The sequence below is a fragment of the Variovorax sp. YR634 genome (genome assembly GCF_900106655.1).
Taxonomy (GTDB): domain Bacteria; phylum Pseudomonadota; class Gammaproteobacteria; order Burkholderiales; family Burkholderiaceae_C; genus Variovorax.
The window spans coordinates 1-446,267 of the sequence record NZ_FNOL01000003.1; the positions used below are offsets into that span (position 1 = coordinate 1).

458 protein-coding genes, 3 tRNA genes, 1 pseudogene and 1 riboswitch (1 of these 463 running past the window's edge) are annotated in these 446,267 nt (G+C 65.9%); of the genes and pseudogenes, 196 read left to right on the forward strand and 266 right to left on the reverse strand.

All coding sequences use genetic code 11. The annotated features are described in order from the left end of the window. Positions 1-392 precede the first annotated feature (392 nt). The 3 genes from BLV60_RS06680 to BLV60_RS06690 all read right to left on the reverse strand — a co-directional run bounded on the left by BLV60_RS06680 (position 393) and on the right by BLV60_RS06690 (position 4,370). A complete protein-coding gene (locus BLV60_RS06680) occupies positions 393-806 on the reverse strand; it encodes a nuclear transport factor 2 family protein (protein ID WP_093051910.1) in 414 nt (137 codons plus the stop codon). Between the two features lie 85 nt (positions 807-891). After that, positions 892-2,868 carry a hybrid sensor histidine kinase/response regulator gene (locus BLV60_RS06685; RefSeq protein ID WP_093051913.1) on the reverse strand — a complete coding sequence of 659 codons (1,977 nt, stop codon included), beginning with the start codon at positions 2,866-2,868 and terminating at the stop codon, positions 892-894. Between the two features lie 257 nt (positions 2,869-3,125). Then, on the reverse strand, positions 3,126-4,370 hold the full coding sequence (locus tag BLV60_RS06690; RefSeq protein WP_176928728.1) for a S41 family peptidase: 1,245 nt from the start codon (positions 4,368-4,370) through the stop codon (positions 3,126-3,128). Positions 4,371-4,766: 396 nt separating this feature from the next. On the opposite strand from BLV60_RS06690, the gene BLV60_RS06695 reads away from it, so the two are divergent. Beyond that, a complete protein-coding gene (locus BLV60_RS06695; protein WP_256328883.1) occupies positions 4,767-5,978 on the forward strand; it encodes an L-dopachrome tautomerase-related protein in 1,212 nt (403 codons plus the stop codon). A 1-nt stretch (position 5,979) separates the two neighbouring features. Beyond that, on the forward strand, positions 5,980-6,840 hold the full coding sequence (locus tag BLV60_RS06700) for a 2-keto-4-pentenoate hydratase (RefSeq protein ID WP_093051919.1): 861 nt from the start codon (positions 5,980-5,982) through the stop codon (positions 6,838-6,840). 9 nt (positions 6,841-6,849) lie between these two features. Here BLV60_RS06700 and BLV60_RS06705 read toward each other — a convergent pair whose 3' ends face one another. Further along, the gene (locus tag BLV60_RS06705) at positions 6,850-7,767 is read right to left on the reverse strand and encodes a LysR family transcriptional regulator (RefSeq protein ID WP_093051922.1); all 918 of its coding nucleotides are present in this window, start codon (positions 7,765-7,767) and stop codon (positions 6,850-6,852) included. Between the two features lie 203 nt (positions 7,768-7,970). Here BLV60_RS06705 and BLV60_RS06710 point away from each other — a divergent pair, with 203 nt between their 5' ends. Next, positions 7,971-8,759 (forward strand): GntR family transcriptional regulator, encoded by a 789-nt coding sequence (locus tag BLV60_RS06710; protein WP_256328884.1) that lies wholly within the window; start codon positions 7,971-7,973, stop codon positions 8,757-8,759. A gap of 28 nt (positions 8,760-8,787) precedes the next feature. On the opposite strand, the gene BLV60_RS06715 is transcribed toward BLV60_RS06710, so the two are convergent. Genes BLV60_RS06715 through BLV60_RS06730 form a run of 4 tightly spaced genes read right to left on the reverse strand, consistent with a single transcriptional unit; the run spans position 8,788 to position 11,711 of the window. Then, positions 8,788-9,525 carry an amino acid ABC transporter ATP-binding protein gene (locus BLV60_RS06715; RefSeq protein ID WP_093051925.1) on the reverse strand — a complete coding sequence of 246 codons (738 nt, stop codon included), beginning with the start codon at positions 9,523-9,525 and terminating at the stop codon, positions 8,788-8,790. After that, on the reverse strand, positions 9,503-10,192 hold the full coding sequence (locus BLV60_RS06720; protein ID WP_093051929.1) for an amino acid ABC transporter permease: 690 nt from the start codon (positions 10,190-10,192) through the stop codon (positions 9,503-9,505). Before BLV60_RS06720 ends, BLV60_RS06715 begins: the two co-directional genes overlap by 23 nt. After that, positions 10,192-10,860, reverse strand: coding sequence for an amino acid ABC transporter permease (locus BLV60_RS06725; RefSeq protein WP_093051931.1), 669 nt, complete (start codon positions 10,858-10,860; stop codon positions 10,192-10,194). The genes BLV60_RS06720 and BLV60_RS06725 overlap by 1 nt, the downstream gene beginning before the upstream one ends. A gap of 17 nt (positions 10,861-10,877) precedes the next feature. Next, positions 10,878-11,711, reverse strand: a complete 834-nt coding sequence (locus tag BLV60_RS06730; protein ID WP_093051933.1) for a transporter substrate-binding domain-containing protein — start codon at positions 11,709-11,711, stop codon at positions 10,878-10,880. Positions 11,712-11,915: 204 nt separating this feature from the next. On the opposite strand from BLV60_RS06730, the gene BLV60_RS06735 reads away from it, so the two are divergent. From BLV60_RS06735 to BLV60_RS06760, 6 genes are read left to right on the forward strand one after another with little or no spacing between them, the layout of a single operon-like run. Further along, positions 11,916-12,242, forward strand: a complete 327-nt coding sequence (locus BLV60_RS06735) for a (2Fe-2S)-binding protein (RefSeq protein WP_093051936.1) — start codon at positions 11,916-11,918, stop codon at positions 12,240-12,242. Then, positions 12,235-13,683: an FAD/NAD(P)-dependent oxidoreductase gene (locus tag BLV60_RS06740; protein ID WP_093051939.1), complete on the forward strand. Its 1,449-nt coding sequence runs from the start codon at positions 12,235-12,237 to the stop codon at positions 13,681-13,683. Before BLV60_RS06735 ends, BLV60_RS06740 begins: the two co-directional genes overlap by 8 nt. Further along, positions 13,680-14,828 (forward strand): NAD(P)/FAD-dependent oxidoreductase, encoded by a 1,149-nt coding sequence (locus tag BLV60_RS06745; RefSeq protein ID WP_093051942.1) that lies wholly within the window; start codon positions 13,680-13,682, stop codon positions 14,826-14,828. Before BLV60_RS06740 ends, BLV60_RS06745 begins: the two co-directional genes overlap by 4 nt. A gap of 12 nt (positions 14,829-14,840) precedes the next feature. Next, positions 14,841-15,776, forward strand: coding sequence for a dihydrodipicolinate synthase family protein (locus BLV60_RS06750; protein ID WP_093051945.1), 936 nt, complete (start codon positions 14,841-14,843; stop codon positions 15,774-15,776). Between the two features lie 28 nt (positions 15,777-15,804). Further along, the gene (gene hydA, locus BLV60_RS06755; protein WP_093051948.1) at positions 15,805-17,217 is read left to right on the forward strand and encodes a dihydropyrimidinase; all 1,413 of its coding nucleotides are present in this window, start codon (positions 15,805-15,807) and stop codon (positions 17,215-17,217) included. Beyond that, on the forward strand, positions 17,186-17,476 hold the full coding sequence (locus BLV60_RS06760; protein WP_256216838.1) for an FmdB family zinc ribbon protein: 291 nt from the start codon (positions 17,186-17,188) through the stop codon (positions 17,474-17,476). The genes hydA and BLV60_RS06760 overlap by 32 nt, the downstream gene beginning before the upstream one ends. Positions 17,477-17,537: 61 nt before the next feature. Here the strand turns inward: BLV60_RS06760 and BLV60_RS06765 are convergent, their stop codons facing one another. From BLV60_RS06765 to BLV60_RS06780, 4 genes are read right to left on the reverse strand one after another with little or no spacing between them, the layout of a single operon-like run. Further along, a complete protein-coding gene (locus tag BLV60_RS06765; RefSeq protein WP_093051954.1) occupies positions 17,538-18,290 on the reverse strand; it encodes a LamB/YcsF family protein in 753 nt (250 codons plus the stop codon). Between the two features lie 51 nt (positions 18,291-18,341). Further along, on the reverse strand, positions 18,342-19,355 hold the full coding sequence (locus tag BLV60_RS06770) for a 5-oxoprolinase subunit C family protein (RefSeq protein WP_256328885.1): 1,014 nt from the start codon (positions 19,353-19,355) through the stop codon (positions 18,342-18,344). Further along, the gene (gene pxpB, locus BLV60_RS06775) at positions 19,352-20,116 is read right to left on the reverse strand and encodes a 5-oxoprolinase subunit PxpB (protein WP_256328886.1); all 765 of its coding nucleotides are present in this window, start codon (positions 20,114-20,116) and stop codon (positions 19,352-19,354) included. Before pxpB ends, BLV60_RS06770 begins: the two co-directional genes overlap by 4 nt. Before the next feature lie 35 nt (positions 20,117-20,151). Then, positions 20,152-21,081: a LysR family transcriptional regulator gene (locus BLV60_RS06780; RefSeq protein WP_093051958.1), complete on the reverse strand. Its 930-nt coding sequence runs from the start codon at positions 21,079-21,081 to the stop codon at positions 20,152-20,154. Between the two features lie 169 nt (positions 21,082-21,250). Here BLV60_RS06780 and BLV60_RS06785 point away from each other — a divergent pair, with 169 nt between their 5' ends. The 7 genes from BLV60_RS06785 to BLV60_RS06815 are packed head-to-tail and all read left to right on the forward strand — an operon-like array spanning position 21,251 to position 27,707. Then, positions 21,251-22,039 (forward strand): putative hydro-lyase, encoded by a 789-nt coding sequence (locus BLV60_RS06785; RefSeq protein WP_093051961.1) that lies wholly within the window; start codon positions 21,251-21,253, stop codon positions 22,037-22,039. Between the two features lie 59 nt (positions 22,040-22,098). Further along, on the forward strand, positions 22,099-23,346 hold the full coding sequence (locus tag BLV60_RS06790; protein WP_093051963.1) for an ABC transporter substrate-binding protein: 1,248 nt from the start codon (positions 22,099-22,101) through the stop codon (positions 23,344-23,346). Beyond that, positions 23,343-24,221, forward strand: a complete 879-nt coding sequence (locus BLV60_RS06795) for a branched-chain amino acid ABC transporter permease (RefSeq protein WP_093051966.1) — start codon at positions 23,343-23,345, stop codon at positions 24,219-24,221. The genes BLV60_RS06790 and BLV60_RS06795 overlap by 4 nt, the downstream gene beginning before the upstream one ends. Beyond that, positions 24,221-25,264 carry a branched-chain amino acid ABC transporter permease gene (locus tag BLV60_RS06800; RefSeq protein ID WP_093051969.1) on the forward strand — a complete coding sequence of 348 codons (1,044 nt, stop codon included), beginning with the start codon at positions 24,221-24,223 and terminating at the stop codon, positions 25,262-25,264. Before BLV60_RS06795 ends, BLV60_RS06800 begins: the two co-directional genes overlap by 1 nt. Then, complete coding sequence (locus BLV60_RS06805) at positions 25,261-25,992, forward strand: ABC transporter ATP-binding protein (protein WP_093051971.1); 732 nt, start codon at positions 25,261-25,263, stop codon at positions 25,990-25,992. Before BLV60_RS06800 ends, BLV60_RS06805 begins: the two co-directional genes overlap by 4 nt. Beyond that, a complete protein-coding gene (locus BLV60_RS06810) occupies positions 25,985-26,689 on the forward strand; it encodes an ABC transporter ATP-binding protein (RefSeq protein WP_176928755.1) in 705 nt (234 codons plus the stop codon). The genes BLV60_RS06805 and BLV60_RS06810 overlap by 8 nt, the downstream gene beginning before the upstream one ends. 31 nt (positions 26,690-26,720) lie before the next feature. Then, positions 26,721-27,707 carry a TRAP transporter substrate-binding protein gene (locus BLV60_RS06815; protein ID WP_093051977.1) on the forward strand — a complete coding sequence of 329 codons (987 nt, stop codon included), beginning with the start codon at positions 26,721-26,723 and terminating at the stop codon, positions 27,705-27,707. Here the strand turns inward: BLV60_RS06815 and BLV60_RS06820 are convergent. Further along, entirely contained in the window at positions 27,689-28,609 is a 921-nt protein-coding gene (locus BLV60_RS06820) for a LysR substrate-binding domain-containing protein (protein ID WP_093051980.1), read from the reverse strand. The genes BLV60_RS06815 and BLV60_RS06820 overlap by 19 nt on opposite strands. A 70-nt stretch (positions 28,610-28,679) precedes the next feature. Here BLV60_RS06820 and BLV60_RS06825 point away from each other — a divergent pair, with 70 nt between their 5' ends. Genes BLV60_RS06825 through BLV60_RS06845 form a run of 5 tightly spaced genes read left to right on the forward strand, consistent with a single transcriptional unit; the run spans position 28,680 to position 32,388 of the window. After that, the gene (locus tag BLV60_RS06825; protein WP_093051983.1) at positions 28,680-29,519 is read left to right on the forward strand and encodes an amidohydrolase family protein; all 840 of its coding nucleotides are present in this window, start codon (positions 28,680-28,682) and stop codon (positions 29,517-29,519) included. Next, a complete protein-coding gene (locus BLV60_RS06830) occupies positions 29,516-30,316 on the forward strand; it encodes an SDR family NAD(P)-dependent oxidoreductase (RefSeq protein ID WP_093051986.1) in 801 nt (266 codons plus the stop codon). Before BLV60_RS06825 ends, BLV60_RS06830 begins: the two co-directional genes overlap by 4 nt. Positions 30,317-30,353: 37 nt before the next feature. Further along, positions 30,354-31,313: a Bug family tripartite tricarboxylate transporter substrate binding protein gene (locus BLV60_RS06835; RefSeq protein ID WP_093051989.1), complete on the forward strand. Its 960-nt coding sequence runs from the start codon at positions 30,354-30,356 to the stop codon at positions 31,311-31,313. Then, positions 31,313-31,840 carry a carboxymuconolactone decarboxylase family protein gene (locus BLV60_RS06840; RefSeq protein ID WP_093051992.1) on the forward strand — a complete coding sequence of 176 codons (528 nt, stop codon included), beginning with the start codon at positions 31,313-31,315 and terminating at the stop codon, positions 31,838-31,840. Before BLV60_RS06835 ends, BLV60_RS06840 begins: the two co-directional genes overlap by 1 nt. Positions 31,841-31,854: 14 nt before the next feature. After that, positions 31,855-32,388 carry a DUF4286 family protein gene (locus tag BLV60_RS06845; RefSeq protein WP_093051995.1) on the forward strand — a complete coding sequence of 178 codons (534 nt, stop codon included), beginning with the start codon at positions 31,855-31,857 and terminating at the stop codon, positions 32,386-32,388. Positions 32,389-32,410: 22 nt separating this feature from the next. Here the strand turns inward: BLV60_RS06845 and BLV60_RS06850 are convergent, their stop codons facing one another. Then, on the reverse strand, positions 32,411-33,064 hold the full coding sequence (locus BLV60_RS06850) for a hypothetical protein (protein WP_093051997.1): 654 nt from the start codon (positions 33,062-33,064) through the stop codon (positions 32,411-32,413). A gap of 510 nt (positions 33,065-33,574) precedes the next feature. Between BLV60_RS06850 and BLV60_RS06855 the strand changes: the two genes are divergently transcribed. After that, positions 33,575-34,147: a tetratricopeptide repeat protein gene (locus tag BLV60_RS06855; protein WP_176928729.1), complete on the forward strand. Its 573-nt coding sequence runs from the start codon at positions 33,575-33,577 to the stop codon at positions 34,145-34,147. Between the two features lie 534 nt (positions 34,148-34,681). Continuing rightward, the gene (locus tag BLV60_RS06860) at positions 34,682-35,023 is read left to right on the forward strand and encodes an RcnB family protein (protein ID WP_093052003.1); all 342 of its coding nucleotides are present in this window, start codon (positions 34,682-34,684) and stop codon (positions 35,021-35,023) included. 119 nt (positions 35,024-35,142) lie between these two features. Here BLV60_RS06860 and BLV60_RS06865 read toward each other — a convergent pair whose 3' ends face one another. The 20 genes from BLV60_RS06865 to BLV60_RS06960 form a co-directional block, all read right to left on the reverse strand. Continuing rightward, the gene (locus BLV60_RS06865; RefSeq protein ID WP_093052006.1) at positions 35,143-35,754 is read right to left on the reverse strand and encodes an alkylhydroperoxidase domain protein; all 612 of its coding nucleotides are present in this window, start codon (positions 35,752-35,754) and stop codon (positions 35,143-35,145) included. A gap of 13 nt (positions 35,755-35,767) precedes the next feature. After that, complete coding sequence (locus BLV60_RS06870) at positions 35,768-36,412, reverse strand: CMD domain protein (protein ID WP_093052010.1); 645 nt, start codon at positions 36,410-36,412, stop codon at positions 35,768-35,770. Between the two features lie 10 nt (positions 36,413-36,422). Next, the gene (locus tag BLV60_RS06875) at positions 36,423-37,496 is read right to left on the reverse strand and encodes a putative FMN-dependent luciferase-like monooxygenase (protein WP_093052013.1); all 1,074 of its coding nucleotides are present in this window, start codon (positions 37,494-37,496) and stop codon (positions 36,423-36,425) included. A gap of 141 nt (positions 37,497-37,637) precedes the next feature. Then, the gene (locus tag BLV60_RS06880) at positions 37,638-39,173 is read right to left on the reverse strand and encodes a GGDEF domain-containing protein (protein ID WP_093052016.1); all 1,536 of its coding nucleotides are present in this window, start codon (positions 39,171-39,173) and stop codon (positions 37,638-37,640) included. A gap of 106 nt (positions 39,174-39,279) precedes the next feature. Next, positions 39,280-39,708: a hypothetical protein gene (locus BLV60_RS06885; RefSeq protein WP_093052019.1), complete on the reverse strand. Its 429-nt coding sequence runs from the start codon at positions 39,706-39,708 to the stop codon at positions 39,280-39,282. Between the two features lie 168 nt (positions 39,709-39,876). After that, positions 39,877-40,158: a hypothetical protein gene (locus tag BLV60_RS06890; protein ID WP_093176717.1), complete on the reverse strand. Its 282-nt coding sequence runs from the start codon at positions 40,156-40,158 to the stop codon at positions 39,877-39,879. 44 nt (positions 40,159-40,202) lie between these two features. Beyond that, positions 40,203-40,472, reverse strand: a complete 270-nt coding sequence (locus tag BLV60_RS06895) for a hypothetical protein (protein ID WP_093052025.1) — start codon at positions 40,470-40,472, stop codon at positions 40,203-40,205. 284 nt (positions 40,473-40,756) lie between these two features. Further along, a complete protein-coding gene (locus BLV60_RS06900) occupies positions 40,757-41,026 on the reverse strand; it encodes a hypothetical protein (protein WP_093052028.1) in 270 nt (89 codons plus the stop codon). Positions 41,027-41,120: 94 nt separating this feature from the next. Then, complete coding sequence (locus tag BLV60_RS06905) at positions 41,121-42,068, reverse strand: cupin domain-containing protein (RefSeq protein ID WP_093052031.1); 948 nt, start codon at positions 42,066-42,068, stop codon at positions 41,121-41,123. After that, positions 42,065-43,345 carry a Zn-dependent hydrolase gene (locus BLV60_RS06910; RefSeq protein ID WP_093052033.1) on the reverse strand — a complete coding sequence of 427 codons (1,281 nt, stop codon included), beginning with the start codon at positions 43,343-43,345 and terminating at the stop codon, positions 42,065-42,067. Before BLV60_RS06910 ends, BLV60_RS06905 begins: the two co-directional genes overlap by 4 nt. Further along, a complete protein-coding gene (locus BLV60_RS06915; protein ID WP_093052036.1) occupies positions 43,345-44,226 on the reverse strand; it encodes an alpha/beta fold hydrolase in 882 nt (293 codons plus the stop codon). The genes BLV60_RS06910 and BLV60_RS06915 overlap by 1 nt, the downstream gene beginning before the upstream one ends. 25 nt (positions 44,227-44,251) lie before the next feature. Then, a complete protein-coding gene (locus BLV60_RS06920; RefSeq protein WP_093052039.1) occupies positions 44,252-45,427 on the reverse strand; it encodes a pyridoxal phosphate-dependent aminotransferase in 1,176 nt (391 codons plus the stop codon). Further along, positions 45,424-46,257 (reverse strand): SDR family oxidoreductase, encoded by an 834-nt coding sequence (locus tag BLV60_RS06925; RefSeq protein WP_093052042.1) that lies wholly within the window; start codon positions 46,255-46,257, stop codon positions 45,424-45,426. The genes BLV60_RS06920 and BLV60_RS06925 overlap by 4 nt, the downstream gene beginning before the upstream one ends. 61 nt (positions 46,258-46,318) lie before the next feature. Next, positions 46,319-47,056, reverse strand: a complete 738-nt coding sequence (locus tag BLV60_RS06930) for a GntR family transcriptional regulator (RefSeq protein WP_093053149.1) — start codon at positions 47,054-47,056, stop codon at positions 46,319-46,321. Positions 47,057-47,127: 71 nt separating this feature from the next. Then, positions 47,128-47,967, reverse strand: coding sequence for a TauD/TfdA dioxygenase family protein (locus BLV60_RS06935; protein WP_093052044.1), 840 nt, complete (start codon positions 47,965-47,967; stop codon positions 47,128-47,130). A gap of 43 nt (positions 47,968-48,010) precedes the next feature. Continuing rightward, positions 48,011-48,781 carry a class II aldolase/adducin family protein gene (locus tag BLV60_RS06940; RefSeq protein WP_093053152.1) on the reverse strand — a complete coding sequence of 257 codons (771 nt, stop codon included), beginning with the start codon at positions 48,779-48,781 and terminating at the stop codon, positions 48,011-48,013. Next, the gene (locus BLV60_RS06945; RefSeq protein WP_093052047.1) at positions 48,781-49,539 is read right to left on the reverse strand and encodes an ABC transporter permease; all 759 of its coding nucleotides are present in this window, start codon (positions 49,537-49,539) and stop codon (positions 48,781-48,783) included. Before BLV60_RS06945 ends, BLV60_RS06940 begins: the two co-directional genes overlap by 1 nt. Beyond that, positions 49,518-50,276 (reverse strand): ABC transporter permease, encoded by a 759-nt coding sequence (locus BLV60_RS06950; protein WP_093052050.1) that lies wholly within the window; start codon positions 50,274-50,276, stop codon positions 49,518-49,520. Before BLV60_RS06950 ends, BLV60_RS06945 begins: the two co-directional genes overlap by 22 nt. Beyond that, complete coding sequence (locus tag BLV60_RS06955; protein ID WP_093052053.1) at positions 50,273-51,124, reverse strand: ABC transporter ATP-binding protein; 852 nt, start codon at positions 51,122-51,124, stop codon at positions 50,273-50,275. Before BLV60_RS06955 ends, BLV60_RS06950 begins: the two co-directional genes overlap by 4 nt. A 17-nt stretch (positions 51,125-51,141) precedes the next feature. Next, complete coding sequence (locus BLV60_RS06960; protein WP_093052056.1) at positions 51,142-52,149, reverse strand: ABC transporter substrate-binding protein; 1,008 nt, start codon at positions 52,147-52,149, stop codon at positions 51,142-51,144. A gap of 137 nt (positions 52,150-52,286) precedes the next feature. Between BLV60_RS06960 and BLV60_RS06965 the strand changes: the two genes are divergently transcribed. Together BLV60_RS06965 and BLV60_RS06970 are read left to right on the forward strand one after the other, a co-directional pair. Continuing rightward, a complete protein-coding gene (locus tag BLV60_RS06965) occupies positions 52,287-53,729 on the forward strand; it encodes an amidase family protein (protein WP_176928730.1) in 1,443 nt (480 codons plus the stop codon). A 79-nt stretch (positions 53,730-53,808) separates the two neighbouring features. Beyond that, a complete protein-coding gene (locus BLV60_RS06970; RefSeq protein ID WP_093052060.1) occupies positions 53,809-54,111 on the forward strand; it encodes a hypothetical protein in 303 nt (100 codons plus the stop codon). Here the strand turns inward: BLV60_RS06970 and BLV60_RS06975 are convergent. From BLV60_RS06975 to BLV60_RS07000, 6 genes are read right to left on the reverse strand one after another with little or no spacing between them, the layout of a single operon-like run. Then, on the reverse strand, positions 54,041-54,838 hold the full coding sequence (locus BLV60_RS06975) for an ABC transporter ATP-binding protein (protein ID WP_093052063.1): 798 nt from the start codon (positions 54,836-54,838) through the stop codon (positions 54,041-54,043). The two genes, BLV60_RS06970 and BLV60_RS06975, sit on opposite strands and share 71 nt — an antisense overlap. Then, a complete protein-coding gene (locus tag BLV60_RS06980; RefSeq protein WP_093052066.1) occupies positions 54,831-56,642 on the reverse strand; it encodes a branched-chain amino acid ABC transporter ATP-binding protein/permease in 1,812 nt (603 codons plus the stop codon). Before BLV60_RS06980 ends, BLV60_RS06975 begins: the two co-directional genes overlap by 8 nt. After that, complete coding sequence (locus BLV60_RS06985) at positions 56,639-57,499, reverse strand: branched-chain amino acid ABC transporter permease (RefSeq protein WP_176928731.1); 861 nt, start codon at positions 57,497-57,499, stop codon at positions 56,639-56,641. The genes BLV60_RS06980 and BLV60_RS06985 overlap by 4 nt, the downstream gene beginning before the upstream one ends. Continuing rightward, positions 57,499-58,731: an amino acid ABC transporter substrate-binding protein gene (locus BLV60_RS06990; RefSeq protein ID WP_093052069.1), complete on the reverse strand. Its 1,233-nt coding sequence runs from the start codon at positions 58,729-58,731 to the stop codon at positions 57,499-57,501. The genes BLV60_RS06985 and BLV60_RS06990 overlap by 1 nt, the downstream gene beginning before the upstream one ends. 54 nt (positions 58,732-58,785) lie before the next feature. Next, entirely contained in the window at positions 58,786-59,640 is an 855-nt protein-coding gene (locus tag BLV60_RS06995) for a fumarylacetoacetate hydrolase family protein (RefSeq protein WP_093052072.1), read from the reverse strand. A 39-nt stretch (positions 59,641-59,679) separates the two neighbouring features. Beyond that, a complete protein-coding gene (locus tag BLV60_RS07000; RefSeq protein ID WP_093053158.1) occupies positions 59,680-60,657 on the reverse strand; it encodes a VOC family protein in 978 nt (325 codons plus the stop codon). A 157-nt stretch (positions 60,658-60,814) separates the two neighbouring features. Between BLV60_RS07000 and BLV60_RS07005 the strand changes: the two genes are divergently transcribed. From BLV60_RS07005 to BLV60_RS07020, 4 genes are all read left to right on the forward strand, one after another. Beyond that, positions 60,815-61,483: a GntR family transcriptional regulator gene (locus BLV60_RS07005; protein WP_176928732.1), complete on the forward strand. Its 669-nt coding sequence runs from the start codon at positions 60,815-60,817 to the stop codon at positions 61,481-61,483. 73 nt (positions 61,484-61,556) lie between these two features. Further along, positions 61,557-62,714 (forward strand): DSD1 family PLP-dependent enzyme, encoded by a 1,158-nt coding sequence (locus BLV60_RS07010; RefSeq protein ID WP_093052077.1) that lies wholly within the window; start codon positions 61,557-61,559, stop codon positions 62,712-62,714. Between the two features lie 122 nt (positions 62,715-62,836). Continuing rightward, positions 62,837-64,096 carry an acyl-CoA dehydrogenase family protein gene (locus BLV60_RS07015; RefSeq protein ID WP_093052080.1) on the forward strand — a complete coding sequence of 420 codons (1,260 nt, stop codon included), beginning with the start codon at positions 62,837-62,839 and terminating at the stop codon, positions 64,094-64,096. Between the two features lie 34 nt (positions 64,097-64,130). Next, positions 64,131-64,352: a hypothetical protein gene (locus BLV60_RS07020; RefSeq protein ID WP_093052083.1), complete on the forward strand. Its 222-nt coding sequence runs from the start codon at positions 64,131-64,133 to the stop codon at positions 64,350-64,352. Positions 64,353-64,362: 10 nt separating this feature from the next. Here the strand turns inward: BLV60_RS07020 and BLV60_RS07025 are convergent, their stop codons facing one another. Continuing rightward, positions 64,363-64,677: a hypothetical protein gene (locus tag BLV60_RS07025; RefSeq protein WP_093052086.1), complete on the reverse strand. Its 315-nt coding sequence runs from the start codon at positions 64,675-64,677 to the stop codon at positions 64,363-64,365. 365 nt (positions 64,678-65,042) lie between these two features. Continuing rightward, positions 65,043-65,873 carry a crotonase/enoyl-CoA hydratase family protein gene (locus tag BLV60_RS07030; protein ID WP_093052089.1) on the reverse strand — a complete coding sequence of 277 codons (831 nt, stop codon included), beginning with the start codon at positions 65,871-65,873 and terminating at the stop codon, positions 65,043-65,045. A gap of 93 nt (positions 65,874-65,966) precedes the next feature. Between BLV60_RS07030 and BLV60_RS07035 the strand changes: the two genes are divergently transcribed. The 3 genes from BLV60_RS07035 to BLV60_RS07045 are packed head-to-tail and all read left to right on the forward strand — an operon-like array spanning position 65,967 to position 68,752. Further along, positions 65,967-67,835, forward strand: coding sequence for a PhoX family protein (locus tag BLV60_RS07035; RefSeq protein WP_093053161.1), 1,869 nt, complete (start codon positions 65,967-65,969; stop codon positions 67,833-67,835). Between the two features lie 38 nt (positions 67,836-67,873). Next, positions 67,874-68,272 (forward strand): DUF488 domain-containing protein, encoded by a 399-nt coding sequence (locus BLV60_RS07040; RefSeq protein WP_093052092.1) that lies wholly within the window; start codon positions 67,874-67,876, stop codon positions 68,270-68,272. Between the two features lie 21 nt (positions 68,273-68,293). Further along, positions 68,294-68,752, forward strand: a complete 459-nt coding sequence (locus BLV60_RS07045) for an Lrp/AsnC family transcriptional regulator (RefSeq protein WP_093052095.1) — start codon at positions 68,294-68,296, stop codon at positions 68,750-68,752. Here BLV60_RS07045 and BLV60_RS07050 read toward each other — a convergent pair whose 3' ends face one another. After that, positions 68,753-69,655 (reverse strand): SDR family oxidoreductase, encoded by a 903-nt coding sequence (locus BLV60_RS07050; RefSeq protein WP_093052098.1) that lies wholly within the window; start codon positions 69,653-69,655, stop codon positions 68,753-68,755. It lies immediately after the preceding gene. A gap of 152 nt (positions 69,656-69,807) precedes the next feature. Between BLV60_RS07050 and BLV60_RS07055 the strand changes: the two genes are divergently transcribed. Further along, a complete protein-coding gene (locus BLV60_RS07055; protein ID WP_093052101.1) occupies positions 69,808-70,680 on the forward strand; it encodes a CoA transferase in 873 nt (290 codons plus the stop codon). A 4-nt stretch (positions 70,681-70,684) separates the two neighbouring features. On the opposite strand, the gene BLV60_RS07060 is transcribed toward BLV60_RS07055, so the two are convergent. Further along, positions 70,685-71,599, reverse strand: coding sequence for a hypothetical protein (locus BLV60_RS07060; RefSeq protein WP_093052104.1), 915 nt, complete (start codon positions 71,597-71,599; stop codon positions 70,685-70,687). Positions 71,600-71,748: 149 nt separating this feature from the next. Here BLV60_RS07060 and BLV60_RS07065 point away from each other — a divergent pair, with 149 nt between their 5' ends. Together BLV60_RS07065 and BLV60_RS07070 are read left to right on the forward strand one after the other, a co-directional pair. Continuing rightward, the gene (locus tag BLV60_RS07065; RefSeq protein WP_093052106.1) at positions 71,749-72,129 is read left to right on the forward strand and encodes a tautomerase family protein; all 381 of its coding nucleotides are present in this window, start codon (positions 71,749-71,751) and stop codon (positions 72,127-72,129) included. Between the two features lie 17 nt (positions 72,130-72,146). Next, positions 72,147-72,812: a DUF1294 domain-containing protein gene (locus BLV60_RS07070; RefSeq protein WP_093052109.1), complete on the forward strand. Its 666-nt coding sequence runs from the start codon at positions 72,147-72,149 to the stop codon at positions 72,810-72,812. A gap of 3 nt (positions 72,813-72,815) precedes the next feature. Here BLV60_RS07070 and BLV60_RS07075 read toward each other — a convergent pair whose 3' ends face one another. Then, complete coding sequence (locus BLV60_RS07075) at positions 72,816-75,218, reverse strand: YgiQ family radical SAM protein (protein WP_093052111.1); 2,403 nt, start codon at positions 75,216-75,218, stop codon at positions 72,816-72,818. A gap of 146 nt (positions 75,219-75,364) precedes the next feature. Between BLV60_RS07075 and BLV60_RS07080 the strand changes: the two genes are divergently transcribed. Next, on the forward strand, positions 75,365-76,315 hold the full coding sequence (locus BLV60_RS07080; RefSeq protein ID WP_256328887.1) for a bifunctional helix-turn-helix transcriptional regulator/GNAT family N-acetyltransferase: 951 nt from the start codon (positions 75,365-75,367) through the stop codon (positions 76,313-76,315). Between the two features lie 7 nt (positions 76,316-76,322). On the opposite strand, the gene BLV60_RS07085 is transcribed toward BLV60_RS07080, so the two are convergent. From BLV60_RS07085 to BLV60_RS07100, 4 genes are all read right to left on the reverse strand, one after another. Continuing rightward, the gene (locus BLV60_RS07085; protein WP_093052117.1) at positions 76,323-77,105 is read right to left on the reverse strand and encodes a 3-hydroxybutyrate dehydrogenase; all 783 of its coding nucleotides are present in this window, start codon (positions 77,103-77,105) and stop codon (positions 76,323-76,325) included. A gap of 46 nt (positions 77,106-77,151) precedes the next feature. Continuing rightward, positions 77,152-77,901, reverse strand: a complete 750-nt coding sequence (locus BLV60_RS07090) for an acetoacetate decarboxylase (RefSeq protein WP_093052120.1) — start codon at positions 77,899-77,901, stop codon at positions 77,152-77,154. Positions 77,902-77,974: 73 nt separating this feature from the next. Next, a complete protein-coding gene (locus BLV60_RS07095) occupies positions 77,975-79,186 on the reverse strand; it encodes a patatin-like phospholipase family protein (protein WP_093052123.1) in 1,212 nt (403 codons plus the stop codon). A gap of 64 nt (positions 79,187-79,250) precedes the next feature. Next, on the reverse strand, positions 79,251-79,700 hold the full coding sequence (locus BLV60_RS07100) for a CHRD domain-containing protein (protein ID WP_093052127.1): 450 nt from the start codon (positions 79,698-79,700) through the stop codon (positions 79,251-79,253). A 135-nt stretch (positions 79,701-79,835) separates the two neighbouring features. Here BLV60_RS07100 and BLV60_RS07105 point away from each other — a divergent pair, with 135 nt between their 5' ends. Then, entirely contained in the window at positions 79,836-80,387 is a 552-nt protein-coding gene (locus tag BLV60_RS07105; protein ID WP_093052130.1) for a DUF924 family protein, read from the forward strand. 8 nt (positions 80,388-80,395) lie between these two features. On the opposite strand, the gene BLV60_RS07110 is transcribed toward BLV60_RS07105, so the two are convergent. Then, positions 80,396-81,319 (reverse strand): YihY/virulence factor BrkB family protein, encoded by a 924-nt coding sequence (locus tag BLV60_RS07110; protein WP_093052133.1) that lies wholly within the window; start codon positions 81,317-81,319, stop codon positions 80,396-80,398. A gap of 85 nt (positions 81,320-81,404) precedes the next feature. Between BLV60_RS07110 and BLV60_RS07115 the strand changes: the two genes are divergently transcribed. From BLV60_RS07115 to BLV60_RS07130, 4 genes are read left to right on the forward strand one after another with little or no spacing between them, the layout of a single operon-like run. Then, positions 81,405-81,974, forward strand: coding sequence for a chromate transporter (locus BLV60_RS07115; protein WP_093052136.1), 570 nt, complete (start codon positions 81,405-81,407; stop codon positions 81,972-81,974). After that, positions 81,971-82,570 (forward strand): chromate transporter, encoded by a 600-nt coding sequence (locus tag BLV60_RS07120; RefSeq protein WP_093053164.1) that lies wholly within the window; start codon positions 81,971-81,973, stop codon positions 82,568-82,570. The genes BLV60_RS07115 and BLV60_RS07120 overlap by 4 nt, the downstream gene beginning before the upstream one ends. A 39-nt stretch (positions 82,571-82,609) precedes the next feature. Beyond that, positions 82,610-83,581 (forward strand): aldo/keto reductase, encoded by a 972-nt coding sequence (locus BLV60_RS07125; protein WP_093052139.1) that lies wholly within the window; start codon positions 82,610-82,612, stop codon positions 83,579-83,581. A gap of 13 nt (positions 83,582-83,594) precedes the next feature. Beyond that, entirely contained in the window at positions 83,595-84,071 is a 477-nt protein-coding gene (locus BLV60_RS07130; RefSeq protein ID WP_093052142.1) for a DUF3237 domain-containing protein, read from the forward strand. A gap of 3 nt (positions 84,072-84,074) precedes the next feature. Here the strand turns inward: BLV60_RS07130 and BLV60_RS07135 are convergent, their stop codons facing one another. Then, positions 84,075-84,596 carry a GNAT family N-acetyltransferase gene (locus BLV60_RS07135; protein WP_093052145.1) on the reverse strand — a complete coding sequence of 174 codons (522 nt, stop codon included), beginning with the start codon at positions 84,594-84,596 and terminating at the stop codon, positions 84,075-84,077. Positions 84,597-84,644: 48 nt separating this feature from the next. On the opposite strand from BLV60_RS07135, the gene BLV60_RS07140 reads away from it, so the two are divergent. The 3 genes from BLV60_RS07140 to BLV60_RS07145 all read left to right on the forward strand — a co-directional run bounded on the left by BLV60_RS07140 (position 84,645) and on the right by BLV60_RS07145 (position 86,828). Next, on the forward strand, positions 84,645-85,235 hold the full coding sequence (locus BLV60_RS07140) for a helix-turn-helix domain-containing protein (RefSeq protein ID WP_093052148.1): 591 nt from the start codon (positions 84,645-84,647) through the stop codon (positions 85,233-85,235). Between the two features lie 110 nt (positions 85,236-85,345). Further along, positions 85,346-85,516: a hypothetical protein gene (locus BLV60_RS34310; protein WP_176928733.1), complete on the forward strand. Its 171-nt coding sequence runs from the start codon at positions 85,346-85,348 to the stop codon at positions 85,514-85,516. A 115-nt stretch (positions 85,517-85,631) separates the two neighbouring features. Further along, positions 85,632-86,828, forward strand: coding sequence for an NAD(P)/FAD-dependent oxidoreductase (locus tag BLV60_RS07145; protein WP_093052151.1), 1,197 nt, complete (start codon positions 85,632-85,634; stop codon positions 86,826-86,828). Positions 86,829-86,840: 12 nt separating this feature from the next. On the opposite strand, the gene rlmB is transcribed toward BLV60_RS07145, so the two are convergent. The 4 genes from rlmB to BLV60_RS07165 are packed head-to-tail and all read right to left on the reverse strand — an operon-like array spanning position 86,841 to position 89,876. Next, positions 86,841-87,587, reverse strand: a complete 747-nt coding sequence (gene rlmB, locus BLV60_RS07150; protein WP_093052154.1) for a 23S rRNA (guanosine(2251)-2'-O)-methyltransferase RlmB — start codon at positions 87,585-87,587, stop codon at positions 86,841-86,843. A gap of 43 nt (positions 87,588-87,630) precedes the next feature. After that, on the reverse strand, positions 87,631-88,614 hold the full coding sequence (locus tag BLV60_RS07155) for an inorganic phosphate transporter (protein ID WP_093052157.1): 984 nt from the start codon (positions 88,612-88,614) through the stop codon (positions 87,631-87,633). A gap of 4 nt (positions 88,615-88,618) precedes the next feature. Then, positions 88,619-89,110, reverse strand: coding sequence for a hypothetical protein (locus BLV60_RS07160; protein ID WP_093052158.1), 492 nt, complete (start codon positions 89,108-89,110; stop codon positions 88,619-88,621). A 55-nt stretch (positions 89,111-89,165) separates the two neighbouring features. Next, positions 89,166-89,876 carry an ABC transporter ATP-binding protein gene (locus tag BLV60_RS07165; protein ID WP_093052161.1) on the reverse strand — a complete coding sequence of 237 codons (711 nt, stop codon included), beginning with the start codon at positions 89,874-89,876 and terminating at the stop codon, positions 89,166-89,168. A gap of 36 nt (positions 89,877-89,912) precedes the next feature. Here BLV60_RS07165 and BLV60_RS07170 point away from each other — a divergent pair, with 36 nt between their 5' ends. Beyond that, positions 89,913-90,557 (forward strand): arylesterase, encoded by a 645-nt coding sequence (locus BLV60_RS07170; RefSeq protein WP_176928734.1) that lies wholly within the window; start codon positions 89,913-89,915, stop codon positions 90,555-90,557. Positions 90,558-90,622: 65 nt separating this feature from the next. Here BLV60_RS07170 and BLV60_RS07175 read toward each other — a convergent pair whose 3' ends face one another. Next, the gene (locus BLV60_RS07175; RefSeq protein WP_093052173.1) at positions 90,623-90,826 is read right to left on the reverse strand and encodes a hypothetical protein; all 204 of its coding nucleotides are present in this window, start codon (positions 90,824-90,826) and stop codon (positions 90,623-90,625) included. A gap of 114 nt (positions 90,827-90,940) precedes the next feature. Next, positions 90,941-92,134 carry a PLP-dependent transferase gene (locus BLV60_RS07180; RefSeq protein WP_093052176.1) on the reverse strand — a complete coding sequence of 398 codons (1,194 nt, stop codon included), beginning with the start codon at positions 92,132-92,134 and terminating at the stop codon, positions 90,941-90,943. A gap of 88 nt (positions 92,135-92,222) precedes the next feature. Between BLV60_RS07180 and BLV60_RS07185 the strand changes: the two genes are divergently transcribed. Together BLV60_RS07185 and BLV60_RS07190 are read left to right on the forward strand one after the other, a co-directional pair. Beyond that, positions 92,223-93,071: an AraC family transcriptional regulator gene (locus tag BLV60_RS07185; protein ID WP_093052179.1), complete on the forward strand. Its 849-nt coding sequence runs from the start codon at positions 92,223-92,225 to the stop codon at positions 93,069-93,071. A 90-nt stretch (positions 93,072-93,161) separates the two neighbouring features. Beyond that, positions 93,162-93,611, forward strand: a complete 450-nt coding sequence (locus BLV60_RS07190) for a VOC family protein (protein ID WP_093052182.1) — start codon at positions 93,162-93,164, stop codon at positions 93,609-93,611. A gap of 40 nt (positions 93,612-93,651) precedes the next feature. On the opposite strand, the gene BLV60_RS07195 is transcribed toward BLV60_RS07190, so the two are convergent. From BLV60_RS07195 to BLV60_RS07290, 20 genes are all read right to left on the reverse strand, one after another. Further along, positions 93,652-94,176, reverse strand: coding sequence for a phosphoribosyltransferase (locus BLV60_RS07195; protein WP_081269111.1), 525 nt, complete (start codon positions 94,174-94,176; stop codon positions 93,652-93,654). Between the two features lie 17 nt (positions 94,177-94,193). Further along, on the reverse strand, positions 94,194-95,525 hold the full coding sequence (locus BLV60_RS07200) for an adenylosuccinate synthase (protein WP_093052185.1): 1,332 nt from the start codon (positions 95,523-95,525) through the stop codon (positions 94,194-94,196). Positions 95,526-95,548: 23 nt separating this feature from the next. After that, positions 95,549-96,709, reverse strand: coding sequence for an ATP phosphoribosyltransferase regulatory subunit (locus BLV60_RS07205; RefSeq protein ID WP_093052188.1), 1,161 nt, complete (start codon positions 96,707-96,709; stop codon positions 95,549-95,551). A gap of 56 nt (positions 96,710-96,765) precedes the next feature. Beyond that, positions 96,766-96,954, reverse strand: coding sequence for a DUF2065 domain-containing protein (locus BLV60_RS07210; RefSeq protein WP_081269108.1), 189 nt, complete (start codon positions 96,952-96,954; stop codon positions 96,766-96,768). A gap of 16 nt (positions 96,955-96,970) precedes the next feature. Further along, a complete protein-coding gene (gene hflC / locus BLV60_RS07215; RefSeq protein WP_093052191.1) occupies positions 96,971-97,870 on the reverse strand; it encodes a protease modulator HflC in 900 nt (299 codons plus the stop codon). A 17-nt stretch (positions 97,871-97,887) separates the two neighbouring features. Beyond that, positions 97,888-99,267 carry an FtsH protease activity modulator HflK gene (hflK, locus tag BLV60_RS07220; protein WP_093052194.1) on the reverse strand — a complete coding sequence of 460 codons (1,380 nt, stop codon included), beginning with the start codon at positions 99,265-99,267 and terminating at the stop codon, positions 97,888-97,890. 74 nt (positions 99,268-99,341) lie between these two features. Further along, complete coding sequence (gene hflX, locus BLV60_RS07225) at positions 99,342-100,523, reverse strand: GTPase HflX (RefSeq protein WP_093052197.1); 1,182 nt, start codon at positions 100,521-100,523, stop codon at positions 99,342-99,344. Between the two features lie 55 nt (positions 100,524-100,578). After that, positions 100,579-100,842, reverse strand: a complete 264-nt coding sequence (hfq, locus tag BLV60_RS07230; protein ID WP_018902784.1) for an RNA chaperone Hfq — start codon at positions 100,840-100,842, stop codon at positions 100,579-100,581. 146 nt (positions 100,843-100,988) lie between these two features. Beyond that, positions 100,989-102,332, reverse strand: coding sequence for a ribosome biogenesis GTPase Der (gene der, locus BLV60_RS07235; protein WP_056598124.1), 1,344 nt, complete (start codon positions 102,330-102,332; stop codon positions 100,989-100,991). 57 nt (positions 102,333-102,389) lie between these two features. After that, positions 102,390-103,532, reverse strand: a complete 1,143-nt coding sequence (bamB, locus tag BLV60_RS07240) for an outer membrane protein assembly factor BamB (protein WP_093052200.1) — start codon at positions 103,530-103,532, stop codon at positions 102,390-102,392. 7 nt (positions 103,533-103,539) lie between these two features. Then, positions 103,540-104,232 (reverse strand): YfgM family protein, encoded by a 693-nt coding sequence (locus tag BLV60_RS07245; protein WP_093052203.1) that lies wholly within the window; start codon positions 104,230-104,232, stop codon positions 103,540-103,542. Positions 104,233-104,238: 6 nt separating this feature from the next. Further along, complete coding sequence (gene hisS, locus BLV60_RS07250) at positions 104,239-105,549, reverse strand: histidine--tRNA ligase (protein WP_093052206.1); 1,311 nt, start codon at positions 105,547-105,549, stop codon at positions 104,239-104,241. Between the two features lie 15 nt (positions 105,550-105,564). After that, complete coding sequence (gene ispG, locus BLV60_RS07255; RefSeq protein WP_093052209.1) at positions 105,565-106,842, reverse strand: flavodoxin-dependent (E)-4-hydroxy-3-methylbut-2-enyl-diphosphate synthase; 1,278 nt, start codon at positions 106,840-106,842, stop codon at positions 105,565-105,567. After that, on the reverse strand, positions 106,839-107,798 hold the full coding sequence (locus BLV60_RS07260; protein WP_093052212.1) for a helix-turn-helix domain-containing protein: 960 nt from the start codon (positions 107,796-107,798) through the stop codon (positions 106,839-106,841). The genes ispG and BLV60_RS07260 overlap by 4 nt, the downstream gene beginning before the upstream one ends. Beyond that, positions 107,791-108,645, reverse strand: coding sequence for a type IV pilus biogenesis/stability protein PilW (gene pilW, locus BLV60_RS07265; RefSeq protein WP_093052215.1), 855 nt, complete (start codon positions 108,643-108,645; stop codon positions 107,791-107,793). Before pilW ends, BLV60_RS07260 begins: the two co-directional genes overlap by 8 nt. A 4-nt stretch (positions 108,646-108,649) precedes the next feature. Continuing rightward, complete coding sequence (rlmN, locus tag BLV60_RS07270) at positions 108,650-109,798, reverse strand: dual-specificity RNA methyltransferase RlmN (RefSeq protein ID WP_093052217.1); 1,149 nt, start codon at positions 109,796-109,798, stop codon at positions 108,650-108,652. A gap of 21 nt (positions 109,799-109,819) precedes the next feature. Further along, a complete protein-coding gene (gene ndk, locus BLV60_RS07275; RefSeq protein WP_093052220.1) occupies positions 109,820-110,245 on the reverse strand; it encodes a nucleoside-diphosphate kinase in 426 nt (141 codons plus the stop codon). A 153-nt stretch (positions 110,246-110,398) separates the two neighbouring features. After that, positions 110,399-112,255, reverse strand: a complete 1,857-nt coding sequence (locus BLV60_RS07280) for a pseudouridine synthase (protein ID WP_093052224.1) — start codon at positions 112,253-112,255, stop codon at positions 110,399-110,401. Then, positions 112,252-113,175: an SMC-Scp complex subunit ScpB gene (gene scpB / locus BLV60_RS07285; protein ID WP_093052227.1), complete on the reverse strand. Its 924-nt coding sequence runs from the start codon at positions 113,173-113,175 to the stop codon at positions 112,252-112,254. Before scpB ends, BLV60_RS07280 begins: the two co-directional genes overlap by 4 nt. 129 nt (positions 113,176-113,304) lie before the next feature. Continuing rightward, positions 113,305-114,330, reverse strand: a complete 1,026-nt coding sequence (locus BLV60_RS07290; RefSeq protein WP_371127358.1) for an RluA family pseudouridine synthase — start codon at positions 114,328-114,330, stop codon at positions 113,305-113,307. Between the two features lie 23 nt (positions 114,331-114,353). On the opposite strand from BLV60_RS07290, the gene BLV60_RS07295 reads away from it, so the two are divergent. Next, complete coding sequence (locus BLV60_RS07295; RefSeq protein WP_093052233.1) at positions 114,354-115,160, forward strand: outer membrane protein assembly factor BamD; 807 nt, start codon at positions 114,354-114,356, stop codon at positions 115,158-115,160. 33 nt (positions 115,161-115,193) lie between these two features. On the opposite strand, the gene BLV60_RS07300 is transcribed toward BLV60_RS07295, so the two are convergent. Then, positions 115,194-117,278 carry an ATP-dependent DNA helicase gene (locus BLV60_RS07300; RefSeq protein WP_093052236.1) on the reverse strand — a complete coding sequence of 695 codons (2,085 nt, stop codon included), beginning with the start codon at positions 117,276-117,278 and terminating at the stop codon, positions 115,194-115,196. Next, positions 117,275-117,478, reverse strand: a complete 204-nt coding sequence (locus BLV60_RS07305) for a YdcH family protein (RefSeq protein WP_093052238.1) — start codon at positions 117,476-117,478, stop codon at positions 117,275-117,277. The genes BLV60_RS07300 and BLV60_RS07305 overlap by 4 nt, the downstream gene beginning before the upstream one ends. A 107-nt stretch (positions 117,479-117,585) precedes the next feature. Between BLV60_RS07305 and BLV60_RS07310 the strand changes: the two genes are divergently transcribed. Next, positions 117,586-118,356, forward strand: a complete 771-nt coding sequence (locus BLV60_RS07310; protein WP_093052241.1) for a PP2C family protein-serine/threonine phosphatase — start codon at positions 117,586-117,588, stop codon at positions 118,354-118,356. A gap of 17 nt (positions 118,357-118,373) precedes the next feature. Here BLV60_RS07310 and BLV60_RS07315 read toward each other — a convergent pair whose 3' ends face one another. The 8 genes from BLV60_RS07315 to BLV60_RS07350 form a co-directional block, all read right to left on the reverse strand. After that, positions 118,374-119,036, reverse strand: coding sequence for a hypothetical protein (locus BLV60_RS07315; protein ID WP_093052244.1), 663 nt, complete (start codon positions 119,034-119,036; stop codon positions 118,374-118,376). Further along, positions 119,033-120,133, reverse strand: coding sequence for a cell division protein ZapE (zapE, locus tag BLV60_RS07320; protein WP_093052246.1), 1,101 nt, complete (start codon positions 120,131-120,133; stop codon positions 119,033-119,035). Before zapE ends, BLV60_RS07315 begins: the two co-directional genes overlap by 4 nt. Positions 120,134-120,149: 16 nt before the next feature. Next, the gene (gene lpdA, locus BLV60_RS07325; RefSeq protein WP_093052249.1) at positions 120,150-121,580 is read right to left on the reverse strand and encodes a dihydrolipoyl dehydrogenase; all 1,431 of its coding nucleotides are present in this window, start codon (positions 121,578-121,580) and stop codon (positions 120,150-120,152) included. 14 nt (positions 121,581-121,594) lie between these two features. Beyond that, positions 121,595-122,866 (reverse strand): 2-oxoglutarate dehydrogenase complex dihydrolipoyllysine-residue succinyltransferase, encoded by a 1,272-nt coding sequence (gene odhB / locus BLV60_RS07330; RefSeq protein ID WP_093052252.1) that lies wholly within the window; start codon positions 122,864-122,866, stop codon positions 121,595-121,597. Positions 122,867-122,920: 54 nt separating this feature from the next. Then, complete coding sequence (locus BLV60_RS07335; RefSeq protein ID WP_093052255.1) at positions 122,921-125,797, reverse strand: 2-oxoglutarate dehydrogenase E1 component; 2,877 nt, start codon at positions 125,795-125,797, stop codon at positions 122,921-122,923. Positions 125,798-125,976: 179 nt separating this feature from the next. Further along, positions 125,977-127,944: a propionate--CoA ligase gene (locus BLV60_RS07340; RefSeq protein ID WP_256328907.1), complete on the reverse strand. Its 1,968-nt coding sequence runs from the start codon at positions 127,942-127,944 to the stop codon at positions 125,977-125,979. A 91-nt stretch (positions 127,945-128,035) separates the two neighbouring features. Beyond that, on the reverse strand, positions 128,036-128,638 hold the full coding sequence (locus BLV60_RS07345; RefSeq protein WP_093052261.1) for an isochorismatase family protein: 603 nt from the start codon (positions 128,636-128,638) through the stop codon (positions 128,036-128,038). Positions 128,639-128,650: 12 nt separating this feature from the next. Continuing rightward, the gene (locus BLV60_RS07350) at positions 128,651-129,322 is read right to left on the reverse strand and encodes a TetR/AcrR family transcriptional regulator (protein WP_093052264.1); all 672 of its coding nucleotides are present in this window, start codon (positions 129,320-129,322) and stop codon (positions 128,651-128,653) included. A 105-nt stretch (positions 129,323-129,427) separates the two neighbouring features. Between BLV60_RS07350 and BLV60_RS07355 the strand changes: the two genes are divergently transcribed. Further along, positions 129,428-131,050: a 4-hydroxyphenylacetate 3-hydroxylase family protein gene (locus tag BLV60_RS07355; protein ID WP_093052267.1), complete on the forward strand. Its 1,623-nt coding sequence runs from the start codon at positions 129,428-129,430 to the stop codon at positions 131,048-131,050. Between the two features lie 10 nt (positions 131,051-131,060). Continuing rightward, complete coding sequence (locus BLV60_RS07360; RefSeq protein WP_093052270.1) at positions 131,061-131,858, forward strand: alpha/beta fold hydrolase; 798 nt, start codon at positions 131,061-131,063, stop codon at positions 131,856-131,858. A gap of 12 nt (positions 131,859-131,870) precedes the next feature. On the opposite strand, the gene BLV60_RS07365 is transcribed toward BLV60_RS07360, so the two are convergent. Beyond that, positions 131,871-133,001, reverse strand: coding sequence for a PQQ-dependent sugar dehydrogenase (locus BLV60_RS07365; protein WP_093052273.1), 1,131 nt, complete (start codon positions 132,999-133,001; stop codon positions 131,871-131,873). Positions 133,002-133,242: 241 nt separating this feature from the next. Here BLV60_RS07365 and BLV60_RS07370 point away from each other — a divergent pair, with 241 nt between their 5' ends. After that, positions 133,243-133,818, forward strand: a complete 576-nt coding sequence (locus BLV60_RS07370) for a C40 family peptidase (RefSeq protein WP_093052277.1) — start codon at positions 133,243-133,245, stop codon at positions 133,816-133,818. Positions 133,819-133,903: 85 nt separating this feature from the next. Here the strand turns inward: BLV60_RS07370 and lpdA (BLV60_RS07375) are convergent, their stop codons facing one another. From lpdA (BLV60_RS07375) to aceE, 4 genes are read right to left on the reverse strand one after another with little or no spacing between them, the layout of a single operon-like run. Then, positions 133,904-135,721 carry a dihydrolipoyl dehydrogenase gene (gene lpdA / locus BLV60_RS07375; RefSeq protein ID WP_093052280.1) on the reverse strand — a complete coding sequence of 606 codons (1,818 nt, stop codon included), beginning with the start codon at positions 135,719-135,721 and terminating at the stop codon, positions 133,904-133,906. Next, positions 135,718-136,311 (reverse strand): Ntn hydrolase family protein, encoded by a 594-nt coding sequence (locus tag BLV60_RS07380; protein WP_093052283.1) that lies wholly within the window; start codon positions 136,309-136,311, stop codon positions 135,718-135,720. The genes lpdA (BLV60_RS07375) and BLV60_RS07380 overlap by 4 nt, the downstream gene beginning before the upstream one ends. Beyond that, positions 136,308-137,957 (reverse strand): dihydrolipoyllysine-residue acetyltransferase, encoded by a 1,650-nt coding sequence (gene aceF / locus BLV60_RS07385; protein WP_093052286.1) that lies wholly within the window; start codon positions 137,955-137,957, stop codon positions 136,308-136,310. The genes BLV60_RS07380 and aceF overlap by 4 nt, the downstream gene beginning before the upstream one ends. A 49-nt stretch (positions 137,958-138,006) precedes the next feature. Continuing rightward, entirely contained in the window at positions 138,007-140,721 is a 2,715-nt protein-coding gene (gene aceE, locus BLV60_RS07390; RefSeq protein WP_093052289.1) for a pyruvate dehydrogenase (acetyl-transferring), homodimeric type, read from the reverse strand. Positions 140,722-140,948: 227 nt separating this feature from the next. Here aceE and BLV60_RS07395 point away from each other — a divergent pair, with 227 nt between their 5' ends. The 5 genes from BLV60_RS07395 (at position 140,949) to BLV60_RS07415 (ending at position 147,772) form a co-directional block, all read left to right on the forward strand. Further along, entirely contained in the window at positions 140,949-143,480 is a 2,532-nt protein-coding gene (locus BLV60_RS07395) for a PAS domain-containing sensor histidine kinase (protein ID WP_093052292.1), read from the forward strand. After that, positions 143,477-144,109, forward strand: coding sequence for a response regulator transcription factor (locus tag BLV60_RS07400; RefSeq protein WP_012747279.1), 633 nt, complete (start codon positions 143,477-143,479; stop codon positions 144,107-144,109). Before BLV60_RS07395 ends, BLV60_RS07400 begins: the two co-directional genes overlap by 4 nt. A 76-nt stretch (positions 144,110-144,185) precedes the next feature. Next, positions 144,186-145,037 carry a bifunctional methylenetetrahydrofolate dehydrogenase/methenyltetrahydrofolate cyclohydrolase FolD gene (gene folD, locus BLV60_RS07405; protein WP_093052295.1) on the forward strand — a complete coding sequence of 284 codons (852 nt, stop codon included), beginning with the start codon at positions 144,186-144,188 and terminating at the stop codon, positions 145,035-145,037. Positions 145,038-145,042: 5 nt separating this feature from the next. Beyond that, positions 145,043-147,100, forward strand: coding sequence for a M3 family metallopeptidase (locus BLV60_RS07410; protein ID WP_093052298.1), 2,058 nt, complete (start codon positions 145,043-145,045; stop codon positions 147,098-147,100). Positions 147,101-147,130: 30 nt separating this feature from the next. Beyond that, a complete protein-coding gene (locus BLV60_RS07415; protein ID WP_093052301.1) occupies positions 147,131-147,772 on the forward strand; it encodes a glutaredoxin family protein in 642 nt (213 codons plus the stop codon). A 28-nt stretch (positions 147,773-147,800) separates the two neighbouring features. On the opposite strand, the gene rpiA is transcribed toward BLV60_RS07415, so the two are convergent. Continuing rightward, on the reverse strand, positions 147,801-148,505 hold the full coding sequence (gene rpiA / locus BLV60_RS07420) for a ribose-5-phosphate isomerase RpiA (protein ID WP_093052304.1): 705 nt from the start codon (positions 148,503-148,505) through the stop codon (positions 147,801-147,803). Between the two features lie 40 nt (positions 148,506-148,545). Between rpiA and BLV60_RS07425 the strand changes: the two genes are divergently transcribed. Beyond that, complete coding sequence (locus BLV60_RS07425; RefSeq protein ID WP_093052307.1) at positions 148,546-149,625, forward strand: quinone-dependent dihydroorotate dehydrogenase; 1,080 nt, start codon at positions 148,546-148,548, stop codon at positions 149,623-149,625. An 18-nt stretch (positions 149,626-149,643) separates the two neighbouring features. On the opposite strand, the gene BLV60_RS07430 is transcribed toward BLV60_RS07425, so the two are convergent. The 14 genes from BLV60_RS07430 to uvrB form a co-directional block, all read right to left on the reverse strand. Continuing rightward, positions 149,644-150,363 carry a phage holin family protein gene (locus BLV60_RS07430; protein ID WP_093052310.1) on the reverse strand — a complete coding sequence of 240 codons (720 nt, stop codon included), beginning with the start codon at positions 150,361-150,363 and terminating at the stop codon, positions 149,644-149,646. Between the two features lie 54 nt (positions 150,364-150,417). Beyond that, entirely contained in the window at positions 150,418-150,714 is a 297-nt protein-coding gene (locus BLV60_RS07435) for a glycine zipper domain-containing protein (protein ID WP_093052316.1), read from the reverse strand. 154 nt (positions 150,715-150,868) lie between these two features. Then, positions 150,869-151,972 (reverse strand): NAD(P)/FAD-dependent oxidoreductase, encoded by a 1,104-nt coding sequence (locus BLV60_RS07440; RefSeq protein ID WP_093052320.1) that lies wholly within the window; start codon positions 151,970-151,972, stop codon positions 150,869-150,871. Between the two features lie 35 nt (positions 151,973-152,007). Continuing rightward, positions 152,008-152,130, reverse strand: a complete 123-nt coding sequence (locus tag BLV60_RS07445) for a stereocilin (protein ID WP_093052323.1) — start codon at positions 152,128-152,130, stop codon at positions 152,008-152,010. A 161-nt stretch (positions 152,131-152,291) separates the two neighbouring features. Continuing rightward, a tRNA-Val gene (locus BLV60_RS07450) sits at positions 152,292-152,366 on the reverse strand. Positions 152,367-152,441: 75 nt separating this feature from the next. Next, on the reverse strand, positions 152,442-153,149 hold the full coding sequence (dnaQ, locus tag BLV60_RS07455; protein WP_093052326.1) for a DNA polymerase III subunit epsilon: 708 nt from the start codon (positions 153,147-153,149) through the stop codon (positions 152,442-152,444). Then, positions 153,149-153,487: an ISC system 2Fe-2S type ferredoxin gene (gene fdx, locus BLV60_RS07460; RefSeq protein WP_007828193.1), complete on the reverse strand. Its 339-nt coding sequence runs from the start codon at positions 153,485-153,487 to the stop codon at positions 153,149-153,151. The genes dnaQ and fdx overlap by 1 nt, the downstream gene beginning before the upstream one ends. Positions 153,488-153,496: 9 nt before the next feature. Then, on the reverse strand, positions 153,497-155,359 hold the full coding sequence (gene hscA / locus BLV60_RS07465) for a Fe-S protein assembly chaperone HscA (protein ID WP_093052329.1): 1,863 nt from the start codon (positions 155,357-155,359) through the stop codon (positions 153,497-153,499). Positions 155,360-155,363: 4 nt separating this feature from the next. Beyond that, positions 155,364-155,882 (reverse strand): Fe-S protein assembly co-chaperone HscB, encoded by a 519-nt coding sequence (gene hscB, locus BLV60_RS07470; protein ID WP_093052332.1) that lies wholly within the window; start codon positions 155,880-155,882, stop codon positions 155,364-155,366. A 63-nt stretch (positions 155,883-155,945) separates the two neighbouring features. Further along, the gene (gene iscA, locus BLV60_RS07475) at positions 155,946-156,269 is read right to left on the reverse strand and encodes an iron-sulfur cluster assembly protein IscA (protein WP_007828190.1); all 324 of its coding nucleotides are present in this window, start codon (positions 156,267-156,269) and stop codon (positions 155,946-155,948) included. Position 156,270: 1 nt separating this feature from the next. Next, entirely contained in the window at positions 156,271-156,690 is a 420-nt protein-coding gene (iscU, locus tag BLV60_RS07480; protein WP_093052335.1) for a Fe-S cluster assembly scaffold IscU, read from the reverse strand. A gap of 50 nt (positions 156,691-156,740) precedes the next feature. Beyond that, positions 156,741-157,961, reverse strand: a complete 1,221-nt coding sequence (locus BLV60_RS07485) for an IscS subfamily cysteine desulfurase (protein WP_093052338.1) — start codon at positions 157,959-157,961, stop codon at positions 156,741-156,743. 84 nt (positions 157,962-158,045) lie between these two features. Next, positions 158,046-158,582, reverse strand: coding sequence for a Fe-S cluster assembly transcriptional regulator IscR (gene iscR, locus BLV60_RS07490; RefSeq protein ID WP_007828186.1), 537 nt, complete (start codon positions 158,580-158,582; stop codon positions 158,046-158,048). 233 nt (positions 158,583-158,815) lie between these two features. Continuing rightward, on the reverse strand, positions 158,816-160,933 hold the full coding sequence (gene uvrB / locus BLV60_RS07495; protein ID WP_093052341.1) for an excinuclease ABC subunit UvrB: 2,118 nt from the start codon (positions 160,931-160,933) through the stop codon (positions 158,816-158,818). Positions 160,934-161,038: 105 nt separating this feature from the next. Here uvrB and BLV60_RS07500 point away from each other — a divergent pair, with 105 nt between their 5' ends. From BLV60_RS07500 to BLV60_RS07515, 4 genes are all read left to right on the forward strand, one after another. Beyond that, positions 161,039-162,235, forward strand: a complete 1,197-nt coding sequence (locus BLV60_RS07500; RefSeq protein ID WP_093052344.1) for an amino acid aminotransferase — start codon at positions 161,039-161,041, stop codon at positions 162,233-162,235. A 157-nt stretch (positions 162,236-162,392) separates the two neighbouring features. Further along, positions 162,393-163,823 carry a polyhydroxyalkanoate depolymerase gene (locus BLV60_RS07505; protein WP_093052347.1) on the forward strand — a complete coding sequence of 477 codons (1,431 nt, stop codon included), beginning with the start codon at positions 162,393-162,395 and terminating at the stop codon, positions 163,821-163,823. A 28-nt stretch (positions 163,824-163,851) separates the two neighbouring features. Next, positions 163,852-164,484 carry an RnfABCDGE type electron transport complex subunit B gene (locus BLV60_RS07510; protein WP_371127355.1) on the forward strand — a complete coding sequence of 211 codons (633 nt, stop codon included), beginning with the start codon at positions 163,852-163,854 and terminating at the stop codon, positions 164,482-164,484. Then, positions 164,481-165,119, forward strand: coding sequence for a LysE family translocator (locus BLV60_RS07515; RefSeq protein ID WP_093052353.1), 639 nt, complete (start codon positions 164,481-164,483; stop codon positions 165,117-165,119). Before BLV60_RS07510 ends, BLV60_RS07515 begins: the two co-directional genes overlap by 4 nt. Here the strand turns inward: BLV60_RS07515 and yedA are convergent. Next, entirely contained in the window at positions 165,085-166,014 is a 930-nt protein-coding gene (gene yedA, locus BLV60_RS07520) for a drug/metabolite exporter YedA (protein WP_093052356.1), read from the reverse strand. The genes BLV60_RS07515 and yedA overlap by 35 nt on opposite strands. 122 nt (positions 166,015-166,136) lie before the next feature. Here yedA and BLV60_RS07525 point away from each other — a divergent pair, with 122 nt between their 5' ends. Next, positions 166,137-166,634 carry an Lrp/AsnC family transcriptional regulator gene (locus BLV60_RS07525; protein ID WP_093052359.1) on the forward strand — a complete coding sequence of 166 codons (498 nt, stop codon included), beginning with the start codon at positions 166,137-166,139 and terminating at the stop codon, positions 166,632-166,634. On the opposite strand, the gene BLV60_RS07530 is transcribed toward BLV60_RS07525, so the two are convergent. Genes BLV60_RS07530 through scpA form a run of 7 tightly spaced genes read right to left on the reverse strand, consistent with a single transcriptional unit; the run spans position 166,624 to position 175,481 of the window. Continuing rightward, positions 166,624-167,112, reverse strand: coding sequence for a VOC family protein (locus tag BLV60_RS07530; protein WP_093052362.1), 489 nt, complete (start codon positions 167,110-167,112; stop codon positions 166,624-166,626). The two genes, BLV60_RS07525 and BLV60_RS07530, sit on opposite strands and share 11 nt — an antisense overlap. Continuing rightward, on the reverse strand, positions 167,109-168,143 hold the full coding sequence (gene bioB / locus BLV60_RS07535) for a biotin synthase BioB (protein WP_093052365.1): 1,035 nt from the start codon (positions 168,141-168,143) through the stop codon (positions 167,109-167,111). Before bioB ends, BLV60_RS07530 begins: the two co-directional genes overlap by 4 nt. Then, complete coding sequence (gene accC, locus BLV60_RS07540) at positions 168,143-170,191, reverse strand: acetyl-CoA carboxylase biotin carboxylase subunit (RefSeq protein WP_093053170.1); 2,049 nt, start codon at positions 170,189-170,191, stop codon at positions 168,143-168,145. Before accC ends, bioB begins: the two co-directional genes overlap by 1 nt. Positions 170,192-170,211: 20 nt before the next feature. Beyond that, positions 170,212-171,756, reverse strand: coding sequence for an acyl-CoA carboxylase subunit beta (locus tag BLV60_RS07545; protein WP_093052368.1), 1,545 nt, complete (start codon positions 171,754-171,756; stop codon positions 170,212-170,214). Between the two features lie 37 nt (positions 171,757-171,793). Further along, positions 171,794-172,843: a methylmalonyl Co-A mutase-associated GTPase MeaB gene (gene meaB / locus BLV60_RS07550; RefSeq protein ID WP_093052370.1), complete on the reverse strand. Its 1,050-nt coding sequence runs from the start codon at positions 172,841-172,843 to the stop codon at positions 171,794-171,796. Next, positions 172,837-173,310 (reverse strand): GNAT family N-acetyltransferase, encoded by a 474-nt coding sequence (locus tag BLV60_RS07555; RefSeq protein WP_093052372.1) that lies wholly within the window; start codon positions 173,308-173,310, stop codon positions 172,837-172,839. Before BLV60_RS07555 ends, meaB begins: the two co-directional genes overlap by 7 nt. A gap of 8 nt (positions 173,311-173,318) precedes the next feature. Beyond that, positions 173,319-175,481, reverse strand: a complete 2,163-nt coding sequence (gene scpA, locus BLV60_RS07560) for a methylmalonyl-CoA mutase (protein ID WP_093052376.1) — start codon at positions 175,479-175,481, stop codon at positions 173,319-173,321. A 128-nt stretch (positions 175,482-175,609) separates the two neighbouring features. On the opposite strand from scpA, the gene BLV60_RS07565 reads away from it, so the two are divergent. Beyond that, complete coding sequence (locus BLV60_RS07565; protein ID WP_093052379.1) at positions 175,610-176,251, forward strand: GntR family transcriptional regulator; 642 nt, start codon at positions 175,610-175,612, stop codon at positions 176,249-176,251. 6 nt (positions 176,252-176,257) lie between these two features. Here the strand turns inward: BLV60_RS07565 and BLV60_RS07570 are convergent, their stop codons facing one another. Continuing rightward, positions 176,258-176,872 carry a TetR/AcrR family transcriptional regulator gene (locus tag BLV60_RS07570; RefSeq protein ID WP_093052382.1) on the reverse strand — a complete coding sequence of 205 codons (615 nt, stop codon included), beginning with the start codon at positions 176,870-176,872 and terminating at the stop codon, positions 176,258-176,260. A gap of 157 nt (positions 176,873-177,029) precedes the next feature. Between BLV60_RS07570 and BLV60_RS07575 the strand changes: the two genes are divergently transcribed. From BLV60_RS07575 to BLV60_RS07590, 5 genes are all read left to right on the forward strand, one after another. Further along, entirely contained in the window at positions 177,030-177,692 is a 663-nt protein-coding gene (locus BLV60_RS07575; RefSeq protein ID WP_093052385.1) for a DUF3313 domain-containing protein, read from the forward strand. A gap of 132 nt (positions 177,693-177,824) precedes the next feature. Next, complete coding sequence (locus BLV60_RS07580) at positions 177,825-178,286, forward strand: hypothetical protein (RefSeq protein ID WP_093052388.1); 462 nt, start codon at positions 177,825-177,827, stop codon at positions 178,284-178,286. Beyond that, complete coding sequence (locus tag BLV60_RS07585) at positions 178,286-179,191, forward strand: DUF2145 domain-containing protein (protein ID WP_371127359.1); 906 nt, start codon at positions 178,286-178,288, stop codon at positions 179,189-179,191. Before BLV60_RS07580 ends, BLV60_RS07585 begins: the two co-directional genes overlap by 1 nt. A 25-nt stretch (positions 179,192-179,216) precedes the next feature. Continuing rightward, positions 179,217-179,375, forward strand: coding sequence for a hypothetical protein (locus BLV60_RS34315; RefSeq protein ID WP_176928735.1), 159 nt, complete (start codon positions 179,217-179,219; stop codon positions 179,373-179,375). Further along, on the forward strand, positions 179,372-180,046 hold the full coding sequence (locus BLV60_RS07590) for a response regulator transcription factor (RefSeq protein ID WP_093052394.1): 675 nt from the start codon (positions 179,372-179,374) through the stop codon (positions 180,044-180,046). Before BLV60_RS34315 ends, BLV60_RS07590 begins: the two co-directional genes overlap by 4 nt. 19 nt (positions 180,047-180,065) lie before the next feature. Here the strand turns inward: BLV60_RS07590 and BLV60_RS07595 are convergent, their stop codons facing one another. The 3 genes from BLV60_RS07595 to BLV60_RS07605 form a co-directional block, all read right to left on the reverse strand. Continuing rightward, a complete protein-coding gene (locus BLV60_RS07595) occupies positions 180,066-180,845 on the reverse strand; it encodes an IclR family transcriptional regulator (protein WP_093052397.1) in 780 nt (259 codons plus the stop codon). 166 nt (positions 180,846-181,011) lie between these two features. Further along, entirely contained in the window at positions 181,012-182,013 is a 1,002-nt protein-coding gene (gene dusA, locus BLV60_RS07600; protein ID WP_093052401.1) for a tRNA dihydrouridine(20/20a) synthase DusA, read from the reverse strand. A 194-nt stretch (positions 182,014-182,207) separates the two neighbouring features. Beyond that, on the reverse strand, positions 182,208-183,560 hold the full coding sequence (locus tag BLV60_RS07605; protein ID WP_176928736.1) for a hypothetical protein: 1,353 nt from the start codon (positions 183,558-183,560) through the stop codon (positions 182,208-182,210). A 507-nt stretch (positions 183,561-184,067) separates the two neighbouring features. Between BLV60_RS07605 and BLV60_RS34630 the strand changes: the two genes are divergently transcribed. Next, positions 184,068-184,214, forward strand: coding sequence for a hypothetical protein (locus BLV60_RS34630; RefSeq protein WP_256328889.1), 147 nt, complete (start codon positions 184,068-184,070; stop codon positions 184,212-184,214). Here the strand turns inward: BLV60_RS34630 and BLV60_RS07610 are convergent. The 7 genes from BLV60_RS07610 to glgB form a co-directional block, all read right to left on the reverse strand. Continuing rightward, positions 184,180-189,345 carry a malto-oligosyltrehalose synthase gene (locus BLV60_RS07610; protein ID WP_093052406.1) on the reverse strand — a complete coding sequence of 1,722 codons (5,166 nt, stop codon included), beginning with the start codon at positions 189,343-189,345 and terminating at the stop codon, positions 184,180-184,182. The two genes, BLV60_RS34630 and BLV60_RS07610, sit on opposite strands and share 35 nt — an antisense overlap. Further along, positions 189,335-191,173, reverse strand: a complete 1,839-nt coding sequence (gene treZ / locus BLV60_RS07615) for a malto-oligosyltrehalose trehalohydrolase (RefSeq protein ID WP_093052409.1) — start codon at positions 191,171-191,173, stop codon at positions 189,335-189,337. Before treZ ends, BLV60_RS07610 begins: the two co-directional genes overlap by 11 nt. 61 nt (positions 191,174-191,234) lie before the next feature. Further along, entirely contained in the window at positions 191,235-193,397 is a 2,163-nt protein-coding gene (gene glgX / locus BLV60_RS07620; protein ID WP_093052412.1) for a glycogen debranching protein GlgX, read from the reverse strand. 10 nt (positions 193,398-193,407) lie between these two features. Beyond that, positions 193,408-194,157, reverse strand: coding sequence for a mechanosensitive ion channel family protein (locus tag BLV60_RS07625; protein ID WP_093052415.1), 750 nt, complete (start codon positions 194,155-194,157; stop codon positions 193,408-193,410). 36 nt (positions 194,158-194,193) lie between these two features. Then, positions 194,194-197,526 (reverse strand): maltose alpha-D-glucosyltransferase, encoded by a 3,333-nt coding sequence (gene treS / locus BLV60_RS07630; protein WP_093052418.1) that lies wholly within the window; start codon positions 197,524-197,526, stop codon positions 194,194-194,196. Between the two features lie 12 nt (positions 197,527-197,538). Beyond that, positions 197,539-199,605, reverse strand: a complete 2,067-nt coding sequence (locus BLV60_RS07635; protein ID WP_093052421.1) for an alpha-1,4-glucan--maltose-1-phosphate maltosyltransferase — start codon at positions 199,603-199,605, stop codon at positions 197,539-197,541. Then, positions 199,605-201,494 carry a 1,4-alpha-glucan branching protein GlgB gene (gene glgB, locus BLV60_RS07640; RefSeq protein WP_093052424.1) on the reverse strand — a complete coding sequence of 630 codons (1,890 nt, stop codon included), beginning with the start codon at positions 201,492-201,494 and terminating at the stop codon, positions 199,605-199,607. Before glgB ends, BLV60_RS07635 begins: the two co-directional genes overlap by 1 nt. 202 nt (positions 201,495-201,696) lie before the next feature. Between glgB and BLV60_RS07645 the strand changes: the two genes are divergently transcribed. After that, entirely contained in the window at positions 201,697-202,881 is a 1,185-nt protein-coding gene (locus BLV60_RS07645; protein ID WP_093052427.1) for an amylo-alpha-1,6-glucosidase, read from the forward strand. A gap of 21 nt (positions 202,882-202,902) precedes the next feature. On the opposite strand, the gene BLV60_RS07650 is transcribed toward BLV60_RS07645, so the two are convergent. From BLV60_RS07650 to BLV60_RS07665, 4 genes are all read right to left on the reverse strand, one after another. Beyond that, positions 202,903-206,307: an efflux transporter outer membrane subunit gene (locus BLV60_RS07650; RefSeq protein WP_093052430.1), complete on the reverse strand. Its 3,405-nt coding sequence runs from the start codon at positions 206,305-206,307 to the stop codon at positions 202,903-202,905. Further along, positions 206,295-207,626: a hypothetical protein gene (locus BLV60_RS07655; protein WP_093052433.1), complete on the reverse strand. Its 1,332-nt coding sequence runs from the start codon at positions 207,624-207,626 to the stop codon at positions 206,295-206,297. Before BLV60_RS07655 ends, BLV60_RS07650 begins: the two co-directional genes overlap by 13 nt. Positions 207,627-207,663: 37 nt before the next feature. Further along, positions 207,664-208,962, reverse strand: a complete 1,299-nt coding sequence (locus BLV60_RS07660) for an HlyD family secretion protein (protein WP_093052436.1) — start codon at positions 208,960-208,962, stop codon at positions 207,664-207,666. A 540-nt stretch (positions 208,963-209,502) separates the two neighbouring features. Then, positions 209,503-210,252: an SDR family oxidoreductase gene (locus BLV60_RS07665; protein ID WP_093052439.1), complete on the reverse strand. Its 750-nt coding sequence runs from the start codon at positions 210,250-210,252 to the stop codon at positions 209,503-209,505. 98 nt (positions 210,253-210,350) lie between these two features. Between BLV60_RS07665 and BLV60_RS07670 the strand changes: the two genes are divergently transcribed. Next, positions 210,351-211,250 carry an AraC family transcriptional regulator gene (locus BLV60_RS07670; RefSeq protein WP_093052442.1) on the forward strand — a complete coding sequence of 300 codons (900 nt, stop codon included), beginning with the start codon at positions 210,351-210,353 and terminating at the stop codon, positions 211,248-211,250. On the opposite strand, the gene BLV60_RS07675 is transcribed toward BLV60_RS07670, so the two are convergent. Together BLV60_RS07675 and BLV60_RS07680 are read right to left on the reverse strand one after the other, a co-directional pair. Then, a complete protein-coding gene (locus tag BLV60_RS07675; protein WP_093052445.1) occupies positions 211,232-212,032 on the reverse strand; it encodes a helix-turn-helix transcriptional regulator in 801 nt (266 codons plus the stop codon). The two genes, BLV60_RS07670 and BLV60_RS07675, sit on opposite strands and share 19 nt — an antisense overlap. Beyond that, positions 212,029-212,823: an acetoacetate decarboxylase family protein gene (locus BLV60_RS07680; RefSeq protein ID WP_093052448.1), complete on the reverse strand. Its 795-nt coding sequence runs from the start codon at positions 212,821-212,823 to the stop codon at positions 212,029-212,031. Before BLV60_RS07680 ends, BLV60_RS07675 begins: the two co-directional genes overlap by 4 nt. Before the next feature lie 196 nt (positions 212,824-213,019). Here BLV60_RS07680 and BLV60_RS07685 point away from each other — a divergent pair, with 196 nt between their 5' ends. Further along, positions 213,020-213,403 carry a response regulator gene (locus tag BLV60_RS07685; RefSeq protein ID WP_093052451.1) on the forward strand — a complete coding sequence of 128 codons (384 nt, stop codon included), beginning with the start codon at positions 213,020-213,022 and terminating at the stop codon, positions 213,401-213,403. Positions 213,404-213,449: 46 nt separating this feature from the next. Continuing rightward, positions 213,450-215,162 carry a hypothetical protein gene (locus BLV60_RS07690; protein ID WP_256328891.1) on the forward strand — a complete coding sequence of 571 codons (1,713 nt, stop codon included), beginning with the start codon at positions 213,450-213,452 and terminating at the stop codon, positions 215,160-215,162. A 15-nt stretch (positions 215,163-215,177) separates the two neighbouring features. Here the strand turns inward: BLV60_RS07690 and BLV60_RS07695 are convergent, their stop codons facing one another. Continuing rightward, positions 215,178-216,491: an MFS transporter gene (locus tag BLV60_RS07695; protein ID WP_256328892.1), complete on the reverse strand. Its 1,314-nt coding sequence runs from the start codon at positions 216,489-216,491 to the stop codon at positions 215,178-215,180. Further along, complete coding sequence (locus tag BLV60_RS07700) at positions 216,488-217,243, reverse strand: aldolase (RefSeq protein WP_256328893.1); 756 nt, start codon at positions 217,241-217,243, stop codon at positions 216,488-216,490. The genes BLV60_RS07695 and BLV60_RS07700 overlap by 4 nt, the downstream gene beginning before the upstream one ends. 203 nt (positions 217,244-217,446) lie before the next feature. Here BLV60_RS07700 and BLV60_RS07705 point away from each other — a divergent pair, with 203 nt between their 5' ends. The 4 genes from BLV60_RS07705 (at position 217,447) to BLV60_RS07725 (ending at position 221,778) form a co-directional block, all read left to right on the forward strand. Then, positions 217,447-218,445, forward strand: coding sequence for an AraC family transcriptional regulator (locus tag BLV60_RS07705; RefSeq protein ID WP_093052457.1), 999 nt, complete (start codon positions 217,447-217,449; stop codon positions 218,443-218,445). A gap of 63 nt (positions 218,446-218,508) precedes the next feature. Beyond that, a complete protein-coding gene (locus BLV60_RS07710; protein ID WP_093052460.1) occupies positions 218,509-218,985 on the forward strand; it encodes a MarR family winged helix-turn-helix transcriptional regulator in 477 nt (158 codons plus the stop codon). Between the two features lie 288 nt (positions 218,986-219,273). Then, positions 219,274-220,101 (forward strand): alpha/beta fold hydrolase, encoded by an 828-nt coding sequence (locus BLV60_RS07720; protein WP_093052466.1) that lies wholly within the window; start codon positions 219,274-219,276, stop codon positions 220,099-220,101. Between the two features lie 117 nt (positions 220,102-220,218). Further along, complete coding sequence (locus BLV60_RS07725) at positions 220,219-221,778, forward strand: cation:proton antiporter (RefSeq protein ID WP_093052469.1); 1,560 nt, start codon at positions 220,219-220,221, stop codon at positions 221,776-221,778. Between the two features lie 10 nt (positions 221,779-221,788). On the opposite strand, the gene ilvB is transcribed toward BLV60_RS07725, so the two are convergent. Further along, the gene (ilvB, locus tag BLV60_RS07730; protein WP_093052472.1) at positions 221,789-223,570 is read right to left on the reverse strand and encodes a biosynthetic-type acetolactate synthase large subunit; all 1,782 of its coding nucleotides are present in this window, start codon (positions 223,568-223,570) and stop codon (positions 221,789-221,791) included. Positions 223,571-223,635: 65 nt separating this feature from the next. Between ilvB and BLV60_RS07735 the strand changes: the two genes are divergently transcribed. Then, a complete protein-coding gene (locus BLV60_RS07735; protein ID WP_176928738.1) occupies positions 223,636-224,130 on the forward strand; it encodes an Lrp/AsnC family transcriptional regulator in 495 nt (164 codons plus the stop codon). Between the two features lie 21 nt (positions 224,131-224,151). Here BLV60_RS07735 and BLV60_RS07740 read toward each other — a convergent pair whose 3' ends face one another. Then, complete coding sequence (locus BLV60_RS07740) at positions 224,152-225,150, reverse strand: OmpA family protein (RefSeq protein ID WP_093052475.1); 999 nt, start codon at positions 225,148-225,150, stop codon at positions 224,152-224,154. Positions 225,151-225,419: 269 nt separating this feature from the next. On the opposite strand from BLV60_RS07740, the gene BLV60_RS07745 reads away from it, so the two are divergent. Beyond that, entirely contained in the window at positions 225,420-227,399 is a 1,980-nt protein-coding gene (locus BLV60_RS07745; RefSeq protein WP_093052478.1) for a sensor histidine kinase, read from the forward strand. 20 nt (positions 227,400-227,419) lie between these two features. Here BLV60_RS07745 and BLV60_RS07750 read toward each other — a convergent pair whose 3' ends face one another. After that, a complete protein-coding gene (locus BLV60_RS07750) occupies positions 227,420-228,313 on the reverse strand; it encodes a LysR family transcriptional regulator (protein WP_093052481.1) in 894 nt (297 codons plus the stop codon). An 89-nt stretch (positions 228,314-228,402) separates the two neighbouring features. On the opposite strand from BLV60_RS07750, the gene BLV60_RS07755 reads away from it, so the two are divergent. Further along, the gene (locus BLV60_RS07755; protein WP_093052484.1) at positions 228,403-229,179 is read left to right on the forward strand and encodes an NAD(P)H-dependent oxidoreductase; all 777 of its coding nucleotides are present in this window, start codon (positions 228,403-228,405) and stop codon (positions 229,177-229,179) included. Here the strand turns inward: BLV60_RS07755 and BLV60_RS07760 are convergent. The 4 genes from BLV60_RS07760 to BLV60_RS07775 form a co-directional block, all read right to left on the reverse strand. After that, entirely contained in the window at positions 229,176-231,260 is a 2,085-nt protein-coding gene (locus BLV60_RS07760; RefSeq protein ID WP_093052487.1) for an alpha/beta hydrolase domain-containing protein, read from the reverse strand. The genes BLV60_RS07755 and BLV60_RS07760 overlap by 4 nt on opposite strands. A gap of 64 nt (positions 231,261-231,324) precedes the next feature. Continuing rightward, entirely contained in the window at positions 231,325-232,290 is a 966-nt protein-coding gene (locus BLV60_RS07765; protein WP_093052490.1) for a Bug family tripartite tricarboxylate transporter substrate binding protein, read from the reverse strand. A 48-nt stretch (positions 232,291-232,338) separates the two neighbouring features. Further along, positions 232,339-232,704, reverse strand: a complete 366-nt coding sequence (locus BLV60_RS07770) for an AtuA-related protein (RefSeq protein WP_093052493.1) — start codon at positions 232,702-232,704, stop codon at positions 232,339-232,341. Continuing rightward, positions 232,701-234,092 carry an acyclic terpene utilization AtuA family protein gene (locus BLV60_RS07775; RefSeq protein ID WP_093052496.1) on the reverse strand — a complete coding sequence of 464 codons (1,392 nt, stop codon included), beginning with the start codon at positions 234,090-234,092 and terminating at the stop codon, positions 232,701-232,703. Before BLV60_RS07775 ends, BLV60_RS07770 begins: the two co-directional genes overlap by 4 nt. 88 nt (positions 234,093-234,180) lie before the next feature. Between BLV60_RS07775 and BLV60_RS07780 the strand changes: the two genes are divergently transcribed. From BLV60_RS07780 to BLV60_RS07795, 4 genes are all read left to right on the forward strand, one after another. Beyond that, positions 234,181-235,098, forward strand: a complete 918-nt coding sequence (locus BLV60_RS07780; protein WP_093053182.1) for a LysR family transcriptional regulator — start codon at positions 234,181-234,183, stop codon at positions 235,096-235,098. A gap of 141 nt (positions 235,099-235,239) precedes the next feature. Beyond that, positions 235,240-236,217 (forward strand): Bug family tripartite tricarboxylate transporter substrate binding protein, encoded by a 978-nt coding sequence (locus BLV60_RS07785; RefSeq protein WP_093052499.1) that lies wholly within the window; start codon positions 235,240-235,242, stop codon positions 236,215-236,217. Between the two features lie 17 nt (positions 236,218-236,234). Continuing rightward, positions 236,235-237,110, forward strand: a complete 876-nt coding sequence (locus BLV60_RS07790; RefSeq protein ID WP_093052502.1) for an amidohydrolase family protein — start codon at positions 236,235-236,237, stop codon at positions 237,108-237,110. A 123-nt stretch (positions 237,111-237,233) separates the two neighbouring features. Beyond that, a complete protein-coding gene (locus BLV60_RS07795) occupies positions 237,234-238,289 on the forward strand; it encodes a porin (protein ID WP_176928739.1) in 1,056 nt (351 codons plus the stop codon). Here the strand turns inward: BLV60_RS07795 and BLV60_RS07800 are convergent. Next, positions 238,277-239,212 carry a LysR substrate-binding domain-containing protein gene (locus tag BLV60_RS07800; protein WP_093052508.1) on the reverse strand — a complete coding sequence of 312 codons (936 nt, stop codon included), beginning with the start codon at positions 239,210-239,212 and terminating at the stop codon, positions 238,277-238,279. The two genes, BLV60_RS07795 and BLV60_RS07800, sit on opposite strands and share 13 nt — an antisense overlap. Positions 239,213-239,328: 116 nt before the next feature. On the opposite strand from BLV60_RS07800, the gene BLV60_RS07805 reads away from it, so the two are divergent. Next, positions 239,329-240,477, forward strand: a complete 1,149-nt coding sequence (locus BLV60_RS07805) for an aromatic ring-hydroxylating oxygenase subunit alpha (protein WP_093052511.1) — start codon at positions 239,329-239,331, stop codon at positions 240,475-240,477. 4 nt (positions 240,478-240,481) lie between these two features. Here the strand turns inward: BLV60_RS07805 and BLV60_RS07810 are convergent, their stop codons facing one another. The 3 genes from BLV60_RS07810 to BLV60_RS07820 are packed head-to-tail and all read right to left on the reverse strand — an operon-like array spanning position 240,482 to position 242,594. Next, entirely contained in the window at positions 240,482-241,138 is a 657-nt protein-coding gene (locus BLV60_RS07810; protein WP_093052514.1) for an FABP family protein, read from the reverse strand. Between the two features lie 45 nt (positions 241,139-241,183). Then, positions 241,184-242,152 (reverse strand): Bug family tripartite tricarboxylate transporter substrate binding protein, encoded by a 969-nt coding sequence (locus BLV60_RS07815; protein ID WP_093052516.1) that lies wholly within the window; start codon positions 242,150-242,152, stop codon positions 241,184-241,186. Positions 242,153-242,192: 40 nt separating this feature from the next. Continuing rightward, the gene (locus tag BLV60_RS07820) at positions 242,193-242,594 is read right to left on the reverse strand and encodes a winged helix-turn-helix transcriptional regulator (protein ID WP_256328894.1); all 402 of its coding nucleotides are present in this window, start codon (positions 242,592-242,594) and stop codon (positions 242,193-242,195) included. Between the two features lie 91 nt (positions 242,595-242,685). Here BLV60_RS07820 and BLV60_RS07825 point away from each other — a divergent pair, with 91 nt between their 5' ends. Both BLV60_RS07825 and BLV60_RS07830 read left to right on the forward strand, forming a co-directional pair. Continuing rightward, on the forward strand, positions 242,686-243,003 hold the full coding sequence (locus tag BLV60_RS07825; protein ID WP_093052522.1) for a DMT family transporter: 318 nt from the start codon (positions 242,686-242,688) through the stop codon (positions 243,001-243,003). Positions 243,004-243,245: 242 nt separating this feature from the next. Continuing rightward, the gene (locus BLV60_RS07830) at positions 243,246-243,635 is read left to right on the forward strand and encodes a DUF427 domain-containing protein (protein ID WP_093052527.1); all 390 of its coding nucleotides are present in this window, start codon (positions 243,246-243,248) and stop codon (positions 243,633-243,635) included. Between the two features lie 83 nt (positions 243,636-243,718). On the opposite strand, the gene BLV60_RS07835 is transcribed toward BLV60_RS07830, so the two are convergent. Both BLV60_RS07835 and BLV60_RS07840 read right to left on the reverse strand, forming a co-directional pair. Then, positions 243,719-244,099, reverse strand: a complete 381-nt coding sequence (locus tag BLV60_RS07835; protein WP_093052530.1) for a helicase SNF2 — start codon at positions 244,097-244,099, stop codon at positions 243,719-243,721. Positions 244,100-244,324: 225 nt separating this feature from the next. Then, a complete protein-coding gene (locus BLV60_RS07840) occupies positions 244,325-244,798 on the reverse strand; it encodes a cupredoxin domain-containing protein (RefSeq protein ID WP_093052532.1) in 474 nt (157 codons plus the stop codon). 158 nt (positions 244,799-244,956) lie between these two features. On the opposite strand from BLV60_RS07840, the gene BLV60_RS07845 reads away from it, so the two are divergent. Further along, the gene (locus BLV60_RS07845) at positions 244,957-245,835 is read left to right on the forward strand and encodes a hypothetical protein (RefSeq protein ID WP_143042551.1); all 879 of its coding nucleotides are present in this window, start codon (positions 244,957-244,959) and stop codon (positions 245,833-245,835) included. Between the two features lie 65 nt (positions 245,836-245,900). Beyond that, positions 245,901-246,260 (forward strand): DUF2845 domain-containing protein, encoded by a 360-nt coding sequence (locus tag BLV60_RS07850; protein ID WP_093053185.1) that lies wholly within the window; start codon positions 245,901-245,903, stop codon positions 246,258-246,260. Position 246,261: 1 nt separating this feature from the next. Here the strand turns inward: BLV60_RS07850 and BLV60_RS07855 are convergent, their stop codons facing one another. Both BLV60_RS07855 and BLV60_RS07860 read right to left on the reverse strand, forming a co-directional pair. Then, entirely contained in the window at positions 246,262-246,792 is a 531-nt protein-coding gene (locus BLV60_RS07855; protein ID WP_371127356.1) for a cupin domain-containing protein, read from the reverse strand. Continuing rightward, a complete protein-coding gene (locus BLV60_RS07860; protein ID WP_093052538.1) occupies positions 246,789-247,532 on the reverse strand; it encodes an NAD-dependent epimerase/dehydratase family protein in 744 nt (247 codons plus the stop codon). Before BLV60_RS07860 ends, BLV60_RS07855 begins: the two co-directional genes overlap by 4 nt. 92 nt (positions 247,533-247,624) lie before the next feature. Here BLV60_RS07860 and BLV60_RS07865 point away from each other — a divergent pair, with 92 nt between their 5' ends. After that, positions 247,625-249,043: a MocR-like pyridoxine biosynthesis transcription factor PdxR gene (locus BLV60_RS07865; protein ID WP_093052541.1), complete on the forward strand. Its 1,419-nt coding sequence runs from the start codon at positions 247,625-247,627 to the stop codon at positions 249,041-249,043. Between the two features lie 7 nt (positions 249,044-249,050). On the opposite strand, the gene BLV60_RS07870 is transcribed toward BLV60_RS07865, so the two are convergent. Beyond that, positions 249,051-250,142 (reverse strand): hypothetical protein, encoded by a 1,092-nt coding sequence (locus BLV60_RS07870; RefSeq protein ID WP_093052544.1) that lies wholly within the window; start codon positions 250,140-250,142, stop codon positions 249,051-249,053. 128 nt (positions 250,143-250,270) lie between these two features. Here BLV60_RS07870 and BLV60_RS07875 point away from each other — a divergent pair, with 128 nt between their 5' ends. The 8 genes from BLV60_RS07875 to BLV60_RS07910 all read left to right on the forward strand — a co-directional run bounded on the left by BLV60_RS07875 (position 250,271) and on the right by BLV60_RS07910 (position 262,318). Beyond that, positions 250,271-253,453, forward strand: coding sequence for a hypothetical protein (locus BLV60_RS07875; protein WP_143042552.1), 3,183 nt, complete (start codon positions 250,271-250,273; stop codon positions 253,451-253,453). Continuing rightward, positions 253,450-255,135, forward strand: a complete 1,686-nt coding sequence (locus tag BLV60_RS07880; protein WP_093052550.1) for a hypothetical protein — start codon at positions 253,450-253,452, stop codon at positions 255,133-255,135. Before BLV60_RS07875 ends, BLV60_RS07880 begins: the two co-directional genes overlap by 4 nt. 285 nt (positions 255,136-255,420) lie before the next feature. Then, a complete protein-coding gene (locus BLV60_RS07885) occupies positions 255,421-257,358 on the forward strand; it encodes a reverse transcriptase family protein (protein WP_093052553.1) in 1,938 nt (645 codons plus the stop codon). 309 nt (positions 257,359-257,667) lie between these two features. Beyond that, positions 257,668-258,744, forward strand: a complete 1,077-nt coding sequence (locus BLV60_RS07890) for a GNAT family N-acetyltransferase (protein WP_093052556.1) — start codon at positions 257,668-257,670, stop codon at positions 258,742-258,744. Continuing rightward, a complete protein-coding gene (locus tag BLV60_RS07895; RefSeq protein WP_093052559.1) occupies positions 258,741-259,592 on the forward strand; it encodes a PA4780 family RIO1-like protein kinase in 852 nt (283 codons plus the stop codon). The genes BLV60_RS07890 and BLV60_RS07895 overlap by 4 nt, the downstream gene beginning before the upstream one ends. Positions 259,593-259,613: 21 nt before the next feature. Next, positions 259,614-260,546, forward strand: a complete 933-nt coding sequence (locus BLV60_RS07900) for an ABC transporter substrate-binding protein (protein WP_093052562.1) — start codon at positions 259,614-259,616, stop codon at positions 260,544-260,546. A gap of 32 nt (positions 260,547-260,578) precedes the next feature. Continuing rightward, entirely contained in the window at positions 260,579-261,802 is a 1,224-nt protein-coding gene (locus BLV60_RS07905) for a GAF domain-containing sensor histidine kinase (RefSeq protein ID WP_093052565.1), read from the forward strand. 33 nt (positions 261,803-261,835) lie between these two features. Then, positions 261,836-262,318: an SET domain-containing protein gene (locus tag BLV60_RS07910; protein WP_093052567.1), complete on the forward strand. Its 483-nt coding sequence runs from the start codon at positions 261,836-261,838 to the stop codon at positions 262,316-262,318. A 17-nt stretch (positions 262,319-262,335) separates the two neighbouring features. Here the strand turns inward: BLV60_RS07910 and BLV60_RS07915 are convergent, their stop codons facing one another. The 9 genes from BLV60_RS07915 to BLV60_RS07955 all read right to left on the reverse strand — a co-directional run bounded on the left by BLV60_RS07915 (position 262,336) and on the right by BLV60_RS07955 (position 274,578). After that, positions 262,336-262,743, reverse strand: a complete 408-nt coding sequence (locus BLV60_RS07915; protein ID WP_256328895.1) for a DUF1090 family protein — start codon at positions 262,741-262,743, stop codon at positions 262,336-262,338. Further along, positions 262,716-263,234: a vWA domain-containing protein gene (locus BLV60_RS07920; RefSeq protein WP_256328896.1), complete on the reverse strand. Its 519-nt coding sequence runs from the start codon at positions 263,232-263,234 to the stop codon at positions 262,716-262,718. The genes BLV60_RS07915 and BLV60_RS07920 overlap by 28 nt, the downstream gene beginning before the upstream one ends. A gap of 119 nt (positions 263,235-263,353) precedes the next feature. Next, the gene (locus tag BLV60_RS07925) at positions 263,354-264,418 is read right to left on the reverse strand and encodes a magnesium chelatase ATPase subunit I (protein WP_093052575.1); all 1,065 of its coding nucleotides are present in this window, start codon (positions 264,416-264,418) and stop codon (positions 263,354-263,356) included. Then, on the reverse strand, positions 264,415-268,233 hold the full coding sequence (gene cobN, locus BLV60_RS07930; protein ID WP_093052578.1) for a cobaltochelatase subunit CobN: 3,819 nt from the start codon (positions 268,231-268,233) through the stop codon (positions 264,415-264,417). Before cobN ends, BLV60_RS07925 begins: the two co-directional genes overlap by 4 nt. Positions 268,234-268,245: 12 nt before the next feature. Beyond that, complete coding sequence (gene cobW / locus BLV60_RS07935; protein ID WP_093052582.1) at positions 268,246-269,313, reverse strand: cobalamin biosynthesis protein CobW; 1,068 nt, start codon at positions 269,311-269,313, stop codon at positions 268,246-268,248. A gap of 82 nt (positions 269,314-269,395) precedes the next feature. Continuing rightward, entirely contained in the window at positions 269,396-270,073 is a 678-nt protein-coding gene (locus tag BLV60_RS07940; protein WP_093052585.1) for an energy-coupling factor ABC transporter permease, read from the reverse strand. 46 nt (positions 270,074-270,119) lie between these two features. Further along, positions 270,120-271,649, reverse strand: a complete 1,530-nt coding sequence (locus BLV60_RS07945; RefSeq protein WP_093052588.1) for a PepSY domain-containing protein — start codon at positions 271,647-271,649, stop codon at positions 270,120-270,122. A gap of 11 nt (positions 271,650-271,660) precedes the next feature. Further along, positions 271,661-273,847, reverse strand: coding sequence for a TonB-dependent receptor (locus BLV60_RS07950; protein WP_093052591.1), 2,187 nt, complete (start codon positions 273,845-273,847; stop codon positions 271,661-271,663). Between the two features lie 131 nt (positions 273,848-273,978). Then, positions 273,979-274,278, reverse strand: a riboswitch (cobalamin riboswitch). Between the two features lie 78 nt (positions 274,279-274,356). Next, the gene (locus tag BLV60_RS07955) at positions 274,357-274,578 is read right to left on the reverse strand and encodes a hypothetical protein (RefSeq protein ID WP_093052594.1); all 222 of its coding nucleotides are present in this window, start codon (positions 274,576-274,578) and stop codon (positions 274,357-274,359) included. A gap of 163 nt (positions 274,579-274,741) precedes the next feature. Here BLV60_RS07955 and BLV60_RS07960 point away from each other — a divergent pair, with 163 nt between their 5' ends. Further along, positions 274,742-275,146, forward strand: a complete 405-nt coding sequence (locus BLV60_RS07960; protein WP_093052597.1) for a hypothetical protein — start codon at positions 274,742-274,744, stop codon at positions 275,144-275,146. A 23-nt stretch (positions 275,147-275,169) separates the two neighbouring features. Here BLV60_RS07960 and ybaL read toward each other — a convergent pair whose 3' ends face one another. The 3 genes from ybaL to phbB all read right to left on the reverse strand — a co-directional run bounded on the left by ybaL (position 275,170) and on the right by phbB (position 279,168). Further along, positions 275,170-276,879 (reverse strand): cation:proton antiporter domain-containing protein, encoded by a 1,710-nt coding sequence (gene ybaL / locus BLV60_RS07965; RefSeq protein WP_093052600.1) that lies wholly within the window; start codon positions 276,877-276,879, stop codon positions 275,170-275,172. Positions 276,880-276,960: 81 nt separating this feature from the next. Next, positions 276,961-278,304, reverse strand: coding sequence for a dicarboxylate/amino acid:cation symporter (locus BLV60_RS07970; RefSeq protein ID WP_093052603.1), 1,344 nt, complete (start codon positions 278,302-278,304; stop codon positions 276,961-276,963). A 126-nt stretch (positions 278,305-278,430) separates the two neighbouring features. After that, positions 278,431-279,168 (reverse strand): acetoacetyl-CoA reductase, encoded by a 738-nt coding sequence (gene phbB / locus BLV60_RS07975; protein ID WP_093052606.1) that lies wholly within the window; start codon positions 279,166-279,168, stop codon positions 278,431-278,433. A 204-nt stretch (positions 279,169-279,372) separates the two neighbouring features. Between phbB and BLV60_RS07980 the strand changes: the two genes are divergently transcribed. Together BLV60_RS07980 and BLV60_RS07985 are read left to right on the forward strand one after the other, a co-directional pair. Beyond that, positions 279,373-280,020: a DJ-1/PfpI family protein gene (locus tag BLV60_RS07980; protein ID WP_093053191.1), complete on the forward strand. Its 648-nt coding sequence runs from the start codon at positions 279,373-279,375 to the stop codon at positions 280,018-280,020. Next, on the forward strand, positions 280,017-280,538 hold the full coding sequence (locus BLV60_RS07985) for a CinA family protein (protein WP_093052609.1): 522 nt from the start codon (positions 280,017-280,019) through the stop codon (positions 280,536-280,538). The genes BLV60_RS07980 and BLV60_RS07985 overlap by 4 nt, the downstream gene beginning before the upstream one ends. A 4-nt stretch (positions 280,539-280,542) precedes the next feature. On the opposite strand, the gene BLV60_RS07990 is transcribed toward BLV60_RS07985, so the two are convergent. The 5 genes from BLV60_RS07990 to BLV60_RS08010 are packed head-to-tail and all read right to left on the reverse strand — an operon-like array spanning position 280,543 to position 285,522. After that, the gene (locus BLV60_RS07990) at positions 280,543-281,550 is read right to left on the reverse strand and encodes a tripartite tricarboxylate transporter substrate-binding protein (protein ID WP_093052612.1); all 1,008 of its coding nucleotides are present in this window, start codon (positions 281,548-281,550) and stop codon (positions 280,543-280,545) included. Positions 281,551-281,581: 31 nt separating this feature from the next. Beyond that, positions 281,582-282,436: an HpcH/HpaI aldolase/citrate lyase family protein gene (locus BLV60_RS07995; protein ID WP_093052615.1), complete on the reverse strand. Its 855-nt coding sequence runs from the start codon at positions 282,434-282,436 to the stop codon at positions 281,582-281,584. Further along, entirely contained in the window at positions 282,433-283,614 is a 1,182-nt protein-coding gene (locus tag BLV60_RS08000) for a CaiB/BaiF CoA transferase family protein (RefSeq protein ID WP_093052618.1), read from the reverse strand. Before BLV60_RS08000 ends, BLV60_RS07995 begins: the two co-directional genes overlap by 4 nt. A 15-nt stretch (positions 283,615-283,629) precedes the next feature. After that, positions 283,630-284,526 (reverse strand): HTD2 family dehydratase, encoded by an 897-nt coding sequence (locus BLV60_RS08005; protein WP_093053194.1) that lies wholly within the window; start codon positions 284,524-284,526, stop codon positions 283,630-283,632. A gap of 12 nt (positions 284,527-284,538) precedes the next feature. Then, positions 284,539-285,522 carry a tripartite tricarboxylate transporter substrate binding protein gene (locus BLV60_RS08010; protein ID WP_093052621.1) on the reverse strand — a complete coding sequence of 328 codons (984 nt, stop codon included), beginning with the start codon at positions 285,520-285,522 and terminating at the stop codon, positions 284,539-284,541. Between the two features lie 113 nt (positions 285,523-285,635). On the opposite strand from BLV60_RS08010, the gene BLV60_RS08015 reads away from it, so the two are divergent. Continuing rightward, positions 285,636-286,547 (forward strand): LysR family transcriptional regulator, encoded by a 912-nt coding sequence (locus BLV60_RS08015; RefSeq protein WP_093052624.1) that lies wholly within the window; start codon positions 285,636-285,638, stop codon positions 286,545-286,547. Between the two features lie 449 nt (positions 286,548-286,996). On the opposite strand, the gene BLV60_RS08020 is transcribed toward BLV60_RS08015, so the two are convergent. Beyond that, a complete protein-coding gene (locus BLV60_RS08020) occupies positions 286,997-287,587 on the reverse strand; it encodes an NADPH-dependent FMN reductase (protein WP_093052627.1) in 591 nt (196 codons plus the stop codon). A 17-nt stretch (positions 287,588-287,604) separates the two neighbouring features. Further along, the gene (yghU, locus tag BLV60_RS08025) at positions 287,605-288,483 is read right to left on the reverse strand and encodes a glutathione-dependent disulfide-bond oxidoreductase (protein ID WP_093052630.1); all 879 of its coding nucleotides are present in this window, start codon (positions 288,481-288,483) and stop codon (positions 287,605-287,607) included. Between the two features lie 28 nt (positions 288,484-288,511). Between yghU and BLV60_RS08030 the strand changes: the two genes are divergently transcribed. Beyond that, positions 288,512-289,150: a glutathione S-transferase family protein gene (locus tag BLV60_RS08030; protein ID WP_093052633.1), complete on the forward strand. Its 639-nt coding sequence runs from the start codon at positions 288,512-288,514 to the stop codon at positions 289,148-289,150. 148 nt (positions 289,151-289,298) lie between these two features. Here BLV60_RS08030 and BLV60_RS08035 read toward each other — a convergent pair whose 3' ends face one another. After that, the gene (locus BLV60_RS08035) at positions 289,299-290,477 is read right to left on the reverse strand and encodes an acetyl-CoA C-acetyltransferase (RefSeq protein WP_093052636.1); all 1,179 of its coding nucleotides are present in this window, start codon (positions 290,475-290,477) and stop codon (positions 289,299-289,301) included. A gap of 49 nt (positions 290,478-290,526) precedes the next feature. Continuing rightward, positions 290,527-292,290, reverse strand: a complete 1,764-nt coding sequence (phaC, locus tag BLV60_RS08040; protein WP_093053196.1) for a class I poly(R)-hydroxyalkanoic acid synthase — start codon at positions 292,288-292,290, stop codon at positions 290,527-290,529. Positions 292,291-292,403: 113 nt separating this feature from the next. Here phaC and BLV60_RS08045 point away from each other — a divergent pair, with 113 nt between their 5' ends. Beyond that, positions 292,404-292,727 carry a hypothetical protein gene (locus BLV60_RS08045; protein WP_093052639.1) on the forward strand — a complete coding sequence of 108 codons (324 nt, stop codon included), beginning with the start codon at positions 292,404-292,406 and terminating at the stop codon, positions 292,725-292,727. On the opposite strand, the gene pgeF is transcribed toward BLV60_RS08045, so the two are convergent. Genes pgeF through BLV60_RS08060 form a run of 3 tightly spaced genes read right to left on the reverse strand, consistent with a single transcriptional unit; the run spans position 292,659 to position 295,011 of the window. After that, on the reverse strand, positions 292,659-293,417 hold the full coding sequence (pgeF, locus tag BLV60_RS08050) for a peptidoglycan editing factor PgeF (RefSeq protein WP_093052642.1): 759 nt from the start codon (positions 293,415-293,417) through the stop codon (positions 292,659-292,661). The two genes, BLV60_RS08045 and pgeF, sit on opposite strands and share 69 nt — an antisense overlap. Before the next feature lie 5 nt (positions 293,418-293,422). Further along, positions 293,423-294,061: a maleylacetoacetate isomerase gene (gene maiA / locus BLV60_RS08055; protein ID WP_093052646.1), complete on the reverse strand. Its 639-nt coding sequence runs from the start codon at positions 294,059-294,061 to the stop codon at positions 293,423-293,425. A gap of 23 nt (positions 294,062-294,084) precedes the next feature. Next, positions 294,085-295,011 carry a tetratricopeptide repeat protein gene (locus BLV60_RS08060; protein ID WP_093052649.1) on the reverse strand — a complete coding sequence of 309 codons (927 nt, stop codon included), beginning with the start codon at positions 295,009-295,011 and terminating at the stop codon, positions 294,085-294,087. 122 nt (positions 295,012-295,133) lie between these two features. Here BLV60_RS08060 and BLV60_RS08065 point away from each other — a divergent pair, with 122 nt between their 5' ends. From BLV60_RS08065 to BLV60_RS08080, 4 genes are all read left to right on the forward strand, one after another. After that, entirely contained in the window at positions 295,134-295,835 is a 702-nt protein-coding gene (locus tag BLV60_RS08065) for a fumarylacetoacetate hydrolase family protein (RefSeq protein ID WP_093052652.1), read from the forward strand. 17 nt (positions 295,836-295,852) lie between these two features. After that, positions 295,853-296,404 carry an NUDIX hydrolase gene (locus tag BLV60_RS08070; protein WP_093052657.1) on the forward strand — a complete coding sequence of 184 codons (552 nt, stop codon included), beginning with the start codon at positions 295,853-295,855 and terminating at the stop codon, positions 296,402-296,404. A gap of 17 nt (positions 296,405-296,421) precedes the next feature. Then, the gene (locus BLV60_RS08075; RefSeq protein ID WP_093052660.1) at positions 296,422-296,904 is read left to right on the forward strand and encodes a CreA family protein; all 483 of its coding nucleotides are present in this window, start codon (positions 296,422-296,424) and stop codon (positions 296,902-296,904) included. Positions 296,905-297,047: 143 nt separating this feature from the next. After that, entirely contained in the window at positions 297,048-297,560 is a 513-nt protein-coding gene (locus BLV60_RS08080; RefSeq protein WP_093052663.1) for a murein hydrolase activator EnvC family protein, read from the forward strand. 89 nt (positions 297,561-297,649) lie between these two features. On the opposite strand, the gene BLV60_RS08085 is transcribed toward BLV60_RS08080, so the two are convergent. The 3 genes from BLV60_RS08085 to BLV60_RS08095 all read right to left on the reverse strand — a co-directional run bounded on the left by BLV60_RS08085 (position 297,650) and on the right by BLV60_RS08095 (position 301,632). Continuing rightward, positions 297,650-299,557 carry a hypothetical protein gene (locus tag BLV60_RS08085; RefSeq protein ID WP_093052666.1) on the reverse strand — a complete coding sequence of 636 codons (1,908 nt, stop codon included), beginning with the start codon at positions 299,555-299,557 and terminating at the stop codon, positions 297,650-297,652. Between the two features lie 120 nt (positions 299,558-299,677). Next, entirely contained in the window at positions 299,678-301,306 is a 1,629-nt protein-coding gene (locus BLV60_RS08090; protein WP_093052668.1) for a phospholipase D family protein, read from the reverse strand. 95 nt (positions 301,307-301,401) lie between these two features. Beyond that, positions 301,402-301,632, reverse strand: coding sequence for a hypothetical protein (locus tag BLV60_RS08095; RefSeq protein WP_093053199.1), 231 nt, complete (start codon positions 301,630-301,632; stop codon positions 301,402-301,404). Positions 301,633-301,802: 170 nt separating this feature from the next. Here BLV60_RS08095 and alkB point away from each other — a divergent pair, with 170 nt between their 5' ends. Together alkB and BLV60_RS08105 are read left to right on the forward strand one after the other, a co-directional pair. Beyond that, on the forward strand, positions 301,803-302,495 hold the full coding sequence (gene alkB, locus BLV60_RS08100; RefSeq protein ID WP_093052671.1) for a DNA oxidative demethylase AlkB: 693 nt from the start codon (positions 301,803-301,805) through the stop codon (positions 302,493-302,495). 5 nt (positions 302,496-302,500) lie between these two features. Then, on the forward strand, positions 302,501-304,333 hold the full coding sequence (locus BLV60_RS08105; protein WP_093052674.1) for an ABC transporter ATP-binding protein: 1,833 nt from the start codon (positions 302,501-302,503) through the stop codon (positions 304,331-304,333). Between the two features lie 45 nt (positions 304,334-304,378). Here BLV60_RS08105 and BLV60_RS08110 read toward each other — a convergent pair whose 3' ends face one another. The 5 genes from BLV60_RS08110 to BLV60_RS08125 all read right to left on the reverse strand — a co-directional run bounded on the left by BLV60_RS08110 (position 304,379) and on the right by BLV60_RS08125 (position 317,262). Further along, positions 304,379-305,218 carry a hypothetical protein gene (locus tag BLV60_RS08110; protein ID WP_093052677.1) on the reverse strand — a complete coding sequence of 280 codons (840 nt, stop codon included), beginning with the start codon at positions 305,216-305,218 and terminating at the stop codon, positions 304,379-304,381. Positions 305,219-305,232: 14 nt separating this feature from the next. Beyond that, positions 305,233-306,948 (reverse strand): ShlB/FhaC/HecB family hemolysin secretion/activation protein, encoded by a 1,716-nt coding sequence (locus BLV60_RS08115; RefSeq protein WP_093052680.1) that lies wholly within the window; start codon positions 306,946-306,948, stop codon positions 305,233-305,235. Between the two features lie 111 nt (positions 306,949-307,059). Next, positions 307,060-307,491 (reverse strand): hypothetical protein, encoded by a 432-nt coding sequence (locus BLV60_RS08120; protein ID WP_093052683.1) that lies wholly within the window; start codon positions 307,489-307,491, stop codon positions 307,060-307,062. A 76-nt stretch (positions 307,492-307,567) separates the two neighbouring features. Beyond that, positions 307,568-307,957 (reverse strand): hypothetical protein, encoded by a 390-nt coding sequence (locus BLV60_RS33985; protein ID WP_176928740.1) that lies wholly within the window; start codon positions 307,955-307,957, stop codon positions 307,568-307,570. Further along, entirely contained in the window at positions 307,927-317,262 is a 9,336-nt protein-coding gene (locus tag BLV60_RS08125; RefSeq protein WP_093052686.1) for a hemagglutinin repeat-containing protein, read from the reverse strand. The genes BLV60_RS33985 and BLV60_RS08125 overlap by 31 nt, the downstream gene beginning before the upstream one ends. A 291-nt stretch (positions 317,263-317,553) precedes the next feature. Between BLV60_RS08125 and BLV60_RS08130 the strand changes: the two genes are divergently transcribed. Next, entirely contained in the window at positions 317,554-317,760 is a 207-nt protein-coding gene (locus BLV60_RS08130) for a hypothetical protein (protein WP_093052689.1), read from the forward strand. Between the two features lie 35 nt (positions 317,761-317,795). Here the strand turns inward: BLV60_RS08130 and BLV60_RS08135 are convergent, their stop codons facing one another. After that, the gene (locus BLV60_RS08135) at positions 317,796-318,062 is read right to left on the reverse strand and encodes a hypothetical protein (protein WP_093052692.1); all 267 of its coding nucleotides are present in this window, start codon (positions 318,060-318,062) and stop codon (positions 317,796-317,798) included. 219 nt (positions 318,063-318,281) lie between these two features. Here BLV60_RS08135 and BLV60_RS08140 point away from each other — a divergent pair, with 219 nt between their 5' ends. Continuing rightward, positions 318,282-319,961 (forward strand): alpha/beta fold hydrolase, encoded by a 1,680-nt coding sequence (locus BLV60_RS08140; protein WP_093052695.1) that lies wholly within the window; start codon positions 318,282-318,284, stop codon positions 319,959-319,961. Positions 319,962-319,973: 12 nt separating this feature from the next. Here BLV60_RS08140 and BLV60_RS08145 read toward each other — a convergent pair whose 3' ends face one another. Continuing rightward, the gene (locus tag BLV60_RS08145) at positions 319,974-320,162 is read right to left on the reverse strand and encodes a hypothetical protein (protein ID WP_093052698.1); all 189 of its coding nucleotides are present in this window, start codon (positions 320,160-320,162) and stop codon (positions 319,974-319,976) included. Between the two features lie 201 nt (positions 320,163-320,363). Between BLV60_RS08145 and BLV60_RS08150 the strand changes: the two genes are divergently transcribed. The 13 genes from BLV60_RS08150 (at position 320,364) to BLV60_RS08210 (ending at position 335,001) form a co-directional block, all read left to right on the forward strand. Then, positions 320,364-321,320: a S1C family serine protease gene (locus BLV60_RS08150; protein ID WP_093052701.1), complete on the forward strand. Its 957-nt coding sequence runs from the start codon at positions 320,364-320,366 to the stop codon at positions 321,318-321,320. 63 nt (positions 321,321-321,383) lie between these two features. After that, complete coding sequence (kdsA, locus tag BLV60_RS08155; RefSeq protein ID WP_093052704.1) at positions 321,384-322,229, forward strand: 3-deoxy-8-phosphooctulonate synthase; 846 nt, start codon at positions 321,384-321,386, stop codon at positions 322,227-322,229. A 105-nt stretch (positions 322,230-322,334) separates the two neighbouring features. Next, positions 322,335-323,975: a methyl-accepting chemotaxis protein gene (locus tag BLV60_RS08160; RefSeq protein WP_093052707.1), complete on the forward strand. Its 1,641-nt coding sequence runs from the start codon at positions 322,335-322,337 to the stop codon at positions 323,973-323,975. An 83-nt stretch (positions 323,976-324,058) separates the two neighbouring features. Beyond that, positions 324,059-324,892, forward strand: coding sequence for an alpha/beta hydrolase (locus BLV60_RS08165; protein WP_093052709.1), 834 nt, complete (start codon positions 324,059-324,061; stop codon positions 324,890-324,892). 57 nt (positions 324,893-324,949) lie between these two features. Continuing rightward, entirely contained in the window at positions 324,950-325,336 is a 387-nt protein-coding gene (locus BLV60_RS08170) for a hypothetical protein (protein WP_093052712.1), read from the forward strand. A 76-nt stretch (positions 325,337-325,412) separates the two neighbouring features. Then, positions 325,413-326,645 carry a TolC family protein gene (locus BLV60_RS08175; RefSeq protein ID WP_093052714.1) on the forward strand — a complete coding sequence of 411 codons (1,233 nt, stop codon included), beginning with the start codon at positions 325,413-325,415 and terminating at the stop codon, positions 326,643-326,645. Beyond that, positions 326,642-328,141 (forward strand): efflux RND transporter periplasmic adaptor subunit, encoded by a 1,500-nt coding sequence (locus BLV60_RS08180; RefSeq protein ID WP_093052717.1) that lies wholly within the window; start codon positions 326,642-326,644, stop codon positions 328,139-328,141. The genes BLV60_RS08175 and BLV60_RS08180 overlap by 4 nt, the downstream gene beginning before the upstream one ends. Further along, positions 328,138-331,314, forward strand: a complete 3,177-nt coding sequence (locus BLV60_RS08185) for an efflux RND transporter permease subunit (RefSeq protein WP_256328897.1) — start codon at positions 328,138-328,140, stop codon at positions 331,312-331,314. The genes BLV60_RS08180 and BLV60_RS08185 overlap by 4 nt, the downstream gene beginning before the upstream one ends. Continuing rightward, positions 331,311-331,655, forward strand: a complete 345-nt coding sequence (locus tag BLV60_RS08190) for a copper-binding protein (protein WP_176928741.1) — start codon at positions 331,311-331,313, stop codon at positions 331,653-331,655. The genes BLV60_RS08185 and BLV60_RS08190 overlap by 4 nt, the downstream gene beginning before the upstream one ends. 52 nt (positions 331,656-331,707) lie before the next feature. Next, positions 331,708-332,928, forward strand: a complete 1,221-nt coding sequence (locus BLV60_RS08195) for a helix-turn-helix domain-containing protein (protein WP_093052720.1) — start codon at positions 331,708-331,710, stop codon at positions 332,926-332,928. A gap of 46 nt (positions 332,929-332,974) precedes the next feature. Then, entirely contained in the window at positions 332,975-333,661 is a 687-nt protein-coding gene (locus BLV60_RS08200) for a Vgb family protein (RefSeq protein WP_093052723.1), read from the forward strand. 1 nt (position 333,662) lies between these two features. Beyond that, positions 333,663-334,430 carry a DUF899 domain-containing protein gene (locus BLV60_RS08205; protein WP_093052726.1) on the forward strand — a complete coding sequence of 256 codons (768 nt, stop codon included), beginning with the start codon at positions 333,663-333,665 and terminating at the stop codon, positions 334,428-334,430. A 13-nt stretch (positions 334,431-334,443) separates the two neighbouring features. Beyond that, on the forward strand, positions 334,444-335,001 hold the full coding sequence (locus tag BLV60_RS08210; RefSeq protein ID WP_093052729.1) for a hypothetical protein: 558 nt from the start codon (positions 334,444-334,446) through the stop codon (positions 334,999-335,001). 18 nt (positions 335,002-335,019) lie between these two features. Here BLV60_RS08210 and BLV60_RS08215 read toward each other — a convergent pair whose 3' ends face one another. Continuing rightward, a complete protein-coding gene (locus BLV60_RS08215; RefSeq protein WP_093052732.1) occupies positions 335,020-336,312 on the reverse strand; it encodes a LysR family transcriptional regulator in 1,293 nt (430 codons plus the stop codon). A gap of 170 nt (positions 336,313-336,482) precedes the next feature. On the opposite strand from BLV60_RS08215, the gene BLV60_RS08220 reads away from it, so the two are divergent. Genes BLV60_RS08220 through BLV60_RS08255 form a run of 8 tightly spaced genes read left to right on the forward strand, consistent with a single transcriptional unit; the run spans position 336,483 to position 344,004 of the window. After that, positions 336,483-337,511, forward strand: a complete 1,029-nt coding sequence (locus tag BLV60_RS08220; RefSeq protein WP_093052735.1) for an amidohydrolase family protein — start codon at positions 336,483-336,485, stop codon at positions 337,509-337,511. Between the two features lie 2 nt (positions 337,512-337,513). Then, positions 337,514-338,215, forward strand: coding sequence for a 4-carboxy-4-hydroxy-2-oxoadipate aldolase/oxaloacetate decarboxylase (ligK, locus tag BLV60_RS08225; RefSeq protein ID WP_176928742.1), 702 nt, complete (start codon positions 337,514-337,516; stop codon positions 338,213-338,215). 15 nt (positions 338,216-338,230) lie between these two features. After that, on the forward strand, positions 338,231-339,517 hold the full coding sequence (locus BLV60_RS08230) for a gallate dioxygenase (RefSeq protein WP_093052740.1): 1,287 nt from the start codon (positions 338,231-338,233) through the stop codon (positions 339,515-339,517). Positions 339,518-339,553: 36 nt separating this feature from the next. After that, the gene (locus BLV60_RS08235; protein WP_256328898.1) at positions 339,554-340,534 is read left to right on the forward strand and encodes a Bug family tripartite tricarboxylate transporter substrate binding protein; all 981 of its coding nucleotides are present in this window, start codon (positions 339,554-339,556) and stop codon (positions 340,532-340,534) included. 5 nt (positions 340,535-340,539) lie between these two features. Further along, a complete protein-coding gene (locus tag BLV60_RS08240) occupies positions 340,540-341,541 on the forward strand; it encodes a Bug family tripartite tricarboxylate transporter substrate binding protein (protein ID WP_093053207.1) in 1,002 nt (333 codons plus the stop codon). 23 nt (positions 341,542-341,564) lie between these two features. After that, the gene (locus BLV60_RS08245; protein WP_093053210.1) at positions 341,565-342,404 is read left to right on the forward strand and encodes a metal-dependent hydrolase; all 840 of its coding nucleotides are present in this window, start codon (positions 341,565-341,567) and stop codon (positions 342,402-342,404) included. Between the two features lie 17 nt (positions 342,405-342,421). Continuing rightward, complete coding sequence (locus tag BLV60_RS08250; protein ID WP_093052743.1) at positions 342,422-343,312, forward strand: DUF1932 domain-containing protein; 891 nt, start codon at positions 342,422-342,424, stop codon at positions 343,310-343,312. Between the two features lie 2 nt (positions 343,313-343,314). Next, a complete protein-coding gene (locus BLV60_RS08255) occupies positions 343,315-344,004 on the forward strand; it encodes a substrate-binding domain-containing protein (RefSeq protein ID WP_176928758.1) in 690 nt (229 codons plus the stop codon). On the opposite strand, the gene BLV60_RS08260 is transcribed toward BLV60_RS08255, so the two are convergent. Further along, entirely contained in the window at positions 344,001-344,906 is a 906-nt protein-coding gene (locus BLV60_RS08260; RefSeq protein WP_093052749.1) for a LysR family transcriptional regulator, read from the reverse strand. The two genes, BLV60_RS08255 and BLV60_RS08260, sit on opposite strands and share 4 nt — an antisense overlap. Positions 344,907-344,981: 75 nt before the next feature. Between BLV60_RS08260 and BLV60_RS08265 the strand changes: the two genes are divergently transcribed. From BLV60_RS08265 to BLV60_RS08290, 6 genes are all read left to right on the forward strand, one after another. Next, the gene (locus BLV60_RS08265) at positions 344,982-345,854 is read left to right on the forward strand and encodes an HpcH/HpaI aldolase/citrate lyase family protein (RefSeq protein WP_093052752.1); all 873 of its coding nucleotides are present in this window, start codon (positions 344,982-344,984) and stop codon (positions 345,852-345,854) included. Positions 345,855-345,914: 60 nt separating this feature from the next. Beyond that, the gene (locus BLV60_RS08270; RefSeq protein ID WP_093052754.1) at positions 345,915-346,895 is read left to right on the forward strand and encodes a tripartite tricarboxylate transporter substrate binding protein; all 981 of its coding nucleotides are present in this window, start codon (positions 345,915-345,917) and stop codon (positions 346,893-346,895) included. 14 nt (positions 346,896-346,909) lie between these two features. Beyond that, the gene (locus tag BLV60_RS08275) at positions 346,910-348,103 is read left to right on the forward strand and encodes a CoA transferase (RefSeq protein ID WP_093052757.1); all 1,194 of its coding nucleotides are present in this window, start codon (positions 346,910-346,912) and stop codon (positions 348,101-348,103) included. Positions 348,104-348,106: 3 nt separating this feature from the next. Then, entirely contained in the window at positions 348,107-348,982 is an 876-nt protein-coding gene (locus tag BLV60_RS08280) for an amidohydrolase family protein (RefSeq protein ID WP_093052760.1), read from the forward strand. Between the two features lie 27 nt (positions 348,983-349,009). Then, complete coding sequence (locus BLV60_RS08285) at positions 349,010-349,981, forward strand: tripartite tricarboxylate transporter substrate binding protein (protein WP_093052763.1); 972 nt, start codon at positions 349,010-349,012, stop codon at positions 349,979-349,981. Between the two features lie 153 nt (positions 349,982-350,134). Next, positions 350,135-350,704 carry a thioredoxin family protein gene (locus tag BLV60_RS08290; RefSeq protein ID WP_093052766.1) on the forward strand — a complete coding sequence of 190 codons (570 nt, stop codon included), beginning with the start codon at positions 350,135-350,137 and terminating at the stop codon, positions 350,702-350,704. 97 nt (positions 350,705-350,801) lie between these two features. Here the strand turns inward: BLV60_RS08290 and BLV60_RS08295 are convergent, their stop codons facing one another. Both BLV60_RS08295 and BLV60_RS08300 read right to left on the reverse strand, forming a co-directional pair. Next, positions 350,802-351,545, reverse strand: coding sequence for a response regulator (locus tag BLV60_RS08295; protein ID WP_093052769.1), 744 nt, complete (start codon positions 351,543-351,545; stop codon positions 350,802-350,804). 98 nt (positions 351,546-351,643) lie between these two features. Continuing rightward, positions 351,644-352,675, reverse strand: a complete 1,032-nt coding sequence (locus BLV60_RS08300) for an alpha/beta fold hydrolase (RefSeq protein WP_093052772.1) — start codon at positions 352,673-352,675, stop codon at positions 351,644-351,646. Between the two features lie 248 nt (positions 352,676-352,923). Here BLV60_RS08300 and BLV60_RS08305 point away from each other — a divergent pair, with 248 nt between their 5' ends. Continuing rightward, complete coding sequence (locus BLV60_RS08305) at positions 352,924-354,291, forward strand: ATP-binding protein (RefSeq protein ID WP_093052775.1); 1,368 nt, start codon at positions 352,924-352,926, stop codon at positions 354,289-354,291. 37 nt (positions 354,292-354,328) lie between these two features. Further along, positions 354,329-356,104 carry a cytochrome c biogenesis protein DipZ gene (locus tag BLV60_RS08310; protein WP_093052778.1) on the forward strand — a complete coding sequence of 592 codons (1,776 nt, stop codon included), beginning with the start codon at positions 354,329-354,331 and terminating at the stop codon, positions 356,102-356,104. 201 nt (positions 356,105-356,305) lie between these two features. Here BLV60_RS08310 and BLV60_RS08315 read toward each other — a convergent pair whose 3' ends face one another. From BLV60_RS08315 to BLV60_RS08325, 3 genes are all read right to left on the reverse strand, one after another. Then, entirely contained in the window at positions 356,306-356,554 is a 249-nt protein-coding gene (locus tag BLV60_RS08315; protein WP_093052781.1) for a hypothetical protein, read from the reverse strand. A gap of 490 nt (positions 356,555-357,044) precedes the next feature. Next, positions 357,045-357,740, reverse strand: a complete 696-nt coding sequence (locus BLV60_RS08320; RefSeq protein WP_093052784.1) for an SOS response-associated peptidase — start codon at positions 357,738-357,740, stop codon at positions 357,045-357,047. 4 nt (positions 357,741-357,744) lie between these two features. Next, on the reverse strand, positions 357,745-357,954 hold the full coding sequence (locus BLV60_RS08325; RefSeq protein ID WP_093052787.1) for a hypothetical protein: 210 nt from the start codon (positions 357,952-357,954) through the stop codon (positions 357,745-357,747). A gap of 196 nt (positions 357,955-358,150) precedes the next feature. Between BLV60_RS08325 and BLV60_RS08330 the strand changes: the two genes are divergently transcribed. From BLV60_RS08330 to BLV60_RS08340, 3 genes are all read left to right on the forward strand, one after another. Beyond that, the gene (locus tag BLV60_RS08330) at positions 358,151-358,447 is read left to right on the forward strand and encodes a hypothetical protein (RefSeq protein WP_143042554.1); all 297 of its coding nucleotides are present in this window, start codon (positions 358,151-358,153) and stop codon (positions 358,445-358,447) included. Beyond that, positions 358,447-358,737, forward strand: coding sequence for a hypothetical protein (locus BLV60_RS08335; RefSeq protein WP_093052793.1), 291 nt, complete (start codon positions 358,447-358,449; stop codon positions 358,735-358,737). Before BLV60_RS08330 ends, BLV60_RS08335 begins: the two co-directional genes overlap by 1 nt. A gap of 80 nt (positions 358,738-358,817) precedes the next feature. Beyond that, positions 358,818-360,827: a hypothetical protein gene (locus BLV60_RS08340; protein ID WP_093052796.1), complete on the forward strand. Its 2,010-nt coding sequence runs from the start codon at positions 358,818-358,820 to the stop codon at positions 360,825-360,827. A gap of 53 nt (positions 360,828-360,880) precedes the next feature. Here BLV60_RS08340 and BLV60_RS08345 read toward each other — a convergent pair whose 3' ends face one another. From BLV60_RS08345 to BLV60_RS08405, 15 genes are all read right to left on the reverse strand, one after another. After that, positions 360,881-361,417, reverse strand: coding sequence for a DUF2514 family protein (locus tag BLV60_RS08345; protein ID WP_176928743.1), 537 nt, complete (start codon positions 361,415-361,417; stop codon positions 360,881-360,883). Beyond that, positions 361,414-361,587, reverse strand: coding sequence for a hypothetical protein (locus tag BLV60_RS34320; protein WP_176928744.1), 174 nt, complete (start codon positions 361,585-361,587; stop codon positions 361,414-361,416). The genes BLV60_RS08345 and BLV60_RS34320 overlap by 4 nt, the downstream gene beginning before the upstream one ends. Then, on the reverse strand, positions 361,584-362,225 hold the full coding sequence (locus BLV60_RS08350; RefSeq protein WP_093052801.1) for a hypothetical protein: 642 nt from the start codon (positions 362,223-362,225) through the stop codon (positions 361,584-361,586). Before BLV60_RS08350 ends, BLV60_RS34320 begins: the two co-directional genes overlap by 4 nt. Continuing rightward, positions 362,222-362,584 (reverse strand): hypothetical protein, encoded by a 363-nt coding sequence (locus BLV60_RS08355; protein WP_093052804.1) that lies wholly within the window; start codon positions 362,582-362,584, stop codon positions 362,222-362,224. Before BLV60_RS08355 ends, BLV60_RS08350 begins: the two co-directional genes overlap by 4 nt. 184 nt (positions 362,585-362,768) lie before the next feature. Further along, positions 362,769-363,230 carry a hypothetical protein gene (locus BLV60_RS08360; RefSeq protein WP_093052807.1) on the reverse strand — a complete coding sequence of 154 codons (462 nt, stop codon included), beginning with the start codon at positions 363,228-363,230 and terminating at the stop codon, positions 362,769-362,771. Continuing rightward, on the reverse strand, positions 363,223-363,570 hold the full coding sequence (locus tag BLV60_RS08365) for a hypothetical protein (protein WP_093052810.1): 348 nt from the start codon (positions 363,568-363,570) through the stop codon (positions 363,223-363,225). The genes BLV60_RS08360 and BLV60_RS08365 overlap by 8 nt, the downstream gene beginning before the upstream one ends. Positions 363,571-363,668: 98 nt before the next feature. Beyond that, positions 363,669-364,115: a hypothetical protein gene (locus BLV60_RS33990; RefSeq protein WP_143042555.1), complete on the reverse strand. Its 447-nt coding sequence runs from the start codon at positions 364,113-364,115 to the stop codon at positions 363,669-363,671. A gap of 3 nt (positions 364,116-364,118) precedes the next feature. Next, positions 364,119-365,429, reverse strand: a complete 1,311-nt coding sequence (locus BLV60_RS33995) for a glycine-rich domain-containing protein (RefSeq protein WP_143042556.1) — start codon at positions 365,427-365,429, stop codon at positions 364,119-364,121. Between the two features lie 67 nt (positions 365,430-365,496). Continuing rightward, the gene (locus tag BLV60_RS08375; RefSeq protein WP_176928745.1) at positions 365,497-366,159 is read right to left on the reverse strand and encodes a hypothetical protein; all 663 of its coding nucleotides are present in this window, start codon (positions 366,157-366,159) and stop codon (positions 365,497-365,499) included. Then, positions 366,159-367,277, reverse strand: coding sequence for a baseplate J/gp47 family protein (locus tag BLV60_RS08380; RefSeq protein WP_093052815.1), 1,119 nt, complete (start codon positions 367,275-367,277; stop codon positions 366,159-366,161). The genes BLV60_RS08375 and BLV60_RS08380 overlap by 1 nt, the downstream gene beginning before the upstream one ends. 10 nt (positions 367,278-367,287) lie before the next feature. Continuing rightward, positions 367,288-367,653: a phage tail protein gene (locus BLV60_RS08385; RefSeq protein ID WP_093052818.1), complete on the reverse strand. Its 366-nt coding sequence runs from the start codon at positions 367,651-367,653 to the stop codon at positions 367,288-367,290. Beyond that, the gene (locus tag BLV60_RS08390; protein WP_143042557.1) at positions 367,650-368,423 is read right to left on the reverse strand and encodes a phage baseplate assembly protein V; all 774 of its coding nucleotides are present in this window, start codon (positions 368,421-368,423) and stop codon (positions 367,650-367,652) included. Before BLV60_RS08390 ends, BLV60_RS08385 begins: the two co-directional genes overlap by 4 nt. Beyond that, positions 368,420-369,547, reverse strand: coding sequence for a phage late control D family protein (locus BLV60_RS08395; protein ID WP_093052824.1), 1,128 nt, complete (start codon positions 369,545-369,547; stop codon positions 368,420-368,422). Before BLV60_RS08395 ends, BLV60_RS08390 begins: the two co-directional genes overlap by 4 nt. Then, a complete protein-coding gene (locus BLV60_RS08400; RefSeq protein ID WP_093052827.1) occupies positions 369,544-370,503 on the reverse strand; it encodes a hypothetical protein in 960 nt (319 codons plus the stop codon). The genes BLV60_RS08395 and BLV60_RS08400 overlap by 4 nt, the downstream gene beginning before the upstream one ends. A gap of 2 nt (positions 370,504-370,505) precedes the next feature. Beyond that, positions 370,506-372,473 (reverse strand): phage tail tape measure protein, encoded by a 1,968-nt coding sequence (locus BLV60_RS08405; RefSeq protein ID WP_176928746.1) that lies wholly within the window; start codon positions 372,471-372,473, stop codon positions 370,506-370,508. 39 nt (positions 372,474-372,512) lie between these two features. On the opposite strand from BLV60_RS08405, the gene BLV60_RS08420 reads away from it, so the two are divergent. Beyond that, positions 372,513-372,734, forward strand: a complete 222-nt coding sequence (locus BLV60_RS08420) for a hypothetical protein (protein ID WP_143042558.1) — start codon at positions 372,513-372,515, stop codon at positions 372,732-372,734. Here BLV60_RS08420 and BLV60_RS08425 read toward each other — a convergent pair. From BLV60_RS08425 to BLV60_RS08625, 43 genes are all read right to left on the reverse strand, one after another. Continuing rightward, a complete protein-coding gene (locus BLV60_RS08425) occupies positions 372,703-373,185 on the reverse strand; it encodes a hypothetical protein (protein ID WP_093052842.1) in 483 nt (160 codons plus the stop codon). The two genes, BLV60_RS08420 and BLV60_RS08425, sit on opposite strands and share 32 nt — an antisense overlap. Before the next feature lies 1 nt (position 373,186). Next, positions 373,187-373,327: a hypothetical protein gene (locus BLV60_RS34325; RefSeq protein ID WP_176928727.1), complete on the reverse strand. Its 141-nt coding sequence runs from the start codon at positions 373,325-373,327 to the stop codon at positions 373,187-373,189. A 32-nt stretch (positions 373,328-373,359) separates the two neighbouring features. Beyond that, positions 373,360-373,752: a hypothetical protein gene (locus BLV60_RS08430; protein WP_093052845.1), complete on the reverse strand. Its 393-nt coding sequence runs from the start codon at positions 373,750-373,752 to the stop codon at positions 373,360-373,362. Beyond that, positions 373,752-374,183 carry a hypothetical protein gene (locus tag BLV60_RS08435; RefSeq protein ID WP_256328899.1) on the reverse strand — a complete coding sequence of 144 codons (432 nt, stop codon included), beginning with the start codon at positions 374,181-374,183 and terminating at the stop codon, positions 373,752-373,754. The genes BLV60_RS08430 and BLV60_RS08435 overlap by 1 nt, the downstream gene beginning before the upstream one ends. Before the next feature lie 18 nt (positions 374,184-374,201). Further along, complete coding sequence (locus tag BLV60_RS08440) at positions 374,202-375,725, reverse strand: phage tail protein (protein ID WP_093052850.1); 1,524 nt, start codon at positions 375,723-375,725, stop codon at positions 374,202-374,204. Positions 375,726-375,786: 61 nt separating this feature from the next. Continuing rightward, positions 375,787-376,014, reverse strand: a complete 228-nt coding sequence (locus tag BLV60_RS08445; protein ID WP_093052853.1) for a hypothetical protein — start codon at positions 376,012-376,014, stop codon at positions 375,787-375,789. A 9-nt stretch (positions 376,015-376,023) separates the two neighbouring features. Continuing rightward, on the reverse strand, positions 376,024-376,860 hold the full coding sequence (locus tag BLV60_RS08450) for a hypothetical protein (RefSeq protein WP_143042559.1): 837 nt from the start codon (positions 376,858-376,860) through the stop codon (positions 376,024-376,026). Next, entirely contained in the window at positions 376,853-377,056 is a 204-nt protein-coding gene (locus BLV60_RS08455; RefSeq protein WP_093052859.1) for a hypothetical protein, read from the reverse strand. The genes BLV60_RS08450 and BLV60_RS08455 overlap by 8 nt, the downstream gene beginning before the upstream one ends. Continuing rightward, entirely contained in the window at positions 377,053-377,721 is a 669-nt protein-coding gene (locus BLV60_RS08460) for a hypothetical protein (protein ID WP_093052862.1), read from the reverse strand. Before BLV60_RS08460 ends, BLV60_RS08455 begins: the two co-directional genes overlap by 4 nt. After that, positions 377,722-378,156, reverse strand: coding sequence for an Ntn hydrolase family protein (locus BLV60_RS08465; RefSeq protein WP_093052865.1), 435 nt, complete (start codon positions 378,154-378,156; stop codon positions 377,722-377,724). A gap of 1 nt (position 378,157) precedes the next feature. Beyond that, positions 378,158-378,562, reverse strand: a complete 405-nt coding sequence (locus tag BLV60_RS08470) for a hypothetical protein (protein WP_093052868.1) — start codon at positions 378,560-378,562, stop codon at positions 378,158-378,160. 24 nt (positions 378,563-378,586) lie between these two features. Then, positions 378,587-378,850 carry a HeH/LEM domain-containing protein gene (locus BLV60_RS08475; RefSeq protein WP_093052871.1) on the reverse strand — a complete coding sequence of 88 codons (264 nt, stop codon included), beginning with the start codon at positions 378,848-378,850 and terminating at the stop codon, positions 378,587-378,589. A 55-nt stretch (positions 378,851-378,905) separates the two neighbouring features. Further along, positions 378,906-380,228 carry a major capsid protein gene (locus tag BLV60_RS08480; RefSeq protein WP_093052874.1) on the reverse strand — a complete coding sequence of 441 codons (1,323 nt, stop codon included), beginning with the start codon at positions 380,226-380,228 and terminating at the stop codon, positions 378,906-378,908. A gap of 67 nt (positions 380,229-380,295) precedes the next feature. Continuing rightward, the gene (locus BLV60_RS08485) at positions 380,296-381,105 is read right to left on the reverse strand and encodes a DUF6651 domain-containing protein (RefSeq protein ID WP_093053215.1); all 810 of its coding nucleotides are present in this window, start codon (positions 381,103-381,105) and stop codon (positions 380,296-380,298) included. Positions 381,106-381,324: 219 nt separating this feature from the next. Then, complete coding sequence (locus BLV60_RS08490; protein ID WP_256328900.1) at positions 381,325-382,740, reverse strand: DUF4055 domain-containing protein; 1,416 nt, start codon at positions 382,738-382,740, stop codon at positions 381,325-381,327. A gap of 10 nt (positions 382,741-382,750) precedes the next feature. Then, entirely contained in the window at positions 382,751-384,034 is a 1,284-nt protein-coding gene (locus BLV60_RS08495; protein ID WP_093052877.1) for a terminase large subunit domain-containing protein, read from the reverse strand. Further along, on the reverse strand, positions 384,009-384,554 hold the full coding sequence (locus tag BLV60_RS08500; protein WP_143042560.1) for a helix-turn-helix domain-containing protein: 546 nt from the start codon (positions 384,552-384,554) through the stop codon (positions 384,009-384,011). Before BLV60_RS08500 ends, BLV60_RS08495 begins: the two co-directional genes overlap by 26 nt. Positions 384,555-384,826: 272 nt before the next feature. Then, positions 384,827-385,015 (reverse strand): hypothetical protein, encoded by a 189-nt coding sequence (locus tag BLV60_RS08505; protein ID WP_143042561.1) that lies wholly within the window; start codon positions 385,013-385,015, stop codon positions 384,827-384,829. Between the two features lie 55 nt (positions 385,016-385,070). Next, on the reverse strand, positions 385,071-385,313 hold the full coding sequence (locus BLV60_RS08510) for a hypothetical protein (RefSeq protein ID WP_256328901.1): 243 nt from the start codon (positions 385,311-385,313) through the stop codon (positions 385,071-385,073). 31 nt (positions 385,314-385,344) lie between these two features. Beyond that, positions 385,345-385,530: a hypothetical protein gene (locus BLV60_RS08515; protein ID WP_093052886.1), complete on the reverse strand. Its 186-nt coding sequence runs from the start codon at positions 385,528-385,530 to the stop codon at positions 385,345-385,347. Positions 385,531-385,755: 225 nt separating this feature from the next. Continuing rightward, positions 385,756-385,832: transfer RNA gene (locus BLV60_RS08520), tRNA-Thr, on the reverse strand. Positions 385,833-386,060: 228 nt separating this feature from the next. Then, complete coding sequence (locus BLV60_RS08525; protein ID WP_093052889.1) at positions 386,061-386,444, reverse strand: phage protein NinX family protein; 384 nt, start codon at positions 386,442-386,444, stop codon at positions 386,061-386,063. Between the two features lie 2 nt (positions 386,445-386,446). Further along, positions 386,447-386,641 carry a hypothetical protein gene (locus BLV60_RS08530; RefSeq protein ID WP_093052892.1) on the reverse strand — a complete coding sequence of 65 codons (195 nt, stop codon included), beginning with the start codon at positions 386,639-386,641 and terminating at the stop codon, positions 386,447-386,449. Positions 386,642-386,701: 60 nt separating this feature from the next. After that, positions 386,702-387,658, reverse strand: a complete 957-nt coding sequence (locus tag BLV60_RS08535) for a hypothetical protein (RefSeq protein WP_143042562.1) — start codon at positions 387,656-387,658, stop codon at positions 386,702-386,704. A gap of 84 nt (positions 387,659-387,742) precedes the next feature. Further along, a complete protein-coding gene (locus BLV60_RS08540) occupies positions 387,743-388,285 on the reverse strand; it encodes a hypothetical protein (protein ID WP_143042563.1) in 543 nt (180 codons plus the stop codon). Beyond that, positions 388,272-388,466, reverse strand: a complete 195-nt coding sequence (locus BLV60_RS08545; protein WP_093052901.1) for a hypothetical protein — start codon at positions 388,464-388,466, stop codon at positions 388,272-388,274. Before BLV60_RS08545 ends, BLV60_RS08540 begins: the two co-directional genes overlap by 14 nt. Beyond that, complete coding sequence (locus BLV60_RS08550) at positions 388,463-388,738, reverse strand: hypothetical protein (RefSeq protein WP_093052904.1); 276 nt, start codon at positions 388,736-388,738, stop codon at positions 388,463-388,465. Before BLV60_RS08550 ends, BLV60_RS08545 begins: the two co-directional genes overlap by 4 nt. Next, positions 388,735-389,274 carry a nuclease domain-containing protein gene (locus tag BLV60_RS08555; RefSeq protein WP_093052907.1) on the reverse strand — a complete coding sequence of 180 codons (540 nt, stop codon included), beginning with the start codon at positions 389,272-389,274 and terminating at the stop codon, positions 388,735-388,737. The genes BLV60_RS08550 and BLV60_RS08555 overlap by 4 nt, the downstream gene beginning before the upstream one ends. Beyond that, on the reverse strand, positions 389,271-389,855 hold the full coding sequence (locus BLV60_RS08560; RefSeq protein ID WP_143042564.1) for a hypothetical protein: 585 nt from the start codon (positions 389,853-389,855) through the stop codon (positions 389,271-389,273). Before BLV60_RS08560 ends, BLV60_RS08555 begins: the two co-directional genes overlap by 4 nt. Continuing rightward, the gene (locus tag BLV60_RS08565) at positions 389,852-390,343 is read right to left on the reverse strand and encodes a recombination protein NinB (protein WP_176928747.1); all 492 of its coding nucleotides are present in this window, start codon (positions 390,341-390,343) and stop codon (positions 389,852-389,854) included. Before BLV60_RS08565 ends, BLV60_RS08560 begins: the two co-directional genes overlap by 4 nt. Next, positions 390,340-390,525 (reverse strand): hypothetical protein, encoded by a 186-nt coding sequence (locus BLV60_RS34330; RefSeq protein WP_176928748.1) that lies wholly within the window; start codon positions 390,523-390,525, stop codon positions 390,340-390,342. Before BLV60_RS34330 ends, BLV60_RS08565 begins: the two co-directional genes overlap by 4 nt. Continuing rightward, on the reverse strand, positions 390,522-391,370 hold the full coding sequence (locus BLV60_RS08570) for an MmcB family DNA repair protein (protein WP_176928749.1): 849 nt from the start codon (positions 391,368-391,370) through the stop codon (positions 390,522-390,524). Before BLV60_RS08570 ends, BLV60_RS34330 begins: the two co-directional genes overlap by 4 nt. Beyond that, complete coding sequence (locus tag BLV60_RS08575) at positions 391,367-391,672, reverse strand: DUF4406 domain-containing protein (protein ID WP_176928750.1); 306 nt, start codon at positions 391,670-391,672, stop codon at positions 391,367-391,369. Before BLV60_RS08575 ends, BLV60_RS08570 begins: the two co-directional genes overlap by 4 nt. Next, positions 391,669-392,190 (reverse strand): RusA family crossover junction endodeoxyribonuclease, encoded by a 522-nt coding sequence (locus BLV60_RS08580; protein ID WP_093052919.1) that lies wholly within the window; start codon positions 392,188-392,190, stop codon positions 391,669-391,671. The genes BLV60_RS08575 and BLV60_RS08580 overlap by 4 nt, the downstream gene beginning before the upstream one ends. Beyond that, the gene (dnaB, locus tag BLV60_RS08585) at positions 392,187-393,572 is read right to left on the reverse strand and encodes a replicative DNA helicase (RefSeq protein WP_093052923.1); all 1,386 of its coding nucleotides are present in this window, start codon (positions 393,570-393,572) and stop codon (positions 392,187-392,189) included. The genes BLV60_RS08580 and dnaB overlap by 4 nt, the downstream gene beginning before the upstream one ends. Beyond that, the gene (locus BLV60_RS08590; protein ID WP_093052926.1) at positions 393,569-394,453 is read right to left on the reverse strand and encodes a hypothetical protein; all 885 of its coding nucleotides are present in this window, start codon (positions 394,451-394,453) and stop codon (positions 393,569-393,571) included. Before BLV60_RS08590 ends, dnaB begins: the two co-directional genes overlap by 4 nt. Further along, positions 394,450-394,701, reverse strand: coding sequence for a hypothetical protein (locus BLV60_RS08595; protein ID WP_093052929.1), 252 nt, complete (start codon positions 394,699-394,701; stop codon positions 394,450-394,452). The genes BLV60_RS08590 and BLV60_RS08595 overlap by 4 nt, the downstream gene beginning before the upstream one ends. Further along, a complete protein-coding gene (locus BLV60_RS08600) occupies positions 394,698-397,271 on the reverse strand; it encodes a DNA methyltransferase (protein ID WP_256328902.1) in 2,574 nt (857 codons plus the stop codon). The genes BLV60_RS08595 and BLV60_RS08600 overlap by 4 nt, the downstream gene beginning before the upstream one ends. Continuing rightward, positions 397,268-397,582, reverse strand: a complete 315-nt coding sequence (locus BLV60_RS08605) for a hypothetical protein (protein WP_143042565.1) — start codon at positions 397,580-397,582, stop codon at positions 397,268-397,270. The genes BLV60_RS08600 and BLV60_RS08605 overlap by 4 nt, the downstream gene beginning before the upstream one ends. A 14-nt stretch (positions 397,583-397,596) precedes the next feature. Further along, entirely contained in the window at positions 397,597-398,025 is a 429-nt protein-coding gene (locus BLV60_RS08610; protein ID WP_143042566.1) for a hypothetical protein, read from the reverse strand. A 136-nt stretch (positions 398,026-398,161) separates the two neighbouring features. Next, the gene (locus BLV60_RS08615; RefSeq protein WP_093052942.1) at positions 398,162-398,374 is read right to left on the reverse strand and encodes a hypothetical protein; all 213 of its coding nucleotides are present in this window, start codon (positions 398,372-398,374) and stop codon (positions 398,162-398,164) included. Between the two features lie 3 nt (positions 398,375-398,377). Further along, entirely contained in the window at positions 398,378-398,608 is a 231-nt protein-coding gene (locus tag BLV60_RS08620; protein ID WP_093052945.1) for a hypothetical protein, read from the reverse strand. A gap of 3 nt (positions 398,609-398,611) precedes the next feature. Then, positions 398,612-398,818, reverse strand: coding sequence for a Cro/CI family transcriptional regulator (locus BLV60_RS08625; RefSeq protein ID WP_176928751.1), 207 nt, complete (start codon positions 398,816-398,818; stop codon positions 398,612-398,614). 28 nt (positions 398,819-398,846) lie between these two features. Here BLV60_RS08625 and BLV60_RS08630 point away from each other — a divergent pair, with 28 nt between their 5' ends. The 23 genes and pseudogenes from BLV60_RS08630 to BLV60_RS08735 all read left to right on the forward strand — a co-directional run bounded on the left by BLV60_RS08630 (position 398,847) and on the right by BLV60_RS08735 (position 414,705). Further along, positions 398,847-399,536, forward strand: a complete 690-nt coding sequence (locus tag BLV60_RS08630; protein WP_256328903.1) for a LexA family protein — start codon at positions 398,847-398,849, stop codon at positions 399,534-399,536. Then, entirely contained in the window at positions 399,536-399,898 is a 363-nt protein-coding gene (locus tag BLV60_RS08635; protein WP_093052954.1) for a hypothetical protein, read from the forward strand. The genes BLV60_RS08630 and BLV60_RS08635 overlap by 1 nt, the downstream gene beginning before the upstream one ends. A gap of 164 nt (positions 399,899-400,062) precedes the next feature. Beyond that, positions 400,063-400,380: a hypothetical protein gene (locus BLV60_RS08640; RefSeq protein WP_093052957.1), complete on the forward strand. Its 318-nt coding sequence runs from the start codon at positions 400,063-400,065 to the stop codon at positions 400,378-400,380. After that, complete coding sequence (locus BLV60_RS08645; protein WP_093052960.1) at positions 400,380-400,592, forward strand: hypothetical protein; 213 nt, start codon at positions 400,380-400,382, stop codon at positions 400,590-400,592. The genes BLV60_RS08640 and BLV60_RS08645 overlap by 1 nt, the downstream gene beginning before the upstream one ends. After that, complete coding sequence (locus BLV60_RS08650) at positions 400,589-400,855, forward strand: hypothetical protein (RefSeq protein ID WP_093052963.1); 267 nt, start codon at positions 400,589-400,591, stop codon at positions 400,853-400,855. The genes BLV60_RS08645 and BLV60_RS08650 overlap by 4 nt, the downstream gene beginning before the upstream one ends. Before the next feature lie 446 nt (positions 400,856-401,301). Further along, the gene (locus BLV60_RS08655; RefSeq protein WP_093052965.1) at positions 401,302-401,739 is read left to right on the forward strand and encodes a hypothetical protein; all 438 of its coding nucleotides are present in this window, start codon (positions 401,302-401,304) and stop codon (positions 401,737-401,739) included. Further along, positions 401,736-401,981, forward strand: coding sequence for a hypothetical protein (locus BLV60_RS08660; protein ID WP_093052967.1), 246 nt, complete (start codon positions 401,736-401,738; stop codon positions 401,979-401,981). The genes BLV60_RS08655 and BLV60_RS08660 overlap by 4 nt, the downstream gene beginning before the upstream one ends. Positions 401,982-401,983: 2 nt before the next feature. Beyond that, on the forward strand, positions 401,984-402,169 hold the full coding sequence (locus BLV60_RS08665; RefSeq protein ID WP_093052970.1) for a hypothetical protein: 186 nt from the start codon (positions 401,984-401,986) through the stop codon (positions 402,167-402,169). After that, a complete protein-coding gene (locus tag BLV60_RS08670) occupies positions 402,166-402,348 on the forward strand; it encodes a hypothetical protein (RefSeq protein ID WP_093052973.1) in 183 nt (60 codons plus the stop codon). Before BLV60_RS08665 ends, BLV60_RS08670 begins: the two co-directional genes overlap by 4 nt. 10 nt (positions 402,349-402,358) lie before the next feature. Continuing rightward, complete coding sequence (gene bet / locus BLV60_RS08675) at positions 402,359-403,381, forward strand: phage recombination protein Bet (protein ID WP_218132214.1); 1,023 nt, start codon at positions 402,359-402,361, stop codon at positions 403,379-403,381. A gap of 11 nt (positions 403,382-403,392) precedes the next feature. Then, on the forward strand, positions 403,393-405,129 hold the full coding sequence (locus BLV60_RS08680; protein ID WP_093052976.1) for a YqaJ viral recombinase family protein: 1,737 nt from the start codon (positions 403,393-403,395) through the stop codon (positions 405,127-405,129). Between the two features lie 12 nt (positions 405,130-405,141). Then, complete coding sequence (locus tag BLV60_RS08685; protein WP_143042567.1) at positions 405,142-406,020, forward strand: hypothetical protein; 879 nt, start codon at positions 405,142-405,144, stop codon at positions 406,018-406,020. 30 nt (positions 406,021-406,050) lie between these two features. Then, positions 406,051-406,335, forward strand: a complete 285-nt coding sequence (locus BLV60_RS08690; RefSeq protein ID WP_093052982.1) for a KTSC domain-containing protein — start codon at positions 406,051-406,053, stop codon at positions 406,333-406,335. Positions 406,336-406,448: 113 nt separating this feature from the next. Then, the gene (locus tag BLV60_RS08695; protein WP_093052985.1) at positions 406,449-407,060 is read left to right on the forward strand and encodes an Lcl C-terminal domain-containing protein; all 612 of its coding nucleotides are present in this window, start codon (positions 406,449-406,451) and stop codon (positions 407,058-407,060) included. 26 nt (positions 407,061-407,086) lie between these two features. After that, positions 407,087-407,596: a DUF1566 domain-containing protein gene (locus tag BLV60_RS08700; RefSeq protein ID WP_256328904.1), complete on the forward strand. Its 510-nt coding sequence runs from the start codon at positions 407,087-407,089 to the stop codon at positions 407,594-407,596. 19 nt (positions 407,597-407,615) lie between these two features. After that, positions 407,616-407,981, forward strand: coding sequence for a four helix bundle protein (locus tag BLV60_RS08705; protein ID WP_093052988.1), 366 nt, complete (start codon positions 407,616-407,618; stop codon positions 407,979-407,981). Beyond that, the gene (locus tag BLV60_RS08710; RefSeq protein ID WP_371127357.1) at positions 407,978-409,369 is read left to right on the forward strand and encodes an RNA-directed DNA polymerase; all 1,392 of its coding nucleotides are present in this window, start codon (positions 407,978-407,980) and stop codon (positions 409,367-409,369) included. The genes BLV60_RS08705 and BLV60_RS08710 overlap by 4 nt, the downstream gene beginning before the upstream one ends. Positions 409,370-409,378: 9 nt before the next feature. Then, a complete protein-coding gene (locus BLV60_RS08715) occupies positions 409,379-410,026 on the forward strand; it encodes a hypothetical protein (RefSeq protein ID WP_093052994.1) in 648 nt (215 codons plus the stop codon). Positions 410,027-410,029: 3 nt separating this feature from the next. Then, positions 410,030-410,197 (forward strand): hypothetical protein, encoded by a 168-nt coding sequence (locus tag BLV60_RS34335; protein WP_176928752.1) that lies wholly within the window; start codon positions 410,030-410,032, stop codon positions 410,195-410,197. Beyond that, a pseudogene (locus BLV60_RS08720) lies at positions 410,194-412,196 on the forward strand (DNA cytosine methyltransferase). Before BLV60_RS34335 ends, BLV60_RS08720 begins: the two are co-directional and overlap by 4 nt. A 288-nt stretch (positions 412,197-412,484) precedes the next feature. Further along, the gene (locus BLV60_RS08730) at positions 412,485-413,330 is read left to right on the forward strand and encodes a hypothetical protein (RefSeq protein WP_143042568.1); all 846 of its coding nucleotides are present in this window, start codon (positions 412,485-412,487) and stop codon (positions 413,328-413,330) included. Further along, positions 413,330-413,473 (forward strand): hypothetical protein, encoded by a 144-nt coding sequence (locus BLV60_RS34340; RefSeq protein ID WP_176928753.1) that lies wholly within the window; start codon positions 413,330-413,332, stop codon positions 413,471-413,473. Before BLV60_RS08730 ends, BLV60_RS34340 begins: the two co-directional genes overlap by 1 nt. Further along, positions 413,473-414,705, forward strand: coding sequence for a phosphoadenosine phosphosulfate reductase domain-containing protein (locus BLV60_RS08735; RefSeq protein WP_093053003.1), 1,233 nt, complete (start codon positions 413,473-413,475; stop codon positions 414,703-414,705). Before BLV60_RS34340 ends, BLV60_RS08735 begins: the two co-directional genes overlap by 1 nt. A gap of 2 nt (positions 414,706-414,707) precedes the next feature. On the opposite strand, the gene BLV60_RS08740 is transcribed toward BLV60_RS08735, so the two are convergent. The 3 genes from BLV60_RS08740 to BLV60_RS08750 are packed head-to-tail and all read right to left on the reverse strand — an operon-like array spanning position 414,708 to position 415,547. Then, on the reverse strand, positions 414,708-414,962 hold the full coding sequence (locus tag BLV60_RS08740; RefSeq protein WP_093053006.1) for a hypothetical protein: 255 nt from the start codon (positions 414,960-414,962) through the stop codon (positions 414,708-414,710). Positions 414,963-415,001: 39 nt separating this feature from the next. After that, positions 415,002-415,244, reverse strand: coding sequence for a hypothetical protein (locus tag BLV60_RS08745; RefSeq protein ID WP_093053009.1), 243 nt, complete (start codon positions 415,242-415,244; stop codon positions 415,002-415,004). 9 nt (positions 415,245-415,253) lie between these two features. Continuing rightward, positions 415,254-415,547 carry a hypothetical protein gene (locus tag BLV60_RS08750; protein ID WP_093053013.1) on the reverse strand — a complete coding sequence of 98 codons (294 nt, stop codon included), beginning with the start codon at positions 415,545-415,547 and terminating at the stop codon, positions 415,254-415,256. 29 nt (positions 415,548-415,576) lie between these two features. Here BLV60_RS08750 and BLV60_RS08755 point away from each other — a divergent pair, with 29 nt between their 5' ends. The 16 genes from BLV60_RS08755 to xerC all read left to right on the forward strand — a co-directional run bounded on the left by BLV60_RS08755 (position 415,577) and on the right by xerC (position 423,248). Then, positions 415,577-415,777: a hypothetical protein gene (locus tag BLV60_RS08755; RefSeq protein ID WP_093053016.1), complete on the forward strand. Its 201-nt coding sequence runs from the start codon at positions 415,577-415,579 to the stop codon at positions 415,775-415,777. 115 nt (positions 415,778-415,892) lie between these two features. Then, positions 415,893-416,585, forward strand: coding sequence for a hypothetical protein (locus BLV60_RS08760; protein ID WP_093053230.1), 693 nt, complete (start codon positions 415,893-415,895; stop codon positions 416,583-416,585). Then, positions 416,582-416,800, forward strand: coding sequence for a PDDEXK family nuclease (locus BLV60_RS08765; protein ID WP_093053019.1), 219 nt, complete (start codon positions 416,582-416,584; stop codon positions 416,798-416,800). The genes BLV60_RS08760 and BLV60_RS08765 overlap by 4 nt, the downstream gene beginning before the upstream one ends. A gap of 11 nt (positions 416,801-416,811) precedes the next feature. Continuing rightward, positions 416,812-417,042: a hypothetical protein gene (locus tag BLV60_RS34345; protein ID WP_093053022.1), complete on the forward strand. Its 231-nt coding sequence runs from the start codon at positions 416,812-416,814 to the stop codon at positions 417,040-417,042. After that, positions 417,039-417,317 carry a DUF551 domain-containing protein gene (locus BLV60_RS34840; protein WP_176928754.1) on the forward strand — a complete coding sequence of 93 codons (279 nt, stop codon included), beginning with the start codon at positions 417,039-417,041 and terminating at the stop codon, positions 417,315-417,317. The genes BLV60_RS34345 and BLV60_RS34840 overlap by 4 nt, the downstream gene beginning before the upstream one ends. Next, a complete protein-coding gene (locus tag BLV60_RS08775) occupies positions 417,314-417,529 on the forward strand; it encodes a hypothetical protein (RefSeq protein ID WP_093053025.1) in 216 nt (71 codons plus the stop codon). The genes BLV60_RS34840 and BLV60_RS08775 overlap by 4 nt, the downstream gene beginning before the upstream one ends. Positions 417,530-417,565: 36 nt before the next feature. Next, positions 417,566-418,318, forward strand: a complete 753-nt coding sequence (locus tag BLV60_RS08780) for a DNA methyltransferase family protein (protein ID WP_093053028.1) — start codon at positions 417,566-417,568, stop codon at positions 418,316-418,318. Next, positions 418,315-419,496 (forward strand): hypothetical protein, encoded by a 1,182-nt coding sequence (locus BLV60_RS08785; protein WP_093053031.1) that lies wholly within the window; start codon positions 418,315-418,317, stop codon positions 419,494-419,496. Before BLV60_RS08780 ends, BLV60_RS08785 begins: the two co-directional genes overlap by 4 nt. Then, complete coding sequence (locus tag BLV60_RS08790) at positions 419,493-419,933, forward strand: HNH endonuclease signature motif containing protein (RefSeq protein ID WP_093053034.1); 441 nt, start codon at positions 419,493-419,495, stop codon at positions 419,931-419,933. The genes BLV60_RS08785 and BLV60_RS08790 overlap by 4 nt, the downstream gene beginning before the upstream one ends. Further along, positions 419,926-420,378 (forward strand): hypothetical protein, encoded by a 453-nt coding sequence (locus tag BLV60_RS08795; RefSeq protein ID WP_143042570.1) that lies wholly within the window; start codon positions 419,926-419,928, stop codon positions 420,376-420,378. Before BLV60_RS08790 ends, BLV60_RS08795 begins: the two co-directional genes overlap by 8 nt. Next, on the forward strand, positions 420,371-420,628 hold the full coding sequence (locus tag BLV60_RS08800; protein WP_093053040.1) for a hypothetical protein: 258 nt from the start codon (positions 420,371-420,373) through the stop codon (positions 420,626-420,628). Before BLV60_RS08795 ends, BLV60_RS08800 begins: the two co-directional genes overlap by 8 nt. Then, the gene (locus tag BLV60_RS08805) at positions 420,625-420,849 is read left to right on the forward strand and encodes a hypothetical protein (protein ID WP_093053043.1); all 225 of its coding nucleotides are present in this window, start codon (positions 420,625-420,627) and stop codon (positions 420,847-420,849) included. Before BLV60_RS08800 ends, BLV60_RS08805 begins: the two co-directional genes overlap by 4 nt. Continuing rightward, the gene (locus BLV60_RS08810; RefSeq protein WP_093053046.1) at positions 420,842-421,198 is read left to right on the forward strand and encodes a hypothetical protein; all 357 of its coding nucleotides are present in this window, start codon (positions 420,842-420,844) and stop codon (positions 421,196-421,198) included. Before BLV60_RS08805 ends, BLV60_RS08810 begins: the two co-directional genes overlap by 8 nt. A 61-nt stretch (positions 421,199-421,259) precedes the next feature. Beyond that, entirely contained in the window at positions 421,260-421,913 is a 654-nt protein-coding gene (locus tag BLV60_RS08815) for a J domain-containing protein (protein WP_093053051.1), read from the forward strand. Continuing rightward, complete coding sequence (locus tag BLV60_RS08820) at positions 421,910-422,134, forward strand: NrdR family transcriptional regulator (protein WP_093053054.1); 225 nt, start codon at positions 421,910-421,912, stop codon at positions 422,132-422,134. The genes BLV60_RS08815 and BLV60_RS08820 overlap by 4 nt, the downstream gene beginning before the upstream one ends. Further along, complete coding sequence (xerC, locus tag BLV60_RS08825) at positions 422,112-423,248, forward strand: site-specific integrase (protein ID WP_093053057.1); 1,137 nt, start codon at positions 422,112-422,114, stop codon at positions 423,246-423,248. Before BLV60_RS08820 ends, xerC begins: the two co-directional genes overlap by 23 nt. A 98-nt stretch (positions 423,249-423,346) precedes the next feature. Here xerC and BLV60_RS08830 read toward each other — a convergent pair. The 10 genes from BLV60_RS08830 to BLV60_RS08875 all read right to left on the reverse strand — a co-directional run bounded on the left by BLV60_RS08830 (position 423,347) and on the right by BLV60_RS08875 (position 431,936). Continuing rightward, positions 423,347-423,423, reverse strand: a tRNA-Pro gene (locus BLV60_RS08830). A 26-nt stretch (positions 423,424-423,449) separates the two neighbouring features. Continuing rightward, complete coding sequence (locus BLV60_RS08835; protein WP_093053060.1) at positions 423,450-423,908, reverse strand: MerR family transcriptional regulator; 459 nt, start codon at positions 423,906-423,908, stop codon at positions 423,450-423,452. 64 nt (positions 423,909-423,972) lie between these two features. Further along, positions 423,973-424,344 (reverse strand): integration host factor subunit alpha, encoded by a 372-nt coding sequence (locus BLV60_RS08840; protein WP_093053063.1) that lies wholly within the window; start codon positions 424,342-424,344, stop codon positions 423,973-423,975. 5 nt (positions 424,345-424,349) lie between these two features. Continuing rightward, positions 424,350-426,791 carry a phenylalanine--tRNA ligase subunit beta gene (pheT, locus tag BLV60_RS08845; RefSeq protein WP_093053066.1) on the reverse strand — a complete coding sequence of 814 codons (2,442 nt, stop codon included), beginning with the start codon at positions 426,789-426,791 and terminating at the stop codon, positions 424,350-424,352. A gap of 38 nt (positions 426,792-426,829) precedes the next feature. Then, positions 426,830-427,906 (reverse strand): phenylalanine--tRNA ligase subunit alpha, encoded by a 1,077-nt coding sequence (gene pheS, locus BLV60_RS08850; protein ID WP_093053069.1) that lies wholly within the window; start codon positions 427,904-427,906, stop codon positions 426,830-426,832. Between the two features lie 113 nt (positions 427,907-428,019). Next, positions 428,020-428,379 (reverse strand): 50S ribosomal protein L20, encoded by a 360-nt coding sequence (rplT, locus tag BLV60_RS08855; RefSeq protein WP_007832499.1) that lies wholly within the window; start codon positions 428,377-428,379, stop codon positions 428,020-428,022. A 24-nt stretch (positions 428,380-428,403) separates the two neighbouring features. Further along, the gene (gene rpmI, locus BLV60_RS08860) at positions 428,404-428,607 is read right to left on the reverse strand and encodes a 50S ribosomal protein L35 (protein ID WP_007832497.1); all 204 of its coding nucleotides are present in this window, start codon (positions 428,605-428,607) and stop codon (positions 428,404-428,406) included. 162 nt (positions 428,608-428,769) lie between these two features. After that, positions 428,770-429,396 carry a translation initiation factor IF-3 gene (infC, locus tag BLV60_RS08865; protein ID WP_093053072.1) on the reverse strand — a complete coding sequence of 209 codons (627 nt, stop codon included), beginning with the start codon at positions 429,394-429,396 and terminating at the stop codon, positions 428,770-428,772. A 101-nt stretch (positions 429,397-429,497) separates the two neighbouring features. Beyond that, positions 429,498-431,405 (reverse strand): threonine--tRNA ligase, encoded by a 1,908-nt coding sequence (gene thrS / locus BLV60_RS08870; protein WP_093053074.1) that lies wholly within the window; start codon positions 431,403-431,405, stop codon positions 429,498-429,500. Positions 431,406-431,624: 219 nt separating this feature from the next. Beyond that, complete coding sequence (locus BLV60_RS08875) at positions 431,625-431,936, reverse strand: putative quinol monooxygenase (RefSeq protein WP_093053077.1); 312 nt, start codon at positions 431,934-431,936, stop codon at positions 431,625-431,627. 115 nt (positions 431,937-432,051) lie between these two features. Between BLV60_RS08875 and BLV60_RS08880 the strand changes: the two genes are divergently transcribed. Next, the gene (locus tag BLV60_RS08880) at positions 432,052-433,014 is read left to right on the forward strand and encodes a GlxA family transcriptional regulator (protein WP_093053234.1); all 963 of its coding nucleotides are present in this window, start codon (positions 432,052-432,054) and stop codon (positions 433,012-433,014) included. A gap of 102 nt (positions 433,015-433,116) precedes the next feature. On the opposite strand, the gene aceA is transcribed toward BLV60_RS08880, so the two are convergent. After that, complete coding sequence (gene aceA, locus BLV60_RS08885) at positions 433,117-434,448, reverse strand: isocitrate lyase (RefSeq protein WP_093053080.1); 1,332 nt, start codon at positions 434,446-434,448, stop codon at positions 433,117-433,119. A gap of 206 nt (positions 434,449-434,654) precedes the next feature. Next, positions 434,655-435,068 carry a gamma-glutamylcyclotransferase family protein gene (locus BLV60_RS08890; RefSeq protein WP_093053083.1) on the reverse strand — a complete coding sequence of 138 codons (414 nt, stop codon included), beginning with the start codon at positions 435,066-435,068 and terminating at the stop codon, positions 434,655-434,657. A 38-nt stretch (positions 435,069-435,106) separates the two neighbouring features. Here BLV60_RS08890 and BLV60_RS08895 point away from each other — a divergent pair, with 38 nt between their 5' ends. Both BLV60_RS08895 and BLV60_RS08900 read left to right on the forward strand, forming a co-directional pair. Then, a complete protein-coding gene (locus BLV60_RS08895) occupies positions 435,107-436,030 on the forward strand; it encodes a DMT family transporter (protein WP_093053086.1) in 924 nt (307 codons plus the stop codon). A 155-nt stretch (positions 436,031-436,185) separates the two neighbouring features. Then, positions 436,186-436,629 (forward strand): SWIB/MDM2 domain-containing protein, encoded by a 444-nt coding sequence (locus BLV60_RS08900; RefSeq protein ID WP_093053088.1) that lies wholly within the window; start codon positions 436,186-436,188, stop codon positions 436,627-436,629. 40 nt (positions 436,630-436,669) lie between these two features. Here the strand turns inward: BLV60_RS08900 and BLV60_RS08905 are convergent, their stop codons facing one another. Further along, on the reverse strand, positions 436,670-437,449 hold the full coding sequence (locus BLV60_RS08905) for a helix-turn-helix transcriptional regulator (protein ID WP_093053091.1): 780 nt from the start codon (positions 437,447-437,449) through the stop codon (positions 436,670-436,672). Positions 437,450-437,552: 103 nt separating this feature from the next. Here BLV60_RS08905 and BLV60_RS08910 point away from each other — a divergent pair, with 103 nt between their 5' ends. Beyond that, on the forward strand, positions 437,553-437,849 hold the full coding sequence (locus BLV60_RS08910; RefSeq protein WP_093053094.1) for a hypothetical protein: 297 nt from the start codon (positions 437,553-437,555) through the stop codon (positions 437,847-437,849). Here BLV60_RS08910 and BLV60_RS08915 read toward each other — a convergent pair. After that, positions 437,812-439,539, reverse strand: coding sequence for a thiamine pyrophosphate-binding protein (locus tag BLV60_RS08915; protein ID WP_093053097.1), 1,728 nt, complete (start codon positions 439,537-439,539; stop codon positions 437,812-437,814). The two genes, BLV60_RS08910 and BLV60_RS08915, sit on opposite strands and share 38 nt — an antisense overlap. A gap of 94 nt (positions 439,540-439,633) precedes the next feature. On the opposite strand from BLV60_RS08915, the gene BLV60_RS08920 reads away from it, so the two are divergent. From BLV60_RS08920 to BLV60_RS08950, 7 genes are all read left to right on the forward strand, one after another. Beyond that, a complete protein-coding gene (locus BLV60_RS08920) occupies positions 439,634-440,299 on the forward strand; it encodes a TetR/AcrR family transcriptional regulator (protein WP_093053100.1) in 666 nt (221 codons plus the stop codon). Positions 440,300-440,444: 145 nt separating this feature from the next. Further along, positions 440,445-441,437 (forward strand): tripartite tricarboxylate transporter substrate binding protein, encoded by a 993-nt coding sequence (locus BLV60_RS08925; protein WP_093053103.1) that lies wholly within the window; start codon positions 440,445-440,447, stop codon positions 441,435-441,437. Positions 441,438-441,467: 30 nt separating this feature from the next. Next, positions 441,468-442,241, forward strand: coding sequence for an ABC transporter permease (locus BLV60_RS08930; RefSeq protein ID WP_093053105.1), 774 nt, complete (start codon positions 441,468-441,470; stop codon positions 442,239-442,241). Between the two features lie 52 nt (positions 442,242-442,293). Next, complete coding sequence (locus BLV60_RS08935; RefSeq protein WP_093053108.1) at positions 442,294-443,295, forward strand: ABC transporter substrate-binding protein; 1,002 nt, start codon at positions 442,294-442,296, stop codon at positions 443,293-443,295. Positions 443,296-443,451: 156 nt separating this feature from the next. Continuing rightward, a complete protein-coding gene (locus BLV60_RS08940) occupies positions 443,452-444,231 on the forward strand; it encodes an ABC transporter ATP-binding protein (RefSeq protein ID WP_093053111.1) in 780 nt (259 codons plus the stop codon). An 11-nt stretch (positions 444,232-444,242) separates the two neighbouring features. Then, positions 444,243-445,673: an enolase C-terminal domain-like protein gene (locus tag BLV60_RS08945; protein WP_093053114.1), complete on the forward strand. Its 1,431-nt coding sequence runs from the start codon at positions 444,243-444,245 to the stop codon at positions 445,671-445,673. A 49-nt stretch (positions 445,674-445,722) separates the two neighbouring features. Beyond that, positions 445,723-446,267, forward strand: partial view of a Gfo/Idh/MocA family protein gene (locus BLV60_RS08950; protein ID WP_093053117.1) — the start only. The gene runs 619 nt beyond the window's last position; only the first 545 of its 1,164 coding nucleotides appear in the window; it begins with the start codon at positions 445,723-445,725; the stop codon falls past the right edge of the window.

The following is a 446,267-nucleotide window of genomic DNA, read 5'->3' on the forward strand; positions in this document are numbered from 1 at the left end:
GCTCGATGAATCGCTTCATGTGGCAACCCAGTTCGTGGCGTTGTCTCAATCTAGGCGACGGTATTCACGGATTCAATGCGTTTTCACACAGCCTCGGTTGCTTCCGGGCCTTTGGTGACAGACGACCTTTGCGCAATCGCTCGCTTGCGCGAAATGTCACGGCGTCACAAGCCAGCAGCAATTGCCGGTTGCATCGCGGCGCCTGCGGATTCGGCCGGGCGTTGCGCCACGGCATTCAGCAGCGCGCCCGCAGAACCGCCACGCGCCCGTGCATCGGTGCGGGCGCTGGTCACGACCCGTGGCATTCCATGAGGAAGACGACTTCGTGCTCCAGGTCTGGACACGCGATGGCCGCTCGATGGCTGAGCGTGAGGGGCATCCGGTAATCGGCATCATCGTTGCCCGGTATCGCCGCCCTTTGCCGTTGACGCGGGCGCTTCGGTGTGCATCACACATCGCCAGGCATCACCGTCACGGATCCACGTCGACGTGTCCGTCATGTGCTGCTCCACCTTTTCGGACTTTCCTCTCGGAGACAGAATCTGATGGACTTTGTAGCTCAGGACAGCGGCTCCATCGCTGGGGAAGGTGGCCTCCATCTCGCTCAGCTTGAACGATTTGACGACCATGGTTCCCTGCTCTGCCATCTTTCGGTAGCCAGCATGGTCAAACTTCATCGAGCCGTGAGAGCTCACCATGAAGGCTGGCTCATGCAACAACTCGATGGCCGTGTCCGTGTCGATGTCCACCATCGACTGCCAGAATTTCTTTTCAAGGGCGAAGAGCTCGTGGCTGTTGTCTTGCATGGGCGTCTCCTGATGCTTTTGGGAAGGCAACGATCGAGTCACCATGGACTCTGCGATGCAGGGTCATCTGCAGAGTTGCGGTCAGCTACTTCCTACGAAATCGCGGTGGTGTTTTCGCCGCCCGATCGAACAGCGCCTGGAGTTCCCGAACCGAATAGGGCTTGTGCAGGAGTTCGAACTCCCGGCCAACGTCATCCGCGACGGCGTGGCTATAGCCGCTGGTCAGGACGACCGGCAGGTCCGGCCATCTCCTGCGAATCTCCTTTGCCAGCTCCAGACCGTTGATTCCCGGCATCACGACATCCGAAAAGACCAGATCGAAGTTGGCGTGCTGCTGCTCCAGAATCTTCAGCGCCTCGGCTGCGCTTGCTGCACGCGTGCCTGGATGACCCATCTCGTGCAGAAGGCCCAGCCCGAACTCTCCCACCTCATCGTTGTCCTCGACCAGCAGGATAGAGAGGTCCCGCCTCGCAGGAAGAACGTCCCTTGAGTCGTCCGGTACGGCCACAGCAGGCGGCTTCGAAGTACGCGGGAGATACAGGGTGAAGCAGGTTCCTTCCCCCACACGACTGACGACCGCGATCTCGCCTCCCGATTGCTTCACAAAGCCGTAGACCTGGCTCAACCCCAGACCGGTGCCCTTTGTCACCGGCTTGGTGGTGAAAAAGGGATCGAAGATCCGGGAAAGCGTGCTTGGTTCGATGCCCGTGCCGGTGTCTTCGATCGAGACAGCCAGGAAGTCGCCGTGAGCGGCGGCTTGTCGGAGAGCTGGAGGGATTTCCTCGACGTCGCGAGCGGAGATTTTCAGTTGGCCGCCGTTCGGCATCGCGTCTTTCGCGTTGATGGCCATGTTGAAGATGGCCGTGTCGAACTGGCCCGCATCGGCTTCGATCATCCCCTGGCAGGCTGCGAATTCGAACTCGAGGCGGACCTGAGCTCCGACGAGTGTTTCGATCATCTGCTTCATTGCAGCGACGCGCGTGCCGACATGGAATACCTCCGGTCGCAACGGCTGCTGCCTTGCAAAGGCAAGGAGCTGTCTTGTCAAAAGTGCCGCGCGGTCGGCAGCATCGGCGATAGCCTCGACGTAGCGCGTGCGACGCGCCTCATCTCCACCAGTTCTTCGAAGCAACTCCACGGACGAGCGGATGACGGTCAGGAGATTGTTGAAATCGTGGGCCACACCGCCCGTGAGCCGCCCGATGGCTTCGAGCTTCTGGGCCTGGGCGAGCGCTTCACGTGCGCGATCCATCTCGTCCTGGGAGCGCTTGCGCTCCGTGATGTCCCGTGTGATCTTGGCGAACCCGATATGCGTGCCCGCCTCGTCGTACAGAGGATCAATGACGACACTGGCCCAGAAGCGCGAGCCATCCTTCCTCACCCGCCAGGCCTCGCTCTCGTACTTTTTCTCGCTCAGCGCGACCTGAAGAGCGCGGGCAGGCTCCCCGCGTGCGCGATCCTCCGCCGTGTAGAAGCGGGAAAAATGCTGGCCCAGGATTTCACGTGCCGTGTAACCCTTGATCAACTGCGCCCCGGCGTTCCAGTTGTTCACGCGCCCGAACGGATCGAGCATGTAGATCGCATAGTCGCGCACGCCCTGAACGAGAAGACGGAAGCGCTCCTCACTCGCCAGGAGGGCTTGCTCGGAATGCAGGAGCTGCGACAGGTCGCGCGTAACCTTGGCGTAGCCAATCAACGCACCGCCGGAGCCGAGCACAGGCTCGATGTGCACGCTCGTCCAGAAACAGGTGCCATCCTTTCTGACCCTCCAACCCTGCGCCTCGAACCTTCCGGTTGTCCTGGCGGCAAGCAACGCCCGCTCCGGAAGTCCGGTGGCGATGTCCTCGGGCGTGTAGAACCGACTGAAGTGCTGCCCGATGATTTCGTCGGCCGAATAGCCTTTGAGCCGCTGTGCGCCCGTATTCCAACTACTGACGCGGCCTTGAGCATCCAGGAGGTAGATCGCGTGGTCCTTGATGGCATCGACCAATAGCTGAAACCGATGATCTCCCGACAAGGGGTCGGGCGCTTCGTCGGCGAGATCTGCAGGCGGTGCCGTCATGGATGCTTTCAAAGCGATCAGCGGGCCTTCGGCAGCCTACAGCCCACAGTCTCAGGTTTGCCTCAAGCGGCGAGTCGCACCTCAAGAAGTCTTGGTGCCTCGTATAGGCAGCACGACCAGCCGGCCGAACAAGACCATATGTACCTTCCTCGGGCCGGTCGCGTAAGAAAGCAGCGACAGTTGGCGTCAGCTACAGGAACTCGTCCTTCGCTCATATCACTCGAATAGACGGCAAAGTTCTCTGCCATTCGCTGCCGTCACTTCGCGACCAGGAACGCGACAGCTCTGGCGAGCCCCGCATCGGTACCAGGATCGCCGAGCTCGAACTTGAGGTTGTCGGGTGCCGGCATCTGGATATCCGGCTGGATGCCGCTGCGGTCCCACGAGAGCCCGGCTGGCGAGTACATCATCGCCGTGGAAAGTCGTACCGCTGCGCCTTCTTCAAGGGGAAGGATGGTTTCGATAGTGCCCGCCCCGAACGTCGCCTGGCCGATCACCACGGCCTTGCGTTGCTCCCTGAGGGTTTGAACAACTGCCTCGGCGCCGGCGGCCGTGTGGTCATCTACCAGGATGACCAGACGCGCCGACCTGAGTGCGCTGACCACCGGTTCATCGACCGGATCCCACGGCTTGCCCGCATAGTCTTGCGGTACCGCTCGAAAATCCCTGTTCGCGTCTTGTCTCCGACCTTTGCTGCTCAGAACCTTCGTCTCTGACGGCACGAAGAGCGCGGCGACGCCGACGACGGAATTCAGCAGACCACCGTAGCAGCTGCGGAAGTCGAGGACCAGATTGTTCAATGCAATGCGGTCGGCTGGCCGAAGTTTCGAAATCGCGGCAATCACCTCGTTGGGTGTTGTGTCCCTGAACCGGCCGACTCGCAGATAGGCCGTCCCGGGCGATACCGGCCGGGCCCGGACAGAAGCGAGGGGAGCGATCGGCTCTCGCGTCATGACGAATCCGAGGGGCGCCTTGGAGCCATGGCGGACCACCAGCAAGGTCAAGCTCGTGCCCGCTTCTCCGCGCAGAGCTGCGACGGCCTGCGCAAGCGTCAAGGATCTGGTGAGCACACCGTCGATCGAGTAGACCAGATCACCTGGTTTCAAACCGGCGCGGTGAGCCGGGGATCCGGCGATCGGTGAAACGATTTCGACGTAGCCCTCGCCGCCTTCGTGGGCCTTCATTTCCAGGCCGACGCCGGCCATTCTGCTGACGTTCTCTGGACTCTTCTGCGCCATCTCCTTCGACGAGATGTACGCCGAACTTCCACCGAAACTCTCGATGGCCGCCCGGATGCAGTTCTCGATCGGACGCTCCTTGACTGACGTGTCGACAGACTGGAGCCTGTTCTTGCAGCTTGCTTCGAGAGCGTGGACGTCGAACGGGCTCACATAGTTGTCTTGAGCCAGCTTCACGAAAGTTTTCCACGCGGAAGAAGCAATGACCTCCTCATAGCGCGGATCCGCGCGTGCCTGGGAGACGAATAGCAAGCCAACGACCATGAGCGTGGCTCGAACCTGTCGCAGAGTCCGGCAGTCGTGCGTTGTATTTTTCATAGGTCGGAACAGGGCTGGAGCGAGATGAGCGCTCAGGCCAGAGCCTCTGGTGGTAGCCGAATTTTGCCGCAGCGCGAGGGCCGCTCCTGGACGCTGTCTGTCGTTACGCGTACTTCGGCGATCGCTTTGAGCTTTCAATGCCTCTTCTGCCCGACGAGCCGTCCTTGTTCCATGGCGGGCGCCGTGTTGAGATAGCCAGCCTTCGCCGGATTTCCGGGAATTCGTTGAAAGTGTTTCGCCGTTTCGCTGCTTTTCATGCGCCTGCTCAACCATGACACTGACTCGCAGAGAGTCCGCGACACGACGGACTCTGGTAGTTCAAAAACGACTGGAGACAAAAAAATGAGCACGATTTCCCGCAGCCGCATGCGCGCGGTCCTGGTTGGCTGCGCCTGTATCTTTGCTATCGCCATTGCGCCGTCTTCGACATTCGCTGAAGCCAATGCGAGCGATGCCCCAGTGGCGAAGCCAGAGCTCTATGCAGAACTGGATGCCGCTGGCGTCGGCGGCATTACCCAGTTGGGCAACGGCCAGATTGTGATCGGCTACCACCCCTTCTACTCACCGACGGTGCAGGTCGCGTTACTGAACAGGGACCGCAAGTCCACAACACCCTATCCAAGTGCCGAATGGCAGAGTTGCAAGAACCCCGACGGCAGTTGGAAAAAGGAGTTCGACCACTGCCTCGACTGGGTGCTTGGCCTGCACACAGACAGCAAGGGAATCCTCTGGATGCTGGATTCGGTCAAATCGGTCGACAAGGCATCAGGGCGTCCCGCTGGCCTGGTTCCCAAGTTGGTGGGGTGGAACACCCGGCGCAACAAATTGGAGCGCGTCATACGAATCACCGATGAGGCGACGGTGACCGAGTCACAGCACAACGACTTCGTAGTGGACGCAAAGCACAACGTGATTGTTGTGGCAGACGAGGCGATCGGCGAAGATTCCAAAGGTACGGGCGACAAGGCGGCGCTGGTGATCGTCGATCTTGCGACCGGCAAGAGTCGACGCCTCTTGCAAGGACATCCGAGCGTCCAGCCCGTCAAGGACCCCATCCGGTGGGACCAAGGCACGTCGACCGCCGGGACCTTCGCGCTTCATGTCGGCGTGGACGGCATCGCACTGGATCACCGCAGCGAATGGCTCTATTTCGCACCGCTTTCAAGCTACAAGATGTACCGCATTCGCATGAGCGATTTGCTCGATCGCAAGCTCGATGCAACGCAGCTGGGCGCCAAGGTCCAGACCTATGCCGACAAGCCCTTCAACGGCGGCCTGTCGATCGACCAAGACAACAACCTTTACCTCACCGAAGTCGGCGAACGCGCCATTGGCATCATCCCGCCGGACACCCGAAAGTACCGTCGCCTTGTCGCTGATCCTGACATGGTGTGGCCCGATGGCGTGACCTACAACAGCGATGGCCATATGTACACCGGCGCCGCGCAGCTGACATTGACGAGCGCCTTGCAAGCCGACGGCATTGCGAAGAACAAGGCGCCTTATCGGGTCTACCGCTTCAAGCCACTCGCCGCCGGCCAGCCGGGTTTCTGAGATGGTGCGATACCTTCTCGCCTGCCTGGCTGTCTGTGGGGGCGTCGGAGCCCACGCGGCTTGCCTTGACGATGCGGCCTTGGCTGACTTCGTCGAAAAGTACGTCGCCCGAACCCCCGTTGCCGCGCCCGAGGGTCTCAGCGATGCCGACGCCGCGTGCACCCGCGCGAAGCTCCATGCGCTTTTCGTTCTGAGGCTTGGCCCGGTGATCGGCTACAAGGCCGGCTTGACCAACGCGGCAGTGCAAAAGCGCTTCAACACCGACAAGCCGGTATGGGGCCGACTCTACGAAGGCATGGTGCTGGCCAATGGGGCGGTCGTGGATGCCACGTTCGGTGCGCGGCCGCTGTTCGAAGCCGACATGCTGGTGCGCGTACGCAGCGATGCCATCAACGTCGCACAGACTCCGCAGGAAGTTCTCGATGCGATCGATCAAGTGATCCCATTCATCGAATTGCCCGATCTCATGGTGCAGGCACCGCAACGGCTGGATGGCCCGGGACTCGCCGCAATCAACGTCGCCGCCCGACTCGGCGTGGCGGGTCAGCCGATCGGGATACCGGCCATGCGCGCCGATCGCCATGCGATGCTGGACGCGCTGCGCGACATGAAGATCCGGGTGACCGATGACAAAGGCTCGGCACTCGCGGAGGGCCGCGGCAGCGATCTGCTCGGCCATCCGCTCCAGGCGGTCGTCTGGCTTGCAGGAGCGCTCGCAACCGAGGGATTGAAACTGAAGCCGGGCGATCTCATCAGTCTCGGTTCTTTTTCACCTCTGCTGCCGCCCCGATCGAAATCCGGCATTACCGTGACCTATGAAGGATTGCCAGGCAAGGTCTCTGTCAACGTGAACTTCAAATAGCACGCCCATTCAACCAGACGACTGCAGTATCGGCACCTGCGCCAGACGAGCGGCAATGAAATCGACAAAGCTCCTCACCCGCTGGGGAATGAAGCGGTTACTGGGAAACACTGCGTTCAACGGATAGCGTTCACCACGCCACTGCGGCAGCAGGCGCACCAGTTGCCCCGATGCCAAAGCGTGCAACAGATCCAACTCCGACTTGTAGAGGATGCCCTCGCCCGCCAGCGCCCACTGGTGGGCAATGGATGCGTCATCGACCTCGCGATCGCCTGCCACCTGCACGCCAACCCATTCGCCATCTCGCTCGAAACGCCAGTCGACATACCGCGCGCTGCGCAGTTCAAAGATCAAGCAGTTGTGGCGATGCAAATCTTCGGGAGTTTGAGGCGTGCCGAAACGTTCGAGATAACGTGGGGACGCGCACAACACGCGGCGCGTCATGGCAAGGCCTCGCACGACGGCGTTGGGGTCGGTAGTCGTGCCATAGCGCAGGGCGACATCGACAGGGTCGCGCAGCACATCGTGCACCCTGTCACTGACCGACAACCCCAGACGCAAAGCTGGATTGGCAGCAAGAAACTCGTCGAACCAAGGCAGCAACACGCTGCGAGCCAGATCCGACGGCGCCGCGACGCGCACCATCCCCGACAACGTGGAGCCTTCCGCCAGTACCTGCGCCTCACCTTCGTCGATCAGCGCTAGCGCGCGACTGGCATAGCCCAACAGGTTCTGGCCTTGGCTCGTCAGCCGAATGGAGCGCGTGGATCGCTCGAAGAGCCGTGCCCCCAACTGGCCTTCGAGTCGCTTGAGCATGCTGCTGGCAGTTGCGGGTGTCACTTTCAGCACCTGGGCGGCAGCGGTGAGAGAGCCGGTGCGCGCGGTCTCGACCAGGAGACGCAGATCTTCGATGTTCTGAATTTTCATCGATCCATTCAACTTGGCGAGACTACGAACTGCTCTACAACAACGCCGAATGGTATTCGTCCCAAGGGGGAAAGCAATCGCGTAACCGTCACGCCCGGGCTCTTCCAGCGCGCGATCGTCGCCATGCGACATTGCCGGACGGGCCAACGGGACATCGTATGCTGTGGCATCCTTCGATTGCACACAGTTTGTAGACAAATCATATGAAACCCAAAGCCGCGATCAAGCCAACGCCGCATGCGAAGCCCGGAAAGACGGCTTCGCCCGGCAAGGTCTCGCGCGCTCGCAAGCCCGCACAGGCGCCCGTGAAGCGCGCGAAGACCGCTCCGGACGCTTCAGGCGAAGCGTCGACGAACCTGACCGACCGGGCCTACGCGGTCGTGCGGCGGCTCATTCTGCAGCGCGAGTTGACCGGCGGCGAGGTGCTGGTGGAGGGGCGCCTGGCCGAACGGCTCCAGATGTCGCGCACGCCCCTGCGCGAAGCCTTGCTTCGACTCGAGGGCGAAGGCTTGCTGGTGCGGGCCAACGCGCGCTCCTATGCGGTTCGACGCATCACGGCGTCGCACTACTTCCAGTGCCTGCAGGTGCGCGAACGGCTCGAGTCGCAGGCCGTATCGCTCTCCATAGGGCATGTGCCCGCAGACCTGGTGCAGCGCCTGCGCGACGACATCCTGTCCCTGGATTCGAGCCAGCAGGGCTCGAGCCACTGGCACGCCGATGACGAGATCCATGGCATGTTCGCGCGCGCCTCCGGTAACGCGATGCTGGCCGAGACCATCGCTCATCTGCGCGTGCTGTGCCGCCTCTTCGAGGTGGTCGACCCTTTCAATCGCATCGAGGACGACAGGGCCGAGCACCTGGCGATTCTGGACGCCTACATCGCAGGCAACGAGAAGGCAGCCGAACAGGCGGTCGTCACCCATCTGCGCAACCTCGCGCGCTATACGCTCTCAAGGCTCAGCAACGGGCTGGTGACCGAGCTCCCGCAGTAGGCCGGGCTGGCAACGGCGCACGGGCCGATCAGTGCCGCAGTATCTTGCCGACGAACTCGCGGGTGCGTGCCTCGCGGGGTTCGTCGAAGATCTGCCGCGGCGCGCCGATCTCGACCACGTGCCCGTCGGCCATGAAAACGACCTTGCTCGATACCTCGCGCACGAAGCCCATCTCGTGCGAGACGATGAACATCGTCATGCCCTCGGCCGCCAGGAGCCGCACCGTGTCCAGCACTTCGTTGACGAGTTCGGGGTCGAGGGCGGCCGTGACTTCGTCGAGCAGCAGGATGCCCGGCTGCAGCGCCAGTGCGCGCGCGATTGCAACGCGCTGCTGCTGGCCGCCCGACAGCTGGTCGGGGTACGCCTTCAGCTTGGAGCCCATGCCCACCTTCTCGAGCAGCTGGATCGCATAGTCCTCGACCTGCTTGCGCGGGCGTCCCTTGACCTTGATCGGTGCGACGGTCACGTTGTCGAGCACCGTCATGTTCTGGAACAGGTTGTACTGCTGGAACACGATGGCCATCTGCGAACGCAGGCGGCGCAGCTGCTCGCGGTCGTTGTAGTCGAGCGCCTGGCCGTCGATGCGCACCTGGCCCTCGATCGGCGGCAGCAGGCCCATCAGCACGCGCAGCAAGGTGCTCTTGCCCGAGCCCGACGGGCCGATGAGACTGACGATCTCGCCCTTGTCGACCGACAGGTTGATGCGCTCGAGTACGGTGTGTGAGCCGTAGTTGGCCTTCAGGTCAACGATTTCGAGTTGGGGCAAGCTTTTTCTCCAGGTGTTTTCCGAACCGGGCCAGCGGATAGGAAAGCATGAAATAAAGGGCCAGCACGGTGCCGTAGACAAGCGTGGCCGAGAAGCCCTTGTTGTTCATCGTCTTGCCGGCAAAGGCCAGTTCGACGACGCCGATCTGCGAGGCCAGCGCGGTGTCCTTGATGAACAGGACGAAGAAGCCGAAGACCGGCGGAAGAATGATCTTCCAGGCCTGCGGGACGATCACGAGGCGCAGCGTCTGCAGGTAGCTGAAGTTCATCGCCGCCGCAGCGTCCCACTGGTTGCGGTGCACCGATTCGAGCCCGCTTCGCACGATCTCGGCGATGAATGCGGTGGCGATCAGGCAGACGCTGATCAACGCCACGGTGAACATGGCGAGGTCGGCGTTGAGCCCCTGGAAGATGAAGAACACCAGCATCAGGGTAACGAGGAAGGGGATGCGCCTGAACAGCTCGATGAAGACCGTCGAAGCAACGCGCAGGGGCCGGCCTGCCGGCCGGGTGTCCAGCCTCACGGCCGCGAGCAGGAAGCCCAGCGAGAAACCGACGACGCAGCCGATGGCCGACAAGGCAAAGGTCACGCCCAGCGCCTTCGCGAAGAAGAGCAGGTTGTAGTAGCTGAAGAAACGAGGCAGCTCCTGGAGGATCTGGTCGAGCATCAGAACCACCTCATCTTGGCGCGGAAGAATCGCTTTCCGACGAAGGCCAGCGACAGCGTGGCGATCAGCGTGATCACGATGTAGAGCACCGCGGCAACCGAGAACACCTCGATAGAGCGGAAGGTCTCGGAGTTGATGTTGTAGGCCCGTCCGGTGAGTTCCTCGACACCGAATACGGCCGCCATCGACGTGCCGAGGGTCATCAGGATGTACTGGTTGGACAGCGGCGGAAACAGCACGCGCACGATGTGCGGCAGGATCACGTAGCGGATGGTCTGGATGCGCGAGAAGCCCAGCGTCTCGGCGGCCTCCAGCTCAGGCAGGCGCACCGATTCGAAGCCCGCGCGCTGGATCTCTGTGAGGTAGGCACCGGCATTGAGCGTCATGCCGATCAGCACGGCCTGGTACGGCGACAGCAGGATGCCGGCATCGGGCAGCGCGAAGAAGATGAAGAAGATCTGAACCAGCTGCGGCGTATTGGTGAAGAACACCACGTAGGCGCCGACGATGCGTCGCGCCCAGCGCGGGCCGTAGGCGCGCACCGAGGCACCGCCAAGGCCGAGCAGCATTCCGAAGGCAAACGCGAGGAACGCGATCTGCAGGCTCAGCCAGGCGCCGCCGATCAGATAGGGCAGGCGCTCCAGCACCGGTGTGTAGTCGAATTGCATGCCCTCCCCTCGAGGCCTTATTTATAGGTCGGTGCGGTGCGCGGATCGTGCAGCATCGGGCCACCGAACCACTTCTTCCAGCGTTCGTCCACGTAGCCGCTCTTGTGCATTTCCTTGACGGCCGCGCTGAGTTTCTCGCGCAAGGCGTCATTGCCCTTCTGCACGCCGATGCCGCAGAAGTAGACCTCGATCGGTGCGTCCACGATGCGCCAGTCGACCTTGTGCTTGGCCGTGTGCTCGGTCATGAAGTCCATCACGTCGATCATTGCATCGGCCCGGCCCTGGGCAATGGCACGCACCGCATCGGGGTAGTTGTCGAGCAGCAGCAGTTGCGCCTTGGGCAGCTTTTCCTGCACCAGCTTCACGGGCGTGGCGCCGCGCACCTCGACCAGTCTCACTGTCGGGTCGTTGAGCTCCATCCAGTCCTTGTAGGGCTTGGCCTTGGTGGTCAGCACGCCCAGCACCTCGGTGTGCAGCGGCACGGTGAAGTCGATCACCTTCTGGCGCTCGGCCGTGATCGTCATGGCGCCGAGCACCGCATCGATCTTGCCGCTGCTCACGAAGGGAATGCGGTCGGGCGAGCCGACCTGCACGATCTCGGTCTTCACGCCCAGCAGTTCGCCGAGCTTGCGCGCGATGTCCACATCGAAGCCGTCGATTTCATTCTTGTCATTGAAGATGCCCAGCGGAGGCAAGGTCGGATTGACACCGATCACGAGCTTCTTGCTGGCCACGATTTCATCGAGCGTGCGTGCCGAGCCCGTGGCCGGCAGGCCCATCAGCGCCGAACCCAGCGCGAGCGATCCGGCAACCAGGAGGGTGCGACGGATGGTGTTCCTTATCTGCTTCATCGAGAAAAACTCCTAGAGGGTGAAGGTTGAACCAGTCGCCGAAGCGGCCCGGATGTCGGGAAAAACGGATGCAAGACGAATGCCAGATCGCATTTTGTCTTCAAAAAATATAAGATATATATATTGAATGTATACAATAAACTTCGAGCGGTCCAGTCCAGGCTTCCAGTTCGCGTTTACCCGTTCATTCCGTCACTTCCTCTCATGACGAAAAGCTCAACTTCTGCGATGCCATCGCTGCGCGCCGACCAGGCGGTGCAGCGCGGACCTGCGGTGCGTTTCATGGCCGACGGCTGTACGGTCGACGCGTTCGAGGGCGAGAGCGTCGCGGCGGCGCTGTTTGCCGCAGGGCAGCGCGAACTCCGGCGCAGTCCGCGCGACAACGCACCGCGCGGAATGTTCTGCCTCATGGGCTCCTGCCAGGAATGCCTCGTATGGGTGGGCGGGCACAAGCTGCCGGCCTGCCAGGTGCCGGCGGCGGCGGGCCTGGAGATCGAGTCCCTCGACTATCGGGAGCAGCGTCTTGGCTGAAGCGCCCCCTTCCCCCATCGATCTGTTGGTGATCGGCGCCGGACCAGCCGGCGCACGCGCCGCGCTGTGCGCGCAGGCCTGCGGCCTCGACGTCCTGCTGGTCGATGAGAACTCCGACGCGGGAGGACAGGTGTGGCGTCCCCTGCCTCCGGGCTTCACGCGGGCCGCGGGCATTCGGCCCTCGGACGAAGCCGTACAGGGCGACGCCCTGCGCGACGAGTTGAGCCGTTCCGGCATCCGATGCCTGTTCGGTCGCAAGGTGTGGAACGTGGGCAGCAGCCTTCGCACCGACCTTATCGGCCCCCAGGGCGTGACGAGCTGGCAGCCGCGTGCATTGCTCGTGGCAACGGGCACGACCGAGCGGGTCGTTCCCTTCGCCGGCTGGACCCTGCCCGGCGTCATCGGCCTGGCCGCCGCCACGATCCTCCTCAAGTCCCAGAACATGCTGCCCGGGCGCCGCACGGTGGTGGCAGGCAGCGGCCCCCTGCTGCTGGCTGTGGCGAGCGGCATCCTCAAGGCCGGCGGCGAGGTCGCTGCCGTGCTGGACCTGGCCAGCCGGGCCGATTGGCTGCAGACCCTGCCTTCGCTGACCGGCCGGCCCGATCTGCTGTGGCAGGGCGTGCAATGGAAGGCGCTCCTGCGCAAGGCGCGTGTGCCACTGCTCTATCGCCACGGCATCGCGTCGGTCGAAGCGCTCGGCGACGGATTCCTCGTTCACGCGCGGCAGGTCGACATGACCGGTGCGCCCGTTGCGCATGCCGCGCCTGTGGCTTTCGAGGCGGACGCTGTTGCGGTAGGGCACGGCCTTGTGCCGGGTACCGACGTCACCAGGCTGCTGCGCGCGCGCCACCGCTACGAAGCGGCGCGTGGCGGGTGGATTGCCGAGACCGATGCGCAGGGCCGCACCTCCGTCGCCGGTCTGTACGTCGCGGGCGACGGGGCTGGCATTGCAGGTGCCGCCGCAGCCGGCGCCCACGGCGAGCTTGCTGCCGTGGCCTGCGCCCACGATCTGGGCCGATTGACGGCCGAGGCCCACTCGCGCGAACGCGATCGACTGCTCGCGCAATGGCAAAAGCCCGCCCGCTTCGGGCGTGCGATGGCGGGTCTGATGGCATTGCGCGAAGGCGCCGTCGCGAGCATTGCGCCCGACACGGTGGTTTGCCGCTGCGAAGACGTGACCCGAGCCGAGATCGATGCCGCCGCGCGCGATGGCGCCCGCGACATGAACCAGCTCAAGGCCTGGACACGCTGCGGCATGGGCCCCTGCCAGGGCCGCACCTGCGGGGACATCGCGGGCGCCCTGCTCGCTGCTCACGCAGGCAGCCGCGAAGCCGTGGGCTGCTTCACGGGCCGGGCCCCGCTGCGTCCGGTCTCGCTCGCCGAGGTGGCCGGCAACTACACCTATGCCGACATCCCGATCCCGAAGGCGGCGCCGCTGTGAGCGGCAACGTGCGCTCCTCGGCCGCGTACGACGCGGTCGTGATCGGTGGCGGCGTCATGGGCTGCTCAACCGCGCTGCATCTCGCGCAAGGCGGCATGCGGGTCGCACTGGTCGATCGCGGGCCCCTGTGCCGCGAGGCATCCGGCGTCAACGCCGGCACGCTGACGCTGCACATGACACGCGCCGCGCTGGTGCCCTATGCAATGCGCGCCTGGCAAATGTGGATGGACGCCGAGAAATGGCTGGGCATGAGCGTGCTCGCGACCCATGTGCCGGGCCTCACGCTGGCCTTTACCGAGGCCGAGTGCGAACTGGTCGAACTGCGCGCCAAGGCGCGCCGCGAATACGGTGCGCCGATCGAAGTCATTTCGCCGGCGCGCGCGAGAGAGATCGAGCCCGGCGTGCACCCCGGCCTGCTGAAGGCGGGCTACTGCGACATCGATGGCTTCGCGAGCGCCTATCTCACGGGCCGCGCCTTCCGCCATGCGCTCACGGCCGCCGGCGTCGACGTGCTCGAGAACGCGCCCGTCGAGGGCATCGACTCCGGGGACGCGGGCCACGTGATCCGCTTTGGCGGCGCGGCGAGCCGGCCGCCCTTGCAGGCGACGCGCGTGGTCCTCGCAGGCGGGGTGTGGATCGAGAACATGCTCGCCTGGCTCGGCGTGCAGATCCCGATCAAGGTGCTGATCAACCAGCTCATCATCACCGAGCGCGTGCGACCGGTGATGCGCACAGTGCTCAGCGTCGCCAACGGGTTGTTGTCTCTCAAGCAGTTCGCCAACGGCACCGTGCTGATCGGCGGCGGCTGGCAGGGCGAAGGCGACCGCGAGCGCGGTGGCGTCGAAGCCCGTCCGCAGAATCTCGTGGGCAACATGCGCCTGGCGGCCTATGCCCTCCCCGCTTTGGCCGAGGCCCGCATCGCGCGCATCTGGCTTGGCCTTGAGGCCGAGACGGCCGACGCCATGCCGATCATCGGCGACGTGCCCGGCGTGCCGCGGGCCTACGTGGTCGGCAGCGCCCACTCGGGCTACACCAGCGGTCCGTTCATGGGCCGGATCATGGCCCAGCACATCCTCGGGCAGCAACCCGAACTGCCTCTTTTCGATCCCGCCCGCCTGTTGGGCATGCCGATGCCCGGCACTTGATAACCCGTTCTCATGATTCCCCAACAACCCGACGCTTTCCACGGCATCTATGCTGCCACCCTGTGCCCGCTGCTCGACGACGGCCGCATCGACGAAGCGACGCTGGCGCGCCATCTCGAGGCCAACGCCTTTGTGCCGGGCATGAAGGGCCTGCTGATCAACGGCCATGCCGGCGAGAACTTCTCGCTCTCGCGCGAGGAAAAGCGCCGGGTGACCGAGATCGCATTCGAGGTTTGCGGCGAACGATCGCTGCTGGTGTGCGGCATCAATGCCGAAGACAGCTTCGAGGCCCAGCGCCATGTCGACGACGCCAAGGCGGCCCGGGCCGATGCCGCGCTGGTCTTCCCGCCGTTCTCGTGGGCGCTCTCGCAGGACTCGCGCATGGCGGTAACGCACCATCGGATTGCCAATGCCAACGCGCAGATGCCCCTGATGCTCTACCAGGCCGGCGTCAACGCAGGCACCCTCGCCTATCGTCCCGAGGTGCTGGCAGAGCTCGCCCAGATGCCGCATGTGGTCGGCATCAAGGAAGGAAGCTGGGAGGCGGCGGCCTACGAGGCCAACCGCCGCCTGGTGAAGCGGGTTGCGCCGCACGTCGCGATGATGGCCTCGGGTGACGAGCATCTGCTGACCTGCTTCGCGATCGGCAGCGAAGGCAGCCTGGTGAGCCTGGCCGCGGTCGTTCCCGAACTGGTGATCGACCTCGACCTTGCGATCAAGCGTGGCGACCTCGCGCAGGCCCGCAATCTCAACGACCGCATCTACCCGCTCGCCAAGGCAATCTACGGCACCGCGCCCGGCGGATATGCCACGGCGCGCCTGAAGACCTGCCTCAAGCTGCTGGGCCGCTTTCCGAGCGACGCCATGCGCCCCCCGATAGGACCGCTGCCGCGCGATGAAGTCGCGGCACTGGAACGTGCGCTGGCCGAGGCCGGCGTGCACGCCTGAACCGAGCCGACCAAGGAGAGCCCCGCCCATGACCCGCAAGATCATCCGCAACGGCCGCATCGTCACGGCCGTGGACGACTACACCGCCGACCTGCTGATCGACGATGGCTGCATCGTCGCCATTGGCCGCGCACTCGATGTCGGAGCCGACGTCGAGGTCATCGACGCCGCCGGCATGCTGGTGCTGCCCGGCGGGGTGGATTGCCACACCCACATGGACAACACTTTCGGCGACTCGACCACCTGCGACAGCTTCGAGTCGGGCACGCGTTCGGCCGCTTTCGGGGGCACCACGACGATCGTGGACTTCGCCTTCCAGCGCAAGGGCGTGAGCGTGCTCGAGGCCATCGAGCGGGCCCGCGCGAAGGGCGCCGACGGGGCCTGCATCGACTACGGCTTCCATGTCATCGTGACCGGCGTGGACGACCAGGTGCTGGCCGACATGCAGCACGCAATCAGGCATGAAGGAGTTTCGAGCTTCAAGATGTTCATGGCCTACCCGGGTTCGGTGATGGTCGACGACGCTGCCATCTTCCAGGCCATGCGCATGGTCGGGCAGCACGGCGGCATGATCGCCCTGCACGCCGAGAACGGGACCATCATCGAACTCCTCATCAAGGAGGCGCTCGCGCAGGGGCACACCGCACCCAAGTACCACGCGCTCACACGGCCGGCGATCATGGAGGGCGAAGCCACGCATCGCGGCATCAAGCTCGCCGAGCTCGCCGACGCACCCGTGTACTTCGTCCATCTCTCGGCCAGGGAGGCGCTCAAGCATGTGGTCGAGGCCCGGGACATGGGGGTGCCGGTGTTTGCCGAAACCTGTCCGCACTACCTGTTCTTCGACGACAGCGCCTACGACAGCGAAGACTTCGATCTGGCGCGCTACGTGATGAGTCCGCCGCTTCGCTCCAAGGAGTCGCAGCAGGCCTTGTGGACCGCATTGCGCACCGACGACCTGCAGCTGGTTTCGACCGACCATTGCCCCTTCTGCATGAAGGAAGGGCACCTGGGGCGCGTGAACCAGAAGCCGTACGGCCGCAATGATTTCTCGAAGATCCCCAACGGCGTACCCGGCGTGGAAACACGCATGGCGACGCTCTACGACGGCGGCGTGCGCGCCGGCCGCATCTCGCTCAACCGCTTCGTCGAGCTGGTGTCCACGGCGCCCTCGAAGCTGTTCGGACTGTTTCCGCAAAAGGGCACGATCGCCGTCGGCAGCGATGCCGACCTGGTGATCTTCGACCCCGATGCGCCGCACGTCATCTCGGCGAAGACGCAGCACGGCAACTGCGATTTCACGCTGTTCGAAGGCCGGGGCGTAACGGGACAGGTTAAGAAGGTGCTGTTGCGCGGCGAACTCATCGTCGACGGCGACCGATGGCTCGGCAAGACCGGCAGCGGCCGCTATGTGGCGCGTGGTGAATCGGGCGGCTGGTAGCTCCGTGCCCACCTACGACTACGCCTGCCCGCGCTGCGGACCATTCGTCGAACGGCGGCCGATGGCCCTGTTCGATCGGCCAGCGCCCTGCCCTGCATGCGGGTCGGAGTCCGGCCGCGTGCTGAGCGTGCCCGCTTCACTGGGTGGGCAGCGAAGCGGCGAAAAGTTGAGGCATGCTGCGGCGCAGAGCGACGGTTCGAGCTATCGGCGACTCCGGCAGAGTGGCGTTTGCGCCTGCTGTCCGCGAGCCGGTGCCTGAACCTCTAGGCGGGACCAGGCAGGCCGCGCCGATCGCAGCAAGGGCGTGCAGTGGAAAACGCTCAGGTCCGCGCGATGGCAATGCCGTCGGCCAGCAACGCCTCGCGGATTCGCCGGGCAAACACGACGGCGCCGGGCTGGTCGCCGTGAAGGCAAAGGGTGTCGGCGGTCACCGGCACGTCCACGCCGTTCACGGAGCGAACGACACCCTCGAGCACCATGCGCCGCACCTGTGCGATGGCCTGCTCGACGTCCTCGATCATGGCGCCCGGCTGCGAGCGCGGCGTCAACGTGCCGTCGTCCTGGTAGCTGCGGTCTGCGAAGACCTCGGAGCACACCGCCAGGCCCTTGTCGCACGCGGCCTGGGCCATGTTCCTGTTCGCCACGAAGAGCTGCAGCGTCGGATCGAAATCGAACACCGCCTGCGCCACCGCTTCGGCGAGCGCCGGCTGCCGCACGGTCATGTTGTAGAGGGCGCCATGGGTCTTGACGTGATGCAGCGATGCGCCCTGGGACCGCGCAAAGCCCTGCAGCGCGCCGACCTGGTAGATCACCAGCGCGTAGACCTCGGCCGGCGACATGTCCATCGCGCGTCGTCCGAAGCCCTGGCGGTCCGGCAGGCCGGGATGGGCGCCCAGCGCCACGCCGTTGGCAATGGCCGCACGCACGGTCTTCAGCATGGTGTCGGGGTCGCTCGCATGAAAGCCGCAGGCGATGTTCGCGGAGGTCACGTGCGGGAGGATCTCGAGGTCCTGCCCCATGACCCAGGGGCCGAAGCTCTCGCCCATGTCGCAGTTGATGTCGATCGATGGCATGGCTGTGTTTCCTTGTTCCTTGTAAGTGGGCGCGTGCGGCTCGATGCGGGCTCAGGCGAGCGCGTGCGCGGCCATCTCCCGCACCAGCGCCAGCCGGTCTTCGAGATCGAGCCATGCCTGCTCGGCCGCATGCTGGGCCACCGGAGTGAAGCGGATGGACGCGCCCGGAAGCGCCTGGGCCAGGCGCGGGAGGTCGGCGCTCGCGACATAGGCGATCTTGGGATAGCCGCCCGCGCTTTGGCGGTCGGCCATCAGCACGATCGGCTGGCCGTCGGGCGGCACTTGCACCGTGCCGAAACTCGTGGCCTCCGAAATCATCTCCAGCGGCTGCGTGAGCTGCAGGCCGGGGCCTTCGAGTCGGTAGCCCATGCGGTTGGAGCGCGACGAGATCGCGAAGGGCTGGCTGACAAAGCGCTCCCTGGCCTCGGCAGAGAAGGCGTTCCACTGCGGCCCCGGTATGAAGCGAACGCCTTCGGGCGACCCGTCCGGCAGTTCGGTGTCGATGCGCGCTGCCGCCACGAACGGCAGGCCGCTCTGCACCAGGATGCGCTCGAGCGCCAGCGTGGGCGCATCCGGGTCCGACGCAGCGAGCGGCACCCGGTCGTTCTTGCGCAACGCCCGCCCCTCGTGACCGCCGAAGTTTCCGGGCAGATACGTGCTGCGACTGCCGAGCACGGGCGTCGTCGCGAAGCCGCCGCGCACCGCCAGGTACATCCGGGCGCCGCTGCTGCGCTCGCCGAAAGCCAGCGTCACGCCGCGGCGCAACAGCACGGCACAACCCATGGGAACGGGCCGGTCCCCTGCGGTGATGCGGACCTGCGCGCCGCAGACGGCCAGCAGCGTGTCCCGGGTGAATTGAACGGCGGGGCCGGTCAGCGTGCATTCGAGCACGGCCGCATCGTCGGCATTGCCGACCAGCATGTTGGCAGTCCGGTGCGACCACTCGTCCATGGCACCGGTCACCGGAACGCCATGATGCTGATGGCCCAGGCGCCCCAGGTCCTGCACCACCGAGAACATGCCCGGTTGCAGAACCTGCATGTGCGCGAACAAGCCCCGGGTCATGACCTGGGCTCCTGCATCTGCGCGAATTGCGAAGGCGAGATCGGATGGAAGCGCACCCGGGCGCCGGGCTGCATCCGCGTTGGCGGGGTCTTCGTCACATCGAACATGCTCCATGGGGTACGGGCGATCACGTTCCAGCCGCCGGGCAGCGCCGTCTGGTAGATGGACGTGATGCCGTTGGCGATGGCGACCGACCCTGCCTCCACGAGCAGGCGCGGCGTCGCGCGGCGCGGAACCTTCAGCCGGGGATCGACCGGACCGAAGAACGGGTTGCCCGGAGAGAAGAAATAGACGTAGAGCGACATCGGTGCCGCGGAATGCAGACTGACGACTTCGTCGGCCGTCAGGCCGCAGCGCCGGGCCACGTCCTCCAGGTCGGGACCGTATTCGCCGCCATAGCAGGCGGGGATGTCGATCACCTGGTCGTTCACTGGCAGCGTGGGAATGTCACGGCCCAGCAGCCGCTCGATGCGCCGTGCCAACTGAAGGGACGCCGCCCCCTGGCGTCGCGCGAATGCGAGCGGCTGATAGTGCAAGGCCACGGTCGTGAATGCGGGCACCACATCGAACACGCCGGGCAGGTTTGCCGATGACAGGTATGCAGCGACGTTCTGCACGGTGCGACTGGTCTCTGCACCGACCTGATCGCCCAGGCGCACCAGGAGGCATCGATCGCCCACCGGTTCGATTTGCCAGCCCGTGAGACGGTGCGCAGAGCCGCTGGCCCGACCGGGAGGAATCGCCGGCATTGCATCTTGCATGTTGGTTGAAGGTATTTTCAAGTTTGGTATGCCAGTCAGCCGAGGTGCTGCACCCACTGGGTGCCGCAACGCCTGCAATACGCCTTGCACGCCTGTCGCGCGATGTCGGCGGTGCGCAGCACGATGGGCGTCGCATTGGACTGGTGCGAGAGCGCCACGCCGAGTGAGGGTGGCGCGGGCAACGGCAGCACCACGAGTTCGCCGCGTTCGATGTGTTCCCTGACCAGCAAGCCGGGGATGATGCCGACACCGACGCCTTCCCGCACCAGCGACACCAATGCCGCCAGCGACGGTGAACCGGAGATGCGCAGATCGCCCTGCGCCATGCCCTGGCGCGCCGCGAGCTGCTGCGCGAGATTGACCGCGGCGATGTGCGGTGTCGTACCGCGCACCTGCGTCAGCAACTGGTGCGAGAGTGTCTTGCGCAGTGCGTCGCGCTTGGGGATGAGCCCGCGCCTGGCGACCCAGTGGATCGGCAACGACATCAGGTCTTCCATGACCGAATAACTGCTGCCGACCTCGTTGCTCACCCGCAGGATGAAGTCCAGGGTGCCCCGCATCAACTGGTCGGCCAGATCCACGGTGAGGTCGACCGTGAGATCGACTTCGACCTGCGGCAGTTGGGTCCGCATCGCTTTCATGAAGTCGGGCAACCAGGTATGCACGGCCGTCTCCAGCACGCCGACGCGGATGCGGCCGCCGATCGCGCTGCCGCTTGCCGCAGCAGCCTGGATGGCGCGCGTTGCCTCCAGCACACCTTCGGCATGGCGCAGCAGGCGCGCGCCATCCGGCGTGATGCGCATGGTCTTGTGGTCGTAGTCGAACAGCGTGACGCCCAGTTCCTCCTCGAGACTGCGCACACGCATCGAGATGGTCCCGGGCGTGGCATTGAGGTGCTCCGCCACGCGGCGCACGCTGCAGATGCGGGCCAGCATCACGAAGGTCTCGATGAATTTGGTGTTCACTTGCTCCTGATCCAGTGCGCGAGCGCACTACGTTGCAGCCTCATTCCCCGGTGTGGGGCGTGCGCTGTTCAATTTCTCTGAACAGTGCCCGCGCAAATTCCTCGATGGACGCGGTGCACTGCGATTTCTACAGTAAGCAAATTCCTTGCTCACTTCCCCCGAGAACCCGATGAACTCCACGATCTGGATGAATCCTGACGATCTGCGCCGCGAGATTCGGGAAGGCCGCTTCAGGGGCCCGACCGCAGGCCACAGCCCCGGCTATACACAGGGCAACCTGGCGATCCTGCCGCGCGAATTCTCCGAAGAGTTCCTGCGCTTTTGCCGCCTCAATCCGAAGGCCTGCCCGGTGATCGGCGTCAGCGAGCCCGGCGACTGGCGCGTGCCGGAACTCGGCGAGGTAGACCTGCGCACCGATGCGCCGGCCTACTGCGTCTTCCGCGACGGCGAGCCGGCCGGCGAAGTGCTCGACCTGCGCGAACTGTGGACCGACGACATGGTCGGCTTCGTCATCGGATGCTCGATGTCCTTCGAAGAAGCCTTGCTGGAGGCCGGACTGCCGATACGCCACATCGAGCAGGCCACCACGGTGCCGATGTACGACACCAGCATCGCCAACGTCCCGAGCGGCCGCTTCGGCGGCACGATGGTCGTGAGCATGCGGCCGATGACGCCGCAGCAGGCCATCCGGGCGATCCAGATCACATCGCGTTTTCCTGGCGTGCACGGCGCGCCGGTGCATTTCGGCGACCCGGCGGCCATCGGCATCCGGAACATCGAGCAGCCCGACTACGGCGAGCGCTCCGAGATCCGGCCCGGCGAAGTGCCGGTGTTCTGGGCCTGCGGCGTGACACCGCAACGCGCAATTCGCACAGCGCGCCCGAAACTTGCAATCACCCACAAGCCTGGGCAGATGCTGGTCTCGGACGTCCGCAACAGCCACCTCGCGGTGTTCTGACTTTTCATCGCCTTCACGCTTCCTCCCCGATTCACCCCTGCAGTACCGGAGATTCATTCATGAAACGCAGACAAGCCCTCATTGGCATTGCCGGCACCGTGGCATTGAACGGCGCCTTCACCCAGGCCCTGGCCCAGAAAGGCGAGGTCGTCATCGGTGTGATCTACCCGTTGACGGGGTCCAGCGCGCAGGTCGGCGTGGACAGCAAGCACGCGATCGACACCGCACTGGAAATCATCAACACCGCCAGCACGCTCGACCTGCCGGGTGCCCGGAATGCCGGCCTTGCAGGCCTGGGGAACGCAAAGGTGCGGGTGGTCTACGCCGACCACCAGGGCGACCCGCAAAAAGGCCGCTCCGAGGCTGAACGCCTGATCACGCAGGAAAACGTCTGCACCATCGTGGGTGCATTCCACTCGGCCGTCTCCGCCACGGTGAGCGCCACCTGCGAGCGCTACGAGGTGCCCTATCTCTGCGCCGACTCGTCTTCCCCGAGCCTGAGCCGGCGCGGCCTGAAGTACTTCTTTCGCACCTCCGCGCATGACGAGATGTTCAGCGAGGCCATGTTCGACTTCATGGATGCGATGAAGGGCAAGGGCAAGCCGATCGGCAGCGTCGGCATCTTCTACGAAGACACCATCTTCGGCACGGACTCGTCCGCCGTGCAGCGCAAGCTGGCCAACGAGCGGGGCTACAAGATCGCCTGCGACATCAAGTACCGCGCCAACTCGCCCTCGCTGAGCGCCGAGGCACAGCAGATCAAGACGGCCAACCCCGACGTCCTGCTGCCCTCCAGCTACACCAGCGACGCAATCCTGCTGACCAATGCGATGGCGTCGATCGGCTACAAGCCAAAGAACCTCGTGACGCAAGCGGCCGGCTATATCGAGAAGCCCACGCTCGAATCGGTGGGCGACAAGCTCCAGGGCATGATCTCGCGCGCCAGCTTCTCCGCCGACATGGGCGACAAGCGGCCGTCGGCCAAGGCCGTGAACGACATGTTCAAGGCGCGCGCCGGACGCGACCTCAACGACCAGACCTCGCGGGTGTTCACCGCGATGATGGTGCTGGCGGAGGCCATAGACCGCGCCAGATCGGTCGAGCCGAAGAAGATCCGCGAAGCGCTGGTCGCCACCGACATTCCCGGCGAGAAAACCATCATGCCGTGGAAGCGCGTGAAGTTCGACGCCACGGGCCAGAACACATTTGCCAGCCCCGTGCTGATCCAGTTCAAGGCAGGCAAGTTCTCGACGGTGTTTCCGTTCGAAGTCGCAACCGCGACGCCGGTCTGGCCGATGAACCCATGACCGCCTCCGCCCTGCCGCAGATCCTGGCCACCGGCTTGCTGATGGGGCTGATCTATGCCCTCATCGCCGCCGGCCTCTCGCTCATCTTCGGGCTGATGGACGTGGTGAACTTCGCCCACGGCGAGTTCCTCATGCTCGCCATGTACGCAACCTTCGGCTTCGCGGTGTTCGCGCATCTCGATCCGGTGCTCTCGCTGCCGCTGGTGGCGGCCGTCATGTTCATCGTCGGCGCGAGCGTCTATGCAGGCGTGGTGCGGCATGCGATGCGCTCCAAGGTCAACACGGGCATGGTCCAGATCTTCTCCACCTTCGGCCTGGCGACGCTGATCCAGGGCGGTGCGCAGTTCTTCTTCACGCCGGACTTCCGCAATGTCGACCACACCTGGCTCAGCGCGAAGACGCTCGACCTCGGCGGCATCTTCCTGCCCTGGTCGCAGATCTTCGGTGGCCTCATCTCGCTGGTCGCCTTCGGCGGCCTGTACCTGATGATGACGCGCACCGACTTCGGCCGGGCGCTGGAGGCCACGCGCGAGGACAAGGGCGCGGTCGCGCTGGTCGGCATCGACAGCAACCGCGTGTTCGCGCTCGGCTGGGGCCTGGGTGCGGCGCTGGTCGGCGTGGCAGGCGCGGTGCTCGCGACCTCTTATGCCATTCATCCCCAGGTGGGAGCCGGCTTTGCGACCATCGCCTACATCACCGTCGCGCTCGGCGGCTTCGGCAGCGTGTTCGGCGCGCTCGTCGCGGGCATCGTCGTCGGGCTGGTCGAAGCCCTCACTGCCAACATCCTGCCGCCGGCCATGAAATCGATGGGCATCTACGCGCTCTACCTGGTCGTCATCTTTCTTCGCCCGCAGGGGCTGTTCGGGAAGCTTTGATGTCCATCCCATCTTCCCCTGCGGCCGTGCCGTCTTCTTCGTCTTCGTCGTCTTCTTTGCTGGGCGGCGTCACCCGGCATCGGCGCCGCCAGCTCATCGAGGCGGTGGTGGTGTTCGCACTCATCGCCCTGCTGCCCCTGCTGGTGAAGAACGCCTACCTGCGCAATGTGATCGTGCTGACGCTGATGTACGCCGCCCTCGCCCAGAGCTGGAACATCCTCGGTGGCTACTGCGGCCAGATCTCGCTCGGGCACGCGCTGTACTTCGGCGTTGGTGCGTATGCGGTCAGCAAGCTCTATGTGAGCTACGGCGTGCTGCCCTGGTTCGGCATGCTCGCCGGTGGCGGGCTGGCGGTGTTGCTGGCCCTGGCGCTCGGCTACGGCACCTTCCGGCTGAAGGGCCACTACTTCTCGATCGCGACCCTGGTGATCGCCGAGATGGGGCTGCTGATCGTCCACAACTGGGACTGGCTCGGCGGTGCAACAGGCATCCAATGGCCCTTCGGCCCTGACAGCTGGGCCACGCTGCAGTTTGCGCGCGACAAGACGCCCTACATCTTCTTCGCGCTCGGGCTGCTCGTCGTGACCTGGCTGCTGACCTTCTTCATCGAAGGCTCGAAATGGGGCTACTGGTGGCGCGCCGTGAAGGACCACCCCGAAGCTGCCGAAAGCCTCGGCGTGACCGTGTTCCGGTCCAAGATGGCGGCCGCCGCGCTGTCGGCCTTCTTCACCGCGATTGGCGGCGGCTTCTATGCGGCCTTCGTGTCCTACGTCGATCCCGACAGCGTGATGCACTTCCGGTTCTCGCTGCTGATGGTGTTGCCCGTGGTGCTCGGCGGCATCGGCACGCTGTGGGGGCCGATCCTCGGCGCTGCGATTCTCGTGCCGCTCTCGGAGTTCACGCGCAGCTACGTCGGCGGCTCCGGCGGCGGCCTCGACCTGATGCTGTACGGCGGCCTCGTCATGGCTGTGGCGCTGCTCAAGCCCGAAGGGCTGATCAAGCTGTTCGCCAGGAAGACCCGGATCCGGGAGGCTGCACGATGAGCATCGACATTCTTCTGGAGACTATCGACGTCACGCGCCGCTTCGGCGGCCTCGTCGCGAACCGTGACGTGAGCATCCGCGTGCACCGGGGCGAGATCCTCGGGCTGATCGGGCCCAACGGCGCGGGCAAGTCGACCCTGTTCAACCTGATCGCCGGCGCCTATCTGCCGACCTCGGGCAGCATCCGCTTCGACGGCCGCGACATCACCGAACTGCCGGCCACGCGCCGCTGCGCGCTCGGCATTGCGCGCACCTACCAGGTCCCGCGCTCCTTCGATTCCATGACGGTGCTGGAGAACGTGATGGTCGGCGGCTTCGTGCGCCACGCCTCGTCGAAGGCGGCTCGCCTGGCCGCACTGCAGGTGCTCGACTTCACCGGCCTCTCGCGCACGGCCGGCACCCTCACCGGCGAACTCACGCCACCCGAGAAGCGCCGCCTGGAGGTTGCACGGGCGCTGGCCACCGAACCCAAGCTGCTGCTGCTCGACGAAGTGCTCACGGGCCTCACGCCGAGCGAAGCGCAAATGGGCGTCGAGCTGATCCGGCGCGTGTGCGACGCGGGCATCACCGTGGTCATGGTCGAGCACGTGATGCAGATCGTGATGCCGCTGGTCGACCGCGCCATCGTCCTCAACCTGGGCACCGTCCTTGCCAGCGGCAGCCCCGCCGACGTCGTGCGCGACCCGGCGGTGATCTCCGCCTACCTTGGAACACGCCATGCTGCTTGAAGTCAATGGCCTGACCACGGCTTATGCCGGCATGGTCGCCATCGCCGATATTTCGGTGTCCGTGAACGAGGGCGAAATCGTCGTCGTGGCCGGTGCCAACGGCGCCGGCAAGTCGACACTGCTCCAGTCGATTGCCGGGCTGGTCAAGACGCAGTCAGGCCAGGTTCGTTTTGCCGGCGAGGCCATCGATGCCCTGCCCGGCCACCAGATCGCCGCACGCGGGCTGGCGTTCGTTCCCGAAAGCCGGCGGCTGTTTCCGCGCCTGTCGGTGGAAGACAACCTGCGCCTGGGCAGCTACCTGCACCGCAAGAAGGCAGACCGCGACGCACCGCTGGCCCAGGTGTTCACGCTGTTTCCGCGCTTGAAGGAGCGCCTGAAGCAACGGGCGGAGACGCTGTCGGGTGGCGAGCAGCAGATGCTGGCCATCGGCCGCGCCTTGATGACGCGGCCGCGTCTTCTGATGCTGGATGAACCCTCGCAAGGAATCATGCCCAAGCTGGTCGACGAAATCTTCGAGGCCGTCCTGACGATTCGCAAGGCGGGCGTGACCGTGCTTCTGGTCGAGCAGCGCCTGGCTGAAAGCCTGGAGATCGCGGAGCGTGCCTACGTGCTGCAGACAGGCCGACTGATGCTGTCAGGCAAGGCAGCCGAGGTGCGCGACAACCCCGAAGTACGTCGCGTGTATCTGGGCATGTGACCCCCCTTCGCAGCATCAACCGAGGCCATTCATGAACCATCGAGTCACTCGTCGTACCTTTACCCTGCTGGCGTGCGGCGCGGGGGCTCTTTCCACTGCACGCGGTGCAACCGTTTGGCGGATCGCAACGGGATACCCGCTGGAGAACTTTCACACGGCCAATCTCATTGCGATGGCCAAGGATGTTGAGCTCGCGACGCAGGGGCAGCTTCATATCGACGTCTATCCCAAGAACTCCCTGTATGCGCTGAACGCCATCCAATCCGCCGTGCAGGACGGAAAAGTCGAAGCTGGCGAAGTCATCATGAGCAGTCTTGTCGCCGACCTTCCGATCGCGGGCGCAGATTCGGTTCCATTCATCACCGACAGCTATGCCGATGCACTTCGGCTCTGGCGAATTCAGCGTCCCCTGATCGAGAAAGCCTTCGCAAGTCGGGGACTGGAGGTTCTGTATGCCGTGCCGTGGCCACCGCAAGGCTTGTACTCGACCCGACCGCTTGGCGGATTGGGGGACATGCGTGGCATGCGAATGCGCACGTTCAACGCAAACACTGCAAAGATCGCAACGCTCATGGGCACCGAAGCCGTCGATGTTCCAGCTACCGAACTCAACAAGGCACTCGCTGATGGACGCATCGACTGCATGATGACGTCCGCCGTGACTGGAGTGGAAAGCCGTGCATGGCAGTCCATGCACTACTTCTACGAAATCAATGCGTTCTTTCCCAAGAACATTGTGTTTGCCAACAAGAAGGCATGGGACGCCATTGGCGCCCCATTGCGCGAGGCATTGAAGAACGCGAGCGCAGCGGCAGAACTTCGCGGATGGTCCAACAGCGCATCGGTTGCCGCTCAGTCCCTGGAAGAGTTGAAGCGAAGCGGCATGAAGATCGAATCACCTTCCTATTTTTTCGGTCGAGACGTCAAGCGTCTCGGGGAACGTTTTTCGCTGGATTGGGTGAAGCAAGTAGGCGTATCCGCCAACGATGTCTTCATTCCCTATTTCGACAAGCGATAGATATCTCCCAGATCCGTCTCGCAACGCCGGAAATCCAGCTCCTGAAGAACTTCTGCCGTGCCGCGGACAAGACGGGTGGCCGGACGCGCGGTCGGTGTCGCAAGCACCAATGCATTCCAGATGCTGGGCGGCCCGATCGGCGCCCGCGGCAATGCCTCGCCGCCGGGTGCGCCAAGGGCGCTCTCCGGAAGAATCGTGCACCCGACCCCGGTTGCAACGAGCGCAAGCACGGTGTGGACAGCTCCCACCTCCGCAAGCACCTGGAGCTCGATGCGACGCGGGCCAAGGACGGAGTCGAGCAGGTGCCGGATTGCGTTTGGCGCGCTGGGCAACACCATCGGGTAGTTCGCGAGTGCCGCCAGTCCGACGCGAGCCGGCAGCTTGCTCTTGGGCGGCGCGACCAGCAATAGCTTTTCGCGCATCAAGGGCTGAAAGCTCAGCTGGGGCGAAGCGGCGGGATCGAACAGCAGCGCCAGATCCAGCCGCCCCGCGATCAGGGATTCGCGCAGTGAGACGCTCAGGCCTTCGAGGATGGTGATGACGGCGCGCGGAAACCTCTCCCGAAACTGCTGGATCAGGGGCGTGCTCAAGCCCAGGGCCACCCGCGGCGGCATGCCGACCACGATACGGCCGCCGGGACTCTCGTCCAGTTCCTGCAATTCGTCGCGGGCACGGCGGGAGATGTCCAGCATCGCGCGTGCGTGAACGAGCAGCGCAGCGCCTGCATCCGTCGTGGTCACGCCGCGTCCGGTTCTCACCAGCAAGCGTTGCCCGAGATCTGCCTCCAGCAAGGCGATCTGCCTGCTCAAGCTGGGCTGCGCCAGGTTGAGCGCCACCGCGCCGCGGCTGAAGCTCCCGGCATCGACCACGGTGACGAAATACAGAAGCTGGCGCAACTCCATAGAAATTCAGCATAGCTGATATAGGCATGTTGTCCTTACGCCGGTGACTATCGGTGGGGAAACTGCCTGCATGACCTTCCCCCTTCCCCCAGGCGCCTGCAACGCCCACTGTCATGTGCTCGGGCCCGGCGCGCGCTTTCCTTACGCCCCGGACGCCGCCTTCATTCCCGAAACAGATGCGCCCAAGGAAGCCCTGTATGAGCTGAACGACCGCCTCGGCCTGCGACGCTGCGTGGTCGTGCAGTCGACCTGCCACGGCTTCGACAACCGCGCCGCCGAGGACGCCGTTGCGTCGCGGCCCTCGAGCTACCGCGCGATCGCCCTGCTGCCGACCGACGTCGACGACGCAGAACTCGAGCGACTCCACGCCGCGGGCTTTCGTGGCGTCCGCTTCAACTTCATGGGCCACCTCGGCCGGCACGCGGATATGGAGGAAGTGCTGTCGTTGGCGGGCCGCTTCGCGCCGCTTGGCTGGCATCTGCAGATTCACGGCGATCCCGCGCTGCTCACGAACCTGGCGCCCGCACTGCGTCGCTCGCCCACGCCGGTGGTCATCGACCACATCGGGCGCATCGATGCGGCGCTGGGTCTTGACCAGCCGGACTTCCAGGCGCTGCTGCGCCTGATGGCGGATGAGCGCTTCTGGGCCAAGGTGAGCGGCATGGACCGCATCACGCGGCTGGGCCCGCCCTACGCCGACGCCCAGCCCTTTGCCCGAACGCTGGTCGCCGAGTTCGGCGACCGGGTCGTATGGGGCAACGATTGGCCGCACCCGAACCACGCCGGCCCCATTCCCGACGAGCAGCAACTTGTCGACCTCATTGCCGAGATCGCCCCCACGGAATCTGCGCGCCATGCGCTGCTGGTCGGCAATCCGGAACGCCTCTATCAGTTTGGAGACAAGCCATGAGCCTCCGATTCGAGAACAAGATCGCCATCGTGACCGGTGCCGGTTGCGTCGGCGCCGGCTGGGGCAATGGCCGCGCCATCGCCGTGCGCCTCGCCCAGGAGGGCGCCAGGGTCCTGGCGGTCGATCGCGATCGCGCCCGGCTCGACGAGACGCTCGAGCTGGCCGGTGACGTCCGCGCGTCGATCACGCCATGGGTCTGCGACGTCACGAACAGCGAGAGCGTGGCGGCCATGGCGGCCGCGTGCCTGGACGCATACGGGACCATCGACGTCCTCGTCAACAACGTGGGAGGGTCCGCAGCGGGCGGGCCGGTGGAACTGCCCGAAGAGACATGGGATCTGCAGGTCGACACCAACCTCAAGAGCGTGTTCCTGACCTGCAAGCATGTGCTTCCCACGATGCTGGCGAAAGGCGCGGGCTCGATCGTCAACATCTCTTCGACTTCCGGCCTGCGCTGGACCGGCAGCGCGCAGGTGGCGTACGCCGCGACCAAGGCCGGCGTCATCCAGATGTCGCGCGTGATCGCGGTCCAGCACGCGGCCAAGGGTGTCCGGGTCAACAGCGTCGTGCCGGGGCAGCTGCACACGCCGATGGTCGAAACACGCCTGGCGAAGCAGCGCGCGGGCGGCGACGTCGACGCACTGCTGGCCCAGCGCCAGAAACGCATTCCACTCGGCTTCATGGGCGATGGCCGGGACACGGCGAGCGCGGTACTGTTCCTGGCCAGCGACGAGGCACGATTCATCACCGGCACAGAACTGATCGTCGACGGCGGCATGACCGCGCGCTGCGACTGAGATTCGAGTTGCCCCCAAAAAAAAGACGGAGACATTCATGACCATCCAACGCATCCTGCTCGCGGCAGCATTTGCCATGGCGCTGGCGCCCGCTGTCCATGCACAGCCGAAGACGACGCGGATCGTCGTTTCCTTCACCTCCGGGGGACCTGTCGACTCGGTCGCCCGCATCCTCTCCGAACAGCTCGGCAAGGAGCTGGGCCGCACGGTCATCGTCGACAACAAGCCCGGCGCCAACGGCGCGATCGGCGCCGTCGACGTCATGAAGTCGGCCCCGGATGGCGGCACGCTGTGGTTCACCAGCGTCGGCGCGGCTGCGATCAATTCTTCGCTGTACGAGAAGCTCCCCTACGACATGCAGCGCGACTTCGCGCCGGTCTCGCTGGTCGTCAACAACGTCGAACTGCTGGTGACCCAGCAGAGCAACCCGGCCAAGGACGCGGCCGACTTCGTGGCAGCAACGAAGAAGCGCGCCGAAGCAACGCCGATGGGCTCCTCCGGCACGGGCAGCATTCCGCATCTGGCAATCGAGCAGTTGGCTGATTCGAGCGGCGCCAGGCTGCTTCATGTCCCCTACAAGGGTGCGGCACCGGCCATCACGGACCTGATGGGAGGCCAGATCGGCGGATTCTTCGGCGACGTGCCCGGGCTGCTTGGACACCTGCAGGGTGGACGGCTCAAGGCGCTGGGTGTGGCTTCGAACAAGCGGCACCCTTCTTTGCCGGACGTGAAGACACTGGAGGAGCAAGGCATCCGGGGCGTCGACACCAACAACTGGTATGCGCTGTTTGCGCCTGCGAAGACGCCGCCCGAAATCGTCGAGGCACTCAGCAAGGCGGTGCGCAACACACTGGCCAACCCGGGCGTGCGCGAGAAGTTGCTGAAGACGGGCACGGAGCCTGCCGGGTCCACGCCCCAGGAACTGGCGACCATCCAGAAGCGGGACACCGAGAAGTGGGCGAAGCTGATCCACACCAAGAACATCAAGGCCGAGTGATGACGACCACCCCTGTCCGCGTACCCCTCGTACAGCCCGGCACACGCCCCGAGCTGGCCGAGATCGAGTCCCGCATCATGGCGCAGCGCGGTCGCGTGTCGCTGCTCTATCAGGTGCTCCTCAACAGCGAACCGATCGCCTCGGGCTGGGAGCGCATGCTCACGGCGGTTCGCAACCAGACTGGCGTACCCGCCGATCTTCGCGAGCTGATGATCCTTCGGGTCGCCGTTCTCAACGCCGCCAGCTTCGAGTACGACGCGCACGTGCCGCATGCACAGAAGGCAGGCGTCAGCGCGGAGAAGATCGACGCCGTCCGGCAGGAGGTGCTGCCCGGCGTGTTCGCACCGCTGGAGCGCCTGGTGCTCGAACTCACGGATGCCATGACCCGCGAGATCGTGGTTCCGGAAGAGCTCATGAGCCGGATCCAGCAGCACTTCGACCCCAAGGGCGTGGTGGAAATCGTGGCGACAGTGGCGGCCTACAACATGGTGTCGCGCCTGCTGGTTGCCCTGAACGTCGCGCATTGAACGAGGAGCCCGGAATGCAGGATCTATGGCTTCTCAAGTCCGACACATCCATGGCCGAACAGCCGCTCGCGCCGGTCCGAACGCTGCTGCCTGGAGTTCAGCCATGGCAGGCAATGAATGGCGCTTTGGTCTATTTCTACGCGGCAGGGAACACGCCGCCGGTGCTCACGCCCCAGGGTGTTGCCGGCGAGTGGAAACGGCTCGCCTGCTTGCAGGAGGTACAGGGCGCGTCGGCCGGCCAGGTTGCTTCGCACCACTATGTTGTGGAAACGGACGTGCTTCCCGAGTTCGAGGACGACCTCAACGCCTGGTACGCGCAGGAACACCTGCCCGGACTGGCCGCCGTGCCGGGGACCATCCGAGCGGCCCGGTACATCGACACCGCAGGCTCGCCGCGCTACTACGCCTGCTACGACCTCGCGGGCGCCGAGACCCTGGGCAGCCCCGAGTGGCTGGCCGTGCGTGCAACGCCCTGGAGCTCGCGGGTTCGCCCCGCTTTCCGGAACACGGGGCGAACCATGTTTCGTCGGCTGTCGGCCACACGCTGAGCACGGCTCGCATCGCCGAAGCCTATCGCGCGGATGGTCTGGCCAGCGTAGCGAGCTTCTTCCTGGCCGCCTGCAAAAGACTGCTCCGTTCGACAGGCAGTGCCGCCTTGGTATCTCCGAGCGCGACGACCTCATGCACGGTGGTCGCGGAGAGCTTCGAAGACAACGGGTCGCGCGGCGACATGCCGTTGAGCCTGGTGATCGGGATGACATGCACCTTGAGGTGGCGGCCCATGGTCTTCGACAACTTCTGACAAGCTGTCGTCATGGTGGCTTCGTCAGGGACCAGCCGGCCATGCACGACCAGCAGTTCCACAGTGCCTTGCACGTCCTCTCCCAGCACGAACGCGCGCACGACCGAGTCCTTGAACTTGGAACGCAGCATGGCGCGGATCGGTTCTGCCGCAGCGAACGATTTCAGCGCGATGTTCCGCAGCTCGTTGTGGAAGACGAACGAGCGATTGACCTGAACGGTATCGCCCTGGTCTGCCTTCGCCGCCTGTCGCTTCACGATGCCGCTGCGGACGAGATGCTCCACGGTGAGGGCGGTCTCGGCCTCCTCCAGCTTCGCCCGCCGTGCAAGCTCACTCGTCGAGAACTGTTGATCGGGCGCCGCGTACAGGACCATGAGGAGCTTCTGTACTTCGGGAGAGAAAAGGAAATCCGCGGCACTCATTCTTGCTTTGCTGCTGACACAAAGACCGCATTATCCAAGCGGCATGGAAGAGGTCGGCATCGGCGCTTCATCTATCGCTGGGGCAGCGCCTGAGTATGAGAAGAAAAGTGACAGCGGTCGGCATCGAGGCGGTTTCCCTGAGCGGCTTTTTTCTCCCTGGCCTCTACCAGCGCCGAACCACTGTCGAGAGGCAGTGTGCGCGCCCCCATCGAAACCAACGTGGAGTCTGTGCGGGAGTTCTGTAAAACGATACCTGCCGTCCTGTGAGGTGCGACCTCGAGGCCTTCGACAAGGTCTCAAGGAGGTCAAAGTAATCCTTTCGAGGAGCAATCACAGAAACCAGAAAAGGACTTTTGATTGCCTCATTGAGCATGTCGTTACGCTTGTTCCGGTCATTGCGGCACGATCTGTGTGCCCGACAAAGTCGGCCAATGCATCTGCAGATGCCGGCCGTAGAACTGTTTGCGGACCGGTTGCCGAAGCGACTCGATGAGACAAGGCCCTGAACGCATGCATGCAGACCGCGAAGAAAAACTGGTCGCCGCCCGCAAGGCATACGCGGACGGCCTGCTTTATCTGGCCTTTGATCTCTATCAAGTGCAGGCAGACGAAGGGCATGTCGAAAGCCAGGTTTTTGTAGCCTGGATGTTGTCTCAAGGGGTTGGCTGCGAGAAAGACGAGAGCCAAGCTGCTGCCTACTACGAGCGAGCAGCAGTTCACGGGCATCCGCTGGGCTGCTTCTACTTCGCCCGTTGGTTGACGCGAGCTGGCGAACATGCGAAGGCCCATCGCTTCTATGCGATGGGCGCAGAAAAGCGACATCTGCCCTCGATGTTTCGTGTCGGCTATTCGTTGGCTCATGGCAAAGGCGTTTCACGCGATCTTCAGCGGTCCTATGAAGTCCTGAAAGAAGCTGCGATGCATGGTCATGCCTTCGCGCTGCGAGAACTGGGTCTTCAAGATCTGCGCGGCAGACGAGGTATTGTTTGGCAGCCTATCGGGCTCGTGGAGATTCTTGCCGCAGTGTGCTGGGGCTTCATGGTCTCCATGGTCAATGACGATTCGGATCTTTTGATCTCCTAGACCTTGCTCTGCCGCACAACAATGCTCACGCGGCCGTGATTCGCGTCGAAGAAGTAGATTAAGGCCCTCTTCCTCCAACCTCGTCGTGAGTCCCGTCGCTACAGTCCTAGCAAGTCATCCATGAGAGATTTTTTTGTGAAGTGGCGAAGGCTCGTTGTGTTCAGCAGCGTGGCGGTAGTTTGGGTCGGAGTTCTTCTCTATTTCGGAGTCTCCCCGGATCGAGCTGGTGAAAAGCGCCGCAACGCTTGCACTGCTCAGTGCAAGCCACTTGTCGGAGTTCTGGAGGGAGAGAAGTACGTCGGACCGAGCTGGAAAACCAACGAAATCAATTCAACGTGCGTTTGTAGATAGTGACTGTGAGGTTCGCCGCGTTGGGGCTGGGAACAGACACCGGGGCTTTGTCGCGGCCTTCAGATCGACCTTGAATCCCCTCTCCGGGAGACCGGTCAAGCAGCACCTCTCATCCCATCTCCAAATTTCGGCCCAAGTGGTGGCATAGGCTGAGCCTCCGTTGTTCAAAGGAGCTCAACCAACATGCGATACATCACCCAGAAACTCACTACGGTCTCCATGGCCGCCGTCGTTGCCGCATCCACTCTCGGTGGCTGCGTGGTCGCACCAACGCCCGTTGCCACCAATGTGGTCCTGGCACCTGGCTCGCCCCTGCCGCCCGGGTATCAAGGCGAGGTGTATGTCGTGAGCGACTGGCAGTCCAGAGGTCTCTACGCGCCTCCACAGGGCTATGCCTGGCGCTATGTCGACGGGCAATATGTTCTCGTGGCCGTAGCCACCGGAATCATCGCTGCGACCTTCCTGGCTGCATTTTTTGGACATGGCGGCCATGGCGGGCCGGGGCCAGGTTTTGGTCCTCGCTGAAACAACGCATCTGTTGCATTGCAGGGCGGTGAACTTGCTGGACGCACTCCGGGCTTTATGGGCGGCAATGGTCGCCATCGGTCAACTCTTCAACTGGCTCCTGAGTCTTTTGGCGTGACTCAATCTCCTCCGCGCTCCTGCGGCTCGCCCAGCGACAGCATCAGCCGGTTGGCCCAGTTGAAGAACGCCGCGCCGTGGATGACGTCGGCAATCGCGAGGTCGTCCAGGCCTTGCGCACGCAGTTGCTCGATGTGCTCCGCGCCAAACGCAGATGGCGTAGCCGACAACGCAACCGAGGCCGCCACGATCGCATTCCAGCGCTCGCCCAGGTCGGCCTTCACGCCTTCGTCCAGCAGGCGCTGCACATCGTCCGTGCGCTGCGAGAAATGCGAGGCGAAGCGCGCGTGCACCGAGGCGCAGTAGATGCAGCCGTTGTAGCGCGAGGCCGCGGCGGCTGAGAGTTCACGTTCGGCGCGCGGCAGGCCGGCTTCGGGGTTGTAGAAGATGTCCTTGTCGGTGCGCGTGCGCGCGCCCAATATGTCCGGGTCGCGCGCCAGCAGGCGGAAGTACGGCGACTTGGCGCGCGATGCGTCCACCAGCCCGGCGAAATGCCGCTCGGTCAGCTCGGCCTCGGGCAGCGGTTCGAGCCAGGGCAGCCATTCGAGCTGCGCCTGCGTGAAGGCATTCGGGTGCGTGTTGTGGGGATGGCTCAGGGCCGATTCGGCAGTCATGGTGTTCCTCGGGTCAATCGACAAGGGTGACGGGGCGTTGCGCCAGCGCCCTGAGGCCGGTGACGACACGGATCTGGAATGCAAGGAAGGCGACGAGCTGCGACAGGGTCACGATCTCGGTGCTCGACCACCCTGCATCGAGCAGAGACTGCAACGCAACCGGGCTTGCATCGCGTGGGTGAAAGACCAACAGGTGCGCATGCACGAGGCCGGCCGAAAGCCGCTCGCCAAGCACCGGACGCTGCGCGGCGCCCACCGCATACGAAGGGCCAGGGGCATCTTCGGCGCTGAGCGGGCCTGCGGGATAGCGCCCGTACGGCCCTTGCGTGGAACCCCGCTTCGTTTCGATGGCGATGGCCTCCGCCACCCCGGCACGAGCGCCCTGCCCCGCCAGCGCATCGGCATAGAAGCGCGCCACGTCGGCCTGCCCATGCAGTCCGGCGACGAAGGCCGCAACGGCGAACCGGTCTGCGATTTCGAAATGCCCGAACACGGGCGGCGTCGGCGCGAACAGCGAGAGATAACTCTGCTGCGCATGGGTACGCGCCTGCTCGCGCTGCACGCGGATCTGGTCGAGGTGGCTGCCCGGCTCGATGCCGACGAGCCGGTCGATGACATCAGGCACAGCAGACGCAGAAGAAGAAACGGTGGCGTTCATGAAATCCAGCCTAGAGAAGTGCAAGGGATTGAAGGTCCGACACGCTCGCATCGCGCGCCCAGCCGAGGGCCGGCGCGACCACGGTGGCGGTCAGTTCGATGGAGCGCAGGATCGCCTCGTGCGGAGGATCGACGGAGTGCACCTGGCAGACCAGATCGGTCACGCGTGCGAGCGTTCTGTCGGCGCGCAGCGAGGCGATCACGTCGTCGGGCGATCCAACGTGCACGTCGTACGCGGCAATCAGCTGTTCGAGCGGTGCATCAGGGCCAGCGCGGTCTGCGAGGCCGAGCTGTCCCGAAGCGGCAAAGCGGGCCGCCGAGCGGCGCAGACCGATGTCGGCCAGACGCAGCGCCTCCTTGCGGGTCTCCGCGACGAAGACACTGCGCGAACCCACGATGCGCGGCGTGCTGCCGGGCGGCAATGCAGCCAGGTAGGCATCGACGATCGGGTTCTGGATGTCGGCAAGCGACGCGCCGGGCGCGTGCTCGGGGCGCGGCTGCGTGCGCGAGAGCATCAGGCCGTCGCCGGCCTCCCCCGCCCGCGTGCCGCCGCTCACCGAGAACGTGGCCTGCCAGATGCGGTCCAGCAGCGGCGAGCCCGCGGGGTACAGCATGTCGCCGCCCTGCAGCGGCTTGCCGGCCCACGCTGCGCGCACCGCGGCAAGCTGTCTCGCGAAGATGGCCGAACGGTCGTTGCCATCCAGCCCGAAGGCCGCGAAAGATTCGGGCGTGCCGCCGGTTCCCACGCCCACCTCGAGCCGGCCTTGCGAGAGCAGATCCAGCACGACCGCATCCTCCGCCACGCGCACGGCGTTTTCCAGCGGCAGCGTGACGATGCCCGTGCCCAGGCGAATGCGCTTCGTGCGCGAGGCCACATAGGCCAGGAAGACGAACGGCGACGGCAGCCCTCCCTCGTGTTCGTGAAAGTGATGCTGCGCCACCCAGGCCGAATCGAAGCCGAAGGCCTCGGCGTGGGCGATCTGCGCGGCGGCGAGACGGTAGCGCTCGGCAGCTGTCGCGTCGTCGAGCAGGCGGCTGAAGAAGCCGAGGCGAAGCTGGCGCGGGGAGTGAGAAGTGCCGGGCATCCGAAGAGAAGAAGGCTGGGTTGTCGAAAGCCTTTGAGTCTTGCCCGTGATGCGGTCCGCAGGGAAATCCGGATTTCGCGCTTGTTTATGCGGTTTGCGTGTATCGCCGCCTGTCCTCGCAGCGGGAGCGCGGAAAGCCGTTCACGCCGTCGTCGGACGTATCTCCGCCGTGCAAACGCGATTCCGGCCTCCCATCTTGGCCGCGTACAGGGCCTTGTCGGCCGACTGAATCAACTCCTTCGGCGGTCCGTGGGTGACCGAGGGGCTGAGCGCATCCACTCCGGCGCTCAGCGTCACGAAGCCGTCGGGAGCACCGGCGTGCACGATTGCCAGGTCGCGCACCGCGCTGCGGATTCTTTCCGCCAGCACGGCCGCGCCAGCCACATCGGTGTTCGGCAACAGCACGGCCAGTTCTTCCCCGCCGTAGCGGGCCGCGAGGTCTCCCGGGCGGCGGGACGCGAGGCCCGAGATAGTGCGGCCGATCGTCTGCAGGCACTCGTCCCCGGCCGTATGGCCGTAGATGTCGTTGAACTGCTTGAAGCAATCGACGTCGATCAGGATGAGCGCCAGGGTGCTCGCGTCTCGCATGGCCCGGCTGAACTCGTTGTCGAGCGTCACATCGAACTGCCGGCGATTTGCCAAACCCGTAAGGCCGTCCTCCATCGCGAGGGTGTTCAGGGTCTTGTTGAGCGTCTCCAGCGCGTCGCGTGCGCGCCGCAGCTCGGCCTCGGTCTTGCTGCGCAGCTCCATCTGCTTCACCAGCCGCCATCCCACGAAACCGACGATCAATGCCAGGAGAATGACGCCTCCTGTATGCCAAAGCGTTTCCCGCCACCAGGCGGCCAGGATCTCGTCCTTGGAGAGGGCCGCCGCAACGAACAGCGGGTAGTTGGTGAGGCGCCGGAAGCTGTTCAGCCGCGTGATGCCGTCCTGAGCCGACAGGATTTCGGCCGTCCCCACCGGGCCCTGGGTCACGTACGAACGGTAGAGGCCGGTGTCCAGCATGTTTCTTCCGACCATGTCGGTGCTGTACGGCCGGCGAGTCATCATCGTCCCGCTCTCGAGAACCAGCGCGACTGCGCCAGCCTGGCCTATGTCGAGGCTGTCATAGAACTTCGTGAAGAAGCTGATGTCGATCGTCGCGAGCGCCACCCCGCCGAAGCTGCCGTCCGCGCGATTGATGCGCCGTGACACGGGAATGAGCAGTTTGCCGTTGACGCGGCTCTTCACCGGCACACCGATGTGCGGTCCGCGCTCCTCGTGTTCGCGGTGATAAAGAAAGTACTCCCGGTTCGCGTTGTTCAGGTTTTGCGGCGGTGTCTGCCGGGAGTTTGCGACCCAGTTTCCATCCTTGTCGTAGATGTGAAGCCCGTCGAGCTGCGGGAGCTCGGCCACCCGCATCGCGAGCACCTTGCGAAGCCGTTCGATGGCGGCCGGCCCCATGCCGTCGTATTCCATGCGTTCGACCATGCCGACCAACGCGGTGTCGGCCTGCTTGATCGTGTCGTCTGCCTGCTGTGCCATTGCACGCGCGAGATTCGACGTCGCAACGCTCATCTGCTGAAGCTGGACCCTTCGCGAGTGCCAGCTGTTCAAGCCGTCGAGCGCCACGAGGGCGAGGCAAACCACGGCCACGAAGGCCGTCGTCCGGAAGGTGATGGATGGTCGACGAAACACGATGCGCTTTCGAAGCAGTGATGTCTGAAGCCTTGCCCGACTTTGACACAGCTGCGACCGAATCGTCACCCTCCGCGCAATCTGCAGGCGCGGTCGTCAGCGCGGCTCAGATCGGCCGCACGTCGAAAAACGCCTCGTCGGTGTCTCCCAGGTCGCGAAAGCCCGCGGTGCGCGCCGCGTCGTAGGCCTTGGCCCAGCGCTTGGCCATCGCGATCTCCGCCTTCGACAGATCGCTTTCGCTCGATTCGCTCGCGTTCTGGAATGCGCGCAGCGCCTCGACCACATCGGCGCCCAGTTGCCGGTCGATCTCGCGCCGGAAGCGCTGCTCGGCGACCTTCACGGCATCGGCTGCCGGGTGCGGATAGTCGGCTAGCCGCACGGCGTACGTGACACGCGCCTCGACCTCGACGTCTTCGAACTGGAACGGCTCCTCGCGATCTTCTTGCGGCAATGGCGGCGGCGGCGCTTGTTGCGACAGTGCGATGGGCAATGCCTTTGCTGCGACCCGCGGGAAGAAAAGCTCAAACTGGTTCATGGTTCATCGCCCCCAAGCGCGTACCGCGCTGAACAAGGCTTGCGGCCAAAATACTGTACGAATATACAGTTCTTTGCCATTGTTAACCAGTCTGCGGCTGCTTGGGCAGTCGATTCAGCGACTGCCGTGTGTTCGGTTGCACCGCCGCGGCGACCAAATTAGGGGCGATCAGTCGGGCTTCGCAGGCAGATCGCCCTCACGCAGCTTGCGGCCCACCCACATCATTCCCGTCGCGTAGTCGGCAGCCCCGACCTGGATGCCGCCCACAGTTCGCAGCGCACCCGTGCCGTCGTCGGTGGCCGGCCCTTCGCCGGTGTATTCGCCCGGCACCAGAACCCGCCCGTCTTTCAGGAAATCGGCGATGCGCAGTTCGCGCATGGCGCGGCCCCAGTGCCATTGCTTCTTGATGTCGTAGCTGCTGGTTTTCTTCGGTGGGTTGGTTTTCTTCATTTCATTCGGCTGCATCAAACACTGCCGCCGAGCATAGCCGCGCCCTACTCGGCGCAAGGCCTGGCCGCGCCCCCCGGCACCGACGGCTGAAGCTTCACCGGCTCTGTTGCCTCCCCTGCCTCCACATAGTTGAGGTCAACAGGGTGAACAATTGCCGCGGCGAACTCGCCGTCGAACTTGACCAGGACGTGTTCCCCGCTGGCACCGGTGATGACACCGAATCTGCCGTTGAGCTCGACACGGCTTCCGCGTCGCGCGGGCACTTTGAAACGCACACGGATGTAGGGCAGTCCTACCCGGAAATACTCGACCATTTGATTCCCCGACTTTCTTGTGGCTCGCATCGGCGGCTGTCTTGACAGGACACGCCCACCGGCCGCGACACCTGCGACATGCAGTGATGCACTGTCTCCGCATGGCCACGGGGATACGTGTCGGTCAGAGCCTACGCTTGCTGACAGCCATTGGACATCCGCCAATTGGCTAACACCACCCATGTTTGTGGGTTCCGTCAATCGGTATAGGCGCGCAGGCGGGCGCAAATTTCGGCGCGACCAACTTCTGCGCGCCGACAGCGAAAGATTGGGGGGATGCGCCGCTAGTCGAGCTCGCCGACAGCGTCGTCTTCTTCAGCGAACACCGATTCGTCGACCTCTTCGCGCGGGCCGACGTTCAGGTCTTCCGACAGGCCGCGCAGCACGGTGTAGCCCGCCTGCAACGCCTCGGCGTAGGTATGAAAGCCCTTGGCCGCCTCCATCAGCGGTTCGAACTCCATCGAGTTGTCGAAGGATTCCAGCAGCACCCAGAAATAGTCGCCCTCGTCGTGTTGATCCACTGTCAGGGCGATGGAGATAAGTTGACCAGCCATCCGCGCATGGTGGCGCGCCCAAATGACAATCCGAAGAAGCGGGTGTGAACGTTCGGCTTCTACGTTGCCTTCTCCGCCGGCCACCGCTCACCGGTCAGCCGGCGGCCTCCAGAAACTCGAAGCCCATCGTCCGCGCGTGGTAGTGCAGCCCGCCGTCCTGCACGATGAGGAAGAGCGCGCCGCGCGGGCCTGCGTTGTGGTGCGAATGCGGCGCACCGGGTGGCGTGACCAGCGTGGACCACGGCGCCCACGGGCACACCGCACCACCCACCACCGAATGGCAGCCCTCGCCCTGCACCACCAGCGTGATGGCGGCGGAGTTGTGGCGGTGCGTGCGCTGGTGCGTGTTCGGCTCGAGCGTGTTGAAGCTCAATGTCAGCGTGGGCGTAAGGTTGCGTGCGGCGGCCTGCCGGTCGGACGAGAAGATCAGCGCGCGGCCCGAGGTCTCCTCGCTCGTGCCGCTCGAAAAAATCAGCGCGAACTGGCGCTCGATCTCCGCGGCCGAATAGTGCACGGCGTCGATGGTTGCCTTGGCCACGGGCGCCGGCTGCGCGCGTTCAAAAGCCAGCTGCGGCTCGTTGCCGACAGTCCACAGCAGCACGTCCTCGGCGCCCGCTTCGAGCCGGTAGCCCGGCGCGCCAGGCAGCAGGAACACGTCGCCCTTGCCAAAGGTCAACCTGTCGACCGCGCCCGTCAGGCTGCCGCTGCCGGAAATCACGTACCAGACCGACCCGGTGGCGCACACGTCCAGCGGCAACAGCGCATCACGGGCGGCAATGCGCACGTAGCGCGCGAGCATCAGCGGCGTGGTGGCCGGGAAGCCACAGCCCAGGGCCCGCGACTGGTCGCAATCGAACATGCCATAGCGTCCTTCCGGCGGCGGCGAGAAGAGCCGCGCGGGCACCTCTGGCAGCTTCACGTTGAAGGCATTGCCGGAATTGAAGAAGCGCGCCCTGGCCTGCGCGACGCTGGCCGGCGCGCGCGGATGCTGCATCGGCAGATCGGCCATGTCGACGACGGTGGCGATGTCTGCGGCAGTCATGCTCCGGCCCCCACATAGGGCATCAGCACACGCAGCAGCACGTTTGCGCCGGCCGCCACGTGCGCCGGCTCCGCCCACTCGTGTTCCGCATGGCTTACGCCGTCGCGGCAGGGAATGAAGATCATCGCGCTCGGGCACAGCGGCGCCATGTGGCGCGCGTCGTGGCCGGCAGCCGAAAGAATCGGCATGTGCGGCTGTCCGATGCGCTCGGCGGCTTGCGCAATCGCCTGCTGCAAGGCGGGATCGAAGCCGTTGGACGGCGCATCGACCAAGGGGGTCACGCTCGCCTGGCACGGCGCGGCAAGCGAGTCGCACAGCGCGGCCAATCGCTGACCCAGATGTTCGAGCACCGCGTTGTCGGGATGCCGCAGGTCGATGCGCAGCGTCACCCGCTCGGGCACCACCGAGGGCGCGTTCGGCTCGACCTGCAGCCGGCCGATGGTGAATTTCACCGCGTCGTCGTGGCCGCCGATCTCGGCATAGAGCGCCGTCGCGATGCGCGTGAAGGCTGCGAGCGCATCGCGCCGCTCGACCATCGCGAGCGTGCCGGCGTGACCACGCTCGCCCTCGATCACGACGTCGAAGGTCTTCTTGCCCTGGATGCCGGTGACGACGCCGATCACGCGCTCCTGCGCTTCCAGTATCGGCCCCTGCTCGATGTGCGCCTCTACATACGCCGCCACCGGAAAGCCCAGCGGCCGCCGCCGCAGCGCCGGGAACGCAGCGTGCAACGCATCGAGAGCATCGGCGACCGAGATGCCGGCGGCATCGCGCACCGCGCGCACGGCCTCGAGGCTGCGCACGCCGGCAAAGGCCTCCGAGCCCATCATGCCGGGCGCGAAGCGCGAGCCCTCCTCGTTCATCCACGCCACGCAGACGATGTCCACCGGCGGACGCACGCCACGCCCGGCCAGCGTGGTCAGCACCTCCAGCGCAGCCACCACGCCGTACACGCCGTCGAAGCGGCCGCCGCCGGGCTGGCTGTCGAGATGGCTGCCCGCAAGCACGGGCGGTGCATCACGGTCGGCGCCCGGCAGCGCGATGAAGAGATTGCCGGCCGCATCGGTCGAAGGCTCCAGCCCTGCCGACAGGGCCCAGTCGATCATCGTGCGCCACGACGCGATCTCTTCCGCGCTCAGCGCCTGCCGGTCTACGCCGCCGCCCGGCGTGGCGCCGATGCAGGCGAGCGTCATGAGCCGGTCCCACAGGCGATCGGCATCGATGCGCCAGATACCTTGCTCTCCGGCGACTTCTTCGGTGGCGGTTTCGGCGGTCATCAGTCGGTCTTCATGATCTGGCTGGGCAGCGCACGCGGATCGCGCGGCTTCCACTGGCCGGCCTCGACCTGCGCGAAGAACTCGGCCAGCAAGGCGTTGAACGCGGCTGGCTCTTCCAGGTTGAGCGTGTGGCCGGTCTTGGGCATCACGGCCAAACCGCAGGCCGGCACGGTCTTCTTGAGGAAGATGCCGGGCTGCAGGCAGTGGTCGTCCTCGTCGCCGACCACCACGAGCGAGGGCACGTTCATCACGCGCAGATCGCTCTCCAGGTCGTAGATCGACGGGCGCCGCGCCTGCACGCCGCGCATGGTGTTGGCCGCGCCGACGGCATCGTGCTCGCCGAGCCAGGTCGCGAATTCCTGCCAGCCGCGCGGGTCCTTGTTCTGGAATTGCACGCGGCTCGCGCCCAGCGAATAGGTGCGGGCGAATTTCTCCGAGCCCTGCGCTTCGAACTGCTTGGCCACTTCGAGCGAGACGCCGCGGAAGTACTCCTCGTGCTCTTTCTCCGCGCCGTAGCCCGCGCCGGCAATCACCAGCGACGAGGCCCGCTTCGCATGGCGAAGGCCAAAGTGCAGCGTAGCGAAGCCCCCCATCGACAGGCCCACGATGTGCGCGCGCTCCAGTTCCAGCGCGTCCATCACGGCGGCGATGTCGTCGGCCGCGGTGGCTTGCGAATAGCGCTCCATGTCGGCCGGCACGTCCGACGGCGGATAGCCGCGCGCACCGAAAGTCACGCACTGGTGGCGCCGCCCGAAGTAGCGCATCTGCGGCTCCCAGCTGCGGTGGTCGCCGCCGAACTCGTGCACGAACACTATCGGCGTGCCGCTGCCGACGGTCTCGTAGTAGAGGCGAACGCCGTCGGGGGTGGTGGCAAAACTCATCGTCGGCCTTTCTTCTTCAGGACGCTTAGAACAGCGCTGCCGTGGCCGGCAGGCTGCGCGCACGCTCGACCGCCTGCGGCAGCACGTCGCACAGCGCCTGCGCCCAGGCCTTCGGTACGGTGGTGGAGATCTTCACGAAGCGATGTCCGAAGCGCGGCGTGTGATACGTGCCCTGCCGCACCATGATGTCGTGCTCGCCCAGCGCGCTGACCAGCGCCTCGGGCGTCACGCCAGCCTTGCTGCACTCGACCACGATGAAGTTGGCCTGCGACGGGAACACCGGCACCTCGAAGCCCGGCTGCTTGGCGAAGGCGTCGACGATCATTTGCTGGTTCTCGCGCTGCTGCGCGATCACTTCGGCCATCCATTCTTCCTTCACGCCCAGGCCCGCGATGGCCGCGCGCTGCGCCAGCACGCTCGCGCCCAGCGGCGCCTGCGAATGCGGCAGGATGCGCGCGAGCAGCTCGGGCGAAGCCACCAGTGCTCCGAGGCGCAGGCCCGCGAGGCCGAGCCATTTGGAGAAGCTCACGATGGTCACCGTGCCTTCCGGGTAGAAGCGCGAAGCCAGCGTGTGGCTGTCGGCAAAGTCGCGGTAGGTGCAGTCGTGAATGAGGATGGCGCCGATCTCGCGCGCGCGGTCTGCAAAGGCACGGATCTCATCTTCGGTGTAGGTGGTGCCCAGCGGGTTGTTCGGGTCCACGAGGTAGATGACGGCTGTGTTCCCGTCGGTTGAAGCGGCCAGCGCCTCGGCCGACAACTTGAAGCCGTACTCCGGCCCGTAGATCGGAATCTCGGTGATCGCCGAGCCGGCCTTGGCTGCGAACTGCAGCGGCCATTTCCAGCCGGGGTCGGTGGTCACGAAGCCCTTGCCCGCCACGCAGAACGCACGGCAGGCCAGCGCCAGCGCCGACACCGCGCCGTCGGTCACCACGGCCGACTGGTCCGGCACGCCCAGGTCTTCCACGATGGCCGAGCGCAGCGCTTCCATGCCCAGCGGCGGCGCATAGGCGTGAAAGCTCTCGTCGTCGATGGCGTCGTGCAGCGCCTTTCGCACGGCGGGGTGCAGCGGAAAGTGGTTGGTGTTCTGGCCCAGCCACATCAGGTCTGGGTTGGTGAACAGCCGGTCGAAATACTGGTTGCGGGTTTCGGCGTCGCTCGTCACGGCCGGCACTGCAGCGGCGGGGTTCAGCGCTGCATTCATGCCGCGAGCCTCCGGGCCTGTTCGGCCTCGACCACCTTCTTGCTGGTCTTGATGATCGAGCCACGCGCCGCGATGCCGCCGTCGATGGTCACCACCGTGCCGGTGATGTAGCCCGCACGCGGCGAAGCCAGGAACACCATCAGCTCGGCCACCTCTTCAGGCGTGGCCGGGCGGCCGCCGGGGTAGTTGTCGAACAGCTCTTCCCAGCGGCCTTCGTCGCCATGGGTGTCGAAGGCGCGGCGCTTCATGAGCTTGACCATGCGGTCGGTCGCCACGGGGCCGGGGTTCACGCCCACCACGCGGATGCCGTCGTCCAGGCTCACGCCGCCCAGGGCACGCGTGAAGGCCATCACTGCGGCGTTGCCGGTGGAGCCGGCGATGTAGTTGGCGTCCCAGTTCTCGCCGGAGTTGCCGATGTCGTTCACGATCACGCCGCCGCCCGCGGCCTTCATGCGCGCGTAGTAGATCTGGCTGAGCTCCATGTAGCCCAGCACCTTGAGCTGGAAGCCCCGGCGCACCACGGCGAAGTCGAGCGATTCGATGGGGCCGGCCGGAATGTCGCCCGCGTTGTTCACGAGGATGTCGACGTGCCCGGCCGCTTCGGCCAGCTGCGCCATCGCGCCGGGCGCGGCCAGGTCCATCGGGTGGACGCGCACGTTGATCGGGTAGATCTTCTCGATCTCTTCCTTGGCGGCCGCCAGGGCGGCGCCGTCGCGTGCGGCCAGTTGCAGGTGGCAGCCTTCGGCCGCGAACGAATGGGCGGCCGCAAGGCCGATGCCCTTGGAGGCGCCGGTGATGAGTACGGTCTTGCCTTCGAGTTCGAGTTTCATGGAGTGATGTCCTGGGATGCGATCGAAAAAGGGTGGCGTTGAGTGCGTTGAAAGAAGAGGCTCAGGCAGCCCCGTTGTCCTGCTCGGACAGCGCGGCGATCAGGTCGACGATGTCGTCCTCGAGCAGGCTCACGTGGTCGATGGCGGCGTTGAACGCTGCCCCCGGGTCGTTGCGCCGGATGGCGTCGAGGATGGCGCCGTGCTCGCCGATGGTGGCGGTCATGCGGCCGGGCTGGAAGGTCACGTAGCGGCGGTACACGCGCACGCGCTTGCGCAGCGCGCGCGTCTGCTCGGCGAGGTAATGCGTGTTGGAGGCTTCGTAGAGCGCGTCGTGGAAGTCCTGGTTCACGTCGTAGAAGCGCGAGTGGTCGCCCGAGGCGAGGATGCTCGTCAGCTCGTCGTGCAGCTGGCTCATGCGCTGCTTCTGCGCCTCGGTGGCACGGCGCGCGGCGAACTTGGCGCACAGGCCTTCCATCACCGCCATCATCTGGAACATCTCGATGAGCATGGGCAGCGAGATGCGCGCCACGCACACGCCCCCCTGGCGGCTGCGCAGGTCGACGAGGCCGGTGGCGGCCAGCGCCTTGAGCGCCTCGCGCACCGGCGTGCGCGACACCTTGAAGCGTTCGGCCAGCTCGGCTTCGTCGAGCCGCGCGCCGGGCTTCATGACGCCGCTGACGATCAGGTCTTCGAGCGTGTCCTTCAGTTCGTCGGACAGCGTGGCACCCTTGCCGCGCTGGCGCTCGCGTCCGCGCAGCGCCGGAGGTTCTGCTGCCATCTCGGGTTCGTTCGGTTCCATGTTCTTGCCTTCCTTGTTGTGCTTGTCTTTGTCGGTTTTCAAACGCGGGGCCTGCTCGGCGGATCGGAATGTCAGAAGGGACGATCACCGGCAACGGTGGTGCGATGCATCACGCGGCGGTACACGTTGTCGTCGTACGGCGTGGCACGGTGCATGGTGCAGCGGTTGTCCCAAACCAGCAGGTCGCCCGCGAGCCACTTGTGGCGGTAGCTGAACTCCGGCGAGATGGCGTGCGCGTTCAGCTCGGCCAGCAGCGCGGTGCTCTCCTCCGCCGGCAGGCCGTCGATGTGCTTGACCACGTCTTCGCCCACGTAGAGCGAGAGGCGACCGGTTTCAGGATGCGTGCGCACCAGCGGATGCACCACGTCGGGCGTGGCCGCCAGTTGCTCGGGCGTGAGCGGGTTGCGGTCGGCAAAAGCCTTGCCGTAGTAGTTGGCGTAGCTGTGCGTGGCCGTCATGTGGCGGATGCGCGCCTTCATGTCGTCGTCAAGCGCTTCGTAGGCGGCGTGCATCGAGGCGAAGAAGGTGTCGCCTTCCACCGGCGGCACTTCGAGCGCGTAGAGCAGCGCGCCCATCGAGGGCTCTGCCTTGTACGAGAGGTCGGAGTGCCAGTTCCAGCCCTCCTTGTGGTTGCCGATCGGCTTGCCGTTCTCCGACACGTTCGACAGCACGTAGACCTCGGGGTGCTCCTTCTTCAGGAACTGCGTGAGCACGTGGCCCAGCAACGTACCGAAACGGCGCGAGAAGGCCACGTGCTGCGATTCGTTGATGCTCTGGCCGCGAAACAGCAGCACCGAGCGCTGGTTGAGCGTGTCGCGCAGCACCGCGAAGTCGGCGTCGCTCACGGGCTCGCGCAGGTCGATGCCTTTGACTTCGGTGCCGATGAAAGAGGTGAGGTTCTCGAGTTGCATGGTCGAAATGTGTCTCTGGGAATGAAGAGGAAAGTGCCGGCACTCAAAGCCGGTAGTCGGGTTGGGTGCGCTCCAGCATGCGCAGGAACGCAGGCCATTCGCGCGTGCCGGGCGGCCGGATGTCGCCGGCGAATTCGGTGAACTGGCGCGCGGCCAGATCGCTCACTTCGGGCTGCGGGTACACCAGCGATTCGCCGGGGGCCACACCGCCCTGTGCGAGCAGCTGCACCTTGGCCGCCTTCTCGAAGTAGTACATGAGGATGAAGGCCTCGGGAATCGTGCGGCCCACCGTCAGGATGCCGTGATTGCGCAGCACCAGCGTGTGGTGCGGGCCCAGGTCGCGCACCAGCCGCTCGCGCTCGCCGGTTTCCAGCGCCACGCCTTCGTAGTCGTGGAAGGCGGTATGGCCCTGGTAGCGCATCGCGAACTGGCTCAGCGGAGCCAGGCCGTTGGGCATGGCCGCGATTGCGGTGCCGGCCTCGGAGTGGGTGTGCAGCACGCACAGTGCGTCGGGGCGCCCTGCATGGATCGCGCTGTGGATCACGAAGCCGGCCTGGTTGACTTCGGCCTCCGTGTCGTCCACCTTGTTGCCGTCGAGGTCGATCTTCACCAGCGACGAAGCCGTCACCTCGGAGAACAGCAGCCCGTACGGGTTGATGAGAAAGTGATGTTCCGGCCCCGGCACGCGTGCCGAGATGTGGTTGTAGATCAGGTCGTCCATGCCGAAGTGCGCCACCAGCCGGTAGCAGGCGGCGAGCTGCACGCGCAGCCCGGCTTCGGTGTCGGGGTATGCCGCGGGATTCGTCTTTGCCATCAGCGCCACCACACCAGTTTCTGGTCGATCCACACCAGCAGGCCGTAGAAGACCATGCTCGCGATCGATGCAACGAGCACCGCCGACCACACGCTCAGCAGGTCGACCTGCTGCGTCGATTCATAGATCATTCGCCCGAGCCCTGCATAAGCGCCCAGCATCTCGCCGACGATCGCGACGATCATGCTGCGCGGCACGCCGATGCGCAGCGCGGTGACCACCGAGGGCATTGCCACCGGCAGGCGCAGGCGCCACACGATCTTCAACTGCCCTGCCCCGAAGCTGCGCATCAGGTTCACGGCCGCGACGTCGGCCTGCTTCAGGCCGTGCAGCGCGTTCACCAGCATGGTGAAGCCGACAGCCAGCGCCACCAGCGCGATCTTCGAAGCGGCACCGAGGCCGAACCAGATCAGGAACAGCGGCGCATAGGCCACGGTCGGCACGGCGTTCACCGCCACCGCCAGCGGCATCACGATGCGCTCCAGCGGCGGAGCCAGCAGCAACACAACTGCCAGCAACAGCCCGAGCACGCTGCCCAATGCATAGCCGCCGAGCGCCTCGCCCAGCGTGGCCAGCAATGCGCTCATCAAGCGCCCCGTGTCGGTGAACGCATGCTGCACGATCGTGCCCAGGCTCGGCAGCACGAACGGCGGAATATTGAAGAGCAGAATCGCGCCCTCCCACACCGCAAGCAGCACGACGATGCCCAGCACCACCGGCACGACGGGCGATTCCATCAGCTTTCGCTGCGCCACCATACGAGCCTCCTTTCCACGAAGGTGAGCAGCCCGTAGAGCAGCGCACCCATCAGCCCGCAGGCAAACATCACCACCCACAGGCGCACCACGAGGTCGGCGTTCATCGCCTCCATGAGCATCACGCCCAGGCCCACGGTTTCGCCGAACCATTCGCCCACGACCGAGCCGATCAGGCTCAGGCCGATGGCCACGCGCAGCCCGACCATGATTTGCGGCAGCGCCGAAGGCACGGCCAGCTTGAAGAACATCACCAGGCGGTTGGCGCCGAAGCTCTTCATCAGCGCGATGCGCTGCGGGTCGCACGACTTCAGGCCGCGCAGCGTGTTCACCGTGACGGGGAAGAAGGTCAGGAAGAACGCCGTCATCACCTTGGCCAGCAGCGAGTTGCCGAACCAGATGACGATGAGCGCGCCGAAGGCCACCACCGGCACCGTCTGCGACACCACGAACAGCGGGAACACCGAGCGCTCCATCCAGCGCGAATAGGTGAACACCGTGCCGCAGGCGCAGCCGAACACCGCGCCCATCGCGAAGCCGAGCACGGTTTCGAGCAGCGTGCGGCCGAAGCCACGCATGAGCTGCGGCCACACCGACCACGCGTCCTGCGCGATGGCGCTCAGCGCCGGCAGGTAGCGCGGCGACGGCGCGAAGGCGTGTACGCAGATCTCCCACACCAGCGCCAGGCCCACGAAGGCCAGCGCGGGCGAGCGCACTGCGCGCTGCAAGAGGGCGTTCACGAAGCGGTGCCCTCCTGTGCGAAGGTCTTCTGACTTTCCTCTTCGATCTCGGCCAGCAGGCGCTGCTTGATGCGGATGAACTCCGGCGACAGCACCACCGACGGGTCGCGCGGGCGCGGCAGGTCGATCACGGTCTCGCTCTTCACCGTGCCGGGGCGCGCCGTCATCACCAGCACCTTGTCGCCGAGCAGGATCGCTTCGTCGATGTCGTGCGTGATGAACAGCACCGTGCGACGGTGCCTGGCCCAGAGCTCCAGCAGCCAGTGCTGCATGCGGGTGCGCGTGAGCGCGTCGAGTGCGCCGAAGGGTTCGTCGAGCAGCATCAGGTCGCGCGCGAACAGGAAGGTGCGCATCAGCGCGACACGCTGGCGCATGCCGCCCGAGAGCTGGTGCGGATAGTGGTTGGCGAAACCCGCCAGGCCGAACTCAGGCAGCATGGCGCGGGCCCGTTCGCGCGCTTCCTTACGTGGCACGCCTTCCACCTCGAGCGCGAGGATGGCGTTGTCGAGCACGGTGCGCCATGGAAACAGCAAGTCGCGCTGCGGCATGAACGACACCTTGCCGAGCAGCTGGCCGTCGCGCTGCGGTGCGCCGCCGAACAGCAGCGAGCCGTCGTCGTCAGGCGGCAGCAGGCCCGCGATCATGTTGAAGAGGGTCGACTTGCCGCAACCCGAGGGGCCCACGAGCGTGACGAACTCGCTCTTCGCGATCCGCAGGTTGACGCCCGACACCGCGACGGTCCTGGCCTGCGCTTCGCCGAAGCGCTTCCATACGTTGACCAGCTCGAGCATGGGCGGCGCCGTGTCGCTCACGGCGGGCGGCATCACTTCGTGAGGCATGAATTTCATGGCTGCGGCGATGCGGCTCAGAACTTCTTGTCGGCCGCGGGCACCTGCGTCCAGAAGCTGGCGTCGTAGGCCTTCGACAGATCGGCCGGCGCCTTCAGCGCCTTGTAGCCGACGAGCTGCGCCTGCATCTTCTCCACCGTGGGCAGGTCGATGGCGAGGATGCCGTCGGTGGTGCCCTTGCCGGCCTTCACGAGCTTCTCGAATTCATCGAGCATGGCTTCCTGGTGCGCGCGGTTCAGGCTGGGGGCGGCGGCCATGACGATGTCGATGGCTTCCTTCTTGTTCTGCAGCGCGTACTTCCAGCCCTTGATGGTGGCGGTCAGGAAGGCCTGCACCTGCTGCGGCTTCTCGTTGCGGTACTTCTCCGACACGAGCACGGTGTCCTGCTGCACGACCACGCCGTAGTCGTCGGGCTTGATGAGCGTGAGCTTGTCGCCCAGGCCCTGCTCCTTCAGCGTGTTGAGCTCGTTGTAGTAGGTGGCCGCGGCCACGTCGAACTGCTTCTCGACGAAGGGCGCCATGGAGCCCGACTGGGGAACGATGGTGAGGTCGCTCTGCTTCACGCCGGCCGAGGCGAGCATCGAGTACAGCGTGTACTGCGTGCCGGTGAACCAGGTCGCGACCTTCTTGCCTGCGAAGTCCTTCACCTTGGTGATGCCGGAGTCCTTGTAGGTCACGTATGTGAAGGGCGTGTTCTGCACGGTCACGCCGATGCAGACCAGCGGCAGGCCTTTTTCGCGGGCGAGCAGCACGGTCTCGGTGCCGCCGGCGAGGCCGAAGGTGTCGTTGCCCGAGGCGACCAGCGTCTCGACGTTGAGGTTGGGGCCGCCCGGGTTGATCGTCAGGTCGAGGCCGCCCTGGTCATAGAAGCCCTTGGCCTTGGCTACGTAGAAGCCGGCGAACTGCGCCTGCGCCAGCCACTTGAGGCGCAGCGAGACCTTCTCGGCGGCAGACGCGGGCATGCCCGCCAGAAGAGCCATCGACGTTGCGACGGCGGCCAGAATACGCAAGGACTTGAAAGACATTGGATGGCCTCATGGATACAAAAAACTCTTTAAGCAGTATCCATGCCATGCAATTTCAGCCTGTTTTCTGGCGTCAGAAGCGCGAATTGGCCCGAAACATGCACCGGAGTGCAGCTTCCGCCCCACTTCGAGCCTTCATGAACCGAATCCATGCGCTGACCGATCTTTCCGCCCGCGAGGCCGCCGGGCAGATGGCGCGCGGCGAACTGCGCGCCACCGACTACGCGCAGGCGCTGCTGGAACGCGCCGGCGCAATCGCACCCTTCGGCGCCCTGCTCCACCTGGACCCCGCGGCGCTTCGCGCAGCCGCCGCCGCGCTCGATGCAGCGCCGCGCCCCGCGCCGGGAACGCTGCCTCTACATGGCGTGCCGCTCGCCTTCAAGGACAACATCGACGTCGCCGGCATGCCGACCACGGCGGGCAGCCCGTGGATGGCGGACCACCGGCCGCGCATGCACGCCGGCGTGACGCAACGGTTGATCGACGCAGGCGCGCTGGTGCTCGGCAAGACGAATCTGCACGAGTGGTCGCAGGGCGTTACCGGCAACAACCACGGCCTCGGGCCGTCGCGCAATCCGTTCGACGCCACACGCGTGACGGGCGGCTCCAGCGGCGGTAACGCTGCGCTGCTGGGTATGCGCGCCGCGCCGGTGGCCATCGGCACCGACACGGGCGGCTCGGTGCGCGTGCCGGCCGCGCTGTGCGGGCTGGTGGGCTTCAGGCCGACGGTGCACCGCTGGCCGGACGAAGGGCTGGTGCCGATATCGCCAACCTTCGACACCGCCGGCGTCATGGCGCGCTGCGTGGGCGACTGCGTGCTGGTCGACCACGCGGTGGCCGGCGGGCCGCTGCAGATTGCCCCGACACCGCTCACAGGTGTGCGCCTTGGCGTGCCCGAGGCCTACTTCTGGGAAGAGGTCGATCCGCCCGTGGCCGAGCTGGCCCGCGAGCGCCTCGAGCTGCTGCGCACAGCCGGCGCCGCGCTGGTGCCTTGCGACCTGGCCGAAGCCGGCGCACTGTTCCAGGAAGGATCGATGACGATCTCGCTGCACGAGATCCTGCCCGCGCTGGCCGCCTACTTTGCGCGGCACGACCGCCCCTTCGACGCGCGTGCGCTCACCGACGCGGTGGTCAGCCCCGACGTGCGCCCGCTGTTCGAACGCCTCTTCGGCGCGACGGCCATCACGCCCGAGGCCTACGCCCACGCGCTGCACACCCTGCGCCCGCGCATGCAGGCGGCGTACCGCGATTGCTTCGCGCGGCACGACCTGGCCGCCCTCGTCTTCCCGACCAGCCCGCTGACCGCCGCGCGCATCGGAGAAGACGTGGAAGTAACGCTGTGCGGCCGCCCCACCTCGGCTTTTTCGGCCTACATCCGCAACACCGGCCCGGCCGGCATGGCGGGCTTGCCGGCGGTGAGCCTGCCGATGGGCCTCGCCTCCAACGGCCTGCCTGCCGGGCTGGAATTGACAGGCGCGCAAGGCACCGACACGGCGCTGCTGGCACTGGCGCTCGGCATCGAAGCCGCGCTGCCTGAAGCACCAATCGCCCCAAGCGTGCAGAAGTTGGCAAGCAACTGAACGCGGCGTCGCCAAAACACTACGCCCCTTCGCGTAACAGGCCTTCACGGCTTGATGCGGGATCGGCGATGCTCAAGGCATGCCCGCAAATTCACGACCGCCCCAACGCCCCGGATGGCGCGCCGCCGCACTGATCTACACGATCACCGGCGCCGTCTGCATCCTGGCCTGCGCCGTCGTGCCCGACAGCGAGGCCGGCATGCTGGTCGCCATCGCGGGCGGGTTGCCGTGGTCGCTGAGCCTGCTGACGCTCGACCTCTCGCCCGGCGTCGCAAACACGGCGCTGATGATGCTGGCCGGCAGCTGGGCGATCAATGCCGCGCTGCTGTGGTGGCTGGCGCTGCGGCGGCCCGGGCACCATGGGCCGTCGCACCCGGCATAGCGCCACCCTCTGCGGCATCGGCATCCAGTCCCAGGTAGGCGCGCCGCAACTCCGGCCGCGCCATCAGTTCTTCCGGCCGGCCCAGCGCGACGATGCGCCCTTCTTCCAGCACCGCGGCGCGCTCGGCCACATCGAGCGCCATGCCCACGTTCTGCTCCACCAGCAGCACCGCGATGCCGTCGGCATGGATGTGCCGGATGGCGGTGAACATGTCGAGCACGATGCTCGGCGCCAGCCCCAGCGAGGGCTCGTCGAGCAGCAGCAGCTTGGGGCGCGCCATGAGCGCGCGGCCGATGGCCACCATCTGCTGCTGGCCGCCCGATAGCGAACCGGCCGGCTGCTCCAGCTTCTCCGTCAGCGCCGGGAACAGCGTGCAGACGTGCTCCATCGAGCGAGCACGCTCCAGCCGCGCCGCGCGCAGGTAGCTGCCGAGCTCCAGGTTCTCGCGCACCGTCATCTCGGTGAAGAGGCGCCGCCCCTCCGGCACCAGCGCGATGCCCTGGGCGCAGAAGCGATGCGGCGCCAGGCGCGAGATGTCCTGCCCCTCGAAACGCATGCGCCCGGCGCTGATGCGGTGCAGCCCCGCCACCGCATTGATGAGCGTGCTCTTGCCCGCGCTGTTCGGCCCGACGATGCACAGCAGCTCGCCCTTGCCGATGGACAGCGACACATCCCACAGCGCGGTGGCCTGCCCGTAGGCGACGCGGATGGATTCGAGTTCAAGCATGGGCCAGCTCCCTTTCGACACCCACCGCGGACGACGCGGCAGCTGGCGCGGCAGGCGCCTCCGGCTCCATGGCCTGGCCCAGGTAGGCCGACACCACTTCGGGCCGCTGCATCACGTCATGCGGCGCGCCTTCGGCCAGCACCTCGCCGCGATTGAAGACCACGATGCGGTCGCACAGCGCCATCACCGCGCGCATCACGTGCTCGACGAAGACGATGGTCGCGCCCTGGTCGCGGATGCGGCGGATGAGCGCCACGGCCTCGTCGATTTCTGACGGTGTGAGGCCCGACAGCACCTCGTCGAGCATCAGCACCTGCGGCCGCGAGGCCAGTGCGCGCGCGAACTCCAGGAACTTGCGCTGGTGCAGGTTCAGCTCCGCCGGCAAGGCGTGCGCGCGCTCGGTCAGGCCAGTGAAGGCCAGCCATTGCCAGGCTTCGGCCTCGGCCGTCCTGCGGTCGAGCGCGGCGGCGCCGAACATCGCAGGCAGCGCCACGTTCTCCAGCACCGTCAGGTGCGCGAAGGGACGCGGGATCTGGTACGTGCGCGCAATGCCGCCCTGCGCGATGCGGTGCGCCGGCACGCCCGAGATGCGTCGCCCCTCGAACTCGATGACCCCGGCAGTCACCGCATAGTGCCCACTCGCGACATTGATGAAAGTCGACTTGCCAGATCCGTTGGGCCCGAGCAGGCCGAGGATCTCGCCGCGCCGCACTTCGAGGCTCACGCCGCGCAGCGCATGCACGCCCTTGAAGGACTTGCGCACGCCCTCGGCACGCAGCAGCACTTCGCCGGTGATGCCCACGGGTTTCTGCGCTTCATCAGCCACGGCCACATGCACCGGCGCGGACGAGGCGGCGGGCGCACCGCGCCGAACGTTCCACCACTTCAGCGCCTGCCCCAGCAGGCCTTCGGGCATGAAGAGGATCACCACGATCAGCACCAGCCCCGTCATGCCCTTGCCGATGATCGCGCTGTCGCCGCCCGTGAAGGCATACAGCAGCAGCGTGATCGCCGTCGCGCCGACGATCGGCCCGGCCCAGTGGCGCGTGCCGCCGAGCACCGACATCAGCACCACCGTGAGCGGCATCGCGATGGTGAAGGTATCGCCCGTGGTCACGTACGACACGAAGAGCGCATGCACGCCGCCCACCACGCCCGCCAGCCCGCACGAGAGCGCGAAGGCGCCGAGCTTGAAGCGGTACGTCGGCACGCCCATCACCTCGGCCACGTCTTCGTCGTCATGAATGGCGAACAGCCCGGTGCCGAAGCGCGAGTGGTACACGGCCAGCGACGCCAGCACCGTCAGCACCGCCACGCCCAAGGCCAGCAGGTAGAAGGTGCCGGAAGCTGTCGGTCCGATCTGCGGCACCGCCACCGCGCTCATGTACACGCCGGGTCCGCCGTCGATGGGCGTGTTGAGGATGATGGTCGCCACCACGAAGGTGGCGGCCAGCGTGAGCAACGAGAACAGCTCGGCGCGCACCGCCTGCACGCGGAACGCCACGGCGCCCAGCAGCGTGCCGAACAGCGCGGCCACCGCGGCGGCGGCCGGCAGCGTCCAGAGAAACGGAATGTCGAAGCGCGTTGCCAGCGTGGCCGTCGTGTACATGCCGATGCCGAAGAACGCACCGTGCCCGAACGAGAAATACCCCGAGTAGCCCGACAGCAGGTTCCACGAGGTGGCCAGCGCGACCCAGTGCAGCACCAGGTACAGGATCGACTCGTAGAACGCCGGCAGCCCGAGCCACGGCACCACGGCAAGCCCCGCGCCGGCCGCAAGAATCAGCAGGAACGAGCGCTTCATGCCACCCTCCCCGGCCGCACCAGCAGCACGAACATCAGCAGCGAGAACGACACCAGCGGCGCCCACGATGGCGCGGTGACGGTCATGGTGACGGCCTCGGTCACGCCGATGATGCAACCCGCGATCAGCGGCCCGAGCGGGCGGCCGAGCCCGCCCAGCATCACGGCCGCGAACACCACGCCGATCCACGCATAGATCTGCGAGGGCGACAGCGTGTACGCCAGCGCAATGCACACGCCCGCCACGCCGGCCAGCGCCGCGTTGAGGCCCGAGAGCATCAGCGCCAGCGCGTTCTGGTTCACACCGAAGGCGGCGGCGATGGGTGCGTCTTCAGCGGCGGCGCGCATCGCCTTGCCCAGGTCGGTGCGGCGCAGTGCGAACCACACCGCAAGCGAGATGCCCACGCCCAGCGCCAGCGTGATGAGCTCGGGCACCGGCAGGTAGAGCGGGCCGATCTGCAGCTTGTGCTCCGCGTAGCTCGATTCGAGCTTGCGGTAGTCGGCCGTCCAGGTCCACTGCAAGAGCGCCTCGATGATCACTGTGATGCCGAAGGTCACAAGCAGCGAGTTGAAGGGACTCACGCGAAAGCGCGTCAGCACCCAGTGCAATGCCACGCCCAGCACGAAGAACAGCGGCACGATCACCACCAGCGTGAGCAGCGGATCGACGCCATGGTGGCTCGACAGTTCGTACGTGAGATAGGCGCCGAGAAAGGCGAGCGCGAAGTGCGCGAGGTTGATCTGCCGCAGCATCCCCCACGACAGGCTGAGGCCGAGCCCCAGCAGGCCGTAGAGCGCCCCGGTGAACAGGCCCGCCAGGATCGACTGGGCCAGCAGCGTGGCACTGGGGAAGCTCATCAGCTGGTCACCCCGCGCGTCTGCAGCTTCGCGCCGGGGGCGGCCCACTCCTTCGGCCACACCACCACCCACTTGCCGTTCTGCACCTGCTTCACCTTGCCCAGGTCGTCGCCGAAGTTGCCGCGCTCGTTGAAGCGCAGCTTGCCCTGGATGGTGTCGACCTTGTTGGCGCGCAGCCAGGTGGCCATGGCCTTGTCGTCGATGCCCTTGGTGGCGACCACGGCGGCCTCGATGATCTGCCAGGCCGAGAACGACGCGGCGGCCTGCGTCTCCACCGCCGTGTCGGGCATGCCGGCCTTGGCCGCGCGTTCGCGGTAGACCTTCACGAACTCGGCGGCCGTCGGGTTGTCGGTAAACGGCGGATGGTCTTCGAAGATGGTGGTGGCCAATGCGCCGTTGGCCTCGGGCGCCTTGAGCATCGGCGCGGGCGCAGGCACGTGATAGAAGTGATGCAGCGGCGCGTAGTCGATCTTCTTCATCGCATCGAGCAGCTGATTGCCCTCGAGGCCGATGGCGCCGTTCCAGATGAAGTCGGGGTTGGCCTCCTTCAGCCGGCCTGCGATGGGGCCGAAGTCGCGGTTGCCGAAGTCCCATTCGAGGAACAACACCTCCTTCAGGCCGCGCTGCTTCGCCACCTCGCGCGCGCCCAGCGCCACGAAGTGCACCGAGGGGAACTTGCTTGTGACGATGGCGATGGTCTTCGGCGGCTTGGGCGAGGTGGCCAGCGCGTCCATGACCATGGCGGGCATCGTCTTCTCGGGGTCGGGGCCGAGCGACCACGCCGGAAACTGCTGGTCGTACTTGGCCAGGCTCGGAATGCCGAAGGTGTGGTGCACCAGCGTCTTGTTGTAGCGCTGGGCCACGCCCATGGCCGAAAGAATCGCGCCCGTGGCATACGGGCCGATGAGCAGGTCGACCTTGTCGGCCGTCACGAGCTGCTCGTACAGCGTGCGCGCGAGGTCGGGCTTGGACTGGTCGTCCTTCAGCACCCACTCCACCGGCCGGCCCAGCAGGCCGCCGCGCTGGTTGAGCGACTCCACGTAGATCTCGCCCGTGAGCTTGTGCACGAGCCCCGTGGCCGAGAGCGGCCCGGTGAGCGCCAGCGTGCCGCCCACGCGGATGGGCTTGCCCGAAGGCTGCTGTGCGGCGGCGGTGCCGCTGAACAGCGCGCCAGTGCCGAGGGCACCGAAAGCGCTGGCGGCCGCGACGAAGGAACGACGATCGATGCTCATTTTTTGTCTCCGTAATTGTTTTGGTCAGCGCGGCCTTGGTGCTGCTGCCGCCGCTCAGTCGCCGTCGACGACGGGGTTCGAAAGAAGGCCCACGCCTTCGATCTCCACTTCGCACACGTCGCCGGCCTTCATGAAAATCTGCGGCTTGCGCGCCAGGCCCACGCCCGAGGGCGTGCCGGCGATGATGATGTCGCCCGGCTGCAGCGCGAAGGGCTCGGAGCACACCGACACCAGCGTGGCAACGTCGAAGATCATGTCGCGCGTGTCCGCGTCCTGCAGCACGGTGCCGTTCAGGCGCGTCTGCAGCTTCAGGCCGGTGGCGCCCGCGGGCAGTTCGTCGGCGGTGACGAACTCGGGGCCGAAGGAGCCCGAGCAGTCGAAGTTCTTGCCCATCATCCATTGCGCCGACTTGAACTGGTAGTCGCGGATGGAGCCGTCGTTGAACACCGAGTAGCCCGCCACGTGGTTCAGCGCATCGCCCTTCTTGATGTAGCGCCCGGCCTTGCCGATCACCACCAGCAGCTCGCCTTCGTAGTCGAACTGCGTCGACACGTGCGGACGCACGATCGGCTGGTTGTGGCCGACCCAAGACGACGGAAAGCGATGGAACAGCACCGGGTAGGTCGGCGGGTCGAATTTGCTTTCGGCCGCGTGGTCGATGTAGTTGAGGCCCACGGCAATGGCCTTGGAGGGCGATTGCACCGGCGGCAGCCAGTCGATGCCTGCGAGCGGCAGGCGCGTGCGGGCCGCGTCGCCGGCCTTCTTCGCGGCGGCCATGGCTTCGGGGCCGGCGCGCAGCAGTTCATCGAGCGTGGCGGGCAGGCCTTCGGCGGTGAGGTCGACGACCTCCTGGCCGAGGCGCAGGCCGAGGGCCGGCTTGCCGTTGTGGTTGAAGGCGAGGAGACGCATGGGATTCCTTTGTGATTCGGATGCAGAGAAGAAACGGTCTCAGGCCTTGGCGGCCTCGACCTCGAAATTGGTGACGAAGTCCTCGGGCACCTTCGGGCCCCAGGCGTAGAAAGAGTCTTCGGGCGGGTGGTCGGCGGCGCGCCAGTCGTAGTCGCCGGGCACGAAGTCCATGTCGCAGGAGTACTCCGAGTAGCTGCCCCACGGGTCGCGCACGTAGTGGAAGTAGTTCGAGCCCAGCACATGGCGCCCCACGCCCCAGCCGCGCACGTGGCCCGCTGCATACATCTGCTCCATGCCCCGGCCGACTTCGTCGATGTTCGCGACGTCCCAGCTCAGGTGGTGCAGCCCCGGGCCGTTCGAATGCGCCATCGCAATCAGGTGGTGGTCGCTGCCGTGCACGCCGTGCATGAACACGATGAGATCGCCCGAGCGGTCGGTAACGCGCAAGCCCAGCGCGTCTTCGTAAAAGCGCAAAGCCTCTGGCACCTTGGCGCAGAACATCAGGATGTGCGAGAGCCGGCGCGGATGCACCTTCGGAATGCGCGCGCGGTTCGGCGAGGCGCCAGTGCCCACGGGCGGGCGCGGCGCGACGACGGGCTCGCTGCCCGCGTCCGGCGCGCTCTTCGCGGCCACGACGACCTGCACCGGAAAACCCTCCGGGTGCAGCACCCACAGGCCGCGGTCGTCGCCCAGCGGATGCGGCGAGCAGCGCGGCACGCCCAGGCGCTCGATGCGCGCGGCGATGGCGTCGAAGTCTTCCGCGAAGCAGGCGAAACGCAGGTACTGCAGCTTCTTCACCCCGGGCGCCTGGTACAGCGAACCCCAGGCGTGCGGGTGGCCTGCGGTGTACAGGTCGAGCCGGTCGCCCTCGCGTTTCGGCTCCAGCCCGAAGGCGTCGTAGAAGCGCGCGGCCTCGTCGAGGTCGGGCACGGTGAAGACGAAGGCATCGAGCGAATGAACGCTGTGCAACGCCGCGCGCTCGGGGCTTTTGTGGGTGCGAAGCTGGATATCGGCCATGTCGTATGTCTCCAATCGGCTATCCATGTCGGAACAAATAATATATTCTTTCAACGTTAGTCTATTGTTTAGCCATCCATGGATCATTAGGGTTAACAAGTAACATCAGGCCGTTTTTCGCGGTGACGGGAGTGCAATGAACGAAAAAACGAAAGGCATGAGCCAGACACGACAGGTGTTCACCGAGCTGCGCACGGCCATCGTGGGCGGGCGGCTGCTGCCGGGCTCGAAGCTCAACATCGCCGCGCTGGCCGAAGAGCTGGACGTGAGCGCAGGCGCGGTGCGCGAAGGCCTCGCCATGCTGGAAGCCGAGGCGCTGGTGGTGTCGGAGCCGGCGCGCGGCTACCGCGTGAGCCCCATTTCGGCGACCGACCTCGAAGAGCTGGTGAAGGCACGCATCGAGATCGAAAAGCTGTGCCTCGCTGAAGCCATCCGCCACGGCGACCTCGCCTGGGAAGGCAGCGTGGTCTCGGCGCACCACCGCCTCTCGCGGCTGGCCGAGCGCGACGCGGCCATGCCCACGATGCTGAGCGCCGAATGGACGGCGAGCCACGCGGAGTTCCACAACGCGCTGGTGGCGGGCTGCCCGAACGGTTGGCTGCTGCGCATGCACCAGATGCTCTACCAGCAGAGCGAACGCTACCGGCAGCTGTCGGCGCCGCTGTCGAAGCAGGCGCGTGACGTGGGGGCCGAACACCAGGCGCTGCTCGATGCGGTGCTCAACCGCGACATCCAGGCCGCGCAGACGCTGATTGCCGAGCACCTGCAGACCACCGGCCGCCTGCTGATGACGGCGCTGAAGGCGAACCCGCCGGCCGACAGATAGGAGGCAGGCATTTCGGTGCGATCATCTCGCCCCGATCTCCTCCACAAAGCGCCTCCACGAAGGCTTTTCCCCGATGCCCCAAGACCTGCTGCAAGTCAACGCGCCGCTGATCGGCGTTCCCGGCGGACGCCATCTTCTCGACACCCCCGCCCTGCTGATCGAGCTGCCCGCGATGACGCGCAACATCGAACGAATGGCCGCCTTTGCCAAGGCCCGCGGCGTCAACCTGCGCCCGCACGTGAAGACGCACAAGTCGGTCGAGATCGCACGGCGCCAGGTGGCGGCCGGCGCCGTCGGCGTGAGCTGCGTCACACTGGGCGAGGCAGAGGTGATGGTCCAGGGCGGCATTCCGGGCGTGCTCATCACCTCGCCCGCCGTCACGCCGAGCAAGATCGCGCGACTCATCAAGCTGGCGCAGCGCGCGCGCCCAGGCGACGTGATGGTGGTGGTCGACAACCCGCAGAACCTGGCCGACCTGGCGCGCGCCGCGAGCGAACTCACGCACCCGCTCGACGTGCTGGTGGACTACGGCGCAGGCTACAACCGCACCGGCGCCGCCACGCAGGCGAAGGTGCTCGAGCTGGCGGCGCTGGCAGCTGCCGAGCCACGCCTGCGACTGCGCGGACTGCAGTCGTATGCGGGCAACCTGCAGCACATCGTGTCGCGCGACGAGCGCAGCGCGGCGGCGGCCGGCCTGCGCGAAACCGTGGCGGGCATCGTCGCGGCGGCAAAGCGGCAGGGCCTGAACTTCGACATCGTGACGGGCGCGGGCACCGGCACGCACGACCTCGATTCGCAGGAAAACGCGTTCACCGAACTGCAGGCGGGCTCGTATGTGTTCATGGACGCCGAATACACGAGCGTGCTGGCCAGCGGCGAACAGCCCTCGCCCTTCGACGTCTCGCTGTTCGTGCAGACGGCGGTGGTCAGCACGAATGCGCCCGACTGGGTGACGGTGGACGGCGGCACCAAGTGCTTCTCGACCGACAGCGGCGTGCCGCTGGTGGCGAAAGGCGCCGACGCGTCGAGCCGCTACGCCTTCTTCGGCGACGAGCACGGCAAGCTGATGCTGCCCCCGGGCTCGCAGGCGCAGCGGCCGGCGCTGGGCGCTCGCGTGGAGTTCGTGACGCCGCACTGCGACCCGACGGTCAATCTGCATGACGTATACCACGTGGTCGAAGGCGGCACGCTGGTCGCCATCTGGCCGGTGGACGCGCGCGGCCGGCGGTAAGGGATAGGAACGGGCGGCATAAGAAAACTCGAAAAGCGTATTTCACAAGGGCCCCGCCGCGGGGGACAGTCGGGCGCCTGTCTCTCTCCTTCCGGGCGCCCTTCCGGGGCCGCCCAGCCTCCATGGAATCCATCCAAGCAACGACGCGGCCCGCAACGCACGTCCCAGGCGTGCAAGCGCCTTCCTCGCAGCAGCTCGCAGCCCGCTTCCGCCCCATCTTCCAGCGCATCGCCGAGCATGCGGCGCAGCGCGAGAACGAACGCGAGCTCGCCTACGAGCCCGTGGCCTGGCTCAACGCAGAGCGCTTCGGCGCGCTACGCGTGCCGCTCGAACATGGCGGCCTGGGCGGCTCGGTCGAACAGCTCTACGACCTGCTCATCGAACTCGGCGAAGCCGACTCCAACCTGCCGCAGATCCTGCGCGCGCACTTCGGCTTCATCGAGCGGCTTTTCGCGGAGATCGACCCCGCCCTGCACGGCCCATGGATGCGCCTCGCGGCCGAGGGTGTGATCTTCGGCAACGCCACCACCGAGCTTGGCGAAGGCCCGCTCGGGGCACTGCAGACCACGCTGAAGCGCGACGGCGACGCGTGGCGGCTCGATGGCGACAAGTACTACAGCACCGGCACGCTGTACGCCGACTGGATCTCGGTTTCGGCCCAGCGCCTGAACGACGACGGCAGCAGCGATCGCGTGATTGCGCTCGTGCCGGCCGAAGCACAGGGCGTGGAGCGCGTGGACGACTGGCGCGGTTTCGGCCAGCGGCTGAGCGCATCGGGCACCACGCGCTTTCGCAACGTGCGGGTGAAAGCCGAGAACGTGCTGCTGTACGTGCGCGACCAGCCCACGCCGCTGACCGCGCATTTCCAGCTCACGCACCTCGCCACGCTGGCCGGCATTGCCCGCGCCATCGTGCGCGACGCCGTGGCCTTCGTGCAGCCACGCAAGCGCGTCTACAGCCACGGCAGCGGCGACACGCCGCGCGAAGATCCGCTGGTGCAGCAGGTCATCGGCCAACTCGCGAGCTCGGCGTTCATCGCGACCTCGACCGTGCAGGCCGTGGCGCGCGGGCTGGGCGAAGTCGACCGCTTCCGCCAACGCGGCGAGGCCGTGCCCGAAAGCCTGCTGTTCGAGGTGGAGCTGAACACCGCCAAGGCACAGGCCGGCATCGTTGATGCGGTGCTGCAGGCGGGCACGCGGCTGTTCGACATCGGCGGCGCCTCGGCGCTGCAGGAAGACCGACGGCTAGACCGGCACTGGCGCAATGCGCGCACGCTGGCGTCGCACAACCCGACCATCTACAAGGGGCGCGTGGTGGGCGACCATCTGCTCAACGGGGCAAGGCCGACTTTCTATTGGGCGGTGGGAAGCAGCAGCGCTTAAAGTCGCGGGTCTTTCACCGGACCCATCTTCTTTCATGCGCCGATTGCTGCTCGCCCTTCTTCCCCTCGCCACCGTCATTGCCGGCTGTGCCACTCCCGTGACTGGCGTGGTGCGTCTCTACGACGGGATCCTTCGGGCGGCGAGTCCGCAGGAAGCGGAGGCCTACTGCCGCAAGGACGGAAACCCGATCCGCTTCCTGGAGCAGGCCGATGCGCCGAACACACCCGGCAACGGCGTGCTCTTCAGGTGCGACTGAAGGGAGTGCGTCAGACGCGCGGAAGCGCCGCCAGGAAGGTGGACACGACAATCGCGGCGGCGCGGTCGAGCTGCAGGATGTCTCCCACTTCGAAAGCGTGCGGCGCTGTGCGTCCACTCGAACCGAGTGGTTTGCGGATCTCGACAAGAACTTCGGCCGCCAGCTCGCGGTCACTGCGCGGCTGGCCGTCGGGGTGCATCACCCATTCATCGACTTGATCGAATGGAATGCTGCGAAAGACCCCCACGATGGGGATGTACTTGTAGCGATCCTCGCCCACCAGAATGGGCACGCTGAGGTTACAAAAAAACGTGGTCGTCGACATGCAGGATCGCCGTCGCTAAGCAAAGCTTTCAATTGTTAATGAGTGCGCTGTCAGGAGCCATCCTCCGCGGAAGCCATCAGAGAGGAAGACGTGACCTTCTGCACACAAATTGCCTCCATTCCCGTTCATTCTCCCTTTAAAACAACTACTTAATTCTTACACAAAGACACCTAAAAAGCACTTTGCATTCTTTTCGGCTGTTTGGGCGCGAGATTGAAGGGCCCGCCCACAGGCAAACGCGGGCTCGACTGCACCCGTAGAAGATGGGGTGCGAGGGTGCGCGAAGTTCGGCCCCGGCGGGCTGGGGGATTACCCGGCTGCCCGGGCACAAATGATGAGTCGCACGGGCCCGGGAGCCCGGCGGATCAGGCCGGAGCGCTGAAAAGCGGCGCGCGCCGCTCGATGTTGGCCTTCACGGCTTCGACCTGGTTCGGGCTGCCGATCAGGGCCTTCTGCTCTACCGACTCGGCCAGCAGCATCTCGGCCGCGCTGTGCGATGCCGACGCGTTGAGCAGCCGCTTGCCGGCGCGGATCGCGTCGGGGCTCTTGCCGGCGATCTCGTGTGCCATCTGCAGCGCCTCGGCCAGCGGATCGGCTGCGACGCGGGTGGCGAAGCCGATGCGCAAGGCTTCCTCGCCCGAGAAGATGCGGCCCGTGAAGGTGAGTTCGCGCACCACGTCGCTGCGGGCGAGTTCGCGCATCAGCACCATGCCGGCCATGTCGGGCACCAGGCCCCACTTGATTTCCATCACCGAAAGCTTGGTGTCGGGCGCGACGATGCGGATGTCCGCACCCAGCGCTACCTGCAAGCCGCCGCCGAAGGCCACGCCATGCACGGCGGCAATGACCGGCACCGGCACCTCGCGCCAGACCATCGCCACCTGCTGCGCGGCGTTCGAGATACCGTGCGTGCGCACCAGCAGGTCGGCGCCGGCCGCGCCCTCGCCCAGCACTCCAGAGCCCGCGCCTTGCTGCTGCATGCGCTCGAAAGACGCCATGTCGAGCCCCGCGCAGAAAGCCTTGCCGCGGCCCGAGATCACCACGGCCCGCACCGCCTTGTCGTCGCGCAGCGCCTCGCCGGCTTCGATCAGCGCGTCGAACATCGCGGGGTCGAGCGCGTTCATCTTGTCGGCGCGTGCGAGCTGCAGTTCCACCACGCCGTCGGCGTGGCGGGTCCATTCGATGCGGTCGGTCATTCGATGTCTCCTGGGCGGTTGCCGCGCCAGTATCGCCGGGTGCGGCGCCCGGCGATGATCGTGGCTGTCGCCTACACAACAACACCCACTGCCATGCCCCTGGATCGTCGTCACTTTCTTCTGCAATCGGGCTCCGCCGCTGCCGTGGTGGCGCTCTTCGGCCAGGGTTGCGCCGTGCCTTCCTCGCCCACGGGCCGCGGCAACGTGCTGGGTTTCACGGGCGTGCCGGCCTCGTTGCGCGACGGCATCGTCGTGCCGCCCGAATACGAGTGGCAATTGCTCTATCCCTGGGGCACGCCCACCGGCGTCGCGGGCAGCATGCCGGCCTTCGCGCCCGATGCCGGCAACAGCGCCGACGACCAGGCCGTGCAGGCCGGCATGCATCACGACGGCATGCACTTCTTCGCGCTCGACGCAAGCGGCGACCGCGGCCTGCTCGTGATGAACCACGAATACACCGACGAGCAACTGCTGCACACCGACGGCGTCAAGGCGTGGACCGCCGAGAAGGTGCGCAAGTCGCTGCACGCCATGGGTGTCTCGGTGATCGAGATCCGGTGCACCGGCCAGGGGTGGCAGCAGGTGCGGCCCTCGCCCTTTGCGCGTCGCGTGCACGGCAACACGCCGATGCGCATCACCGGCCCCGCCGCGGGCACGCCGCTGATGCGCACTGCCGCCAACCCGGCGGGCGACGCGGTGTTCGGCACCTTCGCCAACTGCGCAATGGGCGTCACGCCCTGGGGCACCTACCTCACCTGCGAGGAAAACTTCCATGGCTATTTCGGCGGCCCGAAGGAAGCGGCTCAGGGCGCAACGGCGGCGCAGCGCCGCTACGGCACGGTGGCCGGCTCGCAGTGGGTCGAGTACTGGCGCTTCGACGAGCGCTTCGACCTGAGCCGGCATCCGAACGAGCCGCACCGCTTCGGCTGGGTGGTCGAAATCGACCCCTTCGATCCGACCGCCGCGCCCATCAAGCGCACCGCACTCGGCCGCAAGCGGCAAGAGAGCGCCACCTGCACCGTCGCCAGGGACGGCCGGCTGGTGGTCTACATGGGCGACGACTCGCGCTTCGAATACATCTACAAGTTCATCAGCCGCGAGAAGGTGCGTCCCGGCACCGATGCCGCCGCTCGTGCCGCCAACCGCCACCTGCTGGACGACGGCACCCTCCACGTGGCGCGCTACGACGCCGGCGGCCGCGGCCGATGGCTCGAGCTCGTGCACGGCCGCGACGGCCTCGACGCGGCGCACGGCTTCGCCGACCAGGCCGAGGTGCTGATCCATGCGCGGCTGGCGGGCGACGTCGTAGGCGGCACGAAGATGGACCGCCCCGAGTGGATTGCCATCCACCCGCAAAGCGGCGAGGTCTACGTCACCCTCACCAACAACAGCCAGCGCGGCGACGCCGGCAAGCCCGCCCCCGACGCGGCCAACCCGCGTGCCAACAACCTCTTCGGCGGCATCCTGCGCTGGCGCGAGGACGGCGGCGACGCCGCCAGCACCGGCTTCGCCTGGGACCACTTCGCGCTCGCTGGCGATCCGGCACAGCCCGGCAGCGGCGCACGCTATCCGTCGGGCGATGCCGACATGTTCGGTGCTCCCGACGGCCTGCACTTCGACCGGGGTGGCCTGCTCTGGATCCAGACCGACCTGAGCGGCCAGGTGCTCGGCAAGCCGCCCTACACCTCGCTGGGCAACAACCAGATGCTGTGCGCCGACCCGGCTTCGGGCCGCATCAAGCGCTTTCTTACCGGGCCCAACGGCTGCGAGATCACGGGCTGCGTGGTCACGCCCGACCGGCACACGCTGTTCGTCAACATCCAGCATCCGGGCGAGGCGCGCGACGACGGCGACACCAGGCACAACAGCGCCTGGCCCGATGGCACCGAGCCGGGCAGCGCGCGGCCGCGCTCGGCAACGCTGGCAATACGCCGGCGCGACGGCGGTATCGTCGGCACCTGAGACATCGGCTCAAAGCCCAAGGGAAAAGGAAGAACACCATGAGCATCCGCATCGTCCGCCTGGGCACCCCGCGTGCGCCCGGCGAAGGCCTGCGCGTCGGCACCGTGCGCCGCCCGCCGCGCGGCGTTCCGAAGACCGAGTTCGCCTCGCAGGACTGGTACGACGTGTGGTACCCGAACCTCGCGCCCTCCATCGAGACGATGAAGCAGGCGCAGGAGGCCCAGAAAGCCGACTCGCCCGCGCAATGGAACGCCTTCGTGCGCAAGTTCAGGGCCGAGATGGCCGAGTCCGACGCGAGCCGCAGCCTCGACCTGCTGGCCGCGCTGTCGCACGGCACGGCCCTGTCGGTAGGCTGCTACTGCGAGGACGAAGCGCACTGCCACCGCTCCGTGCTGCGCAGCCTGCTGGCCGAGCGCGGCGCGGACATTGCAGACTGAGCGGGGCAAGGCGAACCTCGCATGAACATCGACAGGAAAGACCGGCAGATCCTCGAAGCGCTGCAGGCCGACGCGCGCCAGAGCCTGGCCGCGCTGGGCAAGCGCATCGGCCTCTCGCAGCCGGCCATGAGCGAGCGTGTGCGCAAGCTCGAAGAGGCCGGCGTGATCGAGGGCTACGGCGCGCGCGTCAACCTGCGCGCGCTGGGCGTGGGCCTGCAGGCCATCATCCGCATCGACACCACGCACGCGGGCATCGCCAAGTACCTGAAGCTGTTCGACGCCATGCCCGAGGTGCTGAGCGCCGACCGCGTGACCGGCGAAAGCTGCTTCATCGTGCGCTGCGCGATCGCCGAGCCGGCCGACCTGGAGCGCGTGGTGGACGCGCTGGCGGTCGACGGCTCGGTGACAACGTCGCTGGTGCTGTCGAGCCCGGTGAACAAGCACATCACCGTGCAGGCGGCCAGGACGCCAAAGAAGTAGTCAGCGCTGCGCCTTGTCCTTCTGGTTCTGCGCCTCGATGCGTTCGCGCGCGGCCAGCCAGTCGGCATCGCTCCACTGGCGCAGTTCGTAGAAGTTGCCGCCGGTGGCCAGCGCATTGCCGCCGTCCATCATGATGCTCTGGCCCGTGAGCCAGTCGCACTGCCCCGGCGCCATCAGGAAGGAAGCGAGGTTCTGCAGCTCGCTCATGCGGCCGGTGCGCGCCATCGGGTTGCTCTGCTTGCTGCGCGCGCCGGGTTCCTCGCCAGGGTTCAGGCGCTTGCTCATGCCCTCGGTCGGAATCTCGCCGGGGCCGACGGCATTCAGGCGGATGCCGTGGCGCGCCCACTCCACCGCGAGCGACTTGGTCATCACCTCGATGCCGGCCTTGCTCATGGCCGAGGGCACGACGTAGGGGCTGCCGTTGTCGACCCAGGTGACGATGATGCTCATCACGCTGCGGAAGGCATCGCCCTGCTTCCACTGGCCCGACTTGGCCTGCGCCACCCAGCGCTTGCCCACGGCCTGCGTCACGTAGAAGCTGCCGTGGAACACGATGTTGGCGATGGCGTCGAAGGCGCGCGGCGAGAGGTTTTCGGTCGGAGAGACGAAGTTGCCCGCCGCGTTGTTGACGAGCCCCGTGAGGCCGCCGCTCTGGAACAGGCTCTCGACCATCTCGTCGACCTGCTGCGCGATGCGGATGTCCACGCCGAAGGTGTCGATGCGCCGGCCCGGGAACTGCTGCCGCCATTCGGCCGCGGTTTCTTCGCAGACCGACTGGCGCCGGCCGCAGATGGCCACGTCGGCGCCAAGGCTCAGGAAGCGCTCGGCCATTGCGCGGCCGAGGCCCGTGCCGCCTCCGGTCACGAGGATGCGCTGGCCGTTCATCAGGGAAGCTTCGAACATGCTTTGTCTCCTTGGTCGTTGCGGCAGCGGCAAGGACGAGCGCTGCCATGGCGCATGCTACGCGCGCCGCCTCGATGGCGGCTTGCGGAATCTGGCTTCCCACTCCGCACGGGTGAGAATGGCTGCTGGCCTGTTTTCCGGATCGACGCCCCATGTCCAGCCCCACCCAAGACTCCTTCCAGCCGCTCGAAGGCGTGCGCGTGCTGAGCCTTGCGCTCAACCTGCCCGGGCCGGCCGCGCTGCTGCGCTGCCGCGGAATGGGCGCCACCTGCCTGAAGCTCGAGCCGCCGGGCGGCGACCCGATGGCGCTCTACAACAAGCCCGCGTATGCCGCACTGCACGCAGGCATCGCCATCGAAACGGCCGACCTGAAGACGGACGCGGGCCAGCAGCAACTGCACGCCGAACTCGCGAAGACGGACGTGCTGCTCACCTCGTTCCGCCCTTCCGCGCTGCGCAAGCTCGGCCTCGATTGGCCTGCGCTGCAGGCGCGCCATCCGTCGCTGTCGCAAGTGGCCATCGTCGGCGCGCCGGGCGAACGTGCCGAGGAGCCGGGCCATGACCTGACCTATCTCGCCGAAAGCGGACTGGTCACCGGCACCGAACTGCCGCCAACGCTCTACGCCGACATGGGCGGCGCACTGCTCGCAAGCGAAGCGGTGCTGAAGGCCATGCTGCTGCAGTCGCGCAAGCCGGGCGGCGTGTACCTCGAAGTGGCGCTGAACGCCTCGGCCGACTGGCTCGCCCTGCCCCGCACCTGGGGGCTGACGCAACCCTCGGGCACGGTCGGCGGCGCGCATGCCGGCTACCGCGTCTACCCCTGCGCCGATGGCCGCGTGGCCGTGGCAGCGCTTGAACCGCATTTCGCCAGCCGGCTCTGCGAGGCGGCGCAGATCGACTCGCGCGACATGCTGGCACCGGCCACGCACGAAGCGCTGGCCGCATGGCTGGCGACGCGCACGCGCGCCGAACTCGAAGCCATGAGTCGCGAGCGCGACGTGCCGCTGCTCACGCTGGCCAGTTGATTCATCAGCGACTGGCGCCGTCGCGCTGCCGGTCTTCGCGCTTGAGCGCGAGGTAAGTGTCGAGATCGACTTCGTGCAGCTGGCGCGGGTACTGCTCGGCCGCCGCGAACCAGCGACGCTGACGACGGTCGGCCTGCTCCGGCCCCGGCGCCGAGAGGTAGGCATCCAGCGTCAGGAAGTAGCGCATCGCATTGCGCTCCACCAGCCCGCGCAGGCCGCGGATGTAGTCGGGCTGGCCTTCCGGCGTCTTGCCCAGCACGGTAAAGCCCACCTTGTCGCTGCCGAAGGTCGCCAGGTAGGCCATGGTGCCCAGCCGCACCATGGTGTTGTGGTCATAGCTGTAGCTGAAGTGCAGGAAGCTCTTGCGCTCGTCGAGCGCCACGGCCTCCAGCGTGACGCGATAGTTGCTGGTGCCCAGCGGCCCGCTCTCGGCCGACAACTCGACCATCAGGTGCTCTGGCGTGGCACTGGCGACCCGGTAGACGAACGGCAGCTCGAAGGCCTGGTCGATGGGCTTGTCATAGCGCCGCACCACGTAGAGCGTCAGCATCTCGCGCCCCTGCGGGCCGCTGGCCGTGCTGCAGCGCCGGTTGTTGATGTGCAGGGTCAGCACCTCGCACCAGTGGGCCGACCCCTTCAGCGCGGTGCTGATTTCCGCGAGCGGATGCTCGACCACGGCGTAGACGTCGCCCTGCAGGCCATCGGCCGTCTCCATGGAATCGAGCTGCACGGGCCGCCCGAAACTGCTCTTGTCGAGCTTGTCGCTCAAGCGCTGGTGGGTGGCGCGCAGCGCCTGGGCGGAAGAGTTCTCCGGCGCGGCGGCAAGCGCCTGTTGCGCCAAGGCTGCGAGCAGTAGCAGCAGCGCTCCCGCCAGGGTGCGCATCGTCCATGAAGCCGACGGGTAGTACGAACTGCTCATGGACCACACCATACAGCGGACCGCCCCACCCTCGCCTTCAGTCGGACTGCGTGGGCTTGCTGCGCCGCACCAACAGCGGCATTGCGCCCGCCATGGCCGATCGATACGGGATGTACCTTAGGCTTCCACTTTTTTTCGAGGAACCACAGATGCCACTCGTCCGGATCGATCTTTCCAATGACAGCCCCGAGACCCTGGGTCCGGCCATCGGGGATCTCATTTATCAGGCCATGCGGGACACCATCAACGTGCCGGAAGACGACAAGTTCCAGGTCATCACGCGGCACGAGGCACGCGAGCTGGTCCATCCGGCAAGCTACCTCGGTGTTGTCTACTCGCCGGGCTTCGTGCTGATCCAGATCACGCTGAATCACGGAAGAACGACGGAGATGAAGAAAGCCTTCTACAAGCGCGTCGCCGACGACCTGCACGCCCGGCTGGGCATCCGGCGCGAGGATGTCTTCATCAACCTCGTCGAGGTGGCGAAGGAGAACTGGTCGTTCGGAAATGGCGAGATGCAGTACGCATAGCGGCGAGAATCCCGCCGATGAAACGCCAGGGCACGCTAGTTCGATGGGAGAAAGATCGGGGCTTCGGCTTCATCCGCTGCCCCGAAATCTCCGCCGATGTGTTCGTGCACCTGCGCGACTTCACCGACCGGGGCACCGCGCCGCAAGTCGGCATGAGGGTGAACTTCGAGGAGATCCATGTGGGCGGCAAGGGGCCGCGTGCGATGTCGGTACAGGCAGCCGGTGCAGCACGGCAGCCGCAATCACAACCGCAGCGGAGGTCCGCGCCGCCTCGCCGGCAACCTGATCGCTCGGTGCGTTCCTCGGCCTCTTCTTCGTCCCCTTTGCCGATGGTTCTTCTGCTCGTGGCATATGGCGCGCTGCTCGGCTATGGCGTTTGGACCACACGCCTTCCGCCGATCGCGCTCGGCGTATTGGCGCTGCTCAGCCTGCTGACTTTCTTCATCTACGGCTTCGACAAGAACGCAGCCGAAACAGGCCGCTGGCGCACCGCGGAGAAAACGCTGCACCTGCTCTCGCTGATCGGGGGTTGGCCGGGCGCCTGGGTCGCGCAGCGGTTGTTCCGCCACAAGGTGCGCAAGGCGAGCTTCATGGCGGGCTACTGGGCCACGGTGCTGGCACACATGGCGGCCGTGGGCGCCTGGGTCGGCAAGCTGCTGCCAGCGGGACTGCTGGCGTTCTGAAACTCAGCGCGGCTTGCGGATGCTGCCGCGCACCGGGCCGGCAGCCTTGCGCGGCGCCGCGGCCGAACCGTTGTCGCGTGGCGGCAGGCCGGTGTGCTGCGTGAGGATGCGGCCCTTCGAGGGCTTCACCGGCGTCAGCTTGACCGGCGCGGACTTGTTGACCGCCGGTGCGACGGTCGAATTCTTGCGACGCGCGCTCGTGTAGCCGCCGTCGGTCAGCGGCTGCCACGTCGGGATGAGGTGGTGCTTGCCGTTGCCGATCAGGTCGGCGCGGCCCATGCTCTTGAGCGCCTCGCGCAGCAGCGGCCAGTTGTTGGCGTCGTGGTAGCGCAGGAAGGCCTTGTGCAGGCGGCGGCGCTTGTCGCCGCGCACGATGTCCACCGTTTCGCTCTCGCGCGTGATCTTGCGCAGCGGGTTCTTGTTGGTGTGGTACATCGTCGTGGCCGTGGCCATCGGGCTCGGGTAGAACGTTTGCACTTGGTCGGCGCGAAAGCCGTTCTTCTTGAGCCAGATCGCGAGGTTCATCATGTCCTCGTCGCTGGTGCCCGGATGCGCGGCAATGAAGTACGGAATCAGGTACTGCTTCTTGCCCGCCTCGGCCGAGTACTTCTCGAACATCTGCTTGAACTTGTCATAGCTGCCGATGCCGGGCTTCATCATCTTCGTGAGCGGACCCTGCTCGGTGTGCTCGGGCGCGATCTTCAGGTAGCCGCCAACGTGGTGCTGCACCAGCTCCTTCACGTACTCCGGCGACTGCACGGCCAGGTCGTAACGCAGGCCCGAGCCGATGAGAATTTTCTTGATGCCCTTCAATGCACGCGCCCGACGGTAGATCTTGATCAGCGGGTCGTGATTGGTGTTGAGGTTCGGGCAGATGCCCGGGTACACGCAGCTGGGCTTGCGGCAGGCCGATTCGATCTCGGGCGACTTGCAGCCGATGCGGTACATGTTGGCCGTGGGGCCGCCGAGGTCGGAGATGGTGCCGGTGAAGCCCTTCACCGAATCGCGGATGGCCTCGACCTCCTTGATGATCGAATCTTCCGAACGACTCTGGATGATGCGGCCTTCATGCTCGGTGATCGAGCAGAAGGTGCAGCCGCCGAAGCAGCCGCGCATGATGTTCACGCTGAAGCGGATCATTTCCCACGCGGGGATCTTGGTCGCGCCGTCGTGGCTGCCGTTCTCGTCGGCGTAGCGCGGATGCGGGCTGCGTGCGTACGGCAGGTCGAACACGTGGTCCATCTCGGCCGTGGTGAGCGGAATGGGCGGCGGGTTGATCCACACGTCGCGCGCCGTGGCGCCCTCGCCGTGCGCCTGCACCAGCGCGCGGGCGTTGCCCGGGTTGGTTTCGAGATGCAGCACGCGGTTGGCGTGCGCGTAGAGCACCGGGTCGCTGCGCACCTGCTCGTAGGCCGGCAGGCGGATCACCGAACGGTCGCGCGGCGGAACGGCGATCTTGCCGCGGGGCTGCAGCGCCGGGTTGGGCACGAAGTTCAGCGGCTTGATGGCCGGGTTGACCACCGAGCCGGCGGCCGACCCAGCGGCTTCGGCCGCCTTGGCAACGGCGTCAGCCTCGTCTTCCTTCACGCAGGTGGCGCCGTTGGCCTTGGCCTGGTCGGACACCATCAGGTAGGGGTTGACGTGCGCCTCGACGCGGCCGGGTTCGTCCACGCTGGTGGAGTTGATCTCGAACCAGCCCTCGGGCGTTTCGCGCCGCACATAGGCGGTGCCGCGCACGTCGGTGATCTGCTGCACCGGCTCCTTGGCGGCCAGGCGGTGCGCGATCTCGACGATGGCGCGCTCGGCGTTGCCGTACAGCAGCAGGTCGCACTTCGAGTCGACGACGATGGAGCGGCGCACCTTGTCCGACCAGTAGTCGTAGTGGGCGATGCGGCGCAGGCTGCCTTCGATGCCGCCGAGGATGATCGGCACGTCGTTCCAGGCTTCCTTGCAGCGCTGCGAATACACGATGGCCGCGCGGTCGGGGCGCGAGCCGCCGACGTCGCCGGGGGTGTAGGCGTCGTCGCTGCGGATCTTCCGGTCGGCCGTGTAGCGGTTGATCATCGAATCCATGTTGCCGGCGGTCACGCCGAAGAACAGGTTCGGTTTGCCCAGCGCCTTGAAGGGTTCGGCGCTCTGCCAGTCGGGCTGGGCGATGATGCCGACGCGGAAACCTTGCGCCTCCAGCATGCGGCCGATGACCGACATGCCGAAGCTGGGGTGGTCGACGTAGGCGTCGCCCGTGACCACGATGATGTCGCAGCTGTCCCAGCCGAGCGCTTCCATTTCCTTGCGCGAAGTCGGCAGGAACTTGGCCGTGCCGAAACGGGCCGCCCAGTACTTGCGGTAGCTGGTCAGCGGCTTGGCGGCGCGCGCGAAAAAGGAGACGTCGACGGGGGCGTTCATCGGAGGGAGTAGACAGCGCCGTGGGAGCGCCGTTGTGGGCAACCCTCGATTTTAGGGTTTTCCATCATGTCTGTCGCGGCAAACATCCTGTGACCGGGCCTCTTCGAAGCCTCAATTGATTGCCAAAGTCAACCTTCTGAATGACAATGGCAACCATGTCAGCCACTTTACCCTCCATCGACCCCGCCGCCGTCAAGGCGATCCGTCAATTCAACCGCTTCTACACCCGCCGCATCGGTGCCCTCGACCCCTACCTCGGCAGCGCCATGTCGTTGACCGACGTGCGCGTGCTGTACGAGCTGGCGCACCGCGAGGTGGCGGTCGCGAGCGAAATCGGGCGCGACCTCGGGCTCGACGCGGGCTACATGAGCCGCATCCTGCGCCGCTTCGAAAACGAAGGCTGGCTCACGCGCGAGCCGCATCCGCGCGATGCGCGCCAGAGCGTCCTGCGCCTGACCGAGGCCGGCCACGCCGCATTCGCGCCGCTGCAACAGAAATCGCGTGAAGAAGCCACCGCCCTGCTCGCCTCGCTCGCGCCGCCGCAGCGCCAGCAGCTGGTGCAGGCCATGGGCACGGTGCAGTCGCTGCTCGACCCCGAAGCCGCCCCGGCCAAGACCCAGGCCGCCATACTGCGCGACCCGGCACCCGGCGACATCGGCTGGGTGGTGCAGCAGCATGGCGAGATCTATGCGCGCGAGTACGGCTGGAACAGCACCTTCGAAGCGCTGGTGGCCGGCATCGCGGGTGAATTCCTGCTCAAGTTCCAGCCCGAGTGGGAGCGCTGCTGGATTGCCGAGCTCAACGGCGAGCGGGTGGGCGCGATCTTCGTGGTGCGCAAGTCGGCCGCGGTGGCGCAGCTGCGCCTGCTGATCCTCGCGCCCGCCGCGCGCGGGCTCGGCCTGGGCGGCAAGCTGGTGGACGAATGCATCGCCTTCGCGCGCCTCAAGGGCTACAAGAAGATGGTGCTGTGGACCAACAGCTGCCTGGTGGCCGCGCGCGGCATTTACGCCAAGCGCGGCTTCCAGCTCACCAAGTCGGAGCCGCACGAAGGCTACGGCTCGCCACAGGTCGGTGAGACCTGGGAGCTGAAGCTGTAGCGTCTGCTTATTGCATGAACCAGCCGTGGCTCACCACCAGCGACTGGCCGGTGAGTGCATTGGTCGGGAAGCCCGCGAACAGCAGCGCGACGCGCGCCACGTCTTCCGTGGTCGTGAATTCGCCGTCGACCGTTTCCTTCAGCATCACGTTCTTGATGACTTCCTGCTCGCTGATGCCCAGGGTCTTGGCCTGCTCGGGAATCTGCTTTTCAACGAGCGGCGTGCGCACGAAGCCCGGGCAGATCACGTTGGCGCGCACGCCGTGCTTGGCGCCTTCCTTCGCAACCGTCTTGGCCAGGCCGATGAGGCCGTGCTTGGCGGTGACGTAAGGAGCCTTCAGCAGCGAGGCTTCCTTCGAGTGCACCGAGCCCATGTAGATCACGCTGCCGCCGCGGCCTTGTGCATACATGTGCTTCAGGCAAGCTTTCGTGGTGAGGAAGGCGCCGTCGAGGTGAATGGCGAGCATCTTCTTCCAGTCGGCGAAGCTGAACTCTTCCACCGGGTGAACGATCTGGATGCCGGCGTTGCTGATGAGGATGTCGATGCCGCCGAAGGCCGCAGCGCCCTCTTCGACCGAGGCGTTGACCTGGTCTTCGTTCGTCACGTCGACACCCACGCCGATGGCCTGTGCGCCGGTGGCCTTGAGCTCGGCCGCGGTGGCGTCGGCCGCTTCCTTGTTGAGGTCGGCAATGATGATCTTGGCGCCCTCCTGCGCGAACAGGATGGCGATTTCCTTGCCGATGCCGCTGGCCGAGCCAGTGATGTAGGCGACCTTGTCCTTGAGTTGCATGGTGATGTTCCTTGGTAAGAGTCGGGTTTGAAAAGGGCAGCAAGAATCAGGCGAGATAGTCGTGCTCGACCGTGCCGAGTGCGAGCGTCATGTCCGCGATGTAGTGCACGGCCGATTCGACCTTGAGCACCGGCAGGTCGGCCACTGGCGCCAGCGCATGCGGGTGCAGTTCGAGCGAGCCGGGCCCGCCCCATGCGCCGTGCAGCGTGACGTCGACCATGTGATAGCGCACCAGTTCGCAGATGCGCGCCGTGCCGTCGACGTGCGGAATGATCTTGAGCAGAAAGTTCGGCTGCGCGATGCCCGCGAGGATGGGCTCGGGGTCGAGAGCGCGATGCTTGAAGCCCATCGTGGCCTTGGCGACGCGCACCTTGCCGTAGTCGAGCGTGCCGACCACCACGTCGGTCTCGTAGTCGAGCACCGGCGAGGCGAGCTTCTTCGGAAAGCCCCAGAGCTCGCGCCCGCCGGCAATGGGCGGATGGTCGTTGAGGTACATCGCGTGCACGTACGCGCCCTTCTCCACGCCCCTGGCGGTGCGCAGCTGCACCGGAATGACCTGGCCCGACTCGGTGTAGTCGCCGAAGCCGGTGGAGTCGGGCATGCGGATGAATTCGTACTTGACCAGCGGCTCGACCACTTCGAGCGGCTCGGGCACCACGGCGCGCAGGGCGTCCATGTCGGTGCGGTACGTGAGGATGAGAAATTCGCGCCGCACAAAGCGGTACGGACCGGGCGGAAAGGCGGGATTGGTCAGCGGCATCGCGAATGCCGTTCGTCGCACATCTTCAATGTTCATGAAAACATTTCCTCCTGTTGAAGTGACGGCCCAGTCTCGCGCTGGTTTCTTAGTTGAGGCTGAATCGTCCGTGTCAGCGCGACAGGCCCGGCCGCTTGACGCGCCCCGAGCCGTGCTCGCCAAGGTCGAAAGTGGTCACACCGTTGACGGTTGCATCGGCGCGCAGCGTCTCGGGGTGGGCCAGCGTGTTGCGCATGTCGCGCGCGCCCGAATCCCAGTGCTCTTCAACGGCGGCGCGCGAGAACTCGTAGTCCTTGGACTCCAACTCGTAGGGCTTGTCGCGGTAGATCAGGTGGAAGATGTCTATGGGCTCGTGCGTGAGCTGCGACTGCACCGCGAGCACGCTCGGGTCGTTGCGCAGGCCTGCCGGCAGCTTGGAGATCAGGTCGGCAATCGCCTGCTGCAGGTTCATGTTGGCGGCCAGCGCATCGGTGTTCATGCGGGTGCGGCTCGAGTAGGTGATGTCCTTCTGCCGCTCCATCACGCCCGCCATGGTGCGCGGCATCTCGCCGCGCGCATTGAACAGGTCGACCTGCAGCACCACCAGCGGCTCGCTGCGCGGATGCGTGTCGAGCACGTACTGCAGCGGCGTGTTCGACACGATGCCGCCGTCCCAGTAGTCGTCGCCATCGATGCTGATTGGCGCGAAGCCCGGCGGCAGCGCGCCGCTGGCCATGATGTGCTCGGGCCCGATGAGCTGGCGTGTGTTGTCGAAGTACACCGAATTGCCGGTGCGCACATTGACCGCACCCACGCTGAAGCGCGCCTCGCAGGCATTGATGCGGTCGAAGTCGACGAGGCGCTCCAGAGTGGACTTGAGCGCGGAGGTGTCGTAATAGCTCAGCAGCGGCGCCGCCCCGCCCATCAGGAAGGCCGGCGAGTACCGCGGCTCGAAGAAGCCCGGAATGCCCACCAGCGAGGCCATGGTGGCGCTGTACTGGTTCTGCAGGGCCCGGTCGCCCAGCCAAGAAGGCAGGCGCTGCGAGGGGCCCGAAGACACAAGGTGCCAGAACTCGCGCAGCCGGTCGACGCGCGTTTCCGGTGCATTGCCCGCAATCAGTGCCGCGTTGATGGCGCCGATGGAGACGCCGGCAATCCAGTGCGGCTGCAGCTCGGTTTCGCTGAGCGCCGCATACACGCCGGCCTGGTAGGCGCCGAGCGCGCCCCCACCCTGCAGCACCAGCGCCTTGCGGGCGGTGCGCATGTCTTCGCGGCGCGAAGCAAAAGGGTTGAGGGGCTTGGAGGAGGCGGCACGGGGTTTCTTCTTCGGTGGTGTCGTCGTCATGCGTTCATTTGACACCAGCCCCGCGACACCAACCTGACCAGGGGTTGTTGCCCCCGGGACGATGTCACATCTTCGGCAGCATCTGTCCGCGGATCTCGCCGCCCGGGTTGGCGGCGGTGTGCACATTGGCGTACCACTTGCCCGCGGACAAGTCGGCGGCCTGTGCCGGCGTGAGCGTGGCCTGGCCTTCGATCGGGCTCGCCGGGTTGGCAAAGGGCAGCACCACGCCCGCATTGGCGCCCGCGGCGGCCGGGCCGTGGAAGTGCGCCATGGTGGCCGGGCCGCTCAGGCCGGTGTAGGTGATCTTGTACTTGAGCACGTTGGTGTCGCGGTCGAGCCAGGCCTCGGCCATGCCGCTGCCGCGCGTCATGTTGGGCGGGACTTCGCTGGCTGCGTTCATCGCGCCGCTGAAGCTCGCGACGTTCGACTTCGACATCATTCCGCAGCCGACCAGCGCGGCACTGGCCACCCCGGTGATGAGGGCTGCGCGCAAAAGGGTGCCATATTTGGTCATGAGCTTGATCTCCTGAGTTATGAAAGCCTCCACAGCATAGGCAGCACGGCGGGCTTGGCTTGTCGGCCACCACCCCGACTTTGACGGCCGCCTAACGGCTGATAAAGGGCTGAAAGGCTGAAAGAAAATGCAACGATGACTTTCAACGCCCTCCCCACCGCCCGCGACGTGGTCGATTTCTGGCGCGAAGCCGGCCCGGACCGCTGGTTTGCCAAGAACGACGCCTTCGACGCCGAATTCGCCGCCCGCTTCTCGCACGCTCATCAGGCCGCAGCCCGTGGCGAACTCGACCACTGGACATCCGACGCCGAAGGCGCCCTGGCCTTGCTGGTGCTGTTCGACCAGTTTCCCCGCAACACCTGGCGCGGCAGCCCGCACATGCTGGCCACCGACGGCAAGGCGCTGGCCGTGGCGAAGCAGGCAGTCGAATCAGGCTTCGACCTGCAGTGCGAGCCGGTGCTGCGACGTTTCTTCTACCTGCCCTTCATGCATTCCGAAGTGCTGGCCGAGCAGGAGCGCTCGGTCGAGCTCAACGCCGCGCTCGACGCCAACACGCAGCGCTACGCGGTGCTGCACCGGGACATCATTGCGCGCTTCGGCCGCTTTCCGCACCGCAACAGGATGATGGGGCGCAGCACCACGGCGGAAGAGCAGAAGTATCTCGACGAAGGCGGCTTCGCCGGCTGAAGCGAGGCTCAGGTGTCGTTGTGCGGCAGCGGCACGTTGCGCGTCGGCGACGGGTTCAGGTCGGCAATGCCCTTCGTGTCCTTCATCGAGCCGTAGGTACGCGCATAGACCCAGGTGAACTCGGCCCCCAGCAGGAAGATCTGCGCCGAGTAGTAGACCCACACCAGCACCACCACCAGCGAGCCCGCCGCCCCGTAGCCCGAGGCCACGCTGCTCTTGCCGATGTACAGCCCGATCAGGTGCTTGCCCACGGTGAAGAGCAGCGCCGTGACTGCCGCCCCCACCCACACGTCGCGCCACTGCACCTTGGCGCGCGGCATGATCTTGTAGATCATCGCGAAGATCGCCGTCACCATCGCGAAGCTGAAGACGAAGTTGACGGCCTGCGCCGTTGTCTCCCAAGCGCCGAACACCGGCGACCACCACTTGCCCAGGGCCGCGAGCGCGGCGCTCGCCACCAGCGACACCATGAGCAGGAAGCCGATGCCCATGATCATGCTGAACGACAGCATCCGCACGCGCAGCATGTTGAACAGCCCCTTGTTCTTGGCGCGGGCCGGCGCGCGCCAGATGCGGTCGAGCGCGTCCTGCAGTTCGCCGAAGACGGTGGTGGCGCCCAGCACCAGCAGCCCGATGCCGATCACCGTGGCGACGATGCCTTCGGCCGGCTTGTTGACGGCCTTCAGCATGCCCTGCACCGCCGCCGCCCCCTGCTCGCCCATCAGGCCCGAGAGCTGCGCGAAGATCTCGCCGCGCGCGGCCTCCTGCCCGAAGACCAGGCCGGCCACCGCAATCACGATCAGCAGCAGCGGTGCAATGGAGAACACTGTGTAGTAGGCCAGCGCGGCGCCCATGCTCGGGGCGTAATCGTTCGACCAGGAGTTGAAGGCCCGCTGGCAGAGATCGAAGAGTGCGCGCAGTTGCTTGACCATGCTGAAGTGTCCCTGTGGAATCGCCCGGCGCCATGTCGATCCGGCGCCCGGCATGTTGAAAGCGTGCCTACGATAATCGCTCCACATGCACCCGTCTCCCCCCGCTGCCCAGCCCCAGTCGTCACGCGACCTTTTTGTTTCATTCACCTGGCTCGCGTTGCAGGGCTTCGGCGGTGTGCTCGCCATCGTCCAGCGCGAGATGGTCGAGAAGAAGAAATGGCTCACGCCCGAGCAGTTCCTCGAAGACTGGGCGGTGGCGCAGGTGATGCCGGGGCCCAACGTGATCAACCTCGCGCTGATGATCGGCGACCGCTACTTCGGATTGCGCGGCGCGCTCGCCGCCCTGGCGGGCATGTTGACCATTCCTCTGGTCGTCATTCTTGCGCTGGCCGTGCTGTATGCGCACTTCGCCGGCAACCCGCAGGTGGCGGCCGCGCTGCGCGGCATGGGCGCGGTGTCGGGCGGACTGATTGCCGCGACCGGCATCAAGCTGGTGCCGCAGCTGCGCAAGCATCCGCTGGGCTTTGCAACCTGCCTCTCCTTCATGGCGCTGGTGTTCGTGGCCATTGCGGTGTTCAAGATCCCGCTCGGATGGGTGCTGCTGGCGGTCGGCGGCGTCGCCTGCGTGTGGACCTGGAAGAAGATCGCGCCATGACCATCACGATGCAATGGCACGACTGGCTGGCCCTGTTCGGTCAATACGCGCTACTGTCGCTGCTGTCGATCAGCGGCGCCATCACCACGGTGCCCGACATGCACCGCTACCTCGTGGTCCAGCACAGCTGGCTCACCGACGCGCAGTTCAGCTCCTCGATTGCCATCGCGCAGGCCGCGCCCGGCCCCAACGTGCTGTTCGTGGCGCTGATGGGCTGGAACGTCGGGCTCAACGCGGGCGGCGGCATCGGCGCCGGGCCCTCGGCCTGGCTGCTCGGCTTCTTCGGGCTGATGCTCACCATGGTCGGCATCATGCTGCCGAGCACCACCCTCACCTACTTCGCCACGCGCTGGGGCCACCGCAACCGCACGCGCCGCGAGGTGCGCGCCTTCAAGCAGGGCATGGCGCCCGTGGTGGTGGGCCTGCTGATTGCCACCGGCTGGGTGCTGGCTGCGGGAAACCATGCCGGCAATGCGCCTGCCTGGCACCTGTGGCTGCTGACCGGCGTTTCCGCCCTTATCGTCTGGCGCACGCGCATTCACCTGCTCTGGCTGCTCGGCGCCGGAGCGGCGCTGGGCGCCGTGGGCTTCGTCTGATCCTTCGTCTCATCTATTTCTTCTTCAGGAACACTCGACATGTCGCAACTCCGCCCGCTCGGCCGCTCCGGCCTCCTGGTTTCCCCGCTCGCCTTCGGCGGCAACGTGTTCGGCTGGACCGTCGACGAAGCGGCGTCGTTCAAGCTGCTCGATGCCTGGCTAGATGCGGGCTTCAACTTCGTGGACACCGCGGACGTGTATTCGGCATGGGTGCCGGGCCACACCGGCGGCGAGTCGGAGACGATCATCGGCAAGTGGCTCAAGCACAGCGGCAAGCGCAACCGCGTGGTGCTGGCCACCAAGGTCGGCAAGCCGATGGGCGAAGGCAAGGTGGGCCTGGCACCAAAGTACATCCGCGAAGCCGTCGAGGCCTCGCTCAAGCGCCTGCAGACGGACTACATCGACCTCTACCAGTCGCACGACGACGATGCCGGCACGCCTCTCGAAGAATCGCTCGGCGCCTTCGACGACCTGATCAAGGAAGGCAAGGTGCGCGCCATCGGTGCCTCGAACTACAGCGCGCCGCGGCTGGCCGAAGCGCTCGACGTGTCGGAACGCCTGGGCATCGCCCGCTATGAAAGCCTGCAGCCGCTGTACAACCTGTACGACCGCGCCGTGTTCGAAGATGCGCTGGAGCCGCTGTGCATCAAGCGCGAAGTGGGCGTGATCAACTTCTACGCTCTGGCCGCCGGCTTCCTCACGGGCAAGTACCGCACCGAGGCCGATGCCGCCAAGAGCGCGCGCGGCGCCAACACCACGAAGAAGTACCTCAACGAGCGCGGCCTGCGCATCCTCGACGCACTCGACAAGGTGGCCCAGCAGTACAACGCCAAGCCGGGCCAGGTCGCCATCGCCTGGCAGATCGCGCGGCCGGGCGTGACGGCGCCCATTGCCAGCGCCACCTCCATCGCGCAGCTCGAAGAGCTCGTGGTCGCGACGCAGCTGAAGCTCGACGCGGGCACCATCGAGATGCTCGATCGCGCCAGCGCTGAAGCAGAACCCGCTGCCTGAGCGGCTCCCGGCGATGAGCGTGTTCGACACCATCGCAGCGCCCGCGCTCGAGCACTTCGTCGACCTGCGCGTCGAGGTGGGCCTGCCGCAGGTGCTGGGCAACAGCCCGCGCGGACTGCGCCGCGTGGTGCCGATCACGGGCGGCGAAGCCATCGGCCACGGCTGGCGGGCGCGCGTGCTGCCGGGCGGCAGCGACTTTCAGTTGATCGTGAGCGACACGCTTTCCGAGCTCGATGCGCGCTATGGACTGGAGACCGATGCCGGCGATATGGTCTACGTGCAGAACCATGCAGTGCGTTCGGCCTCGCCCGAGGTGATGGGCAAGCTGCTGCGCGGCGAGCCGGTCGATCCGTCGCAGGTGTACTTCCGCTGCAGCCCGCGCTTCGAGACCGCCTCGCCTTCGCTGAAATGGATCAACGAGCGCATGTTCGTCGGCGCCGGTGTGCGCCACCCGGCCGAGGTGGTGATGCGCTTCTTCGCGCTGATCTAGCTGCTAGCCGTCGACCGGATTCATCGGCGTCGCAAGAATGCGCTGGTAGAAGGCCACGTCGAGCCAGCGGCCGAACTTGAAACCGGCCTGCCGCACCGTGCCCGAATGCTCGAAGCCCAGGCGCTCGTGCAGCGCGATGCTGCCGGCGTTGGCTGCATCGATGGCACCGACCATCACGTGCACGTCGCGCGCGATGGCCTCGGCAATGATCGCTTCCATCAGCGTGCGGCCCAGGCCCTCGCCGCGGTGCGCGCTGTCGACATAGACCGAGTGTTCCACCGTGTACTTGTAGGCGGGAAAGGCACGGAACGTGCCGTAGCTGGCGAAACCCAGCAGGTTGCCGGCATCGTCCACGGCACCTATCACGGGAAAGCCGTTGGCACGCTTGGTGGCGAACCACGCGACCATGTTCTCTGGCGTGCGCGGCTTGTAGTCGTACAGAGCGGTAGAAGTGACGATGGCCTCGTTGAGGATGGCCAGGATCGCGGCGGAATGCGCTTCTTCTGTGCAGGGGATGAGACGCATGGTGTCCTCGTTGAAATTTCGTTCAATATAGGAGAATAATAATCTCATATGAGAAACGATTCATCTCCTGCCGACGCGCCCGGCCAGAACATCGACATGCTCATCGCCACCCGGCTGCTGGCGCTGAGGCAGGCGCAAGCACTGAGCCTCGCGGAGCTGGCTGAGCGTTCGGGCGTGAGCAAGGCCATGATTTCCAAGGTGGAGCGTGCGCAGAGCAGCCCCACGGCCGTGCTGCTGGGCCGGCTGGCCGCCGGGCTCGGGGTGCCGCTGGCGCAGCTCCTGACGGAAGAGAAAGAGCAGCCACAGCGCCTGCGCACGCGCGCCGAGCAGGAGGTCTGGCGCGACCCGAAAGCCGGCTACCTGCGGCGCCAGGTCGCCGAGCGTCATGCGGGCAGCGGCGTCGAGTTGGTCGAGGTCGAGCTGCCGCGCTCGGCGCAGGTCGACTACCCGCGCTGGAGCGGCAAGCCCTACCGGCAATGCCTCTGGATGCTCGAAGGCGCGCTGCGGGTGGACTACGGCGACGAGCGCTTCGAACTCGCACCGGGCGACTGCCTCGACTTCGGCGTGGACCGGCCGCTGGTCTTCAAGGCGCTGGGGCGCACCGCCTGCCGCTATCTGCTGGCGGCAAGCCCGGAGTAGCCGCACGCGCAGGGTAGGCAAGCTCCGACACGCACTGGCGGTCGACGCCTGTGTGGCACCTGCCACCCCTCGGGATACTGCAAGGCATCTCAGCTTCCAGAGGAACGACGATGTCATTCGCGCTCTACATGATCGGTTTCGTGATCTTCCTGGGCGGCCTCATCTGGGGCGCCTCCGTCGCCGGCGTGCCGACGCTCTACATCGGCATCGGGGCAGTGATCCTGCTGGGGATCGGCATCTTCAGCGCGGTGAGCCGCACGCGTGGCAAGGATCCGTCCTGACCGGCCGGGTGCATCCATCAGGTTCACACAGGCTTCACGCCGCACGCACATGGCGTAGCTAACTTCGCATGCGCACCGCAGACCGCGGTGCGCATCGAATCCAGTTGGCTGCCCCATGCACACTTCTTCCAGCTTCTTTTCTCCCCTCGCCTCCTCATCCTGCACAGCGCCCCAGCCGGCCCCGGCTCCGGCAGCAAGCCCCGGCAACATCAAGGTCGACCTTCTCGTCGTGGGCGCGAGCTTTGCGGGCCTGGCCTGTGCCCGGGCCGCGGCCCTTGCAGGCCTCAGCGTGATGGTGCTGGAGAAGAAGAGCAGTGCTGGCGCCAAGCTGCACACCACCGGCATCATCGTCAAGGACGCGGTCGACAGCGTGCCGTGGCTGGCCGAAGTGCCGCCCGCGCTAGTGCGCCGCATCGAAGGCGTGCGGCTCTATGCGCCCAACATGCGCCATGTCGACCTGCACGCGCCGGGCTACTGGTTCTGGGCCACCGACGCGCCCGCCCTGCTCGACTGGATGGTCGGCTCGGCCCGCGCCAGCGGCGTCGACGTGCGGCTGGACACGCTGTTCGAGCAGGCGCTGTGGCTCAACGGCCGGTGGGAAGTGCCGGTGACGCAAGGGCCCTGCATCACGGCCACCTACCTCGTGGGCGCTGACGGCCCCCACTCGCGCGTTGCCAAGGCCCTGGGCCTGTCGCGCAACACGCGCTTCCTCTACGGCATCGAGCACGAGTACCAGGGCGCGCGTATGGCGCCCGGCCTGCTGCATTGCTTCATCGACCGCAAGCTCGCGCCCGGCTATATCGGCTGGGCGCTCGACGGGGTCGGCGTGAGCCAGATCGGGCTGGCGCGCCGCACGGTGCACAACAGCGCGGGCGCGCTGAAGCTCGATCCGCTGCTGCGCAAGATTGCCTCGGTGGTCACGCCCGGCGACGCCCCGCCGGTCGCGGTGCGTGCGGGAATGATCCCGTGCGGCGGCGTGCTGCCGGTGGTGGCGCGCGAGCGGGCCCTGCTGGTGGGCGATGCGGCGGGCATGGTGTCGCCGGTGACTGCCGGCGGTATCCACACAGCGCTGCTGCACGGGGAGCGCGCGGGCGAGGCCGTAGCGCGCTTCGTGCGCGGCGAGGCCGGCGACCCGGCCACGTGGTTCGTTCGTGGCTACCCGGGCTTCCGGCTCAAGCGCGCGCTGCGCTGGGCCTTCGACCATTTCCAGAGCGACTGGATGTTCGACCACCTGCTGGGCACGCCGCAGATGCGGCGGGTGGCGGAGCTCATCTACTTCCACCGCAAGGGTGGATCGCTGCCCAAAAGCTAAAAGAGACGGCGCTCAGGCGCCGCGCTGGCGCATCGCCTCGTAGAGGCACACGCCACTGGCCACCGAGACATTCAGACTCTCGACCGCGCCGGCCATCGGAATGCTCACCAGCTCGTCGCAGGTCTTGCGCGTGAGCTGCCGCATGCCTTCGCCTTCGGCGCCCAGCACCAGCGCCAGGGGGCGCTTGAAGTCGCTCTGGTAGATGGTGCCCGGGGCATCGTCGCTGGTGCCCACGCACCAGATGTTGCGTTCCTTGAGTTCGTTCAGGGTACGCGCGAGGTTGGTGACCATGAAGTACGGCACCGTCTCGGCCGCGCCGCTCGCCACCTTGGCCACGGTGGCGTTGATGCCGGCCGCGTGGTCCTTGGGGGCGATGACCGCATGCGCGCCGGCGCCGTCGGCCACGCGCAGGCAGGCGCCGAGGTTGTGCGGGTCGGTCACGCCGTCGAGCACCAGCAACAGGGGCACGGTGCCGGCCTCTTCGAGGCCTTCGAGCAGTTCGTCGAGCGAGCGGACCTGAACCACGGGTTCGACCCGTGCCACCACGCCCTGGTGGCCGTGGCTGCCGCTGAGCTTGGACAGCCGCAGGCCGTCGGCCTCGACCAGCCGCACACCGGCCTCCTGCGCACGCGCGATGAACTGTTTCATGCGCGCATCGCGCCGGCTGGCGTCGAACATCACTTCGAGCACCGATTTAGGCGCGGTCTTGATGCGCACGCCTACGGCATGGAAGCCGAAGATCACTTTGGGGGAAGACATCCCTGGATTATCCCTACCCCCGGGACCTGGCCATTTCGCGTGGTCAGGCGATCGGCAAACCACTGAGCGCGCGAGTGCGCTCGTCGTGCAGTTCCTGCACCGCCAGCGCGCTCGGATGCACCTTCGCACCGTTGCCCACGCTCTCCAGGTACTGACAGGCCGCGTGACCCTCAGCTGCCTTTTCGTAGCGCGCGATCCAGGCGTCGCGCGCAGGCAGCTTCTCGGGCGACACCGGCCATATGCCCGGCTGGGGCCGCATGTGTTCGCCGATGCCGATGCGCCAGGGCTTGGCACTCACCCGGGCACGAAAGCATTTCTGGTTGCGGCACATGCGTGCGTAGACCTTGTCGACACCCATTGCATGAAAGCAGTCGGCCACCGCGGTGTCGGTCGGATCGAAGACATCGTGCATCGCCAGCACCCGGAAGCCTGCGGGCGTGCGGTAGATGCGCAGGTGCCAGTCGGGGTGCTGCTGCATGAAGCGCCCGATGCGCTCGGCCGCCCGCTTCTCAGGCGCGGGGTTGCCGCTGTGCTCGCCGCGCTTCTTGCGCTGGCCGATGACCCATGCCACGACGAAGACCACGATGCCCGCGATCAGCCCGCCCAGCCAGGTCTTGGCGGCCCAGCCACCGACCACCCCGGCGATCAGCGCCGGCACCAGCGCAAAGCCGAACACGCTGCCGCGCAAGGGCTCCTCGAAGTCGATGTCGACGAACAGCACGTCGGGCGTGTTGAGGCAGCGCGCGCCGTAGGTGTTGCGCGTGATGACGGTGTCGCCCTGGCGCTCGACGATTTCCTCGCGGATCGGCATGCCGTCGGCGCCGTTGTAGGGCATCTTGCGTTCGCGGCGCTCGAGCTTCTCGCCCTTGTGGACGATGCGATCGAAGGCATCGCGCGTGCGCTGGTCGGCGTGCGCCTGCGCGGCCAGCGGGCTCTCGTCGGACCAGCCGAAGCGGCGCACGGTGAACTGCTTGCCGGCCACGCTCTCCTGGATACGGCCTTCGGCCCAGAACTGGGGAACGATCATCGACTCAAGCCTTTCCGGCAATCAACAACCAGGCCATGACCGCCGCCAGCACGATGATCAACGCCGGCAGCCATTTGTAGCCGTCGCCATGCACGCGGCCCGGTTCGTCCATCTGGCGGCGGGGCATGTGCTGGGTCAGGGGGCTGAAACTTCCGAGCGCCGGATCGTCATGGTTGTCGACCAGCCGCTTGGCCGCGGACAGGCTCAGGCCCGTGGCTTCGCGCGTGAGGCGGATGGCCTCGATCTTGTTGCCCTGCGCCAGGGCTGCGAGTGCGATGGAGGGCATGGAGGCGAAGCCGCGGTCCTGCATGGCGGCGGCAGGCGCACCGCGTCCGCTGGCTTCGCCTTCTCCCCGCTCCAGCCTGTCGGCGTAGCGATCGACAGCGTCCTTGGCCGACTTGAGGTCCACGCCCGTGCGGGCGCGCACGATCTTGATGGCCTCGATCATCCTGCCGCGCTGCAGCGCCAGGACGGCGTCGGTCGGAAGCTCCTCCATGAATATCTCCTGTGTGGCTGGCTATTTACTTATGTTTAATAGCTTATTGCGCTTGTCAGGCGGGCGCCAGAGCCACTTTTTCATTAAGTGCGACACGACCGGCCTCGATGGTGATGCGTCGCTCGCATCGGGCCGCGATGCCCCGGTCGTGGGTGACGAGCACGAGCGTGGTGCCGAGTTCGCGATTGAGGTCGAACATCAGCCGCATCACCTGCTCGCCGGTGGCGAAGTCGAGGCTGCCGGTGGGTTCGTCGGCCAGCAGCAGCGCCGGCTGCACCACGAAGGCGCGGGCCAGCGCCACGCGCTGCTGCTCGCCGCCCGAGAGCACCTTGGGGTAGTGCCCGAGCCGCTGGCCGAGGCCGACGCGGCCGAGCATTTCGGTGGCAGCCTTGCGCGCGTCCTTGCGGTTGGCCAGCTCCAGCGGCAGCATCACGTTTTCGAGCGCGCTCAGGTTGCCGAGCAGTTGAAAGCTCTGGAACACGAAGCCCACGCGCTGCGCGCGCACGGCGGCGCGCTCGTCCTCGTCGATGGCGAAGATGTCTTCGCCGGCGATGCGCACCGTGCCGCGCGTGGGCGTGTCCAGCCCCGCGATGATCGACAGCAGCGTGCTCTTGCCGGAGCCCGAGGCGCCGACGATGGCCGCGGTTTCCCGCGCGCCGAGGGTGAAATCGATGTCCTGCAGAATGTCCAGCGTGCCGGCCGAATCGGTGACGGACTTGAAGACATGCTCGACGGCGACAATTGCATCAGACGGGGGTTGGGACATGGAAAGGCTTTGGTTTTGAATCGACGTGACTTTATCTTGACCACCGCCGCGCTCGGCAGCGCGGGGCTATGGACGACCGCGGCGCAGGCCCAGGCTCAGGCCCAGGTACCGATGGCTGGCAAGCCGGTGATCCTGGTGCTCGGCGATTCGCTGAGCGCAGAGTACGGCCTCAAGCGCGGCGAAGGCTGGGTACCCTTGCTGGAAAAAAGGCTTGCGCAGCAGAAGATCGCGGCCACCGTGGTCAACGCCAGCATCAGCGGCGACACCAGCTCCGGCGGGCGCTCGCGCCTTGCTTCGCTGCTGGCGCAGCACAAGCCCAGCCACGTGGTGCTGGAGCTCGGCGCCAACGACGCGCTGCGCGGCCTGCCGCTCTCCGACACCGAAAGCAACCTGATGCAGATCACCAAGGCCGCGCAGGCCGCGGGCGCGAAGGTGCTGATCGTCGGCATCCAGGTGCCGCCGAACTACGGCGGCGACTACACGCGGCGCTTCGAAGCGGTGTTCTCCAAGGTGGCGGGCGCGACCAAGTCCGCGCTCGTGCCCTTCCTGCTCAAGGGCGTGGCCGATGCGCCCGATGCGCTCTCGCTGTTCCAGGCCGACCGCATCCACCCGACGGCCGCGGCGCAGCCGCAACTGCTGGACAACGTCTGGCCCGAGCTGCGCAAGCTGCTGCCGAAATAATCAAGAAAAAAGCCGCCGCAGGCGCAGGCCTGCGGCGGCTTCTTGATGGGTACGCCAGGAGCGGATCAACCGTTCTTGGTGGGCAACTCGGGCACCGTGGGTGGATCGCGTTCGAGCGAGGCCACGTCGGTTTCCGGATCTCCGGGGGCCAAGCCGTCGCTGCTCGGATTGAGTTTGCGGTTCGCCTTTTCCCGGAGCTTTTCTTCCTTCTTCTTCTTCTTGGCCAGCTCTTTCTGGCGCTTCTCGTAGCCGTAATTGGGTGTTGCCACTGCTTCTCCTTGGGCGAGGCAGTCAGGGTGACTGCGCGTGGCCTACTGTAAGCGATAACGGTGCAGTCCCAAGACGGTACCCACTGACGCTCCCAGAGAGCGAGAAGCGATTTTTTACATCCGCGCCAGCGCCTGCTGCAAGTCGGCGCGCAGGTCCTCCACATCTTCGAGGCCGATCGAAAAACGAACGAGCGTGCCCTTGTAAGGCCAGCGTGCCACGGAGGCATCGCGCATCAGGCCGATGTCGTACGGCACCACCAGGCTGATGGGACCGCCCCACGAATAGCCGAGGCGGAACAGCTGCAGGCTGTCGCAGAAACGGTCGACCTGCTCGGTGCTGTAGCGCTCGTCGAACACCACCGAGAACAGGCCTGCGGCCAGGTCGGTCGCGCCGCACAGCGCGCGCCAGTGCACGTGCCCGGGCGAGTCTTCGAGCGCGGGGTGCAGCACCTGCGCGATCTCGTCGCAGCCGTTGAGCCAGCCGGCCAACTCGCGCGCCGCGCGGTCGTGGGCGGCATAGCGCAACGCGATGCTGGGCAGCGAGCGCAGCAGCGTCTCTACGTCGCCCACGCCGATGCCGAAGCCCATGCGCATGTGCGTGAGCTTGAGCGCGCGGTGCAGCCGCTCGTCGCGCGTGATCACGCTGCCCATGAGCACGTCGCCGCCGCCGCTCGGGTACTTGGTGAGCGCGTGCACCGAGATGTCAACGCCCTGCCCGCTGTCGTTGAAATCGAAAGGCGCAAAGGCCAGGCCCGCGCCCCAGGTGTTGTCGAGCGCGGTCATCACGCCGCGCGCGCGGCAAACGTTCACGAGCGCAGGCAGGTCGGGAAACTCCATCGTCACCGAGCCCGCCGCCTCGACCCAGACCAGCCGCGTGCGGTCCGACAGCTTGGCCGCGAGGTCGGCCGGATTCATCGCGTCGTACATGCGATGGGTAATACCGAAATTCGCCAGTTCGCCGGTGGCCAGCGCCTTGTTGGGGCCGTAGGCGTTGTCGGGGATCAGCACCTCGTCGCCGGTCTTGAGGAAGGCGAACGACACCAGCGAGATGGCCGCCAGCCCGCTGGGCACGAGCAGGCATTCGGTGCCGCCTTCGAGCGTGGCCAGGCGCTCTTCGAGCGTGAAGGTGGTGGGCGTGCCGTGCAGGCCGTAGGTGTAGCCGGCCTTGGTGCGCCAGTCGCGCGCGCGCATGGCGGCCACGTCGGCGAAGAACACGGTCGATGCCTTGAACACGCCGGGCTGCGGCGCGGCGAAGGTGGCTGGCGGAACGTAGGGGTGGTGGATCAGGGTCGTGGAAGGCTTGCTCATGGAGCGATGCTAGCGCGAGCGCCGCATCCGGGGATTTCGCGGGCGGGGTGATTGCGCCGCGTGGCGGCTCGGCAGACACTTCCCGCGCATGCAGCTGACCCGACCACCCTCCCCTCATCTGCGGCCCTTTGTGCGGCTCCTGTGGGCCTGCGCGCCCGATGGGCCGCACGAGGGACGGCCGGGCGCGCGCGAACACGTGCTGCCCACGGGTGGCATGCACCTCGTGTTCCGGCTTTCGGGGCCGCCCTTGCGCCTGTTCCAGGACGATGCCGATGCGCGGGGCTTCACGGTGGGCCATGCCATGGTGGGCGGAGCCCGCTCGGCGTTTTTCGTGCGCGACGTGTCGGTGCAAACGCGCTCGGTGGGCGCCATGCTGCAGCCGGGCGCGGCCAAGGCGCTGCTCGGTGTACCCGAGGACGCGCTGGCCGACCGGCACACATCGCTGGACGCGCTCTGGGGCGCGGACGCTGACTTCGCGCTAGAGCAGTTCCACGGCACCGACTCGCTGGCGCGGCAACTCGCGATCGCCGATGCCCTGCTGGGCGCGCGCCTCGCCGCCTCCGCCATGCACGGACTGCATCCTGCGGTGGCGCAGGCACTGGCCAGCATGGCAAGGGCGCGCGCCCGTGACGACGATGCGCAGGCCGGCGCCATCCGCGAACTGGTGAAGCAAAGCGGCTACAGCCACCGGCGCTTCATCGCTCTGTTCCGCGGCATGACCGGCCTGGCGCCCAAGCAGTACGCGCGCATGCTGCGCTTCGACCGCGTGATCGGGCAGTTCGCCATGGACCCCACCCAGCCCTGGGTCGATCTGGCGCTGCAGGCCGGCTACAGCGACCAGGCGCACTTCAACCGCGATTTCCTGGCCATCGCCGGCATGTCGCCGCAGGCGTACCGGCGAGCAGCGCCAGCATCGTCCCGGCATGTGCGAATCTGACTACTCACCCGCAGGTCAAATTTGTTCAAGACCTGAAAAGCAACGGTCGCCAGAATCGCAGCCGTCTCATCAACCCGACTGGACAAGAGCATGGCCATCCACGAACTGTTTCCGTACCTCTGCGTCCACGATGCCGGCGCAGCCATCGAGTTCTATTGCAAGGTCTTCGAGGTGAAGGAAATCTTTCGCCTGACCGAGCCGAGCGGCCGCATCGGCCATGCGGAGCTGGACTTCAACAATGGCGCGATCCTGATGATCTCGGACGAATTTGCCGAATTCAACATCCACAGCGCAAAGACGCTGGGCGGCACGGCCGTCACGTTGCACCTGCACGTGGACGATGCCGACGCGGTGGTGGCGCGCGCGGTCGCCGCAGGCGCCACGCTGAACATGGCGCCGCAGGATCAGTTTTATGGGGAACGTTCCGGCGTCTTTCATGACCCCTTCGGCCATCGCTGGAACGTGGGGCACAGCATCGAGAAGCTGACGCCGGAAGAAATGCAGCGGCGCTACACCGCGATGCTCAGCGACGCCGGGTGAGCCGGCGGCGCTGCTTATTGCCGAAGGGTCGGCCGATGGATCAGACCGACCACTTCTCGATCAGCTTCTCGGCGCCCATGGAGTCGTAGCCTTCGAAGGGCTGGTGGATCCACGGGTTGGTGGCAAGGAATTCCACCTGGTAGTCGGGCGTGAAGGTCGACAGCGCCTTGGTCCAGATCACCGCGCTGCGCAGCTCGGTGATGGGCGGGTAGTTGTTGCGCAGCATGTCCATCACGGCATGCAGCGTGTGCCCCGAGTCGGCCAGGTCGTCCACCAGCAGCACGCGGCCGGCGATCTCGCCCTTGGGCGTGGTGATGAAGCGGGCGATGTCGAGGTGACCCTGCACCGTGCCGGCGTCGGCGCGGTACGAGCTGGTCGACATGATCGCCAGCGGCTTGTCGAAGATGCGCGAGAGCACGTCGCCAGGGCGCATGCCGCCGCGCGCCAGGCACAGGATGGTGTCGAACTGCCAGCCCGACTGATGCACCTTGATCGCGAGCTTTTCGATCAGGTTGTGGTACTCGTCGTAGCTGACATAGAGATGCTTGCCGTCTTCGGTCAACATGGTTCTTCTTTTCCTCTTCAGTCGGCCAGGTAGGGGTGGCGCATCATGATCGTGTGGTCACGGTCGGGGCTGGTCGACACCATGTGGATCGGCACGCCAGTGACCTGCTCGATGCGCTGCAGGTACAGGCGCGCATTGATCGGCAGCTTGTCGTACTGCGTGACGCCAACGGTGCTTTCACTCCAGCCTTCGAGGGTCTCGTAGATTGGCGTGCAGCGCTCGATCTCGTCAGCGCCCATCGGCAGGATGTCGGTGATTTCGCCGTCGAGTTCGTAGCCGGTGCACAGCTCGAGCTTTTCGAGGCCGTCCAGCACGTCGAGCTTGGTGATGCACAGGCCCGACAGGCCGTTGACCTGCGCCGAGCGCTTGAGCAGCGCGGCGTCGAACCAGCCGCAACGTCGGCTGCGACCGGTGGTCACGCCCTTTTCGGCGCCCACGGTACTCATGTGGTAGCCCGGGGTGCCGGGCGTGGCCCAGTCGAGTTCGGTGGGGAACGGACCGCCGCCCACGCGCGTGCAATAGGCCTTGGTGATGCCGAGGATGTAGTGCAGCATGCCCGGGCCCACGCCCGAACCGGCAGCGGCATTGCCGGCCACGCAGTTGCTGGAAGTGACGTACGGGTAGGTGCCGTGGTCGACGTCGAGCAGCGTGCCCTGTGCGCCTTCGAACAGCAGGTTGGCGCCGTTCCTGTGCGCGTCGTTCAGCTCGCGTGAAACGTCAGCCATCATGGGCTTGAGCAGCTCGGCGTGCTTCATCGCTTCGTTGAAGACTTCGTCGAAGTCGATGGCCGGGGCGCTCAGCACCTGCGTCAGCACGTGGTTGTGCAGGTCGAGCAACACGCGCAGCTTGGCCGCGAAACGCTCAGGGTGCTTCAGGTCCTGCACGCGCAGTGCGCGGCGGGCGATCTTGTCTTCGTAGGCCGGGCCGATGCCGCGGCCGGTGGTGCCGATTTTCTCGATGCCGCCCTTTTCGCGGTAGGCCTCGCGCGCGATGTCCAGCGCGGCGTGGAACGGCAGGATCAGCGGGCAGGCCTCGCTGATGCGCAGGCGCGAACGCACCTCGACGCCAGCCTTCTCCAGCCCTTCGATTTCCTCGAACAGCTTGGCGGCCGACAGCACCACGCCGTTGCCGATGTAGCACTTGACGCCGGGCCGCATGATGCCGCTCGGGATCAGGTGCAACGCGGTTTTCACACCGTTGATGACCAGCGTGTGGCCCGCGTTGTGGCCGCCCTGGAAGCGGACCACGCCCTGGGCGCTTTCCGTCAGCCAGTCGACCAGCTTGCCTTTGCCCTCGTCGCCCCATTGGGTGCCGACGACGACCACGTTTCTTCCGGTGGTTACGCTCATGCTCGTTCCATTACTTCAAAAATTCAGATCGCTCGGACAGTCCACTGGCCAGCTTGCTCGACGAGCTCGCGGTCGCAGTGGAATTCATCGATTTCGCTGCCATGGCCCGGCAGCACGCAGACTACCGTTTCGCCGGCCTTGCGCAATTGGGCAATTGCCTGACGCAGCCCGGCCGCGTCGCTCCAGGGTGCACGGATGGCGGCGCGCAGCGGGCGGGCCGGCAGCACGCCGACCAGTTCGCGCACGTCGAGGCTGAAGCCGACCGCCGGACGGTTGCGGCCGAACACGGCCCCCACTTCGTCATAGCGGCCGCCGCGCACCAGCGAATCGGCCGCGCCGGGCACGTAGATGCCGAAGCGCATACCGCTGTAATACGCATAGCCGCGCAGGTCGGCCAGGTCGAAGCTGATCTGGCGACCGGCCACGCCCTGCAGACCGGCGGCGAGCTGCTTCAGGTCGGCCAGAGCAGCGCCCACGGCGGGCGTGCCTTTCAGGGCCTTGGCGGCCTCGTCGAGCACCGACGCGTCGCCGTACAGCTGGATGAGGGCACGCAGCCCCTCGCGCGAGGCGGCGGGGAAATCCTTGGTGAGCGATTCGAGTTCGCTCGCGTCCTTGGCGGCCAGCGCTGCATGCACCCGGGCCAGCGCGGCCGCATCGACCGGCACGCCAGCGAACAAGGCGCGCACGATGCGAGCATCGGCCAGGTCGACGATCACGCCGTCGCGCAGGCCGGCGGCATCGAGGCAGTCGAGCGCCAGCAGCAAGGTTTCGATGTCCGCTTCGAGACCGGCATGGCCGTAGATCTCGGCGCCGAACTGCAGGGGCTCACGGGTGGCGTGCGGGCGATCTGGCCGGGTGTGAAGCACCGGACCGCAATAGCACAGGCGGGCAACACCGTCACGGTTCAGCAGGTGGGCATCGATGCGCGCCACCTGGGGGGTGGTGTCGGCACGCAGGCCCATGCTGCGGCCGGAAAGCTGGTCGACAAGCTTGAAGGTTTGGAGATCGAGTGCCTCGCCGGTGCCCGAGAGCAGCGATTCGAGATGCTCGAGCAGCGGCGGCATCACCAGCTCGTAGCCATAGCCACGGGCGGTATCGAGCAGCTGGCGTCGAAGTTCTTCGATGTGGCGCGCCTCGGAGGGCAGCACATCGGCAATGTGATCCGGGAGGACCCAGGCGGACATGGGGATCGGGGGCGTGGTTAAACCGGGATTCTACCGGGACCGCGACCAGCCCAAGACTAGGCCAGGATCCAGAGCAGTATCAAACCCAGCAGGATGCTGCAAAGTCCGAAGAAACGAAGCTGGCCGTCGCGCAGCTGCATGAGCTGCCCGAAGCCGCGCCGCCACCCTCCCGGCGAGACGAAAGGCAGGATGCCTTCGATCACCAGGACGAGCGCCAATGCGCTCCAGAAAGTGTCGGCGCTCACGGCTCCTGGCGAAGAATCAACGACGAGATGCGTTGGTGGTGGAGCCCGAGCCTTGCATGGCGCGGAAGAAGTCCGACGATGGGTCGAGCACCATCACGTCGCTCTTCTTGTTAAAGCTCTGCTTGTAGGCATCGAGGCTTCGGTAGAACTGCGCAAACTGCGGATCGCGGCCGAAGGCCTCGCTGTAAGCGGAAGCGGCCTGGGCATCGCCCTCACCCTTGATCTTCTGGGCGTCGCGGTAGGCGTTCGCCACGATCACCTCGCGTTGGCGATCGGCATCGGCGCGAATCTTTTCGCCTTCAGCCGTACCGGTCGAACGCAGCTCGTTGGCCACGCGCTTGCGTTCGGCTTCCATGCGGCGATAGACCGATTCAGTGATGGCTTCCACGTAGTCGACACGCGTGATGCGCACGTCGACCACGTCCACGCCCCAGGGCTTGGCACCCTTCACCACCGACAGCACTTCGCGCTGCACGTCGGCCATGAGGGCTTCGCGGCGCACCGAGATCAGGTCACGCACGGTGCGCTTGTTGATATTTTCCTGGAACGCATTGCGCACCACGCGGTTGAGCTGCATCGCACCGGCGTTCTCGTCGAGGCCGACGTTACGGATGTAGGCCTGCGGGTCGGAGATGCGCCAGCGCACGTACCAGTCGATCACCACGCGCTGCTTCTCGGCGGTGAGCATGGGCTCGGTGTCCACGCTCGACAGCGTCAGCAGGCGCTTGTCGATGTACGACACGTTCTGGAACGGCGGCGGCAGCTTGAAGTTCAGGCCGGGCTCGGTAATGACCTGCTTGATCTGGCCGAGGGCATAGACCACGCCGAACTGGCGCTGGTCGACCACGAAGAGCGTCGAGCTTGCCAGCACGAGCAGCACGAGGATCGACGTGGCGATGAATCCGATTCTGTTCATATTCTTTCGGGCCTTTCTCAACGCACGTCGCGGTCACGCGAGCGGCCATCGCGGCCACGCACATCGGTCGTCGCGGGGGCCACCGGGATCACCGAGGACTGGGCCGGCGCGGTGCCGGCAACGTTGGGACTGGCCGCATCGACCGGGGTGGCCGCGGCGGCGCCGCTGTTGCCGCTCATCTGCATGAGCTTGTCGAGTGGCAGGTACAGCAGGTTCGAGCCCTGCTTGCTGTCGACCAGCACCTTGGTCGTGCTGGCGTAGATCTGCTGCATGGCGTCGGTGTACATGCGATCGCGCGTCACCTGCGGGGCTTTCTGGTACTCGGCCAGCACCGCGCTGAAGCGGCCTGCATCACCCTGGGCCTGCGCCACGATCCGCGCCTTGTAGGCCTCGGACTCTTCCTTCAGGCGCGAAGCCGTACCAGTGGCGAGCGGCACCACGTTGTTGGCATAAGCCTGCGCGTCGTTCTTGGTGCGCTCGCGCTCCTGGCCAGCCTTGAGCACGTCGTCGAACGCGGCCTGCACCTGCTCGGGCGGACGCACGCCGCCCTGCTGCAGGTTGATGCCGACGACTTCGACGCCGATCTTGTAGCGGTCGAGGATGGTCTGCATCAGCGCACGCACGCGCGGTGCGATCTGGTCGCGCTCTTCGGCCAGCGCGGCGTCCATCTTCATCTTGCCCACCACCTCGCGCACGGAGGTTTCGGCCACCTGCACGACGGTGTCGGCGGGCGACTTGCTCTCGTAGAGCCATGCGCGCGGGTCGCTCAGGCGGTACTGCACGGCGAACTTGATCTCGACGATGTTCTCGTCTTCGGTCAGCATCGCCGATTCGCGCAGGCCGGTGGAGCGCACGATGGCATCGCGGCCCACGTCGGCGGAGCGGATCTGCGTGGTCACCACCACTTCGTGGCGCTGAATGGGATACGGCAGGCGCCAGTTGAAGCCTGCACCCACGGTGCTCTTGTAGCTGCCGAACTGCGTGACGACGGCCTGCTGGCCTTCGTTCACGATGAAGAAGCCGGTGCCGAGCCAGATCAGGACGGCCACTGCGGCCACGAGGCCGAGGCCGAATCCTGCGTTTTTCATGTCGGGCCTGTAGCCGTTGCCACCACCGCCGCTGCTGCCGCCGTTGGGACGGTTGCCGCCACCCTTGCCGCCGAAGAAGCCGCCGAGCTTGCGATTGAGGTCGCGCCAGAGTTCGTCGAGGTCAGGCGGGCCCTGGTTGGGGCCTTGTCCACGGGGACGGTTGTCGTTGCTGTTGTTGTTGCCCGGAGGCGGGGGCGTCGGTGCGCCGGGGGGATTGGCATCGGGGGGGCGGTTGCCGGCCGGGCGGTCGCCGTTGGAGGACGACGGCTCGTCGCCGCGCCCCCATCGGCCATCGTTCAGGTTGAACATGCCCAGAAACCCTCTCCGCGCTGGCTTTGAATTCATTCGCTTCGTTCTCTTGTCAGTGGCGGGATTGTGCCCAATCAATCGGCTGCATCGTGCAATTCAGCGTTTGCCCCAGGGGTCATCGTATCGGCTACGGAACCCGACTGCCGGGCGAGCTCGGCGCGCAACAGCGGCACGCCCTCACCGCTCTTGGCGCTGAGGAAGATGCGGGGGATCTGCACGCCGTCGATTTCCATCTCGTCCTGCAGATGCAGCGGATGTTGCGCGCTTTCAAGGGCGTCGAGCTTGTTGAATACCAAAAGCTGCGGAACGGTGTCGGCACCGATCTCGCGCAGCACCGCCTGCACCTCGGCCATCTGCTCGGGGTAATGCGGGTTGGAGGCGTCGATCACGTGCAGCAGCAGGTCGGCGTCGACCGCCTCCTGCAGCGTGGCCTTGAAGGCATCGACCAGGCCGTGCGGCAGGTCGCGGATGAAACCCACGGTGTCGGAGATCGATACCTGCCGCCTCCGTCCATCTTCGGTACTGCCCAGGTAGAGGTTGCGCGTAGTGGTATCGAGCGTGGCGAACAGCTGGTCGGCCGCATAGGCGCGGGCCTTGACCAGCGCATTGAACAGCGACGACTTGCCCGCGTTGGTGTAGCCCACCAGGGAGATGTTGAAGGTCTCGCGGCGCTCGCGCTGGCGGCGCTGCGTGCCGCGCTGCTTCTGCACCTTGGCAAGACGCTCGCGTGTGCGCTTGATCGACTCGCTGATCATCCGGCGGTCGAGCTCGATCTGCTTTTCACCCGGGCCGCCGCGCACACCGGCACCGCCGGTCTGGCGCTCCAGGTGGGACCAGCGACGGACCAGCCGCGTGCTGAGGTACTGCAGGCGAGCCAGCTCGACCTGCAGCTTGCCTTCGTGCGAACGCGCGCGCTGGGCGAAGATCTCGAGGATGAGGAAGGTCCGGTCGTAGACGGCAACGTCGAGCTGGCGCTCGAGGTTGCGCTGCTGCGCGGGGCTCAGGGCCTGGTCGAAGATGACCTCGCTCGCCCTGTACAGGGCAGCCAGCTCCTTGATTTCTTCGGCCTTGCCGCTGCCAACGAACAATGCCGCATCGGGCGCCTTGCGCTTGCACGCAAGACGGGCGACGGGCGTCAGGCCCGCGGTCTGCGCAAGCAGGCCGAGTTCCTCGAGTTCGCTGTCGAAATGGGGCAGCCCGAAATCGACGCCGACGAGAACGGCGGCGCCTTCCTGGCGGGGGATCAGTTCAGACAAGCGGGATCAGAAATTGGGAAAAAGCGCGGCAGCAGAGCCGCCGCGCTCCGCGCGATCAGGCTGCGGCGTCGTCGTTCTCGGCAGCCGAGAAGTTGACGGCACGACCCGGCACGATGGTGGAAATGGCGTGCTTGTAGACCATTTGCGTCACCGTATTGCGAAGCAACACGACGTACTGGTCAAAAGACTCGATCTGGCCCTGCAGCTTGATACCGTTCACCAAATAAATGGAAACCGGCACGTGCTCACGACGCAGGGTGTTCAGAAACGGGTCTTGCAGGAGTTGCCCTTTATTGCTCACGATATTCTCCGTGTTCAAGAGTAGTTGTTGGAGAGATGACCTTAACACAGGGTTTCTGCGCTGCAGCAATCGGGGTCAAAAGCCTTGAGAAAATAACGGTTCTCAAAAGGCGGAACTTCCACTCCTGCTGCAACTCATTGGCCGCCATCGGCCGCCAAGCCCCCTCAATCGTCCTTGTCGGCAAATGGATTGTGCGAGCTCTTGAACTCGATGCGCAAGGGGGTACCCACAAGGTCGAATTCCTTGCGGAAGCGCCCCTCGAGGAAGCGCTTGTAAGCGTCGGTGACATGCTCCAGCGAATTCCCGTGGATCACGATCACCGGCGGGTTCATACCCCCCTGATGCGCATAGCGCAGCTTGGGGCGGTACATGCCGCCGCGCTTGGGCGCCTGGAACTGCACCGCCTCCAGCAGCAGGCGTGTCAGCACAGGGGTCGACATCTTGCGCGTGGCCGACTTGTGGGCCTGCGCAATCGCCTGCCACACCGGGCCCAGGCCCTGGCGCTTGATGGCCGAGATGAAATGCAGCGCCGCGAACTTCAGGAACGGCAGCCGGGTCTCGATCTGCCGCTGGATCTGCTCGCGCTGGTAGCTGTCGACCGCGTCCCACTTGTTGATGGCGATCACCACCGCGCGGCCACTCTCGAGGATGTAGCCGGCAATGTGCGCATCCTGGTCGGTCACGCCCTGCGTGGCGTCGAGCAGCAGCAGCACGACATTGGCCGACTCGATGGCCTGCAGCGTCTTGACCACCGAGAACTTCTCGATCGCCTCGAACACCCTGCCCTTGCGGCGCAGGCCGGCCGTGTCGATCAGCTCGAAGCGCTGGCCGTTTCGCTCGAAAGGCACGGAGATGGCGTCGCGCGTGGTGCCCGGCATGTCGAAGGCCACCAGGCGCTCTTCACCCAGCCAGGTGTTGATCAACGTGGACTTGCCCACATTGGGCCGGCCGGCCACGGCCAGCTTGATCGGCTTGTTGACCTCGTCCTCGTCCGTCTCGTCGTCGGGATCAGGCAGGTTCAGCGGCTCCAGCGCAAGCTCGACAAGGTCGCGCATGCCCTGCCCGTGCGCAGCCGACACGCCATGCACGTCGCCGAAGCCGAGTTCGTAGAAGTCGACCAGCTTGGTGCCGTCGTGCATGCCCTCGGCCTTGTTGGCCGCCAGCACACAGGGCTTGCCAAGGCGGCGCAGTTCGTTGGCAATGTCGTGGTCTTGAGCCGAGAGGCCCTCACGGGCGTCGACCACGAAGATCACCACGTCGGCCTCGGCCACGGCCTGCCGAGTCTGCTTGGCCATTTCCTTGTAGATACCGCTGCCCGCGTCAGGCTCGAAGCCGCCGGTGTCAATCACGATGAACTCGTGCTTGCCCAGGCGGCCGTTGCCGTAGTGACGGTCGCGCGTGAGTCCGGCGAAGTCGGCGACGATGGCGTCGCGCGTCTGGGTCAGGCGGTTGAAGAGGGTCGACTTGCCAACGTTGGGCCGCCCGACCAGGGCCACGACCGGCTTCATGGCCGGCCTTTCGATGGCTCGGTATTCATGGTCGGGCCTTGGAAAAAGAAAGAAAAGTTATTCAGGGCGATAGCCAAAAACGCCACCCTTGGCAGTCACCACCACGACCGTGTTGCCGGCCAGTACCGGCGTGACGGTGATGGCCGAGCCATCCGGCGTGATGCGATTGAGCAGCGCACCGTCTTCGCGCGAGACGAAATGCAGCGTGCCGGTGTCTTCGCCGACGATCAGTGAACGGCCCACGGCCAGCGGTGCGGTGAGGTTGCGACTCTTGAAACGGCTCATCTGCCAGGCGCGTTCACCATCGGCACGGCGCCAGGCCACGACGCTGCCGTCGGACTCGGTGCCGTAGACAAAACCGCTGTCGCCGCTGACGCCGTCCGCGCCCGAAGCCGGCTTGCTCCAGACCAGCGAACCTCGCACGGTCTCGACGCAGCCGACGCTGGCGTAGTAAGCGCGGGCGCAAACCGTGTCTCCAAAGCGGCTCACGCTACCGGTCAGGTCGACCAGGCGCTCCACGTCGTTGGTGCCGCGCGGAGCCGCAATGGGCGACTCCCAGCGCGAAGTGCCGTTGGCGGGGTTGATGCCAACCAACCGGCCGCCGATGCCGGCCACCAGCGTGTCGCCCACGGCGATGAGTACGCCCGACTTGCGCAGCACCAGGTTTTCTCCGGCGCGCTGCTGAATCCAGAGGCGACGGCCGCTCTGGCCGTCCCAGGCGCTGATGCTGCGGTCGGCGGTCTGCACGAACACGCGGCGGCCTGCCACCAGCGGTGCGGTGAAAGCCTGGGCCGAGAGCTTCTGCTTCCACAGGACCTTGCCGTTCTCGATGGCGACCAGCTCGTTGCTGGTGGTGACGACCGCAGCCATCGACCCGTCGCTGCCGACACCTGCAGCCAGTGGGGCACCGGCACTGACGCGCCAGGTTTCGCGGCCGGCGCGGGCGTCGATGGCGACCACCGTGCCGTCACTGCCAGCCACGGTAACCGTGTCGCCGCTGACGTCGGTGCTGAGCGGGAACTGGACATCGGGGATGCGCACAGTCCAGGCCTGGCGCACGCCCATCAGGGCCGGGTTGGCAGGCAGCTCGGCCGGCTTCGGCTTGCTGGTGCCAGAACAGGCGGCGAGAAACGCTACCAAAACAAGAGCTGATCCCGCACGCAGGGCGGTCGATTCAGGCATGAAACGCTTGAAATTCATGATGCGGTCAGGGAGTTTTGGGGGCTGCGGGTGTGACGGTGACGACGGGTGCCAGGCTCTTCGGATCGACACCGACCGCGTTGAGCTTGATTTCAACCAGACGGCGATAGTCCGAGGTGGCGCCAAGGCCGGTCCACGCCTTGCGGTATTCGGTCTGCGCTTCGGCGCGCTTGCCTTGAGCCAGGTAGATGTCGCCCTTGCGGTCGGCCACCAACGGTTCGAATTCCTTGGGCACGCTGCCGTCGAGCTGCTTGAGGGCATCGTCGTAAGACTTGCTGTCGAGCAGTTCGGCCGCCAGCCGCAGCCGGGCGATGGCCTTGTAGCCAGGGTCGATGGCGTTCTGCGCGACCCATTCGAGCTCGGCGCGCGAGCCTGCGGCATTGCCCTTCTCGTACAGCGTCTTGGCGACCAGCAGGCCGGCCTGCTGCGCATAGGCAGTGCCGGCGAAGCGCTTCTTCATGTCGTCGAGCACGAGAGCGATGCGTGCCGGGTCGCCCGCCTGCGCGGTCTTCTCGACCTCGTCGTAGAGCGACGAGGCCTGCGCCGCCTTGTTGCGGCCATACCATTGCCAGCCGTTCCAGGCCACGAAGGCGCCAGCGACGAGCAGCACGACCGAAGTGATCAGGGTGCCGTAGGTATTCCAGAAATGCTTGAGCTGGTCGAGCTGTTCCTGTTCTTCGAGGTCGAGATGGGTTGCCATGCGCTGTCAGTTGTTGGGAGCCGGCGATTGTAGGGTGGCGGCCCAGGCGGCCACTTCAGCAAGTGGCCGGGAGGTTTGCGCGCCGCTTCCGTCGCGCAGCGCCTTGAGAGTCACTTCGCCGCGTGCAAGTTCATCGGCGCCGAAGATCAGGGCGTAGGTGGCGCCGCTGTTGTCGGCCCGCTTGAACTGCGACTTGAAGCTGCCGAGGCCATCCGCCGTGGCGGCGTGCATCTGCACACGCACGCCGGCGTCACGCAACTGCTGCAGCGTGCGCAGCGCCACCGGCATGGCGGAAGCATCGGGCACGACGGCATAGACATCGGGGGCCCGTACCGGGATCTGGGTGCCCTGCTCCTTCATGAGGTCGAGCACGCGCTCCACGCCGATCGCCCATCCCACTGCAGGCGCAGGCTTGCCGCCGAGTTGCTCGAACAGGCCGTCATAGCGGCCGCCGGCGCACACCGTGCCCTGCGAGCCGAGCCGGTCGGTCACGAACTCGAACACGCTGAGGTTGTAGTAGTCGAGGCCGCGCACGAGGCGCGGGTTGATGGTGTAGGCAACGCCGTTGGCATCGAGGATGGCCTTCAACCCCTCGAAGTGCGCCAGCGATTCGGCACCGAGGAAATCCATCAGTCTCGGCGCCGACTCGACCACGTCCTTCATCGCCGGATTCTTGGTGTCGAGGATGCGCAGCGGGTTGCTGTGCAGGCGGCGCTTGCCGTCCTCGTCGAGCTTGTCGGCATGTGCCTCGAAGTGCGCGATGAGCTGGGCACGGTGCTGCGCCCGCTCTGCCGGTTGGCCAAGGCTGTTGAGTTCCAGCCGCACGTCGGTCAGGCCGATCGCCTTCCAGAGCGCGCTCGCGAGCAGGATCAATTCAGCGTCGACGTCGGGACCGGCAAAGCCCAGCGCCTCGACGTCGATCTGGTGGAACTGCCGGAAACGCCCGCGCTGCGGCTTTTCGCGCCGGAACATCGGCCCGATGGCCCACAGGCGCTTGCCGCCGTCGTAGAGCATGTTGTGCTCGATCGCGGCCCGCACGATGCCGGCGGTGTTCTCGGGGCGCAGCGTCAGGTGGTCGTTGTCGCCGTACTTGTCCGAACGGTCGTGGAAGGAGTACATCTCCTTCTCGACGATGTCCGTCACTTCGCCGATGCCGCGCACGAACAGCGCCGTGTGCTCGAGGATCGGCGTGCGGACGTTACGGTACGCATAGCGCCCCATCAGGTCGCGCACGGTGGCCTCGAGCCATTCCCAGCGCGCCGATTCGGGCGGCAATATGTCGTTCATGCCTTTGACGGCATTCAATTTTTCAGCCATGAGTCTGCGGAGGTGTCAGGCCGCGACAGCGTGTTCGCCGCCGAAGCGCTTTTCGATGTAGGTTTCGACGAGCTGGTGAAACTCGTTGGCGATATTGTCGCCGCGCAGCGTGAGTGCCTTTTCGCCGTCGATGAAGACCGGCGCGGCGGGCGCCTCGCCGGTGCCGGGCAGGCTGATGCCGATGTCGGCATGCTTGCTTTCGCCAGGGCCGTTGACGATGCAGCCCATGACGGCCACCTTCATCGTCTCGACGCCCGGATATTTCTTGCGCCAGACCGGCATCTGCATGCGCAGATAGTCGTCGATCTGCTTGGCCAGTTCCTGGAAGGTTGTGCTGGTGGTGCGGCCGCAGCCCGGGCAGGCCGTAACGCTGGGCACGAACACGCGCAGCCCCAGCGCCTGGAGGATTTCGGAGGCGATCACCACCTCCTGCGTACGCGACTCGCCCGGCTGCGGCGTGAGCGACACTCGAATGGTGTCGCCGATGCCCTCCTGCAGCAGGATCGACAGCGCCGTGGCCGATGCCACCGTGCCCTTGGTGCCCATGCCGGCCTCGGTGAGGCCCAGGTGCAGCGCATAGTCGCAGCGGCGGGCCAGCTCGCGGTAAACCGAGATCAGATCCTGCACACCGCTCACCTTGCACGACAGGATGACCTGGTTGCCAGCCATGCCCATCGATTCGGCGAGCTTCGCGGACTCGATGGCCGAGGTGATCAGCGCCTCGTACATCACCTGCTTGGCGTCCCACGGCTCGGCGCGCTGGCTGTTGGTGTCCATCAGGCTGGCGAGCAGTTCCTGGTCGAGGCTGCCCCAGTTGACACCGATGCGCACGGGCTTGTTCCAGCGCATGGCCGCGTCGATCATCTGGCCGAACTGGCGGTCGCGCTTGTCGCCCTTGCCCACGTTGCCGGGGTTGATGCGGTACTTGCTCAGCGCTTCGGCGCAGGCCGGATAGTCGGTGAGCAGACGGTGGCCGTTGTAGTGGAAGTCGCCGATCAGCGGCACGTCGATGCCCATGCGATCGAGCTGCTCGCGGATGTAGGGCACCTGCGCCGCGGCTTCGGGCGTGTTGACTGTGATACGGACCATTTCCGAGCCGGCGATGGCCAGCTCCTTCACCTGGATCGCGGTGCCGATGGCATCCACGGTGTCGGTGTTGGTCATGGACTGCACGCGCACGGGGGCGTCGCCACCCACCGTAACCACACGCGAGCCCCAGGTCACGCTGGACTGGCGCGAGCGGCGCGCCTTGGGCGCCGCCGATGGAATGGGATCGGGATAGCAGTCGGTCACGATTTCACCTCGAAACGCGCCACGCCACCGCCGCGCGTGACAGGCGTCAGATCGTAAGGCTTGCCGCTTACCTGCACATCGACCGCCGACGCACGGCCCACCACCACCGACAGTGGCAGCGCGCCCGACAGGCCGACCGTTTCGCCGGCCTGCAGGCTGCGACGCAGCAACTGCTTGCCGCCGGCTTCGGTTACGGTGATCCAGCACTCTTCACGTGCCACGAAAACGAGTTGCTGACTACTTGCGCTTGCGGCAGTCGCCACGGGAGCGGCGGGGGCAACCGCAACCGCCGCGGGGGCAGATGGCGCATTGGCAGCGACTGCGGCGGGCGCCTGGCCCACCGGAGCGCTCGGTGCCACAGCCTGCGAGGGCACCGTTTCGGCCACGGCGCCAGTTGCGCTGGCCGAAGCCGGTCCGTTCGCTGGCGCCGATTCGGTATCAGTCTCGCTGCGCGCCGTCAGGCGCGACACGGAAGCACTGATCTGGTCGAACACCGATTGCGGCAACCAGAACAACGCAGCCGCGCCAACCAGCAGCACCAGCACCACGATCAGCAATCCGCGCGAAGGCAGCCCGCTGGAGCGTCCGCTGCTGTTCCAGCGCGGCGTGCCCGAAGTGATGTTCGTTCGAAGGGTTCGGTCGGCCTCGGCCAGCGACACCCTTTGCGTGCTGGGCAGCTTCGCAAGCACGGGCGCCGGGTCGATGCGCAAAGCACGGCAGACACTGCTCGCCAGGGCGCGAGCGAAGACCGGGTCCGGCAGCGAGGCAATGTCGTCCGCTTCAAGCGCCATGAGCTTCTGCGGCGGCACCTTGAGGGCGGCCGCCACCATCTCGACGTGCAGGCCATGCGCTTCGCGCGCCTCGCGCAGCAGGTCGCCGGCCGTCTTGTGCGTGATGTCGCCTTCTTCCAGCGGCAGTGCTGCGGAAGTGCCGAACTCCGAAACCCGATCAGTCATTGAAATTCCCGCGCTCGTACGCTGTTGCCTCCCGCGACTGGGGGAAGCGTCGTTGCAGTTGGCCTCCCAACTGCGCGACTGCCTCGCGGTTGTTCAGCTTTCGTTCGATCTTGATGCCGAGCCAGAGCGTCTCGGCGCTGGCCGAGGCACTGTTGTTGACGCGGCGAATATAGAACTGCGCGCGCGACCATTCTTCGCGCTGCGCCAACACCGAAGCAAGGTTGAAGCCAACAACCGGATTGCCGGCGTCGATCTCGTAGGCCTGCATGAGGCTGCGCTCGGCCTGCACGCGCTGCCCGGCCTTGAGCTCGCACACGCCCTGCGTCATGAGCGTCTTGGCGCGGTCGGCATAGCTCGGCACTGCCAATGCCTCGGTGAACTGCGCAGCCGCATCGCCATAGCGGTTCTGCTGGCACAGCAGCCAGCCGTAGTTGTGGCGCGCGTTGGGGTCGCGCGGATTGATGGCGATGGCGCGGCGGAAGCTGTCTTCGGCCATGCCGGCGTCGTCGAGCCGCATGTAGACCAGGCCGCGCAGGTTGTAGGCGTCGGCGTTGTTGGGGTCGGCGACCAGCGCCTGCTTGATCTCGTCGAGCGCGACGGTGGTCTGGCCATGCTCGAAATAGCCGGCGGCCAGTTCCATGCGCAGGCGCGCGCGGCGCTGCCGGCTGGACTCGTCGGATTCGGTGACCACCTCGGTCCCCTTGCCCGAGCTGGTGTCGGCCAGGCTGGTGGTGGTGGTGCGCGTGTTCACGCAGCCCGCAAGCAGCAACGCCACGGCGACACCCGCGAAACCTGTAGTCAGCATCCGCTGCACATTCGCGGTCGTCGTCGGAATGACCATGCTCATCAGTTCAATGCTCCTGGGGGGCGGCCTTGCGGACCGGATGCAAAACAACGGGGCGCTCAGTTGCACGGCGCTGGGCCATGCGCTCGGCCGCGCGGGTGCGGTCCTTGACGTCGCCGGCGAGCTGGCCGCAGGCGGCATCGATGTCGTCGCCGCGCGTCTTGCGCACCGTAGTCACGAGACCAGCTTCGCTCAGCGTCCTGGCGAATGCCAGCACGCGCGGCTGCGGCGAGCGCAACAGACCCGAGGCCGGAAACGGGTTGAAAGGAATCAGGTTGAACTTGCACGAGATGCCGTGCGTGCGCACCAGTTCGACGAGCTGCCGCGCATGCTCGGGCTGATCGTTCACGCCATCCAGCATGCAGTATTCGAAGGTGATGAAGTCGCGCGGCGCATGCGCCAGATAGCGCTTGCAGGCCTCGATCAGTTCGGCGATCGGGTATTTGCGATTGAGCGGCACGAGGTCGTCGCGCAGCGCGTCGTTCGGCGCATGCAGCGAAACGGCCATGGCCACCGGGCAATCGGCGCCCAGGCGGTCGATCATCGGCACCACGCCGGAGGTCGACACCGTCACGCGGCGGCGCGACAGCCCGTAGGCGTTGTCGTCGAGCATGGTGCGCAGCGCGGGCACCAGCGCCGAGTAGTTCTGCAGCGGCTCGCCCATGCCCATCATCACCACGTTGGAGATGACGCGCTCGTCGCGCTTCAGGTGCTTGCGCAGGAAGTGTTCGGCAAACCAGAGCTGGGCGACGATTTCGCCCGTGCTCAGGTTGCGGCTGAAGCCCTGATGCCCAGTCGAGCAAAAGCGGCAACCGACCGCACAGCCGGCCTGGGACGACACGCACAAGGTGCCGCGGTCATCCTCGGGAATGAATACGGCTTCGACGGCATTGCCGTCACCGACGTCGAACAGCCACTTGATCGTGCCGTCCTTGGATTCGTGCTGCGTGATGACCGGCAGGGCCTCCACGCGCGCAGTGGTCGCGAGTTTCTCGCGCAGCGACTTCGCCAGATCGGTCATCTGGGTGAAGTCGCTGGCGCCACGCTGGTGAATCCAGCGGAACAGCTGCGTGGCGCGGAATTTTTTCTCGCCGAGTTTTTCGCAGAACGCAGCCAACCCCTCGAGATCGAAGTCGAGCAGATTGGCCGTGGTCATGGAATCGGTCGAGATGCGGCTTCAGCGTGCGTAGACGTTGAGGCCGGCGAAGAAGAAAGCGACTTCGTTCGCTGCGGTTTCGGCAGCGTCCGAACCGTGCACTGCGTTGGCGTCGATGCTGTCGGCGAAGTCGGCGCGGATGGTGCCGGCGGCTGCCTTCTTGGGGTCGGTGGCGCCCATCAGATCGCGGTTCTTGGCGATGGCGTTTTCGCCTTCGAGCACTTGCACGAACACGGGGCCCGAGATCATGAACTCGACCAGGTCCTTGAAGAAGGGACGCTCCTTGTGCACGGCGTAGAACTGTTCGGCTTCGTTGCGCGACAGGTGCACCAGCTTGGCGGCGACGATCTTGAGGCCAGCAGCTTCAAAACGGGAAACGATCTTGCCGATGACGTTCTTGGCAACTGCGTCGGGCTTGATGATGGAGAGGGTACGTTCGATAGCCATTGAAATGCTTCCTGGAGCTTTGATTTTGAAGTGTTTTGTCACAACTGCAACGAATTTGTTGCGTCACATGTCGACAAAGCCTCTGATTTTAACCGGCGCAGCCTTGCGGATTGGTGAAAACCCCGCGAAAGGCCGCGCTCCGACGGCTGGCTTTCAGCGCCCGCGACGGCGTCCGCCGCCTTGGCCGCCCTGACCGCCGAAGCCGCCACCACCGCCCCCGCCTCCACCACGACGCGGGCCTCCGCGCTGCTCCTTGCGCTGGCGCGAGAAGCTGTCGGCACCGATGTACCCCAACGAGGTCTTCATCGGATCGGGCTGATTGGCGCCGCTCGGTTGACGGTCGTCGCCCTGCTGGCGATTGCCGCCGCCCTGGCGGTTGCCGCTGTTGCCACGGCGTCCCTGCCCCTGGGGCGGGCCGCCATTGCCACCGCCACGATTGGGGCGGGCACCCCGGTCGCCGCGCGGCGGACGGCCATCGCCAAGCGGATTCGGAATCGGCGCTTCGCGTCCGCCATCTTCGCGTGCATCGCGCATGTCGCGCGGCGGCTGTCCACCACCGCCACCATTGCGGTTGCCCCGGCGCTTCTTGTTGCGCCCGTTGCGGCCATTGCCGCCACCGCCCTCTTGCCCGGGGCCGCGCTGCTGCTGCGGACCGGGCCGGGCAGCCGCGCCACCGGAGGCCTGGAACAGCGCTCGGATGTCGCGCTCGTCGAGCTCCATCCAGGCACCGCGCTTCAGGCCGCGCGGCAGCACCATGGCACCGTAGCGGATGCGGATCAGCCGGCTGACCGCATGGCCCACCGACTCGAACAGGCGGCGCACTTCGCGGTTGCGCCCTTCGGAAATGGTCACGCGATACCAGCAATTCGAGCCCTCGCCACCACCGTCTTCGATGGTGCCGAACTGCGCCATACCGTCGTCGAGGCGCACGCCGTCGAGCAGCTTCTGCTTTTCTTCGCTGGTGAGCGCACCCAGCACGCGCACCGCGTACTCGCGCTCCAGGCCGAAGCGCGGGTGCATGAGCTGATTGGCCAGGTCGCCGGAGCTGCTGAACAGCAGCAGGCCTTCGGTGTTCAGGTCGAGACGGCCGACCGACTGCCACTTGCCCTGCTGCAGGCGCGGCAGCTTGCGGAACACGGTCGGGCGGTTCTGCGGATCGTCATGCGTAACCACCTCGCCCACGGGCTTGTGATACGCGATCACGCGGGGCGGCGGAGGCGCGATGCGGTAGCGGATCGGCTTGCCGTTGATCTTGACCTGGTCGCCGAACTGGATGCGCTGGCCGATGTGGGCCGGCTCGTTGTTGACGGAAATGCGGCCCTGGAGAATCAGCTGCTCCATTTCGAGCCGCGAGCCGAGGCCGGCTTGCGCCAGCACCTTGTGCAGTTTGGGCGAATCGGCCTCGGGCAGCAGCACGCGCTTGAGCGGCGGGACTTCGGGGCTTTCTTCGTCGGCATCGAACTGGCCGGAGATGACGTCCGCGAAGCGGATCGGCTCGGGCGGCAACGCATTGCGCTGCTCGCGCTCGGCGGCGCGACGGGCACGGTCGAGGTCGTCTTCTTCCTCGTCGGGCTCTTCTTCGTCTTCGTCCTCGTCCCGTTCTTCGTCGTCCTGGTCGTGGATGCGATCGGCTTGTTCGGGCCGTGGCGCCTGGCGGGCGGCCTCGACCGGCGCCGGATCTCGAGCTTCTTCTTCGACGGCAGCGAAAACAACCGGAGCTTCCTCTGCAACAACAGCTACCGGCACGGCCATCTCGGACGCTTCCGCGACGGGCAACGCCGCCGCCTCATCCGCCACAGCCTGCTCCACCGGCTTCTTCTTGCGAGGCGCGCGTGGCTTCTTGGGTGCTTCAGCCTCCGCCGGCGCTGCGACTTCCTGCGCCGCAACCTCTGGCGCTACCGATTCAATAGCATCACCTGCAGCCTTCTTGGGCGTGGTCGCCCTCTTCTTCTTTTTGACTTCGGGCTCGGCCGGCAGCATCGCCGCGTCTTCGGTGTCGGTTGTGCTCATGAGGTTTTTCCGGGAGAGGGAGCGTGAGGGTCGGCCTCGTCCTGGGACGGGGCATCGGGTTCTGGCGACGGCGCCTGGGCGGGCTCGGCGGGGGATTCGGTGTCTGCCGCGTTCTCGGCAAACTGCGCTTCGGCGGCTTCGACCGCTTCTTCGGCGACTTCTGGCGCCATGTCGATGACGGCGGGCTCTTCTGCCGGCACTGCTTCGTCTTGCTGCGAGGCAGCGACTTCCTGCTCCGCCTCAGTAACTTCGGCGTCGGCTTCGGCTGCGGCGGGCTCCAGCTCTGCCATCGCCGATGCATCCGCATCGCCCTCGGCCAATGCTTCAGCCTCCGGCACGGCATCGATAGGCAGCCCCTGCTGCTCACCCGACGCCCGCTCGAGCGCATCGACCAGCGCGGCCTGCTGCGCGGGCGTCTCGATCAATGGCAGCTGATCGAGCGAGGCCAGGCCCAGGTCGTCAAGAAACTGGCGCGTGGTTGCATACAGCGCCGGGCGGCCGACCGTTTCGCGGTGGCCGATGACTTCGACCCAGCCGCGATCTTCCAGTTGCTTAAGGATCAACGAATTGATCGTCACGCCGCGGATGTCTTCCATGTCGCCGCGCGTGGCCGGCTGCCGATAGGCAATGATGGCCAGCGTCTCGAGTGCGGCGCGCGTGTAGCGCGGCGGCTTCTCGGGGTGCAGGCGGTCGAGGTGGTCGCGCATCTCCGGCCGGCTCTGGAAGCGCCAGCCGCTGCCGACGCTCACAAGTTCCAGGCCGCGTTGCGCCCAGTCTTCCTGCAGTTCAAGCAACAGCACCTTGATGGTGTCCACACCCAGTTCGTCGTCGAACAGCACGCGCATATCGCGCACCGGCAACGGCTGGCTCGAACAGATCAAGGCGGTTTCGAGAATGCGCTTGGCATCCGCCGTATTCATGGTTCGCGTTATCCGGGAAAAGGCGCCTCAGGGACGCTTGTTCAGAAGGATGAAAGGAGTAGGCGCTGCAGGCACGCGGCAAATGCAACGCAAGGCCGGCCTTGGGTGACCGGCGCGGCCCTCGGGCCGTCAGGCGCGATTGTAATCCAGCCCCCAGGACTGCAAAGCCTGGACGAGATCTGGCGGTGGCGGCGAACGGAACTCCATCGCCTCTTGCGTGACGGGATGCACGAAGGCCAGCCTGAATGCATGCAGCGCCTGGCGAGACAGCCCGGCAGCCGGCGCGCCGCCATAAAGCGCGTCTCCCACCAGCGGATGACCGATCGACGCCATGTGCACGCGGATCTGGTGGGTGCGCCCGGTTTCGAGCGTGCAGCGCACAGCGCAGCCTTCGGCGTTGCTGTCGAGCCGCTCGATCAGCGTGCGCGCCGTCTTGCCCGCATGCCGCTCAAGATCGACCACGGCCATGCGCAGCCGGTTGCGCGGGTCGCGGCCGATGGGGGCGTCGACCTGGCGGGCCGCGGCGCCCTCCCACGGCTTGTGGCCGATGGCCAGGTACTGCCGCTTGACCTCGCGGGCGGCGATCAACGCCACCATCGCGTCCATGGCGGCGCGGGTGCGCGCCACCACCATCAGGCCGCTGGTGTCGCGGTCGAGCCGGTGCACGATGCCGGCGCGCGGCAGCAGCACCGCCTTCGGGTCCAGCGCCAGCAGGCCGTTCAGCAGCGTGCCGCTCCAGTGCCCGGGCGCCGGATGCACCACGAGGCCGGCGGGCTTGTCGACGATGCGCAGGTGCTCGTCCTCGTACACGGTGACGATGTCCATCGCCTCGGGCCGGAAGGCCTGGCTCTGGGGCGTGGGGCGCAATTCGATGCGACCGGCCTGCCCCGCCTTCACTGTGGCCGAGACCTTGGTGAGTGTGCGGCCCTGCAGCTCCACCGCGCCAGCCTCGATCAATTGCTGCAGGTAACTGCGGGAAAACTCGGGTACCAGCGCGGCAAGCGCGCGGTCCAGCCGCTGGCCGTGCTGGGCCGGATCGATGACGAAAGGCCGTTGCTCGCTGGGCTCGATCGGATCGGCGCCCTCTTCGAGCTCGGCCACCTCGGCGGTCTCGGGGATATTGCCCAAAGGGTCGGTCGATATAATTGAGGGCAACTGTTTCACGAAAGCCGTATGTGATGTTTCGCGCCAAATTATCGGTCCCCAGCTGGATCGCGCTCAGCGCGGCGGCTCTGCTGGCAGCTGGCTGCTCGTCGACCTCCGTCGACAAGACTGCCAACTGGAGCCCCAACCGCATCTACTCTGAAGCCAAGGAAGAGGCCGGATCGGGCGCCTACGACAAGGCCGTTCCGCTCTACGAGAAGCTCGAAGGCCGCGCTGCCGGCACACCGCTCGCGCAGCAGGCGCAGCTGGAAAAGGCCTACGCCCAGTACAAGTCGGGCGAAAAGGCGAGCGCCATCGCCACCATCGACCGCTTCATGAAGTTGCATCCGGCGAGCACGGCTCTCGACTACGCGCTGTACCTCAAGGGCGTGATCAACTTCAACGACGACCTCGGCATGTTCGCGTTCATGACGCGCCAGGACCTGTCCGAGCGCGACCAGAAGGCCGCCAAGGAATCGTTCGAATCGTTCAAGGACCTCGTCACGCGCTTCCCCGATTCGCGCTACGCCCCTGACGCGCGCCAGCGCATGAACTACATCGTGAACTCGCTCGCGCAGTACGAAGTTCACGTGGCACGCTACTACTACTCGCGCGGCGCCTACCTGGCAGCCATCAACCGGGCCCAGATTGCACTGGCCGACTACCGCGAAGTGCCGGCGCTCGAAGAAGCCCTGTTCATCATGGTGAAGTCGTACGACGCCCTCGGCATGAAGGACCTGCGCGACGACGCCCAGCGCGTGCTGACCACCAACTATCCGCAGAGCACCTACCTCGCTAACGGTTTCAAGGGCAAGGACGACCCTTGGTGGAAGCTCTGGTAAGCCACCAGAGCACGCGCTCTTCCTGGCCAGAAGCTAGGTCTTGAGCGCGTCCAGCGCGGCCTCGAAATCCGATTCGTTTTCGAGCCGCCGCATCGGCGGCAGCGCCGACAGCAACCGGCGGCCATAGCCCATGGCCACCAGCCGCGTATCGCAGATCGCCAGCACACCGCTGTCGGTTTCCCGCCGAATCAACCGCCCCGCCCCCTGCTTGAGCGCCACGGCCGCCTCGGGCAGCGAATAGTCGGCAAACGAACTGCGCCCCTGTGATTCCAGGCGCTGCGAGCGCGCCTCGACCAACGGATCGTTCGGCGGCGGGAACGGCAGCTTGTCGATCACCACCAGCTGCAGCGCATCGCCCGGCGCATCGAAGCCCTCCCAGAACGAAGCCGATGCCACCAGCACGCAGCCAGCCCGCCCGGCGCTCGCGCCTTCGCGAAAGCGGTCCATCAGCACGCGCTTGGGCAGCTCGCCCTGCACCAGCACTTCGGGCCGCACCTGTGCGTCGAGCAGTTCGAACTGCTGCTTCATCGCATCGCCGATGGTGCGCAGCGCGCGCAGCGTGGTCGTCAGCACCAGCGTGCGACCGCCAAGCTCCGTCGCACCGCGCGCAGCCAATTCCGCGACGCGCTGGCTGTGCGACGGATCGTTGGGCTTGGGAAACGCGCGAGGCACATAGAGCGCGGCCTGCGAGGCATAGTCGAACGGGCTCTGCACGCGCAGCACTTCCGCGTCCTGCAGTCCGCAAGGCTCGGTGAACCAGCGCAGCGTGGGCTCATCGCCCAGCGTGGCCGAGGTGAAGACCCAGGCGCGGCCGCTGTCTTCCTGCACCGCCGCTGCCTCGCGCGCCGGCCGCTCACCGTAACCGTCGAGATCTTCGTCGTCGTCATCGTCGCCAACATCAGCGTCTGCGTCGACGATCTTGAGCACCCGCTTGCGCATGGCATCGGCGATGTCCAGCGGCGATTCGATGAGCCGCAACTGCGTGCCGACGTCGACCCAACGCACCGAATCGACCTCGCATGGCAAGGCGAAGCGCGCCGTGCGTTTCGCGAGTTGGCGAGCCCGCTCGTGCAGCCGCACGAAGTCGGGCGAGATTTCGCTGACGGTGGCAAGCCCCTCTGCAGCCAGCTCGAACGCGTGCAGCAGATCGTCCAATGCGCGCTGCCATGCGTCGGGATCGATGCCCTCGGGCGACGCACCCAGCCAGCGCAGCTTGGCGCCCGGCCATTGCTTGCCGACCACCAGCCGCAGTTCGCGCGCAGCCCGTTCGAGCGCGCCGACCAGTTGCTGCCAGTCGACGAGGCCGCGCGCATGCTGCAAGCCGGCCGCCAGCATGTCGCGCGCGAAGTCGAGCGCCTGGCCGCTGCCGAGCTGCGCGCCAAGAAACTGCACGCCGGTTTCGTTGAGCTGGTGGGCTTCGTCGAACACCACCACGCTCACTGTCGGCAGCAGCTCGGCCATGCCGGTCTCGCGCACCGCGAGGTCGGCAAAGAAAAGATGGTGGTTGATGACCACGATGTCGGCCGCCAGCGCCTCGCGCCGCGCCAGGTTGACATGGCAGGGCTTGAACTGCGGGCATTGCGCGCCCAGGCAGTTCTCTCGCGTGGAGGTGATCAGCGGAATCAGCGGCGAGCGCTCGTCGAGCCCCGGCAACTCGGCCAGGTCGCCCGTGCGCGTGGCCTTCGACCACTGCTCGATCTTGGCGAGCGTGCGCAGGCTGCCGCGCTCCGGCAATGAAGCGTCATGGCGCGCCTGGTCGAGCCGGTGCAGGCACAGGTAGCTGGCGCGCCCCTTGAGCAGCGCCGTGCGCACCGGCAGGCCGAAAGCTTCGACAAGACGCGGCAGGTCACGGCCGAACAGCTGGTCCTGCAGCGTCTTGGTGGCGGTCGACAGCAGCACGCGCTCGCCGCTCAGCAGGGCCGGCACGAGGTACGAAAAGGTCTTGCCCACCCCGGTGCCCGCCTCGACCACCAGCACGCCGCCCTGGTCGATGGTGCGGGCCACGGCCATTGCCATTTCGGTCTGGCCCGAGCGTTCGCGGAACTGGTCGGCGGCACGCGACAGCGCACCGTCCTGCGCGAAGGCGTCGCGCACCTTGTCTTCAAGCGCACCTGTCACGCCGGCTCTTTCGGATCGAGGTCGTTTTCGAGGCGCGTGATCTGGTCTCGCAGCGCGAGGCGGCGCTTTTTCAGGCGCCGCAGCAGCAGCTCGTCTTGCGGCGAGCCCTCGGCCAGCCGGTCGATGGTGGCGTCGAGGTCGGCGTGCTCGATACGCAGTTCGATCAGCTGACGGGAAAGGGAGTGAAGATTGGAGTCCAACGGTGGGGAGCGCACGCGAGGTTTTTGCGGCACATGTTCATTCGATAATACGTCCTGACACGAATCTCCGAGCAGACAGAAACACGCGCTTCAGGCGCATATGCCTCATGACCCAAGGCTTTCGACTCGCCGCGGCCACCGGACTCCACAAGGGAGACCGCCCGTACCAACAAGACCAGGTGCTGCTGATGAGCCATCCGCGCGTGCCTGGCTGCGTGCTGGGCATCGTGGCCGACGGCATGGGCGGCCGCAGCGGCGGGCGCAAGGCCTCCGACCAGGTGCTGATGACGGCACGCCAGCTCTTCACCCGCTACCAGCCCGGCCGCGACGACCCGGAAGCCGTGCTGAAGCAGATCCTCGAAGACTCGCACACGGTCATCAAGCTCACCGCCGTCTCCAGCGAACAGGAGCCGCACAGCACGCTGGCGGCCTTCCTCATGACCCCCAAGGGCGACTGCGCCTGGATCCACGCCGGCGACTCGCGCATCTATCACTTCCACGACGGCCAGCTCATCAGGCGCACGCGCGACCATTCGTACGTGCAGGTGCTGATCGATCGCGGCCAGATCACCGAGGCCGAGGCCAACATCCATCCGCAGGGCAACATCCTGCTCGGCTGCCTGGGCATGACGACCACGCCGCCGCCCATCGACCCCTACTACATCCCGAAGCTGGCGCCGGGCGACCTGCTGATGGCTTGCAGCGACGGGCTCTGGCACTACTTCAGCCCGGAAGAACTGGCGAGCGTGCTGTATGCACAGCCGCCGCGCGATGCGGTCGAAATCCTGGTGGGTGAAGCGCGCCGCCGCGCCCGGGGCACGGGCGACAACATCTCGATTGCCGTTCTGAAGCTCGATCCGCTGCCGGTCGCCGCCTGAGCGGTGCCCGGTCAGGGTCAGGGCGTGGGCGACGAAGCTGCCGGCGCCGGCAATGGTGCCCCGCGCGGCTTGCTGCGGTTGGCATTCTGCCGCTCGCGGCTGGCCCTGTGCTCTTCGGCGCGTTTCTGCTTGTCTTCGAAACGCTTGGCGGCCGTGGGCGCCTCGGCCTGACGCTGGGCCGCCTTGGCCTGCTCATCGGCATGCGCCTGCTGCTTGGACTGGAACTGGCGCTCGCGCTCGGCCGCCTCGGCCGCTGTAGCCGCGCGGCTGGTCGCGTGGTCGGCAGCGCGCTGCTCGCGCTCCTTCTGGCCCTGGATCGACTGTTCCTGCTTCTCGCGAGAGTCCTGCGGGCGCTGGGTGCCAGCCTTCTGGTCGAGCTTCTGCAGCTCGGCCGCGCCGCTGCGCTGGCGCAGGATGTCGTTGATCGCGGTTTCCTGCCGCTTGATGTTGTCGGTTTCCGTGCGGCGACGGCTGCGGCTCTCGCGCAGGCAGTCTTCCACCGCGAACTTCTTGTAGCAGGCAGCCCGCTCTTCGACGAAGCGCTTCTCGATGGCCTCGCGCTCGGTGGAAAGCCGGCGCTTTTCGCCCTCGAGGTCGGCATTGCCCGCGGCGGCGTTGGACTGCGCCCACAGCGGCAGGCTGGCCAACGTCATGAGCAGGGCAAGAGCGAATTTTTTCATGTGAGTCGGGTGTCGACGATGCGGCGTTCCAGGGCGAGAAACTCGCTCGATTGCATTTCGGTGAGCCGGGAAACCGTGCGCGGAAACTCGTGCGACAGCGGCCCCTCGGTGTACAACGCCTCGGGCGGAACCTCAGCCGACATGATGAGCTTGCAGCGCCGGTCGTACAAGACGTCGACCAGCCAGGTGAAACGACGTGCTTCCGAAGCCATGCGCACCGGCATGTGCGGCACATCGGACAGCAGCACCGTGTGGAACTGGCTCGCGATTTCGAGATAGTCGTTCTGCGAACGCGGACCACCGCACAGCGTCTTGAAATCGAACCAGACCACGCCGCCGGCCTTGCGCCGCGCGCGGATCTCGCGTTGCTCGATGTGCAGCACCGGGTTTTCGTCGGCCGTCTCGGCCAGCTTGTCGAAGGCCTTGCGCATTTCCTTCTCGGCCACCGCGTCATTCGGCGTGAGGTACATGCGCAGTTGTTCGAGCGTGCGGCGCCGGTAGTCGGTGCCGTTGTCGACGCTCAGCACTTCGAGCTTTTCGTTCAGCAGTGAAATGGCCGGCAGGATGCGGTCGCGGTGCAAGCCACCGGGATACAGATCGTCCGGCTTGAAATTCGAGGTGGTGACGAAACCCACGCCGTTCTCGAACAGCGACACCAGCAGCCGATGAAGAATCATCGCGTCGGTGATGTCCGCCACGTGGAACTCGTCGAAGCAGATCAGCTTGTAGCGCTTGGAAATGCGAAGCCCAAGCTCGTCGAGCGGATTGACCGTGCCCTGCAACTCGCGCAGTTCGCGGTGCACCTCGCGCATGAATTCGTGAAAGTGCAGGCGCGTCTTGCGCCGCAGCGGCACAGCGTTGAAGAACAGGTCCATCAGGAAGCTCTTGCCCCGCCCGACGCCACCGTACATGTAGACGCCGCGCGGAAGCTCCGGCCGGTTGATGAACTTCTTCAGCGCATTCGAGCGCTGGGCCTTGTACTCGGCCCATTCGTTGGCGCAGCGATCCAGCGCCTCCACGGCGTGCAGTTGCGCTGGATCGCTGTGGAACCCGCGCGCTGCGAGTTCCGCCTCATAGGCCTGTTTGACGCTGGTCAAAAGAAAGATCGCGAGATCAGAAGTTCAGCGTGCGCTTGTCCACGGCGAGTGCCGCTTCCTTCGTTGCTTCCGACAGCGACGGGTGAGCGTGGCAGATGCGCGCGATGTCTTCGGCGCTGGCCTTGAACTCCATCGCCACGACGGCTTCGGAGATCAGCTCGCTGGCCTGCGGGCCCACGATGTGCACGCCCAGGATCTCGTCGGTGGCAGCATCGGCCAGGAACTTGACCATGCCGGTCGTGTCGCCCAGCGCGCGCGCGCGGCCATTCGCGAGGAACGGGAAGGTGCCGGCCTTGTAGGCGCGGCCCGCGGCCTTGAGCTGCTGCTCGGTCTGGCCGACCCACGCGATCTCGGGGTTGGTGTAGATCACCCACGGGATCGTGTTGAAGTTGACGTGACCGTGCTGGCCCGCAATGCGCTCCGCCACTGCAACGCCCTCTTCCTCGGCCTTGTGCGCCAGCATCGGGCCGCGCACCACGTCGCCGATGGCCCAGACGTTGGGCAGGCTCGTCTTGCACTCGTCGTCCACGGCAATGGCGCCGCGCTCGTCGAGCTTCAGGCCCACGGCTTCGGCGTTCAGGCCGATGGTGTTGGGCACGCGGCCGATCGACACGATCAGCTTGTCGACTTCCAGCGTCTGGGCTTCGCCCTTGGCATTGGTCCACGCAACGCTCACGCCCTTCTTCGACGACTTGATCTCGCCGACCTTCACGCCGAGTTCGATCTTGAGCTTCTGCTTGTCGAAGGCCTTCTTGGCTTCCTTGGCGATCTGCTCGTCCACCGCGCCCAGGAAGGTCGGCAGTGCTTCGAGCACCGTGACTTCCGCGCCGAGGCGACGCCACACCGAACCCATTTCGAGGCCGATGACGCCCGAGCCGATCAGGCCCAGCTTCTTCGGCACCGCGCCGATGCGCAGCGCGCCGTCGTTCGAGAGGATGTTCTCCTCGTCGAACGGCGCACCGGGCAGTGCGCGGGCGTTGGAGCCCGTGGCCACGATGATGTGCTTGCCGCTGATCGACTCTTCGGCGGCGCCCGCCACCTTGATCTCATAGCCGGCTTCGTCGGTCTTCACGAACGAGCCACGGCCATGGAAGAAGGTGATCTTGTTCTTCTTGAACAGGTACAGGATGCCGTCGTTGTTCTGCTTCACGACCTGGTCCTTGCGGGCCAGCATCTTGTCGAGGTCGAGGCCCAGGCCTTCGACCTTGATGCCGTGGTCGGCAAAGTGGTGGCCGGCCTGGTCGAAATGCTCCGACGATTGCAGCAGCGCCTTCGACGGGATGCAGCCGACGTTGGTGCAGGTGCCGCCCGGTGCGGGGCCGCCCTTGCCGTTCTTCCACTCGTCGATGCAGGCGACGTTGAAGCCGAGTTGCGCGGCGCGAATAGCCGCGATGTAGCCGCCGGGGCCGCCACCGATGACGACGACGTCGAATTGCTTGTTTGCCATCTGGTTCTTTCTCCTCAGATGTCGAACAGCAGGCGCGACGGGTCTTCCAGCGCTTCCTTCATGGCAACCAGGCCCAGCACGGCTTCGCGGCCGTCGATGATGCGGTGGTCGTAGCTCATGGCAAGGTAGTTCATCGGACGGATCACGATCTGGCCGTTTTCAACCACGGCGCGGTCCTTGGTGGCGTGCACGCCCAGGATGGCCGACTGGGGCGGGTTGATGATCGGGGTCGAGAGCATCGAGCCGAAGGTGCCGCCGTTCGAGATGGAGAACGTGCCGCCGGTCATGTCTTCGATGCCCAGCTTGCCGTCTTGCGCCTTCTTGCCGAACTCGGCGATCTTCTTCTCGATGTCCGCAAAGCTCATCTGGTCGGCGTTGCGCAGGATCGGCACCACCAGGCCGCGCGGCGAACCGACGGCAATGCCGATGTCGAAGTAGCCGTGGTACAGGATGTCGTTGCCGTCGACCGAGGCGTTGATCACCGGGTACTTCTTCAGCGCATGCACAGCGGCCTTCACGAAGAAGCTCATGAAGCCGAGCTTCACGCCGTGTTCCTTGGTGAAGTTGTCCTGGAAGCGCTTGCGCAGCTCCATGACGGGCGCCATGTTGACTTCATTGAACGTGGTCAGGATGGCGTTGGTCGACTGCGATTGCAGCAGGCGCTCGGCGATGCGAGCGCGCAGGCGGCTCATCGGCACGCGCTGTTCCGGACGCTCGCCCAGGTCGGGTGCGCCGGTCGGTGCAGCGACTTGCGGCAGAGCCGGCTTGGCGGCCGGTGCCGCGATGGTGGCGGCAGCCGCGGCAGGCTTGGCGCCCGAGGCAACAGCGCCGAGCACGTCGCCCTTGGTGACGCGGCCGTCCTTGCCGGTGCCGGCAACGTCGCTGGTCTTCAGGTTGTTGTCGGCCAGCAGCTTGGCTGCGGCGGGCATGGCCACGTCGGACTTCGAACCACCGGTGGCGGCTGCAGCTGCTGCCGGGGCAGGCGCGGCGGCAGCCGGAGCTGCTGCTGCGGGCGCTGCCGCCGGGGCGCCAGCCGAAGCCTTGCCTTCGGTGTCGATCTTGGCGATCAGCTGATCGGCCACCACGGTGGCGCCATCGGGCTGCACGATTTCGGCCAGCACGCCAGCCGAAGGCGCGGGCACTTCGAGCACGACCTTGTCGGTCTCGATCTCGATCAGGATTTCATCGACGGCGACGGCTTCGCCGGCCTTCTTCTTCCACGTGAGCATGGTGGCTTCGGCCACGGATTCGGAAAGCTGGGGGACTTTGACTTCTACGATAGACATTTGGAGTGAGCTCCGTTTTGTTCTTCAGGGTATTCGTGTGAAAGGAAACTGGTTTTACTTGGTCAGCACGAAGCCCTTGAGCTTGCCAAACGCGCCATCGACGAGCGCCTTCTGCTGTTCCTGGTGCAGGTGCGAGTAGCCCACCGCCGGCGATGCCGAAGCGGCACGGCCGGAGTAGCCGAGCTTCTGGCCGTCCTGCATGTTTTCGTGGATGTAGTGCTGCACGAAGAACCAGGCGCCCTGGTTCTGCGGCTCGTCCTGGCACCAGACCACGTCGACGAGGTTGGGGTACTTCTTGATCTCGGCGGCGAATGCCTTGTGCGGGAACGGATAGAGCTGCTCGACGCGGATGATCGCCACGTCTTCGTCGCCGCGTTCTTCGCGCTTCTTGGCCAGGTCGTAGTACACCTTGCCCGAGCAGGCGATCAGGCGCTTGACCTTCTCGGCCTTCAGGCCCTTGCTGTCGGGAATGACGGTCTGGAAGCTGCCCTTGGTGAACTCGGACAGCGGCGAGGTCGCGTCCTTGTTACGCAACAGCGACTTCGGCGTCATGATGATCAGCGGCTTGCGCAGGTTGCGCACCATCTGGCGGCGCAGCACGTGGAAGATCTGGCTGGCCGTGGTCGGCTGCACCACCTGCATGTTGGTGTCGGCGCTCAGCTGCATGAAGCGCTCCAGGCGTGCCGAGCTGTGCTCGGGGCCCTGGCCTTCGTAGCCGTGCGGCAGCATCATCGTGATGCCGTTGACGCGGCCCCACTTCACTTCGCCCGAGGCGATGAACTGGTCGATCACCACTTGCGCGCCGTTCACGAAGTCGCCGAACTGGGCTTCCCAGATGACGAGCGTGTTCGGGTCGTTCGAGGCGTAGCCGTATTCGAACGCGAGCACGGCTTCTTCCGACAGGATCGAGTCGATCACGACGAACGGAGCCTGGTTGTCGGCCACGTTCTGCAGCGGCGTGTAGGTGCCGGTGTCGAACTTCTCGCGGTTCTGGTCGTGCAGCACGGCGTGGCGGTGCGTGAACGTGCCGCGGCCCGAGTCTTCACCCGACAGGCGCACCGGGTAGCCGCTGGCCACCAGCGAGGCGAAGGCCATGTGCTCGCCCATGCCCCAGTCGACGTTGACGTCGCCGCGGCCCATGGCGGCGCGGTCGTCCAGCACCTTCTTCACGAGCGGATGCACCGTGAAGCCTTGCGGCACGGTGGTGATCTTCTCGGCCAGGCGCTTCCATTCGGTGGACGGGATGGCGGTATCGCCGGCGTCGGTCCACTTCTTGTTGAGGTACGGGCTCCAGTCGACGGCGTACTTGCTCTTGAAGTTGGTGAGCACGGGGTCGACGGTGTTCTTGCCTTCGTCGAAGGCGGCGCGCTGCGCCTTGACCATGTCGTCGCCGAGCGTGTCGCCCAGGCCTTGAGCGGCCAGCTTGTCGGCGTACAGCTTGCGCGTGCCGGGGTGCTGGGCGATCTTCTTGTACATCAGCGGCTGGGTGAGCGAAGGCGTGTCCTGCTCGTTGTGACCCAGCTTGCGGAAGCAGATGATGTCGACGACCACGTCCTTCTGGAATTCCATGCGGAAGTCCAGCGCGATCTGGGTGGCGAGCACCACGGCTTCGGGATCGTCGCCGTTCACGTGCAGCACCGGCGCTTCGATCATCTTGACGATGTCCGAGCAGTACAGCGTCGAGCGGCTGTCGCGCGGGTCGCTGGTGGTGAAGCCGATCTGGTTGTTGATGACGATGTGCACCGTGCCGCCAGTGGAGTAGCCACGGGTTTCGGCCAGCGCCAGCGTTTCCATCACGACGCCCTGGCCTGCGAAGGCGGCGTCGCCGTGCACGATCACGGGCAGCACCTGCTTGCCCAGCGGGTCGCCGCGGCGGTCCATGCGGGCGCGCACCGAGCCTTCGACCACGGGGTTCACGATTTCAAGGTGCGAGGGGTTGAACGCGAGGCTCAGGTGCACCGGGCCGCCGGGGGTGGTCACGTCCGAGCTGAAGCCCTGGTGGTACTTGACGTCGCCGCTGGGCAGGTCTTCGGGGGCGGTGTGGTCGAACTCGGCGAACAGGTCGGCCGGCATCTTGCCGAGCGAGTTGACCAGCACGTTCAGGCGGCCGCGGTGGGCCATGCCGATCACGATCTCCTGCACGCCCTTGACGCCGGCCTGGTTGATCAGCTCGTCCATGGCGACGATGAAGCTTTCGCCGCCTTCGAGCGAGAAGCGCTTCTGGCCGACGTACTTGGTGTGCAGGAAGCGCTCGAGGCCTTCTGCCGCGGTCAGGCGGTTGAGCACATGCTTCTTCTGCTCGGCGCTCAGCTTGGGGTTGGTGCGGGCGCTTTCGAGCCGCTGCTGCCACCAGCGCTTGTGGTTCTGGTCGGTGGTGTACATGTACTCGGCGCCCATCGTGCCGCAGTACGTTTCGCGCAAGGCGTTGAGCAGGTCGCGCAGCGACATGGTCTCCTTGCCGAAGAAGGTGTTGCTGGTGTTGAACACCGTCTCGAGGTCCGCGTCGGTGAAGCCGTAGAACGAGGGCTCGAGTTCCGGAATGGCGGGACGCTCGGCGCGCTTGAGCGGGTCGAGGTCGGCCCAGCGGGCGCCGACGTTGCGGTAGGCGGCAATCAGCTGCTGGACGGAAGTGCGCTTGCGGCCGAGTTCGGAATCGGCGCCGCTGGCCTGCACGACCTTGGTCGTGCCCTGCTTCGCGCGTTCGGCGAAAGCGTTGATGACCGGCAGGTGCGGGACGTCGCGGGTGTTGGTGCCGTCGGCGGCGGGAACGTTCTGCAACGCGTCGAAATACGAACGCCAGTTGTCAGGCACGCTGCCGGGGTTGGAGAGGTAGTTCTCGTACATCTCCTCGACATAGGGCGCATTGCCGCCGAAGAGGTACGTGTTGCCTTGATAGGCGGTATACGCCGATGGCGTCGATGAATCGCTCATGATCCGCTGACCTTCGCTTCCCTGAAGGAAGCACTAGCTGGTTAAGAAACCTTCCGCGACACGGCTGAACCGATTGGCGGATGCGACTGTGGCTGGGGAAGGGCCTGAGTACCTTGGCATTGTGCCACGTCAACCATATGACGGTTCGACGGGGCTTCGCAACCCCCTGCCCTGCTCACTCAGCCCGAAGAAAGTAACTGTTTGATCTGCTGCAGCGTGGCGGGGTCGTCGATGGTGGTGAGGTCGCCGGGGTCGCGCTGCTCGCACACGGCCTGGATGGCGCGGCGCAGCAACTTGCCGCTGCGGGTCTTGGGCAGGCCGCTGACGAAGCGCACGCGGGCCGGCCGCGCCAGGGCGCCGAGCTGGTCGGCGACTACTTTCATGATCTCGCCTTCGAGCTTGAGTGCCACGTCGGCGTCAATCACGGCCTTGCCGTCCCTGGGGACCACGAAGGCCATCGCGACCTGCCCCTTCAGGGCATCGGCCACGCCGACCACCGCCACTTCGGCCACGTTGGAATGGCCCGAAATGCTTTCCTCAATCTCGCGCGTGCCAAGGCGATGGCCCGCCACGTTGATCACGTCGTCGGTGCGCCCGAGGATGTAGAAATAGCCATCCTCGTCGCGAATGCCCCAGTCGAAGGTCGAATAAACCATCTTGCCGGGCACGCTTTTCCAGTACGTATTGACGAAGCGCGCGTCGTCCTTCCACACGGTCTGCATGAAGCCCGGCGGGGTCGGCCCCTCGACCACGACCACGCCCTTTTCGTTCGCGCCGGTCAGCTCTTCGCCGGTCGATTCGTGCAGGATCTTGATGCTGTAGCCGTACATCGGCACGCCCGGGCTGCCGAACTTGCTGGCCTTGGCCTCCACACCGTTGGCGATCGTGATCATCGGCCAGCCCGATTCGGTCTGCCAGTAGTTGTCGATGATCGGCACGCCCAGGCCTTCGCTGATCCAGCGGGCGGTCGGCTCGTCGAGCGGCTCGCCGGCCAGGAACAGCGCGCGCAGTGTCGACAGGTCGTGTTTTTTCAGCAGTGCCGGATCCTGCTTCTTGAGCACGCGCACGGCCGTGGGCGCGCTGAACATCACCGTGACCTTGTATTTCTCGACAAGGCGCCACCAGATGCCGCCATCGGGCTGCCGGTCGATGCCCTGCGTGGGCAGGCCCTCGTACATGATCGTCGCCATGCCGGCGATCAGCGGGCCGTAGACGATGTAGCTATGGCCCACCACCCAGCCGATGTCGCTGGTGGAGAAGTAGGTTTCCCCGGGCCGGCCATCGAAGATGTGCTTCATGCTCGCAGCCAGCGCGACCGCATAGCCGCCCACGTCGCGCTGCACGCCCTTGGGCTTGCCGGTCGTGCCGCTCGTGTAGATGGTGTAGCTGATGTCGGTGGAGGCGAGCCACGTGCAAGGCACCTTGGCATCGATGTGCTTCTGCCGCAGTTCGGCGGCGAGATGGTCACGACCCGCCGTCAGTTCCATCGGCGCGAGACTGCGGTCGGTCAGCAGCACCGCCGAAGGCTTGTGCTTCGACAGCCGGATCGCCTCGTCGAGCAGCGGCTTGTATGCGATGACCTTGCCGCCGCGCGAGCCGGCATCGGCGCTCACGATCACCTTGGGCTCGGCGTCTTCGATGCGCGTGGCCAGCGAGCCGCTCGCGAAGCCGCCGAACACCACGCAGTGGATCGCGCCGATGCGCGCGCAGGCCAGCATGGCAAAGGCGGCTTCCGGAATCATCGGCATGTAGATGAGCACGCGGTCGCCCTTGCCCACACCCAGCTCGACAAGGCTGGCGGCAGTGCGCTGCACCTCGGCGTGCAGCTCAGTGAAGCTGTAGCTCTTCTCGACGCCGGTTTCGGTGGAAACGAAGATCAGCGCGGGCTGGTCGCCTCGTGCCGCCAGATGACGGTCGATGGCGTTGTGGCAGAGGTTGGTCGTGCCGCCCACGAACCAGCGCGCGAACGGCGGCTGGCTGGCGTCGAGGATCTGTTGCGCGGGCGCCTGCCAGTCGATCAGCTTCGCCTGCTCGGCCCAGAAGGCCTCGGGCGCATCGACGGATTGGCGATAGAACTCTTCGTAGCGGCTCATCTTGATTTGTCTCCTGTTATTCGTTCCGTTCCGGCGGCAGCGCCAAAACTGAATTCATAATTATGGAGACCGATCTTGCAGCAAGCTGACGGCCGGAACAATCCGGCCGAGCCCTGCCGCGCAGGCTGCAGGGCCTGCGGTGCGATTACCGGACGAGAGAAAGCAATTCAGGAAATGCGGGGTGCTCCGCCGTGCGCAGCCACTCGAAGCCGACCATCTCGGTCGTCACGAGCTCGGCGCCGGCGCCGGCCAGCCGGTCGAAGGCGGCGTCACGGTTGCGCTCGGTGCGCGAACTGCAGGCATCGGTGACGACCCAGACTTCGAATTCGTCTTCCAGCAGGTCGAGCGCGGTCTGCAGCAGGCAGACATGGGCTTCGCAGCCGGCGATCACGATGCTGTTGCGCTCCTCGGCCGCGGCAGCGGGCTTCTGCAGATGCTTGGGCAGGCTGCGTGCGTTGCCCTGCGGCGCCTTGGCCGGCACGCGCAGCCACTCGCCCAGGCCCTCTTCCACGCCGCTGAAATGCATCTTCGACAGGGTGCGCTGGCACAGCGCACGGATGTCGGGCAGGTTCTCGCCCAGGCTGGAGGGGTTGTGCTCGGTGCCGAACACCGGCACCTGGAACAGCCGCGCCATCTTGCCGAGCCGCACTGCGTTCTGCGCGACCGCCTCCCCCTCGAAGATCGCCGGCATCAGCCGCGCCTGGTAGTCGACCAGAACGAGTTGGGATTGCGAGGCGTCGAGCAGCATGAACAGTTTCTTTCAGGTATCGGTTGAATTGGGCTGAACCGTACCACCGAAAAGACCGGCTTGGCGCGGGCCGCCATCGACGCGTTGCACGAGTTGCGCCACGTAGGCTTTGAACAGCGCATCGGCCGACTGCCTGAACATGCGGATGCGCCCGGTGTGCTGCATCAGCAGCAGGCCGACGCCGTGTGCGAAGAGCGAAGTGTTTTCCTGCAGGGCGCTGTTCGCATCGAGCCCCATCGCCTGCAGCGCTTCTTCGCACGGGCGCAAGGCCTGGTAGAGATGGTCATTCAGTTCGTGATCGAGCTCGCTGGTCAGGCCGCGCGGGCGCATGCCCTGCACCAGATAGAAGCCCAGGTCGAGTTCGCGCGGGTTCGCGGCGTAGAAGTCGAACCACGCCTGGGCCTTGGCGGCGAGCGTCTGGTCGGGGCTGTCCGGCGCCACGGGGGCATCGGCCACGGCCGCCTGCAAACGCTGTATCGACTCGCCGAGCAAGGCCGCGTAGATCGCCTCCTTGCTCTCGAAGTACGAATAGATCGCGCCCGGCGTGTAGCCGGCCTTGCGGGCAATTTCGCGAATGCTCGCACCTTCGATGCCGGCCTCCAGGAAGACCGCGCGAGCGGCGTCGAGCACGAGCGTGCGGCGGGCGTCGGTGAGCGCCTGGCGGCGTTGGAGCTTGGCGTGCATGGGCGGGACTATAGCCCCTGGATTGATCGCTGCTCCATTTTTTTAATCGTTGATTGAAAAATTGAACGGTGTTTAAATTTAGGCCAGAACCAGGAGACAAGCACGATGAACGCCCCGCTCCCCAGCGCCACCCTCATGTCCGGCACCGACTACCGCGAGTCGCTGCGCCGCTACACCCCCAACGTCTTCGTCGACGGCCGCCGCGTCGACAGCGTGGCCGACGAACCGGCCTTCCAGCCCGGCATCAATGCCATCGCCCTCACCTACGACTACGCCCTGAAGAAGGAATACGAGCCGCTGATGACCGCCGTGCAGCACACCAGCGGCAAGCGGGTCAACCGGCTGTCCCACATCAACACGGGCTCCGGTGACCTGCTCAACAAGCTCGAGGCCGTGCGGCTGGTCTGCCAGGAAACAGGCTGCGCCCAGCGCTATCTGACGCACGATGCGCTCAACGCCATCGCCCAGGTGTCGGCACGCATCGACGACGCCCGCGGCAGCACCGAGCACACCGCCCGCTTCCACGACTACCTGCACCGCGTGCAGGACCAGGACCTGACGCTGGGCGTTGCCATGACCGACGCCAAGGGCGACCGCAGCCGCCGGCCGCACGAGCAGGCCAACGTCGACAGCTACCTGCACGTGGTGGAGCGCAACGCACGCGGCATCGTCATCTCGGGCACCAAGGCCATCGTGACCGGCGCGCCCTATGTGCACGAACTGTTGGTCATGCCCTGCCGCAACATGGGCAAGGAAGACGCAGATTTCGCCGTCTGCTGCGCCGTGCCGCTGGACGCGCCCGGCCTCACCATCGTCGCCCGGCCAGCCGGCCGGCCCGGTGAAAAGCTCGAGCACGGCGATGCGCTTTTCAGCCGCAAGTACGGCCAAAGCACCGGCGTGTGCATGTTCGACAGGGTCTTCGTGCCGTGGGAGCGCGTGTTCTACGCCGGCGAATGGGAGCACTCCGGCCACCTGACCTACAGCTACGCCACGCACCACCGCCACAGCTGCATCGGCGCCCGCGCCGGCTTCGGCGACCTGCTGATCGGCGCCGGCGCACTGATGTGCGAGGCCAACGGCTTCGACCCGGGCAAGGAAAGCCACCTGCGCGAGCAGATGGTCGAGCTCATCACCATCACCGAGAGTTTCTTCGCCTGCGGCGTGGCGGCCAGCGTCTACGGCAAGGCCGACGAGCACTGCGACGTCTTCATGCCCGACCCGGTATTCAGCAACATCGGCAAGCTGCTGCTGGCCACGAAGATCTACGACATGCACCGCATCGCGCACTACGTGAGCGGCGGCCTGATCGTCACCCTCCCCGGCCCCGACGAAGACCACAACCCCGAGACCGCCGCCCGCCTGTCAGACGTGCTGCGGGCCAACCCGGCCATTCCCTACGAACAGCGCATCGAAACGGCCCGCTTCATCGAAGACCTGACGGCTGGCTATCAGGGCGGCTGGTACAGCGTGATCAGCCTGCACGGCGGCGGTTCGCCCGCAGCGATGAAGCAGGAAATCTGGCGCAACTACCCCGTCGGCTCCAAGGTCGAGTTGGTCGAACGCATCCTCGAACGCGGCATCGCGGCCGACGGCTCGCCCGCCGCCGCGCCGCACGACCCGGGCCGTGCCATCACCAGCAACCGCCAGCCCGGCAAATGCTGCGACACCGGCTGCACCACGCCCGGGCAACCCGTGATGGTCGATCTGCCGGCATCGCGGCGCGCCTAGACTCAGGCGGATGAAGATCTTCTCGAAGCGGCTGTGCCTCGCAGCGCTGGGCGTGGGTGCCGCGCTGCTCGTCGTGGCCTGCGGCGGCGTGCGCAAAGCCACGGCGCCGATGGCGACCTCGCTCGAAAAAAGCAGCTGTGCGCGCAGCGATGTCGACACGCTGCTGGTGATGCTTCCCGGCGCGTACTCGACGCCCGACGAGTTCGAGCGCGAAGGCTTCGTCCGCGCCGTCCGCGACAACCGCATCGCGGCGGACGTGATGCTGGTCGACGCGCATCTCGGCTACTACAACAACAAGACCATCCTCGATCGCTTGAGCGCCGACGTGATGGCGCCGGCGCGCAACCAGGGCTACAAGCACATCTGGTTCGTCGGAATTTCCCTCGGCGGCTTCGGCGGAATGCTCTATGCGCAGACGCACCCGGGCGAGCTTGCGGGGCTGGTGACGCTCGCGCCCTACCTCGGCGAGCGCACGCTCGGCACCGACATCGCCAATGCCGGCGGCCTTGCCAAGTGGAACGGACCGCTTGTCGATCCGGCCGAGAGCCCTCCACGCACGCCCAACGAAACACAGCTCTGGCAATGGCTGCGCGGCTATACGGGATTCACGAACACGGCGGGCGCCCGGCCGCCGCTCTATCTCGGCTATGGCGTCGACGACCGCTTTGCCTTCAGCAACCGCTTGCTTGCGGAAGTGCTGCCGGCCGAACGCGCATTCACGACCGAGGGCGGCCACGACTGGCCCGAATGGACTCGCCTCTGGCGCCGCATGCTGCCGACCCTGCCGCTGCCGGGCTGCCCCGGCTGAACGCGCGGCGCTTCAATTCGGCCGCAGGCGCAGCAGCTTGCCATCCGCCTCGTCGGTCAGCACGTAGAGCAATCCGTCGGGCCCCTGCTTCACGTCGCGGATGCGGGCACGGCCCTCGGCCAGCAGCTTGTGCTCGGCCACTACCTTGCCGCCCTTCAATTCGATGCGGTCGAGGTAGCCGAACTTGAGCGAACCCACGAACAGATTGCCCTTCCAGCCCGCGCCATATCGGTCGCTGGTCAGAAACGCCATGCCGGACGGTGCGATCGACGGCACCCAGTAGTGCAGCGGCTGCTCCATGCCGTCTTTGGCGGTGATGCCGTCGCCGATCTTGCCGCCGCCGTAGTTCTCGCCGTAGGTGATCACGGGCCAGCCGTAGTTGCGGCCGGCCTGCGGGATATTGATTTCGTCGCCGCCTTGCGGGCCGTGCTCGGTCATCCAGAGGCGGCCGTCGGGCGCGAGCGTGGCGCCCTGCCCATTGCGGTGGCCGTAGCTCCAGATCTCTGGCAATGCACCCGCCTTGCCGACGAAGGGGTTGTCCTTGGGCGCCGCGCCGTCCTTGCCGATGCGCACGATCTTGCCAAGGTGGTTGTCGAGCTTCTGCGCATCTTCCTTGCGGCTGAAACGGTCGCCGAGCGTGAGGAACAGCGTGCCGTCGCGCGCCTCGACGATGCGGCAGCCGAAGTGATTGCGGCTCGCCACCTTGGGCTGCTGGCTGAAGATGATTTTCAGGTCTTCGAGCTTCGTGCCGTCGGCCGACAGATTGGCGCGGGCCAGCGCCGTGCTGTTGGCTGAGCCGCCCGCGTCGGGTTCGGAGAAGCAAAAGTACAGCGTGCGGTTTTTCTCGAAGCCCGAGTCAGCCAGCACGTCGAGCAAGCCACCTTGGCCGCCCGCCGCGATAGGAGGCAAACCTGTGATGGGTGCGCCGATCTTCCCGTCGGCACCGATCAGCCGGAGGCGGCCGGGCCGCTCCGTCACCACAAATCGACCGCCCGGCAGAAAGGCGACGCCCCAAGGGTTTTCCAGGCCCGCAGCCACTGTTTCGGGGCGCATCTGCGCCATCGCATTGACACAAAAACCCAGCGTGGCAACCGCTGCAAAGCGGTAAACAAGAGAAAAGGACGGCTGGATCTGCAAGTTCATGACTTTTCCGGGTAGTTGCGGCGATCTTGGCGAGAAATAGCGACCGAATCCAGCCTGACCGCCTGTTCACCCGAAGTCCGAGGGCCCATTCGCGGTCAACCACTTATGGGCAATAAACGTTCACCGTTACATTTTTTCTTCGGCCGGATCAAAATTTTTCATGTAAATCAATGACTTACAGATGCATTCGCTAATTCTGATTAAATTGACATAACCGCGCGTCATCAATATCCTACGCGCCATGCGTTTTTTCGTCCTACCCGCGTCCCTCCTATTTGCCGTCGCTGTTCATGCGGCCCCCCAACAGGAAAAAACCGATGACGAGTTGGCACGAATGCTCGCCGACAAAGGCATCATCGGACAGCTCAAGCAGGTTCGCCAAACCGTCACAGAGCGCACCTCCGACTTGGTGGTGACCGCCATCGGTTTCCTGGGCGTCCCCTATCGCCGCGGCGGCAACACCGCCGAATCGGGTTTCGATTGCAGCGGCTTCGTCCGTGCCATGTACAACCAGACGGTCGGCCACATGCTCCCGCGCCGCGCCGAAGAGCAAGCCGCCGCCACCGAGAAGATCGACGCCAGCCAGCTCAAGCCCGGCGACCTCGTGTTCTTCAACACCATGCGCCGCGCCTTCAGCCATGTCGGCATCTATGTCGGCGAAGGCAAGTTCATCCACTCGCCCCGCTCCGGCGCGCAGGTTCGCGTGGAAGACATGAACGGCAGCTACTGGCAACGCCGCTTCGACGGCGCCCGCCGCGTGCTCGGCGGCCCGACGGATGAAGTGAAGGCTGCGGCCGTCGCCAATACCGGCAACTGAGCCTCCCCCCGAATTCAGAACGAAAAAAATCCCGCCTTGGCGGGATTTTTCATGGGCGCTCGATCAGCAGCGCCCTTCTGTCTTGTCAGCCCTTCTTCGCAGGCGGCAGATCGGTACAGGTACCGTGCGCCACTTCCGCCGCCATGCCAATGCTTTCGCCCAGCGTCGGATGCGGGTGGATGGTCTTGCCGATGTCGATCTCGTCCGCACCCATCTCGATGGCCAGCGCGATCTCTCCGATCATGTCGCCGGCATGCGTGCCGACGATGCCGCCGCCAAGGATGCGGTGCGTCTCGGCGTCGAACAGCAGCTTGGTGAAACCTTCGTCACGGCCGTTGGCGATGGCGCGGCCCGAAGCAGTCCACGGGAAGTGGCCCTTCTTGACCTTGATGCCTTCGGCCTTCGCCTGGTCTTCAGTGAGGCCGACCCACGCCACCTCGGGGTCGGTGTAGGCCACGCTCGGGATCACGCGGGCGTTGAAGGCGGCGCTGGAAAGCTCCTTGTCGCCCTTCTGCTCGCCGGCAATGACTTCGGCCGCCACATGCGCCTCATGCACCGCCTTGTGCGCCAGCATGGGCTGACCCACGATGTCGCCGATGGCGAAGATGTGGGGCACGTTGGTACGCATCTGGATGTCGACTGGAATGAAGCCGCGGTCGCTCACGGCCACGCCGGCCTTCTCGGCACCGATCTTCTTGCCGTTGGGGCTGCGGCCCACGGCCTGCAGCACCAGGTCGTACACCTGCGGCTCCTTCGGCGCCTGCTCGCCCTCGAAGGTGACCTTGATGCCCTCCTTCGTGGCTTCGGCGCCGACCGTCTTGGTCTTGAGCATGATGTTGTCGAAGCGCGGCGCGTTCATCTTCTGCCAGACCTTCACGAGGTCGCGGTCGGCGCCCTGCATGAGGCCGTCGAGCATTTCGACCACGTCCAGGCGCGCGCCCAGCGTGGAATACACCGTGCCCATTTCCAGGCCGATGATGCCGCCGCCCAGCACCAGCATGCGCTTGGGGTCGGTGCCCATCTCGAGCGCGCCGGTCGAGTCGACCACGCGCGGGTCCTTCGGCATGAAGGGCAGGCTCACCGACTGCGAACCGGCCGCGATGATCGCGTTGCGGAACTTCACGGTCTGCTTGCTGCCCGTGGTGTCCCAGCTGGCGCCGGAGGTTTCTTCGACCTCGATGTGGTACGGGTCGATGAAGTTGCCGACGCCGCGCAGCACCGTCACCTTGCGCATCTTGGCCATGGCCGTGAGGCCGCCGGTGAGCTTGCCCACCACCTTGTTCTTGTGGCCGAGCAGCTTGGCGCGGTCGACAGTGGGCGCGGCAAAGCTGACGCCGAGGTCGGCGAAGTGCTTGACCTCGTCCATGACGGAAGCCACGTGCAGCAGCGCCTTCGACGGGATGCAACCGACGTTCAGGCACACGCCGCCGAGGGTGGCGTAGCGCTCGATCAGCACGACCTTCAGGCCGAGGTCGGCTGCGCGGAAAGCGGCCGAATAGCCGCCGGGGCCGGCGCCGAGCACGATCACGTCGCACTCGACGTCGACCTTGCCGCCGTAGGTGGATGCCACGGGTGCCGATACCGGAGCCGGCGCAGCCGCCTTCGGTGCCGGGGCTGCAGCCGCTGGCGCAGGCGCCGCCGCTGCGGGCGCGGACGCCGCGGCGCCGCTCACCTCCAGCGTCAGCACGACCGAGCCTTCCTTGACCTTGTCGCCCACCTTCACGGCCAGCGCCTTCACCACGCCGGCAGCGGACGACGGAATCTCCATCGAGGCCTTGTCCGATTCGACCGTGATCAGCGACTGCTCGGCCTTGACCGTGTCTCCGACATTGACCAGCACCTCGATCACCGCGACTTCGTCGAAGTCGCCGATATCGGGCACCTTGATTTGTTGTTCGCTCATTTGGACACTTTCAGTTTGAGTGTGAGAACGTCGACCGGTGGGGCCGAATTGCGATCGAATTCGCAGGCGGCGGCAATGCCTGCCTCCGCCACGTCGCGCGAGCTGCGCGACTTGATGTCATAGGCCGCGTGCATGGCGCCGAGTGCGAAGCTGCGTCCCGAGCCGATGGCCCAGAACTCCTTGAACTCGAACACCTCGCGGTAGCTGTAGATGCCGTAGATGCCGCTCTGGTTGGCCATCAGCATCGTGAACTGGCTCGACTCGTAGGGCTCGTGCTCGTCTTCCTTGGTCTGCATGAAGAACGTGTCCTTCAGCACCGGATGCAGCATCGTGAAGGTGCGGAAGATCTCGTGCTTGCTGCCGAACAGCAGTTTCTCGCGCTCCTGCGCGGCCAGCGCGTGCTGCAGCACCAGGAAGTGCGCGGCGGCGCCGGCCATCGCGAACAGGCTGGTGCCCGCCGCGTCCTCGACGGTGAAGATCTTCTGGTTGGCTTCGGCGCGGTGCGAAAGCCGCGTGTCGCCGAAGGTCACCAGAGAATCGGCTGCCATCGTGACCTGGCCGCCTTTGCGGACGGCCACTACGGTGGTCATAGCAGGATTCGACGGTAGTCCGCGAGCACCTGACCCAGGTAGGCGTTGAAACGCGCAGCCAGGGCGCCGTCGATCACGCGGTGGTCGTACGACAGCGACAGCGGCAGCGTGAGACGCGGCACGAACTGCTTGCCGTCCCACACCGGCTTCATCTGGCCCTTGGAGAGGCCGAGGATGGCCACTTCAGGAGCGTTGATGATGGGCGTGAAGTGCGTGCCGCCGATGCCGCCGAGCGAGCTGATCGAGAAGCAGCCGCCCTGCATGTCGGCCGAGCCGAGCTTGCCGTCGCGCGCCTTCTTGGCGAGTTCGCCCATCTCGGCGCTGATCTGCAGGATGCCCTTCTTGTCGGCATCTTTCAGCACCGGCACCACGAGCCCGTTGGGCGTGTCGGCCGCAAAGCCGATGTGGAAGTACTGCTTGTAGACCAGCTGGTCGCCGTCGAGGCTGGCGTTGAAGTCGGGGAACTTCTTCAGCGCCGAAACCACCGCCTTGATCACGAAGGCCAGCATCGTGACCTTGACGCCCGACTTCTCGTTCTCCTTGTTGGTGGAAACGCGGAAGGCTTCGAGCTCGGTGATGTCGGCTTCGTCGTTGTTGGTGACGTGCGGAATCATCACCCAGTTGCGGTGCAGGTTCGCGCCGCTGAGCTTCTTGATGCGCGACAGGTCCTTGCGCTCGACCGCGCCGAACTTGGTGAAGTCGACCTTCGGCCATGGGATCAGGCCCAGCGCCGCGCCATCAGCGCCGCCACCTGCCGGCGCCTTGGCCGCCGAGGCCTTGGTGCTGGCCTGGCCACTCATCACGGCCTTGGTGAAGCTCTGGACGTCTTCCTGCGTGATGCGGCCCTTGGGACCGGAGCCCTTGACCTCTTCGAGCGGCACGCCGAGTTCGCGGGCGAACTTGCGCACCGAGGGCGAGGCGTGCGGCAGGCTGGCGCTGGGCACGACCGTCGGCTGGTGGGCCGGGGCGGCTGCAGCAGGCGCCGATGCGGCGGCCGCCGGTGCGGGCGCGCTGGCGGATGCGGTTGCCGGTGCGGCAGCCTGCGCAGGCGCCGGGGCTGCAGCACCCGCAGCACCTTCAAGCACGGCAATCAGGTCACCGATGTTGACCGTGTCGCCCACCTTGACCTTGAGTTCCTTGAGCACGCCGGCAGCCGACGACGGAATCTCCATCGAGGCCTTGTCCGACTCCACCGTGATCAGCGACTGTTCGACCTTGATCGCGTCGCCCGGCTTCACAAGCACTTCAATGACGGCGACGTCCTTGAAATCGCCGATGTCCGGCACCTTGATCTCGACCGGGCCCGAGGCTGCCGGGGCGGCAGCAGGAGCTGCGGCGGCCGGCGCAGGCGCGGCGGCTGCGGGGGCCGCTGCAGGCGCAGGGGCCGGCGCTGCAGCAGCACCCGCTCCCTCGGCCTCGAGCACGAGCACCACCGAGCCCTCCTTCACCTTGCTGCCGACTTCGACCTTCAGTTCCTTGACCACACCGGCCGTGGACGACGGGATTTCCATCGACGCCTTGTCCGATTCGACCGTGATGAGCGACTGTTCGGCCTTGACCGTGTCGCCCACCTTCACGAGCACCTCGATCACCGCGACTTCATCGAAATCGCCGATGTCCGGCACCTTCACTTCCACTGCTGCCATATCGTTGTCTCCCGCCGTAAGGCGCCGTTCGTTCGTTGGTTGTTGATGTTCAAGCGTAAAGCGGGTTGACCTTGTCGACATTGATGCCGTACTTCTTGATCGCTTCCACCACCTTGGCAACCGGCACGGTGCCATCTTCGCTCAGCGCCTTGAGCGCGGCCACCACGATGTAGTGGCGGTTGATCTCGAAGTGCTCGCGCAGCTTGTTGCGGAAGTCGCTTCGGCCGAAGCCGTCGGTGCCGAGCACCTTGTAGGTGCGGCCCTTCGGGATGAAGGGGCGGATCTGCTCGGCATAGGCCTTCATGTAGTCGGTCGATGCGACCACCGGGCCGGTCGAGGCCCCGAGCTGCTCGGCCACGAAGGGCACGCGCGGCGTCTGGTCCGGGTGCAGCAGGTTCCAGCGGTCGGCATCCTGGCCGTCGCGGGTGAGCTCGTTGAAGCTCGGGCAGCTCCACACGGAAGCCGACACGCCCCAGTCCTTTTCGAGCAGCTCTTGCGCAGCGAAGCTTTCGCGCAGGATGGTGCCGCTGCCCAGCAGTTGCACCGTGGGGGCTTTGGCCTTGAGCGCTGGGCCCTGCTTCGACAGGTACATGCCCTTGATGATCTGCTCTTCGGTACCGGGCTGCAGGCCGGGCATCGCGTAGTTCTCGTTGAGCAGCGTCAGGTAGTAGTAGACGTTGTCCTGCTTCTCGACCATGCGCTTGAGGCCGTGGTGCAGGATGACGCCGACTTCGTGCGCGAAGGTCGGGTCGTAGCTCACGCAGTTCGGAATGGTGTTGGCCAGGATGTGGCTGTGACCGTCTTCGTGCTGCAGGCCTTCGCCGTTCAGCGTGGTGCGCCCCGAGGTGCCGCCGAGCAGGAAGCCGCGCGCCTGCATGTCGCCGGCCGCCCAGGCCAGGTCGCCGATGCGCTGGAAGCCGAACATCGAGTAGTACACGTAGAACGGCACCATGATGCGGTTGTTCGTGCTGTACGACGTTGCCGCCGCGATCCAGCTCGACATGCCGCCGGCTTCGTTGATGCCTTCCTGCAGGATCTGCCCGCCCTTGTCTTCCTTGTAGTACATGACCTGGTCTTTATCGACCGGGGTGTACTGCTGACCGTGCGGGTTGTAGATGCCGATCTGGCGGAACAGGCCTTCCATGCCGAAGGTGCGCGCCTCGTCCACGAGGATCGGCACCACGCGCGGGCCGAGCGCCTTGTCGCGCAGCAGTTGCGTGAGGAAGCGCACATAGGCCTGAGTGGTCGAGATCTCGCGGCCCTCGGCCGTAGGCTCCATCACCGCCTTGAAGGTGTCGAGCGACGGCACCGTGAAGCTCTCGTCGGCCTTGACACGGCGGTGCGGCAGGTAGCCACCCAGGGCCTTGCGGCGCTCGTGCAGGTAACGCATTTCCGGCGTGTCGTCAGCCGGCTTGTAGAACGGCAGCTCGGCAATCTGGCTGTCCGGAATCGGGATGTTGAAGCGGTCGCGGAAGGCCTTGATGTCCTCGTCGCTGAGCTTCTTGGTCTGGTGGACCGTGTTCTTGCCCTCGCCGATCTTGCCCATGCCGAAGCCCTTGACGGTCTTGACGAGCAGCACCGTGGGCTGGCCTGTGTGGTTCTGGGCGGCGTGGAAGGCGGCAAACACCTTCTGCGAGTCGTGGCCGCCGCGCTGGAGGTTCCAGACCTCGTCGTCGGTCAGGTGCTCGACCATCTTCAGCGTGCGAGGGTCTCGGCCGAAGAAGTTCTTGCGGACGTAGGCGCCGTCGTTGGCCTTGAACGACTGGTAGTCGCCGTCGTTGCACTCCATCATGATCTTGCGCAGCGCGCCGTCATGGTCCTTCTCGAGCAGGGCGTCCCAGCCCTTGCCCCAGATCAGCTTGACGACGTTCCAGTTGGCACCGCGGAACTCGCCTTCGAGCTCCTGGATGATCTTGCCGTTGCCGCGCACCGGGCCGTCGAGGCGCTGCAGGTTGCAGTTGATGACGAAGATCAGGTTGTCGAGGTTCTCGCGTGCCGCGAGGCCGATGGCGCCCAGCGATTCGACCTCGTCCATTTCACCGTCGCCGCAGAAAACCCAGACCTTGCGGTTCTCGGTGTTGGCGATGCCGCGTGCATGCAGGTACTTGAGGAAGCGCGCCTGGTAGATCGCCATCAGCGGGCCCAGGCCCATCGACACGGTGGGGAACTGCCAGAACTCCGGCATCAGCTTGGGATGCGGGTAGCTCGACAGGCCCTTGCCGTCCACTTCCTGGCGGAAGTTGAGCAGTTGCTCTTCGGAGAGGCGGCCCTCGAGGTAGGCGCGGGCATAGATGCCGGGCGAAACGTGGCCCTGGATGTAGAGCAGGTCGCCGCCGTGGTTTTCGCTCTCGGCGTGCCAGAAGTGATTGAAACCGGCGCCGAACATGCTCGCCAGCGAGGCGAAGGAGCCGATGTGGCCGCCCAGATCGCCGCCTTCGGCCGGATGGTGGCGGTTGGCCTTGACCACCATGGCCATGGCGTTCCAGCGCATGTAGGCGCGCAGGCGCTGTTCGATCTCGAGATTGCCGGGGCTGCGAGCCTCCTGCGAGGGCTCGATGGTGTTGACATAGCCGGTGTTGGCCGAGAACGGCATGTCGACCGTGTTCTGGCGGGCATGCTCGAGCAGCTGCTCGAGAAGGAAGTGGGCCCGCTCCGGACCCTCGCTCTGGATGACGGAGGACAGTGCATCCATCCATTCACGGGTTTCCTGGGCGTCCGCATCGTTTGCGGCCGAGCCGAACAGGTTCTCGGGATTTGCCGACATGCTTGTCTCTCCTTTTAGGGCTGTGGCGGTAATTTAGTGCGCTATGGGATCAGCGCGGCGGAGTTTCTCATAGAAACATTGGGATTTCAAATAGTGCGTGACGATTTCTTAATATGATATTTATGACAATGCACCGATCGGGACGGCAACCATCCCGCAACCGCTACCGAGCTCATCCCACGGCAGCCCACATCGCTTCCGAGAGGGGCTTCACCTAAACTCGGGTGATGCCTCTTTCCTCCCCGCTGGCCGTTGCCCGCAGTGCCTCACCCCTGTCCTGGTGGCGCAGGTGGTGGCGCCGGCAGACGCCGGTGCTGCAGGATGCGGTCGCCATGCTCGCGCCGATGGCGGCTGTGCTGTTGTTTCTTGCCGCCATCGTTTCCGCCTTCTGGTACCTGCGCACTGAAGAAGTCGAGCGCGAGCAGGAGTCGGTGCGCCGCGACGTCGAATACGCCCAGCAGCGCATGCGGCTGCGGCTGCTGGAGCGGCAAGAGCAGTTGATGCGCATCGCGCGCGATGCCTCTAACCGCGAGATCGACCCGGTCGAATTCACCAGCCGCGCCGAGTCCCTGGTGAGCCAGTTCCCCGAACTGCAGACCATCACCTGGATCGACGACCGCCGCCGCTTCAAGGCCGGCTATGCGGCGCCCAGCGTGCACCCGGCGCAGCAGCACCTGATCGGCGATGTGCTGCGCCCCGGCGACATCGAGAGCAACTACGCGCTGGCGCGCGAACTGCGCCAGCCGGTGTATTCGCAGCCTGTGGCCGGAGGCGATCCAGCGGCGATGCTGCAGTTGCACATTCCCCTTTTCGACCAGGGCCTGTTCGCGGGCGTGGTGCTGGGCGAGTTCTCGGTCGACGGGCTGCTGCGCTATGGCATGCCGTCCGAGGTCCAGGCGCGCTACGCGGTGTCGCTGCTCGACGCCAAGGGCCATGTAATTGCCGGCAACACCACCAACCTGAAAGACAGCGGCACGCGCCTGCTGCCCTGGAGCGAGCGAACCAACGAGTACGAAGTGCCGGTATCGCCCGTGGGCAATGCGCTGGTGCTGCGGGCGCAGGCCTACCGCACCTCGCAGGGCGTGGTCGGCAACGGCCTGTTCTGGCTGGTCTGCGCTCTCAGCGTGCTCACGAGCTGGATGCTGATCGGCACCTGGCGTCACACGCGGCGACGGCTCCAGGCTCAGCAGCGGCTGGTGGCCGAGACCAATTTCCGCCGGGCAATGGAAAACTCCATGCTCACGGGCATGCGCGTGCTCGATCTGCAAGGGCGCATCACTTACGTGAACGCCGCCTTCTGCGCCATGACGGGCTGGAGCGAGGAAGAACTGGTCGGCCAGACGCCGCCCTTTCCCTACTGGCTCGAGTCCGACCGCGAGGTGATGAACGAGCGGCTTGAAGAAGAGCTGCACGGCCGCGCCCTCCCCGGCGGCTTCCAGGTGCGCGTGAAGCGCAAGAACGGCAGCGTTTTCAACGCGCGGCTGTACGTGTCGCCGCTGATCGACGCACGCGGCCACCAGACCGGCTGGATGACGTCGATGACCGACATCACCGAGCCCACGCGCATCCGCGAGCAGTTGTCGGCCTCCTACGAGCGCTTCACCACCGTGCTGGAAGCGCTCGACGCAGCGGTGTCGGTCGCCCCCATCGGCAGCGAGGAACTGCTGTTCGCCAACAAGCTGTATCGCCTGTGGTTCGGCTCGGACACCGTGGGGCACCTGGGCATGGTCGCGCAAGCAGGCGTGCCCGCATCGAATGCGCACGACGAAGGCCTCGACGACGTGGACCCGTATGCCGGCCTGCCCATCGACACGCTCACCGCCGCCCAGACCGCCAACAACGAAATCTTCGTGCCCCACCTCGGCAAGTGGCTCGAAGTGCGTTCGCGCTACCTGACCTGGGTCGACGGCCGCCTGGCACAGCTCGTCATCGCCACCGACATCACGCCGCGCCGCGACGCCGAAGAGCAAGCCGCCGCGCAGGCCGACAAGGCCCAGGCCGCAAGCCGCCTCATCACGATGGGCGAAATGGCGTCGAGCGTGGCGCACGAGCTCAACCAGCCACTGACCGCCATCACCAACTACTGCAACGGGATGATGTCGCGCATCAAGGGCCAGTCGATCGACACCGAGGCCCTGCTCGCCGCGCTCGAAAAGACCTCGAAACAGGCGCAGCGCGCGGGCCAGATCATCCAGCGCATCCGCTCCTTCGTGAAGCGCAGCGAACCCAACCGCACGCCGGCCGACGTGGCCACCATGGTGAGCGAGGCGGTCGAACTCGCCGGCATCGAGCTGCGCCGGCGCAACGTGCGCCTGAATCACTACGTGGCCGCGCGGCTGCCGGTGGTGCGCGTCGACCCGATCCTCATCGAGCAGGTGATGGTCAACCTGCTGAAGAACGCCGCCGAATCCATCGACATCGCCGACCGCCCGCTGGCGCGCCGCAGCGTCGAACTGCGCGTGCTGCCCAAGGTGATCGAGGGCCACAACGCCATCGAGTTCTCGGTGCAGGACACGGGCAAGGGCCTGGCGCCCGAAGTGATGGACCGGCTCTACGAAGCCTTCTTCTCGACCAAGCCCGAGGGCATGGGTATCGGGCTGAATCTGTGCCGCACCATCGTCGAGTCGCATCGCGGCCGGATGCAGGCGGAGAACATCTACAATGGCCCGGATGTGATCGGATGCCGCTTTTCCTTCTGGATTCCGGTGTTGGACGCTATCAGTTCCGTAGCTAGCGACGAGGCAAAGGTACCTGCATGAGTTTGATTCCGAAGAAGGGCACGGTCTATGTCGTCGACGACGACGAAGCCGTACGCGATTCGCTGCAATGGCTGCTCGAAGGCAAGGACTACAGAGTCCGCTGTTTCGATTCCGCCGAATCCTTTCTCTCCCGATACGACCCGCGCGAAGTCGCCTGTTTGATCGTCGACATCCGCATGGCCGGCATGACCGGCCTCGAATTGCAGGATCGGCTGATCGAACGGCGCTCCCCGCTGCCGATCGTGGTCATCACCGGCCACGGCGACGTGCCGATGGCGGTCGACAGCATGAAGAAAGGCGCGATGGATTTCATCCAGAAGCCCTTCAACGACGAAGAGCTGGTCACGCTGGTCGAGCGCATGCTCGAACATGCGCGCGGCGCCTTCACGCAGCACCAGCAGTCGGCCAGCCGCGACGCGCTGCTGTCCAAGCTCACGGGCCGCGAGGCGCAGGTGCTCGAACGCATCGTCGCCGGCCGCCTGAACAAGCAGATCGCCGACGACCTTGGCATCAGCATCAAGACGGTCGAGGCGCACCGCGCCAACATCATGGAAAAGCTCAACGCCAACACCGTGGCCGATCTGCTCAAGATCGCCCTCGGACAGGCGGCGCCCGCTGCCAAGGCCTAGAAGCTATCCGACAGATAGCGACGAATGAATCCCACGCCTGCGCAAGCGGGCGTTTTTACTTGGAAAATCGAAACCGATGACCGCCCAACTGATCGACGGCAACGCCCTCGCCAAAACCATTCGCGCCGAAGTTGCCGGCCGCACCGCCGCACTCAAGGCCCGTGGCGTGAACCCGGCCCTTTCCATCATCCTCGTGGGCGAAGACCCGGCCAGCCAGGTCTATACGAAGCACAAGGTCAACGACAGCGCCCAGACCGGCCTGGAAGCCACGCTCGAAACCTACCCCGCCGACATGAGCGAGGCCGATCTGCTGGCCCGCATCCGCACCCTCAACGACGACCCGAAGGTGCACGGCATCCTGGTCCAGCTGCCGCTGCCCAAACACATGGACAGCCAGAAGGTCATCGAGACGATCTCGCCCGCGAAGGACGTCGACGGCTTTCACGTCGCCAGCGCCGGTGCACTGATGACCGGCGCCCCAGGCTTCTGGCCCTGCACACCGCACGGCTGCATGAAGATGCTCGAATCCATCTGCTACGACCTGCGCGGCAAGCACGCCGTGGTCATCGGCCGCAGCAACATCGTCGGCAAGCCGATGGCCATGATGCTGCTCGCCAAGAGCGCCACCGTGACCATCTGCCACAGCGCCACGCAAGACCTGGGCGCCATCACGCGCCAGGCCGACGTGATCGTCGCGGCGGTGGGCAAGCTCAATCTCCTGACCGCCGACATGGTGAAGCCGGGCGCGGTCGTCATCGACGTGGGCATGAACCGCAAGGAAGACGGCAAGCTGGCCGGCGACGTCGATTTCGACGGCGTGAAGGAAGTGGCCGGCTGGATCACGCCCGTGCCCGGTGGCGTCGGCCCCATGACGCGCGCCATGCTTCTGGCAAACACCCTTGAAGCGGCCGAACGCGCCGCCAAGTAACTTTCATGGCCATGACGAACAATCCTCTCCTCGATTTCAACGATCTCCCGCTGTTCGATCGCATCAAGCCCGAGCACGTCGCGCCCGCCGTCGACGCGCTGCTGGCCGATGCCGAGACCGCGCTGCAGACCGTGACGGCGCCCGGCTTTCCCGCTGACTGGAATGCGATCTCGAAGGTGCTCGACGTGGCCTCCGAACGTTTCAGCCGCGCCTGGAGCGCCGTCGGCCACCTCAACGCAGTGGCCGACACGCCCGAATTGCGCGCCGCCTACAACGAAGCCATGCCGCGCGTGACCGCCTTCTGGACCCGCCTGGGCTCCGACGAGCAGCTGTACGCCAAGTACAAGGCCATCGACGTCGCCACGCTCAACGCAGAGCAGCGCCAGGCGCATCGCAATGCCGTGCGCAACTTCGTGCTGGGCGGTGCCGAGCTGCAGGGCGACGCCAAGAAGCGCTTCGCCGAGATCCAGGAGCGCCAGGCCGAGCTGAGCCAGAAGTTCAGCGAAAACGCACTCGACGCAACCGATGCCTTCGCCTACTACGCCGCGCTCGGCGAACTCGAAGGCGTGCCCGAAGACGTGGTGAGCGCCGCGCGCGCCGCCGCAGAGGCCGATGGCAAGGAAGGCTACAAGCTCACGCTCAAGATGCCGTGCTACCTGCCGGTGATGCAGTTCGCCAAGAGCAGCGCGCTGCGCGAGAAGCTCTACCGCGCCTACGTCACCCGCGCCAGCGAGTTCGGCGACGCCGCCTTCGACAACACGGCGCTCATCACCGAAATCCTCGCGCTGCGCGAGGAAGAAGCGAAGCTGCTGGGCTACAGGAACTACGGCGAACTCTCGGTCGTGCCGAAGATGGCCGAGTCGCCCGAGCAGGTCGTCAAGTTCCTGCGCGATCTCGCAATCAAGGCCAAGTCCTATGGCGAGCGCGACCTGGCCGACCTGCGGGTCTTCGCCTCGGAGCAGTTGAGCATCACCGCCCCCCAGCCCTGGGACTGGAGCTACATCGGCGAGAAGCTCAAGGAAGCGCGCTACGCCTTCAGCGAGCAGGAGGTGAAGCAGTACTTCCCCGCGCCGAAGGTCATGGCCGGGCTGTTCAAGATCGTCGAGACGCTGTTCGAGGTGTCGATCCGCCGCGACTCGGCGCCTACTTGGCACCCGAGCGTCGAGTTCTACCGCATCGAACGCGCCGGTCAGAAGGTCGGCCAGTTCTATCTCGACCCCTCGGCCCGCGCCGCCAAGCGCGGTGGTGCCTGGATGGACGACGTGCGCGCCCGCTGGCTGCGCCCCGACAACGGTGCGCTGCAAACCCCCATCGCGCAACTGGTGTGCAACTTTGCCAGCGGCGTCGACGGCAAGCCGCCGCTGCTCACGCATGACGACGTGACCACCCTCTTCCACGAGTTCGGCCACGGCCTGCACCACATGCTCACCCAGGTGAACGAGCGCGACGTGTCGGGCATCAGCGGCGTCGAGTGGGATGCAGTCGAGCTGCCGAGCCAGTTCATGGAAAACTTCTGCTGGGAGTGGGATGTGCTCAAGCACATGACCGCCCACGTCGACACCGGCGAACCGCTGCCCCGCGCGCTGTTCGACAAGATGACCGCTGCCAAGAACTTCCAGAGCGGCCTGCAGACGCTGCGCCAGATCGAGTTCTCGCTGTTCGACATGCTGCTGCACACCGAGTACCACGCGGCCGCCGCCAAGACCGGCGACGTGATGGCGCTGCTCGGCAAGGTGCGCGCCGAGGTGGCGGTGATGCCCTCGCCGCCGTTCAGCCGCACGCCGAATACTTTCAGCCACATCTTCTCGGGCGGCTACGCAGCCGGCTACTACAGCTACAAGTGGGCCGAGGTGCTGAGCGCCGACGCCTACGCGGCCTTCGAGGAAACCGTGGGTGCCGACGGCGAGCCGAACATCGAAACCGGCCGCAAGTACCGCCAGGCCATCCTGGAGGCCGGCGGCAGCCGCAGCGCCATGGATTCGTTCAAGGCTTTCCGTGGTCGCGAGCCCCAGCTTGATGCGCTGCTGCGACACCAGGGCATGACGGAGCCTCAGCCTGCTTGATGCGGCGCTGAAGCTTGCGATACTCGGGCGATGCATCCGATTTACAAATTCTCACTGCATCGCCTGACCGGCCTGGCCCTTGTGCTCGTCGCCACGGGCGCCATGGCGCAACAGGTCTATCGCCAGGTCGACAAGAATGGCAAGGTAACGTTCTCGGACCGCGCCCCCACGGCCAGCACCGAGCCGGCCTCGGCCTCGCAAAGCGGCTCCACCACGCCGGCGAATGCGGGCCTGCCCTACGAGCTGAGGCAAGTGGCTCAGCGCTACCCCGTCACGCTGTACAGCAGCGACGAATGCGGGCCGTGCAGCACGGCTCGCTCGCTGCTCATTACGCGGGGCATTCCGTTCGAGGAACGCACCGTCAAGAGCAACGAGGAAATCGAGGCGCTGCAGCGCCTGAGCAGCCAGAGCTCGCTGCCATTGCTGACCATCGGGTCGCAGCAGCTCAAGGGCTTCTCGGATGTCGAGTGGTCGCAGTACCTCGACGCGGCCGGCTACCCCAAGAGCAACAGCCTGCCCGCCGGTTACCGCAACGGCCCCGCGCGACCGCTGATCGCGCAGCAGGCAGCACCCGCACCCCGTGCCGCCGCAGCACCGGCCGCACAGCCGGCGCCGCCGCCCCCCGCATCGAGCGAGCCGAGCCCGAGCAACCCCGCCGGCATCAAGTTCTGAGCCAGGCCGCTCGCGCGGCCTTTCATTCCTAGGCGCCGAACTGCAGCGTCTTCACGCCAGTCGAGGTGCCCAGCAGGCACACGTCGGCCTTCTGGTGCGCGAAGACGCCGACCGTCACCACGCCCGGCCACTGGCTCACTTCGGACTCGAAAGCCAGCGGATCGGTGATTCGAAGGCCCGTCACGTCGACGATGTGCTGGCCGTTGTCCGTGACCAGCGGCAGGCCGTCTTTCTCGCGCACCTGGGCGACGCCACCCATGCTGGCGAACTGGCGCATCACGCGGCGCGCGGCCATCGGAATCACTTCCACCGGCAGCGGAAAGGCGCCCAGCACCTCTACCAGCTTGGATGCATCGGCAATGCAGACGAACTTGCGCGACTGGGCCGCGACGATCTTCTCGCGCGTGAGTGCAGCACCGCCGCCCTTCACCATGAAACCGCGGTGGTCGATTTCGTCCGCGCCGTCGATGTAGACCGCCAGCTCTTCCACCTCGTTGCTGTCGAACACCGGAATGCCGAGGGCGCGCAGTCGCTCGGTCGAGGCGACCGAGCTGGAGACGGCGCCCTTGATCTCGTCCTTGATGGTGGCCAGCGCATCGATGAACTTGTTCACCGTCGAGCCGGTGCCGACGCCGACGATCTCGCCCTTGACCACATAGGCCAGCGCGGCAAGGCCGACCTGGGCCTTGAGTTCGTCCTGAGAAAGAGGGGTTGGGGAGGCGGGTGCGGTCATCGCGGAGAATCCTTGGCTCATTGAAGCCCCGAATTATCCGATGCCCCTGCTGATGCCCTCCTCGCTCTACGGCCTGGCCCGCCCTTTCCTGTTCGGTTTTGACCCCGAGCATGCCCACGAAATCACGCTGGATGGGCTTGCTCGCACCCAGAACACGCCGCTGGCCTGCGCTTACTCGGCGCCCCGCGTCGACGACCCCGTCCAGCTCGGCGGGCTGACCTTTCCGAACCGCGTGGGCCTGGCGGCCGGGCTCGACAAGAACGCGCGCTGCATCGACGCCTTCGCCGCCATGGGCTTCGGCTTCGTCGAAGTCGGCACGGTGACGCCGAAGGCGCAGCCGGGCAATCCCAAGCCGCGCATGTTCCGCCTGCCGCAGCGCGACGCGCTGATCAACCGGCTAGGCTTCAACAACGAAGGGCTCGACGCCTTCCTGGCCAACGTGCAGAAGGCGCGCTTTCGCAAGGGCGGCGGCGGTGCGAAGCAGCCGATGCTGCTGGGCCTCAACATCGGCAAGAACGCCGCCACGCCGATCGAGCGTGCGGTGGACGACTATCTGATCTGCCTCGACGGCGTGTACCCGCATGCCGACTATGTGACGATCAACATCTCGAGCCCCAACACGGCCAACCTGCGCACGCTGCAGAGCGACGAAGCTCTCGATGCACTGCTCGGCGCGGTGGCCGAGCGGCGCGAGACGCTGGCAACACGCCACAACAAGCGCTCGCCGCTGTTCGTGAAGATCGCGCCCGATCTCGACGAAGCCCAGGTGGCAGTCATCGCCGCCACGCTGAAGCGCCACGGCATGGACGGCGTGATCGCCACCAACACCACGCTTGCGCGCGATGCCGTCAAGGGCCTGCCGCATGCCGAAGAAGCGGGTGGACTGTCGGGTGCACCGGTGCGCGAGGCAAGCAACCGCGTGATCGCCCAATTGCGCGCGGCGCTGGGCTCGGGCTTTCCGATCATCGGGGTGGGCGGCATCCTCAGCGGTGCGGATGCCAAGGCCAAGATCGCCGCGGGTGCGGACGTGGTGCAGATCTACACCGGCCTGATCTACCGCGGACCGACGCTGGTCCGCGAAGCAGCTCAGGCGCTGCTGCGCGATCGCAGCAAGGCCTGAGAGCTTTTTCTTTCCTCTTCAGCGCATGCGCCAGAGCACTGGCGCGATGACCGCAGCCCAGCGCAGCAGGCGCCTCGGCTTGATCACCACCACGGCCGCCGCGGCAACGACGCCGGTGGCCACGGGATGTGCACGGGCGATGCGCAAGGCAGCGGCAGCAGCCGATTCATTGGGCGGAGGCGCTTCGCCTTCGCCCGAGCCGCCCGCAGGCTGTGCCTCGCGTCCACCCTGCAGCGTCGCGATGCGCTCGCGTTGACGCTCCATGCGCGCCAGCAGCTCTTCGCGCGTGGCCGGCCGCGGGGGGCGCGGCGCTTCTTCGTCCTGCTCCGGATCCTTGCCCAGGCCGAAGCTGTCCTGGACCCAGGCCCAGTCGCGCTCGAACTCGTGGCGCGCCGGCACGAAGCTGTTGGAGGCATTGCGCAGGGTCAGCAGCAAGCCGATGGCAGCGGCCAGCCAGAGCACGATCCACACGCCTGCCACCGACCACGCAGCGGTGATGCGGTACGGTGTTTCCCAGAAATGAACCACCACCGCCACGGACAGCAAGGCCACCGTGACCGTGGTGAGCCCCAGCACGGCCAGACTGAAGACGAGCATCAGCTTGAGGCGCTGCTTCTCGTCCTCCCAGGCCATGCGCAGCAATTGCACCCGGTCTTCGGCCGCCAAGGCGCCTTCGGCCGCGGCAATGCGCAGCCGGCGAATCCGGGCGTTCAGCCCGAACAGGGACAGCAGCCTCATGGGCTGGCTCCGGCCATGTCCGGATGAACGATCTTGCTGCCGTGCGCGCTCAGGTCAGCGGCGGCCAAGCAGCAGGCCCACCAGCACGCCGACGGCCAGTGCGGCACCGGCGATCTGCCATGGTTCGTCGTGGGCGTAGGCGTTGGCGGAGGTGGCCGCTTCACGGGCCTTCTTGGCGGCGAGCTTGCTCTTCTCGGCCGCGAGTTCGCGTGCGATGGCCAGCTTGGTGTCGATGCGCTGGCGCAGCGCCTTGATGTGGGGAACCGAATCCAGGTCCTTGCTTGCCAGCACGCCGCGCACGTCGCTTGCAATGTCTTCGGCTGCTGCTTCAAGATTTTGGGATGCACTCATTGGAAACTTTCCTCCGTGATGACACCGGCACCGCGCCGGCGGCTTCGCGCCAGCAAATGGCGTGCTGTCATGTTACAGGCTCAAAAGACCCTCAGGCGCTACAGATGTGCAGACTTTGACGCGAGATGCCACTTCGCGGCGTGCAAAGCGCGCTTCACGCGTCCGCCAGCAAGCCGGCCACATGGCGCCCGATGGCCAGGCTGCTCGTGAGGCCTGGCGACTCGATGCCGAAGAGATTGACCAGCCCCGGCACACCGTGCGATGCAGGTCCGTCAATCATGAAGTCGGCCGCCGGCTCGCCCGGGCCCGAGATCTTCGGCCGCATGCCCGCGTAGCCCGGGATCAGGGCGCCGTCGGGCAGCGCGGGCCAGTACTTGCGCACCTCGGCATAGAAATCCTCGCCGCGGGCCGGGTCCACCACAAGTTCGTCGGCCGAAGACACCCACTGCACATCGGGCCCGAACTTGGCCTGGCCGCCTAGGTCGATCGTGAGGTGCACGCCCAGCCCGCCCGGCTCGGGCACGGGATAGATCAGACGCCCGAACGGCGCTCGCCCCGACAGGGTGAAGTAGTTGCCCTTGGCGAAGTATTCCCTGGGCACCGCCGAGGCCGGCAGGCCCTCGAAACGCCGCGCCAGCGCAGGGGCACCGAGACCCGCTGCATTGACCACGCTGCGGCAACGCAGCGCAGTGCCATCCTCAGCCATCAGGACGATGGCGCCATCGCCGCATTCGGCACGCACGATGGGCGATTTCAGTGCCAACATGCCGCCCGCGTTCTCGAGGTCGCCGAGCAGGCTCAGCATGAGCGAGTGGCTATCGACGATGCCTGTGCTCGGCGAATGCAGCGCCGCCACGCAATGCAGCTGCGGCTCCATCGCCACAGCCTGCTGCGCGGTGATCAACGTCAGATCACCGACGCCGTTCGCAGCCGCCTTCGTCCGGATGACATCGAGCTGGTCCGCCTGCTCGGGCAAGGTCGCCACGATCAGCTTGCCGCAGCGCTGGTGCGGCACACCACGCTCCGCCGCGTAGGCGTACAGCATTTCCTTGCCTTCGACGCACAGCCTCGCCTTGAGCGAGCCCTGCGGGTAGTAGATGCCGGCGTGAATGACTTCGCTGTTGCGCGAACTTGTCCCCGTGCCGATGGCACCTTCGGATTCGAGCACCAGCACTTCCCGGCCCGCGAGCGCCAAGGCGCGCGCCACTGCCAGCCCCACCACACCAGCGCCGATGACAGCGCAATCTATTTCGTCCATCGCGCGAGCTTAGCGCGGCTCGCTCGCGGATTTCCTCATTGCACGGAGGGCGGCGGCTCCGGATCGGTGGGTTCGTCGGGTGGCGTCTCGGCTCCTTCGTCGGGCTCGACGGGCAAGTTCGGCGTGACGGGGGTCGGAAGATCTGGATGAGTGGCCATGGCGGTGCTCCTTGCCCCTCTGTTCTAAGCCGCTGCCGCGGGAAGTTCAACAGCCCTTGGCTGCACTTGCCGTCGGTGCAGGCCGACAGTTCAGTCGATGAATGAAGTCGGCGCGACAAACGAAAACGGCACCCGAAGGTGCCGTAAGTCGTTGCTTTGAATGGTGGGCGGTGGAGGTTTCGAACCTCCGACCCCAGCAGTGTGAATGCTGTGCTCTACCCCTGAGCTAACCGCCCGAAACGCTGCTGTTTGACTGCAGCGTTCTGAAAACGTATCGCGTTGTGCGAAGCCTCAGATTATGCCATAGCTTTTCAGCCGTTTTCGCGAAACAGCGTGCGACCGCCGCTCGATTTGTCGAGTTGCCCCAACACCGCTTCGTGCGCTGTCAGTTCGTGCTCGGCGGCCAGGATCACCGGCAGCTCGAACTGGCTCAGGTCGATGGCCACCACGGTGGTGCCCAGCTGAGGCTCGTTCGAAGCCACGTCGATCAGCAGCGCATCCTGGCCCCGCGTGAGGTTGATGTAGACGTCTGCCAGCAGCTGCGCGTCGAGCTTGGCGCCGTGGAAGGTTCGGTTCGAGCGGTCGACACCGAAGCGGTCGCACAGCGCGTCCAGCGAATTGCGCTTACCCGGGTACACCTGCTTGGCCATGGCCAGCGTGTCGGTCACTTCGCTGACGAAGGTGCGCAGCGGCGGCAAACCGGCACGCTCGAACTCCTTGTTGAGAAAGCCGACGTCGAAGGCCGCGTTGTGAATGATCAACTCGGCATCGCGCAGGTACTCGACGATGTCGTTGGCCAGGGTGGCGAACTTCGGCTTGTCGCGCAGGAAGTCAGTCGTCAGGCCGTGGACCTTGAGCGCGTCCTCGTGGCTCTCACGCTCGGGGTTGAAGTAGATGTGCAGGTCGTTGCCGGTGAGCTTGCGAGCGAACAGCTCCACGCAGCCGAGCTCGATGACACGGTCGCCGTTCTCCGCAGAGAGGCCGGTGGTTTCGGTATCAAGAACGATCTGGCGCGACATCAGTGGTTTTCCTTGGCGTGGTTGATCGAGTACTTCGGAATCTCGATGGTCACATTCTCCTGCGCCAGGATCGATTGGCAACTCAGGCGCGACTGCGGCTCCAGGCCCCAGGCGCGGTCGAGCAGGTCTTCTTCGCCCTCTTCCGCCTCGTTCAGCGAGTTGAAGCCCTCACGCACGATCACGTGGCAGGTGGTGCAGGCGCAGCTCATCTCGCAGGCATGCTCGATGTTGATGTCGTTGTCGAGCAGCGCCTCGCAGATCGAGGTGCCGGCGGGCGCGGTGATTTCAGCGCCCTGCGGGCAGTACTCGGGATGCGGGTAGATCTTGATCGTGGGCATGTTGTTGTTCTAGAGAGATTCGACCTTGCGGCCGGCAAGTGCGCGCGCAATGCCCGCGTTCATTCGCTGTGCGGCAAAGGCTTCGGTGTCGTCGGCCAGCTTCTTGGTGGCAGCCTCGATGGCGGCGGCCTCGTTGCTGCCCTTGGCGGTTTCACGCAACTGCGCCATCGATTCGTCTATGACGGCGCGCTCTCCGTCGCTCAGCAGGTCGCCGTCGGCATCGAGCGCGCTCTGCGTGGCGAGCAGCATGCGATCGGCATCGACGCGCGCCTCGACCAGCGCACGGGCCAGCATATCCTGCTGCGCCGTGGAAAAGCTCTCCTGCAGCATGGTCGCGATCTGGTCGTCCGACAGGCCGTATGACGGCTTGACCGCCACGCTGGCTTCGACGCCGCTGCCCTGCTCCTTGGCACTCACGCTCAGCAGACCGTCTGCGTCGACCGTGAACGTCACGCGGATGCGTGCCGCGCCGGCCGCCATCGGCGGGATACCGCGCAGCGTGAAGCGCGCGAGGCTGCGGCAGTCGGCCACGAGGTCGCGTTCGCCCTGCACCACGTGCAGTGCCAGCGCAGTCTGGCCGTCTTGATAGGTCGTGAAGTCCTGCGCCATCGCGGTGGGGATGGTCTGGTTGCGCGGCACGATGCGCTCGACCAGGCCGCCCATGGTCTCGATGCCGAGTGAGAGCGGGATCACGTCGAGCAACAGCAACTCGCCCGCGCCGTTGTTGCCGGCGAGCTGGTTGGCCTGGATGGCGGCACCGAGGGCCACGACTTCATCAGGGTTCAGGTTGACCAGCGGCTCGCGGCCGAAGAACTCGGCGACGGCGCTGCGGACCTGCGGCATGCGGGTGGAGCCGCCGACAAGCACGATGCCCTGCAGGTCGTCGGGCTTGAGCTTCGCGTCGCGCAGCGCCTTGCGGACGGCAGCAATGGTGCGATCGGTGAGCGGCCGCGTGGCGGTGTAGAAATGTTCGCGGGTCAGGTCGAACGAAGCGGTCTTGCCTGCCACGTCAGCCTTGAACAGGGCCGATTCCGAATCGGTCAGCGCCTCTTTCGCGGCCCGTGCGGCGACCAGCAACGCCGCCTTGTCGGCATCGCTGCCGGCTTGCAGGCCCGTCTGCGCGAGCACGAAGTCGGCCAGCGCGTGGTCGTAGTCGTCGCCGCCAAGGGCTGAGTCGCCACCCGTGGCGATCACTTCGAACACGCCCTGCGTGAGCCGCAGGATCGAGATGTCGAAGGTGCCGCCGCCCAGGTCGTAGACCGCGTAGACGCCTTCGCTCGCGTTGTCGAGGCCATACGCGATGGCGGCCGCTGTGGGCTCACTGATAAGACGCAGCACGTTGAGGCCGGCGAGCTGCGCGGCATCCTTGGTCGCCTGGCGCTGGCCTTCGTCGAAGTACGCCGGCACGGTGATGACGGCACCGTAGAGCTCGTCGTCGAAGGTGTCCTCGGCACGAAAGCGCAGCGTGGCCAGGATCTCGGCGCTGATCTCGACCGGCGACTTCTCGCCCGCCAGGGTCTGCACCTGCACCATGCCGCCATCGCTGCTGCCGATGTGGTACGACATCGCTTCGCGGTTCGCGATGTCGGCCAAGCCGCGGCCCATGAGCCGCTTCACCGAAGTGATCGTGTTGGCCGGGTCCTGGGCGCGCGCTGCCAGGGCATCGAAGCCGATCTGGCGGCGATCGTTTTCAAGGTAGCGCACGGCCGAGGGCAGCAGCACGCGACCCTGGTCGTCGGGCAGGCATTCGGCCACGCCATTGCGCACCGCGGCCACCAGCGAATGGGTGGTGCCGAGGTCGATGCCCACGGCAATGCGACGCTGATGCGGGTCGGGCGCCTGGCCGGGTTCTGAAATCTGAAGAAGAGCCATGCCTCTATTGTCCCAACTGATCGAATTTGGCTTCGACGTCCTGTCCGAAGCGCTCAATGAACATGAGGGCTCTCACCTGCTGCGCGGCGGCGGGGTAGTCGCCTTTTTCGTCGATCAGCCAGTCGAGCGACGACAGTGCGCGGGCGCGGGCAGCCTCGACCTCGGCCTGGAGTTTCTCGAGCGAAGCGGCGTCTTCGACATCGTCGAGCGCCTCGCGCCACTCCATCTGCTGCATCAGGAACTCCGGCGGCATCGCCGTGTTGTTCTCGGCGTTCAGCGGTGCGTCGTGCAGTTCGCAGATGTAGCTGGCGCGGCGGATCGGATCCTTGAGCCGCTGGTAAGCCTCGTTGATGCGCACCGACCACTGCATGGCCACACGTTGCGCGGCGGCGCCCTGCGCGGCAAAGCGGTCCGGGTGGGCTTCGCGCTGCAGCTCTTTCCAGCGCGCGTCGAGCACCGCACGGTCCTGCGCGAAAGTCGCCGGGACGGCGAACAGTTGAAAGTCGGTGTCGTTCAGGTTCATGGCAAGAAAAAACCGCCAGCACATGACATGGTGGCGGCTGTTGTCGCGGTCAGCGACGGCGCATCAGATGCGAAAACTTTCCCCGCAGCCGCAACGGTCGCGTTCGTTGGGGTTGATGAACTTGAAACCCTCGTTCAGACCCTCGCGCACGAAGTCGAGCTGCGTACCGTCGATGTAGGCCAGGCTCTTCGGGTCGACCAGCACCTTCACGCCGTGGTCTTCGAACACCACGTCTTCAGGCGTGAACTCGTCCACGTACTCGAGCTTGTAGGCCAGGCCGGAGCACCCCGTGGTCTTCACGCCCAGCCGCACGCCCACGCCCTTGCCCCGTTTGCCGAGGTAGCGGGTGACGTGTCGCGCAGCGGCTTCGGTCAGCGTGACGGCCATGTCAGTGGACAGCTTCGGCAGCAGCAGCTTCGGTCTTGACGCCGTGCTTGGCCTTGTAGTCGCTCACGGCGGCCTTGATCGCGTCTTCGGCCAGGATGGAGCAGTGGATCTTCACGGGCGGCAGCGCCAGCTCTTCGGCGATCTGCGCGTTCTTGAGCGCAGCCGCTTCGTCGAGCGTCTTGCCCTTGACCCATTCGGTCACGAGCGACGACGACGCAATGGCCGAGCCGCAGCCGTAGGTCTTGAAGCGCGCGTCTTCGATCACGCCGGTTTCGGGGTTGACCTTGATCTGCAGCTTCATCACGTCGCCGCAGGCCGGCGCGCCGACCATGCCGGTGCCTACCGAGTCGTCGCCCTTTTCGAAGGAACCGACGTTGCGGGGATTTTCGTAGTGGTCGATGACCTTGGAAGAATATGCCATGGTGTACCTCTCAAACTTTGTTCAATCGTGGAGCCTGGTGCGGGCCTGCGTCAGTGGGCCGACCACTGGATCGTGCTGATGTCGACGCCGTCCTGGAACATCTCCCACAGGGGGCTCAGCTCTCGCAGCTTGGCAACGTTGTGCTTGATGGTCGAAATGGCGTAGTCGATTTCTTCTTCGGTCGTGAAACGGCCGATGGTCATGCGAAGGCTGCTGTGGGCCAGCTCGTCGCTGCGGCCCAGGGCGCGCAGCACATAGCTGGGCTCCAGGCTGGCCGAGGTGCAGGCCGAACCCGACGACACCGCCAGGCCCTTGATGCCCATGATCAGCGACTCGCCTTCGACGTAGTTGAAGCTCATGTTCAGGTTGTGCGGCACACGGTGTTCGAGGTCGCCGTTGATGAACACCTGCTCGACATCCTTCAGGCCGTCGAGCAGACGCTTCTGCAGGCGGCGCGCATGGGCGATGTCGTCCTTCATTTCGAGCTTGGCGATGCGGTAGGCCTCGCCCATGCCGACGATCTGGTGCGTGGGCAGCGTGCCCGAACGCATGCCGCGCTCGTGACCACCGCCGTGCATCTGAGCCTCGAGCCGCACTCGCGGCTTGCGGCGCACGTACAGCGCGCCGATGCCCTTGGGGCCGTAGGTCTTGTGCGAGGCGAGGCTCATCAGGTCGATGGGCAGCTTCGTGATGTCGATATCGACCTTGCCGGTGGCCTGGGCCGAATCGACGTGGAAGATGATGCCCTTTTCGCGGCAGACATTGCCGATCGCGACCACGTCCTGGATCACGCCGATTTCGTTGTTCACGAACAGCACGCTGGCCAGGATGGTGTCAGGGCGGATCGCGGCCTTGAACTTTTCAAGGTCGACGAGGCCATTTTCCTCGACGTCGAGGTAGGTGACTTCGAAGCCCTGGCGCTCGAGTTCGCGCATCGTGTCGAGCACGGCCTTGTGCTCGGTCTTCAGGGTGATCAGGTGCTTGCCCTTGCCCTTGTAGAACTGGGCCGCGCCCTTGAGTGCGAGATTGATCGATTCGGTCGCGCCCGACGTCCAGACGATTTCGCGGGGATCCGCATTGATCAGGTCAGCCACCTGGCCGCGCGCCTTCTCGACCGCCTCTTCAGCCTCCCAGCCCCAAGCGTGACTGCGCGACGCCGGGTTGCCGAAGTGTTCGCGCAACCAGGGAATCATGGCGTCGACCACACGCGGGTCGACCGGCGTGGTCGCGCCGTAATCGAGATAGATCGGGAAATGAGGAGTTACGTCCATGGCTGGCTCGTGCTGGCGTGGGGGTTGTTTTTTGATCTGGGCGGCTCAAGGTGGCGCCCGAAGGCGCCGCCGGGGACTCAGTACTCAGGACTTGGCGAAGGCGTTGCCGAGCGCGAACACCGAATTCGGTGCGTTGACGCGGATCGGTTTGACCACCGGCTGGGCCGAGATCGCACGCTTGACGACCGGCTTGTTTTCGATCTGCACGCCCTTGGCGATCTGGTCGTCGACCAGCTTCTGCAGCGTGACGGAATCGAGGAACTCGACCATGCGCTGGTTCAGCGAGGCCCAGAGCTCGTGCGTCATGCAGCGGCCGGCTTCGCCGAGGCAGTTTTCCTTGCCGCCGCACTGGGTGGCATCGATGGGTTCATCGACGGAAACGATGATGTCGGCCACGGTGATGTCCGCGGCCTTGCGACCGAGGCTGTAGCCGCCGCCGGGGCCGCGGGTCGACTCGACCAGCTCGTGACGGCGCAACTTGCCGAACAGCTGCTCAAGGTACGACAACGAAATCTGCTGCCGCTGGCTGATCGCAGCCAGCGTGACCGGACCGGTGTTCTGACGCAACGCCAGATCGATCATTGCTGTGACCGCAAAACGGCCTTTGGTAGTGAGACGCATCGCAAGCTCCTTCAAGTGCTTACCGTTGAAATGACACCGTGGTCCTGGACCGCGGTGACTTCGTCTCCGCCCTGCCCGACCCCTGACGCTGGTGAACCAGTCGGTAGGAGTCGGTCCTTCATCGCGAAGTTCTTTTCTTGTTGTTGACTGTTTCGCTCAAGTATAACAGAAGCCCCCGAGGTCTGCTGGGGTAAACCCCAGCGCGGTTCGCTTGAAGAATGCGAACGTCTGACCTACTGCGGCGGGATCGCGATGTTGTCGCCGCCCGACGCCCCGAACGCCTGCTCCCGCAGCAGCGCCAACTGGTCCCGCACCCGGGCTGCCTTCTCGAATTCGAGGTTGCGGGCGTGTTCCAGCATCTGCTTTTCCAGCCGCTTGATCTCCCGGGCGATGTCCTTTTCGCTCATGTCCTCGACCTTGGCGCGTTCCAGGTCGAGCTTGGCCATTTCCTTGCCCGTTTTCTCGCTGTAGACGCCGTCGATCAGGTCGCGCACCTGCTTGACGATGCTGCGCGGCGTGATGCCGTTGGCTTCGTTGTAGGCAATCTGCCGGGCGCGACGGCGCTCGGTTTCGCCGATGGCCTTCTTCATCGACTCGGTCATCCGGTCGGCGTAGAGGATGGCCTTGCCGTTCAGGTTCCGCGCTGCGCGGCCGATGGTCTGGATCAGCGAGCGCTCTGCGCGCAAGAAGCCTTCCTTGTCGGCGTCGAGGATCGCCACCAGCGATACCTCGGGAATATCCAGCCCCTCGCGCAGCAGATTGATGCCCACCAGCACGTCGAAGGTGCCCAGGCGCAGATCGCGCAGGATTTCCACCCGCTCGACCGTGTCGACGTCACTGTGCAGGTAGCGCACCTTCACGCCGTTGTCGCCCAGGTAGTCGGTCAGCTGCTCGGCCATGCGCTTGGTCAGCGTGGTGATCAGCACGCGCTCGTTCTTGTCCACGCGCACGCGGATCTCGCCCAGCACGTCGTCCACCTGATGCGTGGCGGGCCGCACCTCGACCTCGGGGTCGATCAGTCCGGTGGGCCGCACCAGCTGTTCGACCACGTTGCCGGCATGGTCCTTCTCGTATTGCGCCGGCGTGGCCGAAACGAAGATGCACTGGCGCATGCGCTTTTCGAACTCTTCCATCTTGAGCGGCCGGTTATCCAGCGCACTCGGCAGTCGAAAGCCGTACTCGACCAGCGTGGTCTTGCGCGCCCGGTCGCCGTTGTACATGGCGCTGAGCTGGCCGATCATCTGGTGACTTTCGTCGAGGAACATCAGCGCGTCCTTCGGCAGGTAATCGGTCAGCGTTGCCGGCGGGTCGCCTGGCGCAGCGCCCGAAAGGTGGCGCGTGTAGTTCTCGATGCCCTTGCAATGGCCGATTTCGGCGAGCATTTCGAGGTCGAAACGGGTGCGCTGCTCCAGCCGCTGCGCCTCGACCAGCTTGCCCGCCCCCACCAGTTCCTTGAGCCGATCGCCAAGCTCGATCTTGATGGTTTCCACCGCCGCCATGACCTTGTCGCGCGGCGTGACGTAATGGCTCGACGGATACACGGTGAAGCGCGGCACCTTCTGGCGGATGCGGCCGGTCAGCGGGTCGAAGAGCTGCAGCGACTCGATCTCGTCGTCGAACAGCTCGAAGCGGATCGCCAGCTCGCTGTGCTCCGCCGGGAACACGTCGATGGTGTCGCCCCGCACGCGGAAGGTGCCGCGGGCAAAGTCCTGCTCGTTGCGCAGGTACTGCATGCGAATGAGCCGCGAGATCAGGTCGCGCTGGCCGACCTTGTCGCCGACGCGGGCAATCAGCCGCATCTCCATGTAGTCCTCGGGCGTGCCGATGCCGTAGATGGCGCTCACCGTGGCCACGATGACCGTGTCGCGCCGCTCCAGCACGCTCTTGGTGGCCGACAGCCGCATCTGCTCGATGTGCTCGTTGATCGATGAATCTTTCTCGATGAACAGGTCGCGCTGCGGCACGTAGGCTTCGGGCTGGTAGTAGTCGTAGTAGCTCACGAAGTACTCGACGGCGTTCTTCGGGAAGAACTCGCGGAATTCGCTGTAGAGCTGCGCCGCCAGCGTCTTGTTGGGCGCAAACACGATGGCCGGGCGGCCCAGCCGGGCGATCACGTTGGCCATGGTGAAGGTCTTGCCCGAACCGGTCACGCCCAGCAGGGTCTGGAACACTTCGCCGTCGATCACGCCCTCGACCAGCCCCTCGATCGCCTTCGGCTGGTCGCCGGCCGGCGGATAGGGCTGGAAAAGCTCGAAAGGCGAGTCCGGATAGCGGATGAATTCCCCCTGTTTCGCCGGCCCGATCGGGTCCAGTTTCTTCAGGTCTGCTATGGCTTCGTTGTTCTCTGGCATGGCTGTTCCCGACAGGTGGCGCTCGCGCCGGTAAAATTCAAGGCAACCGGAAAGGATAAAGCCTCCTCCGGTTGCAGCGAAGCTTTCATCCCAAAGGACCTTTCCATGTCTATGTTCACCGCGGTCGAAATGGCGCCGCGCGACCCGATCCTCGGCCTCAACGAGCAATTTGCAGCCGATACCAACCCCAACAAGGTCAATCTCGGCGTCGGCGTCTATTACGACGACAACGGCAAGCTGCCACTGCTGCAGTGCGTGCAAGCGGCCGAGCAGAACATGATGAAAGCGCCCACGGCGCGCGGCTACCTCCCCATCGACGGCATCGCCGCATACGACAACGCTGTCAAGGCGCTGGTCTTCGGCGCCGACAGCGAACCCGTCACCTCGGGCCGCGTGGCCACCATCCAGGCCATCGGCGGCACTGGCGGCCTGAAGGTCGGCGCCGACTTCCTGAAGAAGCTCAACCCCAACGCCAAGGTGCTGATCAGCGACCCGAGCTGGGAAAACCACCGCGCGCTGTTCACCAACGCCGGCTTCGAAGTCGAAAGCTACCCCTACTACGACGCCGCCAAGCGCGGCATCAACTTCGACGGCATGCTGGCCGCGCTCAACGCAGCCCCTGCCGGCACCGTCGTCGTGCTGCACGCCTGCTGCCACAACCCGACCGGCTACGACATCACGTCGCAGCAGTGGGACCAGGTCGTCGCCACTGTCAAGGCCAAGGGTCTCGTGCCTTTCCTCGACATGGCCTACCAGGGCTTCGGCTACGGCCTGAAGGAAGACGGCGCCGCCGTCGCCAAGTTCGTCGATGCCGGCCTGACCTTCTTCGTCTCGACCTCGTTCTCCAAGAGCTTCAGCCTGTACGGCGAACGCGTGGGCGCCCTGTCGGTGCTGTGCGAGAGCAAGGAAGAAGCCGGCCGCGTGCTGTCGCAGCTCAAGATCGCCATTCGCACCAATTACAGCAACCCGCCCACGCACGGCGGCGCCGTGGTGGCCGCGGTGCTCGGCAACCCCGAACTGCGCGCCCTGTGGGAGCAGGAGCTGGGCGAGATGCGCGTGCGCATCAAGGCCATGCGCCAGAAGCTGGTCGACGGCCTCAAGGCCGCCGGCGTGAAGGAAGACATGAGCTTCATCACCACGCAGATCGGCATGTTCAGCTACTCGGGCCTGAGCAAGGACCAGATGGTGCGCCTGCGCAATGAGTTCGGCGTATACGGCACCGACACCGGCCGCATGTGCGTGGCCGCGCTCAACAGCAAGAACATCGAGTACGTCTGCGCCTCGATCGCCAAAGTCATCTAGGTGACAACAAGGTGTGAGGGAATCGCCTTCGCGACGATTCCTTCACATTCTGTGGAAGAAGGCCCCTCGCGGCGGGGCCGATGTAGGGGTAAGGCCCCCTGCAACGCAGCGAATGCGCTGATATATTGCACCGCAACATTCCACTCCAAGACCAGCGATGCTCTATCAACTCTACGAAGCCCAGCGTTCCCTGATGGAGCCGTTCTCGGACTTCGCACAGGCTGCCTCCAAGCTCTACGGCCAGGGCGCCGTGTGGGGCCAGCTGCCCATGGCCCAGCGCATGGCCGCCGGCTACGACCTGCTCTATCGCCTCGGCAAGGACTACGAGAAGCCCGAGTTCAACATCAAGTCCGTCAAGGTCGACGGCGAAGAGGTCGTGATCCAGGAGGCTGTCGAACTCGACAAGCCGTTCTGCGAGCTGCGCCGCTTCAAGCGCTTCACCGACGAGCCGCACATCCTCAAGACGCTCAAGAGCCAGCCCGTGGTGCTGATCGTGGCGCCCCTGTCGGGCCACTACGCCACGCTACTGCGCGACACCGTGCGCACCATGCTGCAGGACCACAAGGTCTACATCACCGACTGGAAGAACGCGCGCCTCGTGCCGCTGTCCGAAGGCGAGTTCCACCTCGACGACTACATCAACTACGTGCAGGAGTTCATCCGCCGCCTGCAGGCCGAATACGGCAACTGCCACGTAGTAAGCGTGTGCCAGCCGACGGTGCCGGTACTCGCGGCCGTGTCGCTCATGGCCAGCCGCGGCGAACAGCTGCCGCTGACCATGACCATGATGGGCGGCCCCATCGACGCACGCAAGTCGCCCACCGCGGTGAACAACCTCGCGATGAACAAGAGCTACGAGTGGTTCGAGAACAACGTGATCTATCGCGTGCCGCAGGGCTTTCCGGGCGCGGGCCGCAAGGTCTACCCTGGCTTCCTGCAGCACACCGGCTTCGTGGCGATGAACCCCGACCGCCACGCCAGCAGCCACTACGACTACTTCAAGGACCTGATCAAGGGCGATGACGCCAGCGCCGAGGCCCATCGCAAGTTCTACGACGAGTACAACGCCGTGCTCGACATGGACGCTGATTACTACCTCGAGACCATCCGCACCGTGTTCCAGGAATTCGACCTGGTCAACGGCACCTGGGACGTCAAGAACCCCCAGGGTCAGGTGGAGCGCGTGCACCCGCAGGACATTCACTCGACCGCCCTGCTCACGGTCGAAGGCGAACTCGACGACATCTCGGGCTCGGGCCAAACCGAAGCGGCGCACAGCCTGTGCACCGGCATCGCCAATGACAAGCGCGAGCACTACGAAGTCAAGGGTGCCGGCCACTACGGCATCTTCAGCGGCCGCCGCTGGCGCGAACTGGTCTACCCGAAGGTGCTGAAATTCATCGCGGCCAACGACCAGCCCCAGAGCCGCGCCGGCAACCGCGGCGGCTTGGCCGCCGAAGACAGCATCAAGCCCGGCCGCAAGGTGCCCGCCGTCGCGGCCAAGAAGCTGCCGGCAAAGAAGGCCACGGCCGTGGCAGTGAAGAAGCCCGCCGCGCGCAAGAAGCCCGGCACCGGTGCGGCGCGCTGAAGAAGCGCGCACGCAACCTCATCACCAAGTGAACGGGCTGGCCGCACGCATCAACGACGCACTGCCTCAAACGCAGTGCACACGGTGCGGCTACCCGGATTGCGCAGGCTACGCACAGGCCGTGGCTGACGGCGAGGCCGGCATCAACCAGTGCCCGCCGGGCGGCGCTGAAGGCATCGAGCGGCTCGCACTGCTCACCGGCCGCGCAACGCTCCCCCTCGATCCCCAGTTCGGCACCGAAGGCCCGCGTGCCATGGCCGTCATCGACGAGGCCTGGTGCATCGGCTGCACGCTGTGCCTCGACGCCTGCCCCACCGACGCCATCGTCGGCATCAACAAGCGCATGCACACCGTGATCGAGGCCCACTGCACGGGCTGCGAACTGTGCATTCCGGTCTGCCCTGTCGATTGCATCTCGCTCGAAGTCGAAACGCCGGGCCTCAGCGGCTGGCGGGCCTGGTCGGCCGAGCAGGCCGACAAGGCACGGCGCCGCTACGAGGTGCATGGCAGGCACCGCAACACCGACGCCCGGCTGGCCGAAACGGCGCCCGAGCCCGAAGCCCCGCAAGACGCCGGCGCCCGCAAGCGCGCCATCGTCGAAGCCGCACTGGCGCGTGCCCGCGCCGCCTCGCAACAACGCCCACCAGCCACCAAACCATGACGCTCGATACCCTGCTCATCTACATCGTCGCTTCGCTCGCGCTGGCCCTGATTCCGGGGCCAACGATGCTGCTGGCGCTGTCCAACGGCATCGAGGGCGGCATGCGCCGCGCGAGCTGGGGCATTGCGGGTGCGTCGCTCGGCAGCATCACCCTGATCGCCGTCGTCGCGCTCGGACTGGGCTCGTTGCTGGCGGCCTCGGAGTGGCTCTTCAATGCGATCCGCGTCGCAGGCGTGGCCTACCTCGTATGGCTGGGCATCAAGCTCTGGCGCAGCGAAACCACCGACCTGCGCACCGCGCTGGCCAAGTCGCCGCTCGAAGTCCGTCCGCAGGGCCGTGTCGCGCTGCTGCGCAGCCTGATGGTGGCGCTGTCGAACCCGAAGACGGTGCTGTTCTTCGCGGCATTCCTGCCGCAGTTCGTCGACATCGCGAAGCCGCAAGGCCCGCAGTACCTGCTGCTGGGTGCAGTGTTCGTCGTGCTCGATACCTGCGTGATGCTGGCCTATGCATCGGCCGGCACACAGGCCGTGCGCTTCCTCTCGCAGCGGGGCCTCAGGGCAATGAACCGCGGTTGCGCGGCCGGCATGTGGCTGCTCGCGGCTACCCTGGCTGTGTGGCGCCGCCCCGGCGCTTGAAGAGCAACAGCAGCACACCCGCCAGTACCACGGCCACCGCATACCACTCGAAGCGCGTGACCGCCTCGTTGGCGATCCACACGCCCAGCAGCATCGCGATCACCGGGTTCACGAAGGTGTAGCTCGCCGCCAGCGCGGCCGGCGCCCTGGCCAGCAGCACCATGTAGGCGTTGAAGGCAATCAACGAGCCGAACACCACCAGATAGATCCACGCAGCGACCGCTTCAGCCTGTGGCGGCCAGCTCATCGTTTCGCCAGACACCGCGGCGAGCCCCATCAGCACCACGCCGCCGCAGAGCATTTCGCTCGCGAAGCCCATCGCGCCGGACGCCAGCGGCAGGCTGCGCTGGCTCAGCACGCTGCCAAGCGACCAGCAGACGCAGGCAATGCAGATGGCCACCAGCCCCTCGGGCGAAGAGCGGAAGCCGCTGCCCTGCGTGAGCATCAGCACGCCGACGAGGCCGAGCGCGATGCCCGCAGCTTCGAGCCGCGACGGCTTCACACCCCAAATCAAATTGAGCAGCGCAATCAGCAGTGGAATCACCGCGATGAACGCCACCACCAGCCCCGAACCGATCGACACCTCGGCGTTTGCCGTGCCGCCCATGCCACCGCCCAGCATCAGCGCGCCGACGATGAAGGCATTGCGCCACTGCACCAGCGAGGGCCACGGCGCGCCGCGCCAGCGCATCCACGCTGCCAGCAGCACACCCGCGACCAGGAAGCGAGAGCCCATCTGCAGGAACGGCGGAAAGCTGATCAGCGCGTACTTGATCGCAAGATAGGTCGAGCCCCACACCACCCAGGTGGCGGCGAGGCAAAGCCACAGCAGCGGCGGCAATCCGGGGCGGCCCGCGGCTGGCGTGGCATGGGCGGGAGAAGCGAGGGTAGGCATGTCGAAGGTGTCTCTTCTGATTCTTGGTATTGGGTGCCGGTCATGGTATGAAAGCCATCCCTCGGCAGCCATGCAGATTTCATGGTTCTGCCCTCGCCAAACCGTCGATTTGAAGGAGTTTCATGGACTTTCCCTTGAACCCCGCGCTGGACGCCCATGACACCCGCATCCTCGCCGAACTGCAGGCCGATGCGCGCCTGACCATGGCCGAACTGGGCCGCCGCGTGCACCTGAGCCAGCCGGCAGTAACCGAGCGCGTGAAGAAACTGGAGGCCGCGGGCGTCATCAGCGGCTACCGCGCCACCGTCAACCTCGGCAAGCTGGGCTACGGCATCCGCGCCATCATCCGCGTCGGGCGCGCGGACTACGACCTCGTCGTGAAACTGGTGCAGGACACGCCCGAATGCGTCAATGCCTACAACGTGACCGGAGAGGACAGCTGGATCCTCGAGATCGCGGTGATCGACGTGAGCCACCTCGACGCGGTGGTCACCAAGTTCTGCATCCTCACGGAGACGGCGACCTCGATCATCCTGAATCCAGCGCGCGAGCATCAGGCGATGCTGCCGCCTCAGCGCTCGGACGTGAAGCCGCCGATCAGGAAGGTGCTCAACGCGTAGCTGCGAGCGCGCTGAACGCCGCTACCACCTCGGGCGGCGCCTGCACCATCTCGATGAGCACGCCCTCGCCCGCGATCGGAAACTCGTCGTTCGCCTTCGGGTGCAGGAAGCAGATGTCGAAGCCGGCTGCACCCTTGCGGATGCCACCCGGCGCAAAGCGCACGCCCTGCGCCGTGAGCCATTCGACGGCCTTGGGCAGGTCGTCGATCCACAGCCCGACGTGGTTCAGCGGCGTCGTGTGAACGGCGGGTTTCTTCTCCGGATCGAGCGGCTGCATCAGGTCGACTTCGACCTTGAACGGCCCCACGCCCATCGCGCAGATGTCTTCATCCACGTTCTCGCGCTCGCTCTTGAACGTGCCCGTGACTTCGAGCCCCAGCATGTCGACCCACAGCTTCTGCAGCCGCAGCTTGTCGGGTCCGCCGATGGCGATCTGCTGGATGCCCAGCACCTTGAAGGGGCGTGCGACAGTGGTCATGCGGCACAGCCTTCCGGCTGCTCCTGAACCTGCCGCGCATTCAGGCCCAGCTTGCGCAGCAGCACCGTGTCGGCTTCGACGTCGGGATTGCCGGTAACGAGCAGCTTGTCGCCGTAGAAGATCGAATTTGCGCCCGCCATGAAGCACAGCGCCTGCACCGCGTCGCCCATCTGCTGTCGGCCGGCCGACAGGCGCACGCGCGCGGTCGGCATGGTGATGCGCGCGACCGCGATCATGCGCACGAAGTCGAAGGGGTCGACCGGGTCCGAGTCGGCCAGCGGCGTGCCGGGCACGCGCACCAGGCTGTTGATCGGCACCGACTCCGGGTACGGATTCAGGTTGGCCAGTTGCGCGATCAGCCCCGCACGGTGCACCGGTGCTTCGCCCATGCCGACGATGCCGCCGCAGCACACGCTGATGCCCGCGCTGCGCACATGGGCCAGCGTGTCGAGCCGGTCCTGGTAGGTGCGTGTGTCGACCACGTCGGTGTAGTACTCGGGCGCGGTGTCGAGGTTGTGGTTGTAGTAATCGAGGCCGGCAGCCTTGAGCTGGTGCGCGTGGTGCGGCTCCAGCATGCCGAGCGTGGCGCAGGTCTGCATGCCGAGCCCCTTCACGGCCTCTACCAGCACAGCCACCTTCTCCACGTCGCGGTCCTTCGGCGCGCGCCATGCGGCGCCCATGCAGAAGCGCGTCGCGCCAGCGTCCTTGGCGGCCTGCGCGGCGCGCAGCACCTCGTCGACCTCCATGAGCTTCTGCGCCTTCACGCCGGTATCGAACTCGGCCGACTGCGGGCAGTAGCCGCAGTTCTCGGGGCAGCCGCCAGTCTTGACCGACAGCAGCGTGGCCAGCTCGATGTCGCCTTCGGGGAAATGCTGGCGGTGCACGGTCTGCGCCTCGAACAGCAGGTCCATCAGCGGCTTGTCGAGCAGCGTCTGGATCGCCTCGACGGACCACGGGCCCTCGGTCTTGGGGGCAGCGGCCTTCGCGGGCCGGTGCAGCGTGATCGCCTGTTGCAAGTCGTTGGCACCCATCAGTTGAACTCCAGAATGATTTGATCGACGGCGAGCGATTCGCCCTTGCCCGCCGAAATCTTGCCGACCACGCCGTCCTGCGTGGCGAACAGCACGTTTTCCATCTTCATGGCCTCGATCACGGCCAGCTTCTCGCCAGCGCGCACCTGCTGGCCCGGCTGCACCGACACCTCGACCAGCAGCCCTGGCATCGGCGACATCAGGAACTTGCTCAGGTCCGGCGGCGCCTTGTAGGGCATCAGCTCGAGCAGCCGCGCGCCCAGCGGCGACAGCACCATCGCCTCGATCTGCGTGCCGTCGTGCGACACGCGCAGTGCCAGCGGGCTCTTGCCCGCGCCGCGCTCCACCTGCGCGGTGAAGGGCTTGTCGTTGACCGTGCCCTGCACGCGGATCGCTCCCAGCGCCAGACTGCTGTCGATCTTGTAGGTCTTGCCGCCCACGGCCACTGCGCTCGCACCGGTCTTGCCATGGAAGTCGGTGACCGACACCGGATGGTGCACGTGCTTGCCTTCGGGCCCCAACTCGACCACCACGAACTGCTCGCCCACCTTCACGCCGTGGCCTTCGAGCTGCCCGCTGATACCCGAGGCGCGCGCACGATAACGGCGATGCACGTAGGCCGCGAGCGCGATCAGGAACGACGGATCGGCATGCGGCACGTCTTCCGCGTGGAAGCCCTTGCCGTAGTGCTCGGCGATGAAGCCGGTGTTGAAGTCGCCCGCCACGAACTTCGGATGCGCCAGCAGCGCCGCCTGGAACGGAATGTTGCTGCTGATGCCGCGGATCACGAAGCCGTTGAGCGCCTCGCGCATGCGTGCGATCGCATGCTGGCGGTCCTTGCCGTGCACGATGAGCTTGGCGATCATCGAGTCGTAATACATCGGGATCTCGCCTCCGTCGTACACGCCGGTGTCCACGCGCACGCCTTGCAGGTGCTGCGTGTCGCTCGCGAACATGGTCTCGCCCGGCGGCTGGAACTTCACCAGCCGGCCGGTCGATGGCAGGAAATTGCGGAACGGGTCTTCGGCGTTGATGCGGCACTCGATGGCCCAGCCGTTGCGCTTCACCTCGGCTTGCGTCAACGGCAGCTGCTCACCGGCGGCCACGCGGATCATCAGCTCGACCAGGTCGAGGCCGGTGATGCACTCGGTCACCGGGTGCTCCACCTGCAGGCGCGTGTTCATCTCCAGGAAGTAGAAGCTCTGGTCCTTGCCGACCACGAACTCCACCGTGCCCGCGCTCTGGTACTTCACGGCCTTGGCCAATTGCACCGCCTGCTCGCCCATGGCCTTGCGCGTTTCGTCGCTGATGAAGGGAGAAGGAGCCTCCTCAATCACCTTCTGGTGGCGCCGCTGGATGGAGCACTCGCGCTCGTTCAGGTAGATCACGTTGCCGTGCGAATCGCCCAGCACCTGGATCTCGATGTGGCGCGGCTCCTCGACGAACTTCTCGATGAACACGCGGTCGTCGCCGAAGCTGTTGCGCGCCTCGTTGCGGCATGAGGTGAAGCCCTCGAAGGCTTCCTTGTCGTTGAAGGCCACGCGAAGGCCCTTGCCACCGCCGCCGGCCGAGGCCTTGATCATCACGGGGTAGCCGATGTCCTTGGCAATCTCGACGGCGCGCTCAGCCGTCTCGATGGCGTCGTTCCAGCCCGGAATGGTGTTGACCTGGGCTTCGTTCGCGAGCTTCTTCGAGGCGATCTTGTCGCCCATCGCTGCAATCGAATAGTGCTTCGGCCCGATGAAGGCGATGCCTTCTTCCTCGACCTTGCGCGCGAAGGCTTCGTTCTCCGACAGGAAGCCGTAGCCCGGATGCACGGCCTCGGCGCCAGTTTGCTTGCATGCCGCGATGATGCGGTCGGCCTGCAGGTAGCTCTCGCGGCTGGGCGCTGCACCGATGTGCACGGCCTCATCGGCCAGCTCGACGTGGCGGGCTTCCTTGTCGGCGTCGGAATAGACAGCGACCGTGAGGATGCCCATCTTCTTCGCCGTCTGAATGACGCGGCAGGCGATTTCGCCACGGTTCGCAATCAGGATCTTCTTGAACATGTTCTTCTTCTCCGTGCCGCTCACAGTGGAATGTTCCCGTGCTTGCGCCACGGGTTCTCGAGCTTCTTCTCGCGCAGCATCACCAGCGAACGGCAAATGCGCTTGCGCGTCTCGTGCGGCAGGATCACGTCGTCGATGTAGCCGCGTGCGCTCGCCACGTACGGGTTGGCAAAGCGGGCCTTGTACTCGGCCTCGCGGGCAGCGAGTTTTTCGGGGTCGTTCTTGTCCTCGCGGAAGATGATTTCCACCGCGCCCTTGGCGCCCATCACCGCGATCTCGGCGCGCGGCCATGCGAGGTTCACGTCGCCACGCAGATGCTTGGAGGCCATCACGTCGTAGGCGCCGCCGTAGGCCTTGCGCGTGATGACGGTGATCTTCGGCACGGTGCACTCCGCATACGCGTAGAGCAGCTTGGCACCGTGCTTGATGATGCCGCCGTACTCCTGCCCCGTACCGGGCATGAAGCCGGGCACGTCGACGAAGGTGACAACCGGAATGTTGAACGCATCGCAGAAGCGCACGAAGCGCGCGGCCTTGATGCTGCTCTTGATGTCGAGGCAGCCCGCCAGCACCAGCGGCTGGTTGGCCACGATGCCGATGGTCTGGCCTTCCATGCGGGCGAAGCCGATCACGATGTTCTTCGCGTAGTCGGGCTGAAGCTCGAAGAAGTCGCCGTCGTCCACCACCTTCAGGATCAGTTCCTTGATGTCATAGGGCTTGTTCGGGTTGTCGGGCACCAGCGTGTCGAGCGAGTAGTCGGGCCGGTCGGCCGGGTCGCCCAGGCCGTTGTTGCCCAGGCGCACCGGCGGCTTCTCGCGGTTGTTGAGCGGCAGGTAGTTGTACAGGCGGCGCAGCATCAGCAGCGCCTCGACGTCGTTCTCGAACGCCATGTCGGCCACGCCGCTGCGCGTGGTGTGGGTGATGGCGCCGCCCAGCTCTTCGGCCGTGACGCTTTCGTGCGTCACGGTCTTCACCACCTCGGGGCCGGTGACGAACATGTAGCTGCTGTCCTTCACCATGAAGATGAAGTCGGTCATGGCGGGCGAATACACGGCGCCGCCCGCGCAGGGGCCCATGATCATGCTGATCTGCGGCACCACGCCCGAGGCCATCACGTTGCGCTGGAACACGTCGGCATAGCCCCCGAGCGAGGCCACGCCTTCCTGGATGCGCGCGCCGCCCGAGTCGTTCAGCCCGATGACGGGCGCGCCGACCTTCATGGCCTGATCCATCACCTTGCAGATTTTTTCGGCATGCGCTTCGCTGAGCGCGCCGCCGAAGACGGTGAAGTCCTGGCTGAACACGAACACCAGGCGGCCGTTGATCATGCCGTAGCCGGTGACCACGCCGTCGCCGGGGATCTTCTGCTCGGCCATGCCGAAGTCCACCGAGCGGTGCTCGACGAACATGTCCCACTCTTCAAAAGTGTTGTCGTCGAGCAGCAGCTCGATGCGCTCGCGCGCCGTGAGCTTGCCCTTGGCATGTTGCGCGTCGATGCGCTTCTGCCCGCCGCCGAGACGCGCCTGGGCGCGACGCTTTTCGAGTTGTTCGATCAGTTCTTGCATGGTGTGCTTCCGAAGCTGTGGTCCTGAATTTCGTGTCTCATGGTCTGGCCGTGATGGCGGCCGCGGCGAGCAGATTGCGCGCCGCAGTCGATGCCGGCAACGTGCCCTGCGCCACCTGCTGCGTAAGCTGGGGCAGCAGCTCGCGCACCTGCGGGTGATGCCTGAAGGCGTGCTTGAGGCCTGCGTCGATGCGCTCCCACATCCACGCGGTGGCCTGCTTCTCGCGACGCTTGGCGAGCTTGCCGTTGGCCGTCTGCAGTTGCCTGAATTGCGTGACGGCGTCCCAGAAGGCATCGACGCCGGTGTTGGCGAGCGCGCTCAGCTGCAGCACCTTGGGGAGCCAGAAGCGCACCTCCGCGCCGCTGTGCGCGTCGTGAACCGCATGCGCGTGATCGGGGTTGCCCTGGTGGCCGAAGAGGCGCAGCGCCGAGGTGATCTGCGCCTGCGCGCGCGTGGCAGCGTCCTTGTCGATGTCGGCCTTGTTGATGACAACGAGGTCGGCCAGCTCCATCACGCCCTTCTTGATCGCCTGCAGGTCGTCGCCGGCATTGGGCAGTTGCATCAGCACGAACATGTCGGTCATGCCGGCCACGGCGGTTTCGCTCTGGCCCACGCCGACGGTTTCGACGATCACGATGTCGTAGCCGGCCGCTTCGCACACCAGCATGGCCTCGCGCGTCTTCTCGGCCACGCCGCCCAGCGTGCCGCTCGAAGGGCTCGGCCGAATGTAGGCGCGCTCGTGCACCGAGAGCCGTTCCATGCGCGTCTTGTCGCCGAGGATGGAGCCGCCCGACACGGTGGACGACGGGTCGATGGTGAGCACCGCCACGCGATGGCCCTTGCCGATCAGCAGCAGGCCCAGCGTTTCGATGAAGGTCGACTTGCCGACGCCCGGCACGCCCGAGATGCCGAGGCGGAACGAGTTGCCCGTGCGCGGCAGCAATGCCGTGAGCAGTTCGTCGGCCTGCGTGCGGTGGTCGGCGCGCGTCGATTCGAGCAGCGTGATGGCTTTTGCAATGGCGCGCCGTTGCGCCATGCCATCGGTTTCGGCAACGGCGCGTTCGAGCGCCTGTGCCGTGTTCAGCACGCAGCCTCCGAAGCCACGCGCCAGCGGTAGTGCAGGTCGACGCCCTCCCCGCCCTCGAGCACGAAGCCGTGCCGCAGGTAGAAGCGGTTGGCGTCGCTCTTCACGAGCGCGGTGAGCTTGATGTCCAGCCGCTGCGCGCGCGCCTGCGACTTGGCCCATTCGAGCACCCATTCACCGATGCCCAGGCCCTGGAAGCCGGTGCGCAGGTAGAGATGGTCGAGGCGCAGCGCATCGCTGTCCTCGGGCTTGAGCGTGACGAAGCCGATGCGCTGGTCGCCATCGAGCACGATGTGGTGCATGTACGGCACGAGAAAGCCCGCGCTCAGGCGCTCGCGCGAACGCGCTGCATCGAAACGGCCCACGCGCTCCAGGCTCGGGCGCATCGCGTCGATGCGCAGGGCCAGCATGGCTTCGAAATCGCTGGAATCCACCGGCTGCAGCGACAGCCGCGACAAGAGATCGCCCACGTCGCGCCTCAGGCCGTGACCGCCGCGCGAATCTGCTCCAGCACGTCCTTGGCGCTGGCCGGAATGGGCGTGCCCGGTCCGTAGATGCCCTTGACGCCGGCCTCGTAGAGAAAGTCGTAGTCCTGCCGCGGAATCACACCGCCGACGAACACGATGATGTCGTCCGCGCCCTGCTTCTTGAGTTCATTGATGATGGCCGGCACAAGAGTCTTGTGGCCGGCTGCGAGCGTGCTCACGCCCACTGCATGCACGTCGTTTTCAATCGCCTGGCGGGCGCATTCCTCGGGCGTCTGGAACAGTGGGCCCATGTCCACGTCGAAGCCCAGGTCGGCAAAAGCCGTAGCGACGACCTTGGCGCCGCGGTCGTGGCCGTCCTGCCCGAGCTTGGAGATCATCACGCGTGGACGGCGGCCCTGCTCTTCGGCGAAGGCGTTGATTTCTGTCTTGAGGGCTTCCCAGCCTTCGGCGGAGTCATAGGCAGCTGCGTACACACCGGTCACCTTTTGCGTGTCGGCCCGATGGCGGCCGAATGATTTCTCGAGCGCGTCCGAAATCTCGCCCACCGTGGCGCGCAGGCGCACGGCGTCGATGCTCAGCGCCAGCAGGTTGCCGGTGTTGTTCTCGGCAGCAGTGGTCAGCGCGTCGAGCGCGGCCTGCACCCTGGCGGTGTCGCGCGAGGCACGGATCTTCTGCAGCCGCGCCACCTGCTGGTCGCGCACCTTCACGTTGTCGATCGAGAGGCTGTCGATCGCGTCCTCGTTCTTCAGCTTGTACTTGTTGACGCCGACGATCACGTCCTTGCCGGAGTCGATGCGCGCCTGCTTCTCGGCGGCGGCGGCCTCGATCTTGAGCTTGGCCCAGCCGCTATCGACCGCCTTGGTCATGCCGCCCATCGCCTCGACCTCTTCGATGATGGCCCAGGCCGCGTCGGCCATGTCCTGCGTGAGCTTCTCCATCATGTAGCTGCCGGCCCAGGGGTCGATCACGTTGGTGATGTGCGTCTCTTCCTGGATGATGAGCTGCGTGTTGCGCGCGATGCGGGCGCTGAACTCGGTGGGCAGCGCAATGGCTTCGTCGAGCGCGTTGGTGTGCAGGCTCTGCGTGCCGCCGAACACCGCGGCCATCGCTTCGATGGTGGTGCGCACCACATTGTTGTACGGGTCCTGCTCGGTGAGCGACCAGCCCGAGGTCTGGCAGTGCGTGCGCAGCATCAGGCTCTTGGGGTTCTTGGGGTTGAACTCCTTCATGATGCGGCACCACAGCAGGCGCGCCGCGCGCATCTTGGCCACTTCGAGATAGAAGTTCATGCCGATGGCCCAGAAGAAGCTCAGGCGCCCGGCAAAGCCGTCGACGTCGAGCCCCTTGGCCAGTGCGGTCTTCACGTATTCCTTGCCGTCGGCCAGCGTGAAGGCGAGTTCGAGCGCCTGGTTGGCGCCGGCTTCCTGCATGTGATAGCCGCTGATCGAGATCGAGTTGAACTTGGGCATGTTCTGCGCCGTGTACTCGATGATGTCGCCGATGATCCGCATGCTCGGCGCTGGCGGAAAGATGTACGTGTTGCGGACCATGAACTCCTTGAGGATGTCGTTCTGGATGGTTCCGCTCAGCTGGTCTTGCGCCACGCCCTGCTCTTCGGCCGCGACCACGTAGCCCGCCAGCACCGGCAGCACGGCGCCGTTCATCGTCATCGACACGGAGACCTTGTCGAGCGGGATCTGGTCGAACAGGATCTTCATGTCCTCGACCGAGTCGATTGCCACGCCTGCCTTGCCGACGTCGCCGGTCACGCGCGGGTGGTCGCTGTCGTAGCCGCGATGCGTGGCGAGGTCGAAGGCCACGCTCACGCCCTGCCCGCCGGCGGCCAGCGCCTTGCGATAGAAGGCGTTCGACTCCTCGGCGGTGGAGAAGCCGGCGTACTGGCGGATGGTCCAGGGGCGCACTGCGTACATGGTGGCCTGCGGGCCGCGCAGGTAGGGCTCGAAGCCGGGCAGCGTGTCGGTGTACTTCAGGCCCTGCAGGTCGGCGGCGGTGTACAGCGGCTTCACGGCGATGCCGTCGGGCGTGATCCAGTTCAGCGCGTTCACGTCGCCGCCGGGTGCGGACTTGGCAGCAGCCTTGGCCCAGGCTTCGAGGTCGGCGGGCTTGAAAGAGGGTTCGGGTGTGCTGCTCATGAAGGGGCCGTTCGCAGTGTCTTGCAGGGTATTCGCAAATTCGCCTGCAGGGATTTGCAAGCCGGCCGCGAGTCTAACCGATCCATAATTATTAATTCAAACCCCATTTTTGAAGTACAGTCCGGCCCATGTCCGCCGTCACCCTCACCCCCCGCGCCCTCTATGAAGAGGTGGCCGAGCTGCTGCGCCAGCGGATCTTTCGCCGCGAGCTGGAGCCCGGCAGCTGGATCGACGAACTCAAGCTGGCCGAGGAATACGGCATCAGCCGCACGCCGCTGCGCGAGGCGCTGAAGGTGCTCGCGGCCGAAGGCTTGGTAACGATGAAGGTGCGGCGCGGCGCGTACGTGACCGAGGTGTCGGAGCAGGACCTGACCGACGTGTACCACCTGCTCTCGCTGCTGGAGAGCGACGCCGCCGGCGTGGTGGCCGAGCGCGCCACCGACGCGCAGCGCGCCGAGCTGAAGGCGCTGCACGCCGAGCTGGAAGCAGCAGCCTCGCCCGAGAACCGGGAGCACTTCTTCGCCCTGAACGAGCGCTTTCACATGCGGTTGCTGGCCATCGCCAACAACAAGTGGCGCGACCAGATGGTGGCCGACCTGCGCAAGGTGATGAAGCTCAACCGGCACAACTCGCTGCTGAAAGCCGGCCGGATCGCCGAGTCGCTGGCGGAGCACCGCTCGGTGATGGCGGCCATCGAGGCGCGGGACGCGGAAGCCGCCATGGCCCGCATGCGCGAGCACTTCCAGAACGGGCTCGAAGCCGCGAACTAGCGCCTTTCAGCGCGGCGCGGCGCCGGCGAGAAACATGTCGACGGCGCGCTGAACCAGCGCGTGAATCTGCTCTACCGACACGGGCTCGGGGTCGACCTGGAAGAGCCGCGCCTGGGTCTCCGCCGTGATCAACGTGGTGAACTGCAGCGCGGTCACGTGTGGGTCCCGGCGCCGTAGTTCGCCACGCTTCATCGCCGCATCCATGAACCCCGCGAGGGTTCGGATGTATTCGGCAGGCCCCGACTCCTGGAACTGCTGCCCCACGTCGGAGCGCCCGGCTTCGGCAAGAACCATCCGGTAGACCGCCAGCGCGTCCGCGTCGTTGGTCAACACGAACAGCATCCGCTCGCCGAACCGCATCAACTGCGCCTCGAGCGTGGCGGTCTCGTTCGCCTCCTGCAACTCGGCCGCGGCCTCAGCCAGATGCGAAACGGCCACGGTTTGCACGACCGCCCTGAAGAGCTCCTCTTTCGAGGCGAAATATCCGTACAGGGTGGCCTTCGACCCACCCAGGCGCTTTGCGAGCTCGTTCATCGACGTGCGCTCGTAACCCAGCTCCTTGAACAGCGCCACCGCCGCTTCAAGGATGACGTTGCGCCGCGCTTCTGTCCTGACCTTCATCGCATTTCCCTCAAAAGAATACCCAACTGTACAGTTTTCTTGACATCGCCAAAATCCACCTCAATAATGAACCGTACCGTACAGTTTTAAATCTGGACACGGTCGTTGCCTTCTTCATTCACTTGTCCATTCACTTCTTCCCAATTCAAGGAACGCGATGCGTGCTCTTTCCGATGCTCCCAAGGCCATCACCCTGGCGGTCTGCCTGATCCTGACGGCGTGTGCCAGCACACAGCCGGTGCCGTATACCGGCATCGCCTCCGCGTCCCAGTTGCGACCCAGCCAGCATGACGACTCCGGCCGCATTCCATTCGAATACAAGGCAAACATCGACTGGCGGCGGTATTCGGATTTCGTCCTCGATCCGGTCGCCATCTACCGCGGCAGCGACGGCCAGTTCGAAGACGTGTCGGAAGACGACAAGGCATTCCTGGCGCGCTACATGCAGAACCAGTTCACCGACAAGCTGAATGCGCGCTTCCGGAACGCTCCTGGCAGAAACGCCAACGCCGTACGGATCAAGCTGACGCTCACCGGCGCCAAGACGAACACCGCCGTTCTCAGCACCTTCTCGCGCTTCGACCTGCTGGGCGGCCCGTACAACGCCGTGCAGGCCATCCGCGGCAAGGAAGGCGCGATGACGGGCTCGGTGAGCTTTGCCGTCGAAATCTACGACGCCTCGACCAACGAACTGCTCGGCGCCTACGTCACCAAGCAGTACCCGAATGCATGGAATCTCAAGGCCGGCATCGGGGCCCGGAGCGCTTCCATCGCAGGCATTGAAAACGGCGCCGACCAGCTGGTCGCGTACCTGCAATGACGACGGCGCTCTGGAGACGGCTGCGCAGGGCCTGCATCAAGTTGCAGTGCGCCTTCGCACGGGCCCGCCGGTCCAGGCTCGGCATCTTCCACGCGAAATGACTTCCTCCCTCACACACAGCCGGAGCATTCCATGACCTTCCTTCATTTCTTCCGCCTCGCGGGTATCACAGCCGTACTCGCCACGGCCTTCAATGCACAGGCCGACAGCTTCACGTCGTCCGTGGCCTCCAGTGCCGGCTCGGCATCGAGCGGCAGCGTGTCGGCATCGCTGCGCGGTTCGAGCAAGAGTTCGTTCGACGGCGACAAGGTGGCCGAAGGCGACTACCGCATCACCGAAGTCGCGCAAGCCACAGGTCGCGAGGGCTTCACGCGCGTCGCGATGCAGAGCGACAGCGACGCGCAGCAGCGCATCGTGCTCGAACTGCCGCAAGCCACTTTCGCGAAGGAGCGCCTGGGCCTCGGCGACCTCGTGCACGCGCAACAGCGCACCTACGGCACCGCCTTCGCACGTGGCGACACGCGCGAGGCGTTCTACCTCGTGCTTGCCGACGATTGGTACGGGGGGCTTGCCGCGCGCCCCGTGAGCCTTTGATCGTCGCCCGCCGTCTGTTGCTGCTGGGGCTCTCGGCCTTCCTCGCCTTGGCGGGTGGCGTTGCGCACGCGGCGTCGTCGCAATTCTGCGATCGCGCGAAACCGCTCACAGCAGGTCAGCAGGATCGCTTGCTGCGCTTCACCGCCGTCGTGCAGGAAGCGCTTTCGAACACAGGCAGCGACGCCGTGCTGATCAGCCGCTCCGGACTCGATCTCTCGCGCTTTCACATCCGCTACTCCCACGCCGCCATCGCCTGGAAAGCCGCGGACGGCACATGGTCCGCGCGGCAGCTGTACTACGCCTGCGACGAAGGACACCCGCGCCTCTACGACCAGGGCCTGGCCGGCTTCGTCATGGGCATCGACGACTCCGCGCTGGGCTACGTCTCCATCGTTGCCCTGCCCTCCGAAGCGGCACAGGCGCTGCGCGGCGCGGCGCTCGACACGCCGCGCGCCCTGCATCTGCTGGCTGCGCGCTACAGCGCCAATGCCTATCCGTTCAGCCTGCGCTACCAGAACTGCAACCAGTGGGTCATGGAACTTTTAGCCGTGGCGTGGGGCGAGTTGCCCGACGGAGACGACCTGCGCGAGCGCGCCCAGCAATGGTTGCGCGAGGCGCCCTACAAGCCCGAACCGGTCGATGTCGGCTCGCATGCGCTCGTCTTCGCGTCGAGCTTCGTGCCGCTGCTGCACCTGGACGACCACCCGCAGGACGACATCTATGCGCTGAAGCTGCGCGTCAGCCTGCCCTCGACCGTGGAAGCCTTCGTGCGCGAACAGCGTCCCGCAAGCGAGCGCATCGAGCTGTGCCACGACAGCAGGCAGGTCGTGGTGCACCGCGGCTGGGAACCCGTCTCCGACGGCTGCCAGCCCACCGGCGGCGATCGCGTCGTCCTTCTCGACTGAAACACTCAAGGGCAAACGACAGCAAATGAAGTACCTCTCCAGCTTTGCAGTTGCCCACGCCGCGGTGCTCGCGATGGTGGTCGGCGTCTTTCTGATGGACGGTTGCGCGCACAGGCAACCCGACATGTCCCCGAATGCTCCAGCCGCGCTGGCTTCGACACCGGCAAAGGGCTCCACCCCATGAACGTCCTGCTTCTCAGATCCGGAAACGGAACGCGCGACGAACTTGGCGGCGTGCTCGGACGATGTGGCCTGGCAGTCGACGTGATCGACTCCCGCGATGCCGACGCGTGGCTCTTCACAGGCAAGCCGTACGCACTGATTCTTCTCGATGCCGCGCAACCGGCCGCCGCGCACGTGGCGATACGCTCCATTCGCCGCAGCAGCAGTGCCCCGCTGCTGGTGCTGACGCAACGAGACCAGGTGGCCGACCGTCTCGAAGGACTGGCGCAGGGCGCGACCGAGTACCTGGTCAAGCCTTGTGCACCGGCCGATCTGGTGGCGCGAGCCTGGGCGCTGGCGTCAGGCGGTCATGGTCCGGAGGCGGCCGTCCTGCGGCTGGCGGACCTGGCCATCGATCGCGCGAGCGGCAAGGCGTTTCGTCAAGGCGTGGATCTCGGCCTCAGTGCCACGCTGTTCGAGCTTCTGGACGCGCTGATGGCACGCAGAGGCCAGGTGCTGTCGCGCGCCGAGCTGATCAAGGCCGCGTGGGGATCAAGCGCCGGCGAGCGGGACAACATGGTCACGGTCGGCATCCTCAGGCTTCGCCAGAAACTGGACGATCCGTTCGACCTGAAGCTGCTCCACACCGTGCGCGGCGAGGGCTACGTGCTGGCGCTACGCAACGACCACTAGGACCGGACGGCCCCCGGTTCTAGGTCGACGTACCGGTTTCCCCGACGAGACGCTGCGCCGTCTCCAGCAGCAGCGGCGCGATGCGCACAACCATCGTGTCCTTGGGCAGAAGATAGGCGGGGCCGCCGCAGCTCACGGAGTAGCGCTCGCCGCGCGGGCCCTCCAGGGCGAAGCCGATGGCGTGGATGTGCGGATTCCATTCGCCAAAAGAGCCGCAGTAGCCCAGCCGGTCGTACTCGTCGAGGCTGGCCATCAGGCCAGCCTCGATGGTGCTCCAGCTTTCCCCGCTTTCGGTCCGGATCTGCTCCAGCAGTTCGGCTTTTTCCGGCGCGGGCAGCGCCGCCAGGTAGGCGCGCCCGGCGGCCGAGGTGGCGATGGCCATGCGCGTGCCCACCTCGATGCGCGAGCTGATGACCACGGAACGCGGCCGCAGCGAATCGATGACGAGCATGTCGAGCTCGTCGCGCACGCCCATGTGCACGCTCACGCCGGCCGACTCCGACAACGCCGCCAAGTGCGGCCGCGCCACCGTGCGCAGGTCGAAATGGCGCAGGTAGCGGCTGCTCATGTCCAGCAGCGCCGGGCCGAGGCTGAAGCGCTCGCTGTCCTGCGACTGTCGCAAATACCCCGCACTCACCAGCGTGGCGGTGAGCCGCGACACCGTGGCCTTGGGGATGCCCGTGGTGTCTGCCAGTTCGCGATTGCCTATCGGTGCCGATGCCATGCCGATGACCCTGAGGAGAGCCAGACCCCTGGCGAGCGCACTTACTTCTTCTTTGCCGCCAATCGCGTCATTCATGTATCCAAACCTTTTTATGTCCCTGATGCTCCTCATTTTTCAGCAAAAAACGGTTGACGCGCCACTTATCGTGAAGTAGCGTTTTTTGGAACAACGTTTCAACTGAAAATTTGCGGGCCGTGACAGGCCCGCTCCCCGGGGAGAAAGCGCGTGATGCGCTTCGGGTTCAGGCGGCTTGCGTGACAGGCTCGCGCGCCATCGCCATCACCTCGTGCGCAGGCAGCGTCTTGAGCCGGTGATCGCTCCAGACCTGGCGCCAGCGGCGCGCGCCCGGCAGGCCGTTGCGCAGGCCCAGCATGTGCCGCGCGATCGACCACCACTGCGTGCCGTGCTCGGCCGCCTCGCGGGCCATGTAGTCGCACATCAGCGACTCGACCTCTTCGCGCGTCAGCGGCTGTGCTTCGGCGCCGAAGAACTCGGCGTCCCATTCGGCCAGCCACCAGGGGTTGTGATACGCCTCGCGCCCGACCATCACGCCGTCGAGCAGACGCAGGTGTTCATGCACCTGCGCATTGACCGAAATGCCGCCGTTGATGGAAAAGCACAACGCCGGAAACTCGTGCTTCAGCCGGTGCACCAGCTCGTAGCGCAGCGGCGGAATCTCGCGGTTCTGCTTCGGGCTCAGGCCCTGCAGCCACGCATTGCGCGCATGCACGATGAAAGTCTGGCAGCCAGCCTCGCTCACCTGGCCGACGAAGTCGCGCACGAATTCGTAGCTCTCGATCTTGTCGATGCCGATGCGGTGCTTGACCGTGACGGGCACGCTCACCACGTCGACCATCGCTTTCACGCAGTCGGCCACCAGCTGCGGCTCGTTCATCAGGCAGGCACCGAACGCGCCGCGCTGCACGCGCTCGCTCGGGCAGCCGCAATTGAGGTTGATCTCGTCGTAGCCCCACTCTTCGCCGAGCTTTGCGCAGTGCGCAAGGTCAGCCGGTTCGCTGCCGCCGAGCTGCAGCGCCACCGGATGCTCTTCAGCGTTGAAGCGAAGGTGACGGGGCACGTCGCCATGCACCAGCGCGCCGGTCGTCACCATCTCGGTGTAGAGCAGCGCGTGGCGCGACAGCAGACGATGGAAGTACCGGCAATGGCGGTCCGTCCAGTCCATCATCGGGGCGACCGAGATGGTTTTCTCTTTTAAATTCAATGGCTTAGCGTTGTCACTCATACACTTGGAACCCCGCCAACCGTTCGAAGACCAGGGATCCGACCTCGCTCGCCGGTCCTGTCAGCATCTGCACGGGCATCGGCTACATCAAGCCGGTAGTTTCTCACGCGGCAACGATTCAGGGGATTCGCGCGCGACAGGAGATCGCTGCCCTCGGGCAGGCGGATGAAGTAGTCCGCCTGCCCGCCGACCGGCTAGAAGTTCTTCACCGTGTCCAGTTGAGCCTGGGTCAGGCCCCGCTGGTACGCGAAGTTGGTCCGGAAGTTATTGGCAATGTCCGCAAGCTGCGTATCCACTTCGGTCGCCCTTGCCGTGATGTCCGTGGCAACGAGGCCCGTGTCCGTGCCCGACATCACCAGGAAGTTCATCAGCGTGACGCTGCCGCCTGCCGGGACCGAAATGTTGAACTGGAATAGCACGTCATCGGTCCCGGCTCCAACGCCAAGTGCCGTGTCTGACCTGTAGTTGACGACATCCGCAGTGCCGAATGCAAAACCGACATCCCGATCTCCGACATTTCCACTGTTCGACTTGTAGTCCCACGTGCTCAGCGCCTTCTGGGTTGCGCCCGGCGTGGGGTAGATGATGCCCAAGCTGTCGGAGCCGAGGTCGGTCGCGTAGGACACCACGGCATCGATAGGCGCGGCGGTGGTATTGCGGAAGACATCGGTCATGCGCGCCCACAGCAGGTTGGGTTGCGTATAGAACGTGCGCTGCACCTCGAGTCCGTTGAGGGTTCTCACGCCAGTGCGCACGTTCTGCACGATCTTCGAGGCCGAAACCGTCCAGCCCGTGCCTGCGGCTTCGAAGTCGCCATTGACGACGAATTCCGTGTTGGCACCGTCCTTGACGGACACGTTGTCAATGGCCGAACCGCTAACCCATACCCGCTGCTCGAACGACAGCACCACGGTCTGGCCGACAAACGCTGCCAGCGAGGCTGAGCCCCACGTTCCGGAAACCCCATTGAGATCGACCTTGAAGAGCGTCGCCAACAGCGCGCCCGCCGTATCGCGCACAACCACCTGGCCGAACTGGCCCGGATCCGACATTGGAGCAGCGGCATTGCCTGGACTGGGAACTCCATCCCAGACCAGCGAGATCCCGGGTCCGACGGCACTGCCAAGGTTCAAGGTCTGCTGGAGACGAACCTCGGCGCCCGCGTGCAGATAGGCGTACCCACCTGTGGTTTGCAGGAAATTGGTATCCGAGGTGAAGGTCACCGCCTTGACGCCGTCCGAAGGCCCCATCTCCGGGCCCAGTGCGGTCAGTTCCGCGTAGGTCTGGTCTGAAGGGAATCCGGCCTGCACGCCGCCGACGTCCACGAGCAGATGCAAGGTCCCGTCGAACTGGTCGTCACCTCCATCCTCGATCGAGAAGTCCTCATTCAGGTCCCAGATATTGGCCTGTCCGGGCGCGATGGAACGATCACCATCGGTCGCGGCAACGGTTTGCAGGAACGCCGTGCCGGCCGGCAGGGACGTCGGCGTTGCAAGCTCGGGTGCCGTAGGTACGACAGGGCCGGGATCGGGCACCGGCGCTGGCACGGGAGGCGCCACCTCGGGTGCAGGAGCGGGCGGCGCACTCGCAATCGGGGGAAACGCAAACCCACCACTGCCTCCCCCGCCTCCTCCGCACCCGGCCAACACTGCCGCGCCCACCATCGTGAGCGAAAACTTTCTACGGTCCATTACTTTTCCTAGGTGATTTTTGGAATGTCCCAAGCAGTCCTCGGCTTCCGGATTTCGGGCCTTGCCGATCAGACGTGATCACGCGAGCCCGGAAATGCAACAGCAATCAGGCCTCACGTAACCAAAGACATCTGGGCGAAAAGCATTCGTCCCGACACCGCCAGATGGAGGAGATCGACGTCGGTCGATCAGCTACGGCAGCTTGGCTGTGCACGCAAAAGTGCACAGATTTGATTGAATCGATTTACTTCTCTCTAGGCATCACCCGAAATAGTGATATCGGTGACATGTAAATGCGGTAGGCCACCGGCGCTGCCAAGTTGATGGCGCGAGGCGAGTCAGGGCTGGCTCTCCGGCCGCACAGTGTGGGGCTCCGACTGGCCGCACACGAGCTTCGCGCCTGACGCCTTGCCGGTCTATTCGAGCGTCTGGGAGCCGGTCGCTCGTGTCATCGACGCAGCCCAGCAGGTGCAGATCATGCGTATTTCTCCCGCGGCGCTGTACGGCTGAAGACAGCCCATGGCATCCATCGCAGTGCGTCGTCCAGGCGAATAGCCCCCTCCCCGACCGACAGCGACTCTCCAGTCAGCAGGTTCTCGAGCATCACTGAGCGAACGCCTGCGGGAAGACACACCGTCGTGCCCTTCCATCTCGTCGCCTCAGGAAGCGCCGGAATCGCACCCTCATCCGCGCCGCGGCGCGAGAGATCGACGAACAACCGCCCCGCCACAACCACGAGCACCTGATCCTCATGCCTGCGCGCAAAGGCCACGACGTGCCTCGACAGCGGCCCCTCGACCGCCAGCGGCTCGTAGCTTCCTTCGCTGAACAGCAAAGGCTGCTCCCGCCGCAACGACAGCAGGCGCCAGATGAACCAGAGCTTGGCGCGGCCGTCATGCGGCGCCTCGACCATCGAACGCACCCGCGCTGCCAGGCCATCCCCTTCCTGGCCAACCATTGCCCGCAGCGCGGCCAGCCGCCGCTGGCGCAGGGCGTAGTCCACCGGGCGCCGGTTGTCCGGATCGACCAGGCTCAGCTCGATGAGCTCGCTGCCCTGGTAGAGATCGGGCACACCGGGCGAGCTGTATTTCAGCAGCGTGAGCGTGAGGCTGTTCCATGCGCCGAACCATGACAGCGTGTCCGCCAGCCGCTGGATGTCCGCAAGGCACGCGCCCTTTTCCGGATCGGCCAGCAGCTCGCGCACAAAACGCTCGAGCGCGGCCTCGTAGTCCGCATCGGGCTGGGACCATCGCGTGCGCAACTTGGCCTCGCGGGCGGCCTTCTGCATGTATTGCCAGATGCGGTCGCTGTAGCCCGGCGCGGTGCCGGCGTCGAGCCCACCCAGAGGCAGGGTGCCGAGCAGCGTCTGGTACAGCAGGTATTCGTCGGCACGCGATGGCGCCTCGCCGCCGGCCAGCTTCTTCCGCGTGCCGCGGCACAGGCCATGCCAGCGCGTCAGCGCCAGCACCCACTCGTTGGGCATTTCGGACAGCACGTCGATCCGGTTGCGCACGTCTTCCGAACGCTTGTTGTCGTGCGTCGAAGTCGCCAGCATGGTGTGCGGCCAGCGCAGCGCGCGGTCGGCGCTCGCCGCGTGGAATGCGTCGACCTCGATGCCGAACAGGTCCGGCTCGCCGCCCACCTCGTTGAGCGAGCTGAGCGGAAAGTAGCGGTAGAAAGCCGTGTCTTCCACGCCCTTCGCCGCCACCGGCGCGCTGAACTGCTGGAAGCGCAGCGCGAAGCGGCGCACCCGTTCGCCCAGCGCCGGCGAAGCGGAGGCAACCGCCTCCCCCCGCAGCGCACACCGCACGAAATCGAAGATCGACCGGTCGGCATCCCCGCTCTGCCGGGCGGCTTCGTCCACGGCCTCGTCGATGAATCGCCCGTCCTGTTCCGACGGCCGTTCGACGATATAGGTCCGGTAGACCGGCATGCACGCACCGACATCCGCCAGCGCGCGGCGCAGCGCATTGAGCGTGTAGTCGCGCGTGCTGCGGTGGGCCCTTGCGATGCGCAGCAGTTCGGTCGACAGCACGTTCAGCTCCGACGCGAGCGCATTGCGCATCACCTCGCGCCGGCCGGCACGCGACACCGAGGCGAAGTCTTCCATCTCGCCGGTGAAGCGTTGCCACGCGTGCACCACGCTCGCCTCGGCCGCGGTGTCGACCAGCACGCCGTTTGCCACGTTCGCAAAGCGATAGCCGGTGGTGCCGTGCACATGCCAGCTCTCGGGCACTTCCTCGTGCGCGCCGGCGATCTTCTCGGCCACCACGTACAGGGGCCGTGCGGGCCGCCCCTGCGCGTCGTGCGTGGGCAGCACCAGTCCGGCGCGTCGCGCATAGCCTTCCTGCAGCTTGCGGAAGTACTCGGCCGGGTCGTAGAGCCCGTCGGGGTGGTCGATGCGCAGGCCGTCCACCACGCCGGATGCGGCAAGGTCCAGCGCAAAAGACTGCGTGGCTTCGAACACCTCCTCACGCTCCATGCGCACGGCCGCGAGATCGTTGATGTCGAAGAAGCGCCGGTAGTTGATTTCGTCCGCCGCCACCCGCCAGTGCGCGAGCCGGTACGCCTGCAGCTCGATGAGCTTGTGCAGTGCGTCGCGGGCTTCCGGCAATGCGAGATTCAGTTCCGCCACCGACGCCACGAGCGCCTGTGCCACCGAAGGATGGCGCTGTGCCAGCCGCGCCAGCCGGGCCTTGAGCAATTCCTTGTCGCGCACGCGTTCTGCCTGTTCTTGCGCAGAGGCCGTGCCGCGCCCCGGCAGATGACCGAAAGCCGTCGACAAACTCGCCAGCCGCCCCGACGCCGCTGCATCGCCCAGCCGCGCCAGCGCCCGTTCGAGCACCATGGGATAGCTCTCGGGCGCCAGCGGAAACCGGTGGTCGTAGTAGCCGATGGCAAAGCTGCCGCTCGCGTCCTCGAAGCGCAGGATCAATTCGCCGTTCTCCAGCGCCTCGCCGTAGTGCACGCCCAGCACGGGCAGCAGCACCTTGCCGGTCAGCTCGACGTTGAGTGGCTGCCAGTCGATGTCGAAGTGCTGCGCGAACAGCGACGCGGGTCCGTTCTCCAGCACGTCCATCCACCACGCGTTGTCGGCGCCGAACACGCCCATGTGGTTGGGCACCATGTCCAGCAGCTGCCCGAGGCCGTTGGCCTTCAGCGCCGCGACGAAGCGCGCAAAGCCTTCCTCGCCACCGAGTTCGGGGTTGATCTCCGCATGCGCCACCACGTCGTAGCCGTGCATGCTGCCCGCGCGGGCGCGCTGGATCGGCGAGCAGTACACATGGCTCACGCCGAGCTTCGCGAGATACGGCAGCACACGGATCGCGTCGTCGAAGCCGAAGTCCTTGTGGAACTGCAGCCGGTAGGTGGCGCGAGGCACGCGAGTCGTCAGACCCGGCGATGCACTCCGCCCGGCCGATTCGACCTGGCGCGGCCGCGCCGCACGCAGGGCCTCGCCCAGCCCGCGCATGCGCTCGCCGCCGGCCAGCGCCGCCACCGGCTCGGGCAGCTTGCGCCGCCAGTTCGGATGCTCGTCCACCGTGCCGGGCATGTTGGCCTGCGCCACCACGCCCGCCACGTCCTCCAGCTGCACCATCATCAGCGCAGACGGCGCAGCCGCCAGAAAGGCGTGTGCCGCTTCCACGATGCGCGCGGACGGCATCGCGAGCCCGGCCGCCTGCGCCACTTCCTCGCGCGACACCAGGCCCGCCTGCTGCAAGGCCTGCATCAACTCGATGCGCTCCTGCGCCCGGTCCATCAGCTGCTTGTCGAAAATCGCCGGATCGGGAAACAGGCCCAGCGCGAGCCGCTCGCGCAGGTCGTCGGCCGTCCACCAGCCCGCGAAGGTCGCGAGGTCGTGCGTGCTGATCGCGACCAGGGCAGCCGGCGGATAGGCCGCGGGCTGCGTGAAACGGCCATCGCGCTGTTTCTCGAAATACAGCAGCCGGTAAGACAGCACGTCGGCCTGCGCCAGCGCATCGCGCACCGCATCTTCGACCGTGCCAAGGTCCTCGCCCACGACCATGCAGCGATGGCGGTGGCTCTCGATCGCCACGATGGCGAGCATCTCGTCGAGCGGGTAGTAGACGTACGCACCCTCGCGCGCACCGCGGCCCTGCGGAATCCAGAACAGGCGCATGAGGCCCATCACGTGGTCGATGCGCAGCGCACCGGCGCCGCGCATGCCCGCGCGCAGCGTTTCGATGAAGAAGCGATAGCCATCGGTGCGCAGGCGGTCAGGGCGCAGCGGCGGCAGGCCCCAGCCTTGCCCGGCGGGGTTGAACTCGTCCGGCGGCGCGCCAACGCTGGCGCCTTCCGCAAACACCTGCTGCGCCCCCCAGGTGTCGGAGCCGGCGCGGTCGACCGACACCGCCAGGTCCACGTACAGGCCGACACCCATGCCGAGCGCATCGCAGCGCGCGGCCGCCCGTGCCAGTTGCCGGGTGGCCAGCCACTGGAGGTACTGGTGGAACTGCACGCGCTGCGCATGCGCCACGGCGAATGCGGTCACCTCGGCGGAATCCGGATTCCTGTAGGCGACCGGCCATGCATGCCAGTCCCACGCGCCGCCTTCGGCTGCAAGAAAGTGCGCCTGCAGTGCTTCGAAAAGAGCGTGCTGCCGCAACGCCTCGCCGCGCTCCGCGACGAAGGCCAGAAACTCCCTGCCCGCCTCGTCGGGCGCGCCCTCCGGAGGCAGGTGCCGCGCGCAGAAGTGGCCGAAGAGCAATTCGAGCACTTCGAACTTCGCCGCGGCCACGCCCGCGTAATCCACCAGCTGCGTTGCACGCAGCGCGGCGAGCCGCGCCTGGAAGTCGGGCGAATGCACCCGCTCGCGGGCCGGGTCGCAGTCTGCAAAGCCATCCACCGCTTCCACGTCGATGTAGAGCACGTTGAGCTGCTGACGCGACGACGGGCTGTACGGGCTCGCATTCGACGGCGTGCTCGCGAACAGCGCGTGCAACGGATTGAGGCCGATGATGTCCGCGCCCTGCGCTGCCATGCACACGGCGAGCTCTTCCAGATCGCTGAAGTCGCCGATGCCCCAGTTCCGTGGCGAACGCAGGCTGTAGAGCTGCACTGCCGTGCCCCAGACGCGACCGCCATCGCGCACCACGGGCGGCCGGTAGCAGCGGCCGGGCGTTGCAAGAACCAGCGTCTCGCCACGCAGGCCTTCGATGCGCAACCGGTGATAGCCGGCTTCGAGCGCCAGCGGCATTTGCAGAACGCGCTCGCACAGGCAAATGCCGTCGATGTCGATACGGCCGGTCTCTGGCAACGCCTCCGCGTCGGCCTCGCCTTGCAGCTCACGTCCCTGCTCGTCACCGAGTTGCCAGCGCAGCCGCCGCATGGAGGCCGGCAGCCGCAACGTCACCGACCACGCAGCGCTGCCGGCCTGCACGACCCGCACCGGCGGCAGCGCCTGTGCCCAGCGCGCGCGGTGTGCGGCCTCCAATGCGCGCCCCGCGTCGGCCGCGCCGTCGAGCCGCACGCCGAACTCGGCCAGCAGCGCGATCAGGCTTTCAGCGGCAGCCTCGCGCCGCGCGCCGAAGGCATCGAAATAACCGGTGGCGATGCCGAAGTGCGCGCACAGCCGCTCGAGATCGCCCGTCACAGGGCCGTGGCCTGCTTCATCCGCCATGCAGCGCTTCCAGCGTCACGCGCACTGCACCGCGCGCCAGGCGCAACGCGCCTTCACGGTCGGTCGTCGCCCCGTCGCTATAGACCACCTCGCCAGGTGGCGCCGTAGCGCCCTCCACAGGCTGCGCCCCGAAATGAGCGAGCAGATGCAAGCGCGCCGACGCCATGTCCCACTGCACCTGGAGCATGCCGTTCTCGCACTGGTAGACGCCTGCGCCCGCCATGCCGGCGAGGCGCGGCACGATCAGGCGATGACGCAGGTCCAGCAGCTGCTGCACCTCGCTGAGCCTCGAAAAATGCGCGCGTGTCCCGCGCTCGCGCCAGCGCAGCTTCGAGGCCAGGAAGGTCGCTTCGTCATTCGGGTCCGGAATGCGCGCGCGAGCGGCTTCGTCCGCGAACATCGCGAACCCGCCGAACTCCGCGCGCCGCCCTTCGGACACCGCCGCCGCAAGCTCCGGCCCGAAGTCGCAGAAATACTGGAAAGGCGTGGAGGCCGCGAACTCGTCGCCCATGAACAGCATCGGCACGTGCGGCGACAGCAGCAGGCAGGCCAGCGCCGCGCGCACCAGCACCGGATCGCCGAGCGCGTGAATGCGCTCGCCGAAGGCGCGGTTGCCGACCTGGTCGTGCGTCTGCAGGAAGGACACGAACGCCTGCGGCGGCAACCGCGTGCTCGGCTCGCCGCGCCGCTCGCCATGCCTGAAAGCCGACGGCTGTCCCTGGTAGATGAAGCCCTCGGCCAGCGCGCAAGCGAAGCGGCACACCGGGTCGTCGGCATAGTCGGCGTAGTAGCCATCGCGCTCGCCGGTGGCCAGCACGTGCACCGCGTGGTGCAGGTCGTCGTTCCACTGCGCCGTGCCGGCCACGGGCATGCCGCGGCCGTCGCGCATCAGCATCGAGGCCTGGTTGGCGTCGTTCTCCAGCACCAGGTGAACATGGCGCTCGCGGGCCGGCCCGGCATCGAGCGCCTCGCGGATCTCGTTCACGATGTGCGGCCGCGTCTCGTCGTGAATGGCATGAATGGCATCCATGCGCAGGCCGTCGAAGCGGAACTCCTCCACCCAGTAAAGCGCGTTGTGAATGAAAAAGTCGCGCACCGTGCGCGAGCCGGGCCCGTCGAAGTTGATCGCGGCGCCCCACGGCGTCTGGTGTCCGGGGTTGAAGAACTCGGGGCAGTACGCATGCAGGTAGTTGCCTTCCGGCCCGAAGTGGTTGTAGACCACATCGAGCAGCACCATCAGCCCCAGCGAATGCGCCGTGTCGACCAGCGCCTTGAGTTCGTCGGGCGCGCCGTACGAGGCGTCGGGCGCAAACGGCAGCACGCCGTCGTAGCCCCAGTTGCGCTGCCCCGGAAAGTCTGCGAGCGGCATGAGTTCGATGGCGGTGATGCCGAGCTCGGCAAGTTCGCCCAGCCGTTCGCGCGCGGCGCTGAAGCTCCCCTCTTCGGTGAAGGTGCCGACGTGCAGCTCGTAGACCACCGCCTCTTCCCACGGGCGGCCGCGCCATGCGCCGTCGGTCCACTCGAAGCGCTGCGGGTCGATGACCACGCTCGGGCCGTGCACGTCCTCGGGGTTGAAGCGCGACGCCGGGTCGGGCACGCGCGTGCCGTCGGGCAGCCGGTAGCGGTAGCTGTCGCCATGCCCCACCCCGGGCACGGCCAGGCGATGCCAGCCCTTGCCGTCGCGCGTCATCGGCTGCGTCGAGGTTTCGCCGGCCACCGCGTGGTGTTCGAGCATGACGATTTCCGCCGACGGGGCCCAGAGCGCGAAGTCCGCGCCATCGGCATGCACCGTGGCGCCGAACGGCATGCGATGTGTATGAGCGCTCATTGGCGAACCTCCGTGCTTCGCACTGCGGTGCGAGCTTGCTTGGGGCGGCCCGGCGCTGCGCTCATGGCCGCACATCCGGCCGGCTCAGCACCACGAGCGAGCGGCATTGAAGTGGATAGCTGGGCTGCGCCCATGCCGGGGCGAGCGCGGCTGCGTCCTCGGTGGCGAGCGGCGGCGTGCTGCTGGCCGTATCGACCAGCAAGCGCCACGCGCCGTGCGGCATCGGCGGCAGCGTGAAGGCGATCTCGTCGTGGTGTGCATTGAGCAGCACGAGAAAGTCGTCGTCGTGCTGCACCTCGCCGCGCGGCCCGCGGTCGGCAATGCCGCCGCCGGGGATGTACATCGCGATGCAGCGTGCGTTGGCGTCGTTCCAGTCTTCCGGCCGCATCTCCTGCCCGTCGGGCTTGAGCCAGTGAACGTCGGTCACGGTCTCGCCTTCTGCGGGCCTGCCCGCGAAGAAGGTGCGGCGCCGAAACGAAGGATGCGCGCGGCGCAGCGCCACCATGCGCTCGACGAAAGTCGCGAGCGCCAGCCGCTCGGGCGTGGAGGTCCAGTCGATCCAGCCGAGCTCGTTGTCCTGGCAGTAGACGTTGTTGTTGCCCTGCTGCGTGTGGCCGCGCTCGTCGCCCGCCAGCAGCATCGGAACGCCCTGCGACAGCAGCAGCGTGGCCAGCAGGTTGCGCTTCTGGCGCTCGCGCAGGGCCACAACTTCAGGGTCGTCGGTGGGGCCCTCGACGCCGCAGTTCCATGAGACGTTGTGGCTGTTGCCGTCGCGGTTGTCCTCGCCGTTGGCTTCGTTGTGCTTGTCGTTGTAGGAGACCAGGTCGTGCAGCGTGAAGCCGTCGTGCGCGGTGATGAAGTTGATGCTGGCGCTGGGCCGCTTGCCCGACCAGCCGTACAGGTCCTCGGAACCTGTGACGCGCTTGGCCACTTCGCCAATGAGCCCGCCGTCGCCTTTCCAGAAGCCGCGCAGGCCGTCGCGGTACTGGTCGTTCCACTCCGCCCAGCCGAGCGGGAAGTTGCCGACCTGATAGCCGCCGTGGCCCAGGTCCCAGGGCTCGGCGATGAGCTTCACGCGGTTGAGCGTCGGGTCCTGGCGGATCGCATCGAAGAAGCCGCCGAGGTTCTCGACCTTGCCGGCCTCGCGTGCCAGCGCCGAGGCCAGGTCGAAGCGGAAGCCGTCGACGTGCATCTCCTCGGCCCAGTAGCGCAGCGAGTCCATCACCAGCTGCAGCGCGTGCGGATGCTCCAGGTTCACGGTGTTGCCGCAGCCCGTGAAGTCGTCGTAGTAGCGGCGGTTCTCGGCGTTGGCGATGTAGTACGAGGCGTTGTCCACGCCGCGCATCGACAGCGTGGGCCCGAGCTGGTTGCCTTCGCAGGTGTGGTTGTAGACCACGTCGAGGATCACCTCGATGCCCGCCGAGTGCAGCGTCTTCACCATGGTCTTGAACTCCTTCACCTTGCCCGAGGCGCTGTAGCGCATCTCGGGAGCAAAGTAGGCCAGCGTGTTGTAGCCCCAGTAGTTCTGCAGGCCCTTCTCGGCCAGGTGCCGGTCGTTGAGGAAGCTGTGCACGGGCAGCAGCTCGACCGTGGTCACGCCCAGGCGCTTGAGGTAGTCGACCACCGGCGCGCAGCCGAGTGCGGCATAGGTGCCGCGCAGCCCGGGCGGCACGTCGGGGTGCGTCATGGTGAAGCCGCGCACGTGCATCTCGTAGATCACCATGTCCTGCCACGGCACCGAGGGACGGCGGTCGTCGCCCCAGGTGAAGGCTGTTTCGAGCACGCGGCCCTTGGGCATCAGCGGTGCGCTGTCGCGGCGGTCGAAGGAGAGGTCTTCGCGCTTGCTGCCCACGGTGTAGCCGTAGAGCGCATCGCCCCAGCGCAGGTCGCCCACCAGGTCCTTGGCGTACGGGTCGACCAGCAGCTTGTGGGCGTTGAAGCGATGCCCCTCCTCGGGCTTGTAGGGCCCATGCACGCGGTAGCCGTAGGCCTGCCCGGGGCGCGCCTCGGGCAGGTAGCAGTGCCATACGCCGTCCGTGCGCTCGCGCATCAGGATGCGCTGCAGCTCCTGGCGGCCGCGCTCGTCGAACAGGCAGAGCTCGACCTTGTCCGAGTGCTGCGAGAACAAGGCGAAGTTGACGCCCTCCCCGTCCCAGGTCGCACCACGGGGATAGGGCCGGCCGGGCCACACGGCGTTGATCGTCGGATTGGTTTTTCGTGTCATTCGGGTGCGTTCAGCGGGGTGGACGGTCGTTGTCGAAACGCGTGGGACTGCTGCTGCCGACGGTGGTCACGCTCGGCGATGCCTTGGCGTCCTTGATCTGCCGCGGCCACCAGCGCTCGATCTGGGCTTTTGCCCAATCCTTGCCGGCCAGCCCGAATGCCAGGGCCAACGCAAAAACCACGCCCGCCAGAATCACGAGGAAGCTCTCGCGCACGATGTCGCCGCCCACCTTGATCTGGTCGAGCGCGATGAGAATCACGAAGGCCATCACCGCGTACTGCGCAACCTTGCCGAAGAGCACCGCGTCCTGCATCTTCACGCCGCGGAAGTAGCTGCCCACCGCTTCGCCCACGAAGCGCGCGAAGTAGGAGCCGAAGGCCAGCACCAGCAGCGCCACGAACACGTTCGGCACGAACCAGACGATGCGGCCCAGCAGATCGGCGATGTAGCTCAGCCCCATGCCGTTGAAGGCGATGAGCAGCGAAGCCAGGATCACCAGCCAGTACGTCAGGATGCCGAACAGGCTGCTGGTGTCCCCCGCCAGCCCGCCCTGGCGCAGGAAGTTGTCGAGGCCGGCGCGTTCGGTGAGCACGTTGAAGTTGATTGCGCGCAGCGCCTTCGTCACCGCGAAGCGGGCCGCCTTGGCGACCAGCCAGCCGACGAATACCACCACCAGCCCGATCAGCAGGCGCGGAATGAAGGCGCCGACCTGGTAGAGGATGGCGCGCAGCGGCTCCAGGTGAATGCCGAAATTTTCCATGGTGTGTCTTCCGGTAAGGGGGTGGCGTCAGTGGCTTCAGGCGCGGGTCGGCTGGATCAGCGCGAGCACGCCGTGCAGCGGAACCTGCGCCCATTCGATGCGGTTGCCGAGCTCGTAGCGCAGCTCGTAGAGGGCCTTGTCGAGTTCGAACAGCGAGAGCAGTTCGGCATCGAGCGGCGCGCCGTCGGGCGGCGCCAGCGCGGCGCCGTAGCCGGCCAGGAAGGCGCCGCGCGTCGCCTGCTCCCAGGCGATGGCCGGCGCGGCCAGCCGCTCGGCTTCGTCAGTGCTCTGCGCCACCCGGCGCAGCGCCGACCAGCGGGCGTAGTTGAACGAGCGCAGCATGCTCGCCACGTCGCGCAGGGGCGAGCTCTTGGCGCGGCGCTCCTCGAAGCTGCGGGCAGGCTCGCCCTCGAAGTCGATGATGACGAAGTCGTTGTCCTTCACCAGCACCTGGCCCAGGTGGTAGTCGCCGTGGTAGCGGCTCTTGATGCCGCCGCCTTCCACCGGGTGCCGCGCCTGGATGCCGGCGTGCAGCGCATCGGCCGCTTCCAGCAGGTTGCGCGCATCGGCCTGCGCGGTGGACGGCAGCAGGTCGAGCCGTTCGCGCAACAACGCGAGCGTGGTCGTGGCGTCGTTCGCCGCATGCGTCTTGAAGCCGGCGAAATCGGCGGCGGCCAGCGGCTCGGGGTCGAAGGCGGCCGAGCCGGTGCGCATGGCGAGCGCGCGGTGCAACTCGGCAGTGCGCCGCCCCAGCGTGGCCATGAGTGCGAGGAAACCGCCGTGCACCGCGGACACGTCGGGCATGTCACCGTCGGTGGTGGCCACATCGCGCAGGAAGCGTTCCAGGTAGCCGAGCGTGTAGTCCCAGCCGTCGCCCTGGTTGGCCATGTAGCTCTGCACCATCGCGAGCGTCATCGTGCGCCCGTCGTTGGTCATGTACTCGAGCGCGCCGAGCACCGGCACGCAATGCGGGTAGCGCGCCACCTCGGTCAGGAAGCGGCCCATCTCCAGCTCGGGGTTGATGCCTTCGCGCACGTGACGGTAGCCCTTGAGGAACAGGGTCTCGTCCAGCGTGACCACGGTGTTGCTGCTCACGCCGCTCGGGCGGCCGACGGGCAGCGCGTCTATGTCGATGTCGGCGGCGATCTCCGCGAAGACGGCCGTCGGCCTGAAGACCAGCTTGCCATTCAGCGTCGGCAGCTCGGTGCCGCTGGCGATGGCGTGCACCAGCGCGCGACAGAAGGCCTCGTCGTAGAAGGCATCGCCCATCAGGCCCACCTGCGCCTGCTGCCGCACCTTGGCGAGCGCGGCCTGCGCCACGCCGGCCATGCGCTCCTCGTCTCGCTCTTCCCAGGCCAGCGCAAGCGGCATGAAGTAGGTGGCGCCCCCGGCCGGGCCTTCGAGGTCGAGCAGCGACAGCATCCAGCTCAGGCCATTCACGTCCCACACGGCGTGGTCGAACAGCCGTGCGCGTTGGATGGCTGTGCCCTTGGAGGCGTACCAGCGCTGGATCTCGATGTGGCGCGGCAGCGTCTCCAGCTCGAACTGGTTGCGCATGCGCTCTGACATGCCGATGCGCCAAGGCATCACGCGGTCGCGGAAGAAGCTGGTCCAGCCGTCGAAGAGCACCAGCGTGGGCCACTCCTGCAGCGCCACGCCCTGCTCGTGCCAGCTCGGCGCGTCGGCCTCTGCCGTGAGCTTGAACCAGTAGAAGCCGTACGAGGCCAGCGTGAGCAGGTATGGCAGCTCGCCGATGGGCGGGAACGGCGCGCGGCCCAGCATCTCGATTGGCACGAATCCCTTGAACTCCGACAGGTCGAGTTCCACCGGTTGCGCGGCGCGCGACAGGTTGAACACCGTGAGGATCACGTCGCTGTCGTACTCGCTCAGGTAGGCCAGGATCTTTCGGTTGCCCGGCTTCAGGAAGCGCCGCCTGCCGCGCCCGAAGGCATGGCTGGTCTTGCGTACGGCGAGCATGCGCTTGGTCCAGTTCAGCAGCGAGCTACTGTCGCGCGCCTGCGTCTCGACGTTGAGCGCCTCGTAGCCGAACATCGGGTCCATGATCGGCTGCAGGTACAGGCGCTGCGGGTCGGCACGCGAGAAGCCGGCGTTGCGGTCGGGGCTCCATTGCATGGGCGTGCGCACGCCGTTGCGGTCGCCCACGAATACGTTGTCGCCCATGCCGATCTCGTCGCCGTAGTAAATGATCGGCGAGCCCGGCATCGACAGCAGCATGCCGTTCATGAGCTTCACACGGTCGAGGTCGTTCTCCATCAGCGGCGCCAGGCGCCTGCGAATGCCCAGGTTGATGCGCGCGCGCATGTCGGCCGCGTACATGGTGTACATGTAGTCGCGCTCCTTGCTGGTCACCATCTCGAGCGTGAGCTCGTCGTGGTTGCGCAGGAAGATGGCCCACTGGCAGCCCTCGGGAATGTCGGGCGTCTGCGCCATGATCTCGACGATGGGGTGTCGGTCTTCCTGCGCGATGGCCATGTACATGCGCGGCATCAATGGGAAGTGATACGCCATGTGGCACTCGTCGCCATCGCCGAAATACTCGCGCACGTCTTCCGGCCACATGTTGGCTTCGGCCAGCAGGAAGCGGTTCTTGTACTCGGCGTCGATGGCCGCGCGCAGCTGCTTGATCACCGCGTGGGTCTCGGGCAGGTTCTCGTTGCTGGTGCCGTCGCGCTCAACCAGATAGGGAATGGCGTCGAGCCGGAAGCCGTCCACGCCCATGTCGAGCCAGAAGCGCATGGTCTTCAGGATCGCCTCCATCAGCTTCGGGTTGTCGAAGTTCAGGTCGGGCTGGTGGCTGAAGAAGCGGTGCCAGAAGTACTGCTTGGCCACCGGGTCCCAGGTCCAGTTCGAGGTCTCGGTGTCGGTGAAGATGATCCGCGTGCCCTGGTAGAGCTGGTCGGTGTCGCTCCACACATAGAAGTCACGCTCGGGCGAACCGGGCGGCGCAAGACGCGCGGCCTTGAACCACGGGTGCTCGTTCGATGTGTGGTTGATGACCAGTTCGGTGATCACGCGCAGGCCCCGCTTGTGCGCCTCGGCCAGCATCTCGCGGAAGTCGTCGAGCGTGCCGTACTGCGGGTGCACATCTTCGTAGCCGGAGATGTCGTAGCCGTCGTCGCGCAGCGGCGAGGGATAGAACGGCATCAGCCAGATGGTGTTGACGCCCAGCTCCTTCACGTAGTCGAGCTTGGCGGTAACGCCCTTGAAGTCGCCCATGCCGTCGTTGTTGGAGTCGAAGAAGGCCTTGACGTTGAGCTGGTAGATCACCGCGTCGCGATACCACAGCGGATCGTCGCTGGTATCGATCTCGACGGTCTCTAGTGCGATGTGGGAGACGGGTGCGTTCATGGGCAGGCGACCTCACAGGAAGTAATCGAAGTCGCGCTCGTCGCCGTGGCGGCGACGGACCACGAAGATGTGCGCGGGCACGCTGTGGGGATCGAGCCGCACGTAGTGCCAGTCGCCCTGCCAGGTGAAGCGCTGGCCGCTGAGCAGGTCGTGCATCTGGAAGCTGCGCCCGGCCGGCACGCCCACGCTGCCGGGTTCCAGCCCGAGCCAGCCCGACTGCATGTTGTGCGGATCGAGGTTGACCACGGTGACGATCACGTTGTCGCCGTCGGGCGATTCCTTGGCATAGGCCAGCAACTGGTCGTTGTCGATGTGCAGGAAGCGCAGGCCCCTGTCCCGGTGCAGCGCCGGGTTCTCGCGGCGGATGTGGTTCACCCGCGCGATGAAGGGGGCGAGGCTTGCGGGGTCGTCGTGGTTCCAGTGGCGCAGCTGGTATTTCTCGGAATCAAGGTATTCCTCGCTGCCGGGTCCACGCGGCAGGTGCTCGAGCAGCTCATAGGCCGGCCCGTACATGCCGTAGTTGGCTGCGAGCGTGGCGGCCAGCACCAGCCGCGACATGAACATGGCGGGCTCGCCGTCCTGCAGCTGCTCGTGCAGGATGTCGGGCGTGTTGGGCCAAGCGTTGGGTCGGAAGTAGTCGACGCCGGGGCCGCTCGAGAGCTCGGTGAAGTACTCCTGCAACTCCTCCTTCGTGTTGCGCCAGGTGAAGTAGGTGTACGACTGCGAGAAGCCCAGCTTCGCGAGCCGGTGCATCACTTTCGGCCGCGTGAAGGCTTCGGCCAGGAAGATCACGTCGGGGTGCACGCGCTTCACCTCGCCGATGGCCCACTCCCAGAACGGAAAGGCCTTGGTGTGGGGGTTGTCCACGCGGAAGATGCGCACGCCCTGCGCGATCCAGTGGTCGAACACGCTCTTGAGTTCGGCCCAGAGGCCGCGCCAGTCTTCGCACTCGAAGTTGAAGGGATAGATGTCCTGGTACTTCTTGGGCGGGTTCTCGGCGTACTGCACGCTGCCGTCGGGGCGCCAGCGGAACCAGTCGGGGTGCGCCTTCACATAGGGGTGGTCAGGCGCGCACTGGAAGGCGATGTCCAGCGCGATCTCCAGGCCGTGCTCCGCCGCGCGTGCGAGCAGGTGCCTGAAGTCTTCTTCGGTGCCGAGCTCCGGAAGGATCGACTTGTGCCCGCCTTCGGCCGCACCGATGGCCCACGGGCTTCCCACGTCGCCGGGACCGGCTTCGAGCGCGTTGTTGGGGCCCTTGCGCTGCTCGCGGCCGACGGGGTGGATCGGCGGAAAGTACAGCACGTCGAAGCCCATGGCGGCGATGGCCGGCAGGCGCGCCTCCACGTCCCTGAAGGTGCCGTGCACGCCGGGCGCGGGGCCGGTCGAGCGCGGGAACAGCTCGTACCAGGTACTGAAGCGCGCGCGCTCGCGGTCGGCCACCAGCGGCAGCTCGACCGGGTGGCGCACCTGATGCCGGCGGTCTGGATGGCGGCGCGCCAGCTCGGCGTACTCGTCGTCGAGCGCCAGGGCCTTCAGCGAGACGACGTCGTACGCGGGGCTGGCCGCCACGGCATCGAGCTCGGTGGCCCAGCGGTTCAACGCGGTGCGGTCGGCACCTTCGGCGCGCGCGGCGGCGGCAGCGATTTCCAGCGCACCGACCTGCGCGGCAATGCGCACGTCATCGGGGTCGACGCGCCGCGTCATCTCGCTGCGCCACGACTCGAACGGGTCCACCCAGGCGACTGCGGTATAGACATAGCGCCCGATCGATGGCGGCGAGAACACGGCCTCCCACACGTCGTTGCCGAGCGGCTTCATCGGCACTTCGCGGAATGCGGCCTGGGCCTGGGCTTGGTCGTGCGCGCGCCAGCACAGCTGCACGCGCAGCACGTCGTGCCCGTCGGTGAAGCAATGAGCGCGAACCCGCACCCGCTCGCCGGCCACGCACTTCACAGGGAAGCGACCGTTGTCCACGCACGGCAGCACGGCATCGATGACCGCGCGGACCGCGCCGTCGTCGAAGTCGATGTCGGTCCCGGCCGCTGCGGGGGCGGGCTTGGTCGAGAAAATGTTCTTCATCAGGGACGGTGCTCCAGGATCAGCGTGGACAGCGGCGGCAAGGTGATGCACACCGATTGCCTGCGGCCGTGGGAACGCACGGGCGCCGCTTCGACGCCCCCGAAATTGCCCCAGCCCGCCCCGCCGAACTCCGCCGCGTCGGTGTTGATCAGCTCGCGCCAGTGGCCGCCCAGCGGCACGCCGAGCAGGTAGTTGGTGCGCGGCACAGGGGTCATGTTGCTCACCGCCAGCAAGGGCGGGCTGCCGTCACTCGCCTTGCGCAAGAAGGCGAACACGCTGGTGTCGGCATCGTCGGCCGCGACCCACTCGAACCCCGAGGACGAGAAGTCGACCTGGTGGAGCGCGGGCGCACCGCGGTAGACGCGATTGAGCTGGGCCACGAGGCGCTGCAGGCCGCGGTGCCCTTCCTGTTCGCAGACCCACCATTCGAGCTCGCCGTCGTGCGTCCACTCGCGCCGCTGGCCGAACTCGCCGCCCATGAAGAGCAGCTTCTTCCCCGGATGCGCCCACATGAAACCGTACAACGCGCGCAGGTTGGCGAACTGCTGCCAGGCGTCGCCGGGCATCTTGTTGAGCAGCGAGCCCTTGCCGTGCACCACCTCGTCGTGCGAGAGCGGCAGCACGAAGTTCTCGTGGAAGGCGTACACCAGCGCAAAGGTCAGCTTGTGATGGTGGTACTTGCGGTGGACCGGCTCCTGCTTCATGTAGGCCAGCACGTCGTGCATCCAGCCCATGTTCCATTTCTCGCCGAAGCCCAGGCCGTCCATGTCGGTGGGCCGTGACACGCGCGGCCACGCGGTCGATTCCTCGGCCACCGTGATCGTGTCGGGGTGCTCGCGGTACACGGCACGGTTCAGCGTCTGGAGGAAGTCGATGGCCTCCAGGTTCTCGCGGCCGCCGTGGCGGTTGGGAATCCACTCGCCGTGCTCTCGCGCGTAGTCGAGATACAGCATCGACGCGACGGCGTCCACGCGCAGCCCGTCGAGGTGGTACACGTTCAGCCAGAACAGCCCCGACGACACCAGGAAGCTGCGCACCTCGGGCCGGCCGTAGTTGAAGATGCTGGAGTTCCACTCCGGATGAAAGCCCTGGCGCGGATCGGCGTGTTCGTAGAGATGCGTGCCGTCGAAGTACCCGAGCCCGTGCTCGTCGGTCGGAAAGTGCGAGGGCACCCAGTCGAGCAACACGCCAATGCCCTGCTGGTGCAGGTGGTCGACGAGGTACATGAAGTCCTGCGGCGACCCGAAGCGCGCGGTGGGCGCGAAGTAGCCGGTGGTCTGGTAGCCCCACGAACCGTAGAAGGGATGCTCGGTCACGGGCATGAGCTCCACGTGCGTGAAGCCCATCTCGTTCACGTAGGCGGCAAGCTGGTGCGCCATCTCGCGGTAGTCGAGAAACAACCCATCGCGGCGCCGCCACGAGCCCAGGTGCACCTCGTAGACCGACATGGGGGCGTCCAGCGCATTGCGCGGCCCGCGCGTCGCCATCCACTCGGCGTCACCCCATTCGTAAGAAAGTTCGCAGATGCGCGATGCAGTGGCGGGCGGCGGCTCCGCGCTGAAGGCGACAGGGTCGGCCTTGTCGACTGTGTAGCTGCCATGGCGGGAACGGATGCGGTACTTGTACGCCTGGCCGATCGCGGCATGGGAAACCTGCCCTTGCCATATGCCCGTGCCGTCGGGACTCGGTGCCAGCGGGTCGGCGTCGCCGGACCAGTAGTTCCAGTCGCCGACCACCGAGACGGACTCCGCATTCGGCGCCCACACCGCGAACCGTGCGCCGCCCTCTTCCAGAGGGTGGCAACCCAGCAGGTCGTACAGGCGGGAGTGGGTTCCCTCGGGGAAAAGATAAGCGTCTCGCTCGCTCTGGAGTGAATGGTTCGACTGCACCGGCGCTCCTGTTGAAGGCCTGCGGAACTGTTGTTCGAAGACCGACTTCGGTTCTCGCATGGCCTGCGTCAATTTGCAGGCGTGCGGCATGCCGCGGTTACGGTCTGCGCCGCCTCGCCGTGTCGGAGAGTTGCCCGAGTCGCCCGCCGGTGCGCACGCCGGCGGGTGATAAAAAGACAGCCCCAGGCCACGATGTGTGTTCATGACCGACCTTGATGCCCCCGCGCTCGCATTGCTCGACACCTGCTCGCAGGCTTCTCTCGCGCTTCTGGAACGAAACCTGACGCCGCACGGCATCCTCGCGGCGCTTCGGACCGAGGCCGCCGAGGCGCGGCGCTACACGCGAATCTTCGGACGCGACGCTGCGATATGCGTGATCGCGATGTGCGGCAGCGGCGTGCCCGCGCTGGAACAGGGTGCGGTGGACAGCCTCGACGCGCTCGCGGCGCAACAGGCGGCCAACGGGCAGATTCCCAAATACGTCGACCCCGAAGGGCGCGACGCCGACTTCTGGTACCTGGGCTGCATCGACGCCACCCTGTGGTGGCTGATTGCCGTGGACCACGTGCGCCGCCATGGGCAGGTCGGCCCGTCGCACTGGGCCCGCGAGGTGAGCCGCGCGGTCGACTGGCTGCTGGCGCAGGAGCACCAGCACTTCCGGCTGCTGCAGCAGAACGAGGCCAGCGACTGGGCCGACATCATGCCGCGCTCGGGCTACGTGCTGTACAGCAACGCGCTCTGGTATGAGGTCAAGCGCCGCTACGCGCTCGACCATGCCGAGGCGACGCAGCACCACTTCAACCATCTGTTCAATCCGTTCCAGCGCGACCTGCCCGAATACCACCGGGCCCGGCTGCTGCAGCACTATGCGCGCCGCGGCCGGCGCGACCCCGGCCTGTACCTCAGCTTCGTCAACCTGGCCGTGGTCGGCGACGAGGGGGACGTGTTCGGCAACGTGCTGGCCATTCAGAGCGGGCTGGCCGATTCGGCCATGGCACATCGCATCGTCGACACCATCACGCAGGCGCATGCCGGCGAGCCCTACCCCGTGCGCGTGGTGCTGCATCCGCTGTCGCGCCAGCACCCGCTGTGGCGGGCGTACATGGGGCGCCATCAGCAGAACATCGTGCACCAGTACCACAACGGTGGCATCTGGCCCTTCGTGGGCGGCTTCTGGGTGATGGCGCTCGCCAGGCTGGGCTTGCATGAACAGGCCTGGTCCGAGCTCGTTCGGCTGGCGCAGGTCAACGCGCTCGACGACTGGCGTTTCACCGAGTGGTTCCACGGCCGGACGCTGGCGCCCATGGGCATGGCCGGGCAGAGCTGGAACGCCGCGACCTTCCTGCTCGCCCGGCGCGCCTTGCTGGGCGGCGAGGCGGCTTACTGACGCCCCCGGCCAAGCCCCCGCCTAAGCAGCACTGCCCCATCCGCCTCCAAGGGCCTTGTACAGATTGACCGTGTTCACGGCCGCCTTGAGCTGCAGTTCGATCAGCTGCTGCTGCTCGGCATAGAGTTCGCGCTGCGCGTCCTGGCTGGAGAAGTAGTCCTCCATGCCGCTGCGAAAGCGCGTGCGCGAAATGCTGGCCACCTTCTCGAGCGCCTGCACGCGTGCCTGCTGCGCCTCGAGTTGCGGAAGCAGATGGTCGTCGGCAATCAGGGCGTTGGCGGTTTCGCGAAAAGCCACTTGCGCCGCGGATTCGTAAGAGGCCATTGCTGCCGCGAGCCGCGCTTCGTTGCCCTTGACGTTGGCCGACCGGCTCCCCCAGTCGAACAGGGGCAACGACACGCCCAGCACGCCGGCCCAGCTGCTGTTGCTGCCATTCAGCAGCGTCGACAGTTCCCGGCTGACGCCGCCCGTGAGGGCCGTCAGCGAGATGGTAGGCAGCATGGCGGCCTTGGCCGCGCCCACGCCCGAATTGGCGGCTTCGACGCGCGCATAGGCCGCCAGCAGGTCGGGCCGACGCTGCAGCAGGCTGGAGGGCAACCCGGGCGCGACCTGCGCGGTGGAACGCTGCGGCCAGGGCCGGGCGGCGCCCGTGTCCGGCGGCACGGGTTGGCCCACCAGCACGTTCAGCCCCTGCAGATCCTGGGCGACGCGCATGCGGAACTCTTCCTGCCGCACCCGGGCGTTCTGCAACAGCGATTGCGCGCGATAGACGTCCAGCTGCGCAGCACCGCCGACCGCCTTGGCGCGTCCGATCATGTCGGCATTGGCGTTCAGCGCGGCCTCGTTGGTGTCGGCCAGGCTCAGCAGGGCGCGGTCTGCGCGCAACGTGAGGTAGGCATTCGACACCTCGCCCACCAGGTTCATGCGCGCTGCCGCGTAGTCCTTGTCGCCGGCCTCGGCCAGGGAGCCGCTTTGCTGCGCGCTGCTCTGCTGGCGGCCGAAGAAATCGAGCTCGTACGAGGTCACGCCGGCCTGGATGTCGAAGCTGTTGGAAACGCTCCCGTCGGACGGCAGGTTGCCGACCGGGCTGAGCGAGCCCTGCGGCGTGGTCTGCGCGCGTTGGGCATGGGCCGACAGTCCCAGTGGCGGGAACAGCGAGGCGCGGCTTCCGGCATACACGGCCCGCGCTTCGCGTGCCTTCGCGGCATAGACGCGCAGGTCGCGGTTGCGATCCAGCGCGGTTGTTATCAGCCCCCGCAGTTCGTCGTCCTGCACGAAGCCGCGCCAGTCCACGGGATCCGCGGCCGGCCGCGTCGCGCCGGCCGGCCATTGCGAAGGCATCGACAGGTCGGGCTGCTTGAGCGGCGGCGTGAAATTGCATCCGCTCACCACCAGCAGGATGCAAACCGCCAGCACCAGCAGGAACAGCCGCAGGCTCAGGCGCACGAACCCTGCTTCGGGCGACCGGAAGCCCGCGCTCGCGAGCAGCGCCGACGCGGCCCGCCATGGCCGCACCTGAACGGCAACGTGGCTCGGAGGCACATTGAACACGTGGCTCACCAGGTGCTCGCGCTGCGCCTCGGTGCCGGCAAACCGCAGTTCGGCGCCGGCACGGCTGCGGCCAGCAAGGCGGGCCGGTAGCCAGCCGACGGGGTCGATGTAGACCTCCAGCAGCTGTCCGATGTGCAGGCGCTTGAACAAGCCACCCCCCTCCATCAGTGCGCCGTCCGAAGCGATGTTGACGAAGCGCGAATCGCCCTCTCCCGCCGCGGTGCGGATACGGGTGCGAGCGCGCCAGGGGAAGCGCTCCTCCTGCTCCGGCCGGGGCAGGTCGATGCAGGCGATGAGCGCACCCAGGCAGAGGATCAGCGCAATGCCGGTCCACACGAGATTGAGCTCGTCGCCGGGCGTGAGCGCCGCACCGCGCATCACGGCCGATGCGCCCCCGCCCTGCAGCGCAACCAGCAGCCCGCCGAACACGGCGACCAGCTTCCAGTGCACGACGGTCCTGGTGCGATCGAGCCCCTTGGCCGTCACCTTGAACGGGCGACCGAAGGGCCGCAGCATCGCGCTGGCCAGCGTGCCGGTGACGGCCATCGCCGCCACGAGCTGGCTCACCTCGCTGAACACGGGCAGACAGCGCCGCTGGCTGATCCAGTAGCTGTAGGCCCAGAACATCATGAGCGGCGGCAGCCCGTAGGCGGCGAAGGCCTGCGGCGTGGCGTGAAAGACCGAGACGCCGGCATACCAGTACAGCACCGGCGCCAGCACGATCAACGCCATGAAAGGCTTGCCGAGCCAATGCAGCACCCCGTGCAGAAAATGCAGCCGCGCCGAGAGGCTGTAGCCGCTGCCGCGCAACGGCCCTTCGGGCAGCAAGGCGAGCTGCACCGTGCCCAGGCACCAGCGGCTGCGCTGGTTGATGTAGTCGACGATGCTCTCGGCCGATAACCCGTTCGACAGCCGCTCGCCCAGCCAGCGCGTGACGTGGCCGTGCCGCAGCAGCAGGTAGGTGGTGTGGATGTCTTCGCACACGCTGCCGACCGGAAAGCCGCCCGCGGCAGTGATCAGGTCGCGCCGCACGATGAACGACGTGCCCACGCAGAAGGCGGAATCCGCCGCGTCCTTCGCCGGCTGCAGCACGTCGAAGAACACGCGCTGCTCGTCGACCCAGCTGTCGGTGGCGCGCAGGTTGTGCTGGATGGGATCGGCGTTGTAGTAGAACTGCGGCGTCTGCACCAGCCCGACACGGCGGTCCCCGAACAGCCCGAGCATGCGGTAGACGATCTCGCGCTGCGGCGCGAAGTCTGCGTCGAGCACGAGGATGTACGGCGCATTGGTCACGTCCGCCGACAGGCGCAGCCCGTTGTTCAGGTTGCCGGCCTTCGCGTGGCTGTTGTCGGGCCGCCGCGCATAGTGCACGCCGCGGCGCTCGCAATAGTCGCGCAGCCAGTCGCGCCGGGTGTCGTCGAGCACCCAGACCTTCAGCTGCGGGTAGTCGATGGCCTGGGCGGCAATGATGGTCTTCTCCAGCACGGCCAGCTCTTCGTTGTACGTGCAGATGAAGACGTCCACCGCCGGCACCTGCCCGCCGCGAGCACGCAGCAGGGCCTCTCCCCGGTCGGCCAATAGCTGGTTGTCGCGACGCTTCACCAGCATGTGGATGGACATCAGCGTGTAGACGATGGCGGTCATCTCGAAGCAAAGGAACACCCAGGCGAACAGTGTTTCGAAGCCGAGGTCCGAAGGCGGCATGGTGGCGACCACGCGCCATGCCGCGTACCGCAGCAGCAGCAGCGCGGTCAGCGCGCCGAACAGCGCGCGATGGGTGATGCGATCGACCCTGGCCCAGGTCATCAGGAGCAACGCGAGCCCCGCGACGAGTGCGTTGAGCTGGAATTCCGGTGTGGCGATCAGGCTGGACATGATGGAATGACTCCCGGTGCGGCGGTCTTGCCGGTGAAGGGGTTGAAACCCGTGGCAGCCAGGGCGATCCACGCAGTGGCCCCCAGGTGCGGCCAGCGGTAGTAATAGAAGTCCGCGCCGGCCGAGTCAGGGCCGATGGCCAGGCCGGTGGAAATGCGCGAACTCGGCGTTGCGTAGTACAGGCCGTTGCCGGCGCGTTGCGATGCGAGCAATTGCCACAGCGCCTCGGGCGCCGAGCCTGTGCGCGCCACCAGCGTGGCGGCGGCCTGCGCGCTGCCTTCGGTCCAGATGCCGTCGGGATTGCGAGAGAAGCCGTAGCCCGCCTCGAAGCGATGGTGCTTCTCCACCCATTCGAGCCCGCGGGCCCAGGCACAGGAACCCTCGGGCGCTGCCAGCAGCGGCCACAGTTGCGCATCCAGGCCTGAGCTCTCGGTAGAGATGGTCGCGCCGTCTTCCTTGGTGCCGATGTTGAAACGCTGCTCCGACGGATTCCACATGCGTCCCACGAAGTCGAGCGCTGTGCGCGCCTGTCGTTGCTCCGGCCCGCCCTGCTGGCCGGCGGCACGCGCAGCCCAGGCGGCTGCCATGGCGATGTCGATGTTGTGCTCGGTGGACTTCCAGGTCTGGGCGCGCTGCGCGTTGTCCCAACCGTAGCGCCCGCCGTTGTAGCCATCCACGCCGTTCGTGGCGCGCGTGTTCTGCTCGGTCCAGGCCAGCAGCTTGCGTGCGGTCGCCAGATAGGCCGGCGACGGCTCGGCCTGGAACAGGTTCAGCATGAGCAACGCGGCCCAGGCCACGTTGCCGGTGGCTGTGCTCACCTGGTAGGCGTCGGCAATCCACTGCTTGCGGCCTGCGTCCCAGCGGCCGGGCAGCGCGGGCTTTTCTTCGGTGACAGGCCCGGCACGATAGGCGTTGCGCACGCGCCCGTCGGTGAAGTTCTGGTCGTGCGCAACGGCGCGCACCACGGCATCGCCGATGCGCCTGGCGGCGGCACGGTCGCCGCAGGCCAGCAGCGCGATGCCGGCCAATGCGTTGTCGTAGGTGAAGGCGGCGCCCGCCAGCGCGGGCTCGAACGGCGGCTCGCCCTGTCCGGCATCCGTCGGCCTGTAGCTGTTGAGGAACAACGGCCCCGACGCGACGCCCGCCTGGTCGTGCGCGACCGCGCGCCGCAACCCGTCGCAGCTGTCACGTGCGAGCGCCTGCTGCGTGGCGCCGGGCTGGGCCGCCGAAGTCGCCGCTGCCGCGCAGGCCAGCGCCATCGATGCGACGGTGCACCGCATGCACCGCATCCATGCGCGGGAAAAAACAGAGATCGGCATGTCGTTCTCTTGAAGAAGAAGCGCAACGTGCCCGTGCTCAGGTCTTGAGGCTTGCAGAGACCACCTTGCCCGGCACGCAGAGACTCTGCCTGCGGGATTCGGCCTGTTGCACCCCGCTGTCCTCGATGCGTGCCACGGCATAGATGGAGCCCTGCTCGGCATAGGGGAAGGGCACGCTGTACGTGCTCTGCAGCGCCTCGGAAGCCTCGGGCAGCAATTGCTCGACACGTGCAGGCAACGCGGTGCTGTTCTCGCCGATCTTCACGTCGAGCATGGAGCCGATGCTCAACCGCTTGGCCAGCCGCGCGGGAAACACCGCGACGACGCCGATCCGGCTGCAATCGGTGACGCGCACCAGCGAGGCACCGGCCGTGACGTACGCGCCCTCGGGCGCCAGCACGGTGTGCACCAGGCCCGGCTGGGTGGCCGTGACCTGGTACGCGGCGAGCTTCTCGACGCGGCGGCGCTCATCGTCTTCAAGCTGTGTGATCTGCTTGAGCTGCTTGAAGATGGCGGTGCCGTCCTGCTGGGCGCGGTCGATGCTGTTGCGCAATGCTTCGCGCCGGCTCGAGAGCGTCTGAAACAGGTTGCTGCCTCCGGTGCCCACGAAGGCGCCCTGCCCCGCGCTCACCACGGTCTGCGCCTGCCCGGCAAAGGCCTGCTCGGCCACCGCCGCGTTGGCGCGCGCTGTGCTCAGCTGGGCCTCGGCCGCGTTCATCACCTGCTCGCTGATGGCGCCCTCTTTCAGCAATGCCTCGTTGGTGCGGACCTTGTTCTCCTGCTCGGCCACCACGCTGTGCGCCACGTCGCGCTGCCGCTGGGCAATTTGCCATGCGTCCCATGTCTGGGCCAGGGAAGCCTGGCGGTGAACCTGGGCCTCTTGCCCGACGGACCTCATCTCCTGGCTGTCGGCCTTGAACTGATTGCCCAGCTGCGACAGCTGGCTTTGCAAGGCAAGACGCTGCGTTGTCAGCGTGGTGAGGATCTCCTGGCTGACCGTGGGATTGCGCACCGTGGCCACCAGGGAGCCCGGCACCACCGCGTCGCGCGTATGCACCGCCATCTGCGTCACCACGCCGTTGATCGGCGAGGTGACCAGTCCCACGGGCGCCTCCAGGACGGCCCGCGTCGCCTGCGCGGACAGCAGCGGCTGGATCAAGGTCGCGATCATGAGCCACAGCACGAAAGCCAGCAGCGCGTAGGCCGCCAGCTTGGGAACGAATGAACCCCTCTGTCGACTTCGACCGGGCCGCGATCGGGCGCGGCGGTCGATGGTGCCGGCAATGCGCGCCGGGCGACGAAAGAGCAGATACGAAATCGGTTTGGACGCACGCATAGCCACCTCTTGAAACGTCGATGGCGCGCACCGGCAACCGTGCCGGCACATCGCCCATTGATGAAAGGGACTTGACCGAAGAACCCTGTCGAACCACGAGCCCGGAGGCCCGTTTTTTTGATGCTGCAGTGCAATAAAAGTACGTCGAAACCGCAATCCGTTCTGCTTCCGTGAGAAACAAGATGTGCGAACTTCCCATTCAATTCGGCCGCTGAATCGGGGCAGATTCCTACATTGGTTCTAGAGTGAAGGAGATTGACAACGCAGGTCCGATCCGGCTGACCGGCGCAGCGCGTTGTTCAGGTTCTCAGGAGATTCGAGGGCGGCGCCTTTTCGAGCGCCCGGCTTGCGCCGATGCCCACAGGCAGGTCTCAAGATGTGTTCGACAGGCTCACGAACAACAGCTGGTAACGATGCTGCTGTTTTCGGGCGCGTTTATCGGTCGAGACAGTTGCTTGCCTGCCGATTGAAATCGGTGCCGGTGTTGGTTTTTTGCTGGCACTCGCGGGCGGGTTGCGCTGCCAACGCGAGCGTCCGATGTCAGGTCAACGCCTCGGCCAGCGCCACGGCGTCTGCGCCGGCGGGAATCCGGATCGGGCACGACGGGTCATTCGCCGCGCGCCATACAGCTTGCGCCACATCCAGCGCGTGCGTGACCGGCCCTGGCGATTGCCCCATTGCCGTGAATACGCCCTGCGCAAACTCGGCGTACGCCTGCGGAATTCCCGCCTGCATGCGGGACTGTGCGTTCTTGCTGAAGGGAGTCTCGGGAGACCGCCCGGGCAGGACCAGGTTCACCCGCACATTGAACTGCCGGAGTTCAAGCGCGAGCGACTCGCTGAATGCGTTGACCGCCGCCTTGCTCGCGGTGTACACGGAAAGCATCGGGAGCGGCTTCAGCGTGGTGCTCGACGATACATTCACGATGACACCTGCCCTGCGTTGCCTGAACTGAGGCAGCACCGCCTGGGTCACCATCAGCGTGCCCATCGTGTTCGTCTCGAAGATTTCGCGGGCAAGCTCCATCGAGCTGTCTTCGAGAACGCCCAGCAATCCGATGCCTGCGTTGTTGACCAGCACGTCGATTGGCCCCGCGGCCTCCACGGCCTGGCGAATGCTTTCAGGGTCGGTGACGTCGAGCGCGAGCACGCGCAGGCGATCGGAACGGGGCAAAACGTCTTCGCGTAGCGTGCGCATCGTGGCGACGACATTCCAGTCGCGCTCGAGGAAGTACTTGGCGGTCTCGAGGCCAAAGCCGGACGAGCATCCGGTGATCAGAACGGTCTTCAATGGGGACTCCATCAGTGGTTGCAATACCGAGAAGATAGGCTTTGCAGGCCGGACTTTCTACAATCCATCGTCCGCATTTATCGTTCAATAGTCCGACCATGATCGATCCGCTCACTGAGGTGGTCTCGCTGCTTCAACCGGGTGCCCAGCTCTCCAAGATCGTCAGCGGCGCGGGCTCCTGGACCGTCCGGCGTTCGGAAGCCGGGCGGCCCTTCTACTGCGTGATCGTCGAGGGGTCGTGCCGCCTCGAGGTCGACGGCCAGGAGCCGGTCACCCTCCAGGAGAAAGACTTTGTGCTGATTCCCTCGGCGCATGGCTTCACGATGTCGAGCCTCGAGGCGCCGACGACATCCGAAGGGATCGATCCGTCGACCGTCTCCTTCCTCGAGGGTGAAACGCGCCATGGCAATCCAGGCGGTCCGCCCGACGTTCGCTTGCTGGTGGGCTATTGCGTCTTCGGCTCGCCGGATGCGGCCCTGCTGGTAACGCTCCTGCCGGAACTCATCCATGTTCGCGACGAGAGCCGGCTGGCTGCCCTCGTGCAACTGGTGGTGGAAGAGTCCCGCGAGCAGCGGCCCGCGCGCGACGTCATCCTGTCGCGCCTTCTCGAAGTGCTTTTCATCGAAGCCCTCCGGTCCACTGCGGGAACTGCGGCATCGCCAGGCCTCGTTCGCGGGCTTGCCGATCCGCGTCTCGCGGTTGCAATCCGGCAGATGCACGAAAGCCCGACCCGGCCCTGGACAGTTGCGCAGCTGGCGAAAGAGGCGGCCCTCTCGCGCTCGACGTTCTTCGAGCGCTTCAGCCGCACAGTGGGTGTCGCGCCGATGGAATACCTCCTTGCCTGGCGAATGGCCATGGCAAAGAACCTGCTGCGGCGCAAGGAAGCTGGCATTGCCGAAGTTGCGCAGCGCGTGGGGTACAGCTCCGCAAGCACATTCAACGTCGCGTTCACCCGGCATGTCGGGATGCCGCCGGGGCGCTATGTACGTGCCATGTAGTTGCCCGGCGTCACGCCGAAGCAGCGGCTGAACCAGCGCGAGAAATGAGCCTGGTCCGTGAAGCCGCATTGCGCCGCCACGTCGGCCGCCGCGCACCCCTCGCGCAGCAGCGCCTTGGCCCTGCCGATGCGCGCGAGCCGCGCATAGTGCGCCGGCGTCACGCCGACGGCCACGCGGAACAGGCGATGAAAGTGCTCGCGCGACATGCCCAGCCGCCGGGCCAGCCCGCCCGGGTCGATGCGGCAGGCATCCTCGGTCGCCAGCGCGTCGCAGACGGCCTCCACGCGCGCGTCGCCCGCATGCCGTTCGACCGCCACCAGTTCGCCGCTGGTCTGCGCTCCAAGAACCTGCTCCAGGAGCCGGCCGACCTGCGCACCGTCTTCCGCCAGCGCTGCAACAGCCAGTGCGTCGACCATGGCCGCGTCTTGCCAGACGCTCCGGCGCAGCGCGCCCCGCTGGCCCTGCGGCCATCCGAAGCGCGCGCCAACCCAGACATGCGGCACATACAGCATCACCATACGAAAGCCCTGCGCGCTCACGCCGGCGGTGTGAAGCATGAAGGGCGCCATCAGCACCAGATCGCCCGCCTGTGCCACCTGCCGCTCGCCGGCGCAGGTGAATTCGCAGCGGCCTTCAAGGATTGCGCCAACGCTCCACTCCGCATGCCAATGCAACTCGAAGCGCGCCTTGGGGTCGGCCGCGAACATCGCCTCGACCTGCGCGCCGTCTTCCATCGGCAGGCCGATCACATGCGAGGCGGGTGAGCTTGTACGCGGGTTCATCCCTCCAAGGGTAGCGCCCCCCGCACCGTGATGCCCATCCAGCCGGCGCTGGCGGTCGTGGCGTCCACAGGGCCGAGCAGCGCCAGCTCTTCGACCGGGTGATCGTGGAACCGCAGCGTGGCACTGCCACCGGCCCAGCCCGACTCGACGCGGTCGATGATGTCGGCGCGCAGATAGCGCGGCACAGCCACGCTGCCCGGCTGCGTCAGGTCGGGCCAGCCGATGACGCCGATGGTCGGTGCCGCCAGAAAACCCAGGCGCCCGGCCTTCTCGCCCGACAGCGTGACCGAGGCGTCGACGAGCCGTCGCTCCTTCACGCTGAGGCTCGCGCCCAATTGGCTGCCGGCCGACAACGGCGCAGCCGCCGGATGGATCAGCGGCATGCTGCGCGTAAGCCAGGTCTGGCCGATCTTCTTGGGCCAGCCCTGGAGCCAGCCGCGCAGCAGCGAGATGTCCTGGTCCACGTAGATCAGCGGGCAATAGAAGCACAAGCGCGCATCGCCAACGCCCGGCTTTGCCGCGATTTCGAGCACAACGATGGTCTCGCGGTACTGCGCGTACACGGGGTCGAGCAGCTCGCGGCCATCGTCACCACAGGCCTGCCAGTCGGCGAAGTGGACGCAGCCCTTGCCGGTGGCCGTGCCGAGCTCGGCCGGCACCAGCGCCGCACCAAGCGCGGCATCGAATTCGAAGGCTACGTTGACGAGCCAGCCGGCGTAGTGCCAGGGCGGTGCCTGCACAAGCGCGCTGCGGCCGGAGGATGTGAAAGGAGGCGTAAAAGATTGCGGCATCGGATGTGGACAAGTTCAAGACCGCCGCACGATATGGCCGCATACACCGCCGCGTCTTGTACGCCAGTGATCCCGCTACGACAGATGACGGTGTTGTCCGACTCGCCCCGCCCCGTCGGCAGACACAATGACCGCCTCGGCCGAGACAAGCCGAACGAACACAACGAGAAGCTCCCGGCTCCGCACGATGACCCCGATGACCCGTATCTATCTGATTGAAGACAACCCCCTGATCGCCACCACGCTGACCGACGGGCTGCAAGAATTTTCCGAATGCAATGTGATCGGCACCGCCACCACCTCCGGCGCCGCCATCGACTGGCTCAAGAAAAACCCCGAAGGCTGGGACGCAGCCGTCATCGACATCTTCCTGGCCGAAGGCAACGGGCTCACCGTGGCGCAGTACCTGCAGGAGCACAAGTCGCCGGCGCAGCGCACGGTGGTTCTCATGAACTACGCGACCTCCGAAGTGCGCGAAGGCGCGCTGTCCGCGGGCGTGGATGCGGTGTTCGACAAATCGCTGCAGCTCGAAGCTTTCTACGACTTCTGCAAGACGCTGAATATCTCGCCGCGCCGTTGAGGCGGCGGGCGCAAGCGGAGCGGCCCATCGCGGCACAATCGCCCGCGTGCCGACCTTCAAACACAGCCTGACTGCCGGCCTCGCGCTGGCGTTCGCCCTTGGTGCCACGGCCGAGCCGGTGCTCCTCGTCACGTCGCCCGCCGCCTTGCAGGCCGCGGAAAAGTCCGGCGCAGGTTTCGCGCACTGGACCGGCGAGACGCCGGGTAGCGACGGCATCGCCACCAACCAGGCCCTGATGCGCTCGCCCGCCTGGCGCTCCATCGCCGAGCCGATCAGCGCGAGCCTCTCCAGCCTCCAGCGGCGCGACAGGCAGGCCGGCGTCAGCATCTCGAAATATCCGCACCGGCTGTTCGATGCGCGCTGGCTTGCGAGCCCCGATGCCTTCTTCGAACTGGTGGGCGTCGCCAACCGCATGGACCGTCGGCCCTTCCAGAGCGACGCATGCGGCGAGACGCGGCTGGTGTACCGCCTGGCCTATCGCACGGTCGCGATGCAGTCGCGCCTGCCGATGACGGTCAACGTCGAGCTGCGCGGCGATGCGCCCGATGCCGATGGCAGTTGCGCGAGCGCCGCGAAGCGCTGGCAGCCGCCGCAAGCGTCGATGACCGACGAGGCAACGGGCCGCTGGCTGGTGTCGGCCGATGGTCCGCTGGCGCCGCAGCGCCTGGCACTCGCGCGCGTCGCGCAGGTCACGACCAACCTGCAGAGCGTGCGCTGGCCCTCGGCGGTGCGGCCCGATCTGGGCGGCCATGCCGAATACATGCTGCGCGCCTTTCGCTGGAATGCGGGCGCGAAGCGCTTCGACGTTGCGCCGCTGGAAAACACACCCGACATCGCAAAGCTCAAGGCCAGCGCCCCGCTGCGCAAGGAGCTGCAGCAATGGCTGCAGCAGCCCGCCAACCTGCGCGCGCTGGACGAAGCTACCTTGCAGATTCCCGAGAAATTCCTCGCGATCGAAGCCGTCTCGGTCGCGCCGCGTGGGCTCGAACGACTGGCGAACCGACCCTTCGAGCAGCTCTTCGCGCCAGGCGAATGGCAGGCCGTTCAGGGCAGCCGAACGCTGCAATCACCGCAGGCAGTGCTGCGCCGCCTGGACGACCTGAGTTGCGCGGGCTGCCACCAGAGCCGCGCAGTCGCGGGCTTTCACCTGCTCGGAGTAGACCGGCGCGGTGCATCGCGGACCTTCACCACGGGCAACGCGCTGGCGGTGCCGCACTCGCCGCATGTGCAAGACGAACTGGCACGTCGCGGCACCTATGTGCGGGCCGCGCTGTCGACGCCGCGGCCCGATCCGTTCCGCCCGCTGGCCGAGCCCGACGATGCGAACGCCGTGGCCGAGAAGCCGACGGTCGGCGCGCGCTGCGAACCCACCCGCATCACCGCATCCGCCAATCCATGGCTGGACCGTGCCGAGAAGCTGCCGCGCATCTCCTGCGAAGGCATGCTCTCCGTGTGCGAGAAAACCTCGGTCGGCTTTCCGGGCGGCATGTGCTCGGGCCCCTGCGACCCGGGCGACAAGAACGGCACCTGCGGCGGCATCGCGATCCTCAGCGACTTCAACAGCTGCCTCGCCGCGAAGAAGCCCTTCGGCGAATGCCTGGCGAAGCACACGCGGCCCGGCAACCTGCGCAGCTGCTCGGTGCAGCAGCCCTGCCGCGACGACTACATCTGCGCGCAGGCCGAGGGCCAGCCCGAAGGGCGCGGTGCGTGCATACCGCCCTACTTCCTTTTCCAGATGCGGGTGGACGGGCACTCCTGACGACGGTCACTTCGCTCATTCGTTCGCGGTCGGGCGCATCAGCCAGGCAGAGACGGCGGCCACCACACCGAGCACCGCGACATAGATGCCCACCGGCACGATGCTCGAATACTTCGCCACCAGCGTGGCCGCGATGATCGGCGCAAGCCCGCCGCCGATCGCCGCCGCGAACTGGATGCCGATCGAGATGCCCGAGTAGCGCAGCTCGGCCGGAAATTGCGCCGCATACAGGTTCGACTGCGGCGCGAACATCAGCGGGTAGTTGATCGACAGTGCCACCACCATGGCCACGGTGTACGCCGTGAGCGATCCGCTGCCGATGGCCTGGAACAGCGGCACCGCCATGATCGCCAGCAGCAGCCCGCCGAATACATAGAGCCGCCGCGCGCCCACCTTGTCGGCAAGCCAGCCGCTGGCCGGAATGGTGAAGACCATCACGGTCGAGCCGGCGATCAGCGCGTGCAGCGCATCGGAGCGCGAGAAGCCCAGGCGGCTGGTCGCATACGAGATCGAGAACACAAGAATGGTGTAGATCAGCGTCACCTCGGCCAGCTTGCCGCCGATGGTCAGCAGCAAGGGCTTCAGGTGCGCGACCACGACCTCGCGCGCCGGCAGCGCCGCCGTTTTCTGGTGCACCTTGACCTGCATGAACTCGGGCGACTCCTGCACCTTCATGCGGATGAACACGCCCAGCACGATCAGCACCGCGCTCGCAAGAAACGGCAGCCGCCAGCCCCAGCTCAGGAAGCTGGCCTCCGGCAGTTGCGTGACCAGCGCGAAGGCGCCCGACGACAGCAGCACGCCGATGGGTGCGCCCATCTGCGGCATGCTGCCGACCAGCGATTTCCATTTGGGCGGCGCATGCTCCACGGCCATCAGCATCGCGCCGCCGAGCTCGCCGCCGAACGACAGGCCCTGCCCGATGCGCAGCAGCACCAGCAGCACCGCGGCCCACAGGCCGATCGATTCGTAGGTCGGCAAAAGGCCTATCAGCACGGTGCAGATACCCATCAGCAGCAGGCTCAGCGTGAGCATCGACCTGCGGCCCAGCCGGTCGCCGTAGTGCCCGAAGATGATGCCGCCCAGCGGCCGGGCGAGCATGCCGCTGGCGAAGGTGCCGAAGGCCGCCAGCGTGCCGACTGTGGGGTCGAAGTTGGGAAAGAAGAGCTTGTTGAACACCAGCGCCGCGGCCGTGCCGTAGGCAAGGAAGTCGAAGGCCTCGATGGCCGTGCCGACCATGGTGGCGGCGCCGATCTTCCACACGCTCTGGTACTTTCTCTCCATGGTGGTAGCCGCTTGTGCCTGCAATGGCGAGGCGATGCTGTTCATGCCTGCTCCTGCGTGATCTGTCGCGCGAACATCGCGAAACTGGCGTTGACGATGCTGCGCTGCAGAAGGAAGTCGTGCGACTCCTTCGCCAGCACAGGATCCACCAGCTTGAGCCGCCCATAGGCCGACTGCGCGATCAGCTGGTTGCGCGCCGCGCGCTCGATGAGCACCGACATGTAGAGAGACTCCTCGATGGTCGCCGTGGCGGCAAGGAAGCCGTGGTTGGCCAGCAGCACGCAGCGCTTCTTGCCGAGAGCCGCCGAGATGATCTCGCCTTCGACGTCGGCGATCGGCAGGCCGGGCCACTCAGGCAGGAACGCGCAGTCGTCGAAGAAAGGCGTGGCGTCCATGTGTGCGATCTGCAGCGGCTCGCCGGTCATCGACAGCGCCGAGACGTACGGCGGGTGCGTGTGGATCACGCAGTTCACGTCGGGCCTGCGCCTGTAGACCCACAGGTGGAAGCGCACCGCGGGGTTGGGCACGCCGCGGCCTTCGAGCACGCGCAGCGAATCGTCGATGCGCATGACCGACTGCGGGCGGATCTCGGCGAAGGCATGCGCGAGGGGTGTCGTCAGGAAGGTGCCGTCGGGCTGGCGCACGGTGACCTGTCCGGCCAGGGTTTCGGAGTGCCCTTCCTTGGCGAGGATGCGGCAGCTGAGCGCGAGCTTTTCGGCCTCGCTCCAGTTGCCGTAGCTGAGGCCGTCGAGAGACGGCGCGGGGGTGTCGTGGGTTCCGGGGCTCGTATCGTTCACGCTGTGGCTCCTTTGCATCGGCGGGGTGCGGTCAATGTAAGAAGCGGTGTGCGGTTTGCTCTTGCGCGTGGGCGCACGCGGGTTGATCCAGCGTGCCAACTAGTGGAAAGTCTTAAGTCCTGCCCAACGGATGGCCGCCTAGACTGCATCCGACTGCACCTGCTTGGCACGAAGCGTGCGGGCCAACGGCAGGAGCCCCACCCATGCACCACGACACAGCAGTATCCGACCTGAGCTTCGCGCCCTGCTTCCGCCCGTTCTATCCGGGCGACGTGCAGGGCTACTCGAATGCGCTCGATTCGCTGGTCTACCCCGGCGAACTGAGCGTGCAGGACAGCAACCCGCGCATGAGCCTCGAAGCCTGCCGCCTCGTGGGTGGCGGGCTGGCCATCAGCTTCGCCTCGACGCCGCTCGCGGTTCGCCATGACACGGCGCTGGCCTCCACCGGAGGTATGGGCGGCACGGGCGACGTGCTCGCGATGATTGCCGTCGAAGGCGAAGGCACCATCGACCAGGGCGGCCGGCGCATGCCCTTCCGCAAGGGCGACATCACCTTCCGCACCACGCGGCTTCCCTCCACCTGCACACTGACCTCGCCCGGCAAGCTGGTGATGCTGCGCCTGCCCTCCGACCGGTTCTTCGGCATCTATGCCGACCTGCACGACCGCTTCGTGCCCTCGATCGCGCAGGCGAATTCGCGCCTGGCCGAGGCCGCCCGCGCGCACATGGGGCACGTGTTTCCCGGTACGGCACAGGCTGCGCCGGCACTGGCGTATTTTTCGGAGCAGTCGCTCGTCTCGCTGCTGGCCGCGACCTATTGCGAATCGATGGGCGAATCGGTCGCCGAAGACGCGGCCGACGGCAAGCGCCGCGAGCGCGACCGCTGGCAGCGGCTGGTAGCGTTCATCGAGGCGCACCTCGGCGATGCGGAGCTGTCGGTCGATGCGGTCTCGAAGGAGCTGGGCATTTCGAAGCGGCTCACGCACCGCCTGTTCGAGATGCAGCGCACGCAGTACGGCACGTACCTCAAGGTGCGCCGCCTGGAGCGCGCGAAGGACGAACTGCAGAACCGGCGACTCGACCACCTGAGCGTTTCGGAGATCGCCTATCGCAACGGCTTTGGCGATGCGAGCCATTTCAGCCGCTGCTTCAGGAGCCAGTTCGGAACCCCGCCCGGGGCCTATCGCCGATCGCCGGACTGAAGGGTTCGCGCGGCCGGAGAAATATTGCTTGCCATTAGATCGCACGCGATCTAATATTCGCCCATGCCTGCCAAGCGCTCCACCGCCCAACCCGTCGACGCCCCTGCGAGCAATTCACTGGTATTGGACGAACAGCTCTGCTTTGCCGTCTACTCGACGATGTTGAGCCTCAACAAGGTGTACCGCGGCCTGCTGCGCGACCTGGATCTCACCTACCTGCAATACCTTGTCATGCTGGTGCTATGGGAAAAGGACGAGATCAACATCTCCGAAATCTGCACTCGCCTGTCGCTCGAGACCACCACCCTCACCCCGCTGCTCAAGCGGCTCGAAGCCCGCGGACTGATCCAGCGCGTGCGTTCGCCCAGGGACGAGCGCCAGGTCATCGTGTCGCTCACGGCCGGTGGCCGCGCGCTGCGCGCCAAGGCGCAGGGGTTGCCGGGTTGCGTCGCGCAGGCCATGGAGTTGTCTCCCGACCAGATCGGCGCGCTGCGCACCCAGTTGCTGGGTCTGCGCGCCAGCCTCGACAGGAACGCGTGATGCGCAGCCGCTTCGCCGTTCCTGTTTTTTCAGGCCAATTACATCGCATGCGATATTAATTCATACGATACAAAACTCATCTCAACCACGTCACTCAAGGAGCGCACCATGTCCGCAAACAGCAAGAACCCCACCGCCACCCCGACCCGCCGCAGCCTGCTGGTCGGCGGCGCTTCCGTCGCAGCCGGAGCCCTCGTGGGGACCGGCTTTTCCCAGGCGGCGTCCGCCGCCTCCACTTCTGCGCCGAACCAAGGCGCCATCCATCGTTCTTTGAAAGGAACACGCACCATGAGCAACACCATCGTCACCAAGGACGGCACGCAGCTGTATTTCAAGGACTGGGGTTCCGGCCAGCCCGTCGTGTTCAGCCACGGCTGGCCGCTGAACTCCGACAGCTGGGAATCGCAGATGCTGTTCCTCGCATCGCAGGGCTATCGCACCGTGGCGCATGACCGCCGCGGCCATGGCCGCTCCAGCCAGCCCTGGAACGGCAACGACATGGACACCTACGCCGACGACCTCGCCACCGTCATCGAGACGCTGGACCTGAAGAACGTGATCCTGGTCGGCTTCTCGACCGGCGGCGGCGAAGTGGCACGCTACATCGGCCGCCACGGCACCAAGCGGGTGGCCAAGGCCGCGCTGATCTCGGCCGTGCCGCCGCTGATGCTGAAGACCGCCGCCAACCCCGGCGGCCTGCCGATCGAAGTGTTCGACGGCCTGCGCGCCGCGCAACTAGCGAACCGCTCGCAGTTCTACAAGGACGTGCCCTCGGGTCCCTTCTTCGGCTTCAACCGCCCCGGCGCCAAGGTGTCGCAGGGCCTCATCGACTCGTGGTGGGTGCAAGGCATGGCGGGCGGCCACAAGAACACCTACGACTCGATCAAGGCGTTCTCGGAAACCGACTTCACCGAAGACCTGAAGAAGTTCGACGTACCCACGCTCATCGTTCACGGCGACGACGACCAGATCGTGCCGATCGGCGCTGCCGGCCTGGCCTCGGCCAAGCTGGTGAAGAACAACAAGCTGATCGTCTACCCCGGCGCGCCGCACGGCCTGACCGATACGCACAAGGACAAGTTCAACGCCGACCTGCTGGCGTTCGTGAAGTCCTGATAGTCCCTACAGCCTGATGAAAAGGGGCCCGCAACCGGGCCCCTTTTCTTTTCATCGGGCGTAGATGAATCCACCTCTTAGTATTCGGGGAAAACAACACCCAGACCGAGGGCCTCGATGGACATCTTCGAAAACGTACTGGTCATGCTGATCGCCGCCTGCCTGCTGTTGCAGCTCTCGCGGCGCCTCGCACTGCCCTATCCGTCGATGCTGGCGCTGGCCGGCGTGTGCCTGGGCGCGATGCCCTGGGTGCCGCACATCAGCCTCGACCCGCACTTGGCGCTGGCGCTCTTCATCGCGCCTGCCCTCCTCGATTCAGCCTTCGATATCTCGCCGCGCGAACTGCGGCGCAACTGGATGCCGCTGATCTCGCTGGTGCTGGTGGCGGTGCTGCTGACCACGGCGGTGGTCGCATGGGCCGGCTGGGCTTTCGCGGGCCTGCCGCTGGCGGCCGCGATCACGCTCGGCGCCATCGTCGCGCCGCCCGACGCTGTGGCCGCGGCTGCGGTGATGCAGCAGTTCCGCATTCCGCGGCGCACGCTGTCGATCATCAACGGCGAGAGCCTGCTCAACGACGCGGTGGCGCTGCTGGTGTTCGGCGTGGCGGTATCGGCGGCCGGCGCCGCGCACGTGCCCATGACGAGTTCGCTGCCGATGCTGCTGGTCGCGGTGCCGGGCGGTGCGCTGGTCGGCTTCGCGTTCGCCAAGCTCAACATCCACTTCGGCTCGCCGCTCTTCGCGGGCACGCGCTCGGCCATCATCTTCCAGTTCGTGATGACTTTCGGCGCGTGGATCGTGGCCGAGCGGCTGCACCTGTCGCCGATCATCTCGGTGGTTGCCTTCGGCATGACGCTGGGCCAGTTCGCGCCAAAGCACCATGCGCCGCGCGACCGCGTGCACTCCTATGCGGTGTGGGGCGCGGTGGTGTTCACGCTCAACGTGCTGGCCTTCTTCCTGATGGGGCTGCAGGCGCGCAGCATCCTCGAAAGGCTGTCGGGGCCGCAGCTGGTGCATGCCCTGCAGTTCGCCGGCCTCGTGCTGGTGCTGGTCATCGCGGTGCGGGTGGTCTGGGTGCAGATCTACGGGGCCGCGATGCGCACGTACAAGCTGCGCCTGATCGCCCAGGGGCACGACATTCCGGTGCCGTCCAGGCGCATCGGGTTGCTGGTCGGCTGGTCGGGCATGCGCGGGCTGGTGACGATGGCCACGGCCTTCGCGCTGCCGGCGGATTTTCCGGGGCGCGACCTCATCGTGCTCAGCGCATTCGCAGTCGTGCTGGGCACGCTGGTGATCCAGGGCTTCACCATCGGGCCGCTGATCAGGGCATTGAAGATCGAGCCCGACGCATCGCTCGACAAGGAGGTCTCGCTCGCGCGCACCGCGATGATGGACGCGGCGCTGTCGGCCCTCGAAGCCGAAGAAAGCCGCGAGGCCGACGCCGTGCGCGACGAATACCGCGCGGCGCGCATGCTGGCGCAAGACGAGCGCCAGCCGCAGGCGAAGACGGCGCACGACCGGCTACGCGCCGTGGCGATCCGCGCGCAGCGGCAGGCGCTCGAAGCACTGCGCCACAGCGGGCAGATCGAGGACGACGCCTACCACCAGCTGGAAGAAGAGATGGACTGGGCCGAGCTCAACGCCATTCCTGCGAACGACGTGCGCCTGCAGAGCGTCTAGAACCCTGCGCTCAGGATTCCTCGTACCACCTGTCCTTCGCCAGCATCACCCGGTGGTGCCCGTGCCCCGAGGGCATCATCGGAAAGCAGTTCTCCTGCGCCGCCACCTGCACGTCGAGAAAGAACGGCCCCTGGCTCGCCAGGCATTCGGCCAGCGCGTCTTCCAGCTCGGCCGGGTCCGACACCCGCCGCGCGCCCCAGCCGAAGGCCTTGGCCAGCGCCACGAAGTCGGGCAATGCCTCGTTCCAGCTGTGGCTCAGGCGGTTGCCGTGATTCAGCTCCTGCCATTGCCGCACCATGCCCATGTAGCCGTTGTTGCACAGCACCAGCTTCACCGGCACGCGGTGCTGCACGGCAGTGGAGAGCTCCTGGATGTTCATCAGCACCGAGGCATCGCCGCTCACGCACACGGTCAGCGCTTCAGGGTGGCCGATCTGCGCGCCGATGGCGGCGGGCAGGCCGTAGCCCATGGTCCCTGCCCCGCCCGAGGTGAGCCAGTGGCGCGGGCTGTCGAAGCGCAGGTACTGCGCGGCCCACATCTGGTGCTGGCCCACGTCGGTCGACACGATGGCATTGCGACCGCCGATGGCGCTCTGCAGCGACGACATCAGCTGCTGCGGCAGGATCGAGTCCTCGCGCGCCTCGAAGGCCAGGCAGTCTTCCGCTCGCCAGCGCTCGATGCGCGCCCACCACGGTGCGAGGCGCTCGGGCGCGAAGCCCTCCGCTGGCAGCAGCGCCAGCAGGCCGTCGAGGATCACCTCGCAGTCGCCCACCATCGGCACGTCCACGCGCACCACCTTGTTGATGCTGCCGGGGTCAATGTCGATGTGGATCTTGCGTGCATGCGGGCAGAACTCGTCGAGCTTGCCGGTCACGCGGTCGTCGAAGCGCGCGCCGACGCACACCACGAGGTCGGCCTCGTGCATTGCGAGGTTGGCTTCGAGCATGCCGTGCATGCCCAGCATGCCAATGAACTTCGGGTCGGATGCGGGAAACGCGCCCAGCCCCATCAGCGTGAGCGTGCACGGCGCATGCAGCAGGTTCACGAGCTTCGCAAAGGCCTCGCACGCGGCGGGCCCCGAATTGACCAGTCCGCCGCCGCCGTAGATGACGGGCCGGCGCGCGGTCGAGAGCAGGTCGGCGGCGCGCTGCATCATGGCCTTGGGCGGCAGCGCCATGCGGCTCGTGCGCAGGGCCCGCAGCGGCGCTGGCTCGGGGGCCTGGCCCAGGCGGTCGAGCTGGATGTCCTTCGGCACGTCGAGCAGCACTGGCCCAGGGCGGCCGGTGGTAGCGATCTCCAGCGCGCGGCGCACCAGCGAGGGCACGTCGTCGGCCGAGCGCACCTGCCGGTTCCACTTGGTCACCGAACGCGACATGCCCAGCGCATCGCTCTCCTGGAACGCCTGCGTACCGATGACGGCCGTTGCCACCTGCCCGCTGATGCAAAGCACCGGCACCGAATCGCTCATGGCATCGAGCAGCCCGGTGATGGTGTTGCCCACGCCCGGCCCCGAAGTGACCAGCACCACGCCCACGCGGCCGGTGCTGCGCGCATAGCCTTCGGCCGCATGCACGGCCGCCTGCTCGTGGCGCACCAGCACATGGCGCAGCCGCGGCTCGCCGTGCAGCGCGTCGTACAGCGGCAGCGCCGCGCCGCCGGGGTAGCCGAAGATGGTGTCCACGCCGCACTCGACCAGCGTGTCGAGCAGGGCTTCGGCGCCGTTGCGAATACGCGCTGGCGTTTCCGGGTGAAGAGAGAGGGAGGGCGTGAGGGGTAGGTCGAGCAGTCGCATGCCGTCAATTCTTCCGGTTCGGGAGCAAAATATGCTTCTTTCTTTTGGCTCTTTAAGCTCGATTAATGAAAACCAATCGGCAAACACCCAGCGACAACGAAGGATCTTTTGACAAGACCGACCTGGCGATCCTGCGCGTGCTGCTGCTCGACTCGCGCAAGACCCTGCAGGAGATCGGCAACGAGGTCGGCCTGTCGCCCACCAGTTGCTGGACGCGCATCAAGAAGCTCGAAGCCTCTGGCGTCATCAAGCGCTACACGGTCGACGTGGACCCGGCCAAGCTCGGCTATCACGACTCGGTGATCGTGCAGGTCACGCTCGAAAGCCACACCGACGAGACCCTGTACGACTTCGGCCGCGTGCTCGCGACCATTCCCGAGATACAGGAGGCCTACCTGGTGTCGGGCGACTACGACTACTACATCCGCATCGCCGTGCGCGACACGCGCGACTACGAGCGGCTGCTGCGCGAAAAGCTCTACAAGATCCCGGGCATCCGGCACAGCAAGTCGCACTTCGTGCTGCGCGTGCTGAAGGAAACCAGCGTGCCGGTCATCTGAGGGCGGTGCGAGCAAGCTCCTTCAGAGGCGGACCAGTTCCACCCGCCGGTTCTTCGCCCGCCCCGCCTCGTTGTCGTTGGGCGCCACCGGCTCTGACGCGCCCGCACCGCGCGTGGTGAAGCGGCGCGGGTCCACCCCGGCCTTCACCAGCACCGCGATCACCGCCAGCGCGCGGCGCTTCGACAGGTCGTCGTTGTGCTTCGCCTCGCCCTGCGCATCGGTGTGCCCCACCACCGACAGCTTCAGCGGCGGGTTGCTGCGCATCAGCTTGGTCATCTCGTCGAGCGTGGGCTGCGACTCGGGGCGGATGATGTCCTTGTCGAGGTCGAACAGGATGCCGTAGAGATTGACGCGCCCCGTCTCCACCAGGCTCTTCTGCATGGCCGTCGCGTCGACGAACACGATCTTGTTGTCTTCCATCGCCTTGCTCTCGACCACGCGCACGAAGGCGTGGTTGCCGACATCGGCGTTGTGCTCGGCCAGCGCGATGCTGGCGTAGACGGTGCCCGTGGGCCCGGTCTTCTTCGCCAGCAGGTAGCGGCCGCTCACCGAAAAATAGTTGCGCGCGTAGTCGCCGCGGCTGCCCAGGCGCGGCCACTCGGGGTCGTCGAAGGCCAGCGCAAAGTCGTAGGGCGTGTTGGTGTCCACGCTGCCCGGCCGCGGCTTGTAGCAGGAGGCATTGGCCGTGCCGCAGGTAAAGAGCACCTCGAAGCCCTTGGCCTTCAGGCTGGACTCGTAGTTGCGCTGCACTTCGAGCAGCGAGCGGTCCTTCGGCAGCCTGTAGAGGTAGAGCGTCACCTTGCCCTCGACCTTGAGCAGGTCGGGCTTGCCGCCGGCCCAGTTCTGGAACGGCTCCTTGATGAGGCCGACCTCGTCGTAGGCGGCGGCCTTGTAGCCGTCGAGCACCGCGCCCTCGTAGCGGCCAACCAGCGGGTGGTCCTTGGCGGGCTCGGCGGCGCCCGTGGCGAGCGAAAGCAATGCCATGCCGGCGAGGCTGGCCAGGAATGCGAGCGTTTTCATCGGTGCATCGGGCAGAGTGCGGCAAGAGCGGCGACGCGCTCCATGCTAGGGAGCGAGGCCGCCGCTGTGCATTCGACGGACGGTCTATGCCATTCAAGAATTTGCGGCAAGTTGCCTGGTTTGGCCGGAAAGGCTGGGCGAGGACATAATTGCGCCCGCCCGCGTGAGCGGGAGTCTGGGCTCGTCAAAAGATGGCTACAGCACGGTGCCGGCAATCGTCCGGCGCATCCACAGCACGCGAAAAGTGATTTCCGAGGCAGAAGCGATCTATGAGGCTAGGCAGCAAAGGCTGTTGGCGAATCAGCCGGTGGATCGCAAGGCTTTGGCTGGCCCTGCCGCTGGCCTTCCTGTCTTTTGCGTACGCCGATGAACTCCCGGCGGATGCGGCGCCGCAGCACGACGGCCCTGTCCACATCACGCAGGCCGAGTTGCTCTCGGTTTCCGGCACGGGCTATTCCGCACCTCCGCGGTATATCGTGGACGCCGCGCTTCCAACCGATGGCTGGAAGACGGTCAGCCTCCCCCACACAGCCCGGCGCGAACTGGTGCCCAATGCGTCGAGCGGCGAGCGAACCGTCACCGACTGGTACCGCATCGAACTGTCCGGGCTGACGCCGAAGACGCAGCAGCAGCTTCTCTACCTCCCGCGCTGGAAAACCCTGGGCAACATCGCGGTGTACGGCGACGGCGTGCTGCTCTACCAGTCGCATGGCAGCCCCATCCACAACGGCTACAACCACCCGCTCCTGCTGCCGTTGAACGCGACCGCCAATACACCCGCCCCGGCATCTGTGCTGATTCGCGTCGACCGCCTGCGCAACAGCGGCAGCGGCTTTTCGACCTTGTGGGTGGGCGACGAGGAATCGCTGAGCTGGCGCTACCAGATCCGCCAGTTGCTGCAGGTGCAGTTGCCCTTCATGGGCAGCGCCGCGTTCCTGGCGGTTGGCGCATTCGCGTTCGCGGTGTGGCTGTTCAAGAGGCGCGAATCGCTCTACCTGCTGTTCTTTGCCATCTCGGCGCTCGCCTTCCTGCGCACGCTTCACTACTACGCGGGCGGCAGCTTCATCCCGATTTCGGACGACTGGTTCGAATGGATGACAGTGGCCAGCCTGCTCTGGCTGATCGTCCTCATCCACCTGTTCTTGCAGCGCCTGCACCAGCAGCCATCACCCTGGCTGACCCGTGTGTCGGTGACCCTGGCGCTGGCCTGCAATATCGCAACGCTGCCCCATGTGTCGACGGATATCGTCAGTCTCTACCTGTTCACGCCCCTGCTCAACCTGATGGTGCTGCCCGTCGCGGTGACGATCTTTGCGGTGAACCTGCGCAAGGCGCTGCGCGCGCAACTGCCCGAGGGACGCCTGGTGGCGGGCTGGACTGTCTTCGCCGTCGCATTCACTTCCTATGACGGGCTTCTGCAGAACAACCTGGTCAGCCCAGAGGCCGTGTACACCTCTCCCTACGCCATCATCAGCCTGTTCTTCGTCTTCTCGTACATCATGTTCCAGCGCTACACAGGCGCGTTCGCCGAAGTGGCCCGGCTGAACAAGGGCCTGGCCCAGCGCCTGCAGGCGCGCGAAGCCGAGCTGGAGCAAAGCTACCAGCGGCTGCGCGTGATCGAGAACCAGCACATGCTCAATGCCGAGCGCCGCCGCCTCATGCAAGACATGCACGACGGGCTGGGCTCTTCGCTGATCAGCGCCATCCGCTCGGTGGAGCGAGGCGCCATGAGCGAAGCCGAGATTTCCCGCGTGCTCAAGGGTTGCATGGAAGACCTGAGGCTGGTGATCGACTCCATGGAAAACGTGGAAGCCGACCTGCTGCTCCTGCTGGCAACCATGCGCTTTCGCCTCGCGCCGCGCATCGAGAGCGCCGGCATCACGCTGCAATGGGAAGTGCAACCCGTGCCCTCGCTGCCCTGGCTGGACCCGGACGGCGCGCTGCACATCCTGCGCATCGTGCAGGAATGCGTCGCCAACGTGCTGCGCCACACGCGGGCCACCGTCATCTGCGTGAGCACCGCGACGGTCGATGAAGGCGTGAACGTGGTGATCGAAGACAACGGCGAAGGCTTCGACGTGGAAGAGGCCCTGCGCCGAAGCGGACGGGGGCTGCGCAACCAGCAGCGGCGCGCGCAGGTGATCGGTGGCACGGTGAGCTGGCAGTCCGGCAGCACCGGGACGCGCTTCACGCTGTGGCTGCCGCTGCACCGCAAGGCCGAAACCGACAAGGCCATCAGCGCCTTCTGAGCCCGCCTTCCGAGGTCGGCTCAGAGGCTCGCAACGATCTGCTCGCGCAGCCACTTGTGCGCCGGGTCGCGGTGCCGGCGCTCGTGCCAGAGCATCGCCATCTCGTAGCCGGGCACCTCGAGCGGCGCCTCCACCATCCGCAGCCCGGCCGCGCCGCGCGCCAGCCGCTCGGGCAGCATCGCGACCATGTCGGTGCTGGCCAGCACCGACATCATGAAGAGGAAGTGCGGCACCGACAGCGCCACGCGCCGCGTCAAACCCTTTTCGGCCAGCGCCTCGTCCGTTGGCCCGGCGAAGCCTCCGCCGGCGAGCGACACCACCACATGCTCCAGCGCGCAGAACTGCGCGAGCGTCGGCCGGCGCTTCAGGCGCGGATGCCCTGCCCGCCCGGCCAGCACGTAGCGTTCGTGGAAGAGCACGCGCGCGTGCAGGCCACGCGGCGCGCCCACGCTGGTGTGAAAGAACAGGTCGACCTCACCGCTCTCCAGCTGCCGCGCCATGCGCGAAGGCACGGCCTCCACCACGGCCAGCCGCGTGTGCGGCGCCGCGGCACGCAGCCCGGCCAGCGCCGGCAGCAGGATGGCCGACTCGGCATAGTCGGCCGCGGCAACGCGCCAGGTGGTGGTCGCCTCGGCCGGATCGAAAGGCCGAGTTGGCGCCACTGCACGGCCCAGCGATTCAAGCGCCTCGCGCAGAGGCTCGCGCAGTTCATCGGCGCGCGCAGTGGGCCGCATGCCGCGCTGCGCGGGCACCAGCAGCGGGTCGTCGAACGCTTCGCGTAGCTTGGCGAGCTGCACGCTCACCGAGGGCTGCGACAGGTTCAGCCGCTCGGCTGCGCGCGTGACATTGCGCTCGGCCAGCAGCGTGTCGAGCGTGACCAGCAGGTTGAGGTCAAGGCGGCTGAAATTGTTCATGGCAATTTCTGGAATTCAGACTATTCATTTCCAATATATCGCCACGAAGCCTAACCTGAGGGCATCTTCATCCGACCCCTTGTGAAACCGTGAACATCCTTCTGGTACTTGCCCACCCCGAAGCCGCCTCGCTCAATGGCGCGCTCCATCGCTTCATGCTCGAACGCCTGGCGGCTGCGGGCCATTCAGTGCAGGTGTCCGACCTGTACGCCATGCGCTGGAAGCCCGCGCTCGACGCCGACGACTTCCCCGCGCGCGACACCGCCGCGCGCTTCGACCCCGTGCTCGATTCGCTTCATGCGTTCGAGGCCGGCACGCAAACCGCAGACATCGCCGCCGAGCAGCAAAAACTGCTGTGGGCCGACGCGGTCGTCCTGCAATTTCCGCTGTGGTGGTACTCGATGCCCGCCATCCTCAAGGGGTGGGTCGAGCGCATCTACGCCTATGGCTTTGCCTACGGCCTCGGCGAGCATTCGGACACCCACTGGGGCGACCGCTTCGGCGAAGGCCTGATGGCCGGCAAGCGCGCGATGCTGGTGGTGACGACCGGTGGCTGGGCATCGCACTACGCGCCGCGCGGCATCAACGGGCCGATGGACGACCTGCTGTTTCCCATCCACCACGGCATCCTCTACTACCCCGGCTTCGACGTGCTGCCGCCGTACGTGGTGCATCGCACGCACAAGGTCGACGAGACTGCCTACGCGCGCATCACCGAGGAACTGGGTCAGCGGCTCGACACGCTGTTCACCACAGACCCGATCCCGTTCCGCCGGCAGAACGCCGGCGACTACGAGATTCCCGCGCTCACCCTGCGCGAAGACATCGCGCCGGGCAAGACGGGCTTTGGGGTGCACTCGGCTTAAGGAAGCACCGGATTGGCAATCGCGCTGGCAATCGCTGCGTCGGCATCCACACGCAGCATGAAGCGTTTCGCCACCAGGTCGTTGGCGGCCGCAGTCACTGCCGCGATGTAGCCCGCCTGATCCACATAGCGCTCCTGCAGCGACGGGCGCGGATCACTTCCGCGCAGCGCCGCCGTCTTGGCAAACGCAAAGTACGACCCGAACAGGCCCGCCTGGTCGATCCGGCCCGGTTGGTTGGTGTAGTTCCAACCGGTGTTCGTGCCCAGCGGCACGGCGACGTCCAGGCTGCGGATGCCCGCGATGTCGTTGCCGTCCGCATCCACCTGCGGCACCAGGATCGCGTAGTCGCGGCCCAGGTAGGCCGGCGGCACCTGCGTGGCGATGCCGCTCTCGTCCTGCGGCCTGTAGTTGGGGCCCCAGTCCAGCAGCGAATAGGTGTTGACCAGCCCCGTGTAGCTCATGCCCGGAATCGCCGGGAACTTGACGTGCTGCGGCCGCACCAGCGTGGTGTCTGCCAGCTTCGGCACCTGGCTGTCGGGCGGCGTCGTGCCCTTGACGACCCAGTCTTCCAGGTTCTGGTACAGCGCGCGCACGACCGGAATCACGCCGGCATTGCCGTTGGTCGCATACAGCGCCCCTGCGCTTGCACCCGGCAGCGACGGGAGGCCCAGCAGATGGTGCGTGCTCGCGTAGTAGTAGATGCGCGCGTTGCCGGGCTGCACGAGGTCGGTCGTGCCCCAGGCATCGGTCAACAGCGGCGAGCCCTGCAGGGTCCAGAACTCGGTGCCGCTGAAGCCGATGAAGAGCTTGGGACAGGTGCCGCTCGCCTCGCAGCGCGACAGGATGCCGCCGCGCCGCTGAGCCACGTCGTCCACATAGTCTTTCGACAGGCCGCGCGTGCCGGCCTGGCCGAAGGCCGTGTGGTCGGCGCGCACGCCACCGCCGCCGCCAGGAATGGAGAAGCGCATGTTGATGTTGGTCTGCCGCGCCGCGATCTGCGCGAACACGCCGTCGAACACCTTCTGGCCCGCACGGTCCTCGTTGAAGCCCAAGTGCACGAAGGTCTTCATGAAGTTGCCGCACTGCGAGACGCCCGAGGCAATGGTGTTCTTGATGGCAGCAGCCACTGGGTTGGCCGTGCCCGCCGCATCGCTCGCGTCGCGGTGGAAGAAGGTGATCATGTCGCGCAGCGCCGCGAGGCCCAGGCCCATGACCTTCGGGTCTTTCGCGATGTAGACCAGTTCGTACAAGTAGGCCGGGTCCCATTTGTCCTTGAGGCAGACGTTCGTCTCGTCGGGCGTACCGGGGAACGGCGTGGCGGCGCTGCACTTCGCAAACTTCCACTCGCTCGCGGGAATGAGCTGGCGCGCGTCGCCTTCGTTGATGCGGCGAGTGAGCACATAGCCGGGCTTCGTGTTGTCGAGGCTCGCGGTGGCATAGGCCTGCATCGCCGCATTGAACGGGCCGCCTGGCAAGGGCAGCGAATCGTTGTTCGCTGCGGTAGGCAGCAACTCGGCGCGGTAGGTGCCGGTGATGCTGCTGCCATCGGCGTTCTTCGCGACCGGCACCTTCAGCGTGAGCTTGCCGGGCCCGGCCGGCACGTCGTCCTGCCAGGCGGCCGTCAGGAACACGTAGCCGCGCGAGGCGAAGTACGGATCGAGGCTCACGATGTTGCCGCGGTTCGGCGCGTCGTAGCGCAGCACGCCGCTGGCCTTCGTCATGTCCTTCGGCTTGAAGAGCACGAAGTCGGAGGTGTACTCGACCTTGCCGTTCGCATTGAGCGGCGCGAGCGACAGGTCCTGGATGATGGCGTTGCGAGCGTCCTTCGGATCGACCTCGCCGGTGAAGGTGCCGGTGATCTTCTCGTAGGCGCCCACGCTGCCGAATGCGCCGGGCACGTCTTCGGTCGCGGTGATGGCGAGCTTGTACTTGGGCGCGGTGGCAGTCACGGGCGGTGTGGTGGGTGTCGTGGCGGTGGGCGGTGGCAGCAGCACGCCACCTCCTCCGCCGCTTCCACCGCAGGCAGTCAGAAAAAGGGCGGCCGAAGCCACCGTGGCAGCCCAAAGGCTCCAGCGTTTCATGGTTTGTCTCCTTCGTTGTGTGTCTTGTCGTGTTGCGGCGCCGGTACCCGCTACGGCGCGCGGGCTACTCGGCCTCGATGCCGGCCGACTTCACGATGCGGCCCCACTTCTGGGACTCGTTGGCCTGGAACTTCGCAAGCTCTTCGGGCGAGGTCGTGAACACCTCGGTGCCGGTCGGCTCGTAGAAAGCCGTCTTTGCAGCTTCGCTCTTCGCGGCTTTCACCAGCAGTTCGTTGAGCCGCTTGACCACGGCGGGTGGCGTCTTCGCGGGCGCATAGGCCGCGAACCAGTAGCCCATTTCGTAGCCCTTCACGCCGGCCTCGGAAATGGTGGGCACGTCGGGCGCGAGCGGCGAGCGTGCCGAGCTGGAGATGCCCAGCGCGCGCAGCTTGCCGGCCTTGACCTGCGGCAGGCCGGTGGCCGTGTCGGTGATCATCATGTTGATCTGGCTGCCCAGCAGGTCGGTCACAGCGAGCGTGTTGCTCTTGTAGGGCACGTGCAGCAGCTTGATGTCGGCCATCTGCTGCAGCAGCTCGCCCGCCATGCGGCTGGACGAACTGCCGCTGCCGAAGCTGTACTTGCCCGGATCCTTCTTCGCGAGCGCGATGAACTCGGCCACATTCTTCGCGGGGAACGAGGGATTCACCACCATGATCTGGCCGCCCTTGCCGAGCGCCGCGATGGGTGCGAAGTCTTTCACCGGGTCGTAGGGCAGCTTCTTGAACAGGTGCTCGTTGGCCGCGTGCGTGGTGTTGGTGGTGATGAGCACCGTGTAGCCGTCGGCGGGCGCCTTGGCCACGTTCTGCGAGGCGATGAAGCCGCTTGCGCCGGCCTTGTTGTCGATGATGACGGCCTGCTTCGTCTCCGCCGCGATCTGGTTGCCGAGCGCGCGTGCGATCTGGTCGGTGGCGGTGCCGGCCGCGAAGGGCACGACGAAGGTGATGGCCTTCTCGGGGAAGGCCTCCGCATGGCTCAGCAGTGGCATCAGGGCCAGTGCGGCGGTCAGCACGGTGAGGGGAAATCGTTTCATTGTTTTGTCTCCGGATGGAATGGCTAGGGGAAAAGAAGAGAGCTGCGGCTATGGTCCGGCCAGCAAGGGCACAAGCGCGCGAGGTACGCGGACAGGCATGTCGAGCAGCAGGAAGGACAGCGCCTTGCCATGTGCGTCGAGGTTCAGCGCGTCGTTGACGCCCCCGTCCAGCACCGCGTCGAGCACGAAGTTCATCGCGTGCAGCTTCGGCAACACGAAGCGCTGCACCTGCGACGGTGCGCGGTGGTGGAACTGCGCGGCGACGCGCTCGGTCGTGAGTTGCTCGACCAGCAAGGGATAGAGCTCGGCGTGCCAGGCGATGACACTGATGTTGGAGCGATCGCCCTTGTCGCCGGTGCGGCCGTGCGCGGTGCGGTACAGCGGCACTTCGACGGTGTCGGTAGTGGTGTTCATGCCAGGGCCTCCTCGCCGAGCAGTTCGAAGCGCACCGGCACCGCCTCGCGCGGCAGCAGGCACGACAGCGTGTTGAGCCGCGGCGTGAGCGCGGTGCGCACGCCGCCGCCGCCTGCCGGGCCGCAGGTGTAGAGCGCCATGACCTCGCGCGCCAGTCGCTCGGCCTGCGCGCGATCGGCATGCGTGGCCGCGACGCGCAGGCGCACGTCGCGCAGGCCGGCGTCGGGTGTATCCGCCAGCGCACGGCCCGCGTCGTCGCCCAGGATGCTCAGCGCGCCGATCAGGTCCACGCGCAACGCGAGTCCGGCCAGGCGCTTGCGCAGCACGTCCGCCGCGAGCCGCGCACGGGCCTCGGCGCGCGGCCCCGCATAGGAGATTTCGCCCTCGGCCAGCCAGCCGCCTTCATGGCAGACGTTGACCTTGTAGCGGCCCGGCCGCGCATGGCCGCGCACGCCGGAGAGTGCAACGCGATCCACGCCGGGCAGCGCGTGCACTTCGGCGTCGGCAATATCGGCGACCACGTCGGGCGTCAGGTAGGCCGCAGGGTCGTGCACTTCGTAGAGCAGTTGCTCCTTCACCGTGGCTTCGCTCACGAGGCCGCCGGTGCCGTCGGCCTTGCCGATGGTGCAGCGGCCGTCGGCGTCTATCTCTGCGATGGGGAAGCCAACCGCTTCCAGCCCCGGCACGTTCTTGTAGCCAGGGTCGGCGAAGTAGCCGCCGCACACCTGCGCACCGCATTCGAGCAGATGCCCCGCCATGGTCGCGCGGCCCAGCCGGTCCCAGTCGTCGGCGCGCCAGCCGAAGTGCGACATGGCCGGGCCAACGGTGAGCGACGGGTCGGCCACGCGGCCGCACACCACGATCTGCGCGCCCGCGTCGAGCGCGGCGGCAATCGGCTCGGCGCCGATGTATGCATTGGCGCTGACCATGCGCAGCCCTTCCATCTGCGCGCCGAGCGCTTCGTTCAGCAGCGCGCGGTGTTCGGGCCCCGACAGGTCGTCGCCCTCCACCACCGCGATGCGCGGCGCGCTCGCACCTAGTTCGCGCGCCATGCGGGCAATGTGCCGGGCGGCGGCGCGCGGGTTGGCGGCGCCGAAGTTGCTCACGATGCGGATGCCATGCGCCAGGCAACGCGCGAGCACGGGCCGCAGCATGTCGTCGAGTAGCGGTTCGTAGCCCGCTTCAGGGTTGTCGCGGCGGCGCAGCTGGGCCAGTGCGAGCGTGCGCTCAGCCAGTGTCTCGAAGATGAGGAAGGCGCGCTGCCCCTGGGGGCCGCTTGCCAGCCGCGCGATCAGCGTATCGACCACCGGCCCGGCGGCGTCGGTGCGGTCGCCCGAGAAGCCGGCGGCGCAACCTATCAGCAGCGTGGGCGGATCAATGGAGTTCATTGCCGTGCACTGTAGGCAGCGGCTGGTCATCCGTAAAATCGAAAATACGGATCGATTGATCCGCTTTTCAAATAACAAGAGAGACATGATGAGAAAGACGCCCGACCTCTCCACGCGGCAGCTGCGCGCCTTTCTCGCGCTGGCAGAGCACCGCAACTTCACGCGCGCGGCGCAGAGCAGCCATCTCTCGCAGCCCGCGTTCAGCGCGCTGATCCGCACGCTCGAAGACGCAATCGGCACCCGCCTTTTCGACCGCGACACTCGCAGCGTGCAGCTCACGCCCGAGGGCCGGCTGTTCGAGGGCTCCGCGCGCCGGCTGCTCGACGACATGGGCAGCGCCATGGGCGACCTCGCCGATCATGTGGAGCGCCGCAAGGGCCGCGTGCGCGTAGCGGCCCTGCCCTCACTCGCGGCCGGTTGGCTGCCCACGGTGTTCGCAGAATTCATGCAAGCCTGGCCGGGCATCCGCATCGACCTGGACGATGCGTTGTCCGACGCCTGCATCGCGCTGGTGCGCAACGGCCAGGCCGACTTCGCGCTCGCCGCCTCGGGCGCCGGAGGCACGGCAGACAGCGACCTGCGTGCGCGCAAGCTCTGCACCGACCGCTTCCACCTCGTGTGCCGCGCCGACCACCCGCTGGCGCGCGAGCCGCGCCTCACGGTGAAGAAGATCGCGCCCCACCCCTTCATCCAGATGGCGCGCAACAGCAGCGTGCGGCAGGCGCTCGACGCGGCGCTGCATCCGCAAAGGCTGAATGCGGTGTTCGAGGTGGAGCACCTGGCCACCGTGATGGGGCTGGTCGAGGCCGGGCTGGGCATCAGCGTGGTACCCGCGCTCACGCTGTTCCACTTCCAGCGCGAGACGCTGGTGACGCGGCCGCTGCCCCTGCCTTCCCTCACGCGAACGCTCTACATGGTGCAGCGGCGCGAAGGCAGCCTGTCGGTGGCGGCGCAGACGCTGCGCGACCTGATCGTCGCGCGGCTGGGGTCGCTGCGGCTGGATTGACGCTGAGCGCCACGCGAGCGCCCAGCCATGCCGAAAAACTATATCTCCCAGTGCGAACGCAATCTTGCCGGGGGCTGACCCACGGGCAATAGTTCGGGTCGGCGGCGCGCAAGGCCGCACACAAGTTCAACAAGGAGACACATGAGACATTCCCGTCGCGGCTTCGTCGGCCTGATGCTGACCCTGGCCGCCGGTTTGCGCGCATCGCCCGCGCTGGCCGCCCCCCTGTCTTCGCGTCCGATCCGCCTGGTCGTGCCCTTCGGTGCCGGCGGCGTGGCGGACCTGGTCGCGCGCAGCGTGGCCCAGAAGATGTCCGAATCGATGGGCCAGAGCATCGTGGTCGACAACAAGCCCGGCGCGGGCGGCGTGGTGGCTTCCGACACGGTAGCCAAGGCGCCACCGGACGGCCACACGCTGCTGCTGATGTCCAACGGCAATGCCGTGAGCGTGGGCCTGTTCAAGTCGCTGCCCTACGACACGACGAAAGATTTCGCGCCGATCTCCACGCTCGGCTACTTCGACATGGCGGTGCTCACGGCGAGCAACAGCAAGTTCAAGACATTCACCGACCTGGTGGCTCACGCCAAGGCCCATCCGGGCCAGCTCAACATCGGCACCATCAACGTCGGCAGTACGCAGAACCTGGCTGGCGAGCTGCTGAAGAGTTCACTCGGCATCGATGCGCAGGTCGTGCCCTTCAACGGCACGCCGGCCGTGGTCACGGCGCTGCGTGGCAGGCAGGTCGACGTGGCGGTGGAAATCCTCTCGCCCGTTCTCTCGCAGATCGAAGGCAAGGCCATGCGCGCGCTGGCGGTCATGGGCGACAAGCGCTCGCCCAGCCTTCCGGACGTGCCGACCGTTGCGGAAAGCGGGACGCCAGGCTTCCAGGTCGCATCGTGGAACGCGCTGGCCGCGCCCGCCAAGACACCGCCCGACGTGATCGCCCGCCTGAACCAGGAGGCCCGTGCGGCCCTGGCTTCGCCCGAAGTCAAGAAACGCCTGCAGAACCTCGGCGTGGAGCCGCGCGGCAGCACACCGCAGGAACAGGCGCGGCTGCTCGACAGCGAGATCCAACGTTGGTCGGCCGTGATCCAGCGCGCCGGCATTCCCAAGCAGTAAGCAGTGAACCCGCCTTGATGAAAACCATCGCCCCACCCCATCCAAACCCGAGCCGCCCCACGTTCGGCCTGCCCGCTGGCGCCTGCGACGCGCACTGCCATGTGTTCGGCCCCGGTGACGTGTTTCCGTATTCGGACAACCGCCGCTACACGCCGCCCGATGCGCCCGCCGCAAAGCTGCGCGCCCTGCACGAACTGCTGGGCATCGAACGCGTGGTGCTGGTGCAGGCCAGCGTGCATGGCCATGACAACCGCGCCATGCTCGACGCCATCGCGCAATCGCCCGACACCTACCGCGGCGTAGCCATGGTGGGTGCGGGCATCACCGATGCCGAGCTCGCCGCGCTGCACAAGGCCGGCGTGCGCTCGGTGCGCTTCAACTTCGTGCAGCACCTGGGCGGCGCACCCGACCTGCCCACGGTGCTGCGCATGGCCGAGCGCATCCGGCCGCTGGGCTGGCACCTGGTGCTGCATCTGGACGCAGATGACCTTGTCACCTACCGCGCATTCCTCGACACGCTGCCAGTGCCCTTCGTCATCGACCACATGGGCCGCACGATGGTCGAGCACGGCCTCGGCCAGAAAGCCTGCGAGATGATGCTGGAGCTGATGCGCGACGAGCGCGCGTGGGTCAAGGTGAGCGGTGCCGAGCGCATCTCGCAGACCCTCTCGACCCAGGGCCAGCCCTATGCAGACGCCGTGCCCTTCGCGCGCCGGCTGATAGAAGCCGCGCCCGACCGCGTGCTGTGGGGCATCGACTGGCCGCACCCCAACGTGCGCGAAATGCCCGACGACGGCAAGCTGGTCGATCTGCTGCCGCTGTTCAGCGACGACCCGGCGCAGCTTCGCAAGCTGCTGGTCGACAACCCGAGTCGCCTGTACTGGTACGACTGAGCGCCGCCGCCGCGCTTCGTACACACCACTGACACCGCCCCCACGCCACGGCACGACCGTGGCGTGCGGATGCGCGCGCCTGCGCCCTTGCAGGCTACGAATCACAACGAGGAGACAGACGACATGAGAAGACTTTCCCGCCTTCAGGCACTTTCGCTACGCGCCCTGCCGGTGCTGGCTCTGTGCACCACCACGCATTCCCCGTGGGCACAGACTGCCGCAGACCCTGGGGCCAGCGTGCAGATCTACGGCCTGCTCGATGCCTTCGTCGGATCGATGCAGCGCAGCGACGAGCCCGGCCGCACCAAGGTGCTCGGCAGCGGCGGCATGACGACGGCTTACTGGGGCGTACGAGGCAGCGAGAGCCTCGGCGATGGGCTGCAGGCGCAGTTCGCACTGGAAAGCTTCTTCCAGACCGACTCCGGCACCTTCGGGCGCAACACCACCGACCCGTACTTCTCGCGAAACGCATGGGTGGGCCTGGCCGGCGGCTTCGGCCAGCTGTCGCTCGGCCGGCAGACCAATCCGATGTTCGTGGCCAGCGGCGCCTTCAATCCGTTCGGCGTGTCGCTGCAGTTCTCGCCCGTCATGCTCCACACGTGGCAGCCCACGTACAACCGCGCCGTGCTCGGCGACAGCGTGTGGAGCAATGCCGTGCAATACACCTCGCCTACCTTCGCCGGGCTGCGCGCCAGCCTGCTCTACGGCATGGGCGAAGTGCAGGACCGCGAAGGCATCCGCAACCTGAACCTGACCCTCAACTACGCGGCCGGGCCCTTTGCCGCCGTGGTGTCGGTGCAGCAGGCCAGGACGGGCCCCGGCTTCACCACGACCATCGGCCTGCAGGACGCCGCGCTGATCGGCGCCTCCTACGACTTCAAGGCCGTGCAGCTGTACGGCCAGTTGCAGCGCACCCGCACGCCCGACATTCGCACTACCGCCAATACCGCGCAGCTGGGCGCGGCAGTTCCGGTGGGTGCAGGGCGTTTCCTCGCCTCGGTGGCGCGCACCGAGCGCAAGGTGACGGGCGCCGCCGAAACACACCGCACCACCTGGACGGCCGGCTATGACCACTTTCTGTCAAAGCGCACCGACCTGTACGCGGTCTACATGCAAGACCGGCTGACCGGCTTTCGAAACAGCGGCAGCGTGGGTGTGGGCATGCGTCACCGCTTCTGAGCTGCATCGGCCACTGCATTGGCACCGAGGTGCTGCTGCACGAGCTCGCGCAGCAGTTCCCCCATGGCCCGCTGCGTGCGCGTGACTGGCCGCTGCGAACTGGTTGCCAGCGCCAGCCGGCTGCGCAGGCCGGGCTTGACGATGGGCCGGATCGCATAGCGCTGCGATCGTCCCGCGAGGGTGACGGCATTGCGCGACAGCACAGCGTGGCCGGCGCCATCGGCCACCAGCGCGAGGATGGCCGGAACGCCGTCGATCTCCAGCGCGATCTGCGGCCGCCGGCCAATAGCAGCAAGCTCCGCCTCGACCAGCATGCGGATCGCATTGGGCCGGGTCGGGATCACCAGTTGCTGCTCGGCCAGCTGATGCAAGGCCAGTGGCGCACCGCGCCGCGCCGGACCAGTGCCCTTGGTCGCGCTGACCAGGAACAGGTCTTCCTCCAGCACCGTCTCGCTGTCCACGTCGGGCGAAGGCTGCGGGTTGTAGAGCAGCGCAATGTCGAGCCGGCCGGTGAGCAGCGATTCCTGCATCGCCGTCGAGAGGTTCTCGGTGATCGACAGCGCCGCATCGGGCAGCCGCTCACGCACGGCCCGCACCAGCGGCACCGTCAGCACACCGGCCACGCTGGGCGGCAGGCCGACGGCGACCCGACCGGCCAGCGCATCCCGCATGAGGCTCATGTCCTCCCTTGCCCGCTCGACCTGGTGGAGGATGCCGCGGCCATGCTCCAGCAGGCGCTTGCCGGCATCCGTGGTCACCACGCCGCGGCCGTTGCGCACCAGCAGGTTCTGCCGCAACTCCACTTCCAGCTGGCGCACCTGGCGGCTCAATGCGGGCTGCGCGATGTCGATGACGTCCGACGCGCGGGTGAAGCTGCCGAGTTCGGCCACGCGGATGAAGTACTCCAGCTGTTTCAGGTCCATGCCCTGAGGCTATCGACATAACCGGCTATGAGCTATGCGTGTTTGTTCTATCCGGGCAGAGAAACACGACCAGTTGAAGCAAGCCGCCGCACGACCCGCTCGCCACAATCGCGCGCATGCAGCATGAAGAACAGATCGCACTGATCCGGCGCGCTCTCGCGCTGATCGAGACCGGCGGCAGCGAGCGCGGTGAGCCGGGCGTCAGTCCGGTGACGCGCTATCTCGATCCTGAACGCCATGAGCGGGAGGTCGAACGCATCTTCCGGCGCTATCCGCTGGCGCTGTGCCCTTCGGCGTCTCTCCCGAATGCCGGCGATTCGTTCGCCATCGACGTGGCCGGCATGCCGCTGGTGTTCGTGCGCGGGCAAGAAGGAGAACTCAACGGCTTCGTCAATGCCTGCCGCCACCGCGGCGCGCGGTTGAAGCCGCCCGGCGCATCGAATCAACGCGCCCTGATCTGCCCGTACCACAGCTGGACCTACGGGCTCGATGGCACGCTGCGCGGGCGCCCGTCGGCGGAAGACTTTCCGCATGCGCCAGCCTCGGAATGCAGTTTGGCGCGCGTGCCCGTCGCGGAGGCATTGGGCTTCGTCTGGGCCATCCCCCGTGTAGTGGCGAACGGCGAAAGCGCCAGGATCGACATCGACAACTGGCTGGGCCGATTCGGCGCCGACCTGCGCTCATGGGGCTACGACAGCTGGGTGCCGTTTCACCAGCACGCCTTCGACAACGCGGCCAACTGGAAGATCCCTTTCGAGGCGAACCTGGAGACATATCACTTCCAGTACGCGCACCGCAACAGCATCGCCGCGCTGTTCTACGACAACCTGCTGATGGCCGACCACGACCGGCAGCACCAGCGCCTGTTCCTGCCCAAGCGCAGCATCGAAGGCCTGCGCGGCACGCCCACGCAGGCATGGCAGGTGGGGCCACACTCGAACATCATTTACTACTTCTTCCCGGCGACTTTCATCCTGCACGAGGGCGACCACGCCAACGCGTTCACCGTGCTGCCCGAATCGCCGGGGCGCTCGCGCGTGATCGCGAGCACGCTCGTTCCCGAGCTGCCGAAAACCGAGAAGTCGGTGAACTACTGGCGCAAGAACGTCGAATCGTTCTGGGGTGCGCTCGACGAAGACTTCGCGCTCGGCGTGTCTGCGCAATCGACACTCGCGAGCGGTGCACAGCAATCGCTGTACTTCGGCGCGACCGAGTGGTGCTCGGCCAAGTTCCACGCGGACGTGGAAGCGGCACTCGCGAAGTAGCGGCTCAGGCTGCGGCGTTTGCCGCCATCGCAGCCTGTGCAGTCGGGTTCGGCGTGGGCTCGCCGATCTTGCGCAGCGTGTTGCGGTCGGTGTGGCTGAAGGGCTCGGCCTTGCCAAGCACGCTGAGCACCGTTTCAAGCTCGTACGACCAGCTGCCGTCGTCGTGGATGGTCACTTCGATGCTGTAGCGCAGCGTCTTGAACGCATGCTCCAGGAACGGGTTGGCCACGATGCCGTTGGTCTCGCCGCCGCGCACAGCTTCGAGCCTGAAGCTGCGGTCTTCGGCCTTCGCGTGCCCCGTGGCCATGGCCGTGAGCCCGCGCGGGATCGACAGCGTCTGGATCAGCGCGCCCGTGGCGGGCTCCCACAGCCAGTAGCCGACTTGGTCATGAAAGGTTTCCACGTCGTCGGGCTTGACGATGCGCAGGTGGTAGCGCAGCCCGTAGAAGATCTGCGGCCCGTTGGTCTGCGCGTCGATGGGCTGGAACTCCGCGTGCTCGATGTAGGCCTCGGCCTCGGGGCCGTCTTCCTTCGGGCTCACGTCGTGGCCGGCCTTGCCGATCCAGATGCCGGCCAGGCCCGTGAGCGGGCCCAGGTTGGCGAGCGTGTGCGGATCGGGCTCGGGTTCCGTGTAGATATCGCGGGGAAACTGCTGTTCCATGTTCTTTCTCTTCCTGGAGTCTTCTGGCGTGGGTTTGTGAGCTTGTTATTGGTCGAGGCGGATGCCAACCTTGGCAATGATCGCACCCCATTTGCGGCCTTCGCTGTCGATGAAGGCCTTGAATTCTTCCGGCGAACCGCCACCCGCCACCAGCCCCTGGTTGGCCAGCAGTTCGCGCACCGCCGGCTCCTGCAGCACGGCGTTGACGTCGGCATTGATGCGGCGCACCACCTCGGGCGGCGTGCCGCTGGCGGTGAACAAGCCGTTCCAGGCCAGCGACTCGAAACCCGGGTAGCCCGACTCGGCCACGGTGGGCAGGTCTTTCATGAGTTCAGAGCGCCTGGCGCTGGTCACGGCAATGAGCTTCACGCGCTGACCCTGGATCAGCGGCAGCAGCGCGGGCGCCACCGTGAACAGCGCCTGCGTGTCGCCGGCCGCCAGAGACAGCCCCGCGGGCGGCGAGCCCGAGTACGGCACGTGCACCGCCTCGATATGCGCCGCGCTGCGAAACAACTCCATCGTGAGATGCGACGAACTGCCCGCTCCCACCGATGCATAGCTGAACTTGCTGCCGCGCTTCTTCGCCCATTCGATGAACTCCGGCAGCGTGTTCGCGGGGTTGCCCGCCTGCACCGCCAGCACGTTGGGCTGCGAGGTCGTGAGCACGATGGGCACAAGGTCGCGCGCGGGCGCATAGGGCATGCGTGCGTACATGTAGGGGCCGAAGGCAATCGGGCCGTTGAAGCCGATGCCGAGCGTGTAGCCGTCGTGCGGCGCCTTGGCCACCGTGTCCATGCCGATCAGGCCGCCCGCGCCTGCCTTGGTCTCGACCACCACGGGCTGCCTCCACATCACGCGCAGGCGGTCGGCCAGCGTGCGCACGATCAGGTCGAGCGAGCTGCCGGCCGGTGCGGGCACGATCACGCGCACGGGCTTGGCGGGCCAGTCCTGGGCCCAGGCGCCAGCGGCCAATAGGCCAGCGAGCAACAACGTGGCGAGTTTGTTCTTCTTCACTTCGGTCCTTCGATGGATCGCTCGAGGTCGGGCGAAGGTATCACTGACGGTGCCGCGCCGCGTCGATCTGTGCATGGTTCGCCTCGGCCCAGCGGTCCACGGCGATCAGCGTCTTGCTCAATGACAGGCCGAGCGGGCTGAGCCTGTACTCGACGTGCGGCGGCACCGTCTGGTGGTCTTCGCGCAGCACCAGCCCGTTGAGCTCGAGGTCGCGCAGGGTCTGAGTGAGCATCTTCTGCGAGATGCCGCCCACCTTGCGCAGCAGCTCGTTGTTGCGCTGCGGCTTGCCGCGCAACAGCGGAATGACCAGCAGCGCCCACTTGTTGGCAATGAGCTCCAGCACGCGGCGCGAAGGGCAGTCGGCGTTCCACACGTCGGCGGGTGCTGTCTCGGCTTCTTCCACAGGCGCGGACTTCTTCGATGGCGTCTTTGAATTTCCCATGGTTACCAAAAGGTGCGTACTTGTTGATCGGTGCCCGGCCCGGAATTATCCGGTTCGGCTCTACCCGCAACAGCATCGAAGGAGTTTTTTCATGGGTTGGATATTTCTACTGGCGGCAGGTCTCGTCGAGATCGCGATGGCCGCCGCACTCAAGCAATCGGAAGACTGGACACGGCTCGTGCCGTCGGTCGTCGGCGTATCGACCGCGCTGCTCAGCATCTACCTGCTGGCCAGGGCGCTGCGCTACCTGCCGCTGGGCCCGGCCTACGCAATCTGGACCGGCATCGGCTCGGTGGGCGTGGTGCTGATGGGCGTTTTGTTCTTCGGCGAGGCCCTTTCCGCACCGCGAATGGCATGCATCGCGCTGGTAATCGGCGGTACCGTGGGCCTTCGACTCATCGAAGGCTGATGCGTGAAGCACACACATTCGTGACCACACGCAACCTGCGCACCGAAGATATGGAACTTCAGTATTCCTTACATGCTGAATCACAATCCGAAAGGCTCCCAGAGCCATTCAAATGAATTCGCGGTCTTTAACCATGTCGCGAATGGGTCGATTTTCTGGCTACTTCTAATCACCACGGCATCGCGGCAAGATGCGCATCCGCCGATTCTTGCGTCACCCCGATTGCCCGAAGGAGCTTTCTCATGTTCGCTACCGCAGAACGCACCATCAAGACCCCCGGCCCCGACCATCCAATCACCATTGCACCCAACCCGCTTCGCGTGGTGGTGTCGGTCGATGGCTGTGTCGTCGCCGATACGCGCGAAGCGCTGACGCTGCGCGAGGCGCACTTCGGAACCGTGCACTACATACCCCGCAAGGACGTGAAGATGTCGCTGCTCGAGCGCACGTCTCATGCAACCTACTGCCCGTACAAGGGCGAGTGCAACTACTACAGCATTCCGGCCGGCGGCGAGCGCTCGGTGAATGCGGTGTGGACCTACGAGTCGCCGTACGAGCATGTCTCGCAGATCAAGGACTACGTGGCGTTCTATCCGGACCGCGTGGGGCCGATCGAAGAGCGCGTCTACTAGCTCGCCTCCTGGACAAACAAACAAAAAGCCGGGCCCCGCTTTCGCAGGGCCCGGCTTTTATTTATGCGCGTTGCCGTTGTCGATTACAGCGGCAGAGCGTCACCACGAGCAGCAGCGCGGGCTGCAGCACGCACGGTGGAACGATCGACACCGCTTGCCAGCACCGGAGCGACACGCGAGGTCACGCCTTCGGCATACGGGTTCTCGCTGTGTGCGGCAGCCACCGCTTCAGCACGGACTGCAGCGCGGCTGGTCGTCGAGGCGATCAGTTGCACGGGGCCCGAGTTGGCGCCGTCGGCATAGGGGTTGCCGCTGCGTGCGGCCACCACGGCCTGGCTGGCGACGTCGGCGCGGCTGATGGCCGAGGTCAGTTGATGCACGCCGTCATAGCTTTCGGCATGAGCGGCACCGGCAGCAGCCAGCAGTGCGATGGAGATGGCGGAGAGGAGCTTCGAGGCGGTCATTTGGATTTCCTTCAATTCAGTTCTTTGCATACGGGATGATTTCGAACCGGTCTTGGGTGGGTCACCGTCCCTTCGGGGGGCGGCCACCTCGCTCGGGGCCTGTTCATCCAGATTCGCTTGTGGGCTGGTCTGTGAGATGAATTGTGAGCCGATGAGTAGGTAAAAACCCGCAGCAAAAGGAACCGCGGCGTTCATGCGGCGGAAACAATCGCGCCGCGCCCATGCCTATTTGCCCTCGGCACTGGCCACGTTCACCACGCCCTTCATCCCCGCGTCGTAGTGCCCCGCTTGCAGGCATCCGAAGTCGACCTTGCCCGCCTTGGTGAACTGCCAGACGACCTCGCCGGTCTTGCCTGGCGCGAGCGTCACCATGTTCGGCTCTGCGTGTTCCATCTCCGGGTTTTTCATCATCGCGGCGTAGTGCGCCTTCAGGTCCTGCTGGGTGCCGAGCACCAATTCATGCTTCAGCTTGCCGGAGTTCCTGACCACGAAGCGCACGGTCTCGCCCTGCTTGACGCTGATGTCGGCTGGCGTGAAGCGCATGCCATCGGTCATGTCGACCTGGACCGTGCGAGTCGCCTTGGCGGCCACGCCGGGTTTGCCGATAGCGTTGTCGTGCGTGCCCGATGCGGCGGCGCCTGTGACAGATGCGGCGAGCAACGTGGCGAAAGCGGTGGTGGTGAGGAATGCGCGTTTCATGAATGGTGTTCCTTGGGATGATGAATGGCGAGTGATGAGAACTGCACCCGCTGGATTCTGGAAAGCCCATCCGGCCATCGCCTGACGCGCGGATTACAAGAAAGCAATCTGCGCCCGGCCCGTAAGATGGCGCCCGCCCCTTGCCTGGAGCGAAGAAGATGTCCCACCCCGTCTACCTGTCCAGCTCGACCCTGCCCCGCATGCCCGAAGGTAGCCGCAACGAATGGCGCGGCTTCTTCGGCCATGGCGGGGAGCTCGAGGCCAATGCCTTCTTTCCGTTGTTCTGGCGGGCGCTCTTCAGCGAGAGCGACATCCGCCACGCACGCTTCGTCGAGGCATACGACATCGATGATGAAGACAGCGCTATCGAGCGCGAGGAATGCCAGGAAGAGTTCGGCGCCGACGCCGCCTACCCGTACCTCATCACCGACAAAACCACCGCGCTGCAGCGGCTCGCATCGCGGCGCGAAGCCGTGATCGCGGCCATCGGCGAGCGCTACCGACCTCTCTACGAAGGCTTCGAAGCCTGGACCGCACGCGGCTTCGAGAGTCACATCCTGCTGCGGACCCAGGGGCTGCCTGATGCCGCCGATGCAGAGCCGTGGCTGCGCGCCGAGCTAGCCTCCATCGACCGCTTGAACGACAAGAAGGTGCTCGATGGCCTCATGTCGGATCTCTCGCGCCGCGATGCGGACGCGGTCTGGCAACTGGCGGGCATCGGCGCATCGCCGGACGACGCATGGCCCACGCCGGCGCTGAGAGCTCTCTTCCCCGACCCAAGGCAACGAAAGCCGCGAAAGCCGCAAACCCAGCAACAGATCGAGAAACACGAACGCGCATTGGCCGCGCAACGCAGCAGCAAGCCCAGGAGCTGGATCGACCCGGTGCTCGAATGGCTGGCCGTGGCGCTCGCCGCGGGCGCCACGCTGGGCACCTATGCGTTCACGCGGTCGGTCTGGCTCGCGTTGCTGGTTTTTCTCTGCGCGGCTCTGGCGCTGGGCTTCGGCGTCGCCAAGCTGCGTGGCCCGCGGTCGTGATGACGGCAAGAGAAACTATCGGGGCCCACCGCAGTCCCAGGCTGCTCAAGGAGCCCATCGACACCATGCGCAAATTCGCCGCGAGCACCCTCTTCCTTTCTCTTTTCGCTCTCGCGCACACCGGCAGCGCATCGGCCCAATCGCTGAGTTGCAACGGCTCGCTCTCGGGCGTTGGCGACTCCAAGTTCTCTGTGGTGCAGAAGTGCGGCGAACCGATGTCGAAGGAGTTCGTCTGCGTGCCCCGCCCGCAGGTGGCGTGGGTGCTGTCCCCCTACCCCGGTGGCCCCGCGCAGCAAGTGACAACGCAGCAGTGCGTGCCGATGGAAGACTGGGTCTACCACCGCGGCCAGGGCAACTTCCTGGGCATCGTTCGCTTCTACAACGGCGCGGTGGAGTCGGTTCGCGACGGAGACCGGGTGCGATAGCTCAGGGTGGCAGCAGCAGCGGCCCGCAGTTCTCTTCCGCCACGAACACCGCCACCAGCTTCGCAGGTTTCACCGGATCGGGGTTCTCCGCGAACAGATGCAGCGTGCGCGGCGGCTCGAAGAAGGTCTCGCCGGGCCTGTAGTCGCCTACCGGACCGCCGGCCAGCTGCGAGCGCACTGTGCCTTCGAGAATGATGGCGGTCACCGAGCCCGGATGCCTGTGGGCCGGCGAGTAGGCCATCGGCGGAAAGTCGACGAGGACGGTGGTGACCGACTTGCCGGGCACGTTGGGCAGCGCCTCGCAGGAGATCACCTTGGTCGAGGTCTGCGGCCGTGCCGCGGCGGCTGAGCCTTCGGGGGCCGGCGCCGATGCGAACATCGGTCGGCTCACGGCGCTGCAGATGTCGTCGATGAACTGCACGGTCGATTGCCTGCTCGCGTGCGGCAGCAATGCCCGACCCATGGCTGCAACAGTCAGCGCCGCAAGCCCGGCGCGCGCACGGTGGCGCAGGAAGAGAGACATCGCGTTCATGGCATGGCTCCTTGAGACAGCCGCGCATCGGCACGCCAGCCCAGCGTGCGCTTCGCCTTCTCGGTGCTGACCTCGGCGCCGTCTTCGGCGATGTTGAAGATGCCGCCGGTCGAACGCTGCAATGCCAGCAACGCAGCCCGCGCCGCGGCCGCGACGTGCAACGGGCTCGGGCCTTTGGGTGTATCGGTCGAAGTGTTCGGACCGTAAAGCTGCCCATAGCGCAGCACAGTGGCAGTCATGCCCTGCGCAGCCATCACGCATTTCTCCAGCGCAACCACGCCGTCGACGCTGATGCGGCGCACACCTTCCGCCTCCGTATCGAGCGGCTGCTCTTCCGTAAATGGCTTGGGGCCGGGCGCATAGGCCCAGGCGATGCTCTGCGCCACCAGCCGCTTCGCACCCGAAGCCTGCGCGGCGGCCACGAGGTTGCGTGTGCCCTCGGTGCGCACACGCGCATTGAGCACCGCAGCCGTGGCCATGCGGCCCGGATCCAGGTCTTTGGGCAGGTCGGTGAGCTGATGGATCACTCCCCACGGCGCGATGCGCACCAGCGCGGCCCGCAACTCCGCAGCGTCGAACACGTCGACGACGACCGGATGCACGCCCTGCGCCTCCAGCACGCCCGCACGGTCAGCGCGACGCGTGCTGCCATGCACGGTATAGCCCGCTTCGATAAGCAATGGAACCAGCGCGGCGCCGACCGCTCCGGTGGCACCTGCCAAAAATACCTTCTCGCTCATTGCGCTTCTTCCTTCCAGGCTGTTTGGAAAGTCGATCATGGATTTACGATGCCCCATCGAAAAGAGCCAAGAATCTTGAAAATGACCAGGCCATGACGCCAAAGCTCGACCGCGCAAAAGAAACGCCGCTGTTCCGCCAGATCTACGAGCGCTACCGAAGCGCCATCGAACAAGGCACGCTGCGCCCCGGCGACCGCGTGGCATCGGCGCGCAGCTTGGCCGGTGAACTCGGCGTGGCGCGCGGCACCGTCGAGACGGCCTACAACCAGCTGATGGGCGAAGGCTATTTTTCTTCGCGCGGGCAGGCGGGCACCGTGGTCTCGCCGTCGCTGCCGCTGCATCGGGCAGCACGGCGGGAGCCCCGGCGCACGGATGCACGGGCGTCCGGCGATGCTCTCAAACAGCCGGGCGAGCCGCCACCCATGCAGTTGGGCATTCCGGCGCTCGACGCGTTCCCGCGCAAGCTGTGGTCGCGCCTCACGGCCCGCCGTGCGCGGGCCACGAACGCGGCCGACATGTTCTACGGCGACCCTTGCGGCTACCCCCCGCTGCGCGAAGCTATCGCGGCCTATCTGCTGGTGTCGCGCGGCGTGTCGTGCCACGCCTCGCAGGTGCTGGTGACGGGCGGCTACCGCGCATCGCTCGCGCTCGTCGCGCGCACGCTGCTGAAGAAAGACGACCGCGTGTGGATCGAAGACCCGGGCTTTCCGCCGACGCAGGAAGTGCTGCGCGCCGCCAGCCAGCGCACGGTGCCCGTGCCGGTGGACGAAGACGGCCTCGTCGTCGCGCGCGGCCTGCGCAAGGCACCGAAGGCACGCATGGCCGTCGTCACGCCCTCGCACCAGGCGCCGCTGGGCGTGTCGATGACGCTCTCTCGCCGGCTGCAGCTGCTCGAATGGGCCTCGCAGGCGAACGCGTGGATCGTCGAGGACGATTACGACGGCGAGTACCGCTATGCCGGAGCGCCGCTGCCGGCGCTCAAGAGCCTCGACGGCCACGACCGCGTGCTGTACGCGGGCAGCTTCTCGAAGGTGCTCTACCCCGGGCTGGCGCTGGGCTACCTGGTCGTTCCCGAATCGCTGCGTGCGCGCTTCGAGGAGGCCGCGCGCACATGGTCGAACGGCAGTCCGCAGATCACGCAGGCCGTGGTGGCGGATTTCATGCGCGAGGGGCACTTCTCGCGCCACCTGAAGAAGATGCGCCTGCTCTATGCACGGCGGCGCGCAATGCTCGTGGCCGGCTTGCTGAAGGCCTTCGGCGACACGGTGCGCGTCGACCTGCGCAGTGGCGGCATGCACCTGATCGCGCGATTCGACGGGCGCCGTGAAGGCGACGTGGCGCTGGCTCGCCGCGCACAGCAGGCGGGGCTGAACTGCCAGCCGCTGTCGGCACGCGGCGTTGCGGGGCCTGCCGACCAGGGCCTGCTGATGGGCTTCACCAACATCGCCACTGCCGCTGAAGCGAACCGGCTCGCGGCGAAGCTGCGCGCGGCTTTCGGTTCTTCGGGTTGACCGGCGCTCAGGCCGTTTCGTCGTCGAGGACCGCGCTTCGATCCTTGATGCGCGTGACCTGCGACAGCACTGCGTCTGCAGGCGTCATGTCCGGCCGCTGGCCCTTGTAGACGGGCTGCTCGAACTTGCCGCCTGCATAGCGGTAGAGATAGCGCACCTCGACCAGCATGCCCACGGCCGGCAGCGCCTCGTTGGGCGGCACGGTCACGTTGCCCAGGTCGATCATCGCGCCCGCCTCGTCGCGCAGCCCCACGGCCACCGAGCGCTGAGCGTTGACGCGGATCACCTCACAGGTCGCGCTCTGGTTGAACTTGAACTTCAGGCTGGTGGTGCTGCGGCCCGCGGAGAACGGCGCGTCGAGCGCCTTGAGCACGTAGCCTTCGCCATGCGCGGCCAGCAACTCGGCGGCGCGGCGGCGCTTGCCCTCGGCGGTGAGTTCGAGTTCGAGCACGGTCATCCACGAAACAAGCTCAGCGACCTTGCGCAGATGCCCGAAGCGCTCGATGAACGGCGCGGCGCGCAGGTCTTGCCCGCCAAGTTCCAGCAGGTCGAATGCCATGAAGGCATCGCCCACATGCTCGCCGGCAATCACGGTACGCCCCGCCGGCGCATCCGCAACGCCGACCCAGGCCTGGGGAATGTCGACGAACAGTCCGCGCCTGTTGGTGCCGCGCACCGCCTCACCCTCGATCAGCAGGATGCGGTTCTCGCCATCGGCCTTTTCCTGCAGGCCCCAGCCCGGGTCGTCGAAGTAGCGCGCGGCCTGCTCTTCGAGGATCAGCGTGGGCAGTTGCGGCAGCTCGCCGCTCATGCGGCCGGCCAGGTCGGTCGAGGTGTAGAGCGCGCCGGACTGGTCGGGCGTGTAGCCTTTCGACGTCTTTTCCTTGACGACCTTGTCGTAGATCTTCAGCGCCGCCTCGTAGGCGACCGGGCTGCTGGTCTTGGTGCCGGTTGAGAGCGTGCCGCCTCGCCGGCCGTTGCCGTAGTCGACCACCCAGCCATCGTCCTTGGGGCGCAGGTGCACCTGGTAGACCTTGTCCGAGCCCTGGCCCGTGAAGTAGAGAAAGCTCGACTGAGGGGTCTGTTCTGCATTCGGCATGGGAAAGATGTGCGGGGGTGAATCTCAGGCCGCGATGCTACACACGCGCAAATTGGCACGCATGGCCGCTAAGATGCGCAGCGAAACAAAAAGCACAAGCACCCAACCGAAGGCAGGGAGGCCTCCGCGTGAAGCGCATTCGCTCCGAGAAATTGATCCGCACGAAGCCGGGCGCGACAGGCGCCGCGGGCTTCAGCACCGTGGAACTGTTCGCCCTGCCGGAAGCGCCGGGCCACGTGGTGCATGTGAGCACCAGCCGCGACGGGCTGCAGTGGAAGGAGACGGTCTACACGCCGTCGCCGCTGCTGTTGGAGGCCGCCAACGCCGCTTTCGAGCGTGCCGTGGCGGCGCAGATCGCGCAGGGCTATGTGATCGAAGGGGCGGCCGCCGAGGCCGTCGTCACCACCACTGCAACCGCCGTGCTCGCACACCCCGGCGACGCCGTGCTGCTGGCCAGCATCCGCCCCGATGCATGGCGCCTGCTGGCCCCTGTGCGCAGAAGCCGCGTGGTGTGGCGCATCGGCGAGCGCCGGCTGGCTGCAGCCGTGCCACAGCTCATCGACCACATCGAAACCGGCGAGCCGCTGCTCGACTACTGCATCGCCTGGGCCATCGGCCGCTGCGGCGACGGCGGTGCGTTCGAGGCGATGCGTGAACTCTCCCGGCGCGGCCGCACGCCCGTGGTCACACGCGCGGCGCGCTGGGCCGCGCTGAACCTTTGGCCTGCCGAACAACGCGCGGCCGAAACGGCGCGCATCGTGGACGATTGGCCCGCGCCGCTGCGCCGCGCCTGGGCCACCATGAGCGAGCTGCCCGTTGAACAGGCCATGCCGCTGCTTCGGCAGCACCTGGCCGACCCAGCGCTCTGGAATGGTCTGAAGTACGCGGCCTGGGTCGAGCAGCTGTTCGATCTCGCGCTGCTCGAAAGCCCGGCAGCCGACGGGCTCGCGCGCACGGCCCTGATGGAAATTGCGCCAACGCTGCAGCTCGCCGCCGGCAGCTTCCGCGCATGGCGCCGGCTGTACAAGGGCGCGGAGTTCGCGGGCGACTACGCCCTGCTCGGCATGCTGCACCAGCGCCTCGAAACGCAGCGCGCGGCCTTCCGCACGGGTGGCCGCTGGGCGCAGGTCAATGGCCGCTATGTCGAGATCGCGAAGGAAATCGTGCGGCCCGACAGCCGCCTCGCCTACAGCCAGCGCACACGCGACTACCTGCGCCGCCGCACTTGGCGCAGCCTGCGCCGGCTGGCTCTGGCCGGCACGGCCGACGAGGCAAGCTGGCTGCAGCTGGCCATGGGCGTGCTGCTCGCGGCCGACGATGCCGAAGCCGGCACCGCCGGCCAGCAGCGCGAAACCCGCTGGACACCCGAGCCCCGCAGCTGGCACACCGGCCCCTACAGCCGCTGGCTGGTGCTGATGCAGCTGCTGCACCGCCATGACGCCGAATGGGAAGCCCAGCGCGGCGGCCTGCGCTGGCGCCGCAACACACCGCTGCCCGCGCAGCGCCTGAACCGCACCGAAGCCTGGCCCGCGCGCTGGGACCGCCATCCACGGGCCCTGCTGCAATTGATGCAGCAAGGCCGCTGCGGCGCAGTGCATGCCTTTGCGGCGCGCGCGCTGCAGGACAACAAGCCCTTCTGCGAGGCGCTCGAGGCGCCCGCCGTCTGGCGCCTGCTGGGCAGCGGCTGGGATGACACCGCGCGCTTCGCCCTCGCCATCGCGCGCCAGCGCATCGCCGCGGGTGCGCCGGCCCTGCCCTGGCTACCAGCCCTGCTGAGTTCACCGCTGGCCGAGGCCCGCGCCCTTGCGCTCGAATGCATCACGCAGGACCCGGGCCTCTACAGCCAACAGGTCGACCTTCTGCTGATGCTGCTGACCTCGGCCGATGCCGAAGTGCGCCGCGCGTCGCGCCTGCTTCTGCAGGCCGCCGCCCCGAACCCGTCAACGCTCGATGCCCTGTGCGGCAGCCTGCTCGCATGGCTTTCGGCCTGCGACGCCGGGCAACCCGAGCTCGACGCCATCTGCGAGAACCTGCAGTGGGCGTTGCAAGGCCTGCTGCGTGACCCGGCCGCCAAGGCGCCGCTGCCCGAATTGCTCGCGCTCTTCGATCATGCAAGCCCGGACGTGGTGCGCACCGCCGCCGAATGGCTGCTGCTGCACCCGGCGTCGGTCCAGGGCCTGCCGGTGGGCGTGCTCACGCGCCTGCTGCAGTCCGACGACGAGCGTTTGCGCGGTGCCGGCGTGCGGCTGTTCACGGCCCTGCCCGACCACGCGCTCATCACCCAGCCCGAGCTTTTCGCCGCCTTCTGCAGCAGCCCGATGCCGGCCGTGCGCGCGGCCGTCGCGCCCCGGCTCGCGCAGCTGCTGCCCGCGCACCCTGACTTTGCGGCCGCGCTGATGCCGTTGCTGCGCGACGAACTGTTCCGCGCCGAAGCCGCCGAGGGCGTGTTCGATGCGCTGCTGCAATGGCTGTGCGGCCCGCTGGCCGAGCACACGCGCCGCGGCGAGCCCGCCGTCACGCTGCGCCTGCTCGAAGCGCGCAGCAAGGGCGCACAGCGCCTCGGCGCATGGCTGCTTCCTCAGCAAGACCCACAAGGCTTCGACGTACTGCAGACCGCCAGCCTGGGCCTCGTCGACACCGCCGCCGCGCGCCGCTGGGCCATGGACCGACTGGCCGCGAACCCTGAACGCACGCTGGCGCAGCTAGGCGATGCCCTGCGCATGTTCGACAGCCGCTGGGACGACGCGCGCGACTGGGCCCGTCAATGGTTCGGCGCGCAAAGCGGCGCGAGCCAGTGGACGCCGGCGCTGCTGGTACGCCTGTGCGATCACAAGGACGCAGGCGCCCAGCGCCTGGGCCGCGAACTGCTCACCACGCATTTCGACGTGACCGACGTCACCACCTACATGCTGCAGTTGAGCCAGCATCCATCGCCCGGCATGCAGTTGTTCGTTACCAACTGGCTGGCCTCGGCCGCGAGCCAGAAGCCCGACGTGCTCGCGCGACTGGAGCCCTACTTTCTGAGCGTGCTGTCGCAGGCCAACCGGGGCCGGTTGGCCAAGGCACGAGTCATGCAGTTCCTGGCCGCGCAGGCGATGCATTCGGAAGACATCGCACGCATCGTCGCGCGCGTGTTCGCACGGCAGGCTGTCACTGGCGCCATCACCGAGCGCGCCCAGTACGTGGCCGGCCTGCGCAGCATCCAGGCTGCCTTCCCCGAGCTGGACAACCCCTTGCAGACCGCCCCGGTGCGCAGCGTCGCGCCGCGCCGCGCACCGCCTGCAGCCTCCACAGGAGGGCCCGCCGCATGAGATTCCAGTACCGCTACTTCGGCCACTCGGGCGCACAACACACCGCGAACAGCACGGCGCTGCAGTTCGCGCCCGACACGCTGCGCGCGCCGGTGCACTTCGTTGCCGACATCAACCGGCACCTGCCGTTTCGCGAAGGTATGTCGGCGCTGCACGACGTGGTGGTCGGCGACCTGCGCTTCAAGCCGCGCGACAAAAGCGCGTACCTCGAATGGCTGGCCGGGCAAGAGAACGAATTGCTCGCGCAGTTCATGGCGCGCAGCGACCAGCTGAAGGCGCAGATGGCGCCCATCAGCAACGAGCTGGCCGAGCTGCGCAAGAGCAAGCGGGCCGTGCTGCAGCCCTTCATGAGCGCGCAGCAGCGCTACTTCGACCACATCTACAAGGTCAACCGCGAAGCCTGGTTCGTGCTCGACCCGGTGATCACGGTGCACCCCGACCGCGTGTTCTTCGAGTGCTTCAGCCAGGACGAGTCGAGCTACGGCATGTTCTCGTGCAGCCACGACATCTTCGACCGCGTGAGCGACCACGCCTTCGGCACCACCAACGTCGACTACTCCGAATCGCTCTACGACGAGTTCCAGAAGATCCGCGACTACAAGACCACGCGCCTGGCCGTCGACCCCGGCGGCTTCCAGGTGCAGAGCGACAACGACCCGGCCTTCCACGAGCCGAAGATCGACGTGCCCGACAGCTGGGTGCGCGGCTTCCTGCAAGTGAGCAGCGCGATGCTGCTGCCCGCGCAGCGGCTGCAGCTGCACCCGATGGACGTGCACAACATCTGCCTCGTGCTGCGCCGGCGCAAGGAGCGCGTGGGCCCGCGCTCGCTGCGCTTCATCCTGCGGCCGGGGCAGCCGGTGCGCATCCTGTTCGAGCCCTGGGGCCACGAGCTGGTGTGCCCGCGCTCCACGCACAGTGCCACCTCCGACATCGACATCCGCGTGTGGGGCCGGCGCCGCCTGCTGCAGCTCGAACGCCTCGTGCCGGTGGCGCAGGGCTTCACGGTGCACCTGCTGGGCACGGGCATGCCGAGCTTCTGGGTAGCGCAACTGCCCGATATGGAATTCACGCTAGGCCTCTCGGGCTGGACCGCCAACGACTGGTCGCGCAACGGCCACTTCGAGCTGCTGCAGCCGCGCCACACGGTCGACCAGGACAGCCAACTGCGCGTGTTCGCGGCGCTGGGCGAACGCTGGCGCGCCACTACGGCCGAGCTGGCAGCGGCCACCGGCCTGTCGACCCTCACGGTCGATGCAGCCCTCGGCGGCTATGTGCAGGCCGGGCGCGTGGTGTACGACCTTGCGCACGGCGTGTGGCGGCTGCGCGAGCTGAGCCGCGAGCCGCTGCCCATGGACAAGCTGCGCTACGCCAGCCCCGAAGAAGAGGCAGCGGCCGAACTGGTGCAGGCGCGCCGCATCGCCAACGTGAAGACGCTGGCTCGCCCCGCCGGCGGCCTCACGCTGAGCGGCAAGTGCAAGGGCGCTTCGGGGCAGCGCGAATACCTCATGAGCCTGCAGCTCGACGCCGACCAGCGCGTGGCCTCGGGCGACTGCCAGTGCTCCCACTTCATCCGCCACCGCATGACCAAGGGCCCGTGCGAGCACATGCTCGCGCTGCGCCTGTCGGCCAATCCGGCAGCAACATCGACCGATCAGGAAAGGACCACCGCACACATCGGCTGATACACTGTTTTTTGCGAACGGAGCGGGAAGGCTCTTGCAATCCGGACGGCGTATCGCCGTCCTCGTACACAGCACTTCCCAAGCGTCACTGGACGTCTCTTCACTGTGCCGTATGGCCATGGTGACGCGATAACAGTGCGGCTTCCTCGAAGCTCATCGGCGTCACCATGGCCATACGGCGTCGAGTGGAGCCCTCCAGTCCCGAGGCTCTTCGACGAGATTCCCGCTTCGTTCGCAATTTTTCTGATTCATCATCAGCAGTGCATCGGCCAGTGGCGCAGCGCCATGACCATGCAGTCTCCCGCCTCCTCTTCTTCCATTCCCGACTCGGCACTCACGCGCGAGGAGCTGTACGAGCGCATCCGCAAGGGCTCCAAGCAGGAAGTCGTCCTCGAGGAAATGCAGCGCCTCGGCTTCTGGCCGCAGGACGCGGCGCAGCCGACGGTCGAAGCCCAGTTGATCCGCCGCGAAAGCGAACTGCAGACGGCGCTCTCCAAGCTCGGCGACGAACTGCGCGGCATCGAGGACCGTGACAGGGCCCTGAAGACGATGCGCCAAGAACGCATGGCCAAGGCCCGCGAACGCCGCGAGGAAACCCGCCAGCGCCTCGCACAAGGCCGCCATGCGCGAGCCGTGGCGTGGCACGAGCGGCGTCAGCGCGAGCTGCTCTACGTGGGCGACGGCGTTTCGGGCGGCCTCAACGAAGCGCACAGCGACAGCCAGGCACTGGCCCGCAACGCCCTGCCCGCGCTGGACCACGCAGGCGACCTGGCGCAGGCGATGGGCATCGGCCTCGGCGAGCTGCGCTTTCTCGCCTGGCACCGCGACGTGGCGAGCGTGAGCCACTACCAGCGCTTCACCATCGCCAAGAAGAGCGGCGGCGAGCGCCACATCTCCGCGCCCATGCCGCGCATGAAGCGCGCGCAGTACTGGGTGCTCGACAACATCCTCGCGAAGATGCCGGTTCACGAGGCCGTGCACGGCTTTCTGCCGGGTCGCTCGATCCTCACCAATGCCGCACCGCACGTGGGCCAGGACGTGGTGATCAACCTCGACCTGAAAGACTTCTTTCCCTCCATCGGCATGCGCCGCGTGCGCGGCGTGTTCCGCCAGCTCGGCTATTCGTCGCAGGTGGCGAGCCTGCTGGCGCTGGTGTGCACCGAGGCGCCTACCGACGAAGTGCAGCTCGACGGCCGGCGCTACTTCGTCGCGCGCGGCGAACGCGTGCTGCCGCAGGGCGCCCCCACCAGCCCGATGCTGACCAACCTGCTGTGCCGCCGCCTCGACGCGCGGCTGGCCGCGAGTGCCGCCAAGCTGGGCTTTCGCTACACACGCTATGCGGACGACCTGAGCTTCTCGGCCGGCCCCGAGCACAGCCGCGACACCGGCAAGCTGCTGTGGCGCGTGAAGCAGATCGTGGCCAGCGAAGGCCTCACGGTGCACCAGGACAAGCAGCAGGTCATGCGCAAGCACCAGCAGCAGCATGTGACGGGCATCGTGGTGAACGACAAGCTCTCGATCGACCGCGACACCCTGCGGCGTTTTCGCGCCGTACTGCACCAGGCGGAGCGGCACGGACCGCAGGGCCTGCAATGGAACGGCAACAGCGACGTGATCGGCGCGCTGCGCGGCTACGCGAACTTCATCGCAATGACCGACCCGGCGCGTGGCGAGCCGTATCTGCAGCGCGTGCGAGCGCTGGCTGCCAAGCACCAACGAAGCGGTGCAGCGACACCTGCAGTCCCGCAGGCCTCTCAACGCAAGCTCCCTGCAGGTGAGTTCCGCAATCAATCCGCCGCAGGCAAGGCGCCCTGGCCCGCATGGTGGCAGCCGACGGAGGCGCCCGCACCGGTGCTGGAGAAAACCGCCGAGCAACTGGCGGAAGAAAAGAAGGCCCAGCGCGAAGCGGCACGGCCCCAGCCGGCCAAGCCCACAGCACCTGCAACGGCACGCACGACCACTGCGGCATCGCCCCCATCCGGGCAAGCCGCCGCGCAGGTGCCAAGCCTCGCCTCCCAACTCGGCTGGATCTTCAGCGTGATGCTGCAAGCCCTCTACGTTGTCAGCGTCTTCCTCGCGGGCACCAGCCCGCTGATCTGGCTGCTGACGGGCGGCGTGGCGATCAGCAACTTCGTGCAGCGCAAGCCCGGCTGGCTGCGCTTCATCGCGGCCGTCTTCGTGTCTTCGTTGCTGGCGTCGATCGTGCACGGCATGAAGAACTGACGCGTTGCATGCGCCAAAACCACACGCCACTTCACAGCACGCGGCAAGCCCGCTACATTCGCTCCTTCGACAACCACACAGAAAGCGGAGGTGCGCGATGGAAGACGCTGTAATTCATGCCCCCATGCACGTGCGGTTTGTCGGGCCTCATCTGAACAGCTGATCGTTCACGCGTCTATCGCGTAGCCAGTCTGCCCCGCGCGGCCTCCGGCCGTCGCGACGCCCCCAAGCCGCCCCGATTCAAACGCCGCCACCGGCACGCATGTGCCGGCGGCGCCCCGTTCATTTGTCGAATCAAGGCCAACGACCATGCTCGAAACCCGTGCCGCATCCGCGCGGCATACCGTGACCACTGTTTTCGATCCCCAGTGCGCGAGCGAAGCCGACTGGGGCAACTTCCTCGCGTACTGGCGCCTGCGCGCCGAAGAAGACTTTCCCGGCGACCCCATCGCTCCCGATGCCGACACCCGGTACAACGTGCAGCGGCCCAATCCGCTGTATGTCTTTCATCGAGTGCTGGCCGTCGGCGAGCAAGGCGAATTCATCGGCAGCCTGAGCGCGAGTTTTCGCCGCGAAGGCACGCCGGAGTACGAGGCGTTCGTGCCGTTCCTCGAAGCCTGGGGCGGCGTGCTGCGTCCGCACCGGCGCCGCGGCGTGGCAAGCGCATTGCTTCGCACATTGCTGGCGCTGATGGAGGCGCACGGCAAGTCCGTTGCGACGATCAAGGCGCACCTGCCCGAAGGCCACGCCTTCCTGCAGGCCATCGGCGCTGTCGAGAAGCACCGCATCGTCGAGAACCGCATGGCCTTCGCCGGCCTCGACTGGCAGGCGCTCGCGCGCTGGCGTGCCGAAGGCTTCGCACCCGCCCTCGGTCTGCGCGCCGAGGTGCACGCCGGCCGCGTGCCCTTCGAACGGCTCGCGACGCTGATGGCGCCGCTGTCCGTGCTGCTGAACGACGCGCCCACTACCAACCTCGAACGGCCGCCGATGCGCTACGACCTGGAGGACTTCCCTCCCTGGTACGCCGACATGGACCGCCGAGGCGGCGATCACTTTCTTGTGCTGCTGCTCGACGGCGACGAAGTGGTCGCGGTATGCGACGCCGCCTGGAACCAGCGCTTCCCCGACCGCATGCACCAGCGGCTCACGGCCGTGGCGCGGCGCTGGCGCGGCAAGGGCCTGGCCAAGGGCGTGAAGGCCGCCATGCTGCAACTCGTGCGCGAGCACCATCCCGAGGTCGCGATGGCCTTTACCCACAACGCCGAGGTCAACGAGCCCATGCTCTCCATCAACCACCGGCTCGGCTATGCCGCGCACAGGCATGATGGGCTCTACCAGATCGGCACGGAAAGCCTGAGAACCTTCCTCCAGGAGACACGTTCATGAAAGCACCTCAGCGACTGCAGGCACTGATCGACGAAGGCCTGATCGACACCGTGGTGCGCCAGCTCATGAGCGGCAAGGAAGCCATGGTCTACGTCGTGCGCTGCGGCGACGAGACGCGCTGCGCCAAGGTCTACAAGGAGGCCGACAAGCGCAGCTTCCGTCAGGCCGTCGATTACACCGAGAACCGCCGTGTCAAGAACACCCGCGAGGCGCGCGCCATGGCCAAGGGCACGCGCTTCGGCCGACAGGTGACCGAGGCCATCTGGCAGAGCGCCGAGGTCGATGCGCTCTACCGTCTGGCCGCCGCGGGCGTACGCGTGCCCACGCCGCACAACTTCCTCGAAGGCGTTCTGCTGATGGACCTGGTGACCGACGCCAACGGCGATGCCGCCCCGCGCCTGAACGATGTGGCCTTCTCGCCCGAAGACGCAATACGCCACCACGCCAGCCTGCTGAAGGAAGTGATGCGCATGCTGTGCGCCGGCATCGTGCACGGCGACCTCTCGGAGTTCAACGTGCTGCTGGCCGAAGACGGCCCCGTGATCATCGACCTGCCGCAGGCGGTGGACGCCGCGGGCAACAACCACGCGCGGCGCATGCTGCTGCGCGACGTCGGGAACCTGCGCGACTTCTTCGGCCAGTTCGCGCCCGCGCTGCTGCGTACGCACTACGGCGACGAGATCTGGCACCTCTACGAACGCGGCCTGCTGCGCCCCGAGACGGAGCTGACGGGCGCGTTCGTGCACGAGACCGGCCCGGTCGATCTGCGCAACGTGCTGCGCGAGGTGGACGACGCACGCGAGGAAGAAGCGGCGCGGCGCCTGCGCATGCAGACGCCGCGACAATAGCGGGCTCACGATGCCCGCCAGATGAACTCTTCCGCCCCGCGCCCGCCCCTTTCCACCACCACCGCGCGACGGATCGCCAAGGCCGCGGCTTTCGTGGCCCTGGGCCTCGGCCCGGCTGCGATGCACGCGCACGCAGCCGGCATCCGCCTCGAGGACGACCGCGGCATCACGCTCGAACTGCAGGCGCCGGCAAAACGCATCGTGTCGCTGATGCCCTCGCTGACCGAAACCGTCTGCGCGCTCGACGCCTGTGACCGGCTGGTGGGCATCGACCGCCACGCCAACTGGCCGGCGTCGGTCAAAGGGCTGCCGCAGGTGGGCGGCATCGATGACGCGAACATCGAGCGCATCGTCGCGCTCAAGCCCGACCTGGTGCTTCTGCGTCCGCGCAGCCGCGCCGCCGAGCCGCTGGAGCGCCTGGGCATCAAGGTGCTGGCGCTCGACGCCAAGACCCATGCCGACATGCGCCGCGTGATGGAAACCGTGGCCCGCGCCACCGGCCGTCCCGGTGCGGGCGAAGCCTTCTGGCGCAAGCTCGACGCGGGCTTGGACGCAGCCAAGGCGCGCGTGCCCGCCGGCTGGCAGGGCCGGCGCGTGTACTTCGAAGTGCACGGCGGCATGGCCGCAGCCAGCGAAAGCTCCTTCATCGGCGAGACGCTGGCCCGCCTCGGGCTCGGCAATGCGGTACCGGGCACGCTCGGCCCCTTCCCGAAGATGAGCCCCGAATTCGTCGTGCGCGCCAACCCCGACGTGCTGATGGTCTCGGCCCTCGGCGAAATCTCGGCCATGGCTTCGCGGCCCGGCTGGTCGGCCATGTCGGCCATCCAACGCGGGCGCGTGTGCAGCTTTGCCTCGGCCCGCTTCGACCTGATGATGCGCCCCGGCCCTCGGCTGGACGAGGCGGCCGATGCGATCGTTGGCTGCCTGGCCTCGCTGGGCGAGCCCAAGCCTTGACTTCGCGGGCCCTGGCGTACCATTCCAGCACCTTGAACACGCCTGCCGCCCTCTTCGCGCCTGCCGCCGACGTCGACAGCGACGAGGCCATCGCGCGGGACGTGGCCGCCATCGGCCGCATCAGCGCCGTGCCCTCGCTGCTGAAGATCATCTGCCAGAACACCGGCATGGGCTTTGCCGCCGTGGCCCGCGTGACCGACGGCACCTGGACCGCCTGCGCGGTGGAAGACACCATCCAGTTCGGCCTGGAGCCCGGCGGCCAGCTCAAGGTGGAGACCACGCTGTGCAGCGAATCGCGCATGGCCCGCCAGCCCGTGGTGATCGACCACGCCAGCACCGACCCGGTCTACGCCAACCATCACACACCGCGCCTGTACAACATCGAGAGCTACATCTCGGTGCCCATCATCCACAGCAACGGCGACTACTTCGGCAACCTCTGCGCCATCGACCCGCGCCCAGCCATGGTGTCCGATGCCCGGGTGGTGACGATGTTCACCGCCTTTGCTGACCTGATCGCGCGCCAGCTCGAAACCGAAGCCCGGCAGGAGCGCGCCGAAACAGCCCTGCAGTCGGCGCAGGACGCAGCCGAACTGCGCGAGCAGTTCATCGCCGTGCTGGGGCACGACCTGCGCAACCCGCTGTCATCGGTGGGCGTCGCGGCCGAACTGTTGATCCGGCGGCAGGCGGAGCCCGACCTCGTCAAGCTCGGAACCCGGCTCAAGGCCAGCACGCGCCGCATGTCGGCGCTGATCGACGACGTGCTCGACTTCGCGCGCGTGCGGCTCGGCTCGGGCATGGGCCTCGCAATCCGCGAAACCGAATTCCTGGCCTCGGGACTCAACGACGTGATCGACGAAGTGCGCGCCGCCCATCCCGCGCTCGACATCCGCGACGAACTCTCGGTCAGCGGCGTGGTGCGCTGCGACCAGGGCCGCATCCAGCAGGTGCTGTCCAACCTGCTCGGCAACGCGGTCGCGCACGGCGCGCCGGACCAGCCGATCGTGGTTCGCGCCGACGTGCGCAACGGCCAGCTCGTGCTGTCGGTGACGAACGGCGGCGACCCTATTCCTCCCTGCGACATCGCGAAGATCTTCCAGCCCTACTGGCGCCCCGAGAACAGCAAGCCCGGCGGCGGACTGGGACTCGGCCTCTACATCTGCTCGGAAATCGCCGCGGCCCACGGCGGCACGCTGGAGGTCACGTCCTGTGCGGACGAAGGCACCTGTTTCGTGGCGAAGCTGCCGATCACTTGATATCTCGACGCCCCCCGTTTCCTTCTTTCCCCCATGAAGCATCGCAAGCAAACCTCGTCCACCCCTTTCGTCCGGGTGGGCCCCAGCGGCGTGCACGGCCTCGGCGCCTTTGCCACGCGCGACCTGCCGGCCGAAGCCTTTCTCGGCCTGTACGAAGGCCGCCGCTACACCAAGGCCGAAATCGCCACCAAGGTCTGGGACGACCAGCTGACCTACCTGTTCACGCTGACGAACCACGAGACCATCGACGGCTCCAAGGGCGGCAACGCCACCCGCCACCTGAACCACTCGTGCGAGCCGAACTGCGAAGCGGTGGAGGAATACGACGAGGGCGGCGAGCTGGTGCTCAAGTTCCAGACGCTGGTGGCGGTGGACGCGGGCGACGAGTTGTTCATCGACTACTCGCTGACAGCGGACGACGGCTCGCCGCCGTCGAAGTACCCCTGCCATTGCGGCTCGCCGGGCTGTCGGGGGACGATGCTGGCGCCTGAAGAAACCGAGACGCCTGCCCCGTAAGCGACCCGGCATCGGCGTCAGGGCGACTCGTTCTTCAGCTTGCGCAGTTGCTCCTCGGTGCGATCGAGTTCCAGCCGAAGCGCCCGAGCCTCCTGCTCCAGCTTGTCGATGCGGGCTGCGCGGCTCTCGGCTGGCGGCGCGGTCTTGCTGCAACGCAGCTGCAGCGCGCTCAATGCCTCGGCAAGCTCTCGCCGCCGCAACATCTGGCCCCGGGAACGCGCAAGATCGATATCGCGCTCGAGCAATGCCTCCTCCGCCTGGCAAGTCGCGCCGTCCGGCGGCACCGCGGGTTGCGCGAAAGCAGGCAGCGTCACGCTCAACGCAAGGGCCAGGAAGCAGGTTTTGACGCTCATGCCGCACGGTAACGCAACGGCGGTGCAAAAACCGCCGATCAGCCCTACACGATGAGGTAGCGCGCGTCCCATTGCGTGGCGAGCTGCTTGGCGCGATGCAGCGGCATTCGTGCCGCCTCGAAATCGACCACGCACGCAACATCGGCGGTCTCGGGCCGCGCGGGGCTTTCGCTGCTGCGGCCGTCGGTCAGCAGCCACAGCCAGCGCTGCCGCGTTTCGCTCTTCGCGAGCAACTGGCCGGCACGCTGCACGCCCAACGCTAGCGGCGTGCCACCACCGGCGGCAATAGGCGCGATCCAGTCGTCGTTCCAGGCGCTGGCGCGGCGTGGCGGCAGACGCAGCTCGACCACCTCGCCGGCAAAGCACAGCAGCGCGACGTGGTCGCGGCGCTGGTAGGCCTCCTGTATCAGCGCGAGCAGCAGGCCCTTGGCGCGTGCGAGGTTGCTGTCGTTGCGCATCGAGGCCGAGCAGTCGAGCAGGAAGCAATGGAGTGCACCGCTGCGCGCTTCTTGCGGGCGATGGCGCAGGTGCCCGGCGCGCAGCCGGTCGGCGCCGCGTGCCACAAGGGTGCGCGGCCAGTCGAAGGCCGCGCCCTGCGGCGAGCGGCCCTGCCATGCGTCCCTTTGCGAACCCTGCCTCCGGTCACCCTGGCGTGCGCCAGCGGGTGCGGCGTCCCGGAGGCTCAGGCTTTTTTTGGGGCGGCCTGCGTGCGGTCGATCAGCGGGCGCAGCGGCTTCACGCGCTCGATGCCGACGGGTTCAGGGGGCATGGCGCCCCAGTCTTCGTCGCCTGCGCTGTTTGCTTCATCTTTGCCGTTACTGCTCCCATCGGGCTTTCCGGCTCGGGGCGCGGGGGCCGGCGCCGCAGCCTCGGCTTCAGGCTTGCGCCGATGCAGCAGCACGGCCTCTGCCACGCGCTGCACGTGGTCGGTGGTGATGGCAGCCGAGCCCTCCCATGCTGCAAGTGCCCGAGCCGAGCGCAGCATCACGAGATCGGCTCGCAAGCCATCGACGCCGGCCTCGATACACAGCGCGCCGACCGCCTCGTGCACCGCATCGCCGTACGGCAGCGCCGCTGCATCTCCCACGAGCGCCCGTGCGCGAACCAGCGCAGCAGCCAGTTCGGCCTCTTCCTGTGCGTGCTTCGCACGAAAGCCCTGCGGATCGGCATCGAAGGCCAGCCGCGCACGCACGATGGCCTGCCGCTCGGCCGCGCCCCCGATGTTGCGCAGTTGCACGCACAGGCCGAAGCGGTCGAGCAGTTGCGGGCGCAGCGTGCCCTCTTCCGGGTTCATGGTGCCGACCAGCACGAAGCGTGCGGCGTGCCGATGCGAGATTCCGTCGCGCTCCACCACGTTGACGCCGCTGGCCGCCGCGTCGAGCAGCGAGTCGATCAGCGCATCGGGCAGCAGGTTGATTTCGTCCACGTACAGCACGCCGCCATGCGCGCGCGCCAGCAGGCCGGGCGCGAACTTGAGCTCATGGCCGGCCAGCGCCTGCCCGAGGTCCAGCGTACCGACGAGGCTTTCGAGGCTCGCGCCCAGCGGCAGCGTGACGAAGGGGGCACCCGGCAACAGCTCGGCCAGCGCACGGGCAGCCGTGGTCTTGGCAGTGCCGCGCGGCCCTTCGATCAGCACACCACCCAGGCCGGGATCGACAGCAGCCAGCAGCAGCGCCTGGCGCAGATGCGGCTGGCCCGCTATCGCGGCAAAGGGAAAAGGCACCGGCATCGGGGCGGCAGTGGTCATCGCGGGCTTCCTTCCATCTGCTGCTCGTGGTCGAGCAGCAGGTTTTCCAATTGGTTCTTGTAGTCGCCGGGCGACTGCCACAGGCCGCGCTGCATGGCTTCGAGCAGGCGGCTGAGCATGTCGTGCAGCGCGCGCGGATTGTGTTCGCTCACGAAGTCACGCGTGGCTTCGTCGAGCACATAGGCGTCGGCCACCATCGCGTACTGGTGGTCGCCGACCACGCGCGCGGTGGCATCGAAGCCGAACAGGTAGTCGACCGTCGCGGCCATCTCGAAGGCGCCCTTGTAGCCATGCCGCTTCACGCCGTCGATCCACTTCGGATTGACCACGCGCGAGCGGATGACGCGGCTGATTTCTTCCTTCAGCGTGCGCACGCGCGGCGCCTGCGGGTTGCCATGGTCACCGTGGTACATCGCCGGCTGCCGGCCGCTCAGATGGCGCACGGCGGCGACCATGCCGCCCTGGAACTGGTAGTAGTCGTTGGAGTCGAGCAGGTCGTGCTCGCGGCTGTCCTGGTTCTGCATGACGACGTTCATGGCGCGCAGGCGGCGAACCAGCGCGTCGGCGGCGGGCACGCCGTCGCTGCCCTGGCCGTAGGCGTGGGCGCTGCCGCCGACGTAGGCCTTCGACAGGTCGTCGTCGGTCTGCCAGTCGCCATGGTCGAACAGCGGTTGCAGGCCCGAGCCGTAGCTGCCGGGCGCGGAGCCGAACACGCGCCAGCCGGCCTGCTGGCGCGCTTCTTCCGGAGAAGCACCTTGCGCCTCCAGCGCGGCGGCCTCGCGGAGGATGCGTGCGCGAATCGGGTTGCGCTCGGCGTCTTCGTCTTCCTGTGCGGCGACGGCCTGCACGGCCGCATCGAACATCTGCACGGCGTTGGGAAAGGCGTCGCGGAAGAAGCCGGAGATGCGCAGCGTGACGTCGATGCGCGGACGGCCGATGCCGACCGTGGGCAGCACCTCGAAATCGACCACGCGCTGGCTGCCCGGCGCCCACTTGGGCCGCACGCCGATGAGCGCGAAGGCCTGTGCCAGATCGTCGCCGCCGGTGCGCATGGTGGCCGTGCCCCAGACCGACAGGCCCATGGCCACCGGATAGTCGCCGTGCTCCTGCATATGCCGCTCGACCAATTGCGCGGCTGACTTGAGGCCGAGCATCCATGCAGTAGGGGTGGGAATGGCGCGCGTATCGACCGCATAGAAATTACGGCCGGTAGGCAGCACGTCGGGCCGGCCGCGCGAAGGCGAACCGCTCGGGCCCGGCGGCACGAATCGGCCTTGCAAGGCGCGGGAGAGTTGCAGCAGTTCCTGCGCACCGCAGGCATCGAGCGCGGGCGCCAGGCTTTGCGCGATGCGGCCCATCACGGCGGTAGTCTTCGGCAGTTCGGACGGGCATGCGCCCTCTTCCAGCAGGCGCTGCGCCAGCAGTTCCAGCCGCTCGCGCGTGTCGCCCTGATGCCGCCACGCTTCAGTGCTCACCGATTGCAGCAGCGTGGGGCGCGCGCCCTGCCACGGCCGGGCCGCGTCGATGTCGAGCGGGTCGAAGGCATCGCCCGCCAGCAGATCTTGCGACAGCGCGCCGAGCAGCCCGGCATTCGCGCCCGCACCATCGGCAGCCGGATAGCGTGCCAGCGCCAGCAACGTGTCGCGCCGCAGCCGCTCGCGCGGCGATGCGCCGAACACATGCAGCCCGTCGCGGATCTGCGTTTCCTTCAGCTCGCACAGGTAGGCATCCACGCGCGCGAGCACCGCATCGTCTTCCGCGCCGGGCATGGCCAGTTCCTCGACCAGATGCTGCGCGCGCACCGCCGCGAGGATCTGCGCGCGCAGCACCTTGGCGCGGCGCGCATCGACCAGCAGTGCGTCGTAGTACTCGTCGACCTGCCGTTCCAGGTCCTGCATCGGGCCGTGGTTCTCGGCGCGCGTGAGCGGCGGCATCAGGTGGTCGACGATGACCGCCTGCGTGCGCCGCTTGGCCTGCGCACCCTCGCCCGGGTCGTTGACGATGAACGGGTACACGTTGGGCAGCGGCCCGAGGATGACGTCGGGCCAGCAAGACTGCGACAGCGCGATGCTCTTGCCCGGCAGCCATTCGAGGTTGCCGTGCTTGCCGACGTGCACCACCGCATCGATGGCAAAGGCCTCGCGCAGCCAGAAATAGAAAGCGAGATAGCTGTGCGGCGGCACCAGCTCCGCGTCGTGATAGCTCGCGTAGTCGGCTGCACCCAGCGTGCCCAGTGCGCGCGCAGGCTGGATGCCGACAAACACGCGGCCCAGCCGCAGGCCGGCGATCATGAAGCGGCTGTTTCGCACCATCGGGTCTTGTTCGGGCGGCCCCCAGCGCGCGTCGATGGCCGCCGCCATGCCATCGGGCAGCTTTGCCAGGCATGCGCGGTACTCGGCCAGCCCGTAGCTCTGCCACGCCGGCCGCGCGGCCCATTGCGTGGGGTCGTTCGCGATGCCTTCCTGCAGCCTGCGCATCAGCGCATCGCCATCAGCGGGCATTGCGCCGGGCTCGCCCAGCGCATAGCCTTCGGCCGCCATCGCGCGCAGGATCGCCATCACCGAGGCAGGAGTGTCGAGCCCCACGCCGCTGCCGATGCGCCCCTCGCTGCCCGGGTAGTTCGCGAGGATCAGCGCGATGCGCTTGTCGCCGGCACGCAGGCTGCGCAGCCGGCACCAGCGGCGCGCCAGCTCGGCGACGAAAGCTATGCGATCAGGCTCGGGCTGGTAGTTCACCACCTCGGTCTGCGTAAGTTCGCAGCGGTGCGACAGGCCCTTGAAGCTCACGGCGCGCGTGATGATGCGGCCGTCCATCTCGGGCAGCGCGATCTGCATGGCAATGTCGCGCGGGCGCAGGCCCTGGCTGTCGGCCAGCCAGTCTTCGCGGTTGCCGCCGCTCACGATCACCTGCAGCACGGGTGCGTCACCGGCCAGCGCGATGCCTTCGCCCTCTTCGTTCTGCGCGCCCTGCCCCATCGCGGCGAAAGCCGTGGTGTTGAGCACGAGCTGCACGTCATGCTCGGTGCACAGCTCGCGCAGTGTGGACAGGCACAGCGGGTCTTTGAGTGAATCGAGCGCAACCGGCAGCGGGTTCAGCCCTTCTGCGCTCAATGCGGCGGCGAGCGCATCGAAAGCCACCGTGTTGCCCGACAGCAGATGCGAGCGATAGAACACCAGCGCCACCACCGGCGCGCCCACATGCCACCCGGCGCGCAAATCGTCGATGCCGGCCACGGTGTGCGCAGCGTCAATGCCGCGCGGCACATGCAGCGCAACCTGCGGCAGGCTGCGTGGCGGCAGCGGCGCTTCGCCGTGCCCCAGCCCATGGAAGGCCACCGCGCGCAAAAACTGCATCGCATTGCCCGCCCCGCCGCTGCGCATGTACTGCCAGAGCTGGCGGCTCACCGCGCGCGGCGCCGTGCTGCGCGCAAGCAGGTCTTCGTCTTCCTGCAGGTCGCCGGAGAACATGGCGAGCTGCTGGCCCTTGCGCTTCGCGAGCTTTTCGAGCTGCTGGAGCCCGTAGGCCCAGGCCGATTCCGCACCCAGGTGATCGACCACCACCACGCGCGCATGCTGCAGCACCTCGTCGATGTACAGGTCGAGCGACGCAGGCTGGCGCAGGTGCATCAGGTTGGCCAGCCGCAGCGACGGATAGCCGGGGTCGGCGACCGCCAGCGCCGTGCGCGCCGCCGCGAGCAGCGCCAGCGTGGTGTCGGCCGAGCTGAGCACCACGATGTCGCCCGGCGTCTGGTCGAGCCGGGTGACGACGCTGTCGTCTTCGACGAAGCGTCCGGGCTGGGTGCTCAGCAGATGCATGCGTTCAAGCCGTCAGGCTGCGACCGCGCTCACCTCTTCCAGCGCCTTGCGCAGCACCGCCTCGTCGAGGTCTTCGCCGATGAACACGAGCCGCGTGCGCTGCGCCTCGCCATCGCGCCAGCGGCGGTCGAAGTGATGGTCGAAGCGGCGACCCACGCCCTGCACCAGCAGGCGCATCGGCTTGCCCGGAATGGCGACGAAGCCCTTCACACGGTAGATGGCGTGCTGCTCGACCAGCCTGCCGAGCACGGCGAGCAGGCCGTCGCGATCCACCGGCGGCAGCTCGATCACGAGCGAGTCGAACTCGTCGTGGTCGTGGTCTTCCTCGTGGTCGTGGTGGCTTTCGCGCAGGTGGATGGTGGCCTCGGCCGCGCGGCCCTGCCCCAGCAGCAGCGCGAGCGGCAACCGGCCTTCGGTGGCAGCCACGATCTTGACTTCGGGCGGCAGCTCTTCGCGCACCAGCGCCTCGACCTTCGCTCGCGCGGCGTCGTCCATCAGGTCGGTCTTGTTCAGCACCACGAGGTCGGCGGCCGAGAGCTGGTCTTCGAACAGCTCGTGCAGCGGCGACTCGTGGTCGAGGTTGGGGTCGGCGCGGCGGGCTTCGTCGACAGCCTCGGGGTTCTCGGCGAACTGGCCCGAGGCGGCGGCCGGGCCGTCGACCACCGTGACCACGGAATCCACGGTGAAGATGTTGGCGATGTCCGGCCACTGGAAGGCCTGCACCAGCGGCTTGGGCAGCGCGAGGCCCGAGGTTTCGATGATCACGGCATCGATGTCGCCGCGGCGCTCGGCCAGTTGCAGCATCACAGGCAGGAATTCTTCCTGCACGGTGCAGCAGACGCAGCCGTTGGCCAGCTCGTACAGCGCGCCTTCGCGCTCGTTGCCCTCGTCGTCGCAGCCGATGCCGCAGCCACGAAGAATCTCGCCGTCGATGCCGAGTTCGCCGAACTCATTGACGATCACCGCGATGCGGCGGCCTTCGGCATTGCCGAGGATGTGGCGCAGCAGCGTGGTCTTGCCGCTGCCGAGGAAGCCCGTGACGATGGTGACGGGGATCTTGGCGTTGCTTGCTTGTGTCATGGGAGATGTTCTTTCAGGCGCGCAAGCGCCCGTGCCGCTCCCCGAGGCAGCACCTCGTGAGCGCGGCGATGCATTGGTTGAATCAGATGGCGCTGTACAGGCGGCGCTCGACGAAGGCCGTGCCCTGCAGACGACGCCAGGCCTTTGCGGCGGCCAACACACCCAGGTCGACCAGCGGCTCGACAAGCACGACTGTCATGTAGGCAGCGCCGAAGCTGGCGATCTGGCTCAGGTTCTCGAGCCCGGTGCCGCGTCCGTAGAGCGCCCAGAAGCCGACCCAGACCACGATGCCGCCCTGGTAGGCCACCGACAGCTTGAATGCCTGCTGGTAGCTGATGTCCACGTAGGCCAGGTTCTGGGGAATGATCCGACGTGCCAGCGCGGCCGCTGCGAACAAGGGCACCAGCAAGGTGGTGACGTTCATGCCGAACTGCGGCACATCCTGCGGCTCGAAGAACAGGCCCTGGATGAGCAACCCGCCCGCCAGGCCAATGGCCGCAGGCGCCAGGCCGAACACCAGCAGCAGGGTCGTGCCCAGAATCAGGTGCACCTCGGACACGCCCACCGGGTGATGCGGCAACACCTCGAAGAAGCAGAACACCAGCGCAATGGCAATGGCCGAGCGCAGCGCCAGGGCGGCAAGGCCGTCCTTCACGGCCGTATCGAAGGCCACCTTGCCTGTGTAGGCGAGAGCAGCTGCCGCCGTGGCGTAGCTGAGGAAGATCTTGGATCCGTCGACGAGACCTGGTTCGATGTGCATCGAGCACCTCCTGAAATGCACCGCAGTGCGAAAGTTGATTGTTGGTTCATGGGCCTGCTTGCGCAAGCCCCTTCGATATGGCCAATGGTCGAGGCTTGCGCCGCAGCCGTCGCCAGCCGATCACGACGCCGCTGGCCGAGGCCACGGTGCCGACGATGGAAAGCAGCCACACCACGAGATCCCAGGCCGGCCGGTACTGGATGAGCCAGGGAAAGTCGAGGCTGTGCGCCGCATTGAAGAGCCAGCGTCGCAGCCTCGAATTGCTGTCGTTGCTGCCGGCGACCTGCCCGCTGGCCGGGTCGATGTAGATCCAGCTGTGCGCGGGGTCGTCGAACTGCAGCCGCCACACGGGCACGGTGCGCTCGCGGTGGTGGCCGTACCAGTGGAAGTCTTCGCGGGTCTGCAGCGTGGCCTGGGTGATGGCGCCGGGCCGCAGGCGGGCGGCGGCGCGCAGGATGTCGCTCTTGCCGATGACGGCGGGGCTGCCGGTGGCCGCATCGACCACCCGCACGCGCGCCTTCGCGTCGCGCAGGTGCAGCAGCGGCTTGCCGTCGAACCACAGCAGCACGGCCTCGCGCGGTGCGGCCTCGCCCTCGCCTGGCGGCAACACCGCTGGCGGCCAGGGGAACGGCGACTTACCGGCACCCGTGTAGCGCGCCATCGCAGCCGCGTCGCCCGGCCCGCGCTGGAACCAGCCATTGGGGTTCATCGACAGCCAGCCGCTGATGATCCACGTCAGCACGAAGAAGCCGCCGATCAGCCCCGCGATGTGGTGCCAGGCCATCCATCCGTTGTACGGCGTGACCGCGCCATTGCGGAACCTGCGCCGCAGGCGCACCCGCAGGATGCCGATGACGATGCCCGTCACGGCCGAAACGATGCATGCCGCCGACAGCCACACCACCACGTCGTGCCACAGCGGCGGATCGGCGCGCAGTGGCGTGAAGTAGATCCAGTGCGGCACGGAGCCCAGCCAGTTCCAGAAGCGCTCCGAGCGTGTGGTGTCGCGCACCACTTCGCCGTTGCGCGAAGACACGTACAGCTCCGTGCCGGCCGCGTCGCCGACTTCGATGCGGTGCAGCGGGCGCAGCGGGTTCAGGCCCTGCGGCACGGTCCACTGGTCGCGCTCCAGCGTCTCGGCCCAGTGCGCACTCGCATGGCCCGAGAAGGCCCGTGCGATGGTTTCGGCCTGCGCGGCATCGACCGGGCCGGGCACATGGCCGTCGCGCGCCGAGACCGTGTGCCGGCCTCCGCTCGCATCGACGATGCGCCATACGGGCTCGGCGTTGATGCCGCCCTGCATCTCCAGCACCATGCGCCGCGGCTGCACGCGGGCCGCCTGCGGCAGCGCGTCGAGTGCAGCGGTTGGCGACACCGCCGCCTGCTCGAAACGCAGCGGCGCCAGCCCCGCAAGCCGCTCTTCGTCCGTGAGGTTGGGATACCCCACGTACATCATCACGACGCCCGAGACGAACCACATGACGAACAGCAGGCAGCCGCCAATGCCCAGCCACCGGTGCGTCCAGTAGAGCCAGTGCCGGATGATCGGCCAGGCGCGGCGCCATGCGGAAGTCATGGGAGCGCCGCTCAGAAGTTGACCAGAGCCGACAGCTCGAACGAACGCGGGCGGCCCAGCAACCACTGGTTGCCGCCGTTCGAGAACGACACCGCGTAGCGGCGGTCGGCCAGGTTGTAGGCGCGCAGCGCAAGCTTCAGCGAAGGATTCGCCTGCCAGCTCACGCCCGCATCGGCCACCGTGTAGGAGCCGATCTTGCGCGAGTTGGCCGTATCGACCTGGCGTGGTCCGACGTAGCGCACGCCGAAATCGGCCTCCCACTGCGGCAGGAAGCGCCAGTTGAGCCAGAGATTCGCGGCCTCTTCGGGCACGCCAGTGGGCGTGTTGCCCGCGCGCGAGACGAGGCGCCCGCTGACGACTTCGTTGAAGTCGTCATAGCGCGCGCGCAGCTTGGCCACGTTGGCTTCGAGCCGCAGCGTCGAGGTGAGCGCCAGGTCGAGCGTGGCCTCGATGCCTTCGGACGACTGCTTGCCGATCTGCTGGGTGGTGGTCGGATCGGTCGCGTCGCGCGAGAGCAGCTTGGTCTTCTCGATGCGATAGGCCGCCACGGTCCAGGCCCCGCGGTTGTCGGCCAGCTGGCGCTTGTAGCCAACCTCGACCTGCCGGCCGGTGCTGAGCTCGAACGGCACCTGCGTGGCCGAGGTGGAGATGAGCGAGGTCAGCGGGTCGGCCGCGCGCGCCACCTGCGCATAGAACGACTGCGACACATCGGGCGCATACACCACGCCGAGGCGGCCGGTGGCGTACTCGAAGGTCTTGCCGAGGTTGTTGGCTGCGTTCTGCAGGTCGGCGCGCGCCACCTTGGCATGGTCCCAGCGCAGGCTGCCCACCACCGACCACTGCTCGTTGAAGGCCAGCTTGTCTTCGGTGAAGAAGGCGTAGGTGTCGGTCTTGGTCCGGTAGCGCGGCGTGTAGGCCACGGGCGACACGTAGTAGCCGGGGTTGAAGGCGAAGGGGTCGACCACCGAGCGCCCGCCGTACGGTGAATCGTTGCTGTGCTGGAAGTTGATGTGATTCGCGTCGAAGCCCACCAGCACCTGGTTGGCCAGGCCGAACAGGCTGTGCTTGAAGGTCGCGTCGGTGCGGTTGCCGATCTGCTCCTGGTCGTGGCCGATTTCCAGGTAGTCGCCGCGCGTCACGCGCCGCGTGGTGGCGTTGTAGGTGTAGGTCTCGCTGTCGCGCCAGTGGCGCTTGCTCTCCAGCCGGTAGAGCTGGTTGCGCACGGTGACGGCGCTGTTGGGCGTCCACTGGGCGTCGAGCCGGGTCCACTTGTCGCGGTACTTGATTTCCGAATCGTCGACGTTGTAGTTCTGGCGCAGCGTCTGGCTGCTCAGGCGGCCGTCGATCAGCGGCACGCCGAAGTAGCGCTGCGGCGACTGCCGGCCCTCGTCGTGCGACAGCGTGAACTGCAGCTGCGGCGACACGTCGAGCCGCACGGCCGCGCCCACGGCCAGGCTCTCGGCCTGCCCGCGCTGCATGAAGCCGTCGGTCTGGCGGTGGCTGATGTCGAAGCGGTAGGAGAGCTTGTCGTTGATCGCCCCGCCGCTGCCAAAGGCCACCTGGCGGGTGGCGTCGGAGCCCACCGTGACCAGCGCCTCGTTCTGGATCGGGCCGCGCGTCGGCTTCTTGGGCACCACGTTGATGGCGCCGCCGATGGCACCCTCGCCGTACATCACCGAGGCCGCGCCGCGCAGCACCTCGATGCGGTCGACAGACCAGGTGTCGAACGGGAAGGTGACAGTGCCCGCGCCTGCGTAGAGGCGCGTGCCGTCGAACAGCTGCATCACCGAGCCGTGGCCCGAGAAGCCGCGCGCCACCATCGCGGTGCCGCCGTTGCCGGGGCCGGGCGTGCCGGTGATGCCGGTGGCACGGGTGGCGGCATCGATCACCGAGACGTCGCCGCGTGCGCGGATGGTATCGCCCGTCAGCACTTCGATGCTGGCCGGCGTTTCCAGCGGCGTGAGGCCGAGGCGGCTGCCGGTGTGCGAGGGTTCGTCGATGGCGAGCGGGGTATGCCGTTCGGCCTCGACCTGCACAGGCTTGAGGCTCTGGCTGTTGCTGCTGGCTGCTTCACCCGACGACTGCGCGAAGACCGCGGAAGGCCCGAAAACCAGCCCCAGACCCAGTGAAAGACCCGAAAGGCGCGTCCAACGCAGCGGCGCGCCCGTGCGATCGCGCGCTGGCGATGCATGACCCATGTGACTTCTCCTCCGGCCCGCGTCCCCGCAGGCTCCTGACCGATAGAGGACGCGGCGGAAGAGGCGAAGGGACTGCGACGGTACGCGCGAGCGCGAAGCGGTGGCAGGCCCGGACACGCACTCCCGCAGCGTCCGAAGGCGGTTGCGAAGGCCGGTATCCGGGCTTGCGGAGCGCCGCGGCGTGCCAATCAATCAATGAATGGATGCACACCGCGGCCGAAACCCTCGCCTTCCCACGCCGAAGCGCAGTGGCTGCCCGTGCCGTCTGGGAGGCATAAGCATGAGGGTTTCCAGATCCGCTGACCGTTGCGGGGGCAGCGCAGGAGTTGCAGCGTCAATCAATCAAGAATGAACGACGCGGCGCACCTGCTTCCCGTTTAACCCCGTGGCCATGAGATGGCGTGCGGGGCACCTTCGAACCGTGTTGCCTGGCGGGATTAATAAGAATTAACGCACCAGAACGGCGGGATTATAGGGAGAGGCCTTCCGCCGAAGGCCTCTGATGGGCCTCAGGCAGGCCTTCCGTCGGGTCCGAACAGCCGCCGCATCACGGCCACGCCCGCCACCAGCGCGTTCGAATAGGTGGCATAGGGATCGTGGGCTGCCTCCAGCGGCACATAGACGTGGGAGGTCTCGCCAGGCGTGTCGTCGACCGCCTCCATCAGCACCCAGTAGAACTCGCCCGCCTCCAGTTCATGGACGGTGAGCGCGATGTTTCTCGATGAGGGCATGGAGGTAAGAGTGGCTGACAAGGTTGTCGGTTCTTTTTTGAATGGGCGGGGTACGCACGCGGTTGACAGTGCTTTCGGGTTTCTCCTACAGAGCCCGGTGCCGGTGCGACCTAATGTTGTAGTCAGGGACCTTTCAGAAGCCTTTCCAAGAACAGGAGGCAGCATGAAGCATTTCACTCTTGAACCGGGCATGCGATCGAGCATCGGCGGGGCCTTTTACCCGACCGGCTACTCGATGGTGATGTTTCCGAGTGCGGAAGACGCCGACCGCATCGGCCACCGCCTGATCGAAAAAGGCATGAGTGGCGACGAGGTCTATCTGCTGCCCGCGCAAACGGTGCTGGCCGAAATCGCCCCGACCGCGAAGACATCCGACAACCCCCTGCCCTCCGCCGGCACCGACGCCGCGACGGTACGCGCCTATACCGAGTTGGCGCGCGACGGCCACACGGGCCTGCTGGTGAGGACAAGAGACGGCGCTGCCGCCGAACGCCTGATGGAACTGGTGCGCACCGTGCCCTATTCCATCGCCCAGCGCTACCGCACGCTGGTCATCGAAGACCTCTGAGAAGAAGAGGAAAGCAGGCGTCTTCAAGCCGGCACGGCCATCGACACGGCGCGCTGGACTACATCACGGGCCATGGCCTGGGCGAGTTCGTGCTCGCCGAGGAACACGGTGGCAGAGGTTTCCTGCGTGAGCAGCCGGGCCTCCTGCTCGTTGTGGCTGCGGATCACGGTCTGGATGGTGGGGTTGAGCGTGCGCGCCGTCTCCATCATCTGGCGCACGTTCATGGCGTCGGGCGTGGCCACCACCAGCACGCGGGCGCGCGCGATGTGCGCCTGGATCAGCACCGCCGGGTCGGCCGCGTCGCCCCACACGGCCGGCGTGCCGGCCTCGCGCAGCTTTTCGACAAGCTCGCGGTTCTGCTCGGCCACCACGTAGGGAATGTCGTGCGCGTCGAGTTCGGCCGCAATGCGGCGCCCCACGCGGCCGTAGCCCACCAGCACCACTTGCCGCGAGAGGTACTTGGCCTCGGTGGTCATGGGCAGTTCGGCCAGCGGGTCGTCGCGCGATTCGAGCCCGCGCGCGAAGGACGAACGGGCATGGAGCCACTTCTGCATCGGCCCGATCAGGCTGAACCACAACGGGTTGGTGGCAATGGAAATCAGCGCACCCGCCAGCACCAGGCTCTGGCCCTCCACCGGCAGCAGGCCCAGCGACACGCCCAGCCCGGCCAGGATGAACGAGAACTCGCCGATCTGCGCCAGGCTGGCGCTCACCGTGAGCGCCGTGCCCAGCGGGTAGCGGAACACCAGCACCAGCGCGCAGGCCGCGAGCGACTTGCCCAGCACGATGACCAGCACCACCGCCAACACCTGCAGCGGCCGCTCGATCAGCACCGACGGGTCGAACAGCATGCCGACCGACACGAAGAACAGCACCGCGAAGGCGTCGCGCAGCGGCAGCGACTCTTGCGCGGCGCGGTGGGCAAACTGCGACTCGCGCATCACCATGCCGGCGAAGAAGGCGCCCAGCGCAAACGACACGCCGAACAGCGCCGCCGAGGCAAAAGCGATGCTCACGGCAGCGGCCACCACGCACAGCGTGAACAGCTCGCGCGAGCCGGTCCGCGTGACCTGCCAGAGGATCCACGGGAACACGCGCCGCCCCACCACCAGCATCAGCGCCACGAAGCCGCCGACCTGCAGCAGCGTGAGGCCCAGCGTCTGCCACAGCGGATCGGCCGGCCCGGCCTGCTGCGCACCCTGCCCGCCCAGCGTGCCCGCCAGCGGCGGCAACAGCACGAGCACCAGCACCATCGCCAGGTCTTCGACCACGAGCCAGCCGACGGCGATGCGGCCCGTAAATGAATCGAGGATGCCCAGGCTTTCGAGCGCGCGCAGCAGCACGACCGTGCTCGCCACCGACAGCGCGAGCCCGAACACCAGTGCCGCGCCGGGGCTCCAGCCCCACCACAGGGCCAGCCCACCGCCGAGCAGCGTGGCCACGCCGATCTGCGCGATCGCGCCGGGCAGTGCGATCTTGCGTACGGCCAGCAGGTCGTCGAGGGAAAAATGAAGGCCTACGCCGAACATCAGCAGCATGACGCCGATTTCGGCAAGCTGGGCGGCGATTTCCGCGTCGGCCACGAAGCCCGGTGTGAACGGCCCGATGATCACGCCCGCCAACAGGTAGCCGACCAGCGCGGGCAGCCGCAGCTTGGCTGCCAGGAATCCGAACACCAACGCCAACCCCAAGCCGGCGGCAATCGTGTTGATGAGGGAAACGCTGTGGGGCATCGCTCCATTTTGCAGGAACGATGTCTGCCCTTTTATTTCACACGGCCATCTTGTCCGGGGCCCGGCTGTCGTGCCGAGAGATCAGCCGGCCATCTTGCTGGTGCGAGCGGCATCCAACGTCTCAGGCTCTTGCGCCTCTACCCAAGTCTCGTTGTTGAGCCCCGCCTGCAGCCGCGTCTCGTCAAGCTCGTTGGTCCACTTGGCAACCACGATGGTGGCGACGCCATTGCCGATCAGGTTGGTGAGCGCGCGCGCCTCCGACATGAAGCGGTCGATGCCCAGGATGAGCGCGAGCCCCGCCACCGGCACGTGGCCCACCGCCGACAGCGTGGCCGCCAGCACGATGAAGCCGCTGCCGGTGACGCCCGCCGCACCCTTCGACGTGAGCAGCAGCACGGCCAGCAGCGTGATCTCCTGCGTGAGCGTCATCGGCGTGTTGGTCGCCTGGGCGATGAACACCGCCGCCATCGTCAGGTAGATCGAGGTGCCGTCGAGGTTGAACGAATAGCCCGTGGGAATCACGAGGCCCACGCAGGTCTTGTTCGCGCCCAGGTTCTCCATCTTCTCCATCATGCGCGGCAGCACCGACTCGCTCGACGAGGTGCCCAGCACGATCAGCAGTTCTTCCTTGATGTACTTGATGAACTTCCAGATGCTGAAGCCGTGGAACCTTGCAATGAGCCCCAGCACCACGAAGATGAACAGCAGGCAGGTCAGGTAGAACGTGCCCATCAGCTTGCCGAGCGAGAACAGGCTGCCCAGGCCGTACTTGCCGATGGTGAATGCCATCGCGCCGAAGGCACCGATGGGTGCCAGCTTCATGATGTAGTTGACGATGCCGAAGAGCACGTGCGAGCCCTTCTCGATCACGTCGAACACCAGCGTGCCGCGGCCGCCGAAGCGGTGCAGCGCAAAGCCGAACAGCACAGCGATCAGCAGCACCTGCAGGATCTCGCCCTTGGCGAACGCGTCGACGAGCGTGTTGGGGATGATGTTCAGGATGAAGTCGACCGTGCCGGTCATCTTGCCGGGACCGGTGTAGGAGGCGATCGACTTGGTGTCGAGAGTGGCCGGGTCGACGTTCATGCCCGCACCGGGCTTGAGCACGTTGACCAGCACCAGCCCGACGATGAGCGCGATGCTGCTGACGACCTCGAAGTACAGCAGCGCCAGGCCGCCGGTCTTGCCGACCTTCTTCATGTCTTCCATGCCGGCGATGCCCACCACCACCGTGCAGAAGATGATCGGCGCGATGATCATCTTGATCAGCTTGATGAAGCCGTCGCCCAGCGGCTTCATCGCCTCGCCGGCCGCGGGATAGAAGTGGCCGAGCAGCACGCCGATGATCACCGCGGTGATCACCTGCACGTAGAGCGAACGGTAGAGCGGGAGCTTTCTGGCGGGTGTGCTTGTTGTGTTTTCCATTTTTGCCTCCGGAGGGTTGGACACTGTAGGACGCGTGTTGGCGGCTTTCTATCCGTGGAACCCGCATCGATCAAATGAAAAAACCCGCCGAAGCGGGTTTTGTCGATCAGGTGCAAGTCAGCATGCTTAATGCATGTGCAGGCCGCCGTTGACCGAGAAGTCGGCCCCGGTGCTGTAGCCGCCTTCGTCGGTGGCGAGCCACGCGATGATCGAGGCGATTTCGCTCGGCTCGCCCAGGCGCTTGACCGGGATGGTGGCCACGATCTTGTCGAGCACTTCCTGGCGGATGGCCTTGACCATGTCGGTGCCGATGTAGCCCGGGCTCACGGTGTTGACCGTCACGCCCTTGTTGGCCAGTTCCTGCGCCAGCGCCATGGTGAAGCCGTGCATGCCGGCCTTGGCCGCCGAGTAGTTGGTCTGGCCCGCCTGGCCCTTGGCGCCATTGACCGAGCTGATGTTGATGATGCGGCCCCAGCCCTTTTCGACCATGTCGCCCACCACCTGCTTGGTGACGTTGAACATGCTGTTGAGGTTGGTCTCGATCACCGCGCTCCAGTCTTCGGGCGTCATCTTCAGGAACATGCGGTCCCGCGTGATGCCGGCGTTGTTGACCAGCACATCGATGGCGCCATGCGCTGCCTTGGCGGCAGAGAAGGCCTCGACGGTGGATTGCCAGTCGCCGACATTGCCGACCGACGCGTGGAACTCGAAGCCTTCGGCTTTCTGTTCGGCCAGCCACTTGGCGTAGTCGCGCGTGGGGCCGCAACCGGCGATCACGGTGAACCCGTCCTTGTGCAGACGCTGGCAGATGGCTGTTCCGATGCCACCCATGCCCCCGGTGACATATGCAACTTTCTTGCTCATAAGATTTCCTTTGTGTACGTAGCAAAAGCCTGAACGGCCGCCTTCACTCTAGCGAGTTTCAAGCCTGCGTCCTCTGAGGAAAACACTGAGCCAAGCTTGCAACCAGCTGTCACGAAGAGCGGCCTTCGTGCCCAGCCTCTATCCTCGCACTGTCTGTTCTTGTGCAAGCCCGTGCAAGCGGCAACACCCAAGGAGTTCGAAAGTATGAATTTCGGGATCATCGTCTTCCCCGACGTCGAGGAACTCGACTTCGTCGGCCCCTGGGAAATGCTCACCATGTGGAGCAAGCTGGCCGCCGGTCCCGAGCACTGCCTGATCGTGGCCGAAAAGCGCGAACCGGTGGTCTGCGCCAAGGGCCTGTCCATCAACCCGCACGCGTCCTTTGCCGATTGCCCGCCTCTCGACTGCCTGCTCGTGCCCGGCGGCATGGGCACGCGCCGCGAGGTCGACAACCCCGCCATGACGCGCTTCCTGGCCGACCAGGCACCGGGCTGCCAGACGCTGATGTCGGTGTGCACCGGCGCTTTCGTGCTGCACGCGGCCGGGCTGCTCTCGGGCAAGACCGCGACCACGCACTGGGGATCGCTGGACCGCCTGCGCGCACTGGGCGACGTGAAGGTGGTCGAGCAGCGCTTCGTGCGTGACGGCAACGTCTGGACATCGGCCGGGGTATCGGCCGGTACCGACCTGATGCTGGCCTTCATCGCCCATACCGCGGGCGAGGAAGCCGCAGCCCGGGTGCAGCTGCAGGCCGAGTACTACCCGGCGGACACGATCTACGGAGACACGGCGAGCCATGAGCGCGCGCCGGCGTACGTGAAACGGCCCGGCTCCCGTTTCCAGGCGCCATGACCGCACCCGCCCTGCCCGAACCGCTACCGGTGCTCGCCGCGCGTATCGGCGAAACACTGCGCGCACGGGGCCAGACGGTCTCTGTCGTCGAATCTTCCGCAGGCGGCCTCGTGTCGGCTGCGCTGCTCGCCATTCCGGGCGCATCGGCCTACTTCCGCGGCGGCGCCGTCGTCTATTCGCGGCGCGCCGGCCGGGCGCTGCTGGGCCTGACCGCGGAAGACATGACCGGCATGCGCGGCGAAACCGAGCCCTACGCCCTGCTCGTCGCCGGCCGGATGCGCGACACCCACCACACCACCTGGGGCATCGCCGAAAGCGGCGCGGCCGGCCCGTCAGGCAGCCCGTACGGCGATGCGCCGGGGCACGTGTGCATCGCCGTGGTCGGCGCGGTCACGGTGAGCCGCACCATCGAGGCCGGCGACAGCGACCGGCCGGCGAACATGGACGTGTTCGCGCGGCACCTGCTCGCTCTGTTCGACGAGACGCTGCGGGCTCAGCCGGAGCCGCCGCCCGCCTGAACAATCAATCCGCCTGCACGCCCGCGGCGCGGATCACCTTGCCCCACTTCGCAGCCTCTGCCGTGAGGTGCGTGCGCAGGCTTTCCGGCGTCTGCTTGTCCAGCGGCACGATTTCCGAGCTGAGTTCGGCAAGCCGGTGCTTGACCATGTCGTCCTGCAGCGCGGCGCGCAAGGCAACGTTGAGCTTCTCGATCACGGCGGGCGGCGTGCCCTTGGGCGCATACATGCCGTGCCACACCCGCACGTCGAAGCCCTTGAGGCCCTGCTCGTCCAGCGTCGGGATGTTGGGCATGCTCGACAGGCGCTGCGGCGTGGTCACGCCGAACACCTTCACGCGGTTGCCGTCCTTGATGACCGGCGCGGTCTGCGTGGTCTGGTCGCACAGCAGGTCGACCTGCCCGCCCATGAGATCGTTGAGCGCCGGGCCGGCGCCCTTGTACGGCACCGTCGTCAGCTGCACGCCGATCTGGTTCATGAACAGCAGGCCGCACAGCTGCGACACCGCGCCCACACCCGCATTGGCCAGCGTGACCTTGTCCTTGTTGGCCTTCACGTAGGCCAGCAGTTCCTGGTAGTTGTTGGCCGGGAAGTCCTTGCGCGACAGCAGCGTCATCGGCACGTCCAGCACCTGGCCGATGTACTCGAAGTCTTTCAGCGGGTCGTAGTTGAGCTTCTTGTAGAGCGCGGGCGCGGTGGCCATGCCCATGTGATGAATGAGGATGGTGTAGCCGTTGGGCGCCGCCCTGGCCACCCGCGTGGGCGCGATGGTGCCGCCCGCGCCCACGGTGTTCTCGACGATCACGGTCTGGCCCAGCGACTTGCCCATGGGAATGGCCAGCATGCGCGCCACCACGTCGGTCGGGCCGCCGGCGGAGTACGGCACGACCATGGTGATGGGCTTGTCGGGCCACGCGGCTTGCGCGATGGCGGGTGATTGCAGGGCGAACAGGCAGGCGCCGGCCGAGGCCGCGAGCAGGGTCTTGAATTTCCAGGTCGTCTTTGTTGCTGTCACTTCTTTGTCTCCTATGGTTATGGGTGTTCTGTCAGGGCGCCGGCTGGTCTTCGAGCGCCAGCAGGCGTTCGGCCAGGCGCACCACGGGCGCGTCGACCATCCGCCCGTCGAGGCTGACCACGCCGCCGCCCGATGCTCGAATGGCGTCGACCACGCGACGGGCCCACGCCAGTTCATCAGCGCTGGGGCCCAGCGCGGCATGCACCGGCGCAACCTGATCGGGGTGAATGCACAGCTTGGCGCCGAAGCCGCCGCGCCGGGCGCGTGCGGTGTCGGCGGCCAGCCGCTGGGCGTCGCGCCAGTCGGGCGTCACGCCGTCGATGGGCGCGGGAAGGTTGGCGCGGCGCGAGGCGAGCAGCAATGCGAGGCGCACTGGCACCAGCTCGGCTTCGTCCGCGTCGCAGGCCAAGCCGATATCGGCCTGGAAATCGAGATTGCCGAACGCGAGCCGCAGCACCTGCAGGCCAGCCGCGATTTCATCGACTGCCGCCAGGCCCGCGGCCGATTCGATCAGCGGCACCAGCACGCCCTGCGGACCGACGGCCCCGGCCAACCGGGACAGGTCGGCCGCTCGCTCCGCCTTGGGCAGCACGACGCCCGCAATCAGGCCTTGTGCCACCAGCGCGCCGACTTGCGCGCAGTCATCGTCATGCCACGGTGTGCCGGCGGCATTGACGCGCACCAGCAGGCGTTGCCGGTCGGCGACGGGCAGCGCGGCGAACGAGGTGGCGAGCGCCTCGCGCGCCGCCGCCTTGCGCTCGGGCGCCACCGCATCCTCCAGATCGACGATCACGCCGCCCGCCCCGGTGGCCAGCGCGCGCGCATGGCGCTCGGGCCGGTCGGCAGGCACGAAGAGAAAGGCGCGTGCCAGGGCGAGCGCGCTCACACCGCCCTCGCCTCGCGCAGCGCCGCAATGTCCGCCTCGCTGCGCCCGAGGCCGCGCAGGATCGCCTCGGTGTGCTCACCGACCGCCGGAATCGGGTCCATGCGGTAGTCGAACGCACTCTGCCGACCAGCCGGCAGCAAGGCCGGAATCTCGCCCGCCGGCGAACCCACCTGCCGCCAGCGCTCGCGCGCCTGCAACTGCGGATGCGCCCACAGGCCGGCCATGTCGTTCATTCGGGCGTTGGCGATCTGCGCCGTGTCGAGCCGCTCCAGCACCTGTGCCGTGCTCAGCGCGCCGAAGGTCCCGACGATGATCGTGCGCAGGGCCTCGCGGTTTTCATTGCGCCGTGCGTTGCTGTCGAAGCGGGCGTCGGTCGCAAGCCCTGCCTGCAGCAGCACCTTCTCGCAGAAGGTGCGCCACTCGCGCTCGTTCTGCAGGCCCAGCATCACGGTGCCGCCATCGCCGGCGGGGAACGGCCCGTAGGGATAAATGGTCGCGTGCGAAGCGGCGCTGCGCGGCGGCGGCGGCGCGCCTTCGTAGGCGTAGTACATCGGGTAGCCCATCCACTCCGCGAGCGATTCGAGCATCGACACATCGATGTGCGAGCCCTTGCCGGTCTTGCCGCGCTGGAGCAGCGCCGCGAGGATGCCGGTGTATGCGTACATGCCCGCCGCAATGTCTGCGATGGAATTGCCCGACTTGCACGGATCGTCCGGCGTGCCCGTGACCGACAGAAAGCCCGCCTCGCTCTGGATCAGCAGGTCGTAGGCCTTCTTGTCGCGGTACGGTCCGTCTTCGCCGTAGCCCGAGATGTCGCAGACGATGAGCCGCGGGTGCTTCGCCTGCAGCACCTGCGCGCCGAGCCCCATGCGCGCGGCGGCGCCGGGCGCGAGGTTCTGCACCAGCACGTCGGCATCGGCCACCAGCTCCTGCAGCACGGCGAGCGCGGCGGGTTGCTTCAGGTCCAGCGTGAGGCTTTCCTTCGAGCGGTTCACCCACACGAAGTGCGAGGCCTCGCCGTGCACGCGGGCGTCGTAGGCCCGCGCGAAGTCGCCCACCTCGGGGCGCTCCACCTTGATGACGCGCGCGCCGAGGTCGGCCAGCTGGCGGGTGCAGAACGGCGCGGCAATCGCGTGCTCGAGCGAGATGACGGTGATGCCGTCCAGGGGTCTTGTCATGTGTCGGTTCTCCCCTCAGGCCAGCACGGCCGTGGCCTGCATCGTGAGCCAGCCGTCGGCGTCTTCGCCCCAAAGGCTGAATGTCTTTCCGTCGGCACCGGGCTTGCCGTGCACGCGGAACGGCGCGATGTCAAAAGTCGGGCGCACCGCGCGGAACTCGAAGCGCGCGAGCTGCGCGCCCGGCACGTTGCGGCGCAGCAGGTCGACCAGCAGCGTCGCTATCAGCGGGCCGTGCACGATCAGGCCCGGATAGCCCTCGACCTGCGTCACGTAGCGGCGGTCGTAGTGGATGCGGTGACCGTTGAAGGTGAGCGCCGAATAGCGGAACAGCAGCACGTCGTCGGGCACGATGTCGCGGCTGAAGGCGGCGTCCTTCGGCGCGGGCGTGGGTGGCGGGCCCGCTTCACCAGGCTGCGCGGCGGCGCGGTAGACGATGTCGTGCTCCTCGGTCAGCGCAAGGCCGCGCTCGTTGCGCACCTCGTGGCGCACGAGCACGAAGACCAGTTCGCCGGTGCGGCCCGCCTTGTGCGTGACCGATGCGATGGTCGAGGTGCGCTCGATCCTGTCGCCGACCTGCAGCGGGTTGCCGGGCTCCCAGTTGAGCCGCCCCCCGGCCCACATGCGGCGCGGCAGCGGCACGGGCGGCAGGAAGCCGCCTCGCCTAGCGTGGCCGTCTTCGCCGATCTCGGACTGGCGGTGGTGCGGCAGGAAGTAGAGCCAATGCCACAGCTCGGGCAGGCGCGTGCCGCCTTCGGGCAGGGCATCGTCGCGATCGAGCGTGGCGGAGAGCGCGCGCACGGGCGCGGCGGTGATGTCGTCGGCCAGCGTCTCGCTGCGGCCTTGCCAGGCTTGCAGCTTCGCCAGTGCTTCGCTGTCGATCACGGAGGGTGTCGTGGGAGTTTCGTTGGGCATGTCTTGCTTCATTCAGTCGACTGCGGCACCGGAGGCCTTGACGATGCGCGCCCACTTGGCGAGGTCGTCCTGCAGCAGTTTCGAAAATTGATCGGGCGTGGTGGGCGCTGCAATTTCGACGCCCTGCTGGTCGAGCTTGTCGCGCAGGTCCTTCGAGGCCAGCGCCTTGCGCGTGGCGTCCTGCAATGTCGCCAGCACATCGGCCGGCACACCCGCGGGCGCAAACAGGCCGATCCACAGCGTGCCGTTGTAGCCGGGCACCTCCTCGGCGATGGTGGGCACGTCGGGCAGCACGGCCGAGCGCTTGTCGCCGCTCACGGCCAACGCACGCAGCTTGCCGGCCTTGATGTGCGAAAGAGCCGAAGGCAGGCTCGCGAACACGATCGGCAATTGCCCGCCCAGCACGTCGTTGAGCGCCGGCGCCACACCCTTGTACGGCACGTGCTGCAGCGAGATGCCCGCCATGCTGTTGAGCATTTCGCCCAGCAGGTGGTTGAGCGTGCCGTTGCCGGCCGAGGCGTACTGGTAGTTGGCGCCCTTCTGCCGCGCGAGCTTCAGGAACTCGGCGAAGTTCTTCGCCGGGAACGTGGGGTTGACCAGCAGCACATTGGGCACCGCGCCGATGAGGCCGACGGGCTTGAAGTCTTTCACCGGGTCGAAGCCCGGGTTCTTGTACAGCGCCGGGTTGATGGCCTGGCTGCTGCTGATGGTCATGAGCAGCGTGTACCCGTCCTTCGGCCCCTTGGCCACCAGCTGCGTGCCGATGTTGCCGCCCGCGCCGGGACGGTTGTCGACCACCACGCTGGCGTTGTTCATTACTTCGCCGAGCTTCTGGCCCACGAAGCGACCGACGATGTCGTTGGTGCCGCCGACGGCTTGCGGCACCACCAGCGTGACGGGGCGCGAGGGATAAGCCTCGGCGCGTGCCGGGCCGGCCTGGACCAGTGCCGCGGCGGCGGCTGCGAACGCCAGCAATGCGAAGGCGCGAAATCTCATGATGTGTTGTGTCTCCATGGCCGCATGGTCGTTCGCCCTCCCCCTGCGCGCAATCTGCGATTTCGGAACCCAGCCTTCTGGAATTCCGAAGGCTTGGGGCCTAACATCGCTCGATGCTTTTCGACCTCACCGACCTGCGGCTGTTCGTGGCCACGGCCGAACTCGGCAACCTCACGCGGGCCGCCGAGCGCCAGCACCTGTCGCTGGCCGCCGCGAGCGCGCGCATCAAGGCGCTGGAAACGCAAGCCGGCCTGCAGTTGCTGCAGCGCGAGGCCCGCGGCGTACGGCTGCTGCCGCCGGGCGAAGCCTTTCTGCACCACGCCCGCCTCGTGCTGCATCAAACGGAGCAACTGCGCGACGATTTGCTCGAATACGGCGGCGGCCTGCGCGGCCACCTGCGCGTGTTCGCCAACACCACGGCGGTGACCGACTTCCTGCCCGAGATCCTGCCGGGCTTCCTGGCGCACAACCCGCGCATCAACGTCGACCTTCAGGAAAAACCGAATGCTCAGATCCCGCGCGGCGTGCTCGACGGCCGCGCCGACATCGGCATCGTCGCCGGCCGCGTCGACACGCTGGGGCTGGAGGCCATCCACTTCAGCACCGACCGGCTGGTGCTCGTCACCTCGCGCAAGCACCGCTTCGCCAAGCGCCGGAAGATTTCATTCGCCGAGACGCTCGATGAAGACGCCATCGGCATGCAGCAGGGCAGCACGCTGCAGACCTTCCTGGCGCAGATCACCGACAACCTCGGCAAGCGGCAGAAGCTGCGCATCCAGCTCGGCAGCTTCGACGCCATGTGCCGGATGATCGGCAGCGGCGTGGGCATCGGCGTGGTGCCGGAATCGGCTGCGCGGCGCAACCAGGAAAGCATGCAGCTCGCGCTGATCGACCTCAGCGATGCGTGGTGCGTGCGGGAGCGGTATCTGCTGGTGCGAGACCGGGCGGCACTGCCGATTTATGCGCAGGCGCTGGTCGAAACCTTGTGCCGGCACTACGCCGGGCAACTGGCCGAAGAGAACTGAGCGCGGTGCCCAAAAACATCGACTTGCATGCGTTTGCTGAACAAGTCGATCCAGTCCCCATTTTCCGTGGACAACTTTGGGGGTAACTCATGAGGAGCCTTGTAAAACAGATTTAAGTCATTGTTTTACAAGGGTATTCCTTAGTTTGCTCAAAAATTGAGCGGTGAACAACCTTGGCGGGCAAAACAGCCCTCACGGGCCCGAAAGTGGCTGCGAAGAGAACTTTTTCGCGATTTCCGGCGGGCAGAAAACGTCATTGAATCAGTAACTTGCACGCGATTGCGAAAAGTCTGATGTCGTCCCCATTTTCTGTGCACAACTTTGGGGGTAACTCATGCGGAGCCTTGTAAAAGGCATGCAAGCTGTTGTTTTATAATGAGATTCCACACTTTGCCCAAAAAAACAGCGGTGAACAAGCTGCGCCGCCCAGCCCGCCGCGGGCGTGCAGCTCAGTACGGCGGCGCCTTGCGCGCCCGCTGCGCCCGCGCGGCTTCGGTCCACCACGCCAGGTCGTCCGCAAACCGGCCGAACGAGCGCTCCAGCGATTCGCCCGCAGGCCCCGTCGGCTTGCCTGCTGCATCCAGCGTCTGCGAGATCGGCCCGACCGCGAGCGTGCTCGACACCACGACCATGCCCATCTCCGACAGGATCGAATGCCACACCGTGCCCGAGCGCACGCCGGAGAAGCGCCCTGCCGAATAGCTGGCAACGGCCGCGGGCCGCCAGAACCACTCTTCGAGGAAGTGGTCGGTCAGGTTCTTCAAGCCGGGTTGCGGGCCCCAGTTGTATTCGCCGGTGACGAAGACGAAGGCGTCTGCCGTGCGGATCTTTTCGGCCAGGGCTTCCATGGCCGCAGGCGCGGAGCCCTTCGGATATTCCTTGTACATGCGGTCGAGCATGGGCAGGTCGACAGCCTTCGCGTCGATCAGCTCCGCATCGTCGCCACGTGCACGGAGCCCGGCGACGATGTAGTCCGCCAGGCGCACGCCCATGCGATCAGAGCGGTACGAGCCGTAGAAGACCAGGATCTTGTCGCTCATCGTTGTTGCTCCTGCGCTCAGGTCGGCGTTTCGAGCTTGTCCTGGGTGCGGGTCTCGAAGTCGCTGGCGTCGTGGCGCTCGTGCAGCTGGCTGTTCGGCTGGCCCCATGCGCGATTGACCATGCGGCCGCGCTGCACTGCCGGACGCTTCGCGATTTCATCGGCCCAGCGCAGCACGTTCTTGTACTCGCTCACCTGCAGGAACTCGCCCGATTCGTAGAGCTGCCCCTTGGCGAGCGCGCCGTACCAGGGCCAGACAGCCATGTCGGCGATGGTGTAGTCGTTGCCCGCCAGGTAGCGGCTCTCGGCCAGCCGGCGGTCGAGCACGTCGAGCTGGCGCTTGGTCTCCATGGCGAAGCGGTCGATCGCGTATTCGATCTTCGTGGGCGCGTAGGCATAGAAGTGACCGAAGCCGCCGCCGAGGTATGGCGCGCTGCCCATCTGCCAGAACAGCCACGACAGGCATTCGGCGCGGGCCGCGCGCTCGGTCGGCAGGAAGGCGCCGCCGAACTTCTCGGCCAGGTACTGCAGGATCGCACCCGACTCGAACACGCGAATGGGCGTGTCGCCGCTGCGGTCCATCAGCGCGGGAATCTTGGAGTTCGGGTTCACCGCCACGAAGCCGCTGCCGAACTGGTCGCCATCGCTGATGCGGATCAGCCAGGCGTCGTATTCAGCGCCGGTATGGCCCAGCGCCAGCAGTTCTTCCAGCATCACCGTGACCTTCACGCCGTTGGGCGTGGCCAGCGAATAGAGTTGCAGCGGATGCTTCCCCACCGGCAAGTCCTTCTCATGCGTGGCACCCGCGATCGGGCGATTGATGTTCGCGAAGCGGCCGCCGCTTTCCTTGTTCCAGGACCAGACGGTGGGCGGCGTGTAGGCTGTCGTGCCATTCATGCGATGAGTTCCAGGAGTTGGACGGACGATGATCATTCTCTACGACTGCGCTACCGCACCCAGCCCGCGGCGCGCGCGCATCCTGCTTGCCGAGAAGGGCATTGCCCATGAGACCGTGCAGGTAGACCTCGCCCGTGGTGAGCAAATGGGCGATGCCTACCGCGCGATCAACCCGCAATGCACCGTGCCGGCACTACGCACCGATGACGATGACGGTCTGCTGCTGACCGACAACGCCGCCATCGCTGCCTGGCTGGAGGCCCGCTACCCGCAGCCGCCGCTGATGGGCAGCACGCCAAAGGAAAAAGCCGAGATCGCCAGCTGGAACTGGCGCATCGAATTCGAAGGCCTGCTGGCCATTGCCGAAACACTGCGCAACGGCTCGCCAGCCATGGCCGATCGGGCGCTGCCCGGGCCGGTGAACTACGCCCAGATTCCCGAGCTCGCGCAGCGCGGGCTGGCGCGCGTGCATCAGTTCTTCGAGACCCTGAACGAGCGGCTGGTCGGCCGCGATTTCATCGCCGCCGACCAGTTCAGCATTGCCGACATCACCGCCGTGGTGGCGGTGGACTTTGCCCGCGTGGTGCGGGTCAAGCCCGGGGAACAGCACCCCGAGTTGCTGCGCTGGCGCGCGGCGATGGCGCGGCGGCCGTCGATGTCGCGCTGAGCGACGGGCCGTGGGCCCGTCGGCAGAGAAGGTGTGAAGAAACCGTCGCGAGCGCCCCGAGGTCGCGTCGAGGACCGGAGCCGTATCCAGATACGGTGAGGACCGCAGATGCGAGATCGGGGTGCGCAGCAGGTTTATTCGCGCCTTCTCAGCGCTCGATGGTCAGCGCAACGCCCATGCCGCCGCCGATGCACAGCGAGGCAATGCCCTTCTTGGCGTTCTGGCGCTGCATTTCGTGCAGCAGCGTCACCAGGATGCGGCAGCCCGACGCGCCGATCGGGTGGCCAATGGCGATGGCGCCGCCGTTGACGTTCACCTTGTTCACGTCCCAGCCCATTTCGCGGTTCACGGCGCAAGCCTGTGCTGCGAAGGCTTCGTTGATCTCGAGCAGGTCGAGGTCGGCGGCCTTCCAGCCGGCGCGCTGCAGCGCCTTGGTCGATGCGGGCACCGGGCCCATGCCCATGATGGCGGGGTCGAGGCCGGCGGTGGCGTAGCTGGCGATGCGACCCAGCGGCTTCAGGCCGAGGGCGGCGGCCTTCTTGGCCGTCATCACCATCACGGCTGCTGCGCCGTCGTTCAGGCCCGAGGCATTGCCCGCCGTCACGCCGCCGGCCTTGTCGAAGGCGGGGCGCAGGCCGGCCAGGCCTTCGGCGCTGGTCTTGCGGTTGATGAACTCGTCCTGGTTGAAGACGATGGGGTCGCCCTTCTTCTGCGGAATGCTCACGCCGACGATTTCGTCCTTGAACTTGCCGGCGTCCTGCGCGGCGGCGGCCTTGGTCTGGCTGCCGAGTGCCAGTTCGTCTTGAGCCGCACGGTCGATGCCGAACTTCTTGGCCACGTTCTCGGCGGTGATGCCCATGTGGTACTGGTTGTAGACGTCCCACAGGCCGTCCACGATCATGGTGTCGACCAGCTTCCAGTCGCCCATGCGCTGGCCGTTGCGCGAGTTGGGCAGCACGTGCGGCGCGGCGCTCATGTTTTCCTGGCCGCCGGCAATGACGATTTCGCTGTCGCCCGTGGCCACGGCCTGCGCCGCCAGCATCACGGCCTTCAGGCCCGAGCCGCACACGGCGTTGATGGTGAGCGCCGGGGTTTCCTTGGCGCCGCCGCTCTTGAGCCATGCCTGGCGCGCGGGGTTCTGGCCCGCGCCGGCCGCAAGCACCTGGCCCATGATGGCCTCGCCGACCTGCTCGGCCGTGAGGTTGGCGCGTGCAATCACTTCCTTGATCACGATCGCACCCAGCTCCGTGGCCGAGATGCCGGCGAGCGAGCCGCCGAACTTGCCGACCGCCGTGCGTGCTGCCGAAACGATGACGATGTCTTCCATGAGGTTCTCCGTTGAAGTGATTTGAAATCGAGGTGTAGCGAAGCGAAGGTCAGGCGCGAGCCTTGACGTAGCGTCCCGGCGCCGGTTCGATGGCTTTGTAAGCCTTGCCGTTGCCGTACGCCTTGGGCGCGGGGACCTGTTTGCCCGCGTGCCCCTTGAGCCATTGTGCCCAGTCGGTCCACCAGCTGCCGGGATGCTCCTGCGCGCCGACAAGCCATTCGGCCTGCGTCTTCGGGAACTTGCCGTCGTCGCGGATCCAATGGCTGCGCTTGTTCTTGACCGGCGGGTTGATCACGCCGGCGATGTGGCCCGACGCGCCCATGACGAAGCGCTTCTTGCCCGGCAGCAGTTGCGTGGAGGCATACGCGCCGCCAATGGGCACGATGTGGTCCTCGCGCGAGCCGTAGATGTAGGCCGGAATGTCGATGTTGCCCAGGTCGATCTTCTCGCCACATACGGTGAGTGCATTCGGCTTGGCGAGCTTGTTCTCGTGGTACGTGTTGCGCAGGTACCAGGCGTAGAACGGACCCGGCAGATTGGTGGCGTCGCTGTTCCAGTACAGCAGGTCGAAGGGCGGCGGGGTCTCGCCCTTGAGGTAGTTGCCGACCACGTAGTTCCACACGAGATCGTTGGGACGCAGGAAGCTGAAAGTCGAGGCCAGGTCGCCGCCCGGAAGCAGGCCACCCTTGCCGAGCTGCATTTCGCGGTACGCCACCATCGTCTCGTCCACGAAGATGTCGAGGATGCCGGTGTCGCTGAAATCGAGGAAGGTGGTCAGCAGCGTGACCGACGCGGCCGGCTTCTCGCCGCGCGCTGCGAGCACCGCGAGCGCTGTGCTCAGGATGGTGCCGCCCACGCAGAAGCCGAGCGTGTTGATCTGCTTGCTGCCGCTGATCTCCTGCACCGTGTGGATCGCCTTGATGGCGGCGTTCTCGATGTAGTCGTCCCAGGTGGCCTTGTCCATCGACTCATCAGGGTTGCGCCAGCTCACCACGAACACGCGATGGCCCTGGTCGTTCGCATAGCGGATCAGCGAGTTCTCCGGCTGCAGGTCGAGGATGTAGAACTTGTTGATGCACGGCGGCACCAGCAGGAACGGCCGCTCGTACACCTTGGGCGTGAGCGGCTTGTATTCGAGCAGCTGGAAGAACTCGTTCTCGAACACCACGGCGCCTTCGGTGGTGGCCACGTTGCGCCCCACTTCGAAGGCGCTCTCGTCGGTCATGCTGAGGTGGCCCTGCTTCACGTCGTGCAGCAGGTTCTGGATGCCCTTTGCAATGCTCTCGCCCTGCGTGTCGATGGCCTTCTTCTGCGCTTCGGCATTGAAGGCCAGCGAGTTGCTGGGCGCCGAGGCGGCCATCCATTGCTCGACTGCGAAGCGCATGCGCGCCTTGGTCTTTTCGTCGGCGTCGATGGCCTCTGCCATGCCGAGCATGGTGCGGCCGTTGAGCAGGTAGACGGCCGCCGAGAAGGCCGACAGCGGGTTGTTGCCCCAGGCATCGCCGGCAAAGCGCTTGTCGCCTTCAGGCTTGGCGGCGAAGCCCTGGCGCCAGAGTTCTGTGGCTTCCGCCAGGTACTGCTGCTGGATGGACTGGAGTTTTTCGGGGTCGATGGAGAACTTGGGCAGCTCGGGCATCTTTGCGCCCTGCGGCAATTGCCATAGCGGCGTCCCGCCGACGTTGAAGGCCGAAGCCCCCGGTACGGTGCCCTGTGCGACGGACTGCTGGAACGACTCCAGCGCCTTGCTCCATCCCTCAGAAAGTGCCTGCTGAAAGGGCGCGAACGCATCGGCCCCCGTGGCTTGTTGCTTCATCATGTCTCCTGGTCCTCGCCTGAAACGATACGGATGGCTTGCGTGTTTTGAGTATCCTGCATTCACAAGGCACTCACAACGCCGCCCTCTTTGCTTACCAACTGAAACTTCTCGTGTTTATCCATCTGATCGTCATCGGTTGGTTGTATGTCGCCGTGATGATGGCGGTGGCCGAGGCCACCAACACCAACGGCACGGTGCTGGGCGCCATCTTCACATTTCTTTTGTACGGATTGGCGCCGGTGGCACTGGTGGTTTACCTGATGGGCACGCCTGCGCGGCGTCGCGCGATCAAACAGCGCGAGATCGAAGCGCAGGAAGCCGCCCGGCGTGCCGCGGCCGAAGAGGCCGCATCGCAAGGCGCGGGCTCAGACCTTCCAGACCAGGGCAGCGAAGCGGCCGCTGACGCCGTCGCGCCGGTGCGAAAAGAACCGTGACGGGTTGCCGACGGTGCACCAGCCGTCGCTGCCGTCATTGCCGTGAACGGCTTCGATGCCCACCGCGCGCAGCCGCTGGCGTGCCAATGCGGGCAGGTCGGCCAGCCATTTGCCGGTCGCCGGCGCAGGCCTGAAGCAGGATGCCGCTTCGGGCGCATGCGCTTCGAAGACTGCCTTGACCTCCGGGCCGACCTCGAACGCCTTGGGGCCGATGCATGGCCCCAGCCAGGCAATGACCCGGGCCGCGCCATCCGCCTTGAAAGCCTTGGCGGTCTGTTCGAGCACCCCGCCCGCAAGCCCGCGCCACCCGGCGTGCGCAGCCGCCACGCGGTGGCCCGCTTCGTCGGTGAAGAGCACGGGCAGGCAGTCGGCCACCATGATCGTGCAGGCCAGACCGGTCGCCGTAGCCGTGCAGGCATCGGCAGCAGTACCGTCGCGTACCACGTCCTGTGCGGCATCGAGTGCCACGACGCCAGTGCCGTGCACCTGCTGCAGGAATACGGGGCGCGCGCCGATGGCCATGCGCAAACGGTTCCGGTTCTCTGCCACGAGCGCGAGTTCATCGCCCACGTGATCACCGAGATTCAGGCTCTCGTAGCGCCCCCGCGAAACCCCGCCGTCGCGCGTGGTGCACACGGCCCGCACGTTCGGCGGCGCAGGCCAGTCGGGCACGAGCCAGCGCTCGTTCATGAGGCTCAGGCCTCCGCGTCGGGCGCCTGCGAGGGCTGCGCGCGCTGGAAGGCGTCGAGCTCCATGCAGGCCTCGAAGGCGGCCATGGTGCGCGGCAGGCCGCTGAAGTCGCAGTCGAAGCGGCGGCCGTTGAAGATCTGCGGCACCAGGCAGCAGTCGGCCATGGTGGGCGTGTTGCCCCAGCAGTAGATGCCGGCGGGGTACTGCGCAAGCTGGCGTTCGAAGGCCAGCATGCCGTCGCGCACCCAGTGGCGGTACCAGGCGTTCTTGGCCTCGTCGTCGAGCTTCAGGTCTTTCACCAGGTACTTGAGCACGCGCAGGTTGTTGAGCGGGTGGATCTCGCAGGCGATCGACTGCGACAGTGCGCGCACGTGGGCGCGGCCCACCGGGTCGCCCGGCAGCAGCGCCGGCTCGGGGTGCACTTCGTCGAGGTATTCCATGATGGCCATCGATTGCGAGAAGCGCTCGCCCTCGTCTTCGAGCAGCGGCACCAGCCTGTCGGCCGAGATGGCGGAATAAGGACCGGTGCGATGGTCGCCGCGCGCGATGTGCACGGGAACGTAATCGAAATCGAGGCCCTTCAGGTTGAGGGCGATGCGCACGCGGAACGAGGCGGAGGAGCGGAAATAGTTATGCAGCTTCATGATTTCTCAAGCATAGCGCTCCCTCAGGAGCGGGGCGTGGCCGCCAGCACGCAGCGGAAGTCGTGCAGCGTGGCCTTGGGTGATGTGGTGGAGATGGCGTTGCGCCATTCGTCGAGGATGCGACGCGCGGCCGCCTCCTCGCGCGCGGCGATGCCGATGCGCCATGGCCCCAGCGTGCCCGGCTCCTCGCCGGCCGCGTGGTTGTGCTGGCCCTCGCCGAAGGGGCGGCCTTCGGAGCAGGCGCGGCAGAGCATCTGCATGCTGGTGGTCCAGTTCTCGGCGCTGGCGCCGGCGGCCTCGAAGCGCTGGACGAGCGCGTCGATGTCTTCCCTGGTCGCGTCCTCGACGGTGGCCTCGTAGGTGGAATAGTCAGACGGCGCAATCAGTTCGAGCGCGTCGAACACCGGCACCTCGCGGTCGCCGCGCAGTCGGTAGCCGTTGGCCGCGCCGTCGTGCAGCACGAGGTCGCCGTAGCGGTGGCCGCAGTCCGGCGTGGGCACGTTGCGCAGGATGGCGCGGGCCGGATCGATGCGGTCGGCCCACACCACTTCGCTGGCCTCGTCGCCGTGCACGCGAATGGGCGTAAGTCCGATGAAAAGATCGACCGGGCCTTCGCCGTCCGCCACCTCGATGCCGTACTGCCGCCAGGCGCTGCGCGCCGTCGCCCAGTCGCCCAACGCCGTGGCGGCGATGCCCAGGTTCCATATCGCGCCTTCGTTGCGCGGCTCGCATTGCACGGCCCGGGCGTTGGCCTGCAGCGAGGCGGCCCAGTCGCCGCGGTACTTGTGGATGAGGCCGGCGTTGTACCAGGGGGCCGACCAGTACGGATGCACGGCGCTGGCCTGGGCATAGGCTTGCAGCGCGCCGTCCTGGTCGCCCTCCTCGTCGCGTTGGCGGCCGAGTTCGTTGAGGGCGTTGGCTTTGCCGGCTTTGCCGATTCGGATGGGCATGGTCGAAATGAACGGATGCGGGAAGGCACGGGGGAGATAAGAGAGGCGCCTATTGTGAGCCTCCCGCCTCTGGCACACTGCCGGTCTCCCGCTTAGGTTTCGCTGAAAAAGGACACGTCGAAATGGCTTCCGAGTTCGTCTTCGCCCCGCCCGCCACCGTTTCGGTGCCGGTGGCCGGCCAGCCCGCCCGCTTTCCGGTGCACCGCATCTACTGCGTGGGCCGCAACTACGAAGATCACGCCAAGGAAATGGGCTTCACCGGCCGCGAGCCGCCCTTCTTCTTCATGAAGCCGGCCGATGCGCTGGTGGCGGTCGATACGGGCCAGACCGGCACCATGGCCTACCCCACGCTCACGAAGAACCTGCACCACGAGATCGAACTCGTGGTTGCCATCGGCACCGGCGGCAAGAACATTGCGGCCGCCGATGCGCACAAGCACATCTACGGCTACGCGGTCGGCCTCGACATGACGCGCCGCGACCTGCAGAACGACATGAAGAAACAGGGCCGCCCCTGGGACATCGGCAAGAGCTTCGAGCAGAGCGCGCCCATCGGGCCGATCGTGCCCGTGGCGCAGGCCGGCGACGCCGAAAAGGCCGAGATCTCGCTGCAGGTGAACGGCACCGACCGCCAGCGCAGCAATGTGAGCAAGCTGATCTGGAACGTGGCCGAAACCATCGAGCACCTGTCGGCCGCGTGGGAGCTGCAGCCCGGCGACCTGATCTTCACGGGCACGCCCGAAGGCGTGGCCGCCGTGGTGGCAGGCGACACGCTCGTGGGCGAAGTCGCGGGCCTGCCGACGTTGACCGTCAAGGTCGTCTGAAGACGGCGGCCGTTTTCATGCTCCTGCGCGTACCCATCAAGCACTGCAAGAACTGTGGCACCGCGGTGGTCTACCGCGTGCCGGACGACGGCGACACCAAGCAGCGCGCCGTCTGCCCGGCCTGCCACACCATCCACTACGAGAACCCGTTGAACGTGGTCGGCACCATTCCGGTCCTGGGCGACAAGGTGTTGCTGTGCAAGCGCAACATCGAGCCGCGCTGGGGCAAGTGGACGCTGCCGGCTGGCTTCATGGAACTCGAGGAAACCACCGCCCAGGGCGCGGCCCGCGAGACCGACGAAGAGGCCGGCGCCAACTACGTGATGGAGGGACTGTTCTCCGTCATCAGCGTGGTGCGCGTGGGGCAGGTGCACCTGTTCTACCGCGCCCGCCTGCTCGACGACAAGTTCGACCCGGGCCACGAGACCATCGAGGCGAAGCTCTTCACCGAAGAAGAAATCCCCTGGGACGAGATCGCCTTTCGCACCGTGCGCGAAACGCTCGAGCACTACTTCGAGGACCGGCGGCGAGGCAGCTTCGACCGCGTCCACACGATCGACATCGTTTGAAAAAACCGCACACACCCATGACGCTTCGCTCCACCCTGCTTCGCGCCGCGCTCGGCTTCGGGTTCATCCTGGCCGCGACGGCACACGCGGAGACGGTGGGCGACGTCGACACCGCATTCAAGCTCATCGGGCCCGACCACAAGATCGTGATCGAGGCCTACGACGACCCCAAGGTCACTGGCGTTACCTGCTATGTCTCGCGCGCCAAGACCGGCGGGCTGGCCGGTGCCTTCGGCGTGGCCGAGGACAAGTCGGAGGCCTCCATTGCCTGCCGCCAGGTCGGCCCCGTGAGCATCACGCAGCCGCTGCCCAAGCGCGAGGAGGTCTACAGCGAACGGCTGTCGGTACTCTTCAAGCGCCTGCGCGTGGTGCGCATGGTCGATGCAAAGCGCAACACGCTGGTCTACCTCACCTACTCCGACCTGCTGATCGACGGTTCGCCCAAGAACAGCGTGACGGCGGTGCCCATCGACCGCGGTACGCCGATCCCGCTGAAATAGCCTCGGCCGGCCTTCAATGGCCACTTCGCGCCGGGTTGCTCTTCGAGCGCCGACGCATGAGTTTGCTAGCATCTGCCGCTTGGCCCGCCCGGCGAGCCAGACCGCAGGAACCCTCCGCAACGAACCCGTTCCAACAGAGCGCCATGCACCTTCAGACTTTTGTTTTACGTACCGGCGCCGCAGCGTTGCTTGCCGCGAGCCTCGCGGCCTGCTCCACGGTCGACCTCAACACCCCGTGGCCGGCCCCGGCGGTCAAGCCACCACCGGTCCAGCAACGCCCGGCAGCCCTGTTCATCCGCCCCGCAAACGGCGCGACCATCGCCCGCTTCGACGGCGACCGCGTCAAGGGCATCGACATCGCCGGCAACCTAGGCGACCCGGTCGTCGCCTCGGCCGATGGCCGCGTGGTGTACGTGGGCGGCGAACTGCCGGCCTACGGCAACATGGTCATCGTGAAACACAACGAGACCTTCCTTACCGCCTACGCGCACGTGCAGACCATCCTCGTGAAGGAAAACGCGGTGGTGCGCCAGGGCGACAAGATCGCCGAAATGGGCCGCAGCAATGCCGACCGCGTGAAGCTGCGCTTCGAGATCCGCAAGAACGGCACGGCCGTCGACCCCGAGCCGTACCTCAGCGGACGACTGCAGCAGTAGCCTCCGCGCAGCAGCCCGCCTGCTGGCGCCGTACCCATGAAAAAGCCCCCTCGCGGGGGCTTTCGGCTTAGAGGGGTGCCCCCGGGGCCTCAGTTCTGGTCGCGAAGCGCCAGTTCGCGCCAGTTGGTGTCGTACGTGCTGACGTACATGTTCCTGAAGACGACGGAACCCTGCGCCGGCAGATTGAACGTCTTCGAAGCCGTACCCGCAGCCGACGGCGCGACGTCGGCCCGGTCCTCCGCGCCGGCGGAAGGGCCGGACGCCAGGTTCAGGAAGAACTCAGCGGCGAAGCCGGGGTTCAGGTCCGTGGCGCTGACGGCGAAGTCGCTGCCTCCTGCGTAGGACGCGAAGGCTGGCGTGGTCGAGAAGCCCGGGTAAGTTGCGGCTGCCGCCTCCGCCAGCGTCATCGGCCGGCCATGGAAGCGATGCTTGTAGACGATGTCGAAACCACTGAACTTGGCCACCGTCGAGCCGTCGCTTTCGTAGGCCGTGAAGGTGTACTCGGGCGTGGCGGAAATCGCTGCGATCGCGCTGTCGCTCAGGCCGGCGGTCGACAGGCCGCTGCAGTTCGACGTCAGGTAGTAATAGTTGTTGTTGGGGGAGCCCTGGATCGGCCAATCGCCGCCGCCCGAAGGACGCATGTGGCGCAAGCCGCCCACGGGCAGCCCCGGCCCGGTAACGACAACCGAGGCGACGTTGCCGCTGTTGCCGGTGTTCGTGTCCTGGATCGCGAACTGCAGCGAACTGCTCACGCACCCCGTCGCCTTCTCCTTGGTGGCGTGGATGTGCGGGTTGATGTCCAGCACGCGCCCGTCGCCGCGCAGGCGCCACGTGCCGTCCGTGCCCTTGACAATCTGCATGCCCTGGTTGTTGCTGAAGGCGACGCCGTTCTTGTCCTTGTGCGTGAATTCGACAAACGCGCGCGGGCTCGTGTTGTTCGCGTCGATGGTGTAGTTGATCCGCTGGATGACCACGTCCGTGAAGCTCGCGCCCACGAGGCTGGGGTCCGACGCCGCGTCGCCGGCGAACTGCGCCGCGTTCAGGTCGGAGGACCGGAAGCCGTAGGTTCCGGTGGCGGGATTGCTGCCGTCGGTCATGAGGGGCAGCAGTTCGCCCGGCGCGGGCAGTCCGTTCGCGAACTTGCCCACGAAGTCCGACAGCACCTTGCGGATCAGCGTGATGTCGTCCGCCGCGGTACCCATGCCGTCGCCGCTCAGCGGCGTCGTGGAGGTCTCGGCCGCAGCCTTCACGGCCAGGTCGTCGGCAATCTGCTGCTGCGTGACGATGTTGGTGATGGTTGCCACGTTGGTGGCCGGGTCCACGCTCACGCGCAGCACGTCGAGCGCCTTGTCCAGCGCGCTCGAAAGCGGCGTGAAGGCTGTGCGCAGCAGGTCGATGCTCGCATCCACGCCCAGCGCCAGCAGCACCGGCAGCAGCTTGGCCTTCAGGCCGTCGGACTCGGCCTTGAGTTCGTCGGCCGTGAGCGAGGCGAACTCGCCGCCATCGAAATACTGCTCGGCCAGCCGGCCGGCGATGTTGGCCACCACGAGGTCGGTCAGCGGCGTGATGTTGATGGTGCCGTTGGCATCCGCGGCGGTCGCGGCCGAATGGATCACCGTGCGCTCGCCGCCCACCGTGCCTTCGGCGCGAAAGACGAAAGGCGCCGTCATGCCGCTCACGTCGATGTTGTAGTTGCCGTCGACCAGTGCCACGGTCTTGGTGACGCCCTTGGCGTCCTTGACGGTGACGGTACCCACCAGGGGCAGGCCGGAGGCTGCCGTGCCCGAAAACGTAACCGGCGTGGATGCGGCCGGCGGATCGCTGGCCGGCGGGTTGCCGCCGCCCGCGGCCGGGAAGCCGGCGAACCCGCCGCCACCGCCGCCCCCACCCCCGCCGCAGGCTGCGAGCGAGATCAGGAGCGCCACTGCGCATGCGGAACGCGTCGTCTTGAAGAAGAGCGGGCTGAAAGCCTCGGGGGTCGCGAAGTTTGTTTTCATGGATGGTTTTTCAGGTGAAAGGGCAAACAAAAGAATCAACTCGTAACACGAGCGTTGCGATTCTTCTGTGCCCCTCCCTTCCTCACCATCCTCTGTTTTGAGGATGCGGACCCGTGCCGGCTAGAGCAGGCTCTCGGGTACCAGCGGCGCCAGCAGTTCCAGCTTCCAGCGCGACCAGAAATCCGTTTCGGGCTCCTGGTGCAGGATGGTGTCGGCCGCGTCCCCCGAGGCCGGGCTCACCCACTCGATGGCGCCCGTCGGCCCCAGTTGCAGCTGGTAGGCGCCGTCCAGCCGGAGAAAGCCGATCAGGCTGGTGAGCTGCTGAGCAATCTGCGGGCTGAAGATGAAGATGCCGACCTCGGTGTTGTGCAGCATCGAGCGCGGGTCGAAGTTCATCGAGCCGATGAACACGATCTTGCGATCGACCACCGCCGACTTGCCATGCAGCCGCCCGCTGGCCGAGCCGTACATGCCGAAGCGTTTGGTCTGCTCCACCCGCTTGGGGCTCAGCTCGTACAGTTCCACGCCCAGGCGCAGCATTTCGGGGCGGTAGCGGCGGTAGCCGATGTGCACCAGCGACTCATCGGTGGCCGCCAGCGAATTGGTGACGATGGTGTAGGGCACGCCGTTGCCGCGCACGAGGCGGATCGTCTCCATGCCGCCGCGGCCCGGAATCAGGTAGGGCGTGGTCTGCATGACCTCGCTCTCGGCGCCGCGCACGTAGCGCCGCACGTTGTAGAGCACGCTGTCCTTCGACTCGTCGGCGGGCAGGCCACGCGCTTCTTCGGTCGGCCCGAGCGCCTTGGCAGGCGGGTCGGCGTATGCCTCGGCGCGGGCCCACACCAGCTTCAGCGCGCCCGCGTCCAGGTCCTTGGCCAGCGGATTGTTGCCCAGCAGGTCGGTGGAGTCGGGCTCTTCGGGGTGCAGCTGGTCGGGGCCGGTGGTCAGCCGGTCGAAGCGCTCGCGCAGTTGCTGCGGGGTTTCACCGGTGGGCGGCACCAGCGACTCGATGGGGTACACATAAGGGCTGTTCCAGTACATGTCGAACAGCGACGACAGCTTGGGCACCACGGCGCCTGCCACCAGCGTGTCGATGTCGATGAAGTTCGAGCCTCCGTCGCGCAGGAAGTACTCGTTGGCCATGTTGCGCCCGCCCATCACGCCAATGGTGTTGTCCACCACATAGAGCTTGTTGTGCATGCGGCGGTGCACGCGGTCGAAGTCGAGGATCGACCAGGCCCAGCGCGTGCCGAAGCGGCCACGCCCCGCGGGGAACGGGTTGAAGAGCCGTACCTCGACGTTCGGGTGCGAGGCAAAACTGGCGAAGAGCGGGTCGGCGCCGGCGGTGTAAAGGTCGTCCACCAGCAGCCGCACGCGCACGCCGCGGTCGGCCGCGTCGCGCAGGGCGCGCAGCAGGTAGCGGCCGGTCTCGTCGTTCTGCACGAGGTAGTACTGCACGTCGATGGAGCGCTGCGCGCGGCGCGCGAGCTCGATGCGCGCGTGCAGCGAGAACTGCGGCATCGGCAGCAGCCTGAACCCGCTCAGCGGCTCGCCGGGCGGGGCAGCCGCCTTCACGAGGCGGCCGAGCGTGGTGTCCGCGCCGTCATTGATTGCGACGGAGGGTTTGCGCTGCACGTCGACGGGCAGTCCAGCGCAGCCGGCCATGCACAGCGCGACGATGCCGAGCAGCAGCCACGACAGCCACCGGGCGCGCGGTCTGTCAGCAGCCCGACAAGGAGAGTTCGGCATTGGAACGACGAGGCGTGGGTTGAAGCATGGATCGAAAGGCTCGCGGTTTCTACCACGCGCCTGCCGACCTTGCCGTGCCGCCGCACGCGTTCAGTTCAATGCTCGCGAGTCGGCCCCCATTGCCTGACGAAGTGGTCTGCCCGCAGCGTTGCCCGCTCGATCGCCGCGTCCCATGTCAGCTGCTGGGTAATCACCAGGGCGCAGCGCGGAATACCGCGCAGACTCAACTCGCAAATGCCGGCATAGGTGCCGCTCGGCGTGCGCATGAGTTCGAACCAACCCGTCCAGCCTTCTGGAACGCTGAGGGGAAGTCGAGCGCTGTCCATGATGAGCACACCGTATTCCTTTTATTGCGCAGTTTCAAGAATTGAAACCCTAAGCACTACTTATGATTGGGGAGCCGAGGCTAAGTGCAACACCGCCAAACGACATCACCCGAACATGGGAGCTCCGGCGAATTGGGGCCGAGGCGGCTTTTCGGCAAAGATCGAGGGGCATGAACTCAACGACGAGCTCCCGAAACTCCCGTAGCGGCGGATCCGCCACCCTTTCACTGTTCGACGACCCGCCGCGCGAGGCGCTTGAACGGCTCGGCCCCGGCGCCTTCGTGCTGCCCGGTTTCGCCCTGCCCTTCGCCGACGCGCTCCTGCCGGCCATCGAAACGCTGGCGGAACGCGCGCCCTTCCGCCACCTCGTCACACCGGGCGGCTTCACCATGTCCGTCGCGCTGACCAACTGCGGTGCGCTCGGCTGGACCAGCGACCGGCGCGGCTACCGCTACAGCGCCACCGACCCCGATAGCGGCAAGCCCTGGCCCGCCATGCCCGAGCCGTTCACGCGACTGGCGCGCGAGGCAGCCTCGACAGCCGGCTTCGACGGCTTCGCACCCGATGCCTGCCTGGTCAACCGCTACGCGCCGGGCGCGCGGCTGTCGCTGCACCAGGACAAGGACGAGCACGACTACGGCGCGCCCATCGTCTCGGTGTCGCTCGGCGTGCCCGCCGTCTTTCTGTTCGGCGGGCATGCGCGCGGCGACAAGACGGTGCGCGTACCGCTGGTGCACGGCGACGTCGTGGTCTGGGGCGGCGAAGACCGGCTGCGCTACCACGGCGTGCTGCCCCTGAAAGACGAGCCGCACCCTCTGCTGGGCGCGACGCGCATCAACCTCACATTCCGCAAGGCGGGCTGACACGCATGCAGGCCAGCGACAAGACGAACAAGAAGACCGGCCCCGGCAACGCCATCCGCGAGCTCTATGCCGCCCTGTGGCACTTTGCGGAAGGCGCGCGCGGACAGCTGCTGGCGGCCACTGCGCTGCTTGCAGCTTCGCAGCTGATCCGCCTCACGCTGCCGTACCTCGCGGGGCAGGCCATCAACGCACTGCAGCGCGGCGAGCTGAACACAGCCGGCCACTGGATCGCGGCACTGGTCGGGGTGGCCGTTGGCGCATGGGTGCTGCACGGCCCGGGCCGCATTCTCGAACGCAACGTCGGCGTGAAGGTGCGCGAGACACTCGCCGACCAGCTGTACGCACGCATCGCAGCCGCACCTCTCGCCTGGCACGATGACCACCACTCCGGCGAGCTGCAACACCGCGTGCATCAAGCCGGCCGCGCGCTGTCGGACTTCGCGCAAAACCAGTTCATCTGGCTCACCAACGCCGTCAACTTCGTCGGCCCGCTGGTCGCGCTGGCGCTGCTGTCGCGCACCAGCGGCGTGACGGCGCTCGCGGGGTATGTGCTGATCGGCCTCGTCATCGTGCGCATCGACCGCGCGCTGATGAAGCTCGCGCGCGCCGAGAACGATGCCGACCGGCGCTATGTGGCTGTGCTGCTCGACTTCCTGGGCAATGCCTCGACCGTGATCGGCCTGCGCCTCCAGGGCGCTTCGCGGCTGCTGTTGCGGCGACGCATGGCCGCGATCTCGCTGCCGCTGAAGCGCACCGTGGTTCTCAACGAAGGCAAGTGGTTCGCCGTCGACCTCATGGGGCTGGCGCTGACCTGGGGGCTGGTGGTCATCTATGTGTGGCAGGCGCGCGCGCCCGGACAGGCCGTGATGCTGGGCGCGGTGTTCATGATTTATCAATACGCGCAGCAGGCCGCCGGCGTCGTGACTTCGGTCGCAGCCAACTTCAGCTTCTTCGCGCGCATGCACACGGACTACAGCAGCGCCGAGCCGATCTGGCAGGCGCCATCGGGAAACGAAGCGATGGCCACGCCGCCCGAGCAGGTGCCCGAGCGAGAGCGGATAGAGGCCGATGCGCCATGGCGGCAGTTGAGCATCCAGGCGCTGCAATGGCGCTATGCGCCCCGCGGCGCTCCGGCGGAAGAAGAACCCGGGGTTGCCGAACCCGTGCGGAGTGGCCTGCACGACGTAGTGCTGACACTGCGCCGCGGCGAACGCGTCGCATTGGTCGGCCCAAGCGGAGGCGGCAAGAGCACCCTGCTGCGCGTGCTGGCCGGGCTCTACCCGCCCGACGGCGGCACGCTGCTGCTCGACGGTCAGCCCGTCGATTGGGCACAACTGCGCCGGCTCGCCACGCTGATCCCGCAGGAGACAGAACTGTTCGAAGCCAGCGTGCGCGAGAACCTCGCCTTCGGCCAACCGCGCGACGACGCGCTGCTGCAGGCCGCGCTGCACACAAGCACTTTTGACGAAGTGCTGAAGGCGAACCACGGCGATCTCGACACCGCCGTGTCGGAGCGGGGCTTCAATCTTTCAGGTGGGCAGAGACAGCGACTGTGCCTTGCACGCGGCGTGCTCGCGGCGCAAGGCAGCTCACTGCTGCTGCTCGACGAGCCGACCAGTGCGCTGGATGCCAGTACAGAAGCCCGCGTGCTCGGGCGCATCGCCGATGCGTTTCCGGATGCCTGCCTGATCGCGTCGGTCCACCGGCTGAGTTTGCTCGAGCGATTTGACACCGTGGTGCTGATGGAGGCAGGGCATGTGCTTGACCATGGGCCGTGCGAGGAGGTGTTGGCGAGGCAGCCGCTGCTGCGGCGGATGACGACGGCTACCGCCCACTAAACGGAGCACACCTCGAAAACTCGCATGAGTGCGAAGAAGCCTCCGTCACCACAGCCTTGCTTTGGTTTGCACAAGCGTATCGACACACTGCGCCAAAGCCTTGGCGCGTTCCTCGCGAATGCGCTGCCAGTTGTCGGCCCGCCAGGCGGCCCAATCTGCCGGCTCGGAACGATAGGAGCAATTGGCAGGAATTGGCGGAAGGCCGAACCGCAGGCTCGCCAAGGCCAGCCCGGCGCTGAACTGCAGGCGATACAACTCGTCGGTGCCCGACAGATTCTCGTAGACCAGTCGCCACACGCCAGGATTGATCGGTGCATCGGCCTCGGCCGGCAACTGCGCCGCAGACTCCATGTCTTCACGCGTCCATCCGCTTTCGCGACGGCCGCGCTCCAATTCAGCCCACGCCCGGGCTGCATACACGCGGGTGGCGACCTCACCGAGCGCTTCAGGCAAATCCTTCAAGCCCGGGTTGGTGGCCCATGGTTGGCCCACGAGTTCCGGAACCGGGTCACCGACCAGATCATCCTTGGAGAAGCCCTGCACCGTACCGATCACAGGTCTCCCCACGATGGCCGAGGCACCGACGCGAAGCGCCACCTGCGCGGCAACGGCATTGCCCGTGTGATCGCGGCGCACCACTCGCAACGGCTCGAAGTCTTCGGGATAGGACTTGCCACGCAAACGCACCTGCGTTTTGCCCACAGGCACGATGCCATCGGGCGCCGCATAGCTGCTCAGGGCGGGCGCCGAGGCGGCCGCTTCGCCTGGCTGGCTCGCGTTGAGCGGTGGCTGGGTCACGCATGCGGACAACAGGAGCGCGATGCCCAGCCCTGCGAATCGCGTGGCAACAACTTTCGCGCGCGCCTCTTCCTGCGTTGCTCTCACTGAAATTCCCCTAGTTAAAAACTTGCGTTCAGATTGAAGCCGAGCGTCACCTTCGCGGTGCGATATCCCTCGGGCTTGCTGATCGGCGCACCGACGAAGAAGTCGTAGCTCAGCTTGCTCCACTGGCCGCGCACGCCGATGACTGCGCCGGCAAGGCTGCGGCCCAGAAGATCAATCGTCGACCGTCCGCCAACATGGCCGTAGTCCATGCCTGCATACAGCTCCGCCCCGCTCTGCCCCATGGCCCACCCGATGTCGTTGCGGATGAGCCAGCCGCGTTCGCCCATCAGGCTCGTCTCGCCATCGAAGCCGCGCACCGTGTAGCGCCCGCCGATGGCGAAGCGGTCTTGCGGCGTCAACGGCGTGCGGTTCCACTGGGCGCGGATCAGGCCGGAGTAGCGCATCTTCTGCTCGCCGAGCTTGAACGGCGCGTTGAGAGTGACATCGGCCGTGTACAGCTTCAGGCGCGAAGTGCCCTCGCCGAACTCTTCTTCCGGCGCGACGCGTGAACCGAAGCCGCCGGTGCCGCGCTTGTAGGCCAGCGTGCCTTCGAGCGTCGCCTCACCGATGAACTCCTTGTGGTTCAGGCTGAACTCCCAGCCACCGACCACGCGGTGCTGCACCTCGACCTCGGTGTCGTCCACGAAGTTGCGCGACTCGCGGCGCCAGCCCTTGACGGCCACCGTGGTCTTGCGGCTCTGGTCGCGGTAGAGCAGGCGCGAGAGCTTGACCTCGGCGTTGTTGGACTTGCCGGCGTAGACGTAGTCCTGGTTCAGACCGGCCACGCTCTGGTGGTACTGGCTGTTGGAAGCGGTGAAGCCCAGGAGCCAGTAGCCGTAAGGCAGCGAGTAGTGAACGGTCTGGCCTTCGGTGCCCTTGGCCGGGTCGCTGAAGACGTGGTTGTTGATGTTGTGGTTGGCGCTGACGTAGAACAGGTCGTTCAGGCCGAAGGGGTTGTCCAGGGACAGGGTTGTGCCGGACTGATAGCGGCCTGTGGCTTCGGTGCCGCTGTCGTCGAGGCTCAGTGCAATACGCCACTTCTTGGATTGGACGTACTTGACGACGAGGTCGCTGTCGCCGGGCTTGGCGTTGGGCGCGGTCGAGGGCTCGATCTGGATGTCGGCTTCGGCCGTGGGGGCGCGCTTGATGTTCTCCAGGCCCTGCTCGATGTCGCGCAGGTTCAGGAGGTCGCCTGGGCGCGCGGGAATGGCCGTGGCCAGCAAAGCGGAACTGCCGAGCAGCGTGGATGAAGAATCAGGTGTCGTCCGAATGGCCGCGATGCGGCCGGGCACCAGCGAGAGGGTCAGCGTACCGGCAGAGAGATCCTGTGGCGCAGCGAGCACACGGGTGGTGACGTAGCCGCGCGCGATGACGGCCTGCTGCGCGCGCGCGAGGACCACATTGACGCCAGTCGTACCGAGGCAGCGGCCAACTGGCGAATCATTGCCCTCGGGGCCTGACAGATCGGCAACGGCCCATTGGAAGGACTCGGACTGCTCACCGACCAGCAGCACGCGGTCAATGCGGAAGCATGGAGACTCGGTCTCAGGGATGCGTTGCACCGGCGCTGGCGGAGAGGCCTGCGGGCGCTGGTCAACGGTGCGCTCGTTCTGCTCGCGCAAGGCACGTTCGCGCTCTTGTTGGCGCTGTTGCTCGGCAAAGGGTTGTGGAGTGCTGGGGACCTGGGCTTGAGCCCACAGGGGACCGCTCATCAGCACGCCGGCCAGCATGGCACGCGAGTTTGCTCTCAATTTCTCTCCCTCGATTCCTTCTTGTTGCATCGTCGGCGCTGAAGGTCTGCAACTCCAGCTACGAGCGTGAAATGCGCAGCGACCGTCCCGTCAGAACCGACCGGTGTCCTTGGGGTTGTGCACGATCTGGATCAGCACGTCGGGGGTGTAGGACTTGGTGCGGGAGATCTCGGCGATCTCTCCGCCTGCTGCACCGGCAAAGACCAACACGCCTTGTCCCTTGTAGGCAAGGTAGTGGCGCCACCGGTCCGTTCCGTTGTACGTGGGTATCCAGGCCTTACCGGTGTTGTTCACCGTTTCGGCGTTCGGCTTTCCCATGATCTTGATGGCCTCTGCATAGGTCATGCCGGTGCGAAGTTGCGCAATCGCGGTGCCCGGGACCGGTTGGCCGACGACGGTACGCTCTTCGTCTTCTTCAGCCGCTACCAATGCGCGGCGGGTGGGTTCGTACAGCGGCGCTGTTTTGCAGGCTGTGAGCGCCACACACACCAGCGCGAGCGCAAAGATTGTTTGATATTTCAATTTAATTCACCTTCACCATGAATCACAAAAACTCAGCCCCGCCCATTTTCATTATTTGATTTATTCAATTCACCAATCACGCATCCTTCGCCTTCTCCGACTCCTCCTCATGTTTGCGTTTTGCCTTTGTAAAATCCCAAAGAACGGCAAGCCCAGTCAAAGGAGCAAGCACTCCGCTTGAAATCGCCCAAATCACAAATAAAGCAAGCGCCGCCTTGCCTTCAAAGCTGTGAACTATTCCAACAAGAACAAACAACAGGAGAAATACCAATCCATTTCCCACCGCAGCAGATAACGCATAAAAAATTGCGATTTTTGTTCTTCGCCAAGGAATTAATAGGTCAAATTTGAATAAATTGGGCTCAATCCAGAGCGGTATTGCATTGAAATCAAAAGGATATCCGGGAATATTTATGTCAGGTTTCATTTTTAAAATTAGCAGGACTTCCCAGGCGAAGGCTGGCAACCGAGAATTGGAGTATTCCACCAAGAGGTATTGCCATTTACGTTGAGGCCTGATTGCCCCATCTCCCGAACAGGGGTTGCTGCAAACTGCGAACTCAAGTACCAAGTACCAAAATTCCCCAGCGTCGTTGGCACCCACTGATTTGCCAATCCGAAGTAGGCATTCAAGCTGAGTTTGGCGGGGCCTCCGACTGAGCCTCCTAAAAAGGCCATGCCAAGACTGGCTGGTGTCGCTGTGTTGAGATGCGATGCGAACTCAATAGCAGCGCCCATTCCTCCTCCTGCACCTACAGAAGTGAGCCATTTTCCTGTCGTCACACTTGCAACTCCTCCCGTCAGGGGAACCGACTGTGCAGTAACACCCAACCCCATCAATACAGGTACGCCATAAGCCGCCACAAGCGGCGCACCCACGATCAGGCCGACTGCGCCAACTGCATTTCGCCCTTGTTCAGCCTGCGCCTGGTTTGTCGGATTGTTCGGATTCCAGTTCGCTCCGTAAACCAAGCACGTCGTGCTGGCGCAGGGGAAATACTGCGGGTTGTCGGAGTTATTGGATGGCCCATAAGTCATCCCCCGAGTATCGAAGACATAGGGCGAACTCACTCCACCCGTACCCTGGACAATGAAATTCATCAGGTCTCGACTGGGTGCCCCAGGCTGAACCTCGCGCAACGCATACCCATCCTGCACGACTCTCAAACCGAGGTCATAGACCATATCCCCAGACACCGTCCTGGTTGGCGACGGCGAGCCATATGCCTGCCCAGTCGCCGAGTCATAGGACTGCCACATGCTGGCGGGGTCGACAACCTTGCCGGATGCGTCACGCACACCGGACCATCGCAGGGCCTCCGCAATTTGCTCCGGGGTGTACTTGCCACCGGATTGGGCCGCGAGTAGGTACGCATTCACCGTATCGCTCGGATGCAAAACACGATTGTTGGCATCGGTGTTGTAAGCGCCTGCAGCGCCCGCGCTCCCTCCGGCCAGGGCGCCAACCACGGAAGCGAATCCAACGCCCAGCGTGCTCGCCGCAACCCGGGCGGCAGACGGACTCAAGCCCGCACTGATCAATCCCTGCATCATGCTGTCTTGCAAATCGTTCAGCGAGCGGGCTCCGGCAGCGGCGGCCCCTGCGCCAGCAGCACCACCGGCTCCTCCAGCAAGCCCACCGATGACGATATGGGCGGCAACGCGGTATGCCCCGCTCTCACCCCACTTCGCAGCCTCTGCGATCAACGCATCTCGTTCAGAGGAGGGTCCCATGGCATTGGCCTGCCGCATCAGCGTTCGATACTGCTCTTCGGCATAGTCCCCAACGGCGCGCGCGGCCTGCGAGCCGAACTGCGATGTGATCAAGACCTGCGCTTGAACGTCTCGCATGGCACGCTGACGGCTGGTCATCTGCAATGCATTGGTGCCGTCCACGCCCGTCCGGATCGCCGTATTTCCTGCAATGCCCGAAATCCCGCTTCGGGTGGTACTGGACCGATCGATATCGCTGTCGCCGATGCCCGCACCACCGCCGCCCGACGTGCTGATGTTGAAGCTGTAGCCACTGCCCTTGAAAGTGTCCCGGTTCACGAGATCGGTCATCGTCAGGCTGCCGGTGGTGAAGCTGTTCCTTCCTTCATCGACGGCCGAATCCTTGCTGCTGATGGCCGCGCCGACAAGGGTCGTGTTGCCCCGAACGCTGACACCAAAGCCTCCATCGCCCGCAAAGAACCCGCTTTGCTGAGTCGCGCTAGCAAAGTCACCATCGCCGTGCATGTTGTTCGCGCCCACGCTGACGCTGCCTCCGTAGCACGCGTAGATACAGAAGCTCCCGCTGAACCCACCGCCGCTGCTGTCGCTGTGATAGGTGCTTGTGTCCTGAAGCGTTTCGATGCGCAGATTGCCGCCGACTTCGGCTTCAATGCGCTTTCCTGAAACGATGGCCCCTCGGACAGTGGTATCGCCGCCGCTCTTGATGCTAACCTGCTGTCCCGCTTTGACCGTGGTGTTCGTCCATGCACCATCGGTCCCGTTGTCGCGCCCGCTCTGGCTGCCTGCGGCAACTTCGAGTGTGATGCCATTGGTCTCACCGAAGCTCACGCCCACACCGATGCTCGCATTGCTGCTGCGGCTGGTGGAGCTCTCCTTCTTGGTATTGGTGGCCGCCTCGAGCGTGACGTTGTTGTCCGCCGCAAGACTGATGTTCTTCCCGGCGTCGATCTGGCTGCCGCGCACGAGAATATTGGAGTCTCGCCCACCACCGGTGGCGGTGATGGTGACGTTGCCGCCGGCCTGCACGCGTGAGCTGGCCGATGTGTCACTGCTCTGCGTGCGTGTGGATTCACTCGAACTGCTTCCGACGGTCAGCGTCGCGCCCATGCTGACTGCCCCGGTGCCGTTCGGGTTTTGAGTCGCAGCCTGCTGTGCAATGTCCTTGTAGGCGGAATAGCCGCTGAGTCCGATGCTTGCCGCGCCCAGCGCTTTCATCCGGTCATCCTTGGTGTTGCCCATCGCCTCCGTCGTCTCTTCCATGCCCCGGATCATGTCGATCAGCGGCGCCTTGAAGCCCAACGTGATACCGCCTTGAGAAAAACTTTGCGTGCTCTCGCTACGGCTGCTCTCACGTGCTTCGACGATCTGCACGTCGCGCGCCTGAATGTCGATGTTGCCACCGGGGGCGGTCACATCGCTACCCACTTGGCTATAGCGATTTCCGGCAGTGATGGTGACGTTGCCCGAGATGGAGCCAACGGTACTGCTCACGGCCGTGCTCTCGCCGCTCTTGCTGGTGCTTCGCATGTCCTGGTGGCCCCAGGTCCAGCCCGAACTCGCATCAAAGATGCCGCTCATGGAAGTCTCGCTGACAGTCTGGCTGTCTCGGGTTTGCTGCGCAGCTTCGATGGTGACGTTGTTACCGGCCTGGAGTTCCGTTCCCTTGTCGCTGACCACATTCGAGCCGCGGATGCGAATGTCATTGCCAGCATCCAGCACCACCGTCTTGCCGCCCAGGCTGCTACCGATGACACCGGTCGAACCGAAGGTGCCTTGGTCCTTTCGGCTTTCGCTCCCTCCGAAGCCATGCTCACTGGTTTGAAGCCCGGCGTTCAGCGCAGTGCTCGATTGGCCTGCGTCGATATTGATGTTGCGCTTTGCGAGCACCTCCAGCGCCCCGTCCGTGCTGTTGATGGTGCCCGCGCGCACGTTGACATCCCGCTTCGCATTCAGGCTGATGTCGCCACTAACCTCGATGCGGGTGCCTACCTCCTGCGTGCTGGCCTCCGCGCGGTAGTTGCCTGCATCTCGGATCGTGGCATCTTGTCTTGACGTCGCGACGGTGCCGAGGTTGATGTCGCGACCTGCATCGATTTCGGTCGTGCCTTCTTTGCCGCTGTTGGCGATCAGCGCGCCGATCAGGTTGACGTCGCGGCCAGCCGAAGCCACCAGCGTACCCTTTGGATCGCTCACATAGAGACCCGCCACACGATCGACGATGGTCGCGCCGCGCAGACTTGCGGCCCCTGGCGCAATGTCCATTGCCAGTCCACTGCTGCTGGTGGTAGTGCGCACATTGATGTCGCGGCCCGCCTCGATCTTGAGCTGGCTGGCCGCGTCAATCGTGCCCCCGATGTTGTTCAGGTCCGTGCGGGCCGTGAGGTCGAGACTGCCGCCAGAGATGCGCCCGTTCAGGTTCTGGATGTTCTCCGCGGTGATCTTGACGGTGCTCCGCCCGGCGACCGTGCCGCTGTTGACGAGATCGCCATCCATCTTGATGTTGACCTCCTTGCCGGCCAGCAAGGCGCCCGAGCCGTCGATGTCGCCGTTCTTCACGCGCACGTAGACCTGCGGCACCAGCACGCGCTGGGTGCTGCCGTCCGGCAATGTCACGGTTTGCTCCACCAGCCAGACGATGTCACTGGTGAGCTGGGCCATCTGTGCATCCGTGAGGGCAATCCCCGGGCGCAGTCCGTACTGGCGCGCGAAGGTAACCCCAGCGTCCATCAACGCCGCGTACTGCTTCTCGTCGCTGTCATAGCCGTCCAGGTAACGGTAGCCCGTCAATTGCGCCACCTGCTCGCGGACCAGGCGCTGTTCGTAGTAGCCGTCACCCAGGCGCTTGAGGGTGTTGTTGGGGTCCACCCCCAGGTTGTTCAACAGGTAGTCGCTGCTGAGCCAGTTGCGGTAGTTGGCGAAGCGCGGGTCGGTCTCGATCAGGTAGCGACTCGAAGCTTCCGCATGCGTGCGGAACAGGCTGGCCGTGGGCAGGGTCAGGCCTGGCAAGGTCGTACGCACAATCTGCTGTGCGCCGGAGTTGGCCGCCAGCTTGACTTCGATGATCGGAGGGACGATAGGCCCTGTCGCGCCGGTTCCGGGACCGCTGCTGTTGACGCCGCTGGCGCTGGCCACACCCTGGTTGGCGTGACCTGGAGTCAGGATGCCAGTAGACGTGCCGCTGCCGACCACCGTGACATTGCCTTCTTGCCGCGCAGCGGCCAGTGTGACCGTGATGGGGACGGAGGTGTTGTAGGGGGTGACCAGCGTGGGGTCTCCAACTCCAGCCTGGTAGTGCTGCCAGCCCGTGCGGTTCTGCGAACCCGAGACTTCGACGTTCTTGTTCTCGATCGTTCCGCCAGTGACGGTGAGCGCCTTGTTCGCAAGAATCTGGCTCATGTCGTTGGTGCCGCTGCCCACGACGATGTCCATCTTGCCGCCGGCAATGATCCGCGCGGGCGATGAGGTCTGCAGCACCGGCGTGGTGGTCGATTCGGTGTAAACCCAGGCGTAGTAGGAGCGTGCGTAGTTCGCGTAGACGTCCCTGATGAATGCTTCGGTCGCAGCGTCCAGGCGCTTGTGGGCGTCGAGATAGGCCGCCAATTGCACGCTGTCGGTCGGGATGTCCGTCGCCGGAGGTGTCACACCAAAGGTGGCCCAGATCGGATCGGTGCGGGAGTACCAGGCACCCGGCTCCGTGAAATCCTCGCTGAAGTCGATGTTGATCTGACGCGTGCCATGCAGGTCGCTGCTGTTGCGCGGCGGGTTCGTGTAGTAGGCCTTGTACCGGGAGAGCGGGTAGCTGGCAGAGGGCACGAGGATGCCGGAGAACTGGCCAGCAATAGGTCCCTCGGTACGGCTGCCGAAACTCGGCCACAGCACACCCATCATGCGCTCGAAGTCGACCGAAGGCCCCTGCACTGTCACGAAAACCAGTTGATCCGAGGCATAGCGCGTCGCACTTCCAGGCAGGGCGTATTCAGTGATCTGATCGCTCGCCTTGCCGCTTTGCATCGTCCAGGTCACGCCACCGTTGGTGTTGTTCAGGAAGGAAGTCTTGATATCGATGTTCTGAGACGCCTCGATGGTTGCGGCGTAGTTGTTCACCGTGCCGGCCGAACCGCTGGCCTTGCCGGCCACGAGCGTGCCGCCGATGGCGAGATCGCCGTCGCTGAAAATGAGCGCGCCATCCCGATTGTTCAGATTGGTAACGCCCAGATCCAGTCGCTGGCGCGCGGCAATGGTGCCCGCGGAAGCCACGCCACCCACCGTCTCGGCATCGTTGTTGAGCGTGACGACGCCTATCGAGATCTGGTCGCCGTAGATGCGGCCGGTGCCCCGATTGTTCAGCGTCCCAGCGTTGATGCTGGTGGTCTTGCCATCGATCACGCCACGGTTGGTGACCGTACCCGAGGCGTTCAGGGTCGTTGTCTTGCCCTGGATGTCGCCGGTCGCAGTGTTGTCGATGTCCTTGGCCGAGAGCGTCAGTTCGTTGCCGGCGGCCAGCTTGCCGTTGTTGGTGATGTCGCCGGTGGTCGAGAGCGTGAGGTTGTTGTTGGCGACGGTCTGGCTGCCAGCCGCGAAGGTGATGTCCTGGTTGACGGTGAGATCCATGTCGCCCAGCGACAGCAGCTTGCCGTCCCAGGTGACCGCGCCCGCATCAAGGACAACGTTCTTGCCGCCGACCAGGGTGCCGCCGCTGTTGAGCACTGACAGGGTCTTGGGTGCGCCCGGGTCTCTGACAGTGAGCGTGTCGCCAGCAGAGACCAGACCGAAGGAGTTGTCGATTTGCGCGGTGCTGGTCAGCGCGACGTTGTCATCTGCACGGATCGCGCCGGACTTGTTGAAGATGGACGCCGACGTGATGCTGACGCTCTTGCCTTCGATGCCCTGTTCCGCGCCCTGGGTGTCGGTGTTGGTAACACTGCCGGAATTGAGAGCGGTGGTGGCTGCCGAGCGGATCAGGCCACCAGCATTGGTGATGCTGCCAGCCTCGATGCCCAGGTTGCCCACAGCCAGCGTCTTGCCGCCGCTGTTGTCGTAGTTCGCGCCGTTGGTGTTGATGGCGACCGTGGACTGGCCGAGCACTTCGCCGCCGCCCTTGTTGGTGAAGCCCTGGATCTTGGCGTCCAGCGCATTCTTCGCGCCGATGAAACCGGCCGTATTGTTCACCGCGCCCGCCTTCAACGTCAGCGTATCTGCGCTGGTGATGCCACCTTGCTTCGAGCTGTGACTGGCTGCGTTGGTGTTGGTCAGCGCCGCGCCCTTCGTGTCGATGGTCATCGCGCCGCCGGACTGGATCAGGCCCGCGTCGTTCACGAGCGCACCCGTGTTCAGATCAAGCGTGGTGGCCGCGGCCAGGGTGCCTCGGGTGTTGTCGAGCGAGCCACTGTGCGCATCGACAGAGAGGCTGTTGCCGCTGACTTTGCCGTCGGTGTTGTCGAGACCGTCGTTCGTGAGCTTGACCATGCCGGAGGCCAGCATGCTGCCCGCCTTGTTCGTCGTGGCACCGATGGTCGTGACGCGCAGATCGCCCTTCACGGAGGCCAGCGTACCGGACGAATTGTCCAGGCTTGCAGCGTCGATGATGGTTGCGCCATCGGCAGCCACCGTACCTTCGGTGTTCGACAACGCCTTGGCGGCCGTGATGCTCAAGGTGCCGGGGGTAACAACCTTGGCGTGACTCGTGGTCACGTTGCCCAGCGTGGAGGTGACGGCGATGTTCGCGGCGCTGGTCTGGCTGCCCGAGAGATCCACGCTCGCACCCTGCAGCGTGGCGTTGCCGGCAGCGATATTGGTTCCGTTTGCGATCAAGGCATTGGCGGTGGTCACACGCAGATCGCCGACGGCGCCGACCGTGCCGTCGTTCTGGATGCCCGCGCCGAACACGCCCGCCGTGCTGCCAAGCACGCTGCCGCCCGTGATTGTGGTGTTGTGGCCTGCCGTGATGCTGCCGCTGCCGTCGTTGGTCAGTTCGCCGTCGACGGCAACATGGACATCGTTTGCGCCGCGCAGGCTGCCGCTGTTGGCGAGCGAACCAGCCTGGATGCCAAGGTCCGTGGCCGCGTTGATGCTGCCGCCGGTGCCGTTCACCAGTTGGTTGACCACCGCGAGCTGCACGCCGGCCTGTACCGACTGGATGCTGCCCTTGGTGCTCTCGAGCGATCCGGTGTTGAGTGTCAGGCCCCGATTGGAAGCCAGGGTGCCGCTGTTGTTGATGGTCGCTCCGGCCACGCTGGCGGTCAGCGCGCCCGTCGCCACGATCGTGCCTCGTGTGTTCTCGGCCTTGCCTCCCACTGCGAGATTGGCATCGGTGGCGCTTGCCAGCAAGCCGTCGGTGTTGATCAGATCACTGCTGGTGGCGATGTTCAGGCTGCCTGCATTGAGCTTGCCTCCGGTGTTGTCGAAGCTGCCGACATTGGCACTGAAGCCGTTGGAGACATTCAGCGTGCCGCCCTGATTGGAGAAGATCGGCTGGTTGACCGTCATGCTGGCGACGCTCAGGGTGCCGCCGTTGTTCTTGATGTTCGCGCTCTGCAGATCGATGGGGCCTCCTGCATAGATGCGGCCGCCGTCGTCGTTGCGAATGGTCCCGGCGGCAGTGATGGTGCCAGGCGATGGCGGCACGTACGGTGCAGGCGTGATGGTGCTGCCAGACTCAGCGCCGCTGCCCGTGCTCGTCGCACTGCCGCCGGCGCCTCCACCTGCTCCAGTGCTGCTTCCGGTATTGGTGCCGGTCCCCGCCCCCCCGTCGGGCTGCGACGTTGCTTGCGCCACAGGCTCCAGGCCAATGGTGCCGCCGTTCGTGTTGCTCAACGCCGGTGCGCTCAGTGCGAGTCCGGTGGCGCTGGTCTGGCGGATCAAGCCGGTGCGGTTGTCGATATCGCCGCCTGCGCTGGCCAGTTCGACGCGCGCACCTTCGAGCGTGCCGCCCACCCCATTGAGCGAATTGGTCAAGCTGTCTTGCGTGGCGATTTTCAGGTTGCCGCCGCTGCTGATGCGACCGCTGTTGGCAAGCCCCGTTGCTGCGAGGTTCGCATCGGCCGTGCCCTGGATCGTTCCGATGTTCTCGAGACGTCCGGCGCTGGTGACCACGAGTTGGCCTGCGCCCGCCAATGCGGTCGCGCCGGGTGTGGCCTGGATCGTCCCAGCGTTTCGGACGCCGAGGCCGGCCTCTGTGCCAATCAAAACGATTTTTCCGGCATACATGCCTCCGAGTGCGGCCACGTCCAACGCAAATGCGGGAGCAGCACCAGTGCCCGCTGTCGGTGTAACTTGGCTGTGATCGGCACTAATCTCGTTCGCACCAGTCACCACCTTGAGCTCACTCGCCCAGATACCAGCATTGACCTGCACCGCACGCGCCAGAATGGCCGCATAGTCGGTCTTGCTCGCATCGAGCCCCGCACCATCGATGGTGACGGTGCCGCCACGAACCAAGAAGCTGTCGAGCCCCCCGATCGCATTGAACTGCGGCGTGCCCGTGGTGAGCGTAGCCCGCGAGGCGTTGATGAAACCGCCTCCGTCCACGCTGATGCCGGCCGGGTTCGCAATGATCACTTCGGCGCGCTGGCCACCCACTTCGATGTACCCGCGAAGCTGGCTCGGCGAGCCGCCGTTGATTTCGTTCAGGATGATGCGCGCCGGCCCCGTTGCGAGGTAAGGATTGCCTTGAACGAACCCGCCCAGTTGGGTCTGCACGTTCACCCGGCTGTTGTTCAGGATCGCGCCGTTCGCGCCCACATTGAACTGGTTGTAGACGTTGCGCGAAACGCCTGCGGCCGAAGGAGTCTGGATGTTGACCAGCGGCACGCCGTTGGGCGCCAGCAGCACCGTCGGGCGAAGATTGCCCGGCACATTGGGCGCGCCGACGATCTGTGCATGTGCCGACGTTGCCATCAGCACGCCGGCGATGGCCATGGCGCCCGCTGCGGTCGTCGCCTTGCTCGCACCCTTGCCGGTACTGGTGGCCGTCTCCTGGACCACCATACGCATACCTCTGGCCGCATTGAAAACAACGCGGTGCAAGTGCCGATTCATGTTTAGCGCTCCCTCAAATCTTTGTTAATCCGCAACACATTTGTGTCCAGACACGCGTTGCAGGGGCGCGATTATGGGATAGCGTTACATCTCAGCAAGGCATTTAGTCACGCTTTGTAAGATTACGTCGAAGGTTTTTCGGGCGATGTAATGCATATGAATTACTTGGCTGCGCCGCCACCGCATGCCGGTGAAATTGCGCCCGGATGCCCGGCGTTTGCCCCGCCTTCGCGCAGCAGCCGTCGCCGCCGACCTACAGACAAGACTCCCCCGCCGCGCCATGGTGAACCCATGACACACCCCATCGAACTCACCATTGAAGAACCGTTGCCGGGCGCCTTTGTCTGGCAGTTGCTCGAAACCGACGACAAGGGCACGCACCCGCGCGTGCTGCGCAAAGCGTATGACGCTGTGGAGAGCTATGAACTGGCGCTCTCGGCCGGCCAGCGTGCGCTGCAGAGCGAGATTCGTCACCGCGCGCCTGCCGGGCACGGTTGATTGAATCGCTCACGGCGCCTTCAAGCCTTGGCGGCTCAGGCGTGCAGCGCGAAGTCGTCGATTGTGAGCGTGATGGACCGATGCGGCTCGGCTTGGTAGCGCGCGACGGCCACGGGCTCTATGACGTGAAAGTGCTGCCTGCATGTCTCCAGCAGGCTGTCGCCGACTTCGCGCGCGCCGAATTCGTCGTGCAGGGTTTCCTCGGAAATCTGCGCGACGACACGCGGGCCGCCGGGGCCTTCGGGGTAGAAGGCAAATCGCACGCTCGCGGTGTCGAAGCAATAGATGCCTTCGAAGTTCATCTCTCTTGTCTCCTTGTGAAGCGGCGGCGATTGGACGCGCACGCAGCAACCGCAAAGAGTAGAAAAATTCGCATGCGCGTGCAGGAAATGTCCTACAGACAACAAGGAGAGAACTTGTATCCGGAAACGGCTTCGGCTTCCATTGCGCAGCGCCGATCCGGCGAAGATCGCAGCTTCCAGATTTCCTGTTCCCGGAGCCTTTCCGGAGCACCCGACTCGATGACCGAAACGATCACGCGCCCTGCCCGGCTCCGCCGCCGCGCAGCCGCATCCGGCCTCGCTGCCGCACTGCTTTTGTTGGGAGCATGCAGCGGCCCCACGGAAGCCCAGCGCCTGGCAACCGCCAGCACGCCGCCGCCCACCGACTGCACCGCCTGGGTCGGCACCGACCGCAACGCCATGATGGGCGGCTACCTGCTGCCGCAGGACCAGAAGAGCAGCAAGGGCACCAAGGTCTGCGTGCCAGTGCTGATGACGGCCAACCCCACGCCTTCCGGCTATGCGGGCGGCGACTATCACATCGCAGAATTCACCGACGACAAGCTCAAGGCCCGCTGGCGCGCCTGCAAGGAAGACCCGGCGTGCTTCAAGCGCATCGACGCGCAGATGCAGCGCTGGCTGCCGCCCAACAAGGAACGCGCCACGCGCTCGACAGGCGTGGTCGACCCCTCCGGCAAGATCGATCCTGACGGCCTGGTCGACCTGAAGCAGATCCGCCGGCCCGCCTTCTTCGCCAAGGCGCCGTACCGCGAAGGCATCGCCGGGGCCGACGCCCGCACCTACGTGGTCGAGTTCACCGCGCCGCGCGACACCTTCGAGCGCATCGACCTGAAGATGACCGGCGACATCAAGCTGCGCGGCTGGTACATCGAAGGCGCCGGCGTGGACGGCGGCAAGGGCAAGAAGGTGCGCGCGCTGGTCATCATGGCGCCGGGGGGCGGCGGGCAGCTCACGGCCATCCAGCACCCCGACGAGGCGTCGTACCGCGTCGACGAGAAGACCGGCAAGACCATTCCCATCAACTTTCCCAACGCGACCACCGAGACCATGGGCCAGCGCTGGTGGCGCGAGAACCTGTATGCGCTCAACCAGGCCGGCTTCGACGTGCTGGCCTACGACCGGCGCGGCGAAGGCTTGTCGGGCGGTTTCAGCGACACCAACACGCTGGAGCAAGGCGAAGACGTGTTCCGCGCGCTCACGGCGCTGGAAACCGGGCGCGGGCTGCGCATCCTCACGCCCCAGGGCGAAGTGCTCGAAGGCGAAGCCACCCGGGGCAAGCTGCTCGCAGGCATGCCATCGAGCGAGATCCCGCTGGTACTCGGCGGCTACTCGCGCGGCTCGATGTCCACCGCCTGGGCCATGACGAGAAACTACGTGGCCCAGTGCAGCTTCGACATGCCCGAGCCCAACTGCACGCCGCCCAAGGGCCTGCGGAACATTCGCGGTGCGATATTGCTGTCGTCGTTCGCCAGCGGCGCGGGCTATGTGGGCGACTCGCCCGACCTGGCCGACCGCAACCTGTTCCTGGGCGGCATGGCGGCCGATCACCACATCGTGTTCTATCCGAACTCCTCCACGCTCGCGGGCATGGACCGCTGGCCCGCCGCCTTCTTCGGCAAGGGCCTGTGGGACCGCGCGGAAACGCTCGAAGGCACCGTGGCCGCCTACAACCGCATCCGCGGCTTGAAAGAGATCGTGCTGGCGCGCGGGCCGCACTCGATCGAGACCTGGCCCGCATCCGACCAGGCCTATCTGCGCGAGCGCATGGTGGTGTTCGCGAAGTCGCTGATCGTCGGCGGGCGCACCATCCCGGGCGCGCGGCCGTGGAAGGACTTCAAGTCGCTGGTGGCGACCACGCCCGACTCGTGGGAACCGTCGTCGCGGCCGAAGGCGCCCTGAGCGACGAGGCGATCAGTACTTGCGCGGGTTGTCCGGCCGGCGGTCATAGCGATCGGGCACGCCGTCGCCATCGCTGTCGCGGTTGCGTTCATAGCGGTCAGGAATGCCGTTGTGGTCGCGGTCACGATTGCGGCGGTGGTTGTCGTGGCCGCAGCCGGCCGCAAGGCTGGCGACTGCAAGCAGAAGAATGAGGTGCTTCAAGCTGTGTTCCCCGTGCTGTCGGTGTAGTTCTTGGGAGCCCCAGTGTCCGGGCGGCTGCTGAAGAATCGCTGAGCCTCTGCTGAAGGCTTCATGAACGCCGGGCACTGAAACGATGGCCCTGCCGGCTTCCCGTGCCCGGGTTGAAAACCTCCGGCATGCCGCCATTTCCTCTGGGATCTGGCGACTGAAAAGAGGTGCTCCATGGGCGCGCGCGACGAATTCATTCTTGACTCCTACTCGGCCACCGTCACGCAGGTGGCGCACACCGCCAGCGCGGCGGTCGCCCACATCAAGGTCCGAAAGCAGGCACAGCGCGGCGGCGCGGGCGGCCAGGGCAGCGGCTCCGGCTTCCTGTTCACGCCCGACGGCTTCACGCTCACCAATGCCCACGTGGTCGAGGGCGCGAGCGAGCTGCGCGCCGCATTCGCAGACGGCACCGAAAGCGTCGCGCGCCTGGTCGGGCTGGACGCCTCGACCGATATCGCGGTGCTGCGCATCGAGTCGCACCCGCGCACCTTCCTGCCTCTGGGCAGTTCCGCCGCCCTGCAACCCGGCCAGCTGGCCGTGGCGGTCGGCAACCCGCTGGGATTCGACTTCACCGTGACCGCCGGCATCGTGAGCGCGCTGGGCCGCAGCCTGCCCGCGCGGGGCGGCCGGATGATCGAGGACGTGATCCAGACCGACGTGGCCCTCAACCCCGGCAACTCGGGCGGCCCGCTGCTGGACAGCGCGGCGCAGGTCATCGGCGTGAACACGGCGGTGATCCCTTCGGCGCAAGGCCTGAGCTTCGCGGTGGCCATCGACACCGCGCGCTGGGTGGCCGGAGAGCTGATGCGTCATGGCGCGGTGCGCCGCGGCAAGCTGGGCGTGCAATGCGCGGCCGTGGCATTGCCCAGGCGTTGGGTGCGCGAGAACGAATGGCCCGTGGCCACCGGGGTGCGCGTGGTCGAGGTGGTGGCCGGCTCGGCCGCCGCGCGCGACGGGCTACGCAGCGGCGACATCCTCATTGGCTGCGACGGAGTGCCGCTGGCCCAGCTGTCCGACCTGCTCAAGCGGCTGGCGGGCGAAGGGTATGGACGCCCGTTGCTGCTCAAGCTGCTGCGGCCCGTGGCCGGGACTCTGACGCCCTTTTACCTGACGGTAACGCCCGCAGGCTGACCCCCTCCTGCCGGCGCAACGACAATAGGCGCCTGCAGTGAAGCACCTGTCCAGGAGAAAACCTTGTCCACCGTCACCATCACCCCTCAAGTCAACGCCAGCAACGAAGCCCCCTTCGTCCTCTTCGGCGGCGTCAACGTTCTCGAATCGAAGGACCTGGCCCTGCGCAGCGCCGAGGAGTACGTGCGCGTCACGCAGAAACTGGGCATTCCCTACGTCTTCAAGGGCAGCTTCGACAAGGCCAACCGCTCCTCCATCCACTCCTACCGCGGTCCCGGCCTGGACGAAGGCCTGAAGATCCTGCAGGCCGTGAAAGACGCCTTCGGCGTGCCCGTGCTGACCGACGTGCACGAAACCGCGCAGGCGGCCCCGGTCGCGGAAGTGGTCGACGTGCTCCAGCTGCCCGCCTTTCTCGCGCGCCAGACCGACCTCGTCGTGGCGCTGGCCAAGACGGGCCGCATCATCAACATCAAGAAGCCGCAGTTCCTCAGCCCCTCGCAGATGCTCAACATCGTCGAGAAGTTCAAGGAAGCCGGCAACGACAAGCTCATCCTGTGCGACCGCGGCACCTGCTTCGGCTACGACAACCTCGTGGTCGACATGCTGGGCTTCGGCGTCATGAAGAAGGTCACGCAGAACCTGCCCATCATCTTCGACGTGACCCACGCGCTGCAGCAGCGCGAAGCCGGCGCCGCCGCATCGGGCGGCCGCCGCGAGCAGGTGGCCGACCTGGCACGTGCCGGCATGGCCGTCGGCCTGGCCGGCCTCTTCCTCGAAGCCCACCCTGATCCGGCGCAGGCCAAGTGCGATGGCCCGAGCGCACTGCCGCTGGACAAGCTGGAACCGTTCCTGACGCAGATCAAGGCGCTGGACGATCTGGTCAAGTCGTTCGCTCCCCTGAAGATCTGAAGCAGGGGCCCGAGGGCCGGCGCGGCTCCATCCGTAGGCCATTTACTAAAGTTTTCATTTGGACTGCCGATATCCAGCCATTCCCCTGGATTCCGGAGTCCGAATATGTTTCTGAGCAACGTTTCAATTGGCAAGCGCCTGGCCATCGTGCTGGGCGCCATCCTGGCGCTCTTTCTCGCCACCAGCGTCGCCGCGGTGTGGAAGCTGCAGCAGCTCAGCCAGGAGATCGACGCCATGATCGAGGACAACGTCAAGACCGAGCGCGCCGGCTCCGACTGGCTGCGCCACACCACGTCGGGCGTGCAGCGGGCGGCGGCCATTGCCAAGAGCAGCGACGCCAGCCTGATCGACTACTTCGCGCCGGCCACGGCCAAGTCGATCAAGGACACCAACGAGCTGCAGAAGTTCATCGAAGGCAAGCTGGTCAAGCCCGAGGAGCGTGAACTGCTCGAGAAGGTCGGCAACCTGCGAAAGGCCTACCTCGCCTCGCGCGAGGAAGTCAGCAAGTTCAAGCTGAAGGGCGACCTCGAAGGCGCCAACCGCATCTTCGACTCCCAGTTCCAGCCCACCTCGGTCAGCTACATCGCGGGCGTGCAGCAAGTGGTGGACATGCAGCGCGAGCAGCTCGATGCCGCCGCCGCCCGCGCCAACAATCTGCGCGCACAGACCAGCACGCTGCTGATCGTGTGTTCCGCCGTGAGCCTGGTGCTCGGCACCCTGCTGGCCTGGCTGCTGGCACGCAGCATCACGCGCCCGCTGCGAAGCGCCGAAACCATCGCGCAGTCGATCGCCGAGATGGACCTCACGGGCGCAGTCCAGCCAAGCTACGCCAAGGACGAAACCGGGCACCTGCTGCGCGCTCTCGACCAGATGCGCACCGCCTTGCAGGGCTCGCTGACGCAGGTGCATGGCGTGGTGATGAATGTATCCACGGCCAGCTCGCAGATCGCCACGGGCAACCAGGACCTGTCGTCGCGCACCGAAGAACAGGCCAGCTCGCTGGAGCAGACGGCGGCCTCCCTTGAGGAGCTCACCTCCACCGTGAAGCAGAACGCGGACAACGCACGCCAGGCCAACCAGCTGGCCACCTCCGCCTCTGAAGTGGCAGTCAAGGGCGGCAGCGTCGTGTTCCAGGTGGTGGAGACGATGGGCTCGATCAATGCGTCCTCGAAGAAGATCGTGGACATCATCAGCGTGATCGACGGCATCGCGTTCCAGACCAACATCCTGGCGCTCAATGCGGCCGTCGAGGCGGCGCGCGCGGGCGACCAGGGGCGTGGCTTCGCTGTGGTCGCCTCCGAAGTGCGCAGCCTGGCGCAGCGCTCGGCCGCGGCGGCCAAGGAAATCAAGACGCTGATCGGCGACTCCGTCGACAAGGTCGAGGAAGGCAGCCGGCAGGTGGCCGATGCCGGCCGCACCATGGAAGAGATCGTCGGCAGCGTGAAGCGCGTGACGGACATCATGGGCGAGATCAGCGCAGCGAGCCAGGAGCAGACCTCGGGCATCGAGCAGATCAACCAGGCCGTCACGCAGATGGACCAGGCGACGCAGCAGAACGCGGCGCTGGTCGAAGAGGCCTCGGCTGCAGCCCAATCGCTGCAGGAGCAGGCGGGCAGCCTGTCGCGGATCGTCGGCAGGTTCAAGCTGGAGCGGCAGCACACTGCTGCGGCATCCGCGACCACGTCGTTGAGCACCTACGCACCCAACGCGCCACGCGCCTACCAGGAGCTGATCGCGTCCCACTAGGCGGAAGAAGCCGACAAAGGCCCTGCACGGAGGAATGAGGCGAAACTAGGCGCCACGTATCAGTCTTTCCTCCGGAGCCTACCTTGTCATCCAAAGTCTCCCGCATTGCCCTGTCGGCCTCGGCTGCCGCCATTGGCAGCATCGCGGCGTACTGGACCCTGCTTGCCACGCGCCAGGGGCACATCCTCTTCAACGCCCGCAAACTGCCCGTCGTCCATCTGTCGGACGACTTCTCCACGTACTCCCACACCGTGCCGGGCGGCATGGTCCGCGGGTATGTCTATCACCCCCAGGGTGAAGACTCGCTGCGGGACCTGTTCGTCTACTTCGCCGGCCGCGGCGAAGACGTGCGCGCCACCGCGCAGATGCTGCACTGGCTGCCCGAGGGCTTCGGCTTTGCCGCGCTCAACTACCGCGGGGTGGCCGACTCGCAGGGGCGCCCTTCCGAGATCGCATCCGTCGAAGACGCGAGCCAGTTCGCCAACCATCTGCGCCGCGCCTTTCCGCATGCACGCCTGCACGTGGTCGGCCGCAGCCTGGGGACTGGCGTAGCCATCCAGCTCGTGGCGCGACAAGACTTCGAGAGCCTGCAACTCGTCACCCCCTACGACTCGATGCTGGAAGTAGCGAAGAAGCGCTTCCCGCTCGTGCCGCTGTCGCTGCTGCTGCGGCACCAGTTCAACTCGCTGGAGCACTGCAAAGAGGTCGCCGCGAAAACCCAGGTGCTGCTGGCCGAGCACGACGACGTCGTGCTTCCCGAGCGCTCGCAAAAACTCATCGCCGCATGGCCCACCCCGGTCAGCGTACAGACGGTTCCCGCGTCGAACCATCACAGCATCATGGGTCTGGAAGAAACCTGGCTCTATCTCGTCGACTTTGCGTTGACGGCGGTCATTCCCGAGCCGAAGGCGGCGTGATCAGCCCGGCCCCGTCGGTCATTGAACTTCGAACGCCGGAGATACACTAAACCCGCCATGCCCAGCCGCCGCCAGCTCCCCCGCTGCCTGACCACGTTCCTCGTGGTCCTGTCGCTGCTGTTCTCGCAGCTGGCGCTTGCAGGCTACGTTTGCCCAGGTGCGCCGGATGCGGGTTCCATGTCCGAAATGATGGCTTCGGGCGAACCCTGCGAAGGCATGGACATGGCCCAACCGGTGCTGTGCTTCCAGCATACCGCCGACATGTCGCTGTCCTTCGAGCCAGTGAAATTGACCACCCCTTCGCTGCCCGCCATCGTGCAGGTCGTGGTCATACCCTTGGTGCTGGTGTCAGAAGGCCACGCCCTTCCGCAGCAGGCCGTGCCGGAGCGGCAACATCCGCCGCCCGACCCCGTCTTCCTCGCCACAGGCAGACTTCGCGTCTGAAATCTCCGTCGACTGACCGGTGCTGGTGCGGCTCGTCCGCTTGCCAGCGATTACCTCGTTCGTCTGCGGAGTTTTCATGTTCATCCCCTTCCCACGCGCGGCCGCATTGGCCGTTGCGTTGCTGCCGTACCTTGCGACGGCGGCCCCCCTGTCTCTTGAGGCAGCGCTTCAGCTTGCAGCCCGGCGCTCCGAAACCACCCGCGCCGCCCGTGCCGGTGCATCGAGTGCCACGGAGGCGGCGCAAGCCGCCGCCCAGCTTCCCGACCCCACGCTGCGCATCGGCGTCGACAACCTGCCCGCGACCGGGCCGGACCGCTTTCACACAACCCGTGACTCGATGACGATGAAGCGCATCGGCATCAGCCAGGAATGGCTGTCCGCCGACAAGCGCGCCGCGCGGCAGGCCGCCGCCGATGCCGCGGTCGGCCGGGAGACCGTGCAGGTGCAAGCCGCTGCCGCCGACACCCGCCGGCAGACGGCGCTCGCGTACGTGGACGCCTTCTACGCCGGCGAGAGCCTGAAGCTCGCCAGGCTCATGGAGCACCATGCGCATGAAGAGCTGGAAGCATCGCGCGCACGCCTGTCCTCGGCCGCGGGGAACAGCCAGGACGTGCTGGCACTGGCCGGTGCAAGAGGCATCTCTGAAGACGAGACGGCAGACATCCTGCAGCAGCAAGGCGCCGCTGGCGTCGCTTTCCAACGATGGGTCGGCGTACCTCCCGACGAGTTGCTGCCTCCGGGCGCCATCGCCGTGCCGCCCGAAGAGGCTTACGTAGCAGCGCACCCCACGGTCGCGGCAATGCAGCGCGACGTCGATGTGGCAAGGCAGACGGCAGCCGTCACCGCGTCAAACCGCAAGCCCAACTGGACCTGGGAGCTCGCCTACGGCCAGCGCACCGGCTATTCAGACATGGTGTCGGTGAGCGTGAGCATCCCGCTACCCGTTGCTCCCGGCGAAAGGCAAGACCGGGACACCGCTGCCAAGCTGGCGCTGGTCGGGAAAGCCGAAGCCGATCTGGCTGAAGCGACCCGAGCCGCAACCGCCGAATACCGGTCGCTGCGCAGCGACGCGCAACGCCTGGAGCAGCGCATCGACCGCTATCGCTCCGGTGTCGTCGTTCCTGCCAGTCAAAGAACAGCCGCCGCGACCGCGGCCTACCAGTCCAACCAGGGCAGCCTCGTCGCCCTGTTCGAGGCGCGACATGCCGAAGTCGAAGCACAGCGCAAGCTGCTGACGCTGCAGCGCGACCTTGCCAGAACCCAAGTCCAACTGGCCTTCCGGCCGCTCACTGCCGAGGTGGTGCAATGAATCGAACACGCATGATCGGCGCCTCGCTGCTGGCCGCCCTGTTGCTCGCAGCGAGCGCCTTCTACCTCGGCCGCAAGACAGCCCAGCCCACGGACACGTCGATGGCCGCGCCGGTCCCCACATCCACAGCCGACGGCCGCAAGGTTCTCTACTGGCACGATCCCATGGTTCCGGGCCCGCGCTTCGACAAGCCCGGCAAGTCGCCCTTCATGGACATGCAACTGGTGCCCATGTACGCAGACAGCGCAACGGGCGCGGCCAATGAAGGCGGCGTACAGGTGAACTCCACGGTCCAGCAGAACCTCGGCATCCGGTATGCCAGCGTGCGGCGCGCAGAAACCTCCGCGTCCTTCGACGCAGTCGGCACCGTGCAGTTCGACGAGCGGCTCAATGTCGTCGTGCAGACACGCGTCGCCGGCTACATCGAACGCCTGTCGGTCCGCGCGCCCATGGAACGCGTGCGCAAGGGCCAGGCGCTGGCGACAGTCTTCGCGCCGGAGTGGCTCGGACCGCAGAACGAGCTGCTTGCCCTGAAGCGATCGGGCGTTGCCCCCGATCTCGTCGCAGCTGCGCGCGAGCGCATGCGGGCCATGTCTATCCCCGCCGAGCTCATCCGACGCAGCGAAGAAACCGGCACGGCACAGGCGCGCTACGTGCTCACCGCACCGTCCGACGGCGTGGTGGCTGAGTTGGGCGTACGCGAAGGCGTCGCGGTCACGCCCGGCATGACGCTGTTTCGCATCGCAGGCCTGGAGAAGGTCTGGGCAGTGGCCGAGATTCCGGAAACGCAGGCAGTGCGTCTAGCGCTCGGCCAGAAGGTCAAGGCCGTCCTTCAGGCTGACGCGGCCCAGTCTTTCGATGGAATGCTCGACGAGATACTTCCCGAGATCAGCACCTCGACCCGCACCCTGAAGGCCCGCTTCGAGGTCGACAACAGAAACGGAAAGCTGACGCCCGGCATGCTGCTGCGTCTGCAGGTGGCCGGCCCCGCCAGCACCCGCCTGATCGTGCCATCCGAGGCCGTCATCCGCACCGGCAAGCGCGCTGTCGTCATCGTGCGCAAGGCCGACGGCGCATTCGAGCCGCGCGACGTGTCGCTGGGCACGGACTTGGGCGACGACACCGAAGTCGTTTCGGGCCTGCGCGAAGGCGATCAGGTTGTCGCCAGCGGCCAGTTCCTGATCGACTCCGAGGCCCGACTGCGTTCCGTGCTGGGCAACATGGCCTCTTCGCCTGCAACTGCCCCACCGGCCACGGTGCTTCACAAGGCTGAGGGCAAGGTCGAAAGCGTGGCCCCTGGCGATATCACCATCTCGCACGGCCCCGTCGCAACGCTCAAGTGGCCGTCGATGACGATGGGTTTCGCCAAGGCATCGCCGAACGCTTTCCCGGAAATCAAGCCTGGCGATCAGGTCCGCTTCGAGTTCAAGGAAGGCGGCCCGACAGGCTACGAGCTGGTCTCCGTGCAGCGCATGCAACAGGGCGCCAAGCAATGATCGCCGCCCTGATCCGCTGGTCGGTCGGCAACCGCTTCCTGGTGCTGATCGCGACCCTGTTCCTGGTGGCCGCGGGCTGGTGGTCCGTCGCCCGCACGCCGCTCGACGCGCTGCCCGACCTCTCGGACACGCAGGTCATCATCCGCACGCCCTTTCCCGGCAAGGCGCCCCAGGTGGTCGAAGACCTCGTCACGTATCCGCTGACCACCACGATGCTCAGCGTGCCCGGCGCCAAGACGGTGCGCGGCTACTCGTTCTTCGGCGATTCGTTCGTCTACGTGCTGTTCGACGACAAGACCGATCCGTACTGGGCGCGCTCGCGCGTCGTCGAATACCTGAACCAGGTGCAAAGCAGGCTCCCCGCGGGCGCCAATGCGTCGCTGGGCCCTGATGCAACAGGCGTGGGCTGGGTCTACGAGTACGCGCTGGTCGACCGTACGGGCAAGCGCGACATCGGGCAACTGCGCGCGCTGAACGACTGGTTCCTCAAGTTCGAGCTCAAGACCGTGCCCGACGTGGCCGAGGTCGCGAGCATCGGCGGCATGGTGCGCCAGTACCAGGTGGTGCTCGACCCCAACCGCATGCGCGCACTGGGCATTACGCAACAGGCGGTGGTGGAGGCCTTGCAGAAGGCCAACCAGGCATCGGGCGGCTCGGTCATCGAATTCGCGGAGGCCGAATACATGGTGCGTTCGCGCGGCTACCTGCGCTCGCTCGACGACTTCCGCACTATCCCGCTTTCCGTGACGGGCGCCACGCCGGTGCTGTTGCGCGACGTGGCGACGGTGCAGATCGGCCCCGAAATGCGTCGCGGCATCGCGGAGCTGGACGGCGAAGGCGAAGTGGCTGGCGGCGTGATCGTCATGCGCTCGGGCAAGAACGCGCGCTCGACCATCGAGGCCGTCAAGGCGAAGCTCGAAACGCTCAAGCCCAGCCTGCCGCCGGGAGTCGAGATCGTGGCTACCTACGACCGCTCGCTGCTGATCGACCGCGCCGTGGAGAACCTGCGCGGCAAGCTGATCGAAGAGTTCATCGTGGTGGCGCTGGTCTGCGCGGTCTTCCTGTTCCACCTGCGCTCGGCGCTGGTGGCGGTGGTGGCGCTGCCGATTGGCGTGCTGGCGGCGTTCGTCGTCATGCACTGGCAAGGCGTCAACGCCAACATCATGTCGCTGGGCGGCATCGCAATTGCCATCGGCGCGATGGTCGACGGCGCCATCGTGATGGTCGAGAACGCGCACAAGCACGTCGAGGCTTTCGAGACGGCGCAGGGCCGCCAGCCTACGGTGGTGGAACGATGGCGCCTCGTCGCCGATGCGTCGGTAGAGGTCGGGCCCGCACTGTTCTTCTCGCTGCTGGTGATCACGCTGTCCTTCGTGCCCGTGTTCTCGCTCGAGGCGCAGGAGGGGCGGCTGTTCTCGCCGCTGGCCTTCACCAAGACCTACGCCATGGCGGCCGCGGCGAGCCTGTCGGTCACGCTGATTCCGGTACTCATGGGCTACCTGGTGCGCGGGCGCATTCCGCACGAAGGCGCCAACCCCGTGAATCGCTTCCTGATGGCGGTGTACCGGCCCGCGCTGGAGCTGGTGCTGCGCTTTCCCAAGGGAACGCTCGCCGTTGCCGCAGTGCTGCTGGCACTGACCGCGGTGCCGCTGATGCGGCTGGGCGGCGAGTTCATGCCGCCGCTGGACGAAGGCGACCTGCTCTACATGCCCTCCGCGCTGCCGGGGCTGTCGGCGTCGAAGGCCTCCGAGCTGCTTCAGCAGACCGACCGTTTGATCAAGACCGTGCCCGAAGTCGCGCGCGTGTTCGGCAAGGCCGGCCGCGCGGACACCGCGACCGACCCCGCGCCGCTCGAGATGTTCGAGACCACCATCCAGTTCAAGCCGAAGGCGCAATGGCGCACCGGCATGACGCCGGACAAGCTGGTCGAAGAGCTGGACCGCGCCGTCAAAGTGCCGGGCCTGACCAACGTGTGGGTGCCGCCCATCCGCAACCGCATCGACATGCTGGCCACAGGCATCAAGAGCCCGGTCGGCATCAAGATCGCTGGGGCAGACCTGGCCACCATCGATTCGCTCACCACGCAGATCGAGGCGGCGGTCAAGGGCGTTCCCGGCGTGTCGTCGGCGCTGGCGGAGCGGCTCACCGGCGGGCGCTATATCGACGTCGATGTCGACCGGCTAGCGGCGACGCGCCACGGGCTCTCGGTGGCGAACGTGCAAGCCGTGGTGTCCACGGCCATCGGCGGCGAGAACGTCGGCGAAGTCATCCAGGGCCGCGAGCGCTATCCCATCAACGTGCGCTACCCACGCGAGATCCGCGATTCGCTGGAGCGACTGCGGCAGTTGCCGTTCGTGACCGACAAGGGTGCGACGTTACTGCTGGGCGACGTTGCGAAGATCGCCATCGAAGACGGCCCGCCGATGCTGCGCAGCGAGAACGCACGGCTCTCGGGCTGGGTCTACGTCGACGTGCGCGGCCGCGACCTGCGCTCCGCCGTCAACGACATGCAGGCCGCGGTCGACAAGGCCGTGAAGATGCCTGCCGGCTACGCGGTGTCGTGGTCCGGCCAGTTCGAGTACCTGGAGCGTGCAACCGAGCGGCTGAAGCTGGTCGTCCCGGTCACGCTCGCAGTCATCTTCGTTCTGCTGTACCTGCTGTTCAGGTCGTTCGCCGATGCGGCCCTGGTAATGGCGGCCGTGCCGTTCTCGCTCATCGGCGGCTTCTGGCTGATCTGGGCGCTGGGCCATTCGATCTCGGTCGCGACGGCGGTGGGCTTCATCGCGCTGGCCGGCGTGGCGGCAGAGTTCGGCGTGGTGATGCTGGTCTACCTGAAGAACGCGCTGGCACGGCGCCTCGACGCCGGAGAGCCGATGAACGACGAAACCCTGCTGGCCGCGATCCGCGAAGGTGCCGTACTGCGCGTGCGCCCCAAGGCCATGACCGTGGCCGTCGTGATGGCCGGTCTGCTGCCCATCCTGTGGGGCAGCGGCACCGGCTCGGAGGTGATGACCCGCATTGCCGCGCCCATGGTGGGCGGCATGGTCACCGCGCCGCTGCTGAGCATGCTCGTTGTTCCTGCTGCCTGGTATCTGCTGCGTCGACGCGGCCAAGTTGCGCGTAACCGTTTGTCTGCCGTTTCCACTCAACCCACCGAAGGAGCTATTCAATGAAGGTCTTGCATCCCGTCACGTTCGCCCTGCTCGTCGCATCCGCTGCGGCTCAGGCCCAGATGTCGAAGGACGACATGTCGTCCATGAAAATGCCGCCGTCCAATCAGCAGGCGGCCGGCATGCTGACCGACGCAGTCGTCCAGAAGATCGATCAGGCCGGTGGCGTGATCGTGCTAAAGCACGGTGACATTCCCAACCTTGCCATGCCGGCCATGACCATGGGCTTCGACGTGGCCGACAAGAAGATGCTCACCCAGGTCAAAGCGGGCGACAAGGTCAGGTTTCATGTGGAGGTCGTCAAGGGAAAGCCGACCGTAACGCATATCGAGGCCGCGCGTTAGGGCCACAAGCCGTCGAAAAGAAGGCGTCAGCACACCAAGGTAACCTGTCGCCATGGACTCCCTGATCGCCGCCTCCGCCCGCGCCCTGGCCGCTGGCGATGCGCTAGGTGCCCTCAAGCGGGTCGCCCTGCGCGATGACCCGCCTGCGCTGGCCTTGCGCGGCATCGCCATGGCCCAGCTCGGCGAGCACCCGCGCGCACGCGAACTCCTGCGGCGCGCCGCGCGCGACTTCGGCGCGCATGAAGTGCTGTCGCGCGCCCGCTGCATCGTGGCCGAGGCCGAGGTGGCGCTGGCCATGCGCGACCTCGGCGGCTCGCCGCGCACGCTGACGGCTGCGGCAGCCACGCTGGAGGCGCACGACGATCACGCCAACGCGCTGCAGGCACGGCTGATCGCCGCGCGCCGGCTCCTGCTGCTGGGGCGTCTCACCGAAGCCGCGGCCGCGCTCGAGCGCCTCGATGCGCGCGGCCTGCCGCCATCGCTGGCGGCGGTGGCCGAGCTGAGCGCGGCCGAACTGGCGCTGCGCTCGCTGCGCATCGGCCCGGCGCAGGCAGCGCTGGCCCGTGCGCACGAAGCGGCCGTGCGTGCGCGCGTACCGGCGCTGCTGGCCGAGGTGGCGGAGGCGCGCGCTGCCTTCGAGCGCCCCGCTGCGCGGCGCATCTTCGCGGGCGGCGAGCAGGCGCTGCGCCTCGATGAAGTCGCGGCGCTCCTGGCCTCCGACGCACTGGTGGTCGATGCCTGCCGCCGGGGCCTGGGCGCTGGTGACGCGTGGCAGCCGCTGGCGCGCCGTCCGATCCTGTTCACGCTCGCGCGCTCGCTGGCCGAGGCATGGCCCGGCGATGTCGATCGCGAAGCACTGATCGCAAGCGCATTCCGCACCCGCCACCCCGACGAAACGCATCGCGCGCGCCTGCGTGTCGAGATCGGCCGGCTGCGCGCGCTCGTCACTGCGCTGGCGAGCATCGAGGCCACGCCGCGCGGCTTCGTGCTCAAGCCGCACGGCGAACGCACCGTCGCCCTGCTGGCGCCGCCCATCGACGGCGACCAGGCCTCGCTGGTGGCGCTGCTTTCCGACGGCGCAGCATGGTCGACCTCGGCTCTGGCGCTGGCGCTCGGGGCCAGCCAACGCACGGTGCAACGCGCGCTGGTCGAGCTGGAGGCCGAAGGCCGGGTGCGCTCCATCGGCCAGACGCGCTCGCGCCGCTGGCTGTCGCCGCCGCTGGCGGGATTCACGACGATCTTGTTACTCCCCGCTGCGCTGCCGTTTGAATAGAGTTGTCTCCAGGCGCCAATCCGAGGCGTTTCACAAGGAGCCAACGATGAGCAGCAACAACAAGACGAGCAAGAGCAGACCCCAGCCCACCGTGCGGCCGGCCGAGATCGTGCGCGAGTACGGCCCCTTTGCCGACGCCACCCAGGTGGCGGGCGTGACCTACGACGGCCAGCGCGTCTGGGCCGCCACCGGCGCCAGGCTGGTGGCCTTCGACCCCGCCAGCGGCGAGACCACGCGCACGCTGGACACCGCCTGCGACGCCGGCACCGCCTTCGACGGCAAATACCTCTACCAGATCGCCGAGTCGCGCATCGACAAGATCGACCCGGCCACGGGCAAGGTGCTGGCGTCGATCCCCTCGCCCGGCCATGGCAACGACTCGGGCCTCACCTGGGCCGAAGGCAGCCTGTGGGTGGGACAGCACCGCGACCGCAAGATCCACCAGATCAACCCCGAGACCGGCGCCGTCGTGCGCACCATCGAGTCGAACCGCTTCGTCACCGGCGTGACCTGGGTCGACGGCGAGCTGTGGCACGGCACCTGGGAGGCTGAAGAAAGCGACATCCGCCGCATCGACCCGCAAAGCGGCGCTGTGCTCGAGCGGCTCGAAATGCCGCACGGCATCGGCGTCAGCGGACTCGAGTCCGACGGCGCCGATCTTTTCTATGCCGGCGGCGGCAAGAGCGGCAAGGTCCGCGCCGTGCGCCGTCCCCGCAACTCAACGGAGCATTGACATGACCGAAATCAATCACGCAGCAAACCACCCCGTCGTGTCCAGCGACCAATGGCTCGCCGAGCGCAAGGCACTGCTGGCGCGCGAGAAGGAGCTGATGCATCTGCACGACCAGATTGCCCGCGAGCGCCGTGCGCTGCCGTGGGAGCGTGTCGAGAAAAACTACGTCTTCGACACGCCCGCGGGCAAGCGCACGCTCGCCGAGCTGTTCGAGGGACGCCGCCAGCTGATGGTGCAGCACTTCATGCTCGGCCCGGGGTGGGAGCAAGGCTGCCAGAGCTGCTCTTTCATGGCCGACCACACCGACGGCATGAACGTGCATCTGGCGCATCGAGACATCACGATGGTGGCCGTCTCGCGCGCACCGCTGGCCGAGATCGCGCGCTTTCGCGAGCGCATGGGCTGGCAGTTCAAGTGGGTGTCGGCGAATGGCAGCGACTTCAACCACGACTTCCATGTCAGCTTCACACCCGAGGAGCAGGCCACCGGCAAGGTCTATTACAACTACGCCTTGCAGCCCTTTCCCCAGGAAGAGGCGCCCGGCGTCAGCGTGTTCTACAAGGACGACGCGGGCGAGGTGTTCCACACCTACTCGACCTTCGGTCGCGGCGTGGAAGTGATGATGGGCGCCTACTACATGATGGACCTCACGCCCAAGGGCCGCGACGAGCGCGAGGTGCCCTACAAGATGGAGTGGGTGCGCCACCACGACCGCTACGAGCCGCAGGCAAAGACGGCGGGCGATTCGTGCTGCTCGGCGCACGGCTGAAGCGCGAAGCATCATGACGAGCCTGTGGCCCTGGCTGGCAGTCGCGGGGATCGGCGCCCTTCACGGGCTGAACCCCGCCACCGGCTGGGCCTTCGCAGCCGCCTGGGGCGTGCGCTCACGCGACCGGTCGCAGGCGCTGCGGGCCCTGGTGCCGATCGCGGTCGGGCACGCCGCATCGGTCGCACTGGTTGCCGCTGCTGTGGCGCTGGGACTGTCGATGGATCGGGTGGCGCTGCAGGTGCTGGCGGGCGGGCTGCTTGTCGCGGTCGTGGCGTACCACGTGTGGGGCCGCAGCTCGGGCAAGACGGCCGGGCATGCCGGGCTGGCGCTCTGGTCTTTCATGATGTCCACCGCGCACGGCGCCGGACTGATGCTGGTGCCGGCACTGATCCCGCTGTGCATGGGCGACGCACCGGCAGCACGCGAGATCACCGCATCGGGCTCGCTGATGCTGGCGCTCGCGGCGGTCGGCGTTCACACAGCGGCGATGCTCGGCGTTACCGGCGTGATCGCCACCGGCGTATGCCGTGGCTTCGACTTCAGGCGGAAGTCGCCTGCGGCGCCGCACTGAAGGCGATGCCCGGCCGCATCACTGCCGCCCCTTCGGCACGTGGAAATCCGGCGACCCGGCCACCACCTTGCGGATCTCGTTCATCAAGGCCCGCGCGCCCGGTGAAGGAAACGCGCCCAGTCGCTGCGTCAGGCCGATCTCGCGCCGTGTTTCCTCGAGCGGAAAGTCCAGCACCACCAGGCTGCCGTCGCGAATCTCGTAGCGCAGCTGGTGCGCCGAGATCGCGGTCAGCATGTCGCTTTCCAGCAGCAGGCCGCGCAGCACGGCGAGGTCGCCCGTCTCGACCGCGGGCAGCGGCGGCGCCTGCCGCGCATCCGAGAAGAAGCGCTCCAGCAGCTCGCGCGATGGCGAGCCGTGCCGAGAGAGCGTCCAGCTCGCCTCGCGCAGCATCCTGAAGTCGATGCGCTTCGCGCGTGCGAGCGGATGGCCGGCACGGGCGATCACCGAGATGCGGTCTTCGAACAACGGCTCCTGCTGCAGGTCTTTCGCTTCACTGGCGCTGCGCAGCGCGCCGAGGATGAAGTCGATGTCGCCGCTGCGCAGCGACGCGGCCAGCGCGTCGTACGGACTCTCGACCGTGGTGACGTGCAGCCCCGGGTGCCGCGCGAGCAATGAGGCAATCGCCAGCGGCAGGATCTGCGTGCGTCCGAGCGGCAGCGCACCGACGTTCACACTGCCCTGCAAGGTGCCTTCGCTGGCCGCGATGTCTGGCCCGATGTGCCGCAGCTCCGACAGCACGCGCTTGAAGTAGAAGGCCACGATCTCGCCCGCTGGCGTCGCGGTGAGCCCGCGCGCATTCCGGTTGAAGAGCGTGACGCCGAGCCCGCTTTCCAGGTCTTTCAATGCGCTACTGATGGCCGGCTGCGTGATGCCGAACTCGCGCGCGACGGCGGGCATGTTGCGCTTCTCGGCAAGGCTCGCTATCACGGCGAGGCGTCGGCCATTCAGGATCGAAGTGAAGAGCGAATGCACGTCGGCGGAGCTGTCGATTCCGCCGCGCGCCGCCAGCTGCGTGCGCGCCTCCTCGAACTCGCGCTCGATGCGCAGGGCACGCGCCAGCACCAGTTCTCCGTATGCATTGAGCGCCACGCCACGCGAGCGCCGGTCGAACAGCGGCCTGCCGAGCGCGGCCTCCAGATCGAGGATCGAACGCGTCACCGCCGACGCCACGCGGAACAGCGCCTCGGCAGCCGCGGCAATGCTCCCGGCAGACGCCACGGCCGAGAACGCGCGCAGGTGGCGCAGGTTGATGCCGAGCGCCACGCTGTCGGCGTGCGCAATAACTTTGTGATGCTCGTTTTTTTTGTTCACGGGTGGAGGCGTCACTCTCGATCATGCATTTTCATGCTTAAGGGTAAACCCTTTATCGATAAAAAAGAATGATGGCAGCGCAACGCTAACTCACCCCACGCAAAGCAACCGCCGCGCAGACTTCTCTTCATGCTTGAAGCACCCCCTGCACACCTTCCGGAGCGTTGCGAATGATCATCGACTGTCACGGCCACTACACGACCGCGCCCAAAGCCCTCGAGGCGTGGCGCAACCGGCAGATTGCCGGCATCAAGGACCCGTCGGCCAAGCCCAAAGTCTCGGAGCTGAAGATCAGCGACGACGAACTGCGCGAGTCCATCGAGGGGAACCAGCTGCGGCTGATGAAGGAGCGCGGCAGCGACCTGACCATCTTCAGCCCGCGCGCGAGCTTCATGGCGCATCACATCGGCGACTTCGAGGTGTCGTCCACCTGGGCGGCCATCTGCAACGAGCTGTGCCATCGCGTGAGCCAGCTCTTTCCCGATCACTTCATCGGCGCGGCCATGCTGCCGCAGTCGCCGGGCGTCGATCCGGCCAGCTGCATTCCCGAGCTGGAACGCTGCGTGAACGAATACGGCTTCGTGGGCGTCAACCTCAACCCCGATCCATCGGGCGGCCACTGGACCAGCCCGCCGCTGTCCGACCGGCACTGGTACCCGCTCTACGAAAAGATGGTGGAGCTGGACATTCCCGCGATGGTGCACGTGAGCACGAGCTGCAACGCCTGCTTCCACACCACGGGCGCGCACTACCTGAACGCCGACACCACGGCCTTCATGCAGTGCCTCACCTCGGACCTGTTCAGCGACTTTCCGACGCTGCGCTTCGTCATTCCGCACGGCGGCGGCGCGGTGCCCTACCACTGGGGGCGCTTTCGCGGCCTGGCGCAGGAGATGAAGAAGCCGCTGCTCAAAGACCACCTGCTGAACAACATCTTCTTCGACACCTGCGTGTACCACCAGCCCGGCATCGACCTGCTCACGCGCGTGATCCCGGTCGACAACGTGCTCTTCGCCAGCGAAATGATCGGCGCGGTGCGCGGCATCGACCCCGAGACCGGCTTCTTCTACGACGACACGCGCCGCTACATCGACGCCACGCCCATGCTCGACGACAAGGCGCGCCACCAGATCTACGAAGGCAACGCGCGCCGCGTGTACCCGCGGCTGGACCGCGCACTCAAGCAAAAAGGACTTTGAACATGTCGACCACTCCCCTCCTCCAGGAACTCGGCGTCGTGCACCGCAACGTGGTGCGCGCCGATGCGGCCGCCGTCGAGAAGCTGTCGCGCTTCGGTGTATCCACGGTGCACGAAGCACTCGGCCGCCTGGGCCTGATGGCGCCGCGCATCCGCCCCATCCATCCTGAAGCGCGCATTTGCGGCACCGCCATCACGGTGCTGCTGCAGCCCGGCGACAACTGGATGCTGCACGTGGCGGCCGAGCAGATACAGCCCGGCGACGTGGTCGTGGCCGCCTGCACCGCCGACAGCACCGACGGCTTCTTCGGCGACCTGCTCGCAACCTCGTTCAAGGCGCGCGGCTGCAAGGGCCTGGTGATCGACGGCGGCGTGCGCGACGTGCGCGACCTCATCGCCATGGACTTCCCCGTGTTCAGCCGTGCCATCCACTCGAAAGGCACGATCAAGTCCACGCTGGGTTCGGTCAACGTGCCGGTGGTGTGCGCCAGCGCGCTGGTGCAGCCGGGTGACGTGGTGGTGGCCGATGTCGACGGCGTGGTCGTTGTGCCGGCGCAGCTGGCCGCCCGCGTAGCCGATGCCGCCGAAGCCCGCGAAGCCAACGAGGCCGGCAAGCGCGCGCGCTTCGCGGCCGGCGAGCTGGGGCTGGACATGTACGCCATGCGCGAGCCGCTTGCCAAGGCCGGCCTGCGCTACATCGACTGAGCAAGGGACCGCACTGTGGCTCGCATCATCGGCGCCGTCGCCTGCTCGCACACGCCCACCATCGGCTTCGCCTTCGACAAGAACAAGCAGCAGGACCCGGTCTGGGCGCCCATCTTCGAGGCCTTTGCACCGGTGCAGCAGTGGCTGGCCGACAAGAAGCCCGACGTGCTCTTCTTCATCTACAACGACCACGTCAGCTCGTTCTTCTTCGACCACTACTCGGCGTTCTCCCTGGGCGTGGGCGAGCGACACGAAGTGGCTGACGAAGGCGGCGGCGCGCGCGACCTGCCGGCTCTGGCGGGCCATCCGGCACTGGCGCGGCACATCGGCCGCTCGCTGGTGGCCGACGAGTTCGACATGTCCTTCTTCCAGGACCGGGCGCTGGACCACGGCGTGTTCTCGCCGATGTCGCTGCTGTGCCCGCACGAGCCCGCATGGCCGATACCGGTGGTGCCGCTGCAGGTCGGTGTGCTGCAGTCGCCGGTGCCGTCGGCACGGCGCTGCTACAAGCTCGGCCAGGCGCTGCGGCGCGCGATCGAGAGCTATCCGGACGACATCAAGGTGGCAATCGTTGCCACCGGCGGGCTCTCGCACCAGGTGCATGGCGAGCGCGCGGGCTTCAACAACACCGCCTGGGACGCCCAGTTTCTCGACCTGATCGAGAACGACCCGGTGCGGCTCACCGAGATGACGCAGGCCGAACTGGCAACGCTCGGCGGCATGGAAGGCGCCGAAGTCATCATGTGGCTGGTGATGCGCGGCGCACTATCGTCCAACGTGCGCAAGACGCACCAGAGCTACTACCTGCCCTCGATGACGGGCATTGCCACCGCCATCTACGAGAACCTGGCGAGCCCACCCGTCGCCGGTGAAGTCGAGCGGCACCGCCGCCACATCGACAAGGAACTGGCGGGCGTGGAAGCGCTGCAGGGCACCTATCCGTTCACGCTCGAGACCAGCGTGCGCGCCTACCGCCTCAACAAGTTCCTGCACGGCATGACGCGCCCGGCGCACCGCGCGTCCTTTCTTGCCGACGAGGAGGCCGCGTTCGACGATGCCGCGCTGACGGACAAGGAGCGCGACATGGTGCGCGGCCGCGACTGGCGCGGCCTGATCCAGTACGGCGTGATCTTCTTCATGCTGGAGAAGCTTGGCGCGGTGGTGGGCGTGTCGAACCTGCACATCTATGCCGCGATGCGCGGCCAATCGCTGGAAGAGTTCCAGCAGACCCGCAATGCGCCCGGCGCCCTTTATTCGGTGGCCGGCAAGGACGCCGCGCCGCAGGCGTGGGACCGCCGCTGAGCCGCGCCTGATTTTTTGATTCTGGAGACAACACAAATGAAGCCCCTTTTCCGACGCCTCGCCCTCGGCGTGGCCGCACTGGCCGCATTCGGCCAGTTCGGCATTGCCAGCGCGGCCGACGCCTTTCCGTCGAAGCCCGTGAAGATCCTCGTGGGCTACAGCGCCGGCGGCGCGGTCGATGCCATTGCGCGCTCGGTCGGCCTGCGGATGTCGGCCATCCTGGGCCAGCCGGTCATCGTCGAGAACAAGCCTGGCGCGGGCACCAACATCGCGGTGAAATCCGTCATCACGAGCGCGCCCGACGGCTACACCCTGCTGCTGGCCGCCAACGCGCTGGCCGTGAATCCGTCGCTGTTCCAGCCCGCGCCCTACGACCTGGAGCGCGAGCTGACGCCAGTAGCGTCGGTCGGCCGGGTGCCCGTGGTGTTCACTGTGCGCGAAGAATCGGCCATCAAGACGCTGCCCCAACTGGTCGCTGCGGCCAAGGCCAAGCCGGGCAGCGTGACCGTCGCCACGCCAGGCAACGGATCGACACCGCACCTGGCCATGGAACTGTTCCAGCACACCGCCGGCCTGCAACTGCGGCATGTGCCGTACAAGGGCGGCGCGCAGGCGCTCACCGATGTGCTCGGCGGCCATGTGGACGTGGTTGCGGTCAATGCGCTCGAAGCACTGCCGCTGGCCAAGTCCGGCAAGCTGCGCGTGCTGGCGGTGATGAGCGCCGAACGCTCCGCCGTGCTGCCGGGCGTGCCGACCGTTGCAGAGTCAGGCTACCCGGGGTTCGAGGCCAGTGTGTGGTACGGCTTCGTCGGGCCGGCCGGGCTGCCGAAGCCCATCGTCGAAAAGCTGCACGACGCCGTGCAGAAAGCCATCGACTCGCCCGAGGTGCGCTCCCAGCTCGCCGCGGCCGGCGGCGTTCCGCTGCCGGGGCCGACCGAGCAGTTCGACAAGCTGCTCAAGGCCGACGTGGCGCGCTACGGCAAGCTGATCCGCGAAGCCAACATCAAGCCTGATTGATCGCCATGACCACAACAGGCATCACCCGTCGCCACGCCTGCCTCGCGGCAGCAGCCGCCGCCCTGCTGCCGGCAAGCCGCGCCGCCATGGCGCAGCAGGCCTATCCGTCCAAGCCGATCCGCATGGTCATTCCCTTCCCGCCCGGCGGCTCCACCGACGTGCTCGGGCGGGCCATCGGCATCGAGCTGGGCCGCGCGTGGCACCAGCCCGTGGTGGTCGACAACCTCCCCGGCGCCGGTGGTTCCATCGGTGCCGACAAGGTAGCCAAGTCGCCGGCCGATGGCTACACGCTGCTGATGGGGCACATCGGCACGCTGGCGATCAACCCGTCGCTGTACCCCAAGCTCGACTACGACCCCGTGCGCAGCTTTGCGCCCGTGGCCTGGGTGGCGCGCGTGCCGAACGTGCTGGTGGTGCATTCCTCCGTTCCGGCGCGCACGCTGGCCGAACTGGTCGCGCTGGCCAAGGCACGGCCGGGCCAGCTGGCCTTTGGCTCCGGCGGCAACGGCAGCGCGGCGCACATCGCTACCGAATATCTGAAGCTGCAGACGGGCGCCTCTTTGCTGCACGTGCCTTACAGGGGCACTGCCCCGGCCGTCACCGATCTGCTCGCGGGCCAGCTGCAGCTGCTCTTCACCGGTGCGCCCGCTTTGCTGCCGCACATCAAGTCCGGCAAGCTGCGTGCGCTGGCGGTGTCGAGCCCGAAGCGCATCGCGCTGCTGCCCGACGTGCCGACGGTGGCGGAAAGCGGCGTGCCCGGCACCAAGGACTTCGAGGCCGACCAGTGGTACGGCGTTGTTGCTCCGGCCGGGACTCCCGCGGACATCGTCGCCATGCTCAACCGGCAGATCAACCAGTCGCTCAACACGGCGGACGTTCACGCGCGGCTGGCAGCCGAGGGCGCCGAGCCCACGCCCACGACGCCGCAGGCCTTCGGCCAGCTGATCGCGAGCGAAATGAAACGATGGGACCGCGTGATCAAGAGCGCCCACATCACCGTCGACTGAAGTTGGACAGGAACACACCGGCCATGAAATCGCTCGCCCGTCTGCTGCTCGCCCTTGTCGTCGCGGCACTGCTCGCCGCCTGCGCGCAATCGCCCCAATCGCCGCCCTCCACGAGTGGTGGCAAGACCGAAGTGCTCTGGCTCGGCCAGTCGGCATTCCGCATCACCACGCCGGGCGGCAAGGTGATCGTGACCGACCCGTGGCTCAAGCTGAATCCGCTGACGCCCGCGGCATACAAGAACCTCGAAGCCCTCGGCAAGGTCGACGTGCTGCTGGTCACGCATGGTCACTTCGACCACTTCGCGGATGCGCCTGCGCTGGCGCTGCTCAACCAGGTGCCGATGTACGCGCCCGGCGACATGAACCAGACGGTGGGCGTGCTCGGCATCCTGCCGCCCAACCTTGTGCCGCGCTTCAACAAGAGCGGCACGATCAACCCGGTGCCGGGCATCAAGGTGACTGCCGTGCACGCGGAGCACTCCTCGGTCATCGTGTGGAAGAACCCGGCCACCGGCAAGGACGAAGTGCACCCCGGCGGCGAGCCCGTGGGCTACATCATCGAGCTGGAGAACGGCTTCCGCATCTACCACATGGGCGACACGGGCCTGTTCGCCGACATGAAGTTCATCGCCGACTACTACAAGCCCGACCTCGTGCTGATGCCGATCGGCGGCCACTTCACGATGGACCCGGTGGACGCCGCCTACGCCACGCGCAAATGGCTCAAGCCGCGCGCCGTTATTCCGATGCACTATGGCGCCAACCCGCTCGGCAAGGGCACGCCCGACGAATACATCCGCGCGCTAGGCAGCACAAGCACGCGCGTGCTGGCTTTGAAGCCCGGCGAGAAGGCCATCTTCTGACAAGGACACATACGATCATGGGAACGACATTGGGTCTCATCGGCTACGGCGAAGTAGGCGGCATCTTCGGACGCGGGTTGCTCGGGCAAGGCGGCGTGGAAGCCGTCTGGGTCTGGGACAAGCGCTTCGCCGATCCCGCGACGGGCGCGGCAGCGCGTGCCGCGGCAGAAAGCGACGGGATGCGCGTGGCGAGCGGCATGCAGGAGCTTTGCAGCCGCGCCGACCTGCTCATCTCCGCCGTCACCGCCTCGAACACGCTGGCGGTGGCCGAAGAAGCTGCGCGCCACGCGCGCGACGGCAGCCGTTTTCTCGATCTCAATTCGGCATCGCCCGGCACCAAGCAGCGCGCCGCGGCGGCGCTGGAGCCCGTGGGCGTCGCCTACGTCGAGGCCGGCGTCATGACCTCGGTGCCGCCCTACGGCATCCGCGTGCCGATGCTGCTGGGCGGCCCGCAGGCCGCAGCGCTTGCCGAAACGCTGAGCGGCTGGGGCATGGACGTCCGCGTCGTGAGCGACCAGCTCGGCGTGGCCTCGGCGATCAAGATGAGCCGCAGCATCATGATCAAGGGGCTGGAAGCGCTGGTCATCGAGAGCTACACCACCGCCAGGCGCTACGGCGTCGAAGCGCATGTGCTGCCGACGCTGAAGGAAACCTTTCCGCAGATCGACTGGGACAAGCAAGGCGCCTACTTCTTCAGCCGCGTCGTGCAGCACGGCAAGCGCCGTGCGGAAGAGATGCGCGAAGCGGCGCAGACCGTGCGCGAGGCCGGCTTCGAGCCCCTGATGACGGCCGCCATCGCGGCCAAGCAGGACTGGGTTGCCGCCCAGGCGCGCGATGGTCTGTTCGAAGGGCTGGATGCCGCAAGCGACTGGCAGGCCTACGCGGATCGCCTCATCGGCCGCGCATGACCATGTCGAATTCGATACGGGGCATCTGCTCCATGGCCACGAAGGGCCTGCTGCTGGAGCTGGCCGCGGCGTACACGCGCACGAGCGGCGTGCCGGTTTCGTTCGAGGCAGTAGGCGGCGTAGATGCCGCAAAGCGCGTCTCGGCAGGAGAGCCATTCGACGTGGTGGTTCTCGCCTCGGATGCCATCGACAAGCTGGCGGCTGCCGGCAAGGTGGACGCATCGCGCAAGACCGACGTGGTGCGCTCCGGCGTTGCCGTGGCCGTTGCCGCGAACGCCGCGCGAGTCGATATTTCCACCGAAGAAGCGGTGCGGCGCGCCGTACTGGATGCGGCCAGCGTCGCGTATTCGACCGGGCCCAGTGGCGTTGCCCTGGCCGCGCTGTTCGAGCGCTGGGGCATCGCCGACACCATCAAGGGCCGACTGGTACAGGCGCCACCCGGCGTGCCGGTGGGCTCGTTGATCGCACGCGGAGAAGCTGCGCTGGGCTTTCAGCAACTGAGCGAGCTGATCGGTGTCGAAGGCATCGCACTGCTGGGGCCGCTGCCGCCGGCGATCCAGATCACCACGGTGTTCAGCGCAGCGCCGGGCTCGTTCGCTTCGCAGCCGGACGCCGCAAGCGGGCTGCTCGCGTACCTGGCCTCCGGCGACAGCGCAGAAGCCAAGCGCCGGCACGGCATGGAGCCTGCCTAGCGGGTCACAGACTTGCGAGAGCCGCTTCCCTTCCCGGCAATGACAAGCCCCGCGCTCTCGACAAAGCCGTGAATCAGCCTCAACCGTGGCGACGCCCGCAGCCACAGCACGCCGAAGCGCCGCGTCTCCGAAGGCAGTGGCAGCGGGATCTTGGCGATGCGCTGCCCGTCGAGCAGCGGCGAAGCGATGTCGGGCACGACCGACACGCCGAGGCCTCGGTCGACCATCATCGCGATTGCCAGCAATGAACTGAGTTCAAAGCGCTCCTGCGGCACGATGCCCGCCGAACGCAGGTAGCGGTCGGCCTGCTTGCCGCCACCGAGGTTGCGGTCGTAGCGGATGAGCGGAGAGGTCCGCAGCAGCTCGTGGGGATCGCGCCGCGCGAGGCGGCTCGGCGCGAGCAGCACCAGGGGTTCTTCGCGCAGCAGGGCCCAGTCGAAGGTCTTCGCAAGCGCGAACGGTGGATACAGGCACACGGCCGCATCGAGCTCGCCCTGCTGCATGGCCTTGTAGAGCGTGGCAGTGTTGCCCGACTGCAGGTACACCTTGACGCCCGGATGCGTCTTCACGAAGCGCGCGAGGATGTCTGGCAGCAGGCTGTGGATGGCCGTGTTGATGGTGCCGATGACCAGCTCGCCGCCGGCCGCCTCGCTGCCCACCAGCGCCTTGATGTCGCTCACCTCGCGCAGCAGCGTGCGGGCGCGCTGCACCAGCCGGTGCCCCGCCTCGGTCGGCTGCACCGTGCGGCCGGCGCGCGCGAGCAGCGGTGCGTTGAGCTCCCGCTCCAGCGCGCGGATCTGCTGCGCCACCGCGCCGGGCGTCAGGTCGAGCCGGCGCGCGGCCTCCGACATCGAGCCCGACTCCACCACCAGAAGAAAGCTTTGCAGGTAGGCCGTTTCCATGAAGATAGATTTTCTGCGATCTGATCGCAGGGAGCAGCTGTTTTTCTCTTCTCATGAACTGCGGACACTGCATGCATGAGAAGCAAACTCTTCGTTCCCGGCACCCGTCCTGAACTGTTCGCCAAGGCACTGGCCAGTGCGGCGGACGCCATCTGCCTCGACCTGGAAGACGCGGTGTCCGAGCCGCGCAAGGACGAGGCGCGCGAGACCGTGCGCCAGCTGCTGCTTGCCAGCGGCGATGCGGCCTCCTCGCAAAAGACACTGATCGTTCGCGTCAACGCCATGGACACGCCGCACTTCGAGCGCGACGTGGCGGCGGTGACGCAGGCCGGCGTGCACCTGATCAACCTGCCGAAGCCGCAAAGCCCGGCGCACGTACGCACGGCGGTAGAAGTCATCGAGCGCGCCGAACGCGCCAACGGCGTGCAGGCGCCCATTGGCCTGCTGCTGAACATCGAGACACCCACTGCATTGCGTACGGCAGCAGAACTCGCACTGGCGCATCCGCGCGTGTCGGGTCTGCAGTTGGGGCTGGGCGACCTGTTCGAGCCGCTGGGCATCGCCCGGCGCGAACCTTCAGCGATTCGCCAGGCCATGTTCGCGGTGCGCATCGCAGCCGGCGAAGCGGGCGTGTATGCCTACGACGGCGCATTCGCGAACATCCGCGATGCCGAGGGCTACCGCGCCGAAGCCATGCTGGCGCGCGACCTCGGCTTTCTGGGCAAGACCTGCATCCACCCGAGCCAGATCGCCATTGCCAACGAGGTGTTCCGTCCCACCGACGAAGAGATTGCGCACGCCTGCAAGGTGGTCGAGGCGGCGCGCGAAGCCGATGCCAACGGCGTCGGTGCCTACGTGGTGGACGGAAAAATGATCGACATCCCTTTCGTGATTCGCGCGCGCGCCATCGTCGAGAGTGCACGCAGCCTCGGGCTGCTTCCCAATTGAGCCTTGGGCTGCTGCCTGGATGAGCCGAGCTTCCTATTAATAAAAACCGGAGACAAGAAAATGCAATTCCCTTCCATCCTTCGCCCGCGCGTGCTCGCCTTTGTTGCAGCGGCGGCGCTTGCCGGCGCGGCATTCGCCCAGGGCGCCTATCCCAGCAAGACCATCACGATCGTCGTGCCCTACCCCGCTGGCGGCTCCAACGACACCTTCGCGCGCCAGGTAGCCAAGGAGCTGGGCGACCAGCTCAAGCAGCCCGTGATCATCGACAACCGCCCCGGCGCGAGCGGCAACACCGGCACGGCGCAGGTGGCGCGCGCCGCGCCCGACGGCTACACGCTGGTGGCGGTGTCGTCCAGCATGACGACCAACGCAGCCGTGCAATCGAAGATGCCCTTCGATCCGGTGAAAGGCCTCGCACCCGTGGCCATGTTCGCCAAGGGCCCGTTCATCGTCGCGGTCAACAACGAATTTCCCGCGAAGACGCCGGCCGAGCTGATCGCCGCCATCAAGGCCAAGCCGGGCCAGTACAACTACGCCTCGTCGGGCTCGGGCAGCGTGAACCAGTTCGGCACCGAGCTGCTCAAGGCCAAGGTGGGCGACCTGCAGATCGCGCACATTCCCTACAAGGGCATGGGCCCGGCCGTGACCGACCTGATCGGCAACCAGACGCAGCTGCTGATTTCAAGCGGCCCGTCGCTGCTGCCGATGGTGCGTGCCGGTAAGCTGCGCGCCGTGGGCATCACGAGCCTGAAGACAAGCCCCATCGCCCCCGATCTCACGCCAATGGCCACTGCGGTGCCCGGCTACGAATTCGAACTCTGGTGGGGCCTGCTGGCACCGGCGGGTACGCCGCCTGATGTGGTCGCCAAGCTCAATGGCGCCGTCAACCAGATCCTGGCCAGGCCCGAGATCACGGCCAACTTCCTGCGCGAAGGCGCCATCGCCACGCCGCTGACGCCTGCGCAGTTCGGCACCGTCATCGCCGACGACGTGGAGCGCTGGAAGAAGCTGGCCAAGCAACAGAACATCACAGCCGACTGAGGAAAGAAGAACCCATGAGCACTACCGCCCCCGACAACGCTGGCGACGACAAGCACCTGCCCGCGCGCCAGGGCCCCGTCGGGCCGTTGAGCGGCCTTCGTGTGCTCGACCTGAGCGCTTACATCGCGGGCCCGTACGGTTGCTCGCTGCTGGCCGACCAGGGTGCGGAAGTCATCAAGATCGAACCACCCACCGGCGACAACCTGCGCAAGTACCCATCGACGCTGGAAGCCGAAAGCCGCGCGTTCATCGGCGTCAACCGCAGCAAGCTGGGCGTGGTGCTCGACCTCAAGAGCCCGCAGGACCTCGCCGCGCTGATGGCGCTGGTGCGCACGGCCGACGTGCTGGTGCACAACTTCCGCCCCAGCGTGCCGCCGCGGCTGGGCATTGCGTACGACCAACTGAAGACGGTGAACCCACGCCTGATCTACTGCGCCGTCACCGGCTATGGCGAGACCGGGCCACTGCGCGAGAAGGCGGGCTACGACCAGGTGCTGCAGACCATGACCGGCATGTGCGCGCTGCAGGGCAAGCGCGGCGAGCCGCCCGAGATCATCTACGGCTCGGTGGTCGACTACTACGCGGCCGCGCTGGTGGCTGCCGGCGTGGCCTCCGCGCTGTACGAGCGGGAGAAAAGCGGCGAAGGCCAGTTCGTCGGCGTTTCGCTGCTGCGCTCCGCGCTCACGATGCAGTCGGCCCGCATGGTGTGGGCCGAGGGCGAGCCGAAAGACGTGGGGCGCGACATGCGCTCGGGCGGCATCACCGGTCTTCACCCCACGCGCGAGGGGCACATCTACATCTCGGCCAACACGCCGCACTTCTGGCAGGCGCTGTGCGCCAAGGTCGACCTGCCGGAGCTGGCGAGCGACGAGCGCTACGACTCGGTGCGCAAGCGCGCGCAGCATGCCGCCGAGATCGTTCCGAAGCTGCGCGCCGCGCTGGCCGCGCGCACCGCGCTCGAATGGGAAGAACTGTTCGGCGAGGAAGTGCCCTGCGCGGCAGCACGCACCGTGGAAGACATGTTCGACAACGAACAGGTGCTGGCCGAGGACATGGTGGCGAACTTCGCGCACCCCACGCTCGGCTCGTACCGCGGCTTCACCCGGCCGGTGCGATTCGGCCGTACGCCGGGGCCCGAGCCCTTTGCCGCGCCGACGCTGGGGCAACACACAGCAGGCGTGCTGGCCGCGCAGCGCTTGGACGAATAGGACATGCCCACCGATAACGTGGTGCCCCACAGCAGCGGCACTCGCAAGCCCGCAAGCGCGGCACCCGAAGGCGCATGCGACGCGCACATGCATGTGTACGACCGACGCTTCGCGCTGCACGGGCCGCCCGATGCCATGCTCGATCACGCCACCGCCGCCGACTACCGCCTGCTGCAGCAACGCATCGGCACGCAGCGCACGGTGGTCGTTCAGCCGCGCGCCCACGGCACGGACAACAGCGTGACGCTGGCCGCCATTCAAGCGCTTGGCGCCGAGCACACGCGCGGCGTGGCGGTGGTACGGCCCGAGGTGAGCGATGCCGAACTCGAACGCCTGCACGCGGGCGGCATCCGCGGCATCCGGTTCACGCTGTACACACCGGCGAATGCGGCAACGGACTTCGCCATGGTCGAGCCGCTGGCGCAGCGCGTGCATGCGCTCGGCTGGCATGTGCAGTTGCACTGGAGCGCCGACCAGATCGTCGAGCATGCGGCGCTGCTCGCGCGCCTACCCTGCACGATCGTCTTCGATCACCTTGCCCGCCTGCCACTGCCCGATGCGCTGGCGCATCCCGCATACGACGTCGTGCGCCGGCTGCTCGACAACGGCCGCACCTGGATCAAGCTGTCAGGCGCCTACCTCGATTCGCAGGTGGGCGCGGCAGGCGGCTACGCCGACACGACCGGCATCGCACAAGCCTGGGCGCAGCAGGCACCCGACCGCGTGGTGTGGGGCAGCGACTGGCCCCACCCGACCGAGCGCACCGCCAAGCCTGACGACGCTCAGCTGTTCAACCTGCTGGGCCAGTGGGTTCCCGACGAGGCCGCGCGCCGCCGCGTGCTGGTCGACAACCCGGCGCGGCTCTACGACTTTTCCTGAACCACAAACAAACTCCGAGACATTGGCATGAAGCAACCACAGAAGCGCCTTCTGAAATCCGTCGTAGCGCTGGCCGCCTGCGCCGCTCCCCTGCTGGGCTGGGCCGCCTGGCCCGACAAGCCGATCCGCATGGTGGTGCCGTACGCCGCGGGCGGCGGCGCCGACAACACCGCGCGCATCGTCGCGCAGCAGATGAGCGCTGCGCTGGGCCAGCAGATCGTCATCGACAACAAGCCGGGCGCGGGTGGCGTGATTGGCGCCGACAACGTGGCCAAGGCGGCCGGCGACGGCTACACCGTGCTCTACGACGCATCGGCGTTCTCGGTGAATCCGTCGCTGCGCAAGCTACCCTTCGACGCGGCGAAAGACTTCATTCCCGTGTCGCTGGTCGCCACCGCGCCGCAGATCCTCGTCGTGCCGACGAGCGCGCCGTACAAGACCGTCGCGGAGTTCATCGACTTCGCGCGCAAGAACCCGGGCAAGCTGAGCTTTGCGTCGGCGGGCGGCGGCACCGGCTCGCACCTGGCGGGCGAGGCGCTGAACGAGCAGGCGAAGATCAACCTGATGCACGTGCCCTACAAGGGCGGCGCGCCCGCACTCACCGACGTGATGGGCGAGCAGGTGTCGGCCTATTTCGGCAACGTGGCGTCGACGCTGGGCTACGTCAAGGGCGGCAAGCTGCGCGCGCTGGGCGTGAGCTCCATCAAGCGCGTGCCGGGGCTGCCCGACACGCCGACGCTCGCGGGGTCGGGCCTGCCGGGCTACAACGTGGTCGAGTGGAACGGCGTATTCCTGCCCAAGGGAACGCCGGCCGACATCGTGCAGAAACTCGGCAAGGCAGTACAGGCTGCGGTCAACGACCCGACGGTGCGGCAGAAGCTGCTGCAGCTCGGCCTGGAGCCGGCCGGCACCACGCCCGAGGCCTTCGCGAAGTTCGTGCAGGACGAGACGGGAAGAGTGAGCGCGCTGGTGAAGGCACGCAAAATCAGGGTCGATTGATCCTGCACTCGACTGGGTGTGCGTGAAACGTAGTGTGTGGGTTTCCCCCCGCGGATACAGAGGCATACGCGTTTCGCGCCACGGCAGGGTGGCCCAACGAAGAATCGGCTCCGTTCACAGACGAACGCCCGTCACTCTTCCGAAGGAACCACCATGCGCTTTCGCTCTTCCACCCTCTTCTTCGCCGTTGCCATCGCGGCCTCGGCGGCGGCCCTCACGCTGACCTTTGCCGCCCCATCGCCGCTCGGCGGCGACGTTCCGGCTGCCGAGGCGGTGCCCGCGCCGGAATTCCAGAACATCGACGCCTGGCTCAACTCGCAACCGCTGAAGCTCGGTGAGCTGCGCGGCAAGGTCGTGCTGGTCGACTTCTGGACCTACACCTGCATCAACTGCCTCAACCACCTGCCTTACGTGAAGGACTGGAACGAGAAGTACAAGGACAAGGGCCTGGTCGTCGTCGGCGTGCACACGCCGGAGTTCGCGTACGAGAAATCGACGAAGAACGTGAAGGACGCGATCCAGCGGCTGCAGATCAGGCACGCGGTGGCGCAGGACAACAGCTACGGCACCTGGAAGGCCTTCAGGAACCAATATTGGCCTGCGGTGTACCTGATCGACAAGCAGGGAAAGATCGTCTATTCGCACTTTGGCGAAGGCAGCTATGGCACTACGGAAAAGAAGATCCAGGCGCTGCTGGCTGAGCCTGCGCCGGCAGGGTCTTGAGGAATGAAGAAGCTCTGGTTCGCCCTCCTCTTCCTAGCCGGCGGCATCACGCACGAGATACGCAACCCGGTGAGCTGCCAGTGCATCACAGCACGATTCAGTCCAACGCCTCGACAGTCGAGGAAAAAACGTAGCCCTCGCTGCGTACCGTCTTGATGAAGCGCGGCTCGCGCGCATCGTCTCGTAGACGCTGACGCAGCCGGCTCACGAGCAGGTCGATCGAGCGCTCGAAAAGCTCGGCCTCGCGCCCCTGCGTGAGACTCAGCAGTTGGTCGCGGCTCAGCACCTTCTGCGGGTGGTCGAGAAATACGCGCAGCAGCCGGTACTCCGCACCGCTGAGAGCCACCATCACCCCGCTGTCGTCGATCAGGTGGCGCGCAGTGGTGTCTACCTGCCACTCGCCGAACCCCAGCTTCGAGGCCGACTCGGTCGAGCGCATGTTCGGCGGCAGCATGCGCGTGCGGCGCAGCACCGAGCGCATGCGCGCCAGCAGTTCGCGGGCGGAGAACGGCTTGGCCAGATAGTCGTCGGCGCCCATTTCCAGACCGAGGATGCGGTCTGCCTCCTCGCTGCGCGCAGTGAGCATGAGGATCGGCGTCGCCTTGTACTTGCCCGTGCGAAGGTCACGGCACAGCGTGAGCCCGTCTTCGCCCGGCAGCATCAGGTCGAGGATGATGAGATCGAACGGCCCCGATTCCTCCAGCGCCGCGCGCATGTGCCGCCCCGTGGGCACCGCGACCACGCGCAGGCCGTTCTTGACCAGGTACGTGGTGAGCAGTTCGCGGATTTCCCGGTCGTCGTCGACGATGAGGATGTGGTCGGAGGTCTTCGAGGTCGTCATGCAGGTGGCCGATACGTCGGAAGCCGCAATGTAGCCCGGCTGCGGGCCGGGACAAGCGGGTTTGTATTCCTGTGTATCCGGCGCCCCGGCCGGCCACACTACGTTGCCGACGCGAGCTTCCACACCGCATCGGCAAAGACTTGCGGCGTCTCCTGCGGCACGTTGTGGCCCGCGTTCACGACCAGGTGCGTGCGCGGCCCGGTGAACTTGGCGGCGTAGGCCTTCCCGTCCGTGGCCGGCACGACACCGTCGGAGTCGCCGTCCATCGTGATCGCTGGCACCTTGATCGTCGGAAACGCGGCCAGGCGCTTCTCGTATTCCTCGTACTGCGCGAAGCCGTCCGCAAGACCGAGGCGCCAGCGGTAGTTGTGGATGACGATCTGCACATAGTCAGGGTTATCGAACGACGCGGCGGTGCGCTCGAAGGTGGCGTCGTCGTATGCCCACTTCGGCGAATTCGTGGTCCACAGGATGCGCGCGATGTCGCGCCGGTTCGCTTCCAGCCCGAGGCGGCCGCGCTCGGTGGCGAAGTAGTACTGGTACCACCAGCCCAGCTCGACCTTCGCAGGCAGCGGCAGCTTGTTGCCGGGGCGGTTGGTCATGATGTAGCCGTTGACCGAGAGCAGCCCGATGCAGCGCTCGGGCCAGAGCGCCGCGATGATGCAGCCGGTGCGCGCGCCCCAGTCGTAGCCGACGATGACGGCGCGGTCGATCTTCAGGGCGTCGAGCAGCGCGATCTGGTCGAGCGCCACTGCCGCCTGCTGCGCGGAACGCGGGTTGGTGCTGTCGAGAAAGCGCGTGGTGCCGTGGCCGCGCAGGTGCGGCACGATCACCCGGCAACCCCGGGCCGCGAGCAGCGGCGCGACTTCGGCATAGCTGTGGATGTCGTAGGGGTAGCCGTGCATCAGGAGCACCGGAATGCCGTCGGCAGGGCCGGCCTCGTAGTAGCCGACATCGAGCTCACCGGCCTTGATCTGGCGGATGGGCTCCAGCTTGCGCGGCTTGGCAGCGGGCACGGCATCTGCCGCGTGGACGGTGCTGCTCATGAATGCCAGTTCGACGGCGGCGAGGCTGGCGGCGGCGCCTCCCAGCAGGAAACGGCGTTGACGGTTGACGGGTTCTTCGGACATGGGGTGTTCCTTCGTTTGTGTTGGCGACGGAACGATTGAATGCGCCGGATGTATGCGGCATGTGTCATGCCAGGGGTCTTCTTGTATGGCCGTGTGTACGGGCCGCGCCGGATACACGGCCATACAAAGCCGAAGCTGCGACGGCATCTGAGCCCCGGCAGGTAATGTTGTATGTCCCGTTTGCCGCCCAACACACTGCAATACAAAGAAGTGATCTGCGGCGCGAGCCCGGGTCTATAAACCAGCCCATGCCTACATCCGCAAGCCTCCCCGCGCCCCTCGCCCCGGTCAACCCCGCAGGCCTGCGCCGACTGCTGCCCCGCTCGCTGTTCTCGCGCGTGACGCTGATCATCGTCATCGGGCTGGCCATTGCGCAGCTGCTGACCTTCACGGCGATCCGCTACGAACGTGGCATCGCGATGCGCGAGCTGATGATGATCGGCATCGAGCGCGACATCGCAAGCTCCGTCGCCATCCTCGATCGGCTGCCAGCCGCCGAGCGCGAAAGCTGGCTCGCACGGCTGGAGCGGCGCAACTACCGCTTCGTGCTGGGCGGCAGCGCACAGGGCACGCCGCCCGACACGCCGATGTCGCAACAGTTCGCCGCCGCCATCGTCGATGCGATGCGCCCATTCGAGATCGTCAAGGTCGGCCAGGTGGGCAGCCCACCGCAAAGCTTGCAGATCCAGGTGCGGCTGTCGGACGGGTCTTCCGTGGTCGTGCATGCGCGGCGTGTGGACATGCCCGTGTCGAGTTGGGTGATGTGGCTGTTGTGGATACAGCTGTTGGTGCTGGCCGTGTGCGCCTGGTATGCGGTGCGGCTGGTCACGCGGCCGCTGGCGCAGCTGGCCGACGCAGCCGACGAACTGGGGCCGGACCTGAAGGGACAGCAGTTGCCCGAAGAAGGCCCGACCGAGGTGAAGCACGCGGCGCGCGCATTCAATGCAATGCAGAAGCGCATTGCGGGCTACATGGCCGAGCGCGTGGAAATCCTTGCGGCCATCTCGCACGACCTGCAGACGCCCATCACCCGCATGCGACTGCGCACCGACCTGATGGACAGCGACCAGGACCGCGACAAGTTCCGCCAGGACCTCGATGCGATGCACGCCCTGGTGCGCGAAGGCGTGACCTACGCGCGCACGCTGCACGGTGCCACCGAGCCGCCTTGCCGCATCGACGCCGACGCGCTGTTCGAGAGCATGGTGGCCGACTACGAGGATTCGGGCGAGCAGGTGCTGCTCGAGGGCCGCACGGGCGAGCCCATCGTGACTCGGCCGAATGCGCTGCGGCGAATATTGACGAACCTGATCGACAACGCACTGAAGTTCGGCACTGACGTGCGCCTGCAGGTGCATGCCGAGGCCGACCGGCTGGTGCTGGCCGTGGTCGACAACGGACCGGGCATTCCGCCCGACCAGCTGGAGAACGTGCTCAAGCCCTTCTACCGCGTGGAAGGCTCACGCAACCGCAACACCGGCGGCACCGGGCTGGGCCTGGCCATCGCCCACCAACTGGCAATGGCGATGGGCGCGGAGCTGGTGCTGCGCAACCGCCCCGAAGGCGGGCTCGAAGCCCGGCTGACCATGAGCACGCGCGCCGCGCCGCCGAACTGAGCCGCGCCCTCATCCCTCCATTGACCAGACTCCGACCATGCTCCTCCTCATCGTTGCCTACCTGGGTGGTGTGCTCACCATCCTGAGCCCGTGCATCCTGCCCGTGCTCCCGTTCGTCTTTGCGAGGGCCGATCGATCGTTCCGCTCGCATGGCATGCCCATGCTGCTGGGCATGGCGCTGGCGTTCTCGGCCATCGCCACGCTGGCGGCTGTGGGCGGTGGTTGGGTCGTGGCGCTCAACGAATACGGGCGCTATGCGGCGATTGTGCTGCTGGCGGTGTTCGGCGTGACGCTGCTGTTTCCATCGGTGGCCGACCGGCTGAGCCGTCCGCTGGTGGCGCTTGGCTTGCGGTTGTCGGGGCCTGCCTCGGAGAAGGCGTCGGTGTTCTCGCCGCTGTTGCTGGGGGTTGGCACGGGGCTGCTGTGGGCGCCGTGCGCGGGGCCGATCCTCGGGCTGATCCTGACCGGCGCCGCACTCAACGGCGCGAGCATCGGCACTTCGTTGTTGCTGCTGGCCTATGCGGCCGGTGCGTGCACCTCGCTGGCGGCTGCACTGCTCTTTGGCGGTCGACTGTTCTCGGCGATGAAGGGGTCGCTGCGCACCGGTGAATGGATGCGGCGCGTGGCCGGAGTGGCCGTTCTTGTGGGCGTCGGCGCCATTGCGCTGGGGCTGGACACCGGGCTGCTCAGCCGCCTCTCTGTCGGCACAACTTCGGCGTTGGAGAAAGCACTGGTGGAGAAGATCGACATGCCCATGCCATCGCCGCAACCGAAGGCTTCCATTGACCCGGGCGGCCTGATGCTGACGTCGACGCAACCGGAGCCGAAGAAGCCCGCATTGGCACTGCCCGACGAAGGTGGCTTTCCTTCGCTGGCCGGCGCCACCGAGTGGCTCAACTCCGCGCCGCTGACGCCCGAGGGCCTGCGCGGCAAGGTCGTGCTGGTCGACTTCTGGACCTACTCGTGCATCAACTGCCTGCGCACCCTGCCCTACGTTCGCGCATGGGCAGAGAAGTACAAGGACGCGGGGCTGGTGGTGGTCGGCGTGCATGCGCCGGAGTTCGCGTTCGAGAAGCAGCCTGCCAACGTGCGCCGCGCAACGAAGGACCTGGGCATTGGCTTCCCGGTGGCCGTCGACAGCAACTACGCGATCTGGCGCGCCTTCGGCAACCAGTACTGGCCGGCGTTCTATGTCGTCGATGCGCAGGGGCGCATCAGGCATCACCAGTTCGGCGAGGGGCAGTATGCGAAGTCGGAGCAGGTCATCCAGCAGTTGCTGGCGGAAGCCGGGCGGCCCGTCGTGCCGGCCGACACGGTTTCGCCGGAAGGCCAGGGCACGCAGGCTGCGGCGGCTGCGTCGCCGGCCCTGTCGGGCGAGACCTACCTGGGCTACGAGCGCGCGCAGAGCTTCGCCTCGCCTGGTGGCATCGCGAAGGATCGTGCGCGGGTCTATCCCGCGGCTTCATCACTGCGCGCCAACCAGTGGGCACTGAGCGGCGAATGGGCGGTGGAAAGCGAACGCGCGGTGCTGGTGCGGGCCAATGGGCGCATCGCCTATCGCTTCCATGCGCGCGACCTGCATCTGGTGCTCGGCCCGTCGGCCGATGGCAAGCCTGTGCGCTTCAAGGTTCTGATCGACGGCAAGCCACCGCTGGCAGACCACGGCACCGATACCGATGCGCAAGGCAACGGCACCATCGATGGACAGCGCCTGTACCAACTGGTGCGCCAGACGGCGAACGAAAAAGACCGCTTGTTCGAAATCGAATTTCTCGACGCGGGCGCGCAGGCCTACGTGTTCACCTTCGGCTGATCGCCCTTGGTGCCCCTTACAGGTGCTGCGCTACAAGCACCACGGCCCCGGCGATAGAAATGGCGCCGCCGACGAACTTCCTGAATGCCTTCATGGCGTTGTTCTCCTTCAGTGAAGCTCAATGGTGCCGCGCGGCGGGGTGTTCGTGGGTTGGGAATCCTCATGCTCGGGATAGAAAACCCCAACCTGCAAGAGCAGCATCTACGACTTGGCAGCCGGCAAGGAGAGCCGCTCTCTCGCGAACTGACTGGCCCGGAGCCGCACCCGCTGCAATGCAGCCTCCAGCGTGGGCTGCTGCATGAATACGACCACTCCCCGCCTGAGCCCACGAAGGCTCAACTCGGCAACGCCCGCGTAGCGGCCACTGGTGGTCTGCTTGATATCGATGCGGCTCGACCAGCCATCGGGCAGGTTGACGAGGAGTTGTAGTTGTTGCTGTGTGACGTTCATGTTGGGGCTGAGGATAGGCCTCGAACCCGCAGCGCCCCAAGGAACTAGTTCCTTTGCATTAGCAATACTTCGAGATTGCCATCAGGGGGATATCCGGTGCGCCCTCATCCTCAATGTCTCCCAGATTGGTCGCGATCATCGGCTTGCCCGCCTCCCTCCGGCGGGCTCCTCCCTCCGACCCCATGCGCAAGAACGGGGTCCTTCAGCTCGCCTTTGTGCGAGCTTTTTTTTGGCTGCCCGCAAGAGCCGCGTCCATTTTTCTGGGCCAAAGAAAAACGGGTTACACCTTGTGAGCGTAACCCGTCGTTCTGTCTGCTGATTTTGGTCGGTGTGAAAGGATTCGAACCTTCGACCCCTTGCACCCCATGAGGGCGGCTTTTTCGGCCTAAGTGGCTGTCCGGCACCGAATATCTCGCTTTCCTCCTGACAAACGCGATGCTCAAAAAGCGGGGAAAGTCGCAGTGACCTCGTTGGAGAGATTGCGCGTTTGTCAGGCCTCCACAGGTCCCGCGTCGAACAGATCGACTGGCGGCACCTTCAGCATCGCCCTCGCCTCTTCGACCGTGCAGGTCAACCAGCGGTCGAATTCGTGCACCTCGAGCGGGATCACCGTTCGCTTGTCCTGCTGATCGGCCGGCAGCTTCGGATCCGGCTTGTGCATGCGGCTCATCAGCGGGTGGCCGTCGGCGTTCATGGTCAGCATCGTGTAGTGGTGCCAGACCTCGCCAGTCTTCAGGTCGGTCCAGGTGTCCCACAGGCCGGCCAGGCCCCACGGCGCACCGTCCGCGCGGCGGAAGCGCCACCAGACGTTTTTGCCGCTCTCCCAGTTCGGTTCGTCGTAGCTGGCCGCCGGGATGATGCAGCGCTTGCCGCGGGTCCAGGCGCCCTTGTACGTCGGCGACTTCTCCATGCCCTCGGTGCGCGCGTTGACAGTGCTCAGGCGCTTTCCCTTTTCCTCGCCCTTCTTCGGCTTCGATTCCGGGATGTGGCTTGTCGACCATGGCGGGATCATTCCCCACTGCCCGACGACGAGTTCGCGCGCGTAGTCGGCAACATCCGCACGTCGGAGGAATGGCCCCTTGTACAGCGGATGCATCTCCTTGACCCAGCGCTCGGGCGTGCGAGCACCGATATGCCAGGCTCGCTCGATCTCGTAGTCGTCGGGGCTGATGTAGCGGGTGCACATGCGGTCATCCTCTCAAGCCGTCACGCCAATTGACCATCCGCCGCAGCTCGGCAAAGCCGGCCTCCAGCGCCTCCATGTAGGTGCCGAACGCCTCCGGGCTGCCCTTGAACTCGTCGTACTGGCGTGCGTCATCCTTCGACTCGATCAGCACCCAGTAGAAGTGGCCAGGCTCCTGCTCGTCGACGGTCAAGGCGATTTGGCGGAGGTGGTCCATGGAAACATTCTGCACGCTGGGATCTGTTGACGGCCGAAAAGCCGAGGAAGATACTGTATCTCCATACAGTCTTTTGGAGATCACCATGAACGAAGAGCACCGCCGCCTGATGGCCCGCTCTGACTGGACAATCCGCTTCGACCGAGAGTGGAGACGCCTCTCGGAAAGGTCTTTTGACCCCGAGGACGGCGACTCCATGGCCCTCACCCTCCACCCGCTCTTTGGGCATCGCCCTGCCGAAGAAGCTGCACGCGACTACTGGCAGGCCTGCCAATCGCCGAACCAGTGGGAGAACCACCCGAAGCGCCAGATCGAAGACCTCGCCAGGCAGCATGGGCTGGTGCCTGAGGGCGCCGTCGTGCCCGAGGCTCTGCAGAGCTTCGCCGCAGGGGTGGGCGAGCTCTGCGCTTTCGTGGGCGACCGCTACCGCGACCCCCACATCGGCAGCGCCGGCGACGCAATCCGGGCCCGGTATGGACTGGTGCCGTTCTGATGAAAGACGTCGAGTACTTCACCTTCATCGTGCCACCTGACATCTGGCGCAAGAAGGCAAGCCCCTACCCACACAAGATGTCGATGGAAGACGCGGAGAGGCGCTTCCCAGGTGCTACGCCAATCCTGAGCAGCCGGGAGGTTCGCAGGCTGCCGGCAACAGAGGCCGAGATCCGTGCAGAGGTGATGAAGTGCCCTCAGGGCTACAGCGGCATCAACAAGACTGAAACGGAGATTGGCCGTCGGATTCAAGAGTACGAGAAGTTCACGAAGGGGCCAAGTGGCCGCTGACGGTATCAAGGTTGCGCTGCGCAGTTGTACGATCCTGGGCACTCGCCGCCAGATCATGGGCGAAGCGGCATCAAAGAAAAATGAACCCAGCCCCTCAGCCTTCCGCCCCTGACCTCGTTCAGATCCTCACGACCCTGCTGGTAGCTATGGCGATCATTGCTGCCGCCGCATGGGGAATCGCCCTGGTTTTGGGTGCGCTCGATCTAGACCCCCCAAAACTGCCGACCTGGGCGTTGCTGCGACATCGCGGAGAGATGCAGGTCAGCCCAGAGCCCATCGAGCGAGCAGTGTTCGTGATCCTCGCGGCCCTGACACCGCCAGCGCTTCTCGCCTGGGCCTGGTTGTTGAGACAGAAGATGCCGACGGCGCGGATGATTCCGGCCTTATCCTTCCTAACAGCCGCCTTGTTCTGCGGCACGTTCGTCTCGACGGAGATCGTCGACCTGATGTTTTTTCCGTCGTCGTGGTCGAAAGCACATCGAGTCGAGCTCGTCAGCGTGGCGGCCCTGCTGGCGGTCACCGTGCTCGCGCTGAGCATGCGCTCTTCTGCCGCGACGCCACCGACCCGCAGGGGCGCCTGGGTCGCTGTAGCCTTCGCGGCTCTCTCGGCGCTCGTGCTGCAGGTGCTACCGTTCCGCGTCTTCTCGATCGCGGCCGTGACTCGTGTGGCCAATTGGGGCGTCAGCTTCGATACCGTCATGTACGCGCTCAGTCAGGTGGTCGCTGGCAAGACTCTGCTGGCCGACCTGCCCTCGCAGTACGGCTTCTTCCCCGAGCTGGTCGCCCCGGTCTTCAAGGTGATTGGCCTATCGGTGACCACCTTCACCGCGTTCTTCGCCGTGTTGCAAATCGCGGCCTTGTGCGCGATCGCCCTCGTGCTCCGTCGCCACGTCCGAAGCCACTGGATAGCCATCGCAACATTCCTCACCGCGCTTATCCCGACCAGCCTCTTCTTCCTGCTGAACGGCGACAGCGCCGAGCCCTACTTTCAGTATTTCCCCATCCGCTTCTTCTGGCCGGCCATCGCCCTACTGCTCTTCTCTCGATACGTCGCGCGCCCCAACCACCTGGCGCTTGCCGTGATGGGCACTGTGGCAGGCATCGCGCTGGTGTGGAACATTGACACGGGGATCCCCATCATCGCGGCGATAGGGGCGACGATGATCGCCCGCGCCATAGTGGCGCCGCGTGCCGGGCGCCTGGGCATCGCGCCGGCCTTCACTTTCGGCATCATCGCTCTCGTGATCGCCGTCGGCTTCCTCGCTCTCTTGAAGGTGAAGGCCAGCGGCCCGCTGCACATCGATGCGGCGCTGGAGTATCAGCGCGTCTTCTACGGCGCAGGGTTCGGTATGCTGCCGATGCCGCTGTCGGCACACCCGTGGCAGGCTGTGCTTGGCGTCTACCTCGCGGGCCTGATCACGGCCCTTGCAGGCTTCGCAAAGTCGCCGGGCAACAAAACCTTCGACGTGATCTTCTGCGCGTCCATCTTGGGCACCGGCCTCTTCACCTACTACCAAGGGCGCTCCCACGACTATTGCCTACTCATGGTGTCCTGGCCCGCGCTGCTGGTGGCCGCCATCCTTGCCGACCAGGTGCTTCAAGCCGTCGCCAAGGATCGATTCCCGCGCTCAGCGCTGCTGCTGGCTCTGCCGTTCACCTTCTTCGTGTCCCTGGGCACGGTTGCGATAGCCGCGGCGGCCCCTCCCTTGCTCAGTGCCGATTTCCAGACTCTCGCCAATTGGAAAACCCCAAGAGATCCAGTCGTTGCCGACGAACTTGCGTTCATGCGCGACACGAGGAACGGCCGTCGCTGCCTGATTCTTGCCCAACGACACGCCATCTACTACGCCGAGCTGGGCTATTCATCGCCGCTGGCTGGGCCTGGTCTCATCGAAACCATCGTGCAGCCCGATTTGGACCGGTTGATCGCAGGCGCGACGCCCGATCAAGTCCAGTGCGTCTTTCTCGGCGTGACCCCAGGTTCCGAGACCTACATCGACGTGCGAGACGAAGAGCTGCTGAAAATGTTCCCAACGCATGCCAAGAGCCGAGCGGGCACGATGTTCTTGCTCGAACCCGCGCACCAATGAAAAAAGCCCCCAGCCCGAAGGCTGGGGGTGATAGTCAACGCGGAGTTGGCAGCTTATTGGCTGGGAGGCTGTAGTGCGTCGGAGATGCGCTCGCAGCTGGCGCCGCGGATGGCGAGATCGTCAGCGTAGTTGCCGATTGCTCCCGCAGCTTCGTCAGTCCTGCCATACAACTGGGCAAGCAGATCGAGGGGATCGGCACCTGGCTGACCCTTGCCTCTGGCGGTAGCCGCGGGATCTTGGCTGGCTCGGCGGACTGCTGCGATGTAGGCGGCGAGCTGGTCGCGCAGCTTGCCAGCAGCAGCGCTAGCGATAACGGCATCAGCACGCGCTTGAACGAGTTTCGAGTTTGCATCTTGGGCCTCTTTGTCGGCTACTGCCTGTTTGCGTTGTTCCTCGGTGCGCTGGGCGCGGTCGGCGAGGATTCTGTTTTCGGCGGCGATGGTCTTCCACTCGGAGAATTCGAGCTTCGCCCGGGCGACGTTCGCTTTGGCGTTGCTGACCTGCACGCGCTGGCCCAGCAAGCCGGCCAGCAGCAGAGCGATGATCAACGGCTGCACCCACCAGGGGATCAGCTTTCCAAAGAAGCTCATACGGTTCTCCGACCGGCGCACAGCCGGCATTGCATGCGGGTGGCGGTACCAAGGAACACGCGGTTGCAGCCCCCGCAGACGTTCCAACGCGTCGGTTTGTCGAAGTCGTCGGGCCAGTCCCTCGGCTGCGCGGCGGCGCGCCGCTCGTCGACATCGAGGTCGGAGTTCATGCGAGTGCCGCGCGGGCCTTGGCGGCAAGCGCTTCCACGTCGGCCAGGCCGAAGTACCCGCCGTTCACGACCTTGCGCACGGCACGCGTGTCGCCCAGTTTCGAGTCCGGCACCTTGCCCTCCCACCACTTGATGCAGAACTCGAGCGCGAAATGCGGCTGCTCGGCCAGCTCGGGTAGACCTACGAGATCCTGACCGACCAGGTCGCCCAGCCACAGGTAGTTGTCCTTGCCCGTGATGCCGATCGGCGTGCGGCCCGGGTACTTCGCTCCATCGCCACTACCCTCTGGCCCGTTGCCCATCCGGCCGCCGTAGCAGGCTTCGAAGAAGCGCGCCTCGTTGCGTGCGAGTTCGTCAGCGCGCGGCACCAGCGAGCGCCAGCGCGTGCCGGGCTTGCTGGCATTGCCGAGCTCGCGGATCCGGTCGGCGCTGTAGCTGCCGCTCTCCTTCATTTTCTCGAGCATGTCGCTCTCGTGCAGCACCGTCGGCAGGAAGTCGGCCAGATCGTTGTCGCCGGCGCTGAAGGTGCTGGGCTTGATCGTATCGGCGAACACAGGGGCCCAGCGGATGGCCACGGGCGCGCGGACGCCGCATTCCTGCAGGATGCGCAGCCAGTCGGAGACGGTGCGCGCGGTCATGGCGTGCCCTTCCCGACGTTGATGTCGATCTGGTCAGTGTCCACACCGCTCGTGACTGCGCCCGTCTTGACGGCCTGCTTAAGTGCAATTTCCTGCATCTTCTTCTGACGCCATGCGCGCAACGGCGGCGCCACAAAGGCTAGGTAGAGGCCCAGGATGAGCGCCTTGGTATCGCCGTCGAGCTTCGGTAGCACCATCCCGCCGAGGATGTCCCAGTGGTCGAACACGAACTGGACGATCTCGGGCGAAAACACGGCCGCACTCGTCAGCCACCCCACGATGAGGGACGAGCTGCGATACCAGCCGGCGGCGATCTGTTCGTCATACCAGGCCCAGAACTTGACTTTGAAGGTGTTCATAGATGCTCTCCAGGTGATGCCCCAGCGCACTGCGCATAGAGGCGGATGACGACGGCGTAGTGATTGGCCCATTGCTCGGGAGTAGCCCGCGCAGGAACCTCTGGAAGCGGCGGGCACATGCGCTGTGCTTCAGGCGCAGCTGCGCACCCCGCGAGCCACATCGCGAGGAAGATGAGAGCGGTCTTCATCTGGCCGGCCGCTCTTTCAGCTTCTCGTTCGCCTTGCGAATCTCTCGGTTGACGACCTCTGGCTGCACAGCGACGGGAGGCGGCAGCGCGGGGATTGCCTTGGCCACCTTGGCAGCCTGCACGATCACCGCCTTCGCCACCTTGTCAGCTTTTTCGGCCGCGGCATCGACCTTGTCGGCCACCTCTGTGACGGCCGTTGTGGTGTCTTGCAGCTTTCCGGCCGTGACCGCCTGGGTACTGGCAGTTCCATCGAGGCGCTTGGTGATCTGGTCCATCTTTCCAGCGAGGTCGACGAACATGCCGCGATTCACTTCGCGTTCCTGCTGCAGGGTCTCGCGGTAGTAGGCTGAAGTGAGGGTGGTGCCAATCAGCGCGCCGGCGAGCACAAGAAGAGCCAGCGCGAACGTGGCTTTAATGTGGCCGCCGTAGCTACGGAGCTTCTGGAGCGTTTCATGCATGGTTGCCCCCTTCGAGCAAACGAACTTCGGCCGTAAGCGCTTCGATTTTTTCGTTGGCCACTTGGAGTTGGAAGGTGAGCAGATCGACACTGTTTTTCAGGCTCCAAAGCTCGGAAGACATCGCCTCGACGCGCTTGTCGGCTGCATCTGCGCGCGCTACTGCACGGTCCCGCTCTTCCATGATTTGCTTCATGAGCTGATCGCTGGCACGTGCAGTCGCCAAAGCCGAACTCAGGGAAGAACTGAGCAACGGCCAGAGGAGTTTGTAAGCAACGCCGAAGATGAATAATCCAGCGCCGCCGGTGGCCCATGAGCCGAGATTGTCGAAATCCATCTTCATGGTCCGAATAACTTGAGTTCGAGGGAGGTGTCGTGGCGCATATGCCTCCAGGCAAAAGAAAACCCGCCGAAGCGGGTTGAGTTGGGAGTGGCAACGCCTCAGAGCTTTGCCGCGGCTGTGAACAGCGCATCGAGCGCTTCCCCGTCGAGTTCGAGCGCCGGGCCGAGAAGCGCCACGATCGCCGAGTTGCGCTCCACCGTCGACGAGTAGTCCCACTCGATCTGTGCGGCTTCCCTTTTGGGGCTCTGCAGCGCGGCGATCGCAGCGTCCACGGCCGTTAACTTGCCTGCTGCCAGCAGCGCCAGACGCGCTTGGCGCATCGTGACTTGAGAAGGCACTGCGGGCGCGGGCGCGGGTGGCGCCGGAGGTGCTGGAGGCGGTGCGAAAGCTTCGCCATCGAAGCTGTAGCCAATGCTAGCCACATCACCTGCTTCGAGAAGGCGAGCCGTCACCCCTTCAGGCGGCTGCCAAGCCTCTGAGTCGCCATCCCAAACAATCACATTCGTGACAAGGTTGTTTTCGATCAATGCGTAACTGTTGGTCATTTTTTACCACTCGATCATGAGAAAGCCAGCCTTGCCAGCACCGCCTGCGGCGCCGGCACTCGTCGCAGTGCCGGAATAAGACCCTCCGCCGCCGCCACCACCAGATCCAAATCCTGTTGCAGCAACGCCCGTCAGGTTTGAATTAGCAGCACCGCGCCGCGATGAGCCGGCATTCCCAAAAATGCTGTTCGCACCGAAGCCGCTAGAGCCTGTGACATTGACTTGCGCATCGGAAGCGTCTGCCCCTACGGCGCCTGCGAACGTTGCACCTGTACCGGCTGTTCCACCTGCGCCGCCTGCGCCCCCTGCATAGGCTGAGCCAGTAGTGCCCCCCGCGCCGAGAACACCGCCGCCGCCACCGTTGAGGACCACCAGAGAACCGAAGGAAGTTGTGCCGCCCGCGCCACCATTGCCACTGATGGCTCCGGCAGCTCCTGCTCCGCCGATGGTCACGGTAATGGAGGCTCCTGGTGTTACGGAAATCGCTTCGCGAACTGCAGCTGCGCCGGCTCCGCCACCACCACCTCCCGCGACGATATTGCCTGTGGCACTGACCGGCAAGGTGCCGCCGCCACCTCCGCCGCCGCCGACACCAGTGACGTAGACCGTGGTGACGTACCACGGCACAACAAAGCTCCCACTCGAAGTGAAACGTGCCATCGGTTTCACGAAGGGCGCTGGAATGAATGGGGCGAGACTGTACGCGCTGATATTCGCGTTGACCACGGTGCTAGCGCCGTTAGCGACGGTGACGACATAAAGGCCAACGTAGCCGGCATCCGGCGCTGGCGTGGTCTGCGTGCCCGTCGTTGCAGCGGTGCCTGCCTTCGCCGAAATCGCCACAGCCCCTGCGCGCGTTGTTGGCTGTGCCGTGCCGCTGTTTGCAGGTCCTGAGTACGCAACAGACGGGTTGCTCGCGTTGTAGTAGGGGAGCACTGTGCTGCCGCCGTCGGTGTCCTGATAGCTGGCCTGGATCAGGTAGTTCACCGAGAAGCCCGCGGTGCCCGGCGCGGCAACTGCGATGGTGCGCGCGTCAAGCGAAATACCCTGCTTCAGGATGTTGTGCGTCAGATCTTGCGGCAGCGAACTGTAAGCAGTGCCTTCGAGGTTCTGCAGGCTGTAGATGTCCCCTGGGGCAACCAGCACAGCCATCGATGGAACAACCGTCTGAGTGGTGGCGAAACCGCTCACGCACGACGCGGTGCCGAGAATCGCCGCAGCTAGCCGCGATAGACCGATCATCGTGAACTGGTTCGTTTTCAGCAGGTCCGTTTCGAGTGGCACCTGCCCGGGATAGTTGATATTGCGATCCATGGAATCTCCAATGAAAAAAGCCCGCGGCACTCAGTGCTCACGGGCTCGGGGAAAGAAACGAATGTCTTCAGGACTTGATCGTGGTCCAGATCACGGTGCCTACGGGCTTCACGCTGTCAATTGCGGCCAAGATGTCGGCGTCGGTGACCTGACCGATGACCATGGCCAGGCTGCCATACATACTCACTGGTGGCGTGCGGTAGGCGCCTTGTGGATTGCCGTAGCCCGCGATGTTCGGAATGCCTGCGCTCGCTGGCCGGAACGCGATCAAGAACATCTGCGAGGGCAACAACTGCGAGCCGTAATATCCGGCCACAGCGTAGCCGCTGGTGGGGATACCGTAGGCACCAGTGTCGCCTGGCTGCTGAGGCTCCACAAGGATCGGTGCGCGCCCAGTAAGGTCCGTGAGCACCTGAATCAGCGCCCTCCGCGTTGCCCGCTCACGGAACAAGTTCGCGATGATGATGGCCCGAAAACTAGCGTCGCTCTGATTTGGCTTGCGTGCGATGCGCGTGCCAAAGAAGTCACCAGCGATGAGGTCAAGCCATCCATCGGTTGCAGTCTTGATGCGTGTCTGCATCTGCGCATAGAGGTATAGCGAGTAGATGAACACCCAGGCCTGCGCGAGGCCCGACAGAAGCGCATCGAGGATGGGCGACGAGTCCGCGAACCAGCGCGGGAGTGTCGACTTGATCCGTGCGCGGAAATCGGTGAGATCTCCTGTTGCCATCAGAGCACCGTCACAGTCGTAGGCTTCACCACCTGCTTAGCGGTGGCGGCAATGTCAGCGGTTCCGCCGTTGATCGTTAGGCCTGTGATGTTGGTGACACCGGGCGAAGCGTCGTAGGCCACTTGCAACAGGCGGGACCATGCCAGCGGCTGGCCGAGGCCCAGGGCATTGACGTAGTTCGTCACTGCGTTCTTCACCAGCAACTTGGTGGCCACGGCGTCATAGCCGACGGCGATGGTCGCCGTCATCGATACCGCAGCATTCACAACCACCGGAGCAAAGACTCCAAATCGCGAGGTCACTGGCCGCACTCGGTCAACGGCGTTGGCTACGGTATTCAGCAGCGTGCTGCCCGGAGTGCCTGTACCGTCATCGACCACAACATAGAAGTAGCCGTAGTCAGTGACGCCTGGGTAGGTCAGGTTTTCGGTCAGCGTGTACGTCAGGCCCGTCTGCAGACTGGTGATGGCATAGCCGATTGCTTCCTTCGTCGCTTTCGACAGGCTGGCCACGTAGGCGACAAATCGCAGGCGGAACGCTACGTCCGTCTCTGCGTCGGATCCATTCGTGAACGCGGCGAGATTCGTGACCGTGTCGATCCCGGAAATCGCGGTGGACAGCGTGTTGATCGCGCCGATCACGACGTTGTTTCCAGCGCCGGCCATCACCGCCTGCACCTTGACTGCGAGGCTTGAGACGCCTGCGCCCACCGTGTAGAAGCCGGCCGAATAGGCAGGGTTCGTGGTGTCCGCTATCACGGCGAAGACCTGCGAACCATCACCCGTCTGCACGCGCGCACCGACAGCAATCTGGGCTGCATTGGTGGCAGTGAAGCGAGAGAAGGTTACGTTCCCCGTGGCGGCCACGGCCGGCAGTCGCGTCAGGCCGAAATCAGCCATCCACGAGTCGAGATCCGTGCCTGTCGACGTAGAGGCGCGCGTGACCGCGAGCAGTGCGACCAGCAGGCCCTGCAGCCACAGGACCACCGCAGCATTGGCCTCAGCCACCGACCGGATGATGGAGCCGATGGTGGTATCGATGAGGCGCGCCGAGGCCGCCTGGATGGCGGTCACCTGGTCGCTGACGATGGTGGCGAAGGTCTTGGTATTGAGTGCCATGTTGTCTCGTTCAGCGGTTCACGTCGAAGGCGAGGCTTGCGAGCTTTCCCGTCGAGCCGTCGTAGTACTGGATGCGCACCGAGAGGCCGTTTGCGATGCCCTGCACAGTGATGACTGGCGCCGGTGTGCGCGCGACCGCCGCCTCCAGGAAGATCTGCGAGCGAATCAGGCCAGTGAGGGCCGGAATGTCGAGCAGCGTGCCGATCTTCTTGCCGAGGCCGGCGCCGTAGTTCGGATGCCAGATGTAGTCCCCCGGGTTGGTCAGCAGCCGGCGCAGGAGCCGCTGGCTGGTCTGGTCCAATCCCTCCACCTGCTGCACGTCGCCGGTGGGCGAAACACTCAGGTCGTCGCCGATGAAGTGGTAGAGGTCGGTCATGGTGTTGCGGGCCCTGAGGTGTTGGGACCGTTCGTGACATTCGTGTGCTTGTGGCCCTTGAGCGAGTAGCTGTCTGCCACGAAGTCCCAGTTGGTGCCGTTGAAGCTTCCGTTGAGGCCTTGGACGTTGCCGGTGATCTGGGCCGCATAGCCGCCGACATTTCCGAAGGTCGTGGTCACGCCAAAGCCGCCAGTACCGGTGATCTGGTACTTCACGCTCAGCGTCCCGTTAATGCTGACCGGCCCGTTGTGGTTCCACTGCGGCGCCGTGGTAGTTAGCGTGCCTCCAACGGTCAGATCGGCGGTGCCGGCCACATTCACCGTGGCCTTGCCGTCCACAGTGACCGATAGGTCGTTGCCCACCGTCGCAATCAGGTCATGATCAGTGTTGAGCTCGACGTCCCCGCTGTTCTTGAACTTCAGGAAGCTGCCGGACTTGTGCCGGATCCACATCTCGCCTGACGGCACCAGCATTGGCCGCTCGATGTCGTTGAACATCGAACCGATCACGATGGCGGCATCCCCACCACCTTCCTGCGCTTGTAACACCACAGCATCGCCAATTTCCGGGCCGACCTGCAACCCCCAGCCGTTGCCAACGTAGGGGCTCAGGATCGGAATCCAGCCGGTTGGGACGTTCGCTGGCTGCAACAGCACCTTCACGCTGTACGTGGCCGGATCGTAGGAATCGACGATGCCGCAACGCGTATCCTGCTTGGCGTCGCCGGCGCGCTGAGCCGCGACCGACATTGCCTGTTCGAACTCTCTCATGCCTGCACCGTGCTTTCTGGGCTGGAGTTCTTCGCGCGGAAGAGCGTCCGATACCCGGTGTCGAATCCGACGCTGTGCACCACAGAGGCCGGGAAGTAGAGCTGATCAAAGGCGGTTTCGGTGCCCTCCACCTTGAGGACGGTCGCCTGGTTGAGAGATGTATCGCCGGGCACGTCAGCGCCCAAGTTCACCTCGTGCTCGCTGATGTCCTTCAGCAGCTGGTTGGCCTTCTTCTGCGCCTCGTCAGGCGTCATGTTGGGGAAGAAGAAGCTGTACTGCTGTGGAGGAAGCCCCGAGCGCCCCACCTTGCTGGTCGTGGAGTTCTTGATGCGCTTGCGCTCCGCAGTAACCGTGAAACCCTTCTTCTGCTTCTGGTTGAAGCTGCGTACGCTCACCTTGATGCTGCGAGCGACAGTGAGATTGCGCGAGAAAGTCAAGCGCATGCCGTTGAAGACCGGTGAGGCTTGATCCGCCGTGGGCGGCTGCCAGCGCAGGACGTACGGCTCTGCTTTCGCAGGATCCGGCTTCGGCTCGAAATGCAGTTCGCGGCCCTTCACGTAGACCACAAAGCCGCTGACCTGCGCGAGATAGGTGAGCACGTCCCACTCTGGCCGGTCATCCTGCGTCGCCGCATGGTCGATCTGGTAGAAGGTCCCGACCGTCTCAGTGGTCGCTGTAACCACCGCCTTCAGGCCGTGCGCCGCCGCCAGCTTCTCGGCCACCTGCGAGGCCGTCAGGTTCTGGTACTTCTCCACCGTCTTGGTATCGATGAAGCGCGAGGTCAGGTCGCGGCCGGCCATCACGATTTCGTCAGCGATGGGGTCGAACTCGATGTCGTCAACGTTGCCGATCAGCAGGGACTGCAGGTCCTCGCGAGCGAACGCCTCAGGCGTCGCTGGATAGCCGACCAGCAGCTCGATCTCGACCTCCCTCTGGTCTGCCCACCATGCCCAGTTCCGGTTCGCCGGCTGCTCGCTAAGGCAGAGCGTCAGGCGGAAGGTATCGGCCTGATAGAACGTGTTGTTGTCGACCTCGAAGCCAACCACGCCCTGCAGGCGCTCGCCATTGGCGAACACCGCGCCGCGCGGCCGCGTTCCGACCGACACCGGCTCGGGGTTGTTCACTGCGTTGGCACTCCGCCTGAATCGATGGGGTTCGCTGGAATCTGCAAAGTCTTCACACCTGTGATGACCGCATCCGTCAGGCCAGAGGCCTGGGCAATCGAAATCCAGCGTGTTGCGTCGCCGTACTCGCGCGCGGCCACGTCGAAGAGCGTGCCGCCGGCCACCTGCAGGGCCCGCGTGGAAGCCTGCTGCTGCGCCATGCTGACGTTGCGCGACATGCGGGTGGCCAAGCTGCTCAAGTTCTGCAGCGTTGGGTATTGCGCTGTCGCGCTCACCTGCGCGGCCATCGTGCTGATGGTCTGCGCCAGCGGCACACCTGGAAGCACGCCGCCGGGCGACGTCACTGCGCTGATCGTATTCGTCACCGAGGCCGTGAGAGTGGTGACGCGCGAGCTGACCGCGCTGATCGCCCCCTGCACCGATTGGACCGTCGCATTCGTCGCTGCAGCGAAGCTGCTGACACCGCGCACGGCTGTATCGAGCGTGTCGAGCGCGCTGGAAAGTGGCCCGTCGCCGATCAGGTCGCCGAGGCCCAGCATAGTGTCGCAGTCGGCACCGATCGCGGTGTCGAAGCCTGACGGCGCGATGGTCTGCACTGGCTGGCTGTCATCGGAAACGACCTCCAGCGAGATGCTGTAGCCGACCTTGTAGTAGCGCTCGACGACGAACTTGAACTTGCTGATCACCACCGTGTAGGTGCTGTCGAAGAACGTCAGCGGCAGCGCAGCACCTTGTACGCGGAGGAAATCCAAGTACTTGGCGCGCTCCAGGGCATTGCCGCCGAGAAACAGGCCGCTCCATTGCAGCGGCTCGTGGTCAGCTCCCATCGCTTGCACCGTACGGGCGCCGCCAGGGAACTTGTGCACGGCCAGCCGCTGGTCGCCGCCGAGAGCGATGCTTTCGGGGATTTCGAGATTGGAGAACTCGAAGTCGCCCAGTCGCAGGACAGTGTCCATGTTCAACCTCCTCTAGACACGTCGAATGCGCGCAGCGACATGCGCCCGTCAGCGGTGCGAGGCCCCGTGCTTGGTCGGCTCAGTTCCTTGGCTTGGTAGGTCGAAACCGCCTTGCCAATGGCCTTGCCGTCGAGGTTGATGGTCGAGTCGACCTGCACCATTTGCGGAACGGACCCACGAATATGTGGACTGCCGAAGGCCGCCCCGCCGCCGTTGGTGCCGAAGCCGATGGTGGAGCCGTCAGGGTTGACCCCGGGCGGCGCCACGACCTTGCCGCCGCCCTTGGTCGCATCCATCACCGCGCCAATTGCATTGCCGATCGGATTCAGCGGCGAGTGGCTGTAGAGCCACCCGATGCCTTCAACCAACTTGCCTACGGCCTTCTCGTTGTCGTTGATGAACGATGACACGCCGCGCATGAAGGTGCCGGCATTGCTCAGAATGTTCGAGAACGCGGGAAGCATCAGGACGCCGAACTCCGTCTTGAAGTTGGTCCAGGCGGCGACGAACTCGGACTCCTTGCCGCCCAGCCCCTTCTTCCACGCGTCGACGGTCTGCTCGGCGCCCATTGCGTTCTTCGTCAATCTGAAGTCGCGCATCGCCTGCATCTGCTGCGTCGTGAAGTTCGCAGCCATGTTCGAGCCGGTGCGGTTCGACACCAGCTTGTTCATGAACGAGATGATTTCCGAGTCGGTCTTCGCACCCGCGGCCTTGGCTGCCTCGGTGCCGTAGGTCATCAGCCACTGCGCGGGGTTTTCGCGCAGCATCTTCTCGTCCTTGATGCCGGTGATCTGCACGGTGTTGTACGGCTTACCCCCAACAGTGCCGTGCGATACCGACCCAAGCTTCACGAGCCCTGCTTCTTGCAGCGCGGCCATCGTCTTCTTCGTGGTCCGTCCGGCAACGAGGTTCTGATAGAACGACATCAGCGCCGTACCCGTGGCTGCCCCGCCCTGCTCCTGCGCCAGCGTGCCCAGCATCATGATGCCGTCGTCGCTGAGGCCTTTGAACGCGGCACCGCCGCGCTTGGCCATCTGCTCCAACTGTTGGAAGTTCAGCGAGCCGCCAGAGCCAGTCACCATGCGTTGCGCCAGGTTGAGGCCTCGCATGAAGTCCTCAGGCGAGTCCGTCAGGCCTCGCATGTCGTTGAAGCGCATCAGCGAGCGTGCCGTACCCTCGTCGATCTTTCCGATCTTGCCGCTGAACAGAGTTGAGTTCGCAGCATTCAGTTGCGCGATGATCGGCGACAGCTTCAGGGCATTGGGCATGCTGCCGAACATGCCGACCGATTCCCGCACGGTTTCCAGCATGTCCTTGCTGGATACGCCGAAGGTGTGCGAACCGCGCGCAAAGGAACTCGCCTGCTTGTTTACTTCCTCGCCGAGGTTCAGCGTCTTGAAGCGGATGAATGCGGTTTCGTAGTCCTTCGAGGCCTCGTACAGCGAATGGGCCATGTAGACCGTGGCCGCGCCGGCCGCCAGCGGCACGACGGCGCCACCGACGCCGAAGCCGAACGAGCCGACACCAACACCGCCGGGGCCCATGTGAACGTTGCCGCCGTGCAGGCCAGGGTTTCCCCAACCGCCGCCATGCCGACCACCGCCAGCACCACCACCTCCGCCGCCTCCTCCACTTCCTCCAATGCCGACACCAGGGCCGCGGCTTCCCCCGCCAGCCGCTGGATGTCCCACGAGCGGCGGCATGGTCGCAGCGTTGGCACGCAACGCGGCCAGATGCTGATTCAGGCCGGCGGCGCCGTGCGAGGCCCGCTCCATGGCGATGGCAGATGCGTTGATCGACGACGCTAGGCCGCGCAGGCCAGCGGATTCCCCCGCAGCGGCCCGAAGCGTAGACTTCAGGGTCACCGAGAGCGCTTCCAACTTTTCCATGTCGCGCGCCAGCAGGGCGAGCTGTGGCGACACCAGGTTGTTCAGCCGGAGCGTGATCCCGACGGAATAGGCTTCAAACATCGTTTCGCCCTAACTTGAGAGGTTCCCATGCGGTTGGGCATGAAGATTCGAGTGCACGAGTGGCTAGCCGACCGGCTCAGCTGGGTGCAGTACCCCGACGTGCGCCGCGAGGTGTTGAAGAAGCGGCACCCGAAGCCCTCGCTGTGGTGGCGCTACAAAGCGCTCACCTGGCGCCAGGCCGGCTGGCTCTGGTTCTGGGTTTTCTGGTGCATCGTCGGCCTGATGGCGTCTATAGGTCCTGGAGCCCAATCCGGGGTTTGACCCAGCCTGCGCCGCTGACCCAAGCGATCAGGGTCGTGGCCGCCACGCGGCCGATAGCATCCGCTGATGCATATGCTGCCGGACCGACAACCGCACGCGCCGGCATCTTCGAGTTGCCCTGTTCCATGTAGAGGGCGATCAGCGAAGGGCTCCCCACCACCGCCACCGCGCCCTGCGTCTTGTGCCCGTACGAGTCGCGCAGGCCGCCAGTGCGCAGTAGCGGATCGTCTGGCGTGAAGCCCTTGCGGATCCGGTCGTCTACGGTGCTGGGCGCCAGATTGGCCCAGGCCCCGAAGGGCCCTGCAGCATCCTGGTAGCTGCCGATGCGTGCCTTGGCGTCCTTCTCGACGATCTGGGCAGCCTGCTCGGTGATGTGGTGCGTGACCGCCTCGCCAGCCAGCGCTAGACGCGCGAAGTGCGCGCCCAGCGCGCCGAAGCTCTGGAACTCCATCTCAACTCCTCTCGGGGAACGCCATGAGGTCCCAATCGAAGACTTCACCGCTCACCTGCTCGGAGAACACGATGCACATCGCTGTGCGCGTGACATCGTCCATCTGGAAGGCCACATCCAAATCGATGCCGTGCTTGATCAACCAGCACGCCTCTCGAAATGTCGTGGCCGTGGCTAGTTTTTTACCGCGGCCTTCGTGGCGGCCGGATCTGCGGGGCTACCGAAATGCATCGGCACACCCATCATGACCGCCTCAACACCAGCGTCGTCGAGCCGCTGGATCAGAGCGTCCAACTGGATGCGTGTGGTGATGCGTGAGATCTCTTCGCCATCGATGGCCGCGACAAACATCACTGGCAGCACCATGTTCACGAAGACCTGATTCGAGGCGGCCTCGTTGCCCAGCATCTCGATCATCTTGAACTGCGCCAGCACCCCGGGCTTGCGCAGTGTGATCTTGCGGCCGTCGCTCGCGTCGACGGTCACCGTGAAGTTTGCGTCGCGCGTGACTTGCTGCGAGGGTACCGCTTCGGCTGCTTCGTGCAGGGTTACCTTGAGGGATTCCATCAGGCCACCTTGATCCGGCGCGCGGCCATGAAGTTGAGCTTCTGCTTCACCAGCTGATTCGCCGTCTTCGAGCCGGCGTCTTTGAAGTCGAACATCACACCGGTATAGCGGTACTGACTGATGCCGCCATTCGGCTCCTGGATGGTCTCTGTGATGGTTCCAGACTGGATGTTCACGCCGGCGTAGAAGTCGGCTTCGATCTGCGCCCAGAAATCATCGAGCTGGCTGCCCATGCGATCGATCGACAGCACGCCGCTCCAGCCATCGGGGAAGACCCCGTATCGGGTGATCCCGTCCAGGCCCTTGCTGGCTGTGTTCGTGGTCGACGGCTGCGAAGAGAAGTCGGTGATGGCCTGCGCCGACACCGCAAGGAGCCCGCGCGAGGTCATCAGGTCGATCGATACGTCGCGGCCGACGGTTTGTCCATTCATTGGCATGTTGTGCTCCTGTTACGCCGCGGCGAGCGTTTGCTGGCGGGCCACCTGCACGGATTGGCCGCCCTCGAGGTTGATGAGGAACTTCTCCACCACCGCGAGGTAGCGGACCTTCACGTCGGCCTGCATGTAGCCCAGGGCGATGCGGCTCGGCGAGTTGTTGGTCAGGTCACAGATGACGCTGAACTCGTCGACCTGCACCTGGTCGCGCATGTTCTGCAGAAAGGTCGACAGCGTTGCGCCGGCCTGGCGGCGGATCGGGTCGTTGGACTGCACCGACTGCAGCTTGCCCACGAAGCGGCCCATGCCAGCGTTGAACGTGTACGCGAGGTAGTTGGTCATCCGGGTGTAGTTGTCGCCCTGGATCACCGGGTTGGTGCTGGTGTTGTGACCGAACCGCGCGCCGAAGTAGTTGCCGCCCGGCACCGGGTTTGTGATCACGTCGATGCCAGCCTGGCCCAGCACCTGCAGCTCCGCGCCGCTGTAGATCAAGTTGGCCTGCGTGCGCTGCGTGCCCACGATGCCGTACATCTGCTTGTTCAGCGACGACTGCTCAGGCGAGAGATTCGCAAGCAAGCCAGCCACGAAGCCCTGAGGCGAAACGAGGCGGACGATGCCGGCCACCGGGTCGTTCCAGAGGATCCAGTCGCCATGCAGCAACTTGATGGTGTAGCTGTCGATGCCTGCCGTGGCCTTCACCGTGGCCGCGTTGCTGATCGTATCGCCGGCCGGGCCCACGGCGATCATGTACACGCCCTCAGACAGACCGAAGCTGACCTGCGTGGTCCAGGTGGTCGACGTGTCGCAGTCCGCCAGCACCGCAATCGATGCGCCGGTGCCGCGCAGCGCGTACATGCCAGTGCGACTGCCGGTGTCCACACCGATCAGGTTCGTCGCGGTCACGCCCGCGCCGTCGGTGCCACCCACCAGGGTGTAGCTCGCGGTCGCCGGCGCGGTGACGCCGACACCAGCCGAAGCGATCACCAGGTCCGACTTCGGACGCAGCGCGTTCTGGCCGTTGTTGATCGCCGCAGCCATGTTGACCCACAGCGCGTTGCCGCTGCCGCCGATGTTGTCAAACACCTCGGGTGCGCGGCCGGGCATACCGATGGTGATGCGCGACGTGCTCGCCTGACTGCCAGGGCCCACCGATGCCACGATGCTGTTGCCCAACGTGCCGGTGTACTTGCCGGTCAGCGTCAGGCAGTTCGTGAGGATCGCGATGGTGGCGGCGACATCGGTGCCGTCGGAGACACGGATGCCGCGGAAGTTCGACGCGCCCTGCAGCACGGCGGTGGCCACGATGGTGCCCATGTCGTACTTGCGGTTCTGCACAGCGCCGAAGGCCAGGGCGTAGTCGCCCATGCTGCCGAGGATCACTGGCGAGTTCAGCGGACCCCATTGTGCGGTGCCGACGATGCCGAGCACGTTGGTGGGAACGCCGTTCAGCAGTGCGGTCTGCGGTGGGACGATCTGGATGTAGAGGTCGGGAACGATCAGCGCGGTGGTGTTGATCGACCCCTGTTGCACAACAGTCATGGAGGGCTCCTAGAAATGGAAAAGCCGCCCGGAGGCGGCTTGTGATGAGGTGCTGGGTGGATCAGCTGCGGGTGGTCTTCTTGCCTGCGCTGGTGTCCAGCGCGGGCGTCTCGGTCTGCACTGCGGCATCGGGCTGTTCGCTGACCGCTGGAGATTCCGGTTCGGGATCGTCGGGCGCCTTGACTACGCTGCCAGGATGGCTTTCGAGGTACGCCTGCACCTCCTCGGCCTTGGTGATGGAGTCGCCGACCTTGAAGTCAGCGAACGGTTGGGTGACGACAAGCTTCATGGTCGGGCCTTACTGGTTGATGGTCTTGAGCGGAACGGAAACGTCGAGCACCTTGGCGGAGAGGTTCGTCTGCACGATGCCCACCTGGTTGTCGGTGCGGGTCACGATCGTTCCGTAGTCGACCGAGACGTTGATGTCGCGCCGATAGATGCCCTGCATCTGCTCGGTGTCGATCTGCTGGCTGCCGGAGTACTCGCACGTGGCGACGGTGCCGTCTGGCAGGTTGAGTCGCGTGAGGTCCGCCAGCGGCGGCGTGATGACCCTTGCCAGCGGCTCCCGGTTGTCGAAGCAATCGGCCCAAATGCTCACGGTGAAGACGCGCTGCTCGCGCGCCACCTCCTTGGCGCTGGTGCCGTTGGCCACCACGCGCGCATCGATATGCCGCGCGCCGGGGATCATCACGACTGCGCCCGCGGCGCTGGCCGGCTGGCTTGCGTTCACCAGTGCGGCAAGCGCCGCAGCGATGCTGACCAGCGTGTCGCCAGCCTGAAGCCCGTAGGCGAAGTCCAAGCCATCCACGATCAGGCAGACGGCCTGCGGCAGCGTGACAGTACCGGCCAGCGTGACCGTGGTGCCTGCTGCCGTCGCGGTGATCGTCGGCGCAGGCGCGGCGATCTGCTGCCATTCCGGCATGTGCCGTGTGGTGATCTTCACGTTCGCGCTGGGAAACACGGTCACGTGCGCGATCTTCAGCGCCAGATCGGCCTTCAGCGCCTGCGGCTCTGGCCAGCCCTGGTAGATCTTGGCCTGGACACCACCAGCTGGCGGCTGGCTGGTGCCGTTCGGATAGACGGCCGCTGCGATGATGCCGACCAGCACGTCGGCGACTTCAGTCATGTCAGCCATGGTTGCTCGGTACCTCGTTCGCGGTTTCGACAAGGCCCAGACCCGTCCAGCCATAGCCCTTCTCGCGCAGGATGTGCTTGGCCTCGCAGTGCTCGGCGATGAAGCGGGCCACAAGGTTGAGGTTCTCGCCATTGCCATCTTGGGCTTCGGAAACCGCCTTGCGGATCCATTCCTCTTGGTCGGCGACCGTTCTCACGGGTGAACCTCTTTCGCATTGCAGCGCCAGCCGAGGTCGGTGAGTTCTGCAGCCTCCACGATGTACCGGCGCCCGAGGTCGTCCAACAGGACATCGCTCGCACGCAGGACCAGCGGCACCGACTTCGGCAGCAGGATCTGCCAGCCGGCATCCTTGGTGCTCATCGGCAGGGAGCCGCCCTTCTCCGTCCGGCCGCCGATCAGGATCGAGCAGGGCCAACCCTTCACCAGCGCGCCGCTCGGGTCCAGCGTGCCCAGTCCAGGCTCGCTGTCCGCGATGCAGACGCCGCCGTAGGGCTGCGCGCCGGTCGAAGCAGTTGGCGCAGCCTGGCGCAGCAGAGCGATCGAACGATTGCACTCCACGCACAGCACCGAGAGGTGCAACTGCTGCGCGGCGATGAAGAATGTGCCTTGCGGGCCCACCAGGTAGTCGCCCGCCTGTGTGGTAGTGGCATCGAATAGCCCGTACCACGTCGGCCGGCCGTACTTGTTGGCCTTGATGTACTTCCAGTCTTCGGCGTTGAAGCTGCACGGCAGCGTGCCGATGACGTTTGCCAGCGGGTCGGCGGCCGACTGCGGGCGCGAGACTGCATTCGGCAGCCCGAGGCGTGCGGCCGCCTTGCCGTAGCCGCGGTAGATCCGGTTCTGGAGGGTTGCAGCATCCATTCAGAGCTCCAGCGTGTCGACGCCATTGCCGCAGGTGCTGTCGAGCTCGCAGGCCAACATGACAGCCTGCCGAGCGTCTTTCCCTAGATGCATCGCGGCCATTGCGAAATCGCGCCCGCTGCCGATCGCCCAGGTGCTGTTCTCGATTCGGATCGGGTGCGGCGTGTTCTCGTATTGCAGTACCGCGCCGCCCGGAAGGATCACAAGCGCTGAGACGCATTCTTTCGCGTCACGTTGAATGGCTGGAATCTTTTCGGGGTCGGCGCCGGTTTCGAGCCAGTGCACCATCTCGGAAATCTGCGCCGTATTGCCGGCGCATCCGACCAGTCGCCCGTCAGAAAGGCGGTGAACCTTTGTCGTCGTGCCATGCAGGCCGCCGAAGTTGGTTCGCTTGTCGGCTGCCAGCGTCTTTCCATCCCATGCAACGACCGTCATTTCACCCCCGAACGATGCGCATCGCGCCGTCGCCGAGCGCTGGGCCCGGTGCCACACCCAGAAAGCCGCACATGCGCCGGCGCCAGCCATCGAATAGTGCAGACCGTTCGGCGACCTCGCGCTTGTTGTGCTTCCAGACGGCCGCCGATTCGGTATCCAGGTTCGCGGCCGAGCCGACGATGTCCGTTTCGAGGGTCGCGAGGTTCGTCAGGTAGACGTTGATCAGCGTCGACTCGTTCTCGGGGGTCAGGTTCTGGAGCCTATGCGCGAGCGTTTGCAGCAACAGGCTCGGCAGCGCCGTGATGAACGCCATATCGCTGCGATCCGTCGCCGGCGTGTCGATGCCCAGGCCCGGATAGCCGGCGAAGCGGCGAACGTCCGCGATCTGCTGGGCGGTCAGGGCCATGAGGTGCTCGCTCGTGCGTCTGGATCAAGAAGCAGCGGCTTCGGCGGCCACAGCCGCATCGAGCAGCGCGGCGAGGTCGGCCTTCTTGGCGCCCTCGGGAATCTCGACCTTGCGCTTCTCGAGTTCGGCCTTGAGGTCTTCGACCTTCAGGCCGTCAGAGGCCTTCTTGGCGCCCTCGGGAATCGGCTCCTCGTAAAGCTCGTGCTTCTTCGGGTCGAAGTCGCCCTCGTTGATGAGTACGAAGGGGCCCTGGCTCTCGTGCGAGGGCTTGATCTTGATGACGTTCATGGAGTTCTCCGAAAGGTGAAGAGCGCCCAGGGCCGAAGCCCCGGGCAACCCTGGATCAGCCCAGCAGGACCATCGCGTGGCGAGGGGCGACCATCTTGGAGCCCCAGGCCAAGTTCACTTCATAGCGAACCTGACGCTTCTGCTTGTAGATGCAGAACTCGAACGCGATGCCCGACTTCGGATCGACCACCACCATCACGTCGTCGGCAGCATCGCCCCCTTCCGGCATGGCCGGCGCACGTGTGGCGAGTTGAATCGCCGAGCGCTGGAAAGCCATGTTGCGGGTGGCCGCGGCCGCCACAGTGATCGCGGTGGCTGCGGCAGGGATCGCCTTCTGCAGGCCAGGCTCAGCGATGGTGAGTGTGCCGCCGTTGGAAACGTCAGCGTCTCCCGAAACGACCGCGTACTTGCGCGTGTCGCCAGCGAACGAGACGAAGTCGCCGGCGATGACCGTCCCGGTACCGGCCGAGGCCAGCGTGATCACGGTCGCGCCGATTGCGTAACCCGCCGCATTGGTGGTCGCAGCCGCGCCGGTGCCGGCAGCCACAGCCACCTTCACCTGACCTGAGTTGTGCAGGGCCAGGCCTTCGACCTGACCGAGCTCGCCCCAGCGCAGCAGGGAGTCCGTGCCAGCCTCATTCACCTTGAACAGTCCAGCCTGCTTGCCGCGGATGTTCGCGACGGCGGCCGAGCCGAGCACCATGTGCATGTCCGACTGCGGCGCGCCGTTGTCGTCGAGGATCTTGCGCGACTGCGCGAAATCGCTCAGGTCCAGGGCAGTGCCGAAGGGCGCGGTGCCGGGAGTTCCGTAGGCCTGGCTCGCGTAGATGTGCAGGGCGGCCAGGTCGCTTTCGACCTCGTTGGTCAGCGTGCGGAGCGCTTGCGCGATGCGGTCACGGTTGATCGTGTCCAGCGTGCCAGAGTTGCGCAGGCCGAGCGTCTCTTCGCCAGTGATGCCGAACGGCACCGAGCGCGCCTTCTGGATCGTCATCTGCACGTTGCCGATGGTCTGGTTCGGAGTGTCTGCGGCGTACGGCGCAGGCGTCAGGTCCTCGGCAACCATCGGGCCGACGACAGGCGACATCACCACCTCGTTCACAGCAGCGCGCTCAGCCTTCGAGTCCCGCGAGACGGAGGGGATGAACCCGACCAGTTCGCGCGACACGACGTCCATCGCGTTGTAGATCGTTGGGATGAGGCCGGTCAGCGTCAGCGTGCCATAGGCGACCATGCCGCGCTCGGGAATAGTGCGCACGGCGCCTGTGACCAGTTCGTAGACCTTGGCGCAAGCCGAGGACACGACAGCGACAGGATAGGAAGCCACCACAATAGCGGCGGCAGCCAGCGCGAAAACGCGCAACTTCGAAACGAGTTTCATGATTGGGCTCCAGAAATGACAAAGCCCGCTCATGGCGGGCTCGGGGTTGCGAAAGGTAGAGGAGGGGTCAGTCGGTGATCACGGTGTTCGCGTCGCTGCCAACGGCGGCCTTCTGGCCAGGGTCCATGGCATCGAACTGCGCGCGCGTGACCGTCTTCTTGCCAACGTTGCCGGCGTTCGCTGCGTTGTTTTTCGCCCCGCCGCCTGATGCACCCGAGCCCTTGAGGATCATCTCCTTGTTGGGGTACTGGTTCACCATGACCTGCAGGGCCTCTTCGAAGTCCGCGTGCTCACCATGACGGGTCGCCGAGAAGATCGGGTTGCCGTTCGCATCGAGGGGAACCAGCTTGCCGCCGTCGACCTTGAACCGGTCGCCGAAGACCTTCTGCGCGATGTCGGCCGGGATGGCCAACTTCTCGCCGATGAACTTCGAGGCTGCGAAGCTGCCGCCGATGATGTGGTTGTTGAGATCGCTGGTGAGCTTCGTGTTCTGCTCGGTGAGCGCCTTTTCGCGCTCCTGGGCAGCTCGCGTCGCAGCAGCCACCGCTTCCGTCGCCGAACGGGCAGCTGCGTCCTTGATCTCTTGCACCTTCCCGGCCGTCAGCAGCTTGCCTTCGTCGATGTTCTTGATGGTTTCGAGGGCCTTGCGGGCCGCCTCACCGTCTTCGATACCTTCGAAGGCCTTCAGCTTCGTTTCCGCGACTTCCTTGGCCTCGCGGTGGGTCTTGGCTTCGCCGTTGAGACGGCTGATGCTCGCGACCGTGGCGTCGGCGTCGAAAGGCGCTTCACGTCCGTCCGGATGGATGAACACAGGGAGTTTCTTGTCGCCCTCGCCTTGCATGACGATGGCACCGTTGGCATCAAACTTGAATGGCATGGTTGCTGTTTCCTCGGGCATCCGCCCTCAGTACGGGTGCGGCATCCGCCGCGAAGCGCCCTCAGACATCCGTCGTCTGGGCAGTGAAAAGCCGCTGCGGTTGCCCGAGCGGCCTTGTTGGGGTCAGGCGGCCATGAAGACGCCCAGCTTGTGAAGCTTGTTGGTGATCTGCGCCGTGAGGCTGCCAACCGCATAGGCCAGCGTAGACCCGAAACTCTTTCATGGGGTCGGGACTCCTGTCGCTGCTGCAGGTGCCGGCGGCGGGTCATCCTTTGCCGCTTGCAACTCCTTCACGGGGTCGAGGTCGGCGGCCAGAGTACCGCGGCGTTGCTGCTCGCGCAGCGTGGTCTCGCCGCTGATCAGGCCGGCAGCACGCAGGCTCAGGATCAGCTGTGCGCTGGCATCGCTGAGCGTCGCAGCACCGAAGTCCTTGAACAGGCTGGCGTGACCGCCCTGCGCTTCCTTCACCCACTTCGCCATCAGCTGCAGCACCTGGTCGAGGCTGTCTTCGAAGGTTTCGGTCATGCGCAGCAGGTCGCACTTGTTGCCCTCGGCATCGTTGTTCGACTGCGTGGCGGACTTCTGCTCGCCGGGCTTGATCACCAGCAGCTCGGCGCCAGTGGTGACCATCTGGTTTTCGAGCTTCTCCAGCGACTTCTCACCGGCCTCGATCGCTGCGCCGGTGTGCTCGACATACTTCATGTCCGCATCGGGGGGCAGACGCACGACTGCGGCGGCGCCGACCTCGAGCTGCGTGCCCCCCGTGCCGTCGGGGCTCGGCGCGTCGACACCGGTCATCACCAGAACCGGAACCCGCGCCACGTGCATGATCGTGTCCTGATCGCTCTGGCTCTGCCAGTGCTTGACGTTCAGGTACGCCAGATTCAGCAGCGGCGACACCCCGCACATGAAGCCCTTCTTCTTCCCGTAGAACGGTACGAACGGGATCTCGTCGAGCGTGGTGGCCGTCGGGGGCACCACCTGAATCCACGGATCGTCTGGCTTTGCGCCCTCCTCCCAGACTTCAAAATAGCCCGGCGTGAGCACGCGCACCCGCTTCTTGTAGGCAACACCGTAGAGCCCGTCTTCGACCTCGTGCATCTCGGCGATGCGCAGCTGCGTGAGCTGTGTGACGCCGCCCACGAGCTTCGTCTTCCACCCGAGAATTTGCCCGTGGCGCATGAAAACCAGGTACGGCCGCACGCCCAGCTTCTTCTCGTCGAGCTGGGTGCGCGCCGCGTTGCCGACCTGCGGGTAGTCGACCAGCACGCCGCAGAGGCCAAAGCCCATCGCTTCGGCCATCAGATCGGCGCAGAAGCTGTGCAAGCTATTGCCCTGCTGGTCCACGTCCTCGCACCAGGTCTTGATCTTCTTGGGCACGTCCTTGCCCAGCGTCAACTGCTTCGAGAACGGCTTGCCGCTCATCACGGAGACGGTGCGCTCGAACGCCGGAAACAGCGTTGCGGTCTCGAGGCGCGCCTTGTAGCTCTTCTGCTCCTCGGCAGGCCACTGAGGCAGGAACGCCGGCCCGGCCTTGCGCATGGCCGCGGTCCCGCCGAGCAGCGCTTCGACGATGGGCCAGTTAGCAGCCATCGCCGCGACTTCCGGCGATTGATCTTGAACCTTGAGGGCCATGCGTCTGTTCCTATGCGCGCAGTGGCGTCACGATTGCGGTGCGCTTCACGATCGGGTACCGCTTCACCAGGAAGTAGCCGACTGCGTCGTTTGGGTGGTCGTGGCCGGTGCTCTTGTCCGGCTCGCCGTTTGGGCCCCAGGCCTGCTGCTCCTGCGCCTCCGTCAAGTCCGGGCAGGCATTGGTGTTCACCTTCCAGCGCCGCACGCCCTCGGCGTTCAGCGTCATGCCGTCCACCGCATTGATGCGGTCCTTCACTGCTGGGTTCGCCGGGTTCACGGCGATCGTGAAGCCCGCAGTCTTGAGAATGCTCAGGTCCGACTCGCTGGCATTCTTGCTGCTCGTGTTGCCGCCGCTCGCGTCCGGGTAAATGGTGACGGGGTGGCCCTTGTCCTTGTACCGGTCCTTCAGCAGCTTCGCCATGCTCGGCGTGTCGCGCACCTTCGTCAGCTCCTGGAGCGTCAGCGGCAGGCCCTCACGGATCACACTGACAGCCGCTGTCATGTTGAGGACGTTGAAGTCCATGCCGATGTGCAGCGGTTCGTGCTCCCGGATCTGCTCCGCCGTGTGGTTCAGCTTCCGGTCAAAGTTCGGGTAGATGCTGCCGGTGGTCAGGTTGGTGAACAGCCCGCGGATGTACGCCTGGATCAACTGCGGCGGGTAGCTGGCCATCAGCGACGAGATGTAGTCTTCGGGTAGGTTCTTGGCGTTCTCGTACGTGCTCGCGTGCACCAAACCGTAGAGGTGAGCCAGGTGCGGCTTGTCGCGCACGAGCTTCACAAACTGCTTGTAGACGAATTTGAAGCCTTCGGGCGTCGTCGTCACATCCACGCCATTCTTCAGGCCGTCGACGCTGTAACGCATGCGCGCGATGATCTTTCGCCAGGCCAGCTCGGCCTTGTTCATCTTCATCACGTCGAGCTCGTCGACGACAGCATGGCCGATCTTGAAGCCCACGATGTCGCCCGGCTTCTCCATCGAACGGCACAGGATCGTTGAGCGGTATGCGCCCGCCGAGTAGAGGTGAACCTCCTTGTTGCTCTCGTGGATGTCGCAGGTCAGGCCCCAGTCGAAGGCCGACTCCTCGATCGACGGGTAGAAGATGTCGCGGATCGCTGCGTAGGTCGGCGCGAAGTAGCCGCTGTTGACCTTCGGCCACTCCCATGCGTGGCTGCACAGCGCGGCGCCACCTGCGCGAGTCTTGCCGCTCCCGAACCCGGCGACGAATCCTCGGAACTTGTGCGGAAGCGCGAGAAACCGGGCCTGAGGCCTATTGAGCTTCGGGCTGACTTGCATCTTCCACCTGAACCACGACCTTCACCGGCAGCACCGGTGCGTCCTTCTGGATCAGCTTCACGGCGTCCTTGTTTGCGGCGAGCAGGTTCAGGGGGATATGGCTCGCTTCATTGGACAGCTTGGTCATCGCGCTGAACCGCTGGATGGCTGCCATCGACTTCTCGGGCTGGGCATCGTCGATCAGCTGCACCAGATCGTGGGCGATGCCCGCCAGCCGGTGCGCGCTGGCGGCACTGAACTTCCCGGCACCCGCCATGTGAGTGCTGATCGACTTCAGCTCATCCACGAGACTCAGGGTCATCGCTTGTTCAGGTAGCGGGAGGTCCTTTAGGGCTTGATCGGCAGCAACGATCTGATTCGCCACACTCCTGACAGTTTCTGCTCGTTTCGAAACTCGGCCGGAAATAGCGGATTTCGAAACTCTGTATTCCCGTGCGAGGTCGGCCGCCTTCTCGCCAGCGATGAGGCGCTGCTTGAGCGCGTCCCACTGGGCATCTGATAGTTTGGAGGGACGTCCCATGGTGGACCTCTTGGGGTTGGTGCCTGCGCGCGGCAGGCCGGACACGCGCCCGGCATCCCCGTGGAGGTTTAGGGTGTGTAGCCGGGCGCGGACACGGGGCGGGGGTTATGACTCACCCACCGCTGGAGCCTGAGCAAGCGACAGACGCGGAGAAAGGGAAAACCGCGAGCCGCTGGTGGTAGCTCAGAAGGAAAAGGCACCAGCCAGGCTGGGCGCTTACCCACTTGGCCACGGCAGACGCATGGAGCGCCGCAGCGGGCCCTGCCGGTGTTCTATTCGGTCCAGCCGCCCGGAGTGCCCTGAAGCTGCACGCTGTCGCGCTTCTGCTTGGGCCAGGTGGCGATCGTTTTCTGAGCACGTTCGATCTGTTCGCGAAGGGTGCTCGGCGGACGGCGAACGACGGGCCCGAGGTCACGGGCCGGAATGACGTAACGGCCATCTTTGACCGTGACGCCGGTCATTTGGCAGGGGCACAGCGGCTCGCCGTTCTGCGGCCCACGGCAGAAGCACGACATGTCAGTCGGCCGGCGTGAAGTCCACGTAGAACTTCTGGCCAGGTTCGAATTTGCCGAACAGTGCGGGGTTGCAGACATGGATCTCGCACGAGGCCGACGGAGAGAATTTGGCGAAGGTGTTGTCTTCGTCGCTCCCATCTTCCGGGTAGGCGGTACTCTTGCCCACCGCATGGAACTTGATTTTCTCGCTGGAGCCGAAGCGCTCGACGCTGGCGATTTGGAACTTTGCGCGCATAGCGGACATGGGATACCTCACAGTTGAATGGATGGGCGGCTCACCCCTTGAGTTCGTCGATGACGCCGAGTAACTTCTTGTTCGCAACCAGCAGCGTGCCGATGTTCGATTGCTGCACTTCCACCAACTCCATCAGGCTTCCGATCAGGCGCGTCACTTCAAGAGGCAGCGCGTCGAACTCCTTCTGCAAGGCGTTCATGTCGGAGATGAAGGAGGCAGCGGACATGCGGCACCTCAAATAAGAAAGCCCGCACGCGGCGGGCAAAAGGTCGGGGTCGACCTTGGAGACAAAGGATTCGGAAGCCCTCGGCCGCGCGCGCCGCACTCATGGCGGTTGGCGTCTAGCTGTCATCAGGCGGCGGCTGGAGCTTGGTCCTATGGGCCAGAACTGGCCCGGCGCTGGCGTTCAAGCAGGCGCTTCGACATCACCCAGCCGGCTGTCACCGAAACTTGGAGCCTTCAGCAAGGGTTCGAACCCGCGACATCCTCCTTACAGGGGAGGCGCTCTACCAACTGAGCTATGAAGGCGGAAACAAAAAAACCGCCCAAGTTGCCCGGGGCGGCTTTCAAGGTAGGGATGGGATCCTAGGATTCACCCACATACACGGTTTTCTGCAGATACACCTTCCCCGTCTAGGGTGGCGGCCGGCGCCGGAGCGGCGGCAGGTGTTCGGCAGAGAGTCGAGGGCAGCAGCCTCAGCAGGCAGCGCGATCTCGTGGGCGCATTATCACATTTACGTCGTGAATAGTGCAACTTCATGCATCTGGCACCTCTTCCCCGAACTTTGAGGCCACGTAGGCACGCATGGCGGCGACGAGGGGAGTGCAGCCGGTCTGCCAGTGCTGGCCGCCCAGCACCCCACCGTCATATTGCGTCTCAGCGTTCAGCTCAACAGCAGAACACCAGTCGTCGCCCAACCATGTCGTGAATCCGATGCGCTCACGCTCCATGATCGGGCCACCGCGCGCCCAGTCCTGCGAAAAGCGATGGCTGATAGATGAGGCTGAGCCGCCTCGAATCGACTCACCCACCCACGCGAACTGCCGGCTTGGCATCGTCCAGACGACCTCGGGTTCGAAACCTTCAGCCTTCGCCACCCAGTAGTCGAGCTGCGCGCCAGTGAGTTCGGAGGTTTTCATGGTCAGCCGTTTTGAATGTCAGTGCCATCCGATGTCTTGCGCCAGCGCGCCAGCCAAGCGTCATATTCATCCCAAGCTCTGGCGAGTTCCTCGGGGAGGTCGCCTTGCTTCCTCAACTGAGAGGCCTCCGCCACGGTGAGGCCGTGCTGCGCGATTCGTTCCTGCATCTTGATGTCTTGCATCTGTATTCCGAACATCGTCTATCTCCTGATCTTTTGGCACATTGGCTCGACCTGCTGCGGCGTCATATCTCCATCCTAGCCACCCTGTACGGGCACACGTGGCGCCCGAAGGCGAATGCGCGGCGAGGCGCCAACCGGCGTCGGCTCCAACCCCATGCGCACATCCTCGGCAGCCTGTCGCCCGTACACCCTCTGGCCCAGCGACGCCCGGTATCGCTCGATGCACTGGTCCATCCAGTTCGCCACGCGCCGACCTTCGTGCTGGTGGGGGATCTCACTCTTGCCGGTACCGTCGCATCCGCCGCAGGCCTTCCCGTTGTGGCGGTTGGTTCCCTCGGCGACCTGCAGTTTCGTGCCTCCGCATACCGGGCAGATCTGGTGCAGCCACCATCGGACGATGGCCGAGGCCTTCTCGCTGCACCGGTCGAAGTCTTCCTGTGCTTCGGCGCGCCGGCGGCCATCGACTTCGGCAGCTGCGGCTACGAGATCGGCATTGGCCGCCTCCAGCTCTGCGGATCCTTCAGGTGCAGCTGAGACAGCCTCTCGCAGCCGCTTCAGCATCTCAGCATCGTGCTCCCGCATTTCGGTGCGCTCCGACCGGGTGACTGGGTCGTGAGACTGGCCCATCCCCCACTTCAACATCTGCAGGGATGCCTGTTGGCGAACGTCGGGCAGCGCTTTCAACCGCTCCAGGAACAGGCTGAGCTGCTGTACGTTGAACTCGTGCTTCTTCTCATGCGCGCGGCGCTTCAGGTTCTTGCGCTCCTCTTTCGTCAGCTTCCGTCCGTTGGACTCTGCCGTATGCAGCATGGGCTCGTAGAAGTACTCGACATCGGCCATGCGCGGCTTCTCGGTGGAGTCGTATTCGGTGTGCAGGCGCAGCATCGCGCCGCCGATGCGCGCCTGAGTCCAACCAGCCACGATGATGACGTCGGCGTCACCGGGGCGATCGGCTTCGACGCGGAGGTCGCTGCTGTTCATGGCGGAGGTGTAAATCTCCTCGATTCCGCGTTTTTCGTCGTTGGTCAACATGGTGTGCTCCAGTAAAATCAAGGCTCTCAGGTTCGACTCTCTGGAAGGCCCTGGCGCTGTGGCGGCGCCGGGGCTTTTCTCTTTTCATGGGCTCTTTCCCAAGCTCGTTGTCAGACCCGATAGAAAGCCGCCAATGGGCTGGAAGCACACCAGGGCGCCCGTACGCGCCTTGCTCACAGTGCTCTCGGAGATGGCGAGCCGACGTGCGATCTCTGCGCCCTTCTCGTTCGACAGCAGCACCTCGGTGTATGTCTCCGGCGTCAGTTCTGAGCGCGCGCGGCCGGTGCGGCGGTTGCGGATCTGGACGCGGATGTTTCCCTTGAGGTCGCCGAGGGCGGCGCTGTCTCTGCCCCATTCGGCGTGTGAGCCGATCTTCAGGTGCGCGGGATTCAGGCAGCAGGGTGTGCGGCACGTGCTGTAGACGCGCCAGCGCTTCGGGATGGCGTGATGGTTGAGCATGTGCCAGACCGCACGCTGGCCTGTCTGTGTGGTCAGCGCGCCATCGCGGTTCGTCCAGTCAGGTGCGTAGATCTTGGGCTGGCCGCGGTCGACGGCACCAGCCCAGAGCCAGCACTTTGTGAGTTCGTCGATGCGGCAGCGGCCGCGCACCTCTTCAAGAGTCCGCATCGAGCGCGCTCCTGTAGAAGTCCACGACGATGACCGGCTCGACGTGCTCGTGGCCATTGCGCTCAACTACCAGCGCAGCTGCCACGCCTTCGCGCGGGAACAACGCTGGTATCGTGCCGGTCTCGCACCAGCCCGGCTTGATACGGAAGTCGATCACCGGGTCAAGTGGATCGGTCGTCATACCGTGTCGAACTCCGGGATACGGACCATCAGCAGGGTCTCGTCGACGGCGCCGTCACCGGGGTCGCAGATCGGGCGCAAGACCTCATCGCTGAATGAACTGATCGAATATCCACAACCGCATCGACAGACCAGCAGCGGCCCTTCGTAACGCCATGAGCCAGGCATCTCCGCCATCGGCTCGGTCACGCGAATGAAGTAGTCGACGTAGCCGACCCTCCGTGTGCCGGGCGCATCGATAATTCGCGCCACATCTCCAGGCTTGCAGTTCATGGTGAATCCCCCTGCCCTACGGGCGTTGCGTTGAGCCGAGCCAGCGCCCACTGCGCGGCGGCTTTGTCTTTCGGCGTGGCATCGATGAACCCGGCCACGATCCCGCGCCAGATGTCGACCATCCATAGGTGGGCCTGCATGAAGGCGCACGCCTTGATCTCGGCCGGCGCGCCGCCTTGGTCGAGCCACTGATGACAGGCGAAACAGGCATAGACGTGGTACTGGTCGTCTGCCTTGCGCGCACCGGCCTTGCCATGGATCGACAGGTTCGAGTGCGCAGCTACCACCGTCGTGCGGTCGCCATTGCAGATGCCGGGCACTTCCAGCATGCAGGGCTGGCCACGAGCCATGCTCAGCAGGTGCGCGTTGCGGTGCTGTTCGGCTTTCGGCATGGCGACTCCCTGCGCCGGCGCGGCGTAGATGCCGCGGCGCGTGGCTACGGCCAGCGCGCGCACGCCCTCGGCCGTGGTGGACTGGCGCGCGGGTAGCAGGCGCCGCTTGAAGCCGGTGCCGCGGGACATGGGCGAGCGCTTCATGCCGCAATCTCCCCGGTGCGCGAGTTGATGACGCCATTCGCGCACGCGCGCCACAGCACCACATCGACGGTGGCCGCTCGCAATCCAACCTCCACAGCAAGCCGCTCGCACAGCGCCTGCGCGGTGCAGCCCTCGCGGGTGGCCAGTCGCTGCAGGTGAACATCGGGCTTCGCGACGTTCATGCCGAAGTTCTTCGCGAGGTGGTATTTGGTGATGTGGCCTACCCACGGCAGCGCCACTAGCAGTTCAATCCGGAGGGCCTCGGTGGTACAGGCGCGGTACATCGAGAGCAGCACATCGCGGTCGGCCCAGATCGCCTCGATGGCGGCGGCCTTTCCCTTGTGCTTGAAGACGTCGATGACGGGTGTGCCAGCGGCCAGCGCGCCCATGCTGCGGTCGAAGATCATCTTCGCGACGGTGTTCTTCATGCCGCTGTTGCAGATCACGAAGATGGCTTCTTGCGCGAAGTCGTCTGCAGTTGCCGGCGGCGCAATCGACTCCGACCACGCGACATCGTCAGCGCCCTGCTCACCCAGCGCCGCCAGCACGGCGCGGAATTGCTCTGCTGTGATTTGTGTCATCGCTGCATCGCCTCGTACTGGGCACGCTGCGCGCGAGAGGGCGTCCACTGCACGCCGTTCTCAGCGCCGTACGCCAACAACCATTCGATGAAGCCGGCTGCCAGCGTGGTGTTGAAGCTGCGCGTCTGCTCGCCCACCATCACAAAGCCCGGATGGTTCAGCGCCGGCACCAGCTCGATGTCACCGAACCTGGCCCAGTGGTCCCGGAACTGCGGATCGTCCTTCGTCTCATGCTTGAAGGCATCGACCAGCACGCGCTTCCACGAGATCGGCGGCAGCTGCTTGCCGAACAGTCGGCACTGCTTCGCGATGTCGTTGAGCATCGCGTGGTACTTCTCTTCCTGCAACCGGCTCTTCGTGTCCTTCCGGCGTTTCAGGGTGAGCTCGATGGAGTGGCCGGCCTGCAGGTCTTCGGACACATCGGACGCATACCAAGCGCGCACGACCGCCTTGTATTGCTCCGAGCTGGTGATGGTCACGGTTTTCATGGTGTGGCCTCGGTGAAAAGGTCGCGCTGGCGCGCATCGGCACCAGGGCGGCGGAAGTTGAAGTGCTGGGAGCGCCGCGGCTTGGCGCCGGCGACAGCGGTAGCGCAGCGCGGGCCCAGAGCCAGGCCGCCGATGAGAACCGGGGGCCGCAGCAGGGTGCGATGGCAACGGGCGCAAATCACGATGCCATTTCCTCTGCGCGCTCGGCCGGCGCATCGACAACAACCTGCAGCCCCTGCAGCATCGTGATCGCTGTCTCGATGCCGGCACCGCGCAGCCGATTGCGGAAGCTGGTGATCGCGGTGGCCAGCAGGCGCGGCGTCATCTGGTCTTCCTTGAGGCCAAACAATTGAGCCAGATCGCGCAGGCTGGCATCAAGGCGTTCGCTCTCACGTGCGCGAACCGCCTCTGCATCCTTCCGGCGCTGCTCGAGCGAGTCTTCGATGGCCTTCCGGTCAGCATCTGCTCGCTCAATGCGCCAGCGCAAGGCGGCCTCTGCATTGGTCGCCTTCGAATACAAGTCGGCGATCTCGTCTCCCATGCGCTTGCGCAGGATCTCCGCGGCCGTGTACTCGCTCGCGGTGCGCGGATACCGCACGTTGCCGTGAACGTCGACAGGGTGAAGGTCCATCAGAAGCTTCAGCCATGCGTCGCGCGGCAGCGTATCCAGTACCTGAGCCACTGGCTTACGCGCGGCGCGCCAACCGGCCTCGCTACGCAAAATCACGCCGCATTCTTTCGGCACCAGCTCCAGCGGCGCCATGCCGCGCGGGAAGGCGAACCAGACGCTGTGCCCAAACTTGCGGTAGCTCTGCCACTTGCCACTCGTCAGGTCGTGGCGCAGGTCAGACACGCTGACCTTGATCTCGTAGCAGTCGGCGCGGAAGCGCGCGAATGACTTGGCGATGGTGAACAGGTCCGGCCGCGGGCTGCCGCTCGGGCCCAACTGCGTGTTCGTCCAGACCATGCGGTCTGTGCCAGCGCGCAGATGGCGCGCGAGATCTTCTTGGAGCTCGTCGTGCTTCATGCCGCAACCTCCGCCTGCAGATAGATCACCCGCATCTTCAATTTCTGGGCGATGTAGTGCTCTGTCGAAGCACCCTCGCTCCATTCCCAACCCGGCAGCATCAGGATGGCATCGCAATCCACCAGCTCTTTGATGTCCGCGCGCATACAAGCCACCCAGCCGGCCGTCGGGTCCGGATTGATCTCAGTGGGGTTCGCCACCTCGAAGCCCTCGGCGCGGAGCCGGGCCGCCTCGCGGTGGAATAGCGGGAAGTTCAATTCGGGCTTGCCAGTCATCGGGCCGGCGATGTAGATGCGTTTCAAAATGGCAGGCCCTCGGGAATGGGTGTGAAGGGAGCCGGCGCCGGCGGCGCGGCGACAAGCGCGGGGAGCAGATCGGCCTGCGGCTGCACGACGATGAGTGGCTCGATGCGCAGCACCACGCGCGCACCATGCTCGTCGGGTTCCATACGGTCGGCCACGTAGCTGCGCACCTGCTTGTCGTCGTTGAAGGCGATGGTGTTGAGCGCGTCGAGCAGCACCTTCTCGCAGTTGGTCAGGTCCATGCACTGCACCGTGTCGTCCCAGTTCGCGCCGAACTTGCGCATGCGCGCCTGCCAGTCCTGTGGGCGATGCGGGTACAGCTGCACGGTCACACGCAGGCGGCCGGCCAACGGCTGACGGATGCCTGCGCTCTTGCAGATCCAGCCCACCCGCTCGATGTAAGCCTTGGCTTCGGAGGTCACGTAGACCATGGGCATCTGTCGGCCCTTGACGGTGACCACGCGCGAGGCCCAGTAGCGGTTCGCGCTGATCGGATACGGGAGGGTCAGCGAGATCACAGCTCGGCTCCCTTCGTGCGCACCATCGACGTCGGACGGTCGCCCATCCAGTCACAGAACTTCACGGTGTCGCCGGTGTACTGGGCATCGACGATGCCGGTCTGTCCGTCGCGCTGCTTGCCGATGATGATTTCGGCGTAGTTCTTCCACTCCGGGCCCAGGTCGGGCTTCACGTGCGCAGGGCGGTGCACGAACAGGATGATGTCGGCATCCTGTTCGATGTCGCCGCACTCTCGCAGGTCGGCCATGATCGGCCGCATGTTGAGGCGCTTCTCGACCTCGCGGTTGAGCTGGGCCAGCAGCAGGACGGTGCAGTCCAGTTCCTTGGCCAGCGCCTTGATGCCGCGACTGACCTCGCCCAGCTGCGTGGCGCGGTTGGCCTTGCGGTCCGTGCCTTCCATGAGGCCGATGTAGTCCACCACCAGCAAGCGCAGTCCGCGCCGGCGCTTGAGCGCCCTCGCCTTCGAGCGCAGCTGGTTGATGTTCAGCGCGGTCTGGTCGTCGATGAACAGCGGCAGCTGGCGCAGAAGCTCGACGGAGCGGCACATCTCGCCCCAGTCGTAATCGTTCATGCGCTCCGGCCGCTTCAGCTTGTGCAGCGGGATGTTCGAGCGCATCGACACCACGCGTGTCGTCAGCTGCTGCTTGGGCATTTCCATGGAGAGCACGCCCACCGGCTCGCTCATGCCACAGATGTGATCCGCGATCGACATGGCCAGCGCGGTCTTGCCCATCCCGGGGCGGCCGGCGACCACGATCACCTCGCCGCGGCGCATGCCGCCATCGAGCCGGTCGTCCAGAGCTTTGATGCCGGTCGAGAGGAAGTCTTCCTCACCTTCCGAGCGGCGCTGGATGCCGTCCAGGAACTGCACCATGCCGACGTCCATGTCCAGCCAGGCATCGCTCTTGCCGGAATCGAAAAGCGGTGTCAGCAGCGCCGATGCCTGGTCCAGTGTCTCGTCGAAGCCGATCCCACGCTGGCACGCCAGCTCGAGGATCTGGCTGCTCGCGGACATCAGCTTCCGCCGCAGTGCAAAGTCCCGCACGATCAGCGCGTACTGGCGCACGCTGGCTGCACTGGGCAGGTACTGGGTCAGCGCGTGGAGGTCGGTCAAGCCGATTGCATCCGCTTTGCGGCTGCGCATTAGCTGGTCGTGCACGGTGAGCACGTCGGCTGGCTTGCAGGCGTTCAGCATGCCGCTGAGCGCGGCGAAGATCAGCCGGTGCTCGTTCTTGAAGAAGTCGGCCTCAACGACCATGTCGGCCACTCGGTCCCACAGGCTGTTGTCGAGCAGCAATGCGCCCAGCAGCGAAGTCTCGGATTCAGGGCTCCAGAGGACATGTGGTTGAAGAAGCAGCGATTCGTCGGTGCGGTCGTTCATGCGGCGGCCTCAAGTTGGGTTTTTTCGAGCACCTGCTTCAGCCCGCTGGACTTCATGAGGTACTCGATGTCGGGTTTCCAGTTCGCGTGCTCGCCACTTCGGGGCGTACGGCCCATCAGGAAGTCGTTTTCCCGGGCCCGGAGAAAGTAGCTGCGGAACCATTCCAGCGCCTCTTCGGCGGTCGTGGCGCGCCGCGTGCCGTCGGGCTTCGAGCTGCTCAGCACCCACTGCCACCGCTCGCGGATGGCTTTCTCGCGGGCCTTGTCCATGACCCGGACTCCAGGCAGTTCAGGTAGGACCTCGTGGTAGATCGCCACGACCTGATCGGGGTGGCAGGTCGGCAGCCGCGCTGTCGACGAAGGAGCGTTAGCTCCTGATGTATTCGAAGATGAAGAAGAAGATGAAGAAGAAGATGAAGGGGGGGGTTCTTCGAAGCCCGGAAGGGGGGTTTCATAACCCCCCTTCACCTGCTTCGGCCTCCCCCCCTTGGAACCGGCCTCGGCACCCTTGATCCCATGCTCCGCACCTTCCTTGCCTCCCGCCGCGCGGCGGTTGCGCAGGTCTTCATCGCGCACCATCCGGCGGCTGAAGATCGCTCCGTTCTCGGCTCGCGAGAGCACTCCGTTGTCTTCCAGCTCGGCGATCAGCTTGCGGCAAAGGGTCGCTCCGATCTTGCAAAAGTTGCCCAGTTGCGTCGGTTCCATCGGCTTGCCGTTGGGCATCGTGAGGTGGCCGTACGGCTCGCCCTGGTGCATCAAACAGTTCATCTCGTGCCACAGTCCGCGGGCCTGCAGCGAGCAACTCTGCAGGGCCACGTCCTTGAACCAGTCGCCCCAGTAGTACTGGGACGCCGGTCGCTTGGTCTTGTCGGCTTCAGTCACGCGCGCACCGCCCTCCGCGTATCCGCTTGGATGGCCGAGATCTGACCCGCAGCCGCGAAGTAGCTGCCGCCCTGCTCTTCCTCGACCTGCAGCGCCGCCTCGCGCGCAGCGATCAGCGCTTCCATCTCGCGGCGGTGCCGGTGGGCACCTTCGCGGTCGCCCAGCGCCATGCAGATTTCGATGCCGAGGCCCTCGGCAAGGATCAGGTGCTCGCGCCGGTGGGCGATCTTGGTCTGGATGGGTGTCATGCAGCCTCCGCTTCAGGTTGGGCTTCTTCGAAATCGAACAGGCTGGGCATGCTGGCGTCGCGCTCCGCAGCGCGCAGGTAGTGCACTTGGTCTGCGAAATAGCCAGTGCAGAGCTCGGAGCCGCCGCCGGTGCGACCCAGCTTGATCGCGCGCACAGGCACGGTGCCGAGGCCGCAGAACGGGTCATAGACACGCTCGCCGGGGTTGCTGTAGCGGCGGATTAGCCGATCGACGATGTCGAACTGCAACGGGCAGACGTGCTTCTCGACGGCCCGCGCGCTCTGCTCGCTGTTGAGCGTGAGCATGCGGGTGACGTCGGTCCAGACGTTGGGATCGTGGCTACCGGGCGCCAGGCAGGCAAAGGTCTTCGGCAGCGCATCGCGTTCGGCAAGGTTCTCGCCGATGGCGACATGGCGCTCGTAGTCATAGACGTGGCGCAGGCTTTCTTCCGTGAAGAATTTGGCCAGCTTGCCGGGCCCCATCCGGGCCATCTCATCGGCTGCCAGCAACCTGTTGCCGCTTGAGCGCCAGTGCGCGTGCGCATCGACCTGCCAGCGCGCCAGGCTGTAGTCCTGTTCGTCCTTGACCACCGGCACATCGGCGTAGCCGCGGGTCAGATCGGTCTGAGGTTTGCGGAAGACCAGCACGTATTCGGAGCAACCGGTGCCCATCTTCGTGCCGTCCTTCGACATTTCGGTGTAGCCCAGCCGGTAGGTCTGGTTGTTCTCGCGGACCACATCGGTGGTGACCGTGATCGCGCACATCTTCACGAGCCCGTGCTTGCGCAGATGGAGCGAAGCTTCCTCGTGGAAGTAGTCCATGGTTGGCGCGCCCAGGCCGGTCACGGACTGGAACATCACGCGGTCTTTCACGTGGATGCAAGCCATGCGGCCGGGCTTGAGGATTCGGAACAGCTCCGGCGTGAGGAAGTCCATCTGCGCCCAGAAGTGCGCGTTGTCCTCTGTGTGACCGAAATCGTTGTAGCTTGGCGTGTATTCGTAGTGGTTCGCGAACGGCACGCTGGTGACGATGAGGTCGACCGAGTTGTCCGGCTGGGCCATGGCTTCCAGTACCGCATCGTTGTGCGCGACCTCGAACAGATCGCCCTTGACCACCCGGCGCTCGACGCCCACGGTCCTGGCCAGCATGTCCTGCATTGCGAGGTGATCGAGCCCGTAGGTGCGCACCAGCGCCGCCATCTTTTCCTGCTGCTCGTCGTGGCGCTTCCACTTCGCCTTCAGGTTCGCCACGCGGCCGCGCTCGGCCTCGGTATGGACGATGTCGATGCGGCACGGCACGTCCAGACGACCGCCGAACCGGGCGACTCGGTGGATGGCCTGGATGAAATCGTTGAACTTGTCGGTGATGCCGGCGAAGATTTCGCGGTGGCAGTGGCGCTGGAAGTTGCAGCCGCTGCCGGCGATGATGGGTTTGGTGGACAGGATCCGGAACTCTCCATCGCTGAAGCCCATGATTCGGTCTTCGCGCTCATCCAGTTCCTGCGTACCCCAGACGCTCACGGCTTCGGGGATCGCCTCCTGCAGCGCGTGACGTTCGTCTTCGAGGTCGTGCCACACGATGAAGTGATCATCTGGAGCCTCGGAGACAAGTTCTTGCACCTTCGCAACACGGGCCGGAAGGCTCTGCCGCTTCTCCTTGGCCGCAGCTGGCAAGCTCTGCGCGGTGTTTTGGATCAGCAGGCCCTGGCCGATCTTGTCGGTACCGGCCGCGGAATAGTCGCTCGGGATCTCGTGCCAGCGCACGTCCAGCTCCGGCAGGACGTAGCCGTCATCGCTGTGGCCCAGATCGCTCGGCTTCGTGATGACGATGGCCCAGCTCGCCACCCACAGCCAGAACTCCTGTTCCTTGTGCGGGTAGAGCGTGAGGTTTCCGGCCTTCTCGCTGTCGCGCTGAAAGAAGCGCGTGAGGGCCTGGCCGGAGTCCATGACACCGAGGTATGCGGCGTAGTGGATCAACTCCTTGTACCTGTTCGGGTCCGGCGTCGCTGTGAAAACGGACTTGAACTCGACAGGTGCGAAGGCGGGCAGGAACTCCTGATAGGTCTTGCTGCCGTAGCTGCGCAGGATGCTGGCTTCGTCCAAGCCAGTCGCGCGGAAGCGGCTCGGCGTGACGTTGCCCTCTCGGACCGCTTCGTAGTTCGTCAGGTAGATGGTGGCGGGGTCATCGATCTCGCTGTCGCGGCGGATGAAGCGCAGGTCGACCGCGCAGTCCCCGGTGAATCGCAGCTCGACCTCGCGGAAGAATTCCGTCCGAACACCCAACGGAATGACACCCATGCGGTAGGCATCGGGAAAGCGGAGCCCGACCTGGCGCAGCAACTCGAGATGCGCTGCCGTCTTGTGCAGACCGAAGCTGGCAAAGCAGGCGCGGTTGCCGCCCTTCGCCATCCACTTGACGATGTCGCGGGTGTGTGGCTTCAGCGCCGGGTTGATGTCTTCCAGTGCAACGTCGAAACCGGTGCAGCTGGCCAGCTTGATCTTGTCGCGGAGGAAATCCGAATAGCGCGCCAGCTTGGCGGCTGCGGTTGTATCGACGGCTTGCTCCATCATGCGCTCGCCCAGCAGGTGGCCAACGCATGCCGGCGATCAATTGCGCGCTGGACCGACGACACCGAAACTTCGGGTTCCGCCGGTTCAGGGCTGAGCGCAGAACGCCCGGCGGCCGTGACGATGAAGAAGGCGTGCGCGGAACGTGGCGCCGAGGGATTCGAGCGCTCGATCAGGCCGCGCGACTTGAGGCGGTAGGTCTTCGCCATCAGCAGCTGTTGGGTGATCCCCGTGGCCTTGGCGATCTGCGTGTAGCTGGCACCCTCCTCCGAGCACGCCGCCAGTTCTGCGATGGCGCGAAGGATGGTGAGCATCTGGCCGCCAACGTTCACGCCGCCATCCGCCCGTTGCGCTCGTGCTCCGCGATGAGAGCCTTCGCTGCTGCCAACTCCGCCGACAGGGCGCTGCGGATGGTGATGTCGCAGCCCATCTGGTCCGCAAGCCACTGCAGCGGTGCCAGGCTGCCCGTCACACGCATGAAGGCCAACAGGCGTTTCGCCCACTGTTGCCCCACACCCCGCATGAACCGGCTCATGTAGCCGTGGCTGATGTGGATCGCATCGGCGATCTCCTGGTCTTCCATGCCGCTGTGCTTGCAGGCGTGGTTCAGAGCTCCGCTGAACGTCGCCTGCTTCACCACGAACATCTCCAGCACGGCTGGGTGCTGCACCTCCGCAAGCAGTGGCATCTCCACTTGCGTGCGCTTTCCAGCACTTGCTTTCGGTTTCCATTCGGTTGGCTCAAAGATGCGATCCATGAAAACGACTCCCATCGCTTTGGTTGAAGAAAAGGTCTTGTTGGGCCGTCCTGTCTGCTCAGCCCCCTCGCGGGGGAGTCGGCCGGTTGAGGGCCTTACAGGAGGGCGGCCCAATAAGGCCTCTGGTGAGTGGCTGTCACTCCATGAACTCGCCCTCGAACTCGTCGATCAACTGCGCATCCAGCGCGCGCTCGCCCTTCAGGACTCCCAGGACGGCGGCACCGGCGAAAACGGAGCAGAGGACGCCAGCGGCGATGTCGTTGGCGTCGAAGGAAGCCAGGGCGAGGACGCCGAAGACCACGACCAGCACGTAGGCCAGCAGAAGCAGCGCGGATCGGATGACGCGCATGGGTCAGCCCCTCCCCGCTTGGGCGCGACGGGTGCGCACAAGGTGTTCGGCCAGCTTCTGAATCTGGCTCCAGTCGTTCGCTTCGAGGGTGTCGGCTTCGCAGGTGCCTTGCAGAAACTGAATACAGTCCTGCGCGGATCCGCGTGCCCCAGATACAGCCGCCCACTCGGTGAAGACCTTGCGCATCACGTCCCGCTTGCTGGGCGCGTGGTGCTGGCTAGGTACGAGCTCCATGGGTTAGCCCTCGGCCTTGGCACTCGCTTCAGCGGCCTCAACGCTTTCGGCGTCGGGCTTGAACCAGTCGGGCCGCAACACACGCAGTTGCCAGACTCGCTGGTCAGGTACGTCTTCGCCCCATTGGGAAACCGCGCCTGGTGTGATGCCGAGAAGGTGGGCCAGCGCTGCGGCGGTTCCGGCCAGCTTGATTGCGAGTGAGGTCTTCATGAGGCATGAATATAGCGTACTAAACACCATGAAGACAAGCAGGCTAAACAGTTTAGGTGGCTTAATTTCCGCTATGGCATTGAAGGACAGAATTCAGGAAGCGATGGATGCAGCCAAGAAGACGGCAGCCGATCTCGCACGTGCAACAGGCAAGACACCTGGTGCGGTATCTCAGTGGCTTGATGGCACCACGAAGAGCATCAAGGGGGATACTGCTGCCGCCCTGCAGCTGGCTACGGGCTTCAGCGCGACGTGGCTGGCCACCGGCAAGGGCCCGAAGAAGTCAGGCAGCAATGTGGAAGCCGGCCCTGAAATCAGGGGGGCAGTTCCGCTGATCTCATGGGTGCAGGCCGGCAGTTGGAGTGCTGCAAACGATCCGCTGCAGCCTGGGGAAGCCGAACGCTGGATGGCATGTCTCGTCCCGCACAGCGAGGGAACATATGCGTTGCGCGTGAAGGGCGACAGCATGACCGCGCCGCATGGCAATACGCGGAGCTACCCGGAAGGCTCGTATATCTTCGTCGACCCTGCGAAGCGTAGCCCAGTCAATGGCGACCGCATTGTTGCGAAGCTGGAAGGGGAGGATGCCGTGACTTTCAAGGTCTATAAGAACGAGGACGGCCGCCAGTGGCTGCACCCTCTCAACCCAGCGCACGATCCAATTCGGCAACCTTTCAGCGTGTTGGGCACTGTGATCGGGAAGTGGGAGGACGGTTGATGCGCACGTCACTACGCTTTACCGTTGCAGCAATTGGACTCGCCAGCTGCAGCGTCGCCTTCGCTAAGAGCCCCGAGGCGCTGAAGCCTGAGCAGATCGTCGAATCGAGCACGAGCCCCTACAACATCGCCTGCATTTCGCCCAGCACCCTTGAGCAGTACATAGCACACGCCGTTGCTGGCGAAAGGACAAAACTGCTCGCCATGATGCCGGTGCCCTGCACGAATTTCCCCGCCGGTCAGCGCTACAAGATCCTGTCGGTACGCCGCACCATGATAGAGATCATCCAGGCATCAAGCTCGAGCTCAAGCGGCATGTGGGTTGCCATCGAGGCATTCCAACCGCCCTCCCCAAACAGGTAAGTCGCCCCTCCTCTACAGCCTAGCCCGCACCCTGCGGGCTTTTTCACGTCCCAATTGTTTAGTCCGCTATAGGGTCAATGTATAGTCTGCTTGCTATAAATGTTTAGTGCACTTAATATCGACGCACGCCCTGCACTTCCGCAGCGGTGACGAGGAGATGGCAAATGATCAATCGCAGCAAGCAAGACTGGGCCGTAGGCAAGACCGTCAAGGTCGGCTTCCTTTCGCTGACCGTGGTGGCTGTCGTGGCCACGCCGGGCGACTTCAAGCCGGACGCCTATGTGCTGGCCAGCGCGACGAAGGGCACGTTCTACGAATTCGTGCCGCACAACGGCCTGAACAAGATCGAGGCGTACGAGGCGCGTGAGCTGGTCTCCGAAGGCAAGCGCATCGCCGCGCAGCAGGCGGCCGAGGTGATCGCCAAGGCTTCGGCCACCGTGAAGCACGCCTTCGAAGTCGCCCAGATGATGGTGGTGGCGTGATGAGCGCGCTCACCCGCTCCAATCTCGCCAGCCGGCGCAGTGCGCGCCGTGACCGCGTAGAAGCCAAGCACCACCCCGAGGTGGTGTTCGAGCCGACGGAAGACCAGGCGCTGGCAATCGACCGCGCAGGCAACGACCTGAAGCCGACGCCGGCTTACTACGAACGGCCGGACCTCTTCTCGCTCTCGCAGCAGAACCGAGGTGTTCTGTGAGCACGCGCGCCGCCCTCAACCACATCGCCAAGGTGGTTCTGCAGCAGAAGGTCGCGCCTGTGGCGTTCGACCAGCCGCATTTCCTCTTCGATTCACCGCTCGACATCGAGGTCGCTGACGGCGGCATCGAAGTCTCTGAGGTATCGGCTGCTGAGTACCTTGAAGCCAAGAACGGCCCCTTGAAGCTGGACGTTCCCCACGTCTCCGGCGAGCACAAGGTCGAGATGCGCGGCACCGTGCCGGCGGAATGGAGCTTGCTGTGAGCGCGCAGCACACGCCCGTCGTCGGCGGCTTCTACATGCAGCGCGGCAATCTCGTGCGCATCGAGTCGGCCGTTGGCGACCGTTTCTCTACGCAGTACATCCAGATCGTGGATGGCCACGTTATGAGCGGCGGCTCTTCCAGCTGCTGGCCGGCCTCGGACTACACGCCGATCACCGACCCCATCCTGTACGCGGCGGCTCAGATCTTCGAGGCTGATCGTGAAGCGCACGACCACCGTGGCTCGGATCGCGAGCCGAGACTCGAGCGCAGCAGTGGCGCCTCGCAATGGAAGCACTCGCCGTGGCGACCAAAGCCACTGGGAGCGCAGCATGAAGACATTCTTCGCTGTCGTCTCCTCCCCCCTGCTGCTGGTGGGCGTCGTCATCCTGGTGGTGGCCTCCATCGTGAAGAACCACGTGGATGCCAAGGACGCGGGAGCCGCATCGTGAGCCACGTCACGCATGAATTCCCCCGCGCCTACGAGGCCGCCACGAACGTCGATCCGTTGATCCTAGCGCAGGCACTGGACCACATCGCTCGCACTGCAGCCAAGAGCCGCAGCCAGACCCGCCGCACCCGGTGGATCGAACAACGCGCGCTCTGCGCCTTGCGTGGCGACGAGTACCGAGACATCGATGTCGAGCTGCCCAAGAGCGCGGGCCCTGACACAGCCGAGAAACTGCAGCGCCGCATGGCTTGGCACATCGCCCTGAAGCACGAGGCGCTGGAGGCACTGCGCGAACTGCTGGAGACGTGCACCTCCGAGATGCCGTCTTTCGAGCGCGGCAAGGAAGCCCAGGACGCATGGGCCGACCGGCGCGCGCAGGCACGCAAGAACGCTGCAGCCATCTTGGCGAAGCCCCCGGAAGGCGGTGCATCGTGAGCCCCGCACACCAATCCGCTCCCGACTTCGCTGCCGAGGCGGTTCTCGCCTGCTTCGAAGGCCGCGCTACCCAGCGGCAACAGCGTTCGGTCGCTGCTCGGCTCGCCCTGGCCAGCGATGCCAAGGGCGGCCTCGCCCATGCCCTGAAGCGCTGCGCCCGCCGCGTCCAGATCGATGCCGGTTTCGGCTCGCCCGAGTACCAGATGGCTCGCAAGGCGCTGGTTGATGCTGGGGAGTTGTAGGCATGACCGCCCTTCTCCGCGCCATCTCCGACCAGGCCGTGGGCCTGACAGTTGCGCTGCTGATCCTGTCGGCCTACATCGCCGGCGCGCGTATCGACAGCCCGTCCGAAACCGACGCACTCCAGCGCTCGGCAGACATTGGCAACGACCGAGCCGCAGAGCACGCGGCCATGAAAGGCCCGCGATGAGCCGCGCACACCCGCACTACTTCCCCGACGACACGCCGGATCCGGTTGCCGAGTCTTGGGACTCCATCGGCGAGCTGCTGCAGCTAATCAAGGCGTGGCTCTGGGTCGCCGGTGGCTGCGGCTTGGCCGCCGCCTTTCTGGCCCTCTTCTTCCCTTCCGTTTTCAACCTCTTCCGCTGAAAGGTTTCCAGTGAGCAACGTTCTTGCCATCAACCAGCAGCCCGGCAGCGCACTCGCGCTGACCGAAGGCGAACTCATCGAGGTCTTGCAATCCTCGCTCTATCCCGGTGCTTCGATTCCGTCGATCAAGATGGTCATCGGCTATTGCAAAGCCGCAGGCCTCGACCCGATGAAGAAGCCGGTCCACATCGTTCCGATGTGGGACAGCAAGGCCGGCCAGATGCGCGACGTCGTCATGCCCGGCGTTGGTCTGTACCGAACTGACGCGGCCCGCACGGGCAACTTCGCCGGGCAGTCGGAGCCGGAGTTCGGTCCGATGGTCACCGAAAAGCTGGGCGGCGTCGAGGTCACCTATCCCGAGTGGGCGAAGGTCGTCGTAAAGAAGTCCATGGCAGGGGGCTTCATCGCAGAGTTCACCGCGATCGAGTACTGGATCGAGAACTACGCGGTGAAGGGCGGCAAAGAGAAGTCAGTGGCCCCGAATTCGATGTGGATGAAGCGGCCGCGCGGCCAGATCGCGAAGTGCGCCGCCGCGCAAGCGCTGCGCTTGGCGTTCCCCGAGGGCGGCGCTCAGCCGACGGCCGAGGAGATGGAAGGAAAGTCAATCAACGACTTCCAGGGCACCACGATTGATGCCGACACCGGCGAGGTCACCAACGGCAAGGGCGCCGAAAAGAAGCCCACTCTGCCCACCCAGGGCGACGAAGAGTTCGCCAAGAACATGGTGATCTGGACCAAGGTCATCAAGTCGGGCAAGAAGGACGTCGACGGCGTGCTCGCGACTGTCGCAACGGTCGCCACTCTGACCGAAGCCCAGATCGATGCGATCAAGAAGATTCCCGCCGAACTCGCGAAAGCCGCAGCACCTGCAGGTCCGACTTTCGCCCAGGTCGCCGATGCGCTTGCCAAGGCGCAGGACGAAGACGCCCTCAACGTCGCCGCCGACCTCATCAACGCCATCACCGACGAGCAGCAGCGCACCGAGTTGAGCGCGAAGTACGACGCGCGCCGCGCAGAGCTCAACGCCGAATAAGGACCACTGTCATGAAGACCCACGAACTCATTCAGGGCAGCGATGCCTGGGACCAATTCCGCCTCACGCACTTCGGTGCCAGTGAAGCGGCCGCCATGCTCGGCCTGTCCAAGAAGACCACGCGCAACGAGCTGCTGCGTATGAAGAAGACGGGCATCGCGAAGGTTTTCAGCGACTGGGTGCAGAAGAACATTCTGGACCACGGGCATGCAGTCGAAGAGCCGGCCCGAAAGATCATGGAGGAGGTGATCGGCGAAACCCTCTACCCGGTCACCTGCTCGGACGGCGAAATCTCAGCATCGTGCGACGGCCTGACGATGGCCGAAGACGCCGCTTGGGAAAACAAGCAGTGGAACGAGGAGTACGCCGCGTTGGTCCGCGCTGGCCAGGTGCCCGAGGAGCACATGCCCCAGTGCCAGCAGGTGCTGATGGTCACGAAGGCGGAACGGCTCTACTTCTCCATCTCGGACGGCACTCGCGAGCAGACGGTCTGGGTCAAGGTCTTGCCCGACGCGGCATGGTTCGATCGCATCCGCGCTGGCTGGCATCAATTTGCCACCGACCTCGCCACCTACACCCCAGGCGAGGTTGTCGCTGAAGTCGTCGGCCGCACGCCCGAGACGTTGCCAGCCCTGCGCATCGAAGTCACTGGCATGGTGACGGCAAGCAACCTGGCGCAGTACCGCGAGCATGCGCTGGCAGTCTTTGCCGGCATCAACCGTGATCTGAAGACCGATCAGGACTTCGCCAATGCCGACAAGACGGTGAAATGGTGCGGAGAGGTCGAGAGCCGGCTGGCCGCCGCCAAGCAGCACGCGTTGAGTCAGACCGAGAGCATCGACGTCTTGTTCAAGACCATCGACGACATCACGGCCGAGGCGCGCTCCACGCGGCTCGAGCTGGACAAGCTGGTCAAGGCTCGCAAGGAAGCGCGCAAGGGCGAAATCGTCGCCGGCGGGGTCAAGGGCTTCTCCGATCACATCGCGGCACTGAATGCGCGCCTGGGCAAACCGTACATGCCTGCTGTGATGGTCGACTTCGGGGGCGCCATCAAAGGCATGCGCTCGTTCGACAGCATGCAGAACGCCGTCGACACCACGCTGGCCAACGCCAAGATCGCGGCCAGCGCCACGGCAGACCGCATCCAAACCAATCTGACCACGCTGCGCGAACTGGCAGCCGACGCACCGCACCTGTTCCCCGACACGCAGGTGATCGTGCAGAAGGCACCAGAGGATCTCACCGCGCTCGTGAAGAACCGAATTGCCGAGCACCGCGCGGCCGAAGAGAAGAAGCTGGAAGCACAGCGCGAAAGCATCCGCCAGGAAGAACTGGCGCGCATCGAGCGCGAAGCGGAGGCCAAACGCCAGCTCATTGCCCGCGAACAGGCCGCCCAAGCTGCAGCTGCTGCTCCGGCGCCCGTCGCTTCCCCAATTACGACCTCCGCCGCTGCCACGCCGCCTGCGGCAACGCCAATTAGCGCCCCCGTCGCTGCGCCGGCGCCGACCGTGATCCCCATGCCAGTGCGCGCGGCCGCCGCGCCCGCCAGCGCACCCACGCTGAGCATCGGCGCCATCAACGAGCGGCTGCAGCACTTCACCGTGACCGAGGCGGGTCTGCGCGGCCTAGGCTTCGAACCTGCCGGCCGCGAGCGCGCTGCGCCCCGGTACCACGAGAGCGAGTTCCCGCACGTTCTGGCCGCAATCGTGGCCCACGTGCAGGGCATCCAGGCCAAGCAGGCCGCCTGACTGGAGACCAGCATGGGACGAGAACTCAAACGCGTGCCGCTCGACTTCGCTCACCCGCTTAACACGGTCTGGCCGGGCTATCTGAACCCTCACTATGTCGCGGTGGCATGCGCGCACTGTGGAGGCACCGGTTCCTCGCCGGAGGCACTTCACCTCAAGGCTCAGTGGTACGGCAATGGCGCGGCCTTCAGGCCAGAGGACCGTGGAAGCAAGCCCTTCACGGCCGACCATCCGGCAGTCTTGCGCTGTGCTGCCCGCAATGTTGCCCATGCGCCGGAGTACTACGGTTCCGGCGAACTGGCGATTCAGCAGGAGTCCGGCCGTTTGGCCGCCTACTTCAATCGCGGCTGGTGCCACCACCTCAATGCCGCTGACATTGCGGCGCTGATCGAAGCCGACCGTCTCCACGACTTCACCAGCGAATTTCAGCCGGGCACTGGATGGGTAAAGCGCGATCCCATTCCCGAGATCACCCCAGAGCAGGTCAACGCGTGGAGCCTGTCCGGTTTCGGACACGACAGCATCAATCAGTGGATCGTCGTGGAAGCCGAATGCAAGCGCCGTGGTTTCGCCTACTCCTGCGCGCACTGCGACGGCCAGGGTGATCTCTGGCCCTCCGCTGAGGCAGAAGCGCTCTACGAGGCGTGGAGCCGCAGCGAACCGCCAACCGGCGAGGGCTTCCAGATTTGGGAGACGGTCAGCGAAGGCTCGCCGATCTCTCCCGTCTTCGCAACACCTGAAGAACTTGCGCTGCACATGGCCGCCACCTCGTGGGGCGCTGACAAGGGCACGCCGTACGCAACGTGGCTGAAGTTCATTCAGGGCCCCGGCTGGGCACCCTCTCTCATCGCCGACGACCTCGGCGTCCGCACTGGCGTCCAAGCCGCCTGACCACCCACCCGCAACTACAGGAGCACCACCATGCCCAAGACCTACGCGGCTCCGGCCGCTTTCTCCGAAAAGCCGTTCATCGCCATTCCGATGACGCCCGTGGAATCCCGCCAAGTCGCCGCCGTCGGCTACGACGCCGCGCGCAAGACGTTGGCCGTGACCTTCAAGCGCGGTCCCGGCCACATCTACCACTACCCCGATTGCGACGCGAAGCTGCACGCCGACTTCATGGCGGCCGATTCGAAGGGCGTGTTCTTCACCGAACGCATCAAGCCGCTGGCCTTCGACAAGTTCCCCGCGCCGGTCGCAGCCTGACCACTTTTAGGGTATTCCAGCCGGCTGATCCCTCCTCGTCTGATCCCTGTGTTTTCGGCTGGTACCGCGTAAGCGGCGCCCTCTTTCTTTCCCTCAACCAACTGGAGCTATCCATGAACGCTGACAAACCCAACATCCTTGTCCCCGCCGAACACGGGGCGCCCTTCGAGGGCGGCTTCTACGGCGGCCAGATCCGCATCGGCGAAGGCATCTTCGCTGTCGTCTGGGCACCGAAGGCCGACGGCGACATCAAGGGCCTCTGGCTGCCGAGCTACACGCAGATGCCCAACACCGACAGCTTCTACGACAGCATGGCGAACACCGTGGCGATGGCCGCGGCGGGCAGCCCCATCGCACAGCAGGCGCTGGCCGCCGAGATCGCAGGACACAAGGACTGGTGCATCCCCGCACGCGACGTGCTGGAACTGGGCTATCGCTACCTGAAGCCCACTGACGAAGAGAACTACGCCTACGAAGACGGCGAGAACACGAGCAGCGTTCCTGCGGGCGATGCGTACACCGAGGCGCTTCCCGCGCAAACCAGCGTCGAGGCCTTCCGCAAGGGTGGCGCCGAGGCGTTCGAAGAGGCCTGGTACTGGAGCAGCACGCAGGCTTCCAGCTACCGCGCCTGGCTTCAGTACTTCTACTACGGCCACCAGAGCAACATCAGCAAGAAGTTCGAAGGCCGCGCCCGCCTCGTTCGCTTGATTCAGCTCAACGCTTGAGTCCTTCAATCCTTTCAGGAGTCACCATGGCCATCACCCAAGAGACCATCCAAGAAGAGACGAAGAAGCTGGGCGAAATGATCGCCCGCTTCGAATCCATCGGCGTCAACGTCGGCGACGCCAAGGTATGGGCCGAACGCCTGCTCGCCAAGCTGAACGCAAGTGCAGCCACCGTCCTCAGCGTCCCCGGCATCGAGATCACGCTAGCGCCAGGCGAGCGCTATGCGGGCCTTCTCCTCAACGAAGAGGGCAAGCCGAGTCACCACCTGGTGCTGCTGCCCGGCGAGTTCGAGGACGTGAGCTGGGACGCCGCGAAGAGCGCAGCAGAGAAGGCTGGCGGCGAGCTCCCATCCAGACGCGAGCAGTCCCTGCTCTTCGCCAACCTGAAGAGCGAGTTCAAGGCTGCCTGGTACTGGTCGAGTGAGCAGGCTTCCAGCGACGGCGCCTGGACTCAGTACTTCGACGACGGCTACCAGAGCACCGGCATCAAGAAGTTCGAAGGCCGCGCCCGCCTCGTTCGCAGATTGTTTCTTTGACCCTTTAGCACTTTGAGTCATGGCCCTGCACACCGAACTGCCGATCTACAAGAAGGGATGCGAGCTCGTCTCGCTCGCCTTCCACGTCCAGAAAGAGATGCCGCGTGGCTTCAAGAACTCTCTGGGCGAGAAGATCACCGGACACTGCACCGAGATGGTCAACCTGATGGCGCTCGCAAATGCGACGCGCGGGCACGACCGGGCGGCACACATCCGAGATCTGCTGCAGCGCCAGCACGCAGCCACTGTGCTGCTGCGGGTTTGCCACGACAGCCGGTTCATCTCGACCAAGCTGTGGTCCCAGTCCGTGCAGTTGCTCGACAACATCGGAAAGCAGGGCGGCGGATGGCTCAAAGTCTCCAACGTAACGGCGCCTGCAGCATGACGGTCAAGGCCCCCATGCCCGTGCGCAATTTGAATCTGGTCGCGCCGCTGCCCCACGAGGGCACCGCCATGCGCATCACAGATACCGCTGCCAGTGTGCAGGCCTGGTCTGGCGCAGTTTCCCCGCTGATCGGTTTCGACCTTCGGCAGGGCGATGTAGATAGCACGAACCAACGCAGGCTTCCAGCAACAACGCCTGGAATCAGAACTTCAACAACGGCAACCAGAACAACAACAACAAGAAGTTCGAAGGCCGCGCCCGCCTCGTTCGCAGATTCATATCCGTTTTCCTTCGAAGAACTGGTGCAGGCCTATCTGGACTGCCGCAAGAGCAAGCGCAACACAGCCAGCGCGCTCGCCTTTGAAAGCCAGCTCGAGCGCAATCTCTGCGCTCTGTATGAAGAACTGACCAGCGGCGCGTGGCGCCCTGGTCGGTCGATCTGCTTCGTCATCACGCGGCCGAAGCCGCGCGAGGTCTGGGCTGCGGACTTCCGGGACCGCATCGTCCATCACCTCCTTTACAACCGCATCGCTCGGCGCTTCCACGCGAGCTTTGTTCATTCGAGCAGCGCATGCATCCCAGGTCGCGGCACGCTGTACGCCGCCATGCTGCTGGAACGCGATGTCCGCAGCGTCACCCAGAACTGGAGCCGGCCGGCCTTCTACCTGAAGTGCGACCTGGCGAACTTCTTCGTGGCCATCGACAAGGTCACGCTTCGCGACCAGCTGGCGCGCAAGGTACACGAGCCGTTCTGGCTGGCGCTGGCCGAGACCATCCTATTCCACGATCCGCGCGAAGACCACGAGTTACGGGGTCGTGCCGAATTACTGGCACGTGTGCCGGCGCACAAGAGTCTCTTCAACGCGCCAGCGCATACCGGCCTGCCCATCGGCAACCTCAGCAGCCAGTTCTTCGCCAATGTGCACCTCGACGCGCTGGACCAGTTCGCGAAGCACCAGCTGCGCGCCACCCGGTATGTGCGCTACGTCGACGACTTCATCCTGCTGCACGAGTCGTCGCAGTGGCTGCGCCAAGCGCATGACCGCATTGCTGCCTTCCTGCCCGAACGCCTCGGCGCGCGGTTGAACCCCAGCAAGACCATCCTGCAGCCGGTTGACCGCGGCATCGACTTCGTCGGGCATGTCATCAAGCCATGGCGCCGCACCACGCGGCCGCGCACGGTGGCCACGGCCTTGCACCGCATCGAGACGTTGCCAGCCGCTGATCTATTCGCCACCGGCAACAGCTACCTCGGGCTGATGCGCCAAGCCGGCAACAGCCATCAGGACCAGGTCGCCGTCGGCCGCGCGCTGCTGAAGCGCGGGCATGCCATCGATGGCGGTTTGACCAAGATTTTCCGCAAGAAACCCCTCCCCCTCACCGCTTGAAAGGTACTCATGCTCGAACTGCTCGAACCCACCACCGTGAAACTCTCCAACGTCCAGACGCGTGTGGAAAAGCACGGCGACGAAGAAGTGATGGCCATCGACCTCGCTGTCGCCTGGAACACGAACAACCGCTCGCTGACGGCGATTCAGAAGCAGCTGCGCAACGCGCTGTTCTGCAACCTCGCACAGGAGATCGACAGCCCTCAAGCCGAGATGGACCTGCCGGTCGACGAGATGCCGAACGTGCGCGTGCCCGGCATGGACTACCCCGTGAAGCTGGACTTCCAGCAGATCGGGGCTCGCGTGGAGGTGGCCTACGGCATCGACGAAACCACGGCCATCGTGCTGCAGCTGTGCAAGGTGCACAAGTTCCGGATCACGCCCATCGAGGGCGGCTCGGCCGAGGTGAAGTTCGCCATCTCGTCGGCATCCGAAATCGATGACCACATCATCGGCACGCTCTCGGTGCTGCAGCAGCGCGACATCTCCATCCAGCTGACCATGCCAGAGGTCGAGCAGCCTGAGAAGCCGCTCACCGAAGGTGACGTGTTCCCCGGCGCGCCGGCGAGTGAGCCCAAGAAGAAGCTCACGCCTGAAGACGTGTTTCTCGGCACCCACGCGCCCAGGGACACGGACGGCGAAGGCGAGGAAGCCTGACCCATGGACTTCACCGTCATCCCCATCGAGAAGGTGAAGGCCGCGTTCGCGCGCGCTCTCGCCATGAATCCTGACCGCGAGGCAGCCGCCCGCGCTGCGGCACAGGCCCTCGGCATCACTGCCGAGGCTGTGCGCGAGGTCGTTGAAACCATCACGAGCACCACAGCATGAACATCGTCGAGATCCGGCACTTCCACGCCTTCGTGGGCCTCGGCGGCGGCGCGCGCGGCTTCAACAAGGCCAATCCTCGCGTCGGCAACCTGCAGGCGAAGTTCCGCTGCATCGGCGGCATCGACGTCGACGCGGCGGCCATCCGGGACTTCAACCGCCTGGCCAACGCTACGGGCACGGTGCTCGATCTCTTCGATCGCAGCCAGTTCGAGGCCTTCCACGGACGGCCGCCGCCGGCGGGCTGGGCCGAAGCGACCACTGCCGACATCCACCGCGCCGCCGGACACGAGCGGCCGCACATCGTCTTCCTGTCGGCGCCGTGCAAGGGCTTCAGCGGGTTGCTCTCGCAGACGAAGAGCCTCACCGACAAATACCAGGCGCTGAACCGCCTGACGTTGCGCGGCGTCTTCCTCATGCTCGAAGCCTGGAAGAACGACCCGCCCGAACTGTTCGTATTCGAAAACGTGCCTCGCATCGCAACTCGCGGCAGGCACTTGCTTGACCAGATCACCGCCCTGCTGCGCAGCTACGGCTACGCGGTGGCCGAGACCACGCACGACTGCGGCGAACTCGGCGGCCTGGCGCAGAGCCGCAAGCGCTTCCTACTGGTGGCTCGGCACATCGAGAAGGTGCCGCCGTTCCTGTACGAGCCCGAGAAGAAGCCGCTGCGCGCTGTGGGCGACGTGCTCGGCAAGATGCTCATGCCGGGCGACCTGCGCGCGGGCCCGATGCACCGCATCCCCGCGCTGCAATGGAAGACCTGGGTTCGTCTCGCGTTTGTCGAAGCTGGCAGCGACTGGCGCAGCCTGAACAAGCTGGCGGTGGAGAACGGGCATCTGCGCGACTACCTGATCGTGCCAAGCACGCAGGAAGGTACCGGCGCCTATGGCGTCAACCGCTGGGAGGATCACTCGAAGCTGGTAGCGGCCCGAGCAATGGTCCGTTCTCGGTGGCAGATCCGCGTCAGCAACTCTACGCCGCTGGCTACGGCGTCACGCCCTGGGATGAGGCCAGCGGTGCCGTTGCTGGGGAGTCGCTGCCATCGAATGGGAAGTTCGCGGTGGCCGACCCACGCAGCCCAGCCGGCGCACTGCAGTATCAGCAATACGGCGTGCTCGACTGGGCCGAACCGATGGGCGCCGTGATTGGCGTGAAGTCGCCCGGCCAAGGCACCTTCAGTGTCGCTGATCCACGCGGGCCGCAAGACCGCAAGCCCTTCGCCAAGTACGCGGTGACGGAATGGGATTCAAGCACCGGTACGGTAATCGGCGGTGACGACTCAGGCGCCTATGCGGTGCAGGATCCGCGCGCCAGCGGAGTACGTCACAACAACGTGTTCCGCGTGGTGCCCTGGGATAAGCCAGGCACGACGGTCACGGCCGGAACCGGTCCATCTGCCGGCGGCACAGCAGTTGCCGATCCTCGGCAGCCGGGTCTGCCCTTCAGCAAGTACTCGGTGACCGGCTTCGACGAGCCGGCAGGTACGGTGATCAGCGGCAGCACGACCGGCCAGGGTGCATTCGCGGTTGCGGACCCACGCAGCGGCATTCAGCGCGGCAAGGGCGACAACTACCTGACGGCAGGCCACTACGGAGTGATGCCGTGGACCGAGCCCGCCGGCGCTGTGAGCGCGGCTGCTGGCCATGACAACGGCCGGTGGAGCGTTGCCGACCCACGCATGCCCGCCCCAGCCGACAAGGTCGTGTGCCGCATCCAGGCACTCGACGGCACCTGGCACCGTCCGTTCACCACGCTGGAGCTCGCCGCGCTGCAGTCGCTGTTCGATCCGGAAGAGAAGTTCGAGCTCGACGGGCTGAGCGATCAGGCCTGGCGTGAGCGCATTGGCAATGCTGTCCCCAGCGATGCCGCCTGCGCGATCGGCGAAGTGATGGGCACGACGCTGCTGCTGGCCATGAGCGGTGAGACCTTCATGCTGTCGGCCCAGCCGATCTGGGTGCGCGATGTCGCGATGGCGCTGACCATGCCGGGGGCGCAGTGATGACTTCACGTCTGTCCGAAACCACTGGCACTGTCGGCATCCTGAACGTGGGGGACGGCGACACCAAGCTGTCGTTCGACCCCACCAATCCTGCCGAGCGGATCCGCGCCGCTCGCATCGTGCGCGACATGCTGCGCCGCGGCTATGCGCTGCTCGTGGAGGTCGAGGTGGACGGCGAGAAGAAGTTCGTTCGCGCCACCGACTTCGACGAAACCGTCTGCGAATACATCGTCGCCGACTTTGACCCCATCACGGCTGCTGAGGCCGACGCAGCCGAGGAAGAACGACATGACCAACAAGACCAAGCTCAATCGCGCCCAACGACGACAGCAGGAGCGCCAACAGCGCCGCGCCGCGGGCGCCCACCAGGCAAGCGCGCAGTCGCGGCCGAGAGCACACGCGCCGTCGTCGTCGCTCCAGTCGCGGGCGGATAGCATCGCGCACCTGGAGCAATTCGACGGCCACGCGTTCCTGCGCAACAAGTTGCGCGAAGTCGCGCATGCCCGTGGTGACTGGGCTGGCATCCCCATGCCACTGGCGGATGAGCGCCTTGTGGTGGAGCCTCGCTACCCGAACGCCCAGGCTCTGATGGCGATGAGCGGCAAGGCCGAAGAGGTCGACGACAGCGGCGCCAAGCAGGTCAACAGCTGGTACTGCAGCCGGCGGCGCTGTGACATCGTGGTCTTCCGGCTGCCGGATGGCCGCACCGATTGGGGCGTTGAACGGGCATTCCACTCGCTGCCATTCGCTCTGAGCACCCTCAACTGCGCAGAGGCTTGGGGTATCGAGCAGGAGAGCAACGCTGTCAATCTGCTCGGCACCCTGGTGAGCCATCGCCAGTTCAAGCAATACATGCTGACCGGCATGTTCATCGAGAGCAGCAAGCGCTCCGGTGTGTTCTACCTGTTCCGCCGGCTGCGGCCCACCGTGGCGATCTGCGCCGATGGCACCACCACGCGGATCCTGTGCGCGCTTTGCATGCACCCGATCGCCTACTACGCGCGGTCGTGGGCAGGCGCAATGACGCCGACCGATGACGTCGTAGCCCACTTGATGCTGATGCGCGGCGACGAGCCGATGTTCTGGCGCCGTTCGACACAGCACCCAGCATGGCGCCCGGAGGCAGGACTGTGATGGGCGTCACCGACCGCCACATGGCCCGCGTGTACCTCGCGCAGGCCCGAGCCACGCCGCATGCCGGCTGGCGCGCCACTCTGCTGGGCTGGGCGAAGAAGCGCCGCGTGGCAGGGCATCGCGGCCAACGGAGCTTGTTCTGATGCGCGCGCACCAATCCACATTCTTCGATGACGGCCAGCGCCTGCAGATGACCGAGAGCATCGAGCTCACGGTGCAGTCGCTGCAGGCCTACGGGCCCGACCACCCGCACTGGGGCATCGCCTGGTCTGGTGGCAAAGACAGCAGCGCGACGCTGACGATCGTTATCTGGCTGATCGATACCGGCCGGATCAAGGCACCGAAGACGCTCACCGTCTTCTACGCCGACACGCGACAAGAACTGCCGCCGCTGGCCATCGCCGCCGCCCAGATCATGGACGAGCTGCGCGAGCGCGGCATCCAGGTCGAGGTCGTGACGGCGCCGATGGACAAGCGTTTCATGGTCTACATCCTCGGCCGTGGCGTGCCACCGCCGAACAACAACACGCTGCGCTGGTGCACGCGCCAGATCAAGATCGACCCGATGGAGCAGGCGCTGCGCGATCGCATCGAACAGCTCGAAGGTCAGATCCTGATGATCACGGGCGTGCGCCAAGGCGAGAGCGCCATCCGCGACCGCCGCATTGAGATGTCGTGCGGCAAGGATGGCGCCGAGTGCGGCCAAGGCTGGTATCAGCAGGTGTTGCCCAACGCCAAGGGCCTGCGCGGCCGCCTGGCCACGCTGGCGCCGCTGCTGCACTGGCGCGTGTGCCACGTCTGGGAATGGCTCAAGCACTGGGCGCCGCAGGCGGAGTTCGGCGACTGGAGCACGGCCATGATCGCCGACGCCTACGGCGGCGACGAGGCGGAAGAGATCAACGCGCGCACGGGGTGCACGGGCTGCCCGCTGGCTGCCGAAGACACCGCGCTGAACACCGTGCTGCTGCTGCCGAAGTGGAGCCACCTGCAGCCGCTAACCGGCATCAAACCCCTGTGGCGCGAATTGCGTGAGCCGAAGCACCGGATCAAGAAGGCTGGGCTCGAGCGGCTTAAGGACGGGAGCATCGCGAAGAACCCACAGCGCATGGGGCCGCTCACGCTCGAAGCCCGTCAGATGGGCCTCGACCGGATCCTCGGCATCCAGGCCGCCTGCAACGACGCGGCCGCGGCGCTGGGCCGCCCGCAGATCAGCCTGATCAATCCGGAGGAGGAAGCCCGCATCCGCGAGCTGATCGCCGCCGGCACATGGCCCGATGGCTGGGAGGGCGACGAGCCTGCTGCCGACACGGTCATGCCCATCGTCTACCAAAACGGCGCCGTGCAGCCTTTGCTGTTTAGTGCGGAGGACGCGTGATGTCAGGCCAAATTCCACATCGCCATGACCTCGTGCACGCCGATGCCAGCCAACTTGCGGTAGCCCTGATCTCCGGTCACGCCGCGGATGCCCCAGTTGCAACCACGCTCGTCGGGCTCAGCGAGACGGTGGGGAAGCTGCACGGTGACCGTGCCCGCATCTTCGGGGTCCCACGATTGCGCAATCCGAGCGTCAAGGCGGCGCTGCACCTCATCGCGGATCTCTTCGGCTGTCTTCAGCTCTCGTTCGCGGGACATAGGGGTCTCCTCAGAGTGGAGCCCGAAGTATCGCGCGGCTCAATCCTCAAGGTCGAACTGCATCTGCAGTTGGCGAATGATCCGCGCAATGTCCGGCCGGTGGGTGGCGCGGTCGGTCAACACCGGAACGGTCCAGTTCGGCTCGCCGTCGCTGCCGCCGCCGGTACCCACGACTCCGCCGCGGTGAACGTCGGTCACCTGACCACGCAGATCCGGGACGGCCTCGATGCGCTCAAGCAGCAGCTGATGCAGCTGCTTGGCGGTGCGGGTGGGCTTGGGCATCTTCGCCTATCAGATCTTCACTTCGCGTTGAAAACCGCCATCGCGCGGCGTGAGGTGTTGCACGGCCATCTGCATGCCTTGCTCAAACGCGCGGTTCAGAGAGTTGGCGCGGTGCTGGCTCGGCACGTCGAACAGCCTGGCCTTCTGGCCATCAGGCGCTATCAAGTAGACGTGGAAAGGCCAGTTGTCGTGGGTCACGTCGTACCCGGACACCACCTCGATCTTCGTGCCCTTGTATTCGCCTTCCAGCACGTTGCGCGGACCCGTTGCCGTCTGTATTGGCTTCTTGATATCAGGGTGCATTTCAGTCTCCATTTTGTGAGGACCGCAGTATGAACCTCCTCGACACCTCCCCCGACCGCGTGCGCGCAGCGCAGATCCAGCACGTGCAGATGGACCTGCAGCGCCTCGTGGACTACGCCCGGGCCCACGGCCTGGTGCTCACCGTCTGGCTCGAATCGCATCAGCCGCCGGCGATGGGTGGTTACGACATGCGCTCCGAAGTTCGGGAGGCCCGCCATGGCGCCGCCTGAAGTCATCAGCACCACGCCTCTGCGCGTGCACGAGGTATCGCCTGTGGCCGATGTTGTGCGGAAATCGCCCGGGAGCGATGCGCCGCGCGAGCGCCCCATTCTTTTCTCGGCGCCCATGGTGCGCGCGCTGCTCGACGGCACGAAGACGCAGACGCGCCGCGTGGTCAAAGGGCTGAGCGACAAGATGTGGATCGAGGCAACTGCGGCCGATGGCTTCGCGGTCTGCTACGACAGCGAGCCATCCTGCGGCACCGGCACCTGGGAAGTCACTGAGCATTCGCAACCCATCACCTGCCCGTATGGTCTGCCCGGCGACCGGCTGTGGGTCAAAGAGACGTGGCGCACTGCTGCCTCGCTGGATGGGAAGTCACCATCATCCATCGCCATGTCCTGCATTGATGCGGGATACCGCAAGCCATGGGCGCCCTTGGCATACGAGGCTGACGGGCACCGCAACAGCGAGTGGCGCGGGTTCGAGCTCAATGGAGAGGCCGAGCCGGGCAAGACCCGCGTGAGCATCCACATGCCCCGCTGGGCCAGCCGCATCGACCTCGAAGTCACCAGCGTGCGTGTCGAGCGTCTGCAGGACATCAGTGAAGAAGACGCGCGCGCCGAGGGCATAAGCGCTCATCGCAAGGGCGGCTGGCACTGGGAACAACCGCCGGCCGGCATCGAAGGCACCAACCACTTCGGTTTCAAGACGGCACGCGATGCCTACCGCGCGCTGTGGGAGCAGATCAACGGCGCCGGCAGCTGGGCCGCCAACCCATGGGTCTGGGTGGTCGAGTTCCGGAGGATCCGGCCATGAAGCGCTTCCGCTGGACCCGCGCGAAGTATCGACATGCCGCCCACCTGGCGCGGTTCTTCGCCCGATTCATCTACTGCCTTCCCGACGAGAAGCCAGCGCTGCTCGAACGCTACTTCGATCTGTGGGAACGGCGTCCCCAGTCGGAAGACCCTCTGCTGACACCGCTGTGGATTCGCCGGGATCGCTTCAAGAGCGATGACGGCATCCCGTTCTAGGAGCCGATGCCATGACCACACCAGGATTCGGCGCCTTCTCCAGCGCGGTGGCGCGCGCCAAGGCGGACATCTTCCGCCGCCACTTCGACCCCGCAACGCTGCGCCCTGCCGAGACCGTGAAGGCCTCTATGCAGTGCGTCCGTTGCGGCGGACTTCTTACGTACACCGCCAGCGCGGTCGACGGCCGGATGACTGGCCGCTGCTCGAGCGCGGGCTGCCTCCAATGGAAGGACCTTGCATGACCTCCGAATCCCACCCCACCCCCTCCAGAGAGACTGCAGAGATTGCAGGGCAATGGCAGCCGATTGAGACGGCGCCAAAGGATGGAACAAGCATCCTTCTCTATACATCCGAAGGGATCATCGAAGGATATTGGTCCCACAACGATTGGGAGCAATCACCTTGCCATGCCACATATGACGGGTGTGGTGGCGTTGCAATCAATTGCCGCCCAACGCACTGGATGCCCCTCCCAGCCCCGCCAACTATCGCCTGCGCCACTGGGGGACAGCAATGACCCGCATCCGCTTTCAAGAAGTCGCCATCAAAGCAACTCGCCGTTGGGTGGATGCAGATGGAAAGAAGCGCCAAGAGACGCAGAAGTTCTGGCAGACCATCTCGCCATTTAACAAGCGCCCGGACGGTACTTTGAAGACCGAAGCGGACATCGAACGCGAGATCACGGCGCAACGTGACGCATGGCTCGCCACTGGAGACCAGCAATCATGACCACCAACGCGTTTCAAACTGAATAAGGCAGCAAAAATGAAGATCGACGAAAACGTCATGGCCGTGCTGAGCGTGGCCCAAGTTCTTGGCAATGATGTTGTGCTCACCGGTCAGCTTGATCGCAAGCTGTACGAGAAGACCAACAAAGTGCTGGAGGCCGCTGGCGGCAAGTGGAACCGCAAGGCAAAGGCCCATGTGTTTGACACCGACGCTGCCACGCGTATCGACCAGATGTTGCTGTCCGGCGAGGTTGACGTGCCGAAGGACGAATTCAACTTCTTTCCGACGCCGCCGGCCGTCGTGAAGAAGCTGATTGCACTGGCCGGCATCTGTCCCGGCATGACCGTCCTTGAGCCCAGTGCGGGCACTGGCGCTATCGCTTGGCCCTGCGCAGCCGCCGGGGCAAAGGTGGATTGCTACGAAATCCAGCAGGGGAACGCTTTCACGCTGGCGATGAGTGCTCCGCATGAACTTGGCCGCACATCAGTGGCTGATTTCTTGGGGGTCGATCCTGAGCCGATCTATGACCGCGTGGTGATGAACCCACCGTTCCTAAAGCAGTCGGACATCAAGCACGTCACGCACGCGCTCAAGTTTCTCAAGCCAGGTGGTCTGCTGGTGGCTGTGATGTCGGCGGGCGTCGTATTCCGCAACGATGCGCGCACGGCTGAGTTTCGCGCGCTCGTAGACACGCGCGGCGGCCACATCGAAGCGTTGCCCGAGAACTCCTTCAAGGAATCTGGGACCGGTGTGAATACCGTGGTTGCTGTGATCCCGGAGGCATCATGACCACCAACGACAAGACTGTAGGGGATGAGCGCGACGCGCTGATGCGGCTCATGGAACTTGCCGATGACTACGCATTGGCATTCCGCGCTATGGAGTGCGTGACCGACAACAGCGACAGTGACGAAGAACGCTCAGCACTTGAAGAAGCTCTGCGCGCCTCCCTCACCACCCCCAGCAAAGAGCCGGCCGGGGCGGTGGCAGCCGAGCGCGAGGCGTTTGAGGCCTGGTTCTGCGAGGAAGGAGACTATGAGCCGGAATGGCTGTTCGGCCGCGAAACATCGGCCGGCTGGTCGTACAGCAACGCGGACACCGAGAACATGTGGCAGGCCTACGCCAAGGGGCGCATGGATGAGCGCGCAGCCCTGGCCACACCTGGGGCCGCTATCGATGCGCGCGAGCAGGAGGACGCATACAGCGATCCAACCTGCCAACGGGCGCAGGCGCTCAACCGCGCATGGGATGCTGGCTTCGAAGCGGGGCAAAAGGTCTCCCCTGCGGTCGATGCGGGGGAGAAGGAGGCGCTGGTGCAGATCTCAGGCCTTCTGTCCTCGATGTTCGTGAGTGCTCGCGCGCATGTCCGGGGCGAAGACGAAGAGGTTGTCGGATACACGGTGCGCACTGGCGCACTGCACAAAATCGTCGGGCTGCTGGCCTCGTACAAGCCGGTAATCATCCCGTCGAACCTGCCCACGGCGCACGAGACGATCACCGGCATCCTCACGGGCACATCAGACTCGCGCGAGGAAGCACCAACAGCGAGCGCGCATGAGCCGTGGCAGCACGTCGCAAACGAATGGGCGGACATGGCGACCAACGCCATGCAGGGCGTTCGCAACATCATCGACGGCATCACGAAACCCGAAGATGTCATCGCGAACCTGAATTTCTGCTATTCGCACTGCGCTGAGGTGCAGTCTCGCGCAAAGCTCCCCGCAACGGTGGCGCAGCCGGTGGCAGATGAAGTGAAGCGCCTCCGCGAGGCCCTGCAGTTCTACGCGGACGGCAACCACTTCACCCAGCACCAGCCCGACGCCTGGGATACGGTGAGCGGCGAGCCGTCTAACTTCTACGAGGACGAATCCAATACCGCAACCGTCGAAGATGGCTCAGTGGCAAAGATGGCCCTCGCCGCCCAGCCCTGCCCCTCTCAGGGATGCGCCAAGGAGGGGGATAAATGAAGCTCACCAAGGCACAACGCGCCACATTGCGCGAGATGTTCGACGGCCAGTGCGCCTACTGCGGCTGTGACCTCAGTGTTCGATGGCACGCGGATCACGTTGAGCCAGTAACCAGAGAGTTGCTTTCCAAGCAAACAGAACGAGGGACATGGAAGCTTATTTCTGGGAAGCCACTGCACCCGGAGAGAGATTGCATTGAGAACCTAATGCCGGCCTGCGCACCTTGCAACATCGACAAACACGCGATGACACTAGAAGAATGGCGCACGAAGCTCTCGCGCACTCTGATCGTATTAGATCGTGACTACCCTACCTATCGCCATGCGGTGCGCTTCGGCCTCGTGCAGGAAACAGGTGCCGAGGTCACGTTCCACTTTGAACGCCGCGCCGCTCTCAAGGGCGCTACTCCTGGCGGGGAGGGAGCGAGCAATGGCTGAGATCACCTCTTCAATCAAAGAAGCATTCATGCACGCAGCGCCAGAGCACCACAGCCTGTACGAGTTCTCGGGAAACATCGCCGATGTGAACACGATGCTCGTCGGTCGCGATGAACTGCGCGCCCTCCAAGCAGCCATAAAGGACAGGGATGCGGAGATTGAGAGGCTGAAGAAGGATGCACAGCAAGCATCCGCGCCGAAAGCGCTGGTGATCTGCGGAGAAAACCCGACACCAATCGATGCTGATCTTGTTGGCTGCGGCACGTCAATTGACCGGCTGCAGGATGTATACCGCTGCACCGACTGTGGCGTCCCCTTTCATCGCGCATGCGCGATACGACATTTTGTAAGCGACACACCAGAGCATTCTGCAGAAGTCTTTAAAGAACAACTGCGACGGGTGGACGCCATCGACGCCATGGGAAAGGACGGAGCACATGACTGACAAAAAAAAGATGATCTCCCAGGCCGACGCCGAGCTGCTCGCGCGCAAGGTGCTGCAGCAGTTCGTGAACGACTGCCACTGCCAAAGCGAGCAGGACATCGCCAACGTTCTCATGAAGGCATGCAGCGTGGCCGGCGTGATGATGGTCGCAACGGTGGGACAGAACGAGGCGTTCGACCGACTCTATGGCACGGCCGCCTTCATTGCACAGCAGAACTTCGGCACCTTCAAGAAGGAGAAGCTTCAATGACTACCACCGAAGCCTTCGATACAGGCCTGCGCGCAGAGTTTGAGGCATGGAAGCGCACTAAAAACGATGGCTATGACGCATGGGATGCTGTCCTCTGGGCCACTGAGCGCGCAGCAAAGATCGCGGACGAGAAAGCAGAGCACATCAATTCCCGCTGGATCGCGCTCGACATTGCTGCTGCCATCAGAGCGAGCGGCGGGAAGGGGGCGAGCGATGTCTGACAAGATCGTTGCGTTCCCAGGTGCTGAGCCGTTGCCCGAGAACCCCATCACAGTCGAGCGCGAGGGGTACAGGTACTGCGCGCACGACCGGATCACCCTTGATGAGCATGTGCGCACCGTGCGCTGCACCGACTGCGGGAAGGTGTTCGAGCCCTTCGATTACCTGCTCAGCAACGCCCTGTCGATTCAACGCGCGTGGTTGTCTCACAAAGAGGTCATGCGCAAGGCCAGTGAGAAGGCCGAGACAGTCGAGGCGCTCACCAAGGAAGAGAAACGCCTGAAGGCTCGCGTGAAGCTCCTGAAGGAGAAGGCCGAGCCGAGCATCGACATCAAGGGGAAATGGCTATGAGCGCCGAACACATCGTCCGCGCTGCTGCCGAGACATCCAGAGATAGGGGGAGCGACCACAAATGAACATCACCGCCTTCCCCCTCGCTTGGCCGCCCGGCTGGAAGCGCACTGCCGCCGACCAGCGAACCTTCGGCAAGTTCGGCTCCACGAAGCAGTCGGCCGTCGGCAGCTGGCGCAGCAAGCAAGACATCACCGTCGCCGGTGCCACCCAGCGGCTGCGCGCCGAACTCGACCGCATGGCGGTGCGCGGCGACGACCTGGTGCTCAGCACGAACCTGAAACTGCGGCTCGACGGCTTGCCGCGCAGCGATCAGGCCCAGCCGGCCGACCCAGGCGCAGTGGTCTACTGGAACGACCCGTGGAGCGCCGCGCCCCGCTGCATGGCCATCGACCGCTACACGAAGGTCGAGATGAACATCGCAGCGCTGGCGGCCACCATCGAGGCCATGCGCGCGATCGAGCGGCACGGCGGCGCCATCGTGCTCGAGCGGGCCTTCACCGGCTTCACCGCCCTGCCTGCGCCCATCGTGGCCGGCATGAAGCGCCACTGGCGCGACGTGCTGCAGTTCGGCAACGGTGCGCCAACCCGCGAGTCGATCACGTCGCGATACCGGATCCTGGCCAGCACTGCGCACCCAGACAAGGGCGGCAGCACCGCGGACATGGCCGAGCTCAATCAGGCGCGCGACGACGCGCTGAAGGAGGTTTCATGAAGTGCCCCGCCTGCACCAGCACCGAACAGCGCGTGATGTCCACCCGCACCGGCGATTCCAAGATCACGCGCCTGCGCTGCTGCGACGCCTGCGGGCACCGCTGGAACACCGTGGAGATCGACGCGCAGAATCTCAACCGCATGGAGTCGGCCGTGGCCGCCGTGCGAACCTTCACCAGCCTGTCCAAGGAACTCGAGGATGCCGCGGCCGCGCACAGTTAACAAGAAGATCCCCGACCTGCCACGCGGTATGCGCAAGGTCGGTGAGGTCTGGTACTGGCGCGGCACCGATGGCCTCACCAAGGAAATTGAGGCCAAGCTGCGCGAGGCCAAGGTGCCCATGCGCGCCGGCACGACTCCAGTTCAGGCCAGGCTCTGGTGGGAGAGGCACATCTCCCCGGCCTTGGTCGCGGCCGTGCCGGATGACGACGTGGTGGGCACCCTCGAGGAGATCATCCGGAAGTACGAGGCCGACGAGCTCGCCGCGATCAAGCGCGAGGCCACGAAGACCGAATACCAGGGTCGCATCAAGCGGCTGCGGGCGGCATTCCGGACCAAGCGATACCCGAAGGCAGAGGTGCAGGCGCTGCTGCCGGGCTACCTGAGCGCGGTGACCATCACCCAGCACCTGCACGCCAATCGTGAGCGCGCGTCCTCGGCCAACAAGGACATCCAGCTGCTGTCGCGCATGTTCCGCCTGGCGCGCGTGCGCTGGGGCCTGACGACCTTCAACCCGTGCGAAGGCATCGAGTACCTCCCGGAAGCGCCCCGCGACCAGTACGTGAGCGACCAGCGCTACGCCGAAATTTACAGCGCCGCCAGCCCAGTGCTGCAGTGCATGCTGGAGATCAGCACGCAGACCGGCGCCCGGGTCGGAATGATCTTCGACATCCGTATCGGCGACTTCGACGCTGACCACATTGACCTGCGCGTCACGAAGAAGCGCAACGACAAGGGCTACACCACCAAGGCCTACACGATGACGCCGGACCTCTGGGCGGCGCTCACCCGTGCGCTCGATCTGCGGAAGAAGAACCGCGGCGGCGCGGCCAGCCTGCCGAGCGACTACCTGTTCATCACGAAGCAAGGGAATCCCTACGGCAAGGAGGCATTCAAGACGCTCTGGCGCGCGGTGCGCACGAAGCTTGGCCTGGCATCGCGAGAGATCACCTTCCACGACATGCGCGCGAAGGCGGCCTCAGATTCCGATTCGGATGTGTCGGCGCAGGAACTGCTGCACCACGAGGACGTGAAGGTCACGAAGCGCGTCTACCGTCGCAAGGTGCCAACAGGAACACCCTTGCCGTCAGCAATAGGGGGGCGTGGCGGGAGCTGAAATGGCACGGGTTTGTCAGGAACCCCATCCATTTGTCAAACGCAAAGAAAAACGGGTCAGAGCTTGTGGCCCTAACCCGTTGATCTATCTAGCAATTTTGGTCGGTGTGAAAGGATTCGAACCTTCGACCCCTTGCACCCCATGCAAGTGCGCTACCAGGCTGCGCCACACACCGAAGCTCTCGATTATAGCGGTTGAAATTCAGCGTCCGAGGGTCAGCAGCTCACGAATTTCAAAGAGTTCGCGCCGCAGGTGCAACAACTGCGACAGGTCGACCGTCTGCGTGGCAGACGACGAGGGCGAATCCTGCACCACGGCGGCATCGAATTCTTCCTGGTCGATTTCGATGGCCTCCATGCCGTCGAGCGGCACCTCGCCCGCCTTGCGACGGTCGCGTTCACCTTGCACGAGCTCCTGAAGCTTGTTGCGCGCACCGCTGATCGTGAAGCCCTGGTCGTAGAGCAGATCACGTATGCGGCGGATCATGAGCACCTCGTGGTGCTGGTAGTAGCGGCGGTTGCCGCGCCGCTTCATGGGCCGCAGCTGCGTGAACTCCTGCTCCCAATAACGCAGCACGTGCGGCTTGACGCCGCACAGTTCGCCGACCTCACCAATGGTGAAGTAGCGTTTGACGGGAATCGGAGGGAGCGTTTTCTCCATTGAAATCAAGACTGTGCGCGGGAAACCTGAGAGATTACTCTACGCAGGCGCGCAGCACCAAGCACTATTCGGCGCCCAGGCTCCACTCGACTTCGGATGCGCCGTTCTGATCGATGCTTCCATGAATCTGCTCCTTGAGCTTCGCACTCGCGTGGAACGTGGCCACGCGGCGCTCGCCGATCGGAATGGCCTCGCCCGTGCGCGGGTTGCGGCCCGGCCGGGGCGCCTTCACGCGGATCTGGAAGTTGCCGAAGCCCGAGATCTTCACGTCCGTGCCTTCGACGAGACTGCTGGCCACGAGCTCGAAGAACGCCTCGACCATGTCCTTGGACTCGCGCTTGTTCAGGCCGATCTGCTCGAACAGCAGATCGGCCAGATGCGCCTTGGTGAGCGCAGGCGTTTCGAGGGCCTCGAGCGTGAATTCGGCAGCGTTCATTCTCATCATCCCCTCAAGCGGCCGCCGAGCTTGGCGTCCAGTTGTTCGACGATTGCACGGACTGCGGGCTCGACCTGCTCGTCCGTCAGGGTGGCGTTGTCGCTCTGGAAACTGAGGCGAACCGCCATGCTCTTCTCGCCTTGCGCCAACGCGCCCGGCGCAGCCACGGCACCATCGCGCAGCGGCTGCGGGCGATAGATGTCGAACAGCGTCACGTCGCGCAGCAGTCCCTGCGCAGCTGTCGTCGCGCGGATGGCCTGCACCAGTGCATCGTGCGTGACGGCTTCAGCCACCACCACGGCAAGGTCGCGCTCCACGGCCTGATGCTTGGGCACTGGCTGAGCAACCGGCACGGGGCGCGCCGTGACGGCGTCGAGGTCGAGTTCGAACAACACGGGCGCTTGGGCGAAGTCCCACTTCTGGCGCCAGCGCGGATGCAGTTCGCCGACGAAGCCGATGGCCTTGCCGCCAACCAGCACACGCGCCGAACGGCCCGGGTGCAGGGCCGGATGCTCGGCCACCTCGAAGCTGGGCACCAGCGGCGCGAGCAGTGCTTCGACGTCGCCTTTGACGTCGTAGAAGTCGACGCGCTGCGGCTTGCCGTCCCAGCGCGACTCGTCGGCGTCGCCCCAGGCGAGGCCCGCCACGCGCATCGGCTGGTTCACGCCGCGCACGGTGCTGTCGGTGGTGGCAACGCTGTCGTCGCGCATGAACACACGGCCCACTTCGAACACACGCACGCGAGGCGCCTTGCGGTCGAGATTGAACTTGAGCACCTGCAGCAGCGAGCCCAGCAGCGACGAGCGCATCACGCTCATCTGGCTGGCGATGGGGTTCAGCAGCTTGATCGGATTGGCATTGCCTGCGAGGTCTTGCTCCCAATGCGCTTCGACGAAACTGAAGTTGATCGTTTCCTGATAGCCCAGCGCCGCGACGCTGCGGCGCACCGCGAACCGGCTGCGCTGCGCCTCGGGCCGCACGCGGGCGGTGATGGGGGCGAGCGGCGCGGTGGTCGGCAGGTTGTTGAAGCCGATCAGGCGCGCGACTTCCTCGATCAGGTCTTCTTCGATCAGCAGGTCGAAGCGGTGCGGCGGCGGGGTCACAGTCAACGTGCCCTCGCCTTCGGTGATCGCGAAACCGAGGCGATTCAGCGCGTCGGCGCATTGCGCTTGCGTCAGCGGCATGCCGATCACGCGCGCCGCACGCTCGACGCGCAGCGTGACGGGCACGGCCTCGGGCACGCTCAGCGTCTGGTCGTCCATCCTGCCGGCCTCGCCGCCGCAGATTTCGACGATCAGCTGCGTGATGCGCTCGATGATCTGCACAGTGCGGCTCGGATCGACGCCACGCTCGTAGCGATGGCCCGCATCGGTCGAGAAGTTGAAGCGGCGCGAACGGCCCTGCACCGCCTCGGGCCACCAGAAAGCGGCTTCGACATAGATGTTGCGCGTGTCGTCGGTCACCGAGGTGGCGTCGCCGCCCATGATGCCGGCGAGCGATTCGACTTCGCGGTCGTCGGCGATCACGCCGACCTTCTCGTCGACGGTGATGGTCGTGCCGTTGAGCAGCTTGAGCTGTTCGCCCGCCTTGCCCCAGCGCACCGTGAGGCCGCCGTGGATCTTGTCGAGATCGAAGATGTGGCTGGGCTGGCCGTATTCGAACATCACGTAGTTCGAGATGTCGACCAGCGGCGTCACACTGCGTTGGCCGCAGCGCGCAAGGCGCTCGACCATCCATGCCGGTGTGACGACCTTGGTGTCGACGCCGCGCACGATGCGACCCGAGAAGCGGCCGCAGAGTTCGGGAGCCTCGACCTTGACCGGCAACACGTCGGCGAACGACGTCACCACCGGCGCGATGGCAGGGGTCTTGAGTGGCGCACCAGTGAGCGCGGCGAGTTCGCGCGCCACGCCGTAGACGCTGAGGCCGTGCGCCAGGTTGGGGGTGAGCTTGAGCGTGAGCAGTGCGTCGTCGAGCTTGAGCACGTCGCGCACGTCGGCGCCGATGGGCGCGTCGGCATCGAGCTCGAGCAGGCCGCCGTGGTCTTCGTTCAGACCCAGTTCGCGCGCTGAGCACAGCATGCCCTGGCTCTCGACGCCGCGCAGCTTGCCGAGCTTGATGAGGAAGGGCTTGCCGTCTTCACCCGGCGGCAGTTCGGCGCCGACGAGTGCGCAAGGCACCTTGATGCCAACGCGCGCATTGGGCGCGCCGCACACGATATTGAGCAAGGCGCCTTGCCCCGCGTCGACCTGGCACACGCGCAGGCGATCGGCATTCGGGTGCTGCTCGGCTTCCTTGATTTCGCCGACCACGATGCGCGTGAAGGGCGGCGCCACCGGTCGGCGCTCTTCGACCTCGAAGCCACCCATGGTGAGCGTTTCGGCCAGTGCGGCGCTGTCGAGGGGCGGGTTGCAGAACTCGCGCAGCCAGGATTCCGGGAATTGCATCTCTTCGATCTCGATCTGGTTTTTCTATGGAGGGGTGCTTACTGGAACTGCGAGAGAAAACGCAAGTCGCCGTCGAAGAAGAGGCGCAGGTCGTTCACGCCGTAGCGCAGCATCGTGAGCCGGTCGGGGCCCATGCCGAAAGCGAAGCCGATGTAGCGCTCGGGGTCGAGGCCCATGTTGCGAACCACGTTCGGATGCACCTGGCCCGAACCCGACACCTCGAGCCAGCGGCCGGCCAGCGGCCCGCTCGCGAACTGGATGTCGATCTCGGCGCTCGGCTCGGTGAACGGGAAGAAGCTCGGACGGAAGCGCAGCACGAGATCATCGCGCTCGAAGAAGGTGCGGCAGAAGTCGGTGAAGACGACCTTCAGGTCCTTGAAGCTCACGTTCTCGCCGAGCCACAGGCCTTCGCACTGGTGGAACATGGGCGAGTGGGTGGCGTCGCTGTCGACGCGGTAGGTACGGCCCGGGGCGATCACGCGGATCTCGGGCGCCTTCACGGTGCCGGTAGTGTCGGCCGCAGCGGCTGCGAACTCGGCGGCGTACTTCTTGATGTGCTGATGCGCATAGCGCACCTGCATCGGGCTGGTGTGCGGACGCAGGTTGTAGGGGATGCCGTCGTCGCCGTTGATGTCGACGTAGAAGGTGTCCTGCATCGAACGCGCCGGATGGTTCGGCGGATTGTTGAGCGAGGTGAAGCTGTGCCAGTCGCTCTCGACTTCGGGGCCGTCGGCCACGTCGAAGCCCATGCTGGAGAAGATCTCCTCGATGCGCTCCAGGGTGCGGCTCACGGGGTGCAGTCCGCCAGGAATGCGGCGGCGGCCTGGCAGGCTCACGTCGAGCGCTTCGGCGCGCAGTTGCAGCGAGAGCTCTTCGTCGGCCAGTTGCTGGCGGCGGTCGGTCAGTGCGGCCTCGATGGCCTGCTTGGCGACATTGATCGCTGCGCCGCGGGACTTCTTCTCTTCGACACTCAGCGCGGCCATGCCCTTCATCAGCTCGGTGATGCGGCCCGACTTGCCGAGGAACTGGGCCTTGGCGTTTTCGAGCTCGGCGGGCGTTTTCGCTTCTGCGAAGGCGGCGCGTGCGGTGTCGACCAGGGAGTCCAACTCGTTCATAGCAACAAAAATCTTCGAGGGGAAATAAAAAAGAGCTGGAGCCTTTTCAAGCGCCAGCCCTTGAGCCGTGGGCGCAGGAAGCTGCCCGGAGGCAGCACCCCTGCTGTGCAGAATCAAGCAGCCAGCTTGGCCTTGACCTGCTCCACGATGCCGGCAAAAGCGGCCTTGTCGTGCACGGCGATGTCCGCAAGCATCTTGCGGTCGATCTCGATACCGGCCTTGCGGATGCCGTTGGCGAACTGGCTGTAGGTCAGGCCCAGTTCACGCGAGGCGGCGTTGATACGCGCGATCCACAGCTGACGGAACACGCGCTTCTTGGTACGGCGGTCACGGTAGGCGTATTGGCCTGCCTTCATCACCGCCTGTTTGGCGACGCGGAAGACATTGCCGCGGCGACCGCGGAAACCCTTGGCGAGTGCGAGAACTTTCTTGTGGCGGGCGCGAGCCGTTACACCACGTTTGACGCGAGGCATGTGTGTACTCCTTGTTCGTCTGAGTTAAATGCCACGGCCGGGCAGCATGGCGGCGACAGAAACCATGTTGGTCTCATGCACTGCGACTGCACCACGCAGGTGACGCTTGTTCTTGGTGGTCTTCTTCGTCAAGATGTGACGCTTGAAGGCTTGACCGCGCTTGACGGTGCCACCGGGACGAACGCGGAAACGTTTTTTCGCGCTGCTCTTGGTCTTCATTTTGGGCATGTGAATGCTCCTTTAGTTTGTGCTCGTGAGGCGCCATGGATGCTCCACGGACTTGTTGGCCCCGAGACACTTCTTTATCCCGCCCCTGCCGGCACCTCTTGCGAGGCGCTGGCAAGGGCGAAATCCCTTCGAACCTTCTCTTCTCTACTGCAACCCTGACGCTCAGGCTGTTGCGGGCGACGCTGTCGGCGCGGCAGCGGCATCTGCAGCCGGCTTCGGCGCAGCGCCACCAGCCTTCTTGCGACCCGGCGCGATCATCATGATCATCTGCCGGCCTTCGAGCTTCGGAAACTGCTCGACCATGATCAGGTCACCCAGTTCGTCGCGAATACGCTGCAGCAAAGCCAGACCGAGCTCCTGGTGCGTGATCTCGCGGCCGCGGAAGCGCAGCGTGATCTTGCATTTGTCGCCCTCATCAAGAAAGCGCTTGATGTTGCGCATCTTGATGTTGTAGTCGCCATCGTCGGTACCGGGCCGGAACTTGATTTCCTTGACCTCGATGACCTTCTGCTTCGACTTCGCCTCGGCTGCCTTCTTCTGCTCGTGGTACTTGAACTTGCCGTACTCGATCAGGCGGCACACGGGCGGGTTGGCCGCCGCGACGACCTCCACCAGGTCCACGTCCTGCTCACCGGCAAGGCGCAGAGCCTCGGCAAGACTCACGACACCCAATTGCTCGTTATCCGGGCCGATCAGGCGGACTTCCGGGGCCATGATTTCCCGGTTCAGGCGGTGTTGGCGTTCCTCGCGGTGGCGGCGGTCGCGGAATGCAGTAGCGATGGTCAGAATCCTTCAAAATTTGCTACAAAATCTGTAGCGAACACCGGTCAGTCCTCGCGGACAAACGGCATGATTTGGCTTTGAAACATATGGGGTGTTCCGAAGACAAATCAACGCTTGTCGGCAATATCCTGGACGAGCCGTTGCACGAACGATTCGAGGGACATTGCACCGAGGTCTTGATTGCCCCGGGCGCGCACTGCGACGGCACCTGCTTCCTTTTCCTTGTCGCCTACGACAACGATATAAGGGAGCTTTTGCAACGAATGCTTCCGTATTTTATACGTAATCTTCTCGTTGTGCAGGTCAAGCTGAACCCTAAGCCCTTGATTTTGCAGCGCTTTCGCAACTTGCGCAGCGTAATCAGCCTGTCCTTCACTGATATTGAGCACCGCCACCTGCACCGGAGCGAGCCACGCAGGCAGCGCGCCCGAGTGGTGTTCGATCAGCATGCCGATGAAGCGCTCGAGGCTGCCGACGATCGCGCGGTGCAGCATCACAGGGTGCGCGCGGCCGCTCGATTCCGTCACGTATTCGCCGCCCAGGCGCTCGGCAGTGTTGAAGTCGACCTGCATCGTGCCGCACTGCCACTGGCGGCCGATGGCATCGCGCAGCGTGTATTCGATCTTGGGGCCGTAGAAGGCGCCATCGCCCGGTGCAATGACGAAGTCGACGCCCGAGCGGCGCAGTGATTCCATCACCGCGTGCTCGGCCTTGTCCCACAGCTCGTCGGAGCCGACGCGGTTCTCGGGCCGCGTGGCGACCTTGTAGAGGATGTCCGTGAAGCCGAAGTCGGCATAGACCTTCTGAAGCTGCTCCGTGTACGCAATGCACTCGTCGAGGATCTGGTCCTCCGTGCAGAAGATGTGCCCGTCGTCCTGCGTGAAGCCGCGCACGCGCATGATGCCGTGCAGCGCACCGCTGGGCTCGTTGCGGTGGCACTGGCCGAATTCGCCATAGCGCAGCGGCAGGTCGCGGTAGCTGCGCAGGTCGCTCTTGAAGATCAGCACGTGGCCCGGGCAGTTCATCGGCTTGAGCGCATATTCGCGCTTCTCCGACTCCGTCGTGAACATGTTGTCGCGATAGTTCTGCCAGTGGCCCGTTTTCTCCCACAGGCTCTTGTCGAGGATCTGCGGGCCCTTCACTTCCCAATAGCCCGTGTCGCGGTAGATGCCGCGCATGTACTGCTCGACGGCCTGCCACACGGCCCAGCCCTTGGGGTGCCAGAACACCACGCCCGGCGCCACTTCGTCGATGTGGAACAGGTCAAGCTCCTTGCCGAGCTTGCGGTGGTCGCGCTTCTCGGCTTCCTCGATGCGCTGGATGTACTGGTCGAGCTGCTTCTTGTCGGCCCAGGCCGTGCCGTAGATGCGCTGCAATTGCTCGTTCTTGGCGTCGCCGCGCCAGTAGGCGCCAGCCAGCTTCGTCAGCTTGAAGACCTTCAGGAAGCGCGTGTTCGGCACGTGCGGGCCGCGGCACATGTCGACGTATTCCTGGTGGTAGTACAGGCCCATGGCCTGCTCGTCGGGCATGTCCTCGACGAGGCGCAGCTTGTAGTCCTCGCCGCGCGACTTGAAGACTTCGATGACTTCGGCGCGCGGCGTCATCTTCTTGATCACGTCGTAGTCCTGCGCGATCAGCTCGCGCATGCGCGCCTCGATGGCGACCATGTCCTCGGGCGTGAACGGGCGCTCGTACGAGATGTCGTAGTAGAAGCCTTCGTCGATCACGGGCCCGATCACCATCTTGGCCGTCGGGTAGAGCTGCTTCACCGCATGGCCGACCAGGTGGGCCGTCGAATGGCGGATGATTTCCAGGCCTTCGTCGTCCTTGGGCGTGATGATCTGCAGCTTGGCGTCATGGTCGATGACGTCGCTGGCATCGACGAGCCTGCCGTCGACCTTGCCGGCCACCGTCATCTTGGCCAGGCCGGGTCCGATGGACTGGGCAACTTCGGCCACCGAAACCGGGCCGGGGAACTCGCGGCGCGAGTTGTCGGGGAGCGTGATCTGGATCATTTGAAGAAAACCTCGGGGAGAAAAACAAAAAAGCGCGGTGGATGCCGCGCTTTGCTTGGTTGTGAAGCTGGCAGAAACCAGCGAGCGCGGGGCTACCGGCCTTTTCCTTCAGTGAAGAAAAAGCCGCTGAATCCTTGCGGAGTAGTTCGCGGTGTCATAACCAAGGTGCCTTTCTCGCTCTTGTTGAGTGCAGAGTCCGCAATTCTAGCCGCTGCCCGTTCAGGACGCGGGCGCCGCATTCTTGAGTCCCAGCACTTCAATGGGCTCGATAGACGGCGGCTTGGCGAACAGCTCGGGAGCTTTCGCCATCAGCGCTTGGGCGATCGGGCCGGTCAAATGAGCCTGGCGACCGGCTTCGTCTTCGAACGCGTCGAACACGCCGAAGGTGCTCGGCGACAGGCGCAGCGCAAACCAGATCGGCGTGGTCTTCTCGTCGCGCGCCATCGCAAGGCCGGCTTCGAGGAACCTCTCTATATCGCCTTCCCTGCCCGGCTTGGCTTCGAGGCGAGCGAACAGTGCGTACTTGATCATGGGTGATCTCCTGAGTTGAACGGCGCGCGACATTGCGCGGCGTTGGTATGGACTCTAGGCAGCCGTTGTCTCTGGAGCTATTGGCGTTTTTGACATCTTTGATATCGTTATGGCCATGAAGCTCGATGTACTCGCTCTCGATGGCGTGTTCGACACCGGCCTGTCCACGGTGCTCGACGTGTTCACCACTGCCAACGAACTCGCGGCCATGCTGCAGCTCGACGTGGCGCCGTTCGAAGTCACTGTGACGGGCGTTCGCAAGCGGGTGAGAACCTCGCAGGGGCTCACCGTTCCGGTGGCTCGCGCGCTCGACGCCAGCTCCGCGGATTGGCTGATCGTTCCAGCGCTGGGCTGCAAGATGCCCGAAACACTGGAACCCGCCTTGTGTCGCCCCGACGTGCGCGACGCCTGCGCCGCATTGCAGGAACGCGCAAGCAAAAGCGCCAATCTGGCCGCCGCCTGCATCGGCACCTTCGTGCTCGCGGAATCGGGCGTGCTCGATCACCAGAAGGCAACCACGACCTGGTGGCTGGCCACGCTGTTCCGCCAGCGCTACCCTGCCGTGCAACTGGAAGACTCACGCATGCTGGTCAGCTCCGGCAACCTGGTCACGGCCGGCGCAGCGCTGAGCCATGTCGACATGGCGCTGTGGATCGTGCGCCAGGCCAGCCCCGAACTCGCGACGCTGGTCGCGCGCTACCTGATCGTCGACTCGCGGCCGTCGCAGTCGGCCTACGTGATCTCTGACCACCTCTCGCATTCCGACCCGCTGGTGGAGCGCTTCGAGCGCTGGGCGCGCGGCCGGTTGGCCGACGGCTTCTCGCTCGACGAGGCCGCACAGGCCGCGGGCACCAGCAAGCGCACGCTGGCCCGCCGCATGCAGCAGGTGCTGGGCAAGAGCCCCCTCTCCTACGTGCAGGACCTGCGCGTGGAGCGCGCGGTGCACCTGCTCAAGACCAGCGACAAGAGCCTGGAGCAGATCGCCGGCATGGTGGGCTACGCCGACGGCGTCACGCTGCGCACCCTGCTGCGCCAGCGCCTGGGCCGCGGCGTGCGCGAGGTGCGCCTCGAAGCCTGAGCACGCAACGGACGCAAAAAAAGCCCGGCGCGCGGCCGGGCTGAAAGTGACAGCGAAATATCTGCCTGTCGAAAGACCGACCCGCGAGGGTCGATCACCCGATCAGTGGAACTGCTCTTCTTCGGTCGAGCCCGACAGCGCCTTCACGCTGGACGAACCGCCCTGGATCACGGTGGTCACATCGTCGAAGTAACCGGCGCCAACTTCCTGCTGGTGCGACACGAAGGTGTAGCCCTTGTCGCGCGCGGCGAACTCGGGTTCCTGCACCATGTTGACGTAGTGCTTCATGCCTTCACCGCGGGCGTAGGCGTGGGCGAACTGGAAGGTGTTGAACCAGTTGACGTGGATGCCGGCCAGCGTGATGAACTGGTACTTGTAGCCCAGGGCCGACAGGTCTTCCTGGAACGAGGCGATCTGCTTGTCGTCGAGGTTCTTCTTCCAGTTGAAGGAAGGCGAGCAGTTGTACGACAGCAGCTTGCCGGGGCAGGCGGCGTGCACGGCTTGTGCGAATTCGCGGGCAAAGCCGATGTCCGGCACGCCGGTTTCGCACCACACGAGGTCTGCGTAGGGCGCGTAGGCCACGCCGCGGCTGATGGCTTGTTCCAGGCCGTTCTTCACGCGGTAGAAGCCTTCCTGCGTGCGCTCGCCCGTCAGGAAGGGCTTGTCGTTGGCGTCATGGTCCGAGGTGATCAGGTTCGCGGCTTCCGCGTCGGTACGGGCCAGGACGATGGTCGACACACCCAGAACGTCGGCTGCGAAGCGCGCGGCAATCAGCTTTTCGCAGGCTTCATGCGTCGGCACGAGCACCTTGCCGCCCATGTGGCCGCACTTCTTCACGGCAGCCAGTTGGTCTTCGAAGTGCACGCCAGCTGCGCCGGCCGTGATCATGTTCTTCATCAGTTCGAAGGCGTTGAGCACGCCGCCGAAACCGGCTTCCGCATCGGCCACGATGGGCAGGAAGTAGTCGATGAACTCCTTGTCGCCCGGGTTGACACCGCGGCCCCACTGGATTTCATCGGCACGGCGGAAGGTGTTGTTGATGCGGCGGACCATCGTCGGCACCGAGTCGTAGGCGTACAGCGACTGGTCGGGGTACATCGTCTCGGAGCTGTTGCCGTCGGCGGCGACTTGCCAGCCCGACAGGTAAACGGCTTCCAGGCCAGCCTTGGCCTGTTGCATCGCCTGACCGGCGGAGATGGCGCCGAACGCGTTCACATAGCCCTTCTTGGAGCCGCCGTTGATCTTGTCCCAGAGCTTCTCTGCGCCGCGCTTGGCCAGCGTGTGCTCGATGGGGAACGAACCGCGCAGGCGCACCACGTCGGCCGCGCTGTAGCCACGCTTGACGCCCTTCCAGCGCGGATCGGTGGCCCATTCCTTTTCGAGGGCGGCAATCTGCTGTTCGCGGCTGAGTTGTTCTGTGAGGGTCTGGGGCATGGTCACTCCGTGAGGTTGATTGAAGGTTGGGCGCTGCGGCCGTGGAGTTACTGTAATCGGCCCGCAGACTCTTATGTCTTATAGAAGACATATTTTTCAATCAATTAAATCAACAACTTACAGAGATATTTCTCAATGCAAAATTATTTTTCTCATATCGAGAAAAAATATTGCGACGCAGCAGCCGCCGATTTCGCAATGCGCAATCAATCTTTCGGTTGTGAAAACGAGGCATCGCTTCGTGCTGCATGTGCAATCCAATCGCCGCTTTCGATCACGCGGCGGCCCACGATGCGCGTCGGATGGATCTCGTAGACCAGGCAATCGAGCCACTGCCCGCCAACATCCACGCGCACCTGCCGCTTGATGTACTCGCCTGAGTCATCGTCAGCCACCTCCTCGAGCACGTTGAGTGCTGCCTCGACCGCGGGCTCGACGACATAGACCTCGCCCTTCACGCGCCCCACCCCACCCAGCACGACACCCGGATAGGCGCCCAGGTCATACAGCGTGCCGGAAATGCACGCATCGCCCACCCACACCGGCGCGGGCCGATAGCGCGCGATGTCGTTGCGCCCGCCGCGGCGCAGCGTGCCGTAAACAAAAACGTGGGGCATCATCGAAACCGCCTTCTCCGCAACTACAGAACTTCAGTCTATTGAACTCCGCTGCTCCCGCATCAGGCCGCCTCGTGGCCTACGGCTGCCTGGCCCTGAGCATGTCGCTCGTCGGCGGCTACGTCGCCCTCTCCAAGCCCCTTGTCGCCGCCTTTCCGGTGCTGCTGCTCGCATGGCTGCGCTTCGGCATCGCCGCACTGGCCATGCCGCATTGGCTCAAGCGCACACCCGACGAACCGCCGATGACCGCGCGCACGCGCTGGCTGGTGTTCCTCGAGTCGTTCCTCGGCAACTTCATGTTCTCGATCTGCATGCTGTTCGGCGTGAGCCTCACGAGCGCGGTGTCGGCGGGCGTGATCATGGCGTCGATCCCCGCGTGCGTGGCCGTGGCGAGCTGGCTGTTCCTGCGCGAGCGCATCACCGTGCGCATCGGCCTGGCCATCGCATGCGCCGCGCTCGGCATCGGTCTGCTGGCACTTTCGCCGGCGCACGCACCGGCATCGCCCACTGCTTCGTCGGCATCGATGCCCTGGCTCGGCAACCTGCTGGTGTTCTGCGCGGTGCTCTGCGAGACGGCGTACGCGGTGATCGGCAAGTCGCTCACGGGACGCCTGGGGCCCAAGCGCATCGCCTCGCTCATCAACCTGTGGGGCTTCGTGCTCTCGCTGCCCTTCGGCATCTGGTTCGCGCTGCAGTTCGATTTCACCGCGGTGCGCTTCGGCACCTGGGCGCTGCTCGTGGTCTATGCGCTCGCTGCAAGCATCTGGACAGTGTGGCTCTGGATGACCGGACTTCGCCACGTACCAGCCGCACAAGCGGGTGTCTTCGCCGTGATGCTGCCCGTGAGCGCAGCCCTCGTCGGCGTGCTCGTGCTGGGTGAAAACCTCTCTTCGCCACAGCTGGTTGCGTTCGTCATTGCCCTCGCGGGTGTGGTGCTTGCGACATGGCCTGGGCGTCGAACGTGAAAAACAGGGCTTCTCCCCTCTGAAAAAACAACAACTCCCAATGAAAAAAGCGCTTTTTCCCTTGGAAACGCGTTTTTTCTCCTTTAGCATCCGCATTGCCACTGGAGACGCAAGTTTTTCATTGGTGAGTGTTCAACCAAAAAAGGAAATCAACCATGGCAACTGCAAAGAAGGCTCCGGCCAAGAAAGCTCCGGCAAAGAAGGCCGCTCCCGCAAAGAAGGCGGCGGCTCCTGCGAAGAAGGCTGCACCGGCCAAGAAGGCTGCTGCTCCTGCTAAGAAGGCTGTTCCGGCGAAGAAGGCTCCTGCCAAGAAGGCCGCTCCCGCAAAGAAGGCTGCTCCCGCCAAGAAGCGCACGCCCAACGCCGCGTTCATGAAGGCCCTGACCCCCAGCCCGGCACTCGCCGCTGTGGTCGGCTCGACGCCGCTGCCGCGTACCGCTGTCGTGAGCAAGCTGTGGGACTACATCAAGAAGAACAACCTTCAAGACAAGGCCAACAAGCGCAACATCAACGCCGACGCCAAGCTGAAGGAAATCTTCGGCAAGGCCCAAGTGTCGATGTTCGAACTGGCTGCGCTGATCGGCAAGCACGTCAAGTAAGCGCTCAGGGGCCTCGCGCTCCTGAATCAAAAAGCCCGCTTCATGCGGGCTTTTTTTTCGCCTGCGACAAGGCCACGCTTTCTTCGAAGAAGCGCGACGGCGTGCGGCCGAAGTGCTTGCGGAAGGCTTCGATGAAGGCGCTCACGGAGCTGTAGCCCACCGTCAGCGCCACCGCCGTCACGGGCTCCTTCAGGCTCAGCAGCTCGACGGCCTTGAGCAACCGCGCCTGCTGGCGCCATTGCGCGAAGCTCAGGCCCGTTTCCACGGCGAAACGGCGAGTGAGCGTCCTGCGCGCCATGCCGATGCGATCGGCCCATTCGTCGATGCTGTCCGGCAACGCCGGATCATTGGCCACCGCAGCAGCCATCGCAGCAAGGCGCTTGTCCTGCGGCATCGGCAGGTGCAGCGACGGCCTGGCGCCTGTCGCAAGCTCATCGATCAGCACGCCCACCAGACGCGCACGGCGCGGCTCCAGCAGGGACTCGGTGGCATCCATCGATGTCAGCCGGTCGACCAGCCCCTGCACCAGCGGCGTGACGGCAAACACATGCGGCCCGTCCGGCAAGGCCGCCGCCATCATCGAGTCGATGTGCAAGCTCCAGCCCGCGGTGGCACCAAAGCTCTGCGCCGCATGGGCGCAGTGCGGTGCGATCCAGCCGATCCACCCCGGCGGCTGCACCCAACGGCCCGAAGGCGTCTCAATGACCTGCAACCCCTCGCGCAGTGCGAACAGCTGGCCGGTTTCATGCGCGTGGTAGTCCGTGACGCGCGGCGCCTCGTAGGCGTTGATCCAGAGCTTCACAGGGGCCTCAGCAGCCATGGTTGGCCCGCCAGAGGTATCGATTGGCCCCGCGCCGCAAGCCCGAACGCGCGCCGCTGCCTAGCATCGAGTTCATCCTCACCAACCCATCCAAGGAACATCCATGAAAGCCCAAGACGTACTGCCCGACGGCTCAGACTTCACCGTCGTGAACGGCCGCACATTGCGCAAGGGATCGGTCGGCGCCTTCCTCGCCAACGTTCGCATCCTCGAAGACGCAGGCACATCGGCCGCCGACAGGCACGCCGCCGAGCAAGACCTGGTCTCCCTGATCCCCGCCCTCGACGCGCTCGGCCTGTTCGACGTGTTCGAGCTGCGCTCGCCGTCCTTGCGCGACGAAGTGGCCCGACATCGCTCGGCGCTCAGCCCTGCGCCTGCTGCTGCTTCGCCGAACGCGTGATCGACGCCAGCGTGCCGCGCGTGGTGATCACTTCAGGGTCGAGCGGGATCTCGATCAGCGTGCCCGTATCGGCCGCCAGCGCACGCAGCAGCGCGGCCTCGAACTGCGCCGTTTCCGTCACGCGCTCGGCCGCATAGCCATACGCACGCGCGAGGCCGCAGAAGTCGGGGTTGCGCAGCGCGGTGCCGCTCGTGCGTTCGGGGTACTCGCGCTCCTGGTGCATGCGGATGGTGCCGAACATGCCGTTGTTGAGCAGCACGACGATGCTCTTGCCGCCATGCTGCGCAGCCGTCGCCAGCTCCTGCCCGGTCATCAGAAAATCGCCATCGCCCGCGATGGTGAAGGCCACGCGCCCCGTCGCAAGATTGGCCGCGATGCCGGCCGGCACGCCATAGCCCATCGCTCCGCTGGTCGGCGCCAGCTGCGTCTTCGCGCCCTTCGCGAGCCCGTGATAGCGAAAGTAGCGATGCACCCAGCTTGCGAAGTTGCCCGCGCCGTTGGTAATGGCCGCGTCCGCCGGCAAGTGCTTCTGCAGCAGCGCGACGACCTCCGCCATGTCGACCGGCCCGCGCGGCGTCTCGGCGGGCATGCCGGCCAGCGCCTGCGGCACAAGGTTGGCCTCGTAGTCGGCATGGGCCTGCAGCGTCCACTCTTCCCACGGCAGCGTCGGCGGCGCGCTCAGCACCTCCAGGCTGCGCGCGGCTGCGCTCATGCCGGCGTTGATGGCCAGGTCGGCCTGGTACACGCGGTTGAGCTCCTCGGCGCTCGCATGGATGTGCACCAGCGTCTGCTTCGCCTTGGGCGCTTCGAGCAGCGTGTAGCCGCCGGTCGTCATCTCGCCCAGGCGCGGACCGATGGCAAGGATCAGGTCGGCGTCTTTCACGCGCTGCGCGAGCTTCGGGTTGATCGCGATGCCGACATCGCCCGCATACAGCGGATGGTGGTTGTCGAAAGTGTCCTGAAAGCGGAAGGCGTTCGCCACCGGCAGCCGCCAGTTCTCCGCAAAACGCTGCAGCGCCTGCGCGGCCTGCGTCGTCCAGCCGCCGCCGCCGGCAATCACCAGCGGGCGCTGCGACTTCAGCAGCAGTTCGCGCAAGGTGCGCAGCGCGCCCGGGTCGCTCCAGGGCTCGACCGCTTCCACGCGCGCCAGCGGCCGAGCCGTCGTCTCGCTGCGCAGCATGTCCTCCGGCAGCACAAGCACCACCGGCCCCGGCCGTCCGTTCATCGCGGTGGCGAAGGCGCGCGCGATGTACTCGGGAATGCGGTTCGCATCGTCGATGCGCTCCACGCGCTTGGCAAAGCCCTTGGTGCTCGGCCCGAAGAAGCTGCCGTAGTCGACCTCCTGGAAAGCCTCGCGGTCGCGGAAGTCACTGCCGACGTCGCCGACGAACAGCACCATCGGCGTCGAATCCTGGAAGGCGTTGTGCACGCCGATCGATGCGTTCGTCGCGCCGGGCCCGCGGGTGACGAAGCACACGCCCGGCCGCCCCGTGAGCTTGCCGTGCGCCTCGGCCATGAAGGCCGCGCCCCCCTCCTGCCGGTTGACGATGAAGCGCGTGCGATCGCGGTACGCATGAAAGCCGTCGAGCACCGCCAGGAAGCTTTCGCCAGGCACGCCGAACGCCATTTCCATGCCCTGTTCGACCAGGCACTCCACGATCAGGTGGCCCGCGGGTTGTGATGTACTCATGAGAAGTAGAACCTCAGCTGCAAATGTCTTCGGCAATTATGTGCGCCCGCTCCAGACGCCTTGCGTTAATTCCCCAATTGGTTAAATTCGCGCCATGAAGGCCTCCAAGGACCCCTCACCCGACGCCGCCGAAGTGATCGAACCCCGTTCGCGCGACGCCGACCGCTCGCAGCTCGCCATCCTCGCGTCGGCGCGCGACGAGTTCTCCGCGCGCGGCCTCGCCGGCGCGCGCATGGACAGCATCGCCGAGCGCGCGGGCCTCAACAAGCGCCTCATCTACTACTACTTCGGCAGCAAGGACGACCTGTTCCTCGCGGTGCTGGAGCGCACCTACGCCGACATCCGCGAGGCCGAGCAGCGCCTGCACCTCGACGAGATCGAGCCGGTCGAGGCCATCCGCCAGCTGGTTTCGTTCACCTGGCACTACTACCTCGAGCACCCCGAGTTCATCACGCTGCTCAACAGCGAGAACCTGCATTGCGCGGCGCACCTCAAGCGCTCCGAGCGCATCCAGGAGATGAACTCGCCGCTGGTACAGCTGCTCGACACCGTGCTGGAGCGCGGCCGGCGCGACAACCTGTTCCGCGCCGGCGTGGACCCTGTGCAGCTCTATATCTCCATCGCGTCGCTCTGCTACTTCTACCTCTCGAACAACCACACGCTCTCGGCCATCTTCGGCCGTGATCTGCGCGCGCCCAAGGCAATGGCGCAACGCCTCTCGCACATGACTGATCTCGTGCTGGGCTACGTCCTGCACTGAGCTTCATCAGCGCGTCTTCGCACTCTCCGGGTATCTACTAGGCAGCGGCCGTTGACGCTGCGGCGCAGCCGTTCCTACAATCGATAATTCACTCATTGGTGAATTGATCGGTTCAAGAAAGCGGCCCGACCGCGCGGAGACATCCATGAAGCTCTTTGCCAGCACTGCACGCACCACCGTCGTTGCCTCGCTGACCTGCATCGCTGCACTGCTACCGGGCCTGGCCGCCGCGCAGAACGGCTACCCCAGCAAGCCCATCCGCGTGATCGTTCCCTTCGCGGCCGGCAGCACCACCGACATCATTGCCCGCGCCATCACCGACAAGATGAGCGCCAGCATGGGCCAGACGCTGGTGGTCGACAACCGCGGCGGCGCCAGCGGCACCATCGGCCAGCAGGCGGTGGCCACGGCCGCGCCCGACGGCTACACGGTGATGATCCATTCGTCGTCGCACACGGTCAGCCCTTCGACCTTCGCCAAGCTGCCGTTCGACACGGTGCACGATTTCGCGGGCGTCACGCCGATCTCGTCGCTGCCCAATGCGCTGGTGATCTCGCCCAGCAAGAACATCAAGACGCTGCCCCAGCTGCTGGCCGCCGCGCGCGCCAAGCCCGGCAGCATGAACTTCGCTTCCGCCGGTCAGGGCAGCGCCACGCACCTGAACGCCGAGAAGTTCAAGATGGCCGCCAAGATCGACGCTACCAACATTCCCTTCAAGGGATCGGGCGAGGCCGTGACCGAAGTGCTTTCGGGCCGCGTCGACTACTACTTCTCGCCCATTGCTCCGGTCATCGGCCAGATCAAGGAAGGCCAGTTGCTGGCGTTGGCCGTCGGCTCACCCAAGCGCGCCGCCGCCCTGCCCGACGTGCCCACCACCACCGAGGCCGGCGTGCCGGGCTCCGAGTTCAACTTCTGGATCGGAATGATGGCGCCCGCCAAGACGCCGCGCGACGTCGTCGAGCGCCTGCACGCCGAGGTAGCCAAGGCGCTGGCCACGCCCGAGGTGAAGGAGCGCTTCGCCAAGCTCGGCGCCGACGCCTGGACGCTCAAGCCCGAGCAGTTCGACGCCTACATCAAGGAAGAGATCGCGAGCAACGCGCAGCTCGTGAAGGCAGCCGGGCTCTCGGTCCAACAGTAAGCAAGCCCCCTGAAAGCCCCGGCCCTCGCCATGTTCCGCAAGCTCCTGCTCTCTCCGGCCCTGCGCCCTTTCATCCTCATCTTGCTGCTGCTGGTGCTGTGGGACCTGGCGATCCGCCTCTTCAAGATTCCGGCCTACCTGATTCCCCCGCCGTGGGAGGTCGTGAAGCAGCTCGTCGCCGAGTGGCCGCGCCTGCTCGCCGAAAGCTGGAAGACCACGCTCGCCACGCTGGGCGGCTTCGGCCTGACGATCCTGATCGGCATTCCGATTGCGATGGTCATTGCCTACTCGCGCGTCGTCGAGTCGTACGTTTATCCACTGCTGGTGTTCTCGCAGAGCATCCCGAAGGTCGCCATCGCGCCGCTGTTCGTGGTGTGGTTCGGCTTCGGCATCTTCCCGAAGGTGATCAGCGCCTTCCTGCTGGGTTTCTTCCCTGTGGTGGTGTCCACGGTGATGGGCTTCAAGTCGGTCGAGCCCGACATGCTCGACCTCTCGCGCTCGATGGGTGCGAGCCGCCTGCAGACCTTTCTCAAGATCAGCCTGCCGCAGGCGCTGCCTTCGATCTTCAGCGGCCTGAAGGTGTCGGTCACGCTGGCCGTGGTGGGCGCGGTGGTCGGTGAATTCGTCGGCTCCAACTCGGGCATCGGCTACGTGCTGCAGGTTGCCAACGGCAACTTCGACCTGCCGCTGATGTTCGCCGCGCTGGTGGTTCTCTCGAGCATCGGCGTCATTCTTTTCGTCGCGGTCGACCTGGTCGAGCGCGTGATGATTCCCTGGCACGCCTCGCAGCGCCACGCGAACTGAGTTTTCCGTTTCAAGTTCCTTCGCAAAGCCAACAACTCCCGGAGACAAGACCATGAAGAAACTGCTTCCCTCTCTGCTCGCTGCAGCAGCGCTCGCCACCTTCGCCATCGCTCCTGCGCAGGCCCAGGGCGACAAGCCCAAGGACAAGGTCACGCTGATGCTCAACTGGTACCTGTACAGCGAGCACGCGCCCTTCTTCCTCGGCAAGGAAAAGGGCTTCTACGCCGAGGAAGGCATCGACCTCGACATCCAGGAAGGCCGCGGCTCCGCCGTCACCGCGCAGGCGGTGGCCGCCAAGTCGGCAACCTTCGGCTACATCGACGTCACGACCATGATCAAGGCCGCCGCCAAGGGCGCGCCGCTGAAGTCGACCGGCGTGCTGTTCCAGGTGAGCCCGATGTCGGTGATGGGCTTCACCGAGAAGAACATCAAGACGCCGAAGGACATCATCGGCAAGACGGTGGCCGTCACGCCGGGCGACTCGATGTCGCAGATGTGGCCGCTGTTCCTCAAGGTCAACAACATCACGGCCGACCAGGTGAAGATCGTCTCGGGTGACGGCCAGACCAAGCTCAATGCCGTGACCAACGGCCAGGCCGACCTGCTGCTGGGCTACGTGATGGACCAGGCCATCAAGCTGCAGGACGCCACCGGCAAGCCGGTGACGCCGATCCGCTTCGCCGACTCCGGCGTGAACCAGATCAGCTCCGGGATCATCACCAACAAGAACCTGCTGACCGAGAACCCCGACCTGGTGAAGCGCTTCATGCGCGCCTCCACCAAGGCCGCCGAAGCTGCCGAGAAGAGCCCCGAGGCCGCGGTCGACGCAATGCTCAAGGCCAACCCCAAGGCCGGCGTGCGCGACACCTTGATCGTCGGCATGAAGCAGAGCGTGGCGCTCTATCACACGAAAGAAACGGCCAACCAGCGCCCGTACCGCGTGGCGATGAAGAACGTGAGCGACTCACTCGACCTGCTGGTGCAGTACGGCGGCATGGATGCGTCCACACGCGGCAAGCCCGAAGACTACGTGACCCTCGACTTCCTGCCGTAAGCAGGCTCGCCCCCAGGCTCCGCGCACTTCGTGTCGCTTCTCCTTCCCCCTACCGGGGGCAACACCTGCGGCCCGGCAAAGCCGGTTCCGCGGTGTTCCCCGAAAAGACCTCAGCACCCCGCCGCCTCGTCCGCTTCCGTCCTTTAACTACTCTCCATGTCCACTGATGTCCTGATCGAAGCGCGCGGCGTCTCGAAGATCTACCAAAGCAAGGACGGCCCGGTCGAGTCGCTGAAGCCGCTCGACTTCGCCATCAAGGAAGGCGAGTTCGTCTCCGTCGTCGGCCCCTCGGGCTGCGGCAAGAGCACGCTGCTGAAGATGGTGGCGGGCCTGCTGCCCATCAGCGGCGGCAGCCTCACGCTGGCCGGCAAGCCGATCAAGGGTCCGCAGAAGGATGTGGGCATCGTGTTCCAGAGCGCGGTGCTGCTGCCCTGGCGCAGCGTGGAAGACAACATCCTGCTACAGGCCGAGATGCGCCATCTGCCCAAGGCCGCCTCGAAGGACCGCGCGCGTCAGCTCATGGAAATGGCCGGCCTGAAGGGCTTCGAGGGCAAATACCCCTGGCAGCTCTCGGGCGGGATGCAGCAACGCGCGTCGATCTGCCGTGCGCTGCTGCATGACCCGTCGGTGCTGCTGATGGACGAGCCCTTCGGCGCGCTCGACGCGATGACGCGCGAGAAGATGAACCTGGAGCTGCAGCGCATCTGGATGGCGTCGAAGAAGACGGTGATGCTCATCACGCACAGCATTCCGGAAGCCATCTTCCTGTCGGACCGCGTGATCGTGATGAGCGAGCGGCCCGGCTCCATCGCCGCGGTGTACGACATCGAACTGCCGCGCCCGCGCACGCTCGACATGATGGCCTCGGCCGAGTTCGGCGCATACACGAAGCTGGTGCGCGCGCATTTCTTCTCGCAGGGCATCCTGGACCACTGAAAGCGCCAGCCATGGAAGCCATCCGTTTTCACGTCGAGGAGATCCGCTTTGCCGAGCGCAACGTCACGCTGCGGCTGCCGTTCCGCTTCGGCGCGGCCACCGTCACCGCCTGCCCGCAGGTCTACGTGAAGGCCCGCATCCGCTTTTCGGACGGCCGCACGGCCGAGGGCTGCGCCGCCGAGATGATGGTGCCCAAGTGGTTCGACAAGAACCCCGCGCTCACCAATGAACAGAACTTCGAGCAACTACGTTTCGCCTTGCGCGACGCGCGCGAGGCCTACACGGCCGAGCCCGACGCACAGACCGCCTGGACGCACTTCGCGTCGAACTACGCCGCGCTGCAGGCGCGCGCCAGGGCCAAGGGCCTGCAGCCGCTCGTGGCCAGCTACGGCCCGGCGCTGATCGACCGCGCCCTGCTCGACGCACTATGCCTGCACAGTGGCGTGAGCTTCGCCGCTGCGATGAGCGCCAACCTGAGCGGCATCGACGTCGCAGGCAGCGGCCTGGCGGACGACCTCGCAGGCTTCGACATGCCCGGCTTCCTGTCTAGGCAATCGCCGCGCACGCGCATCGCGGCGCGCCACACGGTGGGCCTCGCCGATGCCATCGATGACAGCGACGCCGTGCCCGACGCCCCCACCGACGGCCTGCCCACGACGCTCGCAGCGGCCGTGCGCCGCTACGGTCTCACGCACTTCAAGCTCAAACTGTGCGGCAACACCGCGCAAGACATCGATCGACTCCAACGCATCGCCCACGTGATAGACGGCCACGCGCAACTCGTGACGCTCGACGGCAACGAGCAATACGCCGATGCGGACGACTTCGGCGTCTTCCTCGACCGCATGCTGTCCACGCCCGTGCTGTGGAAGCTCGCGCAGAAGACGGTCTTCGTCGAACAGCCGATCCGCCGCGATGCAGCCCTGCAGCGCGACGTGTCCGCGCTCGGCAAGCGCATTCCGCTGCTCATCGACGAATCCGACGCCATGCTCGATGCCTTCGTGCAGGCCCGCGCGCTTGGCTACACCGGCGTATCGAGCAAGAGCTGCAAGGGTTTCTACAAGTCGGTCATCAACGCAGCGCGCTGCGCGCATTGGAACGCCTCCGAGGAAAAGCCGCGCTACTTCCTCTCCGGCGAAGACCTCACCATGCAGGCCGGCATCGGCGTGCAGCAAGACCTGGCGCTGGTCTCCTGGCTCGGCCTCTCGCACGTGGAGCGCAACGGCCACCACTACGTCAACGGCCTTGCCGCGGCTCCCGAAGCTGAACAGCAGGCACTGCTGCGCGCCCACCCGGGCTTGTACGAACAAAGCGACGGCGCCGTGCGCCTCGCCATCCGCGACGGGCAGCTCGATCTGTCCTCGCTCGCCACCGCGCCCGGCTTTGCCACCGGCAAACCCGGCGCCGGCATCTCGTGGGACGCCATGCGTTCCGTCTACTGAAGCCCCCGCTTCGATCTGCAATCTCTCTCGCATCTCAAGGAAGAAAACGATGGCCACCCAACGTCTCGGAATCATCATGCACGGCGTCACCGGGCGCATGGGCATGAACCAGCACCTGATCCGCTCGATCTGCGCCATCCGCGCGCAAGGCGGCGTCACGCTGTCGAGTGGCGACAAGGTCATGCCCGACCCCATCCTCATCGGCCGCAACGCCGAGAAGATGGAAGCGCTGGCCAAGGCGCACAACATCGCACGCTGGGGCACCGACCTCGACAAGGCCCTGGAGAACAAGGACGACACCATCTTCTTCGACGCCGGCACCACGCAGATGCGCCCTACGCTGCTGGCCAAAGCCATCCGCGCCGGCAAGCACGTGTATTGCGAGAAGCCGATTGCCACCAACCTGAACGAAGCGGTGGAGATCGCGCGCCTCGCCGAAGGCTCGGGCCTGAAGCACGGCGCCGTGCAGGACAAGCTCTTCCTGCCCGGCCTGCGCAAGCTCGACATGCTGCGCCGCGCCGGCTTCTTCGGCCGCATGCTCAGCGTGCGCCTGGAGTTCGGCTACTGGGTGTTCGAGGGCGACCTGCAGCCCAT

Coding starts and splice junctions, on each gene's coding strand:
- BLV60_RS06680 (WP_093051910.1), bottom strand. CDS start 806: ATGCAAGACAACAGCCACGAGCTCTTCGCCCTTGAAAAGAAATTCTGG.
- BLV60_RS06685 (WP_093051913.1), bottom strand. CDS start 2,868: ATGACGGCACCGCCTGCAGATCTCGCCGACGAAGCGCCCGACCCCTTG.
- BLV60_RS06690 (WP_176928728.1), bottom strand. CDS start 4,370: ATGGTCGTTGGCTTGCTATTCGTCTCCCAGGCACGCGCGGATCCGCGC.
- BLV60_RS06695 (WP_256328883.1), top strand. CDS start 4,767: ATGAGCACGATTTCCCGCAGCCGCATGCGCGCGGTCCTGGTTGGCTGC.
- BLV60_RS06700 (WP_093051919.1), top strand. CDS start 5,980: ATGGTGCGATACCTTCTCGCCTGCCTGGCTGTCTGTGGGGGCGTCGGA.
- BLV60_RS06705 (WP_093051922.1), bottom strand. CDS start 7,767: ATGAAAATTCAGAACATCGAAGATCTGCGTCTCCTGGTCGAGACCGCG.
- BLV60_RS06710 (WP_256328884.1), top strand. CDS start 7,971: ATGAAACCCAAAGCCGCGATCAAGCCAACGCCGCATGCGAAGCCCGGA.
- BLV60_RS06720 (WP_093051929.1), bottom strand. CDS start 10,192: ATGCTCGACCAGATCCTCCAGGAGCTGCCTCGTTTCTTCAGCTACTAC.
- BLV60_RS06725 (WP_093051931.1), bottom strand. CDS start 10,860: ATGCAATTCGACTACACACCGGTGCTGGAGCGCCTGCCCTATCTGATC.
- BLV60_RS06730 (WP_093051933.1), bottom strand. CDS start 11,711: ATGAAGCAGATAAGGAACACCATCCGTCGCACCCTCCTGGTTGCCGGA.
- BLV60_RS06735 (WP_093051936.1), top strand. CDS start 11,916: ATGACGAAAAGCTCAACTTCTGCGATGCCATCGCTGCGCGCCGACCAG.
- BLV60_RS06750 (WP_093051945.1), top strand. CDS start 14,841: ATGATTCCCCAACAACCCGACGCTTTCCACGGCATCTATGCTGCCACC.
- hydA (WP_093051948.1), top strand. CDS start 15,805: ATGACCCGCAAGATCATCCGCAACGGCCGCATCGTCACGGCCGTGGAC.
- BLV60_RS06760 (WP_256216838.1), top strand. CDS start 17,186: ATGTGGCGCGTGGTGAATCGGGCGGCTGGTAGCTCCGTGCCCACCTAC.
- BLV60_RS06765 (WP_093051954.1), bottom strand. CDS start 18,290: ATGCCATCGATCGACATCAACTGCGACATGGGCGAGAGCTTCGGCCCC.
- BLV60_RS06770 (WP_256328885.1), bottom strand. CDS start 19,355: ATGACCCGGGGCTTGTTCGCGCACATGCAGGTTCTGCAACCGGGCATG.
- pxpB (WP_256328886.1), bottom strand. CDS start 20,116: ATGCAAGATGCAATGCCGGCGATTCCTCCCGGTCGGGCCAGCGGCTCT.
- BLV60_RS06785 (WP_093051961.1), top strand. CDS start 21,251: ATGAACTCCACGATCTGGATGAATCCTGACGATCTGCGCCGCGAGATT.
- BLV60_RS06790 (WP_093051963.1), top strand. CDS start 22,099: ATGAAACGCAGACAAGCCCTCATTGGCATTGCCGGCACCGTGGCATTG.
- BLV60_RS06795 (WP_093051966.1), top strand. CDS start 23,343: ATGACCGCCTCCGCCCTGCCGCAGATCCTGGCCACCGGCTTGCTGATG.
- BLV60_RS06800 (WP_093051969.1), top strand. CDS start 24,221: ATGTCCATCCCATCTTCCCCTGCGGCCGTGCCGTCTTCTTCGTCTTCG.
- BLV60_RS06805 (WP_093051971.1), top strand. CDS start 25,261: ATGAGCATCGACATTCTTCTGGAGACTATCGACGTCACGCGCCGCTTC.
- BLV60_RS06815 (WP_093051977.1), top strand. CDS start 26,721: ATGAACCATCGAGTCACTCGTCGTACCTTTACCCTGCTGGCGTGCGGC.
- BLV60_RS06820 (WP_093051980.1), bottom strand. CDS start 28,609: ATGGAGTTGCGCCAGCTTCTGTATTTCGTCACCGTGGTCGATGCCGGG.
- BLV60_RS06825 (WP_093051983.1), top strand. CDS start 28,680: ATGACCTTCCCCCTTCCCCCAGGCGCCTGCAACGCCCACTGTCATGTG.
- BLV60_RS06830 (WP_093051986.1), top strand. CDS start 29,516: ATGAGCCTCCGATTCGAGAACAAGATCGCCATCGTGACCGGTGCCGGT.
- BLV60_RS06835 (WP_093051989.1), top strand. CDS start 30,354: ATGACCATCCAACGCATCCTGCTCGCGGCAGCATTTGCCATGGCGCTG.
- BLV60_RS06840 (WP_093051992.1), top strand. CDS start 31,313: ATGACGACCACCCCTGTCCGCGTACCCCTCGTACAGCCCGGCACACGC.
- BLV60_RS06845 (WP_093051995.1), top strand. CDS start 31,855: ATGCAGGATCTATGGCTTCTCAAGTCCGACACATCCATGGCCGAACAG.
- BLV60_RS06850 (WP_093051997.1), bottom strand. CDS start 33,064: ATGAGTGCCGCGGATTTCCTTTTCTCTCCCGAAGTACAGAAGCTCCTC.
- BLV60_RS06855 (WP_176928729.1), top strand. CDS start 33,575: ATGCATGCAGACCGCGAAGAAAAACTGGTCGCCGCCCGCAAGGCATAC.
- BLV60_RS06860 (WP_093052003.1), top strand. CDS start 34,682: ATGCGATACATCACCCAGAAACTCACTACGGTCTCCATGGCCGCCGTC.
- BLV60_RS06865 (WP_093052006.1), bottom strand. CDS start 35,754: ATGACTGCCGAATCGGCCCTGAGCCATCCCCACAACACGCACCCGAAT.
- BLV60_RS06870 (WP_093052010.1), bottom strand. CDS start 36,412: ATGAACGCCACCGTTTCTTCTTCTGCGTCTGCTGTGCCTGATGTCATC.
- BLV60_RS06875 (WP_093052013.1), bottom strand. CDS start 37,496: ATGCCCGGCACTTCTCACTCCCCGCGCCAGCTTCGCCTCGGCTTCTTC.
- BLV60_RS06885 (WP_093052019.1), bottom strand. CDS start 39,708: ATGAACCAGTTTGAGCTTTTCTTCCCGCGGGTCGCAGCAAAGGCATTG.
- BLV60_RS06890 (WP_093176717.1), bottom strand. CDS start 40,158: ATGAAGAAAACCAACCCACCGAAGAAAACCAGCAGCTACGACATCAAG.
- BLV60_RS06895 (WP_093052025.1), bottom strand. CDS start 40,472: ATGGTCGAGTATTTCCGGGTAGGACTGCCCTACATCCGTGTGCGTTTC.
- BLV60_RS06900 (WP_093052028.1), bottom strand. CDS start 41,026: ATGGCTGGTCAACTTATCTCCATCGCCCTGACAGTGGATCAACACGAC.
- BLV60_RS06905 (WP_093052031.1), bottom strand. CDS start 42,068: ATGACTGCCGCAGACATCGCCACCGTCGTCGACATGGCCGATCTGCCG.
- BLV60_RS06910 (WP_093052033.1), bottom strand. CDS start 43,345: ATGACCGCCGAAACCGCCACCGAAGAAGTCGCCGGAGAGCAAGGTATC.
- BLV60_RS06915 (WP_093052036.1), bottom strand. CDS start 44,226: ATGAGTTTTGCCACCACCCCCGACGGCGTTCGCCTCTACTACGAGACC.
- BLV60_RS06920 (WP_093052039.1), bottom strand. CDS start 45,427: ATGAATGCAGCGCTGAACCCCGCCGCTGCAGTGCCGGCCGTGACGAGC.
- BLV60_RS06925 (WP_093052042.1), bottom strand. CDS start 46,257: ATGAAACTCGAACTCGAAGGCAAGACCGTACTCATCACCGGCGCCTCC.
- BLV60_RS06930 (WP_093053149.1), bottom strand. CDS start 47,056: ATGGAACCGAACGAACCCGAGATGGCAGCAGAACCTCCGGCGCTGCGC.
- BLV60_RS06935 (WP_093052044.1), bottom strand. CDS start 47,967: ATGCAACTCGAGAACCTCACCTCTTTCATCGGCACCGAAGTCAAAGGC.
- BLV60_RS06940 (WP_093053152.1), bottom strand. CDS start 48,781: ATGGCAAAGACGAATCCCGCGGCATACCCCGACACCGAAGCCGGGCTG.
- BLV60_RS06945 (WP_093052047.1), bottom strand. CDS start 49,539: ATGGTGGCGCAGCGAAAGCTGATGGAATCGCCCGTCGTGCCGGTGGTG.
- BLV60_RS06955 (WP_093052053.1), bottom strand. CDS start 51,124: ATGAAATTCATGCCTCACGAAGTGATGCCGCCCGCCGTGAGCGACACG.
- BLV60_RS06960 (WP_093052056.1), bottom strand. CDS start 52,149: ATGTCTTTCAAGTCCTTGCGTATTCTGGCCGCCGTCGCAACGTCGATG.
- BLV60_RS06965 (WP_176928730.1), top strand. CDS start 52,287: ATGAACCGAATCCATGCGCTGACCGATCTTTCCGCCCGCGAGGCCGCC.
- BLV60_RS06970 (WP_093052060.1), top strand. CDS start 53,809: ATGCCCGCAAATTCACGACCGCCCCAACGCCCCGGATGGCGCGCCGCC.
- BLV60_RS06975 (WP_093052063.1), bottom strand. CDS start 54,838: ATGCTTGAACTCGAATCCATCCGCGTCGCCTACGGGCAGGCCACCGCG.
- BLV60_RS06980 (WP_093052066.1), bottom strand. CDS start 56,642: ATGAAGCGCTCGTTCCTGCTGATTCTTGCGGCCGGCGCGGGGCTTGCC.
- BLV60_RS06985 (WP_176928731.1), bottom strand. CDS start 57,499: ATGAGCTTCCCCAGTGCCACGCTGCTGGCCCAGTCGATCCTGGCGGGC.
- BLV60_RS06990 (WP_093052069.1), bottom strand. CDS start 58,731: ATGAGCATCGATCGTCGTTCCTTCGTCGCGGCCGCCAGCGCTTTCGGT.
- BLV60_RS06995 (WP_093052072.1), bottom strand. CDS start 59,640: ATGCGTCTCCTCGCCTTCAACCACAACGGCAAGCCGGCCCTCGGCCTG.
- BLV60_RS07000 (WP_093053158.1), bottom strand. CDS start 60,657: ATGGCCGATATCCAGCTTCGCACCCACAAAAGCCCCGAGCGCGCGGCG.
- BLV60_RS07005 (WP_176928732.1), top strand. CDS start 60,815: ATGAGCCAGACACGACAGGTGTTCACCGAGCTGCGCACGGCCATCGTG.
- BLV60_RS07010 (WP_093052077.1), top strand. CDS start 61,557: ATGCCCCAAGACCTGCTGCAAGTCAACGCGCCGCTGATCGGCGTTCCC.
- BLV60_RS07015 (WP_093052080.1), top strand. CDS start 62,837: ATGGAATCCATCCAAGCAACGACGCGGCCCGCAACGCACGTCCCAGGC.
- BLV60_RS07020 (WP_093052083.1), top strand. CDS start 64,131: ATGCGCCGATTGCTGCTCGCCCTTCTTCCCCTCGCCACCGTCATTGCC.
- BLV60_RS07025 (WP_093052086.1), bottom strand. CDS start 64,677: ATGTCGACGACCACGTTTTTTTGTAACCTCAGCGTGCCCATTCTGGTG.
- BLV60_RS07030 (WP_093052089.1), bottom strand. CDS start 65,873: ATGACCGACCGCATCGAATGGACCCGCCACGCCGACGGCGTGGTGGAA.
- BLV60_RS07035 (WP_093053161.1), top strand. CDS start 65,967: ATGCCCCTGGATCGTCGTCACTTTCTTCTGCAATCGGGCTCCGCCGCT.
- BLV60_RS07040 (WP_093052092.1), top strand. CDS start 67,874: ATGAGCATCCGCATCGTCCGCCTGGGCACCCCGCGTGCGCCCGGCGAA.
- BLV60_RS07045 (WP_093052095.1), top strand. CDS start 68,294: ATGAACATCGACAGGAAAGACCGGCAGATCCTCGAAGCGCTGCAGGCC.
- BLV60_RS07050 (WP_093052098.1), bottom strand. CDS start 69,655: ATGTTCGAAGCTTCCCTGATGAACGGCCAGCGCATCCTCGTGACCGGA.
- BLV60_RS07055 (WP_093052101.1), top strand. CDS start 69,808: ATGTCCAGCCCCACCCAAGACTCCTTCCAGCCGCTCGAAGGCGTGCGC.
- BLV60_RS07060 (WP_093052104.1), bottom strand. CDS start 71,599: ATGAGCAGTTCGTACTACCCGTCGGCTTCATGGACGATGCGCACCCTG.
- BLV60_RS07065 (WP_093052106.1), top strand. CDS start 71,749: ATGCCACTCGTCCGGATCGATCTTTCCAATGACAGCCCCGAGACCCTG.
- BLV60_RS07070 (WP_093052109.1), top strand. CDS start 72,147: ATGAAACGCCAGGGCACGCTAGTTCGATGGGAGAAAGATCGGGGCTTC.
- BLV60_RS07075 (WP_093052111.1), bottom strand. CDS start 75,218: ATGAACGCCCCCGTCGACGTCTCCTTTTTCGCGCGCGCCGCCAAGCCG.
- BLV60_RS07080 (WP_256328887.1), top strand. CDS start 75,365: ATGGCAACCATGTCAGCCACTTTACCCTCCATCGACCCCGCCGCCGTC.
- BLV60_RS07085 (WP_093052117.1), bottom strand. CDS start 77,105: ATGCAACTCAAGGACAAGGTCGCCTACATCACTGGCTCGGCCAGCGGC.
- BLV60_RS07090 (WP_093052120.1), bottom strand. CDS start 77,901: ATGAACATTGAAGATGTGCGACGAACGGCATTCGCGATGCCGCTGACC.
- BLV60_RS07095 (WP_093052123.1), bottom strand. CDS start 79,186: ATGACGACGACACCACCGAAGAAGAAACCCCGTGCCGCCTCCTCCAAG.
- BLV60_RS07100 (WP_093052127.1), bottom strand. CDS start 79,700: ATGACCAAATATGGCACCCTTTTGCGCGCAGCCCTCATCACCGGGGTG.
- BLV60_RS07105 (WP_093052130.1), top strand. CDS start 79,836: ATGACTTTCAACGCCCTCCCCACCGCCCGCGACGTGGTCGATTTCTGG.
- BLV60_RS07110 (WP_093052133.1), bottom strand. CDS start 81,319: ATGGTCAAGCAACTGCGCGCACTCTTCGATCTCTGCCAGCGGGCCTTC.
- BLV60_RS07115 (WP_093052136.1), top strand. CDS start 81,405: ATGCACCCGTCTCCCCCCGCTGCCCAGCCCCAGTCGTCACGCGACCTT.
- BLV60_RS07120 (WP_093053164.1), top strand. CDS start 81,971: ATGACCATCACGATGCAATGGCACGACTGGCTGGCCCTGTTCGGTCAA.
- BLV60_RS07125 (WP_093052139.1), top strand. CDS start 82,610: ATGTCGCAACTCCGCCCGCTCGGCCGCTCCGGCCTCCTGGTTTCCCCG.
- BLV60_RS07130 (WP_093052142.1), top strand. CDS start 83,595: ATGAGCGTGTTCGACACCATCGCAGCGCCCGCGCTCGAGCACTTCGTC.
- BLV60_RS07135 (WP_093052145.1), bottom strand. CDS start 84,596: ATGCGTCTCATCCCCTGCACAGAAGAAGCGCATTCCGCCGCGATCCTG.
- BLV60_RS07140 (WP_093052148.1), top strand. CDS start 84,645: ATGAGAAACGATTCATCTCCTGCCGACGCGCCCGGCCAGAACATCGAC.
- BLV60_RS34310 (WP_176928733.1), top strand. CDS start 85,346: ATGTCATTCGCGCTCTACATGATCGGTTTCGTGATCTTCCTGGGCGGC.
- BLV60_RS07145 (WP_093052151.1), top strand. CDS start 85,632: ATGCACACTTCTTCCAGCTTCTTTTCTCCCCTCGCCTCCTCATCCTGC.
- rlmB (WP_093052154.1), bottom strand. CDS start 87,587: ATGTCTTCCCCCAAAGTGATCTTCGGCTTCCATGCCGTAGGCGTGCGC.
- BLV60_RS07155 (WP_093052157.1), bottom strand. CDS start 88,614: ATGATCGTTCCCCAGTTCTGGGCCGAAGGCCGTATCCAGGAGAGCGTG.
- BLV60_RS07160 (WP_093052158.1), bottom strand. CDS start 89,110: ATGGAGGAGCTTCCGACCGACGCCGTCCTGGCGCTGCAGCGCGGCAGG.
- BLV60_RS07165 (WP_093052161.1), bottom strand. CDS start 89,876: ATGTCCCAACCCCCGTCTGATGCAATTGTCGCCGTCGAGCATGTCTTC.
- BLV60_RS07180 (WP_093052176.1), bottom strand. CDS start 92,134: ATGAGCAAGCCTTCCACGACCCTGATCCACCACCCCTACGTTCCGCCA.
- BLV60_RS07185 (WP_093052179.1), top strand. CDS start 92,223: ATGCAGCTGACCCGACCACCCTCCCCTCATCTGCGGCCCTTTGTGCGG.
- BLV60_RS07190 (WP_093052182.1), top strand. CDS start 93,162: ATGGCCATCCACGAACTGTTTCCGTACCTCTGCGTCCACGATGCCGGC.
- BLV60_RS07195 (WP_081269111.1), bottom strand. CDS start 94,176: ATGTTGACCGAAGACGGCAAGCATCTCTATGTCAGCTACGACGAGTAC.
- BLV60_RS07200 (WP_093052185.1), bottom strand. CDS start 95,525: ATGAGCGTAACCACCGGAAGAAACGTGGTCGTCGTCGGCACCCAATGG.
- BLV60_RS07205 (WP_093052188.1), bottom strand. CDS start 96,709: ATGTCCGCCTGGGTCCTCCCGGATCACATTGCCGATGTGCTGCCCTCC.
- hflC (WP_093052191.1), bottom strand. CDS start 97,870: ATGAACAGAATCGGATTCATCGCCACGTCGATCCTCGTGCTGCTCGTG.
- hflK (WP_093052194.1), bottom strand. CDS start 99,267: ATGTTCAACCTGAACGATGGCCGATGGGGGCGCGGCGACGAGCCGTCG.
- der (WP_056598124.1), bottom strand. CDS start 102,332: ATGAAGCCGGTCGTGGCCCTGGTCGGGCGGCCCAACGTTGGCAAGTCG.
- bamB (WP_093052200.1), bottom strand. CDS start 103,532: ATGAATTTCAAGCGTTTCATGCCTGAATCGACCGCCCTGCGTGCGGGA.
- BLV60_RS07245 (WP_093052203.1), bottom strand. CDS start 104,232: ATGGCAACCCATCTCGACCTCGAAGAACAGGAACAGCTCGACCAGCTC.
- hisS (WP_093052206.1), bottom strand. CDS start 105,549: ATGGCTGAAAAATTGAATGCCGTCAAAGGCATGAACGACATATTGCCG.
- BLV60_RS07260 (WP_093052212.1), bottom strand. CDS start 107,798: ATGACTGATCGGGTTTCGGAGTTCGGCACTTCCGCAGCACTGCCGCTG.
- pilW (WP_093052215.1), bottom strand. CDS start 108,645: ATGAGCATGGTCATTCCGACGACGACCGCGAATGTGCAGCGGATGCTG.
- rlmN (WP_093052217.1), bottom strand. CDS start 109,798: ATGACCACGGCCAATCTGCTCGACTTCGATCTCGAGGGGTTGGCTGCG.
- ndk (WP_093052220.1), bottom strand. CDS start 110,245: ATGGCTATCGAACGTACCCTCTCCATCATCAAGCCCGACGCAGTTGCC.
- BLV60_RS07280 (WP_093052224.1), bottom strand. CDS start 112,255: ATGAGCACAACCGACACCGAAGACGCGGCGATGCTGCCGGCCGAGCCC.
- scpB (WP_093052227.1), bottom strand. CDS start 113,175: ATGAATACGGCGGATGCCAAGCGCATTCTCGAAACCGCCTTGATCTGT.
- BLV60_RS07295 (WP_093052233.1), top strand. CDS start 114,354: ATGTTTCGCGCCAAATTATCGGTCCCCAGCTGGATCGCGCTCAGCGCG.
- BLV60_RS07310 (WP_093052241.1), top strand. CDS start 117,586: ATGACCCAAGGCTTTCGACTCGCCGCGGCCACCGGACTCCACAAGGGA.
- BLV60_RS07315 (WP_093052244.1), bottom strand. CDS start 119,036: ATGAAAAAATTCGCTCTTGCCCTGCTCATGACGTTGGCCAGCCTGCCG.
- lpdA (WP_093052249.1), bottom strand. CDS start 121,580: ATGGCAAACAAGCAATTCGACGTCGTCGTCATCGGTGGCGGCCCCGGC.
- odhB (WP_093052252.1), bottom strand. CDS start 122,866: ATGTCTATCGTAGAAGTCAAAGTCCCCCAGCTTTCCGAATCCGTGGCC.
- BLV60_RS07335 (WP_093052255.1), bottom strand. CDS start 125,797: ATGAGCGATTCATCGACGCCATCGGCGTATACCGCCTATCAAGGCAAC.
- BLV60_RS07345 (WP_093052261.1), bottom strand. CDS start 128,638: ATGCTGCTCGACGCCTCGCAATCCCAACTCGTTCTGGTCGACTACCAG.
- BLV60_RS07350 (WP_093052264.1), bottom strand. CDS start 129,322: ATGCACGCCAAGCTCCAACGCCGCCAGGCGCTCACCGACGCCCGCCGC.
- BLV60_RS07355 (WP_093052267.1), top strand. CDS start 129,428: ATGAACGCCCCGCTCCCCAGCGCCACCCTCATGTCCGGCACCGACTAC.
- BLV60_RS07360 (WP_093052270.1), top strand. CDS start 131,061: ATGAAGATCTTCTCGAAGCGGCTGTGCCTCGCAGCGCTGGGCGTGGGT.
- BLV60_RS07365 (WP_093052273.1), bottom strand. CDS start 133,001: ATGAACTTGCAGATCCAGCCGTCCTTTTCTCTTGTTTACCGCTTTGCA.
- BLV60_RS07370 (WP_093052277.1), top strand. CDS start 133,243: ATGCGTTTTTTCGTCCTACCCGCGTCCCTCCTATTTGCCGTCGCTGTT.
- lpdA (WP_093052280.1), bottom strand. CDS start 135,721: ATGAGCGAACAACAAATCAAGGTGCCCGATATCGGCGACTTCGACGAA.
- BLV60_RS07380 (WP_093052283.1), bottom strand. CDS start 136,311: ATGACCACCGTAGTGGCCGTCCGCAAAGGCGGCCAGGTCACGATGGCA.
- aceF (WP_093052286.1), bottom strand. CDS start 137,957: ATGGCAGCAGTGGAAGTGAAGGTGCCGGACATCGGCGATTTCGATGAA.
- aceE (WP_093052289.1), bottom strand. CDS start 140,721: ATGTCGGCAAATCCCGAGAACCTGTTCGGCTCGGCCGCAAACGATGCG.
- BLV60_RS07395 (WP_093052292.1), top strand. CDS start 140,949: ATGCCTCTTTCCTCCCCGCTGGCCGTTGCCCGCAGTGCCTCACCCCTG.
- BLV60_RS07400 (WP_012747279.1), top strand. CDS start 143,477: ATGAGTTTGATTCCGAAGAAGGGCACGGTCTATGTCGTCGACGACGAC.
- folD (WP_093052295.1), top strand. CDS start 144,186: ATGACCGCCCAACTGATCGACGGCAACGCCCTCGCCAAAACCATTCGC.
- BLV60_RS07410 (WP_093052298.1), top strand. CDS start 145,043: ATGGCCATGACGAACAATCCTCTCCTCGATTTCAACGATCTCCCGCTG.
- BLV60_RS07415 (WP_093052301.1), top strand. CDS start 147,131: ATGCATCCGATTTACAAATTCTCACTGCATCGCCTGACCGGCCTGGCC.
- rpiA (WP_093052304.1), bottom strand. CDS start 148,505: ATGACCGCACCCGCCTCCCCAACCCCTCTTTCTCAGGACGAACTCAAG.
- BLV60_RS07425 (WP_093052307.1), top strand. CDS start 148,546: ATGCCCCTGCTGATGCCCTCCTCGCTCTACGGCCTGGCCCGCCCTTTC.
- BLV60_RS07430 (WP_093052310.1), bottom strand. CDS start 150,363: ATGAGGCTGCTGTCCCTGTTCGGGCTGAACGCCCGGATTCGCCGGCTG.
- BLV60_RS07435 (WP_093052316.1), bottom strand. CDS start 150,714: ATGAGTGCATCCCAAAATCTTGAAGCAGCAGCCGAAGACATTGCAAGC.
- BLV60_RS07440 (WP_093052320.1), bottom strand. CDS start 151,972: ATGGACGAAATAGATTGCGCTGTCATCGGCGCTGGTGTGGTGGGGCTG.
- BLV60_RS07445 (WP_093052323.1), bottom strand. CDS start 152,130: ATGGCCACTCATCCAGATCTTCCGACCCCCGTCACGCCGAACTTGCCC.
- dnaQ (WP_093052326.1), bottom strand. CDS start 153,149: ATGTCGCGCCAGATCGTTCTTGATACCGAAACCACCGGCCTCTCTGCG.
- fdx (WP_007828193.1), bottom strand. CDS start 153,487: ATGCCCACGATCAAGATCTACCCGCATCCCGAGTACTGCCCGCAGGGC.
- hscA (WP_093052329.1), bottom strand. CDS start 155,359: ATGGCTCTTCTTCAGATTTCAGAACCCGGCCAGGCGCCCGACCCGCAT.
- hscB (WP_093052332.1), bottom strand. CDS start 155,882: ATGAACCTGAACGACACCGACTTTCAACTGTTCGCCGTCCCGGCGACT.
- iscA (WP_007828190.1), bottom strand. CDS start 156,269: ATGGCCGTCACGCTGACCGAAGCCGCTGCGCGACACGTCACCCGCTAC.
- iscU (WP_093052335.1), bottom strand. CDS start 156,690: ATGGCATATTCTTCCAAGGTCATCGACCACTACGAAAATCCCCGCAAC.
- BLV60_RS07485 (WP_093052338.1), bottom strand. CDS start 157,961: ATGGACGTAACTCCTCATTTCCCGATCTATCTCGATTACGGCGCGACC.
- iscR (WP_007828186.1), bottom strand. CDS start 158,582: ATGCGTCTCACTACCAAAGGCCGTTTTGCGGTCACAGCAATGATCGAT.
- uvrB (WP_093052341.1), bottom strand. CDS start 160,933: ATGCCAGAGAACAACGAAGCCATAGCAGACCTGAAGAAACTGGACCCG.
- BLV60_RS07500 (WP_093052344.1), top strand. CDS start 161,039: ATGTCTATGTTCACCGCGGTCGAAATGGCGCCGCGCGACCCGATCCTC.
- BLV60_RS07505 (WP_093052347.1), top strand. CDS start 162,393: ATGCTCTATCAACTCTACGAAGCCCAGCGTTCCCTGATGGAGCCGTTC.
- BLV60_RS07515 (WP_093052353.1), top strand. CDS start 164,481: ATGACGCTCGATACCCTGCTCATCTACATCGTCGCTTCGCTCGCGCTG.
- yedA (WP_093052356.1), bottom strand. CDS start 166,014: ATGCCTACCCTCGCTTCTCCCGCCCATGCCACGCCAGCCGCGGGCCGC.
- BLV60_RS07525 (WP_093052359.1), top strand. CDS start 166,137: ATGGACTTTCCCTTGAACCCCGCGCTGGACGCCCATGACACCCGCATC.
- BLV60_RS07530 (WP_093052362.1), bottom strand. CDS start 167,112: ATGACCACTGTCGCACGCCCCTTCAAGGTGCTGGGCATCCAGCAGATC.
- bioB (WP_093052365.1), bottom strand. CDS start 168,143: ATGGGTGCCAACGACTTGCAACAGGCGATCACGCTGCACCGGCCCGCG.
- accC (WP_093053170.1), bottom strand. CDS start 170,191: ATGTTCAAGAAGATCCTGATTGCGAACCGTGGCGAAATCGCCTGCCGC.
- BLV60_RS07545 (WP_093052368.1), bottom strand. CDS start 171,756: ATGCAAGAACTGATCGAACAACTCGAAAAGCGTCGCGCCCAGGCGCGT.
- scpA (WP_093052376.1), bottom strand. CDS start 175,481: ATGAGCAGCACACCCGAACCCTCTTTCAAGCCCGCCGACCTCGAAGCC.
- BLV60_RS07565 (WP_093052379.1), top strand. CDS start 175,610: ATGTCCGCCGTCACCCTCACCCCCCGCGCCCTCTATGAAGAGGTGGCC.
- BLV60_RS07570 (WP_093052382.1), bottom strand. CDS start 176,872: ATGAAGGTCAGGACAGAAGCGCGGCGCAACGTCATCCTTGAAGCGGCG.
- BLV60_RS07575 (WP_093052385.1), top strand. CDS start 177,030: ATGCGTGCTCTTTCCGATGCTCCCAAGGCCATCACCCTGGCGGTCTGC.
- BLV60_RS07580 (WP_093052388.1), top strand. CDS start 177,825: ATGACCTTCCTTCATTTCTTCCGCCTCGCGGGTATCACAGCCGTACTC.
- BLV60_RS34315 (WP_176928735.1), top strand. CDS start 179,217: ATGAAGTACCTCTCCAGCTTTGCAGTTGCCCACGCCGCGGTGCTCGCG.
- BLV60_RS07590 (WP_093052394.1), top strand. CDS start 179,372: ATGAACGTCCTGCTTCTCAGATCCGGAAACGGAACGCGCGACGAACTT.
- BLV60_RS07595 (WP_093052397.1), bottom strand. CDS start 180,845: ATGAATGACGCGATTGGCGGCAAAGAAGAAGTAAGTGCGCTCGCCAGG.
- dusA (WP_093052401.1), bottom strand. CDS start 182,013: ATGAGTGACAACGCTAAGCCATTGAATTTAAAAGAGAAAACCATCTCG.
- BLV60_RS07610 (WP_093052406.1), bottom strand. CDS start 189,345: ATGGCGGATGAAGCAGGCCACGGCCCTGTGACGGGCGATCTCGAGCGG.
- treZ (WP_093052409.1), bottom strand. CDS start 191,173: ATGAGCGCTCATACACATCGCATGCCGTTCGGCGCCACGGTGCATGCC.
- glgX (WP_093052412.1), bottom strand. CDS start 193,397: ATGACACGAAAAACCAATCCGACGATCAACGCCGTGTGGCCCGGCCGG.
- BLV60_RS07625 (WP_093052415.1), bottom strand. CDS start 194,157: ATGGAAAATTTCGGCATTCACCTGGAGCCGCTGCGCGCCATCCTCTAC.
- treS (WP_093052418.1), bottom strand. CDS start 197,526: ATGAACGCACCCGTCTCCCACATCGCACTAGAGACCGTCGAGATCGAT.
- BLV60_RS07635 (WP_093052421.1), bottom strand. CDS start 199,605: ATGAAGAACATTTTCTCGACCAAGCCCGCCCCCGCAGCGGCCGGGACC.
- BLV60_RS07645 (WP_093052427.1), top strand. CDS start 201,697: ATGACCGACCTTGATGCCCCCGCGCTCGCATTGCTCGACACCTGCTCG.
- BLV60_RS07650 (WP_093052430.1), bottom strand. CDS start 206,307: ATGTCCAGCCTGATCGCCACACCGGAATTCCAGCTCAACGCACTCGTC.
- BLV60_RS07655 (WP_093052433.1), bottom strand. CDS start 207,626: ATGCCGATCTCTGTTTTTTCCCGCGCATGGATGCGGTGCATGCGGTGC.
- BLV60_RS07660 (WP_093052436.1), bottom strand. CDS start 208,962: ATGCGTGCGTCCAAACCGATTTCGTATCTGCTCTTTCGTCGCCCGGCG.
- BLV60_RS07670 (WP_093052442.1), top strand. CDS start 210,351: ATGATCGATCCGCTCACTGAGGTGGTCTCGCTGCTTCAACCGGGTGCC.
- BLV60_RS07675 (WP_093052445.1), bottom strand. CDS start 212,032: ATGAACCCGCGTACAAGCTCACCCGCCTCGCATGTGATCGGCCTGCCG.
- BLV60_RS07680 (WP_093052448.1), bottom strand. CDS start 212,823: ATGCCGCAATCTTTTACGCCTCCTTTCACATCCTCCGGCCGCAGCGCG.
- BLV60_RS07685 (WP_093052451.1), top strand. CDS start 213,020: ATGACCCGTATCTATCTGATTGAAGACAACCCCCTGATCGCCACCACG.
- BLV60_RS07695 (WP_256328892.1), bottom strand. CDS start 216,491: ATGAACAGCATCGCCTCGCCATTGCAGGCACAAGCGGCTACCACCATG.
- BLV60_RS07705 (WP_093052457.1), top strand. CDS start 217,447: ATGCACCACGACACAGCAGTATCCGACCTGAGCTTCGCGCCCTGCTTC.
- BLV60_RS07710 (WP_093052460.1), top strand. CDS start 218,509: ATGCCTGCCAAGCGCTCCACCGCCCAACCCGTCGACGCCCCTGCGAGC.
- BLV60_RS07720 (WP_093052466.1), top strand. CDS start 219,274: ATGAGCAACACCATCGTCACCAAGGACGGCACGCAGCTGTATTTCAAG.
- BLV60_RS07725 (WP_093052469.1), top strand. CDS start 220,219: ATGGACATCTTCGAAAACGTACTGGTCATGCTGATCGCCGCCTGCCTG.
- ilvB (WP_093052472.1), bottom strand. CDS start 223,570: ATGCGACTGCTCGACCTACCCCTCACGCCCTCCCTCTCTCTTCACCCG.
- BLV60_RS07735 (WP_176928738.1), top strand. CDS start 223,636: ATGAAAACCAATCGGCAAACACCCAGCGACAACGAAGGATCTTTTGAC.
- BLV60_RS07740 (WP_093052475.1), bottom strand. CDS start 225,150: ATGAAAACGCTCGCATTCCTGGCCAGCCTCGCCGGCATGGCATTGCTT.
- BLV60_RS07745 (WP_093052478.1), top strand. CDS start 225,420: ATGAGGCTAGGCAGCAAAGGCTGTTGGCGAATCAGCCGGTGGATCGCA.
- BLV60_RS07750 (WP_093052481.1), bottom strand. CDS start 228,313: ATGAACAATTTCAGCCGCCTTGACCTCAACCTGCTGGTCACGCTCGAC.
- BLV60_RS07760 (WP_093052487.1), bottom strand. CDS start 231,260: ATGAAACGCTGGAGCCTTTGGGCTGCCACGGTGGCTTCGGCCGCCCTT.
- BLV60_RS07765 (WP_093052490.1), bottom strand. CDS start 232,290: ATGAAACGATTTCCCCTCACCGTGCTGACCGCCGCACTGGCCCTGATG.
- BLV60_RS07770 (WP_093052493.1), bottom strand. CDS start 232,704: ATGAACACCACTACCGACACCGTCGAAGTGCCGCTGTACCGCACCGCG.
- BLV60_RS07775 (WP_093052496.1), bottom strand. CDS start 234,092: ATGAACTCCATTGATCCGCCCACGCTGCTGATAGGTTGCGCCGCCGGC.
- BLV60_RS07780 (WP_093053182.1), top strand. CDS start 234,181: ATGAGAAAGACGCCCGACCTCTCCACGCGGCAGCTGCGCGCCTTTCTC.
- BLV60_RS07785 (WP_093052499.1), top strand. CDS start 235,240: ATGAGACATTCCCGTCGCGGCTTCGTCGGCCTGATGCTGACCCTGGCC.
- BLV60_RS07790 (WP_093052502.1), top strand. CDS start 236,235: ATGAAAACCATCGCCCCACCCCATCCAAACCCGAGCCGCCCCACGTTC.
- BLV60_RS07795 (WP_176928739.1), top strand. CDS start 237,234: ATGAGAAGACTTTCCCGCCTTCAGGCACTTTCGCTACGCGCCCTGCCG.
- BLV60_RS07800 (WP_093052508.1), bottom strand. CDS start 239,212: ATGGACCTGAAACAGCTGGAGTACTTCATCCGCGTGGCCGAACTCGGC.
- BLV60_RS07805 (WP_093052511.1), top strand. CDS start 239,329: ATGCAGCATGAAGAACAGATCGCACTGATCCGGCGCGCTCTCGCGCTG.
- BLV60_RS07810 (WP_093052514.1), bottom strand. CDS start 241,138: ATGGAACAGCAGTTTCCCCGCGATATCTACACGGAACCCGAGCCCGAT.
- BLV60_RS07820 (WP_256328894.1), bottom strand. CDS start 242,594: ATGGGAAATTCAAAGACGCCATCGAAGAAGTCCGCGCCTGTGGAAGAA.
- BLV60_RS07825 (WP_093052522.1), top strand. CDS start 242,686: ATGGGTTGGATATTTCTACTGGCGGCAGGTCTCGTCGAGATCGCGATG.
- BLV60_RS07830 (WP_093052527.1), top strand. CDS start 243,246: ATGTTCGCTACCGCAGAACGCACCATCAAGACCCCCGGCCCCGACCAT.
- BLV60_RS07835 (WP_093052530.1), bottom strand. CDS start 244,099: ATGACCGCCTCGAAGCTCCTCTCCGCCATCTCCATCGCACTGCTGGCT.
- BLV60_RS07840 (WP_093052532.1), bottom strand. CDS start 244,798: ATGAAACGCGCATTCCTCACCACCACCGCTTTCGCCACGTTGCTCGCC.
- BLV60_RS07845 (WP_143042551.1), top strand. CDS start 244,957: ATGTCCCACCCCGTCTACCTGTCCAGCTCGACCCTGCCCCGCATGCCC.
- BLV60_RS07850 (WP_093053185.1), top strand. CDS start 245,901: ATGCGCAAATTCGCCGCGAGCACCCTCTTCCTTTCTCTTTTCGCTCTC.
- BLV60_RS07855 (WP_371127356.1), bottom strand. CDS start 246,792: ATGAACGCGATGTCTCTCTTCCTGCGCCACCGTGCGCGCGCCGGGCTT.
- BLV60_RS07860 (WP_093052538.1), bottom strand. CDS start 247,532: ATGAGCGAGAAGGTATTTTTGGCAGGTGCCACCGGAGCGGTCGGCGCC.
- BLV60_RS07865 (WP_093052541.1), top strand. CDS start 247,625: ATGACGCCAAAGCTCGACCGCGCAAAAGAAACGCCGCTGTTCCGCCAG.
- BLV60_RS07870 (WP_093052544.1), bottom strand. CDS start 250,142: ATGCCGAATGCAGAACAGACCCCTCAGTCGAGCTTTCTCTACTTCACG.
- BLV60_RS07880 (WP_093052550.1), top strand. CDS start 253,450: ATGAGATTCCAGTACCGCTACTTCGGCCACTCGGGCGCACAACACACC.
- BLV60_RS07885 (WP_093052553.1), top strand. CDS start 255,421: ATGACCATGCAGTCTCCCGCCTCCTCTTCTTCCATTCCCGACTCGGCA.
- BLV60_RS07890 (WP_093052556.1), top strand. CDS start 257,668: ATGCTCGAAACCCGTGCCGCATCCGCGCGGCATACCGTGACCACTGTT.
- BLV60_RS07895 (WP_093052559.1), top strand. CDS start 258,741: ATGAAAGCACCTCAGCGACTGCAGGCACTGATCGACGAAGGCCTGATC.
- BLV60_RS07900 (WP_093052562.1), top strand. CDS start 259,614: ATGAACTCTTCCGCCCCGCGCCCGCCCCTTTCCACCACCACCGCGCGA.
- BLV60_RS07910 (WP_093052567.1), top strand. CDS start 261,836: ATGAAGCATCGCAAGCAAACCTCGTCCACCCCTTTCGTCCGGGTGGGC.
- BLV60_RS07915 (WP_256328895.1), bottom strand. CDS start 262,743: ATGGGACGCGCGCTACCTCATCGTGTAGGGCTGATCGGCGGTTTTTGC.
- BLV60_RS07925 (WP_093052575.1), bottom strand. CDS start 264,418: ATGACCACTGCCGCCCCGATGCCGGTGCCTTTTCCCTTTGCCGCGATA.
- cobN (WP_093052578.1), bottom strand. CDS start 268,233: ATGCATCTGCTGAGCACCCAGCCCGGACGCTTCGTCGAAGACGACAGC.
- cobW (WP_093052582.1), bottom strand. CDS start 269,313: ATGACACAAGCAAGCAACGCCAAGATCCCCGTCACCATCGTCACGGGC.
- BLV60_RS07940 (WP_093052585.1), bottom strand. CDS start 270,073: ATGCACATCGAACCAGGTCTCGTCGACGGATCCAAGATCTTCCTCAGC.
- BLV60_RS07945 (WP_093052588.1), bottom strand. CDS start 271,649: ATGACTTCCGCATGGCGCCGCGCCTGGCCGATCATCCGGCACTGGCTC.
- BLV60_RS07950 (WP_093052591.1), bottom strand. CDS start 273,847: ATGGGTCATGCATCGCCAGCGCGCGATCGCACGGGCGCGCCGCTGCGT.
- BLV60_RS07955 (WP_093052594.1), bottom strand. CDS start 274,578: ATGCCCTCATCGAGAAACATCGCGCTCACCGTCCATGAACTGGAGGCG.
- BLV60_RS07960 (WP_093052597.1), top strand. CDS start 274,742: ATGAAGCATTTCACTCTTGAACCGGGCATGCGATCGAGCATCGGCGGG.
- ybaL (WP_093052600.1), bottom strand. CDS start 276,879: ATGCCCCACAGCGTTTCCCTCATCAACACGATTGCCGCCGGCTTGGGG.
- BLV60_RS07970 (WP_093052603.1), bottom strand. CDS start 278,304: ATGGAAAACACAACAAGCACACCCGCCAGAAAGCTCCCGCTCTACCGT.
- phbB (WP_093052606.1), bottom strand. CDS start 279,168: ATGAGCAAGAAAGTTGCATATGTCACCGGGGGCATGGGTGGCATCGGA.
- BLV60_RS07980 (WP_093053191.1), top strand. CDS start 279,373: ATGAATTTCGGGATCATCGTCTTCCCCGACGTCGAGGAACTCGACTTC.
- BLV60_RS07985 (WP_093052609.1), top strand. CDS start 280,017: ATGACCGCACCCGCCCTGCCCGAACCGCTACCGGTGCTCGCCGCGCGT.
- BLV60_RS08000 (WP_093052618.1), bottom strand. CDS start 283,614: ATGACAAGACCCCTGGACGGCATCACCGTCATCTCGCTCGAGCACGCG.
- BLV60_RS08005 (WP_093053194.1), bottom strand. CDS start 284,526: ATGCCCAACGAAACTCCCACGACACCCTCCGTGATCGACAGCGAAGCA.
- BLV60_RS08010 (WP_093052621.1), bottom strand. CDS start 285,522: ATGAGATTTCGCGCCTTCGCATTGCTGGCGTTCGCAGCCGCCGCCGCG.
- BLV60_RS08015 (WP_093052624.1), top strand. CDS start 285,636: ATGCTTTTCGACCTCACCGACCTGCGGCTGTTCGTGGCCACGGCCGAA.
- BLV60_RS08020 (WP_093052627.1), bottom strand. CDS start 287,587: ATGAGCGACAAGATCCTGGTCTTCTACGGCTCGTACCGCTCTGATCGC.
- yghU (WP_093052630.1), bottom strand. CDS start 288,483: ATGAATGGCACGACAGCCTACACGCCGCCCACCGTCTGGTCCTGGAAC.
- BLV60_RS08030 (WP_093052633.1), top strand. CDS start 288,512: ATGATCATTCTCTACGACTGCGCTACCGCACCCAGCCCGCGGCGCGCG.
- BLV60_RS08035 (WP_093052636.1), bottom strand. CDS start 290,477: ATGGAAGACATCGTCATCGTTTCGGCAGCACGCACGGCGGTCGGCAAG.
- phaC (WP_093053196.1), bottom strand. CDS start 292,290: ATGAAGCAACAAGCCACGGGGGCCGATGCGTTCGCGCCCTTTCAGCAG.
- pgeF (WP_093052642.1), bottom strand. CDS start 293,417: ATGAACGAGCGCTGGCTCGTGCCCGACTGGCCTGCGCCGCCGAACGTG.
- maiA (WP_093052646.1), bottom strand. CDS start 294,061: ATGAAGCTGCATAACTATTTCCGCTCCTCCGCCTCGTTCCGCGTGCGC.
- BLV60_RS08060 (WP_093052649.1), bottom strand. CDS start 295,011: ATGCCCATCCGAATCGGCAAAGCCGGCAAAGCCAACGCCCTCAACGAA.
- BLV60_RS08065 (WP_093052652.1), top strand. CDS start 295,134: ATGGCTTCCGAGTTCGTCTTCGCCCCGCCCGCCACCGTTTCGGTGCCG.
- BLV60_RS08070 (WP_093052657.1), top strand. CDS start 295,853: ATGCTCCTGCGCGTACCCATCAAGCACTGCAAGAACTGTGGCACCGCG.
- BLV60_RS08075 (WP_093052660.1), top strand. CDS start 296,422: ATGACGCTTCGCTCCACCCTGCTTCGCGCCGCGCTCGGCTTCGGGTTC.
- BLV60_RS08080 (WP_093052663.1), top strand. CDS start 297,048: ATGCACCTTCAGACTTTTGTTTTACGTACCGGCGCCGCAGCGTTGCTT.
- BLV60_RS08085 (WP_093052666.1), bottom strand. CDS start 299,557: ATGAAAACAAACTTCGCGACCCCCGAGGCTTTCAGCCCGCTCTTCTTC.
- BLV60_RS08090 (WP_093052668.1), bottom strand. CDS start 301,306: ATGCCGAACTCTCCTTGTCGGGCTGCTGACAGACCGCGCGCCCGGTGG.
- BLV60_RS08095 (WP_093053199.1), bottom strand. CDS start 301,632: ATGGACAGCGCTCGACTTCCCCTCAGCGTTCCAGAAGGCTGGACGGGT.
- alkB (WP_093052671.1), top strand. CDS start 301,803: ATGAACTCAACGACGAGCTCCCGAAACTCCCGTAGCGGCGGATCCGCC.
- BLV60_RS08105 (WP_093052674.1), top strand. CDS start 302,501: ATGCAGGCCAGCGACAAGACGAACAAGAAGACCGGCCCCGGCAACGCC.
- BLV60_RS08115 (WP_093052680.1), bottom strand. CDS start 306,948: ATGCTGGCCGGCGTGCTGATGAGCGGTCCCCTGTGGGCTCAAGCCCAG.
- BLV60_RS08125 (WP_093052686.1), bottom strand. CDS start 317,262: ATGAATCGGCACTTGCACCGCGTTGTTTTCAATGCGGCCAGAGGTATG.
- BLV60_RS08130 (WP_093052689.1), top strand. CDS start 317,554: ATGACACACCCCATCGAACTCACCATTGAAGAACCGTTGCCGGGCGCC.
- BLV60_RS08135 (WP_093052692.1), bottom strand. CDS start 318,062: ATGAACTTCGAAGGCATCTATTGCTTCGACACCGCGAGCGTGCGATTT.
- BLV60_RS08140 (WP_093052695.1), top strand. CDS start 318,282: ATGACCGAAACGATCACGCGCCCTGCCCGGCTCCGCCGCCGCGCAGCC.
- BLV60_RS08150 (WP_093052701.1), top strand. CDS start 320,364: ATGGGCGCGCGCGACGAATTCATTCTTGACTCCTACTCGGCCACCGTC.
- BLV60_RS08160 (WP_093052707.1), top strand. CDS start 322,335: ATGTTTCTGAGCAACGTTTCAATTGGCAAGCGCCTGGCCATCGTGCTG.
- BLV60_RS08170 (WP_093052712.1), top strand. CDS start 324,950: ATGCCCAGCCGCCGCCAGCTCCCCCGCTGCCTGACCACGTTCCTCGTG.
- BLV60_RS08175 (WP_093052714.1), top strand. CDS start 325,413: ATGTTCATCCCCTTCCCACGCGCGGCCGCATTGGCCGTTGCGTTGCTG.
- BLV60_RS08180 (WP_093052717.1), top strand. CDS start 326,642: ATGAATCGAACACGCATGATCGGCGCCTCGCTGCTGGCCGCCCTGTTG.
- BLV60_RS08185 (WP_256328897.1), top strand. CDS start 328,138: ATGATCGCCGCCCTGATCCGCTGGTCGGTCGGCAACCGCTTCCTGGTG.
- BLV60_RS08190 (WP_176928741.1), top strand. CDS start 331,311: ATGAAGGTCTTGCATCCCGTCACGTTCGCCCTGCTCGTCGCATCCGCT.
- BLV60_RS08195 (WP_093052720.1), top strand. CDS start 331,708: ATGGACTCCCTGATCGCCGCCTCCGCCCGCGCCCTGGCCGCTGGCGAT.
- BLV60_RS08200 (WP_093052723.1), top strand. CDS start 332,975: ATGAGCAGCAACAACAAGACGAGCAAGAGCAGACCCCAGCCCACCGTG.
- BLV60_RS08205 (WP_093052726.1), top strand. CDS start 333,663: ATGACCGAAATCAATCACGCAGCAAACCACCCCGTCGTGTCCAGCGAC.
- BLV60_RS08210 (WP_093052729.1), top strand. CDS start 334,444: ATGACGAGCCTGTGGCCCTGGCTGGCAGTCGCGGGGATCGGCGCCCTT.
- BLV60_RS08220 (WP_093052735.1), top strand. CDS start 336,483: ATGATCATCGACTGTCACGGCCACTACACGACCGCGCCCAAAGCCCTC.
- ligK (WP_176928742.1), top strand. CDS start 337,514: ATGTCGACCACTCCCCTCCTCCAGGAACTCGGCGTCGTGCACCGCAAC.
- BLV60_RS08235 (WP_256328898.1), top strand. CDS start 339,554: ATGAAGCCCCTTTTCCGACGCCTCGCCCTCGGCGTGGCCGCACTGGCC.
- BLV60_RS08240 (WP_093053207.1), top strand. CDS start 340,540: ATGACCACAACAGGCATCACCCGTCGCCACGCCTGCCTCGCGGCAGCA.
- BLV60_RS08245 (WP_093053210.1), top strand. CDS start 341,565: ATGAAATCGCTCGCCCGTCTGCTGCTCGCCCTTGTCGTCGCGGCACTG.
- BLV60_RS08250 (WP_093052743.1), top strand. CDS start 342,422: ATGGGAACGACATTGGGTCTCATCGGCTACGGCGAAGTAGGCGGCATC.
- BLV60_RS08255 (WP_176928758.1), top strand. CDS start 343,315: ATGTCGAATTCGATACGGGGCATCTGCTCCATGGCCACGAAGGGCCTG.
- BLV60_RS08260 (WP_093052749.1), bottom strand. CDS start 344,906: ATGGAAACGGCCTACCTGCAAAGCTTTCTTCTGGTGGTGGAGTCGGGC.
- BLV60_RS08265 (WP_093052752.1), top strand. CDS start 344,982: ATGAGAAGCAAACTCTTCGTTCCCGGCACCCGTCCTGAACTGTTCGCC.
- BLV60_RS08270 (WP_093052754.1), top strand. CDS start 345,915: ATGCAATTCCCTTCCATCCTTCGCCCGCGCGTGCTCGCCTTTGTTGCA.
- BLV60_RS08275 (WP_093052757.1), top strand. CDS start 346,910: ATGAGCACTACCGCCCCCGACAACGCTGGCGACGACAAGCACCTGCCC.
- BLV60_RS08280 (WP_093052760.1), top strand. CDS start 348,107: ATGCCCACCGATAACGTGGTGCCCCACAGCAGCGGCACTCGCAAGCCC.
- BLV60_RS08285 (WP_093052763.1), top strand. CDS start 349,010: ATGAAGCAACCACAGAAGCGCCTTCTGAAATCCGTCGTAGCGCTGGCC.
- BLV60_RS08290 (WP_093052766.1), top strand. CDS start 350,135: ATGCGCTTTCGCTCTTCCACCCTCTTCTTCGCCGTTGCCATCGCGGCC.
- BLV60_RS08295 (WP_093052769.1), bottom strand. CDS start 351,545: ATGACGACCTCGAAGACCTCCGACCACATCCTCATCGTCGACGACGAC.
- BLV60_RS08300 (WP_093052772.1), bottom strand. CDS start 352,675: ATGTCCGAAGAACCCGTCAACCGTCAACGCCGTTTCCTGCTGGGAGGC.
- BLV60_RS08305 (WP_093052775.1), top strand. CDS start 352,924: ATGCCTACATCCGCAAGCCTCCCCGCGCCCCTCGCCCCGGTCAACCCC.
- BLV60_RS08310 (WP_093052778.1), top strand. CDS start 354,329: ATGCTCCTCCTCATCGTTGCCTACCTGGGTGGTGTGCTCACCATCCTG.
- BLV60_RS08315 (WP_093052781.1), bottom strand. CDS start 356,554: ATGAACGTCACACAGCAACAACTACAACTCCTCGTCAACCTGCCCGAT.
- BLV60_RS08320 (WP_093052784.1), bottom strand. CDS start 357,740: ATGTGCACCCGCTACATCAGCCCCGACGACTACGAGATCGAGCGAGCC.
- BLV60_RS08325 (WP_093052787.1), bottom strand. CDS start 357,954: ATGGACCACCTCCGCCAAATCGCCTTGACCGTCGACGAGCAGGAGCCT.
- BLV60_RS08330 (WP_143042554.1), top strand. CDS start 358,151: ATGGCCCTCACCCTCCACCCGCTCTTTGGGCATCGCCCTGCCGAAGAA.
- BLV60_RS08335 (WP_093052793.1), top strand. CDS start 358,447: ATGAAAGACGTCGAGTACTTCACCTTCATCGTGCCACCTGACATCTGG.
- BLV60_RS08340 (WP_093052796.1), top strand. CDS start 358,818: ATGAACCCAGCCCCTCAGCCTTCCGCCCCTGACCTCGTTCAGATCCTC.
- BLV60_RS08345 (WP_176928743.1), bottom strand. CDS start 361,417: ATGAGCTTCTTTGGAAAGCTGATCCCCTGGTGGGTGCAGCCGTTGATC.
- BLV60_RS34320 (WP_176928744.1), bottom strand. CDS start 361,587: ATGAACTCCGACCTCGATGTCGACGAGCGGCGCGCCGCCGCGCAGCCG.
- BLV60_RS08350 (WP_093052801.1), bottom strand. CDS start 362,225: ATGACCGCGCGCACCGTCTCCGACTGGCTGCGCATCCTGCAGGAATGC.
- BLV60_RS08355 (WP_093052804.1), bottom strand. CDS start 362,584: ATGAACACCTTCAAAGTCAAGTTCTGGGCCTGGTATGACGAACAGATC.
- BLV60_RS08360 (WP_093052807.1), bottom strand. CDS start 363,230: ATGCATGAAACGCTCCAGAAGCTCCGTAGCTACGGCGGCCACATTAAA.
- BLV60_RS08365 (WP_093052810.1), bottom strand. CDS start 363,570: ATGAAGATGGATTTCGACAATCTCGGCTCATGGGCCACCGGCGGCGCT.
- BLV60_RS33990 (WP_143042555.1), bottom strand. CDS start 364,115: ATGACCAACAGTTACGCATTGATCGAAAACAACCTTGTCACGAATGTG.
- BLV60_RS33995 (WP_143042556.1), bottom strand. CDS start 365,429: ATGGATCGCAATATCAACTATCCCGGGCAGGTGCCACTCGAAACGGAC.
- BLV60_RS08375 (WP_176928745.1), bottom strand. CDS start 366,159: ATGGCAACAGGAGATCTCACCGATTTCCGCGCACGGATCAAGTCGACA.
- BLV60_RS08380 (WP_093052815.1), bottom strand. CDS start 367,277: ATGGCACTCAATACCAAGACCTTCGCCACCATCGTCAGCGACCAGGTG.
- BLV60_RS08385 (WP_093052818.1), bottom strand. CDS start 367,653: ATGACCGACCTCTACCACTTCATCGGCGACGACCTGAGTGTTTCGCCC.
- BLV60_RS08390 (WP_143042557.1), bottom strand. CDS start 368,423: ATGAGAGAGTTCGAACAGGCAATGTCGGTCGCGGCTCAGCGCGCCGGC.
- BLV60_RS08400 (WP_093052827.1), bottom strand. CDS start 370,503: ATGGACACTGTCCTGCGACTGGGCGACTTCGAGTTCTCCAATCTCGAA.
- BLV60_RS08405 (WP_176928746.1), bottom strand. CDS start 372,473: ATGTTTGAAGCCTATTCCGTCGGGATCACGCTCCGGCTGAACAACCTG.
- BLV60_RS08420 (WP_143042558.1), top strand. CDS start 372,513: ATGAAGATTCGAGTGCACGAGTGGCTAGCCGACCGGCTCAGCTGGGTG.
- BLV60_RS08425 (WP_093052842.1), bottom strand. CDS start 373,185: ATGGAGTTCCAGAGCTTCGGCGCGCTGGGCGCGCACTTCGCGCGTCTA.
- BLV60_RS08430 (WP_093052845.1), bottom strand. CDS start 373,752: ATGGAATCCCTCAAGGTAACCCTGCACGAAGCAGCCGAAGCGGTACCC.
- BLV60_RS08435 (WP_256328899.1), bottom strand. CDS start 374,183: ATGAATGGACAAACCGTCGGCCGCGACGTATCGATCGACCTGATGACC.
- BLV60_RS08440 (WP_093052850.1), bottom strand. CDS start 375,725: ATGACTGTTGTGCAACAGGGGTCGATCAACACCACCGCGCTGATCGTT.
- BLV60_RS08445 (WP_093052853.1), bottom strand. CDS start 376,014: ATGAAGCTTGTCGTCACCCAACCGTTCGCTGACTTCAAGGTCGGCGAC.
- BLV60_RS08450 (WP_143042559.1), bottom strand. CDS start 376,860: ATGGCTGACATGACTGAAGTCGCCGACGTGCTGGTCGGCATCATCGCA.
- BLV60_RS08460 (WP_093052862.1), bottom strand. CDS start 377,721: ATGGATGCTGCAACCCTCCAGAACCGGATCTACCGCGGCTACGGCAAG.
- BLV60_RS08465 (WP_093052865.1), bottom strand. CDS start 378,156: ATGACGGTCGTTGCATGGGATGGAAAGACGCTGGCAGCCGACAAGCGA.
- BLV60_RS08470 (WP_093052868.1), bottom strand. CDS start 378,562: ATGGCCCTGACCGCCCAGCAGATCGCGGACGTTCGCCGCTTCGCCGGC.
- BLV60_RS08475 (WP_093052871.1), bottom strand. CDS start 378,850: ATGAACGTCATCAAGATCAAGCCCTCGCACGAGAGCCAGGGCCCCTTC.
- BLV60_RS08480 (WP_093052874.1), bottom strand. CDS start 380,228: ATGAAACTCGTTTCGAAGTTGCGCGTTTTCGCGCTGGCTGCCGCCGCT.
- BLV60_RS08485 (WP_093053215.1), bottom strand. CDS start 381,105: ATGCCATTCAAGTTTGATGCCAACGGTGCCATCGTCATGCAAGGCGAG.
- BLV60_RS08490 (WP_256328900.1), bottom strand. CDS start 382,740: ATGGCCCTCAAGGTTCAAGATCAATCGCCGGAAGTCGCGGCGATGGCT.
- BLV60_RS08495 (WP_093052877.1), bottom strand. CDS start 384,034: ATGCAAGTCAGCCCGAAGCTCAATAGGCCTCAGGCCCGGTTTCTCGCG.
- BLV60_RS08500 (WP_143042560.1), bottom strand. CDS start 384,554: ATGGGACGTCCCTCCAAACTATCAGATGCCCAGTGGGACGCGCTCAAG.
- BLV60_RS08505 (WP_143042561.1), bottom strand. CDS start 385,015: ATGACCGGCGTCACGGTCAAAGATGGCCGTTACGTCATTCCGGCCCGT.
- BLV60_RS08510 (WP_256328901.1), bottom strand. CDS start 385,313: ATGTCCGCTATGCGCGCAAAGTTCCAAATCGCCAGCGTCGAGCGCTTC.
- BLV60_RS08515 (WP_093052886.1), bottom strand. CDS start 385,530: ATGTCCGCTGCCTCCTTCATCTCCGACATGAACGCCTTGCAGAAGGAG.
- BLV60_RS08525 (WP_093052889.1), bottom strand. CDS start 386,444: ATGAAAACCTCCGAACTCACTGGCGCGCAGCTCGACTACTGGGTGGCG.
- BLV60_RS08530 (WP_093052892.1), bottom strand. CDS start 386,641: ATGTTCGGAATACAGATGCAAGACATCAAGATGCAGGAACGAATCGCG.
- BLV60_RS08535 (WP_143042562.1), bottom strand. CDS start 387,658: ATGTTGACCAACGACGAAAAACGCGGAATCGAGGAGATTTACACCTCC.
- BLV60_RS08540 (WP_143042563.1), bottom strand. CDS start 388,285: ATGCGGACTCTTGAAGAGGTGCGCGGCCGCTGCCGCATCGACGAACTC.
- BLV60_RS08545 (WP_093052901.1), bottom strand. CDS start 388,466: ATGACGACCGATCCACTTGACCCGGTGATCGACTTCCGTATCAAGCCG.
- BLV60_RS08550 (WP_093052904.1), bottom strand. CDS start 388,738: ATGAACTGCAAGCCTGGAGATGTGGCGCGAATTATCGATGCGCCCGGC.
- BLV60_RS08555 (WP_093052907.1), bottom strand. CDS start 389,274: ATGAAGCGCTCGCCCATGTCCCGCGGCACCGGCTTCAAGCGGCGCCTG.
- BLV60_RS08560 (WP_143042564.1), bottom strand. CDS start 389,855: ATGACACAAATCACAGCAGAGCAATTCCGCGCCGTGCTGGCGGCGCTG.
- BLV60_RS08565 (WP_176928747.1), bottom strand. CDS start 390,343: ATGAAAACCGTGACCATCACCAGCTCGGAGCAATACAAGGCGGTCGTG.
- BLV60_RS08570 (WP_176928749.1), bottom strand. CDS start 391,370: ATGAAGCACGACGAGCTCCAAGAAGATCTCGCGCGCCATCTGCGCGCT.
- dnaB (WP_093052923.1), bottom strand. CDS start 393,572: ATGAACGACCGCACCGACGAATCGCTGCTTCTTCAACCACATGTCCTC.
- BLV60_RS08595 (WP_093052929.1), bottom strand. CDS start 394,701: ATGACACCCATCCAGACCAAGATCGCCCACCGGCGCGAGCACCTGATC.
- BLV60_RS08600 (WP_256328902.1), bottom strand. CDS start 397,271: ATGATGGAGCAAGCCGTCGATACAACCGCAGCCGCCAAGCTGGCGCGC.
- BLV60_RS08605 (WP_143042565.1), bottom strand. CDS start 397,582: ATGCTCACCATCCTTCGCGCCATCGCAGAACTGGCGGCGTGCTCGGAG.
- BLV60_RS08610 (WP_143042566.1), bottom strand. CDS start 398,025: ATGGATCGCATCTTTGAGCCAACCGAATGGAAACCGAAAGCAAGTGCT.
- BLV60_RS08615 (WP_093052942.1), bottom strand. CDS start 398,374: ATGCGCGTCATCCGATCCGCGCTGCTTCTGCTGGCCTACGTGCTGGTC.
- BLV60_RS08620 (WP_093052945.1), bottom strand. CDS start 398,608: ATGGAGCTCGTACCTAGCCAGCACCACGCGCCCAGCAAGCGGGACGTG.
- BLV60_RS08625 (WP_176928751.1), bottom strand. CDS start 398,818: ATGAAGACCTCACTCGCAATCAAGCTGGCCGGAACCGCCGCAGCGCTG.
- BLV60_RS08630 (WP_256328903.1), top strand. CDS start 398,847: ATGAAGACAAGCAGGCTAAACAGTTTAGGTGGCTTAATTTCCGCTATG.
- BLV60_RS08635 (WP_093052954.1), top strand. CDS start 399,536: ATGCGCACGTCACTACGCTTTACCGTTGCAGCAATTGGACTCGCCAGC.
- BLV60_RS08640 (WP_093052957.1), top strand. CDS start 400,063: ATGATCAATCGCAGCAAGCAAGACTGGGCCGTAGGCAAGACCGTCAAG.
- BLV60_RS08645 (WP_093052960.1), top strand. CDS start 400,380: ATGAGCGCGCTCACCCGCTCCAATCTCGCCAGCCGGCGCAGTGCGCGC.
- BLV60_RS08665 (WP_093052970.1), top strand. CDS start 401,984: ATGACCGCCCTTCTCCGCGCCATCTCCGACCAGGCCGTGGGCCTGACA.
- BLV60_RS08670 (WP_093052973.1), top strand. CDS start 402,166: ATGAGCCGCGCACACCCGCACTACTTCCCCGACGACACGCCGGATCCG.
- BLV60_RS08680 (WP_093052976.1), top strand. CDS start 403,393: ATGAAGACCCACGAACTCATTCAGGGCAGCGATGCCTGGGACCAATTC.
- BLV60_RS08685 (WP_143042567.1), top strand. CDS start 405,142: ATGGGACGAGAACTCAAACGCGTGCCGCTCGACTTCGCTCACCCGCTT.
- BLV60_RS08690 (WP_093052982.1), top strand. CDS start 406,051: ATGCCCAAGACCTACGCGGCTCCGGCCGCTTTCTCCGAAAAGCCGTTC.
- BLV60_RS08695 (WP_093052985.1), top strand. CDS start 406,449: ATGAACGCTGACAAACCCAACATCCTTGTCCCCGCCGAACACGGGGCG.
- BLV60_RS08700 (WP_256328904.1), top strand. CDS start 407,087: ATGGCCATCACCCAAGAGACCATCCAAGAAGAGACGAAGAAGCTGGGC.
- BLV60_RS08705 (WP_093052988.1), top strand. CDS start 407,616: ATGGCCCTGCACACCGAACTGCCGATCTACAAGAAGGGATGCGAGCTC.
- BLV60_RS08710 (WP_371127357.1), top strand. CDS start 407,978: ATGACGGTCAAGGCCCCCATGCCCGTGCGCAATTTGAATCTGGTCGCG.
- BLV60_RS08715 (WP_093052994.1), top strand. CDS start 409,379: ATGCTCGAACTGCTCGAACCCACCACCGTGAAACTCTCCAACGTCCAG.
- BLV60_RS34335 (WP_176928752.1), top strand. CDS start 410,030: ATGGACTTCACCGTCATCCCCATCGAGAAGGTGAAGGCCGCGTTCGCG.
- BLV60_RS08730 (WP_143042568.1), top strand. CDS start 412,485: ATGACCAACAAGACCAAGCTCAATCGCGCCCAACGACGACAGCAGGAG.
- BLV60_RS34340 (WP_176928753.1), top strand. CDS start 413,330: ATGGGCGTCACCGACCGCCACATGGCCCGCGTGTACCTCGCGCAGGCC.
- BLV60_RS08735 (WP_093053003.1), top strand. CDS start 413,473: ATGCGCGCGCACCAATCCACATTCTTCGATGACGGCCAGCGCCTGCAG.
- BLV60_RS08740 (WP_093053006.1), bottom strand. CDS start 414,962: ATGTCCCGCGAACGAGAGCTGAAGACAGCCGAAGAGATCCGCGATGAG.
- BLV60_RS08745 (WP_093053009.1), bottom strand. CDS start 415,244: ATGCCCAAGCCCACCCGCACCGCCAAGCAGCTGCATCAGCTGCTGCTT.
- BLV60_RS08750 (WP_093053013.1), bottom strand. CDS start 415,547: ATGCACCCTGATATCAAGAAGCCAATACAGACGGCAACGGGTCCGCGC.
- BLV60_RS08755 (WP_093053016.1), top strand. CDS start 415,577: ATGAACCTCCTCGACACCTCCCCCGACCGCGTGCGCGCAGCGCAGATC.
- BLV60_RS08760 (WP_093053230.1), top strand. CDS start 415,893: ATGGTGCGCGCGCTGCTCGACGGCACGAAGACGCAGACGCGCCGCGTG.
- BLV60_RS08765 (WP_093053019.1), top strand. CDS start 416,582: ATGAAGCGCTTCCGCTGGACCCGCGCGAAGTATCGACATGCCGCCCAC.
- BLV60_RS34345 (WP_093053022.1), top strand. CDS start 416,812: ATGACCACACCAGGATTCGGCGCCTTCTCCAGCGCGGTGGCGCGCGCC.
- BLV60_RS34840 (WP_176928754.1), top strand. CDS start 417,039: ATGACCTCCGAATCCCACCCCACCCCCTCCAGAGAGACTGCAGAGATT.
- BLV60_RS08775 (WP_093053025.1), top strand. CDS start 417,314: ATGACCCGCATCCGCTTTCAAGAAGTCGCCATCAAAGCAACTCGCCGT.
- BLV60_RS08780 (WP_093053028.1), top strand. CDS start 417,566: ATGAAGATCGACGAAAACGTCATGGCCGTGCTGAGCGTGGCCCAAGTT.
- BLV60_RS08785 (WP_093053031.1), top strand. CDS start 418,315: ATGACCACCAACGACAAGACTGTAGGGGATGAGCGCGACGCGCTGATG.
- BLV60_RS08790 (WP_093053034.1), top strand. CDS start 419,493: ATGAAGCTCACCAAGGCACAACGCGCCACATTGCGCGAGATGTTCGAC.
- BLV60_RS08795 (WP_143042570.1), top strand. CDS start 419,926: ATGGCTGAGATCACCTCTTCAATCAAAGAAGCATTCATGCACGCAGCG.
- BLV60_RS08800 (WP_093053040.1), top strand. CDS start 420,371: ATGACTGACAAAAAAAAGATGATCTCCCAGGCCGACGCCGAGCTGCTC.
- BLV60_RS08805 (WP_093053043.1), top strand. CDS start 420,625: ATGACTACCACCGAAGCCTTCGATACAGGCCTGCGCGCAGAGTTTGAG.
- BLV60_RS08810 (WP_093053046.1), top strand. CDS start 420,842: ATGTCTGACAAGATCGTTGCGTTCCCAGGTGCTGAGCCGTTGCCCGAG.
- BLV60_RS08815 (WP_093053051.1), top strand. CDS start 421,260: ATGAACATCACCGCCTTCCCCCTCGCTTGGCCGCCCGGCTGGAAGCGC.
- BLV60_RS08820 (WP_093053054.1), top strand. CDS start 421,910: ATGAAGTGCCCCGCCTGCACCAGCACCGAACAGCGCGTGATGTCCACC.
- xerC (WP_093053057.1), top strand. CDS start 422,112: ATGCCGCGGCCGCGCACAGTTAACAAGAAGATCCCCGACCTGCCACGC.
- BLV60_RS08835 (WP_093053060.1), bottom strand. CDS start 423,908: ATGGAGAAAACGCTCCCTCCGATTCCCGTCAAACGCTACTTCACCATT.
- BLV60_RS08840 (WP_093053063.1), bottom strand. CDS start 424,344: ATGAACGCTGCCGAATTCACGCTCGAGGCCCTCGAAACGCCTGCGCTC.
- pheT (WP_093053066.1), bottom strand. CDS start 426,791: ATGCAATTCCCGGAATCCTGGCTGCGCGAGTTCTGCAACCCGCCCCTC.
- pheS (WP_093053069.1), bottom strand. CDS start 427,906: ATGAACGAGTTGGACTCCCTGGTCGACACCGCACGCGCCGCCTTCGCA.
- rplT (WP_007832499.1), bottom strand. CDS start 428,379: ATGCCTCGCGTCAAACGTGGTGTAACGGCTCGCGCCCGCCACAAGAAA.
- rpmI (WP_007832497.1), bottom strand. CDS start 428,607: ATGCCCAAAATGAAGACCAAGAGCAGCGCGAAAAAACGTTTCCGCGTT.
- thrS (WP_093053074.1), bottom strand. CDS start 431,405: ATGATCCAGATCACGCTCCCCGACAACTCGCGCCGCGAGTTCCCCGGC.
- BLV60_RS08875 (WP_093053077.1), bottom strand. CDS start 431,936: ATGATCAAGTACGCACTGTTCGCTCGCCTCGAAGCCAAGCCGGGCAGG.
- BLV60_RS08880 (WP_093053234.1), top strand. CDS start 432,052: ATGAAGCTCGATGTACTCGCTCTCGATGGCGTGTTCGACACCGGCCTG.
- aceA (WP_093053080.1), bottom strand. CDS start 434,448: ATGCCCCAGACCCTCACAGAACAACTCAGCCGCGAACAGCAGATTGCC.
- BLV60_RS08890 (WP_093053083.1), bottom strand. CDS start 435,068: ATGATGCCCCACGTTTTTGTTTACGGCACGCTGCGCCGCGGCGGGCGC.
- BLV60_RS08900 (WP_093053088.1), top strand. CDS start 436,186: ATGGCAACTGCAAAGAAGGCTCCGGCCAAGAAAGCTCCGGCAAAGAAG.
- BLV60_RS08905 (WP_093053091.1), bottom strand. CDS start 437,449: ATGGCTGCTGAGGCCCCTGTGAAGCTCTGGATCAACGCCTACGAGGCG.
- BLV60_RS08910 (WP_093053094.1), top strand. CDS start 437,553: ATGAAAGCCCAAGACGTACTGCCCGACGGCTCAGACTTCACCGTCGTG.
- BLV60_RS08915 (WP_093053097.1), bottom strand. CDS start 439,539: ATGAGTACATCACAACCCGCGGGCCACCTGATCGTGGAGTGCCTGGTC.
- BLV60_RS08920 (WP_093053100.1), top strand. CDS start 439,634: ATGAAGGCCTCCAAGGACCCCTCACCCGACGCCGCCGAAGTGATCGAA.
- BLV60_RS08925 (WP_093053103.1), top strand. CDS start 440,445: ATGAAGCTCTTTGCCAGCACTGCACGCACCACCGTCGTTGCCTCGCTG.
- BLV60_RS08930 (WP_093053105.1), top strand. CDS start 441,468: ATGTTCCGCAAGCTCCTGCTCTCTCCGGCCCTGCGCCCTTTCATCCTC.
- BLV60_RS08935 (WP_093053108.1), top strand. CDS start 442,294: ATGAAGAAACTGCTTCCCTCTCTGCTCGCTGCAGCAGCGCTCGCCACC.
- BLV60_RS08940 (WP_093053111.1), top strand. CDS start 443,452: ATGTCCACTGATGTCCTGATCGAAGCGCGCGGCGTCTCGAAGATCTAC.
- BLV60_RS08945 (WP_093053114.1), top strand. CDS start 444,243: ATGGAAGCCATCCGTTTTCACGTCGAGGAGATCCGCTTTGCCGAGCGC.